The 461,373-nt window shown below is 52.6% G+C and carries 429 protein-coding genes, 6 tRNA genes and 1 other RNA gene (2 of these 436 running past the window's edge); 254 read left to right on the plus strand and 182 right to left on the minus strand.

The genetic code is table 11. The features are described 5' to 3' along the window. On the plus strand, nucleotides 1–3,570 hold the 3' portion of the coding sequence (gene hrpA / locus EL386_RS06050; protein ID WP_126454417.1) for an ATP-dependent RNA helicase HrpA. The gene continues 387 nt to the left of window position 1, outside the view; 3,570 of the gene's 3,957 nt are visible here — the last part of the coding sequence; its start codon lies beyond the left edge, outside the window; it ends in the stop codon at nucleotides 3,568–3,570. Between the two features lie 116 nt (nucleotides 3,571–3,686). Here hrpA and EL386_RS06055 read toward each other — a convergent pair whose 3' ends face one another. Then, complete coding sequence (locus tag EL386_RS06055) at nucleotides 3,687–3,983, minus strand: DUF1540 domain-containing protein (RefSeq protein WP_126454419.1); 297 nt, start codon at nucleotides 3,981–3,983, stop codon at nucleotides 3,687–3,689. Between the two features lie 802 nt (nucleotides 3,984–4,785). Here EL386_RS06055 and EL386_RS06060 point away from each other — a divergent pair. Both EL386_RS06060 and EL386_RS06065 read left to right on the plus strand, forming a co-directional pair. Further along, nucleotides 4,786–6,237 (plus strand): GGDEF domain-containing protein, encoded by a 1,452-nt coding sequence (locus EL386_RS06060; RefSeq protein WP_126454421.1) that lies wholly within the window; start codon nucleotides 4,786–4,788, stop codon nucleotides 6,235–6,237. Nucleotides 6,238–6,364: 127 nt separating this feature from the next. Further along, the gene (locus EL386_RS06065; RefSeq protein WP_172597637.1) at nucleotides 6,365–7,576 is read left to right on the plus strand and encodes a cation:proton antiporter; all 1,212 of its coding nucleotides are present in this window, start codon (nucleotides 6,365–6,367) and stop codon (nucleotides 7,574–7,576) included. Nucleotides 7,577–7,587: 11 nt separating this feature from the next. Here the strand turns inward: EL386_RS06065 and ppnN are convergent, their stop codons facing one another. Continuing rightward, complete coding sequence (ppnN, locus tag EL386_RS06070; protein WP_126454425.1) at nucleotides 7,588–8,958, minus strand: nucleotide 5'-monophosphate nucleosidase PpnN; 1,371 nt, start codon at nucleotides 8,956–8,958, stop codon at nucleotides 7,588–7,590. 155 nt (nucleotides 8,959–9,113) lie between these two features. Then, nucleotides 9,114–9,866, minus strand: a complete 753-nt coding sequence (locus EL386_RS06075) for an MBL fold metallo-hydrolase (protein WP_126454427.1) — start codon at nucleotides 9,864–9,866, stop codon at nucleotides 9,114–9,116. A gap of 326 nt (nucleotides 9,867–10,192) precedes the next feature. Between EL386_RS06075 and EL386_RS06080 the strand changes: the two genes are divergently transcribed. From EL386_RS06080 to EL386_RS06100, 5 genes are all read left to right on the plus strand, one after another. Further along, the gene (locus tag EL386_RS06080) at nucleotides 10,193–10,846 is read left to right on the plus strand and encodes an MlaC/ttg2D family ABC transporter substrate-binding protein (RefSeq protein ID WP_126454429.1); all 654 of its coding nucleotides are present in this window, start codon (nucleotides 10,193–10,195) and stop codon (nucleotides 10,844–10,846) included. Nucleotides 10,847–11,045: 199 nt separating this feature from the next. Beyond that, nucleotides 11,046–11,822, plus strand: a complete 777-nt coding sequence (locus EL386_RS06085; RefSeq protein ID WP_126454431.1) for a hypothetical protein — start codon at nucleotides 11,046–11,048, stop codon at nucleotides 11,820–11,822. 201 nt (nucleotides 11,823–12,023) lie between these two features. Beyond that, the gene (locus EL386_RS06090) at nucleotides 12,024–13,397 is read left to right on the plus strand and encodes an MFS transporter (RefSeq protein WP_126454433.1); all 1,374 of its coding nucleotides are present in this window, start codon (nucleotides 12,024–12,026) and stop codon (nucleotides 13,395–13,397) included. Between the two features lie 69 nt (nucleotides 13,398–13,466). Next, a complete protein-coding gene (locus EL386_RS06095; protein WP_126454435.1) occupies nucleotides 13,467–13,988 on the plus strand; it encodes a TrmH family RNA methyltransferase in 522 nt (173 codons plus the stop codon). Nucleotides 13,989–14,021: 33 nt separating this feature from the next. After that, complete coding sequence (locus EL386_RS06100; RefSeq protein WP_126454437.1) at nucleotides 14,022–14,903, plus strand: 3'-5' exonuclease; 882 nt, start codon at nucleotides 14,022–14,024, stop codon at nucleotides 14,901–14,903. A gap of 37 nt (nucleotides 14,904–14,940) precedes the next feature. Here the strand turns inward: EL386_RS06100 and EL386_RS06105 are convergent, their stop codons facing one another. Beyond that, nucleotides 14,941–15,768: a formylglycine-generating enzyme family protein gene (locus tag EL386_RS06105; RefSeq protein WP_126454439.1), complete on the minus strand. Its 828-nt coding sequence runs from the start codon at nucleotides 15,766–15,768 to the stop codon at nucleotides 14,941–14,943. A gap of 355 nt (nucleotides 15,769–16,123) precedes the next feature. Further along, nucleotides 16,124–16,306 (minus strand): hypothetical protein, encoded by a 183-nt coding sequence (locus EL386_RS06110; protein ID WP_126454441.1) that lies wholly within the window; start codon nucleotides 16,304–16,306, stop codon nucleotides 16,124–16,126. Between the two features lie 396 nt (nucleotides 16,307–16,702). Between EL386_RS06110 and gpmI the strand changes: the two genes are divergently transcribed. Then, nucleotides 16,703–18,289, plus strand: a complete 1,587-nt coding sequence (gpmI, locus tag EL386_RS06115; RefSeq protein WP_126454443.1) for a 2,3-bisphosphoglycerate-independent phosphoglycerate mutase — start codon at nucleotides 16,703–16,705, stop codon at nucleotides 18,287–18,289. Nucleotides 18,290–18,379: 90 nt separating this feature from the next. Beyond that, on the plus strand, nucleotides 18,380–18,616 hold the full coding sequence (locus EL386_RS06120; RefSeq protein ID WP_126454445.1) for a ChaB family protein: 237 nt from the start codon (nucleotides 18,380–18,382) through the stop codon (nucleotides 18,614–18,616). 51 nt (nucleotides 18,617–18,667) lie between these two features. On the opposite strand, the gene EL386_RS06125 is transcribed toward EL386_RS06120, so the two are convergent. Further along, nucleotides 18,668–19,501 carry a ComEC/Rec2 family competence protein gene (locus EL386_RS06125; protein ID WP_126454447.1) on the minus strand — a complete coding sequence of 278 codons (834 nt, stop codon included), beginning with the start codon at nucleotides 19,499–19,501 and terminating at the stop codon, nucleotides 18,668–18,670. Next, entirely contained in the window at nucleotides 19,498–20,094 is a 597-nt protein-coding gene (locus tag EL386_RS06130; RefSeq protein WP_126454449.1) for a hypothetical protein, read from the minus strand. The genes EL386_RS06125 and EL386_RS06130 overlap by 4 nt, the downstream gene beginning before the upstream one ends. Before the next feature lie 250 nt (nucleotides 20,095–20,344). On the opposite strand from EL386_RS06130, the gene EL386_RS06135 reads away from it, so the two are divergent. Continuing rightward, a complete protein-coding gene (locus tag EL386_RS06135) occupies nucleotides 20,345–21,421 on the plus strand; it encodes a metallophosphoesterase (protein WP_172597639.1) in 1,077 nt (358 codons plus the stop codon). A gap of 59 nt (nucleotides 21,422–21,480) precedes the next feature. Here EL386_RS06135 and EL386_RS06140 read toward each other — a convergent pair whose 3' ends face one another. Next, on the minus strand, nucleotides 21,481–22,440 hold the full coding sequence (locus tag EL386_RS06140; protein WP_126454453.1) for an alpha/beta fold hydrolase: 960 nt from the start codon (nucleotides 22,438–22,440) through the stop codon (nucleotides 21,481–21,483). A 164-nt stretch (nucleotides 22,441–22,604) separates the two neighbouring features. On the opposite strand from EL386_RS06140, the gene EL386_RS15695 reads away from it, so the two are divergent. From EL386_RS15695 to EL386_RS06160, 4 genes are all read left to right on the plus strand, one after another. After that, nucleotides 22,605–23,192, plus strand: a complete 588-nt coding sequence (locus EL386_RS15695) for a CGNR zinc finger domain-containing protein (RefSeq protein WP_126454455.1) — start codon at nucleotides 22,605–22,607, stop codon at nucleotides 23,190–23,192. A 251-nt stretch (nucleotides 23,193–23,443) separates the two neighbouring features. Continuing rightward, on the plus strand, nucleotides 23,444–25,150 hold the full coding sequence (locus tag EL386_RS06150; protein WP_126454457.1) for an alpha-amylase family glycosyl hydrolase: 1,707 nt from the start codon (nucleotides 23,444–23,446) through the stop codon (nucleotides 25,148–25,150). Nucleotides 25,151–25,235: 85 nt separating this feature from the next. Continuing rightward, entirely contained in the window at nucleotides 25,236–26,426 is a 1,191-nt protein-coding gene (locus EL386_RS06155) for a retropepsin-like aspartic protease (RefSeq protein WP_126454459.1), read from the plus strand. Between the two features lie 158 nt (nucleotides 26,427–26,584). Continuing rightward, a complete protein-coding gene (locus tag EL386_RS06160; RefSeq protein ID WP_197722207.1) occupies nucleotides 26,585–27,556 on the plus strand; it encodes an MBL fold metallo-hydrolase in 972 nt (323 codons plus the stop codon). 18 nt (nucleotides 27,557–27,574) lie between these two features. Here EL386_RS06160 and EL386_RS06165 read toward each other — a convergent pair whose 3' ends face one another. Together EL386_RS06165 and EL386_RS06170 are read right to left on the minus strand one after the other, a co-directional pair. Then, nucleotides 27,575–28,309: a TVP38/TMEM64 family protein gene (locus EL386_RS06165; protein WP_197722161.1), complete on the minus strand. Its 735-nt coding sequence runs from the start codon at nucleotides 28,307–28,309 to the stop codon at nucleotides 27,575–27,577. 17 nt (nucleotides 28,310–28,326) lie between these two features. After that, nucleotides 28,327–28,779, minus strand: coding sequence for a dirigent protein (locus EL386_RS06170; RefSeq protein WP_126454461.1), 453 nt, complete (start codon nucleotides 28,777–28,779; stop codon nucleotides 28,327–28,329). A gap of 366 nt (nucleotides 28,780–29,145) precedes the next feature. Here EL386_RS06170 and EL386_RS06175 point away from each other — a divergent pair, with 366 nt between their 5' ends. Continuing rightward, nucleotides 29,146–29,478, plus strand: a complete 333-nt coding sequence (locus tag EL386_RS06175) for a helix-turn-helix domain-containing protein (RefSeq protein WP_126454463.1) — start codon at nucleotides 29,146–29,148, stop codon at nucleotides 29,476–29,478. Then, the gene (locus tag EL386_RS06180; protein ID WP_126454465.1) at nucleotides 29,472–30,782 is read left to right on the plus strand and encodes a type II toxin-antitoxin system HipA family toxin; all 1,311 of its coding nucleotides are present in this window, start codon (nucleotides 29,472–29,474) and stop codon (nucleotides 30,780–30,782) included. The genes EL386_RS06175 and EL386_RS06180 overlap by 7 nt, the downstream gene beginning before the upstream one ends. A gap of 102 nt (nucleotides 30,783–30,884) precedes the next feature. Here EL386_RS06180 and EL386_RS06185 read toward each other — a convergent pair whose 3' ends face one another. From EL386_RS06185 to EL386_RS06195, 3 genes are all read right to left on the minus strand, one after another. Then, nucleotides 30,885–31,130 carry a hypothetical protein gene (locus tag EL386_RS06185; protein WP_126454467.1) on the minus strand — a complete coding sequence of 82 codons (246 nt, stop codon included), beginning with the start codon at nucleotides 31,128–31,130 and terminating at the stop codon, nucleotides 30,885–30,887. A gap of 3 nt (nucleotides 31,131–31,133) precedes the next feature. After that, nucleotides 31,134–32,438, minus strand: coding sequence for a DEAD/DEAH box helicase (locus tag EL386_RS06190; RefSeq protein WP_126454469.1), 1,305 nt, complete (start codon nucleotides 32,436–32,438; stop codon nucleotides 31,134–31,136). A 218-nt stretch (nucleotides 32,439–32,656) separates the two neighbouring features. Continuing rightward, nucleotides 32,657–33,316, minus strand: coding sequence for a site-2 protease family protein (locus EL386_RS06195; protein WP_126454471.1), 660 nt, complete (start codon nucleotides 33,314–33,316; stop codon nucleotides 32,657–32,659). Between the two features lie 210 nt (nucleotides 33,317–33,526). On the opposite strand from EL386_RS06195, the gene EL386_RS06200 reads away from it, so the two are divergent. Continuing rightward, the gene (locus tag EL386_RS06200) at nucleotides 33,527–35,161 is read left to right on the plus strand and encodes an NAD(P)/FAD-dependent oxidoreductase (protein ID WP_126454472.1); all 1,635 of its coding nucleotides are present in this window, start codon (nucleotides 33,527–33,529) and stop codon (nucleotides 35,159–35,161) included. Between the two features lie 42 nt (nucleotides 35,162–35,203). Next, entirely contained in the window at nucleotides 35,204–35,464 is a 261-nt protein-coding gene (locus EL386_RS06205) for a DUF5062 family protein (RefSeq protein ID WP_126454474.1), read from the plus strand. Between the two features lie 53 nt (nucleotides 35,465–35,517). Here EL386_RS06205 and EL386_RS06210 read toward each other — a convergent pair whose 3' ends face one another. After that, on the minus strand, nucleotides 35,518–36,054 hold the full coding sequence (locus tag EL386_RS06210) for an MOSC domain-containing protein (RefSeq protein WP_172597640.1): 537 nt from the start codon (nucleotides 36,052–36,054) through the stop codon (nucleotides 35,518–35,520). Nucleotides 36,055–36,288: 234 nt separating this feature from the next. On the opposite strand from EL386_RS06210, the gene EL386_RS06215 reads away from it, so the two are divergent. The 9 genes from EL386_RS06215 (at nucleotide 36,289) to EL386_RS06255 (ending at nucleotide 43,307) form a co-directional block, all read left to right on the plus strand. Next, complete coding sequence (locus EL386_RS06215) at nucleotides 36,289–37,398, plus strand: S-(hydroxymethyl)glutathione dehydrogenase/class III alcohol dehydrogenase (RefSeq protein ID WP_126454479.1); 1,110 nt, start codon at nucleotides 36,289–36,291, stop codon at nucleotides 37,396–37,398. Between the two features lie 19 nt (nucleotides 37,399–37,417). Then, nucleotides 37,418–38,272 (plus strand): S-formylglutathione hydrolase, encoded by an 855-nt coding sequence (gene fghA / locus EL386_RS06220; RefSeq protein WP_126457247.1) that lies wholly within the window; start codon nucleotides 37,418–37,420, stop codon nucleotides 38,270–38,272. Next, nucleotides 38,269–38,637, plus strand: coding sequence for a YajD family HNH nuclease (locus tag EL386_RS06225; protein ID WP_126454481.1), 369 nt, complete (start codon nucleotides 38,269–38,271; stop codon nucleotides 38,635–38,637). Before fghA ends, EL386_RS06225 begins: the two co-directional genes overlap by 4 nt. 22 nt (nucleotides 38,638–38,659) lie before the next feature. Continuing rightward, entirely contained in the window at nucleotides 38,660–38,887 is a 228-nt protein-coding gene (locus tag EL386_RS06230; protein WP_126454483.1) for a VF530 family protein, read from the plus strand. A gap of 7 nt (nucleotides 38,888–38,894) precedes the next feature. Continuing rightward, entirely contained in the window at nucleotides 38,895–39,572 is a 678-nt protein-coding gene (locus EL386_RS06235; RefSeq protein WP_126454485.1) for a spermidine synthase, read from the plus strand. A 16-nt stretch (nucleotides 39,573–39,588) separates the two neighbouring features. Further along, nucleotides 39,589–40,530, plus strand: a complete 942-nt coding sequence (locus tag EL386_RS06240) for a D-hexose-6-phosphate mutarotase (RefSeq protein ID WP_197722162.1) — start codon at nucleotides 39,589–39,591, stop codon at nucleotides 40,528–40,530. A 39-nt stretch (nucleotides 40,531–40,569) separates the two neighbouring features. Further along, nucleotides 40,570–41,619, plus strand: coding sequence for an MBL fold metallo-hydrolase (locus EL386_RS06245; RefSeq protein ID WP_126454487.1), 1,050 nt, complete (start codon nucleotides 40,570–40,572; stop codon nucleotides 41,617–41,619). Nucleotides 41,620–42,004: 385 nt separating this feature from the next. Beyond that, a complete protein-coding gene (locus EL386_RS06250; protein WP_126454489.1) occupies nucleotides 42,005–42,856 on the plus strand; it encodes an alpha/beta fold hydrolase in 852 nt (283 codons plus the stop codon). A 121-nt stretch (nucleotides 42,857–42,977) separates the two neighbouring features. Beyond that, nucleotides 42,978–43,307 (plus strand): hypothetical protein, encoded by a 330-nt coding sequence (locus tag EL386_RS06255; protein ID WP_126454491.1) that lies wholly within the window; start codon nucleotides 42,978–42,980, stop codon nucleotides 43,305–43,307. A 43-nt stretch (nucleotides 43,308–43,350) separates the two neighbouring features. On the opposite strand, the gene EL386_RS06260 is transcribed toward EL386_RS06255, so the two are convergent. Then, nucleotides 43,351–44,091 (minus strand): hypothetical protein, encoded by a 741-nt coding sequence (locus EL386_RS06260; RefSeq protein WP_126454493.1) that lies wholly within the window; start codon nucleotides 44,089–44,091, stop codon nucleotides 43,351–43,353. A 228-nt stretch (nucleotides 44,092–44,319) separates the two neighbouring features. Between EL386_RS06260 and EL386_RS06265 the strand changes: the two genes are divergently transcribed. Further along, entirely contained in the window at nucleotides 44,320–45,231 is a 912-nt protein-coding gene (locus EL386_RS06265; protein ID WP_126454495.1) for an MBL fold metallo-hydrolase, read from the plus strand. A gap of 50 nt (nucleotides 45,232–45,281) precedes the next feature. Here the strand turns inward: EL386_RS06265 and EL386_RS06270 are convergent, their stop codons facing one another. The 4 genes from EL386_RS06270 to EL386_RS06285 all read right to left on the minus strand — a co-directional run bounded on the left by EL386_RS06270 (nucleotide 45,282) and on the right by EL386_RS06285 (nucleotide 48,950). Continuing rightward, nucleotides 45,282–46,187 (minus strand): cation diffusion facilitator family transporter, encoded by a 906-nt coding sequence (locus tag EL386_RS06270; RefSeq protein ID WP_126454497.1) that lies wholly within the window; start codon nucleotides 46,185–46,187, stop codon nucleotides 45,282–45,284. A gap of 166 nt (nucleotides 46,188–46,353) precedes the next feature. Next, on the minus strand, nucleotides 46,354–46,758 hold the full coding sequence (locus EL386_RS06275) for a hypothetical protein (protein ID WP_197722164.1): 405 nt from the start codon (nucleotides 46,756–46,758) through the stop codon (nucleotides 46,354–46,356). A gap of 20 nt (nucleotides 46,759–46,778) precedes the next feature. Further along, nucleotides 46,779–47,834: a metallophosphoesterase family protein gene (locus EL386_RS06280; protein ID WP_126454499.1), complete on the minus strand. Its 1,056-nt coding sequence runs from the start codon at nucleotides 47,832–47,834 to the stop codon at nucleotides 46,779–46,781. 15 nt (nucleotides 47,835–47,849) lie between these two features. Next, the gene (locus EL386_RS06285; RefSeq protein ID WP_126454501.1) at nucleotides 47,850–48,950 is read right to left on the minus strand and encodes a cytochrome-c peroxidase; all 1,101 of its coding nucleotides are present in this window, start codon (nucleotides 48,948–48,950) and stop codon (nucleotides 47,850–47,852) included. 351 nt (nucleotides 48,951–49,301) lie between these two features. On the opposite strand from EL386_RS06285, the gene EL386_RS06290 reads away from it, so the two are divergent. After that, nucleotides 49,302–51,386: a thioredoxin domain-containing protein gene (locus tag EL386_RS06290; protein WP_126454503.1), complete on the plus strand. Its 2,085-nt coding sequence runs from the start codon at nucleotides 49,302–49,304 to the stop codon at nucleotides 51,384–51,386. 144 nt (nucleotides 51,387–51,530) lie between these two features. Then, nucleotides 51,531–52,004, plus strand: a complete 474-nt coding sequence (locus EL386_RS06295) for a DsrE family protein (RefSeq protein ID WP_172597641.1) — start codon at nucleotides 51,531–51,533, stop codon at nucleotides 52,002–52,004. Nucleotides 52,005–52,062: 58 nt separating this feature from the next. Here EL386_RS06295 and EL386_RS06300 read toward each other — a convergent pair whose 3' ends face one another. Both EL386_RS06300 and EL386_RS06305 read right to left on the minus strand, forming a co-directional pair. Beyond that, complete coding sequence (locus EL386_RS06300) at nucleotides 52,063–52,770, minus strand: DUF3581 domain-containing protein (protein ID WP_126454505.1); 708 nt, start codon at nucleotides 52,768–52,770, stop codon at nucleotides 52,063–52,065. 98 nt (nucleotides 52,771–52,868) lie between these two features. Beyond that, nucleotides 52,869–53,525, minus strand: a complete 657-nt coding sequence (locus EL386_RS06305; RefSeq protein WP_126454507.1) for a TVP38/TMEM64 family protein — start codon at nucleotides 53,523–53,525, stop codon at nucleotides 52,869–52,871. 207 nt (nucleotides 53,526–53,732) lie between these two features. On the opposite strand from EL386_RS06305, the gene EL386_RS06310 reads away from it, so the two are divergent. From EL386_RS06310 to EL386_RS06340, 7 genes are all read left to right on the plus strand, one after another. Further along, nucleotides 53,733–54,275 carry an RNA polymerase sigma factor gene (locus tag EL386_RS06310; RefSeq protein WP_172597642.1) on the plus strand — a complete coding sequence of 181 codons (543 nt, stop codon included), beginning with the start codon at nucleotides 53,733–53,735 and terminating at the stop codon, nucleotides 54,273–54,275. Next, nucleotides 54,272–55,018 (plus strand): hypothetical protein, encoded by a 747-nt coding sequence (locus EL386_RS06315; RefSeq protein ID WP_126454511.1) that lies wholly within the window; start codon nucleotides 54,272–54,274, stop codon nucleotides 55,016–55,018. The genes EL386_RS06310 and EL386_RS06315 overlap by 4 nt, the downstream gene beginning before the upstream one ends. Before the next feature lie 114 nt (nucleotides 55,019–55,132). Continuing rightward, nucleotides 55,133–56,290: a hypothetical protein gene (locus EL386_RS06320; protein WP_126454513.1), complete on the plus strand. Its 1,158-nt coding sequence runs from the start codon at nucleotides 55,133–55,135 to the stop codon at nucleotides 56,288–56,290. 319 nt (nucleotides 56,291–56,609) lie between these two features. After that, the gene (gene gnd / locus EL386_RS06325; protein WP_126454515.1) at nucleotides 56,610–57,524 is read left to right on the plus strand and encodes a phosphogluconate dehydrogenase (NAD(+)-dependent, decarboxylating); all 915 of its coding nucleotides are present in this window, start codon (nucleotides 56,610–56,612) and stop codon (nucleotides 57,522–57,524) included. 16 nt (nucleotides 57,525–57,540) lie between these two features. After that, entirely contained in the window at nucleotides 57,541–59,040 is a 1,500-nt protein-coding gene (gene zwf, locus EL386_RS06330; RefSeq protein WP_126454517.1) for a glucose-6-phosphate dehydrogenase, read from the plus strand. A 1-nt stretch (nucleotide 59,041) separates the two neighbouring features. Beyond that, a complete protein-coding gene (pgl, locus tag EL386_RS06335) occupies nucleotides 59,042–59,728 on the plus strand; it encodes a 6-phosphogluconolactonase (protein WP_126454519.1) in 687 nt (228 codons plus the stop codon). A gap of 171 nt (nucleotides 59,729–59,899) precedes the next feature. Next, nucleotides 59,900–60,106, plus strand: a complete 207-nt coding sequence (locus EL386_RS06340) for an SAP domain-containing protein (RefSeq protein ID WP_197722165.1) — start codon at nucleotides 59,900–59,902, stop codon at nucleotides 60,104–60,106. On the opposite strand, the gene glgA is transcribed toward EL386_RS06340, so the two are convergent. Both glgA and glgB read right to left on the minus strand, forming a co-directional pair. Next, complete coding sequence (gene glgA, locus EL386_RS06345) at nucleotides 60,103–61,566, minus strand: glycogen synthase GlgA (RefSeq protein ID WP_126454521.1); 1,464 nt, start codon at nucleotides 61,564–61,566, stop codon at nucleotides 60,103–60,105. The genes EL386_RS06340 and glgA overlap by 4 nt on opposite strands. Then, nucleotides 61,563–63,770 (minus strand): 1,4-alpha-glucan branching protein GlgB, encoded by a 2,208-nt coding sequence (glgB, locus tag EL386_RS06350; RefSeq protein WP_126454523.1) that lies wholly within the window; start codon nucleotides 63,768–63,770, stop codon nucleotides 61,563–61,565. Before glgB ends, glgA begins: the two co-directional genes overlap by 4 nt. 403 nt (nucleotides 63,771–64,173) lie before the next feature. Here glgB and glgC point away from each other — a divergent pair, with 403 nt between their 5' ends. From glgC to EL386_RS06370, 4 genes are read left to right on the plus strand one after another with little or no spacing between them, the layout of a single operon-like run. Further along, entirely contained in the window at nucleotides 64,174–65,442 is a 1,269-nt protein-coding gene (glgC, locus tag EL386_RS06355) for a glucose-1-phosphate adenylyltransferase (protein WP_126454525.1), read from the plus strand. Next, nucleotides 65,432–67,141 carry a glycoside hydrolase family 57 protein gene (locus EL386_RS06360; RefSeq protein WP_197722166.1) on the plus strand — a complete coding sequence of 570 codons (1,710 nt, stop codon included), beginning with the start codon at nucleotides 65,432–65,434 and terminating at the stop codon, nucleotides 67,139–67,141. The genes glgC and EL386_RS06360 overlap by 11 nt, the downstream gene beginning before the upstream one ends. Before the next feature lie 2 nt (nucleotides 67,142–67,143). Further along, nucleotides 67,144–68,637, plus strand: coding sequence for a 4-alpha-glucanotransferase (gene malQ, locus EL386_RS06365; RefSeq protein WP_126454526.1), 1,494 nt, complete (start codon nucleotides 67,144–67,146; stop codon nucleotides 68,635–68,637). Nucleotides 68,638–68,641: 4 nt separating this feature from the next. Further along, nucleotides 68,642–71,119, plus strand: coding sequence for a glycogen/starch/alpha-glucan phosphorylase (locus EL386_RS06370; protein ID WP_126454528.1), 2,478 nt, complete (start codon nucleotides 68,642–68,644; stop codon nucleotides 71,117–71,119). Nucleotides 71,120–71,135: 16 nt separating this feature from the next. On the opposite strand, the gene EL386_RS06375 is transcribed toward EL386_RS06370, so the two are convergent. After that, nucleotides 71,136–72,773, minus strand: coding sequence for an alpha-D-glucose phosphate-specific phosphoglucomutase (locus EL386_RS06375; RefSeq protein ID WP_126454530.1), 1,638 nt, complete (start codon nucleotides 72,771–72,773; stop codon nucleotides 71,136–71,138). Nucleotides 72,774–73,092: 319 nt separating this feature from the next. On the opposite strand from EL386_RS06375, the gene pgi reads away from it, so the two are divergent. The 12 genes from pgi (at nucleotide 73,093) to EL386_RS06435 (ending at nucleotide 85,464) form a co-directional block, all read left to right on the plus strand. Further along, nucleotides 73,093–74,748, plus strand: a complete 1,656-nt coding sequence (gene pgi, locus EL386_RS06380) for a glucose-6-phosphate isomerase (protein ID WP_126454532.1) — start codon at nucleotides 73,093–73,095, stop codon at nucleotides 74,746–74,748. A gap of 2 nt (nucleotides 74,749–74,750) precedes the next feature. Beyond that, nucleotides 74,751–75,752 (plus strand): glucokinase, encoded by a 1,002-nt coding sequence (gene glk / locus EL386_RS06385; RefSeq protein WP_172597643.1) that lies wholly within the window; start codon nucleotides 74,751–74,753, stop codon nucleotides 75,750–75,752. A gap of 147 nt (nucleotides 75,753–75,899) precedes the next feature. After that, a complete protein-coding gene (locus tag EL386_RS06390; protein WP_126454536.1) occupies nucleotides 75,900–77,966 on the plus strand; it encodes a TonB-dependent receptor in 2,067 nt (688 codons plus the stop codon). Nucleotides 77,967–77,976: 10 nt separating this feature from the next. After that, nucleotides 77,977–79,443 (plus strand): PepSY domain-containing protein, encoded by a 1,467-nt coding sequence (locus tag EL386_RS06395; RefSeq protein ID WP_126454538.1) that lies wholly within the window; start codon nucleotides 77,977–77,979, stop codon nucleotides 79,441–79,443. Nucleotides 79,444–79,464: 21 nt separating this feature from the next. Continuing rightward, on the plus strand, nucleotides 79,465–79,899 hold the full coding sequence (gene exbB, locus EL386_RS06400) for a TonB-system energizer ExbB (protein WP_126454540.1): 435 nt from the start codon (nucleotides 79,465–79,467) through the stop codon (nucleotides 79,897–79,899). Further along, the gene (locus EL386_RS06405) at nucleotides 79,886–80,263 is read left to right on the plus strand and encodes a biopolymer transporter ExbD (protein WP_126454542.1); all 378 of its coding nucleotides are present in this window, start codon (nucleotides 79,886–79,888) and stop codon (nucleotides 80,261–80,263) included. Before exbB ends, EL386_RS06405 begins: the two co-directional genes overlap by 14 nt. After that, nucleotides 80,260–80,943 (plus strand): energy transducer TonB, encoded by a 684-nt coding sequence (locus EL386_RS06410; protein WP_126454544.1) that lies wholly within the window; start codon nucleotides 80,260–80,262, stop codon nucleotides 80,941–80,943. Before EL386_RS06405 ends, EL386_RS06410 begins: the two co-directional genes overlap by 4 nt. Before the next feature lie 223 nt (nucleotides 80,944–81,166). Beyond that, entirely contained in the window at nucleotides 81,167–81,937 is a 771-nt protein-coding gene (locus tag EL386_RS06415) for a tetratricopeptide repeat protein (protein ID WP_126454546.1), read from the plus strand. A 47-nt stretch (nucleotides 81,938–81,984) separates the two neighbouring features. Then, nucleotides 81,985–82,353 carry a hypothetical protein gene (locus EL386_RS06420; protein ID WP_126454548.1) on the plus strand — a complete coding sequence of 123 codons (369 nt, stop codon included), beginning with the start codon at nucleotides 81,985–81,987 and terminating at the stop codon, nucleotides 82,351–82,353. A 92-nt stretch (nucleotides 82,354–82,445) separates the two neighbouring features. After that, nucleotides 82,446–83,768 carry a multicopper oxidase family protein gene (locus tag EL386_RS06425; protein ID WP_126454550.1) on the plus strand — a complete coding sequence of 441 codons (1,323 nt, stop codon included), beginning with the start codon at nucleotides 82,446–82,448 and terminating at the stop codon, nucleotides 83,766–83,768. 18 nt (nucleotides 83,769–83,786) lie between these two features. After that, nucleotides 83,787–84,989 carry a hypothetical protein gene (locus tag EL386_RS06430; protein WP_126454552.1) on the plus strand — a complete coding sequence of 401 codons (1,203 nt, stop codon included), beginning with the start codon at nucleotides 83,787–83,789 and terminating at the stop codon, nucleotides 84,987–84,989. A gap of 13 nt (nucleotides 84,990–85,002) precedes the next feature. Then, the gene (locus EL386_RS06435; protein WP_126454554.1) at nucleotides 85,003–85,464 is read left to right on the plus strand and encodes a hypothetical protein; all 462 of its coding nucleotides are present in this window, start codon (nucleotides 85,003–85,005) and stop codon (nucleotides 85,462–85,464) included. Between the two features lie 248 nt (nucleotides 85,465–85,712). Here EL386_RS06435 and EL386_RS06440 read toward each other — a convergent pair whose 3' ends face one another. From EL386_RS06440 to smpB, 3 genes are all read right to left on the minus strand, one after another. After that, nucleotides 85,713–86,510 carry an RMD1 family protein gene (locus EL386_RS06440; RefSeq protein ID WP_126454556.1) on the minus strand — a complete coding sequence of 266 codons (798 nt, stop codon included), beginning with the start codon at nucleotides 86,508–86,510 and terminating at the stop codon, nucleotides 85,713–85,715. A 1,009-nt stretch (nucleotides 86,511–87,519) separates the two neighbouring features. Then, nucleotides 87,520–87,882: a transfer-messenger RNA gene (gene ssrA / locus EL386_RS06445) on the minus strand. Between the two features lie 79 nt (nucleotides 87,883–87,961). Then, nucleotides 87,962–88,435 (minus strand): SsrA-binding protein SmpB, encoded by a 474-nt coding sequence (gene smpB / locus EL386_RS06450; RefSeq protein ID WP_126454558.1) that lies wholly within the window; start codon nucleotides 88,433–88,435, stop codon nucleotides 87,962–87,964. Nucleotides 88,436–88,522: 87 nt separating this feature from the next. Between smpB and EL386_RS06455 the strand changes: the two genes are divergently transcribed. From EL386_RS06455 to EL386_RS06465, 3 genes are read left to right on the plus strand one after another with little or no spacing between them, the layout of a single operon-like run. Continuing rightward, entirely contained in the window at nucleotides 88,523–89,911 is a 1,389-nt protein-coding gene (locus EL386_RS06455) for a sodium-dependent transporter (RefSeq protein ID WP_126454560.1), read from the plus strand. A gap of 6 nt (nucleotides 89,912–89,917) precedes the next feature. After that, nucleotides 89,918–90,355, plus strand: a complete 438-nt coding sequence (locus EL386_RS06460; protein ID WP_126454562.1) for a type II toxin-antitoxin system RatA family toxin — start codon at nucleotides 89,918–89,920, stop codon at nucleotides 90,353–90,355. Continuing rightward, nucleotides 90,342–90,686, plus strand: a complete 345-nt coding sequence (locus EL386_RS06465) for an RnfH family protein (protein ID WP_126454564.1) — start codon at nucleotides 90,342–90,344, stop codon at nucleotides 90,684–90,686. The genes EL386_RS06460 and EL386_RS06465 overlap by 14 nt, the downstream gene beginning before the upstream one ends. A 13-nt stretch (nucleotides 90,687–90,699) precedes the next feature. Here the strand turns inward: EL386_RS06465 and EL386_RS06470 are convergent, their stop codons facing one another. Continuing rightward, entirely contained in the window at nucleotides 90,700–91,182 is a 483-nt protein-coding gene (locus EL386_RS06470) for an outer membrane protein assembly factor BamE (protein ID WP_126454566.1), read from the minus strand. An 85-nt stretch (nucleotides 91,183–91,267) separates the two neighbouring features. Here EL386_RS06470 and fur point away from each other — a divergent pair, with 85 nt between their 5' ends. Next, a complete protein-coding gene (gene fur / locus EL386_RS06475) occupies nucleotides 91,268–91,675 on the plus strand; it encodes a ferric iron uptake transcriptional regulator (protein WP_197722167.1) in 408 nt (135 codons plus the stop codon). Between the two features lie 116 nt (nucleotides 91,676–91,791). Here the strand turns inward: fur and recN are convergent, their stop codons facing one another. Together recN and EL386_RS06485 are read right to left on the minus strand one after the other, a co-directional pair. Further along, nucleotides 91,792–93,465, minus strand: coding sequence for a DNA repair protein RecN (gene recN / locus EL386_RS06480; protein ID WP_126454570.1), 1,674 nt, complete (start codon nucleotides 93,463–93,465; stop codon nucleotides 91,792–91,794). 15 nt (nucleotides 93,466–93,480) lie between these two features. Continuing rightward, nucleotides 93,481–94,365 (minus strand): NAD(+) kinase, encoded by an 885-nt coding sequence (locus tag EL386_RS06485; RefSeq protein WP_232020252.1) that lies wholly within the window; start codon nucleotides 94,363–94,365, stop codon nucleotides 93,481–93,483. Between the two features lie 185 nt (nucleotides 94,366–94,550). On the opposite strand from EL386_RS06485, the gene hrcA reads away from it, so the two are divergent. The 10 genes from hrcA (at nucleotide 94,551) to EL386_RS06535 (ending at nucleotide 107,311) form a co-directional block, all read left to right on the plus strand. Beyond that, nucleotides 94,551–95,594, plus strand: coding sequence for a heat-inducible transcriptional repressor HrcA (gene hrcA, locus EL386_RS06490; RefSeq protein WP_126454574.1), 1,044 nt, complete (start codon nucleotides 94,551–94,553; stop codon nucleotides 95,592–95,594). Nucleotides 95,595–95,689: 95 nt separating this feature from the next. Further along, nucleotides 95,690–96,262, plus strand: coding sequence for a nucleotide exchange factor GrpE (gene grpE / locus EL386_RS06495; protein ID WP_126454575.1), 573 nt, complete (start codon nucleotides 95,690–95,692; stop codon nucleotides 96,260–96,262). A gap of 140 nt (nucleotides 96,263–96,402) precedes the next feature. Then, nucleotides 96,403–98,331 carry a molecular chaperone DnaK gene (gene dnaK, locus EL386_RS06500; protein ID WP_126454577.1) on the plus strand — a complete coding sequence of 643 codons (1,929 nt, stop codon included), beginning with the start codon at nucleotides 96,403–96,405 and terminating at the stop codon, nucleotides 98,329–98,331. A gap of 115 nt (nucleotides 98,332–98,446) precedes the next feature. Beyond that, complete coding sequence (gene dnaJ / locus EL386_RS06505) at nucleotides 98,447–99,580, plus strand: molecular chaperone DnaJ (protein WP_126454579.1); 1,134 nt, start codon at nucleotides 98,447–98,449, stop codon at nucleotides 99,578–99,580. 332 nt (nucleotides 99,581–99,912) lie between these two features. Next, nucleotides 99,913–100,716, plus strand: a complete 804-nt coding sequence (gene dapB, locus EL386_RS06510; protein WP_126454581.1) for a 4-hydroxy-tetrahydrodipicolinate reductase — start codon at nucleotides 99,913–99,915, stop codon at nucleotides 100,714–100,716. Nucleotides 100,717–100,871: 155 nt separating this feature from the next. After that, nucleotides 100,872–102,002, plus strand: coding sequence for a glutamine-hydrolyzing carbamoyl-phosphate synthase small subunit (gene carA / locus EL386_RS06515; protein WP_126454583.1), 1,131 nt, complete (start codon nucleotides 100,872–100,874; stop codon nucleotides 102,000–102,002). 16 nt (nucleotides 102,003–102,018) lie between these two features. Then, entirely contained in the window at nucleotides 102,019–105,252 is a 3,234-nt protein-coding gene (gene carB / locus EL386_RS06520; protein WP_126454585.1) for a carbamoyl-phosphate synthase large subunit, read from the plus strand. Continuing rightward, nucleotides 105,249–105,728 carry a transcription elongation factor GreA gene (gene greA / locus EL386_RS06525; protein ID WP_126454587.1) on the plus strand — a complete coding sequence of 160 codons (480 nt, stop codon included), beginning with the start codon at nucleotides 105,249–105,251 and terminating at the stop codon, nucleotides 105,726–105,728. Before carB ends, greA begins: the two co-directional genes overlap by 4 nt. Before the next feature lie 302 nt (nucleotides 105,729–106,030). Beyond that, nucleotides 106,031–106,465, plus strand: coding sequence for a DUF4149 domain-containing protein (locus tag EL386_RS06530; protein WP_126454589.1), 435 nt, complete (start codon nucleotides 106,031–106,033; stop codon nucleotides 106,463–106,465). Between the two features lie 393 nt (nucleotides 106,466–106,858). Continuing rightward, a complete protein-coding gene (locus EL386_RS06535; RefSeq protein ID WP_126454591.1) occupies nucleotides 106,859–107,311 on the plus strand; it encodes a DUF3574 domain-containing protein in 453 nt (150 codons plus the stop codon). Between the two features lie 52 nt (nucleotides 107,312–107,363). On the opposite strand, the gene EL386_RS06540 is transcribed toward EL386_RS06535, so the two are convergent. The 4 genes from EL386_RS06540 to yhbY form a co-directional block, all read right to left on the minus strand. Further along, on the minus strand, nucleotides 107,364–107,672 hold the full coding sequence (locus tag EL386_RS06540; RefSeq protein WP_126454593.1) for a hypothetical protein: 309 nt from the start codon (nucleotides 107,670–107,672) through the stop codon (nucleotides 107,364–107,366). Between the two features lie 64 nt (nucleotides 107,673–107,736). Further along, entirely contained in the window at nucleotides 107,737–108,732 is a 996-nt protein-coding gene (locus tag EL386_RS06545) for a dihydroorotate dehydrogenase-like protein (protein ID WP_126454594.1), read from the minus strand. Then, entirely contained in the window at nucleotides 108,729–112,388 is a 3,660-nt protein-coding gene (nifJ, locus tag EL386_RS06550; protein ID WP_126454596.1) for a pyruvate:ferredoxin (flavodoxin) oxidoreductase, read from the minus strand. The genes EL386_RS06545 and nifJ overlap by 4 nt, the downstream gene beginning before the upstream one ends. Nucleotides 112,389–112,592: 204 nt before the next feature. Then, entirely contained in the window at nucleotides 112,593–112,892 is a 300-nt protein-coding gene (yhbY, locus tag EL386_RS06555) for a ribosome assembly RNA-binding protein YhbY (protein WP_126454598.1), read from the minus strand. A gap of 66 nt (nucleotides 112,893–112,958) precedes the next feature. Between yhbY and rlmE the strand changes: the two genes are divergently transcribed. The 34 genes from rlmE (at nucleotide 112,959) to pnp (ending at nucleotide 148,499) form a co-directional block, all read left to right on the plus strand. After that, the gene (gene rlmE / locus EL386_RS06560) at nucleotides 112,959–113,585 is read left to right on the plus strand and encodes a 23S rRNA (uridine(2552)-2'-O)-methyltransferase RlmE (protein ID WP_126454600.1); all 627 of its coding nucleotides are present in this window, start codon (nucleotides 112,959–112,961) and stop codon (nucleotides 113,583–113,585) included. A 101-nt stretch (nucleotides 113,586–113,686) separates the two neighbouring features. After that, nucleotides 113,687–115,606 carry an ATP-dependent zinc metalloprotease FtsH gene (ftsH, locus tag EL386_RS06565; RefSeq protein ID WP_172597644.1) on the plus strand — a complete coding sequence of 640 codons (1,920 nt, stop codon included), beginning with the start codon at nucleotides 113,687–113,689 and terminating at the stop codon, nucleotides 115,604–115,606. Between the two features lie 84 nt (nucleotides 115,607–115,690). Then, nucleotides 115,691–116,527 carry a dihydropteroate synthase gene (folP, locus tag EL386_RS06570; RefSeq protein WP_232020253.1) on the plus strand — a complete coding sequence of 279 codons (837 nt, stop codon included), beginning with the start codon at nucleotides 115,691–115,693 and terminating at the stop codon, nucleotides 116,525–116,527. 79 nt (nucleotides 116,528–116,606) lie between these two features. Next, nucleotides 116,607–117,971: a phosphoglucosamine mutase gene (gene glmM, locus EL386_RS06575; protein ID WP_126454604.1), complete on the plus strand. Its 1,365-nt coding sequence runs from the start codon at nucleotides 116,607–116,609 to the stop codon at nucleotides 117,969–117,971. Nucleotides 117,972–118,085: 114 nt separating this feature from the next. Continuing rightward, complete coding sequence (gene tpiA, locus EL386_RS06580; RefSeq protein ID WP_126454606.1) at nucleotides 118,086–118,841, plus strand: triose-phosphate isomerase; 756 nt, start codon at nucleotides 118,086–118,088, stop codon at nucleotides 118,839–118,841. 13 nt (nucleotides 118,842–118,854) lie between these two features. Next, on the plus strand, nucleotides 118,855–119,259 hold the full coding sequence (secG, locus tag EL386_RS06585) for a preprotein translocase subunit SecG (protein WP_126454608.1): 405 nt from the start codon (nucleotides 118,855–118,857) through the stop codon (nucleotides 119,257–119,259). 60 nt (nucleotides 119,260–119,319) lie between these two features. Beyond that, nucleotides 119,320–119,404: transfer RNA gene (locus EL386_RS06590), tRNA-Leu, on the plus strand. Between the two features lie 215 nt (nucleotides 119,405–119,619). After that, the gene (locus EL386_RS06595; protein ID WP_126454610.1) at nucleotides 119,620–119,976 is read left to right on the plus strand and encodes an NADH-quinone oxidoreductase subunit A; all 357 of its coding nucleotides are present in this window, start codon (nucleotides 119,620–119,622) and stop codon (nucleotides 119,974–119,976) included. Beyond that, nucleotides 119,967–120,446 carry a NuoB/complex I 20 kDa subunit family protein gene (locus tag EL386_RS06600; protein ID WP_126454612.1) on the plus strand — a complete coding sequence of 160 codons (480 nt, stop codon included), beginning with the start codon at nucleotides 119,967–119,969 and terminating at the stop codon, nucleotides 120,444–120,446. The genes EL386_RS06595 and EL386_RS06600 overlap by 10 nt, the downstream gene beginning before the upstream one ends. Before the next feature lie 20 nt (nucleotides 120,447–120,466). After that, nucleotides 120,467–121,210, plus strand: a complete 744-nt coding sequence (locus tag EL386_RS06605; protein WP_126454614.1) for an NADH-quinone oxidoreductase subunit C — start codon at nucleotides 120,467–120,469, stop codon at nucleotides 121,208–121,210. 2 nt (nucleotides 121,211–121,212) lie between these two features. Then, nucleotides 121,213–122,466 (plus strand): NADH-quinone oxidoreductase subunit D, encoded by a 1,254-nt coding sequence (locus EL386_RS06610; RefSeq protein ID WP_126454616.1) that lies wholly within the window; start codon nucleotides 121,213–121,215, stop codon nucleotides 122,464–122,466. Then, on the plus strand, nucleotides 122,466–122,972 hold the full coding sequence (gene nuoE / locus EL386_RS06615; protein WP_126454618.1) for an NADH-quinone oxidoreductase subunit NuoE: 507 nt from the start codon (nucleotides 122,466–122,468) through the stop codon (nucleotides 122,970–122,972). Before EL386_RS06610 ends, nuoE begins: the two co-directional genes overlap by 1 nt. 48 nt (nucleotides 122,973–123,020) lie before the next feature. After that, nucleotides 123,021–124,316, plus strand: coding sequence for an NADH-quinone oxidoreductase subunit NuoF (gene nuoF / locus EL386_RS06620; RefSeq protein WP_126454620.1), 1,296 nt, complete (start codon nucleotides 123,021–123,023; stop codon nucleotides 124,314–124,316). Further along, entirely contained in the window at nucleotides 124,313–126,694 is a 2,382-nt protein-coding gene (gene nuoG / locus EL386_RS06625; protein ID WP_232020254.1) for an NADH-quinone oxidoreductase subunit NuoG, read from the plus strand. The genes nuoF and nuoG overlap by 4 nt, the downstream gene beginning before the upstream one ends. 11 nt (nucleotides 126,695–126,705) lie before the next feature. After that, nucleotides 126,706–127,788, plus strand: a complete 1,083-nt coding sequence (gene nuoH, locus EL386_RS06630; protein WP_126454622.1) for an NADH-quinone oxidoreductase subunit NuoH — start codon at nucleotides 126,706–126,708, stop codon at nucleotides 127,786–127,788. Nucleotides 127,789–127,812: 24 nt separating this feature from the next. After that, nucleotides 127,813–128,292 carry an NADH-quinone oxidoreductase subunit NuoI gene (nuoI, locus tag EL386_RS06635; RefSeq protein ID WP_420856724.1) on the plus strand — a complete coding sequence of 160 codons (480 nt, stop codon included), beginning with the start codon at nucleotides 127,813–127,815 and terminating at the stop codon, nucleotides 128,290–128,292. A 12-nt stretch (nucleotides 128,293–128,304) separates the two neighbouring features. Then, a complete protein-coding gene (locus EL386_RS06640) occupies nucleotides 128,305–128,913 on the plus strand; it encodes an NADH-quinone oxidoreductase subunit J (RefSeq protein ID WP_172597645.1) in 609 nt (202 codons plus the stop codon). Between the two features lie 3 nt (nucleotides 128,914–128,916). After that, complete coding sequence (nuoK, locus tag EL386_RS06645; RefSeq protein WP_126454626.1) at nucleotides 128,917–129,222, plus strand: NADH-quinone oxidoreductase subunit NuoK; 306 nt, start codon at nucleotides 128,917–128,919, stop codon at nucleotides 129,220–129,222. Nucleotide 129,223: 1 nt separating this feature from the next. Continuing rightward, entirely contained in the window at nucleotides 129,224–131,185 is a 1,962-nt protein-coding gene (gene nuoL / locus EL386_RS06650) for an NADH-quinone oxidoreductase subunit L (RefSeq protein WP_126454628.1), read from the plus strand. A gap of 3 nt (nucleotides 131,186–131,188) precedes the next feature. Then, the gene (locus EL386_RS06655) at nucleotides 131,189–132,703 is read left to right on the plus strand and encodes an NADH-quinone oxidoreductase subunit M (protein WP_126454630.1); all 1,515 of its coding nucleotides are present in this window, start codon (nucleotides 131,189–131,191) and stop codon (nucleotides 132,701–132,703) included. Nucleotides 132,704–132,719: 16 nt separating this feature from the next. After that, nucleotides 132,720–134,165, plus strand: coding sequence for an NADH-quinone oxidoreductase subunit NuoN (nuoN, locus tag EL386_RS06660; RefSeq protein WP_126454632.1), 1,446 nt, complete (start codon nucleotides 132,720–132,722; stop codon nucleotides 134,163–134,165). Nucleotides 134,166–134,183: 18 nt separating this feature from the next. Beyond that, nucleotides 134,184–134,495 carry a DUF2818 family protein gene (locus EL386_RS06665; RefSeq protein WP_126454634.1) on the plus strand — a complete coding sequence of 104 codons (312 nt, stop codon included), beginning with the start codon at nucleotides 134,184–134,186 and terminating at the stop codon, nucleotides 134,493–134,495. Between the two features lie 77 nt (nucleotides 134,496–134,572). Beyond that, nucleotides 134,573–135,376 carry a DUF1223 domain-containing protein gene (locus EL386_RS06670; protein ID WP_126454636.1) on the plus strand — a complete coding sequence of 268 codons (804 nt, stop codon included), beginning with the start codon at nucleotides 134,573–134,575 and terminating at the stop codon, nucleotides 135,374–135,376. A gap of 135 nt (nucleotides 135,377–135,511) precedes the next feature. Next, a complete protein-coding gene (locus tag EL386_RS06675) occupies nucleotides 135,512–137,482 on the plus strand; it encodes a sensor histidine kinase (RefSeq protein ID WP_126454638.1) in 1,971 nt (656 codons plus the stop codon). Then, on the plus strand, nucleotides 137,469–138,836 hold the full coding sequence (locus EL386_RS06680; protein WP_232020256.1) for a sigma-54-dependent transcriptional regulator: 1,368 nt from the start codon (nucleotides 137,469–137,471) through the stop codon (nucleotides 138,834–138,836). The genes EL386_RS06675 and EL386_RS06680 overlap by 14 nt, the downstream gene beginning before the upstream one ends. Before the next feature lie 249 nt (nucleotides 138,837–139,085). After that, on the plus strand, nucleotides 139,086–139,550 hold the full coding sequence (locus EL386_RS06685) for a DsrE family protein (RefSeq protein WP_126454640.1): 465 nt from the start codon (nucleotides 139,086–139,088) through the stop codon (nucleotides 139,548–139,550). 97 nt (nucleotides 139,551–139,647) lie between these two features. After that, nucleotides 139,648–139,724: transfer RNA gene (locus EL386_RS06690), tRNA-Met, on the plus strand. A gap of 379 nt (nucleotides 139,725–140,103) precedes the next feature. After that, nucleotides 140,104–140,562, plus strand: coding sequence for a ribosome maturation factor RimP (gene rimP / locus EL386_RS06695; RefSeq protein ID WP_126454642.1), 459 nt, complete (start codon nucleotides 140,104–140,106; stop codon nucleotides 140,560–140,562). 30 nt (nucleotides 140,563–140,592) lie between these two features. Then, nucleotides 140,593–142,092: a transcription termination factor NusA gene (nusA, locus tag EL386_RS06700; protein WP_126454644.1), complete on the plus strand. Its 1,500-nt coding sequence runs from the start codon at nucleotides 140,593–140,595 to the stop codon at nucleotides 142,090–142,092. A gap of 43 nt (nucleotides 142,093–142,135) precedes the next feature. Continuing rightward, nucleotides 142,136–144,664, plus strand: coding sequence for a translation initiation factor IF-2 (gene infB / locus EL386_RS06705; RefSeq protein ID WP_126454646.1), 2,529 nt, complete (start codon nucleotides 142,136–142,138; stop codon nucleotides 144,662–144,664). A 51-nt stretch (nucleotides 144,665–144,715) separates the two neighbouring features. Further along, nucleotides 144,716–145,078, plus strand: coding sequence for a 30S ribosome-binding factor RbfA (rbfA, locus tag EL386_RS06710; RefSeq protein ID WP_126454648.1), 363 nt, complete (start codon nucleotides 144,716–144,718; stop codon nucleotides 145,076–145,078). 6 nt (nucleotides 145,079–145,084) lie between these two features. Next, the gene (gene truB, locus EL386_RS06715) at nucleotides 145,085–146,002 is read left to right on the plus strand and encodes a tRNA pseudouridine(55) synthase TruB (protein ID WP_126454650.1); all 918 of its coding nucleotides are present in this window, start codon (nucleotides 145,085–145,087) and stop codon (nucleotides 146,000–146,002) included. 95 nt (nucleotides 146,003–146,097) lie between these two features. Next, entirely contained in the window at nucleotides 146,098–146,367 is a 270-nt protein-coding gene (rpsO, locus tag EL386_RS06720) for a 30S ribosomal protein S15 (RefSeq protein WP_126454652.1), read from the plus strand. 47 nt (nucleotides 146,368–146,414) lie between these two features. Beyond that, nucleotides 146,415–148,499 (plus strand): polyribonucleotide nucleotidyltransferase, encoded by a 2,085-nt coding sequence (gene pnp, locus EL386_RS06725; protein WP_126454654.1) that lies wholly within the window; start codon nucleotides 146,415–146,417, stop codon nucleotides 148,497–148,499. A gap of 79 nt (nucleotides 148,500–148,578) precedes the next feature. Here pnp and EL386_RS06730 read toward each other — a convergent pair whose 3' ends face one another. Beyond that, on the minus strand, nucleotides 148,579–149,904 hold the full coding sequence (locus tag EL386_RS06730) for an SPOR domain-containing protein (protein WP_126454656.1): 1,326 nt from the start codon (nucleotides 149,902–149,904) through the stop codon (nucleotides 148,579–148,581). Between EL386_RS06730 and EL386_RS06735 the strand changes: the two genes are divergently transcribed. Further along, nucleotides 149,903–150,508 carry a tetratricopeptide repeat protein gene (locus EL386_RS06735; RefSeq protein WP_126454658.1) on the plus strand — a complete coding sequence of 202 codons (606 nt, stop codon included), beginning with the start codon at nucleotides 149,903–149,905 and terminating at the stop codon, nucleotides 150,506–150,508. The two genes, EL386_RS06730 and EL386_RS06735, sit on opposite strands and share 2 nt — an antisense overlap. A gap of 42 nt (nucleotides 150,509–150,550) precedes the next feature. Next, nucleotides 150,551–152,515: a bifunctional tRNA (5-methylaminomethyl-2-thiouridine)(34)-methyltransferase MnmC2/FAD-dependent 5-carboxymethylaminomethyl-2-thiouridine(34) oxidoreductase MnmC1 gene (gene mnmC, locus EL386_RS06740; RefSeq protein ID WP_126454660.1), complete on the plus strand. Its 1,965-nt coding sequence runs from the start codon at nucleotides 150,551–150,553 to the stop codon at nucleotides 152,513–152,515. Between the two features lie 22 nt (nucleotides 152,516–152,537). Here mnmC and EL386_RS06745 read toward each other — a convergent pair whose 3' ends face one another. The 4 genes from EL386_RS06745 to dksA all read right to left on the minus strand — a co-directional run bounded on the left by EL386_RS06745 (nucleotide 152,538) and on the right by dksA (nucleotide 156,223). Continuing rightward, on the minus strand, nucleotides 152,538–154,073 hold the full coding sequence (locus EL386_RS06745; protein WP_126454662.1) for a sensor histidine kinase: 1,536 nt from the start codon (nucleotides 154,071–154,073) through the stop codon (nucleotides 152,538–152,540). Nucleotides 154,074–154,309: 236 nt separating this feature from the next. After that, the gene (locus EL386_RS06750) at nucleotides 154,310–154,741 is read right to left on the minus strand and encodes a hypothetical protein (RefSeq protein WP_232020257.1); all 432 of its coding nucleotides are present in this window, start codon (nucleotides 154,739–154,741) and stop codon (nucleotides 154,310–154,312) included. A gap of 12 nt (nucleotides 154,742–154,753) precedes the next feature. Beyond that, nucleotides 154,754–155,698: a tRNA glutamyl-Q(34) synthetase GluQRS gene (gene gluQRS, locus EL386_RS06755; protein WP_126454664.1), complete on the minus strand. Its 945-nt coding sequence runs from the start codon at nucleotides 155,696–155,698 to the stop codon at nucleotides 154,754–154,756. A gap of 72 nt (nucleotides 155,699–155,770) precedes the next feature. After that, complete coding sequence (dksA, locus tag EL386_RS06760; RefSeq protein ID WP_420856732.1) at nucleotides 155,771–156,223, minus strand: RNA polymerase-binding protein DksA; 453 nt, start codon at nucleotides 156,221–156,223, stop codon at nucleotides 155,771–155,773. A gap of 341 nt (nucleotides 156,224–156,564) precedes the next feature. Between dksA and EL386_RS06765 the strand changes: the two genes are divergently transcribed. Both EL386_RS06765 and EL386_RS06770 read left to right on the plus strand, forming a co-directional pair. After that, the gene (locus EL386_RS06765; protein ID WP_126454666.1) at nucleotides 156,565–157,326 is read left to right on the plus strand and encodes an HAD family hydrolase; all 762 of its coding nucleotides are present in this window, start codon (nucleotides 156,565–156,567) and stop codon (nucleotides 157,324–157,326) included. Between the two features lie 10 nt (nucleotides 157,327–157,336). Then, nucleotides 157,337–158,509 (plus strand): pyridoxal phosphate-dependent aminotransferase, encoded by a 1,173-nt coding sequence (locus tag EL386_RS06770; protein WP_126454668.1) that lies wholly within the window; start codon nucleotides 157,337–157,339, stop codon nucleotides 158,507–158,509. 262 nt (nucleotides 158,510–158,771) lie between these two features. On the opposite strand, the gene cysZ is transcribed toward EL386_RS06770, so the two are convergent. From cysZ to queF, 3 genes are all read right to left on the minus strand, one after another. Then, a complete protein-coding gene (gene cysZ, locus EL386_RS06775; protein ID WP_126454670.1) occupies nucleotides 158,772–159,506 on the minus strand; it encodes a sulfate transporter CysZ in 735 nt (244 codons plus the stop codon). 59 nt (nucleotides 159,507–159,565) lie between these two features. Then, nucleotides 159,566–160,864 carry an FGGY-family carbohydrate kinase gene (locus tag EL386_RS06780; RefSeq protein WP_232020258.1) on the minus strand — a complete coding sequence of 433 codons (1,299 nt, stop codon included), beginning with the start codon at nucleotides 160,862–160,864 and terminating at the stop codon, nucleotides 159,566–159,568. An 85-nt stretch (nucleotides 160,865–160,949) separates the two neighbouring features. Then, on the minus strand, nucleotides 160,950–161,339 hold the full coding sequence (queF, locus tag EL386_RS06785; RefSeq protein WP_126454672.1) for a preQ(1) synthase: 390 nt from the start codon (nucleotides 161,337–161,339) through the stop codon (nucleotides 160,950–160,952). A gap of 99 nt (nucleotides 161,340–161,438) precedes the next feature. Here queF and smc point away from each other — a divergent pair, with 99 nt between their 5' ends. Together smc and zipA are read left to right on the plus strand one after the other, a co-directional pair. Further along, nucleotides 161,439–164,948 carry a chromosome segregation protein SMC gene (gene smc / locus EL386_RS06790; protein ID WP_126454674.1) on the plus strand — a complete coding sequence of 1,170 codons (3,510 nt, stop codon included), beginning with the start codon at nucleotides 161,439–161,441 and terminating at the stop codon, nucleotides 164,946–164,948. A 32-nt stretch (nucleotides 164,949–164,980) separates the two neighbouring features. Beyond that, nucleotides 164,981–165,856, plus strand: coding sequence for a cell division protein ZipA (gene zipA, locus EL386_RS06795; protein ID WP_126454676.1), 876 nt, complete (start codon nucleotides 164,981–164,983; stop codon nucleotides 165,854–165,856). A 5-nt stretch (nucleotides 165,857–165,861) separates the two neighbouring features. Here the strand turns inward: zipA and EL386_RS06800 are convergent, their stop codons facing one another. The 5 genes from EL386_RS06800 to EL386_RS06820 all read right to left on the minus strand — a co-directional run bounded on the left by EL386_RS06800 (nucleotide 165,862) and on the right by EL386_RS06820 (nucleotide 173,536). Beyond that, nucleotides 165,862–167,010 (minus strand): phospholipase effector Tle1 domain-containing protein, encoded by a 1,149-nt coding sequence (locus EL386_RS06800; protein WP_126454678.1) that lies wholly within the window; start codon nucleotides 167,008–167,010, stop codon nucleotides 165,862–165,864. A gap of 36 nt (nucleotides 167,011–167,046) precedes the next feature. Continuing rightward, nucleotides 167,047–167,952 (minus strand): cation diffusion facilitator family transporter, encoded by a 906-nt coding sequence (locus tag EL386_RS06805; protein WP_126454680.1) that lies wholly within the window; start codon nucleotides 167,950–167,952, stop codon nucleotides 167,047–167,049. Between the two features lie 138 nt (nucleotides 167,953–168,090). Then, nucleotides 168,091–169,482 carry a sodium:proton antiporter NhaD gene (gene nhaD, locus EL386_RS06810; RefSeq protein WP_232020259.1) on the minus strand — a complete coding sequence of 464 codons (1,392 nt, stop codon included), beginning with the start codon at nucleotides 169,480–169,482 and terminating at the stop codon, nucleotides 168,091–168,093. A 61-nt stretch (nucleotides 169,483–169,543) separates the two neighbouring features. Next, complete coding sequence (locus EL386_RS06815) at nucleotides 169,544–171,532, minus strand: SLC13 family permease (protein ID WP_126454682.1); 1,989 nt, start codon at nucleotides 171,530–171,532, stop codon at nucleotides 169,544–169,546. Nucleotides 171,533–171,826: 294 nt separating this feature from the next. Next, nucleotides 171,827–173,536, minus strand: coding sequence for a SulP family inorganic anion transporter (locus EL386_RS06820; RefSeq protein WP_126454684.1), 1,710 nt, complete (start codon nucleotides 173,534–173,536; stop codon nucleotides 171,827–171,829). A 178-nt stretch (nucleotides 173,537–173,714) separates the two neighbouring features. Here EL386_RS06820 and ligA point away from each other — a divergent pair, with 178 nt between their 5' ends. The 7 genes from ligA to EL386_RS15605 all read left to right on the plus strand — a co-directional run bounded on the left by ligA (nucleotide 173,715) and on the right by EL386_RS15605 (nucleotide 181,044). Continuing rightward, complete coding sequence (gene ligA / locus EL386_RS06825) at nucleotides 173,715–175,760, plus strand: NAD-dependent DNA ligase LigA (RefSeq protein ID WP_126457260.1); 2,046 nt, start codon at nucleotides 173,715–173,717, stop codon at nucleotides 175,758–175,760. 277 nt (nucleotides 175,761–176,037) lie between these two features. Next, nucleotides 176,038–176,607: an HPF/RaiA family ribosome-associated protein gene (locus EL386_RS06830; RefSeq protein WP_126454686.1), complete on the plus strand. Its 570-nt coding sequence runs from the start codon at nucleotides 176,038–176,040 to the stop codon at nucleotides 176,605–176,607. 77 nt (nucleotides 176,608–176,684) lie between these two features. Then, entirely contained in the window at nucleotides 176,685–177,938 is a 1,254-nt protein-coding gene (gene ahcY / locus EL386_RS06835; RefSeq protein WP_126454688.1) for an adenosylhomocysteinase, read from the plus strand. Nucleotide 177,939: 1 nt separating this feature from the next. Next, the gene (locus tag EL386_RS06840) at nucleotides 177,940–178,650 is read left to right on the plus strand and encodes a protein-L-isoaspartate(D-aspartate) O-methyltransferase (protein WP_197722168.1); all 711 of its coding nucleotides are present in this window, start codon (nucleotides 177,940–177,942) and stop codon (nucleotides 178,648–178,650) included. A 58-nt stretch (nucleotides 178,651–178,708) separates the two neighbouring features. Further along, nucleotides 178,709–180,112 (plus strand): NfeD family protein, encoded by a 1,404-nt coding sequence (locus EL386_RS06845; protein ID WP_126454690.1) that lies wholly within the window; start codon nucleotides 178,709–178,711, stop codon nucleotides 180,110–180,112. Then, entirely contained in the window at nucleotides 180,112–180,861 is a 750-nt protein-coding gene (locus tag EL386_RS06850; RefSeq protein ID WP_126454692.1) for a slipin family protein, read from the plus strand. Before EL386_RS06845 ends, EL386_RS06850 begins: the two co-directional genes overlap by 1 nt. 42 nt (nucleotides 180,862–180,903) lie before the next feature. Then, nucleotides 180,904–181,044: a hypothetical protein gene (locus EL386_RS15605; RefSeq protein ID WP_172597646.1), complete on the plus strand. Its 141-nt coding sequence runs from the start codon at nucleotides 180,904–180,906 to the stop codon at nucleotides 181,042–181,044. A gap of 12 nt (nucleotides 181,045–181,056) precedes the next feature. On the opposite strand, the gene EL386_RS15935 is transcribed toward EL386_RS15605, so the two are convergent. The 5 genes from EL386_RS15935 to EL386_RS06875 all read right to left on the minus strand — a co-directional run bounded on the left by EL386_RS15935 (nucleotide 181,057) and on the right by EL386_RS06875 (nucleotide 187,915). Then, nucleotides 181,057–181,362 (minus strand): transposase, encoded by a 306-nt coding sequence (locus EL386_RS15935; RefSeq protein WP_420856725.1) that lies wholly within the window; start codon nucleotides 181,360–181,362, stop codon nucleotides 181,057–181,059. A 101-nt stretch (nucleotides 181,363–181,463) separates the two neighbouring features. Next, complete coding sequence (locus tag EL386_RS06860; protein ID WP_126454694.1) at nucleotides 181,464–181,793, minus strand: hypothetical protein; 330 nt, start codon at nucleotides 181,791–181,793, stop codon at nucleotides 181,464–181,466. Nucleotides 181,794–181,930: 137 nt separating this feature from the next. After that, nucleotides 181,931–182,305: a hypothetical protein gene (locus EL386_RS06865; protein ID WP_126454696.1), complete on the minus strand. Its 375-nt coding sequence runs from the start codon at nucleotides 182,303–182,305 to the stop codon at nucleotides 181,931–181,933. 40 nt (nucleotides 182,306–182,345) lie between these two features. Beyond that, on the minus strand, nucleotides 182,346–185,621 hold the full coding sequence (locus tag EL386_RS06870) for a FecR domain-containing protein (protein WP_126454698.1): 3,276 nt from the start codon (nucleotides 185,619–185,621) through the stop codon (nucleotides 182,346–182,348). Nucleotides 185,622–185,695: 74 nt separating this feature from the next. Next, nucleotides 185,696–187,915, minus strand: a complete 2,220-nt coding sequence (locus tag EL386_RS06875) for a CHASE2 domain-containing protein (RefSeq protein WP_126454700.1) — start codon at nucleotides 187,913–187,915, stop codon at nucleotides 185,696–185,698. A 478-nt stretch (nucleotides 187,916–188,393) separates the two neighbouring features. Between EL386_RS06875 and EL386_RS06880 the strand changes: the two genes are divergently transcribed. Both EL386_RS06880 and EL386_RS06885 read left to right on the plus strand, forming a co-directional pair. Further along, nucleotides 188,394–189,974: a bifunctional aminoglycoside phosphotransferase/ATP-binding protein gene (locus tag EL386_RS06880; RefSeq protein WP_126454702.1), complete on the plus strand. Its 1,581-nt coding sequence runs from the start codon at nucleotides 188,394–188,396 to the stop codon at nucleotides 189,972–189,974. 286 nt (nucleotides 189,975–190,260) lie between these two features. Then, a complete protein-coding gene (locus EL386_RS06885) occupies nucleotides 190,261–191,547 on the plus strand; it encodes an HD-GYP domain-containing protein (RefSeq protein WP_126454704.1) in 1,287 nt (428 codons plus the stop codon). 62 nt (nucleotides 191,548–191,609) lie between these two features. Here the strand turns inward: EL386_RS06885 and EL386_RS06890 are convergent, their stop codons facing one another. From EL386_RS06890 to EL386_RS06905, 4 genes are read right to left on the minus strand one after another with little or no spacing between them, the layout of a single operon-like run. Then, the gene (locus tag EL386_RS06890; RefSeq protein ID WP_172597648.1) at nucleotides 191,610–192,536 is read right to left on the minus strand and encodes a peptidylprolyl isomerase; all 927 of its coding nucleotides are present in this window, start codon (nucleotides 192,534–192,536) and stop codon (nucleotides 191,610–191,612) included. 29 nt (nucleotides 192,537–192,565) lie between these two features. Beyond that, nucleotides 192,566–192,841 carry a BolA family protein gene (locus tag EL386_RS06895; RefSeq protein WP_126454708.1) on the minus strand — a complete coding sequence of 92 codons (276 nt, stop codon included), beginning with the start codon at nucleotides 192,839–192,841 and terminating at the stop codon, nucleotides 192,566–192,568. Continuing rightward, nucleotides 192,841–193,140 carry a YciI family protein gene (locus tag EL386_RS06900; RefSeq protein ID WP_126454710.1) on the minus strand — a complete coding sequence of 100 codons (300 nt, stop codon included), beginning with the start codon at nucleotides 193,138–193,140 and terminating at the stop codon, nucleotides 192,841–192,843. Before EL386_RS06900 ends, EL386_RS06895 begins: the two co-directional genes overlap by 1 nt. Next, nucleotides 193,121–193,738, minus strand: coding sequence for a septation protein A (locus tag EL386_RS06905; RefSeq protein ID WP_126454712.1), 618 nt, complete (start codon nucleotides 193,736–193,738; stop codon nucleotides 193,121–193,123). The genes EL386_RS06900 and EL386_RS06905 overlap by 20 nt, the downstream gene beginning before the upstream one ends. A gap of 147 nt (nucleotides 193,739–193,885) precedes the next feature. On the opposite strand from EL386_RS06905, the gene EL386_RS06910 reads away from it, so the two are divergent. From EL386_RS06910 to EL386_RS06940, 7 genes are all read left to right on the plus strand, one after another. Next, nucleotides 193,886–194,743, plus strand: coding sequence for a PHP domain-containing protein (locus tag EL386_RS06910; RefSeq protein WP_126454714.1), 858 nt, complete (start codon nucleotides 193,886–193,888; stop codon nucleotides 194,741–194,743). After that, on the plus strand, nucleotides 194,740–195,360 hold the full coding sequence (locus EL386_RS06915) for an L-threonylcarbamoyladenylate synthase (protein WP_126454716.1): 621 nt from the start codon (nucleotides 194,740–194,742) through the stop codon (nucleotides 195,358–195,360). The genes EL386_RS06910 and EL386_RS06915 overlap by 4 nt, the downstream gene beginning before the upstream one ends. Before the next feature lie 183 nt (nucleotides 195,361–195,543). Further along, nucleotides 195,544–196,761 (plus strand): tryptophan--tRNA ligase, encoded by a 1,218-nt coding sequence (locus tag EL386_RS06920; RefSeq protein WP_172597649.1) that lies wholly within the window; start codon nucleotides 195,544–195,546, stop codon nucleotides 196,759–196,761. Nucleotides 196,762–196,892: 131 nt separating this feature from the next. After that, nucleotides 196,893–197,702: a segregation and condensation protein A gene (locus tag EL386_RS06925; protein WP_197722210.1), complete on the plus strand. Its 810-nt coding sequence runs from the start codon at nucleotides 196,893–196,895 to the stop codon at nucleotides 197,700–197,702. Nucleotide 197,703: 1 nt separating this feature from the next. Continuing rightward, nucleotides 197,704–198,462 (plus strand): SMC-Scp complex subunit ScpB, encoded by a 759-nt coding sequence (gene scpB, locus EL386_RS06930; RefSeq protein WP_126454720.1) that lies wholly within the window; start codon nucleotides 197,704–197,706, stop codon nucleotides 198,460–198,462. Between the two features lie 37 nt (nucleotides 198,463–198,499). Next, nucleotides 198,500–199,309, plus strand: a complete 810-nt coding sequence (gene rluB / locus EL386_RS06935; protein ID WP_126454722.1) for a 23S rRNA pseudouridine(2605) synthase RluB — start codon at nucleotides 198,500–198,502, stop codon at nucleotides 199,307–199,309. A gap of 8 nt (nucleotides 199,310–199,317) precedes the next feature. Beyond that, complete coding sequence (locus EL386_RS06940; RefSeq protein ID WP_126454724.1) at nucleotides 199,318–199,965, plus strand: endonuclease III domain-containing protein; 648 nt, start codon at nucleotides 199,318–199,320, stop codon at nucleotides 199,963–199,965. Here EL386_RS06940 and EL386_RS06945 read toward each other — a convergent pair. The 6 genes from EL386_RS06945 to hpnC form a co-directional block, all read right to left on the minus strand. Then, nucleotides 199,962–200,423: a hypothetical protein gene (locus EL386_RS06945; protein ID WP_126454726.1), complete on the minus strand. Its 462-nt coding sequence runs from the start codon at nucleotides 200,421–200,423 to the stop codon at nucleotides 199,962–199,964. The genes EL386_RS06940 and EL386_RS06945 overlap by 4 nt on opposite strands. A gap of 121 nt (nucleotides 200,424–200,544) precedes the next feature. Further along, nucleotides 200,545–201,459: a GGDEF domain-containing protein gene (locus tag EL386_RS06950; RefSeq protein WP_126454727.1), complete on the minus strand. Its 915-nt coding sequence runs from the start codon at nucleotides 201,457–201,459 to the stop codon at nucleotides 200,545–200,547. 197 nt (nucleotides 201,460–201,656) lie between these two features. Beyond that, nucleotides 201,657–202,427, minus strand: a complete 771-nt coding sequence (locus EL386_RS06955; RefSeq protein WP_126454729.1) for a YciK family oxidoreductase — start codon at nucleotides 202,425–202,427, stop codon at nucleotides 201,657–201,659. Further along, the gene (hpnE, locus tag EL386_RS06960; protein ID WP_126454731.1) at nucleotides 202,424–203,758 is read right to left on the minus strand and encodes a hydroxysqualene dehydroxylase HpnE; all 1,335 of its coding nucleotides are present in this window, start codon (nucleotides 203,756–203,758) and stop codon (nucleotides 202,424–202,426) included. The genes EL386_RS06955 and hpnE overlap by 4 nt, the downstream gene beginning before the upstream one ends. An 8-nt stretch (nucleotides 203,759–203,766) precedes the next feature. Then, nucleotides 203,767–204,633: a presqualene diphosphate synthase HpnD gene (hpnD, locus tag EL386_RS06965; protein WP_126457264.1), complete on the minus strand. Its 867-nt coding sequence runs from the start codon at nucleotides 204,631–204,633 to the stop codon at nucleotides 203,767–203,769. A gap of 26 nt (nucleotides 204,634–204,659) precedes the next feature. After that, nucleotides 204,660–205,553, minus strand: coding sequence for a squalene synthase HpnC (hpnC, locus tag EL386_RS06970; RefSeq protein ID WP_126454733.1), 894 nt, complete (start codon nucleotides 205,551–205,553; stop codon nucleotides 204,660–204,662). A 21-nt stretch (nucleotides 205,554–205,574) separates the two neighbouring features. Here hpnC and EL386_RS06975 point away from each other — a divergent pair, with 21 nt between their 5' ends. Continuing rightward, complete coding sequence (locus EL386_RS06975; protein WP_126454735.1) at nucleotides 205,575–205,775, plus strand: hypothetical protein; 201 nt, start codon at nucleotides 205,575–205,577, stop codon at nucleotides 205,773–205,775. Here EL386_RS06975 and EL386_RS06980 read toward each other — a convergent pair whose 3' ends face one another. The 5 genes from EL386_RS06980 to EL386_RS07000 all read right to left on the minus strand — a co-directional run bounded on the left by EL386_RS06980 (nucleotide 205,776) and on the right by EL386_RS07000 (nucleotide 210,722). Next, complete coding sequence (locus tag EL386_RS06980) at nucleotides 205,776–207,041, minus strand: DNA recombination protein RmuC (protein WP_232020261.1); 1,266 nt, start codon at nucleotides 207,039–207,041, stop codon at nucleotides 205,776–205,778. A 16-nt stretch (nucleotides 207,042–207,057) separates the two neighbouring features. Then, nucleotides 207,058–208,977, minus strand: coding sequence for a sensor histidine kinase (locus EL386_RS06985; RefSeq protein ID WP_126454737.1), 1,920 nt, complete (start codon nucleotides 208,975–208,977; stop codon nucleotides 207,058–207,060). A gap of 83 nt (nucleotides 208,978–209,060) precedes the next feature. Continuing rightward, nucleotides 209,061–209,723, minus strand: a complete 663-nt coding sequence (gph, locus tag EL386_RS06990) for a phosphoglycolate phosphatase (RefSeq protein ID WP_126454739.1) — start codon at nucleotides 209,721–209,723, stop codon at nucleotides 209,061–209,063. An 11-nt stretch (nucleotides 209,724–209,734) separates the two neighbouring features. Continuing rightward, complete coding sequence (gene ubiG, locus EL386_RS06995) at nucleotides 209,735–210,439, minus strand: bifunctional 2-polyprenyl-6-hydroxyphenol methylase/3-demethylubiquinol 3-O-methyltransferase UbiG (RefSeq protein WP_126454741.1); 705 nt, start codon at nucleotides 210,437–210,439, stop codon at nucleotides 209,735–209,737. A 4-nt stretch (nucleotides 210,440–210,443) separates the two neighbouring features. Beyond that, nucleotides 210,444–210,722 (minus strand): cupin domain-containing protein, encoded by a 279-nt coding sequence (locus EL386_RS07000; protein WP_338057554.1) that lies wholly within the window; start codon nucleotides 210,720–210,722, stop codon nucleotides 210,444–210,446. A 134-nt stretch (nucleotides 210,723–210,856) separates the two neighbouring features. Here EL386_RS07000 and EL386_RS07005 point away from each other — a divergent pair, with 134 nt between their 5' ends. The 11 genes from EL386_RS07005 to EL386_RS07055 all read left to right on the plus strand — a co-directional run bounded on the left by EL386_RS07005 (nucleotide 210,857) and on the right by EL386_RS07055 (nucleotide 216,726). Further along, a complete protein-coding gene (locus tag EL386_RS07005) occupies nucleotides 210,857–211,378 on the plus strand; it encodes a DsrE family protein (RefSeq protein WP_126454743.1) in 522 nt (173 codons plus the stop codon). A gap of 85 nt (nucleotides 211,379–211,463) precedes the next feature. Then, nucleotides 211,464–211,655 (plus strand): hypothetical protein, encoded by a 192-nt coding sequence (locus EL386_RS07010; RefSeq protein WP_126454745.1) that lies wholly within the window; start codon nucleotides 211,464–211,466, stop codon nucleotides 211,653–211,655. A gap of 218 nt (nucleotides 211,656–211,873) precedes the next feature. Next, complete coding sequence (locus EL386_RS07015; protein ID WP_126454747.1) at nucleotides 211,874–212,494, plus strand: LysE family translocator; 621 nt, start codon at nucleotides 211,874–211,876, stop codon at nucleotides 212,492–212,494. Between the two features lie 37 nt (nucleotides 212,495–212,531). Then, a complete protein-coding gene (locus tag EL386_RS07020; RefSeq protein WP_126454749.1) occupies nucleotides 212,532–212,900 on the plus strand; it encodes a VOC family protein in 369 nt (122 codons plus the stop codon). Between the two features lie 102 nt (nucleotides 212,901–213,002). Next, nucleotides 213,003–213,368, plus strand: coding sequence for a cupin domain-containing protein (locus tag EL386_RS07025; protein WP_126454751.1), 366 nt, complete (start codon nucleotides 213,003–213,005; stop codon nucleotides 213,366–213,368). A gap of 167 nt (nucleotides 213,369–213,535) precedes the next feature. After that, complete coding sequence (locus tag EL386_RS07030) at nucleotides 213,536–214,045, plus strand: hydrolase (RefSeq protein ID WP_126454753.1); 510 nt, start codon at nucleotides 213,536–213,538, stop codon at nucleotides 214,043–214,045. A 68-nt stretch (nucleotides 214,046–214,113) separates the two neighbouring features. After that, a complete protein-coding gene (locus EL386_RS07035) occupies nucleotides 214,114–214,323 on the plus strand; it encodes a hypothetical protein (protein ID WP_126454755.1) in 210 nt (69 codons plus the stop codon). 28 nt (nucleotides 214,324–214,351) lie between these two features. After that, nucleotides 214,352–215,482, plus strand: coding sequence for a DNA alkylation repair protein (locus EL386_RS07040; RefSeq protein WP_126454756.1), 1,131 nt, complete (start codon nucleotides 214,352–214,354; stop codon nucleotides 215,480–215,482). A gap of 84 nt (nucleotides 215,483–215,566) precedes the next feature. Further along, on the plus strand, nucleotides 215,567–215,797 hold the full coding sequence (locus tag EL386_RS07045; RefSeq protein WP_126454758.1) for a DUF2789 domain-containing protein: 231 nt from the start codon (nucleotides 215,567–215,569) through the stop codon (nucleotides 215,795–215,797). A gap of 117 nt (nucleotides 215,798–215,914) precedes the next feature. Next, nucleotides 215,915–216,397, plus strand: coding sequence for a GreA/GreB family elongation factor (locus EL386_RS07050; protein ID WP_126454760.1), 483 nt, complete (start codon nucleotides 215,915–215,917; stop codon nucleotides 216,395–216,397). A gap of 32 nt (nucleotides 216,398–216,429) precedes the next feature. Continuing rightward, nucleotides 216,430–216,726, plus strand: a complete 297-nt coding sequence (locus EL386_RS07055) for a YkgJ family cysteine cluster protein (RefSeq protein WP_126454762.1) — start codon at nucleotides 216,430–216,432, stop codon at nucleotides 216,724–216,726. A gap of 44 nt (nucleotides 216,727–216,770) precedes the next feature. Here EL386_RS07055 and EL386_RS07060 read toward each other — a convergent pair whose 3' ends face one another. Further along, nucleotides 216,771–218,090, minus strand: coding sequence for a TRZ/ATZ family hydrolase (locus tag EL386_RS07060; protein ID WP_126454764.1), 1,320 nt, complete (start codon nucleotides 218,088–218,090; stop codon nucleotides 216,771–216,773). A gap of 177 nt (nucleotides 218,091–218,267) precedes the next feature. Between EL386_RS07060 and EL386_RS07065 the strand changes: the two genes are divergently transcribed. The 18 genes from EL386_RS07065 to EL386_RS07150 all read left to right on the plus strand — a co-directional run bounded on the left by EL386_RS07065 (nucleotide 218,268) and on the right by EL386_RS07150 (nucleotide 233,010). After that, nucleotides 218,268–218,735: a CYTH domain-containing protein gene (locus EL386_RS07065; RefSeq protein WP_126454766.1), complete on the plus strand. Its 468-nt coding sequence runs from the start codon at nucleotides 218,268–218,270 to the stop codon at nucleotides 218,733–218,735. Then, entirely contained in the window at nucleotides 218,725–220,209 is a 1,485-nt protein-coding gene (locus EL386_RS07070) for an ABC transporter substrate-binding protein (RefSeq protein WP_197722169.1), read from the plus strand. Before EL386_RS07065 ends, EL386_RS07070 begins: the two co-directional genes overlap by 11 nt. A gap of 5 nt (nucleotides 220,210–220,214) precedes the next feature. Next, nucleotides 220,215–220,712, plus strand: a complete 498-nt coding sequence (locus tag EL386_RS07075; protein WP_126454768.1) for a L,D-transpeptidase — start codon at nucleotides 220,215–220,217, stop codon at nucleotides 220,710–220,712. After that, nucleotides 220,712–221,635 carry a nickel ABC transporter permease gene (nikB, locus tag EL386_RS07080; protein WP_126454770.1) on the plus strand — a complete coding sequence of 308 codons (924 nt, stop codon included), beginning with the start codon at nucleotides 220,712–220,714 and terminating at the stop codon, nucleotides 221,633–221,635. The genes EL386_RS07075 and nikB overlap by 1 nt, the downstream gene beginning before the upstream one ends. Beyond that, complete coding sequence (locus EL386_RS07085; protein WP_126454772.1) at nucleotides 221,632–222,432, plus strand: ABC transporter permease; 801 nt, start codon at nucleotides 221,632–221,634, stop codon at nucleotides 222,430–222,432. Before nikB ends, EL386_RS07085 begins: the two co-directional genes overlap by 4 nt. Nucleotides 222,433–222,552: 120 nt before the next feature. Then, nucleotides 222,553–223,200 (plus strand): cytochrome c biogenesis heme-transporting ATPase CcmA, encoded by a 648-nt coding sequence (ccmA, locus tag EL386_RS07090; RefSeq protein WP_126454774.1) that lies wholly within the window; start codon nucleotides 222,553–222,555, stop codon nucleotides 223,198–223,200. Further along, nucleotides 223,197–223,880, plus strand: coding sequence for a heme exporter protein CcmB (ccmB, locus tag EL386_RS07095; protein ID WP_126454776.1), 684 nt, complete (start codon nucleotides 223,197–223,199; stop codon nucleotides 223,878–223,880). Before ccmA ends, ccmB begins: the two co-directional genes overlap by 4 nt. A 3-nt stretch (nucleotides 223,881–223,883) precedes the next feature. Further along, nucleotides 223,884–224,621 (plus strand): heme ABC transporter permease, encoded by a 738-nt coding sequence (locus tag EL386_RS07100; protein WP_148103030.1) that lies wholly within the window; start codon nucleotides 223,884–223,886, stop codon nucleotides 224,619–224,621. Continuing rightward, a complete protein-coding gene (gene ccmD, locus EL386_RS07105) occupies nucleotides 224,618–224,788 on the plus strand; it encodes a heme exporter protein CcmD (protein WP_126454778.1) in 171 nt (56 codons plus the stop codon). The genes EL386_RS07100 and ccmD overlap by 4 nt, the downstream gene beginning before the upstream one ends. After that, nucleotides 224,785–225,231: a cytochrome c maturation protein CcmE gene (gene ccmE, locus EL386_RS07110; RefSeq protein WP_126454780.1), complete on the plus strand. Its 447-nt coding sequence runs from the start codon at nucleotides 224,785–224,787 to the stop codon at nucleotides 225,229–225,231. Before ccmD ends, ccmE begins: the two co-directional genes overlap by 4 nt. Further along, nucleotides 225,228–227,222 carry a heme lyase CcmF/NrfE family subunit gene (locus EL386_RS07115; protein WP_126454782.1) on the plus strand — a complete coding sequence of 665 codons (1,995 nt, stop codon included), beginning with the start codon at nucleotides 225,228–225,230 and terminating at the stop codon, nucleotides 227,220–227,222. Before ccmE ends, EL386_RS07115 begins: the two co-directional genes overlap by 4 nt. Then, on the plus strand, nucleotides 227,219–227,752 hold the full coding sequence (locus tag EL386_RS07120; RefSeq protein ID WP_126454784.1) for a DsbE family thiol:disulfide interchange protein: 534 nt from the start codon (nucleotides 227,219–227,221) through the stop codon (nucleotides 227,750–227,752). Before EL386_RS07115 ends, EL386_RS07120 begins: the two co-directional genes overlap by 4 nt. After that, on the plus strand, nucleotides 227,749–228,210 hold the full coding sequence (locus EL386_RS07125) for a cytochrome c-type biogenesis protein (protein ID WP_126454786.1): 462 nt from the start codon (nucleotides 227,749–227,751) through the stop codon (nucleotides 228,208–228,210). The genes EL386_RS07120 and EL386_RS07125 overlap by 4 nt, the downstream gene beginning before the upstream one ends. Further along, nucleotides 228,207–229,454 (plus strand): c-type cytochrome biogenesis protein CcmI, encoded by a 1,248-nt coding sequence (gene ccmI, locus EL386_RS07130; RefSeq protein WP_126454788.1) that lies wholly within the window; start codon nucleotides 228,207–228,209, stop codon nucleotides 229,452–229,454. Before EL386_RS07125 ends, ccmI begins: the two co-directional genes overlap by 4 nt. Nucleotides 229,455–229,579: 125 nt before the next feature. Next, a complete protein-coding gene (locus EL386_RS07135) occupies nucleotides 229,580–230,020 on the plus strand; it encodes an ATP-dependent zinc protease family protein (RefSeq protein WP_126454790.1) in 441 nt (146 codons plus the stop codon). An 81-nt stretch (nucleotides 230,021–230,101) separates the two neighbouring features. Next, entirely contained in the window at nucleotides 230,102–231,007 is a 906-nt protein-coding gene (rimK, locus tag EL386_RS07140) for a 30S ribosomal protein S6--L-glutamate ligase (RefSeq protein WP_126454792.1), read from the plus strand. Beyond that, entirely contained in the window at nucleotides 231,008–232,057 is a 1,050-nt protein-coding gene (locus EL386_RS07145) for a succinylglutamate desuccinylase/aspartoacylase family protein (protein ID WP_126454794.1), read from the plus strand. 92 nt (nucleotides 232,058–232,149) lie between these two features. After that, nucleotides 232,150–233,010, plus strand: a complete 861-nt coding sequence (locus EL386_RS07150; protein WP_172597650.1) for a LysR family transcriptional regulator — start codon at nucleotides 232,150–232,152, stop codon at nucleotides 233,008–233,010. Here the strand turns inward: EL386_RS07150 and EL386_RS15615 are convergent. Beyond that, nucleotides 233,005–233,175 carry a PA3496 family putative envelope integrity protein gene (locus tag EL386_RS15615; protein WP_172597651.1) on the minus strand — a complete coding sequence of 57 codons (171 nt, stop codon included), beginning with the start codon at nucleotides 233,173–233,175 and terminating at the stop codon, nucleotides 233,005–233,007. The two genes, EL386_RS07150 and EL386_RS15615, sit on opposite strands and share 6 nt — an antisense overlap. Nucleotides 233,176–233,436: 261 nt before the next feature. Between EL386_RS15615 and EL386_RS07155 the strand changes: the two genes are divergently transcribed. The 6 genes from EL386_RS07155 (at nucleotide 233,437) to EL386_RS07180 (ending at nucleotide 237,579) form a co-directional block, all read left to right on the plus strand. Continuing rightward, entirely contained in the window at nucleotides 233,437–233,640 is a 204-nt protein-coding gene (locus EL386_RS07155; RefSeq protein WP_126454798.1) for a PsiF family protein, read from the plus strand. 121 nt (nucleotides 233,641–233,761) lie between these two features. Further along, entirely contained in the window at nucleotides 233,762–234,808 is a 1,047-nt protein-coding gene (gene nagZ, locus EL386_RS07160; RefSeq protein ID WP_126454800.1) for a beta-N-acetylhexosaminidase, read from the plus strand. A gap of 53 nt (nucleotides 234,809–234,861) precedes the next feature. After that, entirely contained in the window at nucleotides 234,862–235,962 is a 1,101-nt protein-coding gene (locus EL386_RS07165; RefSeq protein WP_126454802.1) for a mechanosensitive ion channel family protein, read from the plus strand. A gap of 36 nt (nucleotides 235,963–235,998) precedes the next feature. Further along, nucleotides 235,999–236,268, plus strand: coding sequence for a segregation and condensation protein A (locus tag EL386_RS07170; RefSeq protein WP_126454804.1), 270 nt, complete (start codon nucleotides 235,999–236,001; stop codon nucleotides 236,266–236,268). 10 nt (nucleotides 236,269–236,278) lie between these two features. Further along, nucleotides 236,279–236,833 carry a hypoxanthine-guanine phosphoribosyltransferase gene (locus tag EL386_RS07175; RefSeq protein WP_126454806.1) on the plus strand — a complete coding sequence of 185 codons (555 nt, stop codon included), beginning with the start codon at nucleotides 236,279–236,281 and terminating at the stop codon, nucleotides 236,831–236,833. Between the two features lie 5 nt (nucleotides 236,834–236,838). After that, on the plus strand, nucleotides 236,839–237,579 hold the full coding sequence (locus tag EL386_RS07180) for an S-methyl-5'-thioinosine phosphorylase (protein ID WP_126454808.1): 741 nt from the start codon (nucleotides 236,839–236,841) through the stop codon (nucleotides 237,577–237,579). 207 nt (nucleotides 237,580–237,786) lie between these two features. Here the strand turns inward: EL386_RS07180 and EL386_RS07185 are convergent, their stop codons facing one another. The 12 genes from EL386_RS07185 to mfd form a co-directional block, all read right to left on the minus strand. After that, nucleotides 237,787–238,008, minus strand: a complete 222-nt coding sequence (locus EL386_RS07185) for a hypothetical protein (RefSeq protein WP_126454810.1) — start codon at nucleotides 238,006–238,008, stop codon at nucleotides 237,787–237,789. 259 nt (nucleotides 238,009–238,267) lie between these two features. Next, nucleotides 238,268–239,173 carry a DUF5677 domain-containing protein gene (locus tag EL386_RS07190; protein WP_126454812.1) on the minus strand — a complete coding sequence of 302 codons (906 nt, stop codon included), beginning with the start codon at nucleotides 239,171–239,173 and terminating at the stop codon, nucleotides 238,268–238,270. A gap of 98 nt (nucleotides 239,174–239,271) precedes the next feature. Further along, nucleotides 239,272–240,153: a hypothetical protein gene (locus EL386_RS07195; protein ID WP_126454814.1), complete on the minus strand. Its 882-nt coding sequence runs from the start codon at nucleotides 240,151–240,153 to the stop codon at nucleotides 239,272–239,274. Nucleotides 240,154–240,434: 281 nt separating this feature from the next. Continuing rightward, nucleotides 240,435–241,118, minus strand: a complete 684-nt coding sequence (locus EL386_RS07200) for a hypothetical protein (protein ID WP_126454816.1) — start codon at nucleotides 241,116–241,118, stop codon at nucleotides 240,435–240,437. A gap of 125 nt (nucleotides 241,119–241,243) precedes the next feature. Next, nucleotides 241,244–241,699, minus strand: coding sequence for a hypothetical protein (locus tag EL386_RS07205; RefSeq protein WP_126454818.1), 456 nt, complete (start codon nucleotides 241,697–241,699; stop codon nucleotides 241,244–241,246). A gap of 426 nt (nucleotides 241,700–242,125) precedes the next feature. Beyond that, the gene (locus tag EL386_RS07210) at nucleotides 242,126–242,737 is read right to left on the minus strand and encodes a hypothetical protein (protein ID WP_126454820.1); all 612 of its coding nucleotides are present in this window, start codon (nucleotides 242,735–242,737) and stop codon (nucleotides 242,126–242,128) included. A 436-nt stretch (nucleotides 242,738–243,173) separates the two neighbouring features. Then, nucleotides 243,174–244,028, minus strand: coding sequence for a hypothetical protein (locus EL386_RS07215; RefSeq protein ID WP_126454822.1), 855 nt, complete (start codon nucleotides 244,026–244,028; stop codon nucleotides 243,174–243,176). A gap of 128 nt (nucleotides 244,029–244,156) precedes the next feature. Continuing rightward, a complete protein-coding gene (locus EL386_RS07220; protein WP_126454824.1) occupies nucleotides 244,157–244,609 on the minus strand; it encodes a hypothetical protein in 453 nt (150 codons plus the stop codon). A 182-nt stretch (nucleotides 244,610–244,791) separates the two neighbouring features. Continuing rightward, complete coding sequence (locus EL386_RS07225; RefSeq protein ID WP_126454826.1) at nucleotides 244,792–245,088, minus strand: hypothetical protein; 297 nt, start codon at nucleotides 245,086–245,088, stop codon at nucleotides 244,792–244,794. Between the two features lie 130 nt (nucleotides 245,089–245,218). Then, the gene (locus tag EL386_RS07230; RefSeq protein ID WP_126454828.1) at nucleotides 245,219–245,866 is read right to left on the minus strand and encodes a hypothetical protein; all 648 of its coding nucleotides are present in this window, start codon (nucleotides 245,864–245,866) and stop codon (nucleotides 245,219–245,221) included. Between the two features lie 102 nt (nucleotides 245,867–245,968). Continuing rightward, nucleotides 245,969–246,724 carry a CsiV family protein gene (locus tag EL386_RS07235; protein WP_172597652.1) on the minus strand — a complete coding sequence of 252 codons (756 nt, stop codon included), beginning with the start codon at nucleotides 246,722–246,724 and terminating at the stop codon, nucleotides 245,969–245,971. A 7-nt stretch (nucleotides 246,725–246,731) separates the two neighbouring features. Further along, a complete protein-coding gene (gene mfd / locus EL386_RS07240) occupies nucleotides 246,732–250,205 on the minus strand; it encodes a transcription-repair coupling factor (RefSeq protein ID WP_126454831.1) in 3,474 nt (1,157 codons plus the stop codon). A gap of 97 nt (nucleotides 250,206–250,302) precedes the next feature. Here mfd and EL386_RS07245 point away from each other — a divergent pair, with 97 nt between their 5' ends. The 4 genes from EL386_RS07245 to EL386_RS07260 are packed head-to-tail and all read left to right on the plus strand — an operon-like array spanning nucleotide 250,303 to nucleotide 255,227. Next, the gene (locus EL386_RS07245) at nucleotides 250,303–250,908 is read left to right on the plus strand and encodes a TetR/AcrR family transcriptional regulator (protein ID WP_126454833.1); all 606 of its coding nucleotides are present in this window, start codon (nucleotides 250,303–250,305) and stop codon (nucleotides 250,906–250,908) included. Nucleotides 250,909–250,944: 36 nt separating this feature from the next. Further along, complete coding sequence (locus EL386_RS07250) at nucleotides 250,945–253,269, plus strand: efflux RND transporter permease subunit (protein ID WP_126457269.1); 2,325 nt, start codon at nucleotides 250,945–250,947, stop codon at nucleotides 253,267–253,269. Then, complete coding sequence (locus EL386_RS07255; protein ID WP_126454835.1) at nucleotides 253,226–254,005, plus strand: outer membrane lipoprotein-sorting protein; 780 nt, start codon at nucleotides 253,226–253,228, stop codon at nucleotides 254,003–254,005. Before EL386_RS07250 ends, EL386_RS07255 begins: the two co-directional genes overlap by 44 nt. 34 nt (nucleotides 254,006–254,039) lie before the next feature. After that, nucleotides 254,040–255,227, plus strand: a complete 1,188-nt coding sequence (locus EL386_RS07260) for a hypothetical protein (RefSeq protein ID WP_197722171.1) — start codon at nucleotides 254,040–254,042, stop codon at nucleotides 255,225–255,227. 37 nt (nucleotides 255,228–255,264) lie between these two features. Here the strand turns inward: EL386_RS07260 and EL386_RS07265 are convergent, their stop codons facing one another. After that, a complete protein-coding gene (locus tag EL386_RS07265; RefSeq protein ID WP_126454838.1) occupies nucleotides 255,265–256,374 on the minus strand; it encodes a 3-deoxy-7-phosphoheptulonate synthase in 1,110 nt (369 codons plus the stop codon). Between the two features lie 12 nt (nucleotides 256,375–256,386). After that, entirely contained in the window at nucleotides 256,387–256,692 is a 306-nt protein-coding gene (locus EL386_RS07270) for a hypothetical protein (protein ID WP_126454840.1), read from the minus strand. 214 nt (nucleotides 256,693–256,906) lie between these two features. Here EL386_RS07270 and EL386_RS07275 point away from each other — a divergent pair, with 214 nt between their 5' ends. Together EL386_RS07275 and lolD are read left to right on the plus strand one after the other, a co-directional pair. Next, nucleotides 256,907–258,157 carry a lipoprotein-releasing ABC transporter permease subunit gene (locus tag EL386_RS07275; protein WP_126454842.1) on the plus strand — a complete coding sequence of 417 codons (1,251 nt, stop codon included), beginning with the start codon at nucleotides 256,907–256,909 and terminating at the stop codon, nucleotides 258,155–258,157. Next, nucleotides 258,150–258,827 carry a lipoprotein-releasing ABC transporter ATP-binding protein LolD gene (gene lolD / locus EL386_RS07280; RefSeq protein ID WP_126454844.1) on the plus strand — a complete coding sequence of 226 codons (678 nt, stop codon included), beginning with the start codon at nucleotides 258,150–258,152 and terminating at the stop codon, nucleotides 258,825–258,827. Before EL386_RS07275 ends, lolD begins: the two co-directional genes overlap by 8 nt. Before the next feature lies 1 nt (nucleotide 258,828). Here lolD and EL386_RS07285 read toward each other — a convergent pair whose 3' ends face one another. Next, the gene (locus EL386_RS07285) at nucleotides 258,829–259,359 is read right to left on the minus strand and encodes a DUF2062 domain-containing protein (protein ID WP_126454846.1); all 531 of its coding nucleotides are present in this window, start codon (nucleotides 259,357–259,359) and stop codon (nucleotides 258,829–258,831) included. A gap of 74 nt (nucleotides 259,360–259,433) precedes the next feature. On the opposite strand from EL386_RS07285, the gene EL386_RS07290 reads away from it, so the two are divergent. The 8 genes from EL386_RS07290 (at nucleotide 259,434) to EL386_RS07325 (ending at nucleotide 267,220) form a co-directional block, all read left to right on the plus strand. After that, nucleotides 259,434–261,710: a DNA internalization-related competence protein ComEC/Rec2 gene (locus EL386_RS07290; protein WP_126454848.1), complete on the plus strand. Its 2,277-nt coding sequence runs from the start codon at nucleotides 259,434–259,436 to the stop codon at nucleotides 261,708–261,710. Nucleotides 261,711–261,819: 109 nt separating this feature from the next. Next, entirely contained in the window at nucleotides 261,820–262,464 is a 645-nt protein-coding gene (locus EL386_RS07295; RefSeq protein WP_126454850.1) for a MotA/TolQ/ExbB proton channel family protein, read from the plus strand. Further along, nucleotides 262,461–262,883 (plus strand): ExbD/TolR family protein, encoded by a 423-nt coding sequence (locus tag EL386_RS07300; RefSeq protein WP_126454852.1) that lies wholly within the window; start codon nucleotides 262,461–262,463, stop codon nucleotides 262,881–262,883. Before EL386_RS07295 ends, EL386_RS07300 begins: the two co-directional genes overlap by 4 nt. Before the next feature lie 3 nt (nucleotides 262,884–262,886). Further along, nucleotides 262,887–264,641: a lipid A export permease/ATP-binding protein MsbA gene (msbA, locus tag EL386_RS07305; RefSeq protein WP_126454854.1), complete on the plus strand. Its 1,755-nt coding sequence runs from the start codon at nucleotides 262,887–262,889 to the stop codon at nucleotides 264,639–264,641. Nucleotides 264,642–264,643: 2 nt separating this feature from the next. Further along, entirely contained in the window at nucleotides 264,644–265,690 is a 1,047-nt protein-coding gene (gene lpxK, locus EL386_RS07310) for a tetraacyldisaccharide 4'-kinase (protein WP_126454856.1), read from the plus strand. 12 nt (nucleotides 265,691–265,702) lie between these two features. Beyond that, a complete protein-coding gene (locus EL386_RS07315; protein ID WP_126454858.1) occupies nucleotides 265,703–265,882 on the plus strand; it encodes a Trm112 family protein in 180 nt (59 codons plus the stop codon). Further along, nucleotides 265,883–266,656: a 3-deoxy-manno-octulosonate cytidylyltransferase gene (gene kdsB, locus EL386_RS07320; protein WP_126454860.1), complete on the plus strand. Its 774-nt coding sequence runs from the start codon at nucleotides 265,883–265,885 to the stop codon at nucleotides 266,654–266,656. Nucleotides 266,657–266,683: 27 nt separating this feature from the next. Continuing rightward, complete coding sequence (locus EL386_RS07325; RefSeq protein ID WP_126454862.1) at nucleotides 266,684–267,220, plus strand: type III secretion system chaperone; 537 nt, start codon at nucleotides 266,684–266,686, stop codon at nucleotides 267,218–267,220. Nucleotides 267,221–267,259: 39 nt separating this feature from the next. On the opposite strand, the gene EL386_RS07330 is transcribed toward EL386_RS07325, so the two are convergent. Beyond that, nucleotides 267,260–267,529, minus strand: a complete 270-nt coding sequence (locus tag EL386_RS07330) for a hypothetical protein (RefSeq protein WP_126454864.1) — start codon at nucleotides 267,527–267,529, stop codon at nucleotides 267,260–267,262. Between the two features lie 81 nt (nucleotides 267,530–267,610). On the opposite strand from EL386_RS07330, the gene EL386_RS07335 reads away from it, so the two are divergent. Further along, nucleotides 267,611–268,084: a low molecular weight protein-tyrosine-phosphatase gene (locus EL386_RS07335; protein WP_126454866.1), complete on the plus strand. Its 474-nt coding sequence runs from the start codon at nucleotides 267,611–267,613 to the stop codon at nucleotides 268,082–268,084. Nucleotides 268,085–268,172: 88 nt separating this feature from the next. On the opposite strand, the gene rne is transcribed toward EL386_RS07335, so the two are convergent. Next, a complete protein-coding gene (rne, locus tag EL386_RS07340) occupies nucleotides 268,173–271,103 on the minus strand; it encodes a ribonuclease E (protein ID WP_126454868.1) in 2,931 nt (976 codons plus the stop codon). Nucleotides 271,104–271,583: 480 nt separating this feature from the next. Between rne and rluC the strand changes: the two genes are divergently transcribed. The 14 genes from rluC (at nucleotide 271,584) to EL386_RS07405 (ending at nucleotide 286,989) form a co-directional block, all read left to right on the plus strand. Beyond that, nucleotides 271,584–272,561, plus strand: coding sequence for a 23S rRNA pseudouridine(955/2504/2580) synthase RluC (gene rluC, locus EL386_RS07345; protein ID WP_126454870.1), 978 nt, complete (start codon nucleotides 271,584–271,586; stop codon nucleotides 272,559–272,561). A 10-nt stretch (nucleotides 272,562–272,571) separates the two neighbouring features. Then, nucleotides 272,572–273,234: an HAD family hydrolase gene (locus EL386_RS07350; RefSeq protein WP_126454872.1), complete on the plus strand. Its 663-nt coding sequence runs from the start codon at nucleotides 272,572–272,574 to the stop codon at nucleotides 273,232–273,234. Between the two features lie 64 nt (nucleotides 273,235–273,298). Beyond that, on the plus strand, nucleotides 273,299–274,249 hold the full coding sequence (gene sppA / locus EL386_RS07355) for a signal peptide peptidase SppA (RefSeq protein WP_126454874.1): 951 nt from the start codon (nucleotides 273,299–273,301) through the stop codon (nucleotides 274,247–274,249). A 261-nt stretch (nucleotides 274,250–274,510) separates the two neighbouring features. Continuing rightward, nucleotides 274,511–274,861, plus strand: coding sequence for a hypothetical protein (locus EL386_RS07360; RefSeq protein WP_126454876.1), 351 nt, complete (start codon nucleotides 274,511–274,513; stop codon nucleotides 274,859–274,861). A gap of 1,525 nt (nucleotides 274,862–276,386) precedes the next feature. Further along, nucleotides 276,387–276,800 carry a hypothetical protein gene (locus tag EL386_RS07365; RefSeq protein ID WP_126454878.1) on the plus strand — a complete coding sequence of 138 codons (414 nt, stop codon included), beginning with the start codon at nucleotides 276,387–276,389 and terminating at the stop codon, nucleotides 276,798–276,800. 17 nt (nucleotides 276,801–276,817) lie between these two features. After that, nucleotides 276,818–276,967, plus strand: a complete 150-nt coding sequence (locus EL386_RS15620; protein ID WP_172597653.1) for a hypothetical protein — start codon at nucleotides 276,818–276,820, stop codon at nucleotides 276,965–276,967. A 122-nt stretch (nucleotides 276,968–277,089) separates the two neighbouring features. After that, nucleotides 277,090–277,443, plus strand: a complete 354-nt coding sequence (locus EL386_RS07370; protein WP_126454880.1) for a glycine-rich domain-containing protein — start codon at nucleotides 277,090–277,092, stop codon at nucleotides 277,441–277,443. A 105-nt stretch (nucleotides 277,444–277,548) separates the two neighbouring features. Beyond that, entirely contained in the window at nucleotides 277,549–278,637 is a 1,089-nt protein-coding gene (locus EL386_RS07375) for a pyridoxal phosphate-dependent aminotransferase (RefSeq protein ID WP_126454882.1), read from the plus strand. Between the two features lie 553 nt (nucleotides 278,638–279,190). Further along, entirely contained in the window at nucleotides 279,191–281,338 is a 2,148-nt protein-coding gene (gene nosR / locus EL386_RS07380) for a transcriptional regulator NosR (protein ID WP_126454884.1), read from the plus strand. 90 nt (nucleotides 281,339–281,428) lie between these two features. Next, complete coding sequence (gene nosZ, locus EL386_RS07385; RefSeq protein WP_126454886.1) at nucleotides 281,429–283,297, plus strand: TAT-dependent nitrous-oxide reductase; 1,869 nt, start codon at nucleotides 281,429–281,431, stop codon at nucleotides 283,295–283,297. Nucleotides 283,298–283,356: 59 nt separating this feature from the next. After that, nucleotides 283,357–284,667 (plus strand): nitrous oxide reductase family maturation protein NosD, encoded by a 1,311-nt coding sequence (locus EL386_RS07390; RefSeq protein ID WP_126454888.1) that lies wholly within the window; start codon nucleotides 283,357–283,359, stop codon nucleotides 284,665–284,667. Next, nucleotides 284,664–285,590, plus strand: a complete 927-nt coding sequence (locus tag EL386_RS07395) for an ABC transporter ATP-binding protein (RefSeq protein WP_126454890.1) — start codon at nucleotides 284,664–284,666, stop codon at nucleotides 285,588–285,590. The genes EL386_RS07390 and EL386_RS07395 overlap by 4 nt, the downstream gene beginning before the upstream one ends. Then, nucleotides 285,587–286,420 carry an ABC transporter permease gene (locus EL386_RS07400; protein WP_126454892.1) on the plus strand — a complete coding sequence of 278 codons (834 nt, stop codon included), beginning with the start codon at nucleotides 285,587–285,589 and terminating at the stop codon, nucleotides 286,418–286,420. The genes EL386_RS07395 and EL386_RS07400 overlap by 4 nt, the downstream gene beginning before the upstream one ends. A gap of 17 nt (nucleotides 286,421–286,437) precedes the next feature. Continuing rightward, complete coding sequence (locus EL386_RS07405) at nucleotides 286,438–286,989, plus strand: nitrous oxide reductase accessory protein NosL (RefSeq protein ID WP_126454894.1); 552 nt, start codon at nucleotides 286,438–286,440, stop codon at nucleotides 286,987–286,989. A gap of 94 nt (nucleotides 286,990–287,083) precedes the next feature. Here the strand turns inward: EL386_RS07405 and EL386_RS07410 are convergent, their stop codons facing one another. From EL386_RS07410 to EL386_RS07420, 3 genes are read right to left on the minus strand one after another with little or no spacing between them, the layout of a single operon-like run. After that, nucleotides 287,084–287,680: a Maf family protein gene (locus EL386_RS07410; RefSeq protein WP_126454896.1), complete on the minus strand. Its 597-nt coding sequence runs from the start codon at nucleotides 287,678–287,680 to the stop codon at nucleotides 287,084–287,086. A 49-nt stretch (nucleotides 287,681–287,729) separates the two neighbouring features. Then, entirely contained in the window at nucleotides 287,730–289,553 is a 1,824-nt protein-coding gene (gene oadA / locus EL386_RS07415) for a sodium-extruding oxaloacetate decarboxylase subunit alpha (RefSeq protein ID WP_126454898.1), read from the minus strand. A 16-nt stretch (nucleotides 289,554–289,569) separates the two neighbouring features. Beyond that, entirely contained in the window at nucleotides 289,570–290,991 is a 1,422-nt protein-coding gene (locus EL386_RS07420; RefSeq protein ID WP_126454900.1) for an acetyl-CoA carboxylase biotin carboxylase subunit, read from the minus strand. Between the two features lie 191 nt (nucleotides 290,992–291,182). On the opposite strand from EL386_RS07420, the gene EL386_RS07425 reads away from it, so the two are divergent. The 15 genes from EL386_RS07425 (at nucleotide 291,183) to EL386_RS07495 (ending at nucleotide 303,687) form a co-directional block, all read left to right on the plus strand. Further along, nucleotides 291,183–291,749, plus strand: a complete 567-nt coding sequence (locus tag EL386_RS07425) for a YceD family protein (protein WP_172597654.1) — start codon at nucleotides 291,183–291,185, stop codon at nucleotides 291,747–291,749. Nucleotides 291,750–291,784: 35 nt separating this feature from the next. Then, the gene (rpmF, locus tag EL386_RS07430) at nucleotides 291,785–291,964 is read left to right on the plus strand and encodes a 50S ribosomal protein L32 (RefSeq protein ID WP_126454904.1); all 180 of its coding nucleotides are present in this window, start codon (nucleotides 291,785–291,787) and stop codon (nucleotides 291,962–291,964) included. A 111-nt stretch (nucleotides 291,965–292,075) separates the two neighbouring features. Next, on the plus strand, nucleotides 292,076–293,107 hold the full coding sequence (plsX, locus tag EL386_RS07435) for a phosphate acyltransferase PlsX (RefSeq protein ID WP_197722172.1): 1,032 nt from the start codon (nucleotides 292,076–292,078) through the stop codon (nucleotides 293,105–293,107). After that, complete coding sequence (locus EL386_RS07440; RefSeq protein WP_126454906.1) at nucleotides 293,104–294,072, plus strand: beta-ketoacyl-ACP synthase III; 969 nt, start codon at nucleotides 293,104–293,106, stop codon at nucleotides 294,070–294,072. The genes plsX and EL386_RS07440 overlap by 4 nt, the downstream gene beginning before the upstream one ends. 21 nt (nucleotides 294,073–294,093) lie before the next feature. Then, a complete protein-coding gene (gene fabD, locus EL386_RS07445) occupies nucleotides 294,094–295,026 on the plus strand; it encodes an ACP S-malonyltransferase (RefSeq protein WP_126454908.1) in 933 nt (310 codons plus the stop codon). 18 nt (nucleotides 295,027–295,044) lie between these two features. Continuing rightward, entirely contained in the window at nucleotides 295,045–295,788 is a 744-nt protein-coding gene (gene fabG, locus EL386_RS07450; protein ID WP_172597656.1) for a 3-oxoacyl-ACP reductase FabG, read from the plus strand. 125 nt (nucleotides 295,789–295,913) lie between these two features. Beyond that, on the plus strand, nucleotides 295,914–296,150 hold the full coding sequence (gene acpP / locus EL386_RS07455; protein ID WP_126454912.1) for an acyl carrier protein: 237 nt from the start codon (nucleotides 295,914–295,916) through the stop codon (nucleotides 296,148–296,150). Between the two features lie 97 nt (nucleotides 296,151–296,247). Next, complete coding sequence (gene fabF / locus EL386_RS07460; protein ID WP_232020262.1) at nucleotides 296,248–297,486, plus strand: beta-ketoacyl-ACP synthase II; 1,239 nt, start codon at nucleotides 296,248–296,250, stop codon at nucleotides 297,484–297,486. A 40-nt stretch (nucleotides 297,487–297,526) separates the two neighbouring features. Then, a complete protein-coding gene (locus EL386_RS07465; protein WP_126457271.1) occupies nucleotides 297,527–298,921 on the plus strand; it encodes an aminodeoxychorismate synthase component I in 1,395 nt (464 codons plus the stop codon). Nucleotide 298,922: 1 nt separating this feature from the next. After that, nucleotides 298,923–299,747, plus strand: coding sequence for an aminodeoxychorismate lyase (gene pabC, locus EL386_RS07470; RefSeq protein WP_172597657.1), 825 nt, complete (start codon nucleotides 298,923–298,925; stop codon nucleotides 299,745–299,747). An 11-nt stretch (nucleotides 299,748–299,758) separates the two neighbouring features. Then, complete coding sequence (gene mltG, locus EL386_RS07475; protein WP_232020263.1) at nucleotides 299,759–300,820, plus strand: endolytic transglycosylase MltG; 1,062 nt, start codon at nucleotides 299,759–299,761, stop codon at nucleotides 300,818–300,820. Further along, nucleotides 300,817–301,434, plus strand: a complete 618-nt coding sequence (tmk, locus tag EL386_RS07480) for a dTMP kinase (protein ID WP_126454918.1) — start codon at nucleotides 300,817–300,819, stop codon at nucleotides 301,432–301,434. The genes mltG and tmk overlap by 4 nt, the downstream gene beginning before the upstream one ends. An 8-nt stretch (nucleotides 301,435–301,442) precedes the next feature. Beyond that, on the plus strand, nucleotides 301,443–302,429 hold the full coding sequence (locus tag EL386_RS07485) for a DNA polymerase III subunit delta' (RefSeq protein ID WP_126454920.1): 987 nt from the start codon (nucleotides 301,443–301,445) through the stop codon (nucleotides 302,427–302,429). 27 nt (nucleotides 302,430–302,456) lie between these two features. Beyond that, nucleotides 302,457–302,813, plus strand: coding sequence for a PilZ domain-containing protein (locus EL386_RS07490; RefSeq protein ID WP_126454922.1), 357 nt, complete (start codon nucleotides 302,457–302,459; stop codon nucleotides 302,811–302,813). Nucleotides 302,814–302,892: 79 nt separating this feature from the next. Then, a complete protein-coding gene (locus tag EL386_RS07495) occupies nucleotides 302,893–303,687 on the plus strand; it encodes a TatD family hydrolase (RefSeq protein WP_126454924.1) in 795 nt (264 codons plus the stop codon). Here EL386_RS07495 and EL386_RS07500 read toward each other — a convergent pair. The 8 genes from EL386_RS07500 to EL386_RS07535 form a co-directional block, all read right to left on the minus strand. Further along, entirely contained in the window at nucleotides 303,684–303,962 is a 279-nt protein-coding gene (locus EL386_RS07500) for a late competence development ComFB family protein (protein ID WP_126454926.1), read from the minus strand. The two genes, EL386_RS07495 and EL386_RS07500, sit on opposite strands and share 4 nt — an antisense overlap. A 72-nt stretch (nucleotides 303,963–304,034) precedes the next feature. After that, nucleotides 304,035–305,855, minus strand: coding sequence for an AMP-dependent synthetase/ligase (locus tag EL386_RS07505; RefSeq protein ID WP_126454928.1), 1,821 nt, complete (start codon nucleotides 305,853–305,855; stop codon nucleotides 304,035–304,037). After that, entirely contained in the window at nucleotides 305,852–307,891 is a 2,040-nt protein-coding gene (locus EL386_RS07510; RefSeq protein WP_126454930.1) for a 3-hydroxyacyl-CoA dehydrogenase NAD-binding domain-containing protein, read from the minus strand. Before EL386_RS07510 ends, EL386_RS07505 begins: the two co-directional genes overlap by 4 nt. Next, on the minus strand, nucleotides 307,888–309,201 hold the full coding sequence (locus EL386_RS07515; RefSeq protein ID WP_126454932.1) for an acetyl-CoA C-acetyltransferase: 1,314 nt from the start codon (nucleotides 309,199–309,201) through the stop codon (nucleotides 307,888–307,890). Before EL386_RS07515 ends, EL386_RS07510 begins: the two co-directional genes overlap by 4 nt. Further along, nucleotides 309,158–311,626 (minus strand): acyl-CoA dehydrogenase, encoded by a 2,469-nt coding sequence (locus EL386_RS07520; protein WP_126454934.1) that lies wholly within the window; start codon nucleotides 311,624–311,626, stop codon nucleotides 309,158–309,160. The genes EL386_RS07515 and EL386_RS07520 overlap by 44 nt, the downstream gene beginning before the upstream one ends. Then, entirely contained in the window at nucleotides 311,623–312,579 is a 957-nt protein-coding gene (locus tag EL386_RS07525; RefSeq protein WP_126454935.1) for a YiiX/YebB-like N1pC/P60 family cysteine hydrolase, read from the minus strand. Before EL386_RS07525 ends, EL386_RS07520 begins: the two co-directional genes overlap by 4 nt. Before the next feature lie 205 nt (nucleotides 312,580–312,784). Next, nucleotides 312,785–313,912, minus strand: a complete 1,128-nt coding sequence (locus tag EL386_RS07530; RefSeq protein ID WP_126454937.1) for an aminotransferase class V-fold PLP-dependent enzyme — start codon at nucleotides 313,910–313,912, stop codon at nucleotides 312,785–312,787. Nucleotides 313,913–313,919: 7 nt separating this feature from the next. Continuing rightward, the gene (locus tag EL386_RS07535) at nucleotides 313,920–314,402 is read right to left on the minus strand and encodes an acyltransferase (RefSeq protein ID WP_126454939.1); all 483 of its coding nucleotides are present in this window, start codon (nucleotides 314,400–314,402) and stop codon (nucleotides 313,920–313,922) included. A gap of 108 nt (nucleotides 314,403–314,510) precedes the next feature. Between EL386_RS07535 and EL386_RS07540 the strand changes: the two genes are divergently transcribed. Then, entirely contained in the window at nucleotides 314,511–314,756 is a 246-nt protein-coding gene (locus EL386_RS07540) for a hypothetical protein (RefSeq protein WP_232020264.1), read from the plus strand. A gap of 53 nt (nucleotides 314,757–314,809) precedes the next feature. On the opposite strand, the gene EL386_RS07545 is transcribed toward EL386_RS07540, so the two are convergent. Continuing rightward, nucleotides 314,810–315,709 carry a LysR family transcriptional regulator gene (locus tag EL386_RS07545; protein ID WP_126454941.1) on the minus strand — a complete coding sequence of 300 codons (900 nt, stop codon included), beginning with the start codon at nucleotides 315,707–315,709 and terminating at the stop codon, nucleotides 314,810–314,812. A gap of 122 nt (nucleotides 315,710–315,831) precedes the next feature. Here EL386_RS07545 and EL386_RS07550 point away from each other — a divergent pair, with 122 nt between their 5' ends. The 3 genes from EL386_RS07550 to EL386_RS07560 all read left to right on the plus strand — a co-directional run bounded on the left by EL386_RS07550 (nucleotide 315,832) and on the right by EL386_RS07560 (nucleotide 318,547). Then, nucleotides 315,832–316,377: a carboxymuconolactone decarboxylase family protein gene (locus EL386_RS07550; protein ID WP_126454943.1), complete on the plus strand. Its 546-nt coding sequence runs from the start codon at nucleotides 315,832–315,834 to the stop codon at nucleotides 316,375–316,377. A gap of 80 nt (nucleotides 316,378–316,457) precedes the next feature. Continuing rightward, entirely contained in the window at nucleotides 316,458–318,002 is a 1,545-nt protein-coding gene (locus tag EL386_RS07555) for a 2Fe-2S iron-sulfur cluster-binding protein (RefSeq protein WP_126454945.1), read from the plus strand. Nucleotides 318,003–318,046: 44 nt separating this feature from the next. Beyond that, nucleotides 318,047–318,547 carry an HPP family protein gene (locus tag EL386_RS07560; protein ID WP_126454947.1) on the plus strand — a complete coding sequence of 167 codons (501 nt, stop codon included), beginning with the start codon at nucleotides 318,047–318,049 and terminating at the stop codon, nucleotides 318,545–318,547. Between the two features lie 189 nt (nucleotides 318,548–318,736). Here EL386_RS07560 and EL386_RS07565 read toward each other — a convergent pair whose 3' ends face one another. From EL386_RS07565 to EL386_RS07595, 7 genes are all read right to left on the minus strand, one after another. Beyond that, nucleotides 318,737–320,356, minus strand: a complete 1,620-nt coding sequence (locus EL386_RS07565) for a sensor histidine kinase (protein WP_172597658.1) — start codon at nucleotides 320,354–320,356, stop codon at nucleotides 318,737–318,739. Between the two features lie 75 nt (nucleotides 320,357–320,431). Further along, nucleotides 320,432–321,370, minus strand: coding sequence for a type 1 periplasmic-binding domain-containing protein (locus EL386_RS07570; protein WP_126454951.1), 939 nt, complete (start codon nucleotides 321,368–321,370; stop codon nucleotides 320,432–320,434). A gap of 18 nt (nucleotides 321,371–321,388) precedes the next feature. Next, nucleotides 321,389–323,446, minus strand: a complete 2,058-nt coding sequence (locus tag EL386_RS07575) for a TonB-dependent receptor plug domain-containing protein (RefSeq protein ID WP_126454953.1) — start codon at nucleotides 323,444–323,446, stop codon at nucleotides 321,389–321,391. A gap of 83 nt (nucleotides 323,447–323,529) precedes the next feature. Then, nucleotides 323,530–324,327 carry a class I SAM-dependent methyltransferase gene (locus EL386_RS07580; RefSeq protein WP_126454955.1) on the minus strand — a complete coding sequence of 266 codons (798 nt, stop codon included), beginning with the start codon at nucleotides 324,325–324,327 and terminating at the stop codon, nucleotides 323,530–323,532. Then, nucleotides 324,324–326,318, minus strand: coding sequence for a thiamine pyrophosphate-binding protein (locus EL386_RS07585; RefSeq protein WP_232020265.1), 1,995 nt, complete (start codon nucleotides 326,316–326,318; stop codon nucleotides 324,324–324,326). Before EL386_RS07585 ends, EL386_RS07580 begins: the two co-directional genes overlap by 4 nt. Nucleotides 326,319–326,841: 523 nt before the next feature. Beyond that, nucleotides 326,842–327,267 carry a CHAP domain-containing protein gene (locus EL386_RS07590; protein WP_126454959.1) on the minus strand — a complete coding sequence of 142 codons (426 nt, stop codon included), beginning with the start codon at nucleotides 327,265–327,267 and terminating at the stop codon, nucleotides 326,842–326,844. Between the two features lie 39 nt (nucleotides 327,268–327,306). After that, complete coding sequence (locus EL386_RS07595; protein ID WP_126454961.1) at nucleotides 327,307–327,705, minus strand: MAPEG family protein; 399 nt, start codon at nucleotides 327,703–327,705, stop codon at nucleotides 327,307–327,309. A gap of 156 nt (nucleotides 327,706–327,861) precedes the next feature. On the opposite strand from EL386_RS07595, the gene EL386_RS07600 reads away from it, so the two are divergent. Then, nucleotides 327,862–328,752, plus strand: coding sequence for a LysR family transcriptional regulator (locus tag EL386_RS07600; protein ID WP_126454963.1), 891 nt, complete (start codon nucleotides 327,862–327,864; stop codon nucleotides 328,750–328,752). 6 nt (nucleotides 328,753–328,758) lie between these two features. Here EL386_RS07600 and EL386_RS07605 read toward each other — a convergent pair whose 3' ends face one another. Next, nucleotides 328,759–329,460, minus strand: a complete 702-nt coding sequence (locus EL386_RS07605) for a peroxiredoxin-like family protein (protein WP_126454965.1) — start codon at nucleotides 329,458–329,460, stop codon at nucleotides 328,759–328,761. A gap of 344 nt (nucleotides 329,461–329,804) precedes the next feature. Between EL386_RS07605 and EL386_RS07610 the strand changes: the two genes are divergently transcribed. Both EL386_RS07610 and EL386_RS07615 read left to right on the plus strand, forming a co-directional pair. After that, nucleotides 329,805–330,674 (plus strand): phosphate/phosphite/phosphonate ABC transporter substrate-binding protein, encoded by an 870-nt coding sequence (locus EL386_RS07610; protein ID WP_172597659.1) that lies wholly within the window; start codon nucleotides 329,805–329,807, stop codon nucleotides 330,672–330,674. Between the two features lie 64 nt (nucleotides 330,675–330,738). After that, nucleotides 330,739–332,406 carry a methyl-accepting chemotaxis protein gene (locus tag EL386_RS07615; protein ID WP_172597660.1) on the plus strand — a complete coding sequence of 556 codons (1,668 nt, stop codon included), beginning with the start codon at nucleotides 330,739–330,741 and terminating at the stop codon, nucleotides 332,404–332,406. A 377-nt stretch (nucleotides 332,407–332,783) separates the two neighbouring features. Here the strand turns inward: EL386_RS07615 and EL386_RS07620 are convergent, their stop codons facing one another. The 4 genes from EL386_RS07620 to EL386_RS07635 form a co-directional block, all read right to left on the minus strand. Next, the gene (locus tag EL386_RS07620; RefSeq protein WP_197722173.1) at nucleotides 332,784–333,077 is read right to left on the minus strand and encodes a DUF6316 family protein; all 294 of its coding nucleotides are present in this window, start codon (nucleotides 333,075–333,077) and stop codon (nucleotides 332,784–332,786) included. Nucleotides 333,078–333,081: 4 nt separating this feature from the next. Beyond that, nucleotides 333,082–333,351: a hypothetical protein gene (locus EL386_RS07625; protein WP_126454971.1), complete on the minus strand. Its 270-nt coding sequence runs from the start codon at nucleotides 333,349–333,351 to the stop codon at nucleotides 333,082–333,084. 591 nt (nucleotides 333,352–333,942) lie between these two features. Further along, nucleotides 333,943–334,206 (minus strand): hypothetical protein, encoded by a 264-nt coding sequence (locus EL386_RS07630; protein ID WP_126454973.1) that lies wholly within the window; start codon nucleotides 334,204–334,206, stop codon nucleotides 333,943–333,945. A gap of 172 nt (nucleotides 334,207–334,378) precedes the next feature. Beyond that, a complete protein-coding gene (locus EL386_RS07635; protein ID WP_126454975.1) occupies nucleotides 334,379–334,648 on the minus strand; it encodes a hypothetical protein in 270 nt (89 codons plus the stop codon). A 326-nt stretch (nucleotides 334,649–334,974) separates the two neighbouring features. Between EL386_RS07635 and EL386_RS07640 the strand changes: the two genes are divergently transcribed. Continuing rightward, nucleotides 334,975–335,685, plus strand: a complete 711-nt coding sequence (locus EL386_RS07640) for a Crp/Fnr family transcriptional regulator (protein ID WP_126454977.1) — start codon at nucleotides 334,975–334,977, stop codon at nucleotides 335,683–335,685. A 96-nt stretch (nucleotides 335,686–335,781) separates the two neighbouring features. Here the strand turns inward: EL386_RS07640 and EL386_RS07645 are convergent, their stop codons facing one another. Next, nucleotides 335,782–337,128, minus strand: a complete 1,347-nt coding sequence (locus EL386_RS07645; RefSeq protein WP_126454979.1) for a sensor histidine kinase — start codon at nucleotides 337,126–337,128, stop codon at nucleotides 335,782–335,784. A 626-nt stretch (nucleotides 337,129–337,754) separates the two neighbouring features. Here EL386_RS07645 and EL386_RS07650 point away from each other — a divergent pair. Beyond that, complete coding sequence (locus tag EL386_RS07650; protein ID WP_126454981.1) at nucleotides 337,755–341,834, plus strand: hypothetical protein; 4,080 nt, start codon at nucleotides 337,755–337,757, stop codon at nucleotides 341,832–341,834. Nucleotides 341,835–341,874: 40 nt separating this feature from the next. Here the strand turns inward: EL386_RS07650 and EL386_RS07655 are convergent, their stop codons facing one another. Beyond that, nucleotides 341,875–342,762, minus strand: coding sequence for a LysR family transcriptional regulator (locus EL386_RS07655; protein WP_126454983.1), 888 nt, complete (start codon nucleotides 342,760–342,762; stop codon nucleotides 341,875–341,877). 122 nt (nucleotides 342,763–342,884) lie between these two features. On the opposite strand from EL386_RS07655, the gene EL386_RS07660 reads away from it, so the two are divergent. The 3 genes from EL386_RS07660 to EL386_RS07670 all read left to right on the plus strand — a co-directional run bounded on the left by EL386_RS07660 (nucleotide 342,885) and on the right by EL386_RS07670 (nucleotide 345,077). Next, a complete protein-coding gene (locus EL386_RS07660; protein WP_126454985.1) occupies nucleotides 342,885–343,277 on the plus strand; it encodes a DoxX family protein in 393 nt (130 codons plus the stop codon). A 70-nt stretch (nucleotides 343,278–343,347) separates the two neighbouring features. After that, nucleotides 343,348–344,331 (plus strand): glutathione S-transferase family protein, encoded by a 984-nt coding sequence (locus tag EL386_RS07665; RefSeq protein ID WP_126454987.1) that lies wholly within the window; start codon nucleotides 343,348–343,350, stop codon nucleotides 344,329–344,331. An 11-nt stretch (nucleotides 344,332–344,342) separates the two neighbouring features. Continuing rightward, nucleotides 344,343–345,077: a pirin family protein gene (locus EL386_RS07670; protein ID WP_172597661.1), complete on the plus strand. Its 735-nt coding sequence runs from the start codon at nucleotides 344,343–344,345 to the stop codon at nucleotides 345,075–345,077. Between the two features lie 29 nt (nucleotides 345,078–345,106). On the opposite strand, the gene lexA is transcribed toward EL386_RS07670, so the two are convergent. Beyond that, nucleotides 345,107–345,574, minus strand: a complete 468-nt coding sequence (gene lexA / locus EL386_RS07675) for a transcriptional repressor LexA (RefSeq protein ID WP_126454989.1) — start codon at nucleotides 345,572–345,574, stop codon at nucleotides 345,107–345,109. Between the two features lie 86 nt (nucleotides 345,575–345,660). Between lexA and EL386_RS15940 the strand changes: the two genes are divergently transcribed. Continuing rightward, nucleotides 345,661–345,933 (plus strand): DUF6629 family protein, encoded by a 273-nt coding sequence (locus tag EL386_RS15940; RefSeq protein WP_420856726.1) that lies wholly within the window; start codon nucleotides 345,661–345,663, stop codon nucleotides 345,931–345,933. On the opposite strand, the gene EL386_RS07680 is transcribed toward EL386_RS15940, so the two are convergent. Genes EL386_RS07680 through EL386_RS07695 form a run of 5 tightly spaced genes read right to left on the minus strand, consistent with a single transcriptional unit; the run spans nucleotide 345,850 to nucleotide 348,447 of the window. Next, nucleotides 345,850–346,437 carry a pseudouridine synthase gene (locus tag EL386_RS07680; RefSeq protein ID WP_232020266.1) on the minus strand — a complete coding sequence of 196 codons (588 nt, stop codon included), beginning with the start codon at nucleotides 346,435–346,437 and terminating at the stop codon, nucleotides 345,850–345,852. The two genes, EL386_RS15940 and EL386_RS07680, sit on opposite strands and share 84 nt — an antisense overlap. After that, nucleotides 346,430–346,579 (minus strand): hypothetical protein, encoded by a 150-nt coding sequence (locus EL386_RS15790; RefSeq protein ID WP_232020267.1) that lies wholly within the window; start codon nucleotides 346,577–346,579, stop codon nucleotides 346,430–346,432. The genes EL386_RS07680 and EL386_RS15790 overlap by 8 nt, the downstream gene beginning before the upstream one ends. A 28-nt stretch (nucleotides 346,580–346,607) precedes the next feature. Next, nucleotides 346,608–347,093, minus strand: a complete 486-nt coding sequence (locus EL386_RS07685; protein WP_126454993.1) for a thioredoxin family protein — start codon at nucleotides 347,091–347,093, stop codon at nucleotides 346,608–346,610. Between the two features lie 41 nt (nucleotides 347,094–347,134). Next, the gene (locus EL386_RS07690) at nucleotides 347,135–347,668 is read right to left on the minus strand and encodes a GlcG/HbpS family heme-binding protein (RefSeq protein WP_197722174.1); all 534 of its coding nucleotides are present in this window, start codon (nucleotides 347,666–347,668) and stop codon (nucleotides 347,135–347,137) included. 14 nt (nucleotides 347,669–347,682) lie between these two features. Beyond that, complete coding sequence (locus EL386_RS07695; RefSeq protein WP_197722175.1) at nucleotides 347,683–348,447, minus strand: DUF3530 family protein; 765 nt, start codon at nucleotides 348,445–348,447, stop codon at nucleotides 347,683–347,685. 192 nt (nucleotides 348,448–348,639) lie between these two features. Between EL386_RS07695 and EL386_RS07700 the strand changes: the two genes are divergently transcribed. Beyond that, nucleotides 348,640–350,022 (plus strand): sensor histidine kinase, encoded by a 1,383-nt coding sequence (locus EL386_RS07700; protein ID WP_126454996.1) that lies wholly within the window; start codon nucleotides 348,640–348,642, stop codon nucleotides 350,020–350,022. Between the two features lie 15 nt (nucleotides 350,023–350,037). Continuing rightward, on the plus strand, nucleotides 350,038–350,763 hold the full coding sequence (locus tag EL386_RS07705; protein WP_197722176.1) for a response regulator transcription factor: 726 nt from the start codon (nucleotides 350,038–350,040) through the stop codon (nucleotides 350,761–350,763). 56 nt (nucleotides 350,764–350,819) lie between these two features. Here EL386_RS07705 and EL386_RS07710 read toward each other — a convergent pair whose 3' ends face one another. The 6 genes from EL386_RS07710 to EL386_RS07735 form a co-directional block, all read right to left on the minus strand. Next, entirely contained in the window at nucleotides 350,820–353,183 is a 2,364-nt protein-coding gene (locus EL386_RS07710; RefSeq protein WP_126455000.1) for a glycoside hydrolase family 15 protein, read from the minus strand. A 73-nt stretch (nucleotides 353,184–353,256) separates the two neighbouring features. Further along, nucleotides 353,257–354,375, minus strand: a complete 1,119-nt coding sequence (gene tal / locus EL386_RS07715) for a transaldolase (RefSeq protein WP_126455002.1) — start codon at nucleotides 354,373–354,375, stop codon at nucleotides 353,257–353,259. Between the two features lie 74 nt (nucleotides 354,376–354,449). Then, nucleotides 354,450–355,649 carry a patatin-like phospholipase family protein gene (locus tag EL386_RS07720; protein ID WP_126455004.1) on the minus strand — a complete coding sequence of 400 codons (1,200 nt, stop codon included), beginning with the start codon at nucleotides 355,647–355,649 and terminating at the stop codon, nucleotides 354,450–354,452. 124 nt (nucleotides 355,650–355,773) lie between these two features. Then, on the minus strand, nucleotides 355,774–356,583 hold the full coding sequence (locus EL386_RS07725) for a mechanosensitive ion channel family protein (protein WP_126455006.1): 810 nt from the start codon (nucleotides 356,581–356,583) through the stop codon (nucleotides 355,774–355,776). A gap of 9 nt (nucleotides 356,584–356,592) precedes the next feature. Next, nucleotides 356,593–357,771: an ATP-binding protein gene (locus EL386_RS07730; protein WP_126455008.1), complete on the minus strand. Its 1,179-nt coding sequence runs from the start codon at nucleotides 357,769–357,771 to the stop codon at nucleotides 356,593–356,595. 208 nt (nucleotides 357,772–357,979) lie between these two features. After that, nucleotides 357,980–359,023, minus strand: coding sequence for a DUF21 domain-containing protein (locus tag EL386_RS07735; protein ID WP_197722177.1), 1,044 nt, complete (start codon nucleotides 359,021–359,023; stop codon nucleotides 357,980–357,982). A gap of 83 nt (nucleotides 359,024–359,106) precedes the next feature. Between EL386_RS07735 and EL386_RS07740 the strand changes: the two genes are divergently transcribed. Further along, nucleotides 359,107–359,742, plus strand: coding sequence for a MarC family protein (locus EL386_RS07740; RefSeq protein ID WP_126455010.1), 636 nt, complete (start codon nucleotides 359,107–359,109; stop codon nucleotides 359,740–359,742). A 58-nt stretch (nucleotides 359,743–359,800) separates the two neighbouring features. Here the strand turns inward: EL386_RS07740 and EL386_RS07745 are convergent, their stop codons facing one another. The 5 genes from EL386_RS07745 to EL386_RS07765 form a co-directional block, all read right to left on the minus strand. Next, entirely contained in the window at nucleotides 359,801–360,658 is an 858-nt protein-coding gene (locus EL386_RS07745) for a GGDEF domain-containing protein (protein WP_126455012.1), read from the minus strand. 87 nt (nucleotides 360,659–360,745) lie between these two features. Further along, nucleotides 360,746–362,416 (minus strand): Na/Pi cotransporter family protein, encoded by a 1,671-nt coding sequence (locus tag EL386_RS07750; RefSeq protein ID WP_126455014.1) that lies wholly within the window; start codon nucleotides 362,414–362,416, stop codon nucleotides 360,746–360,748. 4 nt (nucleotides 362,417–362,420) lie between these two features. Further along, nucleotides 362,421–363,728, minus strand: a complete 1,308-nt coding sequence (gene mgtE / locus EL386_RS07755) for a magnesium transporter (RefSeq protein ID WP_126455016.1) — start codon at nucleotides 363,726–363,728, stop codon at nucleotides 362,421–362,423. Further along, the gene (locus EL386_RS07760) at nucleotides 363,725–364,525 is read right to left on the minus strand and encodes a magnesium transporter MgtE N-terminal domain-containing protein (RefSeq protein WP_172597662.1); all 801 of its coding nucleotides are present in this window, start codon (nucleotides 364,523–364,525) and stop codon (nucleotides 363,725–363,727) included. The genes mgtE and EL386_RS07760 overlap by 4 nt, the downstream gene beginning before the upstream one ends. A 37-nt stretch (nucleotides 364,526–364,562) precedes the next feature. Next, nucleotides 364,563–365,393: a mechanosensitive ion channel family protein gene (locus tag EL386_RS07765; RefSeq protein WP_126455020.1), complete on the minus strand. Its 831-nt coding sequence runs from the start codon at nucleotides 365,391–365,393 to the stop codon at nucleotides 364,563–364,565. A gap of 342 nt (nucleotides 365,394–365,735) precedes the next feature. Here EL386_RS07765 and EL386_RS07770 point away from each other — a divergent pair, with 342 nt between their 5' ends. The 5 genes from EL386_RS07770 to EL386_RS07790 all read left to right on the plus strand — a co-directional run bounded on the left by EL386_RS07770 (nucleotide 365,736) and on the right by EL386_RS07790 (nucleotide 373,116). Continuing rightward, nucleotides 365,736–367,097 (plus strand): dicarboxylate/amino acid:cation symporter, encoded by a 1,362-nt coding sequence (locus EL386_RS07770; RefSeq protein WP_126455022.1) that lies wholly within the window; start codon nucleotides 365,736–365,738, stop codon nucleotides 367,095–367,097. A 106-nt stretch (nucleotides 367,098–367,203) separates the two neighbouring features. Then, a complete protein-coding gene (locus EL386_RS07775; RefSeq protein ID WP_126455024.1) occupies nucleotides 367,204–368,559 on the plus strand; it encodes a hemolysin family protein in 1,356 nt (451 codons plus the stop codon). 83 nt (nucleotides 368,560–368,642) lie between these two features. Next, nucleotides 368,643–369,125: a phosphate-starvation-inducible PsiE family protein gene (locus EL386_RS07780; protein WP_126455026.1), complete on the plus strand. Its 483-nt coding sequence runs from the start codon at nucleotides 368,643–368,645 to the stop codon at nucleotides 369,123–369,125. A 37-nt stretch (nucleotides 369,126–369,162) separates the two neighbouring features. Beyond that, entirely contained in the window at nucleotides 369,163–371,868 is a 2,706-nt protein-coding gene (locus tag EL386_RS07785; RefSeq protein WP_126455029.1) for a cation-transporting P-type ATPase, read from the plus strand. A gap of 18 nt (nucleotides 371,869–371,886) precedes the next feature. Next, nucleotides 371,887–373,116 carry an acetate/propionate family kinase gene (locus EL386_RS07790; RefSeq protein ID WP_126455031.1) on the plus strand — a complete coding sequence of 410 codons (1,230 nt, stop codon included), beginning with the start codon at nucleotides 371,887–371,889 and terminating at the stop codon, nucleotides 373,114–373,116. A gap of 157 nt (nucleotides 373,117–373,273) precedes the next feature. Here the strand turns inward: EL386_RS07790 and EL386_RS07795 are convergent, their stop codons facing one another. Continuing rightward, entirely contained in the window at nucleotides 373,274–374,539 is a 1,266-nt protein-coding gene (locus EL386_RS07795; RefSeq protein WP_126455033.1) for a hemolysin family protein, read from the minus strand. Nucleotides 374,540–374,556: 17 nt separating this feature from the next. Continuing rightward, nucleotides 374,557–375,915, minus strand: a complete 1,359-nt coding sequence (locus tag EL386_RS07800; RefSeq protein WP_172597663.1) for a hemolysin family protein — start codon at nucleotides 375,913–375,915, stop codon at nucleotides 374,557–374,559. A 392-nt stretch (nucleotides 375,916–376,307) separates the two neighbouring features. Here EL386_RS07800 and EL386_RS07805 point away from each other — a divergent pair, with 392 nt between their 5' ends. Next, nucleotides 376,308–378,692 carry a phosphoketolase family protein gene (locus EL386_RS07805; RefSeq protein WP_126455037.1) on the plus strand — a complete coding sequence of 795 codons (2,385 nt, stop codon included), beginning with the start codon at nucleotides 376,308–376,310 and terminating at the stop codon, nucleotides 378,690–378,692. 132 nt (nucleotides 378,693–378,824) lie between these two features. Here EL386_RS07805 and EL386_RS07810 read toward each other — a convergent pair whose 3' ends face one another. The 4 genes from EL386_RS07810 to EL386_RS07825 all read right to left on the minus strand — a co-directional run bounded on the left by EL386_RS07810 (nucleotide 378,825) and on the right by EL386_RS07825 (nucleotide 385,565). Continuing rightward, nucleotides 378,825–379,742, minus strand: a complete 918-nt coding sequence (locus tag EL386_RS07810) for a universal stress protein (RefSeq protein WP_126455039.1) — start codon at nucleotides 379,740–379,742, stop codon at nucleotides 378,825–378,827. Nucleotides 379,743–379,848: 106 nt separating this feature from the next. Beyond that, nucleotides 379,849–381,702 carry an AMP-dependent synthetase/ligase gene (locus EL386_RS07815; RefSeq protein WP_338057539.1) on the minus strand — a complete coding sequence of 618 codons (1,854 nt, stop codon included), beginning with the start codon at nucleotides 381,700–381,702 and terminating at the stop codon, nucleotides 379,849–379,851. 54 nt (nucleotides 381,703–381,756) lie between these two features. Next, entirely contained in the window at nucleotides 381,757–384,597 is a 2,841-nt protein-coding gene (locus tag EL386_RS07820) for an AMP-binding protein (protein ID WP_197722036.1), read from the minus strand. Between the two features lie 2 nt (nucleotides 384,598–384,599). Further along, nucleotides 384,600–385,565, minus strand: a complete 966-nt coding sequence (locus EL386_RS07825) for an amidohydrolase family protein (protein WP_126455042.1) — start codon at nucleotides 385,563–385,565, stop codon at nucleotides 384,600–384,602. Between the two features lie 222 nt (nucleotides 385,566–385,787). Between EL386_RS07825 and glgP the strand changes: the two genes are divergently transcribed. After that, nucleotides 385,788–387,488 carry an alpha-glucan family phosphorylase gene (gene glgP, locus EL386_RS07830; protein WP_197722037.1) on the plus strand — a complete coding sequence of 567 codons (1,701 nt, stop codon included), beginning with the start codon at nucleotides 385,788–385,790 and terminating at the stop codon, nucleotides 387,486–387,488. Between the two features lie 60 nt (nucleotides 387,489–387,548). Here glgP and EL386_RS07835 read toward each other — a convergent pair whose 3' ends face one another. The 9 genes from EL386_RS07835 to EL386_RS07875 all read right to left on the minus strand — a co-directional run bounded on the left by EL386_RS07835 (nucleotide 387,549) and on the right by EL386_RS07875 (nucleotide 402,269). After that, nucleotides 387,549–389,507: an amylosucrase gene (locus EL386_RS07835; RefSeq protein WP_126455044.1), complete on the minus strand. Its 1,959-nt coding sequence runs from the start codon at nucleotides 389,505–389,507 to the stop codon at nucleotides 387,549–387,551. A gap of 77 nt (nucleotides 389,508–389,584) precedes the next feature. Next, nucleotides 389,585–390,400: a UTP--glucose-1-phosphate uridylyltransferase GalU gene (gene galU / locus EL386_RS07840; RefSeq protein ID WP_126455046.1), complete on the minus strand. Its 816-nt coding sequence runs from the start codon at nucleotides 390,398–390,400 to the stop codon at nucleotides 389,585–389,587. Nucleotides 390,401–390,445: 45 nt separating this feature from the next. Then, on the minus strand, nucleotides 390,446–391,324 hold the full coding sequence (locus EL386_RS07845) for a carbohydrate kinase family protein (protein WP_126455048.1): 879 nt from the start codon (nucleotides 391,322–391,324) through the stop codon (nucleotides 390,446–390,448). Further along, a complete protein-coding gene (locus EL386_RS07850) occupies nucleotides 391,314–392,180 on the minus strand; it encodes an HAD-IIB family hydrolase (protein WP_126455050.1) in 867 nt (288 codons plus the stop codon). Before EL386_RS07850 ends, EL386_RS07845 begins: the two co-directional genes overlap by 11 nt. Beyond that, nucleotides 392,173–394,341: an HAD-IIB family hydrolase gene (locus tag EL386_RS07855; protein ID WP_126455052.1), complete on the minus strand. Its 2,169-nt coding sequence runs from the start codon at nucleotides 394,339–394,341 to the stop codon at nucleotides 392,173–392,175. The genes EL386_RS07850 and EL386_RS07855 overlap by 8 nt, the downstream gene beginning before the upstream one ends. A 225-nt stretch (nucleotides 394,342–394,566) precedes the next feature. Continuing rightward, nucleotides 394,567–398,022 (minus strand): translocation/assembly module TamB domain-containing protein, encoded by a 3,456-nt coding sequence (locus EL386_RS07860; RefSeq protein ID WP_126455054.1) that lies wholly within the window; start codon nucleotides 398,020–398,022, stop codon nucleotides 394,567–394,569. A 2-nt stretch (nucleotides 398,023–398,024) separates the two neighbouring features. Beyond that, nucleotides 398,025–399,800, minus strand: a complete 1,776-nt coding sequence (locus EL386_RS07865) for an autotransporter assembly complex protein TamA (RefSeq protein ID WP_172597664.1) — start codon at nucleotides 399,798–399,800, stop codon at nucleotides 398,025–398,027. 136 nt (nucleotides 399,801–399,936) lie between these two features. After that, a complete protein-coding gene (locus tag EL386_RS07870; protein WP_126455059.1) occupies nucleotides 399,937–400,836 on the minus strand; it encodes an LOG family protein in 900 nt (299 codons plus the stop codon). Between the two features lie 32 nt (nucleotides 400,837–400,868). Next, the gene (locus EL386_RS07875; RefSeq protein ID WP_126455061.1) at nucleotides 400,869–402,269 is read right to left on the minus strand and encodes an MBL fold metallo-hydrolase RNA specificity domain-containing protein; all 1,401 of its coding nucleotides are present in this window, start codon (nucleotides 402,267–402,269) and stop codon (nucleotides 400,869–400,871) included. A 157-nt stretch (nucleotides 402,270–402,426) separates the two neighbouring features. On the opposite strand from EL386_RS07875, the gene EL386_RS07880 reads away from it, so the two are divergent. Genes EL386_RS07880 through zntB form a run of 3 tightly spaced genes read left to right on the plus strand, consistent with a single transcriptional unit; the run spans nucleotide 402,427 to nucleotide 404,737 of the window. After that, on the plus strand, nucleotides 402,427–402,627 hold the full coding sequence (locus EL386_RS07880; RefSeq protein WP_126455063.1) for a LapA family protein: 201 nt from the start codon (nucleotides 402,427–402,429) through the stop codon (nucleotides 402,625–402,627). Nucleotides 402,628–402,647: 20 nt separating this feature from the next. Then, on the plus strand, nucleotides 402,648–403,724 hold the full coding sequence (corA, locus tag EL386_RS07885; protein ID WP_126455065.1) for a magnesium/cobalt transporter CorA: 1,077 nt from the start codon (nucleotides 402,648–402,650) through the stop codon (nucleotides 403,722–403,724). A 32-nt stretch (nucleotides 403,725–403,756) separates the two neighbouring features. Then, on the plus strand, nucleotides 403,757–404,737 hold the full coding sequence (gene zntB / locus EL386_RS07890) for a zinc transporter ZntB (RefSeq protein ID WP_126455067.1): 981 nt from the start codon (nucleotides 403,757–403,759) through the stop codon (nucleotides 404,735–404,737). Between the two features lie 39 nt (nucleotides 404,738–404,776). On the opposite strand, the gene EL386_RS07895 is transcribed toward zntB, so the two are convergent. Further along, nucleotides 404,777–405,280 carry an ATP-dependent zinc protease family protein gene (locus EL386_RS07895; protein ID WP_126455069.1) on the minus strand — a complete coding sequence of 168 codons (504 nt, stop codon included), beginning with the start codon at nucleotides 405,278–405,280 and terminating at the stop codon, nucleotides 404,777–404,779. Nucleotides 405,281–405,470: 190 nt separating this feature from the next. Here EL386_RS07895 and EL386_RS07900 point away from each other — a divergent pair, with 190 nt between their 5' ends. Continuing rightward, nucleotides 405,471–407,096 (plus strand): 7TM domain-containing protein, encoded by a 1,626-nt coding sequence (locus EL386_RS07900; protein WP_126455071.1) that lies wholly within the window; start codon nucleotides 405,471–405,473, stop codon nucleotides 407,094–407,096. 114 nt (nucleotides 407,097–407,210) lie between these two features. Here EL386_RS07900 and EL386_RS07905 read toward each other — a convergent pair whose 3' ends face one another. The 5 genes from EL386_RS07905 to EL386_RS07925 all read right to left on the minus strand — a co-directional run bounded on the left by EL386_RS07905 (nucleotide 407,211) and on the right by EL386_RS07925 (nucleotide 413,626). Continuing rightward, nucleotides 407,211–409,835 (minus strand): cation-translocating P-type ATPase, encoded by a 2,625-nt coding sequence (locus tag EL386_RS07905; protein WP_126455072.1) that lies wholly within the window; start codon nucleotides 409,833–409,835, stop codon nucleotides 407,211–407,213. 1 nt (nucleotide 409,836) lies between these two features. Continuing rightward, the gene (locus EL386_RS07910; protein WP_126455074.1) at nucleotides 409,837–410,421 is read right to left on the minus strand and encodes a VIT1/CCC1 transporter family protein; all 585 of its coding nucleotides are present in this window, start codon (nucleotides 410,419–410,421) and stop codon (nucleotides 409,837–409,839) included. Between the two features lie 6 nt (nucleotides 410,422–410,427). Further along, nucleotides 410,428–410,691 (minus strand): DUF211 domain-containing protein, encoded by a 264-nt coding sequence (locus tag EL386_RS07915; RefSeq protein ID WP_126457281.1) that lies wholly within the window; start codon nucleotides 410,689–410,691, stop codon nucleotides 410,428–410,430. A 350-nt stretch (nucleotides 410,692–411,041) separates the two neighbouring features. Next, on the minus strand, nucleotides 411,042–412,514 hold the full coding sequence (locus EL386_RS07920) for a RimK family protein (protein ID WP_126455076.1): 1,473 nt from the start codon (nucleotides 412,512–412,514) through the stop codon (nucleotides 411,042–411,044). Next, entirely contained in the window at nucleotides 412,511–413,626 is a 1,116-nt protein-coding gene (locus EL386_RS07925) for a GNAT family N-acetyltransferase/peptidase C39 family protein (protein WP_126457282.1), read from the minus strand. The genes EL386_RS07920 and EL386_RS07925 overlap by 4 nt, the downstream gene beginning before the upstream one ends. Nucleotides 413,627–413,788: 162 nt before the next feature. On the opposite strand from EL386_RS07925, the gene argE reads away from it, so the two are divergent. The 3 genes from argE (at nucleotide 413,789) to EL386_RS07940 (ending at nucleotide 417,470) form a co-directional block, all read left to right on the plus strand. Then, on the plus strand, nucleotides 413,789–414,952 hold the full coding sequence (argE, locus tag EL386_RS07930; RefSeq protein WP_126455078.1) for an acetylornithine deacetylase: 1,164 nt from the start codon (nucleotides 413,789–413,791) through the stop codon (nucleotides 414,950–414,952). Between the two features lie 86 nt (nucleotides 414,953–415,038). Beyond that, nucleotides 415,039–416,472: an ATP-dependent RNA helicase DbpA gene (dbpA, locus tag EL386_RS07935; RefSeq protein ID WP_232020173.1), complete on the plus strand. Its 1,434-nt coding sequence runs from the start codon at nucleotides 415,039–415,041 to the stop codon at nucleotides 416,470–416,472. Nucleotides 416,473–416,699: 227 nt separating this feature from the next. After that, nucleotides 416,700–417,470: a haloacid dehalogenase type II gene (locus EL386_RS07940; protein WP_126455080.1), complete on the plus strand. Its 771-nt coding sequence runs from the start codon at nucleotides 416,700–416,702 to the stop codon at nucleotides 417,468–417,470. Nucleotides 417,471–417,559: 89 nt separating this feature from the next. Here EL386_RS07940 and EL386_RS07945 read toward each other — a convergent pair whose 3' ends face one another. The 7 genes from EL386_RS07945 to EL386_RS07975 all read right to left on the minus strand — a co-directional run bounded on the left by EL386_RS07945 (nucleotide 417,560) and on the right by EL386_RS07975 (nucleotide 426,829). Then, the gene (locus tag EL386_RS07945; RefSeq protein WP_126455082.1) at nucleotides 417,560–418,660 is read right to left on the minus strand and encodes a hypothetical protein; all 1,101 of its coding nucleotides are present in this window, start codon (nucleotides 418,658–418,660) and stop codon (nucleotides 417,560–417,562) included. Nucleotides 418,661–418,781: 121 nt separating this feature from the next. Continuing rightward, nucleotides 418,782–420,662, minus strand: coding sequence for an FAD/NAD(P)-binding protein (locus EL386_RS07950; protein WP_126455084.1), 1,881 nt, complete (start codon nucleotides 420,660–420,662; stop codon nucleotides 418,782–418,784). A 68-nt stretch (nucleotides 420,663–420,730) separates the two neighbouring features. Next, nucleotides 420,731–421,477, minus strand: coding sequence for a sulfite exporter TauE/SafE family protein (locus EL386_RS07955; protein ID WP_126455086.1), 747 nt, complete (start codon nucleotides 421,475–421,477; stop codon nucleotides 420,731–420,733). Between the two features lie 30 nt (nucleotides 421,478–421,507). Then, nucleotides 421,508–423,412: an NAD(P)/FAD-dependent oxidoreductase gene (locus EL386_RS07960; RefSeq protein WP_172597665.1), complete on the minus strand. Its 1,905-nt coding sequence runs from the start codon at nucleotides 423,410–423,412 to the stop codon at nucleotides 421,508–421,510. Between the two features lie 126 nt (nucleotides 423,413–423,538). Beyond that, nucleotides 423,539–424,906, minus strand: coding sequence for a cytochrome-c peroxidase (locus tag EL386_RS07965; protein ID WP_197722038.1), 1,368 nt, complete (start codon nucleotides 424,904–424,906; stop codon nucleotides 423,539–423,541). 602 nt (nucleotides 424,907–425,508) lie between these two features. Next, on the minus strand, nucleotides 425,509–425,853 hold the full coding sequence (locus EL386_RS07970) for a TusE/DsrC/DsvC family sulfur relay protein (RefSeq protein ID WP_126455090.1): 345 nt from the start codon (nucleotides 425,851–425,853) through the stop codon (nucleotides 425,509–425,511). Nucleotides 425,854–426,184: 331 nt separating this feature from the next. Continuing rightward, nucleotides 426,185–426,829: a hypothetical protein gene (locus tag EL386_RS07975; protein ID WP_126455092.1), complete on the minus strand. Its 645-nt coding sequence runs from the start codon at nucleotides 426,827–426,829 to the stop codon at nucleotides 426,185–426,187. 277 nt (nucleotides 426,830–427,106) lie between these two features. Between EL386_RS07975 and EL386_RS07980 the strand changes: the two genes are divergently transcribed. The 6 genes from EL386_RS07980 to hypE are packed head-to-tail and all read left to right on the plus strand — an operon-like array spanning nucleotide 427,107 to nucleotide 432,996. Continuing rightward, a complete protein-coding gene (locus EL386_RS07980; RefSeq protein WP_126455094.1) occupies nucleotides 427,107–427,349 on the plus strand; it encodes a HypC/HybG/HupF family hydrogenase formation chaperone in 243 nt (80 codons plus the stop codon). Further along, nucleotides 427,342–427,686 (plus strand): hydrogenase maturation nickel metallochaperone HypA, encoded by a 345-nt coding sequence (gene hypA / locus EL386_RS07985; RefSeq protein ID WP_126455096.1) that lies wholly within the window; start codon nucleotides 427,342–427,344, stop codon nucleotides 427,684–427,686. The genes EL386_RS07980 and hypA overlap by 8 nt, the downstream gene beginning before the upstream one ends. A 15-nt stretch (nucleotides 427,687–427,701) precedes the next feature. Beyond that, entirely contained in the window at nucleotides 427,702–428,562 is an 861-nt protein-coding gene (gene hypB / locus EL386_RS07990) for a hydrogenase nickel incorporation protein HypB (protein ID WP_126455098.1), read from the plus strand. Nucleotides 428,563–428,596: 34 nt separating this feature from the next. Further along, the gene (gene hypD / locus EL386_RS07995) at nucleotides 428,597–429,721 is read left to right on the plus strand and encodes a hydrogenase formation protein HypD (protein ID WP_126455100.1); all 1,125 of its coding nucleotides are present in this window, start codon (nucleotides 428,597–428,599) and stop codon (nucleotides 429,719–429,721) included. Continuing rightward, nucleotides 429,721–431,985: a carbamoyltransferase HypF gene (gene hypF, locus EL386_RS08000; protein ID WP_126455102.1), complete on the plus strand. Its 2,265-nt coding sequence runs from the start codon at nucleotides 429,721–429,723 to the stop codon at nucleotides 431,983–431,985. Before hypD ends, hypF begins: the two co-directional genes overlap by 1 nt. Nucleotides 431,986–431,997: 12 nt before the next feature. Beyond that, entirely contained in the window at nucleotides 431,998–432,996 is a 999-nt protein-coding gene (hypE, locus tag EL386_RS08005; RefSeq protein WP_126455104.1) for a hydrogenase expression/formation protein HypE, read from the plus strand. 261 nt (nucleotides 432,997–433,257) lie between these two features. On the opposite strand, the gene EL386_RS08010 is transcribed toward hypE, so the two are convergent. The 10 genes from EL386_RS08010 to EL386_RS08055 all read right to left on the minus strand — a co-directional run bounded on the left by EL386_RS08010 (nucleotide 433,258) and on the right by EL386_RS08055 (nucleotide 440,199). Further along, nucleotides 433,258–433,344, minus strand: a tRNA-Leu gene (locus EL386_RS08010). Nucleotides 433,345–433,404: 60 nt separating this feature from the next. Beyond that, nucleotides 433,405–433,478: transfer RNA gene (locus EL386_RS08015), tRNA-Cys, on the minus strand. A gap of 75 nt (nucleotides 433,479–433,553) precedes the next feature. Then, nucleotides 433,554–433,629: transfer RNA gene (locus EL386_RS08020), tRNA-Gly, on the minus strand. A 57-nt stretch (nucleotides 433,630–433,686) separates the two neighbouring features. Next, complete coding sequence (gene pgsA / locus EL386_RS08025; RefSeq protein WP_126455106.1) at nucleotides 433,687–434,265, minus strand: CDP-diacylglycerol--glycerol-3-phosphate 3-phosphatidyltransferase; 579 nt, start codon at nucleotides 434,263–434,265, stop codon at nucleotides 433,687–433,689. Continuing rightward, nucleotides 434,266–436,116, minus strand: a complete 1,851-nt coding sequence (uvrC, locus tag EL386_RS08030) for an excinuclease ABC subunit UvrC (RefSeq protein ID WP_126455108.1) — start codon at nucleotides 436,114–436,116, stop codon at nucleotides 434,266–434,268. A gap of 15 nt (nucleotides 436,117–436,131) precedes the next feature. Then, on the minus strand, nucleotides 436,132–436,776 hold the full coding sequence (locus EL386_RS08035) for a uracil-DNA glycosylase (RefSeq protein WP_126455110.1): 645 nt from the start codon (nucleotides 436,774–436,776) through the stop codon (nucleotides 436,132–436,134). Between the two features lie 9 nt (nucleotides 436,777–436,785). Further along, on the minus strand, nucleotides 436,786–438,246 hold the full coding sequence (locus EL386_RS08040; protein WP_126455112.1) for a thioredoxin-like domain-containing protein: 1,461 nt from the start codon (nucleotides 438,244–438,246) through the stop codon (nucleotides 436,786–436,788). 130 nt (nucleotides 438,247–438,376) lie between these two features. Next, nucleotides 438,377–439,036 carry a UvrY/SirA/GacA family response regulator transcription factor gene (gene uvrY / locus EL386_RS08045; RefSeq protein ID WP_476756002.1) on the minus strand — a complete coding sequence of 220 codons (660 nt, stop codon included), beginning with the start codon at nucleotides 439,034–439,036 and terminating at the stop codon, nucleotides 438,377–438,379. 167 nt (nucleotides 439,037–439,203) lie between these two features. Next, nucleotides 439,204–439,494, minus strand: coding sequence for an SET domain-containing protein (locus tag EL386_RS08050; RefSeq protein WP_232020176.1), 291 nt, complete (start codon nucleotides 439,492–439,494; stop codon nucleotides 439,204–439,206). 615 nt (nucleotides 439,495–440,109) lie between these two features. Continuing rightward, nucleotides 440,110–440,199: transfer RNA gene (locus EL386_RS08055), tRNA-Ser, on the minus strand. Between the two features lie 174 nt (nucleotides 440,200–440,373). Here EL386_RS08055 and EL386_RS08060 point away from each other — a divergent pair. Next, the gene (locus tag EL386_RS08060; RefSeq protein WP_172597666.1) at nucleotides 440,374–441,045 is read left to right on the plus strand and encodes a Bax inhibitor-1/YccA family protein; all 672 of its coding nucleotides are present in this window, start codon (nucleotides 440,374–440,376) and stop codon (nucleotides 441,043–441,045) included. 240 nt (nucleotides 441,046–441,285) lie between these two features. Here the strand turns inward: EL386_RS08060 and EL386_RS08065 are convergent, their stop codons facing one another. After that, a complete protein-coding gene (locus tag EL386_RS08065) occupies nucleotides 441,286–441,903 on the minus strand; it encodes a hypothetical protein (protein WP_126455118.1) in 618 nt (205 codons plus the stop codon). A 160-nt stretch (nucleotides 441,904–442,063) separates the two neighbouring features. Here EL386_RS08065 and EL386_RS08070 point away from each other — a divergent pair, with 160 nt between their 5' ends. Then, a complete protein-coding gene (locus EL386_RS08070; RefSeq protein ID WP_126455120.1) occupies nucleotides 442,064–443,146 on the plus strand; it encodes an Sfum_1244 family protein in 1,083 nt (360 codons plus the stop codon). Nucleotides 443,147–443,174: 28 nt separating this feature from the next. Here the strand turns inward: EL386_RS08070 and EL386_RS08075 are convergent, their stop codons facing one another. Next, a complete protein-coding gene (locus EL386_RS08075; protein WP_126455122.1) occupies nucleotides 443,175–443,738 on the minus strand; it encodes a hypothetical protein in 564 nt (187 codons plus the stop codon). A gap of 170 nt (nucleotides 443,739–443,908) precedes the next feature. Here EL386_RS08075 and EL386_RS08080 point away from each other — a divergent pair, with 170 nt between their 5' ends. Continuing rightward, a complete protein-coding gene (locus EL386_RS08080; RefSeq protein ID WP_126455124.1) occupies nucleotides 443,909–444,346 on the plus strand; it encodes a tetratricopeptide repeat protein in 438 nt (145 codons plus the stop codon). Nucleotides 444,347–444,374: 28 nt separating this feature from the next. Here the strand turns inward: EL386_RS08080 and EL386_RS08085 are convergent, their stop codons facing one another. Then, nucleotides 444,375–444,641 carry a hypothetical protein gene (locus tag EL386_RS08085; protein WP_126455126.1) on the minus strand — a complete coding sequence of 89 codons (267 nt, stop codon included), beginning with the start codon at nucleotides 444,639–444,641 and terminating at the stop codon, nucleotides 444,375–444,377. A 572-nt stretch (nucleotides 444,642–445,213) separates the two neighbouring features. On the opposite strand from EL386_RS08085, the gene EL386_RS08090 reads away from it, so the two are divergent. The 6 genes from EL386_RS08090 to EL386_RS08115 are packed head-to-tail and all read left to right on the plus strand — an operon-like array spanning nucleotide 445,214 to nucleotide 449,100. Next, nucleotides 445,214–445,783: a cytochrome b/b6 domain-containing protein gene (locus EL386_RS08090; RefSeq protein WP_126455128.1), complete on the plus strand. Its 570-nt coding sequence runs from the start codon at nucleotides 445,214–445,216 to the stop codon at nucleotides 445,781–445,783. Between the two features lie 45 nt (nucleotides 445,784–445,828). Further along, on the plus strand, nucleotides 445,829–446,215 hold the full coding sequence (locus tag EL386_RS15905) for a DUF1924 domain-containing protein (RefSeq protein WP_126457286.1): 387 nt from the start codon (nucleotides 445,829–445,831) through the stop codon (nucleotides 446,213–446,215). A gap of 11 nt (nucleotides 446,216–446,226) precedes the next feature. Next, nucleotides 446,227–446,799 (plus strand): diheme cytochrome c, encoded by a 573-nt coding sequence (locus tag EL386_RS08100; protein WP_172597667.1) that lies wholly within the window; start codon nucleotides 446,227–446,229, stop codon nucleotides 446,797–446,799. An 11-nt stretch (nucleotides 446,800–446,810) separates the two neighbouring features. Beyond that, nucleotides 446,811–447,113: a PepSY domain-containing protein gene (locus tag EL386_RS08105; protein ID WP_126455132.1), complete on the plus strand. Its 303-nt coding sequence runs from the start codon at nucleotides 446,811–446,813 to the stop codon at nucleotides 447,111–447,113. Further along, nucleotides 447,113–447,781, plus strand: coding sequence for a response regulator transcription factor (locus tag EL386_RS08110; RefSeq protein WP_126455134.1), 669 nt, complete (start codon nucleotides 447,113–447,115; stop codon nucleotides 447,779–447,781). Before EL386_RS08105 ends, EL386_RS08110 begins: the two co-directional genes overlap by 1 nt. After that, a complete protein-coding gene (locus EL386_RS08115; RefSeq protein WP_126455136.1) occupies nucleotides 447,778–449,100 on the plus strand; it encodes a sensor histidine kinase in 1,323 nt (440 codons plus the stop codon). Before EL386_RS08110 ends, EL386_RS08115 begins: the two co-directional genes overlap by 4 nt. 127 nt (nucleotides 449,101–449,227) lie before the next feature. On the opposite strand, the gene EL386_RS08120 is transcribed toward EL386_RS08115, so the two are convergent. From EL386_RS08120 to EL386_RS08175, 12 genes are all read right to left on the minus strand, one after another. Next, on the minus strand, nucleotides 449,228–449,746 hold the full coding sequence (locus EL386_RS08120; protein WP_126455138.1) for an ATP-dependent zinc protease family protein: 519 nt from the start codon (nucleotides 449,744–449,746) through the stop codon (nucleotides 449,228–449,230). Nucleotides 449,747–449,960: 214 nt separating this feature from the next. Then, nucleotides 449,961–450,734 (minus strand): ZIP family metal transporter, encoded by a 774-nt coding sequence (locus EL386_RS08125; protein ID WP_126455140.1) that lies wholly within the window; start codon nucleotides 450,732–450,734, stop codon nucleotides 449,961–449,963. 38 nt (nucleotides 450,735–450,772) lie between these two features. Continuing rightward, nucleotides 450,773–451,444 (minus strand): Fe2+-dependent dioxygenase, encoded by a 672-nt coding sequence (locus tag EL386_RS08130; RefSeq protein WP_126455142.1) that lies wholly within the window; start codon nucleotides 451,442–451,444, stop codon nucleotides 450,773–450,775. 39 nt (nucleotides 451,445–451,483) lie between these two features. Further along, entirely contained in the window at nucleotides 451,484–452,614 is a 1,131-nt protein-coding gene (locus tag EL386_RS08135) for an anthranilate phosphoribosyltransferase (RefSeq protein WP_126455144.1), read from the minus strand. Nucleotides 452,615–452,664: 50 nt separating this feature from the next. Beyond that, nucleotides 452,665–452,976 carry a Rieske (2Fe-2S) protein gene (locus EL386_RS08140; RefSeq protein ID WP_126455146.1) on the minus strand — a complete coding sequence of 104 codons (312 nt, stop codon included), beginning with the start codon at nucleotides 452,974–452,976 and terminating at the stop codon, nucleotides 452,665–452,667. Nucleotides 452,977–453,019: 43 nt separating this feature from the next. After that, nucleotides 453,020–453,748: a sulfite exporter TauE/SafE family protein gene (locus EL386_RS08145; RefSeq protein ID WP_126455148.1), complete on the minus strand. Its 729-nt coding sequence runs from the start codon at nucleotides 453,746–453,748 to the stop codon at nucleotides 453,020–453,022. Nucleotides 453,749–453,772: 24 nt separating this feature from the next. Beyond that, complete coding sequence (locus EL386_RS08150) at nucleotides 453,773–454,366, minus strand: 2OG-Fe(II) oxygenase family protein (RefSeq protein ID WP_232020177.1); 594 nt, start codon at nucleotides 454,364–454,366, stop codon at nucleotides 453,773–453,775. Nucleotides 454,367–454,465: 99 nt separating this feature from the next. Next, nucleotides 454,466–454,804 carry a TusE/DsrC/DsvC family sulfur relay protein gene (locus tag EL386_RS08155; RefSeq protein ID WP_126455152.1) on the minus strand — a complete coding sequence of 113 codons (339 nt, stop codon included), beginning with the start codon at nucleotides 454,802–454,804 and terminating at the stop codon, nucleotides 454,466–454,468. Nucleotides 454,805–454,928: 124 nt separating this feature from the next. Continuing rightward, the gene (cas6, locus tag EL386_RS08160) at nucleotides 454,929–455,612 is read right to left on the minus strand and encodes a type I-MYXAN CRISPR-associated protein Cas6/Cmx6 (RefSeq protein WP_126455154.1); all 684 of its coding nucleotides are present in this window, start codon (nucleotides 455,610–455,612) and stop codon (nucleotides 454,929–454,931) included. 1 nt (nucleotide 455,613) lies between these two features. Then, complete coding sequence (locus tag EL386_RS08165; RefSeq protein WP_126455156.1) at nucleotides 455,614–456,321, minus strand: hypothetical protein; 708 nt, start codon at nucleotides 456,319–456,321, stop codon at nucleotides 455,614–455,616. A 33-nt stretch (nucleotides 456,322–456,354) separates the two neighbouring features. After that, complete coding sequence (locus EL386_RS08170) at nucleotides 456,355–456,561, minus strand: sulfur relay protein DsrC (RefSeq protein ID WP_420856715.1); 207 nt, start codon at nucleotides 456,559–456,561, stop codon at nucleotides 456,355–456,357. A gap of 16 nt (nucleotides 456,562–456,577) precedes the next feature. Continuing rightward, nucleotides 456,578–457,474 carry a TauD/TfdA family dioxygenase gene (locus tag EL386_RS08175; protein WP_126455158.1) on the minus strand — a complete coding sequence of 299 codons (897 nt, stop codon included), beginning with the start codon at nucleotides 457,472–457,474 and terminating at the stop codon, nucleotides 456,578–456,580. Nucleotides 457,475–458,019: 545 nt separating this feature from the next. Here EL386_RS08175 and dsrA point away from each other — a divergent pair. The 5 genes from dsrA to tusB all read left to right on the plus strand — a co-directional run. Next, nucleotides 458,020–459,330, plus strand: a complete 1,311-nt coding sequence (gene dsrA, locus EL386_RS08180) for a dissimilatory-type sulfite reductase subunit alpha (RefSeq protein ID WP_126455161.1) — start codon at nucleotides 458,020–458,022, stop codon at nucleotides 459,328–459,330. A gap of 100 nt (nucleotides 459,331–459,430) precedes the next feature. After that, nucleotides 459,431–460,504 (plus strand): dissimilatory-type sulfite reductase subunit beta, encoded by a 1,074-nt coding sequence (gene dsrB / locus EL386_RS08185; protein ID WP_126455162.1) that lies wholly within the window; start codon nucleotides 459,431–459,433, stop codon nucleotides 460,502–460,504. A gap of 11 nt (nucleotides 460,505–460,515) precedes the next feature. Then, on the plus strand, nucleotides 460,516–460,908 hold the full coding sequence (tusD, locus tag EL386_RS08190; protein ID WP_126455164.1) for a sulfurtransferase complex subunit TusD: 393 nt from the start codon (nucleotides 460,516–460,518) through the stop codon (nucleotides 460,906–460,908). A gap of 19 nt (nucleotides 460,909–460,927) precedes the next feature. Further along, complete coding sequence (gene tusC / locus EL386_RS08195) at nucleotides 460,928–461,344, plus strand: sulfurtransferase complex subunit TusC (protein ID WP_126455166.1); 417 nt, start codon at nucleotides 460,928–460,930, stop codon at nucleotides 461,342–461,344. A gap of 13 nt (nucleotides 461,345–461,357) precedes the next feature. After that, nucleotides 461,358–461,373, plus strand: partial view of a sulfurtransferase complex subunit TusB gene (gene tusB / locus EL386_RS08200; RefSeq protein ID WP_172597668.1) — the start only. The gene runs 290 nt beyond the window's last position; the window shows 16 of its 306 coding nt (coding positions 1–16); it begins with the start codon at nucleotides 461,358–461,360; its stop codon lies beyond the right edge, outside the window.

Raw genomic sequence — 461,373 nt, forward strand, 5'->3', positions numbered from 1 at the left:
CGGAGTATTGCCAACCGGGTGGCGGAAGAGCTGCAGACCGAAGTCGGTGCCACGGTGGGGTATAAGGTCCGTTTTAAGGACAAGGTGGGCCCAAAATCTTATTTAAAGCTGATGACGGACGGGATCTTGCTGGCCGAGATACAGGGCGACCGGTATCTGAATGATTATGACACCCTGATTATTGATGAGGCCCACGAGCGCAGCCTGAATATTGATTTTCTGCTGGGGTATTTAAAACAGCTATTACCGAAGCGGCCGGACCTGAAGCTGATCATCACCTCGGCGACGATTGATACGGAGCGCTTTTCCCGCCACTTTGATAAGGCCCCGGTGATCGAGGTCACCGGCCGGACCTATCCCGTTGAGGTGCGTTATCGACCCTTACTGGAGGATAACAAGGCCGAGGATGACAAGGACGCGCAGCCGAGAGATGCCCAACAGGCCATTCTTGATGCGGTGGACGAGCTCTCGGCAATTGACCGTGCACAGGGCAAGAGCCCGGGGCATATCCTGATATTTTTTAGTGGTGAACGCGAGATCCGTGAGGCGGCCGAGTCATTGCGTAAACACCATCCGCCCCAGACCGAGATCCTGCCGCTATACGCGCGCCTGAGTGCGAAAGAACAAAACCGTGTGTTTAGCCCGGCCCGGCATCGGCGCATTATCCTCGCCACCAATGTCGCCGAGACCTCGTTGACGGTGCCCGGCATTCATTATGTGATCGATACGGGCATGGTCCGGATCAGCCGTTACAGTTACCGCAGCAAGATCCAGCGCCTGCCCATTGAGCCTATTTCCCGCTCCAGCGCCAACCAGCGTAAGGGGCGTTGTGGCCGCATCAGTGAGGGCGTGTGTATTCGCCTGTATTCGGAGCAGGATTTTAACAATCGCCCCGAGTTTACCGATCCGGAGATCAAGCGCACCAACCTGGCCTCCGTTATCTTGCAGATGGAGTCTCTACGCCTCGGGCATATTGAAGACTTTCCCTTTATCGAGCCGCCGGATTCACGTTATATCACCGATGGTTACAAGTTATTGCATGAACTGCGCGCGGTCGATGAGCACAATACTGTCACGGCGTTGGGCAAGGAGATCGCCCGTTTGCCGGTTGACCCGAAGATTGGCCGTATGTTGCTGGCTGCAAAGCAGTTTACTTGCCTGCAGGAGTTGTTGATCATCGGCAGTGCCCTGAGTGTGCAGGACCCGCGTGAACGCCCGGTAGATAAACAACAAAAGGCCGATGAGCGTCACCGGCTCATTAATGCCGGGCTGGTGGATGGAGATGCCGGAGACACTAATAATAAGGAGAACAAGGATAAGCCAAAGTCTGACTTCCTGTTTTACCTCAAGCTGTGGCAGCTGTATGAAGACAAGCGTAAGCATTTGACGCAAAACAAGCTGCGCACGTTCTGTAAACAGAACTTTCTTTCCTATAACCGCATGCAGGAATGGCGGGATATTTACCAGCAGATATTTACGCTGTTCAAAGAGCAGGGCGTCAGGCTCAACACCAGTGAGGCGGGTTACGAGGCCATTCATCAGGCGCTGTTATCGGGCCTGTTGGGCAATATCGGCAACAAGTCGATAGAGGGTAACGAGTTCCTGGGGCCGCGCAATATCCGCTTTTATATTCACCCCGGCTCCTGGCAGGCCAGGAAGCCACCCAAGTGGGTCATGTGTGCCGAGCTGGTCGAAACCACGCGCCTCTATGGGCGCATGGTGGCGCAGATCACCCCGGAGTGGATTGAGGCCCTCGCCGGGCATTTGATCAAACGCAGTTATTCGGAGCCGCATTGGCAAAAGGGCCCGGCACAGGTCTCGGCCTATGAGCGCACGACGCTTTATGGGATTACTTTATGCCCGAAACGGCGTATTAACTATGGCCCCATCGACCCAGTGTTGTCGCGTGAGCTGTTTATTCGCGAGGCACTGGTGCAGGGTGACTTTCAAACCCGGGCCACCTTCTTTAAATATAACCAGTCGGTGATTGCAGAGATAGAGGCCCTGGAGGCCAAGGGCAGGCGCCGGGATATCCTCGTCGATGAACAGGCGCTTTATCAATTCTACGATGAGCGTATTCCCGCCGATATTTATAACGGCAAGGCCTTTGAAAAATGGCTCAAGTCCATACAGCAAAGCCAGCCCGAACTTCTCTATTTGCAGAAAGAAGAGTTAATGCGCCACGAGGCTGAGCACATCAGCGAGGGGCAGTTTCCCGGCACCATGGAGCTCAACGGCGTCACCCTGAAACTGGATTACCATTTCGAACCCGGCCATGCCGAAGATGGGGTGACCGTTATCGTGCCGCTGGCGATATTGGCGCAGTTACATGAAGCATCCTTTGATTACCTGGTGCCCGGGCTGTTGCGTGACAAGATCATTGCCCTGATCAAGTGTTTGCCGAAGGCACTGCGCAAGTTGTTTGTGCCGGTGCCTAATTATGCCGATGCCTTTCTTCAGGCAGGCGACAGGTCCTTACCGTTAATTGAAAGCCTGGCCGCGTATATGCAGAAGGTCAGTCGCACGCCTATCCCCAGTGATGCCTGGCAGCTGGAGAACCTGCCGGCGTTCTATCACATGAACTTCCGCGTGGTGGATCAGGATAACAAGGTGCTGGGTGTGGGCAGAGACCTGCCGGCCTTACAACAGGAACTGTCAGGCATGAGTGACAAGCTGTTATCGGCATTGCCGACCTCGGATATTGAGAAAGAAGAGGTCACTGAATGGAACTTCGGTGACCTGCCCGAGGTTGTGGAGCTGGAACAACACGGCCTAAACATCCGCACCTATCCTGCGATCGTGGATGATTATGAAGAGGGTGAGTGTGTCTCTATACAGTTATTCAATGACAGGGAACAGGCCAGGGCCGAGATGCGCCCCGGGCTGCGCCGCCTGTTCAGGCTGACGGCGCGGCAGGAAATGAAGTACCTGCGCAAGCACCTGCGCCATTTTGACAAGATCCAGTTGTTCTATACCTCCATTGGCAGTAAGCAACACCTGCTGCAAGACCTGGAAGACGCCATTATCGATTACGCGCTGTTCGCCGAGGTTGACGAGATTCGTATAGAAGAAGACTTTACCAGACTTAGCAGTGAGGCGGGCAAGAAGCTGATGCAGGTGTCTGATGAAACCTGTGACATGATTCATGACATCCTCGCGCAATACCATAAACTCGCCAAGCGCCTGCAGGGGAATATTCCTCTGACCTGGTTTGATGCCGTGAAAGACATTAAGCAACAACTGGGGTGTTTGGTTTATGCCGGGTTTATTAGCGCCACGCCGCGCCAGTGGTTAAAACACCTGCCACGTTATATAGAGGCCATTAACCTGCGCCTGGATAAACTGGAGCGCTCACTGGATGCCGACAAGAAGCGACAGGCAGAGGGCCAGAAGCACTGGAACAGGATCTATAACCAGATCAGTGATGATCCGCAACAACGGCTCAGTCCGGAGTGGGAACTTTATCGCTGGATGATGGAAGAAATGCGGGTGTCCCTGTTCGCGCAGGAGTTAAAGACCTCAATGCCGGTATCAATCAAGAAACTCGATGCGCAGAGCGAACTACTTTAGAACGATGGTGCTCTGAACCTCCTTTAGTTTAACAGGCATTCCAAATAGAAGGCTGGTAATAAAAGGGCTCGGTGGCAAATGCGTATCGTTATCATTTGTCACCGGCCCGCTTAACTCTAAAGTGCCTGGTACGTCATGCACTGGATGCTGTCATTCTGCATGCTGACAGAGATACTGTCAGCGCTACATTCCAGATCATTATTGAATGTGCAACTGGTTACCTTACAAGCACCGACGCCGGCCAGACCGTTTGCATGGGTGTGGGATGGGGCACCGAGAAACGAGGTGTCGCAGCCAGGATGGGTGCCATCACCGATGGTGATAGCACGGGCATGGCATTTGTCATCCTTGTTATAAGCACATTCGCTGATCGTACAGGTTTCCACGAAGGGCATATCGATGGTCATTTTCATGATGACCTCCTTTGCGCTGTTCGCAAATGGGTTTGCATTAATATTCAGAACCGGATAAATCTAACAGATAAACCGATTTCCAGCGAAGAGATATTATTTATGACAGGGGGGGGGTAAGGCCGAAAAATTTGAGTCAAAACGCTTATATTACTAATATAAGCAGTGATGAATATATAAAAAAATTATAAGGAGTCGGTGTCAAATGCTACTCATTACCCAATGAGAACAATAAGGGGAAGCTCAGAACATTATAAGGAGGTCGAATGAAGAACTTAATTTTGTGGGCAGCCATAAGCGTATTTGTCATTACTGCATCTGCGGGTTCTGAATCCCCTTCATAGGAGAAGAGAAGCGCGGAATTAAGGCATTATCTCAATAAGAAGTTACTGATTATCTGAATGGCAAAGGCTTGGGCTACGTCAGGTTAGTAACAACGATGCTCCGACACCACGTATCTTTAAAGTATTTTCAGAACGTGCCCCATACGTTCTGGCCGACTTTTTTTGATATATAAATTCTAAAATATTAGAGATTATGCCCCGCCGAGCCGATTTTCCCCCTCATAGGTAGTATTCCCTATGCGGCGTGAACGACAGGTTTGGTGCTATGTGCGGTAATAAATAAACCAGTTTTCAATACCCTGCTATGACAAGTTAGAAGCCACATGCTTATGTACATAATCTGATAATAATAAAACTGATAAAACGTTTGCACTACGTTCCGATTTTTCCTTAAACTGATTTTGAATCTCCATGAGATCGCCCATGAAAGTAGAATAATTTACCCCGGGGGAGTTGGTGCAGTGGCAGGACTCGCTGACAGTGATGAGTGGCTGGACAATCTGAAGGCTTTGGCTGAAGAGCTGAATACCATCCCTTCAGGGTCTGTTCTTCACTATAACTTGGTCCAGATACTGGAAGACTGGCAGTTCAGCCGCGCTGAAGTCGACAATACTTATACCAATCTGCTGTCGTTTTTCCTGGGCTCGCTCCAGGAAAAAGGCATTAGTACAGATGTTGCCCAGCTTACTAGTCAGGTGATGCAGGCACGGGCGCCTACCCTCAGATTTACCCATCCCGTCGGCAGTAGTGAGCCCCAGGGCGCGAACAGTACTGCGGCAGAAAGGGGGCTGCTGGGCGACATTATCCAGTCATTGCGCCATAGCAGTATCGCCAGTCCTTCAACCCATTCCGCTGAAGACAGCCCCGAGGCTATTCCAGACATGCCGCCTGAAAGGCCCACTTCGCCCCCGCCTGAAATGGCCTCTTCCTCTGAGGGGGGCAGAAATGGCCCCTCTGCCTACGAGGCACCTGCGGCATCCCGGCCTGCGGAGAGGGTTGAGGAGGAAGCATTACAAGATACATTCCCTGAGCTGGAAATGTTGACGCAACCCGAGGCAGAGGAGAGGGTCAATTCAGCCTACCGTATGCATCTTGACCGTAAGCATGGCGAGATTGAAAAATTACAAAATACATTGTCACAAAAGGCCATGGAGGCAATCACCCAGAATAAGGAGTTCGGTGACTTGCTGGAAATCGAACGCTCAGCATTGCAGCAGGCCAGTAGCATAACCGAAATTGGCTTACTGAAAGAAATCCTGATCGGTGGCACGGATGAATTGATCGATGGGCAACGTGAACTGGCCGATAAGCTTGAGAGCTCTTTCCAATATCTGCAATTGGTCAAATCAGACAGTGAGCGACTGCATGAGGAGTTGCATAAGGTAAGATTGTTAAGCCTGACGGACGAGTTTACTGGTCTGCCCAATCGCCGCGCCTTCATGCGGCGATTGGAAGATGAGATCGGTCGAGTCGAACGTTACGATATACCGCTTACCATGGCGCTGATCGATCTGGATCACTTCAAGGAAATTAACGATGAGTACGGCCACCCGGCGGGTGACGAAGTGCTTAGCTGGTATGCCAGAAATGCACTATCGACGTTTCGTCATTGCGATATGGTCGCACGTTATGGTGGAGAGGAATTTGCTGTATTGTTTCCGAATACAACTTGCGTCGGCGCACTCAAGGCCCTTAATAAGATGCGTCGACGTATTGAATTTGCGAAGTGTAAATCGTATGGTTTCACCATTAAGGTGCCGTCGTTCTCCGCCGGACTGACGGTTTATCAAGATAGTGATACACAGGAATCACTCATCAAACGGACCGATGATGCGCTATATATAGCAAAGAGGCAGGGACGGAACCGTATTGAGATAATAGCCCCGGAGTGTTCCAGCAACGAAAACAAATAAAATCGCAATAAACCGTTTCGGTGACAACGGGTAATCATTGCGAACTGAGAGCAATACAACAAAAAACCGGATCAGAGTAGACCTCCCTGTTTCATCCATGGAGGGCCATTCTTCGAAGGAGAGCTTGATGGCTATTCCGTTGATTATGCAGTATATCCTCATCGTCAGTTTTATCGCATTTGTGGGCTTGTTGTTTAGGCGGTTGTTCAGGCTGGAGCTCACGCTGAGCAGTCTGCTGGCGGGTATATTGGGGGCGGTGCTTATTGGTTATTTACATCTGGATACGGGTATCCGAGCGACAAATGTAAAAGACCTGATCTTCTTCGTGGTGTTGCCGTTACTGATTTTTGTGGCCTCCTGGCATATTAAAATTGAACAGTTTCGCTCCTGGTTCTGGGTGTGTTGCCTACTGGCGACGGTAGGTTTGTTGATATCCGCCGGGCTGACGGCGGCCGGGGTGTATTTCGCCATTGATCATCCGACGGGCTTCCCCTGGTTGGCGGCACTGCTGGTAGGGGTGATGTTGGCAGCGACTGATCCGGTATCAGTTTCGGAGCAGTTAAAGCAGGAGCATGCGCCAGAGGGTTTACAGACGCTGTTTGAAGGTGAAAGTCTGTTAAACGATGCCACGGCGATTGTGATATTTTCTTTGGTGCTGACCTACGCCTTAAACCAGCAACCTGAGACACATGCGGCCATCGAGTTTTCACTGGTATTTTCCGGGGGGCTGCTTGTCGGTATCTTGTTGGGAGCGGTGGCGGCAGGCCTTGTGCGACTACTCCGTGACCGTTCTGCCTCGGTTGTTATCTTGATTATTACGGCCTTCGCCAGCTTTTATATTGCCGAACATCTTCTGCATGTATCCGGTATTTTGGCGGTGATGATGGCGGCGATGAGTTCGCGTTTTTTATTAAAGGATGCTGAAGCAGCGTTACTCTCATCAGTAGTGCCGACATGGGAATGGATTGGTCTTTTTTTAAACGCCGTTATTTTCAGCCTGATGGGCCTGCTGATTACCTGGGATATGTTTACCGATCAGTGGCTGGCGATTGTCATTGCTATCGTTGTCTCACTCTTTGCCAGAATTCTTGCCGTATATAGCATCACCTTGTTGACGCTAAAAACTCGACGGCGTATTCCATGGTCATGGGCAAATTTATTGGCCTGGGGTGGTCTTAAAGGTGCCATCGCCATTGTGCTGGTATTATCACTACCGCTGGAGTTGGAATATTGGTGGACGATTCAGTCGATAGTCTTTGGTGTGGTGCTGTTTTCTCTGCTGGTGCAAAGTACAAGCTTCCCCGCCTTATTGAGGCGATTGCCTAAAAACCTTATTTAGTCTTTATATATTCACTTCACGATCTTGTAGCAAGGTTTGTATTTTTTCCCATCCAGCTTCATTCTGTTCTGTTCTACAAACGATGTCAGCAGGGAATCCATGTGCGCCATAATTTTTGCATCGCCCTGTATTTCAAAATGACCATATTTTTCTATGGCGCGCATACCTTCATCCTTTACATTGCCTGCAACCACCCCGGAAAATACTCGCCTGAGATTGGCGGCCAGTAAGTGCTTGTCCTGATCAGCATGCAATACCAGATTACGCATATTTTCATGTGTGGGGTTAAAGGGGCGCTGAAATTCATCATCAATTTTAAGCAACCAGTTAAAATAGTAGGCGTCTTTATGCTGCTTACGAAACTCGCGTACCTGCGTGATGCCCCGTGCTATTTCTTTGGCGACCCTCTGCGGGTCCTCAATTATAATGGTATAACGCTTTTTCGCCTGTTCACCCAGCGTAGCCAGGATGAAGCGGTCTATTTCTTCAAAGTACTCTTTGGCGCTTTTTGGGCCCGTGAAAATCAACGGGAAAGGGATATGTTTATTCTCGGGGTGTAACAACACGCCGAGTATATAGAGGATTTCCTCCGCCGTGCCCACTCCACCCGGGAAAACGATAATGCCATGACCAATACGTATAAAGGCTTCCAGGCGTTTTTCGATATCGGGCATGATAACCAGATCGTTGACAATGGGATTGGGTGATTCGGCAGCGATAATGCCCGGCTCGGTAACACCCAGGTACTGACCGTTATTGATGCGTTGTTTGGCATGGCCGATCGTTGCACCCTTCATCGGCCCTTTCATGGCGCCTGGACCGCAGCCGGTGCAAATATCGAGACCACGTAACCCAACCTGGTAACCGACTTCCTTGGAATAATCATATTCCCTGCGTTTGATTGCGTGACCACCCCAACACACCACGAGTTTTGGGTCGCCTTTTGGCTGCATGATATTGGCATTCCTGAGAATATGGAAAATCGCATTGGTAATGCCGTCTGATATTTCCAGGTCAAAGATCGGGTTGGCAATAATTTCATCAGAGACAAAAATCACATCTCGCAATACTGCGAAAAGATGCTCATTAATACCTTTGATCATCTTACCATCAACAAATGCATGTGCTGGTGCATTCAGTACTTCAAGCTTGATGCCTCTTTCCTGTTGTATGACACGAATCTCGAAGGATTGATAACGCTCCAGCAGCTCTTTACCATCATCCAGCGTGCTGCCACTATTCAGGGCAGCCAGGGAGCAGTTACGTAAGAGGCGATACAAGCCCCCTTTGCTGGTATCCAGTAATTTAGCGACTTCCGATTTGGAAAGGAGCGCCAATCGTCCTACCGGAGAAATCCTTGCATCGATGACATCATATTTCATTTGTTACCTGCGCTTTCTGGTCTGAAAAACAATAATAGGGGTTGCTGATGATAAAAGGGGTAGTATGTTTCAATCCGCTTGATTTCTGGATGTTGTAAACACGGGGCACTGCCTGCGTTCTGCCCTCGGCGCATTAAGGGATTCCTGCACAGTGTTTACCCCTGGTCGTGACGGGCACACGGTCCGCGAAATTCAGAAGGGACATTGTCTGGGCACTGCCCGCATTGCTCGTTACCGGGTACGGCGAAATCAATTTTACGTGGATAGGGCAGGTCGAGGTTAGCCATGATGGTCTTGAATTCCTCGAGGCTCTTGGCGCCGCCGATGTGGGCATTGCGGGCCTTTTCCTGGGCAATGCTCGAGACACGCCGCTGGTTGTAGTCATGGCAGGGATAGACCAGGGTATCGTCGGGTAGGCTGAAGTATTTCTGCTGAATGCTGTTATACAGCGCCTCGCTATCCCCCGACTGAAAGTCGGTACGGCCGACACCATCGATTAACAAGGCATCACCACTGAAGAGCATGCTCTGCACCGGGGTATGGATCAGGTAGCCATGGTGGTGGTCTGTATGGCCGGGGGTAAACAAGGGGTGGATGTCAATATTGCCTACCTTGAAGGGCTTACCTTCCTGCAGGCCGATATCGGCACAGGCCAGTTCATCTACCGCCGGGTAGCAGATGCTTGAGCCGGCCAGGGCCTTCAGCCGTCGCGCCCCACTGAGGTGGTCGGCATGGATGTGGGTATCGATGGTATAGGTGAGTTTCAGCCCCAGTGACTGCAAGACGCTCATATCCCGTTCGGCGGTATCCAGCACCGGATCGATAATCACGGTTTCGCCGCTCTCAGGGCATGACAGCAGGTAGCTGTAGGTTGATGAGTCAGGTTCATATAGCTGTCGGAATAGCATAAAAACTCCTTTCTAAAACGTGTAACGCTTTTCGGCATGGCTGACGAGATTATAACGCTATGTGGGATCAGGAAATAAGAAAAAACCGTGTCAGAGGGCAATATTCTCTGGTACTAAGAATAATCTCTCTCTGAAGGCATTACAAATCCGCAATGCTCCAGGCGGCAGGTGCCGATTTCCTGATGACTACCGGTGTTATAAAATACCTCCGTCTGGCTTCACTTAGGCTTAAATCTTGGACTTTAGGGGAAAGGTCTTTTATTCTTCCCATACGCTAACCGTCTGCTGAGAGACAAGACTGTTTAACGAATTAAAGGAGAATCAGAATGCATCTGCATCGCATCCTTACTGGCTTGACATTATGTTTGATTTTTTTACCTGCTTATGCGAATCCTTTTCAACATTACCCGGTTTCACCACCACCGATGCAGCAGTCACCCGCTGGAGTGCTCAAGCAGGGCATAGAACAGCTCACGACATATCTTGCCGCCAGAGGGGGACAGGACTCGCCGCCTCTTGAAGTCTTTGTGGAAAAAACAATTTCCCCACTTTTTGATTTTGCCTATATGACCAAGTGGGCGGCAGGCCCTCAATATAATTATATGAACCCGCAGCAAGGTGCGGCCATGGAGCAGAAGCTGCGAGGGCACTTTCTTACTACAATGGTTGATACGCTGGCAGAATACCGCCACGGACGAGTAAAGTATTTACGCCCCATAGGCAACCCTCAAACGGGTGAAATAACACTACGCCTGATGGCCTATCAACAAGGAGACCCTTATCCGAAGCGCTTGAGCTTCCGGATGTACAGGAGTAATCATGGCTGGAAGGTATTTGATGTATCTTCTAATGGACAAAGTGCCCTGGCCTTTTACCGGACACAATTTGCGCTGCAGGCCAGGCCGCAACCAAGCCCCTATTATAGGGCTTACTCAGGTACCGACTATCCTGGACGACAATTTCTCCCTCCAAGGTATTAAAACAGGCAGCACCCAATTAGCAATACGATGAAAACATCAAAGGTCAGTATTGGCTTAATTAATCCGAAAAGTCCGGATAATGTCGGCTCAGTCATGCGTGTAACCGGCCACTTTCACGTCGACAGGGTTTATAGATGTGCTTTCACCCTGGCCACTATTATTTTTATTTAATCCTAAAACTACAATAAGGAGAAATGCAGTGAAGAGAATGATAGCAATAGGTTTAATTGGGCTAGGTATTGGGGGCTGTGCCGTTGATCCCATAAGTGACTATCTCCGCAATCATAACTATAAAGCCATTACACCCGTATCAGATGGTCACTATGTGGGGGGGATATATCCAAAGAACGACTTATCTGGTGCGCCTTTAATTTTGCTTACAGATGTGCTCGATAAAAATAAGGCCATTGAGTACATGAATACGGTAAAAGGAAATTCAAGCCTAAGTACTGAAGCCGTAAATAAAACTTATGACATTGGTGCCGACGTGGAAATTATTGGCTATTTGGGCGCAACATTAAAGACGAATGGAATTAAGAAATTCAGTGTCAGGGCGTCAGGGGCTAAAGAGTATGTTTTATCTCAGGCTAAATTTAAGCAATTATTGGACGATAAATATAAAAAACTTCTCGAAGGAAGTTCAGTAAATGGAAAATACTATGTTTACAGTTTGCTAAAGGTTGATTCACTCGAATATGAGTTTTTCAATGAAAATGACACAAAAATAGCGGTTGAGACATTGGAGAATTTAGAAGGTAAAATAAAAGCGAAAATTGGGCCTGAATGGAAAGTAACAAAAAATGCCAGCCTTATGTTTGATGAGCCACGATTTATTGGTTTCAGGGCTAAGAAAATACATACTGACGCATCGGGAAACGTTGTGCTTAAACGCGCACCTATTAATGACGACGGTCCTGGCGGTGAAGAACCACGGCCACACCCTGAAGGGCCAAATTGTTATAGAGACTGCCCTTGATTTTTCTTAATAATTAATTAAATCGGTCAGAGTGAACTATATTCATTCACTCTGACCTCTTTAAGAAGAATTGTGAAGTAAAATACAGAATATTATTGCGTAATGATAGCCTTCATTCTCCAGTACATACGCCAGCGACGTACACAAAAATACAGATTGATCAGTAAATTCTATAAACGCATCTTTATTTAGGCTCTCTTTTTGAAAAAATATGACTCGCATGATCAAGTCATTAACCGATCATTAAAACACTCGGTTCGTGATGGTGCCGCCTATGCGGTGATGTCCGGCAGTGCGGAAACGTATTTTTCGGCATTTGCGGTGTTCCTCAAGGCCTCCACTGCCCAGATTGGTTTTCTCGCGTCTGTACCCGCCTTGCTAGCCTCGTTTGCGCAGTTAGTCTCGGCCTGGCTGGGTCATGTCTTTGGCAAAAGAAAAGCCATTATTTTGATCGGCGCAAGCCTGCAGGCACTAATGTGGGTTCCAATGGCGATATTACTATGGTTGCCTGCGGATTATCAGGTAGAGGTCTTCATTACCTGCGTGATTCTGTATCACGCCTTTGGTAACCTGGCGGCACCGCAATGGTCGAGTTTAATGGGGGAATTGATTACTGAAAACAAACGAGGGCGTTTCTTCGCACGTCGTACACGCATCTCGAGTATGACCTCATTTCTGGCCTTAATCGCGGCCGGGACATTGCTCCATTATTTTGATAGCAATATGGCGACAAAAACAGGTTACTTGATCCTGTTCAGTGTGGCTTTTGTTGCCCGGCTGGTGTCTGTGTATCATTTGGCACAGATGTATGATCCCCCGGGGCATGTTGCGGCCATTGAGGTTCCCGTTGAAAAACTTACCTGGCGACAATTAAAAGAGTCTCGCTTTGCCGGTTTTTCCGTGTTTTTTTCAATTATGCAATTCAGCGTCGCCATAGGCTCACCGTTCTTCTCAATTTATCTGTTACGCGATCTTGGTTACAGTTATGTCGAGTTTATGACACTTGCCGCGGCGACGGTATTCATGCAGTTTCTGACGCTGAATCGCTGGGGGCGCATCTCTGATATTTTTGGTAACCGGGTTATTCTTAGCCTCTGTGGTAGCCTGATACCCTTTGTGCCTTTTTTATGGCTATTCTCGCATAATTTTTATTATCTGCTTATCGTACAGGCCTTTGGTGGTGTGATATGGGCCGGCTTTACGCTAAGTGCCAGCAATTTTCTCTATGACCTGATCCCACAGAATAAACGTGCCACATACATGGCCGCACATAACGTGCTCGCCAGTATCGGAGTGTTTGCGGGTGCCCTGTTAGGGGGTATGATAGGCACGGTCTTACCCGCGACCTACATCGTGTTTGGTTATGAGCTCAATCTCGTCAGCCAGCTTTATAATGTGTTTATACTGTCTTTTGTATGCAGGTTGTTGACTTCCATAGGGCTTATTCCACGTTTAAAGGAAATTCGCCGTGTTAAACCCGTATCGGTCAGGCGTTTGATTTTCAGGGTTGTGCGTTTCAATCCATTGACGGGGCTGAATTTTGAGGTGATCAGCAGTCGCAGAAAATCATCTTGAGCATTCAGGAAAACATCAGTATCTTTATTTAGATGCACGAATAACGGGAAGAACTCACTTATCCATCATATGAAACAGTCTACCGTCAGTATTGGCTTAATTAATCCGAAAAGTCCGGATAATGTCAGCTCGGTCATGCGTGCGGCGGGTAACTTTCGCATCGATAGTGTTTTTTATACCGGCAAGCGTTATCCACGGGCCTTGATGCGGAATCCGGATATCCCGGATATGCGTCGTAAGGTCGGCCAGGCTATTCCCCTGGAGGAAGTTACCTGTCTGATGGATGTTGCGTCAGCGAAGATGAAACTGGTCTGTGTTGAATTTGCTGAGAATGCCATCGCCTTGCCGGAGTATGAGCACCCGGAAAATGCCCTTTATATCTTCGGCCCCGAAGATGGCACGATTAGCCAGACAGTCATAGATAGCGCGGATGCAGTAGTTTATGTGCCGACAATAGGTTGCATGAATCTGGCCGCTACGGTGAATGTGACGCTTTATGATCGATTCGCGAAATCTTTTCAAGGCTTTGAAGACAATGTGCTTATTCGCCAAAGTCGGGATGTGAATAATAGATTAAAGGTTAGAGATTAATTTAGCCTGGTTTGCAGGTTCAATAGGCCAAGTATGATGGATGAATGTATTAAACGACTCGAAGCTAGCGGTGATTACCGCATTATTAAGCGTTTCACGCCCGTTGCCGCTTACTGTGAGGCCAATGAGGCCCCAAAGCGGATCGGTATCTTTCTCGATACCGAGACCACCGGCCTCGATGTTGATACGGACAAGGTCATCGAGCTGGCCATGGTGCCGTTCGAGTTTGATGCGGCGGGGCACATCTATCGGTTATTACCTGAGTACAATGGGCTTAACGATCCGGGTATGCCTATCCCCGAGATTGCCCGGCAGATCACCGGCATTACCGATGAGATGGTAAAGGGTCAGTCGATTGACGTTGAGGCGGTAAAAAAGCTCTTGTCTGAAGCGGCGATTGTGATCGCCCACAATGCACGTTTTGACCGGCCGTTTTGTGAAGCCTTATTAGAGGAGTTTAAAGACATCTCATGGGCGTGCTCGATTGCCGATGTTAACTGGCAGGAAGAGGGCATAGAAGGGGTAAAGCTGGAGTTCCTAGCCTACAAGTACGGTTTTTTCTTTGAAGGTCATCGTGCCACGATTGATTGTCAGGCCGGTATCGAAATCCTTTCGCGGCCCTTACCGATCTCGGGTGAGCGGGTGTTAAAACGCCTGCTGGAACATGCGCGGCGCACGGATGTGCGTTTATGGGCGGAAGGCGCACCCTTCGAAAAGAAAGATGACCTCAGAAAGCGTGGTTATCGCTGGAGTGCCGGCGAGAACGGCAAGCGCAAGGCCTGGTACAAGGATTTGCAGGAAGAGCAGCTCGAGGAAGAAATGCGCTATCTGAATGAATTTATCTATCCCCGTGAAGTGGCTGAACTACCCATGGACCGGTTTACGGCGATGCTGCGGTATTCCAGTCGGGTTTAAATAAGCTGTTAATGGGGTTGGTGGAAAATACTCAACGTTATCGTTTTGTATTCACACACCGAATACCGTTCGACCCATACAGACTCGGATGTCCGGTAGGCGGCTTGGCCCAGCGACTTGAACTGGTGAGTGCCTCGCTTTGTTCATCCCATGCGCCACCACGAATCACTTTTCGCACACCGGTTTTTGGTGCCGAGATATCTTGCGGGTAGATGTCACTATGAGAAGTTGGCTCGTACCAGTTATTCACCCACTCGGCGACGCCGCCGTGCATATCGTATAAACCATAGGCATTGGCCGGTCTGCTGCCCCTTGACCAGGTTTGGTCATTGCCGCAGCCATCATATTCATCATTAATGAGGCCTTTGGTTTTTTGATCATCCATAATGGCGTGTTTGCAGGTCGCATCGTGATTGCCCCAGGGATAGCGGCTATTGGTGCCGGCACGTGCGGCCTTTTCCCATTCAGCCTCATAAGCGAGTCGGCCCCCACGCCATTGGCAGTAGCTATTCGCCTGTTGCCAGTCAACACAATTGAGTGGGTGGTTGTCTCGACCAGGGGCATCATAGTTACAGTAATGGTTGCGGTTGAAATCCTTCGGGTGGCTACACGCACCCGCTGTAACGCAGCGTCGATAATCCGCCACTGATGCCTCGTGGCGATCAATGCTGAATGTATCAACAAAAATCTCGACACCCCCGCGTGGGCCTTCGTCTTTCTGACAATGATTATCTGCGGATGCGCAGCCCATATGAAAGCTTCCGGCAGGTATGCTGACCTGTTCAACAGCAGCGCTAGACTGACTATATAATGAGAGCAGTAGAATCAGTTTGAGTAAAATGAACGGGAGTCTTGCTACACTCATTGGCAATTTTCCTTGCCTATTTTATTTCCCAGACGGGTGGCTAATTCAAGACCGCCGGCGCCGCCGACGACAATATGGTGTGGGGCCTTATCTGGCATAGCCAAATGCATCCTTTTATGAAGTTGGCATCAATTATAGTACATAAGGTTCGAGGACAGGACAGCTGAAATCATCAAAAACCGGGAATTAAACGGGCAAGGTGATTGACTTAAAAGGACGTTGGCTTATTTCACGCAGTGAAATTAGCAGATGCGTTATTCGAATGAATTTATGGCAGGCGAACAAATAAAACAAGGGTTAATTGAGGTATTCCCCAATTAACCCTCTGGCTTCCCCCCTGTAAAAATCAACGCGATTATTCACCGCACCATTGGTTCATGGAGCTTTCGTAAAGTGTTGCCTGCGATGGCTGGATCTCAGTATGCCTTAACGAGAGGCCCGGTGTGTCCGGGTGTGCTGAAAGGCCATAAGGCTCATAGTCATCATCGCTTGAGGTCAGAAGGTCGATGAAACTGCTGTAGTTGATTGAATTGTTCATATCGCATTTCTCCTCTTCCGTGCTGGTTGACTAGACATTACGCGTGCTCGTTTACTTTGTTTCAAGTTTTGTGCCAGGTTTTAACAATTTTTTACTGTTGTAGGAAAACATTGCTAACCAATGGCTTAAAGGATTACACACTGCGCATGTGTGGTGATTTATGCGGTTAAGCTGCACCAGCCTGGCGCGGCGAGAACCAAGTTAGCGCACCGAGCCGCGTTTGCCGCAACGGTGGTGATGGATTACAAGGACGATCGCATTCAAAAACAATCACATGTGGTTGCTACGCCTGTTGTGGCACTTGGCATGCAACTTGAATGTATTCGGCTATGAATACGTGCGCGCCTGTAATAGTACCACCTTCGTTGTACGCTGACAGGCCGGCAGGAGGCTAGTATGGCAACAATTTCTGGTGTACCGCGACGTCCGGTGGTCCTGATCATCCTTGATGGCTACGGTATAAACCCGAGCAAACTGAACAATGCGGTGTACGAGGCACCGACACCACGCCTGGATGATTATTTTTCCCATTATCCGCATACCTTGCTGAGTGCGTCGGGTCACGCGGTAGGCCTGCCTGACGGGCAGATGGGCAATTCTGAAGTCGGTCATTTGACACTCGGTGCCGGGGAGATTATTCGCCAGGATATGGTGCGCATTAATGATGCCATTGTCTCCGGTGAGTTCTTTCACAACCCGACCCTGTTATATACGATCAATAAGGCGAAACAGGCCAACCGCCCGATTCACCTGTTTGGCCTGGTCTCCGATGGCGGGGTACACAGCCATATTGATCATGTGTATGCCTTGATCGAGTCATGTCGTCGTCACGGCGTCAAAATTCTGTTGCACATGATCACCGACGGTCGTGATACGCCGCCACAGTCGGCCCTGGTAGGGCTTGCCGCGCTGGAATCGCGACTGAACGCATCGGGGGGCGCGATTGCCAGTATCATGGGTCGCTATTACGCCATGGATCGTGATAATCGCTGGGACAGGACCGAGCTGGCCTGGCGCGCCATGGTCCTGGGCAAGGGCCAGGCGGCGGTCTCTGCCGAGACGGCCATCCGCGCCGCCTATGCGGCGGGCGATACCGATGAATTTATCCGGCCGATTTTGTTGCCGCCTTTCCAGCCGATCGAGCCAGGCGAGCAGGTCATTAGTTTCAATTTTCGCAAAGATCGTCCGCGGCAGATCGTGGCGGCATTGGGCAAGCGGGATTTCAGCGGCTTTGACCGTGGCAATGCGCCATTGGCCGAGGTCACCTGCATGGTGCCATACAGTAAGCAGGATAATCTGCCTTACCTGTTTGAATCCGAACACCCCGCGGCAACCCTGGGACAGGTGATCAGCACCCTGGGCCTGGCGCAGTTTCATTGTGCGGAAACGGAAAAATATCCACACGTCACGTACTTCCTCAATGGTGGTCGTGCGGAACCGTATTCGGGCGAGACCCAGTTACTCATCCCCTCACCGAATGTCTCGACCTATGACCTGAAGCCGCAAATGAGTGCTGCGGAAGTGGCCGATGGTGTGATCCAGGCAATTAGTAGCGGACGTTATGGTTTTATTGTGGTGAATTTTGCCAATGGCGATATGGTTGGCCACACGGCGAAACGGCATGCCATTTTGACGGCCATTAAAACCCTGGACAGAGAAGTGGGGCGTGTCCTGGATGCCGCGGTGGCCACAGGTTACTCGGTCGTGCTGACGGCGGATCATGGCAACTGTGAGGAAATGGTCGATCCTCTCACCGGCGCACCGCATACACAACATACAACCTATCCGGTACCGTGCCTGATTATGGATGAGGTCAACTGGAAACTGTCTTGTGAATCCGGGTTATCCAGTATCGCGCCGACAGTGCTGGAGTTGATGGGTATTCAGCCGCCTGCGAGCATGACCTCGCCTTCACTGTTACTGCAATCCTTCAAGCGTGAGGCGTGGAAGCAGGCGCCCGAAAACTTACAGGGCGTGGCCTGATCAGCCAGAGGACCAGTTTCTAATAGGGGTATATTTTAGAATAAAAGGGGCGTCTAATACGAATTAAAGTAAAAGCCGTAGGTTGAGACCATGCCCTATAAGAATCTTATGGCACTCCCCGAGGGTGTCAGGAAGAATCTCCCCAAACACGCCCAGGAGATTTACCTGGCAGCCTTCAATCATGCCTGGGAAGAATATCGTGACCCCGAAGACAGACGTGGCAAGGCCTCTCGAGAAGAGGTGGCGCACAAGGTCGCCTGGGCTGCTGTCAAGCAGCAATACGAAAAGCAAGATGATACATGGCACCGCAAGAAGAAAGAGGATTAAAAAGGCTTACAGGAAGTCCAAATTAATCATTGCCCTTGAATCACGACTTGCTCAAATATGGCTATATTTGATGCTATGCTGGGTGCCGTCTGTTTCAAAAATAATGTGGTAGTGCTCGTCGGTACGCAGATAGGTACGCGGTTGCTGCTCCAGGTCGTCTATGACGCTCTGGTGCGGATGACGGAAAGGGCGGATATGGCTGCTGATGCCGAGTACCGCCTGATTATCCAGTTGTCCGATCCAGGGGCAGCTGCCATGGGAGAAATAGCCATTTTCCGAACCATGGTGGGGCACCTTGAAGAAACGCGTATTCGCGGGAATGTCTGCGGCGATGCTGTCCCAGACTTCTGCCTCTGCATCACCGGTCAAGACGACCGCGTCGTTACCCAGGTATAAGGCGAGCACGACGGAGTTGTTGTTTTCATTCTCCGGCAGCAGGTTTTCCTCAGGCCATAACACCTCCACGTGTACATCGCCGAGTGCCGGCAGTGTTTGCAGCTGGTCGACATGCTGGTAGCGCATGCCTTTATTCGGCCCGTAGCGCTTGGCGTAGCGCAGCAGGTCGGAGAAAAACAAGGCCGTGTTCTGGGACTTGGGGTAGCAGAACCAGTCAGTACCGAAATCTTGCAGGACCTTCTTCAATCCCTGCCCGTGGTCGGCATGCACATGGGATAATAACACCCAGTCAAACAGGTTCTCATCAACCGGGAAACGGACGTCACGGCGCTCGAAAAAGCGTTTCAGGAAGATGTAAGAGGATCGGTAGTTGGCGGTGTCATTGGAGTCTATGAGGGCAAAGTGTGCCTCGCCGCTGTCTGTATAGGACTCGATGAGGATCGAGTCACCCCAGCCGACGTCAATGAGGTTAATCCGTAACAGGCTCATAAGGCTGGCCCCTCGTCTGGCGATGGTTTGCGTTGCAGCATCAGGCCCTTGGCCTCATTGTCATGGTAGAAACTGCGTGCGGCATCGACCTGTTGCCAATGCCAGGCGCGGAAGGCCTCTGACTCTGAAGGGGAGGGTAGCGCCTGTGAGAGGTATTCTTTGCTGACGTCGAGGTAGGTATCCTGCTCCAGTAGCCCTTCGCGGTAGCGGAATGCCGCACTGAACAGCGCCTCGCCGATCCGAAATACATCGCCGAGCTTAAACTCCGCCGCGGCATGGCGTAGCACAAATTCAGGTATCCACAGGTCGTCTACATCAATGAACAGTTCGGCGCGTTCCTCGAAGCGTTCCAGGGTGGTCTCGATGGTGTCGGGTGAATCGAAATGACCACCGCCAAACGGCTGGTGAATGATGCCAACCAGGCCGAGCATGATAAATGAGGAGGCCTCCCCGCCGAGGCTGAGTTGCCAGCCGGGACTCGGCGCGTCGCACTGTACGGTCAGGTAGTTACAGCGCACCATCTGGAAATCATCGCGGCGTTTAATCGAATCAACGACGACGGGTACGCTGCTCGGCATAATCTCGTTTTCCATGGCGACATCTCCCTATTGTGCCTGGGGTGACTATATACCAACCCGGCCGGAAATAGGAGACGGGGCGGGTAAATATCCGGCGATGGGGCTGTGGCCTAAAACTAATCCCCATGCGCGGGTTTTTACATTTTTGCGTTTTATCAATACTCCCAACATCATAATGTTATAGAAAGATAACGGTCACCAAGACTATACTGACGGCATGCAATTTTTAATATTCTCCTCAATTTTTCTGCTGGCAATGGCATTGATGAATATCTATATCTGGCGGCGGTTCCTGCGCCTGATCTCGCATGCCAAGGTGCATTACCTCATCATTATCCCCATCCTGCTGATGGCGGGGGATGGGTTTTTTATCCTCGATATTGCCACGGGGGTGATCCCTGATTCCCCTGCCTTGTATTTTATCAGTAGTAGTTTTGTCGGTGTCACCTTTATGCTGTTTGTGGTCGCCATCGTGTATGACCTGTCGATTACCGTCTCAAAACGTGTGCCGGTTGATCAGTCCCGCCGCCGGACGCTTAAACTGATTTTTGATGTGACCATGCTGGTGGCGGCAATTGCCTACCTGTTAAGGGGCTTTAGCCAGGGGGTGAAGTTCCCCGGGCTGAACCGGGTCCAGGTCAGGCTCAAGGACTTTCCGCTGGAGCGCTTTAACCTCGTGCAGCTCACCGATGTTCATGTTGGCCGAACCATTAAACGGGACTTTATTGAAAGGCTGGTGGCAGAGACCAACCAGCTAAACCCCGACATGGTGGTGATCACCGGTGACCTGGTGGATTTGCCGGTGAGTCGCATTGAGTATGACCTTTTCCCTTTAAAAGACTTGAAGGCGCCGACCTACTTCATACTCGGCAACCATGAATATTTTCATGGTGTTGGTGAGGCCGTGGCGTATATCAGGGAGTTGGGGATCATACCGTTATTGAATGAGCATGTGGTGATCGGTGAGGGCGAGCAGCAGTTCAACCTGGTCGGCCTTAACGATATCACCGGCATACGAACGGGCTTTTATCCACCGGACAAGGACAAGGCGTTTGCCGGTGCCGACCAGGACAAGTGCTGTATTGTGCTGGCACACCAGCCAAGGATGATCACGGAAATGGACGGTTGCCGCTGTGACCTGATGCTAAGTGGACATACTCATGGCGGGCAGATCTTTCCCTTTGGCCTGCTGGTGATGGCTGCGCAGCCCTATCTGGCGGGACTACATAGCCACACCCCGGAACAACAGATCTTTGTCAGCCGCGGTACCGGCTATTGGGGTCCACCGTTACGGTTCCTGGCGCCGAGTGAAATCAGCCAGCTCATTATCCAACCCACGTGATGCAATAGGAGTTGTTACTGCTCACACCTACGCAAAGCGCGTAAATGTGAGCAATATCCCTAGTTTATATTTCGACTTCTGAGGAAATTCCGCATTTTACTAATAATGAATTCATGCTCCTCTTCCAGCGCAAAATGGCCGGTATCGAGAATATTGTAATCAATATCTTTAACATCGCGCTTATATCCTTCTGCCCCCGGTACAGGAAAGAATGCGTCATTCTTGCCCCATACCACTAATACCGGTGGTTGATTATCACGTAGATACTGCTGCCATTGTGGGTACAGCTTCAGGTTGTTTTGGTAATCATAGAACAAGTTTAATTGCACACGGTGTTGGCCTTCACGCGATATTTTTGCGTAATCCAGATTCCAGTTGTCCGGTGATATTAATTCGGGTTGGCGGGTACCATGCGTGTATTGCCATTTCATCCCCTCGTAAGAAAAGACATTCTCAATAATCGTTTTTTCAAGGGCGGGGGTTTTCGTTTTCCAGTACTCAAGCACCGGGCCCCATCCGGCGGGACTTATGCCTTCTTTATAGGCATTACCATTTTGGGTAATGATGGATTGCACCCGTTCCGGGTGGGCCGTAGCGATGCGAAAGCCAATTGGGGCTCCATAGTCTTGAATCATCAAGGAGTATTGTTTTAATCCGCGCTGTGTGATGAATTTATCCATCACCTTGGCCAGGTTATCAAAGCTATAGGTGAAAATATCCGGCGATGGATAACTGCTGTTTCCAAAGCCGGGGTAATCGGGGGCGATAAGATAATAATGATCGGCAAGTCCCCGCAACACCTCACGGTACATGTGTGAAGATGAGGGGAAACCATGCAGCAACACAATCGCCGGGTTCGAGGGGTTACCGGCTTCGCGGAAGAAAATATCCAGCCCGTCGACTTTTTCAACCCCCTGACGCACCGAACTGAGGGTATTGGCGGCGGATGACATGCTGCTGTTCGTCGTGAGTAGGGTTGCCATCAATAGAAGAAGGGAATGCCTTGTCAAAGGTTTCATGTTATCTGCTCCAGTAATTAAGGATTAGCCCCAAACGCCTAAGGCGCAGGAGGTCGAAAGTACCGGCTATAGGGCGATATTGCACTAACCAGTAAAAAGCTTTTTAACAGGTTAGTATGGTAGGGCGTCTGTACTAACCTGTCAAGCGCTGATATAGTGGTTATATGAATATGCAAGATAGGCCGTTTGTGTTTATTGGTAACAATGTGGCGGTTGATTTTATTAACACCGAGATCGTCAGCCATGGGGATTTAATCGACCTGTTGCGGGATGGTGCCGACCTTGTACGCTGGGCGCAGGGCGCAAGTTTGTCGATTCAAAGCCCGTTGCGTCCCACCGATTTTAAAAAAGCACTTGGGCTACGCGCCGTATTAAAAACGCTCTACGCCGCAATGATTGATAAGCTGCCCGCCCCGCCTGAGGCGTTGACAGCACTCAACCAGCATTTGTCGAGACATTGCAGCCGGGAGGTGTTGCGATTCAACAAACGGGAAAGTGGCTATACGCTCGAACCGACTCAAGGCCCCTTGAGCATGCCAGTACTATTGGCGCATTTAGCCTATGAAGGGGCGAAATTACTCGCCTCGCCGCAAGCCACGCGGCTCAAACATTGCGGTAATCCTGACTGTGTGTTGATATTTTTGGATACGTCACGCAGCCAGAAACGGCGCTGGTGCAGTATGGAAACATGCGGCAATAGAGCCAAGGTGGCGACGCATTATCGAAATAGTTTGTCTCAGGGGAAGGGATGAACCAGGGAGGTTTGTGCTTGATCTCATTGAGTGGAATCGGTATTTAGACCATTCTTTTGATAAGGGTTATGTTTCTACTTTGGAAATATGGATGTCGGTATCGGCGTATTTTGGAGTAGGGTGACAGTTTTTTATACCGAGTAATGGCCATTAGGGGAATTGGCCCATAAGCCTGTACTTCTGCCGACAGTGCGTTATGCTTTAGTCTTCTTGAATGTCTTTCTGGCATTTATGACCCAAGGAGGGCCGTCATGACGACTACACTGCACTCTGTCTCCGATCTTGAGTTTACCCCGGCGCATTCCCTGCATCCGTCGCCGGCGGACTGGCGTGATCAGTTTATCTATTTCCTGCTCGTCGATCGCTTCGATAACAATGCCGCAGGTACCCCCGCCTACGCAGCCGGCGCGGCCAGTGCAGCACCTGGGGCCGGCCACCATTTCCAGGGTGGTAACTTGAAGGGGATCACGCGCCGCCTCGATTACCTGCAAGGGCTGGGCTGTACGGCGATCTGGTTAAGCCCGATCCTGAAAAACCGTCAGGACCTGAGTGATTCCTATCATGGATACGGTATCCAGGATTTCCTTGGTGTTGACCCGCGTTTCGGCACGCTCGCCGATCTGCAAAACCTGACTGCGGCGGCGCATGCACGTGGCATGTATGTCATCCTCGACGTGGTGCTCAATCACACCGGCGATGTCTGGAGCTATCAGGGCGATCAGCCGTATTACTTTTACCAGGATCAGGCCTTTCCCTTTGGCGAGTGGCGTGAGGCCGATCCGGCTGCGGGCCTGCAGGATAACGATGCGGTCTGGCCACTGGAGTTACAGAGCCCGGATGCCTTTAAGCGTCGCGGCCAGATCCGTAACTGGTATAACCCCACCGAGGCACGCGACGGTGATTTTCTGAGCCTGAAGGAGCTCGACCTGCCACAGTCGGACGTGCTGGATACCCTGATCAAGGTCTATAAGTACTGGATCAGCCAGGCCGATCTGGATGGTTTTCGTATCGATACCGTCAAGCACATGGAGCACAGTGCCACGGCGATCTTCTGTAACGCCATGCGCGAGTACGCACAGCGTATCGGCAAACATAACTTTTTTCTGTTTGGCGAAGTGGTGGATGACGACCATACTATCCAGAAATACATCGGCCGCAATAGCCGCATGGAGCATAGTAATGAGCGTTTTCCGGCCCTTGATGCGGCCCTCGACTTTCCCCTGTATTTTATCCTCGAGGATGTGATCAAGGGGTTTGCCAGTCCCGCCTTTTTACGCCAGCGTTATGATGCGTTTCGTGACCTGTATGCCGATCATGGTGAGGCCGGGCGTTATTTTGTGACCTTTGTCGACAATCATGACCAGATGTCCCGGCCTTATCGACGCTTCATGCATAACAACCCCTATCCCCAGCAGGCCGTGCTGGCCATCGGCTATCTGTTAACCAGCCAGGGCGTGCCGTGTATTTATTACGGCACTGAACAAGGCTTTGATGGTGGTGGGCCCGATGACAGCTATGTTAGAGAGTGCATGTTTGGCGGCAACTGGGGTGCATTTGCAAGCCGTGACCGTCATTTTTTCAATCCGCAGCATGCGATCTACGCGGGGATCGCGGCGATTAGCGCCGTGCGGCAGCGGCAGCCAGTATTGCGATATGGGCGGCAATATTTCCGTGAGACATCTGTCAATGGCCATGATTTTTCGCATCCTCTGGATGGACACTGTACGCTGGCCTATTCGCGCATCCTCGATACGGAAGAGGTGCTTGTGGTCATGAACCTGGACGACAAACCGCGTCATGACTATGTGACGGTCGACTACAAGCTTAGCTCGCCTGGTCAGATCATGACGGATTTACTGGCCCCGGCAAACCGCTACCGGGTACAGGATCGCAATGGGCGCGCCTGTGTGCAGGTCGTGCTGCCACCCCATGGCATGGCATTGTTAAAGTGTGACTAGCCGGCTTATGGCTGTATGATTGTTATAAACGTACGAATGATGAAATAATACTGATACCAACAGGGGTAGGCTTAGTAGAAATTCAATGTATAAATTTACAGGCGGTTTGCTGATTTTCTTCTCAGGCTTGGGACTAGGCTGGTTTATGCATAATCATTGGGGCAATGAGCCGATGCAGACTGCACAGCCGGTCATGTTTACGCCATTGAGAACCGTCAACCCTGAATCACCTGCCTCCGCATTGTCCCCGACGCTACCGATACAGGTCGACAGCCTGGCATCCCTGCTGGGGCGTAATGCGTTTGAAGCAGTGTTGGCACGTTATGAAACACTACAGCTTCAGGCCAGTGAAACCGTGGTGGCAGATGCCAGGGCCGAGATCCTGGCTTACGCCCGCCTACTCATTGCCGATCGTCATTTCAGTTTGGCAAAGCAGCTGTTAGAAAAGTTCCTGGTTGCTGCATTCCGTGATGTGGAGGCGCGCAGCCTGTTGGCTGCAGCGCTTCATGGCCAGGGGGACTTTCGTGCAGCCATTGATCATCTGTATGTGGCCCGGGGCTATGCCTTTCGTCCGGCCATGTTGAAAGAAATAACCGGACATATTCGAGCCATTGTTGCTGAACGGAGTCAGTCACTACGCAATGATAATGATCACCATGCCTTGCTCGCAATGTACCAGCAACTCACCCAGCTGGAACCCGACCATGCCGCGTATTTTATGGGCCTTGCTGCCACGCAGCTGGCAATGGATGACAAAGAGGCTGCCCGTCGTTCATTATTGTTAGTATCACATGACCCTGATGTCGGTGCACAGGCACAGGCGATGCTCTCAGAACTGCGTATTGCCCTGAACGAGGTGCAAGACACACAGCCACCGGTTTCTGTGACGGAGGTCGTCGGCATACCGTTAGAACGCAGTGGCAATCATTTTATTGTTGAGGCAAAACCGTCGCAGCGTCAGCGTATACGCTTGCTAATCGACACGGGCGCATCCCTGACGATCTTTATCCCCGAGGTGCTTGAGCAACAGGGCATCCGCTATAAAGCCACGGGCAGGAGCGGTGTCTTCAATACTGCAAATGGTCCGGTGCAGGCGCCTATTTATATATTTGATGCGCTGTCAGTGGGTGACTGGCAGGTTAATCAACTCGAGGTTGGTATACTCGACCTGGGTAGCGGTTCAGGTATTGATGGGCTGTTGGGGATGAATTTTCTCAGCCATTTCCAATTTTTCATTGACCAGAACGAAGCCCAGCTTCGGCTTTCTGTCAATTAGAAAACTAAAGGGTTGGAGTATTTATCATTTAATGACGCTGTTTAATGAATTATTTTTATAATTAATACTACACTTGGGTTCTATCCGCATACCCAAACAGGAAGGGGATTATGTTTACACACGTCAAGACTCGAATGATGTTGTTGCTGGTTACATTGATGCTGCAAGCGACAGTGCTCACTGCCAATGAGGTAGAGACGCCTTATTCCGCTGTCAGTCTTCCTTTTAGCCTGCATAAGATCCCGGGCGCACCGGTTTATTATGTGATTGGTCTCTCGGGTGTCCCCGATTCGGTAAACGAGGGACATACGTCAAATGCCGGTTTTGTGGTGACGAATGACGGTGTTGTGGTATTCGATGCGCTGGGTACGCCGGCACTGGGTTACAGGCTGTTGCAACGCATCCGGGAAGTCACCGACAAACCGGTGGAGCGTATTGTTATCAGTCATTATCACGCCGACCATATCTATGGCCTGCAGGCATTCAAGGAACATGCGGGCGCGCCACCGGTGTGGGCGCAACAACGGGCGCTTGATTACCTCGGTGGCAGCACGGCCAGTCAGGGCGAAGATGCCGCGCGGCGTCTTGCGCAGCGTCGCGAGGCACTGTTTCCCTGGGTGTCCAAAAGTACCTATGTGGTAGCACCGACTCACACCTTCGATGACAAGATGACATTTACTGTCGGCGGCATTGATTTTGAACTGAAGCATCTGGGTCCGGCACATGCGCCTGGCGACATTATCATGCTGGTGAAGAATTATGGTGTCCTGTTCAGCGGTGATGTGATCTATAAGGGTCGTGTACCTTTCCTTGATAGTCCGGAAACTGATACAAGCCACTGGCTTGAAGGCCTCGAGTCACTGGCAAAACTGCAGCCCCAGCCACGTTATATTATCCCCGGTCATGGGGATATTTCCAATGATACCAAGAAGGCCATCAAGGTGACGCAGGACTATATCGGCTATGTGCGGCGTGAGATGCAAAAGGCGGTTGAGGATCTTATTCCGTTCGACGAGGCCTATGATGCAGTAGACTGGTCTCAATATAAGAATATGCCCGCATTTAACGCCAGCAACCGCGGTAATGCCTACCGTATTTATCTTGAGATGGAAGCGAATAATCTTAAATAACGGGAGCAGGTGCTTGTTCTACTGAGCCGAAAATCGCCTAATCACAAAAAGGATAACGGATATAACGCTGAGTAATAATATCGTTAAGCCTATTCTATAGCTCTCGGCAGATGCAAGCTCGCTGCCAAAGTGGGCCAGTAAAAAACTGGCAGGTATAATACCGGCAATCGTGGCAATGGCGAAACGCCAAAAGCTTAGTGAGGTAACTCCCGCTGCATAGCTGATCATATCGAAAGATATAAAGGGTAATAAGCGCGAGATAAATATTATAGCCATAAGCATATTCTGAGAGCCGATCAAACCCTTGCCATATCGATCACCCAACCACCTACGTGTTATATCAATGCCTGCAATGCGGGCAATAAAAAATGCAGTCGTAGCGCCAAGTACTGAGCCGATGACGATATAAATGGTCCCTGTGGTGTGTCCGTAAATGGCGCCGGCAGCCAGTGCTATTGGGGCGCTGGGTATAGGACTCATGATGATAGCTACCATCATTAAACCGATAATGAGTAGAGGCCCGATGGGGCCTTGTCTTTCTATCCAGGATTTCAGGTTGGTACTATCTTCTAAAAAGTTCAGCGTACCTGTTTGTTTGAGTGCCAGATAAAAAGCGATGAACACGACGATTAATATGCCAATATAAATAAGGCGTTTGAGAGAATAATGCGTGTGTTCTGAAGGCATCGTTATTTTAAGAGGGGGCTTGTGATTAAGGCCTAGAGAGAAATATTTCTTATGCAGTAAATGCATACGTACTCGACCGATAACTATCTGATCCAGTAGTGTAAGGTTTGTGTAAAGGTACCATCGTCATTATTGGTGGACTCCATTTGCCCGGTGATGCCCGCATAGATACCTGTGCCACCAACAATAGCGATCTTCGAAGTGGTTTTGTCGAACTCACGTCCGGCGACCTGGATGCTGCCATTTTCCATGACCAGTGTCCATTGACACTGAGAGCTGTGAGCTACGCGTGTCCGTATGCAAGTGCCGCTGTTGTTACCGATATTTTTACCCTGTTCATTTAATAGTGGCTGGTCGAAAACGACTATGTCGCCTACCGAGTCAGCCGCTTCACCCAGGTCGATTATTTTAGCAGCATTCGTTCTGGCATCGGCAATGGTAATGAGTTTATGCACTTCAGCCTGTGAGCAGGATGTCATGCCCAGGATGCCTGCAATGAGAATAAGGATCTTTGTGGAAGCAGAAGGTTTGTTCATGATGAATTTCAATCAGCATTATTGGGTTCGTCTGACTATATCAATTAAAGGCGGTGGAGTGGGGGCCTTAGTCTGCCCCTTTTACTTTACTAAGAGAGGTTCGCTGCTTTCAGACAGGCCCGGGGTGGCTATGACTCGGCTTTGTTTTCTCATTCAATATAATCAATAGGTTATGGTTAGCAGAGGTGTCGAGTCGTGTTTATAATAGCCCAAAAAACGGCTAATAAGTATACTATATGCCAACAATAGCCTAGAATAAGGATGTTAAAGAGTGGCTCTTGATTTTGTGAAATATAATAATATAATAGTCATATATTAGGCTGTTATATATAAAAATAAACACTTATAGACTGTATTGAGGCTACTATGGACTTTTATTCTCTGTCGGATAAGGCCATAGGGGAAGAGCTGGGTAAACGGATCAAGGCGCTTCGTCTACGGAAGAATATCACCCAAACAGAACTGGCGGCGGCAACGACCTTGTCTGTCAACGCCATTAAATCGCTTGAGTCTGGTCGCGGCAAGCTTTCGACACTGACGGCGGTGTTGAGAGAGTTGGGCGCGCTGGATGACCTGAATAGCTTTATACCCGAAACGTCGATAAGTCCGATTCAGCTGGCCAAAATGCAGGGCAAGGTACGCGAGCGGGCCTCGGGTGGGCGACTCAAGAATAAACCGCAGGACGGGACTGAATGGTGAGGAAGGTTGACACTGCTTTAGTGAAACTATGGGGTGATACCGTTGGCGCAGTATCCTGGCTGGATGATCGTGCCTACGGTATTTTTGAATACGATCGGGACTTTCTGAAGAAAGGCCTTGATGTTTCACCCATTCACATGGGCCTGGACGATGCCCGTAACACGAATGGCACGTTCTCATTCCCCTCCCTGAATAAAGATACCTTTCTGGGCTTGCCCGGGATGCTGGCAGATGCACTGCCAGATAAATTTGGCAACAGCATTATTGATGCCTGGTTGGCACGTAATGGTCGCGATGCTTCTGATTTTAGTCCGGTAGAACGGCTTTGTTATACCGGCAAGCGAGGTATGGGCGCCCTGGAATTTTCACCCGCAATGATGGAAGAGTACGACGCCTCAGTACCCGTTGAAATATCTTCGCTGGTTGAGCTTGCGCAGAATATTATGCATGAGCGTAAGACGCTTGACACCAGACTGGGCGAATCTGAGAAAGATAACGCCGATGCAATTTTGGATATATTGAGAGTCGGTACCTCAGCAGGTGGAGCGAGAGCCAAGGCCGTTATTGCCATGGACGACAAAGGCAACGTGATATCGGGTCAGACAGAAGTCCCTGCTGGCTACGATTATTGGATATTGAAGTTCGATGGGGTTACCGATCTGGAGTTGGGTGAATCCAGGGGCCATGGCCGTATTGAGTACGCCTACCACCTGATGGCGAAAGCTGCCGGGATTAACATGACAGAATGTCGACTATTGGAAGAGAATGGTCGGGCGCATTTTGTCACAAAACGTTTTGATCGCGTTAATGGTAAAAAGCTGCATATGCAAACATTATGTGGTCTTGCACACTATGATTTTAACATGGCCGGTGTTTACAGCTATGAGCAGGTTTTTACAGTGATGCGAAAATTACGCATGAGTAAGGCGGAAGCGGCTGAGCAATATAGACGCATGTTGTTCAATATTATTGCACGTGATCTGGATGACCATACAAAGAATATTGCTTTCCTGATGGGCCCCGACGGCAAGTGGAGATTATCACCGGCCTATGATGTTATTTATTCACACAATCCTGCCGGCAAATGGACCCATCAACACCAAATGACGGTAAACGGAAAACGTGACCATTTCAGCAGACAAGACCTGGTGGCGGTTGGGGAGTCTATTAGCTTAGCCAGACCAGAAGTCATTATTAATGACGTCATCAGCGCCGTTGAAAAATGGCCGGAATATGCAGACAAAGCCGGTGTTAACAAAAAAATTGTCTCGGATATCAGCAAACATCAACGTATTAAGCTATGACTGTGAGTCATAGGGTTTTAGCTACGAGTTTGCGGGCATAAAAAACAGGGCCAGGATATGAAGTCTGGCCCTGTTTTTTAGGTGCAATCTAAATGAAAAGGCTTAGGCCTTCTTGCGCGGGGCGTAGGTCGAGCCACCCTTGCCGGTGCGTGAATTAAGGTCTTCGGCAAAGGCCTCGGCATGTGCAGTAACCGTCTTCATGGTGCCAGGTTTTTTACCCTCAATTCTTGCAGTGCCTTGTCCCACCACGTAGAGATGCCAGTTATCACCGGTCATGCCCTCCGGGGCCGTGGTCTTCTCAACCGAGATCACGCGGTACTTCAGTCTGTTTATTGCATGTTCCGCCATAATTTAACGTCCTCTTTGTTGGCTTTGTCCTGCATTACCTTTTGAACGGTTGTTTTGGGCAGCACGCGCTGACGGTTGTCCGCCCCGGCGTTGCGATGATGCCGGCTTGCGCGGGCTTCGCTTTGTATTGCCGCCACGCCCATTGTTAATCGGTTCGGCCTTGATGGAAGGATCGGGCTCATAACCTTCAAATGTTACACTGGGAATGTCGCGTTTAATAAGGCGTTCGATGTCCTTCAGCAATTTCAGTTCATCGACACACACCAATGACATGGCCTCACCTTCGTTGCCGGCACGTCCGGTACGGCCAATGCGGTGCACATAATCTTCGGCAACGTTTGGTAACTCGTAGTTCACGACATGTGGTAGCTGGTCAATGTCGATGCCACGCGCGGCGATATCGGTTGCCACCAGTACACGGACCTTGCTGGCCTTAAAATCGGCCAGTGCCCGGGTGCGCGCACCCTGGCTCTTGTTGCCATGGATTGCGGCTGCGGTAATGCCGTCGGTAATCAGCTGTTCAGCTAAACGGTTCGCGGCATGCTTGGTGCGAGTGAAGACCAGTACCTGTTTCCAGTCGTTGCCACCAATCAGGGCGGAGAGCAGTTCGCGTTTACGTTTTTTGTCTACCGGATGCACAACCTGCGTGACGCTTTCTGCCGTGGTGTTTTCTCGTGCAACTTCAACCAGTGCCGGTGACTTTAACAAGTCATTGGCCAGTGCCTTGATCTCATTCGAGAAGGTGGCCGAGAATAATAATGTCTGACGATTTTTGGGTATCAGTGCGAGGACCTTGCGGATGTCGCGAATAAAGCCCATGTCGAGCATACGGTCGGCTTCGTCCAGGACCAGAATATCGATCTGTGAGAGATCGACCGAGCGCTGACCAACGTGGTCGAGCAATCTGCCTGGGGTAGCGACAAGAATGTCGACGCCTTTAATGAGTTTCTGTTTTTGCGGGTTGATACTGACACCGCCAAAAACTACGGTGGATTTCAACGGCAGGTGTTTGCCATAAGTCTGCACACTTTCGTGAACCTGTGCGGCCAGTTCACGGGTTGGGGTCAGCACCAGGGCGCGGATCGGGCGACGGCCTTTTTCCGGTTTGGCAGATTCCATCAATCTTTGTAACAGCGGCAGGGTGAAACCGGCGGTTTTACCGGTGCCTGTTTGTGCGGCGCCCATAATGTCCCGGCCTTCGAGGACGAGAGGGATTGCCTGCAACTGGATGGGTGAGGGAGCGCTATAACCTTTATCGGATACAGCACGGAGTAATTCGGCCATGAGGCCGAGGGATTCAAATGACATGCTAGGATGTTCTCCAGGGATCGGCCTACCCAATACAAATGGTCTGGGACGGTCTAGGCGGAAACTTACTTGTGTGTTTCGGGGCGAATCGGGAAGGATTGCCGCTTTGAAATGAGGTGCAGACCGAAGTGCACCTGAGCAAGAGGGTGCATTATAGCAGAAATTTTACTAAAAAAGCATATTAATCACAGCGGCCAATTGAAGCGGTTCACGTGTAACTAGCGAAGGCCGGTTAGGCCCTGAATAAGAACCATAATGCTGTCTATGACAGGGCCGATGGCCTGCCAGAGAATGCCGCTCACCAGTAACGCCAGCAGGATAAACATGCCGTAGGGCTCCACCCGGCTGAGGGCACTGGCCATGCGCGGCGGCAGCAGGCTGGTGGCGACCCGGCCGCCGTCGGTGGGCGGGATCGGCACGAGGTTGAAGACCATGAGCACGGTATTGATGAGGATGCCGAACAGGCCCATATAGATGAATGGCTGACTGATGAAGCCGAGGTCGGTCGGTAGCAGGCTGGCGATCTTCGCCACCAGTCCCCAGCCGATGGCCATAAGCAAATTGGCGCCGGGCCCGGCGGCCGCCACCAGGGCGATGTCGCGCTTCGGGTGGCGCAGGTTGCGCCAGTTAATCGGCACGGGCTTGGCCCAGCCAAAGGCAAAGCCAACGGTAAAGATCAGCAGCGCCGGCACGAGAATGGTACCGATGGGGTCGATATGTTTGAGTGGGTTGAGGGTCAGGCGGCCCACCATGTAGGCGGTGCTGTCGCCGAGGCGGTAGGCCACCCAGCCATGTGCGACTTCATGCACGACGATGGCAAACAGGGTCGGCAGAATGGCGATGGCGAGTAACTGGTAGGTAGTGAGTTCGGTAAACATAATGGGCCAAGTATACCAGCCTGGCGGGTGATTGAGGTATTTCAGCCCGTCATAGAAAAACGCCGCTGCTAGGGGCGATTTAGCCCTCTCTATATAATAGAGACTCAGCATTCACTCGGCACCTTGCCGGGCGGCGCCCAGCGATAACAGGCCAGTCATGCTAAAATATTATCTTTGAGAACTAACCATTCTCCAACCAAGCTATTTGACATGTTACGACTCACTGACATTAAATTACCCTTGCGGCACAGCGATGCGGACCTGTCGACGGCCATTGTTAACAAGCTGGCGATTCAGGCGGGGGACTTACTCGGCTTTACGGTCTTTAAACGCAGTTATGATGCCCGCAAAAAATCCAATATCCTGCTGGTTTATCAGCTGGACGTGGTGCTGACTGATACCGCCGAAAAAGATGTTTTGGAAAGATTTTCCCTGCAAGCCTTTGTTAAGCCTAGTCCCGATACCTCTTATCACTTTGTTGCCAGGGCATCGGCCGATTTCCCAACAGGTGATCAGCAGCGGCCCATCATCATAGGTTTTGGCCCGGCTGGCATATTGGCGGCACTAGTGCTGGCACAGATGGGCCTGATGCCGATTGTGCTGGAACGCGGGAAAGACGTCAGACAACGCACTAAAGATACCTGGGGTCTTTGGCGAGAGGGAAAATTGAACACCGAGTCGAACGTACAGTTTGGTGAAGGTGGTGCCGGTACCTTCTCAGATGGCAAGTTGTATAGTCAGGTGAAGGACAAACGTCATCTGGGCCGTAAGGTGTTAACCGAGTTTGTGAAGGCCGGTGCACCGGAAGAGATATTAACAGTCAGCAAACCGCACATCGGCACGTTTAAACTGGTGAAGATGGTAGAGAACATGCGCGCCGAGATCATCCGTCTGGGCGGAGAGATCCGTTTTGCGCACAAGGTTGAAAGCATTCAGCGTGAAGAGACGGGTGATGGCCAGGGGCAAATCACCGGCCTGACCTTGAGTACGGGCGAAAGCCTGCCTTGTCGTCATATAATCCTGGCTATCGGTCACAGCGCCCGCGATACCTTTCAGATGTTGCTCGATCAAGGTGTTTATATTGAGGCCAAGCCATTTTCGATTGGTTTTCGCATAGAACACCCGCAATCAGTGATCGACCAGGCTCGTTTTGGTGAGCAGGCCGGAAACCCGATTTTAGGTGCGGCGGATTATAAACTGGTGCATCACTGTGCCAATGGCCGTAGTGTTTATAGTTTTTGTATGTGCCCGGGTGGCACCGTCGTCGCCGCGACCTCGGAAACGGGGCGTGTGGTTACCAATGGTATGTCGCAATATTCGCGTCATGAACGCAATGCCAACGCGGCGATTGTGGTTGGCATTGAACCGCAGAAGGACTACCCTGGACATGTGTTCGCCGGTATTGATCTGCAACGTAAACTGGAGACATTGGCCTATGAATTAGGCGGCAGCAATTACAAGGCCCCGGCGCAGTTGGTGGGGGATTTCTTGCAGGGTAAACCTTCCACAAAATTGGCCAGTGTGATCCCTTCATATCAGCCAGGGGTTACCTTGGGGGATTTATCCAAAGCATTACCGCCGTTTGCCGTTGCCGCGATCCGCGAGGCCATCCCCGCCTTTGATAAAAAAATAAAGGGCTTTGCGATGGCGGATGCGATTTTGACCGGGGTTGAGACCCGGACATCGTCACCCATTTGCCTTAAACGCGGCAAAGATTTCCAAAGCATCAACACCCGTGGTTTATACCCAGCCGGTGAGGGTGCCGGTTATGCGGGTGGCATCTTGTCGGCGGCTATTGATGGTATTAAGGTCGCCGAGGCCCTGGCCGTGGATATTTTAAACTAAGCAATCTCAATAGTAAGTTCGATACAAGGAAATTTTTCACTGATGAAAAAACTCAAGCACGAAGCTGAACTGGTGAAGGAGGCGATTCGCGCCGGAGTAAAGTACGGTGAGGGGCGCGGGGTAGTGGAGTTCGAGCCGACAGACTCGGCGACGGTCAAGATCGAATATATTTACCGCTTGCTGGTCCATGACAAACTGATCCAGCCCCTGCCGCAGGATCAGGTTTCGCAGCAATCTATGCGTCATCGCCTGGCGATCTGGGCGTCGAAGCAATTGCCGAAGGGCCACCCCTTGTTAAAGTAGGGCGGGATGAAGGCAATGCTGCCCGATATAAAAAAACGTAAGGGGGACAAATATCAGCTGCCAGGAGACTCTATTTTATCGTCAGTGTTGAGTATTTCTATCGCATCACCAAGCGTCAATGTGCCGCTGCTTACGACGCGAATACATACGCCGCTATTTCTGGCCAGGGCTCGGCACAGGCCTTTGCCTTCGACTTTTTCTATATAGCCACAGGGTGGGCGGGGCTTATGGTAACTGAATATGGCCGTGCCGATACGGAAGGTCTTGCCCTGCAGTTGTTTGGTTTTAATCCCGTCAATGACCAGGTTGCGACGATGACCGCCGTTGTCCAGCTTGGCCTGTAAGCTGGCCTGTTGGCCTTTTTTGGCTTTGTTTATATCGGATTCTGTGATCAGGCTAACCTGACAGGCATCGATGGATTTCCAGAACCCCCTTGCTTCACAGTAGCGATCACCTTGCAGCCCGGTGTCGCGTATAGCCTGTATGGTCTTGACGGCTTGCATGGGCTTGCCGGCCGATGCGGTGATAAAGATCGCTTTCAGACGGAGCGGTTCACGACGGCGTAGTGCTAAAAATGGCCATTTAAACATTATATTGGTGTGTTCGTCATATGAGGGCTGTTTTGTACTGTGCTTATTCTGGCTGTTTCCCGTGCAGCGAATACAGTATAGGAAAAACATGCAGGTGGCGTATAGTATTCATTTTAAATACAATCCTGATGTAATGAACGACGTTAATTATTGCTCAAAGGTTGAGCCGGAGTGGTAATTAAGGACGAATCTATGCATTACTGATTCGGCTATAAATACCAAGAGAGAAATGATATGAAAGCAAGAGCCGCTGTTGCCTGGGCGTCTAAAAAGCCCCTTGAAATTGAAGAAGTTGACGTCATGGGCCCAAAACGAGGTGAGGTCTTATTGAAAGTTGTCGCCTCAGGTGTTTGTCACACCGATGCTTTTACGCTTTCTGGTAATGACCCGGAAGGCGTTTTTCCCTCTATCCTCGGTCATGAAGGTGGCTGTAAAGTTGTCGAGCTTGGTGCTGGTGTCAAGGACCTGAAGGTAGGCGATCATGTCATTCCCTTATATATTCCTGAATGTGGCGAATGCGAATACTGTAAATCGACTAAAACCAACCTGTGTCAATCAATCGCCTCGACTGTCTGGACGGGTTATATGCCAGATGGCACCAGACGTTTTTCTAAAAATGGTAAAGATATTTTCCATTATATGGGCTGCTCGACTTTTTCTGAATATACTGTTGTTCCGGAAATTGCCCTGGCAAAAATCAATAAAGCGGCACCTCTCGACAAAGTCTGCCTACTAGGCTGCGGGGTCACTACAGGTATTGGTGCGGTACTTAATACAGCTAAGGTCGAGCCGGGCTCAAGCATTGCGGTATTTGGCCTCGGTGGTATCGGCTTGTCCTGTGTTCAGGGTGCCGTCATGGCGGGTGCTGAGCGTATTATTGGGATTGATATTAACCCTGATAAGTTCGAGTTTGCCCGGCAATTGGGTGCAACGGATTTTGTTAATCCAAATGATATTGAGGGTTCATTTGTTGAATACATGCAAGACACCTACAACGGGGGGCCGGATTATTCATTTGAGTGTATTGGCAACACACATGTTATGCGTGATGCCCTGGAATGCACGCACATGGGCTGGGGTGTTTCTACTGTAATTGGCGTGGCGGGCGCAGGTCAAACCATTGAAACCCGGCCGTTTAACCTGGTAGTTGGTCGTACCTGGAAAGGCACTGCTTTTGGTGGAGTCAAGGGCAGAACCGAGTTGCCGGGTTATGTTGATCGCTATATGGCTGGAGAAATTGAAATCGACAGTCTGGTTACACACACTATGCCTCTCGAAGATATCAACAGGGCCTTTGACCTGATGCATAGCGGCGAGAGCATACGCTCCGTCATTATGTTTTAAGGGTGAGATGTCGATGACAATGCAGCGCATTGAAAGTGTCAAGGAGTTTGGTGGTTACCTGAACCGATATATACACGAGTCTGAGGTATGCCATTGTGAAATGACTTTTTCGGTATATTTACCGCCGCAGGCAGAAACTGACAATGTACCTGCCTTATACTGGCTATCAGGCCTGACCTGTACCGATGAGAATGCGCGTATCAAGGCGGGTGCTCAACGCTATGCTGCTGAACAGGGTATCGCTTTGATTTTCCCTGATACCAGTCCACGGGGTGACGAGGTTGCCGATGATGAACAGCGTTATGATCTCGGTAAAGGTGCAGGCTTCTATGTGAATGCTACGCAGGCCCCATGGGCAAGGCATTACCACATGTACGATTATGTAACAAAAGAGTTGCCTGCTTTGCTGGAGCTGAATTTGCCGCTCATCCCTAATGTTAAATCGATCTCCGGTCACTCTATGGGAGGGCATGGGGCATTGATCTGTGCACTTAAAAATCCGGCAAGCTATAAATCTGTTTCAGCCTTCTCACCAATTTGTAATCCTGTTAACGGTGCTTGGGGAAAGGGTTGCTTTACTGCATATTTAGGTGATGATACAAATACCTGGAAGGCCTATGATGCTACTGTTTTGGTGGAAATGGGTGCGCGGGTTTCGGATATCCTGATTGATCAGGGTACGGCCGATGAGTTTTATCATGAAAAGCAACTGCTTCCGGAAAACTTTCAAGCAGTATGTGAAAAGGCAGGGCAGGCGGTAACAATACGTATGCAGGATGGTTATGATCATAGTTACCATTTTATTGCTACCTTTATTGGTGAGCATATTGCTTATCATGCAAAGGCATTGGCAGTGTGGAGGTTAGTAGGGTGAAACCGGATAACGACAGGTTGAATCAGGTAGTGGCTGATGCACGCCGTGCCCGCGAACTGCGTGAACAAGATTACCGTGGGCAGGCGTTGAAGATGTATCCGCATATTTGTGGTCGCTGTGCCCGCGAGTTTAATCGCCAGAATCTACATGAGTTGACCGTGCATCACCGTGATCATAATCACGACAATAATCCGGCCGATGGCAGTAACTGGGAATTGCTGTGTATGTATTGCCATGACAACGAACACCAACGGCAACTGGAGGCGCAACAGGGTAATACCTCTACAGGTGGCGCTAAGGCTACTACTGCCACGCATAACCCGTTTGCCGATCTCAAGTCGATGCTGGAAGACAAAGATAAATGAATTTTACATGCCAGGTATCAATATGAGCGGCTCCCAAACTAATAATCCGTTACATGGCGTGACCCTGGAGACGGTCCTTACGCAGCTGGTGGAACGCTATGGTTGGGAGGATCTGGGGCGGACCATTAGCATTAAATGTTTTACGCATGAGCCGAGCATCAAATCCAGCCTGAAGTTCCTGCGCAAGACCCCCTGGGCCAGGGAGAAGGTGGAGGCCTTGTATTTACAAAGCCTGGCATCATCAGAGTGAAGCGTTTATGACCCCCTGGGTTTTGCTCGATAGTGCACAAGTGCCCGGCAACGGTGGGGAGTTGCGTCTCTATCAGCGGGGCTATGAGTTTTCGATCAAGATCGTCGGCCGTGGCGAACTCATGAATAGTCGCATGCACGGTTCCGAAGATGCGTTGGCTGAACAAACCTGTGCCAGGTTAAAGTGTGGCTTAAAGCCGCGATTGCTCATCGGCGGCCTGGGTATGGGCTTTACCCTGGCGGCGGCGCTTCGACACCTTGGTGACCAGGCACAGGTAGAGGTGGCTGAATTGGTGCCGGCCGTGGTGGAATGGAACAAGGGCCCGCTGGGTGAGTGCGCCGGTCAGCCGCTTCAGGACCCCCGGGTGAGCGTGCACGAGGGGGATGTCGCCCGTATTCTGGATAACGAGCAGGATACTTACGATGCTATATTGCTGGACGTGGACAACGGTCCGGAAGGACTCACACGCAAGGGTAACGATTGGCTCTATAGCATGAACGGTTTGAACGCGGCTTACACGGCGCTGCGTCCCCAGGGTGTGTTGGCGGTGTGGTCGGCCGGACCGGCTGAGGATTTCATACAACGCCTGCGGAAGGTGGGTTTTGAGGTGGATGAGGTGCGTGTCCGTGCACACGGAGAGAAGGGGGCGCGGCACGTCATCTGGTTTGCCAGGCGTGGGCGCTAGTTAGTTTTTTAATTCAATGTCATCAACAACAATTATGTATACACCCAGCGTAGAGCAGTTAAACCAGACTTTTGCATTCCAAAATGGGAGTAACAGCCTTTGTTTCAAAACCGGCAAAGGTGATATCCCGGTTATTGAGATTCAAAATGAACTGGCGAGTGCCACCATCAGCCTGCAAGGCGCGCATCTGCTTAGCTGGGTGCCTGCCGGTGAAGAGGAGGTGATCTGGCTATCAGACGATGCCACCTTTGCAGCGGCGAAGTCAGTACGTGGCGGGGTCCCCATTTGCTGGCCCTGGTTCGGCGCACATAAAAATAACGCAGCCTATCCTGCACATGGTTTTGCCCGGACCGTGTTGTGGCAAGTCACTGATGCGCAGCCATTATCAACAGGTGGAACACAGATCACATTCAAACTCGACACCAATCAGCTTAATGAAGATATTAAATGTATGTGGCCACAGCCAACCGTTGCCGAATACACCTTGACGGTTGCTAAAACCTTAAGCCTGCAACTCACAACCTTCAACCATAGCGATCAATCGATTACTATCGGACAGGCACTGCATACCTACTTTAATATTGGTGACATTACCAGGACCACACTATATGGCCTGGAGGGCAGGGAGTATCTGGATAAAACAGAGGCTTTTAAACGTAAAACACAAGTCGACCCGGTTAGCATTAATACAGAAATAGACCGTATATATCTGCAAACAGCGGATGACGTCATCATTGATAACACTAAAAGAAAAATAATCATCAAAAAACAAGGGAGCCAGTCTACGGTTGTCTGGAACCCCTGGAAAGACGCTGCAGAAAAAATGGGCGATTTGGGCAAATCTGGATATCTCAACATGCTCTGTGTTGAGTCGGCAAATGCCGCTGAAGATACAGTCACCATCAGGGCGGGTGAACGTCATACATTACTCGTGACTTATGCGGTTGAAGGTATTTGATCTTTAATGAAAAGGAAACCACACCAGGGAGATGTCTACATGAAAAAATTACTAAATGGTCTGTTAATCTTATTACCACTTGGCGTGTTGTTGGCCTGCGAACCGGCGGCCGTGCCCGAGGTTAATACGGCTGAGAATTCTACCGCGCCCTCGCAGGCATCGCAGCAGGACCAGGCGACACCGGCTTTGAGCAGTGAAAGCTTATATGACGACGACAAGGCGCCAGGCTCGATGCTCTATGATTTACCCCGACAGGTAATTGATGGTGTCTGGTCGGCGATTGGTGCCGTCGCACCAACTACCTACGCTAATTCCGGACATAATAATAACCTGTCATTTGTAGTGACTGCCGAGGGTGTGCTCGTCGTCAATGCAGGCTCAAGCTATTTGCTGGCCAAGGCTATGCATGACGAGATCAAAAAGCGCACGGATCAGCCGGTGAGATATGTGGTGCTGGAAAATGGCCAGGCCCATGCGATGCTGGGGACAAGCTACTGGCAGGAACAGGGCGCTATCGTAATTGCACATGAAGACGCCGCGCATGAGATTCAGGAAAATGCCTTTTCCATTCTTGATCGGGTAAAACGGAGTATTAAGGACAAGGCCGAAGGCACCGTAGTGAGCATGCCCGACGAGACCTTCAAGGATGAGAAGTTGATCGAAATGGGCGGCGTACGTTTTGAGTTGCGGCGCCTCGGACCGGCCCATAGCCCCGGAGATATCCTTGTCTGGCTACCGGACAAGCAGCTCGTGATCTCTGGTGATATGGCCTTTCACCAGCGCATGCTGCCACTATTCGAACACACGGATACGGCCGGCTGGCTGGGGAGCTGGGAAAAATTCGCCGCCCTGGAGGCAAAATATGTCATCCCGGGGCATGGTGAGCCGACCAATATGACGGAGGTTACCCGCTACACCAAAGATTACCTCGTTCACCTGCGTAGCAAAGTGGCTGAACTGATCGAAAACGGCGGCACCTTGCAGGATGCCTATAAAATTGATCAGTCCGCCTATATGCATTTACCTACTGCCGAACTCCTGGCCCAGCGTAATGCCGCGCAGGTATTCCGGGCGATGGAGTTTGAATAAATAAAATAACAAAAGAGCCGGGACAGGATACTTACACTCAATCGCTGTGAGAATATTCATATTATTGAGAGAGGCTTGACAAGTATCTGAAGCGGAGTAAACTTCGGGCCATGTTTACTTATACCTGCAAGCGCGTACCTGCCGTCATTCTGCGTCGAGCCATTTGGCTCATGCAGTCAGACCTGTGCGCCGAGGGAATGTAAACCTAGTTTATTTACAGTTAATCGATACCTCAAAGGCCACAGGACATAATACGTCCTGTGGCCTTTGTCGTTATGGGGGAAGTCAATTTTGCGGCCTGTTTGACATAGGCAGCAGATCGGGACCGCCTCGGCGGTTAAAGTGGAAGCCCGGCCTGGCCGGCAGAAGAAAAAAGGGAAAAATCATGAATATGCGGAAATGCCTGACACATTTTGTACCCATTATCTTTGCACTGGGTTTACTCGCAAGCTGTGAGCCTATAATGGAAAAACTGGCTACTGTCAGCTCGGCTGATGGTACGCCGATTCACTATGAAGTTGCCGGGAGTGGCAATACGACTATTGTCTTTGTGCATTGCTGGACCTGTAATCGTAGTTTCTGGGATGAACAGTTCGACCATTTTGCAAAGCACTATCAGGTGGTGAGACTGGATCTTGCCGGCCATGGTGATTCCGGCAAGGGGCGCAAGGACTACAATATGGCGAGCTTTGCAGATGACGTGGTAGCCGTTGCCAACGACCTGAAATTACAGCGTATCGTCCTGGTTGGCCATTCGATGGGGGGTCCGGTCATTGTCGAGGCGGCGAAACAGCTTGGCGACCGTGTCATGGGTGTCGTCGGTGTTGATACCTTCTATACCCCGTTTCCGTACCCGAAGGACGAGGCCGCTATCAACGCCTTTGTAAAGCCTTATGAAGAGGACTTCGTTAATGCGAGTGGTGGGCTGGTGCAGAGTATGTTCCCGCCGGGCACTGAACCGGCACTTGTCGAACGCGTGGTTAATATCATCAGTCGTGCCGACAAGGGTATGGCGGTACAGGCCATGCGTGATATCTTTATCTGGAACGCCCGTGAGCGTCCTGCAGTGCTTGATGCCCTTGGACCGAAACTGCGCAACATCAATGCCGCAGGTGACGGTACCCGTCTGCATGACAGTGTGGTACTGATACCGGGTGTGGGTCACTTCGTTCACATGGAAAACCCTCAGGCCTTCAATATGGCATTGCAGGCGATTTTGATAGAATTCGGGGCCTGATGGTAACGTACTGATGCACGTATACAGGCAGGCCCGCCATGCGGACCTGCCTGTAGCTGCTTGTGAAAAACCAGGCCAGCGAGCAGGGCTTTTGGAAAAGGTCTTAACGGGAGCTGTTTTTATGAAGGTGTTAAAAACGAGTATGATGACGGTTATGCTGTTGTTGTCGGCCTGTGATGGCCCGCAAACTACGGTTGCCCGTATAGAACCTGAGCAAAAACCAGCACTAACGGCCCCCGCATTTATTGCCTGCGAAGAACCGCGCCCTGAGATCTGTACGCAGGAGTATGCGCCGGTATGTGCGAGCCGTGATACGGGCATACGTTGTGTAAAGGCGCCATGCCCCGCCAGCGAATGGAAAACCTCCAGCAGTGCCTGTACCGCATGCAGCGATCCGAAGGTGCATGGTTATTATCCGGGAAGTTGCATGGAACAGTCACCACAAAAATAGTTTGTTGCTGTCTTAAAGACAAGGGGGCAGTGCCCCCTTTTTTCTAGCGTACACGGTATGGACGTCGTTCAGGTTTTTCATGCTTGTGTTTGCTGCGGGCACGCTCTTCTTTTTCAGCATGGGCCGACTGACTGCTGTAGGTCGGTCGGCGTGGCCGTTGTTTATCCTGGCCACGCCTATTATCGACACGTTCATGACGGCGTGATTCACCAGCCTCGTTACGGCTGTAGTGTCTTTTTCCCTGACGATTCGGCTGGTTTTTATCGCGGTATCCATGATGTGGTTGTTGGTAACGACCCTGGCTTGCCTCATTTCGCGATTCATGACGGGGATAAGATTTTTCCCGTTGCGAACTGTTTCGAGTATGTGGCTCTTGATGACGATTATTGTCACGACGTCTTTCATTATTCTTGCGATTATATTCGTTACCCTGATGACTGTAGTGACGTTTGTTTGTATGGCCTTCCTTCCATGGGCGATTGTGCCGGGATGACAGGTTATGGCGCCGATGCGGGTTCAGGTGAATATATGCGGGGAGTGTCTTAACCGCCAGCCAACCATGACGCTGGTGGTGATAGTGATATATGTGGCGATGCCTGTCGTAATAAACATGCTGCTCAGGGTAATAATAATACTCAAACGCTACGCTTACACTGGGCTCGTAGTGCCTTTGACCGGCATGTGCCGAGCAACCGCTTAAAACGATAAAACTCAGGCTAAGCGCGGCCGCTAGCAGCAAACCACGTAGACCTCCGGTTTCATATTGGGCAGTTTTGGTGTTCATTGTCAGACCCCTTGTTTATGCTGTGAGGCTCATTTGAACCCGGTATCGCTGAACGGGGACTGAACCAGGCTGGTTATGCCGAAAAATTCCTAAGAAACTGATAAAGCGGTGAATATCACCGCATAAAACCGCCCCGGTAGGCTACGAGGTCAGCTATTATCAGAAGAAATTCCCATCTGACCGCTATTTTTTATATGATGGATCCTGTCTCCATCCAAGAGTCTATCAATGCTAAGTAAATATTTATTCATAGCCTTTCTCATGCTGCTCTGCAGCGCGCCCCTGCAGGCTAAAACCGCTTGTGGCGAAGCGGGTGTGTGGCTGCAGGTACTGGGATCGGGAGGGCCTGAGCTGGATGACGGACGTGCTTCCAGTGGCTATGTGGTCTGGCACAATGGCAAGACACGACTCCTTATAGATATGGGGGCAGGCAGTTTGTTTCGCTTTGAGCAAAGCGGGGCGTCACTGAATGACCTGGATGTGATCCTGCTCAGTCATATGCATGTGGATCACAGTAATGACTTGCCGGCGCTGATCAAGGCCTCATATTTTACAGACCGCAACCGTGACCTGCCGGTGTATGGTCCCACCGGTAATCGCCTGATGCCATCGGTAACGACCTTTGTGCAGGATTTATTCGGGGCCAAGGGGGCCTTTCGGTATTTGAGTGATTATCTCGACGGCAGGGAGAGTTATCGCCTGTTGCCGCACGATATCGAGGCGTCTGGTAAGGCCGAACAAGTAGTGATGCGGGATGCATCTTATCGTCTCACCGCGGTGCCGGTACACCATGGGCCGATACCGGCACTGGCCTGGCGGGTGGAGATCGGTGGGCACAGCCTGGTATTCAGTGGCGATATGAGTAACCAGAATAAGGTGCTGGCGGGCCTGGCGAAACAGGCTGACTTATTAGTTGCCCATCATGCGATCCCCGAGCGGGCCGGTGGCATTGCGCGTAGCTTGCATATGCCGCCATCGGTGATAGGCCAGATTGCCGCCGAGGCCGGGGTTAAACAACTGGTGTTATCACATCGCATGAATCGTACCCTTGGCCAGGAACAGGCCTCGGCGGCACAGATCCGTCATGCCTATACGGGGCCACTGCAGTTTGCGAATGACTTGCAGTGTTTCAGGCCTTAAATAAAGAGGGTATGGATATCGCCTGCTGACGGAGGCAGTGAACATCATTGCTATCTAATAGGTCTCACCTGACAATTATGCTGCTCACAATGCGCCTCTTCAAACTCGAGTGTTGAGTGGTCAATAGAAAATCGCTGTAATAACTCGTCTTTTATAGTGCTCTTTATGGTTGTTATCTGGCTAAAATCATCGATGACAACATGTGCCTCGAGGGCATTGGTATGCTCATCCAGCTGCCAGATATGCACATGGTGTACATTGGATACGCCGCTGGTATTTTCCATAACATTGATAACCTCCTCGATGGCGATGTCTTGCGGTGTGCCTTGCATCAGGATATGGACAGTTTCCGGAAACAATATTGCGGCCTGATAGAGTACGTAGCCGGCGATGAGCAGGGTCAGTAGCGTATCACTCCAATACCATTCATAAAGCAGGATCAGACTTCCGGCAATAATGACACCGACCGAGGCCAGGGCATCTGAGACGTTATGCAAAAAGGCCGCACGGATATTCATGCTGTGTTTCGACATACTATAGGTCAACACTGCTGTGGCAACGTCAACCAGCAGGGCAATTGCGGCAATGATAATTACGGTCCAGCCCTCGATAATTTGCGGTTCATAGAGTCGCCATAGCGCCTCAAAGATCAGATATAGACCTATTAGTATCAGCGTGACCAGATTGATCAATGTGGCGATCACTTCGGCGCGTTTGTAACCAAAGGTTCTGAAGTGATCGGCAGGTTGCCTGCCAATCTTCCGCGCCACCCAGGCAATCAGCAGCGAGACAGCATCACTGAAGTTATGCAGGGCATCGGCGATCAAGGACAGGCTGCCGGAGACAAGTCCGCCGACCACCTGTGCCAGTGTCAGTAGCATATTTGCGGCAATGGCCAGGCCTAGCCGCCTGTCACCGACAGAATCGTCTATGCCGTGATGGTGAGTAGAGCTCATTTATGATCCTTCGTGTGAGAACCGGCTGCGTCTAGTAGCATTTCATAAGATGTCGGCGTAATAATAGCATCTTCAGCTGGCATGCATGTGTACGGGTTCCCCAAAATGTGGGCAATAAAAAACCGGGTACCCATCACGGTACCCGGTTTATTCTCGTCATTAAACCTTAATGTTTTCCTGGTGCCAGCTTGACATTGCGTCGTTCGAAGGTGATATAGGCCTGCAGCGCGATCATATCAGGGGAATCGGGCGACAGGTCCTTGCCTTCCAACGGGTTACGTATGCACCAGTTGACCATTTCCCACATTACGGCGACCCGGCCCAGTTGCTTCTGTAGCTTGGGATAGGTCTCCGGGTGGGTATTGGCGCCATTGGGATGGCACTGCGCACAAACTACGCCGTTACTACCGAGGTTGGGGTCGGTAAATAACTTACGGCCCTGTATTACTGCAGTTTGAAAATCCTGTTCCCAGTTTTTCAGGTCCTGATCAGTAAATTCATCGGCAAACGCTGATGTTGCATATACAAGAAACATAGTAGCCGCGATGGCAACATGATGTATTGATTTCATTCGTTTATCCTCCCTGATCATTAATAGTGCTTCTGCGGTGGAATGCGATCGGACTGATACTTGGTGTCCTCGGGTTGTTTATGCTTTTTGTTGTATGCCACGGTGCGGGGGCTATTTTCCGGCAACTGGAAATGCATGCTGGTATTGCCGCTCCAGACATCGATAAATTGCCAGCCGGTGGCATCCCGCTCGAAGAAGGGGTCGGCGCGGTTCATCTCCACTGTTAGTTTTGGCAACTGACTGGGTGCCTGACTGTAAGTAGAGGGGTACGGCCAGGGCCAGGCCGTAGCCATCACCGAATGGAAGCTGATGTTACCGATCTGGTTGTACTGGATCTGGTGCACGTGACCGTAGAACACATTCACCTTCTTGAAAGGCTTCAGAATGGCCTGGATCTGCTCGGCATCATCGGTCCAGAAGTTCCAGCCCTTGTAGATCTTTTGCAAGGGTGAATGCGAGAGTACCACCAGGGGGGTATCCTTACTGACCTTGGCGAGATCATTTTTAAGCCAGGCACGTTGTGCAGCACCGACCATGAAGGGTGAACCAAGAGGATTGTCGAGTCCGGCCATCACACCCATGCGTTCCTCGCCACTCGACCACTTGTTGGTCCATTTTTCATCGACGATGATGCTGTTTAGTACTACGAAGTGCACGCCCTTGTGGTCAAAGCTGTACCACTGCGGCCCGAGTTGTGATTCCCAATACTGACCCAGGTCCAGGTAGTAATCATGTTCACCCATAACGTAGTGGACTTTGTGTTTGCAGGCCGACATGATCTCCAGCCCATGGTCGATTTCCGGCTTGCTGCCAAGCTGTGCCAGGTCACCCCCATAGATCACAAAGTCAGGTTTTGGGTCCATCAGGTTGCACTCGGCCACGGCACGGACCAGGCCACGGTCAAAATTGCGGACAAATTTGTTACCCTTGATTTGCTGGATATGGGAATCAGAGATATAGGCAAAAGTGAAATTTTCGTGTTTGCTTTTACCAAAGGCGACTTCCACCAGACTAATGGGAAGTACACTACCTGCCAGGAGTGCACCGGCACTTTTTAGAAAATTACGACGTTCCATAATGTGTACCTCCGTTTACTTGTATTCAGGACTGGTGAGCGCTTCCATGAAGGCAACCAGATCGTCCATTTGCTCATCACTCAGGTCCAGAGGACGGATCCCGCCACTCTGGAAATCAAAGGTGGGATCACTTTCCTTTACACGCCCGCCATTGTTATAGAACTTGACTACGTCAAGCAGTGATTCAAGACTGCCGTCATGCATATAGGGAGCGGTTTTGGCCACATTACGCAGGGTTGGTGTCTTGAAACTTCCTACGTCGCGTGATTGTATCGAGACAGCATAACGTCCCAGCTCAGAGGTGTTTTTGTTGGTTAGCACGGCCACATCGACCTCGGCGGCATTCCTTTTCGCCTTGGCAAAGGCGCTGGTCAGTTCGCCTACATCCTTGTTTATGCGCTCAAAGCCAACGCCAAGATTATGGAAACGGCTGTCGGTAAAGAGGGCATAGGATTGTGAAACGGTATGACAGGAGATGCAGCGGCCTTGCTCCCGGAAGACCTTAAAGCCACGTACTGCGGCCTCGTCCATGGCGTGTTTGTCGCCGCCATATTGATACTGGTCAAAGGGCGAATTACCGGAGATGATAGTGCGCTCAAAGCTGGCAATGGCTTGTTGCACATGTTGCATCTTGATTTGCTTGCCGTGCTTGTTAAATGCCTGTTTGAAGAGTTTTGTGTATTCTGCATCACTGCGGACGATCTTTAAAATGGGTTCATGGTTGGGCAGCCCCATTTCAACCGGGTTGATAAACGGACCCGCCGACTGGCCCTCCAGGTCAGGCTCGCGCCCATCCCAGAACATGGAGTGCATATAGGCCGCATTGACTACGGTCGGGGCATTACGCGTGCCCATCAGTTTATTAATCCCCTCCGATACCTTTAATGGGCTATCGGTAAAGGTTTTTTTCTTGTCGTGACAGGTGGCACAGCTCACTTCGCCTGTGGCGCTGAAACGCGTGTCGTGAAATAACTTGTCGCCGAGTTGGATTTTTTCAGGGGTCAGGGGGTTATTTGCCGGCACGGGTACCTCGGGGAGTCCAAGTGGTGCGGCAACAGGGGCCAGGGTCGTAGTCGTTAGCAATACTCCGCCAAGGGCAGAAACGAAAGTTTTCATATTCACCTCCAGTTGTGGAAAGCAAATGACGGGAATCTTTCCCGTCTTCTGGTCACGGTGGATTGACCAGTCCAGACTGATTAACTGAGCATTAGAATCAGTCTAAGCGAAAAATAGTGTCAGGGCGTAACAAAGTCAATAGAAATATATCCGTATTTTTTAAGTTATTATTTGCCGCAGCACTACTTAAGGCAGGTGTGCAGGGGTACGTGATGGCAAACAGAGACGAGGCTTTATGGCAGGTGATAAATAAATTTTATTAATAACGTCTGCATCAATATAGACAGCAGGCTGAGATATGCGTCAGCAGGCTCCTGTATACTTGATGAAAACCATCAAGTACCAGGCCCTATGAAACCGCAGACACCATCAGCACCGAACGCACTCTGTCACGAAACCAGCCCCTACTTGCTCCAGCACGCCGATAACCCGGTGCACTGGTATCCCTGGGGTGAAGAGGCGATCGGACTCGCCCGCGCCGAGAACAAACCCATCCTGCTGTCGATCGGTTATTCGGCCTGTCACTGGTGCCATGTCATGGCCCACGAATCCTTTGAAGACCCGGCTACGGCCAAGGTCATGAATGAGCTGTTTATTAATATTAAAGTGGATCGTGAGGAGCGGCCTGATCTCGACAAGATCTATCAGACTGCCCACTACTTGCTCACACGGCGTAATGGCGGCTGGCCGTTAACACTGGTGTTAAACCCGCAGGATCACACCCCGTTTTTTGCCGGTACCTATTTCCCCCGCGAACCGCGGCATGGCCTGCCAGCCTTTACTTCGCTACTGCGTCAGGTAGAGGGGTTTTATCGTCAGCGCGGCGATGAATTAAAAAAACAGGATGATTCGCTGCGGGAGGTATTGGCACGTATGCACATCGCGCCAAGTGCCGAGTGCCCGGATGCCAGGCCGCTGGCGGATGCCCGGCAACAATTAGAAAAGGCCTTTGACCGGCGTTATGCCGGTTTTGGCCAGGCACCGAAATTTCCGCATCCAACCAATCTTGACCGTCTGTTGCGGCACTGGGCCGCCACCTCAGACGACGAGGAAGCGGATACGAACGCACTGGAGATGGTGCGCCTGACCTTGCACGCCATGGGATCCGGTGGCATGTTTGACCAACTTGGTGGAGGGTTTTGTCGTTATTCGGTGGATGACCAGTGGATGATCCCGCATTTTGAAAAAATGCTTTACGACAATGGTCCCCTGTTGACACTGTATGCCGAGGCCTATGCGGCCACGGGCGAAGCCGCGTTTGCAGATATTGCCACGGATACTGCTGACTGGGTCATGCGCGAGATGCAGTCGCCGAATGGTGGCTATTATTCGACCCTTGATGCCGACAGCGAAGGCGAGGAGGGCAAGTTTTATGTCTGGACGCCCACAGAGGTGAAGTCGCATCTCGATACAGAGGCCTATGCAGTGTTCAGTCGTCACTTTGGGCTGGATCGCAAACCCAACTTTGAAGGTGCATGGCATCTACACGTCTTCCGTGGCCTGCCAGAGATCGCAGAGGAACTCGGCATCACCGTGGATACCGCCGAGGCATGCATCAGTCGGGCGCGCGAAAGCCTGTTTGCGGTGCGTGAGCAACGTATCCACCCGGGTCGTGATGAGAAGATCCTCACCAGCTGGAATGGTCTCATGATTAAGGGTATGGCCACGGCCGGTCGCCTGCTTGATCGTCAAGACTGGATCGCGTCGGCACAGCGTGCCCTGGATTTTATCCGCGCACAGTTATGGCAAGATGGGCGCCTGCTGGCCACGCACAAAGACGGTAAATCACACCTGATGGCTTATCTCGATGATTATGTCTTCCTCATCGATGGCATTCTTGCCTTATTGCAGGCTCGCTGGCGTGACGGCGATCTGGCATTTGCCATTACCCTGGCCGAGACAACCCTGGCACACTTTGAAGATAAACGGGATGGTGGTTTTTACTTTACCGCCGATGATCACGAACAGTTACTGCAGCGGCCAAAGTCTTTTACGGATGAGGCCATCCCCTCCGGTAACGGTATTGCCGCACAGGTACTGAACCGGCTCGGCCACCTTCTCGGTGAGCCGCGTTACCTTGATGCCGTCGAGCGCACCCTGCAAGCCGCCTGGACGGGCATGACTGAAATGCCGCGTGCACACACGGCCCTGCTGACGGCCCTTGAGGAATGGCTGCAACCGCCACAAACCATTGTCTTGCGTGGTAGTGAGGCGAGCCTGCAGACATGGCTGACCCGTTGCCATGCCGGTTATGCCCCACACCGAGTGTGTCTGCCGATCCCGGCACAGGCAGACACATTGCCCGGCCTGCTGGCGCAACGTGTGTCGCAGGGTGACTGTGTTGCCTGGGTGTGCAGCAGACATACTTGCCAGCCACCTATTACCGATATCGAGGCCTTTCAGAACGTGCTCGATGAGACCACGGCAAGCCGATAACCCTAAGGCGGACCATTATCGTTCAGGGTTGGGAGTGAACCATTGGCAACTTTCATGTTGTCGATAGGACCATAAGGGATTCATACACAGTCCCTGTTTTTGATGCTATTCTACTTGTCAATCATGAACATGGAAGGAGTTATTATGCGTTGGATATTTAGTATCGTTTTGTCTGTCTTTGCCTGTGTACCCGCCTATGCTGCGGACAACGCCCCCTGGGGCAGTGGCAATGTCAATAACATTCAATATAAGCCGCAACGCGTGGTCTACGATGTGGCGGCGGGTAGTCTCGCACAATTTAGAAATGTGCTGGATCGCGTCAGTTACCTGAGCAAGGTATACAATGCAGACCCCTTTGCCGCCTCTATTGTTATAGTCCTGCATGGTGACGAAATTCCGTTTTTTGCCACAAAAAATTATCAAAAATATAAAGACCTCATGCAGCGTGCACAAAGCCTGAGTTTTGATGAAGTCATAAAATTTCGCATGTGTCGCATCGCCGCACAGGGACACGGTTATGAGCCAAAGGATATTCATGGTTTCGTCGAAATGGTGCCCATGGCCGATGCGGAAATCGTTCGCTTACAACAGGAAGAAGGCCACGTTTATATGCGTTAACGGCTGTTGCGCATTCTACTGCGATGAGGTGTCTTTCAGAACGCGGCAGTAGGCGCTGTCAGCACACATAGGCCTGTTTGCGCGCAGCGTAATCGTTTTCCAATTGCTCAATGGTTTGCTGTTCGAATTCGCGCAGGCCACTGAGAACCATATTCTTTTTCCCCTTACCGACCACCTGTCCTGCTGACTTGATACAGAACTCCAGGCACACACTGCCACGCTTGCCTTCAACATTAAGTGTCGACTGGCTCAGCTCCAGTTGCGGGTCGCTGATATCCAGGCGCTCCATGTCGATGGCCATGCTTTCATAGATCACCAGGGGGCGATCCGGGTTGATCATGACCTTGTGTTTGGCCATTAGTGGTACGAGTATGTGCGGGAAAGTCTGGCCGGAAAACTCGACATAGCGCTGGATCAGGTTCTGGACAAGCCCTGGGTCCTTCGAGGTCAGACCTTCATGTTCGATACGCAGGTAGTCCTTACCGTTGTTATCAGTGATTATGATTGGTTCGACGTCGGCTGCAGGAAAATGCAATTTTACCCCATCACCGACCATGCCCGAGAAGACAAAGCGCATATGTTGACTAAGGCCGTATTTATTCAGTACCAGGGCAAACAGCAGGTCGCCGGGCACGCAAAAACGCTTGGCGTCCTCGTCGTGAATGGGGTTAAAGTCACCGGCCACCCTTTTGGCAAAGTCGCTGGCCTGTTGACGAGAGATGCAGAGACTGCCCTGGTTCTCATCATAATAGTCGTCTAATAACATCGTTTATGCTCATGAGTTTTTAATAAGACAAATAGCTGCGGTATTTTAAACCATGACGGCTACAAATGCTGGAAAAATAGACGTGGAGACTGAATTGTTTATGTGCGATTTTTGTCCAGTCGGTATTTTATTATTAGGCCGGTAATGATGAATGCCGAGATCAGCAATGGTGGGCCGTAGGTTGAGAACTTTAGCAATTCAGTCAATGCATCGGCACTGGTAGCATTGTAGATCACCTTGGCATAGACATAGGACTTGGCGCCGATGCCGATGATGGTCGCAGGGATAAAATAGTGCCATTTTATACGCAGTATTCCCGAGCTGTAGTTGATCAGGGAATGTGGAAAGGCCGGCATAATACGCATGGCCAGCAGGGTGAAAAATTGATCCTGTTTTTCGAGCAGCCGATAGACACGTGAGCCCTGTACCCTGGCGGACCAATCCTCGGTGAGTTTGGCGGAAAACAGGTAAGCGGATAGTCCACCGAGTGTGGCACCGGCAGCGAGGATAAAGGTGGCCGTGAGTGGGGGATAGAGTGTGGCCGCGACCCAGAGGAACTGCGAGCCGGCCAGGGCAAAGGTAAACAGCAACACCTGCAGCAGGATGATGACTGCGATCAGCCACCATTGATCGGCGTAGTCGCGGCCGATACTGATAAGTTCCTGCGGGTTGAACAGGTCAAAGACCTGCAGGGTAATGCCGGCGGCGATGAGTACTATGAGTACAACTAATTTATTCCGGTGTTTGCGCAACATAGTATTAAGTGTAATGGATAAGGCGGGTTCTGGCACGAAAAACAGGTGTTTTTTCCGCGAGATTGCCGCGCTTTGTTCTCAATCCTGGTTAATGGCGTTGGGATGGGGCCATATTTCTTTCTGTGGGAGGGAATAAAAGCCGACTTTCTGCATCTAACTTATTCACGCCAGCGACAGGAACAATAAGTCACTGTGAAAACAGGGGGTTTGAGCAGAAAGGAGACGGAGGCGCGCGTTAGTGCGGTGATCCCGCGCCTGTACGTCATTTGTCGGGCCTGGGGCTGTGCGCCGGATGTTTGTGATGAGGTCGTGCAGGAGGCGGTCATTGCTGCGCTCGACAAGTACCAGCAATTGCGCGATCCGGATCTACTCGAAACCTGGCTGATCAGTATCCTCAACAACTGCCACCGTATGTACCTGCGCAAATATCGTCGCGAAACCTGTTATGAGGAGGATTCGCTGATCGATGAGCGGACACCGGATGCGAGCCTCGAACAGGAACGTATCGTCATCCAGGTGCGTATTGCCATGAGTCACCTCTCAGATGAACACCGTAAGGTCCTGACCCTCGTTGATATGGAAGGCTTGAGTTACCGTGATGTCGCCGATGCCCTGGGTATTCGTATCGGTACGGTCATGAGCCGCGTCAGTCGCGCACGTGAAAGTTTACGGCGCCAACTCAAACAGCTATTGAATCAGCAGGAACAGCCAAGCGGGCAGTCGGCGCCTACGTTGCGGAGTCTTAAATGAAACAGCCTTTATCGATATCCAAAGAATTATTAAATGCCTTTGTCGATGATGAACTTGATACCGAGGAGCGTCAGACTGTGCTCAATGCGCAGCTCAAGGACCCGCATCTCGTCGAGATGATTGCTGAGCTCAGGATGCTCAAGGATATGGTTAAGGCCGCACGTCCACAGAGTGAAATACTGGATATGCCGGTTAGGTTGCCGAAGAAACGTCGTCTCTTCAGCCGCTGGTTTGCTGCCGCATCGGTGTTAATGATGTTGTTTTCGTTAACAGCCAGCACGGCCTGGTATATGCGTGGTGAGGCGGTCATTGCCAGGGATGTATCACAACCTTATACCAATGTCACTTCATTACTGCAGACACAAGCAGCCGGAGAAGAGCTGAAGCTGGTGCTGCATATTACCCATGCCGGGCATGATGCCGCCTTGCTTATGTTTGCGGAACTGGAGGAACTTTTGGCGCACGCGCAGGCAGGTGAGAATCGTTTGCGTGTGCAGGTCGTTGCCAGCGGACAAGGCATTCGTTTATTGCAAGAGGGTGTGTCGCCGTACTCTGACAGGATTCATTTTATCAGCACACACTATGACACGGTTGAGTTTGTGGCCTGTCAGCGTTCGATGTTACGCCAGGCCAGGGTAGAAAACACAGAGATCAGTATTTTGCCGGAGGCGTTGATTACGCATTCGGGCCCGGAGTTGATCAAACGTCGGCAAAGACAGGGCTGGGCAACGATCGCGATTTAATTAACCTGGGACTATATATAAAAAGTTTGTCAGCGAGGGGTCGTGGTGTTCTCAAGGCAATAAACAGGTATCACTGATAACGATACCATTTAACCAAAGCAAGGAGGAGATACTATGCATAAGATAATTCAACAAAGTGGATGGTTGCTGGGGGCGTTGTTATTGGGGGTAACGGTGGTTTGCCCGGCCGATGATAAGCCCGACAATATTCTTGTCGATATTATTAACGCCCCGGTGGTGTCTAACGGTCTGGTGGCCGATGCGCCCACCGAGTTCAATGCGATACTGAATGCGAAGGGTGCGGATGACCCGGCCTTTGCCCTCGACCCGGCTCGTTTTGGCCACCAGATCCCAGCGGGGGGCCGTATGGAGATCCAGTTGACCGGGGCCTTTATTATCAACCCTGTCCTGGAGGTGGACCCATCCGGGTTTTTGACCAATGGCCACGTGATCCTGACCACCGGTCCGCAAAACCCGATTCATGGTAATGCCGGTGACAGTGTGCAACTGGGCAACTGGACGGCGACCCTGTCACCAAACGTGTCGTCAGGTGGCCATATCATAACGATTACCCCCGATGGTGGTAATGGAAAAAATGGCCTGGAAGGTGAGCGGGCGAAAAAGATCGGGGTGAAAATAGCCCATGTGCGGCCACGCGCCGGTATCGCGCCGTTCAGCAACGGCCCAGCCGGTAGTGTCGGCACGGTTGCTGTTCGTATCTATGATGCCGATGGCACATTGCGCGAAGCGGGCGTAGCGGATGTGATGTTCCGCAGCAAGGCAGATGTCGGCCCGCAAGTGGCGATCACCAATATTGGTGTGTCTACCGGAGGGGCGGGTGCGCCGCAGCCGACCATGGAGGTTAATGAAAATACCAATTTCCAGCGCGTTGCCCCGAATAGCGTGTTGCAGAATACCGCACGCCTGCCAGGAACCACTACCTTCTCGGAAAGTGCCCCGTATGCCCCGCGTTTTATCTTGTTTCAGGCCGCTGCGGCCGGTGAGCCCAACAATGTCCGTATTGTCGCCAATTATAGCGTCGACCCGGCACGGCCTTACCTGGCCACCCTGTCAGACGGGAGTGCTCAGATAGGCACCGTGAGCATCAATGGCCCGAGCGAGGCCAGTCGTGGTAGCCTGCTGGCCGACCCGGCTACAGGCAGTAATATTCTCAGTGTGCCGGTGCAGGTGGGTGCGGAGAAGGGTGTGTATCGCGTCACGGTCAGGTTGCTCGGCGGTAACGAGTCGGTGAATACGATAATAGTGAAATAATGAAAGTGAATAATTAAAGGCTAAATTGTCAGGTTTTGAATAGGTAATAAAAAACCCCGGCCAGCGTAGCCGGGGTTTTTTTATTGTGTAGCGCGCCGCGTCATGCCGTGCACAACAGGCTGGCATATCGGTTCAGAATGGTGCATCGTTAGGTGTAAGGCCTTTTCTGGCAGGTATCACTGCTTACTCGTTTTCATTGTCATACCTGTTAATGTCTAGGCCGCAGGGTGATGGTGGCCGCCGGTCGTGCTGGTATAAACCTTGCAGCGGTTATTTCATAGTGGCAAACCATGCCTGAATGGTGACGGGAGAGTGAGTAATGAAACTAGCGATGGTCGGTTTGGGCAAGATGGGTGCAAATATGGTGCGGCGACTTGTTCGCGATGGGCACGAGGTTATTGCCTATAACAAATCACCCGATACGGCGATAGAACTCGAAAATGAGTTGGAAAATGTGACGGCGGTAAGCAGCCTTGAGGAATTGATTAAAACGCTTACGCCTCCTCGAGTGATCTGGTTAATGATACCTCACCAGTTTGTCGACGACAGCATCGAGGCCTTGCTGGCGGCAGGGCTGGAGAAGGGTGACCTGCTCGTCGATGGAGGCAATTCCAATTTTAATCTGAGTAAACAGCGCGCCGAACGGCTGGCTATGTCAGGCATACACTTTGTCGATTCAGGCACGTCCGGCGGTGTCTGGGGGCTCGAAAACGGCTACAGCATCATGGTCGGGGGTACGGATGCAGCTATCGCCATGATCCGCCCGGCACTCGAGTCCCTGGCCCCGGCAAAAGACAAGGGCTGGGGCCATGTCGGGCCGAGTGGTGCCGGCCATTACGTGAAGATGGTCCATAACGGTATCGAGTACGGCATGATGCAGGCCTTTGCCGAGGGTTTTGAGCTTCTCGAGGCGAAAGAGGAGATGGGTCTGGACCTGCACCAGGTCTCGGAGATCTGGCAACACGGCAGTGTGGTGCGTTCATGGTTGCTTGACCTGATGGCGGATGCCTTCGCCTCTGATAGGGCACTGTCTTCGCTGAGCGACTACGTTGACGATTCCGGTGAGGGCCGCTGGACGGTACAGGACTCGATCGAACTCGGTGTCCCGACACCGGTCCTGACCCTGGCGCTGCAAATGCGTTTTCGCAGTCGCCAGTCGCCATCGTTTGCCGGCAAGGTGTTGAATGCAATGCGCGCCGGATTTGGCGGGCATGCAATCAAGCCGGCCGAGTAGGCCAAAGGGACGAAGCATGACAGGGGATATCTACAAACAGTGCATAGGCGAGCCGACCGAGCCGAGTAATATTGTCATCTTCGGTGCCGGCGGGGATCTGACCAAACGAAAACTGGTACCAGCACTGGTAAAGATGCTGCGTTGCGGCCTGTTACATAAAAAGAGCCGTATCATTGGTGTCCTCAAGGGACGCACGCAGGCGGATTGGCTGGATTCACTTTACCACGGTATGCACGAGTATGCGCCTGACATCGACATTGATGCACAACAATGGCAGACATTCAGTGCCCTGTGCAAGATGGTGCCTGGCGACCTGCAGGACGAGAGCACTTATGCCGAGCTGGCGACGGCACTGGAAACCATCGATGGTTGTACGCATGCGATGTTTTACTGTGCGGTGCCGCCGGAGTGGTACACGACGATCGCCATCGGCCTGAACAAGGTGGGACTTGGTGAAGAAAAAGACGGCTTTCGCCGCATGGTGATCGAAAAACCCTTTGGCATGGACCTGGAGAGTGCGAAAAAGCTTAACCGCGAATTGCAGGCCGTGCTGGATGAGTCACAGATCTATCGCATTGATCACTATCTGGGCAAGGAGAGTGTGCAAAACCTGCTGGTGTACCGCTTTGCCAACAGCATTCTCGAACCGTTGTGGAACCGTAACTTTATCGACCATATTCAAATCTCGGCGGCCGAGTCGATCGGCATTGAATACCGTGCCAATTACTACGAGAAGTCCGGCGCCTTGCGCGACATGATCCAAAGTCACCTGATGCAGGTGATGACACTGGTGGCCATGGAACCGCCTGTAGAATTTACTGCCGATGCCGTACGTGATGAAAAGATAAAAGTGTTGCGTGCGGTACGGGCCATCGAACCTGAAAATATTAAAAAGCAGACTGTCGCGGCGCAATACAGTAGCGGTACTATAGATGATGAACCCGTAGGCTCTTACGTGTCCGAAGAGGGGGTGTCGCCAGAGTCGGCCACCGAGACCTTTGCGGCGGTACGCTTTTATATTGATAACTGGCGCTGGCAGGGCGTGCCATTCGTGCTCTGGACCGGTAAGCGTCTGCCACGAAGGGTCTCGGAGATCGTGATCCGTTTCCGCAAGCCACCGTTCAACCTGTTTGATGCACAGGCCAGTTCGCCACTGGCCAATGCGCTGGTGTTTCGCCTCCACCCTGACGAGGGGATCGCCCTGCGCATGAATGCAAAACTGCCGGGACTGACCACGGAGATGCGGCGTAGCGTGATGCGCGCCCCCTATTCCGAAGAGGGTGGGGATGTCGCGGATGCCTACGAAGTCTTGTTGCACGATGTGCTTATCGGCGACGCGACACTGTTCTCACGCGCTGACGAGGTCGAGGAATCATGGTCGATTATCCAACCGATTCTTGAGGCCTGGAAAGACCGACTTGCGATCAACCGTTATCATGCCGGGACCTGGGAGGTAGAAGGTATGGAAGAATTGTTATCCGACTGCGTGCTCGGCTGGCATAAGCCGCCTTACTGAGATGCATCACTGGGCGACTTATCCCTCACTCGACGCGGCGGCCGTGGCCGCGGCTGATTATATCGCGGAGGCTATCGTCGCAAGTATTGGCGCGCGTGGCGCCTGTCATGTGATCGTCCCGGGTGGCACGACACCGGCCGGCTGTTTTACGCGGCTGGCAGAAAAGGACCTGCCATGGGATAACATCCACTGGTATCCCGGCGATGAACGCTGCTACCCGACAGGTCACCCGGAACGCAATGACGTAATGATCGCCGAACACCTGTTGTCACGTCTCGCAACCGTACACTTTCATCCCATGCCGGCAGAACTTGGGCCGGAGCAGGCCGCGGTGGCCTACCGCGAAATGATTAAGGGTATTGATGCCTTTGATATCGCCTTTCTCGGCATGGGTGAGGACGGCCACACGGCGAGTCTGTTTCCCGGCAATGCCGCCCTGCAGGAAACGACATCATCGGTAGTTGCCGTGCATGATGCACCGAAGCCGCCCACCGATCGAGTGAGCATGGGCCTTGCGACTTTGCGCCAGGCACGCCTGCGCGTGGTACTCGCCGCCGGCCCGGCGAAGGCGGCGATTATTCAGCGCATCCGCGAGGCTGAGGTGCTGCCCGTGAACCAGGTGGGCGATATACACTGGTTTGTTGATACGGCATGCCTGGAACATGCTACGCAGGCGGGCAGGGGATAATGTATGCACGCACGCGTGCAGGCTAGTGAGTTGTTACGGTGCATGGTATACACTTTTCCTGCCGTACCCGGGTTTACATGCGGGTAAAAAGGGGGAGAGGGTATTGGTGCAGTTTTTGCTGTGTTTTTAATGGTGATAGATAATTTTTTATTGCTACTGAAAGGAGGATACATGATGAATATGCAGGAAATACGTAGTGTGGCCAAGGACTTCGGGATCAAGACCGGGCGTATGAGCAAGGTACAGCTGATTCAGACCATTCAGTTAAACGAGGGCAATTTTAATTGTTTTGCCTCGGCCGTTGACGGCGAGTGTGATCAATCACAATGCAAGTGGCGCGAAGACTGTTTCGCCGCCGCGAAAAAACTGCACAGTTAAACCATCGCCTTGTCGCGGTCGGCCAGTGCCTGCTGGTAGAGGTCGATATAGTGACCGGCACTGGCCTGCCATGAAAAGTCACCGTTCATAGCGGTAAGTTGTAACTGACGCCAGCTATCATTCTGTGCGTACAGCTTCACTGCGCGTTTCAGCGTGGCGAGGAGTGACGCCGGGCTTTGTTTTGCCACAACAAAACCATTGGCCAAGGCCTTGTTGATATTTTTCTTATTCGCATCGACCACGGTATCGGCCAGTCCCCCCACATTTCTGACGATCGGCAGTGTGCCATAACGCAGGCTATATAACTGGTTCAGGCCACAGGGTTCAAAGGCCGAGGGCATCAGGAACAGGTCACTGCCGGCCTCGATCTGGTGTGAAAGCGGCTCGTTATAACCAATAATGACCTTGAGTCGTTCGGGGTGCCTGCGGGCCCACTCGGCGAGTTTCATCTCATAGCGAATCTCCCCGGTGCCGAGGATGACCAGTTGTACGGGCAGGGCAAGGATCCGGGGCATTGCCTGCAGGATGATGTCGAGCCCCTTTTGTTCGACCATGCGGCTGATCATACCGATGAGGGGGGGCGTGGCATCGACGGGCAGGTCGAGTTGCTTTTGCAGGGCGGCTTTGTTCAGCAGCTTACTATCGAGATGGTCCTGGTCATAACGGGCCTTGAGGTGCGGGTCAGTTGCCGGGTTCCAGATAGTGTCATCAATACCGTTGAGGATGCCGGTGAGACGTTCTTGCCGGTGTTGCAATAACCCATCCAGTCCATAGCCGTATTCGGCCTGAAGGATCTCTTGGGCATAGGTCGGACTGACGGTATTAATGCGGTCGGCAAACACCAGTCCACCCTTGATAAAGGACATCTGGCCATGAAACTCCAGCCCATCCAGCTGCCAGAGTCCGGCCGGTAGCTCAAGGTCGAGAAAGGTCTGATAATCGAACAACCCCTGGTAAGCCAGGTTATGCACGGTGAATACGGTTGCCGGTCGTTGCTTGTGCGAATGCAGTAATGCCGGTACCAGCCCGGATTGCCAGTCGTTGCCGTGCATGATGTCGGGTTGCCAGTCCAGGTTCAGCCGGTTGAGGGCAATATCGACCGCCACTTTACAAAATATGGCAAAGCGCAGGGCATTATCATGCCAGGGCTGACCATTGCTATCCATGTATGGCCCACCGGGCCGGTCAAAGGCCGCAGGGCATTGCACCAGCCACGTCGTGACCTCGCTGCCCGGCATCTGCGCCTCGAGGAGGGTGACGTCGAGATTATAATACGTGCCGCTGGCCAGTGGTCTGGCCTTTTTGACCTGCTGCATGACCTCCGGGTAGGCGGGCAGGAGGATGCGGACATCCTCTTCCAGGCCCTTCAGTGCGGTTGGCAGGCTGCCGGCGACATCGGCGAGGCCACCGGTTTTAATCAGCGGGAAGGCCTCGCTGCTGACGTACAGGACCTTGCTCATATCCTGACAAGGACCAGTCCGGCCAGTGGTGGCAGGTCGAGGCTCAGTGAGGCAGGCCGTTCCATCCAGGTACTGTTGTCGGCGACGATGAGATCATCACTGCCCGCGTTGCTGCCGGCATAATAGCCTGAGTCGGAGTTAAAAATGACCTTGTATTCCCCTGCCATGGGTACACCAATCCGGTAAGCATGTCGGATCACCGGCGTAAAATTCAGGACTACGATGATCGTTTCGCCATTGGCCTTTCTCATGTAAGAGAGCACGGACTGGTCCGTGTCGTGGCAGCTGATCCATTCAAAGCCATCGTGATCAAAGTCATAGTGATGCAGTGCGGTCTGTTGTGTGTAAAGTCGGTTCAGGTCCGTGACCAGTTGTTTGATGCCGGCGTGAAGCGGATATTGCAGGACATACCAGTCGAGAACGCTGTCATGGTCCCATTCATCACCCTGGCCGAATTCACAGCCCATAAACAGCAGTTTTTTGCCGGGGTAGGTGAACATGTAGGTATAGAGCAGGCGCAGATTGGCAAAACGCTGCCATTCGTCGCCGGGCATCTTATACAGCATCGAACTTTTGCCATGCACGACCTCGTCGTGTGAGAACGGCAGGATAAAATTTTCACTGAACAGATACAGCAGGCCAAAGGTAAGCTGGTCATGGTGATAGTGACGATGAACCGGGTCCAGGCTCATATAGTTGAGTGTGTCGTGCATCCAGCCCATGTTCCACTTCATGCTGAAACCCAGGCCACCGAGATTGACCGGGCGTGTTACCTGCGGCCAGGCCGTCGACTCCTCCGCCATCATGATACTGCCGGGATGGCGGGCATGTGTGACCGTATTCAGTTCACGCAGGAAGGCAATGGCCTCGAGGTTTTCATTGCCGCCATGTTGATTGGGCAGCCAGTCCCCATGCTCGCGTGAGTAATCAAGATAGAGCATGGAGGCGACGGCGTCGACGCGCAGGCCGTCTATGTGAAACTCTTCAAGCCAGAACAAGGCGCTGGCGAGGAGAAAGTTTTTGACCTCGTTACGACCGTAGTTATAAATAAGTGTGCCCCAGTCACGGTGTTCGCCGCGACGCGGGTCTTCGTGCTCATAGAGGGCGCTGCCATCAAAGCGGGCAAGACCGTGTTCGTCCTTGGGGAAGTGTGCCGGCACCCAGTCAAGTAACACGCCAATACCCTGCATGTGGCAGTAATTGACAAAATAACGAAAATCGTCGGCCGAACCAAAACGTCTGGTCGGGGCGAAGTAGCCAGTGGTCTGGTAACCCCACGAGGCATCCAGCGGGTGCTCGGTGATGGGCATAAGCTCAATATGGGTGAAGCCCATCTCTTGCACATAGGCGACCAGGCGGTGGGCGATTTCACGGTAATTGAGAAACTGGTTGTTTTCGTCGCGCTGCCATGAGCCGAGGTGACATTCATAAATCGACAGTGGGCTATGCAGCCAGTCCTGCTCCTGGCGACTGGCCAGCCAGGTAGTGTCCTGCCAGGCAAACTCCGGCGGCTCGTTAATCACCGAGGCCGTACGCGGGCGCAGCTCCATTTGTTGCGCATAAGGGTCGGTCTTGCTGAGCACCTCGCCGCTATGGCGGTTGCGGACCTCATACTTATAAAGGGCACCGTCTTCCAGGTCCGGGATGAACAACTCCCAGACGCCATTACCGCCGCGAGACGTCATGGGGTGACGCCGGCCATCCCAGTCATTGAAATCACCGATGACACTGACGCGCTCGGCATTCGGCGCCCAGGTGGCAAAGAGCACCCCATTGATGCCGTCGATGCACTTTTTGTGTGCCCCCAGGAGGTTATAGATATGAAAATGACGTCCCTCGGCAAACAGGTGCAGGTCGTAATCACTCAGCTGGGGGGAAAAACTGTAAGGGTCATGGTAGTCATGCCTGTCCTGGTGGGCATCGACCCGGCTTAGCCGGTAGTGTTCGGGGAGGGCCGCCAAATCACCGCGATAGATAAAAAAGTCTGTGCCGGGCACAGGCTGCGTCGCGACATCGAGGTCAGTTAGACTCAGTTCCAGGGTATCGGGCGAATAGAAGAGGATAAACGGCCGTGTAGAGCCGGCCTGTCTGCCAAGGATACAGGCCGGGTCATGATGCGCCGCACGGGCGATCTTGTCCATATCCGCCCGCAGCCCTTCAGGGAGGGTCGACGGCGTCTGCTTATTAGAAGATTTTACTCGCATCTGCGGGTATTTTCCTTGTTATGAGGTTAAGCATACACCGATTAGCCCTTATAAAACGTAGCGATGCATGTTCTAGGTATGTCGATGCAATTTTTGTGCAAAGAATTGTTGTATGCAAGAATTAGGTGATAAGTTGTATTTATTGACACTATAACTAATAACTCTTGGTAATCAAGCGCTATGCTGCATACATTGGTCATGCACCCTCATGACGCGGGTGCTTCACCCTCAACCAGTTTATGCACCTTAAAAATGCATTTTATGGGCGAGCACAGCAGTATTAACAGTTAAATCACAGTATTTCTGAGTGGCTCAATTTTTGCAAAAACATTAGTACGTTCAGCATCACGGATAGGTTCATGCTGAACGCAGCCATTTGGATAAAGGCACGGGTAGGGAAAGAATGAAGTCACACAAGTCACCACGTTTTGTTAGTAACCTGACCAGGAATACCCTGGCCCTGATCATGGCCGGTGGCCGTGGTGCACGCCTGAAACACCTGACGACCTGGCGCGCCAAACCGGCTGTCCCCTTTGGTGGCAAGTTTCGCATTATCGATTTCCCCTTGTCGAATTGCATCAATTCCGGCATTCGTCGCATTGGCGTGCTGACCCAGTACAAGGCGCACTCACTGATTTTGCACATCCAACGGGGTTGGGGGCATTTACGTGGTGACTTTGGTGAATTCGTGGAACTACTGCCTGCACAACAGCGGATTGAATCGTCCTGGTATTCGGGTACGGCGGATTCCATTTATCAAAACCTCGATATTATTCGCGCCCATTCACCAGACTATGTATTGATACTCGCCGGTGATCACGTTTACAAAATGGATTATGGCGCCATGCTTGCTAAACACGTGGAAAACCAGGCCGACCTGACCGTGGGTTGTATTGAGGTGACCCTGGACAACGCATCGGCCTTCGGCGTCATGGGTGTCGAGGAAGACATGCGCATCCGCAGTTTTGTTGAAAAACCGGATAGGCCAACCCCCATGCCGGGGCATGATGATCACGCACTCTGCTCGATGGGAATTTATATCTTTAATACTGAGTTTCTGTTTGAACAATTGATCCGTGATGCCGATACCCCAACCTCATCACATGATTTTGGTAATGATATCATCCCTGAGTCGATCAAGAATTACCGCGTTTATGCCTACCCATTCACGAATTCGGCCACGGGGATCCAGTCTTACTGGCGTGATGTCGGCACGGTCGATGCCTTTTGGGAGGCAAACCTTGAATTAATCGGCATTACACCGGAACTGAACCTGTATGATGATCAATGGCCTATCTGGACCAGCCAGGAACAACTGCCGCCGGCAAAATTCATTTTCGATGACGACGACCGGCGTGGTATGGCCGTGGATTCGATGGTTTCAGGCGGCTGTATTATTTCCGGGGCGCTGGTGCGTCACTCGTTGTTATTTTCCAATGTCAGTGTCGATGATTATTCCCGTATTGAATCATCCGTGATCTTGCCAGATGTAGAGATTGGCAGACATTGCCGGATATCCCATGCCGTGATCGACAAGGGCTGTGAAATCCCTGATGGTACTGTTATCGGTGAAAACGAGGTGGAGGACAGGAAGAAATACTATGTTTCACCAAAAGGTGTGGTGCTGGTAACGCCAGACATGTTAGGCCAGGAATTACATCATGCCCGCTAGTCTAAAGCCAAAGCGACCTTTGAATGTGGTGCTTTACTGGCATATGCACCAGCCGGACTACCGTGACCTGCGTAATGGTGAATACCATTTGCCGTGGACCTACCTGCATACGATTAAAGACTATGTCGATATGGTCGCACACCTGGAGAATAACGAGCAGGCGAGGGCAGTGGTCAACTTTGCACCGATCCTGCTCGAACAGATCGCCGATTACGCCCAACAGCTTGAGGATTACCTGCACCATGGCAAGGCCCTGCGCGACCCGTTGTTAGCGGCGCTGGCTGACCCGGTCCTGTATCTTGACCCTGACGCGCGTCTAAGGCTTATCAAGAATTGCCTGCGTGCCAACCGAGAACGGCTGATAGCACGTTTCGAGGTCTTCGATACCCTCGCGGAGATGGCGGAGACGGCGATAAAGGAACCGGCAAAACTCGCCTATTATTCGGAGCAGTACTTTATTGATATCCTGGTCTGGTATCACCTCGCCTGGATGGCCGAGACCGTGCGCCTGACCGACTCGCGTATCCAGACCCTGATGAAACAGGCCACGCACTTTAGCATTCACGACCGGCGCAGCCTGATCGAGGTGATCCATGAACTCATCGCCGGGGTCATCGGTCGCTATAAGTCCCTGGCCGAGGCAGGCAGGATAGAGTTGTCGATGACACCCTATGCCCATCCGATCCTGCCGCTGTTGATTGACCTGCAGAGTGCGCAACAGGCCATGCCGGAGATGGAACTGCCCCTGTCACCGGCCTACCCGGACGGGCTGGCAAGGAGTCGCTGGCATATCGATAAGGGTCTGACCGTGTTCAAAGATACCTTTGGTTTTATGCCGAGTGGTTGTTGGCCGTCCGAGGGTAGCATTAGTGCAGAAACCATCGAACTCATTGGTGAGATGGGCCTGAAGTGGCTGGCCAGTGGCGAGACCGTGTTGCGCAAATCCCTGAAAAAATCGGCGGCCAGTGTTGACGAATGTATTCACGAGGTTTGCCAATACCGGGACACTGAAGTGGCCTGTTTCTTTCGCGATGATGGCCTGTCGGACATGATTGGCTTCAAGTATTCAGACTGGCATGCCGACGATGCTGTGGCGAATCTCGTTCATCACCTGGAAAACATTGCCAAGAGTTGTGTTGCCAAGCCCGATGCCCTGGTCTCCATTATCCTCGATGGTGAGAATGCCTGGGAGTACTACCCGGAGAACGGTTACCACTTCCTCTCGGCCTTGTATGAGAAACTGGCACAACATGAAGGTATTCATCTGACCACCTATTCTGACTATCTGTCCACGCATACACAGCGCGTACGCCTCCCGGAAGTGGTCGCCGGCAGTTGGGTCTATGGTACCTTCTCCACCTGGATTGGCGAGGCGGACAAGAACCGGGCTTGGGATATGCTGGTGGAAGCAAAGAAGGTTTATGACAGGGTCGCCAAGGAGGGCCAGTTAGATGAGCAACAATTACATAGTGCAACGATGCAACTGGCAACCTGTGAAAGTTCTGACTGGTTCTGGTGGCTGGGGGAATACAACTCGGCTGAGTCGGTGGCGGCATTCGATGAGCAATTCCGCATGCACTTGAGTAACCTCTATCAGATACTCGATGTCAGCCCGCCGGACTACCTGGCCAGGGCATTTTCATTCGGTTGTGGTGCGCCGGCAATGGGTGGTGCAATGTTACCCGGCAAGCAACAATAGGTATGGCCGCCGCGCGCAACGCCGCCAGTATCTTCGCCGAGCGCAGTGCCGGGATATTGCTGCACCCGACCTCGTTGCCAGGACCACTGGCCAATGGTGATATAGGCCACGATGCCTATCGCTTTATTGAGTTATTACATCAATGCGGAGTCAAGGTATGGCAAATGTTGCCGCTGGGGGCCACGCATGAAGACAAGTCACCTTACCAGTGCCTGTCGGCGCATGCCGGTAACCCGGCACTGATCAGCCTCGACTGGCTGGTTGACCGCGGCTGGCTGGATCGTAAACGGATAAAGGTGGCAGAAACGGATGATAATTATCGTTCGCAATGCCTGTTGCAGGCTGAGTCTCAGTTTTATACACATGCAGGTGAGGAGTGGGCATCGCGGCTGGCTGCCTTCAGGGAGGAACACGTCGCCTGGCTGGAAGACTATGCCTTGTTCATGGTCCTGAAGCAGAAATACCAGTGGCAGCCCTGGTTCACCTGGCCGGCGGTGGTTCGTCACCGTGATGTCGAGGCCATGCGGGAAGTCAGCCTGGAACTGGCCGACGAAATGGCCCAGGTGATTTTTGAACAGTTCGTGTTCTTTACCCAGTGGCACGAGGTGCGCGCCTACGCGGCGCGTCACAATGTGAAACTGTTTGGCGATATGCCAATCTTTGTTGCCCTTGACAGTGCCGATGTCTGGGCGAAGCGCAGCAACTTCCTCATGGACGATGACGGCGAGATGAGCTATGTCTCCGGGGTGCCGCCGGACGCCTTCTCCGACACGGGCCAGCGCTGGGGCAACCCGCTGTATGACTGGGCATTCATGCAGGCGAATGACTTTGACTGGTGGAAGAGTCGCTTTGCTACCCAGGTAGAATTATTCGACCTGGTGCGCATCGACCATTTCCGTGGCCTTGATGCCTGCTGGATGATCCCGGCCAGGGAGGAAACGGCAATTCATGGTCACTGGGAAGATGTACCGGGTGAGGCCCTGTTATCCGCCTTGTTTGCGCACTTCCCGAATTTGCCACTGGTGGCCGAAGACCTGGGGGTGATCACCGATAAGGTCATTGCGCTGAAAGAGGCCTTTGGTCTGCCGGGGATGAAGGTGCTGCAGTTTGCCTTTGACGGCAATAATAAGAACCCCCACCTGCCACACCGGCATCGCCGTGAAGACCTGGTTTATACCGGCACACACGATAATGATACGACCCTGGGCTGGGCGAAAGATAAGAATAGCTATAACCAGAAGTTTTTTAAAGACTACTCGGGTTGCGAGAGTGACCTGGCTGAGGACAAGTTGCTGGCCATGCTGCGCATGGCCATGAGTTCCGTCTCCTTCCTGTGCGTGTTGCCTATGCAGGATATGCTGATGCTGGGTTCAGAGGCGAGAATGAATGTGCCCGGCACGGTGGGGGGCAACTGGCAATGGCGATTTGACTGGCAACAGCTCAAACCGGCGATGATTGAAAGAATGAAGGGCTTGATCAGCCTGTACCAGAGGTAAGTGTATGTCGACCAAAAAACCAGCATGTGATATCAAAATTCCGCCAATGGAAAAACTGCCCACCGATAGTGCAGCACTGGCCAGTGACTTTCAGCGTTACCTGACCCGTTATCTCGGTCGTTACCTCGGTTGTGTGCCCTTTTACCTCTATGAGGCCATGTCGTATACGATTCGCGACAGGGTGATGGCCGACTGGCGTAGCACCTGGCGGCGTTATGAAAATAAAGGTGTCAGGAAGGCCTATTACATGTCACTCGAATTCCTCATTGGCCGCTCGCTCGGTAATCATATTCTCAACCTCGGGCTGGATAGCGAATCCGAGATGGCCATGAATACCTTTGCCCTGGACCTGGAAGAGGTCACCAGCGCGGAACACGATGCCGGGCTCGGTAATGGTGGCCTGGGACGACTGGCGGCCTGTTTTATGGATAGCTGTGCGAGCCTGAAGCTGCCGGTGATCGGTTATGGCATTCGCTATGAATACGGCATGTTCAGGCAGGAGTTCGACAATGGTTACCAGATAGAAGAACCCGACCACTGGTTGCGTGACGGTAACCCCTGGGAGCTGGAGCGACCGGAATATACGCAAGTTATCAAGTTTGGCGGTCGGTTGGAGTACATCTCCGACATCAATGGAGGATCTCGCCACCTGTGGCTGGACACGGACGATGTGCTGGCGATCCCCTATGATGTGCCGATCTCTGGTTACAAGAATAACACGGTGAATACGCTACGGCTGTGGTCGGCCAGTGCCACCAATATCTTCAGCCTGGAAGACTTTAATGCCGGCAGTTATCCCGAGGCCGTAGAGGCGAAGAATGACGCCGAACACATCACTATGGTCTTGTACCCGAATGATGCCAGTGAGAACGGCAAGGAACTGCGCCTGAAACAGCAATACTTTCTTGCCTCGGCGAGTTTGCAGGATGTGATCCGCATGTGGGAGATCAATGAAGGCAATGACTATAGTCGGTTTGCCGATGAGAACGTCTTCCAGATGAACGATACCCACCCGACCATTGCCGTGGCCGAGTTGATGCGCCTGCTCATGGATGAAAAGGGCCTGTCATGGGATGAGGCCTGGGCCATTACCAGCAAGACCATGGCCTATACCAATCATACCCTGTTGCCTGAGGCACTGGAAAAGTGGCCCGTGTTCCTGTTTGAGCGCTTGTTGCCACGCCCCTTGCAGATTATTTATGAAATCAATGCGCGCTTTCTCAAGCAGGTTGCACGGCAGTGGCCGGGGGACACGCAGCGCCAGATGCGGATGTCGATCATCGAGGAGGGTGAGGTCAGGCAGGTGCGCATGGCCTATCTGGCGATTGTCGCCAGCTTCTCGGTCAATGGTGTCGCGGCCCTGCATTCAGATTTGTTGACCAAGGGCCTGTTCAGGGATTTTTATGAACTCTGGCCGGAGCGGTTTAACAACAAGACCAATGGTGTCACCCCCAGGCGCTGGGTGGCACATGCCAATCCAGACCTGAGTTCACTGATCACGGCGCAAATCGGCAATGACTGGGTGCATGATTTTTCGCGCGTGGCTAAACTCAAGGCGCATGTTGGCGACAAGGACTTTGCCGAACGCTGGCATACGGTGAAAACGGCCAACAAGAAACGTCTCGCCGCATTGGTGAAAAAACACTGCGATGTCGACTTTGATACCGACTCGATGTTTGATGTGCAGGTAAAACGTATCCATGAGTACAAACGCCAGTTATTGAATATCCTCCATGTAATCCATCTCTATGATCGGATTAAACGTGGTGATACCAAAAACTGGACCAATCGATGCGTATTGATCGGTGGCAAGGCGGCGCCGGGTTATCATATCGCCAAGATGATTATTAAGCTGGTCAATAATGTGGCCGATGTGATCAATAATGACCCGCAGGTTGGCAACCGCCTGAAACTGGCCTTTATCCCGAATTACGGGGTTTCCAAAATGGAGATCGTCTGCCCTGGCACGGATCTGTCTGAGCAGATATCCACGGCGGGTAAAGAGGCCTCAGGGACCGGCAATATGAAGTTTATGATGAATGGTGCCGTCACCATTGGCACTTACGACGGGGCGAATATCGAAATACTCGATGCCGTCGGTGAGGAAAACTTCTTCCTCTTTGGTCTCAAGGCCGAAGAGGTCGAAGCGCGTCGCCAGCATTATCATCCTCAGTCACTGGTCGATGAGGACGATGACCTTGAACGCGTCATGCACCTGCTACAGTGCGGACACTTCAACTCCCTGGAGTCAAAGATCTTTGATGAGATAATCGACTCGCTGTTAAACCCCCATGACCCCTGGCTAACCCTGGCGGATTTTAGAAGTTATGTTGATGCACAAACACGTGTTGCGGCGACGTATCGTGACAAGTCGGCCTGGTTGGCAATGAGTATCAACAACACCGCCAGCAGTGGTCACTTCTCCGCAGACAGGACCATAGGTGAATATAACGAGGATATCTGGAAGTTGACGAGTATATAGGCTACGTTAAGTGTGCTCAGGTAACGATGTCCGGTTGCTCGCGGCCACAGCGTGTTTGCAGTTCGGCCAGTTCGCGGGCAATGTTAATCATGTCGGCGAGCGCGACCTGGGTCTCAATGTTATGCAGGGCAGGGTCATTCTCATAGCGCTCCAGGTATACCCGCAGGGTTGCGCCCTCGGTACCGGTACCTGATAAGCGGAAGACGATACGTGATTCATCTTCAAAGAGGATACGGATACCCTGGTGTTCTGTGATGCTGTGATCGACCGGGTCGGTATAGCTGAAGTCATCACAGTCAGTAATGACATGCCCGGCATACTCCTGCCCCTTTAACGTCTCGGTCCGTGCACGTAAATTTTCCATGAGTTGTTCTGCCAGATCGCTATCCAGGCCTTCGTAGTCATGCCGTGAATAATAGTGACGGCCGAAACGTGCCCAGTGGGCGCGGGTGATCTCTTCGACGGACTGACGTTTGATGGCAACGAGGTTAAGCCAGAACAGCACCGCCCAGATGCCATCTTTTTCCCGGATATGATCTGAGCCCGTACCAAAACTCTCCTCACCGCAGAGGGTAATACGTCGGTCATCAAGCAAGTTACCGAAATATTTCCAGCCGGTGGGGGTCTCATAACAGTCGATGCCGAGCGTCTCCGCGACCTTGTCAACGGCACGACTGGTGGGCAGGGAACGCGCCACCCCGTTGAGGCCCTGTTTATAGCCGGATAGCAGGTGGGCATTGGCGGTCATGACCGCCAGGCAATCGCTTGGGTTAACAAAGAAGTTCCGGCCGAGCAGCATGTAACGGTCGCCGTCGCCATCCGAGGCGGCACCAAGATTAGGTGCCTTGCTGCTGCCGTTGAGGTGTGCCACCAATTCCTTCGCATAAATGAGATTTGGATCAGGGTGGCCACCGGCAAAATCCTCCTGGGGCAGGGCATTGATGACCGAACCGGTACTCGCACCAAGGCGCCGCTGAAAGATCTCCGTAGCATAGGGGCCGGTTACCGCGTGCATGGCATCAAAGCAGAGGGTGAACAGGCCGGAGCTGAACAGGGCCTTTATTTTTTTGAAATCGAAGATATGTTCCATCAGCTCGGCGTAATCGCTGACCGGGTCGATGACCTCAATCAGGGTCTCTCCATACTGAAAATGCGCCGGGGCCTCCAGGGGCACATCCTCCATTTCGGCGAGCCGGTATGCCGCGATGCGCAGGCTTTCGGCATAGACCTGGTCGGTAAATTGCGTATCGGCGGGGCCACCGTTGGCGGTATTGAACTTGATGCCAAAGTCACCCTCCGGTCCCCCGGGGTTATGACTGGCCGAGAGTATCAGCCCACCCGCCGCCCGATATTTGCGTATCAGGTGCGAGACAGCCGGGGTCGAGAACAGGCCCGCTTGCCCAAGTTTGATATGCCTGACACCATTGGCAACGGCCATCTTGATGATGGTCTGGATTGCCTGTACGTTATAGTAACGTCCGTCACCACCCAGGATCAGCATGCCGCCATTGAGGTCGGTGGCAACATTGAAAATGGCCTGTACATAGTTTTCCAGATAGTGGCTGGTCTGGAATACGCGGACCTTTTTGCGCAGCCCCGAGGTGCCGGGTTTCTGGTCCGTAAACGGTGATGTGGCGGTATGTAGGATATTCATTTTATTAATGGGTTCTATGATGAATGACTTGTTTCTTATTATGCACAACCTGGGCCGGATTCACATTTTGCTTTTCACGGTGTAAATAAGGACTTAGCGGCTGGTCAGGGCAGCGCATGCCCGACAATGGTGCAAAAAAGCGCATTAAGTCGACAATTGCACATAAACTGTTCTCATTACAGCGTTGTATTATGTTAAGAATCCAGCGCCTGAGGATAGATAATAATAGATAAATGTGGTTTTGCCGAGTCGGTAATCATGGAATGCTTATTGCTAAACAGGATGTATCACCTAATTAAAGACAAAGGATAGCGCGAAGATGTCTCGATTACAGCAGACCAGGGCGTGGTTGGCACTGCAGCAGCATTACAATGAAATGCATACTCTTCATATGCGTGAGCTGTTTGAGGCGGATCCGTCCCGGTTTGAACACTTTTCACTGCAGCTGAATGACATCCTCTACGATTATTCGAAAAATCGTTTCACGCAACAGACCCTCAGCCTGTTGCTGGAGCTGGCCAGGGAGCGTGGTCTGCCGGGCTGGATAGAGCGCTTATTCAGCGGTGACAAGATCAACCATACTGAGTCACGTGCGGTATTGCATACGGCCTTGCGGGAGCGGGCTGATCACGCCGTCATGCTGGACGGGGTGGATATCATGCCCGAGATCAGGGCAGAACGTGAGCGGGTCAAGACACTGGCAGAAAATATCCGTTCCAGAAAATGGCGGGGCGTAGGTAACCAGCCGATAACGGATGTAGTCAATATCGGTATCGGTGGTTCACACCTGGGGCCGCAAATGGTCACCGAGGCCTTGCGACCTTATGCCCTGCATGATTTGAAAGTTCACTTTCTGTCAAATATCGATGAGAACCATATTAATGACACGCTTGAATTCCTGAACCCGAAAACTACGTTTTTTATTATCGCCTCGAAGACTTTTACGACTCAGGATACGATGGTCAACGCGGAGACCGCCAGGCAGTGGTTTGTTAATGCCGTTGGTAATGATGAATACATTCATCGTCATTTTTCGGCAGTGACCTCGAATGTGCAGCTGGCCAGGGCGTTTGGTATTGCCGATGAAAACATCTTCCAGATATGGGACTGGGTCGGTGGGCGTTACTCGCTATGGTCGGCTATTGGCCTGTCTATCGCCATTGCTATTGGCCCCGAACACTTTGAAGAACTTCTTGAAGGCGCCCGTGATGTGGATGTGCACTTCAGGCAAACACCACTGGAGAAAAATATCCCGGTCATTATGGCCATGCTGGGTATCTGGTATAACAATTTTTTCAATGCCCAGTCATCAACGGTATTGCCCTATGATCAACACCTGCACCGTTTCCCGTCTTATCTGCAGCAGGCCGATATGGAGAGTAATGGAAAATTCGTCGACAGGGGTGGGCAGGACGTGGGTTACAGCACGGGGCCGGTGATCTTTGGTGATGTGGGAATATCCAGCCAGCATGCCTTTTTTCAGTTGTTGCACCAGGGTACCAAGTTGGTGCCTGCGGATATCCTCGCGCCGATTTACGACTATGATTGTATTGTCAAACATCATCGTGCACTGATGTCGAATGTATTTGCCCAGACCGAGGCGCTCATGAAGGGCAAGACCCGCGAGGAGGCCTATGACGAGTTAAAGACGACGGGTCTGAGTGAAGAAGAGATACAAGCACTTCTGCCATACAAGGTATTCCCCGGCAACCGACCCACCAGCACCTTGTTGTTCGAGACCCTTAACCCCAAGACCCTGGGCTCCCTGATTGCCCTGTATGAACACAAGATTTTCGTACAGGGCGTGATCTGGGATATTAATTCTTTTGACCAGTGGGGGGTGGAACTGGGCAAGCAACTGGCGAGTAACATCCTGCATGAACTGGATAGTAATGAAGACGTGTCAACACATGACAGTTCGACAAACGGCCTGATCAATTATTATAAAAAATGTCGGCCGGGCAGTGGCCATTAGTCATGCGGATACTGGCAGGGGATATAGGCGGAACCCATACACGGCTTGTTTATGTACAGGATGACACTGTCCCTTGCATCAGGCATGCAAAGACCTATCCCAGTGGTGAATATCCCGATCTCATAGATGTTATCGAAGACTTTCTGTCAGAGCATGCGATTCAAAAACCGTTTGATGCGGCCTGTTTTGCTATTGCCGGACCGATACAGGATGACGGTGTGGCGGTAACAAACCTGCCCTGGTTTATCCGTACCACCGACCTGCAGCTCGCCTTGCAAACAACACAAGTGACGCTGATAAATGATTTTCTTGCCATTGCCTATGCCATTCCCGCCCTGACAGAAAAAAACCTCGTCAGTCTGCAGGAGGGGGAACCCGCGCGGGCGGGAGACAGGCTGAACGCGGCCGTGCTGGGTGCCGGCACCGGGCTAGGTGCCGCGCACCTCGTCTGGCAGCGTGATCACTATCAGGCCTTTAGCAGTGAGGCCGGGCATGCCGGTTTTGCCCCGGAGACAGCCATTCAGGAGCAATTACTTACCTGGCTGCACCAACAGCACGCGCACGTCAGTGTGGAGATGCTCCTCTCCGGCCGTGGTATAGACAGACTTTATGCATTCTTCAGGGACGTACTCGGACTGCCTGAATCCGACACGGTCAGGGACGCCCTGCATAGGACAGACCCGGCACAGGTGATCAGTGAACATGCCCTGGCCGGTGATGATGTCCTATGCAGGCGTACACTGGCCTGCTTTGTTGAAATTTACGGTGCCGTGGCCGGTGATATCGCCCTGCATTATTACCCGGTAAATGCCGTCTACCTGGCTGGTGGTATCGCACCGAAGATAAAGGGCCTGCTGGCATCGAAGGCCTTTACCGAGGCCTTCAGTAATAAAGGCCCAATGCGAGACAACTTGCAGAAACTCCCGGTCAAACTGGTCTTGAGCGACACGCCCGGCCTCGATGGTGCCATCTCCTATGCACGACAGCATTACCTGCCAACCTAGTTGCCCGCCGCAGTCCAGTAAAAGACCAACTGTCTAAGTTGGCTTTTTAATCGAAGACTAACATGCTGCGACAATATGTCGCATGGTGCTCGCTAATTGGGGTCTGTAACATTTCAAACCATTAGAAAATAACAATATGGTTTGTTTATGAACAAGAAATTTACCCGTGTGTTTGGGTTTCTGCTCAGTGGTGTCTTGGTAAGTAATATCAGTTTAGTTGTGGCAGAGGAGAAGCGAACCTCCCTTGACGAGATTACGGTAACCGGTACACGTGAAGCAACGGCCAAGTCTGAGTCATCTGCATCGACAGTGCTTGTGCAGGAAGAAGAAATTCACCGCCTGCGTCCAAGCCATCCCGCTGAGGTCATTAATCGTGTGCCGGGGGTACATGTTAATGTACTGACCGGTGAAGGGCATATGACGGCGATACGCCAACCTATTACAACCTCGCCCGTTTACCTTTTTCTCGAAGATGGCATCCCGACACGTTCAACAGGGTTTTTTAACCATAATGCACTCTATGAAGTGAACGTGCCTCAGGCGGCTGCCATTGAAGTACTCAAAGGACCGGGTACAGCTTTGTATGGCAGCGATGCCATTGGCGGAATTATTAATGTGATGACCCGACCAGCCCCCGCCGAGGCCGAGTTTGAGGCCAATCTGGAATTAGGCGGTCATGGCTGGGAACGTACCTTGCTGACAGGTGGTAACAGCTGGGGCGATGACGGTTTTCGTGCCGACCTGAATATTAGCCACAGCGATGGCTGGCGAGATGACACAGAATATGACCGACAAAGCACCACTCTGCGTTGGGATCGCTTCCTTGATAGTGGTGCATCATTAAAAACGGTATTGGCGGCCTCCTTTATTGATCAGGCGCAAACGGGGGCAGTTTCACGCCCCGACTTCGAAGATCACCCGACTATTAACTACACGCCTATTGGTTTTCGCGAGGTAGAGGCGATTCGCCTGTCATCGGCCTATGAACATGAGACGACCGATTCCCTCACCAGTATCACTCCGTATTATCGCCACAATGTCCTTGACCTTATGCCGACTTGGGCGCTGACATACGATCCGACCCTATTCACCACGCAAAACGATTCGTTCGGCCTGACCTTGAAACATCGCCGTGATTATGCACCGATGCGCACCCGTGTGATCGTCGGTGCGGATATTGATTACAGCCCGGGTAGCCGGGATGAGCAGAGTATTATCCCTGTGAGAGTGGGAAATATTTATAACACTTACACCATTAATCAAACGGTGTACGACTATGATGTCACGTTCAAGGGATTCTCGCCGTACGTGCACGTCGAGACTTCACCCAGTGAGCGCCTGCGTCTGCATGCAGGTCTGCGTTACGATGTGCTTTCCTACGACTACGATAACAAGCTGAGTGTAGTAACCACAGGTTTGCATCGCCGGCCGGATGATACAACAGTGGACTTTAACCATCTAAGCCCGAAGTTGGGCGCAACCTATGCCTGGACTGATGATATAAATGGTTTTATCTCTTATAAGCATGCCTTCCGTGCGCCATCAGAGGGCCAGCTTTTTCGCCAGGGTCGCGCACTGAATACCGTCGATCTGAAACCGGTCAAGGCTGATAGTTTCGAAGTCGGGCTTCGTGGGAAGGTCGGTACGGAGTTTAGTTATGAGCTATCTGTTTACCACATGACTAAGCGTGACGATATTATCAGTTTCCAAAACACAATAGATGGCACACGTGAGACGCTTAATGCGGGCAAGACCCTGCACCGAGGTATTGAGGTTGGGCTTGGCGCAACTATTATGCCACGACTTCGGGTCAATGCCAGTCTCTCCTATGCCAAGCATACCTATGAGGACTGGAGTCCAAAATCAGGCATAGATTATAACGGCAATGAGATTAAGCAGGCGCCAAGATTCTTCGCTAACCTGAGTATCCGTTACAGGCCCATAGTGCTTGATGGTGGCAGTGTTGAACTGAACTGGGAAAGTCTGGGCTCATACTGGGAAGACGATGAGAACAGCAATAAGTATGAAGGCCACGACCTGCTTAACCTGCTGGTTAACTATCCGGTCAGTCGGAGCCTCGAATTCTACGGCAGACTGAATAATATCACCGATGAACGATATGCGACGGGCGCCTCGTTTACCCAGTTCCGCGGTGAAGAATTAACGCCGGGGTTGCCACGGACCTTGTATGCCGGTTTGAATTACAAGTTCTGAGCGGGTCATAATGATATATAAAAGCCTGTATAAATGGCATAAGTGGATTGGCCTGGTTATCTGTGTGCCGGTCATACTGTGGGCCTTGAGTGGTTTGTTGCATCCTACGCTGCGCCTGACCAAGCCCGTGTTGGCAACGCACAAGTTGATTCAGCAACCGTTCGCAGTTGAGGCTATTGTGTCTGAGCCTGCTGCCATCATGGCGAGATATGGCATAAAGCAGGTGAGTAATGCCAGGGTCATCACGATGCATGGCAAGCACTATTATCGCGTAAGCCTGGCTGATGGCAATATATCATACTTTGATATGCAATCGGGCAGCAGGCTTATTGATGGTGAACTACGCTATGCCGAGTACCTGGCGCGTTACTATCTGGGCGATCAGCATACAGCCATCTCCAGTATTGTTGCGGTTAAGCAGTTTAGTGAAGAGTACGCACCGATTAATCGCTTTCTGCCAGTATGGCAGGTCTCTTTCCAGCGTGATGATGAACTCCGCCTGTATATCGATACAGAGAGTTCCCGCCTGGCCGCGGCTGTAGATAACCTGCGCGCCGAGTTGTTGTGGTGGTTCGGGACACTACATAATTGGAGTTTTCTCGATAAGGGTAGTTTGACCCGAATTAGTCTGTTCATGGTCGCGATGCTGGCAATGTTCATCATTGGCCTAACGGGTCTGCTGCTCTACGGCCTGCGTTATCAATGCATGAAAAAGATATCCAGTGAGCAAACATCTACCGGGGTGGCGTACTTCCATCGCACAGTAGGCCTGCTTATCTCGCTTTCGACCCTCATGTTTTCCTTTAGTGGTGGCATGCACGTCTGGCACAAGCTGAGCCCTGATGAGCGCCATACACACTATATTGAAGACAGCTTTGCAGTAGGAGACCTGGTCATTGGTCTGAAGCAGGCGCTGTTCGCATCAAGTCAGCATGGCCCGGTAAAGGCAGTTTCCATGGTGAGAATCAGCAATGAACCCTACTATCGGCTCGTACATGCGACAGCTCAGCGCGACGGCGTCAGGCATGCAGGCCGGGGATCGGCTGTTAGCTATGTACATGGCCAGAGCGGCGCACTATTAGCAGACGCGGACAGCCTTTATGCACAGCAACTGGCCAGCCGGATTTCCGGGCGTCATAGCCATCAGATCAGTTCAGTACAAGCGGTCACACGATTTAACGCCGAATACGGGTTTATCGACCGACGTTTGCCTGTGGTAGAGGTTCAATTCAAGGCAGGAGACAAGCCAAGTTACTATGTCGATCTCGCAACGGGCAGGTTGGCTGCTATGGTTGATGACAGTCGTCGTTTTGAACAATTTACTTTTCGTATGTTCCACAAGTGGCGCTTTGCAGATGGTCTGGGTAAGAACGGCCGTGATGCAATTATTGCACTATTCACAATGCTAAACGTTATCGTGATCATCCTCGGGGTAGTGCTGTTTATTTCAAGGCGTCGTCGAAATACTTCTCGGTAATGGCTTATTCAGGACGGACCAATGGATTTTTTAAAGAATAATCTGGATATGTTGATATTTGGCATTCTCGGCCTGATGAGCTTTCTCATGCTGTGGGTGACGATTGAGCGCTGGTTATATTTCCGCCGTGTAGATTTGAAAAAATTCAGTCACCCGGATGAACTCAATATAGGCCTTACGCATAACCTGACACTTCTTTATTCAGTCGGTGCCAACGCACCCTATATCGGTCTGTTAGGCACGGTACTGGGGATCCTCATTACCTTTCATGATCTGGGTCAGGGGGGCACGGCCGATGTAAATACCATTATGCTTGGTCTGGCACTGGCACTGAAGGCAACCGCTACAGGGCTGTTCGTCGCTATCCCGGCGATACTTTTTTATAATGGCTTGTTGCGTAAAGCGGATGTTTTGACGGCCATATGGCGTAAGGAACATGGCCATGAAGCGCTTTGATTCGATTAATGTTATCCCCTTCATCGACATCATGCTCGTACTGCTGGCTATTGTCCTGACCACGGCCAGTTTTATTGCTCAAGGCCAGATAGCCATTGAACTGCCGGTAGCCAAGGCTGCGGCAGTAAAATCTGATACAAGTGCCATAGAGATTGGGATCGACCGGCTGCAAATAATATATTTTAACCAGGCATCGATCGACCTGGATGGTCTACAGCAACGCCTGGCCGTTACAAGAAAAGATAAGCCTATTATATTGCGTGTGGACGCGAGTGTACCATTCGAAACCTTTGTCGCCGTCGTCGACATACTCAAGGCAGAAAATCTGCAACAACTGACCATCCAGACCCGTCGGACACCATGAGCCCGCAAAGAATCGGTCTACTGGTCTCGAGCATTGTTCATCTTGGGCTGTTGTTAGCCATTTTTTTTACTGTAACGTTTAATGTACCGGAGCAAAGCAGTGACGAGGTGCTGTCCGTATCACTGGCTATGTTTGCCTCTGAAGCCGGACCAGAGCCCATACCTGAAGTCGTGACGCAGGATACAGCTGCCGCAGTGGTCCCCGAAATAACAGAGATTATTCCGGGGCGACAAGACAGCATGGCAGAAAAATTCGTGGAGAAAACAGAATCACTGTCTGCACCGGTCGCGAAAGCCCGGCCCGCAGCGAGGCAAAATCAAGCCACACAGCCAAATGAGGCAGCAGAGATACTGATAGCCTCTACTGACGCGGACATAACCTATATTCGTATGCTGGAACAGCAATATACCGATGCACTCAAACAGGCCATCGAGGCGCGTAAATATTACCCCTCACGCGCTCGGCGCCGGGCGCATGAAGGTGTCGCCGTGGTTGCTTTCAGGGTCGGCCGCGAGGGTGATATTAAACATATCCATGTTGTGCGCAGTTCATCTGTCCGTATTCTTGATAAAGCCGCGGTGAACGCCGTACACAGCGTCGGTAAATTCAAGCCGATCCCAGCGGATATCCGGCGTGAATGGTGGGAATTCGAAGTCTCGCTGACATACAATCTATTGTGAAGGGCACCATGAACCTGTCCCAGCCCTACCTGGGGGTACAATATTTTCCTTGGTTAGCCCGGATGGCACTCTTGGCCTCGTTGAACAATTATTCTGACTAATGAGATGACCTGCGATCAGGACGAAATAGGGTATTTATGCGATAGAGTTAAAGCGGTAAGCTGCAGTACTTATGTCTGTGTTCAGGTCTCAGACCAGGTAGGATTTATACTGGGAGTTTACATTGAAGGACCTCACTAAAGGATTGCTATTCATAGGCATGCTCATGGCAATGCTATTCAGCAGTGCCTGTGCGGTCATCGATGATCGGGCGGCCCGGGCAGTTTCTGACGTGCCCTTGTACCTGGAGGTGGGTGAACTTAATCAGCTACGGATCAGCGAGCTCGAACGTTTCGTGCTGGCAGAGTATTACGGTGCGGAAACCGCGGAACAGGCACTCGAGACGATACCACGCATTGTCCAGGTGCAATTACCCTTTAAGCCATCCCTGCACGGCCTGCATATCGCCTATGGTTATTTACTGGATCACCTGATGATTCGGCAGCCGGACCATCCTGCACTGTCACAAAGTATCGAATTTTATTCCGAATTAGTCAGGCAGCACCCGAATAATGATGTGGTGTTGTACTGGGCGGCGCGCGCCTATGACCGGCGAGGATTGGCCAGCGATGGCTTGGCAGCACGCTACTATGAGCGTGCCATTAAAATCAATAACAATAATCGTTGGTACTTGCGCGACTATATACGCGGGCCAAATCCGCCGCCGTCATCCGCGCCACAGCCCTTTTTTCGTGCCGAGTCGGGCAAGTATCGGCACCTATATCCCATGTATGTACGCCTGGTAGTGTTGGCGGCGACTGACAAGGAGGCAAAACGCTGGAAAGAGGAGTTTCGCCTGCTGAAGGCATGCGAAGGACGTATTTGCGACTTTGGGACCCTTGCTGAGCAGGGAACCTCTGGAGAATCATCAGGTCAAAAGTCGCAGAGTCGCTGAGTATTTACTTGACTAGGTGGTAAAGCGGATTATTATTAAAAACTCATATGAAACGCACTTTATCTAAATTTGTGCACTATTTCTTGTTGCTCGCCCTGGCGGTAGCGCCTCTGTATGGTGTGAGCATGTCGGCCATGGCGCAATCACACAATGCGCATGATTCACAACCGCAAACAACAGATAGTCAGCACCTGGGGATGAGTTGTTGTGACGCACATGGCGGAAAAGGCAATTGTCACGGCTCCACGCCATGTCAGTCGGCCTGTGGTACCTGCATGCATTACAGCATCGGCGCCCTGAGTCAGAGTTTTTATTCCACCACCTATTATTCCTATATCAACGTGCCGATGCCGATGAATGCCTATTACGGTATTGTTCCGCCCGTTGAAATTCGACCGCCCCGCATCCAAGCCTGAATTCTCATCACCCTAGCGTGATGATGTGTTGCCGGACAGTATTTGTTTGGCACGGTGTGCAATGTATAAGCATTCAATCAGGATGACAGCAAATGAATGATATTGATAAAAAAGTCCCCGTTATGGGGAAATCCTCCAGCCCCGAGGTGAGTGCGGACAAACCGGCCGAAAACTCTCGGCGCAGTTTCCTGCGTTCGGCCGCGGCGGTAACCGGTGGTGCCCTAGCCACGGCCACAGGCGCAACAGTCGCGGCCGCAGAGGGCAGTATGGCCGGTATGGACCATAGCAGTATGGGACATGATATGGGGGGCAATGGATACGGTTCCATGATGTTCCTGGAAGGGCATTCCATGCAGCCGGGTCTGATCATTGAGCCGCCAGGCTCACCCGCTGACCATGAAGTGAACTACAAGGAATTCGACATGGATATCCGTCTCGTCGAGCACGAGATCCTGCCGGGTATCAAGACACATTTCTTCGCCTTTAATGGCCAGGTGCCAGGACCGGAGTTTCATGTCATGGAGGGCGACTGGGTCAAGGTCAACTTCACCAACCATACCGAAGAGATGCATACGATTCACTGGCACGGCATTGTCCTGCCTTACACAATGGATGGTGTGCCGATGATCACTCAGGACCCGGTGCACCCGGGACAGACCTTTGTCTATCGTTTTCAGGCGAAGCCGGCCGGCACGCGCTGGTATCACTGCCACTGGGGTACCCCCCTGCATGCCACGCATGCCATGCACGGTGCCTTTATCGTGCATCGTAAGGACGAGCCACTGCATAAGCGTTTTCCGTATACCCGTGACTATACCCTCATGCTCGAGGCCTGGGATATCGATTATTCCCGGGAAGAGATCAATGAGCTGCTGAGAGGCATGAAAGAGGTCAATACCCTGATGGCACAGGGTAAGCTGGATTACCAGACGCATGGTTTCTTCCGCGACTACACCGAGTTCAAGGGTGCGGTTGAGAGTGGTGAATACAAGGCACCGTTCCTGCCCAGCCGTTCGAATGGTCTGCATATTAAACATAACTTCTTTGGTATCAATGGTAAGTCTTATCCGGCAACCAAACGTGTTGGCATCAAACAGGGTGAGTGGATCCGGGTGCGTATGATTAATGCCAGCGGTCTGACCCACCATATGCACCTGCATGGCCATGATTTCTGGTGGGTGGCACAGGATGGCAACGATCTTGAACACCCACGTCATCTGAATACGATCCATGTTGAACCGGGAGGTACCTATGACATCATGATTTATGGTGATAACCCGGGTTACTGGACCTTCCACGATCACAAGACCACACATACCACTAATAACGGGATTTACCCGGGCGGTATGCTGACGGTACTTGAGTATGAGGGCTTTGAGCCATCATACATTCCATCAACGTCTGTGGATCAGTAAGTGAAGAGGGATATGACAATGAATATGAAACTTAAAACACTCTCTATGGCACTTTTGGCTATGTTGGGTATTCAGTCAGTCGCAGCATTGGAAGTCGATCGTGAGGTTATGCCGCGTGTAACCGTTGGCGGTCGCCTTATCGCCACCCCTTCAGCCGGTAAGAGCGAAGGCTTTGCCGCCACTGACGATGAGGAACACAGTGCGGTCGATATTTCTGACTCAAGCCTGTTACTGCGCTTCGACAAACGTCTCTATGATGGTGGTGTGGCTGGAGCCTTTGTTGGCTTTACCAAGCCGGATGCTGATAGTGACCTGGATGATGATATCTATTTTCACCAGTTAAATGCCTTCTTCTGGAATAAGGACTTTGAGGCTGTGCTTGGACGTACACGCCTGCCCAACACCCTGATTGAATTCCCGACCCTGCGTGATGATGATCTGCTGAGTTATACACATGTTCAGAACCTGACCTCATTTGCCGAGAACGATCAATATCAGATATATGGTGATGTGGTCTCGCTGGGCTGGCATATCAATCCTACGTTGACCCTGTCGGGCTGGGTGGGCACGCGTACGGAAACCGATGCAACGGGTGACAAACTGGGAGAGTTCAATGTCAATTCCGCCGGTTTCGGACTGGTTTATGCGCAGCCGGAGGAACTGGCCTACCTGAAGCGACTACGGCGTGCCGGTATTCTTATCGATTACCAGGATGTGGATGACGTCACAGGTGATGACAGTAGCTATTCGGCGATCGCCGGTGCCGAGTGGAACCTGAACAATGACCCGACTCGTAACTGGTCAACGGCAGTGCAGGCCATCTACAACGATGGCCTGGATGGGGCGACACTGGCCGGTCCGAATGGCCTGCGCCGTACGGAATCCTGGTCAGCGGCCGGTTCGGTACGCCTGACCAACAGACCGAAGTTGCTAACCCGCTGGCAGGCGGGGGTGACCGCAGCCTACAAGGATTATGATGAGGCAAATGCGAGCCAGTTCAGTATCATACCGAGCTTCGTTTATCGTCTGGGCTCCGGTGTCGATCTGGTAAGTCAGGTGGCTTACACGAACCTGGATGATGGCCTTGCCGCAGTCACCGGTTATGACCGTGATTACAGTATTATGGCCGGCCTGTCATTCAGTTTCGACATGAAATTCAACGATACGATTGGTGAACGGACGTCGATCCTCGATACCGAACACAGTTACATCCGACGCTAAACGGAGACAGAAAATGATAAATCGTAAACTGGTTATTGTAATGATAGCGGCGCTGACTACCCTGAGTGGCGGCACTTTACGCGCTGCCGAGGTGGATCATAGTGCACATGCCGGGCATGACAAGAAGACTCAACAAGCTTCGCATGACGGCCCGTACTTCGGTGTGAGTAAGTCAGGTAGTTATGATGCCAAGCTGCAAAAACTCGACAAGGTCCCGCCGAGCGGGCGTGCGCGTGAGGCGACTTCGGATGATCGTTATATCATGGAGTCGACATCGGCATTGAACGATACAGCCACACAGTGTGCGCACGGCAGTCGTGGCCTGGTCATGGTGGATAATGCCACCTGGGAAAAGTGTGGTGGTAAGCCACAAGGTGCCGCTAAGGGCGCGGGTTATTATCCGGCCATGCCACCGTGGAACAAGGAGGGCACTGGCGAGGTCCATAAAATGGACCATTCCAAGCATAATATGTAGTCTTCAAAATCAAATGCCCCGGACTGAGCCGGGGCATTTTTTCTTGAGCAGTTTGTATGTGGTTTCGTCGCGCTCATACTTTACACGTGTAACAAAATAGATTGACACCTGCCTTTGTTAGCCTACCCGGAAAGAGTGCAACGCTGGATTGCAACATGGAGACGCTATGGCGTCTGCCATTGAGCGCTGTATCTGGACGGGGCAGGTGACCCGTCATGCTCTTTGCTGAGTGTTTTATTAATGCAGATCTACTGTATCAGGGTCTGAATCTCCTTGGCACCGAATATAATAATCTCAATAGCAATCAGGATAATGATAATCCATTCCAGAAAGGATGAATGCTGATGTTTCTGTTCATCTGCGAGCATCTCGAACAGTTCATGGATAGTTTCCAGCTTTTTAGACAATAACTCCACTCGTTGATGAATCTGCATATAGCGTGCCGCTATATTATAGGTCGATTCAAACTCCGGGTACTCCCAGAAAAAATCCGGCGTATCGAGCAATCCATAATGGAGAATAATGTCACTTTTTGTGCTGAATAGCCGACCGCGAATTTTGGCTATTTCACTGCGACTCAGGGCAATTTTTCCTGTAGTGGCCAATGCTTCTGGAAGATTCGAGTGGTTTTGTATGGTGCCTTGCGCCTGCAACTCGTATTCAGTCAGTTTTAATGACTGCGCGAGGGCATGACTGATAGCAAGCCGTGTCAGCGGGTTATCATCTGTGAGGGTGATGGTATCTTGATGGATACGTACCTCTTGGCCTGATGTTGTGAATCGAAAATGTTCCTGACGAGCACCTTCGATGATAGCATTGTCAAGCTGAAGACTATTTAAGAAAGCCTGGCGTTCATCCTCATCAACTGCCCAGAATACAACCACGCCGTAGTCAAATACCCATGCCTCACCGCCAGGCAAACTAACCAGCACAGCGTCGCGGTAACGTGCCCCACGTATATTATTTAACAGGTCCTGTTCACCCGGTAATGCTAATAACACATCACCAAGATTGAACGCCGATAAACGGTCATTACTAAATACCATGGTTACCTAATCCTATGCATGCCAAGCAGTTAAGTTTGTTATTCTGGCGTGACGCCCGTGTTCGAGGCAAGCCTGAAATTATCGTCAATATACTTGTCCACAATGCCACTGTCGATACTTGACCGTTAAAAATGCCGCATAGGATAAATCTCAAATATTGGCATTGTAGCGAAGATATTATCCGTAGTTTTATCGTCTCCCGCCCCATGTTCCTATCCTCACTGGCCTCCAAAACAAAACGGGTGGCACCCAGAGAGTGTGCCCCGTTCTGTTTGATTGGTGGAGGTGGAGGAGCGACGCGTAGGTTGCACTGACCCGGTACGGGTAGTGTGCTCATGATGAATCCTGCAAGCGTTCTTTGAGACAGCCTAATTACCAGAGATTGCATAGCTGGATCAGGGTATCCCTAATGATGCCCGAAGGGCTTCTAGGGAGAAACTCCGAGGGAGGTTCTAGGTGCATGGCGGGCGCCGCTTAGCGGCATTAGCACTTCCAGTGCGTCATCTGCCCATAGAATCCCTTCGGGGTTCATTATGGATGCCCTACACCTTCGGTGTCAGAGCAACCCGCTGCGCGGTTTCATGTCTCTGTCACCCATCCAAATAAAAAAGACACCCACAAGGGGTGCCTTTTCTATTTGGTGGAGGTGCTGGAGCGTAGCGTAGGTACACCTAATGAAACTCCGAGGGAGGTTCTAGGTGCATGGCGGGCGCCGCTTAGCGGCATTAGCACTTCCAGTGCGTCATCTGCCCATAGAACCCCTTCGGGTTACACCATAGAACCCTATGGGTTCATTATGGATACCCTAACCACTTACAGTGGTTCAGGGCAATCATGGGTACCTCAACCATCTCCTGATGGGTCAGGGCGCGCAAAGAATCCCTTCGGGCTTCATTATGCATACCCTACCCATCTCCCGATGGGTCAGGGCAACCCGGAACGCGGGTCCTCATCCATACCGTCGCCAGAAACAAAAAAGGGCCACCTATTCAGGTGACCCTTTGTTGTTTGGTGGAGGCGGCGGGAATCGAACCCGCGTCCGTCAATCCTCTGCCTTCGGCTCTACATGCTTATCCGCATCTATTAAATTTAACTGTCAGCAACCCGATGGGCAGGGTGCACTGATAGCGATTCCGTTAGGTTTTAACGCATCCACTCCGGACAGGTTTCAGCGCGATCTTATGTGAGTCGACCCCGGTTAACTGAGCGCATAAGCACGCATCAGGCCGAGGGCTTTACGCTGGTGTTTAAGCAGCTAAAGCGTAGTTGTCGTCGTTGGCAACTATATGGTTTGCAGCTGGATTTACGAGGTGATCTGCGCCTCGGCATGCACCTTGGGTTTTGCAATCGGCGTCGAAGCCAGGTCGCCCCCTAAGTGTTACTTACTATATGGGGGATTATAGGCGGCTTTCAAGGGTGAGGCGAGGGAATTTTCGATGCTCGGCGGGTGCTCAGTGCTTCAGTATGCGTGATTTTTCACGCTCCCAGTCCCGGCCTTTCTCGGCGGCACGCTTATCGTGCAGTTGTTTACCCTTGGCGAGGGCGATTTCAAGCTTGGCGCGGCCGCGCACCCAGTACATGGCCGTTGGCACAATGGAGTAGCCCTTGCGGTCTACGGCGCTGATCAGCTTGTCCAGTTCATTATGGTGCAGGAGTAGCTTGCGCAGCCGGGTCGCGTCTGGGCTGATGTGTGTCGAGGCCGTCTGCAGCGGTGAGATGTGGCAGCCGATCAGGTAGGCCTCACCGTTCTGGATGATGATATAGCTGTCTTTGAGCTGCACGTGGCCGGCGCGCAGAGACTTGACCTCCCAGCCCTCGAGCACCAGTCCTGCCTCAAAACGGTCCTCCAGGCTGTAATCGTGGCGGGATTTCTTGTTCAGCGCGATGGTATTGCTGACGACTTTTTTCTTTTTTGGCTTGGCCATGGAGGCATTATATCAGGCTGGCTTGAGCCGGCGAGGAAATTCGCACACAATGTGCCTCATATATATAAGAATAAGCCTGGAGGCTCCATGACATCACCACGTACCTCTATCCACGGCGAATGGTCTTCACGTATGGCCTTTGTGCTGGCTGCTACGGGTTCTGCGGTCGGGCTTGGCAATATCTGGCGTTTCCCTTATATAACGGGCGATAACGGCGGCGGTGCATTTGTCATCGTCTATCTGATCTGCATACTCGCGATTGGCCTGCCAATCATGACTGCGGAGATCCTGCTTGGGCGTCGTGGCAGACAAAGCCCAATCAACTCCATGCGTAGCCTGGCAAAGGAAGAAGGATGTCACAAGGCCTGGCAGGGTCTTGGTTGGATGGGGGTTGTCGGGGGTTTCATGATCCTGTCGTTTTACAGTGTTGTCGCAGGCTGGACGCTGGCCTACGTATTTCGTACAGGCAGTGGAACCTTTGTGAATGCAACGGCTGATGGTGTGAGTTATATCTTTGACCAATTCGTCTCCGACCCGGAACGTTTGCTTGCCTGGCACACGATATTCATGGCCATGAGTATCGTCGTCGTCTCGCGTGGTGTCAGCCATGGGTTGGAAAAGGCAGTGCGTTACCTGATGCCGACATTGTTTGTGTTGCTCATCGGTATGGTATTTTACGCCATGAGCACGAGCGGGTTCAGTCTGGCACTTGATTACTTGTTCACACCCGATTTCAGTAAGTTGACGACGTCCTCGATCCTGACCGCGATGGGACAGGCCTTCTTCAGCCTGAGCCTTGGTATGGGTGCGATTATGATCTACGGCTCGTACCTGCCACGTGATGTCTCGATACCCAGAACTGCCGTGATTGTCGCGGGCATGGACACGCTGGTGGCACTTCTAGCCGGCCTCGCCATCTTCCCAATCGTGTTTGCCTATAACCTGGAACCGGCACAGAGTGCCGGTCTTGTATTCAAGGTATTACCGATCGCATTTGGTGAAATGCCGGGCGGTACATTGTTTGGCACGACGTTCTTTTTGTTGCTCGTATTTGCAGCATGGACCTCGGCAATCTCCCTGCTTGAACCCGTAGTGGCGTGGTTGGTGGAAAACCACGGCATGACCCGTGTGATGGCCTCGGCCTGGTCTGGCCTTACAGCCTGGCTTCTTGGTGTGGCCTCGTTATTATCACTGAATATCTGGTCGGCTTATACCTTGTTTGGTCGGAATATCTTCGGCTTGCTTGAGGATTTGACCACGAATATTATGTTGCCACTTGGCGGGGTGCTGATCGCGGTGTTTGTTGGCTGGAAGATGCGGAGGAAATCTTCGAAGCACGAGATGGACATTGAGGGCGATCACATTGTCTATAACCTGTGGATTTTTCTTATACGCTATGTTTCACCGCTTGCGGTGGCGATCGTACTGTTGAAGGTAAGCGGCTTGCTTGACTGGATCACGCAATTATTGAAATAGAATATTATGCCTGTAATTAGTAAAAGTGCCTTGGTGCCATACTCAGCGGCGGAGATGTATGCCCTGGTGAATGATATTCCGGCCTATCCGGATTTTCTGCCCTGGTGCGGTGCCAGCTCAGTACTGGACAGTAACGAGGATGAAATCCGTGCCCGTGTCGAGTTGGTACGTAGCGGGATAAAAAAGTCGTTTACCACCCTGAATCGCCTGCAAAAAGACAAGATGATCGAGATGCGCCTCGTCGAAGGGCCGTTTCAGCACCTCGAGGGTTTCTGGCGTTTTGAAAGCCTGAACGAGACGGCCTGCAAGGTCATGTTCGATATCGAATTTGAGTTCTCCAGCAAGATCCTGGCGATGACGGTGGGGCCGGTATTTAGTCAGATCACCAGCACCATTGTCGATGCCTTTAGCAAACGCGCGGTAGAGGTTTATGGAAAACGCTGATACACCATCCCGGATCAACATTGAAGTGGCCTATGCCTTGCCCGATAAGCAGCAGCTCATCGCCTTGCAGGTGGAGGCAGGCACCACGATTGAACAGGCCATTCAACAGTCAGGCATCCTTGAACAATTCCCGCAGATCGACCTGGCGAACAGTAAGGTGGGGATCTTTGGAAAGCTGAAAAAGGCCGATGTGCCCGTGCGCGAGGGGGAACGGGTCGAAATCTACCGCCCCTTGATCGCCGACCCGAAGGTGGTGCGCAAACAGCGTGCTGCGGAAGGCAAGCGTATGCGTAAGGGCGGCGGGGATGCTAAAGGGGTGTCAACTCCCTGAGAGGGCGAGTGGCTTACTCTTCCTTCTTTTTCAGGCGTAACACGCCGAGGGTCTTGTCAAAGATGCCTTCGCTACGATCCTGAACCGGCACTTCCACAACCTGGGTCTTTTTCGCCTCGGCACCTGCCTCAACCGGTAGTGGACGAATATCACCCTCAATACCCACCAGTTGCTCCTTATCAAAGTGCAGGGAGACGCGCTTGGTTTCAGTGGGGGCATGACCGCTCTTGTGGAAACGGTACAGGTAGTCCCAGCGTGAAGCGTGGAAGGTGTCACTGATCATAGGTGAACCCATGATGAAGTGTACCTGGCGCTTGCTCATACCGGGCTCGAGCTTGTTGATCATGTCCTGGTTGACGATATTGCCCTGCTGAATGTCAATCTTGTGCACGAGGTCCGGTACCGAATCCGGCATGGAAAATTCGGGCATGGACAGGTTTGAACAGCCCCCGAGCAGGGCAGAGCTGGCAATAATCGAAATGAGAAGCTTTTGCATTTGAGTCTGAATTACACTATCGTCTGAATTCAACAGATTCTACCCCAAATCCTGCGGTGACGCAGTACTCAAACGGATACTAATTGTGGAAAGCGAAGACATTAAAAAGGCCGGGCTAAAGGTCACCTTACCACGGGTCAAGATCCTGGAGATCCTGGAAAACAGCGAATTGCGACACCTCAGTGCCGAGGACGTCTACAAGCAATTGCTTGAGGGCGGAGAGGAAGTCGGCTTGGCCACGGTCTACCGTGTGCTGACCCAGTTCGAGGGTGCTGGCCTGGTCACGCGTCACCACTTCGAGGGCGGGCACTCTGTTTTTGAGCTGGAGGAGGGCAAGCACCACGACCATATCGTCTGCGTCAAATGCGGCAAGATCGAGGAGTTTGTCGACGAGACCATCGAACAACGTCAGCGCGACATCGCCAAAAAGGCCGGTTTCGAGATCACCGACCACTGCCTGTATATCTACGGGATCTGTAAAGACTGCAAGTGAATAAATTCTGGTTTTATAAAAGCTATAAATAGACAGGATTAACAGGATTTACTGGATAAAAATCTCTGAATCAGTTGGCCCTTTGAAATCATGTTAATCCTGTCCAATTATTTTTTCTAACTGGCCGCCTTGCTGAGCATTTCTTTCGCATGGGCGAGGGTCTGTTCGGTAATCTCCACACCACCGAGCATGCGCGCAATTTCCTGGCCACGTGCCGTTTCTTCCAAATGCTGAATCGAGGTGCCAGTGTGACCCTTACCGAGGGTCTTGCTGACGTGCAGGTGATGATGCGCCTGGGCCGCGACCTGCGGCAGGTGGGTCACACACAGTACCTGACGGTTATCAGCGAGGCTGCGCAGACGGTTACCGACGATCTCGGCGACACCCCCACCGATACCGACATCGACTTCGTCAAAGATAAGGGTCGGGATACGTACGTTGTTCGCCAGCACCACCTGAATCGCCAGGCTGATACGTGACAGCTCACCACCGGAGGCGACCTTGCTCAGTGCCTTCAGACCTTGCCCCGGGTTGGCGCTGACCACGAATTCGATTTTTTCCATGCCCACGGCAGAGGGCGTGGCCTGGTCGCGGGCATGCAGGACGATATCAAACTGGCCACCGGGCATGCCGAGTTCCTGCATGTGCGCGCTGACCTGTTTGGCGAGTGCGCGTGCCTGCTTGCGACGACTCTTGCTGAGTGTGTCGGCCAGTGCCTGGTAGTGGGCAAGGTGTGTGGCGATTTCTTCCTGCAAACCCTCGAGACGTGTCTCGGCATGTAACAGCGCATCGAGTTCATGGCGCAGCGTCTCGAATTGTTGTATCAGCTCAGCAGGTTTTACGTGGTGTTTGCGCGCCAGGTCAATAAACAAACCGAGGCGTGCCTCAACCTCATTCTGCCGCGCAGGGTCGGCATCAAGGCTGTCGAGGTAATGACGCAGTTCCTTGCTGGCATCTTCAACACTGGCCAGGGCACCATTCAGGTTGTCAGCAATCTCGCCAAGTCGGCTGTCGACCTCGCGCAGGCCATTGAGCGCGTTCACTGCGCGTGCGAGCAGGTGGGTAACAGAAGACTGTTCGTTTTCGTCCAGCGCCTCGACCTGCTGGTGGGCAGTGTCTTGCAGTCGCCCAACATTGGCCAGGCGGGCGTGTTCCTGTTCCAGTTCGAGGTATTCGTCTTGCGCGGGGGCCAGTGTCTCGAGTTCCTGTACCTGATAACGCAAAAAATCCAGGCGGGTATCGCGATCACTGGCGGCCTGTCGCAGGCGCTCATATTCCTCGTTGGCATCGCGCCAGGTCTGGCAGGCTACGGCCAGTTGCTCGAGCAGTTTGCCGTGCCCGGCATAATCATCGACCAGTTCGCGCTGTGCATTCGCACGCATGAGGGACTGGTGTTCGTGCTGGCCATGGATGTCGACGAGAAAGTCGCCGAGGGCACGCAGTGACTGGATCGGCACGGGGCTACCATTAATAAAGCCCTTGGAGCGGCCTTCGGCGGCAATGGTGCGACGGATCAGGCACTGGCCATCATCATCAAGTTCGTTTTCTTCCAGCCATGCCTGCGCCTCGGGCAAGTCAGCCAGTTCGAAGTTGGCGGTGATCTCGGCGCGTTTACTGCCGGCGCGTACCACGTCGGAATCGGCCCGGTTGCCAAGCGCCAGCCCGAGTGCATCAATCAGGATTGATTTGCCGGCACCGGTTTCCCCGGTGAGCACACTCATACCCTGGTGCAGGTCGAGGTCCAGTTTATCAATGATGGCGAAATCACGAATATGTATATGATTGAGCATGCGCGAATAAGCCGTTTACAGGCGATGACCCCAGTGCAGCTTGGCACGCAGGATTTCGTAGTAGTTATAGTCAGCCGGGTGAATCAGGTGTACCGGGATTTGTTTTTTTGTGATGCGCACACTGTCACCGATACTCAAGTTGACATTCAGCTGCCCATCGCAGGTAACCAGTGCATCTCCGTGATTGTTATCACTGATACGGATCTCGATATCGCTATCGCCATCGATGACGATGGGGCGCTGGCTCATGGTGTGCGGGCAAATCGGTACCAGCACCAGGGCGTCGAGTTCCGGGTGCAGGATCGGCCCACCACCGGACAGGGCATAGGCGGTTGAGCCGGTCGGGGTCGAAACGATCAGGCCATCGGCGCGCTGAGTGTTTACATACTGGCCATTAATATACAGGTCGAGCTCGATCATACGGGCGACGTGGCCCTTGTGAACGACGATATCGTTAAAGGCATCACTGGAGGTGATCTCGCCATCACCGGCATCGTATTCAAAACGCCCATGCAGCAGGAAGCGTTTCTCATCGATGTATTCACCGTCGAGGATGGCACCGAGGCGGCCACGGATCTTCTTTGAGTGAATATCGGTCAAAAAACCGAGTCGGCCGAGGTTAATGCCAAGCAGGGGCACACGATAGTCATTGAGGGTGCGTGCGGCATTCAAAAAGGTGCCATCGCCGCCCACCACGATGACGAGATCCGAATTTTCGCCCAGTTCGTCACGGTCACCGACAGGGATATCCAGCCCCGGCAGCACCATGGCGCTGACCTCGTCAAGCAAGACCTCGCAGCCACGTTCAATGAGAAAGTCATAGAGGGTCTGGATGGTGTCGCCAACACCGTCATCGCGGAACTTGCCAATAATGCCGATTTTCTTGAATTTGCCCGACACGCGGGGCTCCTTATGCCTATAGCTACGTAAATTGTTCTTATTATATAGAGAACATGCCTCGAACATTAACCGAAATTCCCGTCCCGGGCCATAGCCAGCCTTTTCAAGCGCCTGGCTCGTGTTTGATTTGCCCCTGGCACTCTCCTATTATGAGTGCCAAGGGTCCTTGAGGTATAGCAGCAATTATGGCGAAAACCGAGCCATTGAACGAACGCGCACAACACCTGCTACGGGTGTTGATTGGCCGTTATATTGAAGACGGTAAGCCGGTGGGCTCGCGGACCCTGTCACGGGAGGCGCGCCTCGACCTGAGCCCGGCCACCATTCGCAATGTTATGGCGGACCTGGAAGACCTCGGTCTGGTCATCTCCCCGCACACCTCGGCCGGGCGTGTACCTACGGTCAAGGGCTACCGCTTTTTTGTCGATACCTTGCTCTCCCTCAAACCCCTCGGCGGCAATGAGGTGAATATCCTTCAGCAACGCCTGAGCGTGGGGAACACAGAACAGGGGTTGATCACCTCGGTCTCCGATATGCTTTCCGGTATTACCCGCCTGGCGGGCGTGGTCACCACCCCCCGGCGTGAGGTGACGGCCTGGCAGCATGTTGAGTTCCTGCCGTTGTCCGATCAGCGCGTATTGACGGTGCTCGTGCTCAACGACCAGCAAGTACAGAACAAGGTTTTCACTACCGACAAGGCCTATAGTGCCGCCGAGTTGCAGCAGGCCGCCAACTACCTGAACCAGACCTTCAGCGGCAAGAGCTTCCAACAAGTACGCGAGCAATTGCTCAGGGAAATGCATGATGCCAAGACCCGCATGGACCAGATGATGCTGGCGGCGATGGAAATGGCCGGCAAGGTCTGTGATGAAGACAAGCCGGGTGAGGACTATGTGCTGGCCGGGCAGAGCAACCTCATCGGCAATGCCGGGCTCTCGGATATGGACAAGCTGCGCGAGCTGTTCGAGGCCTTTAATGCCAAGCGCGATATCCTGCATATCCTCGACCTGAGTCACCGGGCCGAGGGCGTGCAGATCTTTATCGGCGAGGAATCCGGTTACCGGCCACTGGATGAATGCAGCGTGGTTACCTCACCCTATCAGGTCGATGGCCAGGTCGCCGGTGTACTCGGCGTCATCGGCCCGACCCGCATGGCCTATGAGCGTGTGATCCCGATTGTCGATATCACGGCAAAATTACTCGGCGCAGCCTTGAATCCCCGCAACTAAGCCCCATATCCCGTGCAATAGCCCATTTTCAGCGGTGAAAATTGCCCGCTGAGAGCCATTTTTGACGAATTTTGCAGTTTTGGAGCGAAAAACGAATGAGCGATAACGAAAACGCCGCCAACCCAATCGAACAGGAAGAAAATACCACCGCTGCCGAGTCTGCCGAAACCGGAAATACCACCGGGCAGGGTGAACAGGACCACCTCATGTTACTCGAAGATGCCCGCGCCAAGGCCGATGAGCACTGGAATCTCTATCTGCGTACCCAGGCCGAGCTGGAAAATCTGCGTCGCCGCGCCGAGCGCGATGTGCAAAACGCACATAAATTTGGCCTGGAAAAATTCGTTAACGAACTGCTGCCGGTCATGGACAGCATGGAACTGGGTATGGACGCCGCCAATGCCGAGGACGAGGCCGTGGCGCCACTGCTCGAGGGCATGGGGCTGACCCTGAAGATGTTCCAGTCGGTACTGGAAAAGATGGGTGTCACCGCCGTCAACCCGCAGAACGAGGCCTTTAACCCGGAATTCCATCAGGCCATGAGCATGCAGGAAACCGCCGATGCCGAGCCGAATACCGTACTGGCAGTGATGCAAAAGGGCTATGTCCTCAACGAGCGTCTGGTGCGCCCGGCCATGGTCGTGGTTTCCAAGGCCCCCGTGGCATAACCCTTCGGTATAAACATGGAGCGGGTAAAGAATTTTACGGGGAATACTTGAACTTATCTGCACTACCCCCATATCCATAAGCAGATACTGATTTATTCAAACTTTTACAGTTTTACAGAACATTTACGGAGATACTCAACATGGGCAAGATTATCGGAATCGACCTCGGCACCACCAACTCCTGCGTGGCAGTGATGGATGGTAAAGAAACACGCGTGATTGAAAATGCCGAAGGTGATCGCACCACCCCCTCTATTGTTGCCTTTACCGAAGACAATGAAGTCCTGGTGGGCCAGTCCGCCAAACGCCAGGCCGTGACCAATCCGGCAAACACCCTGTTCGCCGTCAAGCGCCTTATTGGTCGTAAGTTTGAAGACGCCGAGGTACAGAAAGATATCTCCATGGTGCCTTACAAGATCATCAAGGCCGACAACGGTGATGCCTGGGTCGAGGCGCATGGCAACAAGATGGCGCCGCCTGAAGTCTCAGCCCGCGTGCTCATGAAAATGAAAAAGACCGCCGAAGATTTCCTCGGCGAGCCAGTCACCGAGGCGGTGATCACGGTGCCGGCCTACTTCAACGACTCACAGCGTCAGGCCACCAAGGACGCCGGCAAGATCGCCGGTCTGGATGTGAAGCGCATTATCAACGAACCTACCGCGGCCGCACTGGCCTATGGCATGGACAAGAAGCGTGGCGATGCCAAGGTTGCCGTCTATGACCTCGGTGGTGGTACCTTCGATGTCTCGATTATCGAACTGGCCGACATCGACGGTGAGCAGCAGATCGAAGTGCTGTCTACCAACGGTGACACCTTCCTCGGTGGTGAAGACTTTGACATGCGCCTGATCGATTACCTCTCTGACGAGTTCAAGAAAGACAGTGGTATCGACCTGCACAATGACCCGTTGGCCCTGCAGCGTCTGAAGGAAGCCGCTGAGAAGGCCAAGATCGAACTGTCTTCAGCCAGCCAGACCGACGTCAACCTGCCATACGTTACCGCAGATGCGAGTGGTCCGAAGCACCTGAACATCAAGATCACCCGTGCCAAGCTGGAGTCACTGGTCGATGAACTGATTCAACGTACTATCGCACCCTGCAAGCAGGCCCTGAAGGATGCCGGCCTGTCAGCCTCAGAAGTGGATGATGTCATCCTCGTCGGTGGCCAGACCCGTATGCCGAAGGTCCAGGAAGCCGTGCAGGCCTTCTTTGGTAAGGAACCCCGTCATGACGTGAATCCGGATGAGGCTGTGGCCATGGGTGCCGCGATTCAGGGCGGTGTGCTCGGTGGTAGTGTGACCGACGTGCTGTTGCTGGATGTCACACCGCTGTCACTCGGTATCGAAACCATGGGTGGCGTGATGACCAAGCTCATCGAGAAGAACACCACCATCCCGACCAAGGCTGGTCAGACCTTCTCGACGGCCGACGACAACCAGACCGCGGTGACCGTACACGTGTTGCAGGGTGAACGTGAACAGGCCGCGGCGAACAAGTCACTGGGTCGCTTCGACCTGGCCGACATTCCACCGGCCCCGCGCGGTACCCCGCAGATTGAAGTGAACTTCGACATCGATGCCAACGGTATCCTTAACGTCTCGGCAAAAGATAAGGCCACCGGTAAGGAACAGTCGATTGTCATCAAGGCCTCGAGTGGTTTGTCTGAGGAAGAGATCGAACGTATGGTCACGGATGCTGAGGCACACGCCGACGAAGACAAGAAATTCCATGAACTGGTGACTGTGCGTAACACGGCCGACCAGATGATTCACGCGGTCAAGAAGTCGATGGCCGACCTGGGTGACGATAAACTTGAAGACGGCGAGAAGGAAACCATCGAAGCCGCCATCAAGGACCTTGAAGAAGCCATGAAGGGTGACGACAAGGATGCGATTGAGGCCAAGACCGCGGCCCTGACCGAGGTCTCGGGAAAGATGGCTGAACGCCTGTATGCCGAACAAGGTGGTACTGACGCCGAAGGCAAAGCCGATACCGGTGCCCAGGCCAGTGGTGATGATGATGTGGTCGACGCCGAGTTCGAAGAAGTCGACGACGACAAGAAAAAATAAGACCCCTGCAGGTACGGGTGTCGTGAAAAGCTCCAGGGGCCGGTTATTTAATGATGACCTGGTCTCTGGGGCTTTCGCATGTATATTGAAAACCTAATCTTTACGGCTGATTTATATGGCAAAGCGTGATTTTTACGAAGTTCTTGGTGTGGCAAAGAATGTCAGTGAGGCGGAGCTGAAGAAGGCTTACCGTCGTCTGGCCATGAAGCATCACCCGGATCGCAACCCGGATAACAAGGAATCAGAGGAAAAGTTCAAAGAGGCCAAAGAGGCCTTCGAAACCCTCAACGACCCGCAAAAGCGTGCCGCCTATGACCAGTTTGGTCATGCCGGGGTCGATCCGTCCATGGGTGGCGGGGGGGGCGGCTACGGTGGTGGGGCCAGCTTCAGCGACATCTTCAGCGACATCTTCGGTGGGGGTTTTGGCGGTGGAGGCGGTGGCAGTGGCCCGCAGACTTACCGCGGTGCCGACCTGCGTTACAACCTGACCTTAAGCCTGGAAGATGCCGTAAAGGGCACGACGGTAAAGATCCGTGTGCCAACCCTGGTCAAGTGTGAGCCATGTGGTGGCAGCGGCGCCAAACCGGGCACGAGCCCGGAAACCTGTAGCACCTGTGCCGGGCATGGCCAGGTACGCATGCAGCAGGGCTTTTTCTCCGTGCAACAGACCTGCCCGGACTGTCGCGGTAGCGGCCAGCAGATCAAGCACCCGTGCTCAAGCTGCCATGGCCAGGGCCGGGTGCAGGAAAACAAGACCCTGTCGGTGAAGGTGCCGGCCGGTGTGGATAACGGTGATCGTATTCGTCTCTCAGGCGAAGGTGAGGCCGGCGAGAACGGTGGCCCACCGGGTGACCTGTATGTGCAGATGGTGGTTAAGCCACACGATATCTTTGAGCGCCATGACAATAACCTGCTCTGTGAGGTGCCGATCGATATGGTCACCGCCACCCTCGGCGGTGAGCTCGATGTGCCGACCTTGAGCGGTCGTGTAAAATTAAAGATCCCGCCCGGTTCACAGAGTGGCAAGGTATTCCGTCTGAAGGGCAAGGGCGTGAAGCCGGTACGCGGTGGTGCCGTGGGTGACTTGCTCTGTGCTATTGCCGTGGAAATTCCCGTGAAGCTGAATGGCAAGCAGGAAGAACTGTTGCGTGAGTTCGGCGATAGCCTGAAGGGTAACGGCAAGCACAGCCCAAAGACCGCCTCCTGGCTCGGCGGTGTGAAGAAATTTTTTGATGACATGAAATTTTGATGTTGCACTGATTCGTATCGAGTAAGAAACGCAAAGGGTCGCTCTCGTGCGTCCTTGCACTTTGCGACACTTGTTCATCCTGAACATCGCGCAGAGACGCAGAGAACGCAAAGGAAATGAAAATATAACCCCGCTAAATTGGGTTATAGATAGGTGCTCCAGGTTGTTGGTTTATTTAATGACTTCTCCGAAGTATTTTATTTAATATTTTCTCTGCGTACTTTGCGTCTCTGCGACCTCTGCGTTCCCTTCCAGAGAATCAGGTACTGGCTGATTGACCTGTAGCCTGATAGTATTCTGAGAAAATTCAACTAGCTGTGGGTTTTCATATCATGACAAGAATCGCAATCACCGGTGCTGCCGGTCGCATGGGCCGTGCCCTGATTGAGGCCGGGCACACTGCCGAGGGCGTCGAGCTGGCCACCGCCATCGAGCGCAGCGGTAGCTCGGTGATCGGTGCCGATGCCGGTGAGCTGGCGGGTATCGGTACCCTGGGGGTCCGCGTCGGCGACGACCTCGCGGCTGCCATCGGCGATTTCGATGTCTTTATCGATTTTACCCGCCCCGAGGTGACCCTCGAAAATATCAAGGTCTGCCGCGCTGCAGGCAAGCGCATGGTGATCGGTACCACCGGTTTTGATGCGGCCGGTAAAGCCGCGATTCGTGATGCTGCCGAGGATATCGCTATCGTCTTTGCGCCAAATATGAGCGTCGGCGTCAACCTGTGTTTTAAATTACTTGACCTGGCCGCACGGGTAATGGGCGACGAGGTCGATATCGAGGTCATCGAGGCCCATCACCGCCACAAGATCGATGCCCCGTCCGGGACCGCGTTGCGCATGGGCGAGGTGGTCGCCGAGGCACTGGGCCGCGACCTGAAAACATGTGCCGTCTACGGCCGTGAGGGCCAGACCGGTGAGCGTGAGCGCAAGACCATCGGTTTTGAGACCATCCGCGCCGGCGATATCGTCGGCGATCATACGGTCTTGTTCGCCGATATCGGCGAGCGTGTCGAGATCACGCACAAGGCCTCCAGCCGCATGACCTTTGCCAATGGCGCCGTGCGTGCGGCGAAATGGCTCATGGACAAGGACAGCGGTCTGTTTGATATGCAGGATGTGCTCGGTTTGCGGTGAAAAAATGCCCCCTGCGTCTTTCGTCAAAGCGGCGTTTGCGCTAGAATACGAACCCGGTCGGACAGTCTGTTTGACCACGTTTGACCAGTCATTTTTTCAGGCGGGAGGCTTCTCACAGAGTCCTCCCGCTTCGTATATCTGAGGACGGAGGTTCTGTGCGCCAGCCCGCTTTATTGGCACTTGAAGACGGCAGCCTGTTTTATGGCGAGTCGATTGGTATAGATGGGCAGACCACGGGCGAGGTGGTATTTAACACCTCGATGACGGGCTACCAGGAAATCCTCACCGACCCGTCTTATGCCCGTCAGATCGTCACCCTGACAGCTTCCCACGTCGGTAACACCGGCACCAATAACGAAGACATTGAATCCGCCACCGTGCATGCCGCCGGCCTGGTGATCCGCGACCTGCCGTTGCTGCACAGCAGCTGGCGCGCCGAGCAATCCCTGCAAGACTACCTCGTTGCGAATAAGGTCGTGGCGATTGCGGGTATCGACACACGCCGCCTGACCCGCATCCTGCGCGAGAAGGGTGCGCAGGGCGGTTGCATTGTCGCCGGTAACCCCTCTGACGAACAGGCCGCCATCGCCGCCGCCAAGGGCTTCCCCGGTTTGAAGGGCATGGACCTGGCCAAAGAGGTCACCACCGACAAGGCCTACAGCTGGCAGCAAAATGTCTGGGCACTCGAAAACGGTTACAGCGATGTCGATCCCGGGTCACAGGCCTTCCACGTCGTCGCCTTCGACTTTGGCGTCAAGTACAACATCCTGCGCATGTTGGTCGAGCGCGGCTGCCGCCTGACGGTGGTGCCGGCACAGACCCCGGCCGCCGAGGTCCTGGCCCTGAAGCCGGATGGCATTTTCCTTTCCAACGGCCCGGGTGACCCCGAGCCGTGTGATTACGCGATTACGGCTATCAGTGAGCTGCTCGAGACCGACATCCCCGTGTTTGGTATTTGCCTTGGCCACCAGTTACTGGCGCTGGCCTCCGGTGCCCGCAGCATGAAGATGAAGTTCGGTCATCACGGCGCCAACCACCCGGTGCAGGATGTCGACACCGGTGTGGTCATGATCACGAGCCAGAACCACGGCTTCGCCGTCGACGAAGACTCGCTGCCGGCTAACCTGCGCACCACGCACCGTTCCCTGTTTGACGGTTCGTTGCAGGGCATTCATCGTACCGACAAGCCGGCCTTCAGCTTCCAGGGCCACCCCGAGGCGAGCCCGGGTCCGCGCGATGTGGCGCCATTGTTTGATCACTTTATTGACTTGATAAAAGCCAGATAAATTTTTAAGAGTAGTTATGCCAAAGCGTACAGACATAAAAAGCGTTCTCATCATCGGTGCCGGGCCGATCGTTATCGGTCAGGCCTGTGAGTTTGATTATTCCGGTGCCCAGGCCTGTAAGGCGCTGCGCGAGGAAGGCTATCGCGTCATCCTGGTGAACTCGAACCCGGCGACCATCATGACCGACCCGGAAACCGCCGATGCGATTTATATCGAACCGATCCTCTGGCAGACGGTTGAACGCATTATTGAAAAAGAAAAACCCGATGTCCTGCTGCCGACCATGGGCGGCCAGACCGCATTGAACTGTGCGCTGGACCTGGTGCGCGAAGGCGTGCTGGAAAAACACGGCGTGGAAATGGTCGGCGCCTCGCGCGAGGCCATCGACAAGGCCGAAGACCGTGACAAGTTTCGTATCGCGATGCGCAAGATCGGCCTCGACATGCCGAACTCGGCCATCGCCCACAGCATGGAAGAGGCCCTGCAGGTACAGGTGCAGATAGGCTTCCCGACCATTATTCGTCCGTCCTTTACCATGGGTGGCAGTGGCGGGGGTATCGCCTATAACAAGGAAGAGTTTGTCGAGATCTGTGAACGTGGTCTGGACCTCTCACCAACCAACGAACTGTTGATCGAAGAATCCATTCTCGGCTGGAAAGAATACGAGATGGAAGTGGTGCGTGACCACAAGGACAACTGCATCATCATCTGTTCGATTGAAAACCTCGACCCGATGGGCGTGCACACCGGTGACTCGATCACGGTTGCCCCGGCACTGACCCTGACCGACAAGGAATACCAGATCATGCGCGACGCCTCGCTGGCCGTACTGCGCGAGATCGGCGTCGATACCGGTGGCTCGAACGTCCAGTTTGCGATCAATCCGGAAAATGGTCGCATGATCATTATCGAGATGAACCCGCGTGTATCGCGTTCCTCGGCACTGGCCTCAAAGGCCACTGGCTTCCCGATCGCCAAGGTCGCCGCCAAGCTGGCCATCGGTTACACACTCGATGAGTTGCAGAACGAGATCACCGGTGGTGCCACCCCGGCCTCGTTCGAGCCGAGTATTGATTATGTTGTCACCAAGATCCCCAGATTTACCTTTGAAAAATTCCCGAAGGCCGATGACCGCCTGACCACACAGATGAAATCGGTGGGTGAGGTCATGGCCATTGGCCGGACCTTCCAGGAATCGCTGCAGAAGGCCCTGCGCGGTCTCGAGATCGGCACCGATGGTCTGAACGAAATGGTCGACCTCGATGGTGATGACGATGATGGTCGTATCATCAAGCGCATCGAGGCGGAGATGGCGACACCACGCGCCGATCGTCTCTGGTATGTCGGTGATGCCTTCCGTGCCGGTATGACCAGGGAAGAAATTTTTGATATCTGCAAGATCGACCCGTGGTTCCTTGCCCAGATCGAAGACCTCATCAAAACCGAACAGTCACTCAAGGGTGTTGATCATAAATCACTCGATCAACGCGCCATGCAGGCACTCAAGCGCAAGGGCTTTGCCGACAGCCGCTTGGCCAGTCTGATGGCCACCACGGAAAACGAACTGCGTGCGCATCGTCACAGCCTGAATGTGCGCCCGGTCTATAAGCGTGTCGATACCTGTGCCGCCGAGTTTGCGACCAGCACCGCCTACCTGTATTCCACTTATGAAGAAGAGTGCGAAGCGGAACCGAGCGGCAATGACAAGATCATGGTACTCGGTGGCGGTCCGAACCGTATCGGCCAGGGTATCGAGTTTGACTACTGTTGTGTGCATGCCGCCTTCGCCATGCGCGATGCCGGTTATGAAACCATCATGGTTAACTGTAACCCGGAAACCGTCTCCACCGATTATGACACCTCGGACCGCCTGTATTTTGAACCGCTGACACTCGAAGACGTGCTCGAGGTCATCCACAAGGAAAACCCGAAGGGTGTCATCGTCCAGTACGGTGGCCAGACCCCCCTGAAACTCGCCCGTCCACTCGAGGCCGCCGGTGCACCGATCGTCGGTACCAGCCCGGATGCCATCGACTGCGCCGAAGACCGCGAGCGTTTCCAGCAGATGATCGACAAGCTCGGCCTGCGCCAGCCACCCAACCGTACCGCGCGTGAGCCGGAACAGGCCGTAAAACTGGCTGAAGAGATCGGTTACCCTTTGGTGGTGCGTCCCTCCTACGTGCTCGGTGGGCGGGCGATGGAGATCGTCTATAACGAAGACGAACTGCGCCGTTACATGAAAGAGGCCGTGCAGGTCTCGAACGAGTCGCCGGTACTGCTGGACCGTTTCCTCGACGACGCCGTCGAGCTGGATGTCGATGCCATCTGTGACGGCAAGGACGTCGTCATTGGCGGCATCATGCAGCACATTGAACAAGCCGGTGTGCACTCGGGTGACTCGGCCTGTTCGCTGCCACCATACAACCTCTCGGAAGTCATCACTGAACAGGTGCGCAAGCAGATCAAGGACATGGCGCTGGAACTCGGCGTGGTCGGCCTGATGAACACCCAGTTTGCCATCCAGGGTGATGATGTCTACATCCTCGAGGTGAACCCGCGCGCCTCACGTACCGTGCCGTTTGTCTCCAAGGCCACCGGCCGTTCCCTGGCCAAGATCGCCGCCCGTTGCATGGTTGGTGAGAGTCTGGCGGAGCAGGGCGTGGTCGGCGAAATCATACCGCCGTATTATTCGGTAAAAGAGGCCGTGTTCCCGTTTGTGAAATTCCCGGGGGTCGACCCTATCCTCGGCCCGGAGATGAAATCCACCGGTGAGGTCATGGGCGTTGGCCGCAGCTTTGGTGAGGCCTTTGCCAAGGCCTCCCTCGGTGCCGGTGTGACCCTGCCGCGCAAGGGCATGGCCTTTATCAGTGTCCGTGATGCCGACAAACAGGCCGTGGTCGCGGTTGCCAGGGAACTGGCCGATCTCGGCTTTACATTGAGCGGGACAGGTCGTACCGTTGAAGTCATTAAGGCCGCCGGCCTGGAATGTAAACGTGTTAACAAGGTCAGCCAGGGGCGCCCGCATATCGTTGATATGATCAAAAATGATCAAATCGCGATCATTGTGAACACCACCGAAGGCCGTCAGGCGATTGCTGATTCCTCTACGATTCGTCGTGAGGCGCTGATGCACAAGGTCACGTATTCCACCACGATTGCCGGTGCCGATGCGCTCTGCCAGGCAATGAAGTACGAATGCGAAGGTGAAGTAAACCGTCTGCAGACATTACATGAGGAGCTGAAGGCATGAGTAACAAGGTTCCGTTAACCATTGTCGGTGCAAAGAAACTGCAAGATGAATTACACCAACTGAAAACCGTTGAGCGCCCGCGCATTATCCAGGCGATCGCCACAGCCCGTGAGCATGGCGACCTGAAAGAAAATGCCGAGTACCATGCCGCGCGCGAGCAACAGAGTTTTGCCGAAGGCCGCATTGCTGATATCGAAGGCAAGCTCTCCAATGCCGAGATCATTGATGTCACCAAGCTCAACCCCGGTGGCAAGATCATCTTCGGCACCACCGTCGTACTGAGCAATGTCGAAACCGGTGATGAAGTCACCTACCGCATCGTCGGTGAAGACGAGGCCGACATCAAGCAAGGCCTGATCTCGGTTGGCTCTCCGATTGCACGCGCCCTGATTGGCAAAGAAGTCGACGATGTCGCCATCGTGCAAACCCCGGGTGGCGTGGTCGAATACGAAATCCTCGAAGTAAAATACATCTAACTTCTAAATTCCCCCTCCCCTGGAGGGATAACCAGCGCCTTGGCTGTCGTTGTTTGACAGCTTAGGCGAATGGTTAATTGTTCCATCAGGGGGCGAGGGGGAGGGGGATCTATTTCTGGGTAAAGCCTGATCCCCTACCCTGATCCTCCCCCTGGAAGGGGAGGGCATAACTAGCTAAGAGCGTTATCAGTAAAGTTATTCCAGCACAGGCCCGGAACCCATGTACTTAGCCCCTGTTTCGATATATAAATAAGAATAACGTTTAATCAAGTGAATCCAGTTAATCCTGTCTAAAATTAAGTATGAAATTTTTCCCCTACAGTGAACGCGCCCTTTTAACCCTCTGGGTCGGTGGCATGTGGGCCATCGGCTACATCGTCGCCCCAATCCTCTTCAACGTCCTCGACGACCGCCAACTGGCCGGTATGCTCGCCGGTCACACCTTCACCGCCATAAGTTACATCGGCCTCGCCTGTGGTGGCCTGTTATTGATCGGCGGTGCCTACAGCCACGGCTGGAAACACTGGCGTCACGCGGTGTTGCTACTCATGCTCATCATCGTCTGTGTCGGCCAGTTTGTCCTGCAACCGATGATGGCAGAACTAAAAGCCACAGGGATCGCAGAGGGCAGTGTCGCCGTGGCCACGTTTGGCAAACTGCACGGTGTCGCATCGATCCTATTTTTAGTTAACAGCCTTGCCGGGCTGGTCTTGATTGTTTCATCCGCTAAGGAATAGCCTACAGATTTTTCCGTTCTGTAATAATAAGGATACTTTGTTGATCGAGAACTTTAATCGAGTCTGATCAGATAGGTCTAGACTCAATTTACTGCTGCTATAGGTTTTCTCCACAAATTTTTATTATAAATTGCTTAGGAGTCTGTTGCCTGGTTTATCTTTCAAACAATTAATTTTCCAGAGCCGCTTCCTTGTAATGCTCGTGATGCTAGCGCGCTGGAACCAGACACCGACCTCTTTTACCCGGTATCCCATTTACTTAACTTACTCCACAGGTGCTCTATGTGAACTTTTGGACGTATGTTTTGCAGTTCATCAGCGGTTTATTCACAGTCGTCCCTACATAGCCGTCTTACATGATGACGACCTTTTATCTAAGATGGAGAAATACTCATGAACAGGGACCATTATAGACGCTTGTTAGCTATCATACCGGCTTTGTGCCTCTTCTATTCCGTTTTGGCACATTCAGATGCAGAAGCAATATACGATGTTCGACTATTTTTCGGTAGGGATATTGCTCTCGATAAAAAATGTGGTGCGCTTTATGTTACAGACACCCTGTGGTCCAACTTTGTTGCGCAGCAAGTGTCGACGAAATTTGATGGGTTCACGGTCTTAGATTCCATCGGCTATTGGAAAGGGGCAAAAGAAGACACTAAAATAATTATTTTTACTTTTAAGTCTGGCGATGACGCGAATGATAATTTGACTAAAACCACCACAATAGCGGGATCCTACGCGAAAACATTCTGTCAAGATGCAGTCATGCAGGTATATGAAAAAAATGACGGCAAGCCATATCGCGATTTCATTCCCCCTACCCCTGACATCGTGGACGATTAGTGGCTTTTGAAAAAACCCAAGGCAGAGAGCAATATCTCTGACTGGAGTTTTGTTATTTGAGATTTCTCAGGCGTCTGTTGCCCGGCTTGTCTGCCCGGTGTTCAAACAACCAGTTCTCCAGCGCCACGGCCTTTTCCTGCTCGTGTTGTTGGCGTGCCGAGGCCTGTGTTTCTGCACACAGCCCCAGGCTGATAGCCCTGGCACGTGATTCGGCCTCGGCCGAGCCGGCAATCAGCCCCTCGCTGGATAGTCTGGCGACCATATTCTCCGCCAGTTCTTCACAACGCAGGTCGATCGCTTGCGCATGGCCTGGCAGGCCGAGCATGAGGGGAAACAGGCAAATAACGGTTCTGGCTAGCATAAATTATCCAAGGTCAAAGATTATAGGGATAGACTCGATTGATCGAAACATTCACTAATCGTTTTTATTTTTTATAACTCTTAATCACATCAAAATAATTACTGTGTTCAAAGGCCGCCGGGTCGATGGCGCAGGCCTGGCTGACGCTGCCTTGCATCTGCGTGACGGATTCGTATTCACGTTCCTCCAGCCATAGTCGAAGTTGCTGCAATAGCTCGGCATAATAGGCCGGGCCTTTTTCCAGCAAGACACTGCACAGGTATACCACGTCGGCACCGGCCAGCAGGGCCTTGAGGATCGCATCAATATCATGGAAGCCACCGGTTGCGGCCAGTGACAGGTCAACACGGCCGCGAAGCAGGGCGATCCAGCGAATGCGCAGCAATGACTCCATCGGGTTGGATAGGCTTATACGTGGTTTTATGGTTAGGGTATCCAGGTCAATATCCGGCTGATAGAAACGGTTGAACAAGACTACGCCGGCCGCACCGGTCTGTTGCAGTTTGCTCACTATGTTGGCCACGGAGGAAAACTGCGAGGACAGCTTCATGGTCACCGGGATACTGACCTGTCCGCGCAAATCAGTCAGCAGCTGCAGGTATCTGTTTTCTACCTCTTCGCCGCTTTGGTGCGGGTCGGCGGCCACATAATAGACATTCAGTTCCAACGCATCGGCGCCGGCCTGTTGCATGTCCTTGCCGAAATCAATCCAGCCGCTGGTGGAGATGCCGTTCAGGCTCGCGATTACCGGTATGTCCAGGGTGGTTTTTAGCCTCTGGATATGTTCCAGGTAGTTCTCCAGGTCGCCGGCATACTCGTCCGGCACCGGCCGGTAGGAATCCGCCTCGTAATGGCCCAGGGCCTGTGAGTAGACATACTGTTCAAGTTGCTTTTGCTGATGGTGGACCACCTCTTCAAACAGGGAGGGCAGTACCAGGGCGCTGGCACCGGCGTCTTGCAGTCGCCGGGCATCATCAAAGTTGCCGGTCAGCGGCGAGGAGGCGGGCACCAGTGGGTTATCCAGCTTGAGCCCCAGATAGTCTGTCGTTAAATCGATCATGCTGACGGCTCCTCATTTTTTGCATCCGCCTGGGCCTTTACTACCGCCGCCAGTTTACGGTGAGGGGGTTGAACCGGTTCGCCATCATCCCAGGGCAGGCCGGCCAGTTGTTCGTAAAAGTGATAGCGATGCAGGACATCCTGTTGTGATTGCTCAAGCAGCCTTTCGGCCACCTCGGGATGGGTGCGCCAGAGCATATTAAAACGCACCTCGGATTCGACAAAGTCCCGGTAGGGGATAGAGGGGGCCTTACTATCCAGGTGCAGGGGGTTTTTGCCCTGCTGGGCCTGCAGCGGGTTGTAGCGAAATAATGGCCAGTGACCACTGTCGACGGCCAGTTGTTGCTGCATATGATTATTTTTTAAATCGATGCCGTGTGCAATACAGGGTGAATAGGCGATGATCAGCGACGGCCCGGGATAGGCCTCGGCTTCATTAAAGGCATGAATCGTTTGTATGTCCTTGGCGCCATAGGCGACATGCGCGACATAAACATTTTCATAATCCATCGCCAGCAGGGCCAGGTCTTTTTTCGGTGTGGGTTTACCCCCGGCAGAGAACTTTGCCACCGCGCCACGCGGGGTCGCCTTGGAGGTTTGCCCGCCGGTATTCGAATACACCTCGGTATCCAGTACCAGGATGTTCACATCACGACCGGATGCCATCACATGGTCGAGTCCACCATAGCCAATATCATAGGCCCAGCCATCACCGCCGATGATCCAGACACTCTTGCGGCACAGGTTTTCGGCAACACTCTCCAGTTCCCGTGCCAGGGGGTTGTCAATGGTCTTTAATTGTTCACGCAGTTTCTCAATGCGATCACGCTGTTGCTGTATGCCTGCTTCATTCGATTCATCGGCGTTTAATATTTCTGTTACGCGTTCAGGACTAACCTCCCCACTTAGTCGTTCTAATAATTCCCGTGCATAACGTTGCTGTCTGTCGACGGCCAGGCGCATGCCGAGACCAAACTCGGCATTGTCTTCAAACAGGGAGTTCGACCACGCCGGTCCTCGGCCCTGTGCATTTTTTGCCCAGGGTGTTGTCGGGAGGTTACCGCCATAGATAGAGGAACAGCCGGTGGCATTGGCCACCAGCATGCGGTCGCCAAACAACTGGCTGGCCAGTTTGATGTAGGGGGTTTCGCCACAGCCCTCGCAGGCACCGGAAAATTCAAACAAGGGCTGGAGCAGCATGGCACCCTTGATGGTGCCGGTTTTGACGACGGCACGATCATACTCAGGCAGGGAGAGGAAAAATTCCCAGTTATGCCTCTCCTGCTCGCGCAAGGTCTTTGTATAAGGCACCATATTCAAGGCCTTGTGACTGACGTTGCTCTTGTCATGGATGGGGCAAATGTCGGCACATAGCCCACAGCCCGTGCAATCCTCGGGTGCCACCTGATAAATCATGTGCAGGTTTTGTGGATAGTCCTTGCCCTTGATGGGCATGGACTTAAAACTTTCCGGTGCCGTTGAGACCAATGCCTCATCAAAGACCTTGCTGCGGATGACGCCGTGCGGGCAGACCAGCGGGCATTTGCCGCACTGGGTACAGAGTGCCGGATCGAGTTCCGGGATCTCCAGTGCCAGGTTGCGTTTTTCATAGGCGGCGGTACCGGTTGGGTAACTGCCGTCGGCCGGGAACAGGCTCACTGGGATCTGATCGCCGCGACCGGCGATAATCTCGCCCGTGACCTGTCGGACAAATGCCGGTGCGGCCTCAGGGATAGTATCGATAATTTCCCGTTCACTATCCGCTGCGTCGGGAATGGTGACTTCGTGCAGATTCTTGAGTGTTTCATCAATGGCGCGGAAGTTAAAATCGACCAGCCGTTTGCCCTTTTTGCCATAGGTCTTTTCAACGGCCTGCTTGATCGACTGGATGGCCTCGTCTTTGGGCAGTATCCCGGAGATGGAGAAGAAGCAGGTTTGCATAATCGTATTGATACGTTTGTCCATCCCCGTGAGGTCGGCCACCTTGTAGGCGTCTATACAATATAGGCGGATATGTTTATCGATAATCTGCTGCTGCATACCCTTAGGCAGGGTCTGCCAGACGGCCTCTGAGGGTGCCGGGGTATTCAGCAAAAATATCGCCTTGTCGGCGGCCTTATCCAGCATTGGATAACGCTCAAGAAATACCGGCTGATGACAGGCAACAAAATTGGCATCACCATCGTCTATTAAATAACTTGAGTGGATGGGGACATCACCAAAGCGTAAATGTGAAACGGTGACCGCGCCCGATTTTTTGGAGTCATAGACAAAATAGCCCTGCACATATTTATCGGTACTCTCGCCGATGATCTTGATACTGTTCTTGTTCGCACTCACCGTGCCATCGCTACCCAGGCCATAGAACATGGCCTGATAGGTGTTCTTGTGCGCGTCAGTGCGAAAGTCTGCTTGCCAGTCCAGGCTGCTGTGCGTGACATCGTCATGGATACCGATGGTGAAAAGGTTTTTGGGTTTTTCCTGGGCCAGTTCATCGAAGATGGCCTTGACCATCGCCGGGGTAAATTCCTTGGAGGACAGGCCATAACGCCCGCCGACGACCTGCGGCATGCTCTTGAATGGACTCTCACCGCTACCGTGAGATTGTGCCAGCGCGACCAGCACATCTTTATAGAGGGGCTCGCCATCGGCGCCGGGTTCTTTGGTGCGATCCAGCACGGCGATCTTTTTCACACTCGCCGGCAACGCAGAGATGAGTGCGTCGGCATCGAAGGGCCTGAACAGGCGTACCTTGACCAGGCCAAGCTTTTCACCCTGCGTGCATAAATAGTCTACGGTCTCTTGCACGGTCTCTGCGCCAGAGCCCATGATGATCAGCACCCGCTCTGCATCCTCTGCACCGAAATAATCAAACAGCCTGTAGTGCCGACCGGTTAATTGTGCAAACTGATCCATGACCTGCTGGACTTTAGCGGGCATCTCCTGATAGTAAGGATTGACGGATTCGCGCGCCTGGAAAAAGACATCGGGGTTCTGTGAACTGCCCCGTAGCACAGGATGCTCGGGCGACAGGGCACGTCTGCGATGTTCAACAATGTGCTCATGACCAAGCAGTTGTCTGACAACCTCCGTATCAATGGATTCGATTTTTGCGACCTCGTGCGAGGTCCTGAAGCCATCAAAGAAATGCACAATGGGGATACGCGACGCCAGTGTAGAGGCCTGCGCAATCAGGGCGAAGTCCATGACCTCTTGCGGTGAATTGGCGGCGAGAAAGGCAAAGCCGGTTGTGCGTGCGGCCATGACGTCACTATGGTCGCCAAAGATCGATAAGGCCTGTGCGGCGACGGAACGTGCCGCGACATGGAAAACGGTGGGGGTGAGTTCACCCGCGATCTTGAACATGTTCGGGATCATCAACAGCAATCCCTGTGAGGCCGTAAAGGTGGTTGTCAGTGCGCCCGCCTGCAGGGCGCCGTGGATGGCACCGGCTGCCCCGGCCTCACTCTGCATCTCAATAATATCCGGGACTGTGCCCCATAAATTGGGCTGTTGACGCGATGACCACTCATCGGCCCACTCACCCATGGGTGAGGCCGGGGTGATCGGGTAGATGGCAATGACTTCATTGGTGAGATGCGCAATGCTGGCCGCGGCCTGATTGCCATCAATTGTCACGAATTGAGATTTCGACATAACCACCTTCGTTCTGATACGTGATGGATGAAACCTGTATTTGAATGATCACATTAATTCATCACAACACGATTAACAACACGTAATTATATAGAGAATGTTACAGCGGCTTGCCGGGGGAATGAAGTGCGGCGGGGTGTTCGAAAAGAGTGTTACCTGACTGAGCGAATTGGGCATTCATCATTCATCAATCATCAATCTTTATTATCTCTTCCCCACATCGACCTTTGGCCTTTCCGGGTTCTGGCGGAACAGGGTAGCAACATGACCAACGCGCTGAACCAGCGTAGCCTCGGTGCGTTGAATGATTTCCTCGATTATCTCATCACGCACCTCACGGTCACCGACATTGACGCGAACCTTCAGCAACTCATGGCGTGACAGGGCATGGTCGATCTCCTCGACGACACTATCGGTCAGGCCCTTGGTACCGAGGCTAACGATCACCTTCAGGGAGTGGGCGAGGCCACGCAGGTGGCGTATCTGTTGGCTGGAAAGTGACATACAATAAGCATCCGAGTGAGCGAAAAAACAGGGCGCAGAGTATAGCGCCTTAAACAGGACAGAGATATGGCGCGCAGTAAAAGCAGCAGCCGCTGGTTAAAAGAACATTTCGATGATGAATACGTGAAAATGGCCCAGAAGGAGGGCTACCGCTCGCGTGCCATCTACAAGCTATTGGAAATTCAGGAAAAAGACCATGTTATCAAGCAGGGTATGAGCATTGTCGACCTCGGCGCGGCCCCCGGTGGCTGGTCACAGCTGGCGGCCAACCTGGTCGGCAAAAAAGGGCGGGTGATTGCGCTGGATATCCTGCCGATGTCCTCGCTCAGCGGGGTGGAGATCATCGAAGGCGATTTTCGTGACGACGAGGTCATGGCGCGGCTGATGGATACCCTCAATAACGATAAGGTAGACCTTGTAATGTCGGATATGGCCCCCAATATGAGTGGTATGTCCGGCGTCGATCAGCCGCGTGCCATGTATTTGGCAGAATTAACCCTGGATTTGGCGAGTAAAGTTCTCCGCGAGGGGGGCGATATACTGGTCAAGGTGTTTCAGGGCGAAGGTTTTGATGACTATTTACGTAGCCTGCGCGCGGTTTTTACCAAGGTACAGTCTCGTAAACCGAAGGCCTCACGGCCCCGGTCACGCGAAGTCTACCTGCTGGGGCGCGGATTCAAGGGCGCGGCTTGATTTGACTTGCGTCAGTCTGCTGGGCAGGTAAACTGTTTTATATATGTTCGATACTGGGTTCATTACCGAACCGACACAATAGGTACAAGACATTGGGTGATATGGGTAAAACGCTCATTCTGTGGGTAGTCATCGGCACGATTCTCGTCGCCGTCTTCAGTAATTTCAAAGCGCCAAGCACGATCTCGAAAGAGGTCAGCTATTCGCAGTTCTATGCCGATGTGAAGGGCCAGCGTATACAGAGCGTGATCATGCAGGGCCGCAATATCCGTGGTGCTTACCAGGATGGCCGTGAGTTCACGACCTATAACCCGGAAACGGATAATCAGGTGCTGATTGGCGACCTGATGAAAAATGGTGTGATCGTCAATGGCAAAGAGATTGAGCGTCCCGGTTTCCTTACCGAGTTGTTCTTCAGCCTGTTGCCAATCCTGTTGTTGATTGGTGTCTGGATCTTCTTTATGCGTCAGATGCAGGGCGGCGGCGGCGGCCGTGGTGCCATGTCGTTTGGCAAGAGCAAGGCACGTATGCTCGGCGAAGATCAGATCAAGATAACCTTTAATGATGTCGCCGGTGTGGAAGAGGCCAAGGAAGAAGTTGCCGAACTGGTTGAATTCCTGCGTGACCCGTCCAAGTTCCAGAAACTGGGCGGCAAGATCCCGAGTGGCGTACTCATGGTCGGTAGCCCGGGTACGGGTAAGACACTGCTGGCCAAGGCCATTGCCGGTGAGGCCAAGGTGCCGTTCTTTACTATCTCCGGTTCCGACTTTGTTGAAATGTTTGTCGGTGTCGGTGCCTCGCGTGTGCGCGATATGTTCGAGCAGGCCAAGAAGCATGCCCCGTGCATTATCTTCATTGATGAAATCGATGCCGTCGGTCGTCACCGTGGTGCCGGTCTCGGTGGAGGTCATGATGAGCGCGAACAGACCCTGAATCAGTTGCTGGTTGAGATGGATGGCTTTGAAGGCAACGAGGGCGTGATCGTCATCGCCGCGACCAACCGTCCCGACGTACTTGACCCTGCATTATTACGTCCAGGTCGTTTCGACCGCCAGGTCGTCGTGCCACTGCCGGATGTACGTGGTCGTGACCAGATCCTCAAGGTGCACATGCGCAAGGTGCCCATGTCGGATGATGTCGATTCCCGCATTATCGCCCGTGGTACACCGGGTTTCTCCGGCGCCGATCTGGCCAATCTGGTGAATGAGGCCGCCCTGTTTGCCGCCCGCGCCAACAAACGCGTTGTCGATATGGACGACTTTGAGCGCGCCAAGGACAAGATCATGATGGGCGCCGAGCGTCGTTCCATGGTCATGAGCGATGACGAGAAAAAACTCACTGCCTACCATGAGGCCGGGCATGCCATTGTCGGTCGTCTGGTGCCGGAACATGACCCGGTACACAAGGTCACGATCATCCCGCGTGGCCGGGCACTGGGTGTCACCCTGTTCCTGCCGGAGGGTGATCGTTACAGTTACAGCAAGACACGTCTGGAAAGCCAGATCTCGACCTTGTTTGGTGGTCGTATCGCCGAAGAACTCATCTTTGGTCACGATGCCGTGACTACCGGTGCCTCTAACGATATTCAGCGTGCCACGGAAATTGCCCGTAACATGGTTACCAAGTGGGGCCTCTCAGAAAAGCTCGGGCCTTTGACCTACAGTGAAGAAGAGGGTGAGGTGTTCCTCGGCCATTCTGTTGCCAAGCATAAAGAAGTGTCAGACGAGACCTCGCACGCGATCGATGAAGAAATTCGCCAGTTCATTGATCGTAACTATGGGCGTGCAGAGACCCTGCTCAAGGATAATATAGAAAAGCTGCATCGCATGGCCGAAGCCTTGATTAAATATGAAACGATCGATATACACCAGATCGATGACATCATGGCGGGCAAGGTGCCGCAGCCACCGGAAGACTGGACCGATAAGGGTGATCGTGCATCGGGCAGTTCCTCTGGTGACAAGGGTGCGGAGAGCAAGTCAGGTGATGCGCCTATCGGTGGCCCTGCCGGCGAGCACTAATTCGCTGCTAAGGTGTAATAAAAAAACGCCCCGCAACTGCGGGGCGTTTTGTATCCGCAACATAAAAATGTATAAAATCATCTCATGATTAAACAACTTGATTGCAATGGTCGCATATTGAATCTGCGAACACCGCAGGTGATGGGGATCCTTAACGTTACGCCGGATTCTTTTTCCGATGGCGGCCAATACCATTTTCTCGATGCGGCGATCAGACATGCCTTGCAGATGCAGACAGAGGGAGCAGCGATCATTGATATCGGCGGTGAATCAACGCGCCCTGGTGCAGTGCCAGTTTCCCTTAATGAAGAGTTAGACCGCGTCATCCCCGTGATTGAAAAACTCAAACAGGCGGTGCATGTGCCGTTGTCGATAGACACGATCAAGCCGGAGGTTATGCGCGAGGCGGTTGCCGCCGGTGCCGGGTTGATCAATGACGTTAATGCCCTGCAGGCAGAAGGTGCACTGGTAACGGCGGCCAGCCTCGGTGTGCCGGTGTGCCTGATGCATAGACAGGGTACAGCACAGACGATGCAAACAGAGCCTGTGTATGAAGACGTCACCGAGGATGTCCTCGGTTTTTTGCGCGGGCGCGTGGCAGCCTGCGAACACGCCGGTATTGCACGCGAACAAGTCATCCTCGACCCGGGGTTTGGTTTTGGCAAGACCCTGGCGCACAATATGCAGCTCATGCGCGAGCTGTCGGCCTTTTTGGATGAAGACCTGCCGGTACTGGTGGGGGTGTCACGCAAATCCATGCTCGGCGCCATCCTTGATGCCGAACCGGGGCAACGGCTGGCAGGCACGATCACCCTGCAGGCCCTGGCCCTCATGCAAGGGGCGCATATCCTGCGTAGCCACGATGTGAAGGCCGCAGTGGACTGTGTGAAAACCGTCATGGCCGTGAAGACGGGTATGTGACGGATTCGGCAGAGTATTTCTCATGTTTTTGGCTAGAATTGCCGCTATACTATTAAGATAACTAATCAGGATATATAGAGTGCAGCGACGTTATTTCGGTACAGACGGTATACGTGGGCGGGTCGGGATGGAACCGATAACCCCGGCCTTTGTCATGCGCCTCGGCTGGGCCGCCGGTCGTGTCCTCGGTAACGGCGGTAATGGCACCGTCCTCATTGGTAAGGATACGCGTATCTCCGGTTACATGTTCGAGTCGGCACTCGAGGCGGGTCTGTCGGCTGCCGGCATCAATATCCGCTTGCTCGGGCCGATGCCGACGCCGGCCATTGCCTACCTGACGCGCACCTTCCACGCCAATGCCGGTATTGTCATCAGTGCCTCGCACAATCCCTTCTATGATAATGGCATCAAGTTTTTTTCAGCCGATGGAACCAAGCTTCCCGATGAAGTTGAGTTGGCTATCGAAGCCGAGCTGGATAAACCGATGACTACGGTGGACTCGGCAAAATTAGGCAAGGCCTCGCGTGTGGCGGATGCGGCGGGGCGTTATATCGAATTTTGTAAAAGCACCATCCCAATGAATATGAACTTCAAAGGCATGCGTCTGGTGGTCGACTGTGCACATGGTGCAACCTACCATGTGGCACCGCGTGTCTTCGAAGAGCTGGGGGCTGAGGTGATCACCCTCGGTGCTGAACCGGATGGCCTCAACATTAACGCCGGCGTGGGTTCAACCCAGCCACAGGCCCTGCAGGCCAGCGTACTGGAAAACAAGGCGGACCTGGGTATTGCCCTGGATGGTGATGGTGATCGCTTGATTATGGTTGATGCAAACGGTGAACTGGTTGATGGTGATCAGATCCTTTACATCATCGCGATCTCAAGGCTGCATGATGAGACCCTGAACACTACCGTGGTCGGTACCGTAATGAGCAACCTCGGTCTTGAACATGCCCTGAATGAGAGGGGCATTGAATTCAAACGTGCCGCAGTCGGTGACCGCTATGTCATGGACATGCTGCGAGAGGGTGGCTGGACCATCGGCGGTGAAGGTTCCGGTCATATCATTTGCCTGGATCGAACCACCACCGGTGACGGCACCGTTGCCGCCTTGCAGGTGCTTGCCGCGATGCAAAAGTCTGGCAAGACACTTGAGCAACTGGTCGGCAGTATGTACAAATACCCGCAGGTATTGCTGAACATCCCCGTTAATTCGGACTTTAACCTCGGTAAGGCCAGTAATGTAAAGGCCGCCATGCTGGCAGCCGAGGCCGAACTGGCCGACCGCGGCCGGATCTTGCTGCGCGCCTCCGGTACCGAACCGCTGTTGCGGGTCATGGTTGAGGGCCAGGATGCCGGACTGGTGCAGCGCATCGCCGACGAGCTGGCCACTGTCGTACGTGAGGCAGCCACTGAATCGGCTCGCCTTACCTCGAACGCCTAGGCTATATCCTTCATTTCCCGTAAATTTTTTGCCTCCAGCGGCTGCACCGATTGATTTTCAGGGGCTGCACCGGTATCCTTGCCGCGCTTTCGAATAAACCCTGAGGAAAAAGGCATGGCAAGACAGATTCTGGTAGCCGGAAACTGGAAAATGAACGGTTCCCGAGACAGTGTTAAGGCATTGGTAGAAGGTATCAAGGCCGGTCTCGGCAAGGTCTCCAAGTCTGCCGTCACGATTTGTCCGTCCTATGTCTTTCTCGCCGATGTGCAGCCGATGATTGCGGGCACGGCGATTGGCCTGGGTGCCCAGAACCTTTCCACCGAGGCCGCAGGTGCCTTCACCGGTGAAATCTCCTCTGCCATGCTCAAGGACTTTGCCTGCCAGTCGGTCATTGTCGGTCACTCCGAGCGCCGCAGCCTGTACGGCGAAGACGATGCGCTGGTCGCCAAAAAGTATGCCGTGGCCCGTGCCGCCGGTCTGACCCCGATTTTGTGTGTCGGTGAGACCCTGGAAGAACGCGAAAAGGGCATTACCGAAGAAGTCGTCGCCCGCCAGCTGGATGCCGTGATTGCACTGGAGGGTGTCGCAGCCCTGGCCGAGGGCGTGATCGCCTATGAGCCGGTCTGGGCGATTGGCACCGGTATGACCGCCAGCCCGGAACAGGCCCAGGACGTGCATGCCTTTATACGTGGTCGCATCGCCGAACGGGACGCCGGCATTGCCGACAAGGTACAGATCCTCTATGGCGGTAGCGTCAAGGGCTCGAATGCTGCAGAATTATTCTCCAAGCCCGACATTGATGGTGGGCTGATTGGTGGTGCATCGCTGGATGCTGAGGATTTCCTCAAGATCTGCTGTGCTGCGTCCTAAAGGCTGAGGGATTATGTTCACAGTTATACTTGTAATTCATGTGTTTATCGCCATCGGCCTGGTTGGCCTGGTATTGATCCAGCACGGCAAGGGTGCCGATGCCGGTGCCGCCTTTGGCAGCGGCTCGTCGGCCACGGTCTTTGGTAGCCAGGGTTCGGCGTCGTTTTTGACCCGCCTGACGGCGGTCCTGGCCACAGGTTTTTTCATTTCCAGCATGAGTCTGGCCTATTTCACCCGCGAGGCCGTCAGGGAAGGGCAGGAAGCGAATATCAGTATTCCGGCAGAAAAAACCGCCGCACCGGTTGTGCCAGATATTACCGAGATTCCGGCGATACCGCTGGATACGGATATCCCTGCTGTACCGGGGGCCAAGCTTGATAAGGCCGGCAGCCCGGACCCAACCCAAATCCCGGAGTAAAAACATTTCATTTCAGGTCCGCTATGTTCTGCAACATGGCGTACAATAGACCGCCTTTTTGCCGATGTGGTGGAATTGGTAGACACGCCATCTTGAGGGGGTGGTGGGGAGACCCGTGCCGGTTCGAGTCCGGCCATCGGCACCATTCATAAGCGGTATCACTTTTAGTGATACCGTTTTTTTATGACCATAAAAAAATGCGTCAAGCATCTGAAAATAAATAGAAAAACAGTTTCTGGCAAACTTGACACAAATTTCCGTGCTCGCCATACTGCCAATCGTTTTATAGTTAGACATAAGAACAATAAATGATGCGCTGTATGGGTTTTCGTCCGAATCTGTTGAAGGGGTCAAGGTTCCATGCTTGAGAACTATCTGCCCGTTTTGATTTTTATTATCATCGGTGGCGCCGTTGGTGTCGTCATGCTCGCCCTGGGGTGGGTCATGGGGCCGAATCGTCCCGATGATGAAAAGCTTTCCGCCTACGAGTGTGGTTTCGAGGCCTTTGAAGACTCGCGCATGAAGTTTGACGTGCGCTACTATCTCGTTGCCATCCTGTTTATTATTTTCGATCTCGAGATTGCATTCCTGTTCCCCTGGGCGGTTGTGCTGGATCAACTCGGTTGGTTTGGTTTCAGTGCCATGGTCGTGTTTCTCGGTATTCTTGTCATTGGCTTTATCTATGAATGGAAGAAGGGGGCCCTCGAATGGGAATAGACGGCGTATTTGAAAAGGGCTTTGCCACCACCTCGGCGGACAAACTAATTAATTGGGCACGCACCGGTTCCTTGTGGCCGATGACCTTTGGTCTGGCCTGTTGTGCAGTGGAAATGATGCATGCCGCGGCCGCACGTTATGACCTGGACCGCTTCGGTATTATCTTTCGCCCGAGCCCACGTCAGTCAGACGTGATGATCGTTGCCGGTACGCTGGTCAACAAGATGGCCCCAGCACTGCGTAAGGTCTACGACCAGATGGCCGAGCCTCGCTGGGTGATCTCGATGGGCTCCTGCGCCAATGGCGGGGGTTATTACCATTATTCCTATTCGGTGGTACGTGGCTGTGACCGTGTGGTGCCGGTTGATATTTATGTGCCGGGTTGCCCGCCGACTGCAGAGGCGCTTATTTACGGCATTATGCAGTTACAAAACAAGATCAAGCGCACTAACACGATTGCGCGCACTTAATATTATAAAGAGTCTATTTCATGAGTGAAGACACGACTGAAATTGAAACGGCAGCTGAAGATGTCGTGGCGCCGTCTGCGCTACAGGTATTCGCCGACAGTCTGCTGGAACGTTTTGCCGAAGAGTCCGTAAAGGTGACGCTGGCATTGCGTGAAGTGACACTCGAAGTGCCGCGTCAGCACCTGTTAAGTGTCTGCACGGCGCTGCGTGATGAGCCTGATTTTGCCTTTGCCCAGTTGATCGATGTCTGTGGTGTTGATTACAGCGATTATGGACAGGTCGAGTGGGAAACCAATTACGCCACCGGCAGTGGTTTCAGTCGTGGTGTCGTGACAGACGAGCCCCGCGAGGCCCGGTGGCAGGGTGAACGTTTCGCCGCTGTTTATCACCTGATTTCCTACAAGCATAATCGCCGCCTGCGTATACGTTGCTTCGTCGACGATGACCTGCCGGTTGTCGATTCGGTGGTACCAATCTGGAACGGTGCCAACTGGTTTGAACGTGAGGCCTTTGACCTGTTTGGCATCATGTTTGAAGGGCATCCGGACCTGCGTCGCATCCTTACTGACTATGGCTTTGTCGGCCATCCGTTCCGCAAGGATTTCCCACTGATTGGTGAAGTGGAAATGTGTTATGACCCAGACAAAAAACGTGTTGTTTACCAGCCGGTAAGCATCGAACCACGCGTGCTCGTTCCGCGTGTTATTCGCAGTGAACACCTGCATGGCGTCGATGATGCCGGCAATGATGTAGCGGAAGGCTGAACATGCCAGAAATTCGTAACTACACACTGAACTTTGGTCCGCAGCATCCGGCGGCACACGGCGTATTGCGTCTGGTGCTGGAACTGGATGGTGAGGTGGTGCAGCGTGCCGACCCGCATGTGGGCCTGTTGCATCGTGGTACCGAGAAACTCGCCGAGAGCAAGCCTTTTAACCAGAGCATTGGTTACATGGACCGTCTCGACTACGTATCCATGATGTGTAACGAGCATGGCTATGTCCTGGCGATTGAAAAACTGCTTGGCATTCAGGCCCCGGAACGTGCGCAATATATCCGCGTTATGTTCGACGAGATCACCCGCATTCTGAATCATCTGATGTGGCTGGGTACACATGCTCTCGATATCGGTGCGATGACCCTGTTCCTGTATTGTTTTCGTGAGCGTGAAGACCTGATGGATTGCTACGAGGCCGTTTCCGGTGCGCGTATGCATGCGACCTACTATCGCCCGGGCGGTGTTTACCGTGACCTGCCTGATGTGATGCCGAAGTACCGCGAATCCAAGTGGCACAATGAATCTGATGTGTCTCGCATGAACGAGGCACGTAGTGGTGGTCTGATCGACTTTATTGAAGACTTCACTGATCGCTTTCCCGGTCTGGTGGATGAATACGAAACTCTGTTGACCGATAACCGTATCTGGAAACAGCGTACCGTCGGTATTGCCGAGGTCTCTGCTGAGCGCGCACTGCAACTGGGCTTTACCGGGCCGATGCTGCGCGGCTCGGGTATTGAGTGGGACCTGCGCAAGAAACAACCTTACGAAGTTTACGACAGGATGCATTTTGATATTCCAGTGGGTCGCAACGGTGACTGTTATGACCGTTACCTGGTACGCGTTGAGGAGATGCGTCAGTCCAACCGTATTATCAAACAGTGTATTGACTGGCTGCGCATGAACCCCGGTCCAGTCATGATCGACGATCACAAATACACTACGCCGCCACGTGCCGATATGAAGGGTGATATGGAATCCCTGATTCATCACTTCAAACTTTCTACTGAGGGTTACTGTGTGCCTGCCGGTGAGGCCTATGCCGCCATCGAGCATCCGAAGGGTGAATTTGGTTGCTATATCGTTTCTGATGGTGCCAACAAGCCATACCGCCTCAAGGTACGCGCACCGGGCTTTGCGCACCTCTCGGCCATGGATGAGATGGTTAAGGGGCATATGATTGCAGACGTGGTGTCTGTTATCGGTACCATGGATATTGTATTCGGAGAGATTGACCGCTAATGGCCGGAATGAACATACAAGCGAGCGCGCGCCTGTCTGCGGAAGTGCGCCGGGAAATCGATCATTGGTTAAGCAAGTACCCCGCGGAGCATCGCCAGTCTGCCGTGATCCCGGCCTTGACCGCCGCACAGGAACATAACAAGGGTTACCTGAGTAATGAGCTCATGGATGCAGTGGCCGATTACCTGGGTATCTCCCGTGTGACCACCTATGAAGTGGCGACGTTTTACTCGATGTATAACCGTGAACCGGTGGGCAAATACGTGATCAATATTTGCACAAATATTTCCTGCATGTTGATGGGTTCTGACACGGTCGTTGGCCACCTGGAAAATAAGCTGGGTATAAAGCTGGGCGAAACGACGGCAGACGGCAGGTTCACACTGAAAATAGAAGAAGAATGCCTGGCGGCCTGTGCCGGCGGCCCGATGATGGCGATTAACGGCCATTATTATGAAAAATTATCACCGGCCCGGCTGGATGAGATTCTGGACGGCCTGGAATAAAACGGAAATGGTCGCGATGTTGACGATAACTGTTGGAGAGATAAGCTGATGGCAAACCAGGTTTGCTTCACGACAATGCAATTCGACAAACCCTGGACACTTGAGAACTATATCAAGACCGGTGGTTACCAGGCATTGAAAAAAGTCCTCGTCGACAAGATGAGCCAGGAAGACGTGATCGAAACGGTCAAGGCCTCGGCGCTGCGCGGTCGTGGTGGTGCGGGTTTCTCTACCGGCCTGAAGTGGAGTTTCATGCCGCGCACGGCACCGGTCGACAAGTATATCGTTTGTAACTCGGATGAAAGTGAGCCGGGTACCTGTAAGGACCGTGACATCCTGCGTTATAACCCGCATGCCGTGATCGAGGGCATGATCATCGGCGCCTATGCCATTGGTGCGAAGGCCGGTTATAACTATCTGCGTGGTGAGTTCCATCACGAACCCTTTGAGCGCTTCGAAGAAGCGCTCAAAGAAGCCTATGAGGCCGGTTACTTGGGTAAGGATATCCTCGGTTCGGGTTTTGATTTTGACCTGTATGCCCACCTCGGTGCCGGCGCCTATATCTGTGGTGAAGAGACCGCCTTGCTCGAGTCACTCGAAGGCAAGAAGGGCCAGCCACGCTTCAAGCCGCCGTTCCCGGCCAACTTTGGCCTGTATGGCAAACCGACCACGATCAACAACACCGAGACCCTGGCCTCGATACCGGTGATTATCCGTAACGGTGCCGAGTGGTTTCTGAACCTGGGTAAACCCAATAATGGCGGCGAAAAGCTGTTCAGCATATCCGGTCACGTCAACAAGCCGGGCAACTTCGAGATCCCACTGGGTACCCCCTTTAGTGAGCTGCTGGAAATGGCCGGTGGAGTGCGCAACGGTCACCAGATCAAGGCCGTGATCCCGGGCGGCTCATCCATGCCGGTACTGCCGGGCGATGTCATGATGGGTCTGGATATGGATTATGACTCTATCCAGAAGGCCGGTTCCTATCTGGGCTCCGGTGCCGTGATCGTCATGGATGAAACCACCTGCATGGTCAAGGCACTGTTACGGCTGTCGCGTTTCTATTATATGGAGTCATGTGGCCAGTGTACGCCGTGCCGTGAGGGTACCGGCTGGATGTACCGCGTGCTGGAAAGAATCGAAAATGGGCAGGGCCGCCCCGAGGACCTGGAATTGCTCGAGTCTGCCGCCGGTCAGATCGCCGGCCATACGATTTGCGCCTTCGGTGAAGCTGCCGCCTGGCCGGTGCAGAGTTTCCTCAAACACTTCCGTGAAGAATTTGAATACCATATCACGCACAAGCGTTGCATGGTCGATGCCATGGGTAGAGGGGCTGCGGCATGAGTGCAAAACCTGAAATCAGCGCGGAAGACATGGTTACCATCGAGATTGATGGCGTCAGCATGCAGGCGCGCAAGGGCGCGATGATCATTCACGCCGCTGACGATTCGAATATTTATATCCCGCGTTTCTGTTACCACAAGAAACTGCCTATCGCGGCCAATTGCCGTATGTGTCTGGTCGAGGTCGCAAATGTGCCTAAGCCCTTGCCGGCCTGTGCGACACCGGTTGCCGAAGGCATGAAGGTCTTTACCCGTTCTGCGTTTGCGAAGAAGGCACAGAAGGCCGTGATGGAGTTTCTGCTCATCAATCACCCGCTGGATTGCCCGATTTGTGATCAGGGTGGTGAGTGCGAGCTGCAGGATATCGCCATGGGTTATGGTGGCAGTTCTTCGCGTTTTACTGAAGGTAAGCGCGTGGTACAGGACAAAAACATCGGCCCGTTAATTGCGACCGAAATGACGCGCTGCATCCATTGCACCCGTTGTATCCGCACGCTCGAGCTGGTCAACGGTGAAAGTGAACTGGGTGCCATGAACCGTGGTAACCGCACCACGATTGGCACCTACATCGAGCGCAGTGTGAATTCGGAAATGTCTGGCAACGTCATTGATGTTTGCCCGGTCGGTGCGCTGACGGCGAAGCCTTCGCGCTTCGCGGCACGTGCCTGGGAAATGCGCGCGCATAACAGTATCGCCGCCCATGACTGTGTCGGCTCCAACATCAGTGTGCATACCTATAATAATAAGGCAGTGCGTACTGTCCCGGATGAAAACGAGGCCGTTAATGAGGTCTGGTTGTCTGACCGTGACCGTTATGCCTATGCAGGCCTGAATAGCACTACACGCCTGACCACACCGATGATTAAGGTCGGTGCTGAATGGCAGGAGATTGATTGGAATACCGCCCTCGATGAGGTTGTCACCGGCCTGCGTGATCAGAGTGAGGCTATCGGTTGCCTGGTTTCGCCCAATGCCACGACTGAAGAGGCCTTCCTTGCACAACGTCTGCTGCGTGGCCTGGGTAGTCAGAATATTGATCATCGTCTTGGTCAGCAGGACTTTAGTGACGATGGCAGGTTGCCACTGGTACAAAGCCTGGGCTGTGGGGTCGATGCCCTCGAATCCGTTAATGCCGCGCTGCTGATCGGTTCGAATATTCGTCATGACCAACCGATTGCCTCGCACCGGCTGCGCAAGGCCGTTGCCAAGGGTGGGCAATTGATGTTGTTGAATCATGTTGATTACGACATGAACTATCCGCTTGCAGAAAAGATCATTACCAGTCCTTCAACCATGACGACCGAGTTGGCCGCTATCGTCAAGGCCATGCTGGAGACCACGCAGGAGTCTGCGCCGCCGGGACTGGCCGCACTGATTGATTCGGTGAGCGTTACCGATACCCATCGCGCCATCGCCGATCATCTGAAGACGGCGGAAAACGCCAGTGTCATTATTGGTATGCAGGCAATGGCCATGCCAAACCTTTCAACGCTGCGTGCACTGGCTGCCTTGCTGGCACGCCTGGCCGATGCCAGCTTCGGTTACCTGCCGCGCGGCGCCAATAGTAGCGGTGCCAGCCTGGCCGGGGCCTTGCCCTACACCGATGCCGGTGGTCAGGGTCAATACAGTGGCCTTAATGCCGTAGAGATGATGAAGGCAAAACTGTCTGCCTATGTGTTGCTGAATGTTGAGCCAGAGTTAGATTGTATTGACCCGGCACAGGCACGCCGCGCACTGGCAAATGCCAACTTTGTGGTCTGCATGACACCTTTTGTTAGTGATGCGATGCGGGAGTATGCAAATGTCCTGCTACCGACAGCACCATCAACAGAAACCTCCGGTACCTTTGTTAATGCCAGTGGTCGCTGGCAACGTTTTGCTGCGGCTTGTGCACCTCGTGGCGAGACGCGCCCGGCATGGAAGGTACTGCGTGTGCTCGGCAATCTGTGTGAGCTGAGTGGTTTTGAATACCTGTCTTCAGAAGAGGTGCGTGCCGAGGTTGAACGTGAGACCAATGCGGTGACCCTGGATAACCAAATAGAATGGCGGTGCCCGGCAGGACTCGCCAGTGCTGATGAGTTGGTGCGTATTGGTGATATGCCGATCTATGGCATCGACAATGTTGTGCGCCGTGCGGCGGCACTGCAAAACACCATTCATGCCGCCAGCGAATCGGCTGCCATGAATGCGGCCACCGCCAAACAGCTGGGTGTAGGCGACGCGTCACGCATTGTCCTGACTCAGGGTGATGATGAAGTCTCAGTCGAGTTAATGGTCGACGAGTGTGTTCCGAATAACTGTGTCATGTTGGCAGCGTCGAGTGCTGCGAGCAGTCAGCTTGGTGCGCCATACCAGGCTGTGACAATAACAAAAGATTAACGGGCGAGACGATGCTTGAATTCCTGAATACAAGTTGGCAGTGGGTGGTTTCAATCTGGAATATTTTGCCGCTGGCGGTCCAGATCGTGATTGAGATCGTGGCCCTGATGGTGCCACTGATGCTCAGTGTTGCTTACCTGACCCTGGCCGAGCGCAAGATTATTGGTTATATGCAGGTGCGTGTCGGTCCGCACAAGGTTGGCCCGCACTGGCTGCAACCGATTGCCGATGCCTGTAAGTTGATCTTCAAGGAGATCATCATCCCGGCCAGGGCCAATAAATTCCTGTTCCTGTTTGCACCGATTATCTCCCTGGCCACGGCGCTGGCGGCCTGGGCGGTGATCCCCTTGAGTACCACACTGGGTATTGCCGATAACGTTAATGCCGGTCTGTTGTATGTGTTGGCCATCACCTCACTGGGTGTCTATGGCGTCATTATCGCCGGTTGGTCATCGAATTCGAAGTACGCCTTTCTCGGTGCGATGCGTTCATCAGCGCAGATCGTCTCCTATGAAATTGCCATGGGTTTTGCCCTGGTCGGTGTGCTCATGGCGGCGGGTAGCCTGAACCTGCGTGAAATCGTTGAGGCGCAGCAGGGCAATATATTTACCTGGTTCTGGGTACCTTTGTTCCCGTTGTTCATTGTGTATTTTATTTCCGGTGTCGCCGAGACCAACCGTGCGCCGTTTGATGTCGCCGAAGGCGAGTCAGAGATCGTTGCCGGATTCCACGTTGAGTATTCGGGCATGGCCTTTGCCGTGTTCTTCCTCGCTGAATACGCCAACATGATCCTGATCGGCGCCCTGACTACGATTATGTTTGCTGGCGGCTGGTACTCGCCATTCAGTGGACTGGATTGGCTTTCAAACATTCCTTATTTAGGTGCCTTTCTCACCTATGATGGTATTCACTGGTTTATCCTGAAGACCGCCTTCTTCATGATCTTCTTCTTATGGTTCCGTGCCACCTTCCCGCGTTATCGCTATGACCAGATCATGCGCCTCGGCTGGAAGGTGTTTATTCCTATTACTATTGTCTGGCTACTGGTCGTGGGTGTTCTCATCCTCGGCCAGGTCGGGCCATGGTTTGATTAAGAGGGTATGCCGATGATCAATTCCATGAAAAAAGTCTTCAAGAGCCTGTTTCTTACCGAACTGCTGAAGGGTATGGGTTTGACCGGGCGTTATTACTTCCGCAAGAAGTTTACACTTTATTATCCGGAAGAAAAAACCCCACAGTCGGCCCGTTTCCGTGGCCTGCATGCTCAGCGTCGTTATGAGAACGGTGAAGAGCGTTGCATCGCCTGCAAACTGTGCGAAGCCGTTTGTCCGGCAGTGGCCATTACCATCGAATCAGCCGAACGTGATGACGGCTCGCGCCGCACCACGCGTTATGACATCGACCTGTTCAAATGCATCTATTGCGGTTTTTGTGAAGAGGCCTGCCCGGTGGATGCGATTGTCGAGACCCGTCACCTTGAATACCACTTCGAGAACCGTGGCGAGAACATCATGACCAAGGAAAAATTGCTGCGTAATGGCGATATGTACGAATCTGAAATCGCCGCCGACCGCGCCCAAGACGCGGCATACCGTTGAGGTTGATAAAGAATGTCAATTGAGCAACTAACATTTTATGTCTTCGCCACCATCCTGGTGTTTGCGGCGATTATGGTGATCACGGTGCGTAACCCGGTGCATGCCTCGTTGTTTCTAGTGGTGGCGTTCTTTAACAGCGCAGTGTTGTGGTTGTTACTGGAAGCAGAGTTCCTTGCCATTACCCTGGTGCTGGTCTACGTCGGCGCGGTCATGGTCCTGTTCTTGTTCGTGATCATGATGCTGGATATTAACATCGCCCGCCTGCGTGAAGGGTTTGCCAAATACCTGCCGGTTGCCGCGGTGGTAGCGGTGATCATGGCCGTTGAAATGGTCTTTGTTGTCGGCCCGGGGAATTTCGGTCTCGAACAGTTTGCCGAGCCGGCCCGGCATGCGGCAGATTACAGCAATACCAAGCAACTGGGCAGTGTGCTCTACACGGTTTACCTGTATCCGTTTGAGATCGCCGCTGCCATCCTGCTGGTGGCGATTGTTGCCGCGATTGCGCTGACCCTGCGTCGCCGTCCGGGTACACGCCATCAGCAAATTGATAAACAAGTAGCCGTTCGTGCTGCCGATCGTCTTCGCATTGTGAAGATGGATACCGAGAAGCCGGTGGAGTAGGGCATGATACCTCTTTCAAATTATTTAATTGTTGGTGCGATCCTGTTCTGCCTGTCGGTGGCGGGTATTTTCATTAATCGCAAGAACATCATCATTCTACTCATGGCCATCGAACTGATGTTGCTCGCCGTGAATATGAACTTTATTGCCTTCTCGCATTATCTTGGTGATATCGCCGGGCAGGTATTTGTGTTCTTTATCCTGACGGTGGCGGCCGCCGAGGCTGCGATTGGCCTGGCTATCCTGGTGGTGCTGTTCCGTAATCGACGCACGATTAACGTCGATGACGTAAGTGAAATGAAGGGCTGATATGGAAAATATCTATCTGACAATCGTCCTTGCGCCGCTGGTCGGTTCTGTCCTCGCTGGATTGTTCGGTAAGCAGATTGGTCGCACGGCCTCACACTGGGTGACTATTCTGGGTGTTGCGATTTCCTGCCTGTTGTCACTCTATGTCATGAAGGCCTTCCTCATGGATGGCATGCCGACCTATAACGAGAGTGTCTATACCTGGCTGGTGAGTGACGGTATTCGTTTTGAGATCGGTTTCCTCGTCGATCGCCTGACCGCTATCATGCTCGTCGTGGTGACCTTCGTCTCACTCATGGTGCATATCTACACCATCGGTTACATGCACGAAGACCCGGGTTACCAGCGCTTCTTCAGTTACATCGCGCTGTTTACCTTCTCCATGCTGATGCTGGTGATGGCCAACAACTTCCTGCAACTGTTCTTCGGCTGGGAGGCCGTGGGCCTGGTCTCCTACCTGTTGATCGGTTTCTGGTATACCCGCGATACGGCGATCTTCGCCAACATGAAGGCCTTCCTCGTTAATCGTGTTGGTGATTTTGGCTTTCTGCTCGGTATCGCTGCCGTACTCATGTACACGGGCTCACTGGATTACAACACGGTGTTTGCCAAGGCCCCCGAGCTGGTCGGCCAGACCATGAGCATTATCCCGGGGTATGAGTGGTCGGTAATGACCGTGATTTGCATCCTCTTGTTCATTGGTGCCATGGGCAAGTCGGCGCAAGTGCCGCTGCATGTCTGGCTGCCGGACTCGATGGAAGGCCCGACCCCGATCTCGGCCCTGATCCATGCCGCGACCATGGTCACCGCCGGTATCTTCATGGTCTCGCGTATGTCGCCATTGTTCGAGCTTTCCACCACGGCGCTGAGTTTTATCCTGGTGATCGGTGCCATCACGGCCTTGTTCATGGGTTTCCTTGGCCTGGTTCAGCACGACATCAAGCGCGTCGTTGCCTACTCAACACTGTCCCAGCTTGGTTACATGACCGTTGCCCTCGGTGCCTCGGCCTACTCGGCGGCGATCTTCCACCTGATGACACATGCCTTCTTCAAGGCCTTGCTGTTCCTCGCCGCCGGTTCGGTGATTATCGCCATGCACCACGAGCAGGATATGCGCAAGATGGGTGGTCTGAAGAAATACATGCCGATCACCTACTGGACCTCCTTGGTCGGTTCGCTGGCCCTGATTGGTTTCCCGGGCTTCGCCGGTTTCTTCTCCAAGGATACGATTATCGAGGCCGTACATGCCTCGACGATCCCTGGCAGTGATTTTGCTTTCTTCGCCGTATTGACCGGTGTCTTTATTACTGCCTTGTACAGCTTCCGCATGTTCTTCCTCGTCTTCCATGGTAAAGAACGCATGGATGAACATACCCGCGAGCACCTGCATGAAACCCCGGCCGTGGTCACCGTGCCGTTGATCCTGCTGGCGATCCCTTCAGTGATTGCCGGTTATGTGATCGGTGACGTGGTCTTCGGTGATTACTTCGGCAAGGCCATCTATGTCGCGGCCGAGCACGATGTCTTGGCCAGGCTCGGTGACGACTATCACGGCGTCTGGGGTTTTGTCTGGCATGGTATGCAGGGCCCGGCGTTCTTATTAGCGATGGCGGGGCTATTCAGTGCCTGGTTCATCTATATGAAGCGCCCGCAGATTGCCGATATGGCGGAGCAGAAGTTGTCGCTCCTGCACAAGCTGCTTGAGCGCAAGTACTTCATGGACGACCTGTATATCAACATCTTTGCCGCGGGTGGTCGTTCTACCGGCAAGGCCTTCTGGAAGTTTGGTGATGTGAAGATCATCGATGGCCTGCTGGTTAACGGCAGTGCCGCCGCCATCGGCTGGTTTGCCTCCGTGGCCCGTCGTGTCCAGACCGGTTATCTGTATCACTATGCCTTTGCCATGATTGTGGGCCTGCTGCTGCTCATCAGCTGGGTATTGATAGGGGCCTTAGGAAAATAACGCATGTTTACTGATTTACCATTACTCAGCCTGGTTATCTGGGTGCCGATTCTCGGTGGCCTGTTTGTTCTGGCCGTCGGCGACAAAGACCCATGGGGGGCACGTCCGGTCGCCTTGATCGTGTCGTTGCTGACCTTCCTGCTCAGTATCCCGCTTTACACGGGTTTTGATACCACCACCGCCTCGATGCAGTTTGTCGAGCAGGCACCGTGGATTGAGACCTTTGGTATTCAGTACTACCTCGGTGTCGATGGCATCTCCATGCCGTTGATCCTGTTGACCACCTTCATCATGATCCTGGTCGTGCTGGCCGGCTGGCAGGTGATCCAGAAACGTGTGGCACAGTACATGGCCGCCTTCCTGATCATGGAAGGTCTAATGAACGGTGTGTTTGCCGCGCTCGACGCCATTCTCTTCTATGTATTCTGGGAAGGTATGCTTATACCGATGTTCCTGATCATCGGGATCTGGGGTGGGGCACGGCGTGTTTATGCAACCATCAAGTTCTTCCTCTATACCTTCCTTGGTTCGGTGTTGATGCTGGTCGCACTCATTTATATGTATTACCAGACCAACAGCTTCGATATCCTTGCCTTCCACGACCTGAAGCTGGGTATGCCGGAACAGGTGCTGATCTTTCTCGCCTTCCTCACCGCCTTCGCGGTGAAGGTGCCGATGTGGCCGGTGCACACCTGGTTGCCGGACGCGCATGTTGAGGCACCTACGGGCGGTTCGGTGGTGCTGGCGGCGATCATGCTCAAGGTCGGTGGTTACGGTTTCCTGCGTTTTAGTCTGCCGATCGCCCCGGATGCCAGCCATAGCCTGGACTGGTTGATCATCGGCATGTCGCTGATTGCCGTGGTCTACATTGGCTTTGTGGCCCTGGTGCAGCGTGACATGAAAAAGCTCATTGCCTACTCCTCAATTGCCCACATGGGCTTTGTGACGCTCGGCTTATTCCTGTCCTTCAGCATCTTCGAGGCCACCGGTAGTTACAGTGGGGCCGCGCTGGGTATGGAAGGCGCCATGATCCAGATGATCTCGCACGGCTTCATCTCCGGCGCGATGTTCCTCTGTGTTGGTGTCATGTACGACCGCATGCACAGCCGCGAGATCGCCGATTACGGCGGTGTCATCAACACCATGCCAAAGTTCGGTGCCTTCATGGTGCTGTTCGCGATGGCCAATGCCGGTTTGCCGGGGACCTCGGGTTTTGTCGGTGAGTTCATGGTCATCCTCGCCAGCTTCAAGGCCAGCTTCTGGATTGCCTTCCTCGCGGGCACCACCCTGATTCTTGGCGCGGCCTATACCTTGTGGATGGTCAAGCGCGTCATCTTTGGCAAGGTCGCCAATGATAAGGTCGCCGCCTTAACGGATATCAATAACCGTGAATTCCTGATCCTGGGCGTACTGGCAATTGCCGTACTGTTGTTCGGCGTCTGGCCCAATCCGCTGGTTGAGGTAATGCACGTAACTATAGACAACCTGCTGCAGCATATTGCGCAGTCCAAGCTGTGACAGGAGTAGGGCGAAGATGACGACAACATTCACCATGCCGGATTTTGCACTGGCCGCACCAGAGATATACATGCTCAGCATGGCCTGCGTGGTTCTTGTCGCTGACCTGTTTATCAGCGACAAGAATCGTGTAGTGACTTACATGCTGACCCAGCTGACCCTGCTCGGGGCCGTGTTGCTTACCATTATGGGTGCACCGGCCGAGACCCGCTTCACCTTTGGCGGCATGTATGTCAGTGATGACCTGTCTACAGTATTGAAGACGGTTATCTATATCGTTACGGGTTTTGTCTTCCTTTACTCACGTGATTACCTGCGCGACCGCGATATATTCAAGGGCGAGTACTACGTGCTTGGCCTGTTCGGCGTGTTGGGCATGATGGTGATGGTCTCGGCACACAGCTTCCTGACGGTATACCTTGGCCTGGAGTTACTCTCCCTGTCGTTGTATGCCATGGTCGCCTTCCGTCGTGATTCCTTGAGCGCTTCTGAGGCGGCGATGAAATATTTCATCCTTGGTGCCCTGGCCTCGGGTATGTTGCTCTATGGTATCTCGATGATATATGGCGCGACCGGTACACTGGATATTTCCAAGCTGAGTGCCGGGATAGCGGCGCGCGGCACTGACGACATCGTGCTGATCTTTGGCCTGGTCTTTATTGTCGTTGGCCTGGCCTTCAAACTCGGCGCGGTGCCGTTCCATATGTGGATCCCGGATGTTTACCAGGGCGCGCCGACCTCGGTGACGATGTATATCGGCAGTGCGCCGAAGATCGCCGGTTTCGCCCTGGTCATGCGTGTGCTGGCCGAAGGCCTGGGTGATCTGCATGGTGGCTGGCAGGACATGCTCGTCATCCTCGCCGTGCTGTCACTCGCGGTGGGTAATATTATTGCCCTGGCGCAGACCAATTTGAAGCGTATGCTGGCCTACTCGACCATTTCGCATGTCGGCTTCCTGTTGCTCGGTATCCTCTCGGGCACCAAGGCCGGTTATTCCGCCTCGCTGTTCTACATCATCACCTACGCGGCGACCGCAGCCGGTGGCTTTGCCATGGTGATCCTGCTCAGTCGTCGTGGTTTCGAGGCCGAGAACCTGGATGACCTGAAGGGCCTGAATGAACGCAGTCCCTGGCTGGCCCTGATGATGTTGTTGCTGATGTTCTCCATGGCCGGGGTACCGCCTACTGTCGGTTTTTATGCGAAGCTGATCGTGCTGAAGTCGGTGATCGATATCCAGATGGCCTGGCTGGCGATCGTGGCCGTGCTGTTCTCGGTAATAGGCGCCTTTTACTATCTGCGCGTGGTCAAACTCATGTACTTTGATGCCCCGGCAGAGAATGCCGAGGTTATCCACATGCGTGCCGACACAAATATCGCCTTCAGTGTCAATGCATTAGCCGTGCTCTATTTAGGCATACTCCCGGGTGGCCTGCTGGCACTTTGTACTGCAACCTTGTCCTGATCAGGTATAATCCATGCTATGTGGATAATTATACTTATTGTTATGGCTATTCTCGCGGCCAACCTGCCGTGGCTTAGCGAACGTCTGTTCCTGGTCAGGGACCCCGGTGAAGAAGGCAAGCGTCCCTGGATGCGTTTCCTGGAGTGGTTCATCCTCTACCTGATCATGGGGGGTATTGCGATTGCCCTGGAAATTCGTGCCACGGGTGGTACACACGCACAAGACTGGGAGTTTTATGCGGTGACTATTTGCCTGTTCCTGATCTTTGCCTTGCCCGGTTTTATCTACCGTCATGACTTGAAGCACTTGCTTGATCGTGCGCGCCGCTAGCGGTTGCAAATAAAGGAACCTCTGCGCTGATCCGGAGTCGTATAAAAGGATTAAACCGACGACTGAGGGAGAGCGCTATGCATGGACGTCAGATTACCCGCCTGTTTTCAAGCCTGTTATTATTCCCGGCCCTGATGGCCAGTGCAGAAACCCGTCCCTGTGAGGCCGAGAGTGGCCCCAATCGTGTGGCCTTGCTGGAACTCTATACCTCGGAAGGTTGTAGCAGCTGCCCACCAGCGGATGCCTGGCTGAGCCGCCTGGAGGGGCAGGGCATTACTATGGATAAACTCGTCCCCCTGTCGCTGCATGTCGACTACTGGAACTATATCGGCTGGCGCGACCCTTATTCCTCCGCGCAATATACCGCCCGTCAACGTGAGGTGGGTCAACGCAATCGGCTGCGCAGTATCTACACCCCGCAAATGGTCCTTAATGGCCGTGATTACCGGGGCTGGAGGGGGGGAGATATCCACCGCCAGGTGACCGCGGTCAACAATCAGCCTGCCGCGGCCACTATCCAGCTAAAGTGGTCCGAGTCTGGGGAGGGCGCACAATCTTCATTGTCTATCAAACTGCGGGCAGAACTTAATGCTGAACAGGCGATTGCCCAACCGGTGGTGCATATCGCCTTATTTGAAAATCACCTGGTCAGCCACGTCGATGCCGGTGAGAACGATGGTCGCAGCCTTAAACACGATTACGTCGTTCGTCGCCTGTTCAATTACCCCTTTGCCGACGGTCGACGTGTGTTTTCCCGGCAGTTCAGTCTGCCCATGAATAAGGATTGGGATCGTGACGCACTGGGCCTGGCCGTGTTTGTGCAGGATAGCCGGCGGGGTGAGGTCCTCCAGGCCATGGCACAGGCTATTGATTGTAAATAGCATTCTCCCTTTTACTCACGAATATCTATAGATACTAATATACGCTAGTTACATGTTTTTAAATAAAAAAACCTGTGACAGCAAGAGAGAGTGTGCTAGGATTCTGCAAACTGCAACGTTTTCAGGAAGAGAGACATGCCGCTACGCCAAAAACTATTTCTCATCCTTGGCGTGATGACCCTGGTGCCATTACTCATCCTGCAATTCGGTGTCGTCGAACAAATCGAAGTCGATCTGGAACGACGTATTGCCGCAGAATTGCAGGGGAAATTGAGCAAGATGGGGGTCGAACTCGATACCCTGATTGAGAACCAGATGGCGCTTGCCGCCGGGCTTGCCGAAGCACCGGTTCTGCAGGATTTCAGCCATATATCCGTGGACGGTGATGATAGTCACTACGATGACATGGCCCTCGCCGTTCAGGATTTTTTCTATAACTACCAGCAACGGGTCAGGAATATTCAGGCCTTACGTTTCATGGACAGCAAGGGTAAGACCCTGGTCAAGGTCAAGGAAGGCCATCCTGTTATACCGCAACTGTATGACGATGAACGTGAGCGTTACTTTGTGGCTGACCAGTCAAACCGTCCATTTTACAAAGCGGCAGTAAAAGACTCCGGCCGGGTATACGTATCTGACTTTGAACTTGGGCAGGTACAAAAAGATGCTGACTTCTGTCCGTCAATGATGCGTTACTCTGTACCTATACGTAATGGCCTGAATGAAGTTGAAGGCATGGTGATCCTTAATATGTGGGGCACCCGTATCGATGAGGCTGTCAAGGCTGCGATCAGCGGTTATACCGGTAAGGCCTATATCGTTGAAGTAAATGATAAACCGCATCGCGATGGTATTTACCTGTTCCATGAAGATAATAAACAACGCTTCGCCAATCAATTGGGAACGAATTACCGTTTCTCTACTGACCTGGGTGAGAAACCCTGGCAGCGGATCAGGAATGCATTGGCGCCGGGTTATATGCTCATGGATGATGGGCGTATGTTCTTCTATCAGCACTATTCTCCTTACCAGGACAAACGATCTTCATGGGTACTGATAATTGAAACCTCTTACGACGAGGTGTTTGCACCCATTAAAAAAATTCGTTCAACGATCTGGTTATTAGTGGCGGTATTGTTGTTGCTTAGCCTGATGATGGCGCGCTGGGTCGCCTCGCGGATGGCAAGGCCGGTGCAGGACCTGGCGCAGACGATAACCCGTTATGCCGATGGCGAAAGTAGTGCGCGCTATCGGGATAAGGAGCGCATTGACGAGATTGGTATTGTTGGCAAGGCCTTTAATTATCTGTGTAGTACGCTTGAACGCACGCGCGATGAGCGTGATAAGGCAGTTCAGTCAGTTTGCCAGTCGGAAAGGCTGGCCGCCGTCGGGCAGATGGCTGCTGGCATCGGGCATGAGATCAATAACCCCTTAATGAATATTATGTCATTGGCAAAGTTGATTGAGGAAGCTGTTGCGGAATACGATGACGCGGAAATCAAGGCTGATTTGAAAACCTTGCAGGAAGAAGGTGGGCGTTGCGCAAGGATTGTTCAGGGGATTCTGAAATTTGCCCGTGCCAGCGAACCCAGTTACGAAAGTTTCCAGCTTGGTGTCTTAATGCATGACACGATCAGGTTGCTACGTCACCGTGCCGATGCGGCCTCACTGAAGATTGAGACTGATATCGAAGAGGGTATTGACATGCAGGGCGACCCCAATCAGCTGCAACAAGTGTTTGTAAACGTCATCCTTAATGCGATTCATGCCTCTTATACGGGAGGCATGATCAAGGTTATGGTTTGCCGTAAAGGTGAGAAAGCCCGTGTCGAAATTTCTGATCAGGGTAAAGGTATCCCGGAACAGGAGATGCCCCGGGTATTCAATCCATTTTATTCCACTAAGCCGGAAGGCCAGGGCACCGGGCTGGGGTTGGCAGTGAGTTACGGCATTATTAATAAGCACGGCGGCCATATTAGTATCGAAAGCGAGATAGAAGAAGGTACCTGTGTACGCATTGACTTACCCCTGGTAGGTATGCCAGCCGAGAGTATTGAAAAAGACGAATTAAAAACAATGAGGGAGTTAAAACGTGCAGGCGGATAGTATAAAAATTTTATTTGTCGATGATGATCCGGTTACCTGCAAGGTTATGCAACGCCAGTGTGGCAAGGTCGGTTATGATTGCCGTGTTTTCCAGTCGCCACTTGAGTGTCTGGACAAATTCGCCAGTTCGGGTGCCGATATTGTTGTAACCGATTTGCGCATGCCTGAAATGAATGGTTTTGACCTGCTTACCGAGTTGCGAAATATTGATCCAGAGATACCGGTAATGGTCATGACCGGGCATTCCTCGGTTGAAAATGCCGTCGAGGCCATGAAGCGCGGTGCGGCCGACTTTATTAAAAAGCCTTTTGATTTTGACGAGTTCAAGTTAACCCTTGAACGTACCATTGAGGCACAGCGACTAAAGAAGGAAAATAAATTACTCAAGAAACGCCTGCGTCGTTCGGGTAACCGCTTTGGTATGATTGGTGACAGTCCGATAATGCGTTCACTCTTTACCAAGATCGAGAAAGTCGCCGAGGTAAGTTGTAACGTTATCATTACGGGTGAATCCGGTACGGGTAAGGAACTGGTTGCCCATGCCTTGCACGAGTATAGCCCACGTAAAGATTGCCCACTGGTGGTGATTGATTGCGGGGCGTTGACCGAGACGCTGCTTGAATCTGAACTATTTGGCCATGAAAAGGGGGCCTTTACCGGGGCCAACCAGCGTAAACAGGGCCTCATGGAGCAAGCCAGTGGCGGGACCTTGTTCTTTGACGAGGTGTGTAACATCTCTGACACCATGCAGATGAAACTCATGCGAGCGATCGAAGATCAACGTGTCACCCGTGTTGGTGGCACCAAGTCGACAGCAATCGACCTGCGCATTGTCGCGGCGACCAACCGCAACCTGGAGTCTCTGGTCGAAGATGGTAGTTTTCGCCATGATTTCTACCATCGCCTCAACGTCGTCAACATACGTGTACCGTCACTGGACGAACGGCGCGAGGATATCCCGTCACTGGTCGAGTATTTCGTTGAGGATTTTGTCACCAAGTACAACCGTAATGTTAGTGGTTTCGACAGCCTCTCCATGAAACGTCTTTGTGATGCACCCTGGCCGGGCAATATACGTGAGCTACGCAATACCATTGAGCGTTGCGTGATCCTCTCTGATGGGCCTGTACTGACCTGGGCAGAGGACATGGCCGAGGTAGAAGACACGGCCGTCTTTAGTGAAGGTTTCTTCGATGGTTCGAGTTTTGTGACCCTCGACGAGTTGGAAGAGGCCTATATCAGCCACGTCTTAAGCCATGCCAAGGGTAAAAAGACCTATGCTGCACAAATCCTTGGCATTGACAAAACTACCCTGTGGCGAAAACTGAAAAAGGCGAACGGGGCCCCTCACTGAGGGGTGTATTTTACAACTATTAGTGGCTGAAACATTGCAAAATGCACCAAAATTATTTCTGTTGTGAATAAACTTATAATCACAAAACTATTATAACAACTTGAAATAAAAGGAATAATAAGCCCTTGCGCTGGGGGCGAACTCATGGAATAGTATTTGCACCGTTATCGGTGCTACGTTATCGGAGCTATAAAATGATTACAAGACAACAATATTGTTGATTTGGGAAACGAGAGAGGAGAAGTAATAATGATTACAATTAAAAAGACCCTGACACTTGCTGCCGCCGGTGTTGTTGCTGTCGCCCTGACCGGTTGTGCCGGTACTGCAGAGCGCGGTGCCGCGAAGAACGGTTATCAAAAGCAGAAAGTGGTTTACCACATGAATGACCTTCAGAAGGGCTATGCGGGTCTGCGTAACATGAAGAACCATCTGAATGCTCTTGGTGACGAGAACCTGGAGGCCATTATGGTCTTCCATAGCTCCGGTGGTTTTGTCCTGGTTGATGGCAAGAAAGACAAGAAGGGTCACACCTTTGGTGATGAGATCCAGGCACTGGCCAACCGTGGCGTGAAGTTTGCCCTGTGTGCCAACACGGTTCGCGGTAAGAAGATTCCGAAAGACAAGATCAACCTGAATGCAGAAATTGTCCCTTCAGGCGTTGCCGAAGTGGCCGAACTGCAGTACAAGGGCTACGTATACATCAAGCCTTAAGTCGTCTTATACGGCTGAAAACCGGGCCTTATGGCCCGGTTTTTTTATGCCTGCCCTTGCGTAGCGCGGTGCAAGCCAGTAGTATACGCGCCACTGATGCGGGGTGGAGCAGTCTGGCAGCTCGTCGGGCTCATAACCCGAAGGTCGTAGGTTCGAATCCTGCCCCCGCTACCAATTATTACATTGCCACTAAAGCGCATGAGCTGCCACGCAATTTTACAGTGGGTCAATGGTGCTTGTTTGGACAAAAAAAAGCCTCTCTTAGAGGCTTTTTTTTGTCCCTATAGCCCGGCCATAAATGTGTAACTTGCTGAATATTATATAAATATAATGACAGGTCTGGCTCGGTACAGGCATAACACGGGCGTGCCCGGCTAAATGTGATGAAATCTACGCCGCTCGCGGCTAAACCCGTGATGGTACTAGCGTTTTACAGGCCACGAGGCTATAATCTAGCCCGCTTCTGAGAGGCCTGCGCGGTCTCCTGAAGGCGATGTATATATAAGAGTGGGCCTAGCGCCCACTTTTTGTTTCCGGAAGGAAGGCAGAGAGTATGAGCCAGCAAGCAACACGCGTGGCGGAGTTAATCGAGCCGTCACTGATGGCACTGGGCTACGAGTTGGTTGGGGTGGAATACCTGCCACAGGGCAAGCACTCGATATTAAGGGTGTATATCGACCATGAAGACGGTATTTGTGTCGAGGACTGTGAGCAGGCGAGTCGGCAGATCAGCGGTGTGCTGGATGTCGAGGACCCTATCGCCGGGCAGTTTGTGCTTGAGGTCTCGTCACCGGGAATGGACAGGCCTTTGTTCAAGGCTGAACACTATGCACGTTTTAGTGGTGAACTGGCAGAGATAAGATTGCGTACACCACGTCAGGGCCAGCGTAAATTTACCGGGCGGCTGGCGGGTGTAGAGAACGACTGTGTGTTGCTGGAGTTGGAAAATGGCGAGCAGGTGGACCTGCCCATTAACGATATCGAGCGCGCGCGTTTAAAGCCGGCGTGGTAGGCCGGGTATATTGAGTTAGAGGCAGAGGATATGTCGAAAGAAATTTTATTGGTCGTTGATGCCGTTTCAAATGAAAAGGGCGTTGAGAAGGATGTTATTTTCCAGGCGATCGAAGCTGCATTGGCAACAGCCACCAAGAAGCGCCATGAAGGCGATATCGATGTGCGCGTGGATATTGACCGTGAGACAGGTGAGTATGAAACCTTTCGTCGTTGGACGGTGATAGCCGACGAAGACTTCGATGTTGAAATTGCCAACCAGATCCTGACTGTCGATGAGGCTAAGGAATATAAGCCGGATGCTGTAGTCGGTGACATCATCGAAGAGCAATTGGAAAACGTAGAGTTTGGTCGTATCGCTGCACAAACTGCCAAGCAGGTTATTATGCAGAAGGTGCGCGAGGCCGAGCGTGCCCAGGTTGTTGATGCGTATAAAAATCGTGTTGGCGAACTGGTTAACGGTATCGTCAAACGTGTTGAGCGCGGCAATGTGATTCTTGACCTGGGTAATAATGCCGAGGCACTGATCGCACGCGAAGAAATGATTCCGCGTGAGCCGGTACGCAGTGGTGACCGTTTGCGTGGTTATCTTTATGAGGTACGTTCAGAGCCGCGTGGTCCACAGTTGTTTATTTCACGCGTGTGCCCTGAGTTCCTTATCGAATTATTCAAGCTGGAAGTGCCGGAAGTCGGTGACCAGTTGATCGATATCATTTCTGCCGCCCGTGACCCCGGTCTGCGCGCCAAGATTGCGGTTCGCAGTAATGACCAGCGTATTGACCCGGTGGGTGCCTGTGTAGGAATGCGTGGTTCACGCGTGCAGGCCGTGTCGGGTGAGATTGCCGGTGAGCGTGTAGATATCATCCTTTGGGATGACAACGCAGCACAGTATGTGATTAACGCGATGTCTCCGGCAGAAGTGCAGTCGATCGTGATCGATGAAGATTCACACAGTATGGATGTTGCCGTTGATGAAGATCAGCTCTCCCAGGCCATTGGTCGTGGTGGTCAAAACGTGCGTCTCGCCAGTGAGTTAACTGGCTGGGAACTGAATGTAATGACCGAGGCACAGGCTGAAGAAAAGAACGAAGCCGAAGCAGGCAAGGTACAGGCATCGTTTGCCGAACAACTTGATGTTGATGAAGAAGTGGCTGCCATCCTGGTGCAGGAAGGTTTCACTACCATTGAAGAAGTTGCCTATGTGCCCATGGAAGAAATGCTCGAAATCGAAGAGTTCGATGAAGAGATAGTTCAGGAGCTGCGTAACCGTGCCAAGGATGTCATGCTGACACGTGCCATTGCCTCAGAGGAATTACTGGGTGATGCAAAACCGGCAGATGACCTGTTGAACATGGAAGGAATGGATGAAGGCCTGGCTTACACCCTGGCAAGCAAGAAGATAATTACCATGGAAGACCTCGCCGAACAGTCGATTGATGAATTAATGGAAATCGAAGGTATGGACGAGGAACGTGCGGGTGCCTTGATCATGAAGGCACGCGAACCATGGTTTGCCGAAGCAGAAGAGTAATTAAAGAATTAAGCTGAGTATTCACAGCAGAGAGTGACAATTAATGTCAGATGTTACAGTTAAACAGTTAGCCGAAGTAATTGGTATTACCGTGGATCGCCTGATTTCCCAATTGGAAGAAGCGGGTTTACCCATGAAAGGCATCGATGACACGATAAGTGATGATGAGAAAGTAAAGCTACTGAGTCATTTGCGTCGCGCGCATGGTAAGGCCGAAGATGCCGGCGATACGGATATTGCCGAACCGAAGAAGATTACCCTGAAACGACGCACGGTTAGCGAACTGCGCCAGAAGAGCAGTGGTCCGGGCAAATCGTCAAAAACGGTTAACGTCGAAGTGCGTAAAAAGCGTACCTATGTGAAACGCAGCGTGGTTCAGGCGGAAGAACAGGCCAAACTCGATGAGCAGGCCAAGGCCGAAGAGGAAGCACTTCGCCTGGAACAAGAGGCCCGTCAGGCAGCGGAAGACGCGGTCGCACGCGAGGAGTCGGAACGCAAAAAGGCCGAAGATGAGGCCGCCGCCGTATTAAAGGCTGAAGAGGATGTTCGCGTCCAGGCTGAACAGGAAGAAGGCGCGCGCCTTGAGGCGGAAAGAAAGGCGACAGCCGAGGCCTCTGCAGATGAAACGCGCAAGCAGGCCGCCAAGGGACGTGCGGATAAGGAAAAAGAGTCTTCTGCCAAGACCAAGTACGGCCGCAAAGAATTACATGTCGCGGGTGACAAGTCCGGGCGCCGCAAGAAGAAGTCCAGAGGCCGTTCACGTGTGACCTCGGCAGGTGGTGAACACGCCTTTGAAAGACCAACCGAACAGGTTGTCCATGAAGTTTCTATCCCTGAAACCATTTCAGTGGGTGATCTTGCCCAACGCATGAAGGTCAAGGCCGGTGAAGTCATCAAGGTCATGATGAAGATGGGTAGTATGGTTACCATCAACCAGGTGCTCGATCGCGATACCGCGACTATCGTTGTAGAAGAGATGGGTCATATTCCGAAGATGTTTAGTGAGAACGCCATCGAGGAAGAGATGATTGCGACTGTCACTGGCCAGGTTGAGGGTGAGAAGATCTCACGCGCGCCGGTAGTGACGATCATGGGTCACGTTGACCATGGTAAAACCTCCTTGCTTGATTACATTCGCCGCACCAAGGTGGCCTCTGGTGAGGCCGGTGGCATTACCCAGCATATTGGTGCCTATCACGTCGAAACCGACAAGGGCATGATCACCTTCCTTGATACCCCAGGCCATGCCGCCTTTACCGCCATGCGTGCGCGTGGTGCCAAGGTTACCGATATTGTCGTGGTTGTCGTCGCCGCCGATGATGGTGTGATGCCACAGACCCGGGAAGCCATTCAGCATGCCCGCGCCTCTGGCGTGAGCATGATTATTGCCATCAATAAAATGGACAAGGAAGGCGCGGATCCAAAACGTGTTTCTCAGGAGCTGGTCGCTGAAGAAGTTGTGCCTGAGGCCTGGGGTGGCGACGTCATGTTTGTTGAGGTCTCTGCGCAGACGGGTCTGGGTATTGATGCATTGCTGGATGCGATTTTATTGCAGGCCGAAGTGCTTGAACTGTCTGCCGTCAAAGATTGCCCGGCTACAGGCGTGGTTGTGGAATCACGCCTGGATAAGGGGCGCGGTACGGTTGCGACCATCCTGGTGCAGAACGGTACCCTTAAGAAAGGTGATTTCCTGCTTACCGGTAGTGAATATGGCCGCGTTCGCGCCATGCTCGATGAGAACGGCCAGTCGATTGACGAGGCCGGGCCATCTATCCCGGTCGAGATCCTGGGTCTTTCCGGTACACCGAATGCCGGTGACGATGTACTCGTGGTTGAAAACGAGCGTAAGGCGCGTGAAGTGGCTGCATTCCGCCATGGCAAGGTACGTGACACCAAGCTGGCGCGCCAGCAGGCGGCCAAACTTGAAAATATGTTCACACACATGGAAGGTGGTGAGGTTACCGATCTCAATATCGTCCTTAAGGCCGATGTGCGTGGTTCTGTTGAAGCACTGTGTGACGCACTGACTGATCTGTCCAACGAAGAAGTCAGGGTCAAGATCGTTTCCAGCGGTGTCGGTGGCATTAACGAATCCGATGCGCAGTTGGCACTGGCCTCCGGTGCCATCATGATCGGCTTCAATGTACGTGCTGATGGCACGGCAAAGAGACTGATCGCCGATGAGGATATTGATCTGCATTACTATAGCGTTATTTATGACGCTATTGATGAGATCAAGGCTGCCATCCTCGGTATGCTCAAGCCCATATATAAAGATGAGATCATCGGCCTGGCCGAGGTGCGTGATGTATTCCGCTCCAGCAAACTCGGTGCCATTGCCGGTTGTATGGTGACGGAGGGTACCATCAAGCGTAGCAGCCCGATCCGCGTATTGCGTGATGAGGTAGTGGTTTACGAAGGCGAACTGGAGTCTTTACGTCGTCATAAGGATGATGTCAATGAAGTGAAGTCTGGTACCGAGTGTGGTATCGGCGTGAAGAACTACAATGACGTCAAGCCGGGTGATCAGATCGAAGTCTTTGAACGGATACTGGTACAGCGCGAACTTTAATCGTGCTGTTTCTTTCAGATAACCGTAATAACGTATTGCGAGTCATTCTCCATGCCTAGAGAATATGCGCGTAGCCAAAGGGTTGCCGATCAGATTCAACGCGAACTTGCCCAAATTGTGCAACGTGAGTTGAATGACCCACGCCTGGGCCTGATTAGCATCTCTGCGGTCAAACTCAGTCGCGATCTCGCCTATGCGCAAGTCTATGTCAGCAGTTTTTCAGATAAGGATCATGCTGAAATCATCAAGGCCCTGAGTAAGGCGGGCGGTTTCCTGCGCCACCAACTCGGCAAGGCCATGCGTCTGCGCGTGGTGCCGGAGCTCAAATTCATTTATGACGACACCGTAGAGAAGGGTGTCAGCATGTCCCAACTGATCGACGACGCGATCTCGCAAGAGCGCGACGAGGAATAATCATTCATGCGTAGGAAGAATCGTGGCCGCAATATCAGCGGCATCGTTCTGCTCGACAAGCCGCTTGGCCTGAGCTCCAACAAGGCCTTGCAGGAAGTCAAAAACCTGTTTTTTGCCCGTAAGGCCGGCCACACCGGCAGCCTCGACCCGCTGGCCAGTGGCCTGCTGGCGCTCTGCTTCGGTGAGGCGACCAAGATCTCGAATTTCCTGTTTGATGCCAATAAACACTACCGCGCCACCGGCAAACTTGGCGAAATCACCACCACCGGCGATGCCGAGGGTGAGGTAATCGAGAGCCGGCCGGTGCCGGAGCTGGATGTGGCCAGGCTCGAGGCCGTGCTGGAGCAGTTCAAGGGTGAAATCAGCCAGGTGCCGCCGATGTACTCGGCCCTCAAACACAAGGGTGAGCCACTGTATAAGCTGGCCCGCCAGGGTATCGAGATCGAGCGTGAGCCCCGCCAGGTGACGATTTATTCCCTGTCACTGATTGAGCTGACCGCGGATAGCTTCACCATCGACATCGAGTGCTCGCGTGGCACGTATATCCGCACACTGGTTGAAGATATTGGCAAGGCGCTGGGTTGTGGGGCCTACGTCACCGCCTTGCGTCGCACCGGGCTGGGACCGTTTGATGAGGCCGATATGGTGACCCTCGATACCCTGAAGGCCGTCTATGAGCAGGACAAGACCCAACTCAAGCAGTTTCTGAGGCCCACCAGCAGTGCCCTGGAGGACTGGCCGGAGGTCAATCTGACCGAGGATATGGCCTTTTACATGCGCCAGGGCCAGCCAGTCATCGTCCCACATGCCCCCACCGAGGGCTGGGTACGGCTGAATGTGGGGGGTGAGCGCTTCCTCGGCATGGGGCAAATCCTCGATGATGGGCGTGTTGCACCCAAACGCCTGCTGGGTGAGGGTGCCTAAGTGGTAAAAGTCGAATTTTTCCTTGTTATATAAAGGCCTGCGGTTTAAAATACGCGCCTTTGAAATACAGTTTTGACCCGGGTCAGGAGTAATAAATGAGCATCAGCACTGAACAGAAAGGACAGATTGTCCAGGATTACAAGCGTGACGAAACCGACACAGGTTCGCCTGAAGTACAGATAGCCATTCTGTCTGCACGCATTAACGATTTGTCAGGCCACTTTAAAGAACACATCCACGATCACCATTCCCGTCAGGGTCTGCTGAAAATGGTTAACAAACGTCGTAAGTTGCTGGACTACATCAAGCGCAAGGACGTCAACCGTTACCGTGAACTCATTTCAAGCCTTGGCTTGAGAAAATAAGCTTAACTTCACGTCAGATAACAAGAATCCAAGCGTAAGGAATCCCAGTGACTTCTATCAAGAAATCCTTTCAGTATGGCGAACATACTGTCACCATCGAAACCGGTGAAATCGCACGACAGGCAAGTGGCGCCGTTATGGTTAGCATGGGCGACACCGTCGTGCTGGTTACCGCCGTGGCAAGAAAAGAGGCCGACGCAGGACGTGACTTCTTCCCGCTCACCGTTAACTATCAGGAACGTACCTATGCCGCCGGTGTTATTCCAGGTGGCTTCTTCCGTCGCGAAGGTCGTCCGAGTGAAAAGGAAACATTGACCAGTCGCCTGATCGACCGTCCGATTCGTCCGCTGTTCCCGAAGGGTTTCTATAACGAAGTTCAGGTGATCCCAACCGTTGTCTCGATCGACCCGGATATTGACCCGGATATTCCGGCTATGATCGGTACCTCCGCAGCGCTGGCGCTTTCTGGTGCGCCATTTAACGGCCCGATTGGTGCCGCGCGCGTGGGTTACAAAGACGGTGAATACCTGCTGAATCCTGGCTACGCAGCACTTGAAGAATCTGATCTTAATCTGGTCGTTGCCGGTACCAAGGGTGCCGTGCTGATGGTGGAATCAGAAGCCAACGGCCTGTCTGAAGACGTGATGCTGGGTGCCGTGATGTTCGGTCACGAACAGCTGCAGATCGTTATCGATACCATTGTGGAATTCGCCAGGGAAGCCGGTAAAGCGGCCTGGGAATGGACGGCCCCGGAGAAAGACACGGCCCTGCATGACAAGGTCGCTGAAGTGGCTACCGCCGGTCTGACCGAGGCTTACCAGATCGCAGAAAAGCTGGCGCGTTACAACAAGGTTGATGAGGCGCGTAGTGCCGCCATTGCCGCGGTTGCCAGTGATGATGGCTGGAGTGCCGATGACGTGCGCGGTGCCTTCTCATCACTTGAGAAGAAGATCGTTCGTAGCCGTATCCTTGATGGTTACCCACGTATCGATGGTCGTGATACCCGCACGGTGCGCCCGATTACTGTTCGTGTTGGTGTGCTGCCGCGTACGCATGGTTCCGCCCTGTTTACACGTGGTGAAACCCAGGCGCTGGTCGTGACCACCTTGGGTACGCAACGTGATGCGCAGATCATTGATGCCCTGGAAGGTACGCGTAAAGAACCTTTCATGCTGCACTATAACTTCCCTCCATACAGTGTTAACGAAACCGGCCGTGTCGGTAGCCCGGGTCGTCGCGAAATCGGCCACGGTCGTCTCGCCAAACGTGGTGTGCTGGGTGTGATGCCGAACATGGAGGAGTATCCTTACTCTGTCCGTGTGGTGTCGGAAATTACTGAATCAAACGGTTCAAGCTCAATGGCCTCTGTATGTGGGTCGAGTCTGGCCATGATGGACGCGGGTGTACCACTGAAGGCACCGGTTGCCGGTATCGCCATGGGTCTTATCCTTGAAGGCGACAAGTTTGCCGTACTGACCGATATCCTCGGTGATGAAGATCACCTTGGTGATATGGACTTCAAGGTTGCCGGTTCGAAAGACGGTATTACCGCACTGCAGATGGATATCAAGATCGAGGGTATCAACCGCGATATCATGCATGCGGCCCTTGAGCAGGCACTCGAAGCGCGTCTGCATATCCTCGATGAAATGAACAAGGTGCTCGATGCGCCACGTCAGGAGCTGTCTGACTATGCACCGCGCATCATGACCTTCAAGATCAACCCGGACAAGATCCGCGATGTAATCGGCAAGGGTGGCGCAACCATTCGTGCCATTACTGAAGAAACCGGTACCAGCATCGATCTTACTGACGATGGTGTCGTCAAGGTCTCTTCAACGGATAACGCCGCCGCACAGGAAGCCCGTCGCCGCATTGAGCAGCTGACAGCCGATGTTGAGGTGGGCACGATCTACGAAGGCAAGGTCGCCAAGATCATGGACTTCGGTGCCTTTGTTACCATCCTGCCGGGTAAAGACGGCCTGGTGCACATTTCGCAGATATCTGATGAGCGTGTTGAGAACGTTGGCGACAAGCTCAGCGAGGGTGACATCATCAAGGTCAAGGTGCTTGAGGTCGACAGACAGGGCCGTATCCGCCTGAGCATGAAGGCCGTTACTGAAGAAGCCTAAGGCTCATTCAGTAATACTAAAAAAGGAGCCAGCAGGCTCCTTTTTTATTGGGATGGATGATCGGTTTTACATTCACCCATCATTTCCTCTCCTCAAACTGCTTGATCGAGGCAAAGGATCGAATCCACGGTTGCCACGAGCGTAAGACCTCCGGCAATGCGTCTAATGCGCGTTTGGCATCATTGAAGCTGGCAAAACTACCATAGACAATGGCGTACCATATCTGGCCGTTATGCCTGGAGGTAATTTTCGCCAGTTTGTCCGTTAACTGGATATCTTGCATGCGAGCATCAACCAGGCGTTTCTCGATACTGGCGGCAAGCTGAATCGTATAGTAGTTAGCCGGTTGTCCTTGCAGCCAATCCGGAGAACTTCCTGTTTCCTCTATGGTATCGATATCCGGCGGGCCAAGTAATTCATCAGCTTTTGTTTCTATGTCTGGCACAGGGGCAGGGGCTGGTGGTTGTGCTTGCTCGACACCGGCAGTGGGGGGCGCCTGGCCGGCGAGCAGCGTATCGAACCTTATAGTAATAGACGGTGGGTTAGCTAACGCATCGTCCTCGGTTTCTAGGTCTGATACAGAGACAGGTCTTGGTTTTTGCTCGACCACCACACTGGCGAACAGAGTGTCGAGCGTTATAGTAATAGGCGGTGGGTTAGTTAACGCATCGTCCTCTGTTTCTACGTCTGGCACCGGGGCAGGCGCTGGTGGTTGTTCCACCACCGTAGCGGGTGCCAGGCTGGCGGACTGAGTATTGAGCGTTATAGTAGTAGCCGATGGCTTAGCTAACGCATCGTCCTCTGTTTCAATGTCTGACACCGGGGCAGGCGTTGGTGGTTGTTCCACCACCGTAGCGGGTGCCAGGTTGGCGGACTGAGTATTGAGCGTTACAGTAGTAGCCGATGGCTTAGCTAACGCATCGTTTTCTGTTTCAATGTCTGGCACCGAGGCAGGCGTTGGTGGTTGTTCCACAACCGTAGCGGGCGCCAGGCCGGCGGACAGGGTATCGAGTCGCTTGCGTGCTTCTTCACGCCCCTGTTTCGCGGCGGCCAGCAGCCAGCGACGTGCCTCATCGAGGTCTTTTTCGACGCCGAAGCCCTGTTCATACATGATGCCGAGGTTATACTGCGCCTGGGCCGAGCCGAGCATGGCTGCGCGTGTGAACCACTTCACAGCCTGCACATCGTCCCGTTGGTTACCCTCTCCGTAGGCATACATGGCGCCTACCAGGGTCTGGGCGAGGGGGTTATCCTGCTCGGCCAGCGGCAGCCAGAGTGCCAGGGCACGGGAGAAATCCTTTTTATTATAGGCGGTTACGCCATCACGGAAATCGTCGGCAAGCAGGTGCAGGGGGACAAGGCAGGTGCAGAGACTGAGCAAAAGTCCGGTAAATATCGAACGCATGGGCTGTAAAATCCTGGGGCATGGCCGTTATAGAGTTTACACGGTAACGGATTCTGCCAGTCAGGTGAAGATGACCCTATTCCTCACAATTTATTTCCTCGGCCACCGCGTGCCGACACTGTTGTTGATGCTCATGCTGTCAATGTTACTGTTTGGCGGCCAGGCCCGTGCCGAGAGCATCGATAATGCGGTGGCCGCACTCGATAGCGGTCAATATCTGGCGGCGCGGGAGGGTTTGGAGGCACTGGCCAAACGCGGCAATAGCGATGCCCAGACCCTGCTCGGTATCATGTACAGCGAGGGCAGGGGCATTACACGCGATATTCACCAGGCCCGTCAGTGGCTGTCGCGTGCCGCCCACCAGGGCAGCGACGACGCCCAGTTCCTGCTCGGCCTGAGTTACCTTGGTGGTTATGGCCAGGCCCGGGGTAAAAGCGGGCAAAACGACCCCACCAAGGCGCGTATCTGGTTACGTCGTTCCGCGCATAACGGTAATGCCCTGGCGCAAGGCTTCCTTGTCAGCGCCTATAAAAATGGCTGGTTTGGTTCAAAGGATCAGCAACGCGCCAGTTACTGGCAGGGGCGTCTGCGCGACGTTAATTAATCTCTAGACCCGCCAAGGGCGACATGCGGTATATTGTCACGCATGAAGCACGCCGATATCCAATGGCAGCAAGGCCAGCCCGTTAGTACCGATTTTGATGACATCTACTTCTCGCGCGAAGGGGGGCTGGAAGAAACAGAGTATGTCTTCATGCGACAAAATGGCCTGCCTGAACGCTGGCAGGGTGTTGAGGACTTTGTGATCGCCGAGACCGGTTTTGGCACCGGCCTGAATTTCCTCACCACCGTACAGCACTGGTTGGCAAAGGCAGATGTCAGCTCACCCACAGGTGCCTGCCTGCACTATCTCTCCATCGAGAAGTTCCCCCTAAGCAAGCCGGACCTTGAGCAGGCATTGGCTTGCTGGCCGGCACTTGACGCTGTCTCGGCGCAACTAATTGAAAACTACCCGCCAGCCGTTAAAGGCTTTCACCATATTCCCTTATTCGGGCAGCGAGTGGTGCTAAGCCTGATATTCGGTGACGCGCAGGAACAACTGCCCAACCTTCACGCCGCTGTCGATGCATGGTACCTGGATGGTTTTGCACCGGACAAGAACCCGGACATGTGGACGACGGCAGTCTTCAGACAGATTGCACGGCTCAGCAAGCCAGGCACAAGCTTTAGTACCTTCACGGCGGCGGGTGTTGTACGCCGGGGTTTACAGGCGGCCGGTTTCGAGGTCGAGAAGGTGAAAGGCTTCGGTAAGAAACGCGAAATGCTGCGTGGTGTAGTAACTGAACAGCATGAAGCCAAAGATTCAGCACCCTGGTTCGCCTTGCCGCGGCTGGGCCGGAAGGCTGAAGGCAATAAACACGCCGTGGTCATTGGTGCCGGTATCGCCGGTGTCCGCACGGCCTGGTCGCTGGCCAAACGTGGCTGGCGGGTGGACATCATCGAACGCCAGGCTGCGATGGCGCAGGGGGGTTCCGGAAATCCCCAGGGTATCGTCATGCCGCGCATCAGTCTTGGTGATAGTGCCGAGAGTGAATTTTATGACACGGCCTTTTTCAAGGCCGTGCGTGAACTTAACCGGCTAAAACAGCAATACCCTGAACTGCGCTGGCAACAGGGTGGTGTATTGCAGTTAGCCAGTTCACAGCGGGTCAGACAGCAAATCGAAAGGCTGGATTGTGCGCCGGAACTGGCGCAGGCGATCAGTGCTGAGCAGGCCAGCGAGATCGCCGGCGTCGAGGTGACCATGCCGGCCCTGTATTTTCCGCAGGCCGGCTGGCTCGACCCGGTGCAGTCTTGTCAGCTGTTGTTGTGCGATGCCGGGGATAATGTTCGCCTGCATACCCATAGCGATGTTACCTCGATGCAGTATGTTGACGGTGCATGGCAGTTGCTGGATGCCGAGCAGTCCCTCATCCTAAACGCGGAGACGGTGATCCTGGCCAATGCCAGTGCCGTCAGCCAATTTTCGCAGACAGCCTTTTTGCCAATAGGGCATGCCCGTGGGCAGATCAGTGTTATCCCGGCAAGCATGCACAGCAAAGCATTACGCTGTGCCATCTGTCATGAAGGTTATATCCTGCCGGCGACCCGTGGTGAGCATGTTATCGGTGCCAGTTTTCTTGCCGGCGATGACAGTGTTGCGCCCCGGCACGAAGAAGATGAGGAAAATATCCGCCAGTTACAGCAATCCCTGCCAGGCCTGTTTGCGAAACAAATACCTATTGCCGATCATCGTGCGGCACTGCGGGCCACCACGACAGACAGGTTGCCACTGCTCGGCCCGGTGGCGGATGAAGGCTTCTTTGCCGAGCACTACCATGACCTGCACAAGGGCAAAGCGGCCGCGCAATACCCGGCGGCTAAATACCTTGATGGTCTGTATGTCAATGCCGGACACGGTGCACGCGGCCTGACCTCGGCCTTCCTTGCGGCGGAGGTGATTGCCAGCCAGGTAAATCATGAGCCATTGGCGGTGTCAGAATCAATCTGGCAGGTGTTGAGTCCGTCACGCTTGCAAATTAGGGGGTTCAGAAAAGGACCTGGCAGCTGATAGTGATTACAGGCATCTCAATCTAGTCAATCACCGCTAATTCGAAATAAAAACATGTACCATTGTCTAGCGATTCGAAATCAAGTGTACCGTGGTGTTCCTCAATGATGTGCTTGGCGATATTCAGGCCGAGTCCGGTACCTGCTATTTTTCGACTGGAGCTGTTATCTGCCTGGGTGAAACTGTCAAAGATACGTTCTTTCAGGTTGCCCGGGATGCCATCACCATGATCCGTAATACTCACCCGAACATGATTAGCCCGGCGAGTTATCTGTATTTCCACAGTATCCTCATCGGCGCCGTACTTGGCAGCGTTGGATAGCAGGTTTGTCAGCACCTGGATGAGGCGATTTTCATCGGCGTGGATTAAGGCCCCAGGGGCCTGATTGTGGATCTCGAATACCGTGCCCAGCTGGTTTCCATAATCACGGTTACATGCAACGGCGCGTTCCACCAGAGCATCCAGTTCAGTATTTATCATTTGATACTGTAGTTTCCCGGCCTCGATTTTTTGCAAATCCAGGATATCGTTAACGAGTGTCGACAGGCGCTCACAGTTCTGCATAGCGATGCCGGCTATCTCTCGCGTCTTGTCCGATATGTCGCCGGTTACGCCGCCCAGAATTAACCCGAGTGAACCGCGAATCGAAGTCAGTGGGGTACGCAATTCATGACTGACCACGGACAGAAATTCATCTTTATGGCCTTCGGCAATAGCGCGACGTCGTTCCTCGCGGCGCAGATAGATCAGCATGATGCTGCAGATAATGGCAAACATCAGGTAAATCAATAAGGATTGCTTAACGAGGTTTCTCTGGTTATTGATAAACAGGTTTTCGATAGAAACATCCATTGCCTGCCAACTGGTTCCGGCCACATCTTCCGTGGACAGGATGCGTCGTTTTTCATCTTCGTTAAGGCGATAGTCCAGGCGATCCAGGTTTATCCGTGGCCCACTGGCTGTGACTTCGATAAGGTTATCTCCTTCGGGGTACACAAGCATTAACTGGTGGCCGGGAACCTGTGCGTTGGCAATCATACTGGTCAGCATATTGGCATCAAAGCTGATAAATAGAATGGCTTGTTTCAGATGTGCCATAACATCGAAGTGATATACCTCAGAATGAGGATGAATACGGGGTTGGTAGTTATGTTGACTGGAGAAATACTGTATGTCCTGTTCACACAATTCACCAACCAGACCATCAAAATCTTCGAACGCAGGTCTGCCATTTTCATCGGTCACAGTGAAGGCAAAGTGCTGCGGGAAGTAGCGACTTATTTCTTTTTGCAGTTTATCGATAAGTGCGTCTTTCTCCTCTGTTGTTGCCTGCAGGATCTTTCTGATGGTTTCGGCGTTGTCTTCGGAAAACACTCTCACCAGGCGGTTACGCTCTTTGACGAATCTTGACACCTGGTGAGACAGGCCCGTTACGGCATCATCAGCTATCGTCTGATGGTAGTGCACAAAGTCCTGATGACGCGTATAACCTAGCCACACAATGACCAGGCCAGCCAGTGTTAATACTATCAGGACGAACGTCGAGTATTTTTTCATTGTTATGCTAGTTGGTATCTGCAAACGGCGACGTTATTTCGCGTAGTATAGCGCAGATCAATGATCACGCGAATTCAACCATTTGGTTAAAGTGGATAAATCGCTATAGTTATGATGGTTTTCCGCGTTGCGGAAACTACGAGAAAAGCATAGGGGGAGGCTGCATACAGACATCCTCTCCGATAAATAATTCAGAATTGCTGGGAATATTCTTAATCTATGAGACTTCGGCAATACTAGCAAAAACGGTGCAGGAGTTTCTTCCAGCGACTCGGTGGCGTGGTTGCCGCCTCGAGGTCGATAGGTTTTAGCTGCGAGAGCACCCATTTGGGTAACGGCGGGTTGTCGCTGAAACCACAGACGCCGCCGAGGTTGTTGGGGTCGTAGATCTTGACGAACGCAGGCGCATCCGGGTTATCAACATAGACAATGCCGCAATAGTCTTCCTCGTGGTTATCGCGCAGTTGCTTGTCGGCGTGTTGCATAAATTGTTCAAGTTCAATGGCGGGCAGGGGGCTTGCCGGTGGGTGTTCATCGGTCGTGTAGACATACCACTGGCCCTGGTTGTGTCGGCGCAGGGTATCCCAGAATTGTGTCAGGTCATCCCAGCCCTTGATGCCGCGAAAGTAGCCCCTGAAGGACTGCATGTAGTCGGGTGAGTCACTCATAAGCGTGCCTGCCTAGTTATTAATGGGGGGTAGTATAGAGGAGTCCTGCTCATCTGCCGCAGGTATTTGTCGTGTCGCCGGCAGCTTGGCCAGTGACCAGTGCTGGATGGCCCATTGCCAGAGGTCATCCAGCGTGCTGTCAGCGGCGTCCCCGGGGACCTGTTGACCAAGAAAGTTCAGTGCCTTGATGAGTTGCGGGCGTGGCTCCTGGTCATCAATGGCCGTGGCAAAGGTTTGTTTACTGAGCTTTTCCCCCGCGGCATTAACGGCAATGGGTAGGTGCAGGTACGTTGGGGTGTGATAGCCGAGTTTTTGTTGCAGCCAGATTTGGCGCGGCGTCGACTCGAGCAGATCGCTGCCACGCACGACCTCGGTAATGCCTTGTTCGGCATCATCGACAACCACGGCAAGTTGGTAGGCAAACAGGCTATCGGCACGCCTGATGACAAAGTCACCCAGGTCACGGAACAGGTATTGTGTGATCTCACCCTGCAACAGATCATGAAAGCTGATAACGGCATCATCGAGGCGGGTGCGGATGGCGTTTACTTTTTTGCCTTCAGCGAGACCCTTGCGGCAGGTCCCGGGATAAATTGGTCCTTCACTGCCCGGCCTTGCTATGGCGGCGATCTCGCTACGGCTACAGGCGCAGGGATAACAGGCGTTCATGGCCTCAAGCTGTTCGAGGGCTATGTTGTATGCCGTGTCACGTTGGCTCTGGTACATGACCTCGCCATCCCAAACCATGCCATAACGCTCAAGTGTTTTGAGTATCTGGCTATCGGCACCTTTAACACAGCGTGGCCGATCCAGGTCTTCCATGCGTACCAGCCATTGACCTTGTTGATGACGGGCCTGCAGGTAACTGCCGACGGCGGCGACCAGTGAACCGAAGTGCAGGGGGCCGGTGGGCGAGGGGGCGAAGCGGCCACGGTAGTCTCTAGGATATTGGCTCATACAGGTGTCCCACATAAACAAAAATGGCGAGAAATCCTCTCGCCATTTTTTATGTTACGGCTGCCGTCGGAACTAACCCATTTGCTTTTCGCGAATTTCATCCAGGGTCTTACAGTCGATGCAAAGGTTGGCCGTCGGACGGGCCTCGAGGCGACGTACCCCTATTTCGACACCGCAAATCTCGCAGTAACCGTATTCATCATTGCTGAGCATGTCGATCGACTCATCGATCTTTTTGATCAGCTTGCGTTCACGGTCACGGGCACGCAGCTCAAGGGCGAATTCAGTTTCCTGCGAGGCGCGGTCGTTCGGGTCGGGGAAGTTGGCGGCCTCATCCTGCATATGGTGGACGGTACGATCGACTTCCTGCATCAGGTCATCCTTCCACATATTGAGGATATTGCGGAAGTGCGCAACCTGATTCGGGTTCATGTACTCTTCACCCTTTTTCAGCTTGTAGGCATCGCCATAGAGCGGCTGTACACCGCCGGAAGCCTGGGCCTTTTTGGCCGGGGCCTTTTTCACGACCGCTTTCTTGCTAGCGGCCTTTTTCGTCGCAGTTTTCTTCGCGACGGCCTTTTTTGCAGGTGTTTTCTTGGTGACAGCCTTCTTGCTGGCTGCCTTCTTTGCCGTTTTCTTCTTTGTGGGCATGTACTTACATCCTGTGGTGCTGCTTGGGTTTGAAAAATCAAGCCGGAATATATACCAAAATCCGGCGCTTGGGGCAAACTATCTTCGCCTTGTCGGGATTCAGCATTATTGACCCGGTCCGGGCGGGACGCCGCCAGGCCCCTGTAGGGCCTGAAATTCCCGGGTAGGATGGTATGATAGGCGCCGTTTTTTCGCCTGAGAAGTGAGGATAAATTGTGGCAAAACTGGAAGCCCTGATTTTCGATGTGGACGGCACCCTCGCCGACACTGAACGAGACGGCCACCGCGTGGCCTTTAACCTGGCCTTCGCCGAGGCCGGCCTCGACTGGCACTGGTCGGTCGAGCTGTATGAAAAGTTATTGAGCGTCACCGGTGGTAAGGAGCGTATCCGCTACTACCTGGAGAATTTCAATACCGATTTCACGCTGCCGGAAAATGATGTCGAGTTCATTGCCGGCCTGCACCAGTCCAAGACCGCACACTACACGGCAATGCTGGAGGCGGGGGCCATTCCGCTGCGTTCAGGTGTGAAGCGCTTATTAGACGAGGCGCGTGCGACCGGCCTGCGCCTGGCGATTGCGACCACGACCACGCCGATCAACGTCCAGGCCCTGCTTGAACACACACTCGGCAAGGAGTCACTGGACTGGTTCGAGGTGATCGCCGCCGGTGATATCGTGCCGGCGAAAAAGCCGGCCCCGGATATCTATGATTATGCACTGCAGAAGATGGGCCTGGATGCGAATGTCTGCATGGCCTTCGAGGACTCAGAAAACGGCATTAAATCCTCAATGGGGGCAAAGCTGCGCACGATTGTTGCGATCAATGACTATACCCGCGATCATGACTTCAACGGCGCGCTACTGGTACTCGACCAGCTCGGTGAACCGGAACAGCCATTTCAGGTGCTCGCCGGTGATGCCTATGGGGCAAAGTACGTCGATGTGGCACTGATACGTAAACTGATGCAGGACTAAAGTCATCGGCATGAGTAAAAAATTACACATCGCGGCACGCATGCATGACATCCAGCCGTTTCACGTCATGGCCCTGCTGGGGCGGGCACGTGAACTGGAGGCGCAGGGTCGCGATATCGTGCACATGGAGATCGGCGAGCCGGACTTTATCACCGCACAACCGATCATCGATGCCGGGGTCAAGGCCTTGCAGGCCGGGCAGACACATTACACACCATCGCTGGGTTTGCCCGCCTTGCGTGAGGCGATCAGCGCATTTTACAAACAGCGTTATAACCAGGATGTGCCGGCACGTCGAATTGTCATTACCCCCGGTGCCTCGGGTGCCCTGCAATTGATCTTCAGTGCCCTGATTAATCCGGGTGACAGTGTTGTCATGGCCGACCCGGGTTATCCCTGTAATCGTCATTTCGTACGTTTGAATGAAGGTGAGACGATTGGTGTGCCGGTCAATGCCGATAGTGACTATCAGCTCACGGCTGACTTACTGAAACAATACTGGGCGACAAATACCGTCGCCGCGATGCTGGCCTCGCCCTCAAACCCGACCGGTACGATTGTTAATGAAGCCTCCTTGCAGGCCATGCATGCAGTTAGCCAGGCGCGTGGTGGAAATTTGATTGTTGATGAGATCTATCACGGCCTCGTCTACGACCAGGACATAAGTACGGCACTAAAGATTTCCGCCGATGATGTCTTCGTGATTAACAGCTTTTCTAAATATTTTGGCATGACCGGCTGGCGTGTCGGCTGGCTGGTCGCGCCGGAGGGTTATATCGATGCCATCGATCGCCTGGCACAGAACGTCTTCCTGGCGGCCTCGACCCCGGCACAATATGCGGCACTGGCGGCCTTTCAGCCGGAAACCATGGAGATACTTGAGCAACGTCGGGCAGCCTTTGCCGAACGGCGAGATTATCTCCTGCCTGCTTTGCGCGAACTGGGTTTTGATATTCCGGTGACCCCGCAGGGGGCCTTTTACCTGTATGCCAATTGCAGCCGCTTCACGGATGACAGTTACAGGTTTGCCGGTCGGTTGCTGGAAGAGGCCGGCGTCGCCATCACACCGGGGATCGATTTCGGTTCACACCGGCCCGAACAGCATGTGCGCTTTGCCTACACGACCTCGCTGGAATATCTGCAAAAGGGCGTCGAGCGGATTAAGAGATTTTTGGGCGAATGAATGTGCAAGTAGTGGGATCGAGTATTTAACGCAAAGGTCGCAGAGACGCAGAGTACGCGGAGAAATTCAAAAACGAAATATAAATTGTGCAGATCAGGCTAATAATAACAAAGGGGGTAATTTAACTTATCCGTGTGTTATTTTATCTCGTTTTACACCAAGCTAGAATTGTCGAAAGTTATATTTTGCAAGTTTTTACTTTGCGACCTCTGCGTCTCTGCGACCTTTGCGTTAAATTAACTGAATAACAACTTCTCAAAAATCATTCAACCTTAAGTTTCTCAACCGCCATGGCCGTCGCGCCGGCGACGGCCGTCGGCATGACAAAGAAATTCAATACCGGTATCGACATGGCCAACATGACACTGCCGCCAAAACCAAAACTCATAAATCGTCGTTGCCGGAGGCGGCGGCGTAATTCGGCAAAAGAGATGTTGCGGTTGCTCATCGGATAATCGGTATATTCCACTGCCATCACCCAGGCGATCATGAGCATCCATAAAAACGGCGCGATGAAATTCACCACCGGGATAATAAACAGGATCAAAAACGGGATCGTGATGAGAATATAGTAGGCCATCTTTTTTAATTCGGCGAGCAGGATGGGGATAACATTTTTTAAGACGGCCTTCCAGTTACTATTGCTCTCGGGCAGTTCACCCGTCAGATGTTTTTCTACCGCCGCGGCCAGTAGACTATTAAACGGCGCGCCTATCAGGTTGGCGACCAGAGTAAAGGTAAAGAAGACGATGATCAGGCTGGTGATAAAAAATATTGGGATCAATATCCAGCGCAACCAACTGAGCCAGCCGTTTTCTGCCGGTGCGAGGTAGTTGACGAGGTCCATGAACTCGCCATAACCAAATAAGATCAGGCTGGCAAACAAGAGAATATTAATTGTTAAGGGAATGAGAACATACAGGCGGATGCCGGGTTTGCCGATCAGACCGAGGCCGCGAATAAAATAACCGATGCCCTGTGCTGCATTTGTGATCATGTTGATACCTTGTCTGTCTTTATCGTAAAACGATTATCTGGAATAGTTATTTCAATAGTCTATCGAATTTTATCGAGTCCTGCCCGCGCCAGTCGCGCCGCACCACAGGCCGCCTCTTCAAAGTCGGCATCGAGCATGGGTACGGTCAGGTGGCGTGCGCGGATGGCCTGCCAGACCGAATTTTTTGCGCCGCCACCAACACTGCGCAGAGAGACTGGCCAGGGTGCCCCCAGTTCATGCAGGCGGTGATAGCCACGCGCCTCGATCGCCGCTATGCCGTCTAACAGACCGTGCAGGAATGCGACATCATCATCAGGACGGGGCTCGAGACAGCCCTGCATGTCCGGGTCGTTGATGGGAAAGCGTTCGCCCCTCGCGGGTAGCGGATAGTAGTCGAGCGGGCAGTCCGCCTGTGGGTCGATGTCCCGGCTGAGTTCGACCAGCTCCGCGTCACTGAAAAATTGCCGTAGCACGCTGCCGCCGCTGTTCGAGGCCCCGCCGACCAGCCACTGCTCGCCGATACGATGGCTGTAAATCCCATATTGCGGGGCAAACACGGGCCGGTCGCTGAGTACCTTCAGGACCAGGGTCGAGCCCAGCGTGGTGACCGCCTCGCCGACCTCGTGCGCCCCAGAGGCCAGGAAGGAGGCGGTACTGTCTGTGGTACCGGCGATGACCTGGCAGTCGGCTGGCAGGCCGAATGCCGCGGCGATCGGCGGACTGACGGTAGCAACCGGGCTGCCGACGGGCATCACCTCGGGGAGGCAGTCCCCAAGGGAGTCGAGTTGAGGCAGCTCCAGGGCCATCAGCCAGTCGGGCCACTGACGGTTTATCGGGTCATAGCCGAGTTTGAGGGCATTGTTTTCATCACTGAAGCCATAACGGCCACAGAAGTGACCCAGCAGCCAGTCGGCCTGGTGCAGGGCGATAAACGGGTCCTCGGGGGGTTCATTGGCCAGTAACCAGAGCAGCTTGGCAAGGCTGCTGGAGGGGCTGTGCACGGCGGCCCCTTGTGGGGCGATAGTGGCGAGATAAGCCGCCTCTTCGCGGGCCCGGCTGTCGTGATACATGAGCGCCGGGCAAAGGGGTTGGCCCTGGGGGCTGCTGAGTAACAGGGTCGAGGACGTGCCATCAATGGCCAGGGCGGCGACCTCGCCGGCTGGGGCCTGTGTAAAGAGTTCTCGCAAGGCTTTTTCACAGGCCTGCCACCATAGCTGTGGGTTCTGTTCGAAGCCGAGGGCAGTGCTCAGGGGCGCAGGCAGGGCGGCGCACGCCATGGCCTGGCATTGGCCTTGTTCGTCGAGCACGGCGGCCCGACAGGCCGTGGTGCCGAGATCAATGCCGAGCGTGAGGGACAAAACGAAAAGGGCTGATTTTGCCTGAGAAGTTAATTAATTCCATTAATAAAACTCCTCAAGCAATTGATTATTAAGAAGACAGGTATTAGGGGAGCTGTACCAGCTCCGGTGCCTGCCAGTTATCGGCCCGGTGTTCGGCAACGACCGTGGTGTAGATCCCGCCGCGGACATTGAATTCCGCCGTCAGGCGCATGAAGCGCGGTGCACAGGCCCTGACCAGGTCATCGAGGATGCGATTGGTCACGGCCTCGTGAAAGGCGCCTTCTTCACGAAAGCTCCAGGTGTAGAGTTTCAATGATTTCAATTCGATACAGTGATCTTGTGGGATGTACTCGATAGTCAGGGTGGCAAAATCCGGCTGCCCGGTCTTCGGACACAGGCAAGTGAATTCGGGCACATCGATGCGGATGGTGTAGTCCCGGCCGACCTGCGGATTATCGAAAGTTTCAAGTTCTTTAGTAGGTTGTGTGTTCATGGTGCGAAAGATACCGGAAGCAGGATGCGGCTGACAAGTGATGTGTTATGATGCGGTCAATTTTGTAGTTCTAACCTCAAGATATAAGAATACGATTGCATGCGCCTCGACAAGATTAAACTGGCCGGTTTCAAGTCCTTCGTGGACCCGACCACCGTCTCTTTTTCCAGTAATTTGACCGGTATTGTGGGCCCGAACGGCTGCGGTAAGTCGAATGTCATCGACGCCGTGCGCTGGGTGATGGGTGAGTCCTCCGCCAAACACCTGCGTGGCGAGTCCATGGCCGACGTGATTTTCAACGGCTCCTCGACCCGCAAACCGATTGGCCAGGCCAATATCGAGCTGATTTTTGATAACAGCGATGGTAGCTGCCCCGGTCAGTACGCCAATTACAACGAGATATCTGTGAAGCGCTCGGTGAGCCGTGATGGCACCTCGAGTTATTTCCTTAACGGTACACGTTGCCGTCGCCGCGACATTATGGACCTGTTCCTCGGTACCGGCATGGGGCCACGCAGCTACTCGATCATCGAGCAGGGTATGATCTCGCGTTTCATCGAGGCCAAGCCGGATGACATGCGCGTTTTCATCGAAGAGGCTGCGGGGATCTCCAAGTACAAAGAGCGCCGTCGCGAGACCGAGAACCGTATCAAGCACACCCGCGAGAACCTCGAGCGCATTAACGACCTGCGCGAAGAACTCGATAAACAGTTAAGCCACTTACAGCGCCAGGCGAATACCGCCGAGAAGTACAAGCTGCTGAAAGAGGAAGAACGAGTTACCCGGGCACAGTTGCTGGCGTTACGTCGTCGCGGCATTGACGACCAGGCCGAGAAGCAAAAGCGTGCCATCGCCGAAAAGGAAACCGCTTACGAAGCGGCGGTGGCCGAACTGCGTGGTGTGGAAAGCAAGCTTGAGCACCTGCGCGAACAACATACCGAGGCACATGACAACTTCAACCATGTGCAGGGCCATTACTACAAACTCGGTGCCGATGTCGCACGTATCGAGCAGGCCATTCAGCACACCAAGGAAAAACGTCAACAGTTGCAGCAAGACAGTAGCGAAGTGGAGAATGCGCTGAACCAGGCGCGCACTACGCTGGAAACCGATAATCGCAAGATCAGTGAGCTCGATACTGCCTATGCGGAGATTGAACCGGCGATGCAGGCAGCCCAAGAGGCCGAACAGACGTCCCGTGAGGCCCTGTCTCGTGCCGAAGAGGCCATGCATGACTGGCAACTGGACTGGGAAGAATTTAATAACAATGCCGCCGAGCCGGGTAAGACCGTGCGCGTGGAGCAGACCCGTATCCATCACCTTGAGGCGCAACAGCAACAACTCAACGACCGCGTTAGCCGTTACCAGCAGGAACTGCAGGGCATGGGCACGCAGGGACTGGAAGAAGAAATCGATGCTATTCGCAGCCAGTTGCGTGATGTGGATGCTGAGGTCAACGGCCTGGGTCAGCAGTTGCAAAGTACACAGCAACAGATCAGTCAGAGTCGTGAGCATAATGAAAGCCTTGTTAAGACACTGAACGCTTCACGTAGTGATCTGCAGAGCCAGCAGGGTAGGCTGTCATCACTCGAGGCCTTACAGGAAGACGCACTCGGTAAGGGCGAGAGTGTGGTTTCCGACTGGCTGGACAGGAATGGCTTGAAAGACGCACAGCGTCTTGCTGAAACACTCGAAGTTGAAAGGCGCTGGCAGACAGCAGTGGAAACCGTGCTCGGCTTCCACCTGCAGGCCGTCAGCGTGAATGAGGCCGGTAACCTCGGTCAGGCCCTGGCCGGCCTGGATAAGGGTGCGATCGGCATAATTGAACGCGGTGCGGTGAATAACGCCACGGTGCGTGATTTTGCGACACCTTTGTCACAATACGTACGTTCCGAATGGTCACTGGATGCGTTGCTAGCCGGTATCTATACCGCCGACTCGATAGAACAGGCGCTGTCACTGCGCGGCCAGTTACAGGCACATGAATCCATCGTTACCGCGGAAGGGGTCTGGCTAGGACCCAACTGGATGCGCATGACGCGCAACACCGATGAACAGGCCGGTGTGCTGCAACGTGAGGCCGAGATCCGTGACACCGAAAGGCGTATTGGTGAACTGACGGCAGGCGTTGACGACCTGCAACAGCAGCTTGATACAGGTCGTGATGCCCTGCATGCACATGAAAGAGCACGCGATGAAACCCAGCAATCACTGGATGCCGCCAATCGCCTACATGCTGAATACAAGTCGACGCTGGGTAGCCGTGAAACGGCGCTGGAACAGATGCGTTCACGCAGCCGGCAGATCGAAACCCAGCTCAGTGAACTACGTGGTCAGATCGAACAGGATAGTAGTGCAGTAGAAGAGGCCCGGGCACGTTTGCAAGAGGCCGAGGCCGCTGCTGCCAAGCTTGATGCCGAGCGTGCCCAGTTACAGCAACGCCGTGACAATTTACGCGAAACACTTGACCAGGTCCGCGAGCAGGCACGCGCCGATCACGATGCTGCGCATCAGCATGCCTTGCGTGCGGAATCTATTCGCACCGAGTTGAGTTCCACCCGACAGGCCATGCAGCGCATCGAAAGCCAGATCAACACATTGGAACAACGCCAGGCAGAACTGCAGCAGTTGATTACCGATAGTGAGGCACCGCTGAGAAGTATGGAAGAGGAGCTGGGTCTGGCATTACGCGGTCGTCAGGAAGTGGAAGAAAAGCTCAACAACGCACGCAAGCAGGTTCAGGATATTGAACATGCCATGCGCGAGGCCGGCGATGATAACGGTAAGGCCGATCAGCTTGTTCAGGAAGTACGTGGCCAGTTGGAACAGCTGCGTATGGATTTTCAGGGTATTAGTGTTCGTCTGCAAACCCTGCAGGAGCAGATCGATGAAACCGGCTTTGGACTGGATGCCTTATATGCCGCCCTGCCTGAAGATGCGACCGAGCAGCAATGGCAGGAAGATGTTACCAAGCTGGAAAGTCGTATTCAGCGTCTTGGCGCCATCAACCTTGCCGCGATTGATGAGTTCAAGGAACGCTCCGAGCGCAAGGAATACCTCGACAAGCAGATGACGGACCTTGAAGATGCACTGAATACACTGGAAAGTGCGATCGGCAAGATCGACCGCGAGACCCGCACCCGCTTCAAGGAAACTTTTGATATCGTCAATAACGGCTTCAAGGCGATGTTCCCGAGGCTGTTTGGCGGTGGTCACGCCTATATGGAGCTGACCGGTGATGACCTGCTGAGTACCGGCATTACCGTGATGGCGCGTCCGCCGGGCAAGCGCAATGGGACGATTCACCTGCTCTCCGGTGGTGAGAAGGCCCTGACTGCAGTGGCATTGGTGTTCGCCATCTTTGAACTGAATCCGGCACCATTCTGTATGCTCGATGAGGTTGATGCGCCACTCGATGACGCCAACGTCAGTCGCTTCTGTGAACTGGTCAAGGCCATGTCAGACCGTATCCAGTTTATCTTTATTACCCATAATAAGGTCACAATGGAGCTGGCGGGTCAATTGATGGGTGTAACGATGAGTGAACCGGGTGTATCACGACTCGTTGCTGTGGATGTTGATGAGGCAGCCTCGATGGCTGCCATGTAAGGCTGTTAACACAAGGCTCTAACGGAGCGCTCATGGACTCGTTGCGCATTTCACTCATACTGCTTGGCGCGGTGCTGATACTGGCCTTTTATTTCTGGGAGCGCCACAAGCGCCGCCGTCAGGATGATCGTTACCAGCGTTGGGGTGGTGTCAGGGAAGAGGGTACTGAAACCCATGTTGTTTCACGGCAACATAAAAATGACCTGCATGATGATATCGGCGATATCGAATCAATCTCTGCGCATGACGACACATCGGAATCGCTGCCAGCTGAGGAGATGTATTCCATACAGGAACCGGACCTCGAGACTGACCCGGAACAGCACAATGACCCCATCCCGGATATCCGCAGTGAGCTCGAGGCGCTCGAAGAAATCATCACTGCCGAAGATTCAGACCTTGATCAAATAGAGATGGGTGATCTCGATGTGCGTACAGGCCTGCGCCAGGAACAAAAAGACATACCTGTAGACAAAGTCACTGAGCCTGAGCGGATTATTGCCTTGCATGTCATGTCGCAGGAAGGCAAACGTTTTAATGGTCCTGATTTGTTGCATGCCTTTATGCAGGCAGGCCTGCAATACGGTGACATGAATATCTTCCATCGTATGCAAGTCGGCAATGATACGCCGATGTTCAGTCTTGCCAATGCCGTTGAACCTGGCAGCTTTGACTTATCCGCCATGGAAGAAACGTCTACCCCCGCGCTGATCATCATCATGACCCTGCCGCACCGAATGGATGCGCTGCAGGTATTTGATGACATGCTCGATACGGCACGTAAACTTACCCATGAGTTGAATGGCCGGCTTTGCGATGACCATCGCAGTGTCCTTACACGTCAGGCGATTGATGACCTGCGTGCCGACCTGAATGCCTATACGCTGAATAAGTCCCTTTCCAGCTAAACGGCCTAATCGATTATTTCATAGCCGTTTTTCAGGGTCTTGATGTTTGCCGGTTGGTACTGAATGCGGACACGGTGTTTGGTATCCGCTTTGAACCAGTTCTTGTTTTCAATCAGGCTGTAACTCTTTCTGCTGTCCTGAATACGTAACACGCTTTCATGAATCTTTGGTCGTAAAGCCTCGGCCGGTTGATCATCGACCTGCACAAAGACCGTGCGCAGACTCTTTTTGTAGCCTAAGCCATGAAAATGAAATACATAATCGTCGTCCGGCAGGTTACCGATGTATTCATTGAGTTGTGCAGGATTGAAATTGATATGAATGGGGTTGGCATCGGCGCTGAGAGACTTTAACTGGTTAACCATATAGTCGAGCGTTATCGAGGCAAGACGATCCTCACTATAGCTGCCACCCACATCGGAATGTACGCCGGGGAACCATACCTCATGTATCCCCTCACGCTGGTTCATGAGTGTAGGGGTATAGGGGTCGCGGGTCTCATCGAGGGCAACAAGGTGGACGGCCTTTTGCACATTTGGTGAAACATGCATGTCCTTGAACAGGTTCACCTTGTGAAAAGGGATGCCTAACAGTTTCACCGGCACGCCGAAGGCCCCGACCGTATCCCAGACACCCAGAAAATCAACACTCACCGGCCGGATGCCACCACTACTCTTATATTTTACAAAGCGTTGTTCGATATTTCTGGTGGAACGGTTTGAATAGGATTCAGTGGTGATTGTTATTTTTTCAGGGATACCTTCCTTGTGGAGTTGTGAGGCCAGCATACGTGCACAGGCGGCACCACGGCTGAATCCAAAAATCAGGATCCGGTCACCGGGTTGCCACTCCTTTACGAGGGTGGCATAAGCATGACAGCGAATACGTTTTTCGCCACCACCAATCGCACCGCCCGAGGCGCGCTCGAGAGCGGTACAGTCATCATCATTACCCACGCCGCGGAAGTAGCGGGCGATTTGTGTCGGTGAATCCTCGCCAAGGGATTTGAACAGGCGCACGATGTTGGTGATAAGGCCGCTACCCTGATGGCCATTTTCATCATTCCAGGTGCCGTCCATGAGGATGATAAGGTTTCTCTGCAACGGGGTTTGATTAAAGTCTTTGCTGTATTCACGAACTATCTTTTCACTCATTTCATGCCTCCTTGCCTACATTGATGGTGATGACGATCAGTTTTTATTTTCGGCCTCGATAAAGACGCGTTTTACCCGTGGCCAGTCTTGCTTGATCTGACTGGTTATTGTTTTAATTAATGCCTCGAGCTGACCCATCTTGATAGCATTATTAAAATCAACGCTAAGTGTCACCAGGATATATTCCGGCCCCATGTGCAGGGTCAGGACCTCGTTGATATGTTCAATTTCCTCATGTTGGCTAAGCAACTGGCGAATACCTTTAATCACCTCGGGTTTGGCACTTTCACCAATCAACAGGCTTTTTGTTTCATAAGCCAGCCAGATGGCGGTGCCACCAAGGATAAGGCCGATGATGACCGAGGCCAGCCCGTCCAGCCAGGGCAGGCCAGTCACCTGGCTGAGCATAATACCCAGCAGGGCGACGATGAGGCCGAGGATGGCGGCTGAGTCTTCGAACAAAATGACGAACAGGGTCGGATCCTTACTGTCCCTGACTGCATCCAGTGTACTGCGCTGGCCGCGGCTTTGGTTAAAGGCACGCATGGCGATAAACCAGGCGACACCCTCAAAGAGAATAGCCAGGCCGAGCACAGCGTAGTTAATCCAGACCTGTTCCATCTGGGCAGGGTGAAGTATATGCAGGATGCCCTCATAGATAGAGATACCGGCACCGACGGCAAAGATGAGGATCGCAACAATAAAGCTCCAAAAGTAGACTTCCTTGCCATGCCCAAACGGGTAGTGTTTGTCTGCGGGCAGGCGGGCGCGTTTCAGGCCATAGAGCATGAGCATCTGATTACCGGAATCCACGGTCGAGTGGATGCCCTCCGAGAGCATGGCCGAGCTACCGGTGAAGGCCGCTGCAATGAACTTGGTTATGGCAATGAGCAGATTGCCGATCAGCGCAGCGAATATGACGCGTTTGTTGGAGTGGCTCATGTCGTCCTGATCGTTGTTATTTTATTCTGTTACTTATATTACAGGAGACGACGTGGCTTAACATAGTATTTGTGGCTGATGTGAGGTAATAAAAAACGGGGCCACTGGCCCCGTTTTTTATTAATACTAATTCCTCGTCTATGTAAACATATGTGCATTAATCCAGAAATGCGTGGCAATACTGGCGGCATAGCCGAGTGCAATGACCGGGGTCCATTTCAAGTGGCCGAAGAAGGTGTACTTGCCGCGCGCCTGACCCATGAGGGCAACACCGGCGGCCGAGCCGATAGATAACAGCGAGCCACCGACACCGGCGGTCATGGTGACCAGCAACCACTGACCGGTGTCCATGGCCGGGCTCATGGTCAATACAGCAAACATGACCGGGATGTTATCGACGATGGCAGAGAGGACGCCGACGGCGATATTCGCATTGGTGGCACCCCACTGGTTGTACATGATATCTGAGGCCAGCCCCAGATAGCCGAGGAACCCAAGCCCCCCGACACAGGCAACCACGCCGTAGAAGAACAGCAGGGTGTCCCACTCGGCACGGGCAACCGGTTCAAAGACATCAAAGGCGACAGGGTTACCGATCTGCTCGTCACTTTCTGCCTCAACTCTTAGCATGGCTTCCTTATGAGTGGTTTTCTTCAGGAAGAAACCAAACAACTGCAGGTAACCCAGCCCCGTCAGCATTCCGATGACGGGTGGCAGATGCAGGAAGTTGTGGAAGGAGACTGCGGTAATAATCGTGGCAAGGAACAAGACGATAATACGCTTTGCGCCACGATGCATAGCCACCTTTTCATCGGCTACCGAGGGGCGCTCATTGGGAATGGCGAAGTGCATGATCGCTGCCGGTATGACAAAGTTCACCACGGACGGAATAAACAGCGCGAAGAAACCCCAGAACTCGATAATGCCCTTTTGCCAAACCATCAGCGTGGTGATATCACCGAAGGGTGAGAAGGCACCACCGGCATTGGCGGCGACGACGATATTGATGCAGGCGAGGGTAATAAACTTTGCATTATCTCCACCGACGGCGAGCACGACGGCGCACATGAGCAGCGCGGTGGTCAGGTTATCGGCAACGGGTGAGATAAAGAATGCCAGGATACCGGTGATCCAGAAGAGGGCGCGGAAGCCAAAACCTGAACTGATCAGCCAGGCACGCAGGGCATCAAAGACCCGGCGTTCTTCCATGGTGTTGATATAGGTCATCGCCACCAGCAGGAACAACATGAGTTCGGCGTATTCGAGCAGGTTGTGGCGAATGGCGCCTTCCGGCAGGCCTGGCGGCAGTCCCTGGCTCTGGTAGGTCCAGGCAATGGCGGCCCAGATGATACCGGCGGCAAGGATAACCGGCTTGGACTTGCGCATGTGTGTAAATTCTTCGGCCATGACCAGCAGGTAGGCAAGAACAAAAACACCAATGGCAAATAACCCGACGCCGCTGCTGGTCAGGTCTATGGGTGTGTTCACACCAACCGCTGCCGCCGTTGATGCAAGGGTCAGAGCGGGCATGAATGCCAGGAGAACACCCCAAAGCATAGTTATTATGGTTAACCGTTGCATAGAGCTTTCCTTAGAAGACGACATTCATCATGGTCAGCATGACCACCAGGAATAAGACGGTCATGATCCCACCCGCGCGCAGGAAGTCGGGCACACGGTAACCGGCCGGTCCCATGATCAGCGCATTGACCTGGTGGGTCGGGATCAGGAACGAGTTAGAGGTTGCCAGCGCCACGGTCAGGGCAAATACGGCCGGGCTGGCACCCACCCCGAGGGCAATGTTAACAGCCAGTGGCACCAGCAATACGGTGGCGCCGACATTCGACATGACCAGGGTAAAGAAGGTAGCAAGGACCGCGACGGCGGCCTGGATCACCCAAATTGGCGCATCACCTACCACGTAGAGCACCTGTTCGGCGATCCACTTTGCGGTGCCGGTGGTTTCCACGGCGAGTCCCAGCGGGATAAGGGAGGCAAGCAGGAACACGGTCTTCCAGCTCACGGCCTGGTAGGCCTCTTCGATGGTCAGCACACGTGAGATGACCATCCCCATGGCGCCGGTTAGCAGCGCAACGGACAGGCGTAGGTCGGTAAACAGGACCATGATCAGGGCGATGGCGAAGAAAACGATGGCCCAGCTGAGTTTGTTCGGGCGCAGTTGTTCTTCACGCGGGTATTCGGTGGTGACAACAATAAAGTTGCGATCTTTGGAAATACGCTCGAGTGCCGGCCAGGGCGTATGTACCACCAGGGTGTCACCGGCCTGGAACGGGATGTTACGGATGTCATCGCCTTCACGCATGGTTTTGCCGTTGCGGTGCAGGCCGATCATGGCTATGCCATAGGTCTTGCGCATCCATATGTCGCAGGCACTCTTGCCTATCAGGTCAGAGCCCGGCGGGATAACCACTTCGGCAATACCGGCCTTGGCGGCAGCCAGTGACTCGGCAAAGGTGCGTAGCTTGTCGCGTTTCTTCAGGCCATATTTTTCGACAAAGGCTTCGAGTGCGTCGGGTTCGGCGACCACACCCAGCACCATGCCAGCGGCAATTTCAGTATCCCGTGCGAGGGTACCCGGACCCATACGGCTTTCTTCACCGGCACGTTTACTGGCGATGATACGAACGCGGTTTGATGTTTCAATTTCATCGAGGCGTTTGCCGATAATACCGCTGTCTTCCTGTACCACAAGCTCTGACATAGAATAGTCAACATGGTAAACGTCACGGAAGTACTGCATCGGGTCAGTGCCGACGGTGCTGCTTTCGCTCTTCGTCGCAGGCAGAACAAAACGACCGGCGATCACGAAATAGAGAATACCGGTGACGACCAGGACCAGGCCGATCGGTGTTACTGAGAACAGTCCCCAGGTCGCCATCTGCTGGTCGGCAGGCAGGGCCTGATTCGAGGTCAGGATCAAATCATTCAACAGGATCAGCGGGCTGGAACCGACCATGGTAATGGTACCGCCGAGAATCGCACAAAAACCCATCGGCATGAGCAGGCGTGACATGGGCAGACCGGAACGGGCGGAGATACGTGATACCACCGGCAGGAACAGGGCCGCGGCGCCGACGTTTTGCATGAATGAAGAAATGATACCCACGGTTGAAGAAATGATCGGGATGATACGGCCTTCGGTGGTACCTCCGACCTTCAGGATGAACCCCGCGACCTTGGTCATAATGCCGGTCTTATCAAGACCAACACCGATGATCATCACCGCGATAATCGACATAACGGCATTCGAGCCAAAGCCGTCGAACAGGTGGTTGGTATCGACCAGGCCCTGTTGCAAACCCATTATCGGCGCGAACAGGCTGGTGAGCCCGAGGAGCACCATGATCGAGGCGGCGGCGACATCGACAGGCACGACTTCAAACACAAACAAGTAAATAGTCAGGATCAGGATCGCGCTAACCCAGGCGATCTCGATCGTCGGCACAACCATGGCCACGTAGATCGCAAGCAGGGTAAAGAGCCCGGCGCCAATGATTTGTTTTAGAGAGGGTCGACCGGTCTGGCGGGTAGTCTGTTCTTCGTCAGCGAGCGCGTTCATTCTTAAAACCTCATTAATTTCAATAAGTTAACCACGAAAAAAACCGTCCTGAGTCGCTGATAACGTTATCAGCGAGCAAAAGAGATAGCCTGGTTTAATATTCCGGTCTGGAAATTTGCTTTAGGCGGGCCGCTTGGGTCAAATTCGCACAATTACGGCCAAAATACTCATAAGGCGGAAGATACTACGCCTCAGCTAATTAGTATTCAAATGAATATATAACTTCTAATATTCCTGGTGGGAATATTTATGACCTGGAATAACGAGGCGGCATCGTCACCGGGTTAAGGGTGTTTATGTCGATTGACGTGCCTGGATATGCGCGAGGGCGGTCTTCAATATATCCAGTCGACTCATGTTAAGTTCATCCTCGCTGAATCTTGCTGTGATGCCTTGTTTTTTCAGCATGTTAGCGACTTGTGGGCGGCAGCCAACAATAAAGGCCTCGCGGCCACTGTCCCAGGCACTATGCAGCATGTCGTCCACGGCCCGGCTGGAGGTGTAGTCGATTTGCGGAACCTCGCTCAGGTCGATAATCAAGTCATCGTAGGCATCAAATCGGGCCAGGCGACGGGCCGTGCCCTTGGCGGCCCCGAAACTCATCGGCCCGGAAACCTGGAATAACAGGATACGCCCACCGGCCTCAGCCAGAATGGCGGACTCCTGCTCGGAGAGGTTGCTGCCCTCCTGCGGGCCGGTGAGGGTGTTGATCGAGTTGATTTGTAAGTCGACCATACGCTGCATAAACAGGAACGAGGCCATGATCATGCCAATGGCCACGGCAGTGACCAGATCGACAAACACCGTCATGATCAGGACCACAAACATGATCGCGACGCCCCCCTTGGGGGCATGTTTGAGGCGCTTCAGATAGTCCCAGTCAATAATGTCGGTACCGACCTTGACCAGGATCCCGGCCAGCAGTGCATGCGGGATATAGCTGGCGACGACGCCGGCGCCGAGCACAATGGCCAGCAGGACGAGGGCATGCAAGGCACCGGAAATCGGCGTCAGGCCACCGGCGCGCACATTGACCACGGTGCGCATGGTCGCCCCGGCACCGGGCAGGCCGCCAAACAGGCCGGCGAGGGTGTTGCCGATGCCCTGGCCGATGAGTTCGCGATTGGATTCGTGGTAACTGTGTGTGACGTTATCGGCCACCAGAGAGGTGAGCAGGGAATCGATACTGCCGAGGGCGGCGAGGATCAGGGCGGATTTGAGCATCTCAACCAGCAAATCCAGCTCAAGGACAGGCCACATGGGTGAAGGGATACCGGTCGGGATGTCACCGAGTACGGAGACATCGCCCATCATAAACCGGGTAGAGCCATCGACAACGACGCGGGAGATCTCGCCACCTTGCCAGAAGAACAACACCAGGGTGCCGACAATCAGGGCCATCAAGGGCGAGGGCACAATACGGTTAATCTTCTGCGGTAACAAATACACAATCAACAGCGCCAGCCCGCCCATCATGAGTGCGGCGCCGACCGGGGCGGCCAAAATCCCGGGCAGGGCATTCAGCGAGGCCATAGGCCCGGGTTGCGTGGCATGGCCAAACAGCGGCCCCAGTTGCAGGAGGATAATAATGACGCCGATGCCGCTCATAAAGCCGGAAACCACCGGGTGCGGGATCAGGTTGATAAAACGCCCAAGCTTGAGAACACCGAAGACAATCTGCAACAGGCCGCCCATGATCACCACGGTAAAGGCCAGCGTCGCACCGTATTCGGGCCTATCCGGGAACATCGCGGTGTACTGGGTGAAGATGGCCGCCATGACAACGGTCATCGGTCCGGTTGGGCCAGAAACCTGTGCAGGGGTGCCGCCAAACAGGGCCGCAAACAGGCCGACGAAAATGGCGCCGTAGATTCCGGCAATCGGGCCGGCACCGGAGGAGACACCCATGGCCAGGGCGAGGGGCAGGGCGACCACGGCCGCGGTCAAACCACCATAGATATCACCGCGAAGATTATTAAAATGAAGGCCGTGTACGAGTTGCATTCCCTTCACACTCCATTGCTATAACGTATTATTTTTAGTAAAAAAATCATTATACACAAGCTGGCCCGGCCGATAAATTGCCTTTTGACAGAGATATAAACTTGCCCGGGCTTATAGTATGGTTAGCGCTGGATGTGTCAGCGTAATAAGAAACCCCATAGCAGTGAAAAAGCCATCAATGAGCACCTCGAACAAAACCCTTCCCGCCAAGGATAAGCAACGCGCCGCCGAACTTCGCGAGCAGCTGAATTATCATAACTACCGCTATTACGTACTGGATGATCCGGAGATACCGGATGCCGAGTACGACCGCATGCTGCGCGAATTACAGGGGCTGGAAGAACATTACCCCGAACTACGCAGTGCCGATTCGCCAACACAGCGGGTGGGAGGCGAGGCCCTGTCGGCCTTTGCCGAGGTACAGCATGAGGTGCCGATGCTGTCACTCGGCAACGTATTTTCCGAAGAGGAACTGGTTGATTTTGACCGCCGTTGCCGCGAGGGCCTGGACGTCGATGAGATTGAATACCTGGCCGAACCCAAACTCGACGGCCTGGCGATCAGTCTCTTATATGAAGACGGTGTGCTCGTGCGGGGTGCTACGCGCGGTGACGGCGCAACGGGTGAGGATGTTACGCACAACGTAAAAACCATCGGCGCGATCCCGCTGCGCCTGACCGGTAAGGGTATTCCCAAACGGCTGGAGGTGCGTGGCGAGATCTACATGCCGAAAAAAGGCTTCGAGGAGCTGAACCAGCGTCAGCGCGACAACCATGCCAAGGTCTTTGCCAACCCGCGTAATGCCGCCGCCGGTTCCTTGCGCCAGCTCGATTCAAGCATCACGGCAACACGGCCGCTGAGCATGTATTGTTATGGCGTCGGTGTCGTCGAAGGTGCCCGTCTGGCGAAAACTCATCAGGCAACGCTCGAACAGTTACGCAGTTGGGGTTTGCGTGTCTCGAATGAGCCGGCCGTGGTAAAGGGCGTAAAGGCCTGTGAGGCCTATTATGAACAATTGCTGGCGCGTCGCGATGCGCTGGATTACGAGATAGACGGCATTGTTTACAAGGTAAACCGTCACGATCAGCAACAGGCCCTCGGGTTTGTCTCGCGCGCACCACGCTGGGCGATTGCGCGCAAGTTCCCGGCGCAGGAAGAAATGACCCGTGTGCTCGCCATTGATATTCAGGTGGGGCGAACCGGTGCATTAACGCCGGTGGCACGGCTTGAGCCGGTGGCAGTCGGCGGCGTCATCGTCACCAATGCGACCCTGCATAACGAAGACGAGATCCGCCGCAAGGATGTGCGTGTCGGGGATACGGTTATCGTCCGCCGCGCCGGTGATGTGATCCCGGAAGTGGTTAGCAGTATTAAAAGTAAACGCAAGAAGGGCGCACGCCAGTTTAAAGTGCCGACGAAATGCCCGGAGTGTGGCTCCGAGGTCGTGCGTGTGGAAGGCGAGGCCGTGGCACGCTGTAGTGGTGGCCTGTTTTGCCCGGCGCAGCGCAAGGAGAGCATCAAACACTTTGCCTCGCGTCGTGCCATGGATATCGATGGCCTGGGCGATAAGCTGGTCGAACAACTCGTCGATGCCGGCATGATCCATGACGTTGCTGATCTGTACAGCCTGCGTGTTGAGCAACTGGCCGCTATGGAACGCATGGGCGAAAAGTCGGCCACCAATCTGGTTGCCGCCCTCGAGAAGAGTAAGTCTACGACCCTGCCGAGGTTTATCTTTGCCCTGGGTATCCGCGAGGTCGGTGAGGCCACGGCGCTGAATCTCGCCACACACTTTGGTAGTCTGGAGAAAATCATCAAGGCCACTGAAGCACAACTGGAAGAGGTTACGGATGTCGGGCCGGTGGTGGCAAAAAATATCGTTGCCTTCGACCATCAGGCACATAACCGTGAGGTCATTGATAAGTTAATCCGGGCCGGTGTGCATTGGGCGGATATTAAAACCCGACTGCTGGGTGAACAACCGCTGGCGGGCAAGAGCATTGTCCTTACCGGTTCGCTCACAGAACCGCGCAATGCGATCAAAGACAAACTGCAGGCGCTGGGGGCCAAGGTGAGTAGCAGCGTCTCAAAGAAAACGGCCTGTGTGATCGCCGGTGCCGATGCCGGTTCGAAGCTGGCCAGGGCGCAAGACCTGGGCATTCCGGTGCTCGACGAGGCGGCCCTGAAGAAGCTGCTCGCCGGGGATATATCCTTACTTGGCTAGAGGCCCAGGCGTCGCCCGGCAAGCCTGTCTATCCGTAAAACTACCTACCACCCTGCATCCCGGGTTTGAAAGCTATCGCCTTTTCACACCGGGATAAGGCTTATTCAGCCACGTTCAGCATACCTCGAGGATATTTAAGGGAAAATTGCCTCGCACCCACGCGGGTAAAAGCCCGGTTTGATGCGCTTTATTTGATATAGGTCATGGACGATCAGCCTTGCCAGGTAGCAGACTGTTTATGATAATGATTACCTGGCTGTAACAAATGGAGGTTGGCATGAAGATCCCTTTACAGATCACCTTTCGAAATATGGAACCCTCTGATGCCGTTGAGGCAAAAATCAGGGAAAAGGCCGCGGGCCTGGAACAGTACGCCAAGGATATAATGAGTTGTCGTGTCATTGTCGAGGCCCCGCACAAACACCACCATAAAGGCAATATCTACGCCGTTATCATCGATGTCACCCTGCCGGGTAATGAAGTTGTCGTCGATCGAAACCCCGGTCAGGATCATGCCCATGAAGACGTTTATGTGGCCATCAGGGATGCCTTTAATGCGGTGCGCCGCCAGCTTGAAGATTATCTCCGGCTGCGCCGGAACAAGGTAAAGACCCATGAAACCCTGCCACATGGGGCTATCAAGGAACTCTTCCCGGAACAGGATTATGGCGTTATCGATACGCAGGATAGCCGGGATATATATTTTCATCGCAACAGCGTGATCAATGCGGATTTCGACAAGTTAAAAGTTGGCGATAGCGTACATTTTAGCGAAGAGATGGGCGAGGAGGGGCCGCAGGCCAGCACGGTCCACGTGGAAGGCAAACATCACGCCGCTATAAAGTAACAAAAACAACTTAGCGAATAGTGGCGGGTGGGTAATCGACGGCTTCGCCGTACTTCTTTCTGAGCAAGAGGCTATGTATGTCGGATATCAAAGACCCGTCACTGGCAACTACGGGGGCGTCACGGATCGAATGGGCGCTCAGGGAGATGCCCGTTATTCATGGCCTGATGCAGAGTCTTGCTGACGAACGCCCACTGGAAGGTATACGCATCAGTGGCTGTCTGCATATCACAACCGAAACCGCGAACCTGGCGCGCACCCTGAAGGCGGCCGGTGCAGAGGTCGTCTTGTGTGCGAGCAACCCGCTTAGCACCCAGGACGATGTGGCTGCGGCACTCGTATCCAAATACGAGATCCCTGTCTATGCCGTTCGCGGTGAGAGTACCGATGTCTATTACCAGCATATCCAGGCGGCATTGGATCACCGGCCGCAGCTGACCATGGACGATGGCGCCGACCTCGTCAGTGAACTACACAAGACTCGCACGGATTTACTCGACGGGATGATTGGCGGCACCGAGGAGACCACCACGGGTGTCATTCGCCTGCGCGCCATGGCGCGTGACAAGGCGCTCAGGTTCCCGGTCATCGCCGTCAACGACGCCATGACCAAACATTTATTTGATAACCGTTATGGCACGGGGCAGAGTGCACTCGACGGTATCATCCGCGCCACCAACATCCTCCTGGCCGGCAAGACCTTTACGGTAGTGGGCTATGGCTGGTGTGGTCGCGGCGTGGCCATGCGCGCTGCGGGTCTGGGTGCCAACGTCATTGTCACCGAGGTGGATGCCCTGCGTGCACTCGAGGCGAGTATGGATGGCTACCGTGTCATGCCGCTTATCGATGCGGCCATTCAATCCGACTTTATTCTCACGGTTACCGGTAACAAACATGTTATCGATGAAACACATATGCGTGTGATGAAGGACGGTTGCGTACTGGCCAACGCCGGACACTTTAATGTCGAGATCAATATCCCGGTGCTTGAAGGGCTGAGTGTCAGCAAGTCACGGCCACGACCGATGGTGGATGAATACCGGCTGGCGGATGGTCGACACCTGTGCCTGCTCGCCGAGGGCCGTCTGGTTAACCTGGCGGCGGCAGAGGGGCACCCCTCTGCCGTGATGGACATGAGTTTCGCCAACCAGGTGTTGTGCGCCATCTACATGTTTCATAACCGTGACACGCTGCAAGCTGCCGTGCACGCCGTCCCGCTCGAAATCGATGAGGAAATTGCACGACTGAAACTCACTGCCATGGGCAGACGTATCGATCAACTCACGGCAAATCAGCGCCACTACCTGTCTTCGTGGCAAGAGGGAACGTGACATGGGTGTCATTGATACGGTCAGGGATGAGCGACTCAAGCGTATGTTGCAGCAGATCGATACCGAGGCAGGTTATACCGCCTCGTATACGGGCAGGCAAAAATTCGATGAGAGGGTAATGGCCGCAATGGCCGCAGTGCCCAGGGAAAAATTTGTTCCTGATGACCTGAAGCCGTTTGCCTATAACAATGAGCCACTGCCGATAGGTTATGGGCAGACCATCTCGCAGCCCTATATCGTCGCGCTGATGACCGATATGCTGGACCTGACGCCGGAGAAAAGTGTGCTCGAGATCGGCACCGGTTCCGGCTACCAGGCGGCCGTGCTGTCGTTGCTGGCAAAAAAGGTATACAGCATCGAGAAAATTCCTGAGCTAGCCGAGTCGGCCAGCAAGAGGCTGCAGCAACTGGCCTATGACAATATCGAAACCCGTTGTTGCAATGGTTACCGGGGCTGGCAGGAAAAGGCCCCCTTTGACGCGATTATCGTCACTGCCGCGGCCACCCATATCCCCAGTGTGCTCGTCGAACAACTCAAGCCCGCGGGTCGTATGTTAATCCCCGTGGGCCTGCCGTATATGCCACAGGAACTCATGTTGGTGACAAAGGACGAGCAGGGCGCGAGCCAGAGCCGGTCGATTCTTGATGTCGCCTTTGTGCCGCTCGTTGTCGAGGAGGGAGAGAATGAAGGTGCGTCGCAGGAACAGGACTGAAAGGAATGTTAACCCGCATCGGTTGTGCTGAAAAAAGTTTTACCAGGGATGTATATTTATGTTCAAGATGATCAGGATATATGTGCTTATACCGCTGTTGTTGTCGGCAGGCCTGTTGCTGAATATGGTGTCTGCCGGCAACGGCACTGGCGAGGTTGTCGAGTTAAACATTGAGGGGGTTATTGGCCCGGCAACCGATGATTATATTGAACGCGCCCTGCAAACGGCGGCAGAGTCACGTGCCGAACTGGTAGTGATTAAAATGGATACGCCGGGTGGCCTGGACACGGCGATGCGCGGCATTGTCAAAAATATCTCAAATTCGGCCGTGCCGGTTGCAAGCTTTGTTACCCCGACCGGGGCGCGCGCCGCCAGTGCCGGCACCTATATTCTCTATGCCAGTCACATTGCCGCCATGGCCCCGGGTACGAACCTGGGGGCGGCCACACCCGTGCAGATAGGCGGGGGCGCGGCGCCCGCTAAAACAGACAAGGCGCAGGATAAAAACAAGGCCAATGACGCCGATAAGTCAGACAAACAACCCATCGCTGCAGCCGATGATGCCATGAAGCGCAAGCTGGTCAATGATGCCGTGGCCTACATCCGCGGACTGGCACAGCTGCATGGTCGTAACGAGGCGTGGGCGGAAAAGGCCGTGCGCGAAGGGGCCAGTTTGCCTGCAGGGGATGCCTTGAAAATGAAGGTCATCGATATTATCGCTACCGGCATGGGCGACTTGTTGAAGCAGATTGATGGTCGTGAGGTCAGCGTGCAAGGCCAGAAACGCATTCTGCATACCGACGGGCTCACTATCAGACTGCTGGAACCAGACTGGCGTAGTCGTTTCCTCAGCGTGATCACCAACCCGACGATCGCCTACATCCTGATGTTAATCGGCATCTATGGATTGATACTGGAATTCTCTAATCCCGGCGCCATTGTGCCGGGTACCGTCGGCGCAATTTCTATCCTGATTGCACTCTATGCCTTCCAGTTGTTGCCGGTTAATTATGCCGGGATGGGGCTCATCCTGTTAGGGGTGGCGTTAATGGTCGGTGAGGCCTTTGAGCCGAGTTTCGGGATACTGGGGATCGGCGGGGTTATTGCCTTCGTTATCGGTTCAGTAATCTTGATAGACACAGATGTGCCCGGCTTTGATATAGATATTTCGGTTATCATCATCTTCACCGTGATCAGTGCACTGATTTTTATTCTTGTTATTGGTATGGCGATAAGGGCGCGCAGGCGACCTGTAGTCAGTGGCCTTGAAGAAATGATCGGTGGCGAGGCTGTTGTAAAAGATGATTTCGATCGCAAGGGTATGGTCAGTATACATAGTGAATTATGGCAGGCTGTTAGTGACAGGCCTTTGCATAAAGGTCAATCAGTAAAGGTTACCGGCATCAGTGGTCTGACACTGGAAGTTGAGCCACATAATACATCAATAGAGGAGAAAGAATAATGACCGCATATACACTTTATATAGTGCTGGCACTTGTAGTCATGTTTCTGTTCAGCGCGATCAAGATCCTGCGCGAATACGAACGTGGCGTAGTGTTTCTGTTGGGGCGCTTCTGGAAGGTCAAGGGCCCGGGATTTATCATTATTATCCCGCTCATCCAGCAGATGGTCAGGGTTGATCTGCGCACGGTTGTCATGGACGTGCCCAGTCAGGACGTTATATCGCGAGACAATGTCTCTGTGCATGTCAATGCTGTGGTCTATTTTCGTGTTATCGATCCGGAAAAGGCGATTATCCAGGTGGAAAACTTTTATGTCGCCACCAGTCAGCTGGCACAAACGACCTTGCGTTCCGTGTTAGGTAAACACGAACTTGACGAAATGCTGGCTGAGCGCGAGCGCCTGAACGTCGATATTCAGAGTAGCCTGGATCAGCAAACCGATGCCTGGGGTATCAAGGTAAGCAATGTGGAAATCAAACACGTTGACCTGGACGAAAGTATGATACGGGCGATCGCCAAGCAGGCCGAGGCCGAACGTGTCCGTCGGGCAAAAATTATTCATGCCGAAGGTGAAATGCAGGCCTCGGAAAAACTATTGGAGGCAGCGCAGACGCTTTCGCAAAAATCCGAGGCCATGCAGTTGCGTTACCTGCAAACCCTGACCGAGATCGCAGGCGAGCGCTCCAATACGATTGTTTTTCCGCTGCCCATGGAACTGCTTGAAAAATTGACGACGACAGGCAAGTAAACCCGGTTACAGCATAATGGCCACTGGTTTTGAGTGAAGTCAGTGAATAACAGCAATGAAAAGGACGAAGAGATGGATGAAGAAACCAAAGCCTTGCTACGCAGTATTGCCCATCACCTGAAGTGGGTGATCGTCCTGCTGGTGGCCATCGTGGCCTTGTTGATTACTTATAGCACGGAATAAATTTTCAAGGGGTCAGAACACTTGAAATCGCAGCATCTTTGATACGCTCTGCTCTGACGATGGCGTTACAAGCAAGTGAATGTGATGGGTCATGAGCACATAGGCATGAATCGCGCAGCCGTTTTCCTCGGCGGCATGGGCAAGCGCATCAAGATATTGCTGATAATCGTCTGCGCAATAAAAGACGGCTTGTCGATTATTGCCACGTTGAATGACGACCAAGGATGGGCTAATACCGCGGGTGCATGGACGGACAGGAGCGGTGAACGTGTAAGGCTTGTCCAGGCACCACGATTCCGGGTAGTCGAGGTATCTCACCCTCCCTGGTAAGATTGATATGGCTTGTTACTCGATTAAATCAAAGTCTCAGGGCAAATCAAGTGTTCTGACTCCTTGATTTTGCCTTGATTTGGATCGTTTTACCAGCAAAGCTGTTGGGCAGTACCATTAATGTCATACGTTGTCCAGCAAGTAAGCGTATCCTCTACCCCCTGCTTCGCCTTCTTCTGAGTAGTTCTTGTACCCTCTTTTAGTGTCACAACAGTTGTTGGATTGGTGATACCACAATCACCCGTGCAGGGTGTGCCAGGGTTTCCATTCTTATCTTTAAGTTCATAGGTACCGTCCTCATAGAGAGTGATCTTGCCAGCCTTTTTCTTGGTGGCTTCGCTGCCGTCACCACTGCAACCGGTGAGTAGGGTCAGCAGGGCAAAGGCGAGTATAGATAAGGATAGGGTGTTTTTCTTCATTTCATGCTCCCGTGTATTTAGTCATTATCATGGTTAGGGTGTTAATCAAACGTTAACGCCATCCTTAGCTAAATTGTAGGTTGCCAGTAAAGCTTCAAGGAGCTAGACACGTTCAAGTGTTATGATCCTTTTATTTTTTACCAGCAGAGTTGTTGAGCTGTTCCATTAATGTCATACGTTGTCCAGCAAGTAGAACCCTTGGTTCTCAGCAATGGGATCGTGACGATTTGTTCAATACCAACATCATTGGGCTTCTTATTACCCTGGAAGCCTTTACATTTTCCACTTGAGCCTGGCTTAATGTTGCAGCTTGGGGCGGCAACTCCTTCAGTATTGGCCAATTCATAGGTGCCGTCTGCATAGACGAGTATCTTTGCAACGACAGGGTTCGATGGAGGGGTGCTACTACCGTCACCACCAGCGTTGGCCTGCTTAATGAGCCCGCTGCAACCCGTGAGCAGGGTCATCACGGCAAAGACGAATATGGATAAGGATAGAGTGTTATTTTTCATTAGGTACTCCCATTTTTTAGTCATCATCGTGTCTATGGTGTTAATCAAACGTTAACGCCATCCTTAGCCAAATACTCCGATCGTGGTAAATCGTCGGCGGCTGGGCCAGCCCAGTGCGGAAGTTCGCATCGCGGTAATTAAAGTCCTCTTCGAACAGGTTGCGGATCTCGAGATTGATCAACCCCTGGCGTTTCGGCAACCGGTAACCGAGGCGTGCATCAAAGATCCAGAAGTCATCTTCATCACGTCGTGAGGTGGTTGGCGAGAGCGGTTGGATGAGCTCCTGGTCATAGTAGGTCGCGGTCAGGCCGCCGGACCAGCCGTTCGGGTAATGCAGGTTCACACTCATGGGCAGCCGGTGCGTGGTCAACTCGCGTGGTTCACCTATATCCGATGCCACGGTAATTTCTCGCTCGAAGTCCTCGAACTCATACTCGGCGGCGAGAGATACAAACTTATGCGGCGTCCAGTACAGGTAGGCGCGGTGCGCGTATTCAGTCTGGTCCTCATCTCGAACATTACTGCCGGTAGTTAATGGAACATCTAGGTCTCGCTTGGTTAGTTCCAATCCGGTATAAACTTGTTTATTAAAGCGATGTTCCAAAGCAATGCCGTAGTTTTTTGCATCCGTTGTATTGGGGTCATCGAAGAACTGGTTAAAACCCGCGACCTGGGTCGGTTCAAGTGTTTGGTTACCAGTCAGTGGCCGTTTCAGGGTGCGAAAGCCAGCGGCACGTAGACGGGTCTTTGGTGATACTTCCCATTGCAAGCCGAGTTTAGGGTTCGTTTGCTGAGTAGCAAGAACTGGGTCATCAAGGTCATCATGACTCAGGCCGAGAGTCAGATTCACATTATTAAAGGCGCGCCACTGCGAATAGGCATAGGCATTGTCCGTCTTTATGTCGAACTTGTTATCAGATGGCCCGCCTGCGAGCACGATGCCGCCCGAAGTTACTTGAAAAATATTCTCATTATCGAGCGCAGCGCGGTAATTTCCAGCGCCGATGATGAGTTCATACGTATCCTGTTTGCGAATATATTGCAGCTCGGCGGTACGTGCATTCGAGTCCTCTGTGCGTACATCCTCACCAATAACCGGCCCAAATGGACCAAATGGTGAAAGCTGGACATTCTCCTCCCGCGTAAACAGCGTATCACGGTAGATAAACGAACCGAGCAGGTGCGAGTTCGGGCTCAGCTGGTTGTGGTAACCAAGGCGGAAGGTGGTCTCGTCACGCGTTTCGCGCCTTACCTCCGAGAAGTTCTCAGGGTCGAAGCGCAGGCGCAGGTCACCATTTTCTCGTTCACTGGCTTTGAGTTCAAACTGCAGGCTCTGCTGCGGGGTGATGGCGGTCTGGATGAAGAAGTTGACGATGTCATGCTGGAAGTCGTTATTATCGCGGAAGCCGTCGGTCTGGAAGTGGTACTGGCCGACACTGATCGAGGTGTTATCGTAGAGTTCCGAGTAAACAACTTCATCACCGGCCGTGTTGTTGTTGCCGAGCAGGGCCGAGACCTGCCAGCGCGACTGGTTGCGCGCAAACAGCGGGTCGTATTCATTAAAACTGGCGCCACCCGGGCCGGCATTCGGCTGGATACCGAGTTCACTCTCGGACAGGTGCGGCGCGACCGGGTTGATGTTGAGCGGGGCGAGCAGTTGCGATTGCAGCAACTCACTAACGCGACCGATCTCATGCCGTGGCCGGTTGGCATACGACTCGGCGAGGAAGCGGTGTGCGGAGTGGTTGGCGAAATCCTCGTTGATCGAGCCGAAGGCCTCTTGTTGGGCGAGCTGGTCAAAGCCGAGGTCTTGATAGATGCGGGCCTGGCTGGCGCTGCGCGCGGCCTGGTCCTCATCGAGTAACAGTTTGGAGCGATACACGGCGCGGTTGTCGTTCAAGGCTTCGGATTTTTGCAGATCCTCAAGGGCCTCGACCGGGCGATTTACGCTTTGTTTCTGGATGGCGCTGTAGAACCAGGCCGTCGGGTCGTTCGGGTCCAGCGCTTTGGCCATGTCGAACTGACTCGTGGCGACCGTATCACGTTTTTCTTCGTAATAGGCCTTGCCGAGGTAACTGCGGATTAAGGCATTGTTCGGATCCAGGCTGGCGGCATATTCGATCTCGCGGCGGCCATCTTCCAATTCGCCGCGGCGGATCTTCGCCAGGCCGAGGCCAAGGCGAGCCAGCGGCTCGGCCTGATCGCGTTCAATGGCCTGGTTAAACGAGGCGATGGCCGGCTCTATCTTTAATTGGGTCAGGTTGGCAAAGCCGAGCACGCTGTGGGATTTGGCGACAGCCGGATTGAGGGCGACGGCTGTTTCGGCAGCGGCCTGCGCCTGCTTGAGATCGCCCACCATTAAATACAGTTCGGCGAGGCGTGCCTGGGCGAGTGCGTTGTTGGCATCGAGGCCGGCGGCGGCCTGCATGGTCTCGAGTGCCCCGGGTACATCAAAATTGGCCTGCTGCGCATAGGACAGGGCCAGCCGGGCGACGGCACTTTGCGGATTACTGGCCACGGCCTGTTGCGCCCGTTGCAGGGCCATGGCCTTGTCATTATTGACCACGGCAATGATTGCCTGCAGCGCCAGTGCCTCGGTGTGTTGCGGTTGTTTGTCCAGCAGCGTGCTGAGGCCTTGTTGGGCCTCGCTAACACGGCCCGTGGCGAGTTGCTGTGCGGCCTGATTGATGGCCGCCTGCGGCTGCCCGGCATCAACGATGGCCGGGTAGTAGAGGGCCCACTGCACGGCATCGCGTGGTCGCACATGCAGTTTCAACACGGGTGCGGTGCCTTTTAGCGCCAGCGCGGTCTGGCCGGGGTTGAGCACGAGTTCGCCCTGGTCATTCGTGGCCCTGACCACGCCCTCGAAGACGGTGACCTCTGCTTGCCCGGCCTGTACGGCGACGACAAACTCGGTGCCCTCAATTGAGGCGTTGACGAACGGCGTGACGATCTTGAAGGCCTGTTTGACGCGGCTGATAAAGTGGGCGATGCCTGCCTTCAGGTCGAGGCTCGAGGGCTGCTCCAGTGACAGGTTGGTAAAGGTGATGGTGCTGTGCTGGTCGAGGCGCAGGATGGTGTCGTTGTTCAGCACCAGGGCGGCGCGGCTGTTGCTGCCGACGCGGACGACATCGTTTTGACAGAAGCTGTCACCGAGGTTAACGGCCTGCCAGGTTGCCCCCGTTGCTGCGGCGACGCGCAATTCGACCGTACCCTGCACGGAGACGGCCTTGGCCACCCCTTGCTGACAGCTCTCGGCATGTGCCAGTGTTGGCCATAACAGCCAGATTGAAACTACAATTCCCCAGTACCGCATAGAGCCCCCATAGCTATGACCCTGGTCGTGTAGTCTCCACGTCCATCCCTGTCAGTCGGTTTACCTTGCTTGTTCTATTTCTTATCTAGTGTGATAACGCCGTCCCATTCAGCGGGGGGCGGGTTATGTTTATATTTCTTACAGTATTGTAAATAAAACTGGGCGGCCTTGTCAGTAGTTATTTGTCGACTCATGTCGCCAAACAGCTCCATGGCCTCGTCCCACTGGCGATTTTTCCAGGCCAGCAGGGCCTGGGCAAAGCGATCACAGTGCTGTTTGCTCGCGGCATCGAGGTCCTCTTCACGACACAATAACTCAAACAGGTGGATGGCACGGGTCTTGCCGGCAAGCCGGAAATGCCCGAGTTCACGCATGGCAATGCCTTTTACCCCTTGAATTACCGGTGCGGAGGCGATCAGGTAGGTGCCGAGCCTTTTATTCAGGTGCTCGATGCGGTTCGAGGTGTTGACGATATCGCCAACCGCACGGTACTCGAAATGGTCCATGGCGCCGACATTGCCGAGCATGATCTCACCGGCATGCAGGCCGATGCGCGTCGGCAGGACATGTGCAGGTCGGTCAGCCGTGACGGGGCCATTCATGAGACTGACGATCTCGAGTGCGGCGGCGCAGGCCTCGCTGCGCAGGACGACATCAGACTGCGGTGCCGACCAGATCGCCAACATCTCGTCACCGACGACGTCGGAGATAATGCCGTTATGGCGGCGTACCGGTTCGAATAACAGCTTGTAGTAGTTATTGATCAGCACGCTGAGTTGCTCGGGGGGGATCTGCTCGGCCATCCGCGTGTACTGTTCTGCATCGCTTGTCAGGCAGATGCCATACATTTGTTGTTGCTTCGCCTCGATATGGCCGGCATTCCTGGCGATCTTGTTGACCACGCTCTTGGGCAGGTAAAAACCAAAGGCCTCACGAATTTGCTCGCGTTCACGTCGCGTTTCCAGGTATTGCCAGAGGATGGCGACAAACAGTGCAAACGGAGTCTGTATGAGCAGCGGCACCACCCACGGCAGCCACAGGTAGTGATCGCGAAACACAACATAGCAAATGGCGGCATACGCGCCGGCCATGGCGAGGGCACTGACAACGGCCGGCACGGTGGGTAGGGCACGGCTCAGGCTTGCGATAACAAAGCCATAAAGGAGGATAAGGGCGATAAAGTTCAGCGGGGTCAGTGGCCGGATACCCTGGTGGTGCAACAGATTGCTGAAGGCGGTTGCGGCGATCTCGACACCACTCAGGTCGAGGCCGTTAGACTGCGAAAAGACCGTATAGAAGTTATCTTTCTGTTCCGGTTGCAGGAACTCCGAGAAGCCAACGAAGACGACCTTGTTCGTGAGGTCGGGTACCCCGGCCGAGTCGGGGTCGATGAACTTATAATAAGGAATAGTCGTGACTGTGCGCGGCGGGCCATAAAAATTCAGATAGTGCTGGTTTGGCCCGCTATACATGTTCAACAGTGCCTGCAGGCCGCTGTCTGATGGGCTGATCAATGCTGGGCCCAGTTCGGGCCGGGTATTGAACAGGTAGCGCAAGGCACTGACGACACGGCGCAGCTCGCCGTCTGCGAGCAAGTCCTCGGGCGTGGCGGGCAGTGCCTGTGCCGATTCCGGCAGGCGTTCGGCGATGGCCTGCCGTAAGGCCGGGTAATCCTGCAGCGTATACAACTGCAGGGCGAGCGCAGGCAGGTTGGGCACCTCGCCCGCCGGGACACGAAAGGTCCAGAACTTTGTGACCTTGTGCGGGTATTTCAACAGGGCAAACGGTGCCAGTGCCAGGGGCGCCTCGGCGATCACGCGGGTGGGCGGCACAAGCCGTTCGATATTGATGGTCTGGCTCATGTCCTCATGACTGGGCAGTGTGCCTTGTTCGGAAAGGATATCGCGCTGCAGGTGGGCAAACAGAATCACGTTACCGGCACGGCGGATGGCGGCGGCCAGTGCCCGATCCTGTTCGGCCCCGCGATCCTCTTTGAAGAAGATGTCTATGACAATGGCCTTTGCACCGCCTGCACGCAGTTTGTCAATAAGCTGTGCATGCAACTGGCGCGGCCACTTTGCCGGGTGGTTCGGCAGGCCGAAATGATCAGAGGAGACCTTGTCTATGGCGACAATGACACTCTCCGCCGGGGCGACGATCTTGCCGCGTAGCCCGAACAGTACATCCAGACCGAGGTTTTCCTCGAGCTCAAAGCCTGCAAACAGGAAATACATCATGGTACCTAACAGGGCGGTGACGCTGCCGAGGCTGATGGCTTTGAGCGCTCGATGCATAAAGACTGACCTTGGACCTTATCATTATTGTAGGGAACAGGCGGATGCCGTGCCTGTTTCCAGTCGTTGAGGAGAGTTTACGAGAATATGACGCCGATGTGCAGTCTTGCCGAGATTACCGCCGGGCCGGATAACGACAGCCTCTCTGGAAGGGCATTATCCCTGGCCTCCTGGCTGAGTCGATGTGGGGTGGTAAGCCCACGTCAGCACAAGTAATATCGAGTCACTGCCTCAGGTAAACATGAGCGTGCGGGGGCTTTGACACAGGTCATGGAAGCATCGGCCTGTACGTAGCAGACTAACCTTTAAGTGGCTATGAATATTCCTTTACGGGTTACTTTCAGTGACTAAAGTCTAAGCGGGGTGAATGGATGGATGAAGAAACCAAAGTATTGCTGCGTAGTATCGCCCATCACCTGAAGTGGGTGATTGTCCTGTTGGTGGCCATCGTGGCCTTGTTGGTCACTTATACCACGCAATGAATACTATCCAAGCACAGCAGCCTGCGCTTATTCGTTCAATGATGCAGCCTGCGCTTTACGGGGCCCCCGTAGAGAAGTGTCAGTTGATCGAAACCCATATCTCCTGGGTCATCCTGACCGGGCCTTATGCCTACAAGATTAAAAAGCCGGTTAACCTGGGTTTTCTGGATTTCTCAACGTTAGAAAAACGCCATCTCTATTGCGATGAGGAAGTGCGCCTCAATCGCCGTTTGGCAGCGGATATCTATCTGGAGGTGGTGCCGATCACCGGTTCGGCAGAGCAGCCGTGTCTGGCGGGCAAGGGCGAGGTAATTGAATACGCCGTGAAGATGCTGGAGTTTCCACAGCAGATACAACTGGATCGACTGCTCGACGCAGGTGGGTTACAGGGCAGGCATATCGATGCGATTGCGACCATGATCGCCGATTTCCACAACAATATAGCCGTGGCCGATAAGAGTATGGTTTACGGCTCACCGGAGCGGATTCTCAAGCCGGTTGTTGAGAACTTCACCCATATTCGTGAGCAACTCGGTCAGCAGCTGGAAACGTACGCATGCTCACCGATACTGGATGCCCTGCAGCAATGGAGTGAAAAAAGTTTTCGTGATCTACGGCCGTTGTTCGCCGCACGCAAAGACGGCGGTTATATACGCGAATGCCATGGTGACCTGCATTTGCGCAACCTCGCCTGGATTGCTGATGCCCCGCTGGCCTTTGATTGCATCGAGTTTAATCCTGATCTGCGCTGGATTGATGTCATCAGCGAAGTCGCCTTCCTGACCATGGACCTGCAGGCCCGGCAACAACCCGGGCTGGCGCAGCGATTTCTGAATGCCTATCTTGAAAAGACGGGTGACTATGCGGGGGTGCGTGTCCTGCCGTTTTACCTGCTTTACCGCGCCATGGTACGGGCCAAGGTGGATGCCATACGTGCCTGCCAGGCCGGTATTACAGATGAGGAAAAGGCCGAAGCCGAGGAGGGGCTGGCGGATTATTTACGACTCGGGCAATCGTCTATACAACCGCGCAGTCCAAGGTTGATGATAACCCGCGGCATGTCCGCCTCGGGTAAAACCTCATTGACACAGCCCCTGCTGGAGGCCCTGGCGGCGTTGCGGATACGTTCCGATGTGGAAAGAAAACGCCTGTTTGGTATTGAGGCAGAGCAGGCCGCTCATGCCGAGACCGGAGCAGGGATCTATACGGCTGAAGCGACGCAGCGTACCTATAATAAGTTAGCGGAACTCGCCGGCGACGTCATTGATGCCGGCTATCCGGTAATTATTGACGCGACCTTTCAGAAGTATGAACAACGCGAACGCTTCAGGCAGCTGGCAGAGGCAAAAAAGGTGCCCTACGTGATTCTTGAATTTACCGCCTCGGCCGAAACCCTGCGGCAACGTATTGTTAGCCGGGAGAAGGGCGCCTCGGATGCGGACCTTGCCGTGCTTGAACAGCAGATGAAACATTGGCAACCACTCAGAGACGATGAGCATGTTCATGCCCTGAAGATTGATACCGAAACGGCGCCCAATATGTCCTTACTTGCTGAACAGGTCGCACGTATGGCGTGATAAATCACGCTATAGTGAATGCCTCTATGTCGATCGATTATTTACCCGGAGCCCCCAGCATATAAATCCTAAACCACAATAAAATTATTGATATAGGTAGCTTGCAGAGGAGAGGATGTCCAAACTGCGGCCCTGCATGAAACGGCACATGAATTATCAAGATCCTGGCATGGTGACCGATATAAGAATCTGTATGAGTCCCAATACGGGCGATGGGTGACGTTCATAGACAAACTTCTCCTGACGGCTGTTCACGACCATATCGGCAAAAACCCGGGATCAAGAAATGGATAAGGAATATCATAATAATTATCTTCGCCATGTAACCGCACTGGGAGACAGCCATGATGTGCTGACCCATGAAGATATTTATGCACAGAACGGCATAAAGCTGGTGAATAAGAATGCCAGAATTAATCGTCACCTATATGAAAACCTGATACATCACAAACTGCTCAAACCCATCGATTTTTCATTGACGATTAATAATGCGGTGAGCGCCAACAGCCTATTCAAGGAAGCGAAACGGCTGATTGAAACAGAACCTTGCTTGAAGAAGGCTGTCGATGCCCTGAACGATCAAGAATTACCATTAAGGATAATGAGTGCGATAAATCTGCCCTCACCGCTGGCTTTTAAACTAACCGTTTTGCGCGAACGCAGCCTGAAGACATTTCAGCACAGTATAAGGGTTGCCCTGGTCAGTATTTTTCTTGGCGATAAAGCGGGATTTGATAGAGACACCCTGAATTGTCTGGCGACCGCAGGCATGTTTCATGATGTTGGCATTCTACATCTCAATGAGGAGCTACTTGATTCTTCGCGAAAGTTCACAGATCAGGACCGGCATAACCTATATGCACATCCGCTGCTCGGCTCCATGATCCTGGAGCAATTCCCTGAATATCATCCATCGATCAGTCAGGCCGTATTGGATCACCATGAGCGGTTGGATGGCAGTGGCTATCCGCGAGGTCTGACTCACGAAGATATTAGTGAACTCGGCAAGGTGCTGGCTATAGTTGAGCTCGCCACCGGATTTTTAGAAAAGTATACAGGGAACGACGCTGCGGCAAAGCTGCAGGTTATTTTAAAATTTAATTCTACCAAGTATTCGGCCGATTTAACCCGGCATCTACTCAGTCTGTATAAGGCCGCCGAAATGGATACTGCGGAACGTCAAATCACGATGGAATCGTTAGCTACAGATATGAAGAGTGTTTCAAGTATTTTACAACATTGGAAACAATTTAATAACAACGATAAGGCTGATGGCCAGAATATCAATGATAAAGAAGTTCAGGAACTAATTGATGACCGCATTCAGGAACTTGAGCACAACTTAATGCATGTTGGTATGCGACTGGAAGATTTTCCTGGCATCATTAGCCAGATTCAGAATGATCCACAAAGCCTTAATGAGGTCTCCCTACTCAAGAATGAAATGGTTTACCAGGTCAAGTCATTACTTGAAGAGGTCGAAAGACACCTTGAAAAGCACACGGAGAACTATAGAGAGCGGGATTGTGTGCTCACAAAGTGGCTGGAAAAGTCCAAGACCCTCTTGTTCTGATCTTTGCGGCTGTCATGATGCAAATAATCATTAAACCTGTGAGATAGTTCTCATCTATTGTATTAATAATTTTTCATCATAATACCCGGCTTGTCATTCGCCTGAGGTGAGCTGGTGGACTGCTTGGGCGCGACCTCGGCGGGTTTGGTGATATCGATCTTGGCGGTGGCGCGCAGGCCGGCGATGTAATCTTCAATCTGGCGGCGTTGTAAGATATCGCGTACCCGGTCTTTGACTTCTTCAAACGCCGGCGGCGGGGTGTCGCGCCGGTCTTCCAGGTAAACCACGTGCCAGCCAAAGCGGGTCTTTATAATTTCTTTGACATGTTCACCCTTCTTCAGGGGCTTCACCTTGTCACGGATTGTTGATGGTATATCGGGCTCGGATTGCCAGCCAAGGTCACCGCCATTGGCAGCGGAAGGGTCAGAGGAATATTTTTTTGCCAGTTTAATGATATCGCCACCCTTATTGAGTTCGGCCAGTGCCTTATTGGCAGTGGCCTCATCCTCAGTGAGGATGTGTCGAAGCCTGTATTCGACCAGGGTCAGGTCTGCCATACGTGCCTCGTAGTCTTGACGCATTTGCTCGTCACTGAGAGGGTTTTTATCCACGTATTCACGGAAGGCGGCGTTGGCGAGGATGTTGCGACGTTGCAAGGCCAGTTCTGCGGCGGTGTCAGCTTGTTTGTCCAAGTCCTTGCTCAGGGCATCCTGAATGACCAGCTCAAAACTAATGAGTTCATCAAGGATATTCTGTCGGCTCGAGCCGGCAGGCAGGCTGGGTCCGCGTTGTTTGGCGTAGGCATTGAACTGTTCTTCCGATATGGCCTTGCCATTGACCACGGCGACGCTGTTGCTGTCCATGCCAGTCTGCGCAACAGTCGTGTCATTGCTTGTTTGTGCCTTATCACTGCGATCAGTCTTGCCGTTATCACTGCAGGCCGTAAGTGTGAGCAACACAAGGCTGACTGTAATCAATTTTCCGTTCATAAGTATCCCTGTTGTCATCTGCGGAGTTTTTATAATTCGTTCGTTGTATAGGCCTTGATACTCAGGGCATGAATATCGGTTTGCATCATATCGCCGAGCGCGGCATAGATCTGACGATGTCGCTCGATGAGTGATTTTCCGGTAAAGGCATCGGCAATAATGGTGACATTGAAATGTCCCATGCCGGTTTTCGCACCGGCATGTCCGGCGTGCATGTGACTTTCATCTATAACATCAACACTCTCGGCATCAAGCCCTTCAATAAGACGCTGCTTGATCTGTTTTATACGCTGATTGTTATCCATTAGGGCATGACCTTCTTGAAGGGTTTTACTACTACTTGCGCATAAACACCGGCCTCTACATAGGGGTCGGCATCTGCCCAGGACTGGGCCTCGTCGAGCGAGGCAAACTCGGCAATGACAAGGCTGCCGCTAAAGCCGGCCGGCCCCGGGTCTTCACTGTCAATGGCCGGGTGTGGCCCGGCGATCAGCAGGCGCGCTTCATCACGTAATTGCTGAAGACGTGCGAGGTGTGCAGGGCGTGCGCCGAGGCGTTTCTCGAGGCTGTTTTCGATATCTTCGCTAATTATCGCGTAGTACATCTTTTTCGGCCTTTTCGTTGTTCTCAGTTTCAGAATCCTTGTTGCTGTCTTCTGCTTCAGCATTATCGGTGTTGATATAACGCGATAACACGGCCCCCTGGGCGATGATAAAGACAAAGGTTAGCCCAAGCATGCCAAAGGTCTTGAAGTTAACCCATGCCTCCTGGCTGAAATTATAAATGACATACAGGTTAACGAAACCCATCAGGGCAAAGAAGCCGACCCAGGCAAAATTGAGTTTGGCCCAGACGCCATCCGGTGCGGTCATGGCCTTGCCCATCATGCGTTTGACGAAGTTGTCTTTGCCAATGTAGTGGCTGCCGAGAAATGCCAGGGCAAAGACCCACTCGAGGATGGTGGTCTTCCATTGTATATAGAGTGGGTTATCCAGATAGATGGTGATGCCACCGAAGACGCTGATCAGGACGAGTGTGATCAGATGCATCTTTTCAAAGCGCCGGTGCCGCAGCCAGTGAATGGCGACCTGCAGGAAGGTCGCAGCGATACCGACCTCGGTGGCAATAATTATGTCATTGCCGGAAAGCTTGAAGGCGGCAAAGAATAAAATAATCGGAAAAAAGTCGAACAACATTTTCATAATGAAATACAAATCAACCGCAAGGCGGTGCTCCTGATGGTTTTGCCCGGTTATTATGCCGAGTCTTGCGCGGCTTGTCTGCCGTATTGGGTATATCGCGTATTTAAGGGGTGTGTTTTGCGCTAATCCCTATACAATATCGGCGCTATGTTATTTGACCTACATTCCCACAGTACCGCCTCGGATGGCACTCTCAGCCCGACCGCACTGGTCAAACGTGCGTCTGAACAGGGCGTGCAGGTGCTTGCCCTGACCGATCACGACACCACGGCCGGGCTGGCCGAGGCGCGACAGGCGGCGGGCACAGACCTGAACCTTATCAATGGAATCGAGGTCTCGGTGAGCTGGAACGGCCAGGCCATCCACATCGTCGGGCTGGGGCTGGACCCCGATAATGCCGCCTTGCAGACGGGACTGGTCAGGCTGGGTGAGTTTCGTCAGTGGCGCGCCGAGGAAATTGCGCGTCGCCTGGAGAAGAAACGTATTCCGGGTGCCTTTGAAGGGGCCATGGCCTATGCCAAGGGCGAGCTGCTGAGCCGCACGCACTTTGCCCGTTTTCTGGTGGAAAAGGGTTATGCCGACTCGGTGGGCAAGGTCTTCAAGCACTACCTGGTGCAGGGTAAGCCCGGTTATGTACCCGGCAAGTGGGCCGGGCTCGAAGAGGCCGTGGGTTGGATCAAAGACGCAGGCGGTCTGGCCGTGGTGGCGCACCCGGCGCGTTATAGAATTTCGGCCACCCGCCTGCGAGCCCTGTTAGGGGAGTTCCGCGAGTGTGGCGGCCTGGCCATGGAAGTGGTCTCCGGGAGTCACAGTAAGGACGATTGCCTGAGCATGGCCGCCCATGCCAAGCGCCAGCAACTGCTGGCCTCACAGGGCAGCGACTACCATGGCCCGGAAAATCCGTGGATAGAACTGGGCCGCCTGCGTGACATGCCCGAGGGCTGCCTGCCGATCTGGGAAAGTGAACATTGGCCGGCTGCCGGGGGCGGAGACCTCCGGCCATGAGCCAGTTTTTCGAGATCCACCCGGATAATCCGCAGGGGCGGTTGATCCACCAGGCCGTTGCGATCATCCGCGAGGGCGGGGTGATCGTCTATCCGACAGACTCCAGTTATGCACTGGGCTGCCATATCGATGACAAGGCCGCCATGGAGCGGATTGCACGTATCCGCCAGATGTCAAAGCGTCACAATTTTACCCTGATATGTCGCGATCTGGCGGAAATTTCCACCTATGCCAAGGTCGATAATCAGGCCTACCGACTCATGAAATCGCTGACCCCGGGGCCCTATACCTTCATTTTCAAGGCCACTCGTGAGGTGCCCAAACGGCTGTGGAACCCGAAGCGTAAGAGTATCGGCATCCGCGTGCCGGATAACCCTATCGTCCAGGCCCTGCTGGCGGAGCTGGGTGAGCCCATGATGAGTTCGACCCTGATCCTGCCCGATAATGACCGGCCGCTGAACGATGCCGAGGATATCCGCGAGGTCCTGGAGCACCATGTCGACCTGATTATCGATGGCGGCCACTGTCACCTGGAACCGACCACGGTGCTGGATTTATCCGAGGGTGAGCTGCAGGTCCTCCGACAGGGACTGGGGCCGATTGAAGGTATTATTTAACATTAAAAATACATTATAACTAATTGAAATATAGTTATTAATATATCAGGTTTTTCTTTTGAGAATTCCCCGCCCACGGACTGATCATGGGCGGTAAACAAGGTATAATCATGCCGTCCGCGCGTGGCGGTCAGAACAAGAATCAAGTGTGGCCTGCCTCGCGGGCGCAATTGGGAGGTTTAGTTGAGTTCTATCCCCGGTCAAAATGGCCGCGTGCTGTCTGGCATGCGACCCACAGGTCAACTCCATCTCGGTCATTACCACGGCGTACTCAAGAACTGGATCAGGCTGCAGCACGAATATGAGTGCTACTTTTTTGTTGCCGACTGGCACGCCCTGACCACGCACTACGAAGACCCGAGTATTATCGCCGCGAGTGTCTGGGAGATGGTCATCGACTGGCTGGCCTGCGGTATTAACCCGAGTAACGCCACCCTGTTTATCCAGTCGCGTGTGCCCGAGCATGCCGAACTGCACTTGCTGTTATCGATGATGACCCCGCTCGGTTGGCTGGAACGTGTGCCGAGCTACAAGGACCAGCAGGACAAGCTCAAGGAAAAAGACCTCGCCACTTACGGCTTTCTCGGTTACCCGCTGCTACAGAGTGCCGACATCCTCATGTACAAGGCCAGTCAGGTGCCGGTCGGTGAAGACCAGGTCGCGCATGTCGAGCTGACCCGCGAGGTGGCGCGGCGCTTTAACCACCTCTATGGCCGTGAACCGGGTTTTGAGGAAAAGGCCGAGGCGGCGGCGAAAAAGATGGGCAAGAAGAACGCCAAGCTGTATCGCGAGCTACGTCGCCGTTACCAGGAGCAGGGCGATCACGAGGCCATCGAAACCGCGCGTGCACTCCTCGAGGAACAACAGAATATTACCCTTATCGACCGTGAACGCCTGTTCGGCTATCTCGAGGGGGGCGGCAAGATCATCCTGCCGGAACCGCATGCCCTGTTAACACCGACCTCGAAGATGCCGGGACTGGACGGGCAGAAGATGTCCAAGTCCTATAACAACACCATTTCCCTGCGCGAGCCACCCGAGGCGGTCGAGCAGAAGCTGCGGACCATGCCGACGGACCCGGCCCGCGTCCGCCGCAATGACCCGGGTGACCCGGCAAAGTGTCCGGTCTGGCAGTTGCATGAGGTCTACAGTGACGAGTCGGTGCGTGAAGGGGTGCAGCAAGGTTGCCGTTCAGCCGCCATTGGTTGTCTGGATTGCAAGAAGCACATCATCGACGCCATTCTCGAAGAGCAGGCACCGATACACGAACGTGCACAGGAATACATGAACAACCCTGATATAGTGCGTAACATCATTAACGAAGGGTCTGAAAAGGCGCGTGATGTTGCCAAACAGACCATTGATGAAGTACGACAGGCGATGGGCCTGGCCTACCGTTAAACGGATAAACCATGACTGAACCCGAAGTACAGGTCGCCGAAGAAGCACAGCTTGAAGAGGCAGCCGTGCCCGATGAGCAGCGGGCTGAGCAAAAAGCGCAAGAATCGGCTAAACATCCTCAACAGGGGGAGATGCCTTTTGCGATGGTGCATGGTGAAAGGCTTACCCAGTTACCGCAGGACCTGTATATCCCGCCCGATGCCCTGGAGGTCTTTCTTGATGCCTTCGAAGGGCCGCTGGACCTGCTGTTATACCTGATTCGTCGTCAGAACCTCGATGTGCTGGATGTGCCGATCGCCGAGATCACACGCCAATATATGGAATATGTCGAGGTGATGAAGGAAATGCATCTCGAACTCGCCGCTGAATATCTGGTGATGGCGGCGATGCTGGCCGAGATCAAGTCGCGTATGTTATTGCCGCGTCGTGAGAATGAAGAGGGTGAGGAAGAAGACCCGCGTGCCGAACTGGTGCGCCGTTTGCAGGAATATGAACGTTACAAGCAGGCCGCCGAGAACCTTGATGGCTTGCCGCGCATGAATCGTGAACTCTATAGTGTTGAGATACCGACACCGGAAGTCAGCACGACCAAACATCCGCCGGAAGTTGATTTGAAGGATGTCTTGTTTGCCTTCCAGAAGGTTCTTAAACGTGCCGAGATGTATTCGCACCATCACATTCAGATGGAACCGCTTTCCGTACGTGAGCGTATGTCGAATGTCTTGAGTGGAATTTCAACAGACAAGTTTACAGATTTTGCTGCATTGTTTACCCCGGAAGAGGGGCGCTCGGGAGTGGTGGTTACGCTGCTGGCAATCCTTGAACTACTCAAGGCACACATGATCGAAATGGTACAGAACGAACCCTTTGGACCTATCTATGTTAAAGCGGCCTCATCCGATAAGGTAGAGTTGCCCGATGATATGACGGATTTGGATTGATATGAACCCTGATATTATAAAAAAAGTAGTCGAGGCCGCCTTGCTGGCATCCGGTCAGGCCCTGAACATTGATCGCATTATGAGCCTTTTTGCTGAAGGTGATTTTCAGCCAGAGAAGAAAGACATTCGTGCAGCACTTGATGCCATTGCAGAAGATTGCAAAGACCGCGGCATCGAACTGCGTGAAGTCGCGAGTGGTTTTCGCCTGCAGGTCAGGGAGGACATGGCGCCGTGGATTTCACGCCTGTGGGAAGAAAAACCACAACGTTATACCCGCGCCTTGCTCGAGACACTGGCCCTGATCGCCTATCGCCAACCGGTTACCCGTGGCGAGATTGAGAACGTACGCGGTGTCGCCGTCAGCAGTAACATTATAAAGTCCCTGACCGAACGTGAATGGATCAAGGTCGTGGGTCACCGTGATGTGCCGGGCAAGCCTGCCATGTATGGTACAACCCGGGAGTTTCTGGATTACTTCAACCTGAAATCTCTTGATGAACTGCCCACCCTGGCCGAACTGCGTGATTTTGAAAGCATCAATGCCGAGCTCGACCTGCAGTTACCCGGTATGGAGATGCCGGGTGAGCCGGATGCACCGCATGCACAGGCCGTCGATGCCGGGGCCGAGGTGGGCGCTGATAAGGTTGAGAGTGAAACGGTTGCTGATGTCGCAGCGGATGAAATCGTTGCTGCAGAGCAGGACAATACAGAAACTGAATATGCGTCCGAAGAGGATGAAATAAACTCTACGGCGCAGTAAATGGCGCGGTAGACCTTTCCCCAAGCAGGCCGGAACGATGAGTGAAAAACTTCACAAGATGCTGGCCAATGCCGGTTATGGCTCGCGCCGCGAGATGGAACGCTGGATCGAGGCAGGGCGTCTGATGATCAATGGCAAACTCGCCATTACTGCCGATCGCGTATCTGAAGATGACAAGATTAAACTTGATGGTCGTTACATTGATCTCAAGTTTACTTCTAATAAGCCCCGGGTATTGATGTACCACAAGCCAGAGGGCGAGATATGCACACGTCATGACCCGGAAGGCCGTGCCAACGTTTTTGAAAATCTTCCGAAATTGAAAACGGCACGCTGGATTGCAGTCGGGCGACTGGATATCAATACCAGCGGCTTGCTGTTATTCACTACGGATGGTGAACTGGCCAATAAGCTCATGCACCCCTCTGCCGAGATTGAACGCGAGTATGCGGTGCGCGTACTGGGTGAGGTCACCGATGACATGCTCAAGGTCATGAAATCAGGTGTTGAGCTGGAAGACGGCATGGCGCATTTCGACAATATCACCGATGCCGGTGGCACCGGAGCCAATCACTGGTATCACGTTGTTTTGCGCGAGGGTCGCAAGCGCGAGGTCAGACGACTCTGGGAATCTCAGGGTCTGCGGGTAAGCCGTTTACAACGTATTCGTTTCGGTGAACTGAGCCTGTCACGCAGCCTGCGCGTGGGTAAATGGCGTGACCTTGAGGGTGATGAATTAAGCCAGCTTTATGCAAGCGCAGGACTCAGTCTGTCGGTTGAAGAAAAGCCGGCTAACACCCGCCGTCCACACCACGGTCGTCCCTATCGCAGGCCTAAACGCAAATAGGTGAGTGGATGCGGATTCGATCCGTTTACCAGCGATTATACAAAACCTATGGTCCGCAACAGTGGTGGCCGGCCGATTCCCGTTTCGAGATCATGGTCGGTGCCGTGCTTACCCAAAACACCGCCTGGGTGAATGTGGAACGGGCCATTGCCAATCTCAAACAGGCCTCTGCCTTATCGACAGAGGCCATTCTTGACAGCTCACACGAACAACTCGCTGAGTGGATAAGGCCCTCAGGGTATTTCAATATCAAGGCAAGTCGCCTGCGAAACTTTTGTCAGTGGTATCAACAGCAGGGGCAATACGACAGACTGAAACGATTAAAGACTGCGCTATTGCGGCAGCGGTTGTTGATGGTCAATGGGGTTGGCCCGGAGACGGCCGACGACATTATTCTCTATGCCTTTGCACGCAAGGTCTTTGTTATTGATGCCTATACCAAACGCATCTTTTCGCGACTGGGCCTGAGCGATCCATCCGCTGGTTATGAAAGTCTGCGCGCACAGTTTGAAAAGGCGCTGAGCAAGGAATCGGTAAAGACCTTTAATGAGTATCACGCCTTGATCGTGGTACACGGTAAGGATGTCTGTAAGGTCAAACCCAGGTGTGAGCAGTGTTGCCTGGCGCGCGTCTGTCAGAGAGTGGGGCTGGATTAGCTCGCCTTGCGTGAACTGTCTGTCTGGCTGCTATGCAGGGTGTGGCGGATATGTGCTACAGAGGGCCGCAGGTCCGCCGGGATATCCATTTGATTACCGAGCAGGATGATCATCTTCGGATTGCTGTTGTAACCGGCAATGATCTTCTTCAGCATGTCGACGTTATGCTGTTCCTTCAAGGCCTCGTCAAACTGACTGAGGAGGTAGACACCAAAATGCGGGGTACCATGAATCAGTTCAAGCAGGTGACGCGGGGTCTGGCTGCGGGGGATCATAATGTGACTCGCATCCATACGGTATAGACCGTTATCGGGGGTCCAGTGATAGATGGCCTTGCTCGAGGCCAGAGACAGACTTTTGAACAGGTCTGTTATATGCGCGCTACGCACGCTCTCGAAATAAACGAGGGAATAGGCCTTTTCGGTCAGTTTATCGATGCGTTCTAATGCCGGGTCCATAGTGCTTTTCCTTGGCGGAAAATAACTTTCCATATTTTAAATATAGTAGACCCTGGCAGGAAAAAGTGCGACTCCCATCATAGAACAGATAAAAAGTCCTGGAATGATGCGGCTTTCAGGCTTATTTGGCGAGTAATACCTGGTTACGACCGGTGCGCTTGGCCTCATAAAGGGCCTTGTCGGCACGCTCAAACAGCTCGCTTCCAGACTCGGCGGTAACGAGTGTCGAGACGCCGATACTGACGGTAATACGTATGCTCGCATCATCATTAATATAAAGCATTTCTTCAATGGCCTCGCGGATACGTTCAGCCAGTAACAGTGCTCCATCGGTGCCGGTATTGCTGAGGATAATGGTGAATTCCTCACCGCCGTAGCGGAACATGATGTCGGAGCTACGGATCTTTTCATTGACGCGGTCGACCATGGCACGCAGGGCATTGTCACCCATGGCATGACCAAAGCTATCGTTGATGTTCTTGAAGTGATCGATGTCGAGTACCAGTAGTGACAGCGGGTTATTGTGTCGTTCGGCGATCTCGATTTCCTTGGCGAGCATCGTATCAAAGGCCGCGCGATTAAGGGTGCCGGTGAGGGTATCGCGCATCGCCTGCTGTAAAGCAGCCTTATACATCAAGGCATTACGCAGGGGATAGACCAGCAGGCAGAGCAGTTCCTCGACACGCTGCAGGTCCTGTTCACTGAAACGACGTGAACGGGTGAACCGCAGGCGGCCGAGGGATTCATTGGCCAGTTTTAACTGGTAATTGCAGGTATGGCGTTTGGCCTTGCCCTGGCTGAGTTCAAGTCCTGATTCCGGGCAATCGTAACTGAAATGTGTGCAGGCCAGCTCAGTGTGCACGGCCTCGAAGAAGAAATTGAGGATTTGGTTGATATCCAGTGATGTCTGTAACTTGCGATTCAGTTCCCACTCTATGCCCGTGCCGGGCGCCGGGCGCTGCAGGCCATGAGAATCCTGACTGGAGTCATTCTGGGCGTCTCGCAAGGTAGGTTCGCTGTGTAAAAGTATAGCCATATCGTTATACCATCATAAATCTCGTCTGATAGGGATAATGCGAATATCATGCCAATATCACAAATATGTGAAAGGTATGAATAACAATGAGTTATGAGTCAACTAAATGATCGTGCGGGGAATCGACAGGAATTTGACGCGGCAATTTGCCGTCAGTCGGCTGGTTTTTGCCACAATACCCTGGTGCCTGAGCGGTATTAGCCGCTTTTCTGGGCATCCAACAGCTGGCCACGAATGCCCGTACTGTCAGCACCCATTAGATAGAGGTAGGCGGGTAAAATCTGGCTGACTTCGGGCAGGGTGTTCGGGTTCTCACCCGGGTAGGCCTTGCTGCGCAGGTGGGTGCGTAATGGGCCGGGGTTAATGGCATTGACCCGGATGGCCGAGTTGTTTTCCAGTTCATCGGCGAGGATAAACATAAAGGCGTCCAGTCCCTGTTTGGATACGCCGTAGGCACCCCAGTAGGCGGCGGTCTTTTCATGCCTGTCGGTACTGCTAAAGAGAATGGCGGCGTCCGGTGCCTGGCGCAGCAAGGGCAGGCAGGCCTGGGTCAGCATAAAGGGGGCGGTCAGGTTGACCATGAGTGTGCGTTGCCACAGCTCCAGGCTGTAATGATCGATAGGCGTCAGGCTGCCGAGCTCAGCGGCATTGTGCAGCACCCCGTCGAGGCGGCCAAACTCCGTGGCAATACCACCGATCAGCCCGGCATATTCCGCCTCACCGGCCTTGTGCAATTCGAGGGGGAAAATCGCCGGTTGGGGATGTCCGGCGGCGAGGATCTCGTCATACACGGCCTCAAGCTTATGCGTGGTCCGGCCAAGCAGGATCACCGTCGCACCGTGTGCGGCATAGGCCCGGGCGACGCCGCGACCGATCCCGTCACCGGCACCGGTCACCAGAATCACCCGATCCTTGAGCAGTTCAGGACTGGCTGTGTAGTCGCTTGGGATCTGTGCTGTTGGGCTCATGCTGGGTTCCGCTTGTTGAGTTGAAGAATGGACGCGGCACATTGTACCCCACTGCGCACGGCCGCTTCGAGTGTTGATGGATAAGGACTACGTGTGTAGTCGCCGGCCAGCCAGAGATTTTGTACCGGTGTCGCATTTTCCGGGCGCAAGTTGTCGATATCGACACAGGCACTAAAGGTCGCGCGTTTTTCCCTTACCACCAGGTGTTGCAAGGGTGCGGGCCAGTCAAAGGCGCTGCAGAGTTCTTCACTGACCTGTTGTGCGAGAGTGGCATTGTCTTGTTGCATGTGTGGGCCCTCGGCACTGATCACCACGGCCATCAGACCAGGTTGATCGGCAAAGCGGCGATCAAACAGCCATTGCCCGGTCATGCTCTGCAGGCCGGTCATGGCCTGCGGCAGTGAAACACTCTCCGGGTATTGCAGGTAAAGGGTACAGATGGGTTGGTATTCCAGTTGTCCGAGCCGGTCATGGATGTCAGCGAGTGCATCCTGTTTGGCCAACAGGTCCTGACAATGTCGGGGCGAGCCGGCGATGATGACCTGCGCAGCGGGAAAATATTCCTGATCGACATAGACGCCGTGACAGGCCCCATCGTGGATATCCAGCCGGCTAACACGTTGCGCGAGGGTGGCCTGACTACCCTGTGATTCAATATAGGCGATCGCCGGCTGGACAAAAAGCTGACCAAGGTCGGTACGTGTATACATGGCGTCGGCATCGGCGGCATGTCGGGTAAAACTGTCACGGATAACATGGAGAAAAATACGCGCAGAGGCCTTTTTGATCGGGGTGTTCAGGGCCGCCAGGCAGATGGGCTCCCAGAGACTATCAATGACCTTTTTCGGTTGTCCCACCAGCAGGGCCATAACGCTGATGTCATCCGGCAAGGTATAGTCGCGCCGTTGCAGGGTATACATAAAACGCAGGGTCTTGAAACGTTCAGCCAGGGAATAGCCGTGTGCGCTGAGAATGGCAGTGAGAAAATTGAACGGTGCAGGCAGCCTGCCGACCCGCAGGCGTATCGCCTGGCCCTTTTTGTCTTGCATCTGCCAGGTCAGTCGCTCTCGCAGAAGGACCTTGTCGATATCAGTCTGGCAGGTCTGCATGATCTTCAGGGTCTCGGTATAGGCACCCAGTAACAAGTGTTGACCGTTATCAACCCGCAGACCATCAAAGGCTATGCAACGGGCGCGGCCACCGAATTGTTTTGCCGATTCCAGTAACCTGACGCTTTGTCCCTTACTGGCCAGGGCGACGGCGGCCGACAGGCCCGCCCAGCCACCGCCAACAATGACTACCGGTAAATCCTGTGAACGGTTTTCATTCATGGTAATGATCAGGCGTGGCGCGCAGATTGTCGTTGGCGGCGGTTTTCACCGCGATGGGTACTCCAGGCGATCCAGAGTTTTCGTAACGGGCTGAGCGATGCACGTTGACGGAAGACCATCAATGGCTGTTTGCTTATCTGTTTGAGCAGGCGCTGATAGATAGCGGCCATGATAATACCACTGCGTTGGCTGTGGCGGTCGGCTTCCGGCAGCGCAGCAAAGGCCAGCCGGTAAAAATCCTGTGCGCGTTGAATTTGATACGTCAGCATCTGCTGCATGGCATCGGATACACGCGCATCGATGATATCCTGATCGTTGAGACCAAATCGCTGCAGGTCTTCCTGAGGCAGGTAGATGCGATCCCGCCGGGCATCTTCATGGACATCACGGATGATATTGGTCAATTGAAAGGCCGTGCCCAGGTGTTTGGCGTAGTCAAGGGTGTGCGGGTCCTGGTAGCCGAAGATCTCTGCCGCCAGCAAACCGACCACGCCGGCGACACGGTAACAATACAATGACAGCTCATCAAAGCTGGCATAACGATGTTGCGTGGTGTCCATAAGCATGCCATCGATAATGGCATGGAAGTGGGCCTCATCGAGGGCAAAATGTCCGAGGCTGTCTGCCAGTGCAGTACCCACCGGGTGTTGTGGTTTGCCATGAAACACACGTTCAACCTCGGTGCGCCACCAGTCCAGCTTCTGCCTGGCGAGTGCCGGGTCAGAGCACTCATCGACACAGTCATCGACTTCACGGCAGAAGGCATACAGGGCGGTAATGGCCTGTCGTTTTTCAGGCGGCAGAAACAGGAAACTGTAGTAAAAACTTGAGCCGCTGTTGGCGGCTCTTTCCTGGCAATAGTCATCGGGCTTCATGTGGGCAAACTTTAGCGGATTGATCATCAGGCATCAACAAGCGGCTGATGTTTGAAGAGGCCCTGCAGGCCGATCATCAGCCAGTCGAGTTTTCCCAGGCGGGGGCGGCTATAGATGTCCCTTTGTTGCATGAGCTTTCTCGCCACCCGGTGGGCGCCAAGTAGCGTTATGCGTAACTCCAGGCCGAGGCGTCCGCCGAGGATGTCGATCAGCGGGTAACCGGAGAGCAGCATCCTGTCGGCACGCAGATACTGTTGCTGCATAAAGGCATGCAGCGCCGGGTTGATGTCACGCCTGTGTAAATCTTGTTCAGTGATTCCGGCAGCCTGCATCTCATCCCCGGCCAGGTAGATGCGATCATTCTCAAGCAGGTCCTGCTCGAGGTCTTGTTGAAAGTTGATTAACTGCAAGGCCGTGCAGATAGCATCACTGTATTGACGGTTTATCGTATTGTCCTTGCCGGCAAGCTGGATGAGCAGGCGGCCCACCGGATTGGCCGAATAACGGCAATAATGCAGCAGGGCATCGAAGTTGGCATAACGTCGGGTGTTGATGTCCATGCTGAATGCTGTCAGCAGGTCGTGAAAAAGTTGCGCGTCGAGGCGATGGCGGTGGATGGTATCGGCCGCCGCGATAAACAGCGACTCCATGTCGGTTTCACCGGCCAGGGCGCGCTCCAGTTTCTGGCCATGCTGGTGTAAGGCGGCAAGCCGTTGCGCGGGGCTGGCATCGCCCTCGTCGGCGATATCGTCGGCGGTGCGGGCAAAGGCATAAATGGCACTGACAGGTTTGCGCAGTTCCGGCGGCAACAGCCGCGAGGCGACTGGGAAGTTCTCATAGTGGCTGGCGGCCAGTGCCAGGCAATCGGCATAGGCACCGTCACTTGACGTAGCGGCAGGACTTGGTATCTTGGGCGACATTATTCGCAAAGGGCCTGAACGATGAAAACATTTAACGGTATTATCATGGGCTTGCTGATCGGTATGGGGCTGGGTTTATGGTTTGGTGTTAATATTGGCAGGGAAGTGGATATCTTCAGTAATCCCTTTGTCGAACCGGACCTGGGTGACCGCATCAGTAACAAGGCCTCGGAACTTTACGAGGAAGGCCGTAAGACGATTGACAAAGAGCTGAATCAATAACTATTCATCCTGCTCCGAAATCTGTCGGGTAACCTTGTCGATCTGTTTGGTGTCTTTGATCACCTTTTTATCATTAATGCCCATTTCCTTGAAACGTCGGGCACTCGGCAGGATGCGACTGTCAAAAGACCCCACGGCCTTGTTAAAGTTTTCAACACTGCTGCCGAGGGAGTTGCCGAGTTTGTTCAGGTGCGTACTGAATCCGGCAAGCCGCTCATAAAGTGTCTCACCGAGTTCGCGGATGCGGTCGGCGTTCTCGGCCAGCGCCTCCTGACGCCAGCCAAAGGCAACGGCGCGGAGCAGGGCGACAAAACTACTCGGTGTGGCGAGGATGATCTGCTTACTCATGGCATCCTCAAGAATGTTCGGGTCGCGTTCCAGCGCCGCACTGAGGAATTGATCACCGGGGATAAACAGCACCACAAAGTCCGGTGCATCCTTAAACTGGTTCCAGTAGGCCTTGGCAGAGAGTTCACGGATGCGGTCGCGAACCTTGCGGGTATGCTGTTTAAGATGCTCTTCACGCACCGCATCATCATTCGCCTCAATGGCATTCAGGTAGGAATCGAGCGGGGTTTTCACATCGACGACGATCTCGCGGCGGTCGGGCAGGCGAATGATCATATCGGGCCGCATACGGCCTTCATCGGTGTCGACATGTTGTTGTTCATAAAAATCACAATGCTCAACCATGCCGGATAACTCAGCAAGGCGTTTCAGGGTCATCTCACCCCATTGCCCGCGGACCTCGGGTCGTCGCAGGGCCGTGACCAGGTTACGTGTTTCCAGTTGTAGCTGGCTTTGCGTGTGCGACATGCTTTCAAGGTGTTGCTTGAGTGAACCATAGGCCTGCTTGCGTTCCTGTTCCATATCGCGGATCTGCTTCTCGGTCTTGTTAAGGGCATCACGTATGGGCGCGACCAGGTCAGAAATGGATTTTTCCTTTTTCTCCAGTTCATTATGTGCGTTGGCCTGATATTGTTTCAGATTTTCCTGTGCCAGCTTGAGAAATTCATTGCTGTTATGAGACAGGGCCTTGCTCGCCAGTGAGGCAAAGGACTCTCCCAGTTGTTCACGTGCCTCGGCGATGTGCTTGATCTTTTCTGCATGGGTAGAACGCTCCATATCGAGCGTGGTTCTCAGCTCCGTATTACGTTCACGAAGTTCGGTGATCTGTTTATGCGCGCGTACATAGCCGAGCAGGAACCCGGCAAAGGCGGTAATGATGCCAATGGTCGTGGCGATAAAAATCAGGTTGGAGTCCATGATGTTAATACACGCTTTATGCGTTTGATTCGGCTATGGGTCTGGCGAGTTGCAGCCAGAATGTAGAACCCCCTTCGGGGTTATTATAGGCACCTATGCGGCCATGCATTTGTTTCACCAGTTGTTGGCATATTGCCAGCCCCAGGCCATTACCCTCGACCTTGGTTTTTTCGGCCCCCAGGCGGTTAAATGGGATGAACAGTTCATCGAGGCGATCTTCGGGAATGCCCATGCCGCTATCACGGATGTTGATCTTGATGTCTTTATCGGTCTCGGTTTCCAATGCAATAACTATACGTCCATGGTCTTGGTTATATTTTACCGCGTTGGAGAGAATATTGACAAATATCTGACGAAGACGCATGGCATCGACAACCACCTCGGTATCTTCTTGCGGCAGACTATTCTCGATAGTGATATTACGGCTGCTTGCCGGTTGCTCAGTTAGCGAAATGGCCTCCTGCATGACGGACTGTATACTGGTCACTTCGGGTTTGAGTGGTACCTTGCCGGCCTCGATCTTGGACAGGTCCAGAATCTCGTTAATCAGTCCCAGCAGGTGCCAGCCGGCCTTGAGGATAATGGCGATATTGTTTTTTTGCAGCTCGGTCAGGTTTTCATCAACATTCATTTCCAGTAGTTGTGAAAAACCCAGAATGGAATTGAGTGGCGTACGCAGTTCATGACTCATGTTGGCGATAAAGTCCGACTTGGCCTGGTTGGCGAGTTCGGCCTCACGTTTGGCATCCGAGAGGGCCTGCATGGAATGCTGCAGGTCATTACGCGCTTCATTGAGTGTGCGGGCGCGCTTAATGCGGGCGCTTACTGCCTGGGTGAGGAATGACCTTTCAACGGGTTTGACAATAAAATCATCGCCGCCAAGGTTCATGGCACTGAGTTGCTTGTCCATGCGTTGCTCGCCGGACAGGAATACAATCGGTATGGTGTCAAAGTCACTCATCTGGCGTAACACCATGGCAACCTCAAGGCCACTGCATTGGGGCATGTAGATATCCATGAGTACCAGTTCAGGATGAAACTCACGAACGATATCAACTGTCTTCAGGGGCTCATTCAGGGTCCTGACTTTCATCCCTGCTGTGCGTAACATCTCCGCATGCAGTTCAGCCAGGGCTTCTTCGTCATCGACAATCAATACCCGGTAGGGTGACGAATCGTCCTTACTGATGATCTGCCTTACACAGGCTAACAGCAGGTTGAGATTGATCGGTTTTGTCAGGTAATAACGTGCCCCGGTGCGCAGGGCGCTGAGGCGCGATTCCATATCATCACGGACCGACAGATAAATGACCGAGGTAATATCCTTGTTTTGTCGCAGCGTCTCAATGGCGCGGGCACCCTCGAGGTCACCTTCCGGGAAGGTCATGTCCATGATAATCAGCCCCGGTCTGAATGTTTCGACGACCTCGGCCAGCCGTCCTGTATCGTTCAGTACCTGCAGATCGTAGTCGTGACCTTCAAGCGTGGTCGAAAGATACTCGGTAAACGTGTGGTCATCGTCGACGATCAGGATGCGGTTATTGTTTTCCTGCGTGCGGCGGCGCGTAGGCGTTCCCGTGGCAGTAGACGCATTGCCCTGAATGGCATCGAGATGGGTAAGCACGGTATTGAGGAGCTCGGAAATCTTCGCTAGGGTGTCGTCATCGGCCTCGCTTTTATCCACCAGCAGTTCACCGAGCAGGCGATCCAGTTCGCTTGATGCGGTGGAGAGCTCATAGAGGCCGAAAGTGCCGGCCGTCCCGGCCATGCTATGGATGATAATGCGCAGGCCATTGGCGAGTTCTTCTTGCCAGCCACTTTCGGTCAGCGCCTGCCAGTGCTTGCGCAGGCTTTCAGCCTTGTCGGGCAACTGGCCGACATAGGCATCTCTGATGGCGGCGATGCGGGTTTCGATGCTGTCCGTTTTATTGTTCATATTTGACGATATCGTTCCCTGATGGCAATGATGCTGGCATAGTGCCGGGACGCTGGCAACATATCCTTGTAAAATATATGATTTTAGCCAGGATGGCGAGCATCCAGCCAGTCGAGCAGGTCATGCGGCTGCTCGAGCATGCCGTCGGCCTGCCAGTCCTGGGGCCGGTCCTCGTCACCCAGATAGCCAAACAGGGCCACCAGGTTTGGCATGCGGGCATTTCTGGCCGCCTCGATATCACGCTGGGCGTCGCCGATATACAGGCAGTCCTCGATCCGGCTGCCCGTCAGGATGCAGGCATGCAGTAGCGGCGCCGGGTGGGGTTTGCGTTCCGTGAGGGTATCACCACTGACGATACAGGCACAGCGGGTGTGCAGGTCGAGCTGTTCGAGCAGCGGCTCGGTGAGCCAGCCGGGTTTATTCGTCACCACGCCCCATTTGAGTTGCCGGGCCTCGAGCTCATCGAGCACCGGCCCCATGCCCGGGAACAGGCGGGTCTGGTTGGCGATATTGGCGCGGTAGACCTCCAGTAGACGCTGGCGGAGGGGCTCAAAGGCAGGGTCTTGCATCTCGATCTGGAAACCGCGACTGATCAGGGCCTGGCCACCGTGGGAGACCCACGGGCGAATGGTCTCAAACGGCAGGGCCTCGCGGCGGTTTTCGACCAGCACCTGATTCAGCGCCGCGGCCAGGTCGGGGGCGGTATCCAGCAGAGTGCCATCAAGGTCAAACAATATGGTCTGCATGGGCTGCCGGTTCAGGCCAGGGTGCAGTGCATCAGGTAATTCACACTGATGTCCTTGCCCAGGCTGTATTGTTGGTTAAAGGGGTTGTAGCCCATGCCCGTGAGGTCCTGCAGTTGCAGCTCGGCGGCACGCGCCCAGGCCTCCAGTTCAGAGGGGCGAATGAACTTGGCATAATCGTGGGTGCCCTTGGGCAGCATTTGCAGCAGGTACTCGGCACCGACAATGGCAAACAGATAGGCCTTCATGTTGCGGTTAATGGTTGAGAAAAACACCTGGCCGCCGGGTTTGACGAGGGTCGCGCAGGCCTTTATCACTGAGGCCGGGTAGGGCACGTGTTCAAGCATTTCCATGCAGGTGACCACGTCGAAACGGCCGGGTTGCTCGGCGGCCATGGCCTCGGCTGTGACCTGGCGGTAATCGACCTGGGCGCCGGATTCGAGGCAGTGCAGCCGGGCCACCGAGAGCGGCGCCTCACCCATATCAATACCGGTAACCGTGGCCCCGCGCAGGGCCATGCTTTCCGAGAGGATGCCGCCGCCGCAGCCGACATCGAGCACGGCCTTGCCGGCCAGCCCGCCGCAATGGCCATCGATGTAGTCGAGGCGCAGCGGGTTGATCTCGTGCAGGGGTTTGAATTCACTGTTCGGGTCCCACCAGCGGTGGGCGAGTTCCTCGAACTTGGCGACCTCGGCCGCATCGACATTGGTATGATTCATGGGCTTAGCCGAAATCGTAGTGTTTTTCGACGTCTTCGCGGATTTCCCAGGTACAGGACAGCCCGGCCGGGAAGGTCACGAAGTCGCCTTCCTGGATATGCACAGGTTCACCGCCATCCGGGGTGACAATGACATCGCCGGCCAGCAGGTAGCATTTTTCCTGTTTGTCATAGCTCCAGGGAAAGGTCGAGACTTCCTTGCTCCAGATGGGCCAGTCGTAGACGCCGATGACATCAAGCTTGGCCGGGGAGGGATTGCGTTCAATGGTGATCGCTGCGGTCACAGTAGTACTCCGTATTGCAATGTTTAGATAATATATCGCTCGGACTCATATTCAGTACATTCTATTATATACGAACTCGCAGGGCCGGTGGCGGCGGCTTGTCATCCCGGCAAACATCATGGATAGTGCGGATTATGCGAAGAGGCATCTACCTGTTGTTGTTATTGGCCGTGGCCGGCTGGCTGGGCCGTGACAGCCTGTGGTCGGGGTACATGGCACTCAGTGGCCAGGGGCTGGCCGAGGCAAGCCTGACAACACCGCAAGCCCCCGCCCAGCCGCCCGTCCAGCTCGATGACGGCAAACACTATGCCTACGACATTGTCCTGCACACGCCCGAGCAAATCCGCGAGGTCTTGCAGCACGCCGAAAAAATCTCCCAGTCGCCGCGCCCGGCGAATGAAAAGCCCAGTATCGCCATGGTCCTGCACGGCCCCGAGATCGACTTCTTTTCCATTGAAAATTACCCAAAGTATCGCGACATTGTCGACCTCGCGGCAAAGCTCGATGCCTACAACGTCATCGAGGTAAAGATGTGCCAGACCATGATGCGCAAACGCGGCCTGAAGAATAATAACGTCCCGGGCTTTATCGAACTTGTGCCGTACGGCCCAGGCGAGGTGGAGAAGCTGCGCCAGAACGGCTATGTGGTGTTGTGAGGTTCTTGGTGTGGCAGAACAATCTGTCGCTTAACTCAATCCAAATATAGAAGCAAAAAAATACGAAAAGAATCCGGAGGTAAGCATGAGTATTTTACTTAAAGTGAACCTGGCTATTTTGGTTTTTTTAGCCGCTTCATCAGGGGTGACAAAAATTATGCTCATGCCACAAGACGTAGAATTCTTTGGCAATTATGGATTCACTAACCCCATTCTCATGTTATTTACAGTATGGCTTAGCTGGGTAAACATTAATCATGGTCTGAGGTTCCCCTAATTAAGAGTAAAGTCTAATAATGGTATATGTACTTGATAATAACAACAATATCCAAAAAAAGGCAAAAAGGCCATATATCACAGCTAATGTAATACGGAGAAGTGGTGAATAAGGACATGATTTTAAATGAATCAGGTTATATATTTTCAGGAATTAACCAAAAATGTGGCGTGCTATATGGCAGTTATGCCTCATATATATAGTTAGGCTAATGAAGAATGAGCATTATTGAGACAATTTCACTATTCGGAATCATGGTTGCACTCGCGGCAATGCCAAGCGCAAGTGTTGCTTTAGTTATTACTCGCTCAGTTACCCTAGGTGTAGCCAATGGTATCGCTGTCTCAGTTGGAATTGTTTTGGGCGACTTGGTTTTTATCCTGCTAGCCATATTAGGCCTATCAGTTGTAGCAGAAACTATGGGCAGTCTCTTTATGGTTATTAAGTATCTGGGTGCTACATATCTACTTTGGCTGGGTTATACGCTATTAACATCAAAAAGCAATACCACAATTACACTAAATAAAACAATCGAAAAACGCAATCTCGCTGCTAGCTTCTTTGCGGGCTTTATTCTGACCTTGGGCGATATTAAAGCAATTGTTTTCTACGTAAGCTTATTCCCAGTATTTATCGATCTAACCGCGCTCAATGTGGCAGATATTCTGATTATTATATCTGTAATGGTAGTCTGTGTTGGCAGTGTAAAAATTCTATATGCATTTTCAGCAACAAAGATCGCTTCTTTGGCAAGAAGTCACAAGCTGGATAATGCAGCCAGAAAAACAGCGGGCTGCTTTATGGTTGGAGCTGGCAGTTATTTAATTGTAAAAGCCTAACAATCGCATGCACACGGACAACAAAAAGGAACGAACAATGTCACGTGTAATTCATTTTGATTTAAGCGCAGACAACCCTGAACGTGCTGCAGAATTCTACCGTGATGTATTTAATTGGAAAATCAATAAATGGGATGGCCCAGAGGATTACTGGTTAATTCAAACAGGCACTGAAGAAGAACCTGGAGTGACAGGTGGCGTTGCTGGAAGAATTAAACCAGAAGATACCACGGCAGTAGTGTTTGATGTTGAATCTGTAGATGAAGTATCTAAAAAGGTAATTGATGCCGGTGGAGCTATAAGAGAAGAGAAAAAGGCTATACCGGGTGTTGGCTATTTAATTATGTGCAGAGACACAGAAGGCAATACATTCGGCATCATGCAAATAGACGAGTCAGTTAAATAAATTCGCGCCTAACAATGCGCTCGTTCGGACGCTCCTTACGTCGCGCCGCTTATTAAAGCGTTATGTGGCAAAACAGTTAATTATCAAGTGAGATCGCATTTAATGGCTAAAAGTACAATTACATATTGGAATGCATTAGATAAAGCCAATGATAATAAGTGGGAAGTCATTGAAGGAACCGATGGCCTTTTAGAGGAATTAACATTAGCCATTGATGAAAAGACAGGCGATTATACTCGTTTAACCCGCTTTAAACCGGGAGCAGATACTAAGTCATTTGGTGCAAAAAGCCATGACTATCCTGAAGAAATATTTATCATAAAGGGTAGGCTTTATGATGAGGCATTTGATAAATGGATAGAGGCAGGGAATTATGCAAGTCGTCCACCTGGAGAACTCCATGGACCTTTCAAAACTGATGTAGAGTGTGTTGTGCTAGAAATGTCTTATCCAAGCCAGTCAAATTAGTCAAATTAAAGGGGTCGGTAACAAATCGAAATACTAATGATTCTCATTTGTCACCGCCCCCTTTATTGTTTATTTTTTCATTTGGACTTTGAGGCACTCGTCAAGAAGATCGAATACTAGACAACCCAGGGCTCAGGGTATTTGATTAGACAGCAAGGAGAGTAATAATGGAAATTAATGCTTTACCTAAATACGACATGAGTGACAATCCCACAAACTGCTGCCCCAGGTTCAATTCAGAAGGATGGGATGAACAAGAGCTTCACTTTAAAAACAAATTATTTCTCAAGGCAAAAACCAGAAGCATATTTCATATCCCTATTAATATGAGCTCTGTCTTTCCGGCAATGCTTGACGCTATTGATAAGGCCAAGGCAAAGGCTGAAGACGAGTTTATTGTTTTATCTTATGACCCTTCCGCATGGACTGGAGAGCATTATTTCTCAGTGACTAAAGATATTCCTGGGCAGACCATGACGCATATGACCGGAGATTATTTGACCAAGGTTTTCGAGGGGCCGTATAAGAATGTCTATAAGTGGGAGAAAGAGATGGAAACATTTGTTAAAAGCAAAGGAAAGCATGTTAAGAGAACCTATTTTTTCTACACGACATGCCCAAAGTGCGCGAAATTTTATGGCAAAAACTATGTAGTTGCTGTATCCGAGATTCAATGACGTGCAAAATATTATGTATTTAGAAGCATATGGGCAATAGGAGGGTTTTGTGTCGAGGGGACGATACAATGAATAAAGCAAGCTACATACTAATAATGTCGTCAATTGTTTTTATGCAGGCGTGTAGTTCCAGGCAGGTGTATGAATCGATACAGCTTAATCAAAAGCTGGAATGTCAAAAATTACCGCATTCTGAATATGCGGAGTGCATGGAGCGTGCCGGCGAGAACTATGAAAAATACACACAGGAACGTGAAGAGGTCATTAAGGGAAAATGACGTATATAAATAACATATAAGGCATTTTATGGCAGAGCCATTCAAAAATTTACTTAATAAAAAAGTTATTGAGGGCATGGCAGGGCATTTCCAAAGTCAGTGGCCTGAGTTTGATGCCAGGGGGTTTGTGGCGGCTGCCACTAAAAACCTGGAAAAACTTGAGTTAAAGGCGCGTACTGAGCGTATTACCGATACGATGATTGAGTTTTTTCCTGCTGACTTTGAAAAATCCGGAAAAATCCTGCTCGCAAGTCTGGGTCCTCCATTGGGTGATGATATTTCCGCCGGGGCTGTCGATGCCAGAGGTATAGCCGGCTGGGCCATCACGCCCCTGACGCATTATGTGGGACTGCGCGGCCATGATCACTTTGAGTTATCGATGAGGTTGTTTAAGGAAATGACCAAGCGTGCATCCGCTGAATTCGGCATACGTTTTTTTCTGTTGAGATCACCAATAAAAACCTTATCGACACTGAAAAACTGGGCAGCTGACGATAATCAACATGTACGGCGCCTGGTTTCAGAAGGCAGCCGGCCTCGGCTGCCCTGGGCGATGAGGTTATCCGCATTTATTGAAGACCCCGCGCCCGTGATTGAACTACTGGAACGGCTTAAAGACGATGATAAAGAGTATGTGCGACGTTCAGTCGCAAACAGCCTCAATGATATTTCCAAAGATCACCCTGAACTCGTGGCAAAAATTGCCGAACAGTGGATGAAGGGTGCAAGTCAGGAGCGAATAAAATTAATTCGTCATGCTTGCAGGACATTGCTCAAAAACGGGAATAAAAAAGCATTGAAGGTGCATGGTTTTAAACCACCAAAAATCCAACAAACGAGTATCGACATAGCGACGCCGAAAGTGGTATTTGGTGATGCCTTGCAGTTTTCGCTGTCAATCCGCCCGGATTCCAAGCAGGATCAATCCTTGATGATTGATTATATCATTCATCATCAGAAGGCCAATGGCAAGACGTCGCCGAAAGTATTCAAGTGGCGAACGGCAACGTTATCAGCAAACAATACGCTGACACTAACCAAAAAACATGCCATCAAAAAAATCACAACCCGCGTGTATTATCCGGGGTTGCACACGGTGGAAGTTATGGTAAATGGTGTTTCAGCGGGAAGAGCTGATTTTCAGTTGCTGATGCCTTAATGGCATAAATAATAAACGTGTTACTTTATTAAACATGCATACAATGCATATCCCATGAAAATGTAATGTTGACAAGGAAGCATCATGGAAAAACCGACTCATTCTTTTACAACGTTATTTGATCAACTGGGCCTCGACAGCACGGACCAGGAAATTGAGGACTTTATCAACAGACACAAGCCCCTGCCGGGCCATGTCGAGCTGAGCGAGGCGGAATTTTGGAACGCCTCACAGGCATCGTTTTTAAAGCAGGCAAAGAACGATGATGCCGACTGGGCTGAAATCGTCGACCAATTTGATTCAATGCTGCGTTGACCATAGGTATACCAACAACGGTTATTGTAGCCGCTGACAGGTGTTTGGTTTCAGGTCCTTTTGGGGCGACAAGCGCTAACACTGGCGTCAGCCTACAGGCCTTAGGCCGCGGAAGCTATGACTAAAGTATTACTCCTCAAACAAATACTGAAAGCGCTTGAGGCGGTTCATCAGGGCGCTGTTGCTGCTGCTTTGCAGGCCAGCGATACCGCCACCCATGAGGAGAACGTTGCTGAAAATAAATATGATACCCTGGGGCTGGAGGCGGCTTATCTTGCCCAGGGTCAGGCTAAACGTGTTGCCGAGTGTGAAGAGGATGTGGCCGCGTTCAAACGGCTTGTGGCCACCGATTTCACCGAGACAACACCGATTGCTGTGGGTGCCGTGGTCACCCTTGAGGATGACCACGGCAGCGAACAAAGGCTTTTTTTAGGGCCCGCCGCCGGTGGGCTAAAAGTGCGCTTTAATGATAAAGATATCATCGTTATTACCCGCTCGGCACCACTGGGAGTGGCCTTGTTTGGGCGTTTTGAGGGTGACGAGGTCGACATTGACACTGGCGGTGAAAAGAAACGCTATGCGATCATCTCTGTTGATTAGGGACAGTGGCAAATGAGAAGGGTACATGATGCATGACTATTGATGTTAGCAACCCGCCTGAGAGCGAGGTGGCCTGTAGCAACTGCGAGGCCAGCTGCTGCCGCCTGCAGGTTATGCTCATTACCGATACGGGCGTACCTGATCATTTTATCGAGACCGATAAATGGGGTGGGCGAAGCATGATACGTCTGGAAGACGGCTGGTGTTCAGCCCTGGATCGAAATACCATGCTTTGTACGATTTACGCGATGCGACCACTGATTTGTCGTGAGTTTGAGATGGGTTCATACGAATGTATTGCCGAGCGAGCCGCCTCTATTAACAGCTGACTAAACCGGCCGCGACCGCAGATGAAAGGCGGTATCATCCCGCATCAACCCTCCCTGATCCGCTTACCCCATTTTTTCGCCGTTTCCATGAGTGTTACTTCATCCATGCCGGTGAGTTTGCCCTCGTGCAGCAATTGCTTGCCGGCCACCCAGACATCGGTGACATGGTGCCGGCCGCTGGCATGAACGATTTGCGATAAGGGCTCGAACATCGGTTGGGTTTCGATGCGTTCCATGTCGAGGGCGATCACGTCGGCGGCCTTGCCGACTTCGAGCGAGCCGGTGACTTTGTCAAGGCCGAGTGCGGCGGCAGCATTAATGGTGGCCATGCGTAGTGCGGTGGTGACATCAACACTGCGGGGGTCACCGGATACCCCCTTGGCCAGCAGGGTGGCGGTGCGCAGTTCACCAAACATGTCGAGGTCGTTATTACTCGCGACGCTATCCGTGCCCAGACAGACATTGACCCCGGCATCGAGGAGCTTCTGCACCGGACAAAAGCCGCTGGCCAGTTTCAGGTTGGACTCGGGGCAATGCAGTACATGCGTGCCGGTGCTAACGAGTTTTTTTATGTCCTCGTCATTGAGCTGGGTCATGTGCACGGCAAGCAGGCGGGGTGAGAGCAGGCCGAGTTCGTGCAGGCGGTCAAGCGGGCGTTGACCGCTGGCCTCCATGCCCATGTTGACCTCGTGGGCGGTCTCATGCACGTGCATGTGAATCGGGATATCCAGTTGCTCGGCGAGCTGGCTGATTTTTTTCAGTGGTTTATCGGAAACCGAGTAGGGGGCGTGCGGGGCGAAGGCCGTGGTGATCAAGTCACTCTCTGCGCATGCCTGGTCATGGACCTTGAGGCCCTTGCGGATGTATTCATCGGCATCCTGGGCCCATACTGTCGGGAAGTCGATGACGATCAGGCCGATGCTGGCACGTATACCAATCTCGCTGGCCACGCGGGCGACCTGGTCCGGGTAAAAATACATATCATTGAAGCAGGTGGTGCCACCGCGGATCATCTCGGCAATCGCCAGGCGGGTGCCATCGCGGACAAAATCACTATTGACCCATTTTGCCTCGATCGGCCAGATGTGGTGCTCCAGCCATTCCATCAGAGGCACGTCATCGGCAATGCCGCGCATCAGGTTCATGGCCGCATGGGTGTGGGTGTTTACCAGCCCAGGCATCAACACATGTTTGTCAAAGTGCTGTGTCTGTTTTGCCTGGTAACGCGGGGCGGCCTCAGCACTGGGGAGGATAGCGACGATCTGCCCGGCATCAATGGCCAGGCAATGGTCTTCGAGTACCCGGTTGTCGGTGTCTACGGTGACAATCGAGCGGGCATGGAGTAAGAGGTCAATCTGGGACATGTGCATCATCGTTATCTGTTATACCGTGGCGCAGTATAACGGCTTTGCCGAGCAGAGATACAACCGGTGAAGCCGTCGATATGGATGCCCCGCATTGAAAAGCAGACCGATAATAAATATCCTGCCAGAGGTTGGTGTGTTAATACGCCGCGTGGCGGCAGACAAGGGAACCCGTTTATGGGTATTGAGATCGAACGCAAATTTTTACTCCGTAATGATGACTGGCGGGCCGCGGCCGATGCTGGCACGCGTATGCGCCAGGGGTATTTTGCCGGGCCGCAGCGGGCCTCGATCCGCGTACGCATTGAGGGTGAATCGGCCAACCTGAATATCAAGAGTGCCGAGTTGGGCATCCGTCGGCTGGAATTTGAATACCCCGTGCCGCTGGTCGAGGCCGAACAAATGCTCGACGGCCTCTGTGAGGGGCCGCTGGTTGAGAAGACCCGTTACCGGCTTGTGTACGCGGGCTTTACCTGGGAGGTTGATGTCTTTGCCGGTGACAATGCCGGGCTGGTGGTGGCCGAGATCGAATTGCCGACGGAAGACAGTGCCTTTGAAAAACCCGACTGGCTGGGCGAGGAGGTCTCTGCCGACCCGCGTTATTACAATGTCAGCCTCGTGACACACCCGTATTGTGACTGGTAAGGGCCTGCGCGGCTGGCTGCTGGTTTGTTGCCTGGCGCTGTCCGCCTGTGAGCGGCCGGACTTGTCCGAGGCAGAACAACAGGCCATACGTTTTGCCGTGGCCAGTGCGCCCCTGAGTCTGGACCCGCGCCTGGCCACCGATGCCACGGCCGAGCGCATTAATCAGCTTTTATATCGGGGTCTGGTGACGTTTGATGCCGCGGCCAGACCGGTGCCGGACCTGGCCAGCTGGCAGGCGCTGTCGGCACGGCATTACCGTTTTCTGCTGGGTGACGACGGGCGGCAGCTCGGTGATGGCAGTCGCCTGCTGGCCGCGCAGGTCAAGGCCTTTTACGATTTTGTGCTGGCGCCAGACAAGGCCTCGCCGCATCGCGGCAATCTCGCACATATCCGGCGCATCGTCGTGCTTGATGATGACCGGCTGGATTTTTTCCTCAGCCGTGACGACGTGCTGTTTCCGTCTCGCCTGGCATTGGGGATCGCGGTGCCGGATCAACACGGCCGCCTGCAGGGCAGTGGGGATTTCATACGCTACCGCGACAAGGCCTTGCATGATATATGGCTGCGGCGACTGCGCGACGGGCAATTGTTTCGTTTCCTGCATGTGGCTGACCCGACGGTGCGGGTTTTGAAACTGTTGCGCGGTGAGGTCGATATGTTACAAAACGACCTGCCACCGGAGATGATCCACTACCTCGAGGCGCAACCGGGGATCCGTATGCAGACACGCCCCGGTAGCAGCTTTACCTATCTGGGTTTTAATCTCGAGGATGCCCTGACCGGTCAGCACAAATTGCGTCAGGCGATCGCCATGGCCATAGATCGCCGGGCCATTATTCAACACCTGTTTGCCGGGCGTGCCCGTGCGGCGGCCTCGGTGTTACCGCCCGAACACTGGGCGGGCATAAAGGGAGAGGAGGGCATAGCCTACGCACCGCACAAGGCCCGGCAATTGCTCGCCGAACTGGGGTACTCCGCAGGGCGACGCCTGACGATTAGCTACAAGACCTCGACAGACCCGGTGCGTCTGCGTATCGCCACGGTGATACGGCAACAACTGGCCGAGGTGGGGATTGATGTCGAGATTAAGAGTTATGACTGGGGGACATTTTTTGCCGACATCAAGGCCGGTAACTTCCAGATGTACAGCCTCAGCTGGGTTGGGGTGCGTTCACCGGATATCTTTCAGTACCTCTTTCACAGCCAGTCACAGCCCCCGGTCGGGGCCAATCGCGGGCGGTATCGCAGTGCACACGCCGATGCCCTGATTGACAGTGCACTGGCAGAGGCCGATGAGGCCTTGATGCTTGACGGCTGGCAGAGATTACAGGCACAGCTACTTGCTGACCTGCCCTATGTGCCGTTATGGTATGAACATCAGGTGTTTGCCACGACCAGGGGTCTCGATGGCTATCACCTGCAGGCCGATGGCAGTTATGTCGGCCTTGGAACAGTGGAACACACACCACCATGAGCCACATGAGTCAGCAGACAGCCGCCATGATTAAAGTCAGTATTGCCAAGCAGACCCTGCAGCTCTGGCAGGGTGACGCCTGTGTGTTTGAGGCGCGGGTCGCAACGGCGAAGAACGGCCCCGGCGAACAGTTCGGCAGTGAGTGCACCCCGCGCGGGGCCCACATCATTCGTGCCAGGATCGGTGCAGGCTGTGCCGCCAACACGGTGTTTGTCGGCCGTCGGCCCACCGGTGAACGTTATTCTCCTGCCTTGCGGGCTGAAAGCCCTGAACGCGACTGGATATTGACGCGCATCCTCTGGTTGAGTGGCACCGAGCCGGGCCGCAATCGCCTCGGTCAGGTCGATACCATGCGTCGCTACATATATATCCACGGTTGCCCGGAGGAAGACCCGATGGGCATCCCGAGTTCACACGGCTGTATCAAGATGCGCAATGCGGATGTGATCGCCTTGTTTGATCGTGTTGCCGTGGGCACGCCAGTTATCATTTCTGAACAATAATGTTGAGTAGCATCATTAGCCGCCTGCTGGGAACCTTGTTTGTCCTGTTTGGCGTTAGTCTGATGGTGTTCCTGCTCATTCACCTTGTGCCCGGTGACCCGGTTGAGGTCATTCTCGGTGAACAGGCACAGGCCGCAGATCGGGAAAGCCTGCGTCAGGCCCTTGGTCTGGACAAGCCGCTTGCCACGCAATGGTGGGATTATATGCGGGGCCTGTTACATGCCGATCTGGGTCATTCCTTATATATACATCGTCCGGTTAGTGCGCTGATCCTCGAGCGTCTGCCTGCCAGCATTGAGCTGGCGCTGTTATCACTCCTGCTGGCCATGCTGCTGGCCCTGCCGCTGGGGCTGTTCGCGGCCACGCAGCGCGGCAGCGTTTGGGATTGGGCAACCAGTGGTTTTTCCCTGCTCGGTATCGCCATTCCCAACTTTGTTTTCGGGCCACTGCTTATACTGGTGTTCTCGATTTGGCTGGGCTGGTTCCCGGTCAGTGGCCGAGAGCAGGGGTTGTCGATTGTGCTGCCGGCCCTGACGCTGGCGACGGCGATGGCGGCGATCCTGTCACGCATGTTACGCAGCACGCTACTTGAGGTTCTGAGTGAAGAGTATATCCGTTGTGCCCGTGCCCGCGGCCTGAGCCCACTACGGATATTGTTTCGTCATGCCCTGAGCAATGCCATGCTGCCATTGATCACGTTGTTAGGCCTGCAACTCGGCGGCCTGTTGGCCGGGGCGGTGATAACGGAAACCGTGTTTGACTGGCCCGGGATAGGGCGCCTGACCGTCGAGGCCATTCAACGGCGTGATTACCCCTTGTTACAGGGCTGCGTATTATTCATCAGCGTGGTTTACGTCATGATTAACCTGCTCACGGACATGATGTATCGTTTCATCGACCCGCGTATCAGGGTGCAGGCATGAGAAGGGTTTTTGCCTACCTGCCTGCCGCCCTGTTACTCATTTGGGGCATTCTGGCGACAGCGGCATTCTGGTTGCCACTGACCCCGAACCATATTGCCCTCGATGTCATCCTACAGTCACCGGCGGTGAGTAATGGCCTTGGTTATGATGACCTCGGTCGTCCGGTACTGGATCGCCTGCTGGTCGGTGCGGGCACATCCTTGTTGGTGGCCTTTACGGTGATGTTGATCAGCCTGGTCATCGGTAGCACCGTGGGCGTGCTCAGTGCCTGGTGGGGCGGGCGTGCCGATCAGGTACTGATGCGCATTACCGATATCTTTCTCGCCTTCCCCGGTATCTTACTGGCTATTGCCCTGGCAGGACTGCTGGGTCCGGGCATCGGCAATCTCATGATCGCATTGAGCATCGTCGGCTGGGTGGGCTTTGCCAGACTGTCACGCGCGCAGGTGCTGGTGTTGCGCGAACGCGAACATGTCCAGGCGGCACAGGCACTCGGTACCGCCAGCTGGCGGATCCTGTTGTGGCATCTGTTGCCACTGATTGCCGCACCGCTGATCGTTGAGGCGACCTTTGCCGTGGCCGGGCTCATTATCGCGGAGGCAGGCCTGTCGTTTCTCGGTCTTGGTGTGCAACCGCCTGCCCCCTCATGGGGGAGCATGATCCGTGACGGCGCGCGCTATCTGTTGGTCGCCCCGCACCTGGTGGTGGTGCCAGGTGTCGCCTTAATGAGTATCGTACTGGCCATTAACCTGCTCGGCGATCAATTACGAGACCGTTTGGATGTCAAAACCGGGTAGTGCCGTAATAATCAAAGACCGGGTGATGGCTCGCCGCCTGGTTGCGTAAGCCTGGCAAATTCGCTAGCCTGACTTGAGTTGAAAAATACTATTCATTACTGGCCACTTACCTGAGCATCCATGCAAGCCATTACCGCTGATGAAAGCCAGGATATCTGCCTGCAGGCACAAGGTTTGTGCTGTGTGCGCGATGACCGTGAGCTGTTCAATGATCTGGGTTTTTCCTTGCGACCACAGCAGGCATTACTGGTAGAGGGCCGTAACGGCAGCGGCAAGTCCACATTATTGCGTATCCTCTGCGGTATTCGTCGACAGGACAGTGGTGAAGTGAACTGGTGTGGAGAGGCCATCGACAGGCTCGGCACCGACTATCATGCGCAGCTTGCCTATGTCGGACACACAGACGGCAACAAACTGGATCTGACCGCAGAGGAAAACCTGTGTATCGCGCAGGCCCTGGGTAAGCCGGCCGGCATGAGCGTGGAGGATGCACTGGAGCGGGTAGACTTGTATGGCTATGAAGATGTTTTGGCGCGTAGCCTGTCTGCCGGTCAGCGTCGCCGTCTTGCCCTGGCGCGGCTGCTGGTGACCGATTGTCGCTTGTGGATACTCGATGAACCGTTTACGGCGATGGACAGACAAAGTCGGGGAGTGTTTTGTGAACTTCTGGAAAGTCACACCGCCCAGGGGGGGATGCTGGTACTGACCGCGCATCACGACATCGCACTCGGCAACATTGATCTTATGCATCTTAATCTATCCGCATGAGCCGTTCTTCACTCTCCCGGGCATTCTTTTTTCTCTTGCAACGCGATCTGCTGCTGGCCTTCCGTCGCCGTGCCGAGGTGGTGAACCCGCTGCTGTTCTTTGTACTGGTGATCAGCCTGTTTCCCCTCGGTGTCGGTAACAAGCCGCAATTGTTGCAGGACATGGCACCGGGAGTTATCTGGGTGGCGGCATTGCTGGCAGCGATGTTGTCGTTAGAGAGTATTTTTCGATCGGATTTCGAAGACGGTTCACTGGAACAGCTGTTGCTGAGTGCCCAGCCAGCGCCATTGCTGGTGTTGGCGAAGGTGACCGCGCACTGGTTAGTGACCGGTGTGCCACTGATTATCACGGCGCCATTACTCGGCATGCTGTTAGGGTTGCCCGGGCAGTCTATCGGCGTACTCATGCTTACCTTGTTGTTGGGGACACCCGTATTGAGTCTGATTGGCGCCATCGGCGTGGCGCTGACGGTGGGGCTGCGACGGGGCGGTATTATTCTGTCATTGTTGGTACTGCCGCTATATGTGCCGGTGTTGATCTTCGCCAGCAATGCGGTAGAGATGGCCATGGCCGGACTGCCTATCGTGGCGCAGTTGAATATACTCGCGGCGCTATTGTTTCTGGCCCTGGCCTTGACGCCGCTGGCGACGACGGCCGCATTACGCATTAGTGTGAGTTGAACGATGATGAAATTTCTACACAAGCTGACATCACCGCCATACTTCTACCACTTCAGCGGGCGGCTGCTACCGTGGCTGTCCGGCTTATGCCTGTTGCTGCTGCTCGCCGGCCTGTACGGTGGGCTGGTACTGGCACCGGCCGATTATCAGCAGGGTGACAGTTTCCGCATCATCTACGTGCATGTGCCCAGTGCGTGGATGTCACTCTTTATATATATCGTGATGGCGGTTGCCGGCGGTGTTGCCCTGGTGTGGCGCATAAAGCTGGCCGAGGTGATTGCCGTGAGCAGTGCGCCGGTGGGCGCGAGTTTTACCTTCCTCGCCCTGATAACCGGTTCGCTGTGGGGCAAGCCGATGTGGGGTGCCTGGTGGGTGTGGGATGCGCGCCTGACATCCGAATTGCTGTTGCTGTTCCTGTATCTCGGCGTCATTGCGTTATACAGTGCCATCGAGGATAAACGCGCAGCGGCCAGGGCAGTAGGCATCCTGGCGCTGGTGGGTGTGGTCAATATTCCGATTATTCATTATTCGGTGGAGTGGTGGAATACTTTGCACCAGGGCCCGACGCTGACCAAGTTTGATGCACCGTCTATCCATACGTCCATGCTGATCCCACTGTTGCTAATGGCGGTGGCGTTCAAATTGTATTACGGCATTGCCGTATTGTTGCGTGCACGCAATGAGCTGTTGCAGCGCGAGCCTAACAGTGGCTGGGTCGCGGAACTCCCGGAGGTAAAATGAACCTGGCAGAATTTTTCGATATGGGCGGCTATGCCTTTTATGTGTGGATGTCCTATGGCATCGCATTGCTGGTATTAGCGGTCAATCTTGTTTTGCCGATGCGACAGCACAAGGACCTGTTGCGCAGGATTGCCCGGCGAACAAGGCGGCAGGCAAAACAAGCATGACACCGGCACGCAGGAAACGCCTGGTGCTCATCGGGCTGATGGTTCTCGGTATTGTTATTGCGACCGCGTTTGCCTTGAAGGCCTTTAACGAGAACCTGATGTTCTTCTTCTCGACCAGTGAGGTGGTTGCGGGCAAGGCACCGCAGAATGCCACGTTTCGTCTCGGTGGCATGGTGGTGAAGGGCAGCGTGCAACGCCCCGGCGATGGCCTGACCGTGTGGTTTGACCTCACCGACAATGCCAGGGTGGTGCACGTGCAGTACACCGGCATCTTGCCGGACCTGTTCCGGGAAGGACAGGGCATCGTCGCCAACGGTCGACTGCGGGAGGATAAGCTGTTCGTCGCCGAGGAAGTACTGGCCAAACACGATGAAAACTATATGCCGCCGGAGGTCGCCGACAGCATGAAGCCGCGACAACAAGGCCTGGGTGCCGCGCAATGATCCCGGAACTCGGTCACTTCGCCTTGATCCTGGCGTTGTCGATGGCACTGGTGCAGGCGGTCGTTCCCCTCGTTGGTGCCGCCCGCGGGTTATCGGGCTGGATTGCCGTGGCCCGACCCGCGGCCCGCGCCCAGTTGCTGTGCCTGGTCATCGCCTTTGCCTGCCTCACCTCTGCCTTCATTGGCAATGATTTTTCCGTGTTGTATGTGACGCGCAATTCTAATACCGACCTGCCGTTGCTGTACCGCATCGCCGCCGTTTGGGGTGCCCATGAAGGTTCGTTGTTATTGTGGGCCCTGGTGCTGGCGATGTGGAGCGGCGCGGTGACGGTGTTCAGCCGTAGTGTGCCGGAGACCATGGTGGCACGGGTCCTCGGTGTGATGGGGCTGGTCAGCGTGGGTTTCCTGTTGTTCATGTTGTTCACCTCGAATCCTTTTGAGCGCCAGTTCCCGATACCGCTGCAAGGTCGTGACCTGAATCCGTTGTTGCAGGACTTCGGCCTGGCGATCCATCCGCCCATGCTGTACATGGGTTATGTCGGTTTCTCGGTAGCGTTTGCATTTGCCATTGCGGCCCTGCTCGGTGGCCACCTGGATGCGGCCTGGGCGCGCTGGTCACGGCCGTGGACGAGTATCGCCTGGGTGTTTCTCACCGGCGGTATCGCCCTGGGCAGCTGGTGGGCCTATTACGAACTGGGTTGGGGTGGCTGGTGGTTCTGGGACCCGGTAGAAAATGCCTCCTTTATGCCGTGGCTGGTGGGAACAGCGTTGATGCATTCCCTGGCGGCGACTGAAAAACGCGGCACCTTCAAGGCGTGGACCGTGTTGCTGGCTATTTTCGCCTTTTCACTAAGCCTGCTGGGGACCTTCCTGGTGCGTTCCGGTGTGCTCACCTCGGTGCATGCCTTTGCCACTGATCCGAAACGCGGCGTCTTCATCCTGCTGTTCCTCGGCGTGGTGGTGGGTGGGTCACTGGCCTTGTATGCCTGGCGCGCGCCGCAGATACGCAGTACTGCGCACTTCGAACTCGTCTCACGCGAGACCGGTCTGCTACTCAACAACGTCCTGTTGGTGGTCGTGGCCGCGAGTATTTTGTTGGGCACGCTCTATCCGCTGGTCATCGATGCCCTGGGGATCGGCAAGATCTCGGTGGGACCACCGTACTTCAACAGTGTGTTCGTGCCGCTGACCATCCCGCTGGCACTGCTGGTGGGTGTCGGTGCGCTGGCGCGCTGGAAACAGGACAGTCTCAAGAGCCTGTTGTGGCGACTGCGTTACGTCTTCGGTGCCAGCCTGATCATCGGTGTGCTGTTTCCGCTGTTGTTCATGTCCCATGTGCTCTGGCAGGCGATGCTGGGCATGGTGCTGGCAGCGTGGGTGAGCCTGTCCACACTATATGGTCTGGTGGATCGGGTAGCCAATAAGCCGCATCCGTGGCGGGCGTTGCGGTCGGTGCCGCGGGGATTTTATGGCATGAGCCTGGCGCACCTTGGCATTGCCGTGTTCACTGTCGGCGTGACCCTCACCAGTCTCTATAGCGATGAACAGGATGTGCGCCTGGCGCCGGGTGAGGGGTATGAACTCGGCGGCTATCGTTTCCAGTTCGATGGCGTGAAACGTGTCAATGGCCCCAACTACCTTGCCAACGAAGGCCAGCTGAGCGTGACCCGCAATGGTGAGCAGGTGGCTGTCTTGACGCCACAGAAACGTTTTTATGGCACCTCAACCAACCCCATGACCGAGGCGGCCATTGATGCCGGTCTTACCCGCGACCTGTTTGTTGCGCTGGGCGAACCGCTCGGCAAGGAGGGCGCCTGGAGTGTGCGTCTATATCACAAGCCTTACATCCGCTGGATTTGGCTTGGTGCCGTATTCATGTCACTGGGTGGGCTGCTGGCGGCCACCGATAGACGTTACCGGTTGGCGGCGCGGCGCAGCCGCGACGACGCCCGCGTGACAGGTAGTGGCGCTGGCCTGGGGGCAACGTCATGACACGTTATCTTCTGCCACTGGGTATTTTTATTGGCCTGGTTGTGTTGCTGGCGGCGGGACTGACCCTTAACCCGCGATATGTGCCATCACCACTTATCGATAAACCCGCGCCGGTCTTCAGTTTGCCGCAGTTGCACAGGCCGGACCAGAGCATTAGTCCGGCGGATATGTTGGGCAAGGTATGGTTGCTGAATGTGTGGGCCTCTTGGTGTGTGGCCTGTCGCGCCGAGCATCCACTGATGAATGAACTGGCGCGCAGCGGTGAGGTGGCGATCATCGGCCTGAATTATAAAGACCGCCCGGAGGCCGCATTGCAATGGCTCAGGCAGTTGGACAATCCCTATCGCATCAGCGCAGTGGACGAGGCGGGTCGAGCCGGTATCGATTGGGGTGTGTACGGCGTGCCGGAAACCTTCGTCGTCGATAAACAGGGCATTATTCGTTACAAGCATGTTGGCCCAGTGGAGAAAAAAGACTTAGAAGAGACGATCCTGCCACTGGTGCGGCAACTGGTGCAGAAACCCGCATGAGACGGATACTGACAACTGCGTTGTTGTTTGTGAGCCTGCTGCTGCAGGCCGGCGTTGAGGTGCAGCACTTCGATACCCCGGAACAGGAAGCGCGCTACAAGACCCTGATCAACGAACTGCGTTGCCTGGTCTGCCAAAACCAGAACCTGGCGGACTCCAATGCCGAACTGGCACAAGACCTGCGCCGGCAAACCTACGAGATGATCATCAAGGGTGACGCGGACGAGGAGATTGTCGGTTACATGGTGGCCCGCTATGGTGATTTTGTATTATACCGACCACCGTTTAAACGCAGCACCGCGTTGTTGTGGGCTGGGCCATTCATTCTTCTCTTCATTGGTCTGACAATCGTGTTCTTGTTTATCCGCCGTCGTAATCGGGAAGATGTGCCGCCGCTGAGTGAAGCGCAACGGCAACGGACTCGGCGCTTGCTTGAGGCGGGGGATAAAGACCAATGATCAGCTTCTGGATGATTGCCATTACGCTAATGGTCGTGGTGTTGGCATGGCTGGCGCCTGCCCTGTTGGGGCGTCGCCATGCGCCGGAAGGGGATCGTAATGAACAAAATGTGCGCATCGCCCGCGAACGCCTGCGCGAACTGGAAGCGGATCTGCACAGTGGTGCGATCACCGCGGTGCAGTTTGATCAATCCCGCAACGAACTTGAGTTGGCGCTACTGACGGATGTCTCCGTGGATAGCGCGCAGGTTGTAAACAAGCAGACTGGCAGTGAGCCCTGGGCCATTGCCCTGTTGATATTGATAGTGCCGATACTCTCCGCGTCCCTGTATCTGTACCTGGGCCACCCTGCCGCATTGCGTGGCGACAGCGCTTCAGACAAGGCGCAGCTGCCTGCAGATCATGTGGCGGCCGTGGGGACTGACGAACTGCCTAGCATGCAGGATATGCTGGCAAGACTGCAGACCCGGCTGGAACAACAGCCGGACGATGCCGAGGGCTGGTTTACCCTCGGTCGCACCTATATGACCATGGGGCGTTACCCCGAGGCCGCCGAGGCGCTGGAGACAGTGCATCGACTGGTGGGCGACCATCCTTCGGTGCTGTTGTCCTATGCCAATGCCCTGGTTATGAGCAATGGCGGGCGTCTCACCGGCAAAGCGTTTGCACTCATCCAGAAGGTTTTGCAGGCGACACCTGATGACCCTACCGCGCTATGGCTGGCGGGCATCGGTTACGAAGAGCAGGGCGATTATGCCGCCGCAGTGCATCACTGGAAGCGCCTGCAAGCCTTGCTGGTGGATGAGGATGTCGAATCGCAGACGGAGGTTCGGCAACGTATCGCCGGCGCCGAAGAAAAACGGGACCGTAAGTTGAACGTTGGGGGGGCGGCGCCTGCCGCAAGGCTGACGGTGAGGGTGTCACTGGACCCGGCACTACAGGACAGGGTCCGGCCCACGGATACACTGTTTGTGTTTGCCCGCGCCATGCAGGGGTCACCCATGCCACTGGCGGTGGTGCGTAAACAGGTACGCGATTTGCCCCTCGAGGTGACGCTGGATGATGCCATGGCCATGATGCCGAGCATGAGGCTGTCGAGATTCTCCGAGGTGCTGGTGGGGGCACGTATTTCCAAAAGTGGTAACGCCATGGTGCAAAGCGGTGACTTGAGTGGTGAGATCGGTGCTGTTTCCATTACCCGCACGTCACCGGTACTGGTCGTCATCAATGCAGAGCAACCCTGATGCGGGTCGTTGGGGGAGCTGTACTACTATCCGGGGGATCAAATACGTGACTGACCGGGCCTAAGGACCTAGAATCCGCTACAGGGATATAATAACCGTTCCGACTTTGACGGGGTAATAAGGCTATGCACAGAGAAAAAAAAATGCTCGGTTGGCGCGAGTGGGTATCATTACCTGAGCTGGGGGTCCCGGCGATCAAGGCCAAGGTCGATACCGGGGCAAGAAGTTCGGCCCTGCATGCCTATTTTGTGGAACCCTACCATGAAGATGGTGTGTTAATGGTGAAGTTTGGCCTGCACCCTGAACAGGACAGCACGGATACTGAAATACTATGCACGGCAAGGGTAAAAGATGAACGCATGGTCACCGATTCAGGTGGGCGTAGTGAGCATCGTTATGTCATCGAAACCATGATAAGTCTCGGTGATGAGAGCTGGCAGGCTGAGATGACCCTGACCAATCGTGATACAATGGGCTTCAGGATGTTACTAGGACGTACGGCGATGGCGAAACGTTATATTGTCGATCCCCATGCCTCTTATCTTGAAGGTAAAAAAATAAAATAACCTAGTACCCCGTTTGTTCTTTGTTAAACTGTTCGTTAAAACTAATAACGTATCCGGAAAATAACTGGCCAGGTATTAATTATGAAAATCGCAATCTTATCCAGAAATAAAAAACTCTATTCCACCCGTCGCCTCATCGAAGCAGCAGAGGCACTGGGCCACGAGGTCATGGTCGCCGATACCCTGCATTGTTATATGGATATTACCTCGAACAAACCTACGGTTCAGTACAAGGGGGAGGAACTGAATGATTACGATGCAGTGATCCCGCGGATCGGTGCATCGATTACCTTCTATGGTACGGCGGTACTGCGCCAGTTTGAGATGATGGGGGTCTACCCCTTAAACGAATCCGTGGCGATCTCGCGCTCACGTGACAAGTTGCGCTCCCTGCAACTGCTGTCGCGCAAGGGTATCGGCCTGCCGGTAACGGGGTTTTGCCACGCACCCGATAATATCCAGGACCTGATCAAACTGGTTGGCGGTGCACCGTTGGTGATTAAATTGCTCGAAGGTACACAGGGTATTGGTGTGGTACTGGCGGAGACCCACAAGGCAGCGGAGAGTGTCATCGAGGCCTTTATGGGACTGAAGGCCAATATCATGGTGCAGGAATATATCAAGGAGGCCGGTGGTGCCGATATCCGTTGTCTGGTTATCGGTGACAAGGTCGTCGCGGCCATGAAGCGCCAGGCCCAGGAAGGGGAATTTCGTTCCAACCTGCATCGTGGTGGTTCGGCCGAGGTGATCAAGTTGACCCCGGAAGAACGATCCACTGCAGTTCGTTCAGCCAGGATCATGGGTTTGAATGTCGCCGGTGTAGATATCCTGCGTTCCAACCACGGGCCGGTCGTGATGGAGGTAAATTCCTCACCGGGCCTGCGCGGCATCGAGGAGGCCACCGGTAAGGATGTGGCAGGTATGATCATCAAGTTTATCGAAAAGCAGGCCAAGCCCTATAAGACCCAGACACGCGGTAAGGGATAAATGAGCGATAATCGTATTACCATCAATGGCATCACAGTGCTGCCCGGGCAGCATAAGACTATCGACTTGCCATTGGGTACCTTGTATACGCATAGTCCATTGACGATGCCGGTGCGCGTGGTTTGTGGCAAAAAGCCCGGGCCGAAGCTTTTTGTCAGCGCCGCCATTCATGGCGACGAGTTGAACGGCGTTGAGATCATTCGTCGTCTGTTAAAATCTTCTTCCCTGAAACGTCTGCGGGGGGTATTGATTGCCATCCCTGTGGTCAATGTGCATGGCTTGTTACATCATTCTCGCTACCTGCCTGACCGGCGTGATCTGAATCGCAGTTTTCCGGGCAGTAACAGCGGTTCACTGGCTGCACGTATGGCACATATTTTCATGCAACAGATCGTAAACCAGTGTGATTACGGTATTGACCTGCATACCGGCGCCATTCATCGCAGCAACCTGCCGCAAATCCGGGCCAACCTTGATGATGAGGAAACGGCGCGCCTGGCCAAGACCTTTGGCGTGCCGGTACTCCTGAATTCCGACCTGCGTGACGGCTCTTTGCGTGAAGTGAGTGCGGCAGGTGGTACGCCGATCCTGTTATACGAAGGTGGTGAAGCCTTGCGTTTTGACGAGGTTTCGATCCGGGCAGGAGAAAAGGGTATCAGGAATGTTATGCGCGAGTTATCCATGCTGCCGCCGAGCAAATCCAAGAAAAAACCTCTCAAGTCAGTCGTGGCGCGTTCCAGTAGCTGGGCACGGGCCCAGATCAGTGGTGTGTTTCGTGCCGTGGTACCACTGGGGGCGCACATTACCGAGGAAACCGTGCTGGGTGTGATCGCGGACCCCTTTGGTGATAACGAATGGGAAGTGCGTGCCAATTATGAAGGCATTGTGATCGGCAGGAATAACCTGCCTCTGGTATACGATGGCGATGCCCTGTTCCATATAGCGCGTTTCAAGGAGGCTGGTTCGGTAGCCGAGAAAATCGACAATTTCCATGTAGACTTTCAAGCTGAAATCTTTGATAGCCCGGACATGGAATCTCCGATCATCTAAGCCCCTTAGCAGTGGGTGATTTTTGCTTGCCAGCCATGGCGGATTGGAGTAAATAGTCAGCCCTAGTGTGCAGACATGAAGAGTAGGTGGCCTTGAGCGTTGACATTGATTTATTAAAGACCTTTCTGGAAGTCAACCGGACTCGTCATTTCGGTAGGGCTTCAGAAAACCTGTTTGTCACCCAGTCGACGGTCAGTTCCCGTATCAAGCTTCTTGAAGAGGCCGTTGGCACCGCACTGTTTACGCGTACCCGCAATGACATTCAACTGACGGCGGCAGGCCAACGCCTGATCAGGCATGCAGAAAGTATGATCACGATCTGGAACCAGGCGCGACAGCAAATAGCCGTTGATGACGAAGACAAGATCCCCCTTACTATCGCCGGTATGCCCAGTCTCTGGGATATTGCCTTACAGGGCTGGTTGCACAAGTTATATGCCGAATATCGGCAGCTTGCACTGAGCGCGGAGGCGATCAGTAATGAGATGGTTAATCGTCGTCTCATGGAAGGTACTCTGGATATTGCCTTTACCTTTGATCCGGTAGTCTTAACGGGCATACAGAGTGTCGAGATCATGCACATCCCGCTGGTGATGGTCTCAACCAGGCCCGATCTGGATCTGCAGGCAGCTGTCAGGCGTGACTATGTACTCGTCGATTGGGGCACAACCTTTGCCGGCATTCATGCCCGTAACTTTAGCGACATGTCGACCCCATCATTGCGCACGGGTCTCGGGCGGCTGGCGCTGGACTTTATCCTTGAGTGTGGAGGGACGGCCTATCTGGCGGAGCCGATGGTCGATGTGCATATTCGGCAAGGTCATTTACACAAGGTGGTGGATGCCCCGGTGATTGAAAGGCCAGCCTATGCCTGTTTCCCTGAGGCTTCAGAAAAACAGGCATTGGTCATGAAGCTATTGGCGGATTTTACAGCCAGCCACTCGCCCTCATAAAAAGTCATCGAGTGCCAGGCGCAGGCGTTTCGCCTCGAGCAGGTCCTCTATCTTCCGGCGTATTTCCAGGCTACTGTGACTGGAGTGGTCTTTCTCATCGATATCCGTATTTATCTCGGTGTCGGTTACCGAATCATCCTCATCAAAATCATTGAGCTTGGCCATAGGACTTTTACCTCGCTATCTCTCAGTTAAGGGTTTACGTGCATGGCATTGTCGTTAATCTGGACCGGATAACAAATTAAGTTATCGATGTTCACAATCGAAATTTTCAATTAATTCCAGTCGGTAAGAGAATTTGCTTTTTCAATCGTACGGCGCAGATTTTTTTGTTATACAAGGACACCTCTATATCCTAAGTTCCTTGTGGCGGTATTTGGCCGCCATACTTTACCCAGCCGCGGGCGGGATATAGAGGAGAAGGAAATGAAATTACAGGTGGCATTATTGACAGCGGCATTGGTCTTATCCGGGCCGTTAGCCGCAGAAGAACAGGCAGAGGGCAGTAATGCCGAACAATTGGCGGCATGCACCCAGCTGGCAGAAGAAAATGGCTTGCAGGGCGAAGACCTGCAAAGCTTTATGTCTGAATGTGTTACCGCAGACAGCCGCAAGGAAAGCGACGCCTGATAGCACGCCGGTACCGCCGTAGCGTCCTGCTACGGCGGTCCCACCACCCCTCAACAGGTATAGAACTTGTTAAAAACCTACATTCTATGTTTTCATGCACACAATGCATGGAGACGTATAGATGTCGCTTGGCCCCCTGATGATAGATATTGCCGGTCTGGAGCTCGATACCCAGGACCGTAATCTATTAAAACACCCACTGGTTGGTGGTGTGATCCTGTTTGCACGCAATTTTGCGTCGACTGAACAGGTCAGTGAACTCGTCCGTAGCATCCATGCACTGCGCGAGACCCCCTTGCTGGTTGCCGTGGATCAGGAGGGCGGTCGTGTACAGCGTTTCCGTGAAGGTTTTACCCGCCTGCCACCGGTTGCCGACCTGGGAGAGTGTTATGACAAGGATGCCCGGCATGCCCGGGAGCTGGCGAAATATACGGGCTGGCTGAATGCCGCCGAGTTGCGCAGTGTCGGCATCGACCTGTCTTTTGCCCCGGTGCTCGACCTCAACTATGGCGTCAGTGGCGTCATCGGCGATCGTGCCTTTCACCGTGACCCGCAAATTGTCGCCGAACTGGCGCGCGCCTACATGCAGGGCATGGACGAGGCGGGTATGGCCGCCGTCGGTAAACATTTTCCGGGGCATGGCGCGATTGAGGCCGATTCGCACGAGGTGATCAGTATTGATAAACGTCGTTATGCGGATATCCGCGTCGACGACATGCTGCCGTTTGAGCGCATGATCCATTATGGCCTGCCGGCGGTCATGGTCGCCCATATTGTTTACCCGGCCTGTGATGATCAGGCCGCGGGGTTTTCGCGTTTCTGGTTACAGGATGTCCTGCGCGGTGAGCTGGAATTCAAGGGGGCGATCTTCAGTGACGACCTGTCCATGAAGGGGGCGGCCGTGGTTGGCAACGTGGTGGACCGGGCGCGTGCCGCGCTGGGTGCCGGCTGCGATATGGTCCTGGTCTGCAATGACCGCCCGGCGGCGATGCAGGCGCTTGATGAGCTGAATATGCAGGTAAAACCGGCCTCAAACGCGCGGCTACTGGCCCTACAGGGAAGACCGGGTTTTCCGCCTGAGACCTTGCGCAGCCAGGCCAAATGGCATAATGCGGCACGTGCCGTAGAAAGTTATAGCCTGAAAGAGACCCTTGACCTCGATATGTAGTGCTTGTGGTACAATTTTGCCCTGATAAATTTTATAGGTTGTGAGTTTAGGGCATGGAATTAGAAAGTCTGTTACAACTCGTCCCTCGCTTTGGTGGTGATAATGCCTGGATCTACCAGGTATTTATCGTCGTCTTCACGGTATTACTGCTCAATTTTATTACCATGCGCGTATTACTGCGCATCGAGAAGCGCCTGGAGCGCACCAAAAGCCCGTGGGACGATGCCCTCATCTGTGCGCTGCGCCGCCCACTGAAGCTGTTGATCTGGGTACTCGGCCTGTGGCTGGCCGGGCGGATCACGAAGGGCGTCACGGATGCCGAGATATTCGGATTACTTGACCCCTTACGCGATGTCGGCATCATTGTCGCCATTACCTGGTTTTTTAATCGATTCATCTCCGGGGCGGAAAAAAACATCCTCGCCCAGAGCGAGGCGGCCGGGCGGGCCATCGACGTAACAACGGCGCATGCAATTAGCCGCCTGTTGCGTATCTCGGTCTATATCACGGCGTCACTGGTGGCCCTGCAAACACTGGGTTTCAGTATCTCCGGGGTGCTGGCCTTCGGCGGTATCGGTGGTATCGCAGTGGGTTTTGCCGCCAAGGACCTGCTCGCCAACTTCTTTGGTGGGCTGATGATCTTCCTCGACCGGCCGTTTTCGGTCGGTGACTGGGTTCGTTCCCCGGACAAGCAGATCGAGGGCACGGTGGAGAAAATCGGCTGGCGCCTCACCTGTATCCGCACCTTTGATAAACGGCCCCTGTATGTGCCCAACTCGGTGTTTATGACGATCGCGCTGGAAAACCCCTCACGCATGTCACACCGTCGTATCTACGAGACGTTTAGTATTCGTTATGCCGATATTGGCAAGATGGACGAGATCACCACCGCAGTAAAAGACATGTTGGTACAGCACCCGGATATCGATTCATCACAAACCCTGATGGTGAACTTCAACGCCTGTGCAGCCTCATCGATCGATTTTTTTGTGTATACCTTTACCCATACGACGGTGTGGACGGAGTTTCACGAGATCAAACACGATGTGTTATTAAAGATTAATGACATTGTGGTCAGTCACGGTGCAGAAATGGCCTTCCCGACGTCCACCCTGCATATCCCTGAGCCGGTGACTGTGCAGTCATCCGCTTGAAGCACCCGCCGGACCCATTTTCAGATCGGAGAGACTATGAGTGACGAAGAAGAAAGCATTGAACTGCGTGTCATGCGCGCCATGAAGACCACCCTGATGGGTGTCATCAAGGACACCACCTCGCAGCCGGGACAAAAGCACCCCTTGTCGGATGCTACCATCGAAGATATTCGCCAGTGCCTGGGGCTTATTGCGGCAAGGGAACAGACTTTGACCGGTGACCCGGGCAATCACCGCCCCAAGTATGTCGATGAGCCCGATGACAAGGTCGTGGTTTCCCTGAAAACGCCTAAAAAGAAAGACTGAGGTAAAGGTAATGTCGCCCGTAACGACTGCTGAGGTTGAGGCCGTGCTTGAGCAGGCTGATGTCCTGCATAGCGAGGCCGAGGTAGAGGCGGCGCTTGACCGTATGGCGGCAGAGATCACCGCCAGCCTGGCCGGCAAGAACCCCTTGTTACTTTGTACCATGATTGGCGGCATCGTCACGGCCGGCAAACTGTTAACACGCCTGCATTTCCCGCTGGGCATCGACTACATCCATGCCAGTCGCTATCGAGGTGAGACGCGGGGCGCCGAGCTGCACTGGATTGCACGTCCAAGCGAGTCCGTCGCCGGGCGTGAGGTGCTGATCATTGATGACATCTTTGATGAAGGCTTGACGTTGAAGGCCTTGATTGAAGATTGCCGGCAGGCAGGTGCCACGGCGGTGCATACCGCCGTACTGGTGGAAAAACAATGCGACAAACGCTGCCCGCTTGAGGTGGATTTTCTTGGTCTGCACGTCGAAGACCGCTACGTGTTCGGTTATGGCATGGACTACAAGGGATACCTGCGCAATGCCAATGGCATCTATGCCGTTAAAGAGGGTTAGGGTTTATGTCTGAGATTGCAATCATTGGTGGCACGGGGCTGACCACGCTGGACAGCCTGGAGATCATCCGTCGTGAAATGATCCAGACCCCGTACGGTGAACCCTCCGGCCCTGTCACCCATGGGGTCTTGTCTGGTCGTGAAGTCGTGTTCCTGGCCCGGCATGGTTACGGCCATACCATCGCCCCGCACCAGGTCAATTACCGCGCCAACCTCTGGGCACTGAAGGACATCGGTGTGGAAAAGGTGATCGCGATTGCCGCCGTCGGCGGTATCCGTGCGGACCTGGTGCCAGGGCGACTGGCCTTTCCGGATCAGATTATCGATTACACCTGGTCACGGGATAATACCTTTTTTGAAGATGGTGGTAACGGGGTGACACATATCGACTTTACCTGGCCGTATTGTGAAGAGCTGCGCCAGCAACTGATCCAGGCGGCGGCCAGTGCAGGCATCGATGCCTCGGATAAGGCCACCTATGCGGCCACACAGGGACCGCGCCTGGAGACGGCGGCAGAGGTTGACCGTCTTCAGAGAGATGGTTGTGACATCGTCGGTATGACAGGGATGCCGGAGGCGGCCCTGGCCCGCGAACTTGAGCTTTGTTATGCGACCTGTGCGGTGGTCGCCAACGCGGCCGCCGGGCGGGGTGAGGGCGAGATCTCGCTGCAAGAGATTGAGCACAATCTGGTCAGTGGCATGAGCCAGGTCGGGCGAATACTCGAAGCCGTCATGCCGTTAATCTAGCGGAAGTTACTGACTGCTCTATAGTCGTATCTCGTCCATGAGCGGTCATTCATTGTGAATTCAAGTGTACTGACCCCTTGATTGGGTATCTCGGCTAATAGCGGATGTTCATGTTTTTACTCTGACCCCAAATATCGACTCCAGCCGCTCATAGCATTCTAGCCGATTCTAACCTAGTTATGTCGCCTGTCGGCCATTAGCGGTCATTTATATTCGTTCATCTAAAGGGTTAGATATTTCCCACTTGTTACAAATATCTGCTATTTGCTTGATGGTTTCATCGCTGACAGGTTCTCTTAATTGCAAATGAAGGTTTATGCCTTTCCCTGTTACTTTTTCATAATCAGGCAATGAATACAGACAATTAAAGAAAACTTCTTCACCTTCTTTATCGCAAAAGCTCGGTCCTTCGATAACAACTTCCATCATTATTTTTATACCTCATGTCTGAATTCGGCCAGAAGCGGTCGGTCAACAAGCTTTCATAAGACAGATGTATTCCATAAGTAGCGGACATTCAATCTATATCCATCAATCATGGTTATTCGTGGTCTGTCCCCTATTGTCCTCCACCACTTAACCTAAATTCTCATGTGTCCACTTAAGGCTAATTATTGAGAGTACCAGTTGTCAGATTGTGTTGAAACCTATTAGTCATTTTGTCGAATTAAGTTTAAGCTAATACAACTTATCTGGCCTCAAAGTATTCTTTGTCGGATGGATGTTCTTTTCCATATAAAGCCAAATATGGGCGTAGGCGCTTTTGGGTGTTCTCACGGAGTTCTTTAATAATACAACCTGTGGAATCATCACCTACTCTAGAGTTTAAAGAAATAGCAAAATAGTACATCATATCGTAACACCAGCTAAGTATATGCATGCTTTCAGTTAAGCTTCTTTCTTTCAAGTTAGGCTGATTAGATTGAAACCCTGGCGAAAAGGCTATTCTACTGAGGTCACCATGTTGCCAACTAGAATAACTTCTATATCTCACATCGTAGAAATATGCCCAAATATCCCCAGCTTCTTGTGCCCGTTTTAATAAGGTAGGCCACTTAGGCATGGCTGCGATATCGACACCAAGCCACTCAGAGATATTGGCTTTTTGAATATCTATTGGATCAATAACTGCATTATATTCTGCCTCTGCTGCACTTGCTATATTTTCATTGCTATGGGACATCCATTTGATTCTTTCGTCATTTAACTTTATTTCTTCTTTGAAGCTTCTAATCCAAAAAGATGCTAAACGTAAGTCGCTTTTGTCATCAATTATATAAAGACAATTTACTATGGTTTCATATATCCCTCGACAGATAGCAGCTAAATCTGCATGAGATGCGTGAGTATACTTTCTGTGTAAAAAAACAACATGGGCCGAGCTAATTAAAGAACGTTCAACTAAATAAGAAACGGCCATTCTAAGATTCTGGCTTCTACCGTATGCGGCATTTTCATTAAGTTTCACTATTTGGTTTTGTAGTTGAGATTGCCCATTTCCTAACAAACTATTTATTGATTGGACAATCCTAGGTGTTGAAGGAATTTTCCTCCCACGCTTATTTCTTGTTCGTTTTCTTTGATTTCTTGTCATCTCTGATATTAATGGTGTGCCTAATGATTTAAATAAGGAAATTTCACGAAGTGGCCACCCAAGCCTCATCAGTCCAAGTGCAGTGATTTGTTAGGAGTTTATACTACTTCAAATGCTTTTTTCAATTTATGAAAAAGATGCCACCGTCTTTGCCCTTCATGTGCGTAAATTGAATGGATCGAAGAAAATCGAGTCGATGGTTCATTTTCTTCTAAGTGTGCAGTTGGAACTATTGCCTGTATCCACACTGAAATCAGTTTTTTGTCTTTTGCGAAAATTTCCGATGTATCGTGTTCTCTGTCAAATTGCACTAGTTGGGCTCTAATGCCATCTCTTGCAACAAGGGTATTAACTCCTGTCGCTATTCCTTGCTCAGGGTGAATGACTCTGCTTACATCCAAGACAACCAACCCATAAGCAGGTCTTTTAGAAACTTTGTATCTGGCTTTGAGTTGACTTGCTGCCTCCTTTGCTCTCTTGGTTACTTGCTTAGGTGAATTGAGACGCTTGCATTCAACAAATACAGGATGTCCCGCCACATCTACTACCAAATCGGACAAGCCAGCAAAATTAATATCGAAACCCGACTGCAAAAAATAAGAACCTATTCTTAATTCTAACTGAATATTTCTTGCTCGAGTATTGGCGGATTCATTTTTAGAAAATGTTGGCCCTCCAAGTGCTTCTTTTAATAATTCAAGAAATCCTTCTGGCTCTTTCACTTTTAACCCTCTATAGATCCAGCTCCATTCGTCCATTTCCCTCATTATCAAAAGTAAATTATCTTGGACCTCCTTTTTAGTGCATTTGTCAGCTAAAAATTTTTCATAAAATTTTACATATTCACCGAGCCGTGTTTGAGCTGCTTTAAAGCCTTTTGACTCAAGGTATTCTATCAACTGATTTGCATTTTTCAGTTTATCAGAAAACGGCTCGGTAGTTTTTCCTCCAGGGGATTCACCATAAGGAATACGTTTCATCTATGCCCCCCATTAAATTAATATTAATCAAAAGTTTATGGGTGAATTACATGAATAGCAAATCGGGACCCAGTAATGCAGAATGCAAAGAAATTTAGGGTAATGAATGGCCGCTATGGGTCGGCTCCAGCCAGTCAATCCATTCTAACCGATTCTTGCCTGGTTATGTCGCCGATCGGCCATAAGCAGACATTCAATTTATTTGTTCTTGTTGATTATTTTATGTGTATTGACCCCTCTGTTCATTTAATTCTAACTCCCTCATTAGTCTATATATCTTATTATTCTTTTTCATCTCTTTTTCTTATCTCTCGTATATATGCACCAACACCTCGTGCATCAAAAATTTCCATTCTATGAATTTCATCCTCATTAAAATCATCAACGTTCTTTAGGTAATTTTCTCTATCTTCATTCCACTTCATAAATCTATATATCACTGCAATAGAGGACTCATGTATAGGTGCTCTACTACTATCACTCCAATGATATAATGCGCCTTTCTCGTAAAAATATTCTTTATTACTTGCAGGTCTATCATTACTATCAAAACTTAAAAGATCAGAAAATTGCACTCTCCAATACTCAATATATTCATCAATACTTATTTTATGACTTTCCTCTGTAATCTTTTTACTCATTGCTTCTGCTGCTAGAAGTCGTCTAGCAGACGTAAGCCATACACGACGATTATTTACAGGGTAATTAGTGCTTTCATCAATTATCAGCGCATTATAGGCAAGTTGATATAACTCTTTGGCTTGTTCAAGATAAACTTCTGATTTTCTCCATTCGAATTCAGCCTTAAACTTCTTAATTGCAACGCCCAAGCCAATCACTATCGCAAATAAGGTACATAAACCAATCCAATCGATATTGCTATTATTTAACAATGTTACTTGATCTGTTATTTTTGCTAATAATAATTCGATAGATTCAAGAATACTTGTTTGTTTATTTTCCATGATACTCAACTTTTTCCATTGTTTTGAGTTCAGTACTCTATGTCCGGTTTGGGTCGTCTCCAGCCGCTTATTTCATTCTAGCCGATTATTCCTGGATATGTCGCCGATCGGCCAATAGCGGACGTTCACTTGCTTGACTTAAACAATTTAACCATGGCCTTAAATTCTGAATAAGTGATTTCTTTATTATTTTTGTATTCCTCGCGTTCTTCATCTGTAAGTTCTTCGTCATAAGCTAACAATCCTTCAGCAGTTGATACCCAATATTCGTAAGCCTTATTTTTGCCGACATCTGTGGCTAGAAAGTAAATTAAGATAATCGCTATCCCTGTGATTATTGGATTCCATTCACTTATTATGGCGGCCGCAATAAATATAAAAAAACCGATCCATCGTACCATCGAATATAACAGTGGCCCATTTTTTAACCAGAAAGGAGGTAACGCAGATAACTGATGGATAAGTTCTAATAACTTTCTTTGTGTATAGAAGGCTTGTAATTTCCAAGGTATGACTGCAAGCAAAATAGTAACTACATCGTTAATTCCAATGTTACTTACTATGGTGTCGACAAGTGACATTTTTTATCCTTATCTTTGGATATTTTATAGCGTTACTATTAAAGATTAATATTAATTATAGTGCCAAAAATTACTAGTTACGAATATCCGTTTTTGGTCGGCTCCAGCCGTTCATTTCATTCTAGCCGATTCTTGCTTGGTTATGTCACCGATCGGCCAGTAGCGGTCGTCCAGAAAAGGGTACTGACCCCTTATTTCTCTGACCACTTTTTTCTGTTGATACTTTGAGGATGATATCCTGGTCTCACACGAGGGGCTTGACTCTCGTTTCATCAAGTGAGTGCTTCCGTCTTCTTCGATCAGTTGTTTCATGCCTACAAGCAGCAACGGCAGTTGGAACTATTGTGGTAGTCGTTATTCGTCCGGTGCGTTCTGCACCGGACATTCCTCCTATACTGAATGATGGTTAAACAAATAGTTTTGTTTTTAAGCATCCTTGCCTTGACAAGACCCTTTTGGAAGATTTCCCCAACTACCTCCACCAGTTTTACCGTTCATCGATATTGTTCCCGCCGTGTTTGACGGGTCATTTTTATCGAAATCGTGACCTCGACAACTAATAGTTGGATATTGTGATGGATTGGAAGTACAGCCAGCATCTGGGGTTACATACCAATACATGCCATTGTCTCCTGAATGAGGTATATCTACACGCCATTTTACTGTACACGATCCTTTATTGGTTACAAGCTTCCAATTGCAGGTGAAATCTAAACCAGTACTAGTACCTGATGTACCTGTACCTGACATAGTAAGATATGAATCTTCTCCTGATTTTCCTGATGTATAGTTACAGGAGCATTTCTGATTATCTGCACCACATCCTGAGTTAACTTGCTGAAGATGTGCTTTAGTAGAAGAATCAATACCCATAGCATTGAGCACTGTTATTTTACTAGAAAACTTAAAGTCGTCGTCACTGTAAACAAAGTTTGAAACTAAAAGTAACATGGAAAAAAAACTTATAACAATCCGTTTCATTTTAAATTGCTCCTTTTTGACAGTATTAAAGGCGCGCATTTGAAAAAAATTCTTCACAATATGTTTGCCTCAGAACGTATATTATTTACATGAGGCAGTGTTACATAGATGTGACTTTTCCCACATCTGAGCTGAAATGAATAAATGGGTTCAGAGCACAGATATTGCTAATAATTGGAGAGTAATGTGTTTATGACCCAAATAATTCTTTGATGGGCTGCTGGCTGAGAAATTCACGCTCGCGCACCAGGTGGGGGCGAAAAGAATAGGGCAAACTGCGCAGAGCTTATTATCCGCTCGTTTTAGCGATAGTGTTTACATTCAATACCTATTCTATATTGGCATCTCCAAAGAATAAAGAGGTCAGTACCCTTTTTTCAATGACTGCTTCGGGTCGTTTCCCGCCAGAAATTCCATTCTAGCCGATTCTTGCCCGGTTTTGTCGCTGATCGGCCAGTCAAAAAAGGGTACTGACCCCTTTTATTATTTATTCCTATTTGAGTCTAAGAAGACTTACTATAGCTGAAAAGTTCATTCCAGTTATTGGGGCTATTAAACGACCTCTTAAGCCACCAGTAGTGCTGTTCATTATTCCGTAATTGTTTTTGTATGCTTCAATATATTGATTTAGTTTTTCTTCATCTATTTGTTGAATGAAAATTTCTTGTTTATTTTCAGTGGTAACGTTTATAAGTGGCGCAGGAAACCACATGGTAGCTGCAATATTATTGAATGCTTCCGTCGCTTTTTCTAGTTGTTCTAATGCGCCCCAAGTTGAAGCCAAGATTATGCTATAGCGACCTATAAAACGGTGAACTTCAATAGATTTTGCTCTTAATATCTCTCTTTTTTGCAGAAACTTGTTAGTTTCACCAAGTATATTGTACATATGAAAGTCAATTGAGTTTTGATCTGTGTTCTCATTAATCTCCGATGATACTTTGAGGCAATACTTAGCATAAATTTCTATATCAGTAGTTACTCTCGAAACCTCATTGAAGAATGCTTCTATATCAGACGCAACCTCTATTTTCATTTGAGATATAAATTGTTTTCTTTGTTGAGCAGAGCCAATACTAAAAGCAATTAGAAACCCAACTATGGTTAATAATGAACTGGATACAGTTGTTTTATAATTTTCAGGTAGTTCATTTAGCCAAATTAATAGTTCATGAGCTGTATATGGCTGCCCAAGACCGATTGAAGGAGCTGAAAAATAAAGTATAAGTGATAAAACTAAAATACCATATAATTTGCTTACAAGTGAATAAAGTAAATAACCTAAGACTACGAATAACTTAACGGCTTTTATTTTGATCTTGCTTGCTGTTTCTGGTTTTAGTATCAATGTAAATCTCTTGTTATTGAATATCATTTTAATTGACTAACGATTAAGTTGCGGGGCGCAAGCGCGAAAGCGCGCAGCGTCCAACACGAACGCCGTATTATGCCACCTATTCCAGAGGTGTGACATAGTTAGGAACCACTCTCATCGGGCCTTTCTTCTTTCGGGAGATAGATATTCAGATTGATGCATATCTGCTGGTAACGGTTGAAATTATCAGTGCCTCGATCGAATTTAGATGCACGCAAACTATTGGAAAGACCTATCAGCAATCCTACAGCTTTTACAATATTGTCCCTGTGAGGGAGGCCGAACAGATGACGTACCAAATCATACTTAGGGATTAAATATGTTGCTGCGTTGAGGTCCGAAGATAGAGTCCTGAGTTTTTGTTTTGTTTCGGTTTCCCGATCTTCCCCCGTTACACCAGGATTAGAATAGATATCAGCGTAATAAACTAAAGCGTAGGAAATATCTGAAATTGTAGACCTAAAGCGATGCACCGGTTCGATAACCAATTTTAAAAATACCTGTCCAATCACAAATATCGCGACGCCAGAAAGGATTGTTAAAAAAATTTCCATTGTATATGTAACGCCTATAATTTAGAGAGTCTATAACATCCTTTTTTAAATAGTCTTTTTCCCAGATGTCCGCTTCGGGTCGCCTCCAGCCGTTTGTTCTATTCTAGCTGATTTCTGCTTGGTTACTTCGCTGATCGGCCAAAAGCGGACATTCCTAGGAGTAAATCACGAGCCGGAAATGATTACTGGAGAGATCGAGTTTTGCTGATTCGGTCTATATCCAACTCTTGCGAGTTCTTCTGACCATTTGGCTGAGTGACGATGACACGGATGGTCTTGAGACCACGTCCACTCGCGGCAGCTACGAGCGCTGAAATTTTCTCCTGCATGTCGGACTCCTGCTTGTCGGTCCAAGGTTTTTCGTATTGGCTGGCAAGCTTCTTCGCGAGAGTGCTTGTCAGGACTTCAGTGAATGCCGGACCCAGATCAGCCGGGTCAACTTCCATCGAGTCTTCGGGGTTCTGAAATAAATCTTCCATCGATAAGTACCTCTTCGGGTCGTTTTCTGTCACTCATTTCATTGTAGTCGATTCTAACTTAGCTATGTCACTTGTCGGCCAGAAGCAGACGTTTCAATCGAGTCTGGCCTCCATTGATTCTTGCGGAGCTTTATTCAAGATCATGTTCAAGGTAGCTGTAAAATTGATATAACTTATCGTTTATTAATTCATTCTTATTTAATACTCGCGTTAATTTGTTAAATTCACTTTTATAAAATCTTGGGAATGGTGATTTTTCTTTGAGTTCTTCCGTTAAGGTTTCGTATCTTTCTATATAAATCTGTAATTGTTCTAATTCTTTTATGATTGAATTAATTGTCAGGTTCGCATCATGCCCTAGTCGTTTGTGATATGAAAAATATGTTGCTAGCATTTCGTTCTGGAGTACATCTTCTCCGCCTGAAATTGCTTTATCAAGGCTCACGGTCATATCGTCACTTAAAACTATTTGTTTTTCAATGGATGTTTTTATTCTTCTATGGAGTGATTCTATAATTTTATTTAAATCAGCTTTTTTAGATTCATTTTCAAAGTGTGTTATTGTCTTTTTAAGCTCTATTTTTTGAATTTTTATGGTGTGCAAAAGAGCTATTAATGCAAGAAATGCAATAAATGGATTTAATACTCCGCCTATATAATCCCCGAACTGCCCCCATTTTTCTTGATTAGCAGCAATGGGGCCGGCAAAAATACTTAAATATGCAATTACAACAATTGAAGTCATAATAATTGCTGCGACTATTAAGACTTTACTCATCTTCATATTATTTCTTCTCTCATAACATAAAGTTCTTTCATCGTCATTGTGAACCCTGGCTATGACCGCTATGGGTCGGGAGCGGACGAAATATTTTTTCCATTACTGCCCTTCATGTTCAAAAGGCGTGATCAGGGCAATGATGCCGAAGTAGGGGTGGTCGATATAGTGGATTTCGGTGCTGCGCATGCGGCGTGATTCCTGCAGTCTGAAGTATTCGATAGTGGGGGCATCGATATTCTGCTGGGCAATCTGTTCAGCGAGATACACGTCCGGATTGTAATAAGTGATATCTGCCTCGAGGTGCAGGTAGCGCGAGAGGCTTAGGGTGATAGTGCCATCAAAGCGCCTTTTTGTCCCCGCACTATCGGCCTGTTCGAGGGGGTCGGGGAGGGTGTTTAACACCTGAGTCGGCCTGCTTGCCTGTACCTGTGTGATGTCCTGCATCAGGCCAGCATGCACATGCACGGCGCGTGACTCGGCCCGCTCTACGGTGGGTTGCCGCCAGGCAATATGCCCGAGGACACGGTACTGCCTGCTGTTTAGCAGTTTCTCGTCGAGATCGGTCATGGCAAACTCGGCCGGGTTGAGCAACTGAAAGGCACGCGGGTTGCCCTGGCGAACGACAGGCTGCAACGGCGGCGCCAGCTCTATGACCTCGGCGCCTGTCTGTTCGTCGGGCTTCAGCACGGGCCAGACCTCGCCGGTTGCTACAGGCTGGATGGGCTCGAAGACAATCAGTTCCACCTGGAACCAGCGTGGCGCATCCTTGGCCTGGGGGGCCGCATGCACGAGACTGACGGCAATGATGCCCAGCAGGCCGGTAAACAGGGTGTATGTCAGGGTTTTGATAGCCATGCGCTTATTATGCCGCATCCTTGTCGACGAGGGTATCCAAAAGCGCTTCGAGCATATCGGCACGTTCCTCGTCTTCACTATCCTGGTTGATACGCAGGGTCTGCTTGCCATCAAATCGGTAGCGTTGGCTCTGTGTCTGGATCAGGGTAATGATTTTCATCGGGTCAATATTTGGTTCAGCCTCGAAGATCACACGTGCGCCATTCGGGCCGGCATCGATTTTTTTAATGCCCAGGGGTGTGGCCAGCAGCTTTAACTCGGTGACACGGAACAGGTTTTTCACCGGGGGCGGCAACAGGCCAAAACGATCGATCATTTCCACCTGCAGTTCGCGCAGGTCATCCTTGTCGCCGGCATTGGCGATACGCTTGTACATAATCAGGCGCAGGTGCACATCGGGCAGGTATTCATCCGGGATCAGCGCGGGCAGGCGCAGGCTGATCTCGGTACCGGCATGCAGGGGTTTGTCGAGTTCCGGTTGTTTGCCCGAGCGCAAGGCGGCAACCGCACGTTCCAGTAGTTCCGTGTACATGGAGAAACCGATCTCGTGGATCTGGCCACTTTGTTCATCGCCGAGCAATTCACCGGCACCACGGATCTCGAGGTCATGCGTGGCGAGCATAAAGCCGGTGCCGAGGTCTTCCATCGACTCGAGTGCCTCGAGGCGTTTCATCGCATCGGCTGTCATGGCACGACGCTCGGGGCGGATTAAATAGGCATAGGCACGGTGATGCGAACGGCCGACACGACCACGTAACTGATAAAGCTGGGCGAGTCCGAACTTGTCGGCACGGTTCATGATGATGGTGTTGGCACTCGGGATATCGATGCCGGTTTCAATAATCGTCGTACACAGCAGCACGTTAAAGCGCTGGTGATAGAAGTCGAGCATGACCTGTTCCAGTTCACGTTCACGCATCTGGCCGTGGGCGATACGGATACTGGCCTCGGGCACGAGTTCGGCGAGTTGTTTCTGGATCTTCTCGATGCTCTTGACCTCATTATGCAGGAAGTAGATCTGTCCACCGCGTTTGATCTCGCGCAGACAGGCCTCGCGTAACAGACCATCATCCCATTCGCGAACAAAGGTCTTGATCGACAGGCGGTTGGTCGGTGGTGTGGCGATCACGGAGAGGTCACGGATCTGTGACAGGGCCATATTCAGTGTGCGTGGTATCGGTGTGGCGGTCAGGGTCAGGACATCGACCTCGGCACGCAGGGCCTTGAACGTGTCTTTCTGGCGGACACCAAAGCGATGTTCCTCATCAATGATGACAAGGCCGAGGTTCTTGAACTTGATGTCACGCTGTAACAGCTTGTGTGTGCCGATAACGATATCGAGATGACCGCTGGCCAGCGAGGTGATGGAGTCGTTCAATTGCTTGCCGGAACGGAAACGTGACAGCACCTCGATCTGCACCGGCCAGTCGGCAAAGCGGTCACGGAAGTTTTCGTAGTGTTGCTGTGCCAGCAAGGTAGTGGGCACCAGTACGGCCACCTGTTTGCCACCCTGGGTGGCGAGAAAGGCGGCGCGCATGGCGACCTCGGTCTTGCCGAAGCCGACATCACCACAGATCAACCTGTCCATGGGTTGTTCCCGCGTCATGTCATGAATGACATCATGGATCGCATTTTCCTGGTCAATGGTTTCCTCGAAGGGGAAACTGGCGGAAAAGGCCGTGTATTGCTCATCGGGCGCAGGGTAGGCGTGGCCCTTGCGTGCGGCACGGCGTGCATAGATATCCAGCAGTTCGGCGGCAACGTCACGGGCGCGTTCACTGGCCCTGCGCTTGGCCTTTGACCAGGTCTCGGTACCAAGTTTATGCAGGGGCGCCTGTTCCGGGGCGCTACCCATATAACGACTGATTAGCTGCAGTGAGGATACCGGCACATAGAGTTTGTCATGGCCCGCATATTCGAGTGTCAGGAATTCCTGTTCGATACCGCCCATGTCAAGCGTTTGCAGGCCAAGGTAACGCCCCACACCATGTTCTTCATGCACGACCGGGGACCCCTCATTGAGTTCGGTGAGGTTCCTGATAATTGCATCACTGTCTTGCCTGGCCTTGCGACGTCGGCGTGTCTGGCGAACCTGTTCACCGAACAACTGTGATTCACAAATCACCGCAATCGCGGGCGACTCCAGCATCAGTCCCTGTTCCAGCGGCGCGATGGTGATCGCCAGTGGGCTATCGCTGTCGAGGAAGCCTTGCCAGCCCGTGACCTGGCTGGGCCGTATGTTGTAGTGACCGAGGGTTTCCAGGATCAACTCCCGTCGCCCGGCAGATTCGGCCGCAAACAGGATACGGCCATCAAACTTGTCGATAAATCCACGCAGGGTGGCGGCCGGATCACTGGCGCGCGCATTCAGACTGAGTGAAACACTGGCGCTGGTGGCAAAGTTGGTGTGTGTCTCTGCCGTTTCGATCTCCACGTGATGCAGGTTTGCCGAGGGGAAACGATTAATGTCTGCGAGCAAGCTGTCTGCAGAGAGGAATAATTGTTCCGGTTCAAGGATGGGGCGTTCCAGATCGTAACGTGCCGACTCGTAGCGGGCCTCTGCCTCTTCGTGGAATTGCTCGGCCGCAGTGGCAATATCATCGACACAACAAAGCAAGCTGTTGTCGGGCAGGTAGTCGAACAGGCTGGCCATCTCGTCGAAAAACATCGGCAGGTAATACTCGATGCCTGCTGAGGCAATGCCCTGGCTGACATCTCGATACAGGGGGACAGTGTTCGGGTTGATATCGAAGCGCTGGCGAAAACCCTGGCGGAAGCGTGTGATGCCGTCTTCATCCAGCGGGTATTCGCGCGCGGGTAATAAATGAATCGCCTCGACCTGGTCGAGAGAACGCTGTGTCTCGGGGTCGAAGTGGCGGATGGATTCGATTTCGTCATCGAACAGGTCGATACGGTAGGGTGCCTTGCTGCCCATCGGGAACAGGTCAATAAGGCTGCCGCGTACGGCAAAATCCCCGTGGTCGAGAACCTGCGGCACGCACAGGTAGCCGGATTGCTCGAGGCGGCCACGCAGGGCAGCGAGGTCAACCTTGTCACCGACATCAAACATGAGGCTGTGCTGTCCGACGTAACCGGGGGGCGTCAGGTGGTGCATGAGGGTCGCGACCGGCAGGATGACGATGCCGTGTTCAAGTGTCGGCAGGCGGTTCAGGGTCTCCAGGCGTTGCGAGATGATGTCCTGATGGGGGGAGAACACATCATAGGGCAGGGTCTCCCAGTCCGGGAAATGCATGACCGGGGTATCTTTTGCCTTGCTGAGAAAGACCTTTACGGCCTGTTCCAGCCGGCTGGCGGCCGGGGTGTCGGTGGTAATGGCGATCACCGGGCCATCATGGCGTTGCGCGGCCAGGGCCAGGGCCAGACCGGTGCTGCTGCCGTAGAGCCTGCCCCATTGTTGCCTTTCGCCGGCTGAACGGGGTGGGCGTATGTCAAGCAAACTGCGGTATTCGAAAGTATCCATGCTTATAATGATTCTAGAAAAACGCTATAACTAACTGTAATAAAAGTAATATATCTAATCTTGACAAGGGGCAGTTATTACAAACATACTGGTCGGTATGTTAAAACCACGCCAGGCAGACCTGACCCGTCACCAGCTCCTGCAGTCGGCCATGCACGAGATCCACCAGCATGGCTTTCAGGGTGCCAGCCTGTCTCGCATCCTCGACAACACGGGCCTGACAAAGGGCGCATTGTACCATCACTTTCCCAACAAACTGGCACTCGGCTACGCCGTGGTGGACGAGTTGTTGGCCATGTACATGCAATCTGTATGGCTGGAGCCGCTGGCAAGCGGCGATGACCCGCTGCACGCCATCGAACAGGCCATAACCACGACCTGGACGGAGCACGGCCGGGAATTACTCCGCTTGGGTTGCCCGATAAACAACCTCTCGCAGGAGATGTCACCGCTGGACGAGGGCTTTCGTATTCGTATTGATAGCCTGTACGCGGCCTGGCAGCAGGCCCTGGAGCAGGGCTTACGGCGGGGACGGCAGGCCGGGCACCTGCGCAGTAATCTCGATATCCCGCAAACCGCGATATTTATCATGGCGGCCATCGAGGGCTGTTTCGGTCTGGCCAAGAACCGGCAGAGTGAGTCGGCCATGCAGGTCTGCTCGGCCGGTCTGTATGCTTACCTGCAAAGCCTGCGCGCAGAATAAAAATAATGCACGATAACAAGAGGGAGTAAAGAGGTGATGAAGGAACGTTATAGCCAGTGGATATTGCAACACCGATTCGTTGTCATCGTCCTGGCCCTGCTCGCCGTAGCGGTGATGGCGAGCGGGGTACGCAACCTCTACTTTACAACCGACTATCGCGTTTTTTTCAGTAAGGAAAATCCGCAACTGAAGGCCTTTGAGGCCCTGCAGGATACCTATAGCAAGAATGACAATATTCTCTTTGTTATCGCACCGAAGGATAAACAGGTCTTTGGTCGTGAAACACTGGCGGTGCTTGAAGAACTGACCGCAGCGGCCTGGCAGATCCCATACTCCAACCGCGTCGACTCGATCACAAATTTTCAGCATACCCGTGCCGAGGGCGACGACCTGGTCGTTGAAGACCTGGTTATGGATGCCAGCCGACTCTCTGACGAGCAATTGCATTCGATTAAACGCATTGCACTGAATGAACCCTTGTTACTGGACCGCCTGATTTCACCAAGCGCCGAGGTCACCGGGGTGAACGTGATCCTGCAATTGCCAGGCAAGGCCCAGCACCTCGAGGTACCCGAGGCCTCGCAGTTTGCCGCAGAGATCGCCGAGCGTTTGCGCAAGCAACATCCGGATATAGATATTTATATGACCGGCATGGTGACCATGAACAATGCCTTTTCGCAGGCCAGCCAGAAAGACATCAAGACCCTGATACCCTTTATGTTCCTTGCGGTGATCGTGATATTGACGATCCTGCTGCGAAGTTTCTCGGCAATCTTTGTCACCGTCGTGGTGATTTTGCTTTCGATTATTTCGGCCATGGGGCTCACCGGCTGGATCGGCATTGGCCTGTCACCGCCGACGACCTCGGCACCAACCATCATTCTGACCATCGCCGTGGCAAATTGTGTGCATATCCTCATGACCTTCCTACAGGTATTGCGGGGCTCGCATGACAAACGCCAGTCCATGCATGAAAGTTTGCGGGTCAACTTTCAACCGGTATTTCTGACCAGCCTGACCACGACAATGGGCTTTATGTCGATGAACTTCAGTGATGCGCCACCGTTTCGCGACCTGGGTAATATCGTCGCGATGGGTGTGGTCGTGTCTTTTTTCCTCTCGGTGACCCTGTTACCCGCCTGCATGACCTTGTTGCCGGTGAGGCCCAGCAGACAGTCTGACCCGGGTCGGTGGATGAAAAACTTTGCCGAGTTTGTCATCGTGCAACGCAATCGCCTGGTAATTTTTATGCTGGCGCTGATTGTATTGCTGGTGGCCTTTATTCCGCGCAATGAACTTAATGATGAGTATGTAAAATATTTCGACACCTCGATCGATTTTCGCCGTGACACCGACTTTGCCACGCAAAACCTCACCGGTATTTACATTATCGAATACTCTCTTTCGGCCGGTGAAAGCGGGGCGATTGCTGAACCGGAATACCTGCGCCGACTCGAGGCCTTTGCCAACTGGTACCGTCAGCAGGATGAGGTCCTGCATGTGAATGTGCTGACCGATACCATGAAGCGGCTGAACAAGAACATGCATGCTGATGCAGAGGAATGGTATCGTCTGCCGGATGAAAGAACGTTGGCAGCACAATATCTGCTGCTGTATGAATTGTCATTGCCATACGGGCTGGACCTGAACAACCAGATCAATGTCGACAAGTCAGCCACGCGTATGGTGGTGAGTTTGAAAAGCCTGTCAACGAACGAATTACTTGCCATCGAGAAACGCGCGCAGGACTGGATGACGGCCAACCTGCCAGCGGACATGCGTAGTGAGGGCGCCAGTTCCTCTATCATGTTTGCCTATATCGGTGAGCGGAATATCCGCAGCATGTTACTGGGCACGACCGTAGCCCTGATCCTTATTTCGTTGGTACTCGTTATCGCCCTGAAATCGATCAAGATCGGCCTTATTAGTATGATCCCCAATCTGGTGCCGGCGGCCATGGCCTTCGGCCTGTGGGGGATACTGGTCGGCGAGGTTGGTCTGGCCCTGTCGGTGGTAACCGGTATGACGCTGGGCATTGTGGTTGATGATACCGTACACTTTTTAAGCAAGTACCTGCGCGCACGTCGCGAGAATAATATGTCGCCAGAGGATGCCGTACGTTTTGCCTTTGCCAATGTCGGCATGGCCCTGTGGGCGACCTCGGTGGCCCTGGTGGCGGGATTCCTGGTCCTGTCCTTATCGGCCTTCAAGCTGAATTCCGGTATGGGCCTGTTAACCGCGATCACCATCAGCTTTGCTTTAATGGCAGATTTTTTGTTCCTGCCCCCCTTACTCATGAAACTCGAAGGAAAATCCCATGCACAGGATATTCGTACTGCTGCTAAGCCTGGTTCTGTCTGAACTGGTTCTGGCTCAAACACCAGAGCAACAAGGACTTGAGATTGCGCAAGAGGGTGACCGGCGTGACAGCGGCTTTGTTGACTCAAGGGCGGATCTGACCATGTTGTTAAAAAACCGGCATGGTGACGAAAGTCTGCGACATATTCGTATCCGCACCCTGGAGGTGGAAGGCGATGGCGACAAGAGCATGTCGATCTTTGACAAACCCTTTGACGTCAAGGGGACGGCCTTTCTGTCTTATTCGCATAAGACAGGTTCAGACGATCAGTGGTTATATCTTCCTGCCCTGAAGCGTGTCAAACGTATAGCCTCGCGCAACAAGTCAGGTTCATTTATGGGTAGCGAGTTTGCCTATGAAGACATTTCTTCGCAGGAAGTGGAAAAATACACCTACAAATACCTGCGTGACGAGGCCTGTGGCGAGCGTGAATGTTTTGTTATTGAACGTTACCCGGTAGATGAATACTCGGGCTATACGCGACAAGTGGCCTGGATCGACAAGCAGGAATATCGTCCGGCCAAGATCATCTTCTATGACAGGAAGAATGCGCTCCTCAAGACCCTGGTCTATAACAATTATAACCAGTACCTTGGGCGTTACTGGCGTGCAGAAAAAATGTTCATGGAAAATCATCAAACCGGCAAAAGCACCTTGCTGACCTGGACGAATTATAAATTCGCCAATGCCTTTACGGATAGGGACTTTGATCGTAACAGCCTCAAGCGCGCACGCTAGTCTAACCCGGATGATTTCAAAAACATTTTCTTACTTGAGGTCGCTTGTACTGCTGGCCGTCTTTATTATGCCGGTCATGTCCCTGGCGAGCGAAGGGACATGGTCGGGAAATGTCGCGCTTGAGTGGCGTGATTTTCTGCAGTCTCCACTTGCGGGTGAACAGCAGGGCGACAGCATGTCGCTGTCTTTTCAGCCTGAGTATTATCGTCAGTGGAATAATGGTCAGCAGGCCTTTCGCTTTACACCGTTTGTACGTATTGACGGCAAGGACCAGGAACGTTCACACCTTGATTTAAGAGAGTTGAGCTGGACCTATGTGAGCGAGGAATGGGAACTGCTTGCCGGTGTCAGCAAGGTTTACTGGGGGGTGGCGGAATCCCTGCACCTGGTCGACATTATCAACCAGACCGATCTGGTCGAGAATCCGGATGGTGAGGAAAAGCTTGGCCAGCCTATGATCAAGCTGACCCTGGTACGTGACTGGGGTGACCTCGATCTGTTTATCCTGCCCGGTTTCCGTGAGCGGACCTTCCCGGGCCGACGCGGTCGTCTGCGCACGCAAGTGCCTGCCTCAAACGGCGACGCTGACTATGCCTCGTCAGCTGGGCGGGAACACATCGATGTCGCTGCCCGGTGGCGAAAGACTCTCGGTGACTGGGACATCGGTCTGTCGCATTTTTCGGGCACTGCCCGGCAACCACTGTTTCGTGAGGGTACTAACAGTGCTGGGCGTAGCGTGCTGATCCCGGTTTACGACACCATCGATCAAACCGGTCTCGATGTGCAGGCCACCAAGGGCGACTGGTTGTGGAAGTTAGAGGCGATCTCACGTAGCGGCCAGGGTGAGCGCTTTAGTGCCGCTGTTGGCGGCTTTGAATATACCTTGTACGGCATCTTCGACAGTGGTGCCGACCTGGGGCTGTTGACCGAATATCTCTATGACGAACGCGGCAACGCCGCAACCACACCATTTGAAGATGATGTGTTTATCGGCGCCAGGCTGGCCATGAATGATGTTGCCAGTAGTGAACTGCTGGCAGGGGTGATCACGGACCTGAGTAATGGTTCGCAGGCTTATAACCTTGAGGCGAGTCGGCGTTTTGGCCAGCACTGGAAATTGAATCTGGAGGCGCGGCTGTTCTCAAATATTAATGCAAAAGATTTACTCGCTGCACAACGTAATGACGATTATGTACAACTGGAGCTGGCGTATTACTTTTAAAAAATAAAAAATATAGACAAGGTTCAGGGTTCGTTATTTACCCTTCCCGCGCCCGTGCGCAACGTTTCAGATAGGCCTCGCGGGCAATCGCTATATCATCAAGGAACGGCTTCAGTTCACTCAGCAGCAGTGCCTGCGGACCATCGACGAGGGCCTTTTCCGGGGCCGGGTGGAAGTCGGCGAGGACCATGTTGGCACCGGCGATCACACCCTGTGCGGTGACATGCATGACATCAAGCAGGCCATCCGGTGCGCGATCCCGTGAACCAACGGAGTGTGAGGGGTCTATACACACGGGCATACGGGTCAGACGTTTCACCACCGGTACATGGGCAAAGTCGATAAAGTTACGGTGTGGGTCACCCATATTGGTCTTCATGCCGCGCAGGCCAAAGATCACCTTATGATTACCCTCGCTGGCGAGATATTCAGCAGCGTTGAGGGATTCTTCGAGGGTAATGCCAAAGCCGCGCTTCAATAATACGGGGTGCACCTTTTGCCGGCCAACGCTTTTTAATAATTCAAAGTTTTGTGTATTGCGGGTGCCGATTTGCAACAGCACGCCGGTTGGCCGGCCGGTCTTTTCCAGGGCATTGTTGATCTCGTCGACATGGCTTTCATGTGTGATCTCCATGGCAATCACACGAATGCCATATTGACCGGCGAGTTCAAATACCCACGGCAGACAGTCTTTGCCATGACCCTGGAAGGAATAAGGATTGGTGCGGGGTTTATAGGCACCCATACGCGTACACACCTGACCGTTTTCCTGCAAGGCGCGCATCATCTGTTCAACGTGTTCGGGGGTATCTACCGCACAAAGCCCGGCAAAAACGTTGAGGGTATCCTGGCCGAATTTCACGCCGTTGTATTCAAATGCGCTCGGGCGCTGTTCATCGGCATGTCGGCCGAGGATACGGTACTCCTCCGAGATGCGTACTACACGCTCGACGCAGGGCAGGCTGCTCATGTCATCTTCAGACAGGGCGAGGGTATTGCCGACGAGGTAGAGTTCGGTCAGGGTCTGCTCGGTGCCGTGCTCGTCGTGGACACGCACCTGGATATCGGGCAAGGCCTCGAGGTGTTGCAAGAGCAGGCGATAACTGTCGCTTTTTTTGTCGACGTTGGGGTGCAGGATCAGGATCATGGTTTTTTTGTGTTATGGCTTTTGCATTTGATGGTGGACGGCCGAGTGTATAACACGGTCATGCTCGAAGTGCACGGTATACTGCTCATAGACCCAGCGGGTAATAGGGGGCTCGCCAACCGGGGCCATTTTCTGCCGTGGACTGCCAAACGCAGCTTCAACCTGTTGCATGGTCATGCCACGCCCGGGACGGGGGATGCCCGTAGTACTGTTGGCGGGCGCATCGATAATACTCAGGGTCTCGGCAGCAGCGAATGTCGGCAGGCCGCAGAGGACAGACAACAGCACTGGCAGGATAAAGGCCTTGTAGGTAGACATATCTTTCTCCTTGTCTCTGTAGACTAAGTGACGCTGACTGATGTGCTTGCGGTCACTATAACATTGCCCCTGTGCCGGTAAAAGCCGGCGATGGGGCTCGTTATTGGATCAAAGCGCTCCTGCGGCCGTATGTCTGCGACCTGCGCCACATTATGCTGAAACACTATCGTAAACGTGAGGACAGGCTCAACGGCTTGTGGTTTAATATCGAGCTATGTTCAGACCACTAGAAGCCTGCATTGGCCTGCGATATACCCGCGCACGCCGACGTAATCACTTTATCTCCTTTATTGCCCTGTTTTCGATCCTGGGTATCGCCCTGGGCGTGCTGGTTATGATCACGGTGTTATCGGTCATGAACGGTTTCCAGACCGAGGTACGCGAGCGTATCCTCGGTGCGGCCTCGCATATCACGATCAATGCTATTGATGGCACCGGTCTGGACGACTGGCAGGCGGTCGTGGCGGCCTCGGCCAAACACCCTCGCGTGATTGGCACAGCACCCTTTGTGCGTACCGAGGGCATGCTCACGCATGGCCAGTATGTCAGTGCGGCCTTTGTCCGCGGTATCGACCCGGCACTCGAGCCACAGGTCTCTGAATTACATAACAGCCTGTTGGTGGGGGATTTTACCGAACTGACCCCGGGCGCCTTTAATATATATCTGGGCAAGTACCTGGCGCGCACGCTCGGTGTCTTCGTCGGTGACAAGGTGACCCTGGTCACACCACAGGCGGCCATCACCCCGGCGGGGATCCTGCCGCGCCTGAAACGTTTTACCGTTGTCGGAATCTTCGAGACCGGCCATAACCAGTATGACAATGGTCTGGCGGTGGTGCATATCAGTGATGCCGCGCGGCTGATGCGGCTCGGTGATAACGTCACCGGCGTGCGTATCAAGCTCGATGATATCTTCGCCGCACCGTTTGTCGGCGAGGAACTGGTGGCAAGCCTGCCCGGTGCCTACCGGGTCAGTGACTGGAGCAAGGTGCACGCCAACTTCTTCCGTGCGGTACAGATCGAAAAGCGCATGATGTCGATTATCCTCACCTGCATCCTGCTCATCGCTGCCTTTAATATTGTTTCCATGATGGTGATGACGGTCACTGAAAAGCAAAGTGATATCGCCATCCTGCGCACGCTGGGGGCCTCACCGGCGAGGATTATGCGTATCTTTATCATTCAGGGCACGATCATCGGTATGTTCGGCGCCTTACTGGGTATTGCAGGGGGCGTTGGTGTTGCCCTGAACATCGATGTTATCGTGCCGGCCATTGAATCCATGCTCGGTACCAAGTTCCTGTCGCCGGATGTCTACCTGATTAGTGAACTGCCCTCTGAGCTTCAGTGGAATGATGTGGGGATTATCTCTGCCACCGCCTTTGTCATCACCTTACTGGCCACGCTGTACCCGGCCTGGCGTGCCGCCCGTGTCCAGCCTGCAGAGGCGCTGCGTTATGAGTGATTACATCATCGAGTGCCAGGGTCTGGTAAAGAGTTTTAGTGAGGGCAGATTGCACGTTGATGTATTACGTGATGCCAGTCTGCATATCGGACGCGGTGAACGCGTCGCCATTATTGGCCGCTCCGGTGCCGGCAAGAGTACTCTGTTGCACCTGCTGGGAGGCCTGGATATCCCGAGTGCCGGGCAAGTGCTTATCAATGGCAAGGATATGGCAAAGCTGAATGCCGCGCAGCGTGGCCAGTTGCGCAACCAGTACCTCGGCTTTGTTTACCAGTTTCATCACCTGTTGCCCGAGTTTACGGCAGTAGAAAATGTCGGCATGCCGCTGATGATCCGTGGTGATGACCCGGATAAGGCGATGCAGCAGGCTGCAGCGATGTTGCAACGCGTGGGTCTGGAACATCGCCTGCACCATAAGCCGGGTGAAATGTCTGGTGGTGAACGTCAGCGTGCCGCCGTGGCACGTGCCCTGGTGACACGGCCGGCGTGTGTGCTCGCCGATGAACCAACGGGTAACCTCGATACGCGCAATGCCGAGCAGGTGCATGAATTGATGCTGGAACTGAATAAGGAGATCCGTACCAGCTTCGTGGTCGTCACGCATGACGAGACACTGGCGGCAAGAATGGATCGTGTACTGACCCTGGACGACGGTCAGTTACGAGAGTAGATCATATTTGCGGGGGCTTGTAGCGCCGCAGGTTTTTCTTTTTCAGTCGGTTGACGATGCTGAGTCGCCAGAGCAGGCGGATGCTCACATACCCCAGAAAAGAACTCACTACGCCCATGACAAAGCAGCCGAGCAGGAAGGGCTGCCAGATTATGTGCAGGCCGCTGCCGAGCCATTCAAAACTCAGTTCAAAATGAAACTTCGTCTCGGGGATGCCGAGTATCCAGGTACCGAGCAGGTAGGCGAAGTAAAACAGTGGCGGCATGGTCAGGGGATTGGACACCCAGACCAGGGCAACCGAGACCGGCAGATTGACACGCAGGAAGATGGCCAGGGCCGCGGCGAAGACCATCTGGAAGGGCACCGGCACCCAGGCAAAAAACAGGCCCACGGCAAAGGCACCGGCCACGGAGCGGCGATTCAGATGAAACAGGTTGGGGTCATGTAACAGGTTGCCGAATATCTGCAAATTTTTGTGTTTGCGGATCGCCTGGTGGTCGGGTATATAGCGCTGGATGAACTTCTTTAGCATTGCCGTAGTGGGTGTTAAGCTGATTCGAGTAGGGATATATAGAAACATTCTGCCCCCGCTGGCGAAGGAGTGCAATGCGTTTAGGGACAATCGCATTTTTGCTCGGCATTCTTGCTGCGCAACAGTTAACGGACTTGCCTGACGGCAACAGTTGGTTTTTCGCCGGCTTTGCCCTCATCCTGCTGTGGTTCCTGCCATGGCCCTGGCGTCTGCCGCTGTTGACACTGGCCGGTTTTCTCTGGGCGCTGTTCTTCGCCGGCGTGCTCATCGATGCGAGATTGCCTGCCGCCCTGGAAGGTGAGGTTATCCTTATCGAGGCCAGGGTCGTCAGCCTGCCGAAACCGACCCGGCATGGTACCCGCTTTGATGTCGATACGCAGATCCTCGGTCGTCCTTACCGTTTGCGTTTGAATGATTATCAATCCCGCCAACACCCGCCGCATGCCGGTGAACGCTGGCGCCTGCTGGTCAAGTTAAAACAGCCACACGGGCTTATGAATCCCGGCGGCTTCGATTACGAGCGTTACCTGTTTCGCCACGGTATTGCCGCCACCGGTTATGTCCGCCAGGCAGAGGTCAATGAATACCTTTCAGCCCCCGGTTATGGCGATGCTATCCTCGTGGCCAGGGCCGGTCTATCGACGACGATCGAGCAGGCCCTGAGTGGCCAGGCCCACCAGGGTCTGGTGCGTGCCCTGGCCGTTGGCGACCGGCGAGGGATCGACGCGGCGCATTGGCAGGTGTTGCGGCGTACCGGCACCAGCCACCTCATGGCCATTTCCGGTCTGCACATCGGCCTGGTGGCCGGAATGGTGTTCCTGTTCATCCGCGCAGTCTGCAGCCGGAGCACCTGGCTGTTGCTGCGCATACCAGCGGTGATACCGGCCGCCGTCGCGGCGATGCTGGCGGCTATTGTCTATGCCATGCTCGCCGGTTTCTCGGTACCAACCCAGCGGGCCCTGATCATGGTCTGTGTAATGATGCTGGCCATCATCTCTCGCCGCCAACTGGCGCCGTCCTCGGTGCTGGCCGTCGCCCTGTTGCTGGTGCTGCTCTTCGACCCGCTGGCGGTCCTCGATGCCGGTTTCTGGTTATCGTTCTCAGCCGTCGCCATCATTATGTATGTGATCTCGGCCCGCCTTGGCAGTGTATCGAAGTGGCTACAGTGGGGACGTATACAATGGCTGATCGCCGTGGGCATGTTGCCGTTAATGTTGATCCTGTTTCAGCAATTAAGCCTGGTTGCCCCGATTGCCAACTTGTTGGCCGTGCCCTGGGTGAGTTTTGTCACCGTCCCGGCGACCTTGCTCGGCAGTCTCAGCCTGTCATGGTGGCCTGACGCGGGTAACAGCCTGTTAGGGCTCGCCACCTGGAGCCTTGATGAACTCTGGCCGATACTCGAGGCCCTCGCCAGACAGCCACTGGCCAGTTGGGCCTCGCATCGTCCACAGGACTGGACCATCCTGCCTGCCGCGCTCGGTATGCTCTGGTTGTTGCTGCCGCGTGGCTGGCCGGCGCGGTGGCTGGGGGGCGTGTGCCTGTTACCCATGTTGTTATTGCCGAGGACCGGGCCTGCCGAGGGGGAGTTAGCGTTGAGTCTGCTCGATGTCGGGCAGGGGCTGTCGGTGGTGTTGAGGACCGCCGGGCATGTGCTGGTTTACGACACCGGTGCACGTTTCTCCGATAACTTTGATGCCGGCCAGGCCATTATTGTGCCGTTTTTACGATCAGAGGGCGTGACGCACATCGATACGCTACTGGTCAGTCACGGTGACAATGATCACCGCGGCGGGGCCGATAGCCTTTTACAGGCCTACCCGGTACGACGTATCCTCAGCGGCGCGCAGTCGTCCCGCTGGGGACATGCGCAGGCCGAGGCCTGCCGAGCCGGGCAGCACTGGCAATGGGATGGTGTGGACTTTGATATCCTGCATCCTGCGGCTGAGCTGCCCGGCAAGGCAAACAACCGTTCCTGCGTGCTGCGTGTCAGTGTCGGCGATTATCATGTGTTATTACCCGGTGATATCGAAACCCTGGTAGAGACTCATCTGCAACAAGGTGGCCAGGACCTGCGTGCGCAAATACTGGTGGCCCCGCATCACGGTAGCAAGACCTCCTCGAGCCTGTCTTTCTTAAGGGCGGTTAAACCCGAGTGGGTATTGTTTGCCACCGGTTATCGCAATCGCTACGGTTTTCCCCACCCAGGCATCGTGCAGCGTTATCGTGCCGCCGGGACGCAGATGGGGGATACGGCCAAAAGCGGGGCGATCCAGCTGCAAATTGCCGCAGGCAGGCTGAAAAGCCAGCGCGGCTGGCGTCAACAGGCACGCCGATACTGGCACGCACAGTGATGGTATTGTCGTGGGCATGTTGTACAATCGTCTCCTACTGTACGGCGGCGATTGGCCGTGAACGACTAAATTGATAGACTTATCAAAAACATAAAAAGGCTAAAAGACTGTGTTTGAACTCGTCAAGGCAGGCGGCTGGCTCATGCTGCCCATCATCTTATGTTCGGCCATTGCGTTAGCGATCATCGCCGAACGCTTCTGGAGCCTGCAACGTAAACGCATTACCCCGAAACATCTCGTGGCCCAGATCTGGCACTGGGCACGTAACAAACAACTCGATGAGGCCAAGATCCTGCAGCTGAGGAAGGGCTCACAACTGGGTCGTATCATCGCCGCCGGCCTGGTCAACCGCCACCACCCGCGTGAGATCATGAAAGAGAGCATTGAGGATGCCGGACGTCACATCGTGCCGGAGCTTGAGCGATTCCTGAATACGCTGGGTACAATTGCCTCGATCACACCACTACTTGGTCTGCTCGGCACGGTGGTCGGTATGATCGATGTCTTTACTGCCATTATCGAGCACGGTGTCGGCAATCCGGCGGAACTGGCTGACGGCATCTCCAAGGCCCTGATCACTACGGCAGCGGGTTTGTCCGTGGCTATTCCTGCGCTGATGTTTTATCGCTACTTCCGTGGCCGCGTCAATGAACTCGTCCTGACCATGGAGCAGGAGGCCCTGAAGTTGATTGAGGTCCTGCACGGTGAGCGTGAGGATGCGGACCTGGAAGAAGAGGAGAACGAACTGCAATGAGACTGCGCCAGCAGGTCAGTGAAGACCCGGATGTCAATCTGACACCGCTGATCGATGTTGTCTTCCTGTTGTTGATCTTCTTTATGGTTTCGACGACCTTCAATAAGGAATCAGAGCTGAGTATCGACTTGCCCACCGCGACCGGCGAAGTAGCGAAGGAACGCTCAGTGCAGATTGAAATATCCATCGATGCTGAAGGTCACTATGCGGTCAATAATGAGCAGCTGGTGAATGAACAACTGGCGACCCTGAAAAATGCGATTATCAAGGTTGCCGGCGATGACCGTGAGCAACCACTGGTGATTAGTGCTGATGGCCGTGCCTCACATCAGTCTGTGGTTACTGCAATGAATGCGGCACGCCAGCTCGGCTTTTCTCACCTGACCTTTGCTACCAAGATTGCCCCGGAAGAAAATTAAACGATGTCCAATGATGTAAAGAAGATAGGTGGCAAAGAGGCCTATCTGCGCCTGCTTAGTTTTGTATTGCCGCACTGGAAGATGTTTGTGATTTCTATCATCGGTATGGCCGCCTATGCCGCTACCGATGCTGCCGTTGCCTGGTTGATGAAACCGCTCCTGGATGAAGGTTTTATCGCCAACGACGTCAGTGTTATTCGTCTGATGGCACTGGGGCTGGTAGGGATCTTCCTGCTGAGAATATTCGTTGGTATTGTCTCGACGTATTGCATGAGTTGGGTAAGCAGGCGGGTGATAAAAGATCTGCGTTTAAAAATGTTTGAGCACATCCTGCACCTTCCTACTGCGTATTATGATCAGTCTTCTACCGGCAATATACTCTCGAAACTGATCTTTGATGTCGAACAGGTATCACGCGCCTCAACCAATGTCGTAACCGTCTTGTTCCGAGAAGGATTGACTGCTATCGGCCTGCTGGCGCTGATGTTCTACCGTAGTTGGCAATTGACCCTGATCTTCCTGCTGGTCTCACCGCTGGTGGCCTGGTTGATCTCATTTGTGAGCAAAAAATTTCGCAAGACAAGTCAGCGTATCCAGCAGAGTGTTGGTGGCATCACGCATGTTTCCGAAGAGGTGATTGAAGGCCATCGTGTGGTCAAGACCTTTGGTGGGCAAACGGTCGAAGCCGCTTCATTTGAAAAGGAAAACGAGTACAACAGCAAGCAAAAACTTAAACTCGATGTTACCCGGGAACTGAGTGTCGGTGTTATCCAGTTCCTCGTTGCAATTGGTATCGCCGGGGTGATCCTGTTCACCACCTCAGAAGCCATGCGCGGCCAGGTCACCCCCGGTGATTTTGTGTCGATGTTGTTTGCACTGGTTATGCTGCAGCGTCCTATCAAGCGCCTGACCACAGTGAATTCCTACCTGCAAACCGGAATCGCCGCTGCACAGAGCGTCTTCAGTTTTCTTGATATCGACAAGGAAAAAGATAACGGTACGAAGTTGCTGCAAAAGGTGCAGGGCCGGGTCGAATATACAAATGTCGGTTTCTCCTACGAGACCAGTGCCGGCAAGGTACTGGATAAGATCAACTTCGTCGCCGAGCCGGGTAAGACCATTGCCTTTGTCGGTCGTTCGGGGAGTGGCAAGTCTACCCTGGTGAACCTGCTGCCGCGTTTCTATGATGCCCTTGAAGGCAGTATTCGTATTGATGGCCAGGACATTAACGACATCCGACTCGATGACCTGCGTCGTCACATCGCGCTGGTCAGCCAGCACGTGACCCTGTTCAATGATACGGTGGCGAAGAATATCGCCTATGGCAGTCTTAGTGATGCCAGTGAGGAAGAGATTATGCGCGCGGCCGAAATGGCACATGCCCGGGAATTTATCGAAAAACTGCCGGATGGCCTGAATACCATGGTTGGTGAAAATGGGGTGTTATTGTCCGGTGGCCAGCGTCAACGCCTGGCGATCGCACGTGCCCTGTTGAAGAATGCGCCGATCCTGATCCTCGACGAGGCCACCTCGGCGCTGGATACCGAGTCTGAACGCTATATCCAGGCGGGTCTCGAGGAACTGGTGAAAAATCGTACCACACTGGTGATCGCCCACCGGTTGTCGACCATCGAAAATGCCGACAGTATCATTGTCCTGCATGATGGTCAGATAATCGAACAGGGCACGCATAATGAACTACTGGCACAAGGTGGTCAGTATGCGGCCCTGCACAAGATGCAGTTCAGGGATGTCTAGCCATGTTGCGCAGTCTCCTCAACAGGCTCTTTAACCGTATCTGGTATAAGCAGAGCTGGCCGCGTTATGCCTTGATGCCCTTGACCTGGTTTTACCAGGCCATGATCCGCCTGCGCCGCCATGCCTACGAACGTGGCTGGAAGCCGAGCAACAGATACCCGCTGCCGGTGATCGTGGTCGGTAACATTACGGTTGGTGGCAGTGGCAAGACCCCACTGGTGATCTGGCTGGTTGATTTTCTGCGCAAGGCGGGTTTCAAACCGGCCATCATCAGTCGTGGCTATCGTGGCAAGGCCAGCCAGTGGCCGCAACAGGTACGGGCCGACAGTGACCCGGTGGTGGTGGGTGATGAAGCCGTGTTACTGGCCCGACGTTGTCACTGCCCAATCGCTGTCGGACCGAATCGTAGTGCCTCGGTTGAGGCATTATTGCAACACACGGATTGTAATATCATCATTTCCGATGATGGTTTGCAGCATTATGCCCTGGAACGTGATATCGAGATCGCCGTGGTGGATAGCCTGCGTCGCTATGGCAATGGTTGCCTGTTACCCGCAGGGCCGTTGCGTGAGCCAATAGAACGTCTTAAAGACGTGGATTTTATCGTTAGCAACGGCATCGCTGAACGCGGTGAATATGCCATGAGTCTGCGCATGCATACGGCCTGTAACCTGGAAACCGGCGAAGTCCGCGAGTTGAAGACCTTTACGAATGGCACCGTGCATGCCATGGCAGGTATTGGCAACCCAAAACGTTTTTTCAGTGCTTTGCATCAGCAGGGGCTGAAACTCTATGAACATGCCTTTGCCGATCACCATGATTTCAAGGCTAAGGACCTGGCCTTCAACAACACCGCACCGGTACTCATGACCGAGAAAGATGCGGTAAAGTGTCAACGCTTCGCACACAGTCATTACTGGTATGTGCCGGTCGAGGCAGAATTAAACAAGCATTTTGGGCCACGCCTGTTGGCAGCGCTCGAAAGCAAGGCAGTCAAGTCTGCGGTAACCCCATCAGCCACGCATAGCAACACGGCTGGACAAGCATAAGCGAGAGTGATTATGGACAAAAAATTGTTAGCGATACTGGTCTGTCCGGTCTGCAAGGGACCGCTGGTGTATGACAAGCCCAAGGCTGAGTTGATCTGCAAAGTGGATCGCCTGGCCTATCCAATCCGCGATGACATACCTGTGATGCTCGAGGAAGAAGCACGTCGACTGCCTGCCGACGAGGAAGTATAAGTGGATTTTCGAGTTATCATCCCGGCGCGTTATGCATCCCGGCGCCTGCCGGGAAAACCCCTGCTTGATATCGCCGGCAAGCCGATGCTACAGCATGTACACGAACGTGCCATGGAAAGCGGTGCCAGCCATGTTGTTATTGCCACTGATGATGAACGCATTAGTGATGCAGCAAAGGGTTTCGGTGCCGAGGTCGTCATGACCTCAAGCGAACACCACTCCGGCACCGACCGCCTGGCCGAGGCCGTGAGCTTGCTGGGTTGCAAGGCCGACGAGATCATCGTCAACCTGCAGGGCGATGAACCACTGATGCCGCCAGCCATTATCACCCAGGTTGCCAGGGACCTGCATGAACATGCCGATGCCAGTGTTGCGACACTCTGTACCTCAATCCATACTGCCGAAGATGTCAGTAACCCTAATGTCGTCAAGGTCGTGTTCAGCAAAAAGGGCTACGCGCTGTATTTCAGCCGCGCACCGATCGCCTGGGAACGTGAGCACTTCCGGCTGTCCAGTTTCCGGCCCTCCGGGCACCATATACACTACCGCCACATCGGCCTGTATGCCTACCGTGCCAACTTTCTCGGGCGTTACGTAACATGGCCGGTCTGTGATATTGAGGAAATGGAAGTGCTGGAACAACTACGCGTGTTGTGGAATGATGAAAAAATCCACGTCAGTGAGGCCGCGGCGATTCCGCCACCGGGTGTGGATACCGAGGAGGAGAGGGTGCGCGTCGAACGCCTGATTAAGGAATTTCGGCACCCGTCATAAGCTCACGAACAACAAGGAACGAGTGCCATGCATCGATTAATAAGGATGTTTCTCACCAGTCTGTTTCTTTGCCTCAGCCTGGCCATACAGGCCGAGGAGGCCACGCAATCGGGCATGGACAATCAGCGCCTTGATGAGCTCATTCATCGAATAGATAAATCGGCGCAGGGCAAACCCGGTTACTGGGTGTTCGTGGTCGAGGGCCGCGAGGTCAGTGTCATTACCGATGCGCGTGCCGATCGCATGCGCATCATCATCCCGATCACGCCAACCAAGGACATTGACCGGGATCTGCTCTATCGCCTCATGCAGGCCAACTTTGATTCCGCGTTGGATGCGCGCTACTCCATCGCCAATGATATCCTCTGGGCGGCCTTCATCCATCCTTTGTCTGCCCTCGGTGACAAGGAGTTTTTATCAGGCCTAGGCCAAACTGTGAACCTGGCCCTGAGTTATGGTGATAGCTACAGTTCCGGCGCGCTGGTCTTTGGCGGCGGCGACAGTCAGGCGCTGCGCAGGCGGGAACTGATTGATAAGTTGCTGCGTGATGGTCTGACGATTTAATACGTCATTTTTTGAAACGTGATCTTCCAGTGTGCATGCTTAATCTTCGACTAATTCCAGGCACAAAAACTGCGGGTCAAATTCATCGCGGTTGCTATTTAATACCGCGATGATCGTGGTTTGTGGCACACGCCGGTTGGCATGGCCGTGTTGATCGGACTGAATCGCCGGGTCGCGGTATTCGTGTTCGAGCACGATCGACAGGCTCTCCTCAATGACCTCGATAACACGGCAGACCTCTTCCTGGTGGATCACCTGCAGGCCAATCAGTCCGCGTAATTGTTCGATACTGATGTTTATTTTCGACATAGTATTTTGCTATCCGGCTTGCGCGACCCTTATAATGTTCGTATTGGCCGGCTTCGGCAAGTACATTTCAGGGGCAATGACATGGTTAAGGTTCTATTTGTCTGCATGGGCAATATTTGCCGCTCACCGACGGCACACGGCGTGTTTGAACACATGCTCAGGGAGCAGGGCCTGGTGGCGGCAATCGAGGTGGATTCCTGTGGCACGCATGCCTATCACATCGGCGAACCCCCGGATCGTCGCTCCCAGGAGGTCGCAGCGCTGCGCGGTATTGGTCTCGACCACCTACGGGCGCGGCGTGTGGAGATGAGCGACTTCGAGTATTTCGATTATATTCTTGCTATGGACAGGGATAATCTTTCCATACTTGCGTCCATGTGCCCCTCGCAGCATGCCGATAAACTCAGTCTGTTTCTCGATTTTGCGCCCTCGCGCAGCGAGAGTGAGGTGCCCGATCCGTATTACGGTGGCCCAAAGGGCTTTGACATTGTGCTGGACATGATTGAGGTGGCCAGTCAGGGCCTGCTGGATGATATACGCCAGCGGCATTTGTAAGTATATTAATTACTGATTGGGAACCAAATGGCCTACGCGACATAAGTACATCCATGTACAAAAAAGCCCCGCACTGCGGGGCTTTTTTTTAGTTATCCCCCGACGATTCGTCAGCGGGTGGTGATGGTGGTCGCGTCTGCACCTGTTGTAGTACCGGTGCCGGTTTGTCTTCCACCGGCTTCGATGCAGCCGGCTTGGCTGCCGGTGCCGGCGGTGTTTGCGGCTTAGTCTTCACCGGTTGCGGACTCGGTGCGGCAGGTACGGTTGCTTGTGGACGGGTCTGGACCTGTTGCAGCGCGGCCGGTTTATTTTCTACCGGCTTCGGTGCCACGGGTGCAGGGGCCGGCCTGTTCTCTACGGGCTTCGGCGTAGCAGGTACCGGTGCAGTCGGCTTGCTCTCAACGGGTCTCGGTGCGGCAGATACCGGTGCAGTTGGTTTGTTCTCTACGGGCTTCGGCGTAGCAGGTACCGGTGCAGTCGGTTTGCTCTCAACGGGTCTCGGTGCGGCCGGTTTGCTTTCTACAGGTTTCGCCGCAGCAGGTACCGGTGCAGTCGGTTTGCTTTCTACAGGTTTCGCCGCAGCAGGTACTGGTGCAGTCGGTTCGCTTTCTGCAGGTTTCGGCGCGGCAGGTACCGGTGCAGTCGGTTTGCTTTCTGCAGGTTTCGCCGCAGCAGGTACTGGTGCAGTCGGTTTGCTTTCTGCGGGCTTCGGCGCAGCAGGTACCGGTGCAGCCGGTTTGCTTTCTATGGGCTTCGGCGCAGCAGGTTTGTTTTCTGCGGGCGTGGGGCCTGACTTGGACTCAGTGACCGGTTTGGCTTCTACGGATTTTGATTCGGGCTTGTCTGTTGCCGCGGGGGCGGCTGTAGACTTACCTTCAGAGCCGGTGGACGGGCTGGCATCACCGTCAGCCTGGGCCTTATTGTCGCGCTGGTTACGACGACGACCGCCACGACGGCCTCGACGTGAGCGGCCACGACCACTGCGTTCACCGCCTGGCTGTTGTTCACCGCCAGTTTCGGCCGTTTGCTGCATGGTGTCATCACTGGCCTGGAGGGTTGTCTCATCGCTCGGTTTGTTCTGACGCTGACGAGTTTGTGGCGATTTCTTGCCGCGTTCCTGCTGAGGTGCGGCTGTTTTTTCGTCATCCTGTTTTTGCGGCGGGCGTTTGCGACGGGCCTGTTGAGCACCACGGCCAGTACGACGCGGTTCACTGCGGCCATTGCGACTGCCTCGGCGCGCTTCACCGCGAGCACCGCGATTGTCTGGTTGTTTCTTTTCTTCCTGAGCCGCCTCGGCCTCTGTGCCGCCACCGCCATTAAACATGCTACCGAACAGGCGCTTGATAAAGCCGCCCTCGGCCTTTGCCTTCGTTGGTGTCTCTGCTGCTTTGTCGGGGGCCGCCGGTGGTGGCGCATTGGGGACAATGGCCTTAACGGCTGCCTCTTCAACGATGCGTGGCTTGGTGTCAGAGACGATCACATCGGCCTGTCTGGTCTCGGCCGTGGCCAGGTCATAACTGGACTTTTTGAATTCCTCATTATCGACATCCGTGTCACGCAGGCGCTGGATCTCAAAGCGCGGGGTTTCCATATTGGCATTCGGCACGATGGTAACGTTGATGCCGTGACGGTTTTCGATGGTGTGAATAATGGAGCGCTTTTCATTCAGCAGGAAGCTGCCGACATCAACCGGCACCTGGCAGATAATGCGTGAGCTCTTGTCCTTCATGGCCTCTTCTTCAATGATACGCAAGATCGACAGTGCCAGTGATTCCACACCACGGATGGTGCCCTGGCCACTACAACGTGGGCAGGTGATTTGACTCGACTCACCAAGCGAGGGGCGCAGACGCTGGCGCGACATCTCCAGTAGACCAAAGCGCGAGATACGGCCAACCTGGATACGGGCACGGTCCTGCTTGAGCGCCTCCTTCATACGGTTCTCGACTTCACGCTGGTTACGCGACTGCATCATGTCGATGAAGTCGATCACAACCAGGCCACCGAGGTCACGCAGGCGTAACTGGCGGGCGATTTCATCGGCCGCCTCGAGGTTGGTGTTCAATGCGGTGTCTTCGATGTTGCTGCCCTTGGTGGCGCGCGCCGAGTTGATGTCGATAGAGACAAGGGCCTCGGTGTGGTCGATGACGATCGAGCCACCGGAGGGCAGACTGACGTCACGCTGAAAGGCGGACTCGATCTGGGTCTCGATCTGGTAGCGACTGAACAGCGGGATGCTGTCATCGTAAAACTTGACCTTATTTATGTTATTCGGCATCACCAGCGAGATGAAGTCACGGGCCTTTTTGTAGACCTCCTCGTTGTCGATAAGGATCTCGGCGATGTCTTTGCGCAGGTAGTCGCGGATGGCGCGGATAATGACATTGCTTTCCTGGTAAACGAGGAAGGGCGCAGAGCGCTGGTTGGAGGCCTCTTCGATGGCGGTCCACAGCTGCAGCAGGTAATCGAGGTCCCACTGCAATTCTTCGTGGCTCTTGCCAACACCGGCGGTACGCACAATCAGGCCCATACCCTCCGGAATGTCCAGGCCGGCCATGGCATCGCGGATCTCGCTGCGGTCTTCACCCTCAATGCGGCGAGAGACACCACCGGCACGAGGGTTATTTGGCATGAGTACCAGATACCGCCCGGCGAGGCTGATGAAGGTGGTCAGTGCGGCGCCCTTGTTGCCACGCTCCTCCTTGTCGACCTGGACGACGATCTCCTGGCCTTCCTTGATGAGCTCAGAGATATTGGCGCGTTTGCCTGACTCAGGCTGGCCCTTGAAATAGGCGCGGGAGATCTCCTTCAGGGGCAAAAAGCCATGGCGGTCTGCACCATAATTGACAAAGGCGGCCTCGAGGCTGGGCTCAACGCGGGTGATCTTGCCTTTGTAAATATTGGACTTTTTTTGTTCCTTGGCGGGGGTTTCAATGTCCAGGTCGTAAAGCGACTGGCCATCGACGAGTGCAACACGCAACTCCTCTTGCTGAGTCGCGTTGATAAGCATTCTCTTCATTGTGTTGGTAATCCTGTTGTCATGCACAAGCAAGGCAGCGATGTCACTGCACAGGATGATCAGGAGGAAAGCCGACTAGGTATATTTACTTAGACGGACTTTTGGTGCGAACACAACATCATCGGTTTTCAGGCCGGTGGTATCTGGCGGGGCGGTGTCACTCGCTCTCCGCTGTAATGGTTTTTCCTGACCACTCCTTTGTTGCTTGAGCGGTTGATTAGATCGGGCCGTGTCGTTTTAGCGAGCCGGCTTTGTTAATCACGATACCGTCCCTACAGGGTCCGGTATCATTTACGTCGCCTGATCGCACCACGCCAGGCCACGCGCTAATTGTCTGTTGCAGTGGGCATCGGCGCGTCTCGCGCTGCCGGACCCATCGGCTTCAGTTATACCACCGACATTACGCCAGGTGGACACCTTTAATATAACAGTGATACCCGACGGCATCAATCAATGACTTAAGCTGGTATCATCCCGCCCATGAGCACAAACACCCCTGATACCTCCCCCGAGCAGCGTCCTGCCGTGCGTTTGGTCGATATTGAGCCCGAGCAGGCCGGGCAGCGCATTGATAACTTCCTGATTACCAAGCTAAAAGGGGTGCCAAAGAGCCGCATCTACCGCATCCTGCGCAAGGGTGAGGTGCGCGTCAACAAGGGCCGCATCAAACCGGAATATCGCCTCAAGGCCGGTGACCAGGTACGCATTCCCCCGATCCGAATGGAGGAAAAGCCCGCCGTACCGACCCCGCCACAGGCCCAGATCGAGCGGCTCGAGGCGGCTATCCTCTTCGAGGACAAGGGCCTGATTATTATCAACAAGCCCAGCGGCCTGGCCGTGCACGGCGGCAGTGGTCTGAGTTTTGGCCTCATCGAGGTGCTGCGGGCCTCGCGACCCACGGCCCCGTATCTCGAACTGGTGCACCGCCTTGACCGTGACACCTCCGGTCTGCTGCTGGTGGCGAAAAAGCGCAGCTACCTACGGTCCCTGCACGAACAACTGCGCGGTGACGGCGTGCGCAAACATTACCGCGCCCTGTTATGCGGGCATTGGGACCGGGGCAAACACCACGAGAATGCCCCCCTGTATAAAAATACCCTGAGCTCGGGTGAGCGTATTGTGCGCGTTGATGAACGGGGCAAGACCGCGCATACCCTGTTCAAACCCATTAGTTGTTTCAAGGCCGCCAGCTACATGGAGGTTGAACTCTTCACCGGGCGGACCCATCAAATACGCGTGCACGCCGCGCACGCCGGCCACCCGGTGGCCGGTGATGAAAAGTACGGCAATCAGGACTGTAATCGTGATTTGAAACGATACGGCCTGAAACGATTATTTTTGCATGCCTACCGACTCGAGTTTACCCACCCGGGAAGCGAGCAACCGATGGACGTGATTGCACCGCTCGACAACGCGTTGGGGGCGGTGCTGGATGCCCTCGAAGCAGGGCAGAGATGAGAGCTTTATTATGAAACCCGCATTTGAATTACTCGTGTTTGACTGGGATGGGACCTTGATGGACTCGGTGGAGCATATCGCCACTTCGCTGGCCGCGGCCGCCATCGATACCGGTATGGAAGACCTGGGCCAGCAGCGTTACCGCGACATTATCGGCCTGGGCCTGAAAGAGGCCATGCAGGCACTCTACCCCGAGGCCGGCGAGGCAGAGACCCAGGCCCTCTGCGAGCGTTACCGTTATCACTATGTCGAGGTCAACCAGGTCAGGTCAGAGCTGTTTCACGGCGCCCTCGACATGCTGCATATTATGCGCGGCAAGGGCCTGAAACTCGCCGTCGCCACCGGCAAGGCCCGTGTCGGTCTGGAGCGGGTGTTTGCCGATACCGGTTACGGTGAACTGTTTCACGCCAGCCGTTGCTCGGACGAGTCAGGTTCAAAACCGCAGCCGCACATGCTGCATGAACTCATGCAGGAGCTCAACGTCGAACCCGACAAGACCTTGATGATCGGCGATACCGAATACGATATGGCCATGGCACGCAATGCGGGCACGCATGGCCTGGCCGTCAGTTATGGTGTGCACGATTGCCAGCGCCTGCAACAACACGACCCGCTGGCCTGCCTGTCGAGCATGGAGGAACTGAGCGGCTGGTTGCATGCGCACACGGCCTGATTCCTGCTATGATTAAACAAAACAAAATGTATCAGCACAGAAAAAACAACACGGAAGCACGACTATGACTGAGCCAAAAGACAACGAAAACTGGGAACGCGAGACCATCAACAAACTTGCCTTCGCCGCGATCACCGAGCAACGCCGCGCACGCCGCTGGACCCTGGTCTTCCGGGGCCTGGTGCTGGTGTGGCTGTTCAGTTTTCTTGCCCTGGCCATCATAGGTGAGCAGGAAGCCAATCTTGAACTTGGCGCGCACACCGCACTTATCGAAATAAAGGGCGTCATTTCTGATGATGCCGAGGCCAGTGCCGACAATGTCGTCACCGCGCTGCGCAAGGCCTTCAAGAATAAACATGCCGCCGCGGTGATCCTGCGCATCAACAGCCCGGGTGGCAGCCCGGTGCAGTCCGGTTATATCAATGACGAGATCATTCGCCTTCGTAACAAATACCCGGACAAACCCCTTTACGCCGTGATCACGGATATCTGTGCCTCGGGGGGGTATTACATTGCCGCCGCCGCCGATCAGATCTATGCCGACAAGGCCAGCCTGGTCGGTTCCATCGGTGTCATCATGAACGGCTTTGGTTTCACCGGCACCATGGACAAGCTCGGGGTGGAACGACGTCTGCTGACGGCCGGTGAACACAAGGGTTTCCTTGACCCGTTCTCTCCGCTGAAGAAAGAGGAAGTCACGCATATCAAACAACAACTCGACAACCTGCACAGCCAGTTTATTGATGTGGTCAAGAATGGTCGTGGTGACCGCCTCGCCGATGACGAGAAACTCTTCAGCGGTTATATCTGGTCGGGTGAAAAGAGTGTCGAGCTCGGCCTGGTCGATGCCCTCGGCAGCAGCAGTTACGTCGCCCGCGAGATCGTCGGTGAAGAGAAGCTTGTCGATTACACCGTACGTCCAAGCTTTGTCGACCGCTTTGCCGAGCGCATTGGTGCCTCGATGGGAAAAAGCATCAGCGCCACAGTGGGGCTTGAGTCGTTGCAGCTGAAATAAGTTGTAATCGTCCGGGCTTGATCTGACGGGGGAGTATGAATTGTAGGTCTGCTTTCGACCCAAAGCAGCCGGTCACCACATTTCCGCAGTCGGCTGGTTGATGCCGGAAACGGCCATTTATGAGATAGTGATTTTCTTGCAATTCACCGACATTATAGAGAGTATTATTAAAACATTTGGCGGTATAACACATTATTTGTGCCCTCCGCATAACACTATAAACGTGCCAACCTCATAATAAACTGTTAGTAGGTAATAGTAATGCTCTACTTTGTAACATCAACGATCGTCGGAATAGCTCTGGCATTTGTGATCTTTGCAATGGCTTTTAATGGGAATACTAACTTTGCGGTTCCTTTGCTAGCCGAGGGAATATTGATTAGCGCCATAACAGCACTAAGTGGTGATCGTAATAAACACTCTACATTGACAATATGTACTCCTGCGATATTGATGTGTTTACTTTTTGGCGGCCTCCTATCAATAGGTGGCAGCAATCCCTTAAATCGGGAATGGCTGTGGCTAGCTGCCGCTATTTTCATGGTGTGGCTAATTGCAAGTTTCATCGGTAGTAGAGTAAGAAATGTTTTAACTATATTGTTAGCCAAATAGTTTATTTGAATATCTACCTAACAATGCACTCGTTCTGACGTTCACTGCGCCATGCCGCACAGCGTGTTCGTTTCTGAGTGACCGCTTCTGGCCGATCGGCGACATAACTAGGCAAGAATCGGCTAGAATGAAATGAATAATTGGGGTCAGAGCACAGTTTTCTCTAATATAAGCAACAACTGTGCTCTGACCCCATTTATTGATTAACGGACCTAAAAGGCCTAAAGCAAATGGTCGTTTTAAGCCCTCTAATTATAGTTAGGCGTAAAAAATAAATGGCCCACAAAAAATTAATAATAAAGTATATATCCTGTATTTATTTGGTTCTTCTTTCTATGTGGCAGGGGTTCTTAGCTTGGGGCACGAACCAATTTCTTATAATGTTTGAATCATTCGGTAAAGAAAACCTTACTACAGAAATACTATCATACTCCCAACCTCTAATTTGGGGGTTCATGCTCTCAACATTATTTCTCTGTTATGACATTTACAAAAGAAAAAATGTACTCGTACTAAATACAGTAGTAATAGTTTTCACCATTACTATTGCAACAATTTTAATTCAATTCCATGTCTTTGTTGGTTCCTACATGACAACCTTTGAAATAGGTGAAGTAAAATGAAAATTTCGCCTAACAACGAAATTAACATGGACAAAATACAGTACTGCTTGTTCCTCGCAAAACTGTATTTTTCCAGTTATTAAAAACGTTATGCATAAAATTATTTTATTCTCCGCCCTTATAACATCTATATCCGCACTTGGCTGGGGACAAGAATTCTCCGATGATTTTAATAATCTACAAACTGACGCATCCAGAGACAAATCAGCCCTCTACAATAAATGTAAGGCTGAAATAAATCGAAAGCATTTTAGAGTGGAATTTGATAAGTGCATTAATAAGTGGGAATCAAATAATAAGCTTCACACAAATAAAAGAGCCTTGGCTGAAAAACATAGAGAGGAACTTCTAAACCAGGTCACTATCTGTAAACATCGAGCTATAAAAGCGGTCGAACAATCCAGGGAGGGTAAAAATACATACTTGCATTGCGAGATATATAAATGACTAACAAAAAACTATTAATAATAAAATATATCGCCTGTTTGAATAAGTGGGGTCAGAGCACAGTTTTCTCTAATATAAGCAACAACTGTGCTCTGACCCCATTTATTCAGTCATTAACGTAGAAAACCGGGTCAGAGAGCAATTGTTTCTAATATAAGTGAGCTTGAATATTAGCGTTAATTCCTCTCTGACCCCATTTAATTTTATGGCGCGGTTCGCCTCTTTGTGTGAAATCACACATCATTTTCTGCGATCGTGAAGTAGTCTGACTGTTGAGAAGGGGAAGGGTAAAGGCGACGTGGGCTACAGCATATAAAATAATCCCTCCATCCCCCCTTTATTTAAAGACTTGAGTTTTCAATAGGATAAGTTTCTTTGTGGTGTAAGAGTTTTTTGTTATGCTAATCAGCCTAACCAGAAGAACCTTTGACTGTAAATGAGAGGAATTTAGGACAATGAAAAAGCACATCATACCAACCATCGCTTTTGCTCTCTTCACAACATCAGCATATGGTCAATCAATGCAAGTTGGCTTCAGCAATGTGACTACCGTTGTTCCTGGTGGCGATATCAAAATCTGCAAGGCCCGTTATGGAACCGGCTATGTCACCAGCCCGCATAAAAACGGTGCCAAGATACATAAATCAAGTGACAAAGGCCATTTCATCCACATTACCAAGTCCAACGTTACCTTGCACCACGATGTCTATGTCATGGCGAACGAGTACAACATGAGCTACCCGGGTGATAAAGGGGAGATAACCGCTAAGGCATATGTCTATGCGACTGCCCTGGATAGGAAGAGTGGCTTTTCTGGCGTGTTTTCGGACGGGCAGTGTAAGGGCCAGCTCACCATCAGTGCCAAATAATCTAGGAGGACAGCACCATGGATAAAATACTTGATAAGTACTATGCGTTCCATCGCTATCAAATGGCAGAAAATCTAGCAAAGACTAATGTTAGAGTCTGCTATGTTCCAGCTCCAGAAAAAAATACTCGGCAAGGACTGCGAGCTTTAACACCATCAAAAGACTAATTTACTTTTCAGATGCAATCCCGTTGCGTCGGGGTGGCTTAGTACAAATAAGACTTATAAGTGCCTTCTCGGTAGCTATCGAGAAGGCACATCGCTGAAAGTGTCATTTTGGGGTGGTTGCATTGAAAACTGCGCAGGAACATATTGATAGTCTTGACTTGAGCGTAATAAAAGAAAAACTGACCATGCCCAACATAGCGGGTGGCTACGAATGGTCGGAACAGGAGGTAGAGCAAGCCATATCCGCCTATCGACAATTTCTCAAAGAGGTCCTGAATTATAGAATGCAAGACCAGAATGCTCCTTCTGATATCGGTCCTGACCCGGATCCTGTGGTTGATATTGTGTGGCACACGCATATCTTGTTCACCCAGAAATATCATGAGGACTGTGCGAACATTTTTGGCGAATACATACACCATATGCCCAGGGTGGATCCCATCCCGTCCGGGCAGCATAACCCGATTGAGTCTTAAACAGGCTTAAAAGGTTGTGAAGACAAGTAAGCCCTGGATCTAATATATATTGATGTCTAGCGAGTGTGCTAACAGAAGAGATACGTTAAGGAAACCAAACGGAAGATGGCCTTCGACCTTGATCACTTTTTAGCGCATCATCGCCATGTGTTGCCTGGTGAGGATATTAACAAGCTATTTGCAACTCCCGAGCGTAACCGAACACTCATGGAGATGCCGGACAATCTACCGGATAACCTGCTCGAAATAATCCAGAACACTCTGGCAGAAGTTGAATTTAACCGATACCCCAGAGCTGACGACATTGACCTGGAGAGCCAGATCGCGAACTGGTTAGAACTGCCAGTAGATTCTGCTGTGTTACTCGGCAATGGTGGGTTCCCACTTATCGAACAGGTGATGCAGTGCTACGGGGCTAATCGGCGGGTATTACTTCTCGATCCCGACTTCTTCATGTACCGGGTAGCCGCGAGTAAATATGAGGCGGTCGTGGAAAGCCATCGTCTGGAAAATGATTTTTCTATTGGACTGGAAAGGTTATTGGACAAGATCGATAAGTTGCAGCCGGAGCTGATCGTTCTCAGTAACCCACACAATCCCACTTCCAGGCTTTTTGATGTCAACACGATTAAGGCCATCCTGACGCATGCGCCTGGTCTTGTATTAATAGACGAAGTCTATAGCGCATTCGCAGATGTGCCGAACGCCTTGCTTCCATTGCTTGTGACACATCCAAACCTGTTGCTATTGCGTAGTTTCTCAAAGATTGGTGCTGCCGCAATACGGCTCGGGTTTCTGCTCGCCAACCAGGAAGTGATAGATATCTTGCGACACTGGCAAGTGCCGTTCCCGGTCAATACGCTGTCGATGATGATCGGTAGTCTAATCATCGAACACTACAATGAAATCAAGTCGAGTATCGAGCAGGTCGTTGACCAAAGGCGCTGGATGACGGAGCAGTTACGTCGCCACTCCGCCTTGACGGTGTATGATAGCAGCACAAATTTTGTTGTATCACGACTGAATGAGCAGGATTCCAGGGGAGTTGTGGAGAAGCTGACACAACAAGGCGTACCTGCAATTAGATATCAGGGAAACCCCCTACTTGAAAATTGTGTGCGGTTCATCATAGCAGATGCGAAAAATAACCAACTCACAACCAGCTGCGTGGCAAGTATTTGTTTGCAGGATTAATGAATATAGAATAAATGCAAAAAATCAAGGGTCAGAACACTTGAAATCACGATTTGTCTCCGCTCCCCCTTTTTTACCATTGCTAATAATTGAATTGACGGCAACCAGTAAACCAATAGGGTCAGACTCGATTGAACGTCCGGTTGTGGCCGATCGGCGACATAACCAGGCAGGAATCGGCTAGAATGGAATGAGCGGCTGGAGCCGACCCAAAGCGGCCTGTATATTGTAGAAAAAATGCGTTTTATGGCGCCTTCGCTGTCCTCCAGGTTCTTCTGATTTGATGTAGATCAATGTAATTAATCCTTCATTAAGCTTATATTAATGACGTAAATCTATTTATAAATCTCAAGTGGGTTATAGATAGATTTATGTTCATGATTCTGTTGTACTTGGCAGAGATTGTATAAGTTGCTCATTTTGAAGATGAATAAGAGAAAGGTCCCCAGAAAGTACCGCAGTTAGAATATTCAGGGTTGTTTAATATTCCAGGTAATAAATATTTACAATTATAGAAAAACACATAATTAATCTTGGTATATGAAGGCTCAAGATGACAAACTTTTTTTATAAGCCTCTACGGCGTATGTTATCAGCTCCGGCGATTTTACCCTGCCTGTGTTTTATCATTTATCTGCTTTTTGTTCCCTTATCACTTAATGCTGCTCAAGCGTTACCGTGGAAAGTTATTTTTCCTGATGCAACCCATATAGGCAAATTTGAAGGAACTCCACCGGCTGCAACAGTCTTTCATGGCGATAAGCCAGTGGGTTATCTCTTTCGTACAAAACAAATTGCACCGATCCCGGCCTATTCAGGTAAGCCGATGGATATGTTGGTGGGTATTGATCCGGAAGGTCGTATTATAGGTATTAGAGTCCTTGAGCATCATGAACCCATACTACTGGTCGGTATTCCTGAATCAACACTGAATGAATTTGTCATGCAATATGTTGGCAAGCGGGTTGATGACCGAATAAAAGTGGGTGCAGGTAAGCGCTCGGGGTATGTCAATGTGGATGCGATTACCGGTGCGACAGTTACTGTAATTGTCATGAATGAAGCTATTCTCAGGTCGGCCCGTGAAGTAGCGATCAGTAAAGGTATTATTGCCGATACGCGTGCACTCGATCGTCCTGCTGCCAGAGTTCGTACAGAGTTGTTTGAAAGTACAAACTGGAAAGAGTTGACGGGTAATGGCGCAATTCGTCGTATGTTGTTAGTTCGTGAAGAAGTTGACGCGGCATTTAAAGGTACCGCTGCGGAGGATATTGACCTGGCTACCGCGGATGAAGCAAAAGAACCATTTATTGATCTGTTTTATGCCTATCTGAATGCGCCTACTATTGGCCGTAATCTGCTTGGTGAAAGTCAGTACAACTGGTTAATGGCGGAACTCAAAACGGGTGAGCATGCGATTGCTTTACTGGCAAACGGCATCTATTCCTTTAAGGGATCAGGTTATGTTCGCGGCGGTATTTTTGATCGCATTCTACTGCGACAGAATGAACGTGATATATCATTTCGTGATATCGACTATCACCGCTTGAGTGATGTTTATGCTGAGGGTATGCCTGAGTTTTCGGAGATGGCGATTTTTATTGTGCGCGAGCCTTACCAGTTTGATCCGGGGCGTGGTTGGGAACTTGATTTGCTGGTGAAAAAACAGACGGGGCCGCTGGATAGTGTGTTTTCAAGCTTTACTACTACTTATGAAATTCCGGAAGCCTATGTAGAGTTAGCCGAAGTCGATGCTGAATTAATAGCAGCCGAGCTCCCTATCTGGCGGCAAGTATGGCAGGAAAAAACGTTTGAAATTGCTTTTCTGGTTCTGGGACTGGCGGCGCTGACAATCATTATGACATTACAGGACTGGCTGGCTCATTTCCCGCGGTTGCTGAATAATTTACGCACCGGGTTTTTGGTGTACACACTGTTATATGTCGGCTGGTACTTGCTTGGTCAGTTATCGATAGTGAACGTGTTTACTTTTTCCAGCTCGCTAACGAGCAAATTCAGATGGGATACTTTTTTAATTGATCCGACCATGTTTATTCTTTGGGTTTTTGTGGCGGCATCACTTTTATTGTGGGGGCGTGGTGTATATTGCGGTTGGCTTTGTCCTTTTGGTGCCTTGCAAAAACTAGTGAATCAGATAGCACGGTATTTTAATGTGGTGCAATTGCAGTTACCGCAGATCATACATGACCGCTTATGGGGAATTAAATACCTGATATTAATGGTGCTGTTTGCGATCTCTCTGGAATCGCTGGCAACAGCAGAGCGCTATGCGGAAATTGAACCATTTAAAACTTCAATTACCTTGCGTTTTAATCGTGAATTACCTTTTGTTTTATATGCACTGGGGCTGGTTGTTGTCTCGGCCTTCAATTGTAAGTTTTATTGTAAATATATATGTCCGCTGGGCGCGGCGCTGGCGGTACCAGCAAAACTCAGTCTGGTTAACTGGTTAAGACGGCGTAAGGAATGCGGCTCTCCTTGCCAGACCTGTGCTGTCGAATGTGAGATTCAGGCGATCAATGATCGAGGAGAAATACAAATTAATGAATGTCACTATTGTATGGATTGTCAGGTAACTTATTGGAATGAATATAAATGCCCGCCCTTGGTTGTACGCCGTAAAAAACATGAGAGGACCGGGCAGATAAAACAGGAACTGGGTGCCGAATCAATTGACTAGACAGTTATGAGTGGCTGAGATTGTCTATCATATGATGTAACAGTTATTCGATTTTATAAGGTGTGACTAATATCAAACAGGAGGTTTATTATGAGTAAAGAATCAGAAAAACAAGGTCTGACACGCCGTGAGTTTTTGAACGCTACGGCAATGGCAGGGGTTGCGGGCGTGAGTTTAGGTGGCGGTCTTATGGGAATGTCCCCTGCATTTGCGGCTAAATCAGCATCAGGAAATGCTACCGTCGGTCTGGGTGAGCTAGACGAATACTATGGCTTTTGGAGTGGTGGTCAGTCGGGGGAAGTTCGAATACTTGGATTGCCATCGATGCGTGAATTAATGCGTATTCCAGTATTCAATATGGACAGTGCAACGGGCTGGGGTATGAGCAACGAAAGTAAAGATGTCTTGGCAGGTGGTGGCGGACCATATTTTAATGGTGATGCACATCACCCACATATGAGCATGACAGATGGCCGTTATGACGGTAAATATGTGTTCATTAATGACAAGGCAAACACGCGTGTTGCGCGTATTCGTTGCGACATTATGAAAACGGATAAGATAACCAGTATTCCCAATGTTTCGGCGATTCATGGCTTGCGTGTTCAGAAAGCACCGTATACCAAGTATGTTTTCTGTAACGCCGAATTTCGTATACCGCATCCCAATGATGGTCGCGACCTGACGGACCCTTCAAAATACCGAACGATGTTTAGCGCTGTTAATGCCGAAACCATGGAAGTGGACTGGCAGGTCATCGTTGATGGCAACCTGGATAACACCGATGCAGATTACACAGGTAAATATGCCTGCTCAACCTGCTATAACTCGGAAGGTGGCGTCACTTTAGCGGAGTCTATCGCTAATGAGCGTGACTGGGCGGTGGTATTCAACATCCCGAGGATTGAAAAGGCTATTGAAAAAGGAATGTTTACCACCTTGGGGGACTCCAAGGTGCCGGTAGTGGATGGCACTCACGGTTCAAAATATACCCTGTATATTCCAGTTCCAAAAAGCCCTCATGGTTTGAACACCTCGCCAGATGGTAAATATTTTGTGGCTAATGGTAAATTGTCGCCAACAGTGAGCATAATTTCGATCAGTAAAATTGACGACTGGTTCGCAGGCAAACTTAAAGAACCACGAGATACAATAGTGGCAGAACCAGAGCTTGGTCTTGGGCCTCTGCATACGGCATTTGATGGTCGCGGCAATGCGTACACGACACTATTTATTGATAGTCAGATTGCCAAGTGGAATGTGGATGATGCCATTAAAGCCTATCAGGGTAAAAAGGTGAGCTACATTAAGCAAAAGCTGGACGTGCACTACCAGCCTGGCCACAATCACACCTCCATGGGCGAAACACGTGATGCAGATGGTAAGTGGCTTGTTGCCTTATGCAAGTTTTCAAAAGACAGGTTCTTGCCGGTTGGCCCATTACATCCTGAGAATGATCAGTTGATTGATATTTCCGGTGACGAGATGAAGCTGGTGCATGATGGTCCAACATTTGCTGAGCCACATGATTGTATGATTGTACATCGCAGTAAAATGAAACCGTTAAAAATATGGAAGCGGGATGACCCGTTCTTTGCCAACACTACCGCTATGGCTAAACGAGATGGTATTAATCTGACAACAGACAATAAGATTATTCGTAATGGTAAAAAAGTGCGTGTGTATATGACGTCAATTGCCCCGAGCTTTGGCATCACAGACTTTAAAGTGAAAAAAGGTGATGAGGTAACGGTAGTCATTACTAACCTGGACATGATCGAGGATGTGACACACGGTTTCTGTGTGGTGAATCACGGTGTCAGTATTGAAATTGGCCCACAGCAAACGGCATCGGTAACTTTTGTTGCAAATCGACCGGGTGTTCATTGGTATTACTGTAACTGGTTCTGCCATGCGCTGCACATGGAAATGCGTGGTCGTATGCTGGTGGAAGCGTAACAGGTAACGGAAAAATATAAGGGGAGGGATTGCCTCCCCTTTATTTAAAAATAATGACAATGCATTATCTAAACCAACCATTTTGGCTGCTTCTTTGTTGGTTGTTGACACATGCTTTTGGTGTGCAGGCTGCTGAATATCGTATATACGGTTCCACAAATAATATTCAGGCTCTCATCAACAACGCTGAAGCTGGAGATCGGCTTGTTTTTTCTGCGGGCCGATATCACGTTAATCTGACAGTTAACAAATCATTGATCCTGACAGGTGATCCGGATGCCATACTGGATGGAGATAATACTGGTGATGTCATCCGCGTCCGCGCACCTAATGTCACTATTCAGGGGCTACGCATTGAAAATTCCGGCCATGATTTGACGGAAATGAATGCCGGTATTTTTGTTGAGTCTGTAGCAGAGAACATTACGATTGAGAATAACAAATTTGATGGCAATGGTTTTGGCATATGGCTAAGGGGATGCAAATCACCAAAAGTGCTAAACAACCATGTTCATGGCGTACCTGAAGTTCGATCACAAGACCGTGGTAATGGTATTCATCTATCTTCTGTGTCTCAGGGGATTGTGAAAGGTAATGAGATTTGGGAAACGCGTGATGGTATCTATATTGAAAGTAGCAATAACAATACACTCGAAGCCAATGTATTGCATGACCTTCGGTATGGTATTCATTATATGTATTCACACTCTAATCGGGTGATTGGCAACCATAGCCGTAATACACGAACCGGCTTTGCGCTGATGCAGTCTAATCATTTGACCGTTCTTAATAATACCTCTGAACAAGATCGTAACTACGGAATTTTGTTAAATTTCATAACCTACAGCAAGATAGCGAACAATCGTATCATTGGAGTACAGGGTGGGGGCGGATATGCTACCGGTGGCGCCAGCATCCTGGGTGCGGAAGGCAAGGCAATATTTATTTATAACTCGCAGTTTAATGTTATTCATAACAACCTTTTTTCTTCCGGTGATATTGGCATTCATCTGACCGCAGGATCAGAAGATAATAAAATCTACGGCAACTCATTTAATGGTAATCGGGTACAGGTGAAATATGTAGCTAACAGGTCCCAGGACTGGGTGCATGAAGGCCGTGGTAATTACTGGAGCGATTATTTGGGATGGGATTTAAATGCGGATGGTATCGGCGACAAACAATACGAACCCAATGATGCTGTTGATAAGCTGCTATGGAAATATCCGATGGCACGTGTACTTATGAACAGCCCGGCGGTGGAAACATTACGCTGGGTGCATGAAAAATTCCCGGTACTTAAATCACAGGGGGTTTACGATAGCGCACCACTAATGCTTTCACCTCATAAAGAAGGGCTCAGTTTATGAGTGCAGTAGTCATGCTTGATCACGTTCGAAAATCTTTTGGTCAGTTTAATGCGCTGGATGATGTAAGTTTGAGTCTGCAGCAAGGGGAAATTCTTGGTTTACTTGGTCATAATGGGGCCGGAAAAACCACAACCATGAAACTTATTCTTGGGGTGCTTGGTGTTAGTAGTGGAACAGTCAGTTTATTCGGTGAATCACCTGTCGGAGCACAAGCCGATATACTGCGCAGGAGCATCGGTTATTTGCCAGAAAATGTCAGTTTTTATAGTCAGTTAACCGGTAAAGAGGTGCTGGAATATTTCGCAAAGCTTAAAGGTGTAACAGCTGGCGCAGCTATGGAGTTACTGGAACGTGTCGGTTTGAGTCATTCGGCACACCGACGTGTTAAAACTTATTCAAAAGGCATGCGGCAACGTCTCGGTCTGGCACAGGCATTACTCGGAAAGCCTAAGTTATTACTGTTTGATGAGCCAACAGCCGGGCTGGATCCGGCTGCCACATTTGATTTTTATGAATCAATGGATGAATTACGCAAACAGGGAACTACCATATTATTATCATCACATGTTCTACCGGGCATAGAAAAATACATCGATCGCGCAGTAATTTTGGGTGATGGTAAATTACTGGCATCAGGTTCGCTGGCTGAGTTAAGTCACCGGGCACAATTACCAGTCACTGTACGCGCGAATGGGGATTGGCCTAATATTAATTGGCAACAGCAATTTCTTGACCATGAAGTGAGATTTAGTCACTTAAATGGTAAAAGCCTGCAATTAACCGCTCCACTTCATAGCAAAATGAAAGTCATGCGTATTTTATTGGCAGAACCCGCCGTGAAAGATATTGAGGTCGTTATGCCTACGCTGGAAAATCTGTATTACTATTACTGTAAGCAGGTTGCACCGGAGAAGCAATTATGAATGCTATCTTAATTGTCGCCAACAAAGAATTTCGAGATGGCTTGCGTAACCGCTGGGTATTGTCCATTACACTGGTGTTTGCATTTCTCGCGATCGGCCTTGCCTATTTTGGTGCTTCTGCATCAGGGACAGTGGGGTTTACATCCCTGGCAACGACTATCATCAGCTTGTCCAGCCTGGCCATTTTTTTAATACCACTGATCGCTCTATTGCTGGCTTACGATTCGATAATTGGTGAAGATGAACAAGGTACGTTATTGTTGTTGCTGACATACCCGATGCGACGAAGCCAGTTACTGCTTGGTAAATTTATGGGGCACGCGGGTATTATGGGTGCATCGACTGTGCTGGGTTTTGGTGTTTCGGCAGTTTTAATAGGTATCCTGACGGACGAAATATTTTATTTGGAATTATGGCAGGCTTTTGGGGTGTTTATCCTGACGACAACTTTACTGGGTTGGGTATTTATTGCCATGGCTTATGTAATCAGCTCCCTTGCTTCTGAAAAATCGCGTGCAGCGGGTATTTCTTTAATACTCTGGTTCTGGTTTGTGTTGATATTCGACTTGATACTGCTGGGTCAGCTGGTTTTAACCAAAGGTGCTAGTGGAAATGACTGGCTAGCATATTTATTATTACTGAATCCGACGGATGTTTTTCGATTAGCTAACCTGGCGAGTTTTGAAGCTGCTCGTAATTATACTGGCCTGGCGCATATGACAGCATCGGGCTCGTCTTTTGATTCCCTAATGTTGACGGGTGTACTTGTTGCCTGGGTTATTGTGCCATTATTACTGGCACTGTGGCTGTTCAACCGTCGCCGTATTTAGAACAAGAGCTTGCTGACTTGAAATACTTTACAACAAGCATTGGGGTTGTCGCTGCTTTATTGGTAACAAGCATGATAGTGAGTGGTTGTGATAAAGCAGATCAACCAGATTCTTCACAGGTATTAGAAAAAATTTCTGCGGGTGATGAATGTCATGTCTGCGGCATGGAAATAATAGGTTTTCCTGGGCCTAAGGCGCAAGCATTTGTGCGTCACCAAAATGCCCCATTAAAATTCTGCTCAACTATTGAATTGTTTGCATGGTTACTGCAGCCGGATACCAAGGCGATTCTACATTCAGCATATGTACATGATATGGGTGCTGCAGGCTCGTGGGATAAACCCAGTGATGAACACTACGTAAATGCGCATCAAGCCTGGTATGTTGTCGGTCATAGTCGGTTAGGTGCTATGGGACTAACCTTGGCCAGTTTTCAGAAAAAACAGGATGCGGAGAATTTTATAGAACAATATGGTGGTCGTTTGCTTGATTTTAATGCCATTGATCTAGAATTGCTAGCGGAACTAAGAATGCGGCACGCAGACGTAAATAATCAGAGGAAGCCTTAGTTATAAGTTCTGCCAGCATGATTAAAGTTGTTTTGCTTTGTAATGAATCGCTTCTTTTGGCCGTAACCAGACTTTGGGCTCTGGAAAGGTATTTTTATAAAACCCGCACACCTTCATTTTCCAGCATACGCACCAGTCGGATCAGCGGCAAACCGATCAGCGTGTTCGGGTCTTCACCTTCGAGTCGTTCAAACAGGGCGATACCGAGTGCCTCGGACTTGAAGCTGCCGGCACAGTTGTAGGGCTGTTCACGTTGCAGGTAGTTTTCGATCTGTTCCCCTGTCAGTTCACGGAACACGACATCAAACGGCACGACTTCAGACTGTGCCTTGTCGGTGGCGCTGTTATACAGGCACAGGCCGGTGAGAAAGCGCACCGTCTTGCCTGAGGCGTTTTGTAACTGTTCGATGGCGCGTGCATGGGTGTGCGGTTTGCCGAGTATTTCACCCGCATTCACCGCAACCTGGTCGGAGCCGATGATTAGCGCATGGGGGAATTGTTTGGCTACGGCGCGGGCCTTGGCTTCGGCGAGGCGGGCGACGAGTTGCTCGGGGGGTTCGTTTGCCCTGGCGGATTCATCTACATCCGGCGCGGCGGTTTCGAATGGCAGGCCGAGTTTTTGCAGGATCTCGCGCCGAAACGGCGAGGTGGAACCGAGTACGAGTCTCGGTGCGGTGTTAGTTGTATTCATACGGCGGTGTTATCTATTTCGTTGCTAAGTGAGTAAGTTCTTTGGCTGGTTATTCTATCTCGACCAGTGCCTCATCCGGGTTGACGCTGTCACCCTTGGCGACATGGACCGCGGCGATTGTACCCGATATCGGCGCCTGAATTTCGGTCTCCATCTTCATGGCCTCGGTGATGAGGATGGCATCACCGGCCTTGACCTCGCTGCCGACCTCAACCAGCACCTCAACAATCGTGCCCGGCATCGAGGTGGTGACATGCCCGGGGCTGGTCGCGCGGGGCCGTTTGCTGCCGCGTTGCGCGGTGGCGGGGACCTCGCTGCCGTTTTCCATGACCATCATCTCATCGAGTGTCTCAATGAGGATCTCTTCCTGCACGCCATCGACGGTGACATAGAAGGGCCGCTGGTTCTGGCCCTTGTGTCCGGCACCGGTGACCTTGATGTGATAACTCTCGCCATGCAGGGTGGCATTGAATTCAATCGGGGCGGCATGCGGGCCGTCATCCTTGCGGCGTGGTGGCTCGAGTGGTTCCGGGACCAGGGCATCATTGGCGCGTTGCTCCAGGAATTCACGACCGATCTCGGGGAACATGGCATAACTCAGCACATCTTCTTCGTTTTTGGCCAGTTCACCGATCTCATTGCGCAGGCTGTCCATTTCATCTTTGAGCAGGTCGGCGGGGCGGACATCAATGATCTCCTCACTGCCGATGGCCTGCAGGCGCACGGTTTGATTCAGCGTGCCGGGGGCCTTGCCGTAGCGCCCCTGCAGGTAGAGTTTGACCTCGTTGGTAATGGTCTTGTAACGCTCGCCGGTCATGACGTTCAGCACCGCCTGGGTGCCGACGATTTGTGAGGTGGGCGTGACCAGTGGCGGGTAGCCCAGGTCTTCACGCACACGTGGGATCTCGTTAAGGACATCATTCATGCGGTCCAGTGCACCTTGTTCACGCAGTTGCGATGAGAGGTTGGAGATCATGCCGCCGGGGACCTGGTTGACCTGCACGCGTGTGTCCAGGCCAGTCATTTCGGATTCGAACTGGTGATAGGTGCTGCGCACCTCCTTGAAGTAAAAACCAATCTCCTGCAGCAGCTCGAGGTCCATGCCGGTGTCGAACTCGGTGTCACGCAGGGCGGCGACCATGGTCTCGGTCGGGGCATGACTGGCGCCGCCCGAGAAGGTCGATATGGCCGTGTCGATATGTCGGCAGCCATGCACGATGGCGGCGAGGTGATTCATGCTCGACATGCCGGCGGTGTCGTGCGAGTGCAGGTGCATGGGGATGTCGAGTGCCTCGGTGAGTTTCTCGGTGAGTTCGGCGACGACCAGTGGTGTTAACAGGCCGGCCATGTCTTTTATCGCCACACTATCGCAGCCCATCGACTCGAGTTCCTTGGCCTGGCTGACAAACTGGTTGAGGCTATGTGCCGGGCTGATGGTGTAACAGATCGTCCCCTGGGCATGTTTGCCGGTCTTTTTAACCGCCTCGATGGAGGTGTGCAGGTTGCGCAGGTCATTCATGGCATCAAAGATACGGAATACATCAATGCCGTTTTCGGCACTGCGCTCGACAAAGGCACGCACCACGTCATCTGAGTAATGGCGATAGCCCAGCAGGTTTTGTCCGCGCAACAGCATTTGCAGACGTGTGTTGGGCAGCGCTTCGCGAAGTTTGCGTAAACGTTCCCACGGGTCTTCTTTTAGAAAACGCAGGCAGGCATCGTAGGTGGCACCACCCCAGACCTCCAGCGACCAGTAACCGGCGCGGTCAAGGCGTTCACAAATCGGCAGCATGTCTTCGGTGCGCATGCGTGTGGCGATAAGTGACTGGTGGGCGTCGCGTAAAATGGTGTCGGTAATATGGACTCTGCTCATGCTCTGACTCTTGTTGTTATACACCTAGGTGTGCCGCCACTGCCGCGGAAATGGCCACGGCCAGCTCGCGGGGTGGACGACGCACCGAGTAGTTAATCAGTTCCGGGTGTGACTCGACAAAACTCGTATCAAACTGGCCACTGCGGAAGTCCGGAGATTTGAGGATCTCCAGGTAATAGGGGATGGTGGTTTTCACCCCGTAGACGCCCATGTCGTTGAGGGCGCGGCTGCCGCGATCCAGGCAGTGTTCCCAGGTCAGTGCCCAGACAATGAGCTTGGCGCACATCGAATCGTAATAGGGTGGGATCTGGTAACCGGTGTAGATCGCCGCATCGGTACGCACGCCGGGACCCCCCGGGGCGAAATAACGGGTGATGCGACCGAAAGACGGCAGAAAATCATTTTGCGGGTCTTCGGCGTTAATACGCAACTGCATGGCAAAGCCGCGACGTTGTATGTCTTCCTGTTTGTATGCCAGGGCCTGGCCGTCGGCAATGCGGATCTGCTCACGGACGATATCGACCCCGGTGATCTGTTCGCTGATGGTGTGTTCGACCTGCAGACGGGTGTTCATCTCCATGAAATAACAGCTGTCATCCTTGGAGTCGATGAGAAACTCGACCGTGCCGGCATTCTCGTAACCGACCGATTTGGCGGCCTTCACGGCCAGGGTGCAAATGGTCTGCCGTTGTTCCTCGTTTAGCTGCGGGGAGGGGGCCAGTTCGATGAGTTTCTGGTGGCGGCGCTGAATCGAGCAGTCACGTTCAAACAGGTGGATGACATTGCCGTGGCTGTCGCCGAGGATTTGCACCTCGATATGGCGTGGATTAACCACACATTTCTCAATGAATACCTCGCCGGAGCCGAAGGCCTTGGTGACCTCGGAGATCACCCGGTCGTACTGTTTTGTCAGGTCGGCGGCGGACTCACAGCGGCGGATACCCCGGCCACCGCCGCCGGCACTGGCCTTGATCATAACCGGGTAGCCGATTTCAGAGGCGACCTGCAGGGCCTCGTCAAGGTCGGCGAGGCTGCCCTCACTGCCCGGGGTAACGGGTATGCCGGCCTCGATCATGAGCCGGCGGGCCTCGGTCTTGACCCCCATTTTGTGGATGACCTCGGAGGAGGGGCCAATAAATTTGACCCCGCGACGCGCACAAATCGCTGCAAGTTCCGGATTTTCCGAGAGAAAACCATAACCCGGGTGGAGGGCATCACAACCGGTGGCCACGGCCAGATTGACGATGCGGTGGGCGTTCAGATAGCCGGCAATGCTGTCCGGGCCGATATTGTAGGCCTCGTCGGCCTTTTTGACGTGCAGCCCATGGCGGTCGGGATCGGCGTAGATGGCCACGGATTTGATGCCCATCTCGGCGCAGGCGCGTACGATGCGGACGGCGATTTCACCCCGGTTGGCAATGAGTATTTTTCTTATCAAAAGCAAGGCCCCTGTGGCACGCCGGGATGCGTGACCGTTGCTGGCCCATCCCTGCTGCAATTTGTCCATTGAACGGGAATCCACCCCATAAAGTCAAGTTGGCCCAATACGGGCAGCCGACACGGAACAGACGGATTTTTGGGGATTTTTTCTTTGACAGGCGGGGTGTCGAGCTTTATTATGCGCGGCCTATGAAAGACCGGTTGCCGGAGCATATCGAACCGCTGCGGTTAGCCCGTAGCGGGCGCGTATTGCAGGGGGTTTTGCCCCTGTCACGTATGGCGCGACTCATGGACAGCATCGATGCCGACACGGGCGGTGATGTCGAGGTGGAATTGAGCTTCGCCATTAATGACCGTCACGTGCCTTGTGTGCGTGGTCATCTGCGTACCGCGGTGGGCCTGCAGTGTCAACGTTGCATGCAGGAGATGAGCTGGCCCGTCGACAACCAGTTTGAGTTGTTGATTGTCGAGTCGGAGGCCGAGGCCGAACAACTCGGTGAGGAGTGTGAGGTACTGTTGCTCGATGAACAGCTGATTTCACTCTCGGATCTGGTTGAAGACGAGATCCTGTTGAGTCTGCCGATTGTGCCGAAGCATCAGGCCGGTACTGCGTGTGCAGACAATGCCCGCAGTAGTGAGGCTGTTGAAGAGATTGCCGAACAGGCAGTGTCGCCGGCAGCAGGGACGGCAACAGAAAATCAGGCAAGGAAAAATCCTTTTGCCGTACTTGCGGAACTGAAGAACCGCAAGGATTAATTTTTTTACGAAGTAAGCGTACAGGAGCAAGAACCATGGCCGTACAAAAGAACAAGATGACACCGTCAAAGCGTGGCATGCGTCGTTCACACGATTCATTGACCGCAACAACGCTGTCTATTGAACCTACTACTGGTGAAACACACCGTCGTCATAATGTGAGTGCGGACGGTTATTACCGTGGCCGCAAGGTCGCACCTGGCAAGGACGACTAATCAATTGCCGACTCGTTCGGCAAATTGGCCTTATAATACGTAGCACGGCTCAATGGGCCGTGTTGCGTTTTCAGGCAACTAAGCCCGTCATTACCGGGGAACATAATAACAGTGGGCAATCCCGTTACAATCTCATTGGATGCTATGGGCGGCGATCACGGACCCTCCGTGGTTATTCCTGCCGCGCTTCAGGCGCTGGATGACAACCCCGACTTAAGTCTTATCCTCGTTGGTGATGAAGAAGTTCTTCATCAGCACCTGCAACAGTCCAAACGTGAACCTGGCGAACGTCTGCGTCTTCAACATGCCTCTCAGCAAGTGGATATGTGTGAATTGCCTTCACATGCCCTGCGTAACAAAAAAGACTCCTCCATGCGTGTGGCCATCAACCTGGTAAAAGAAGGCCAGGCGGATGCCTGTGTCAGTGCCGGTAATACCGGTGCGCTGATGGCGACGGCACGTTTTGTATTAAAGATGCTTTCTACGGTTGACCGTCCGGCGATTTGCGGCATTCTGCCGACGATAGGTGGGCATACACACATGCTGGACCTCGGCGCCAATGTCGATGCCACAGCCGATAACCTCTTTGAATTCGCGGTGATGGGTTCGGTACTCGCCAGCGCCGTAGACAATATTGAAAACCCAAGTGTTGGCCTGCTGAATATCGGTGAGGAAGAAATCAAGGGTAATGAACGCATCAAGGAGGCTTCACGTTTGTTGACGGCGAGCCAGCTAAACTACGTGGGTTATATTGAAGCGGATGGTATTTATTCAGACAAGGCCAATGTTGTGGTCTGCGATGGCTTTAATGGCAATATTGCCCTGAAGGCCAGTGAAGGCGTGGCGAAGATGATTTCGCACAAGATTCGTGAAGCGTTTAGCAAAAACATTCTCACCAAACTGGTAGCATTAGTCGCCATGCCGGTATTAAACAGCTTTCGCAAGACCATTGACCCACGCCGTTATAACGGCGCCAGCCTGCTTGGCTTGCAGGGTATCGTCATAAAGAGCCACGGTGGTGCCGATGTATTGGCGTTTAAAACGGCCATTAATACCGCCATTGTCGAGGTGCACAATCGTGTGCCGGAAAGGATCAGTGAACAACTAGAGACTCTGTTATCAGGGCAACGGAATAACGATTGATGTATTCGCGTATCAAGGGCACAGGCAGCTACTTACCGGAAAAAGTGCTGACCAATAAAGACCTGGAAAAAATGGTCGATACCACCGAGGCGTGGATCACTGAACGCACGGGTATCAAGGAACGTCATATCGCCGCCGATGGGCAGACCACCTGTGACCTTGCCGAGCAGGCCGCACATGCCGCCATGGATGCCGCCGGCGTGACGAAAGATGATATTGACCTGATTATTATTGCCACCACCACACCAGACCGCGTCTTCCCGAGTACCGCCTGCCTGCTGCAACAACGCCTTGATATTCACGGCTGTGCGGCCTTCGATATACAGGCGGTATGTACCGGCTTTGTTTATGCACTGGGTGTGGCCGACAAATTTATAAAGAGTGGCAGCAATAAATGTGCCCTGGTGATCGGTGCCGAGACCATGTCACGCATCACCGACTGGAGTGATCGGGGCACTTGCATCCTGTTTGGTGATGGTGCCGGTGCGGTAGTGCTGGAAGCCAGTGATGAACCGGGCGTGTTATCCACGCACCTGCATGCCGATGGCCAGTATGAAGACCTGCTGACGGTTGATGGTGGTGTGTCATCGGATTACAGCAAGATCGAAAACGGTACCGCCTTCATGCGCATGAAGGGTAACGAGGTCTTCAAGATGGCCGTGAATACACTCGGTCGTATTGTTGATGAAACCCTGGCGGCAAATAATCTTAAAAAGTCCGATATCGACTGGCTGGTGCCACACCAGGCCAATATCCGCATTATTAATGCGACAGCGAAAAAACTGGGCATGAACAACGGTCATGTGGTTATCACAGTGGATAAACATGGCAACACCTCGGCGGCCTCGGTACCACTGGCGCTGGATGTCGCCGTACGCGATGGTCGGATTAAACGTGGTGAAACGATTTTACTGGAAGCCTTCGGTGGTGGATTCACCTGGGGTTCGGCACTGATTAAGTATTAAAGATTCAGGAATTCCTTACACATGTCATTTGCATTTATTTTTCCAGGTCAGGGCTCACAGAGTATCGGTATGTTGGCCGAACTGGCGACAAGCTTCCCTGTTGTAGAAGAAACCTTTGCCGAGGCATCGAAAGCACTCGGTTATGATTTATGGAAGCTTGTTCAAGAAGGCCCGGAGGAAGAGTTGAACAGTACCGACCGTACCCAGCCCGCCATGTTGACCGCCGGTGTGGCCTGTTGGCGTGTATGGCAACAGCAGGGTGGAGCGATGCCTGCCATGTTGGCCGGCCACAGCCTGGGTGAATACACCGCGCTGGTCTGTGCCGGTGCCCTGTCGCTGGCCGATGCCGTTACCTTAGTTGCTGATCGTGGCCGCTTCATGCAGGCTGCGGTGCCGGAGGGTGAGGGTGCCATGGCCGCGATCCTCGGGCTTGCCGACGAAGACGTGATCGCCGTCTGTGAAGCCGCTGCACAAGGTGATGTGTTATCGGCCGTGAACTTTAATTCACCGGGTCAGGTGGTGATCGCCGGTAGTGCGGCGGCGGTAGAACGTGCTGCACCGCTGGCCAAGGAACGCGGTGCCAAACGTGCCGTGATCCTGCCTGTGAGCGTACCATCACATTGTGCGCTGATGGCGCCTGCGGCAGTGAAACTGGCCGAACGTTTACGTACTATCGACTTTACCAGCCCATCCATCCCGGTCATCAATAACGCCGATGTTGATGCCCCAAGCGCGACGGATGCGATTTGCGCCGCGCTGGTCAAACAACTGGATCACCCGGTGCGTTGGGTCGAAACGATTAACAAGATGTCAGCCGAGGGTATTGATACCGTGATCGAGTGTGGTCCGGGCAAAGTGCTTACCGGTTTGAATAAACGTATTAATAAAGCCATGCAGGCATTGCCCGTGTTTGATGCTGAGTCATTAAACGCGGCTATCGATGCCACTAAATAAACAATAAGGGAGCAGATTATGTCTCTACAAGGTGAAATTGCACTCGTCACCGGTGCCAGTCGGGGTATCGGCATGAGTATCGTCCGCGACCTCGGTGCGCAGGGGGCGACCGTGATCGGCACCGCCACCTCTGAAAAGGGTGCGCAAGCGATTTCTGATTACCTGGCCGAGGCCGGTATAGCCGGTTCGGGTATGGCGCTGAATGTGACCGATGCGGATTCGGTTGATGCTACCCTGAAGGCGATTACTGATCAGTATGGTGTTGTATCTATTCTTGTGAATAATGCCGGCATTACCCGTGACAACCTGCTCATGCGCATGAAAGACGATGAGTGGAATGACATTATCAACACCAACCTGACCTCGATTTACCGCCTCTCCAAGGCCGTACTGCGACCGATGATGAAGGCACGTAAGGGCCGCATTATCAGTATCGCCTCGGTGGTCGGGATCAGCGGTAATGCCGGGCAGACCAACTATGCGGCCGCCAAGGCCGGTGTGATCGGTTTTTCCAAGTCACTGGCCCGTGAGGTCGGTAGTCGTGGCATTACCGTTAACGTCGTTGCACCCGGTTTTATCGATACCGATATGACCCGCGAACTGCCGGACGAGGTTAAAAACAGCCTGTTGAAGTCGATTCCGCTCGAACGCCTCGGCCAGCCGGAGGAGATCGCCGCCGCGGTCGGCTTCCTCGCCTCACCCCTGGCCTCTTACATTACTGGTGAAACCATTAATGTAAATGGCGGCATGGTCATGGATTAAGCGATTTTAGGCCTAAAAACTGTATATTTATCATAAAACTAGCAATTCTGGAATCTGTGTCGGGTTTTCACTACAATACGCACGCGGCACAGCAAAGCCAGATAATTTTAGAGGATTAGAGACTCATGAGTACTATCGAAGAACGCGTAAAGAAGATTGTTGTAGAACAGCTTGGCGTTAAGGAAGAAGAAGTAACAAAAGAAGCATCGTTCGTTGATGATCTGGGCGCAGATTCACTCGATACCGTAGAGCTGGTTATGGCTCTCGAGGAAGAGTTCGAAACCGAAATTCCTGATGAAGATGCCGAAAAGATCACTACAGTCCAGCAGGCCGTCGACTACGTCAACGCCAACCAGGGCTGATCGAAGCACTCATTAAGGTGTTCATGGCCGCTTCCATGGTATGTGGAAGGCGGCCTTTCCTTTTTCTGCCCTCGCAGAAACTGACAGGAGCAAACGCGTGACTAGACGTGTTGTTGTGACTGGCCTCGGTATTGTTTCGCCAGTTGGACTAAATATTAAAAATTCATGGGATAACATTCTTGCCGGCAAGAGTGGTATCACCCCGATCACCCATTTTGATGCCTCGGCCTTTGCCACGCAGTTCAGTGGTTCGGTGAAAGAGTTTGATGTCACCGAATACATGTCGGCCAAGGAAGCCCGCAAGATGGATACCTTTATCCATTACGGTATTGCCGCCGGCACTCAGGCCCTGAAAGACTCCGGCCTCGAAGTCACTGAAGAGAACGCTCATCGTATCGGTGTTTCGATAGGCTCGGGTATCGGTGGTCTGGCGGGTATCGAAAAGGGCCATGACGCCTATCTGAAGGGTGGGCCTCGAAAGATTTCGCCTTTCTTTGTTCCCAGTAACATCATTAACATGATCTCGGGTAACTTCTCGATCATGCATGGTCTGAAGGGTCCGAACATCGCGATTGTTACCGCCTGCACCACGGGCACACACAGTGTTGGTGATGCCGGTCGTATGATCGCGCACGGTGATGCCGATGTTATGGTTGCCGGTGGTGCCGAAATGGCCACCTCGCCAATGGGGCTGGGCGGTTTTTGTTCCGCGCGCGCACTCTCATCACGCAATGACAGTCCAGAAACCGCCAGCCGTCCTTGGGACAAGGACCGTGACGGTTTTGTTCTCGGTGATGGTGCCGGTGTGCTGGTGTTGGAGGAATACGAACACGCCAGGGCACGTGGCGCGAAGATTTATGCCGAGTTAACCGGTTTTGGTATGAGTGGTGATGCCTATCACATGACCTCACCCTCCGAAGGTGGTGAAGGTGCCATGCGCTGTATGCAAAACGCCATGAATGATGCCGGTATCAATGCCGATGCAGTCGACTACATTAATGCTCACGGCACCTCGACACCGGCCGGTGATGTCGCCGAGACCATGGCGATGAAAGGGGCCTTCGGCGGGCACGCCAGTAAACTGGCGGTCAGTTCCACCAAGTCCATGACCGGCCATTTGCTCGGTGCCGCGGGGGGCATCGAGGCGGTCTTTACCTGTCTGGCCATTCGTGATCAGGTGGCACCACCGACCATAAACATCTTTAACCAGGACCCGGAGTGTGATCTTGACTATGTGCCGGACACGGCGCGTGAGATGAAGATTGATGTTGCCATGTCCAACTCGTTTGGTTTTGGCGGCACCAATGGCACGGTCATCTTCCGCAGGCTCGATTAAGACTGACATCGCTGGTTGCGCTCCGGCAGCGATGCAATCCATGAATACCCACAACCGGGAATCCTCTGCAAGCGTCACTTTTATTGAACCTGTGGAGGGTTTCCCGGACTTGCTGGCCCTGCACGAGGCCAATCCACAGCGTTATCCCTATCTGCTGGAAAGTGTCGCCCACGGTAACCCGCAGGCACGCTATGACATCCTGTTTGCCTTTCCCGGTGAGTCGCTGGTGCTGGATGCCGACATGCACCTGCATGCCGACACACGCCGGCCTGAGGGTAATGACTTTCTGTCTAATCTCGATGCCTGGTGGCGGGAGGAACAACAACCCTCAAGCCTTGACCAGGAACTGCCGTTTCGCGGCGGCTGGTTTATCTTTCTGGCCTATGAACTGGCAGGGCAGATTGAACCGGTACTGGATTTGCCGCGTGCTGAAAAACTTCTACCGACAGCCCTGGCAACACGTATTCCACTTGCCCTGGTTCGTGACCATGTCACGGAACGTTGCTGGCTGGTCGGCGAAAATGTCCAGCATGAAAAGGCTGCATTGGTGCATGCTGATCTTGATGGCCTGGTACCGCCGGCGACGAGTACAACGCCAGTAGAGTGCAGACTTGAGGAGGAAGCTGGCGATACCTATATCGAGGCTGTTGAAAAAATTCGCCGTTATATTGTTGATGGCGATGTCTTCCAGGTTAACCTGTCGAGAAAGTGGCAGGGTGAGATTGATGAAGGCTTCAGCGATGCCAACCTGTATCGCGCTCTTCGCAGAAATAACCCGGCACCGTTTGCCGGTCTGATGCATTTCAACGGCAGTAGTGTGATCAGCTCTTCGCCAGAGCGGCTGGTCCAGGTGCATCGTCGCCATGTCGAGACACGACCCATTGCCGGTACCCGGCCACGCGGTGAGGCCATGGCTACCGACCGCGCACTCTCTGAGGAGCTACTGGCCCATCCCAAGGAACGTGCCGAACATATTATGCTTATCGACCTGGAACGTAATGACCTTGGCCGGGTTTGTGAACCGGGTTCGGTTGAGGTGAATGAGCTCATGGTGCTGGAATCGTATGCCCATGTGCATCACATTGTCTCCAATGTACGGGGCGAACTGCGTGAAGCTGTGACGCCGGGCCAAGTCATCGCCGCCACCTTCCCGGGTGGCACTATCACCGGTTGCCCCAAGGTACGCTGCATGGCGATCATCGCCGAGCTCGAACACAGCCCGCGAGAGGCTTATACTGGTTCTATGGGTTATCTGAATCTCGATGGTGATATGGACCTGAATATCCTGATCCGCACGATGATACGCCGCGGTAAGCAGATCAGCCTGCGCGCCGGTGCGGGCATTGTCGCCGACTCTGTTCCACATGCCGAGTTGCAGGAAACCCGTGCCAAGGCGCGTGGCCTGTTACGGGCACTGGGTTTGGGGGAGTCCTGAGATGATGCTGATTAACGGTGTTGCCACCCATACGCTGCCGGCCACGGACCGGGCCGTGCAGTATGGTGACGGTGTGTTTGAAACCATCGCCGTCTTTCGTGGTGAGCCCCGTGCCTGGCATCGCCACATGCGGCGACTGTTTGTCGGTTGTGCCAAACTGGGTATTCCTCAGCCGGATACCGAGCAGCTCAGGGCCGAGGTCAGCCGGTTATATAAAGCCTCGGGCGAGGGTCAGGAACGTGGGGTCTTGAAGATCATCATCAGTCGGGGGAGTGATGGGCGTGGCTATCGACCACCGTCTAGCCCCTCACCGACACGCATCCTCGCGCTGTACCCGTGGCCGACGCATACCTCTGAGTGGTACAAGCTCGGCATCCGCCTGCATGTTTGTGAAACGCCGCTGTCCTGCAATCCTGCCCTGGCGGGGATTAAACATCTTAACCGTCTGGAAAATATCCTTGCCGCGAGTGAATGGCAGGAGCAGGGTATTGCCGAAGGCCTGATGTGTGATATGCAGGGCAAGGCTATTGAAGGTACCATGACGAATATCTTTGCCGTCTTTGATAACAGTCTGCATACCCCTGATCTGCGTCACTGTGGTGTTGCCGGTACGATGCGTGCCCGCGTTATCGAGGCGGCGGTTGAGCTGGGTGTTAAGGTCAGTGAGCGCAGCATCAACATGGAAGAACTGTTTACGGCCAATGAATTATTTGTGTGTAACAGTATTTTAAATATTGTCGGTGTCCGGCAGCTGGCGAATCACCCGTATGTGGCCCCTGGCGAGATGACACGCCGCCTGGCTGCGGTAACGCGAGACAGGGAATAAAGGACGGTTACGTGCAAGCACTGCTGCGAAAGGGTATTGGTCTATCGATTATTATTGTCAGTTTTTTACTGGGCTGGCAGTTATGGGAATACGACCTTTTTAAGAAGCGGCCACTCACGGTCCCGGAACAGGGGCAGCGTATCAACATTCGTCCCGGCACACCCTTCAAGCTCGTCACGCGTTCCCTGGCGGATAACGGCATCATTAAAAAACCATACCTGCTTGAGTGGAGCGCACGCCTTCAGGGTAAGGCAGCGAAGATCCAGGCCGGTGAATACCAGATTGCCCACGGCATGTTGCCCGGAGAGTTTCTCGACATGCTGGTGGCTGGCAAGGTGGTGCAATACAGCTTTACCCTGGTTGAGGGCTGGAATGTTCGCCAGCTGCTGGCGGCGCTAAAGCAGAACCCGGATATCAGTCAGACCCTGATGAGCCCGGATGCCGGACAACTCATGCACGAGCTCGGGCTGGACAAGGCGCATGCCGAAGGCTGGTTTTTCCCTGACACCTATCACTTCGTGCGTGACACGACTGACAAGGCCCTGTTACAACGTGCCTATGCCACCATGCAAAAGCAGCTCGATGAGCAGTGGCAACAACGTGCACCCGGTTTGCCGTATAGCAGTCCTTATGAGGCACTGATCATGGCCTCGATTATCGAGAAGGAAACCGGTGTTGTTGAAGAACGACAACAGATCGCGGGGGTGTTCGTGCGGCGGTTGCAAAAGGGTATGCGCCTGCAGACCGACCCGACGGTGATTTATGGTATCGGCGAGACGTATGATGGCAATATCCGTCGTAAGGACCTGACTACCGACACGCCCTATAACACCTATACCCGTGGCGGGCTGCCTCCCACACCGATTGCGATGCCGGGCCTGGCGGCTATCCATGCCGCCCTGCACCCGGCACAAGGCGATAGTTTATATTTTGTTGCCAGTGGCGGCGGGGCACATGTGTTTTCTGCTACGCTGGAGCAGCACAACGAGGCCGTTATCAAATACCAGTTAAAGGGTAAACGACGTGCATTCTCATCCCATCCTGAGGGCAAGAACAACAAGGGCAAGCCATGAAGGGGCGTTTCATTACGATCGAAGGCACTGAGGGTGTTGGCAAGACGACCAATATCGAGTTTATTCATTCCCTTCTCAAGGAGGCCGGCCGCGAGGTCGTGCTGACGCGCGAGCCGGGGGGCACGCCCATCGGTGAAGAGGTGCGTGAATTATTACTCGGTCACAAGCACGATGGCATGAGTGATGATACCGAGCTGCTGCTCATGTTTGCGGCCCGTGCCGAACACCTCGACAAGGTCATACGCCCGGCACTGGAAGCGGGCAAGGATGTGCTCTGTGATCGTTTTACCGATGCCACCTATGCCTATCAGGGTGGGGGGCGCGGGATTGCGCTGGAACACATCGCCGTACTGGAAAACTGGGTGCAGGGTGAACTGCGTCCGGACCTGACCTTGTTACTGGATGTGCCGGTGGCCATCGGCCTGCAACGTGCCGGCCAGCGCAGTGCGCCTGACCGCTTTGAGAAAGAAAAACATGAATTCTTCGAGCGGGTGCGCCAGATGTATCTGCAACGCGCGAGGGCCGAGTCACAACGTTACCGTATTATTGATGCCAGCCAGCCATTGGACGCGGTGCAGGCACAAATCCACGCTGCCCTGCAGGGCGGTGTATAATTACGGTTATGGAATATTTACCCTGGCAAACAGACCCCTGGCAATCGCTGCAACAACGTCGCCGCGCCGGTCGCATGCCGCATGCCCTGCTGCTTAGCGGGCCTGCCGGGATCGGTAAGTACGCATTTGCGCAGGCGCTCGCCAGGAGCCTGTTATGCCAGTCACCGACGGAGGCGGGCAGTGCCTGTGGCCACTGCAAGGCCTGTGAGCTACTGGCGGCCGGCAGTCATCCGGACTGGATGAGTATCGTGCCGGAGGAAGAGGGTAAGGCCATCAAGGTCGATCAGGTTCGCAGCCTGGCAGAATTTACCGCACTGCATGCCCATTATAGCGGTTACAAGGTCATTATCCTGCAGCCAGCCGAGCACATGAACCACGCCGCCGCCAATAGCCTGCTCAAGACCCTCGAGGAACCAAGTGCCGATACCCTGTTATTGCTTGTCAGCGCCCAGCCTCAGCGACTGTTGGCAACGATTCGCAGCCGTTGCCAACAACTGCATTTTACTGCCCCGGCAAAGGGCGAGGCCCTGACCTGGCTGCGGTCGCAAATCGCCAATGCGGATGTCGAGCACCTGCTGGAGATGGCCTCCGGGGCCCCACTGACGGCACTGAAAATGGCCGATAGCGGCCTGGACAAGGTCTTTGACGATAGCCTCAAGAGTATCGAGTCCCTGTCAAGCCGCCAGGGCGACCCGCTGCGGGTCGCCAGTGACTGGCAAAAGCAGGACGGAATGCAAACCCTGCACTGGTTTAGTGGCTGGGTCACCGATATGATACGACTGGCCAGTAGCCCGAATCCGCCGCACCTGGACTACGGTGCCCTGAGGCAACGTTTGCAAGCACTGGCAAAACGACTAGAATTAAATGCATTACACCGGTTTCTTGAACAGTTGAATGAAGCCAGAAGGCTGCTGGCGACCAGCCAGGTCAACCCGCAGCTGCTTTTCGAAGAATTACTGGTACGCTGGTCGGCCTTGCCGAGGCGCCAGGCGTAAAAGACAATAACAAACAGGTAGAAATTCATGGCAGCACCTAAAATGCCCGGCCGACAGGGTATCCTCTCCCTGACGATCAAGGACAAGAGCGCGCTGTATGCCGCCTATATGCCTTTTATCAAGAATGGTGGTTTATTTATCCCAACCAATAAAAGTTACGCGCTGGGGGACGAAGTCTTTATGCTCCTGACCCTGATGGAAGAGACCGAGAAGATACCGGTGGCCGGCAAGATCGTCTGGATCACCCCAAAGGGCGCGCAGGGTGCGCGCGCCGCCGGCGTCGGCGTACAGTTCAGTGACCTGGATAACGGCGCGGCACGCAACAAGATTGAGACCTACCTTGCCGGCGCCTTGCAATCGGACAGGACTACGCACACGATGTAGTCCTGACGTCACAGCGAATAGACAAGGCGTGCCCGGCGAATAGCCGTACACGCCTTTTTCTTGAACGACAGGAACAACCATGACTGCTTTACTTGTTGATTCACATTGCCACATCGACCTCATGGATTATGAGAAGCTCGGTGGCGACCCGGCCCAGGCCGTGGCTGCCGCGGAGGAAAACGGCGTCGGCCACATGCTCTGTGTCGCGGTGAACCTGGAGCAGTATCCATCGATGCGTGAAACCGTTAAGGATATGCCGAACGTGTATGTCTCTGTCGGCGTGCACCCGAATGAGTCAGAGGGTAAAGACCCGAGTATCGAAGAACTGGTTGCGCTGGCCGCCGATGACAAGGTCGTGGCGATTGGAGAAACCGGGCTGGATTATTTTCGCAGTGAAGGCGACCTTGAATGGCAGCGACAGCGTTTTCGCAGGCATATTGCAGCGGCCAAACAGACCGGTAAACCATTGATCATCCATAGCCGTGAGGCACGTGAGGACACCATTAAGGTGTTGCGTGAAGAACATGCTGAGGAAATCGGTGGTGTGATGCATTGTTTTGCCGAAGACTGGGACATGGCACAGCAGGCGATGGCGTTGGGATTTTATATTTCCTTTTCGGGGATTGTGACCTTCAAGAGTGCCACGACCCTGCAGGATGTGGCGAGACGTGTGCCACTGGACCGCATGCTGGTGGAAACCGATTCACCCTGGCTGGCACCGGTGCCCTATCGTGGCAAGACCAACCAGCCGGCCTATGTTAAACATGTCGCCGAATTTATCGCCGAACTGCGCGGCGACAGTTACCAGACGATCGCGGCGGCCAGTACAGAAAATTTCTTCCGCCTGTTTAACAGCGCACACGCCGTCACTTAGTCGGCATTTTCCTTATGGCGGTGGTCACGGACAAACTCGATGGCATCCTCAACGGCTTTTGTAATATCTTTAGCCATGTTTTCACGTTCCTCTGAAGACATGTAAAAGGCCATATCGACCTGGTGACGAATGTAGCGGGCCGGCAGGTTATTCAGGGCCACGCAGGCCACATCGGCGAGGTAATCCAGGTCATCGCCATGGATTGGCCCCAATGTAGCCAGGATCCGGTCGTAGACGGGCTTTTCGTAATAATTGCTGATGGCTTCAAATGTCATATAGGCTCCTTATCTGATACAGGTATCGGACAGTGGAGGAAAATATTGAGTCCGGCTGCCTGATTATTTCCTTTAATGACCTTCATAGAGCTGTTCAATATCGGCGGCATGGTACTCAAGGATCCGGTTACGGCGTAATTTGAGTGTGGGTGTCATCATGCCATTGTCTATATTCCAGTCCTGCAGGGACAGGAGCACACGCCGAATCTGGGCATAACCCGGAAACTCATGCAGGTCTTTGCCAATACGCTCGAGTAACAGCTGCTGTAAACGCTCGTCATGCAATGACTCGTCACTCTCGGTATTCGTGACCAGGCGCGAGGCAAAGCGTCGCCACTGGTCTTTATTCAACACGAGTAGTGCAACCAGATAGGGCCGCCCTTCACCAACGACCACTGCCTGGTCGATTAAATTATCATCGACGAGTGCCGCCTCCATATCCACGGGGGGGACCTTCTCGCCATTGGCGAGTACCAGGATCTCTTTAAGTCGGCCGGTAATATAGAGGTGGCCATTGTGTAACTCGACCTTGTCACCGGAGTGCAGCCAGCCCTTGTCATCGATGATTTCGAGTGTTGCCTCGGGGTTGTTCCAGTAACCGAGCATGATGCCGGGGCTACGGACCAGTAATTCATGGTTCTCCGCCAGTTTCAGTTCGACGTCGACCAGCGGGGTGCCAACACTGCCCGGGTCATTGTCATCCAGTTTATTGACACTGAGTACGGGGCTGGTTTCAGTGAGACCATAACCCTGTTCGATTTGCACCCCCAGGCCGATAAAAATACGAGCGATCTTCTCGGGCAGTGGCGCACCACCACAGATTGCAAAGCGCAGGCGGCCACCGAGTTTGTTGGTCACCTTGCTGGCCACCAGTTGATTCAGTAGCGGCCATGCAAGCAGGGCAGGGTGCCAGTTGGCACGGTGTTGTTTAAACTGGAAACGTTGCCAGCCAATATCAACGGTCAGTTCGAAGAGTTTTTTTGCCAGTGCCGGTTTCTCATCCAGCTGAGTGTTGAGTTTTGCGTAGATACGTTCAAAGATACGTGGCACCGAGATCAGAATTGTCGGGCGTATGGATATAAGGTCCTCGGCCAGTTCCGAGATGGAACGTGCATAGGCGACGGTTGTTCCTGCCATCATGGGAATATAATAGCCGACCGTGCGTTCAAAGGTATGTGACAGCGGTAAAAAGGACAGAAACAGGTCCTCGGTGTAGACGCTGATATGCTGCATACCCGCCCAGGCGTTCCAGAGAATATTATGATGGCTGAGCATGACCCCCTTGGGGTGGCCTGTGGTGCCCGAGGTATAAACGATGGTGGCGAGGTCATCGGCGGCGTTATCATGTTTATAGTGCATGACGCTGTCCGGCAACCAGCTGCTGGCCTCGATAAGACCTTGTTTATCATTCGGTGCTGGTGGCTCTGGCATGGGCTCGAGCATGACAACACGGAGCAGGCTTTCACAGCCGGCGAGTGCCGCATTAAGCACTGTCCATTGTTCGCGGGTCTCGATGAGTAAGAGTTTTACCGCGGCATCATTAATAATAAAGGCCGCATTGTCTGCCCGGTCGTTAGGGTAAAGGGGCACAACAACCAGACCGAGAGACAGGGCAGCCTGCTCAAACATAACCCATTCACAGCAGTTACGCATCATGATGGCGACCCTGTCACCGGGGTTGAGTGATTCAGCGGCCAGTGCAGCGCGCCAATGGAGTATGTGTTCCTCCATGCTCGCCCAACTCATATCGCGCCAGGATTCTGTGGTTGGGTCGTAATAACGGTAAGCGCACTTCTCCGGGCTGCGACGTACACGTTCACGAAACAGGCCATCCAGTGTCCGGGCCGTATCAACAGCAATGACATCATGGCTTTGTTTATATGAGCGGTTCATGCCGGTGTCAGCCATTGCGCCCAGTCGTCATCAATATGGAAACGTTCACCATGTCGTTCCTCCAGTTTACGCCATGTCTCGAGCAGGACCTGTTCATGCATGGATGCCATGTAATGCGTGGGGCCACCACGGTGTGGGGCAAAACCGGTGCCGAAGACCACGCCGGCATCGAGCAGTTCGGCATCGGTGACGATACCGTCCCGCAGGCAGTGCACGGCCTCATTGAGCAGGCTGCACATGAGGCGATCCGTCAGGTCGTCGGGGCGGGGAGAGTCCTTCGTCACGGGTTCATGGATGGCCTGGCCCTTGTGATAGCGATAAAACCCCTGACCCGACTTTTTACCGTGATGGCCACGCTCAACCTCGCTCTGTAATAGTGCAGGCACGGCAAAGCCGAGTTCTCTGGATAACTCCCCGGCTACCGACAGGCAGATATCAAGCCCGACCTGATCGGCCAGCTGAATGGGACCAACGGGCATACCAAAGTCGGTCGCGGCACGATCGATCACGCTGGCGGCAACACCTTCGTCGAGCAAGGTTACGGCCTCGAGTAAGTAGGGCATGAGGATGCGGTTGACAAGAAAGCCCGGTGCACTCTTCACAGGCAGGGGAAGTTTGTCGAGTAATACGGCAAAACGGCAGGCCCTGTCGACGACCTCGCTGTCCGTATCCGCTGCATGCACAATCTCTATGAGTGGCATCTGCGCCACCGGATTAAAAAAGTGCAGGCCGACGAGACGCTCCGGTTGGGCCAATACCTGGCTAATGTCTTCGAGGGGAAGACTCGAGGTATTCGTTGCCAGCAGACAGTCTTGACTGGCATGTTCTTCAAGTTGCTTGAACAAGGTCTGTTTGGCCTGGAGGTCCTCGATGATTGCCTCGATAATGATGTCGGCATGGGCGATACCGGCACCACTGACATCGGGGATCAGTCTGTCCATGGCCGCACGGATGTCACGGGGTTGTTTGAGTTTTTTCCTGAACAGGCTATGCGCACGTCCTACTGCCGAGGCAAGTGCCTGCGTACGTGTATCCTGCAGACTGACCCGCATCCCACGAAGGGCACACCAGGCCGCAATATCTCCACCCATGACCCCGGCACCGACGATGTGAATGTGTCGCGTGACCCTGTCATCGGCTTTGCTCCGGGCGAATTTTTTTAATCGTTCCCGTAACAGGAACAGGCGCACGAGGTTTTGTGCGGTATCGCCGATGACCAGTTCGGCATCTGAACGTGCCTCGGCCTGGAGCATGGACTTTTCGTTATTGCCATGGCGTCGCCACAGGTCAACCAGGGCATAGGGGGCCGGGTAATGTTCGCGTCTGACCTTTTTGGCCAGTGCATGATCAAAATACCGGCTGAGGGCATAACGACAGGGCGTCGGCCTGAGCAAGGCATCCCACCATGGTGGGTGATGATGTGGGGGACGTGTGCGCAGATAACGTCGTGCCGCCGTGTGCAGGTGTCGTTCGGCAACCCGTTCATCGGCGATACCCATCTTTACGGCCGTATAGGCGGAGACCAACCGTCCGCTCAGCATCAGCGGCATGGCGGCAAGCACTCCGATGCGTTTAATCAGGCGTACCGTGCCGCCAAAGCCGGGGTGTATCCCCAGTTTTACCTCCGGCAGACCCAGGCGGGTGGCAGGCTGGTCGGATACAAGGCGGTAGTCACAGGCGAGAGCGAGTTCCAGACCACCACCCAGGCAGTGACCGTGGATAAGGGCAAGGGTTGGGCAACGGAGTTTTTCCAATTTGGCAAATAACTTGTGTGTGCGTTGAATGAAGTGCCTTGCCTTCTCTTGATCCCGCAGACCTGAAAAATATTTCACGTCTGCCCCGGCGATAAATCCCGCGGCCTTGCCCGAAGTGATGATCAGGCCCGTGGGTTTGTCTTTAGCGATTGTGTCGAGACACTTGTCCAGTTCGTTGAAGGAATCCTCGTTGAGGACATTGACTGAAGCGCCTGTCGTATCGGCATGTAGCCAGCTAATACCCTCGTCGTCAGTTGTCAGGTGCCAGTGATGGTTTTTCATGCGGCCTCCCCTGGAACGCGTTCGATCAGCATGGCACCGCCTTGTCCACCACCAATACACAGGCTGGCCATGCCACGCTGCGCACCGGTACGTTTAAGGGTCTTGGCCAGGTGCAGGACGATGCGTGCGCCGCTCGCACCAACCGGATGGCCGAGACTGATACCACCGCCATCGATGTTAAGTTTTTGCGTATCGATTTCACCCATGGCCGTGCGCGAGTGCAGGTGCTCACGGCAATACTTTGCATCACGCCAGGCCGCGAGACAGGCCAGCACCTGGGCGGCAAAGGCCTCGTTGATCTCCCAGTAATCGATCTCGTCCAGACTTAACTTGTGGCGTTTCAGCAGCGGGGTCATGGCATGTACCGGCCCCAGTCCCATTTGTGCCGGGTCCAGTCCCGCCCACTCGCTATCGATAATGCGTGCCAGCACGGGTAAGGCATGTTTCTCAATGGCCTTTTCCGAGGCCAGTAGCAGCATGGCGGCTCCATCGGTGATCTGTGCGCTATTGCCTGGGGTCACCTTGCCATCGAGCCGATCAAAGGCGGGCCTGAGCCGGGCCAGTTGCGACATATCGCCCTCCCTGCGCAGGCCCTCATCCGTCTCGAACAGACGACCGTCATCGGCAAACAACGAGACGATCTCATCCAGGTATTGTTCATCCTCGGCGTGCGCCAGGCGTTCATGACTACGCAGTGCATAGGCATCCATTTCCTCGCGGCTGATGGCAAAACGATGCGCGAGGACCTCGGCGGTTTGCCCCATTGATAATCCAACCACGGGGTCGGTCAGGCCACGCAACAGGCCAATAATCGGACTGAACATCGCCGGCCGCAATCGGCCTACGGCCTGCAGTCGGGCACCGACCGACCTGGCACGCAGCCACATCGACAGCCACTCGACCATCCTGTGGTTAAACAGGACCGGCGCATGACTCATGGCCTCGGTACCCCCGACCAGCACCAGCTCGGCACGGCCCGAGGCGATATCGTGGGCTGCACTGTCTATGGCCTGCAGGCCGGAGGCGCAGTTACGCTGCACCGTCCAGGCCGGCGTTTGCTCACCGAGACCACAGCGCAGGGCGACGACACGGGCGATATTGGCCTCGTCGGCACCGGGCATGACACAGCCGAGGATGACTTCATCAATGAGGCCGTCATTTGCTAACTGCCTTAATAACAGCGGACGTGCCGCCGCCACGGCCAGGTCCGAGGCGCTGAAGGGCCCGGGTTTACCCTGTGCCTTCAGAAAGGGGCTGCGACTGCCGTCAACGAGGTAGACCGGTCTTGCGAAGCTTGTGCGTTTTTTCATTATTATTTCTCCTTGCCAGCACATCATTATCAAAGTCATCAACGGCGATCACCCGCAGGCGGGCCTCTTCTGCCTCATCTAAAATCTGTCGTTCCGTATCCGAGAGCAGGCCGCGGTGACTGGCCTCGGTGATCAGCACTGCCATGGCCGATGCCGGCAGGAGGCCTTTTTTCACGTGATCGCGAAGTCCTTGTTCGATTTTTTCGGCATTAACCATCTTTTGTAATGCATCCTCGACCGCACCGAGGGTCTCATCAATGCGGGTCGGTATGTATATACCAGCCGTCAACTGGTCGCGGGACGCACCGGGTTCGAAGATGAGGTTCGAGACGACACCTGTATCATGATCATTCGGCAGACCTTGACGCGCACCGAAGGGAAAACACAGGCGGCGCACGATACTGGAGAGCAACCTGTTGGGAAGATTATTCAGCACGGCCAGAAGGGACTGCTCACAGGTATATAACTGTTCATCAAGCAGCCAGTCGACAAGTGGTCGCTGATGTGGCGGGTGACCATCATCATGAAACTGTTTCAGGGTTGCCGACACCAGGTAAAGACTGCCAAGCGCATCGGCAAGGCGGCCGCTCATGGCCTCCTTACGCTTGAGGGCGGGGCCGAGTGACAACACGGCAAGGTCAGACACGAGTGCGAAGGCCGCACTCATGCGGTCGACACGGTGCAGATAAGCCTGTAATGGCTTTGGCCGCGTTGAGGGCAGGGCATGGGCAAGACCGAACGCCAGTAAAGGGGCGCGGACAAGTTTACTTAAGGTATGGCCAATAACGGCAAACAGTGCCTGATCGAATTGCGCCAGTTTGGCCGTGGTGGCCGCGCTGATAAGTCGGTACAACCACGGGTGACAACGCAGGGCACCCTGTCCGTATATGATCAAGGAACGGGTCAGGATGTTTGCACCCTCAACCGTAATGCTAATGGGTATGGCCTGATAAGCACGGCCAAGCAGGTTGTGTGGGCCGAGACAGATACCATTGCCACCATGGATATCCATTGCATCATTAATAATACGACGCATGTATTCTGTATGCTGGTACTTGACGATGGCAGAGATCACGGAGGGTTGTTCGCCAAGGTCAACCGCCGTGGCAGTCAGCCGCCTTGCGGCATCGAGCATATAGGTGTGGGCGGCAATCCGCGCCAGTGGTGCCTGGATGCCTTCAAAACGACCAATAGGCACCTTGAACTGCCGACGTATATGGCTATAGGCTCCGCTCAGACGCGAGGCGAGCTTTGCCGCCCCGGTAGCGAGTGCCGGCAAAGAGATTGAACGACCGGCGGCCAGGCAATCCATGAGCATATGCCAGCCCTGGCCGACATAGTCACGTTCGCCGATGACCTGCTCGAGCGGGATAAAGACATCCTGCCCACGGTTCGGTCCGTTCTGGAAGGCGATGTCGAGTGGCCAATGCCGTTGACCGATCTCCACACCCGCTGTATCGGTGTTAATCAGTGCCAGGGTAATGCCCAGGTCCTCTTCTTCGCCGAGCAGATGCTCCGGGTCATAAAGGCGAAAGGCCAGGCCGAGCAGGGTGGCAACAGGCCCCAGGGTGATATAACGTTTTTCCCAGTTGAGGCGGATGCCAAGCACATCCTTGCCATGCTGTTTGCCATAACAGACTTCGCCACTGGAGGTCAGGCTGGCGGCATCACTGCCTGCCGTCGGCTCAGTGAGGGCAAAGCACGGGATCTCCTTGCCGCCAGCGAGGCGGGGCAGGTAATGTTGACGTTGTCTCTCCGTGCCGTAGCGCAACAGCAATTCTGCCGGGCCAAGTGAGTTGGGTACCATGACGGTTACCGCAGCGGTGACACTACGGCTGGCGATCTTCATGACGATGTTGGAATGGGCCAGGGCTGAAAATTCCTTGCCACCGTAGAGTTTTGGAATAATGAGTCCAAAGAAGCCCTCGTCTCGGATATAGCGCCACACCTCCGGCGGCAAGTCGCCATCTTCGTGGGTAATAGTCCAGTCATCGAGCATCTCGCAGAGTGTTTCAACCGGGCCATTGATAAAGGCCTGTTCTTCCTCGCTCAGAGAGGTTATCGCTGTTTCCAGCAAGCTGTTCCAGTTGGGCATGCCATTAAACAACTCCGCATCCCACCAGACCGTACCCGCTTCCAGGGCGTCACGTTCTGTTTGTGAAATAGCCGGGGTGATCCTGGCCATGGCCGTCATGGCATAACGGCTAATGAGCTGTCGCCTTATTGGTGGGAAGAGGAGCACGGTAATGACGAGCAGACTGATGAACACCATAACGGCGGCGGGCGTAATACGCATATCGGTACTGTAAAAATAGATGCCCGCTACCAGCAAGACAGCCGCTATACCTAACCAGGATAATTGACGCCGGTACAGGCTTACCATGACAATGGCGGCAAGCACCAGCCAGTACAGCAGGGCACTCATGGCAGGCTCTCCCCAGTCTGCTGGCGAAGCGCCCTGATACGATGTTTCATCAGACGAAGAGAATGACGTGTCTTTGCCGCGATATCGGCTAAAGACGCCGGTGTATGTTGTTTGTTTATCTCTGCAGGTATATAGCCATTGGGTATAAAACAATCCCCGGGGGCATTACAGACAACACCGTCATCATGCCAGGGCAGTTGTTCATAGATAGTGCCACTTTCCAGATTGATGTACGGGTATTTGATAATGTCAAAATACGGCGAGTAATCAAAATCGCGCGGGGTGAAGCGTCTTGGATTACGCTGATAAATTTTTGTTTTGCCCCCTTCCTCGTGGGCAATAACCGGCAAGATGGGAAAATACACCGACATAAAGGCCTGCGCCAACATCGTCGAGCAGACGGTATGCGTGGGCATACCGGCATTGTGGTCAAACAATGACGAACGCCAGCGACGCGGCAAGATGCCATAAGGGAACAGAAAACGGGCCAGGTCGAGTAACTGCCGCACATCATAGCCTGCGCCGAGACTATCAATGGCATAGTTACTGACTTGCTGTGCGTGCTTGGGGGTGAGCCCGCGGGGCCGGCAGATACGCGCATGGTCTTCACGATATTGCCGCAAGGTACTGACAATCGTGCCCTTGCCCAGTATCGCTTCAATGATAAGTTGTTCATCAGGGCGGGCATCACAATGCTGGAGGATGGCCTCGCGCCGTGCCGGGTCCGCGATGTTATGCAGACGGCCGACATACAGGGCAGCGTGTGACCAGGGGCTTTGCGTAATGATCTTGATGACCTCGCTGACGCGACTGCGGCCTTCAATCAGGATGACATCGCCGGGTCGAATTTCGTAACTGAGGCGATCAAAATCACACAGCGGACTGCCGCTGGCAGGGGAGTCTTGAACCAGCCAGTCAGATATCTGTTTGCCCATCCAGCTTCGCAGACCCATTGCAGGCCTCCTTGTATCCCAAATCAATCCATGCCGGCCGGAACCGTATTATGGCTGATGCGCGGGGACTACAGCGGTGGTTTCAGGGTGTCCGCTCCGTGCGTGTCAGTCTGGTAACAGCCTGCTCCTATAATCTTTAGCGTCCATTGCTGCAAAGATTTAAATACCTGTATAGAAGTATAGACACTATGTGCCCGAGTGTGTTTCATCCCATACAAGTCTTAAGTGTTTGCAGGGCGCGGTCGAGTTGTTGTGTCTGGGTGTAGAAATGTGGCGAAAAACGTATCCCGCCACCTCGCAGGGCACAAATCACACCGCTTTCCATTAATTGGCCATGCAGGGCGCTGATATCGGTTACTGGCGGGCAAAAGGTAACAATGCCGGCATGTTGCCCGGGGGCCTCCGGGGTGATGATCTGCATACCCGGGATCTGCTGCAGTTGCCTGAGCAGATAATCCGTATTGGCAAGGATACGCGCCGACACGTCTTCCATACCGGTTTCAAGCAGCAGCGATAAACTAGCGTGCAGGGCGTGGATACCGAGCATATTCGGGCTACCACATTCAAAACGGCGGGCAGACCTGGCCTCTTTCCAGTCCGGGTTATCAAAGGCAAACATCTCCTCGACCATATGCCAGCCAAATTCATGGTTCTTCAGTACGTTACGCGCAGTTTCTCGACTATAAAACACCGCCAGACCCTCGGGGGCCAGTAACCATTTGTGGCCATCGGCCATGACAAAATCGGCGTGGATCGCCTCAACATCCATGGCCAGGGCACCAAGGCTCTGGATGGCATCAACACAAAACAAGGTATGTGGCCGCGCCCGGCAGGCCCTGCCCAGGCGTTCCAGATCCATACGCAGACCGGTTGCGTATTGCACAGAACTTGTCGCCAACAGCCGTGTATTGTCATCCATGGCCTCAATAAGGGCCTCTTCCGGTGTGCTCGCACGGCGAATGTCTATCTTTCTGATTTCAACGCCGTAACGCGCCAGGGACTCCCAGACGATGCGATTCGAAGGGAATTCAATATCCGGAAACACCACATTGTCACCGGGTTGCCAGTCCAGACCGTGGGCGACCATCGACAGTGCCTCGGAGGTATTTTTGACCAGGGCAATGTCATCGACGGATGCGGCATTCAGCAGGCTGACGAGCTGGCCGCGTAAGGCCAACTCAGTTTCCATCCAGCGTGGATAGTAGCGGGCACCATGGTGCAGATTTTCATCTGTGAACTGGTTGATGGCATCGGCGGTACGTTGAGGCCAGGGGGCCACTGCGGCATGGTTCAAATAGACAAGGTCATTATCGAGGGGGAATTCGTTTAGCATATTGTTATCACTTCTTATTAGGTCTTTCTTTTATAGGTTTGGCCGGGCTGCCTAGGCAAATCATGTTCTCCGGCATGTTACGGGTAACAACACTGCCGGCACCGATCACGGCACCGTCACCAATGGTCACACCTGGGAGAATGGTCACGTTAGCACCTAGCCAGCAATCCGAGCCGATTTTTACCGCTTTACGTTCAATCGTGTGCAGGGCTGCTGCACCACGCTCATTAAGGGCATGGTTAGCGGTAACAATCGTGCAATTAGCAGCAATCAGCGTATAAGGACCAATTTCAATGGGGGCCTGGGCCTGCATGACGCAATTTACGTGAATATTGACGTTATCACCGATTCTGATATTTGCCGGACGAGAGATACGCAGGCCGGGCTGGATAACGACACCTTCCCCAACCGATTCCATCTGTCCCAGGTAATAACGCACACGTTGACGTTCTAACCAGTTCAGTAGGCTATGGGCAATATTTGCTAACATAATGACTTTCTATTTGGGTTATTTATTACAAAGGCCTGTGATTATAGGTGATTTACAGCTGCACGGGAGGAAAAAGGTATTTGAGCATAGGTTACACTACTTCGCATAATGTATATTATGTTAAGTTATGCGGTTGCCAGCAACATGCATATCGGCTCCATGTGGGTAAAACAGGCGATCAAGGCGACACCTTCCTCGGCCTACTCGATGGCCAATGCCGGTCTGCATGCGCTAACGCAGCCTCACCTGCCGTGGTCACTCTCCATATACGAATCCTTCATTGAACCGGAACAGGTCGATGAGGTACTGGCAACATGGGATGTCGATGGCGGCGTCATTGCCGGTAGGAACTAAAAATCCCCCTTGATGCCAGGGATAGTCCCCTTCCATCGCCAGGAATGGCATTTTTAATTTAAAGCCTTGTCATTACGAAGACGATCTACCATGAGGTCAACAAATGCCCTGACCTTTGAAGAAGCCAGCCGGCCTTCACGATGAACAATATTAATTGGCAACGGTGCAGGTTCATATTCGGGCATGATGATTTGTAATTTTCTTTCAGCAAGCTGCGGTACTACTTGGTAAGACAACAAGCGACTAATACCAAAGCCTTCAACCGTTGCCTCGATTGCCGCATCGTTTGTTGTCACCGTAAGACGCGGATGAACTCGCAGTGGTCGCTCGCCTTTGTCAGTTTGAAAGCGCCAATGCAGAGCATCACTACTCGAACGTGAAGCAATCAATGAATGGGATAGCAGGTCATCCGGTGTGGCTGGTAAACAATTATCCTTTATATACTCTGGTGATGCGCACAGGATCAGCCTTACAAATCCCACATTGAGTGCCCGCATACTTGAATCAGGTAACTCACCGATACGGATACCGACATCAAGGCCTTCTTCCAGCAGGTTAACAACCCGATCAAGAAAAACTGCCGACACTTCTGTCCCTGGATATTGCTGCAGGTAATCAACAATGCCGGGCATAACAAACATGCGCCCAAACAAAACAGGGGCAGTAACCGCAAGATGGCCTCGTGGCTCAGCATTAATACCGGCGGCGGCTTCATCAGCTGCATCGACATCAGCAAGAATACGTCGTGCATCCTCAAGATAACGTTGACCTGCTTCAGTTACGCGAACATAGCGTGTTGTTCGGTTAAGCAGTTTTACACCGAGATGTTCTTCAAGTGTTGCCACCGCACGGGTCACCGCTGGGGGCGACATCTGCAGTCGTCTCGATGCAGCGGCAAAACCCTGCTCCTCAGCTACGGCAACATAGACAGTCATCAAATGAATGCGATTCATTATTATTCCATTAAGTGGAATATTAAATTATTGTTTATGGTTATTCTTTTTTCAAGTGGAATTTGCCAGACTTTCATCATCGCAACACACAGTGTGTTGCGAGCCATTGAAAGGAGAACATCATGAGCAGAATCAATGTGATACAGAACGACAGTGCCACCCCTGAGCAGAAAGAACTGCTGGATGCCATTAATGCACAACTTGGAATGGTACCCAACTTCCTCAAAGTCTTCGCCAATTCCCCTGCTGCATTGCGTGCATTCCTCGGCCTGTACGGTATTGCCGGTGAAGGTAGCCTGGATGCCCAGACGCGTGAGCGGATTGCCATCTCGGTCGCGCAACAGAATGCCTGCCAGTACTGCATTTCAGCGCACTCGGCCATTGGTAGCAAGGCTGGCCTGAACGGAGAAGAGATCGATGCTAACCGTGCCGGCAGTAGCCAGGATGCCCGGGCAGCCGTTGCTGTGAAGTTTGCCAACGCCCTATCAGAACACAAAGGCCAGGTGACAACGGCAGAAATCAATGAAGTGCGTGATGCCGGCTACAACGATGCCGAGATTGTTGAGATCATCACACACGTGGGTATGAACATCCTCACTAATATCCTTGGCAAGGCCAGCCAGGTTGAAATCGATTTCCCCGAAGTTGATCTCAAGTTAGCGTCCTGATTGAAAAACAGGTGCCACTACCGGCAGACGTATTCGCTGGTAGTGGCTAACAACCCACTCGACAGCCAAGCGGAACCATCATGGGACACAAGTTCGCAGAAATTGCTTTCACTCCTGCCGTTCGTGCTGTGCAACTTGCACAGGGCAGTCATGATGACTATGACGGTATGCTTGGCGGGGAAGACTTCAGTCATGTACTGGGCGACAGTGAAATGCAGTTTATCCAGCAGCGTGACAGTTTTTACATAGCCAGCATCAGTGAAAGCGGATGGCCATATATACAACACCGTGGCGGTAAATTTGGTTTTATAAAAGTTCTGGACGATAAAACCATAGGCTATGCCGACTTTCGAGGAAACCGCCAATATATCAGCACGGGTAATATACTCAATAACAACCGTGTTGCTCTGTTCCTCATGGATTACGAGAACCGTAGTCGCCTGAAAATCTTTGGCCACGCTCGGTTGGTTGATGCAAGAGAAACCGAAACCATGGAGATGTTAGAAGACCCTGACTATAGGGCACAGGTTGAACGTGGTGTGATTATAGATATTGAGGCATTTGATTGGAATTGCCCTCAACATATTACGCCTCGTTACACAGATAACTATATTAAACACCTTCTTGGGACATTCGATAATAAAAGTAAGCATACTTACTCATCAGAGCTTGGCAATGGTCCCTTGAAATTGGTTATAACCGGGGTTCGTCAACTCGCTTCAAATATACGTGCCTATGAATTACGTGACCCGGAGGGAAATGAATTACCAGAAGTCTCTGCGGGCACAAACATACGCATCCCCGTGAAGATAGATGATGGCCCAACCGTTTACCGGCACTATTCAATTTGCTCAAACCCAACTCGTACAGATATGTATGAAATTGCTGTACTTCAACAACAGGAGGGTCTCGGTGCATCAATTGCAGTTCACGCCAATTTTGATATTGGCCTGGTATTGAATTGCCAATACCCTAAAAACCACTTTGAATTACATAAGGATCATTGCCCGGCCATCTTGATCGCAGGTGGTGTTGGGATTACGGCTATCAAGCCGATGGCCCAACAATTGAAAGCGCGCGGCACAAACATACACCTTCACTACGCCGGAAAAAATCACAAAATGATGGCCTTTCGTGATCGCCTTGAGCGCGAATTTAATGACGCAATAACTATTTACAGCTCAGAAAACAACCAACATATGGATATAGAAAACATCATCGGAACTTCAGCTGAAGATGCAGTAATTTATGCCTGCGGTCCAACTCGTCTGCTTGATGATGTTATAGCAACTGCTGCAAAACTACACATTAATCCGCAACGTATACGTATTGAACGTTTTAAAAACTTACCCCGGGAAAATAGTAAACCCATTATTGTTAAGTTGCGCCGTTCTAACTTGGAGATTTATGTAAATAACACTGAAACCATACTGGATGCCATGCTCAAGGCCGGTGTTGATTCCCCCTATAACTGCCGAACAGGTGCCTGCAAATCGTGTGTAGTTCGAGTCATTGATGGAGAGCCGGAACACCATGACACGGTCTTAAGCAAAGAAGAACGAGAACAATTTATATGCCCCTGTGTGTCAAGGGCAAGAACTAACCATCTCGTACTTGATGTTTAACCGCCAAATTATCATGTGCACCTTAACCAACAGAGACTGATGCTATGAAAAAAAGTGGGCTTCTCAACATTCAAAAACTATTTAGTCGTGGCGAACCTGCAAAACCTGTTGCCGTCATTATTATGGCAGGGCTAGGTGGCATGCTGGCCATCGCAATTGTCAGTTGGCTTGGTAATGTATCAGCAAGGGCATTATTAATGGCACCCTTTGGAGCCACCTGTGTGTTACTGTTTTCGGTGCCTGATAGTCCATTGTCACAACCTGCCAACGTAATTGGTGGCCATCTTATTTCAACAACTATTGGCTTGCTGGCTTATAGCCTGTTGCCCGTCGAATGGTGGAGTCTTGGACTCGCTGTAGGTTTGGCGATTTCTGCCATGGCAGCATTGCGCATTACCCACCCACCAGCAGGTGCCGACCCGCTAGTGGTTATGCTGGTTGGGCAATCATGGGGTTACCTGTTATTCCCTGTCGCCATTGGTAGCACAATATTAGTCATCATTGCAATGTTATATCGTAAGCTCGCACATAGCGATAACAGTTGACAACACGATCCGCCACTTGTGCCAGGAATGGTCTCACTCCCTTCATTCGCCATGGATGGCGTTTTTTATACGAGACCGCGTTCCTTATACGTATGGGTTACAATAAACAGTTAAGAAATATATAAGGATGAGATCGTCTACTTGTTTGTCTCTCTGTAGCGCCCATTTCTCTAAATGCCATTTGATGTGTCATTGGCCACCCGGAGAGCGTGATTTGTCAACCTCGCCGCCGGGATGAGTTTTACGTTCACGCGGATCAGCCGGCAAACAAAATGTAAAGCATGCCCCACCCTGCACCCTGTTGGAGGCCTCTATACGCCCCCCGTGCCCACCTTCTATAATTTCCTTGCATATGGCCAGGCCTAACCCTGTTCCTCCGGCATTGGTCTCTGTCTTAGTGCTTTGAAGAAACGGATTGAATATCTTTTCCGTTTCTCCCTCAGGTATCCCGATCCCTTGGTCGCAGACACTGACTACTCCACCGCCAACATCCGATCCGGACACATTGATTTCGATTGTGCTGTTTGGCGGACTGTAGCGTATCGCATTACAAAGCACGTTTCTGGTAACTTGCATAAGCTTGCTCCCGTCCATAACAAGGCTAGTATTCCGCCCACCCTCTTCTACAACGATTGTAATGCCGCTTTCTTCCGCCAGCGCCTGATACTCACATACAACCTTACGCACCAACGGCAACAGTTCACCCTTTTCGTAATTATAGACCATGCGTCCAGCGCGCAATTTGGACAGGTCCAGCAAGTCCGTCACGAGCTTTAACAATTCACCCCCGCTATCATATATCTCGGTAAAGAACTCTTGCAGTTTGTCAGGATTTTCTGTGTGGCTTTTCTTCATGCCAAAGCGCGCAAAGCTCAAAATGCCGTGCAGCGGTGTTCTAAGCTCATGGGACATATTCGCCAAAAATCTTGACATGGCCCGCTCTGCCGCAAGCGCATTGTCCCTGGCGACAATCAGATCGCGTGTCTGCTCATCGACCAGCTCTTGCAGGTGATCTTTATATTGGACCAGCTCCCGCTGCACTTTCTCGCGCTCATCGATTTCTTGCTGCAACGTCTGCTTTTGCTGCAACAAACGCGTTGCGCGCTCTTCCAGGACTGACATCATTTTATTAAAAGCGCGGCCCATATTGATGGTCTCTCGCGGCCCACCGATCCCGGCCCTGACCCCTTCTTCGCCTTTTTCAGCGCGCCGCATAAGGTCTGACAGTGAGTTTAAGGGCTTTATCAGCCTGGATGTCACCAGCAAGAGCGCGCCAAGCATAAGCAGCGCGAACAGAAATGTGGTGACAACATTATTTATAAAAATATTATGACGCAGCGCATATATCCCCTCTTTTTTCATTTCGACATGGACATACCCTATATACTCAGACGCCTGATCGTCCGCTGGGTACATCTCATCGTCAGCCCGGTCGCCCTTTTCTATGAATACGGGCGCGATAAAATGCCAGGCGCCTTCTGTCTCATGAGACAGCCCCACAGCGTGGCCAGGACTTGCATGACTATAACGTGGGTGCCACTCCGGAGTGGCGCCTTGCTGAAGCAACGGCTGGTGATTTCTATCATATACAGCAACATGAGAGACCCACGGGATACCCACCGTTGCAATAGCCGCCTCTTTTGCGTTATCGCCAATGCCATACAATAAAGAAACAACGCTTTGCCTGGCAAAGCCTTTCGTGATGTGCTCACCTTGGCCTATAAACGTATCGATCGCGCTACGACTGGCCTGCCAACTGTTTGCGAGCGCAACCACAACGGCGAAAAACATAAATGCCAACGTAAACATAGCCGTGAGTCGCCGCCGGTATCCCCATTTTCTAGTATGCTTTATCATATGCACTCCACAGAGGGCCTGCCGACATCACGGGAACAGGAACTCAATTTCCTGCCGCAGTTGCGCGGGCAGATGCAAGCCGAGTCGTTTGACGGTGCGGCTGTTAACTAACGGGGTGCCACCTGTTTGTGGCGTTATTCGATTATTGGCATCGCCTTGTCGCAAGGCGGGTGGGCGTGATAAGAAGGGAACGGCCACCTCGGCGATACGGCGACCGATATCGACGGGCTTGGAGTAAACGGTTAATAACGCGCCTCGTTGTACGTCGGAGGCGCGGTTTGAGAGTACGACGCCACGGTTTCGCCATGCGTTTTCCAGGATGGAATGAAAAATCGGCTGTGCGGGGCGCTCCAGCAACCACAGCGCATGGTTCCTATGCTGGCTCGTTTCGAAGAAGCTACGGTAGAATAGCGCCGCGGCACGCGCGTCTTCGGCATGCACGGAGGTCAGTGTGAAGCCATGACGAGAGGCGGCGCGCTCGGCCAGGCGGATCAACCATTCGAGTTCGTCCGTCGTGTAGACGACCGAGACGTCGGTGATGTGTGGCGCCAACGCTCGGAGCCATGAGAAGAGAGACTCTGGCGAGGGATAGATACTGACACCCGCAACGTATCGTAACTCACCGGAAGGATGCGTAATGGCACCGATAATCAGTCGCTTTTGGTTGATATCGCGGGCGACCTGCGTGGCGCGCCGCCCCAAGGCAATAACCAGTGGCTCAGATTGTTCGGCCAACCATGACTGCAGCGCTATTGTGTCAACATTTTTTTCGAGTGGCCGGGCAACCACGGCGTCGCCGAGTCGCTCTTTTATGCCCTCGATGATTTGTACGAAGGTGGCTCGTTGTACATTCTCGGGGTAGAGCACAACTACTCGGGGCGCCTCAGCGTAGCCCAATGAGGCAACGCCAGCCAACAGCAGCAGCATCAGCAGCTGAGAAATGAACGTTCTAGAGAGGTTTGGCATCCTTTGCCTATCCCTCAGTTACCAGTGAACCTTTGCACCGAGGTAAAACCAACGGCCGGCAAGCGGTATATCTTTAGGGATCGCTGAAAAGGACGGTTCACGAACATCCGCATCAAACACGTTGCGTACTGACAGTGTCAAGTTCCAGGGGTCTGCGGAGCGGTGGATGGTAAAATCAACCGTCGCATAGTCGTCAATGTCCTGGCGCGGGTCATCCGCCCGGCGCGTGCGCCCACCCACCCAATTCGCTTGCGCATTGACATCCCAAAGATGGTTCGCCTTCCATTCAATACGGCCGTATGCCTGGTGGCGAGGGGCGTTACCAACTTCAGTTTCGACACCGACGGTGTCGGCACGCTGGTAGGCATAATTGCCGAGCAGACGCAGGCGCGGTGTCGGGCGCCACTCGATCTCGACCTCGCCCCCATGCCCATGCTGACTCCCTGCGTTGATGGCAGTAGTCGACGAATCCACGTTGGGCAAAAATCGAATAATATCGTCCATCTCGTAGTAGAAAAGATTCAGCCGGGTATTCAGGTCAAAGCGTGGTCGATAATCGACGGCAACCTCGATGGTATCGATGGTCTCCGGATCAAGATCGGGATTGCCCACAGAGATGGGGTTGTTGATATTGTACAGCTCTTGAAACGAGGGAGGCCGAAAGGCGCGACCGTACAGGAACTTGCTGGTGAGATTGTAGTTCATTTCCCAAATGAGTGCGAGGCGTGGATTGACCGTAGTGCCGAAATCCGAATACTCATCATAACGCAACCCCGCAGTCAGCGTCCAGTCGGTGGCGAATTGCCACTCATCCTGGAGAAAGGCGTAGCGAATCCAGCGATCCTGCGGGCGCATAAACACGAGCGCTTCATTATCGCTTACGTCGACGAGACTTCCCAATGGGGTGATGTTGTTATCTGTATTGATAAAGAAATTCTTCGTCTCCCCTATTTTGTAAAGGTCGCCATAGTGGAACCCAGTGCCGAGGCGCAGTTGATGTGAGCGAGCGCCCGTATACAAGGCAGTAAGTTCAGTGCGAGTATGGCGTTCGTATTGAGATGGGTTGCCAATGACCCCGTCGGCGAAGGCATTATTAAAGGCCCCCGGGGGAAACAGCATCAATTCAAATCGCGTTTCCAAGTCGTAGTAACTCAACTGACCGGTGAACAGCCAATCGCGCCCCACATCAAACTTATAGCTGATGTCTGCGTTGAAGCGACGACTCTCAATCCTCCCGCCGGGGTCCAGCGCCTGCGCGACACCAACACCGGTGCCGATACGTCGATACTGGTAGCCTGCACGCAGCGTCCAGGCATCACGCGACAACTCCAGCCGACTGTCCAGTCGGTCGGCCCAGTCATTAATGGACCCGGGCGCGAGTGATGCCGTGGTTCCAAGGGCGCTGTCGATTTCGGTCTGCAGATCGGCATCAACGGTCCTGGCCGCGCCATCAACACCCTCGACCTGCATCGAAAATCCGACATCCCAACCGCCCCACTGGCTACCATGCAATAACCATCCGGCGCGCGTGTTGAAGGAACCGCCGCGCACGCCAAACTCAGTCCCTTGTATCTCTTGTGCTGATTTCGTGATGATATTAATCACACCGGCAAATGCATCTGCACCATAAACCGCTGAGCCGGGTCCTCGGATAACCTCTACCCGTGATATAGCCTTGACAGGCATGCCACCCCAACCGAGGCCCAGGTTGCCCGTGTAAAAATTGGTTAGGGGGATGCCGTTGAGCAGCACTAATATTTGAGGTTGGAATTCCGAGTTGATGCCACGAATGGAATAGATAGGGTAGTAGCCCCCCCCTGCCGTCGATACATGAAGGCCAGGTACGGTCTCTAGCACCTCACCGAGGTCGGTTGCGCCAATGGCCTCAATGTCCTGCGCAGTGATGACAGTGGCCGCTGCGGGCGCGCGGTAGAGCGGTTGCGGCGTACCTGTGGCAATACTGACCCGAGGGTATTCTAATTCAAGGGCTTCCTCGTCGGTATACTCTGCACTCAGCGCGGGCATGTAAGATAATGTTAAAAACGGCAGAAGAAGAAAGGTTATTGCATATCGCATTCTGTATTCCCGCATTATTCCTACTGGAAGAAGATCTTCATGATCCCTCACTGTATCGGCATGCGGGTAGCGTTCTTGAATGCTTAGCGCAGCGGCTTCTGTCCCCACGCGCCAATGAAGGAAAAATCCATCAGCCAGTGATTAGGCGTCGCACGCGCGCGGAGGAACTCGTCAAGCTCCTCTTTAGACACCAAGCCAGTCGCGCACAAGGTATCGGTTAAGTGCGTCACGGTCATGGAATGCACGGTCGCCATGGGTGAATCCCCAGGCGTAATAGAGACGATACCCTCGGCCTGCACGTTTTCTAGCCCCAGTTTTTGGAAATGGCTCGGCAGTTCGCGTCCGATATAGGGGTGTCCGCCCGCAGCCGTGATCGCCGCACGCATCGCTGAGAACGTATTGTCAATGGCGGGCTCGGTGCGCTGCATCGAACCCGACGGCGTGAAATCAGGCTCCTCAAGGAGCAGCCATCCCCCGGGTTTAAGCGCATGCACCATATGCTGCAGTGCAGCGCGGTACTTGGGTACATGAAGTAACACAAAGCGTGCGTGCACCAGGTCAAATCGCTCGTGGCCAATCCCTTCCTCGGCAATATCCAATCGTTCAACTTTAACGTTATCCGCTCGCAGTGGCTCCAGAAAGCGCGTGTCCAGATCTACCGCAACGACGGTCCCGCCTAACCCCACTTGCTTGGCCATCCATCGCGTTATCGATCCTCCTCCGGCGCCCACCTCCAGGCATTGCCACCCGTGGGCGATGCCCACCCGCTTGAGACGCGCAATCGTGATCGGGTCGTATTCCGCTTCGAGACACTCTAGACGTTTGGACTCGTCGTGATCCTGGATGTCGGACAATAAGTAACGCTCGGCACATTCTGTCATTCTTCACCTCGTAAGACGTTTATTCTTGAGTTAATCGGAGGAACTTCGTCGGGATCGATACAAACATCCAGCAACGTCGGTCCGGCACGCTGAAAAATCGCGTCAAAATCGATAGCGTCCAAATCGTCATGCGTCACAATGCGATAAGCTTCAGCGCCCATCCCCTTCGCCACTGCGCAAAAGTCAACCGCCGGCAAATCAAAGGCGATCTGTTCGGCGCCTGCCAAACGCTGTCCATGCTTGACCATCCCAAGCGCTTGATCGTTAAGGACAACAAATATGACGGGAAGCGCTTCAGCCACCGCGACTGTCAATTCCTGTCCGTTCATCAATACACTTCCGTCTCCGGTGATACACACCACGTGGGCATGCCGATTACTCAGCGCAACCCCGATGGCATTACCGATTGCCCATCCCATAGACGCAAACCGTGTACTGGTTCTGTACCAGCCTGGCTCAGGCTTGCTTTTACCGGATTCGCTGCGTGGGTGCAGATAATGCACCGACCAGGCGATGCTATTGCCGACATCGGCCAGGTATCTGGTCCCGGGCGAGCAGCGGCTGGCAAGCGTCAGCATGAGACGACGGGCGCTTATCTTTGCTGTGTTAGCACCGACCACCTCGTCCCGGACGAAATCAGGCAGGACAGGTGATGCTAATTGAGGGCTCTCAAATTGGCTGTTGTCACGATGAGCGCCCTTAATGCCGTGTGTCTCAGTTTCGGCTCTCCTTATAAGATACTCGAACACCTTGCGTATATCACCGTGTACGTGCATATGCGCCATAGGTGAATTGGCGAGATGCTGACGCGAGCGATCGATATGAATGAGACGTTTATTTAGTAATGCTTCGCGATCCCAGCCTGCGGTGTCCCATTCTGAGAAGTCGGTGCCGGCTGCTAAAATAAATTCTGCGTCTGGATTACTTAATGCTTCCTGTGCGCTCTGATGTCCGGCAAACCCCGCGACACCTTTGTAGAGCGGGTGAAACGGATCGATAAGGCCCTTTCCGCCTGGTGTGGTCACCACTGGCGCCCCTACCAATTCGGCAAACTTCAATATGTTTGGCATGCAGTTGACGCATGCGTCACCGACCAATATCACATAATTGCGTGTGTGGCATACTGCGTTCCAGAGCTCTCTGACCACATCTGTATCGATAAGGGATGCCTGTTCGGTCAACTTATATAAATCACAGGAGAGTTTACGTATCGGCAGTTGGGTTCGCAATACATCTGGCGGGATGCTTATGTGTACGGGGCCCGGTGTCTCGCTGTACGCCGCCATTATTGCCGCCACCAGTTTATCCTCCAACTGCGTTATGTCTGTGACAACGGCGTTATATCGGGTGATATGAGAAAAGAGCCCCAGAGTATCAACGCCATTAGTCGAGGAATCCTGAAATGGGATGCGTCCACGAGAAACCATTGGAGTCTGTGCTGTGATTACAAGCATCGGAACCTCTTCCTGATAAGCGGATGCTACTCCCGTTAGAATGTTTGTAGCACCAGGGCCTGTCGTGGTGCAACACACGCCAAGTCTACCGGTGGCATCTGCATAGCCCTGCGCCATAAACGCAGCACCGGTTTCATGTCGCGACACCACAGGGCGAGGGCCGCCGCGGCGTGCGCTTCTTGATAACGCATTATAAAGCGGCTCAATTGCACCGCCAGGCACGCCGAAGACATACTCAACACCCATTTTCTCGAGGTAAAGACATAGCAGATCGCCAAGCTCATATGCTGCATCCTGTAATATCGGAACATGTTTTTCGAGTAAGTAGATGTTGTCTTCTGAAATTGGTGGTACTGTTGCCATTAGCATGCCCTGCCTGAATTTTTGTTCAAAATCATTGTGACTTTTACAATGCATCAATTCTGTGACGTAGTACACTGGAAAAAAACCATAATATAAAAGTGAAAATATATGGGGGTAAACAGCACTCTGTGCAGTTTCATTTGCCGTAAATATGCGTAGACGAATGATATGCAATCATTAATATGGACCGGGCATATTTGAGGCGTAAATCGCCAGTATTCCCTCCTTCCGTTAATCAATTCTTTAATGGAAGGACCTTAGCTTGCATCATCGAGTAATTCATTGCGCATGACTGTAACACTGGTCGGCGCGCCAAGCCTTTACTGTTAATGTTACGTATTTCCTTGTCAGTGCCCCTACATCTGGTCATCTAATTTAGGCATTTCTGTGAACATAAATATTATTTAGATAGATCTGAGTATTCCAGATATTATTTTAGTGATTTTTGTTGACTGCGCGGGCCTAACGTGATGGGTCGATGATTTGTTAATAAGGCCTATTCATTCAGAATAAACAGGGGCACTTGCCCTGCTAACGTTTGCCTTTGTTAATGTTGGTATGGCGTGTTTGTATTTATGAACATGGTGCACCCCTTAAGACCAGGTTGAATGCATACTTTGGGAGTTATATACACTCAAACGCCAGTTTATCCCAAGGGGTACATAATCATCGATAAGACCCTCTGTAAATAAGGATCTTATTTATATCTCTTTAAACCGATTAAATAATCATCTAACAACCAATAGCGTTTTTCAATTAACATAAGTGGAATTCGACGTTTGTGGCCCATGGGCTTAATGCCATTTATATAATTCTGTTCAGAGACAGTTACGGCATCACCATAGCTATTAATGTCAACAACGACGGCGACATGTCCCGTCCCCCGGTATTTCTCACTATAAATAACCAGGTCGCCAACCATCGGCGGGTGCGGCGAACCATTTAAGAGATTTTCAAGAGGGATCCTGGTGCTATCAGAAATTCGGCTGTAAAAATTAATCTTATCCCAAATATCTGCTGCAATATTGACATCCTCAAAGGTAAGCCCCCTTTTTCTACACAACCAGTCCCGGGCATGCCCAACACATTCAGTTTTTGCTCTGCGGTCATTGATGTCTTTCATGATTCTGCCGGGAGTGCCGTACTGAATCCCACAAATTGTTTATTTCAGGAGTTGATATGCAAGGGTCAATGTTGCCCCTAAGCCAACGAACCATACAAAAGTCCTTAAAACCGGTACCTTGAAATAATAAAGTGGCGCATAGAGGAGCCGCGCCCAGAAATAGGTGGCAGCGGCCAGGATTGTTACATCATTACTCATTCCCGTAATATGGACGGCTATGGCCATAGGTGCGAACAAGGCAATACCTTCAAATGCATTCATGTGTGCACGATAGGCCCTGTGTGCCCATTCATCATCAAATGGATTATCACCAGGTAGTGGCCGGAGAAACGCTTGCCACAGGCCGCCAAGCTTATTCACTCTGTAGACGGCATAAGGTATGACCATCGCCGCCGTCAAAACGACATTCCAGGTTAGCCAATAAATTTCGTCGGACATAAATAACTCCTAAATAAGTTTTATATATTTGCCTTTATACCTGCGTGGGCATGGATAGTGCGTATTACGACCCAGCCTTACCCTGGCCTGTAGAGGTAAACTAATATATGCAGATAAGCTTGCATATAGAATTAACTGCATACACACTATGCATATATGCATACCTTGGATTGGGACAATATTCGTTATTTTCTGGCAGTCGTTCATGCTGGCTCCGTCAGCCGTGCTTCTGAACAACTGGGTGTAAACCAGACAACGGTCTCTCGTCGCATCTCTGCGATGGAGTTACATTTAGGAAAAAAGCTTTTTGAACGATCCGGAAGTGGTTTTCTTATTACACCGGTTGCGGAACGACTTATTGCTTCAGCAGAAAGGATGGCAGAAGAAACCAGCACAATCGAACGTCACGTCATGGCAGATAGCCACGAACTCAGTGGCGAATTACGCATAACGGTCGCTGATACGTGCACGCAACATTTGGTTGTTCCGGCAATTCAGACGTTTACCCGGCAATATCCTGAAGTCGACCTCCAGGTTATCGCAACACGAGATATACTTGACCTTACCGCACGCGAGGCCGACATTGCACTACGCTCGACCGATGAGCCGCCTCCCAATATGGTAGGCAAGCGGGTTGCCCAATTAGCCTACGCGATATATGGCACAGAAGAGCTAATGGAGCGTGTACAGGCCAGTAGTAATATTGAGGATATCCCCTGTATCACCTGGCTAGGCGATGGGCATAGTCGTCCGGCCTGGATAGAAAAAAGCTTTGCAAAGACCCGGCGCATTTACCGAAGTACTGAATTGGGTCTTATGCATCAAATGGCGCGCCAGGGTATTGGTATGGCACAGATGCCATGCGCGCTTTGTGACCCGGACCCTCTCTTACATCGTATTCCATGTCGTTACGTCGAACCTGGTTGGGGGTTATGGGTACTGTCTCATGTAGACTTGCGAACAACCGCCCGTGTTCGAATATTCAGGGATTTCCTTGTTGAGGAACTTGAAAAGAAAAAAGACCTGATTGAAGGCAGGTCTGTTTAGGCCAGCTTAGAGATCCTTTAAGGCCTTTATAATCTCAGAGGTTGCCATGCGTTGTTTGTAATCGGTATCAGCGTGCATTGCACGTACAATGCCGCTTTTATCGATGACAAAACTACCTGGGACAGGCAATACCGTACGCCCGGGGCCATTATAGGCCGCGATGTCCAGGCCATGTTTCAGATAGACCTCGTTGAGTTCCGGGTCCAGCTCGTAATAAAGCCTGAAGGCTTTCATTACCTTGCTGTCGAGGTCACTTAATACCTCAAAAGAATAATCATCTTTCCTGATCTGTTGGGCTGAGCGATCGGGTTTTTGTGGTGTAATGGTAATCAACTGTGCCGCGTAGCGGACAAACTCGGGTTGTGCCTTTTTCAGCTCATGCAGGTGCAGGTTACAAAACGGGCACCAGGCACCGCGATAAAATACCAGCACTACCGGGCCTTTCTTGAGCTCCTTATATAAGGATACCGGCATACCAAAGGCATTCGGCAAGGTAAAGTCAGGGGCCTTCTCCCCTACCCTTAGACCCGGCGCCGGCATTTTTTCTGCCAGTGAGCTTGCAGAGCGTTGCATGATCGCCCTGTCTTCAGCTGAAAATTTTGAGCTGCCCTTTTTTGTCTGCGTGGCGCCCGCCGTCTCACCAGCCTGTATAAACCCGGCTATCAGGTATAAAAATAACAGCAAGGTCGTTTTGATAAAGCTATTCATTTGAGATTCCTCCCTGATTCGCTCGAAGTATATTATCCATACCAAGGCATAATGCCAATAATCATTAGTAAGTACTTATATACTCAGCATTAGCGTTTAATTATAGTTTTTATCGCATGAGAGCACGATAACTGGGGGTTAATATTTGCATTTTATTTCAGTACGTTACAGGAAATTCCTCCATTAACAACACAAAACAACAATATCGCTAAAGTTTCACCGATTCGAACCGAAATAGTTTATACAGCCACTCGGATATATCCGGGCAGACTGCTAAACAGGTTACCGGCTGCATGGTCAGCCGGGCTTTTAAATCCGGTATCAACGAGCAAGATAGGATGAGAATGATGAAAAAAATAATCACACTTATGATAACAGCGTTCTGTTTACATATCAGCCTGCCAGCATTTGCAGAAATAAAGGTCGGCGTAATGGCACCTCGTGGTGCATTAAAGACCATGAAGCAATGGGGTGAGCTTGGCACTTATCTGCAATCATCCGTTGGTAGCGAAGTAAAAATCGTACCCTTAAAGGCTAATGAAACCGTGGATGCCGTATTAAATGGTGCAGTTGACTATATGCTGACGAACCCGGTATTGACGGTCATCATGGAAAAGAAACAGGCTGGTACACCGATTGCGACGCTGAATCGTAAATCAGGCAGTCAATTTGCCGGTGTGATTATTGCAAAAAAAGGTAGTGGCATCACTAAAGGAACCGACCTCAAAGGCAAGAAGGTAATGGCTTTCAAATTCAGACGCTCGGCTGCCGCCTACGTATTTCAGGTTAAGCACCTGATTGATCAGGGTATTGACCCGCATAAAGACTTTGCATCCTTTAAAGAAGCCAAAAAACAGGACGACATAGTGCTTGCCGTGAAGGCCGGCCTGGTCGATGCCGGTTTTATTAAATCGGGTCTTCTTGAAACCATGGCAAAAGAAGGCAAAATCAATATGGATGATTTTGAGATTGTCGATAAGCAGACTGATAGCCTGAAACATGTACATAGCACCATTCTCTATCCGGAGTGGTACATGTCGGCCTCAGTTAAAGCAGATGCCGCCACAACTGCAAAACTGAAAGTCGCCCTGCTTAAATTAAATGCCGGCGACAAAGCCAGTCAATCTGCAGGCATCGTCGGCTTTGCTGATGCATTAAGCCTGAACAATCTCGATGCAACATTAAAATCCCTGAAACTGCCACCTTACGAATAACAGTGGCGGGTCTTATTTCAGGGTTTATTATTTGACTGCGAAATGAAAAATGGAGAGGTATGGCATGTCAGACACAACTACAACAACAAATGGGTTAAACCCGTTAAAGTGGCTTGCTCACCTGGATGTTACTAGCAAATTTATTGTTGCTATGCTGGTCGGGATGAGTTTGCTGGCGGTCCTGAGTGAGGTCATATTGGTTAAGCAACAAGAAAAGTCATTTAACCAATTATTAACCTCTTCAGATAATATCGTTGCAAAAATGTTTGAGGCCCAGAGTGAAAAATCAAAAGACGGGCTAAAAACAAAGGCTGAGAATCTTTCTGTGTTGCTCGCTGCGATAGCGCCAGCAGCTATCGCAGAGTTCGAACTCAGTGCACTATCTGACTATGCCAATGTGGTGCATAAGGATAAAGACATTTCATATGTCGCGATACTAGGCAATGACGGCTCCCCGTTGGCAACAACGGGCAGTAAAAGTGGATTAGGCAATAATCAATTTGTTAAATCCAAGGTAATGTCAGAAGACCTGGAACTCGGCAGCGTTGTTATTGGTTACAACTTCGACAAGTTAAATACCGATTTATCTGAGGTTAGACAAAAAAGCGAGAGTGATCGGGCCGCCATGCAGGCGGCAAAGGATGATTCTCTGAATACTGCAACTTTCATATTAATTATTGCACTTGGTGTAATGATTATCGCGACCATTGGTATGGTTATCATGCTATTCAAATGGATCGTTGCGCAGCGTTTGTGTCTGCTGGAGAAGAATCTTCGCGCCATCTCGGAAGGTGAAGGTGACTTAAGGCGTCGCCTTGAAGTGAAGGGAAATGACGGCATTGATCGTTTGGGTAAATACTTTAATCTTTTTGTTGAGAAGATTCATACAGCTATTACGCGCGTGAATGATGCATCGATTCAACTCTCGGCCGCATCTCAACAGATGGCCTCTATCACGGATGAGTCAGCGCGGGCGATTGCCGAACAGCAATCTGAAACAACTCAGGTTGCTACAGCAATTAATGAAATGGCAGTAACGGTTGTTGAGGTGGCAAAGAATGCCTCCGAAGCCGCTACCGCTGCTCATGCTGCTGATACAGAAGCCTCCAGTGGCAAAAACGTGGTTAACAGCTCTGTTGCATCAATTCAGCAACTGGCTGATGATATAGAAAATGTGGCCCAAGTCATTTTACAACTCAAAAATGATAGCATCAGCATCGGTTCTGTACTTGACGTCATTCAGGGCATTTCTGAACAAACAAATTTACTCGCGCTGAATGCGGCTATTGAGGCAGCTCGCGCCGGTGAACAGGGGCGCGGTTTTGCTGTGGTCTCGGATGAAGTCCGCACGCTGGCAAAGCGTACCCAGGAATCGACTGCCGAGATTCAGGCCATGATTGAACAGGTGCAGAATGGGGCTGAAAAGGCGGTAACGGCTATGGAGGCGAGTCGTCAACAGGCACAGGCCAGTGTTGAAAAGGCCATTGAGTCAGGTAATTCATTCGAGACGATTACGGCGGCGATTGCAACCATCAATGATATGAACTCCCATATTGCCAGTGCGGCGGAAGAACAAAGTGCAGTAGCGGAAGAAATTAACAAAAATATTAGCAAAATCAGTCAAATCGCTGAAAGTACAGCTGAAGGTGCCGGGAAAACAGATATTTCCAGTACTGAATTATCCAGCCTGTCTTCTGAACTTTCGACATTGATGACGCAGTTCAAAATATAGAAATTCGCGGATTCAATGTGCCGGCGCAAATCAATTTATAGTCCTGGCATATTGAATTCGCGTTATTTCATACACGGATTATCAACAGGTATTATGAAAGAAACTAAAGAACTTGACTTAATAATAACGTAACCGATACACCAATATTCAAGGCCCAGGAAGTTGCCAGGCAACCCACGAGAAAGGCGAACATTAATAGTGTAAGCACAAGAGCATCATAGGCATACATGAATTTTGACAGTCGTTTACCCGTCAGACCTTGCAATAACATCATTTCTACCCCCGATTTTTATTTGATAACACATATTTTTCTATACTTACTGCATACCTATAAGTAACAGCAATTGCAGTATTTTAGAACTTAAAAATAAATTTCCTCATGCTTCCTTCTTGAGGCGATCATATATGGCTGCAGTATGATGGATCGATTTTTTGTTAGTGGACTGCTGCTGTCGAATATAGGATTCGATGGCAAGTACAGCAACTGCCCTGCTTATGAAGGGGCCGTGATCAATCCCTTCACGCGTATTGAAGTACCAGCTGTTATTTATCGTGAATAAGCGCTGTGATCGAAATGCTGTTGTCTGTCTCTCACCATCGCGCAGTACTGTGTCCCATTTCATCGCAGTGTTCATATTCTTTCCCTCTTGGTTACGTTTTGTATAGCCCATATGCTTACACTCTCATCAATACCTGTGCTTGATCGTCTTTTGTCTTCGGCTCGGTTTTCTCCAGCAATCTCTCAAGACCCTTCTGATGACAATCCGGGCACACATTATGATCTTCATGGGTTACGACCCAACCAAGCTTGCTGGCTTCATGAATAGGCCCTTCATACCACGCGCGTCCGTCACTGATGCGGCGGCCAAAATGGTCGGCATTATGTATGCTGCGTATGGCCTGGGGGTTGCAGACATCACAGAAGATAAATGTACGAATACTCATGACATCACCCGCCTGTATGTAATTTATACTGGAACACTTCAATTTTGTGTTCGCCTCAAGTTGAATACAGTCTAGGCTCCGTTACAAAAATATGATGTGAGTTTTGCCACGTTGGCGGCCAATAATTGGCGCATGAAATCAGAACAGATAGTCTGCAGAGTGGTATCGCAGGGGTAAATACCAGAAACCCATTACAAGTTGTTGTTAGTATTATTGTTTTTTAGCACATTTGAGACACAGGTTACGCCCGTCGTCGGTACTGACCCAGCCCAGTTTTGCTGCCTGATGGGCATGTCCCTCAAACCAGGCCGGTTGTCTGGCGGTGTTTTGTTCGTCTGCCCTACGATGGGCCCGTGGATTACATTTACCGCAAAAAACGAATGTTCGGGTGGTCATAATGAAAATCTGCTTCTAGTGAACGTAAAGTAATAGACTTGTATAAGAACAAGATATCTCGCCGGCTATCAGCAATATGTGAGTTTTCTCACACGGGGGAGGAAATTGGCTAGCGTGAAGATTTCAGGGAGAAACCCGGAGGCTTTCTGAAGCCGGCTGTAAAGCGCCGGTTTTATTTATGAATAAGAGGAGATTTCACACATTCAGAACGACTTCTGTAGCCGCGGGTTCCACTTTTTTTTCGTCCAGTAACCTTTCCAGGCCCTTGGTATGACACCTTGGACACAGATTATGCCCCTCGCTGGTGCAGACCCAGCCGTTTTCGCTGGCCTCCTGTGGATCGCCCTCGAACCATGCGCGGCCATCTGCATAACGTCGCCCATACTGAGAACCGTTATCAATGGCACGGTTCCCCTGAGGGTTGCAGACATCACAGAAAATGAAAGTGCGTATGGCCATGTTCAATTCTATGCAACATGCACGCCATTTATTAGCATTTGCTTATATTTCTGATAAGTCTTTATTTATATTGTTTATTTATGGATACGGTACGATTAGCCGGGATGGTGATTGTCTCAGCATAGTGCATGGCTCTGGTGTCATGCACTATCCGAGGTATTGAGTGTAGACATCAGGCACACCTGAGTAGCGGTATCGCGTGGTGCGGGGTTTGAACATGTGTTTCAGCCAATATTTCCCCCAACCCCCTGGCATGGCACTTCGGACACAGGTGATGCCCTTCAGCGTTACTGACCCAGCCGCATTCACTTGCCTCACAGATATCGCCCTCGTACCAGGTACGACCATCATCGTTGCGGCGGCCATATTGGAAACCGTCGTTGATGGTACGGATCCCCTGGGGGTTACAGGCATCACAGAAAATAAAGCTACGTATGGCCATGGTCTCTCACCTCCCGTTTCTGAACGGATGTGTTGAATAAAAACGCATCAAATCTTCAAATATTGAGACCAGAGTAGCCTGATACAGCGCGGAATGATGTGAGAATTCGCACGACCAGAGTCATAGCAGGCGGATAGTTCTATCCTGAACGCATAGAAGGTTATGGCAGCGGCCAGCGGGTACGTATATTATGGAGTGGTCAGAGAAACACTGGCACAAATATAGAACATGGTCGATACGGATTATCCCTCTGAACCTGAACGGATGCCGACTGGATAAACAGTACTTATACTTATAGAAGATACTGCTTTGAGGATGACATCAAGATGACGGATATTGTAAAGGTATCTCCAGCCATGATCGGTACGATCGAGGTATTTCGGCAACTGTCGCAGCAACAACGCGAATCACTGAGTCCCCTCTTGAAAGCCCGAAAATATCTAGCCAATGAACACATTATTTCACGAGGCGATGACTCGAAAGATGTCTTTTTTATCGTCAGCGGTATGGTCAGAGTGACCAGCTATACGGCTGGAGGCAAAGAAGTGTCTTTCCGGGATATGTCAGCGGGCCAGATGTTTGGTGAACTTTCAGCCATTGACGGCCAATCACGGTCTGCGGATGTGCTGGCCCTGACAGAGTCCGTACTGGTAGTGACGCCACCTGATACTTTCATGAGAATTTTACGTGACTACCCTGATGTGACCGAATTAATACTGCGACAGTTAACCAGGCTGGTCCGCAGTTTGGGCGATCGTGTTATTGAATTCAGTGCCCTGTCTGTAAAGAGCAGAATCCATGCCGAAATATTAAGACTCGCAAAAAAGAATATTCTGGATGATAACAGCGCAGAAATAGTACCTGCCCCGACGCATCTCGATATTGCGAATCGTATCAGTACACATAGAGAGGCGGTATCAAGGGAGTTCAGCGAACTATCCAGGAGTGGAATTCTACAGCGCGCAGACGGAAAGTTAATCATCTATGATATGGCACGATTGGAAGGTCTTCTCGATGAAGTAAAAAGTGGGCCTTAAATGTCCGTGTTAACACAGGCAGAGCGATATCCAGAAAGGTAAAGGTGATTTAAGGTGTTATCTTGATTTTATAACACACAGATTATCAATAAATGTTCAGGGCTGGCTCGCAGGCAACTTCACCCAGAACAGGCTACCCTCCCCGTGCACGCTTTTAACACCTATTTCTCCGTTCATACGATGCAGGAGCTGCTGGCTAAGGCTCAGGCCAATACCGGTGCCATCAACATTATTTACGGTATCGAGCCGGTGAAATGGTTTGAACAATTCCTCAATGTCAGTGGCTTTTATGCCTATACCCGTGTCACGGACCTCAATACAGACATTGCTACCATCGACACTTGAGTCCAGCGTTACGCTGCCGTTAACTCGATTGAACTTGATTGCATTACCTAAAAGATTTATCAAGACCTCCTTTAAACGTAGCGGATCAGCGAACACATGGTGCGATGCTTTGATATTGTTAATGATGGTAATGCCCTTTTTCTGGGCCATTTTTTCGACAAACGACAGACTTTCTTTTGTGCACTCTAAGACACTGACATCTTCAAGCGTCACGGTAAATTCGCCTTGTTCCAGATAAGAAAGATCCAGGACTTTATTAATCAAACCTAGCAAATGATCGCCGGCAACCATGATTTCTTTTACATGTTTGTCCTGTTCCCTGCTTAATGGGTTTTTCGTATCTATTTGTAATATTTGTGAGAAACCCAAGATTGCATTCAGTGGCGTGCGCAATTCGTGACTCATGCTTGAAAGAAAACGTGATTTTGCCTCGTTAGCCCGTTCCGCCAATATCATGGCCTCACGAATGGCAATGGCATCATGATGACTCTTGTAACTCAACTCAATATTTTGGCGTGTGTTTCTGTACATCCTCAATGAGCTGGCCAAGATTGTCAGGTAAAATAAGATAGTCAATATAAATAACAGAAAGGCATACTGGTGTTGTTCAGAATAAAATTGTATGGCCACTGGTGCAAGTATAATACTGATATAGCCAATACCCGTTATGCGCAGATAAGAAAGGGTAGTGATACTTCCCGCAGCCATGCCGGCTGTAATAATTGCTAATAATGCCTGGCCGATAATATTGTTATGGGGAAACAGGTAGATCATCGCCCCGCCCCAGATACTCGCATTGATTAACGTGGTAACGACAAATGCCTGTAACCAGAATAATGCACCAGAGTTAGTACTTCGTGCATAAGCCATGGCAAAGCCAGAGCGCACGATGGCGATAACAATCATCATTGTCATCCAGACGATTACATGGCTGTGCTGGATAAATGGCCATTCGATATAAGAGAGTAAGCCAGCATTGAACAGGGTCATGACAACACTAAACGGTATCGCGGTATATAAAAGCCGAGTCTGTTCACGTTGAATAGACACGCGCATATCATCGTCATCGTTCTGTATTTTTGTGGTGGCAGTGTTCACAACAATTCTTACCAGTGTTATCCTGTAGAGCGTCGGTTTAATATAAGGCAGAGTCCCGTCCGCGCTTTATTGCTACAGTAAATGCACAGGTAGAAATGGCCTGGCCGTATACCGCTATCCGTCACCACAAGGCCTCCGCCTTGTTGTATAAGTATTGAATACTGCTCCAGACTACCGACAGGATGCGTTCAATAAATTGTCCTGTTGGGTGTTGAGAGTAAGTGGCATGTGCTTAACGACACTCCCACACTTTCTAATTCTCAATGATAAAACCGGGCAAGAATAGCGCAGAGTGCACATAATGGCTATTCAGTCCCCTTGTCAGGTCAATCCGCCATAATTTGAACCGCTTGCCGCTTGCCCGATCCGCCCTGAATTCTACCACGATAATAACATATTAAAAACAAGGGTATTTCACGACGCTGTGGTGGCCGGCCTGCCTCACCTCACAGCAGGTATCTAAGAAAGGCACTACAATCTTCTCATATCCACATATAATGTGAATCCCGGAAATGCCTGCTAGACGCTTTATAGATATACCCGATTGTAATTAAGATTTATGCCCTGGCCATATTTCGCAAGGCCGTATTGAGGCGGAAATTATAAAAATAAATGGGGAAGGTTCTATGCGTAATACCCGCTTCGTTGTGCTGTTTTTAGCTTGTTTGCTCCCGCTTACGGGTTTGTTTGCCAAGCCCATTTCTCAGCAGCAAATTCCAGATGAGCTGAAACCCTGGAAGGACTGGGTGCTGTATGGTGAAGAATCTCTGGCCTGCCCGTTTATTTATCATGATATCAGGCAAAGGCGTTGCGCCTGGCCGACAGGGCTAACGCTGGACCTGCGGCCTGCGGCGGGTACTTTTTCACAGCAATGGTATGCCTATACCGACAGCCTGCTGACACTACCTGGTGACAGCAAACACTGGCCACAAGAGGTCAAACTCAATGGTGAGGATGCGATTGTTGTCATGCAGGACGGGAGACCGTCGGTGTGGGTCGGCGCGGGGGCTCATCGCCTTTCGGGGCGTTTTCAATGGTCGCGGGTACCGGAGTCATTATTGATACCGGTCGATACGGGGCTCATCAACCTGACGGTGAATAACCGCAGCATCCCTGCAGCGGATGTCGATGCCACGGGCAAGCTATGGTTGCGCGAGCGCGATACCGGCAAGCAGGACAAGGACGGCGATCAGCTGGACATCCAGGTATTTCGTCGCGTCAACGACCTCATCCCCCAACAGGTTACGACACGCCTGCTTCTCAATGTTGCCGGGGCACAGCGCGAGGTCGTGGTCGGCAAGGCCTTGCTCGAGGGGTTTATTCCATTACAACTGATAAGCCGCCTCCCTGCCCGGCTGGAGCCGGACGGTCGACTGCGCCTGCAGGTGCGCCCGGGTAAATGGACTATTGACCTCGTCGCCAGGGCCACGGCAGCGATCACACAACTAAACCCCGACAAGAACCCTGCGCCGTGGCCGGATGAGGAAATATGGTCATTCGAGGCGCAAACCTCTCTGCGCCTGATTGAAATAGAGGGGGCGCCGACAGTCGACCCTCGACAGACCAACCTGCCCGCTGACTGGCGGAATTTTCCTGCCTATCGTTTGACCCCGACAACAACGATGGTCTTTAAGCAGATTCGTCGTGGTGACCCGGAGCCGGCACCGGATCAATTGTCCCTGAACCGGGAGTTATGGCTTGATCACGACGGCGCGGGTTACACGGTCAAAGACACGATACAGGGCAGCATGACACAAAAGTGGCGTCTCGAGGCGGGCCCCGGCCTGCAACTCGGCCGCGCGCTTGTCGACGGTCAACCACAATTTATTACCACCCTGCCGGGCAAGGCCTTGCGCGGTGTCGAGGTACGTCGAGGTGCCATCCAGCTGAATGCCGACAGTCGTATGCATGGCAACATTGACACCTTGCCGGCCGTTGGCTGGCAACATGATTTCCAGTCGGTCCGCGCCAACCTGCACTTGCCGCCGGGCTGGGATGTCCTGTCCGTGCGCGGCACGGACAATGTGCCGAATTCCTGGTTACAGCGCTGGACACTGCTGGACCTGTTCCTGGTGCTTATTATCGGACTGGCTGCCGCACGTATGTGGAACTGGGCATACGGTGGACTCGCGCTGGTTACGGTCACCCTGCTCTGGCATGAGCCACTGGCACCGACTTATATCTTTTTAAACCTGCTCGCCGCGATTGCCCTGTTGCGCGTTCTGCCCAAGGGGGTGTTTGCACGCATTATGCGCAGTTATCGTAGTATCAGTCTTATCGCACTGATCCTTATTGCCGTCCCCTTTATGGTGCATGAAATCCGAACGGGTATTTATCCGCAACTGGAGTTTCCCGGCAAGCTGCGGCAACCCTATTCGGCTACCGTCACGGCACCTGTGCCCGAGGAGGTGGCATCATCGCAGATTATGGAATTGTCGGAACCGCGAGGTCGCAAACAGGCCTTGTTCGATAGTTACAGTACCGTGCGTGAGGGTCTGCTATCCAGTAATATCCCGTTATCCAAAATAGACCCGCAGGCCAACATCCAGACCGGGCCGGGTCTGCCACAATGGCAATGGCGTTCCGTACCACTGAGCTGGAACGGGCCCGTTGCGCAACAGCAGCAAGTCGACGTGGTGTTTATTAACCCTGTTGCCAACCTTGTCCTGAGTTTCCTGCGTGTCATCCTGCTGGTGGTATTTTCCGCCTACCTGTTTGGAATCGATTTTCGCAAAGGCAGTGGTTTCAGTTTTAACACCCGCGCACTCATGCCCGTTATGTTGCTGGCGGTGTTACTACCCTTTTCAATCTCTGATGCACAGGCCGGGCTGCCTGATGAAAACATATTAAAGGAGCTCAAGACTCGACTGACTGCGCCACCAGACTGTCTGCCCGGCTGTGCGCAATCACCGGCCCTGTCATTGACGATAGCCGATAATCTGATGACACTGCAATTTGATATTCATGCGCAGGAAAATACGGCCGTGCCCTTACCTGCGCATGTTCAGCAGTGGTTGCCAAAAACCATAAGTCTTGATGGTAAATCGCCGCAAGGCCTGTATCGTAACCCTGCGGGTGAATTATGGGTCAATGTCGATAAGGGTCTGCACCGTATTGTATTAAGCGGTGACATGCCGCAACGTAACAGTTTTACCCTGCCGATGCCCCTGACACCACACCGTGTTGACGTCTCCGCACAGGGTTGGGTCGTGGATGGCGTGCACGAAGAGGGCGTGCCGGATCGACAGTTACAATTGACTCGACTGCAATCACAACAGACAGCGGTGCAAAAAGATAGCCTGGAAGCCAACGTCTTGCCGGCCTTTGCGATCATCTCCCGGACACTGCGACTGGGGCTGGACTGGCAAGTGGAAACCCTTGTGCAGCGCCTATCACCACTGGGCAATGCCATTGTTATGGAGTACCCATTGCTTAAAGGTGAATCTGTGATCAGCGAGGGCGTGCGGGTGGAAAACGGCCGTGTGCTGGTGAGTATGTCGCCAGGGCAGGCGCAGACCCACTGGCTATCCTCCCTCGAGAAGCGTGACCTGCTGAAACTCAATGCCATGCAAACGACGCAGTGGACCGAGATCTGGCGCGCTGACATCAGCCCGATCTGGCACGTCGAACTTTCCGGGATCCCTGTCGTGCATCACCAGGGACAGGGCGGGCAGTGGCTGCCGGAATGGCACCCCTACCCCGGTGAGACGGCCAGCCTGACGATCAGCCGCCCCCTGGGCGTTACAGGCCAGACCTTGACCATTGATGACAGCCAGTTGACCATCAAACCCGGTAAACGGGCAACGGCAAGCACCTTGGAACTAAATCTGCGCAGCAGTCAGGGCGGCCAGCACACGCTCACCTTGCCCGAGTCGGTGGCGTTACAGAGTGTCAGTATCAATGGTGTTTCACAACCGGTACGTCAGGAGGACCGAAAAGTTACCCTGCCGCTCGTGCCGGGCATGCAGCAGTTCAACCTGAAGTGGCGTGACGAGCGTCCTGTCTCCCTGCGTTATCGCAGTGCGGCGATCGATCTTGGCGCCGCCAGTGTCAATCACCGTATTAACCTGCAACTCGGGAATGATCGCTGGGTCTTATTGACCGGTGGGCCACGACTTGGCCCGGCCGTCCTCTACTGGGGAATATTGTTTGTCATCGTCCTGATTGCCATCATCCTCGGTCGCATCACGCTGACACCACTGAGAACCTGGCAATGGCTGTTGCTGGCCGTTGGCCTGAGCCAGGTGTCGGTGATTGTCGGCCTGATTGTCGTCGGCTGGTTACTGGCACTGGGTGCACGTTGCCGACTGCAAGACAATATCGCGCGTAGTCATTTCAATGCCATGCAGGTCCTGCTCGCTATCCTCTCAGTCATTGCCCTGAGCCTGTTGGTCGTCGCCGTTCAACAGGGTCTCCTCGGTTACCCTGACATGATGGTGGCCGGCAATGGTTCCTCGGCCTATAACCTGAACTGGTATCAGGATCGTGCCATGACGGTTCCGCAATCGGCCTGGGTGCTATCAGTGCCGATACTGGTCTATCGTTTATTGATGCTGGCCTGGGCCTTATGGCTTGCCTTTGCCCTGCTACGCTGGTTGAAATGGGGCTGGGCTTGTTATGCCACGAAGGGGCTATGGCGCAAGACACCGAAGATCATCAATAAGGAAAGCTCCGCAGTAAATAATGCGGCAACGGCAAACAAATGAAGGCTGAAAAAGGGCCGGCATTGTCCCGGCCCTTTTATTGTTATGCGACCATTGCCTCACGTAGCAATTCAGCCAGCAGGCGAGTTCCCGGTCCGGGTTCACCCGGTTGACCATACACAAGGTACAGCGTTGCCTTATAGCTGCCACCTTCGCGCAAGGGCAATGGTTTAAGCCGGCCCGCTTCAAGTTGCTGACAAATACTGTGTTCGGGCAGCCAGCAATAACCGAGGCCTTCAAGCACGGCTGTGCTTGCTGTTTCTATGCTGCTGACACTCCAGCGGTGTTCGGCACCGAGCCAACCGACATCACGCCGTTGTCGACCCCCAGAATCACGGATAACAATCTGTAGCTCCCGCTCCAGGTCAGAGGTCGTGATCAGCCTCCCGAGTTGTTGTAAGGGATGGTTAGTATGGGAAACAGCGATGAAATCGATATCGATCAAGGGTTCGCCGAGAAAACCGGGTGGTACATTGGCGCCAATAACGAGATCGGCACTGCCCTGTTCCAGCGCCTCTTCGGCACCGGACAACACGGCCTCATTGAGTTGCACACGGCTACCCTGACTGCGTGGAGCGAAACGGTTTAAGGCGCACATGAGTAACCGTGTGGGAAAGGCGGCATCGACGACGAGCCGTACCTCTGTCTCCCAGCCCTGCTCCAGGCTATCGGCGAATTGTTCCAGCTCGACGGCCTCTTGCACGAGCTGTCTGGCCCGGCGCAGCAGCACCTGACCCTCGTCGGTGAGGATCGCCTTGCGCCCCTCGATACGCAGCACCGCAATCCCCAGCTGTTCCTGTAACTTTGCCACGGTGTAACTGACGGACGACTGGCTGCGATGCAGGGCCTTGGCGGCCTGGGCAAAGCCGCCGTTATCAACCACCGCCTGTAGGGCGCGCCATTGCTCAAGGGATACGCGTGGAGGGTTCATATCGTTAATATATCTAAAAAGTAGATGAGTATGAGCTAAATTTTGCGCTTTTTAATTTAATTAAACAATATATATTTACATCCGTGAACACCACACACCCACACATAACAGAGGATAAGGCTATGCAAAAATTCAGTAATCTGGCAGGACGTATACTCATCGCGCAGATATTCCTTTTGGCCGGGATTAATAAGATCAGTGGCTATGCCGGTACACAGGGCTATATGGAGGCCATGGGGATACCGGGCGCCCTGCTGCCGCTGGTTATCGTGCTCGAGGTCGGTGGTGGCCTCGCCCTGATTGCCGGATGGCAGACACGCCTGGTTTCGCTGGCACTGGCTGGATTCAGTATTGTTTCGGCAATCATCTTCCATGCGGATTTTGCCGACCAGACCATGATGATCATGTTCATGAAGAACTTTGCCATTGCCGGTGGCCTGTTGGTGCTCGCTGCGCGTGACATGAAGGACACCATCAGCATCGACAATCGTCTGCTGACACGGGCAAATGGCTGACAGGAGATGAACCGGGCTGTGGCCATACGGTCACAGCCGTTTCATTCTATAAAATGTTAAGGAGACAATGATGAGCCTGTTAATAAAAGGTCGCTTACGTGAAGACTGGCTGGAATCAGAACAAGAGGACGGTGAATTCGTTCGTAAGGACTCACAGTTTCGCAACTGGGTGACCGTGGATGGTGAACCCGGGCCAAGCGGTGAAGGCGGCTTCAGGGCCGAGCCTGGTCGTTACCACCTGTATATTTCCCATGCCTGTCCGTGGGCGCATCGCACGCTTATTTTTCGTGCGCTAAAAAAACTCGAAGAGATTATTTCCATCTCCGTCGTGCATCCTTATATGGGCAAGCAAGGCTGGACGTTTGCAGAATACCCCGGGGCAACTGCCGATAGTGAGAATGGTTTTGATTACCTGCACGAGGTCTATGCCCTGGCCGAACCTGACTACTCAGGTATTGTCACCGTGCCGGTATTATGGGACAAACAACGCAAGACTATCGTCAATAATGAATCGTCCGAGATCATTCGCATGCTTAATAGTGCCTTTGACGAATGGGCGGATACGCGTGTTGATTTATACCCGGATGAATTACGCGACGATATCGATACTATAAATGCATTCATTTATGACAACATCAATAACGGTGTATACCGCACAGGTTTTTCCACCACACAGGACAGCTATGAAAAAAACCTTGAACGGCTTTTCAATGCGCTGGATAAAATCGAATATCATCTCAAGCATCAGCGTTACCTGGTTGGCGAGCATATAACCGAAGCCGACTGGCGATTATTTACAACGCTGCTACGTTTTGACCCGGTATATGTAGGTCACTTCAAATGCAATCTGCGCCGCATTATGGATTACCCTAACCTGTCAAACTACCTGCGTGATCTTTATCAGCACCCCGGTATCGCGAGCACTACTAATATGGAGCATATCAAGGTGCATTATTACACCAGTCATGATTCCATTAATCCGACCGGCATCGTGCCGAAAGGCCCGGTGCTTGACTATGCTGCGCCGCATGATCGTGATCGATTTGTCTCTTGAGTATATTCACAATGACCAATACATTTACAATTCGTCAGTCAATGGAAACCATGGAAGGTGATGGCGTTACCGTCAAGCGCCTCATGCCGATCCCGCAGTTTATGAACTTTGATCCCTTCGTACTCTGGGACCATTTCGAGCTAGGTGCAGGCGCGGGTTTTCCGGATCACCCGCACCGTGGTTTCGAAGCCATCACCTATATGTTTCACGGCAGTATGCAGCATGCCGATAATCTTGGTAATCATTCAACCGTTATGGCGGGTGGCGCGCAACGTTTTACTGCTGGCAGTGGTATTGTGCATTCTGAAATGCCGGCTGAGCACGGCAATAGCAGTGGTATACAATTGTGGATCAATCTGCCGAAGAGCCTGAAGGCAATTGAAGCTGGCTATCAACAGGTCGATGCGCAGGACATCCCTGAACGACAGATCGGCAAGGCCGTGGTGCGCAATATCGTCGGTGCGGATGCCCCTGTTCACCTGCATACGCAGGTGCGTTATGCCGAGGTACTCCTTGATGCCGGTGGGAATTACCGGGAGGACATTGCCGAAGGCTTAAGGGGTTTTGTTTACGTGGTGAGTGGTCGGCTTGCGATTAACGGCAAGGCCGTGGTTGCAGGCAGTGCCTGCTTTATGGAAAAAATCTCTGAACTGGATGTGTATGCAGAACAAACCAGCCGGTTTATGCTCTGTTTCGGCAGGCCGCATCATGAAGCCATTAAACAGTACGGACCGTTTGTTGACTAATTAAGGCCACGGATTTATCAGCTGTTGCCCTAAATGCCCACCTGTCGAATCACACCGGTGACAATGCCGAGGATCTGAACCTCTTCGTTGTGCAGCCAGATCGGCTCCATCTCGGGGTTGGCCGGCTGCAGGCGAATGCCCTCTTTTTCAACGTAAAACTTCTTCAGGGTCACCGTTTCACCGTTGATCATGGCCACCACGGATTCACCGTTGGCCGCGGTCTCCCGTTTTTCAATAACGATGACGTCACCGTCCTGAATATTGTCATCAATCATGGAATGGCCACGTACGCGCAGGGCATAGCTGTTTGTCCGCACCATGCTGGCGGGTACACTCAGGTGCTCATCATCCTCGCTGAGATCGACGGGCTGGCCCGCGGCGACCCAACCCAGAACCGGGATCTCCGTCATCGGCTCGGCATAGATATCCAAGGCCTCGAGGTCGGGTGTCCAGACCGGACGGTTATTCTTAGGAATCAAGTAGTTAACGTTTGACATTGACAGTTCCCCTGAGCTTTTAACCACAATAGCCTGTATCTATGATGAATGCAATCCTCCCAGGCCCTACCCCCTATTCTTGCGCTATGTGTTTTTCCGCTACCGCAAGTTTTACCGCGAGCGCCTTGCTACTGCCGGTCGGGGTCTATTGTCTACATGAGGCACGGCAGGCGAAAAAACCCTACTGGCTGCTGGCCGTCATGCCCCTGTTGTTTGCCATTCAGCAATTCCTCGAGGGTCAGCGCTGGCTTGCCGTCCAAGCCCATCAGCCTGCGTCAAAATGGCGGTGCCGATTCAATAAGTATACTTTCGCCGCTAATAGGGTGTGCGAACGACAGGCTTGTCGCATGCAGGAGTAAACGTTCTGCCCCGGCCATCGCCTCGGGGCTGGCATATAACCTGTCACCCAGTATGGCATGCCCTATTGACTGACAATGCAGGCGAAGTTGGTGGGTACGCCCCGTTACCGGTGTCAGCATAAGACGGGTTGTATTATGCTCCGGCATATATTCGATAGTTTCATAGTGGGTTTGTGCCGGTTTGCCCTTTTCAAAATCTATGATTTGCCTCGGCCTGTTTGGCCAGTCACAAATCATGGGCTTATCAATCAAGCCGACAGGATGTTCAAGTTTACCGGCCACGACTGCGGTGTAGTGTTTCAACACCTCACGTTGTGCAAAGAGATCACTCAGTAAGCGCTGTGTGTCTTTATCAAATGCCATGATGATTATCCCGGACGTCGACATATCAAGCCGGTGCACGATGAGTAGTTCTGGAAATTCAATCTGGGCACGTGAGATAAGGCAGTCCTGCTTGTCCTCACCACGACCGGGCACCGACAACAGACCGCTGGGTTTATCCAAAACCAGAAAATATTGATCTTGATAAAGGATATTCAGCCCATGATGGCGTGGTGGTTGATATGAACTCATAGCCGACGACAACAGAAATAATGAAACCTGCTGACATCATATCATTTTTTTCCATGGTGGTGGTGCCGGCCATGACGTGCTCAGATACGCTTTCAGACAGGTCAAGAGTCCTGCATAATAGCTAGCGAGTCATCAATCGCTGCGTCCAGATAACCCCCATATAAGTCAATTGTGCCCAGTCCCATGATGCGCTGACTGATTTCATGTCCCCGGGCATCGAGGAATACAATGGTTGGTGTGAGTTCAATGCCGTAACGGGTGGCAAAGGTGTCTGAATCGACCAGTCTTCCAGTGAAATCACGTACATTCTCGCCGTCGTCTATATCGACCACGCGAATAATGACCTTGTCGGTATAATCGCCACTAATCAGTATGGGATTGATAAACTCCTCTATGACGACCGTGCAGTAGTCGCAGTCGCTGGACGAAAACAACACCAGAATGGGCAGCTTCTTGTCCACGGCCTCATGGGAAAGCCTCTGGAAGTCGGCAGGTTGGGAAGGATTAATCTCATCGGCGCGGCCCGTGTTCAACGCCACTGCCAAAAAGCCACTGATGACGCATGTCAGTAATATACCTGTCTTCATCGCAAGATCCCTTTAGTTTCTGTTGCAGTGATGAGAATCGCTTACTCAGAAAAATCAACCTCTTCCTGGATGGCGTTTATCCCTACCTGGGCACAGGCCCCATCGATGCTGTTTTTCTCGGACTTTCCCGGTGGTGCACCCGAGACACCAATGCCGCCAATAATCGCCCCTTGGTGACGGAAGAGTAGTCCCCCGCCAACCAACAGGGCCCCCGGGTTATGCTGCACCTGGTTCGGGATAATTCCTCTTTTCAGGAAATCGGCCAGGTCTGCGGTTGATTGATGAAAGCTATTCGCCGTCCATGCCTTCCTGATAGCGGTCTCGGTGGTATGTGGCCCGGCAAACCTGTCACGCAGAAATGCCTGCAGGTTACCGCCCCTGTCGACCACGGCCACGGCAACCGAATAGCCCTTCTCCCGGCAGTTTTTCAGCGCCGCCCAGGCGGCCTTATCGGCCAGTTCGACAGACAGCGACTTGAATGAATATAAAACTGCTTCATCTTTGGCATATAGAACATTGCAAAAAACCAGCAAGCCTATCGTTAACAACATCTTATTAATTTTCTTTTTCCTCATAAACCCGCCGTAAATTATCGCTGTAATGAATTCAGGCTATCCAGGAACTTGACCACGGCCTTGACCATCTCCTCTTCTTTACCGGCGAAAAAATGATCCGTGGCGGGAATAAGCCTCTGCCTTGAGGCAGGGTTGCCCTTCAGAGAGTCTTTACGTTTTTTTACTGCGGATAAGACATGCGGCAGGTCGTTTTCACCATAGATATCCAGCACCGGCACCGTAACACCATCATAGGTATCACCCTGCGTCATGCTGATCGAGGCCCAGGCACTGACATCCGCAGGATTATTGGCCATATATACGCGACTCATGCGCGTGCCATTACTGTGTGAGGCAATAGCGATGCGTTTATAACCGCGTTGCCTCAGGTAAGCCACTGCGAGCTCCAGACGTTCAGCCGCTTCAGGAAATACTTGTGGGTATTCCTTATAACTTGCGTCTGCGGCGAGAACCGGCATCTGTATGGAGAGGGTCGTATAACCCTCGTCTGCCAGGCGTTCACGTAAGGTATTGATCATGCCCCAATCGGGATGTATGCCCATGCCATGCACAACGACCACACCTGCCTTTGCCTCGTCGGCCTCGGTCTGTATTGCGAGAAACTTGTGCTGGTTCTTCTGTGTCAGATAGACAACCTCACCGACGACAATAGCTGGGGTGATCTCATCCGCCCAACGTTTCTCGCGGGCATAATCTGCACCTGCCTGTGCCTGCAGGGCCGTCACGGACAAGCCGACTAGCACAGTGGTAAACATGAATAGTTTTCTGAATACAGTCATAACAACCTCTCCTTGCCTGGCTGGTGGGACAGGAATAACGTGAGGAATACTATCTAACGGCCTACAGATTGGTAGAAGGCCTGAAACCACACTCAAGACTGTTATCACAGTGTCCGCTGACTGTGCATATGCACAGTTTTCATACGCCGAAATACGCTAATATAGGGCAATCCGGATTAACCCGAGTCCTATATGAAATTGCCATTCAGATACCAATTTATTCTCGCGCCGTTCATTATCGTCGTATTACTGGCTTGTCTGGTCGCCTATACATTACTGGAACTGTCATATATCAATAAGGCCAACGAGATCACCCGGCAGTGGGCCATCATCTCCGACCGGGCCCAGACTGCGATTTCAAGCGCCAGACAACTCAACACGATTATCCGCGAACTATCGTCCGAGGATATTCAGCAAGATGAGCAATTTTTCAGTTATCTCGAACAGACAAGAATCCTCTCGGACAGTCTGCATATTCCATACCTGCTTGAGCAGGTATCTCCGGAACTCCGGCAGTTGATCACTGACAGCGGGCAGTTACTCCGTGAACCGGAGCATGTCAGGCCTGAGGCCATCAGTCTTTCACTTGAGCGCCTGCTGCCAGCACTTGAATACCAGGCAAAGATATTTACGGCACAAAGGCGCACGACATTTATCGACAACCATCACAAACTCGTCGCAATAAGTTCACGCCTGACAACCGTGCTGTTAACGGCATTGATCATCTGTATCTCGCTGGCGACAGGGCTGGCACTCTGGGGGCTGACCATTACCCGCCGACGGCTTAAACGACTCACCCAGCGGGCGCATGATGTGTGTACGGGTGACAGCGTGCCCTTGCCCGCCCCCGTCGACACCCGGGATGAGCTCGACGACCTTGAACTCTGCCTTGCCAACATGACGACACGTCTATTGCAGGTAGTCAGTGTCGAGAATGTTTTACTTGGTGTCGAGGGAGAACGCCGACGTATTGCCATGGATATGCACGATGGCGTGCTGGCAGACCTTACTGCCATCAACAGGCGGCTCGACAAGCTGAATACCAGCATCGCCAAACAGGGCGGGATCAAAAACGATGAAATCAACGCCATGCGTGCAGATGTTGATAATGTCATTGATAACCTACGTTGCACTATTGATGATCTCCATCCACAGGTCCTGGAAACACTGGGCCTGGAATCTGCACTGCATTCATATATTGAGCGTCACCGAGGCCGTGACGGCATGACGGCCTCCTTCCAAAATGTGCATTTCGAATTTGATCAGCGAATCGATTCCAGCTTGTCGACAAGAGACAAGATAAACTTGTTCAGGATAATTGCCGAGGCCATTAACAACGTCATCAAACATGCGCAGGGCGACCGGCTTGAGATAAGCCTGCGTATTGTTCAGGACAAGATCATTGCATGCATCGAGGATAATGGTATTGGTATGCCCAAAGAGATAAGGGGTGATGGCCATGGTTGTGCTAATATTTCCGAACGTGCCCGCCTGATTGGCGCAAAGATTCAATGGCGGACCTCGCGCTTTTCACAAGGTACATGTTTCGAGCTATCCCTGAGACTGAAACAATAATATGAAACTATCTCAATGACACAACTCATTATTACCGATGATAATCCGCGTGATCGCACATTTCTTGCTGAGGTATTAAGTCAGTACACGCCGGTGATGACCGCTAACGCCGATGAGGCCATCGCCGCCTGCAGTGGCTCTGACGAACCCTGGCTGGTAACAGACATTCAAATGCCAGGTGGTAATGGTATTGAACTGGCCCGACAAATATGGGCAAGCCATCGCACTGCGCGCATTCTATTCTGGTCACAGCACAGTGATGAAACCTATGTGCGGGCACTGGCCAAATTGATCCCGGCCGAGACCGTTTACGGTTATGTGCTGAAAAACAACCCGGCAGAGACGCTGCTAAATGCCGCGCGTACTGTTTTTGAGGATTGCCAGTGCTGGATCGACCCACACGTTCGTCGTATTCAGGCCCGCAGTCAACGAAGCAGCGATGCCTTATCTGATGCGGAGTATGAAGTCCTGGTCGACATCGCCCTTGGATTGACCGATAAGACTATTGCCGAACGGCGGTTTTTATCACGTCGTGGTGCCCAGAACCGCCTGCAGTCCCTTTATGCAAAACTTGGTGCCAACCTGGAGCACGCAGACAAAAGCAGTGACAGCGAATTATTGAACGTGCGTGCCCGTGCCGTCGCCCTGGCCCTGCAACGCGGGCTGATCAACGCCTTTGAATTAAAGGAAGAGGAACAGCATCTGGAACATTGGCTGGCATCAAGAAAAGAAAATTCATAACCTGTTATTGCCCTGCAGTAAGGTACGTTCTCTCCCCATGTTGTTAATGCTTTTTGTTAGCCGCGTGATATCCGCACATCATATTCCTTCCCGTCGTCCCATGACGTACCCGTGATCCGGAAACGTAAATAGTCAGCGTCTTCTGGCGGTACGGGCAGACGCGCCACATGCACGCCAAGTCCCAGGGCATAGGTGGCAATATCCTGGTATTCGGCCTCGTCTGTTCGCCACAGAATCGTCGCTGGCCGGGGCAGACAGAAGCCAAGCATCATTGCATCCGGTAAGGTACGGATCGGCGTTTGTGGCGACCAGTACCAGATGTGCACCTGCAATGGGAAGCCCCGATAACGTGCCCAGAGTGATTCCGGTCGATCGACCGGCCTGCCTTCGAGTATGGAACAGGCCAGCTTGATATATTCAGCATGCGACCAGGCCAGCGGCATTGCCGAACCAGTCGGCCTGCCTGGGTACAGATGGTGCGCGCTAATGGCCTCACTGTCCCATACCTGTTCGGGTAACATACCGGCCTGCCCTGCCATAGCGGCCATCGTCTGCAGATAGGGCAAGGCATCGGCGCCGCGCAGCAGTTCATAGTGGCCACGTTCACCTGTGAGCAGCGGCCATGGACGTCCACGGCCGGTACCGTCGTAGGCAGTGCCATCCTGGTGTTCTCCATAACCATCACCTGTATAGCGGTGCCAGCAAGGCCCCGTGGGCAGTTCCTTGCGTAACAGCGCATCGACCAGCTGCAGTGTATCGCGCACCAGGGGCGCATTCGCATCGCGCAGCCCGTAACGCACCAACTGCAAAAAATCCACGCCGATTTGCTCGGTGGCGTTCAGGCCGGGATCGTTTTGTCGATTCTTAACCGCCATAACACGTGACAAGGCCGTGTCATCGCTGAGGGCAGACGTCGGCATAATACGAAGATAATAGCCATTCACACCGTGATGCCGGGCCAGCTCGGTATCGTACACGGCCGTCCAGTCATCAAGCCGCGCATTCCAGTAATCGGCCAATTCCAGCGCGAACCCCTCGGCTGAGGTAGACAAAAACCCCGCACCGGATACCAGTGCTGCAATGCATACCGAGAGGGTGAAGGTATTTACGCCACTGTTCTCCTCCCACCGGTCCTGTGGACTGATCGGGCCGTGGCGGGCGATAAAACCCAGTGCCCGCTGCGCCATGTCTGCCACCTCAATGCCATCGAGTGCATCGCGATCAGCCAGTGTACCCGCCAGCAGCACGGGAAACGCCACCTGGTCGAGCTGAATACCGGTCCAGTAAGGTTTTCCGCCCAGCCATTGGTTTTGGTACCAGCTACCATCCTCGCGCTGTGTCGCGATCAGGTAACGTAGTATTTCTCGTGCCTCGATCTCGGCACCCAGCGCCAGCAATGCACCGGCGGACTCGACGAGGTCTCGTGGCCACACCAGGTGATAGCCAGGCCGTTCCTCGCCGCTCTGTCCCCAGGGCACACTGAGACTGGCTACCATGGCACCACGAAAGTTTTGATCCTGGTGGGTGCGCAATACCATGGCGCTGGCTTTCAGCTGCGCACATAAGGCCTCCGTTAATGCGCCGTGGTTGCTGGTTTTTTCATGCACACGACAGCTGCCGTGCCAATGCTGCCAATGTTCTATCTGTTGTGCCCAGATCAGCTCGAAGGGTTGCAAGAGTGATGAGACGGCAAGCGTTGCGGCCGCCTCATGGCTGGTGGCAAATCCCAGGCCCAGCACCGCGTGACGTGGTAAGGCCGCCGTTAAGGCCACGTTCCCCGGCCCGGCACGTTGAAAATGCCATTGCATCTCACCATGCTGATTGAAATCCTGCCAGCCATCGGAGTAACCGGAATAACCCGCACTGCAGGCAGCAAAGGCGTCTCGTTGATGCCTGTCTACAGCCGCCAGCGCCAGTCCAAATGGTCCCTGTTGTGCCCACAACATTCGCCGGCCGTGATGTGAGCCTATCTCTGCCATGTTGTTGTAGCCAGTTCCACCCAGGTGGGGGGCGAGTAAAACGTAGGGCTGAAGTTGTTCATCGCCATCGAGTATAAGTTCAAGCAGAAGCACATCACGATTCGGTTCGGGAACAATACGTTGGGTGAGGGTAAAGCGCGGATGTGTATGCACAATTGTTACGGCGGGAACACCCGGCGATATGTATTCAACCCGGCAATTCTCTATACCTTTGACCTCAACCCAGAAACCCTTACCATCGGCAACGATGAAGCCCATATCCCGTAGTTGTGGGATATCGACCCGTGGGTAATAGACTTCGTTGAGGATCCCCTGACCGATGGTAAACCAGGTACGTGATGATCCAAGGGTGGTGCCTACTGCCTGCTTGTCACCATTGCACCAATTCGGTGGTCTTCCCGGTGCACCGGGTGCATCATCTACGTCAGCGTTTTTGAACATTACAAATGTCAGGATTTATTATCAGAGCAGACATAGCTTGTAACGAGTTTTTCATTATTTTCTGTCTCCGACGCTACCCGCTCTTGCGCAAACTATCAAGCGTCGACAATACCGCTTGATACGGCCCGACGAATTTACGAATACCCTCTTCCTCCAGGGCTTGCATTAAGGCCGCTATATCGACACCCACACTGGCCAGTTGCGTCATGACCTCATCGGCATCCGCTATTGATTCCTCGATACACAGGCTTGGTTGACCCTGCTCACGATAAGCATTCAGTGTCTCCAGGGGCAAGGTATTAACAGTATCCACTGCCACCAGCGGCTCTATATACTTGATAGTGCTATAAGCAGGATCCTTGGTACCCGTACTGGCCCATAACAGGCGTTGCGCGTTGCCACCGGCCCTGGCCAAGACCTGCCAACGCGGAGTTTTTGTTACCGATTGAAAATGCCGGTAGGCGAGCGCGGCACTGGCGATGGCCGCGCGGCCCCGTAACACACGTGCTATTTTCGCCTCTGGCACATCGCCGACTATCTTGTCCAACAAAGCATCAATTTGAACGTCGATACGACTGAGAAAAAAACTCGCCACCGACGCAACATTACTCAACGGTAATCCTTGCGACAATCGCTCCTCAAGTGCCTGCAGATAAGTCTCCAGCACCCTGGCATAACGCTCCACAGAGAATAATAATGTGACGTTAACGTTAATACCTTCCGCCAACAGCGTACGTACTGCTGTCAGGCCCTCCTCTGTACCGGGTATTTTTATCATGATATTCGGTCGGTTTAAACGCCGCCATAACTCACGTGCCTCCTGAATGGAGGCCTCACTGTCACGGGCCAGAAGCGGTGAGACCTCGATACTGACGTAGCCATCACGGCCGGCTGTGCGCTCATAGACGGGGAAAAAATGATCCGCAGCACTGCCGATGTCCTCGAGAATCAAAGACACATAAAGCATCTCAGGCGTCACCCCGCTATGGTCGAACCGGGCAATATCGTCAGCGTAGGTCGTATCTCGTGAAATGGCTTTCTCGAAAATAGCAGGATTCGATGTCAATCCAGCGAGATCATCATTCTGGATCAGACGTTTCAAGGTGCCATCAGAAAGTATCGAACGGTTGATAAAGTCTAGCCAGATACTCTGGCCAAAGCCATTGACCTTGTTAAGAGGGTTGTCACTCATGTCTGAGTCCTCCGTCAGGTATTATCAACTGGCCTCCGAAATGCCATAGATGGCCTTCTATTTTATGTTCATCTTCAAGGTCGACTAAGCCCGGGTGGTACTCCATACCAGGCGTCTCCTTTCAAACCCATTTCATAACCTATTTCAAACAAGCCTTTCATCTTTTCTGTGTTGAACTTTTCGTTCGCCGCCAGTTCGTATTCTGCAGGTAAGGCAACCCAATTAAATTCCAGTCCCTGCTCTTTGGCAAGTTCATATACTCGATTCAGGTCATTCAATGCCTGAGTCTTTATCAACGAGGCCATCGCCCGCCCGGATATTTCAGAAAGATTTCTGGGGACTTGCTTCGGCTTGGAAATTATCAGACCATTTCGAATGACAAAAATTCTGCTTTTCCGATCAGCATTAATAAATACACCTGATTTTTTTCTGAATTCCGTCAGATTCAGTGTCGCTGCAAGGAGGAATAACTGTGCCTTTATGCCGCCATCGACATGCATTTCATCATAAGGGACACCGTCAATATCCACATCGATGAGAACGGGCGGGAAGACCCCCGGGATAGATGATGAGGCAAATATGATTTTACGAAAAAGCTCCAATGCCTTCGGGTCTCTGCTATTCGCGATGACGCCCATATTCCATACAACCAGTTGATCTGCGTCGAGATTGGTTGTGCCAATATAGAGCCTGCGACCCTGCCGGTGTGCCTGTGCTATTGCATGTAAAACATCTTTTGTAATGTAACGATTTATCAGCATCTCTAAAGGTGCAGAATCTGCAAAGGCATCATTCCACAGAAAACTAAACCAGCGTGGTGCATAAATGTCTTTGGCGCTAATCGTGGTATAGGCTTGCTTTAGTACGTTGTCATACCCCGGGCCAAGAAAGGCAAAAGGTGCGATAAGTGCGCCAGTGCTGACCCCGGTAACAAGTTTAAATTTAGGACGCAACCCTGATTGACTCCAGCCATACATGAAGCCTGCGCCGAATGCACCATAATCACTGCCACTCGAAAGCGATAAAATATCTGTAACAGGCACGGCTACAGATTCGCTTGCACTTGCATGCTTTAGTGCCTGTTGTACGGATAGCAGTAAATCTTTTTCGAACTGTTCACTAGCCGTACCTGACCAGGCACGAATACCTGTTAGTCCTGTGATTTCTGCACGTTGCATTTGATCGAGGGGTACTGGATTACGCGGAAGTGTTCCACAGCCGGAGATCAGGCCGAGGAAAATAAGCAGTGTGAGATAACGAGAGAGGTATTCCATTCACGACACTCCAGATTTTATTCCTTCAATATCCCGCTGGATAATTTCAACATTGCAGAGTAATTCACAATATTTCACTTTATTCCGGCTCATAAAAAAATTCCGGGCGGCTTGTTGTCTTAACTTATACAGAGGCAGAAGTCGCCACATCTCTATTCAGATCAAAGCGTTCATGAATAGCATCATAAAGTCGTTCTGTAATATCACTTGCCAATCGGCGTTCCAGGCGCACATCCAGTACATAGGCCTTGATGGTAAAACGCAACAGGCTGCGGTATTCGTAACGCGGTTCCACCAGCACGCTAACGGGTTTTTTCAAATAGGTGTAAGGTGAACACATCGCCACCTCCCTGGCGATTTTTTTTATCTCGTTGATGGCCACATCATCGGGGAAATCCACCTTCACCGTCACCATTTCCGCTAATTCGCCACTGTTGGAATTAACCACCGCCTGCTTCAGCAATTCGGCATTAGGCACCATGATGGTATTATCGTCGAAGCTGCGTAGCCAGGTTACGCTGAGGTCGATGCGCTCTACTTCACCATAATGGTCGCCCAGTTGCACCATGTCACCGACTCGAAATGGTGGGTTATAGATCATCATGAAGCCCGCCAACACATTACGAATGCCATCCTGGGCCGCCAGACCTACGGCTAAGCCGACTGCACCGAGGGCCGCGAACATAATCTCTGCCGGGGGCTTGATGATGCCGAACACGACATAGATCAGCACCATGCCCCAAACCACGATACGGGATACCGGGAAGGTCTGGCCAATCTGCAATCGGTAACGGGGAAAGTGTTCCGCCAGATGTTGCAGGCTGAAACGGATAGCCAGCAGCAGCAGCCAACCCACCAGAATTGCCAATGCAGCACTGAGGATACTCGACAGTGATAGCAGCTCAATAAGTTCCTTCAGGGTATTCACTTCCATAAGCGGCACCTAGTAGAGATAGTTGCTTTTATAGAGATGCTCATATAAATGAGCGGTTACCATGGGTAGGATCCGGTAATACACACTAGAGCCGGTAGTCGCATGGCCGCGTTCCGCCAGCCCCATGTTACAAAGCTGATTCAGCCGCAATTGACTGTCTTCCGGCGACAGGCGAAAAATATGCTGATGCTCGACGACAGTCAGACTGCCATGCACTGCCAATTCCGCCAGGGTAAACTTTTCCTCCATCTCCAATTGCTTGAACACCGAGGTATCCAGGGGACGCAGCGCAGCGGCATCCTGCAAGGCCCCGCTCAGCAGATAGAGTAATAACAGGTCGGGTTTTCCCAGGCTCAAGGACTGCAGGCGTTGTATTATAGCGGGGGCAAGCTCGGTTTGTTCATCCCCTGCTGCACCCGTACGCGCGGCAATAAAATTAGTCAGTTCCACAGCATTGAAGTAATTCAGTGTGATGGCATGGGAGAAAAATTGATCCGCATGGTGCGTATAACCCATACGTCGCCAGGCCTGCTGGCGACAACCCAACAGCCACAGGTGCCGGCCCTGGGTGGCCACCATAATGGCGCCCAGGCTACGCACGGCATCCCTCTCTCCATACAGCCGGGAGGCAAGATAATGGGCATCATCAATAAAGAGGATTCTTCCAGGGAGCTCATTCAGACGTTCGCTCAGCGTCGAAGCATCGTGCGGCGGGTCTTGCAGGTCGAAAAGTCGCGCCACCAGGGCGAAGACATCCTGCTCATTGCAGAAACGCTGGCGCAGACATTCCCGCTTCAGGGTCTCCTCCGGCCGAATATGCAGCTGTAACTGGTTCACCAGGCTGGTAATACCACTCCCCTGTGGGCCACTCACTACGGCCATGGTAGGACGCCCGCTACGCCAGCCCTCCAGTGCAGCAAGCAGGTCGGACAGTTCCTTTTCACGACCAATGAAACGTGGGTCACCGGCATCCAGGGGTAACAGGCTCAGGGCATCACTGCGCACCGAGGTGGTAACGGCCGCGGGGTTCTGTGCCAGGCGCATAATATCATTCAATGACCAGAGGCTGCTTTCCTCGCGGCTGGAAGCGGGTTCCTGCTTAGTGCCTGCCCAGCGGCGCAAATGCCCCTGAAACTGCCCCCAAAGGGTGCGAAGGTATTGCCAGACCTGGTTTAACAATGGTGTCATGGGCGATCAGTATACATAGATGTTGGCCTCGGGATCACTATCCTACACCAGCGATCCTGTATCGAGAAAGTATAAAAGCTCTTTCCTGTTGATGTGCATTTATTAATAGGGACTGGGAATTCACCTATCAGTTCCGTGAAATAATATAGATGATAGATAACTCCTGACAATGTAGTTATACGTGGTAACTACACTTGTATAGCAATAATCAGGCACGTGCCTGACTGATATCCCGCAAGGCAATGCCGTGTAACAGTCGGCCGAGGATATCCGCGCCGGTGATCACCCGCTTCTCACCGGACCAGATGAGAATCAGATCTTCATCGATAACATCATCCACAGCCGATTCAGGAGATACCTTCAGCTTGGAAATCACCTTGCCAAGCAGGATTTTCGGATCCGTAACGATGATGGGGCGATGACAATAAAGATAAGGGTTGATCGGCCCTTCGCCAAATAGCGCCTCCCGCAGGAAGGCATTGGCATTTAATACCATACAGGGTTCCTGCTGTTCATCGACAATAATGACCCACTTCTTGCCAGAATGGTTGACATCGAGCAAAAACGGATCGAGGGCGCGACGTTCAAACGCCGGAAATACCGGCCTGCCATCTTTTGTCGGCAGACTAATTATACTCCCTGGGTCCATAAGTTCGCCTTCCTGGCTAACGGCAATATCATCCAGCGCCAGGAAATTCATGGCACCTATCCCCTCCATGCGACTCACATCTGATTCATCCGCCTCGATATGCTTGCGGATCACCGTGTGCAGATCACTTTCCCTGAAATAACTGATCCCCTCTTCACCTAACCATCGGTCCAGGACCATGGCACTGGGTTTGGCGACCGGGTATAGAAGCCATTGATAAAAACGTAGTAATGGCGCCAGCATCGAGCCCATGCGCATGGCATGTCGGGAGAAATAGGCCTGGGGGGCGATTTCACCCGCAAAGGTAATAAGGACGGTTGAGAAAAAGAAGGCGGTCAGCCCGGTCATTACAGAATTTGACAACAGGGTTAATAAAACATTGATGCCCACATTGCCCCAGAGGATTGTGGTAAGCAGAAAATTAACATCCTTGCGCAGGGTCAGGATCTTTATTGCATCGGGATTGCCCGAGGTGGCCTCCACCTCCAAACGCAGGCGGCTGATACCCAACAGCGCCAGATTCAGGCCAGAGAACATGGCCGACTGGCTGATACAAAACAGGATACCGACCCAGACAAGGGTACTTACTGACAGTGCTTCCATTTAGTGAACCCCGATTAATCGTCTTGAATAGCGTATACTTTATCCTGAATTGAAGGCCATTGATATTATCGGAAACTTGCCTAATGGAACACTGGACTGAATACACACGGTTTTTTACCGCCCTATTCGTTATCCTTGACCCTTTTGCTGCAGTGCCAATATTCCTTGTGCTGACCAAAAACTATACCGCTGGTGAACGCGGACGGATTGCCAATATTGCCGCCATCACCGTGCTGCTGGTACTGGTCGTTGCTGCATTGACGGGAGAGGCCCTGCTAAATGGTATGGGCACCAGCCTCGCGTCGTTCCGGGTCGGCGGAGGTATCGTGTTGCTGCTCATGGCGTTGTCCATGTTGCAGGGGCAGACCGACGCGGTGAGGACCTCCCCCGCCGAGGAGGCCGAGGCAGAAGACCGACATTCCATTGCCGTTGTACCACTGGCCATCCCCTTGCTGGCCGGGCCGGGTTCCATCAGTAATGTCATTATCGAGATGCATCGATCGAGTTCAGAATATCATGGCCTGTTGGTCATTCTCAGTATTGCACTGGTTTGCCTGTTTCTGTGGATCGTGCTGCGCATGGCAACAACCCTTGGCAGGATGCTGGGGCAGATTGGACTGAATATCATCAACCGTCTGTTTGGCCTCATCCTGGCGGCCATTGCTGTGGAGATTATGGCCAACGGCCTTAAACAGCTATTCCCGGCACTCACCGGTTAATCGGTATAATAAACAGTGGGCCATAGCAAGCTTATCTATAAGTAATGAAGTAACTTTTTTAGTTTTGGTCAGGCCATGCAAGGTGACGAATAGCGTTCTTACCTGACCTTTTTACTTCATACATCAAGTCATCCACTTTTTTAATCATGTCACGACTTGAATCCATTGCCTCGGAGAAAGTCACCGCACCGATACTAAATGTGACCGGCCATTTTTTTCCCTGCATGATAGACAATAATTCAGTCGATAACTTTTCAAGTACAGGCAGTGCAGATTCTTTTTCCAACACCGGAAACAACACCGCAAATTCATCTCCCCCCAGGCGAGCGGCAAAATCCGATGCCCTGATACTTGTCGACAAGGTCTTTGCCACGACCTTCAACAACTCATCGCCAACGGCGTGCCCCATCGAATCGTTTACGTGTTTGAAGTTATCCAGGTCTAAATAGGCGATGGTGAATGGCTGGGGATAACGATGAATCCGGTTCGATTCGCGTTCGAGTTGCTCCTGAAAAAAACGGCGGTTGGCCAGGCCTGTCAAGGGGTCCGTATCAGCCAGGCTTTCTTCAAAGGCCAATTTGGCGCGCACAATCAACAATAACCACAGGATGATGAGAAAAAAGATCAACCTGGTCAGGGTATTCCATACAGGCACCAGCAAACCTGAATATTGGCTACCGAGGGCCAGCTCCACCAGTAACCATAATCCGACAGAAACAATGGCTACAGTAAGCCCCATCCCCCTGCCCCGGTACCATGCCGCCAACAGAAGCGGAAGTGTATAAAACACAGAAAACGAGAGTTCCGGACCACTAAGATAATCCAAAACAGCAATGAGTAAACTGGCGGCCAGAAAAGTAATCAGGAACCTGCGCGCACTCAAACCAGCAAAATAGTTATTGATATATGTCAGCACGCGTCCAGTCTTTTGTGGTTGGCTTTTCTATTTAACAGGGCTTGCCTCATGGCTGACATAAATAACAGGCCCCGTATACATTTGTCATTAAATCCTGTCTTCTCGCACTTCCACCTCAGCCACTTCCTTTGTCCGCATTTCAGCCACGGTATAGACCTCACTAAGATAATGCATTGCCTTGACCATCTGGCGTGCCATACGTCGAATCCGGCTGTTCTGATCGAGGATCTCGATCATCCCCGGAATAGGTATGCGTAACTCCGCGCCGGCAAAAAGTAACGCCGCTTTCACATCATCATAGGCAACCTGTACCTGCTGCAGTTGCATTTCACAGTCGGTAAAGGAAAACCCTTCTGCCTGAGGGTCGGCCAAATTCATCAGGCTGACCACTTCTGCACGGTAGCGGGTAATACCTTCCATTATTTTTGCATCATCGACAAATTCCAGCTTGGCCTGTTCCCTTGTAACCAATAGTGTCTGTTCCGCGCAGGCCAGCAGGTGTTGTTCGGCTCGCAATAACTTTGCCAACTGATCTGCAACTTCACTACTGAGTGAGGCCCGTCCCAGGCGGGTAATAAAATCGGCCACTGCTGTGGTTAATTTTTTTACCACCAGGTGATCACTTGTAATACGCCTTCCCGGGGCCGATTCGACGCTTAATGCCGCCAGGGACATGCGTCTTACTACAGCAGCGATGCGCGATAATTCCAGTACCAGGGCGTTCAGTGCCAGCATTGGTGATACGGCCACCGTCTTGTCGAGAAACCGGGGGCGGCCTTCAATCTCTTCCTGGGTGACAAAGCGCTTCTCCAGAAAACGGGTCAAGCGACCACTCACTGGCCACATTAAGAGCACACCAAGGATATTGAAGGTAGTGTGAAATAATGCCAGCGTCACCGCCGGGATATCCTGCAAGCCCAGGAGTTCCCCCGTGATTTTTACTATCCAGAATAGCAACGGTAGAATCAGTAGCGCCACAACCCCGGTGGCCAGATTGAAGATGATATGTGCGCCCGCTACCCGTTTGGCGTTTGGGGTGGCACCGATAACGGCGAGCGCCGCTGTCGAGGTCGTGCCCACATTAGCACCGATCACCATGGCCGCGGCGGCATGCAGCCCCAGCATGCCGCCCGTGGCTGCCGTCAGGGTAATGGCGATGGCGGCACTGGATGACTGGGTGAGCACCGTCATGAGAAAACCGATACCGACATACATAACTACGCCTGCAATGCCGTCAACAGTAAACTTCTGTAGTTCAATGGCGGCTGCCAAACCCTCAAAAGCATCCTTGAGCACATCGATACCGATAAAAAACAGACCAAATCCCGCCAGGGCCATGCCCAGCGGTACACGTCGACTATCATTGCCGGTAAGCCGCAATAGCATGCCGATGCCTATCATTGGCAGGGCAAAGATTTCCACCTTGATCTTGAAACCGACAATCGCCACCAGCCAGCCGGTCATGGTCGTGCCGATATTGGCGCCATAAACGACACCCAGCGCCTGATACATGGTGATCAGACCCGCATTGACAAAACCGATGGTGGCAACCGTAACGGCACTGGAAGACTGGACGATGGCGGTGATGGATAAGCCGCTGACAATGCCGCGGGCCGGCGTGCGGGTCCATTTACCCAGCATGTCACGCAAGGCATGGCCGGCGGCCAACCTGAGGCCATCGGTGATCATGTTCACCGCCAGCAGGAACAGTCCCAGTCCACCAGCCAGCATGCCTATAGTAATGAAACCCTGATTCATATCGCTACAGCATACTGGACAGCAACGTCGCTATGCCGAGAAAGGCAAAAAAGCCTACCACATCCGTCACGGTCGTCAGGATAATGGAGGATGACTGCGCCGGGTCCTGCCCCATCGCCGACAGTATTACCGGAATAATGGCACCTGAGAAGGCTGCGGCGACCATGGCAATGACCATGGATGAGCCGATCACCAGCGCCAGTCCTACGGACGCACTCCAGACCAACACCCCCAGTGAAGTGAGCAGGGCAATGGCAATGCCATTGATGAATGCCGCACCGACCTCCTTTCTGGCGACGCGCAGCCATTGGCTGGTACCAATTTCCCGCAGTGCCAGGCCGCGCATGGTAACCGCGAGGGCCTGGGCACCGGTGTTGCCGGACTGCCCGGCTACAACCGGCAGCAGTACTGCCAGCGCCGTAAATTGTGCAATAGTGCCCTCGAATAAACCCACTACCGAGGCCGCCAGGAATGCCGTCAGCAGATTGATAGACAACCAGGGCAGACGTTTGCTGACAACGAAACCGATATGTGACAGGGCGCGTTCATCCCGGCTCGCACCTACCATGGTAAGAATATCCACACTGCTTTCCTCACGCACCGCTTCCATCAGGGCATCATAATGAATAATGCCAATAAGGCGACCGGCAATATCCACTACCGGCAGGTCAGTGATGCGGTTTGTTTGCAACTGCTCCACCACCTCTTCCCGTGTTGCCGTTGCCGTCACCAAACCCGGGACAGGCCGCGCCAAGGTGTTCAACATATCCCCTGCTTCGGCAAGGGCCAGCCGGTTGATCTCGACCATGCCCTGCAGCCGCCCTTGACTATCTGTAATATACAGCTGTCGGGTAAACCGGGGTTTGAATTTACGGATACTGTGCAACACCTCTCTGACTGTGTGTGTCTCATCCAGGCTAAGAAAACGCGGATCCATCAGCGAACCGGCGCTGTCTTCAGGGTACTGCACCAGCGAATCCAGCTCACGCTGCCGAGTGCTGTCGACAAGCGTCATCATCTGCCGACGTTCCTCAGCAGTCAGTCTCACCAGCGCACGGGCCGTGCGCACCGGATCGCCACGCTGCAGGACCTGCCTGGCAGTTGCCTCGGGCAATCGTTGCAGTACCGCTGCGGCCCTATCCAGCATTAAACCGTCCCACAATGTGACCATATCGGCGGTAGGCTGCGTCTGCAGCAGTTCTACCAGGTCGTCCACAGACAATTGGTTGACAACCTGCTGTGCCGGTAACGGGTGGTGGTGTAGAAAGGCCTGGTTCAGGGCATGCACAGCATGCATGGCATCAGCGCTCATGGTCTCTCTCCTTTGTCAGGACGGGCAATACTTAATAGACTGTCCAGAAGTTGTGCCACACTGAGCCAGTAAAGGCTCGCCAGAGACAAAAGGTTTTCCAGTGGATCACGCGAACTGAAGCTTCCCGTTTCAAGCACTGAATCCTGCAAGTAGCTGTAGTGCAATACACCCACTAGTGTATTGTCCCGCTCCACTACGGGCAACCTGCGGTGTGTCGCCCAGCCCGGGTGCGAGAGCAGTGTTTCCGCAGAGGCGTGCGCAGATAACGGTTGTGTCTTGTGGCTCATGATATCTTTTAACTTGCTATGATGATCCGATATCAATAACTTGCCTAGATCGAGCATGCCTATCAGGTGATGCGCATCGTCGATGACATAGACCTCACAACTGGCGGCACGATCAAGACGTTCTATGCGCCGGATGGCCTCAGCCACGGTCACATTGCCTGGCAACATATCAATCCTGGGGTCCAGCAAGGCACCCGCCGACATCGGCGGATACCCCATGTGATGATGAACTCGACGCAGGGTCTTATCCGCTAAATGCACAGACACTGCATCCTGCGTTGCCGGTGCCAACAGACGATAAATGCGGGTTGCTGAAGAGACATGCAGTTCACTCACCAGTTTTGCTGCCGATGATGCCATCATGGTCTGCAGACAAGCCGCCGCCTTTTCAGGCAACATCGAGGCCATCACCGGTGCCCCTGTCTGCGTGGGCAGTTCGCTGAACAGCGCCGCCACATCTTCAACTGATACCTGCTCCAGAATCCGCGCCGCCTCAACAGGGTAGCGCATGAGAAATTCCCGCGACAGCGGATTATCCACTTTCACCTCAGGCACCCTTCTCGGTAATGTAGGTCACCTGTTCGTCAAATAACTTGGCCGGGATGTCGACAGTACCCGCCTCGGTTTCGATAATCACCCTTGACACCCTGATATCCGTTACCAACCCCTCGACATCACCAATACGCACTTTGTCACCGACCTGATAGATCTGTCGTAGCTGATTGGCGGCAATGATATTACTGACATGGGTACGTGCCCCCAGACCAAATGCCAGGGCAATGCCCCCAAGCATGCTGGCGAGGATAATCCCCAGGACCACAGACAAAAACATGATATCGATGCCGATTTGATCGATACCGAGGATAATGGCGGTAAACAGGATAATGACCTGGGCCGTACGCGCCAGCAGATCTCCCTGAGAAAGTTCTGCAGAGGCCGCCGCAGAGGCCACCAGGTCACGTACCAGGGAACTGACGACGAAACCGACCAGCACGATTAGCAGGCCGGCCGCCGCCAACGGTAGGTAAGTAATAATTTCTTTTAACCAGGTACCGAAGATGCTCAGCCCCAGGATCTCGGTTGCCAGGGTGACGAAAATAAGCATTAACAGCCAGAATACCAATTCCCCTACAATACGGGTTGGTGGATGACGTGGCTGTATGTGCCCCAGGCCCCGTTTCGAGATCAACCGCTGCCACAACTGGTCCAGGCTGCCAATAGCACGGACGACCAGCAGACGCAGCAAGCGGGCCAGCAACCAGCCGAGCACCAGTACCAGCACGGCGGCCGCAACCTTGGGCAGATAGGTCAGTACCTCGGCGACTATAGCCTGAAGTCCTGCGGTCAAGCCTTCAATAATAGAAGTCGACTCATTCATGATTTTTCTCCGCCATTTTGCAATCAACCGAGCTTGTATAGCAGTCCGGCCACCCACCACACCTTACTGAAACAGGCAACCTGACTGTAAGTAACTGTGGGCTGTTTTTCAATTAATATAATAATAGTACAATTTTAGGGTAAGCAATCGTTACACCAACCTGACTATTCGCCAGCATACTAACCGCATACAACCGGCTTCCCAGGCCCGACAGATGAATGTCTTTACGCTTCTTTTTTACGTAAATCATTTAAATTCCAAAGGATTCAATAGACATTGTTTTTTAAACCGTTTTAAATACCCCAAGCCTAAAATATAGGCAATGCTAATATAGGCAATGCTATGATTATAAAATACTTATCAGCCAATAATCCGTTCAACTATCTTAGCAGTCACCTGACCCGACTGGTAAAGGGGCGATTATGGTTAAAGGTCCTGATTGGTATGGTCCTGGGGATTGGCGTCGGCATGTTAATTGGTCCTACCACAGGTTGGCTCCCTGCTGACACCGCGACGACTGTAGGAAACTGGCTGGCCTTACCTGGTCAGCTGTTCCTGACCTTGATTCAAATGATTGTCATACCCTTAATCTTTGCCTCCGTGGTGCGTGGCTTAACAGCGAGTGGGAGCTTTGAGCAACTACGCAAGATGGGCGTTGGTGTCGTCGTTTATTTTGTTATTACCACGACCATTGCGATTATTATTGGTTTAGGTGTTGCACAGTTGATCAACCCCGGGAGTTTTGTTGAGGCCAACAGCCTGAAGGTTGTAGCGCAAACAGGTGCCATATCAGACGCTATCACACAAGCGGAGGTCCCCAGCATGTCTGACCTTCCGCAAAAACTGATGACTATATTACCCACCAACCCTCTAACCTCTATGGTTGAAGGGCAAATGTTACAGGTTGTAATCTTTGCGGTCATCATGGGCGCTGCGCTGGTTATAATGAATGCCGCGCAATCAAAACCGCTGCTTGACCTGATGGCCTCTCTTCAGGAAGTGTGTATGACCGTAGTGGGCTGGGCAATGCGACTCGCCCCACTTGCCGTGTTCGGGCTAATGGCCCAGTTAACAACCAAGATAGGGCTTAATGCAATTTTAGGCATGGGGGTATATGTAGGCACGGTATTACTGGGTCTGCTAATACTCATGTTGCTTTATTTGACGCTCATTTATTTTATCGCCAGGGAATCGCCCTTCAAGTTCATCCGCAGTATTCGGGATGTACTGTTATTAGCCTTTTCAACGTCCAGCTCGGCAGCCGTGATGCCACTGTCTATTAAGACAGCTGAGGAAAATCTCAAGATTCATTCTTCCGTGTCACAATTTGTGATCCCATTGGGTGCGACCATCAACATGAATGGCACGGCTTTATATCAGGGCGTCGCGACCCTGTTTTTAGCACAAGTCTTTGGTGTGGACCTGAGTATGGGGGCATTAATCCTGGTGATCGTTACTGCGGTAGGTGCATCGATAGGTTCCCCGGGAACACCGGGTGTTGGGATTATCATCCTTGCCATAGTGCTGGAAACGGCAGGCATACCCCCTGCAGGGATAGTTCTGATTATGGGTGTCGATCGTATCCTGGATATGAGCCGCACGGCCGTCAACGTCTGCGGTGATCTGGTTGCAGCCAAACTAATGAACCGGTGGATGATGAAGACTGAAATGCTGGATATGCCCGCGCCTGAAGCGGCAAGTTAATATTAATTTAGAATCATGCTGCATGAAAAAAGTCATCTATAACTTAATGCCAAACGGCATAGTCTTGTATGATATTGATCAGTGGCTAATTTAAACAGGAACAAGCATGGAAAATATTTCGCTGAGCCTGGTGGCAATTGTTGTATTACTTGCTGCCAACGGATTTTTTGTCGCCGCCGAGTTTGCCCTGGTCAAGGCGCGGGGATTTCGTATCGAAGCCATGGCCAGTGAGGGCCGTTCAGCTGCTAAACTCACCTTACGTATGCAGCACAATCTCGAGGCCTATCTGGCCGCCTGTCAGCTTGGCATTACCATGGCATCACTGGGACTGGGCTGGGTCGGTGAACCGGCGGTTGCTGCGCTGCTGGAACCACTGTTTCATGATCTGGGTGTGCCTGATGCGATACTGCACACATCGGCCTTCATTGTCGGCTTTTTGATTTTTTCTTCACTGCATATTGTGGTCGGTGAGCAGGTGCCAAAAACCCTGGCCATACGCAAGGCCGAGCCGGTTTCATTATGGGTGGCCTACCCGCTACACATGACCTACTTAGCGGTATTCCCCCTCAACTGGCTACTGAATGCCTCGACCAGCAGGATTCTGTCGCTGTTTAATGTCGCCGAGGCGACGCACGCCGACGTCTATAGTAATGACGAACTCAAGGGAATGGTTGCGACGTCCGAAGAGCATGGTGAGCTGGGGGCAGACAAGGCCGAAATGCTGCGAAACCTGTTCGAGTTTGATCAGCGTCATGTCGGTCGTGTCATGATCCCACGCACCGCCCTCAAATTACTCGATGTCAATGGTAATGCTGACGACAATCTCGCCATTATCCGCGATAGCGGTCATTCTCGCTTTCCTTTGATTGACAGCGAAAATAATGAAGAAATTGTCGGTATCGTATTGGCCAAGGACCTGTATGCAGCCATGCTCAATGATGACAAGGAGCCCTGGACCCATCTGCGCAGTTTTTGCCGTGAACCATTTATTGTTCCGGAGTCACAGAAGGTCTCCAGATTGTTCGATGCCATGCGTGCCAAACGCGCGCACCTCGCATTAGTTGCCGACGAATACGGTGATCTAGTTGGCATCATCACGCTCGAGGACCTGCTGGAGGAGATTGTCGGTGATATCGAGGATGAAACGGACACATTCACCACCTCCTACAGCATCATCCTCCTCGATGATGAACGCTGGGAAGCCGATGGTCTGGCATCACTGTCCGATGCCGAACGCAGCATCGGCCTAATCGTACCCGATGGACTGGATGCCAACACCCTCTCCGGCCTGTGTATGGCCGCCTTGGGGGAAATGCCTGAGGTGGGTGATGAAGTGCTTGAGTACGGTTATCGCTTTACGGTACAGAGCGTGGAAAATCATCGGGTGGGCAAACTGCTCATCGAAAAACTAAACAGCATAGATAAAGAAGGCCAGGATGCTAAAACACCTTCACATGAATGACGATACCCATCAGGGTTAAACAAAACGTATACTACTTTGACCGGCACTTAATGCCGCAATGGTTAATATAAGGTATCCAGAACATGGCAAAGTCAGATACATTGCTAACATCCACCAATATCAAAAATCTCTATACCAAGACCCTGAACCTGGTATTCGCTGTCATCCTGTTGTTCATCACCCTGACGATGATCATCGGCGTCGTGCGCCTGTTTTACCGGATCGGCGAACTGTTCCAGGAAGGCGGTATTACCGGCAATTACCTGTATATTTTTGCCGATGTACTCACCCTCTTCATCCTTATTGAGCTATCCCGCTCACTGTTCGAATATTTCACCTCACACCGGCTGCGCCTGACCCCCATCATCGATGCCGGCATTGTTTTTGTCCTCAGGCATATTATGATTGACCTGTTTAATCACAAACTGGAAACCGATAATATCTATGCCCTCAGTGTATTGCTGCTGGCCCTTGGCGCAATCCGCGTTAGCGCCTCCATCAACTTCCAACGTAATGAAAATGCATCACCTCACAGTGAGCTGGGGGAATCTGATACACACCGCTGATGTCTCAGGATGGCAGGCTATTACAGAGGAGTTTTAAATGCTTGACCCGCTAAATCTAGAAAATATGTCATGGCATACACAAGACAGTGCAGCGACATTCCTGAAAGTATCTTCGTCTGCGGATGGCCTTTCGCAACAGGATGCCCAACAGCGGCTTGAGAAATTTGGCCCCAATCGCCTGCGCCCGGCGAAGAAAAAAGGCCCACTGGCACGCTTACTCATGCAGTTCCATAACGTCCTCATCTATGTGTTGCTGGGGGCTGGCGTCGTCACCGCTCTTCTGGGTCACTGGGTAGATAGTGGTGTCATTTTTGGTGTGGTGGTCATCAATGCCATTATCGGTTTCATTCAGGAGGGCAAGGCGGAAAAGGCCCTGGATGCCATTCGTAATATGCTCTCCCAGCAGGCGATGGTTAAACGTAATGGCAAGTTTATTAACCTCCCGGCCGAACTACTGACCCCCGGCGATATTGTCTTTCTCCAGTCCGGTGACAAAGTCCCGGCAGACCTGCGCCTGTTCAAGACCCGCGAACTGCGCATCGAAGAGGCTATGCTCACTGGCGAATCGGTGCCAGTGGAAAAGGTGACCCAGCCGGTGGCAGAACAGGCGACCATTGGTGATCGGAAATGTATCGCCTACTCTGGCACCCTGGTCACCTACGGCCAGGGTCAGGGTGTCGTGGTAGCGACCGGCGACCACACCGAGATCGGCCGCATCAGCGGTCTGTTACGCGAGGTACAGACTCTCACCACGCCGTTACTACGGCAGATGGCCACCTTCGCCAAGTGGCTCACTATTGCCATTGGCATCATCGCCGCGGCAACCTTTACCTATGGCGTGCTGCTACAGGATTATTCAGCCGGTGACATGTTCCTCACCGCCGTGGGGCTGGCGGTGGCCGGTATTCCGGAGGGTCTGCCCGCCATCATGACCATAACCCTCGCTATCGGTGTGCAGCGTATGGCCAGGAAACACGCCATTATCCGCCGCCTGCCGGCAGTAGAAACCCTGGGGTCGGTTACTGTCATTTGCTCGGACAAGACCGGTACCCTCACACGCAATGAGATGACTGTCTTGACCGTGGCCACCGGTGCCGGCGTCTGCGAAGTCAGCGGCGCAGGCTATGACCCCCACGGCACTTTCAGCCTCAACGGCGAGGATGTCACCCCGGAAGCCTTTCCATTGCTGCGCGAAGTCGCACAGGCGGCATTGTTGTGCAACGATGCCTCGTTGTCAGAGGTGGGCGGCCAGTGGCTGATGCAGGGTGACCCGACCGAAGGTGCCCTAGTGACACTTGCACATAAGGCCGGCCTTGAGCATAACTACTGTCAGCACCAATTCCCACGCACCGATGCCATCCCCTTCGAATCGCAACACCGCTTCATGGCCACCCTGCATCACGACCATGCCGGGCATGGCTTTATCTACCTGAAGGGCGCGCCGGAACGGGTACTGGAAATGTGCCACCAGCAGCGCATGCGCGGTGAGGATGTCCCCATCGAGAAGGCCTACTGGGAGACCTGCATGCACACCATGGCCAGCCGCGGCCAGCGCTTGCTGGCCATCGCCTTCAAACCGGTCGCTGCCGGGCAGCAAAGCCTTAGCTTCAGTGATGTTGAAGTCGGGCTGACCCTGCTCGGTGTGGTAGGTATCATAGACCCACCACGTGAAGAGGCCATCCAGGCGGTGCGCGACTGCCAGTCGGCCGGCATCCGTGTAAAGATGATCACCGGTGACCATGCCATCACCGCCCGGGCTATCGGCACACAAATGGGCATCGGTGATGGGATCACGGTGGTTAACGGTACCGATCTGGAAACCTATAACGCCCAGCAGTTAGAGGATGCCGTACAGCGATCAGATATTTTTGCGCGGGTTTCCCCTGAACAGAAACTGCAACTGGTGACCGCACTCCAGGCCGCTGGAGAAGTCGTTTCCATGACCGGTGACGGCGTCAATGATGCACCGGCGCTAAAACGCGCCGACGTTGGGGTGGCCATGGGGCATAAAGGCACCGAGGTTGCCAAGGAGTCGGCGGAGATGGTGCTGACCGATGACAACTTTGCCTCCATCGCCCATGCCGTGGAGGAAGGCCGTACGGTCTACGACAACCTGAAGAAATCCATCCTCTTCATACTGCCGACCAATGGCGGTGAAGCGCTCATCATCATCGCGGCTATCGCCATGGGCCGCCTGTTGCCCATCACCGCGGCGCAGATCCTGTGGATCAACATGATCACGGCGGTGACCCTCGCCCTGACCCTGGCCTTCGAGCCCCCGGAACGTAACGTCATGCAACGCCCGCCGCGAAACCCCAAAGAGCCCATCCTCTCCGGCTTCCTCATCTGGCGCATTATCTTTGTCTCGCTGATCATCGTCACCGGTACCTTCGGGCTATTCCTCTGGGAACGGCAACAGGGTGCCCCCATCGAACTGGCGCGCACCGTCGCCGTCAACACCCTGGTCATGTTCGAAATATTCTACCTCTTCAGTGCCCGCTATCTGCTCGCACCATCATTGACGTTTGAGGGACTGTTCGGAAACCGTTATGTATTATATGCCATCGGCCTGCTGCTAGTGTTCCAGCTTGGCTTTACCTACCTTGGCCCTATGCAGACGCTGTTCGCCACGACGGCCATGAGTGCCGAGGCCTGGCTACGCGTTATCGTGGTAGCGTCATCGGTGCTGTTCCTGGTGGAGATAGAAAAGCTGCTGCTGCGAAAATATTCTAAAGCAGAATAAGGAACATTGATTAATTCAATGCGCGTACTCGTTATTAACTCAGGCAGTTCGTCCATAAAATTCCGTCTCTATGACATGGGGCAGGAAGTGTTATTGATGTCGGGCACCCTGGAACGCATCGGTGAAACCAGGGGTAAGAGTGTTTATCGTGAGTATGCTGGCCATGGCAAGGTAAAAGAATACAAACAGAATTCGTCTGTCATTGATCACGCGGCCGGCCTGAAACAAATCTTTGCCTTTCTGCAAAGCCACGGTGCTATAGATTCTATAAAGTCAGATTCAATAAAATCCTTGCACGCCATTGGCCATCGCGTTGTTCATGGTGGTGAGGCCTTCCAGGCTCCAATGCGCATCGATGCAGACGTTATTGACGGCATACGCAATATGATACCGCTTGCACCGTTACACAACCCGGCTAACCTGGCCGGCATTGAGGCCGCGCAGCGGCTGTGCCCTCAGGTACCACAGGTTGCCGTATTCGATACGGCCTTCTTTAGGGATCTGCCGCCACAGGCCTACCGTTATGCCCTGCCCGATAAACTATACCGACAGCATCATGTGCGTCGTTACGGGTTTCACGGTACCTCACACCAATATGTCGCCAGACAGGCGGCCGAGTATATGCAGCAGCCGCTGGAGTCATTGCGGCTCATCACGCTGCACCTCGGCAATGGTGCCAGTGCTGCGGCGATCCGCGATGGCATCTGCATCGACACCTCCATGGGCATGACGCCACTGGAGGGCCTCATTATGGGAACGCGGTGTGGGGATCTTGATCCATCTATACATTTTTACCTCACCAGGACACTGGGTATGGGTCTTGATGAAATCGAAACCCTGTTAAACCATGATAGCGGCATGCAGGGTCTATGCGGCGTCAGTGATATGCGAGAAGTACACCGCCTGGTGAATGAGGGTAATGAACAGGCACGACTTGCCATTGATATGTATTGTTACCGGATAAGCAAATATATCGGCGCCTACTCTGTTGCTCTTGGGGGATTGGATGCGCTGGTATTCACTGGCGGGGTCGGTGAAAACGATGGGGTTATTCGTCAGACTGTCTGCAATAGGCTGTCGCTATTCGGCATCTCACTCGATCACCAACAAAACCAAGCCGGGGCAAGAGGCATATTTGACATCAGTGGGGAAGACAGCAAGGTCAAGGTGCTGGTTGTCCACACCAATGAGGAACTCGAAATCGCCCGCCAGACGGTATCGTTCATCGACAAAAGCAACGTTCCCTGATGGCCGTGCGTTGGCTGTTTTTCAGGCAAAGCCTGGGAAAAACCGGCGGAAGTGTGGCTGCAAAATATATGTTGCTTATATATCCTCAACAACTATAAAAAGCGGAAAAGCGCCTTGATGATAAAACAGAACAGACGCTGTACAGGCAAACCAAACTCTAACCACTTTTTTCGACGCGGAGTTTCCCAATACCGCGCTCGGTCGTCTGCTCCACCGTAAAGCGGTAGCCGGACTGGAGCACGCACTCGCCTTCTGTCGGAATATGACGAAGATGTGAAATCACCATGCCGCCGATGGTGTGGGCTTCAAGCGATGGCAATACTACATCAAGCACGGCACTCGCTTCCGTAATGGGTACACGACCTTCCATCAAGTAAACATCTTCCTCCAGTTCCTCAATGCTGTATTTGTGTCGCGGCAGATGGCCTTCAAAAGTATAGCCGACGTTCATCACCTCGCCGACGATCTCCTCCAGGATGTCCTCCAGGGTGATCATGCCAATGGCAGAGCCGAACTCGTCAACCACCACCGCCATATGATCATGCCGCTGCTGCAATACCGGTAACAACTCATCCAGCAATTGATGTGCCGTCACATAGTATGCGGGCTTGATGAGTTCAGACAGTGGTTGTTCTATCAGTTTCGGATCCATCAGGTCCCATAGGGTAAAACCCACGACGCCGATGATTTGGTTATGCTCGCCTTCATAGACGGGCAGACGGAAGTGGGCCCGCTGTCGTGCCAGCCGAACGGCATCCCGGCTGGTCTTGTCGTTGCTGATCGTCGTCATCTCGGCAATGGGGATCATCGCCTGGCCTACAGTGGTAACCGCAAAACTTGTGACCCGCATGATACGGTCACGGTCAAATACGTCTATGTCTGCGCCCTGCTCCGCCATTTCAATCACAGTACGTATCTGCTCGCGATTGGTGAAAAGTTCCCGGTGGGCTATTTCAACGCCTGCCAGGTGTGCCACCCTGCGCGCTACCCATGAGAATACGAACACCAGCGGGTAAAACAACCATGAGAAAAATTGCAAGGGGTAGACGATGATAGGCGCCAGCAGATCGGCCTTTTGCTGGTACACACTCTTGGGTACCACTTCACCAAAGATAAGGAATAGCGGTGTATAAACCAGAAAGGCGTAAACATCGCCATATTCACCGAAGAACCTGATCATCAGTATCGTGCCTAACGTGGTAAGCACCACCAGCGAAATATTGGTTCCCACCAGGGTGGTCCCCAGTAGCACCTCGGGCTTGTAAAACAGCTTCAACACCAGGGCGGCACCCCGATGCCCCTGATTGGCAAGATGCTGCAACTTCAGGCGGTCGGCATGCACCAGTGCAATCTCCGAGCCGGAAAAAAATCCCTGCAGCAGGAGCAGCGCCAGCATGGCCAGAATAGTCAGTACTATATCCATTGATTGCTCACCGGTAATCAGTTGTTGTCTGTGTCTTCATTAATGGCCGCCTCCTGATACCCTGTTGTCTCCGCTGCCCCGTCACCCTTACTGGCGCGTAATCTTGCGATCCGATGCCCTTTCATTTCCAGTACCGACAACACCACACCCTCGACGGTAATTTCATCACCCTCCTGGGGCAGTCGGTCCAGCGCCCGCAGCATAATGCCGCCAATGGTGGTCATCCGTGGGTCGGTAATGCCGAAATTCGTCAGGTCCTCAAAGTCTGTCAGCTTCATATCCCCTGCCACCTCAAACACATTCTCCGCTAACTGGGCGTAGAGCAGGTGCGGTGCGGTCTCTGGTGTGACCTTGCCGAACACGAAGCTGAGCACACTCTTCAGTGTCACCAGACCGTCGACACCACCGAATTCGTTCAATATTGCCGCCGCCTGGACCTTGTGATCCCGGAAAAAATCAAACATCTCATCCACTTTCTTCGTGGGTGGCACAATGACAGGTGGATGCAGGATGTCCTCGATTTTCAGGGTGTTGAAATCGGTATCAACCAGCACCCGCTGCAGGATATCCTCGGCATGGATAAATCCCACCAGGTTGTCGCGACTGCCACGGAAAACCGGCAGACGGGTATAGCGCCGGGTTCTAACCTGTTCGACAATTTCCGCAACCGGTGTCTCTACATCAATAAATGCGGTTTGCGTGCGGGGGATCATTATTTCGATGACCTCGGTGGTACCCGCCTCAAGCAGATTGTAAATAAGGGAGCGCTCTCTTGCGCTGAGTTCACCCTCCTTGACCACCTCGTCCACCAGTGTGCGGAACTCATCCACCTGGAGGATATTTTCAGCCGCCGTCTCTTCCCCGACCAGCCAGGTGGTAAGCCGATCGGCAACCAGACGAATAACCCAGCGGAAAGGTGTTATGACTCTGACCCAGATGCTCAGCGGTAGCGCAATAATCCGGGTACTGATCTTCACCGGGTCGGAAACCGCAATGGTCTTCGGTGTGACTTCGCCGAACAGCAAAAGCAACGGTACCATCACCAGGATGCTCAGTACTCCACCCCGTTCCGCGCCATAGAGTGCCACCAGGATGCCAGTCATATTGGCCGTTGCCGCTATATTGATGATCTCGTTACCGCAGAGAATCGAGATGATCAACTGGCGCGGCCGTTCCAGTAGCGTCTGCAGGGTATCGAATCGCGGGTTACGCTCGCGCCGCAGCTGTTGCAGGTCGAGACGTGATAACGAAAACAGTGCGGTCTCCGAGCCGGAGAAAAATGCCGAGGCAGCCATCAGCAACATCTGCAAACCAATACGGAAGATCATATCCGCCTGCAGAAGCTGTTGCGGGTCAACAGCCAGTAAAGCGCTCAAATCTGCCCAAATCCCATCCATACCACACGTCAGCCATATTCACATAGTGTCAATGTAGCGCGTTCCCGTCTTGCTTGCCACTAACCACCCTTGGCGAACAGGATACATTGGTTTTCATTGCCGGTATGGGCGAAAATAATTCGTTTATTCGCCTGTCAGGCTGGCATAGACTGCCGGTAGGCGTCACAAGCGGGCACCTTTGACATCAGTTGGGAAAACAGTAAGGTAAAGATAGGATCGTCACTGCCAACGAGGAACTCGAGATAGCCCGCCAGACGGTATCGATCACCAACAGAAAGACAAGCACTTGATAGCCGTGCATTAAGGTTTTTTGGCAACACCAGGAAAGCTACGTATATAAGGAGTACTCTGATTCAGTGAGGAGAACCATCATGACAGAACCGGTGACAAGCACGAGCGATACCCTGGATGCGGAACAGTTACGCAAGATTGACGCCTATTGGCGCGCCGCCAACTACCTTTCCGTCGGCCAGATCTACCTGCTCGATAATCCTTTGTTACAGCAACCACTAAAAAAAGAACATGTGAAACCCCGGCTGCTGGGCCACTGGGGCACGACACCGGGCCTGAACTTCATCTATGCCCACTGTAACCGCATCATCAAAAGCCATGACCTGAACATGATCTATATCGCCGGCCCAGGGCATGGCGGTCCGGGTCTGGTGGCTAATACCTGGCTGGAGGGGAGCTATAGTGAGTTCTACTCCAACATTTCCACCGATGCCGAAGGTATGAAGAAACTGTTCAAGCAGTTTTCCTTTCCCGGTGGCATCGGCAGCCATGTTACCGCAGAAACCCCGGGCTCCATTCATGAAGGCGGTGAACTCGGCTATGCCCTGTCCCACGCCTACGGTGCGGCCTTCGACAACCCTGACCTGTTGGTCTGCTGTGTGGTCGGTGACGGTGAGGCGGAAACTGGACCCCTGGCGACGTCCTGGCATTCCAACAAATTCCTCAATCCGGCACAGGATGGCGCGGTACTGCCCATTCTGCATCTGAATGGCTACAAGATCGCCAACCCCGCCCTGCTGGCCCGCCTTGGACACGATGAGCTCGAGAAGCTGTTTATCGGCTATGGCTACAAGCCCTACTTTGTCGAGGGTTCGGACCCGCAGGCGATGCACCAGAAGATGGCCGCCACGCTCGATACAATCATCGGTGAGATCAAGGCCATCCAGCATGGGGCACGTGTCACCGGAAATCGGCAACGGCCACACTGGCCCATGATCATATTACGCAGCCCGAAGGGCTGGACAGGACCGAAGGAGGTGGACGGCAAGCAGACCGAGGGCTACTGGCGCTCCCATCAGGTGCCGTTTTCCGACATGGTCGACAATCCAAAACACCTGAAGCTGCTGGAGACCTGGTTAAAAAGTTACCGGGCCGAAGAACTGTTTGATGCCTCAGGCTATCTCATACAAGAGCTTCGAGAGCTCGTGCCCGAGGGGCAGCGGCGCATGGGCGCCAACCCCCACGCCAATGGCGGCCAGCTACTCCGGGACCTAAAGCTGCCTGACTTTCGTGACTACGCCGTAATGGTCAGTAGCCCTGGGCACAGCGTCGCCGAGTCGACACGGGTGATGGGGCAGTTTCTGCGTGACGTAATGAAGCGCAACCTGGACAGCCGCAATTTCCGTGTTATGGGTCCGGATGAAACTGCCTCCAACCGCCTGGGCGCACTGTTTGAAGTGACCGATCGTGCCTGGATGGCAGAGACCCTGCCGGAGGATGATCACCTGTCACCTGACGGACGTGTTATGGAGATCCTTTCCGAGCATACCTGCCAGGGCTGGCTGGAGGGCTACTTGTTGACGGGCAGGCATGGCCTGTTTTCATGTTACGAGGCCTTCATCCATATTGTCGATTCCATGTTCAATCAGCATGCAAAATGGACCAAGGTCAGCAAGGAGATCCCCTGGCGGCGCCCGATCGCCTCGTTGAACTATCTGTTGACCTCCCACGTATGGCGTCAGGACCATAACGGCTTTTCACATCAGGACCCCGGCTTCATTGATCTGGTCATTAACAAAAAAGCCGATATCATCAGAGTCTTTCTGGCACCGGATGCGAATACCCTGCTGTATATTACCAATGTGTGTCTGCGTAGCCGCGACTTCATCAACGTCATCATCGCCGGCAAACAGAACCAGCCGCAATGGCTGGATATGGATGCCGCCATCAAGCACTGCAGCGCCGGAATCGGTATCTGGGAATGGGCGAGTAACGATCAGGATGGCGAACCCGACGTGGTCATGGCCTGTGCCGGCGACGTGCCAACACTGGAAACCCTGGCCGCGGTCGACCTGCTACGCCAGCACGTACCGGAACTGAAGATACGTGTTATCAATATTGTCGATCTTATGACACTGCAACCCAGGGAAGAACATCCGCATGGGCTGTGCGATAAGGACTTCGACAGCCTGTTCACCACCGATAAACCGATCATCTTTGCCTTCCATGGTTACCCTTACCTTATTCACCGCCTCTGCTACCGTCGCACCAATCATAAAAATCTGCATGTACGCGGTTATAAAGAGGAAGGCACCACCACGACACCCTTTGATATGGCAGTACTCAATGACCTGGACAGGTTCCACCTGGTCGGTGATGTCATCGATCGAGTCCCCAAGCTGGGTTACAAGGCGGCCTACCTGAAACAGTTCGTGCGCGACAAGCTCATCGACCACAAACAATACATCGCCCGCCACGGACAGGACATGCCCGAGATCCGCGATTGGAAATGGCCATATGCATAATATTACGTAGCGGCTCAGTAAAGCATCTACACAATTGAATGCAGAAGAGATAGTGGGTCTTTAAGCAGTGGACCTTTAAGCGCTGACACACTGATGACGTACGAATCCAGTAGCGCGCTGGTGAGCTCTCGTTTAAGGCACCCCGAATTGCGCCCTGACAGGGCGCACCGCCAACACATCGCACTCCGCCTCTCGCAGCACATGCGCTGCCACACTACCTAACAACACATAAAGCAGACCAGAAAGACCATGGGTTCCGATCGCAATCAGATCCGCGCCGAGCCTGGTGGCCTCAGCGGCGATGGTCGGTCCGGGGTAACCCTGTTTAATGAGCAGTTTGACCTTGCTGCGGTCAATCTTGCAGCTGGCGAGGAATTTATTCAGCTCATCCAAGTGTTCTCGGGTTTCCTCACTATGCAGCTCGGCGATATCCTGTTCCGATATGCCCTGCGCACGCAACCGCTCTTCATACCACAGGTCATAGACATGCAGCACATGAAACTCCGCATCCGGTGCCAACCGCATCGCCCATTCCAAGGCATGCTGCCCATGGGTGGAGAAGTCCACTGCCACCAATACTCGGCGGTAAACACCCGTAGGCTTCTTTTTGACCACCAGCACCGGTCGGTCGCCCTTGCGTACCACCCTCTCCAAGGTGGTACCCAAAATCCAGTCACGTATATAGAACCGGCCATGTGCGCCGAGCACGATCAAGTCGTCACCCTTGTCACGCGCCCAGCGAATAATTTCAACAAAGTCCTTTCCGCGTTGAACGTGAACATCGATTTTAATGTCGTGTTGATCGACCAGCGCTGCTGCTTTCGCCTCCAGGGCTGCTTTCGCCTCCTCTAAGAGCACTCTCATAAACCCTTGTCGCGTTTTCTCCAAGCGGTCGATATGGCGCACCTTGAGCAGTTCGGCGTGATCCAACACGTACAACAATGAGAGACTCGCGCTATGTTGCCCTGCCAGTAACGCCGCGCGCTGTAGCGCCAGGTCCGCCCACTCTGACAAATCGCTGCCTGCCAGTATCTTCGTCAGCCTGCTCATATCGCCATACCCATTTACTTCTCTTATTTTACTGGCTTGTTAGCACTACCGTAACGTATTCTATAAATCGCTACAACGCCGCGGCGGCGTAATCAATAGATGCTATTTACATCGTCGTATGACCGGCATACATCTCCTGGATCTCATTGACGAACCTTTTCTCGATGTGCGCCCGTTTAAGCTTCATGGTCGGCGTGATCAGTCCGTTTTCGATCGTCCAGGATTCCTGTGTCAGACAGACTGCGTGCACCTGAGCATGATGAGGGAAACCGAGCAAGCAGCGCTCGGCAAGCCGGGCCAGTACGGCCTCATGCACTACACTGGCCTGGAGCGAGGCCGGATCCTCGGAACGCAGTCCACATTGCACCGCGAGCTGGCGCCAGGCATCCGGATTCAGCACCAGCAAGGCGCCCAGGTAAGGCCGACCCTCGCCCACTACCATCGCCTGTTCAAACAACGGATCGAGGGTAATGGCGAGCTCCAGGTCTGCCGGCGGTGTCTTCTCGCCGGTCGACATGACAATAATTTCCTTGAGGCGTCCCCGAATACAAATGTGACCGTCTACAAGCTCAGCGACATCTCCCGTATGCAGCCAGCCATCCTTATCAATGGTTGCCTGGGTCGCTTCCGATCGTTGCCAATAACCCAGCATCAGCCCCGGCGAGCGCAGCAAAAGTTCATTCTCGGCCCCCAGCATGATCTCCACACCCGGCAGGGGTGGGCCGACGCAGGACGGCATGTTGTCGTCCAGGCGATTGCCGCTTACCACCGGTGCCGCCTCCGTCAGGCCATAACCCTGTAGCAGTGGCAGGCCAAGACCGATAAAGAACCGGGCAATGGGCTCCGTCAACGGCGCACCACCGCTCACCGCGATCCGAATCCGGCCACCCAGGCGCGCCATGATTTTGTCTGCGACAAGATGACGCAGCAGTGGCCACAACAACCGCTGGATCAGCGTCGCTGTCGACCCGCGGCCTTGCGCGGCCTCAAAATGTCGCCAACCGAGCGTGATTGCCTGCCGAAACAGTGCCTGCGCAAAACGTCCCTTACCTGCCAGTTTCTCCTGGATCTTTGCATACACACGTTCGTAGATGCGCGGCACCGAGACCAGCACCGTGGGGCGGATCGTCACCAGGTCCTCGGCAAGTGCCTGCACCGAGCGGGCATAGGCCACACTACTACCTGCCATCATCGGCAAGTAGTAACCAACGGTGCGCTCGAAGGCATGCGAAAGGGGCAGAAACGACAGGAACACGTCATCTCGGTAAGCCGGCGTCGCCTCCAGCACGGCATGGGTGTTCCAGAGGATATTGCGATGGGACAACATCACCCCCTTCGGGCGCCCGGTGGTACCCGAGGTGTAGATGATCGTGGCCAATTCATCAGGGGCGGCAACATATCTGATCGTTTCCCCGGGAGACTTCTCCAGCAATGCAGGTACGTTACGCAGGATGGGATCGGACGCGTCACTACCCTCGGCAACACTCAGGCACAGGACGCGTCGCAACGCGGGTAAGGGGGTCCGGCTTGTCGCCAACGGCAGCCACTGCATCGGTGTAGCCAACAGCAGCAGGCGGGTTCCGGCATCCGCGAGAATGTAGGCGATATTATCAGGGGTATCGGTGGTATACAGAGGCACCACCACCAATCCCAAGGCAAGTGCAGCCTGGTCGAAACACACCCACTCCACACTGTTGGGGAGCAGGATCGCGACCCGGTCGCCAACAGCCAATTCCTCGTTGGCCAGTAGCTGTTGCCACTGCGCCACCAAGTCGGCCACCTGTTTCCAGGTATAGGCTTTCCACACCCCATCGTCCGCATCGTACTGACGGTAGGCGACGCTATCCGGAGTCCGTGCCACGCGCTGCTGGAACAGGCCGGGTAAAGTCCCCGCCTCATCCAAGCCAATGACGTCCAGCTGCAGGTCATGCGTATTATATTCTGGTATTTTGCCCATCATTTAGCCTCCGTCGTGCCGACGCATACCCCGCCATCCTGCTCCTCGTTACGCCCTTCATGTACCCGGTGTCTCTCGCGCCAGATCCGGTTCTCCCAAATCGGCCAACAACGCGGCACGGCTGGCGTCGCGTAGCCTCACTGCTGCATCCCAATCCGAACCGGCTGGCAGGATCGGCGTGCCAACCCTGACGCGCACCGCACCGCGGCGCGGAAACCGGGAGTCGTCACGCAACAGCGAGCGTGTGCCGCGAATTGTTATCGGTACCACCGGTACACCGGCCTCGGCGGCGGCGACAAAGGCACCCATGTAAAACGGCAACAGGCCGGGCATGCGTCTGAAGGTGCCCTCAGGGAAAAACATCAATGACCGACCGTGCTGAGCCGCCTGCACGGTATTTCGGGCATCGGCCAGCCCGCGCTGCTTGTCGAACCGCTCTACAAACACGGCACCGATGCGCCGCAAAAATCGGTGCGGAATAAACTTATGGCTCAATTCCACCTTAGCCACAAAGCTGAATTCGCTGGGCAGGCTTGCCACCAACACCACCCCATCCAGATAGCTGGCATGATTGGCGACAATCACACAGGCCTGATCTCGTGGCCACTGCTCCAGGCCTTCTATCCGTAAAGGCACCCCGGTCAGCCAAAACAACAGTCGCGCACTGCGGCGCATCACTGCCCAGCGCCAGCGGGCCCCCGGTAAGATAGCAACCAGCAACCATGTTGGGGGCGCCAGCAACCAGAAAATACTATGCGCATAAACGGCGTAACCCATATCGGCGGATCGCCGCCAGACACTGCGCAGGCGCGGCCGCACTGAGGCCAGAACAAGACGCACAAGCTGCCACCACACCGCACGTGGCCGCTGGCCGATTCGGCCCCTTTCATAGATCTCACGCACGGCGGCGCGACGGATCTTGCCGCTGGAGGTTTTCAACACTGTATGCGGCGGCGCCAATACTACTTCATCAGGCGACATACCTAACAGGTCGGTCGCGACCCGCTGAACCTGAGCCTGCAACGCCTCGAGTGCTGTGGCCTGTGTCTCACGGGTCTCAGCGACTACGATCACGCGCTCGGTACCTGATTCGGGTTCCGGGCTACCGAACACCGCCACACAACCTTTGCGGATGCCGGGGATATCCCCTACCGCCTCTTCCACCTCATAGGGATAAATGTTGCGCCCGGCGCGAATGATGACGTCCTTGACCCGGCTGGTCAGATAAATCTCACCCTCGGCGACATAGGCGAGATCACCAGAATCCAGCCACGCCCCATCGAACAGTTGCCGACTTGCCTCTATGTTACGAAAATAACCACTGGTGGTGGATGGCCCCATGAATTCCAGGCGTCCCTCCTGGCGTTCAGGTAGCTCACGCCCGGCGGCATCCACAATGCGGATCTGGTAACCGGGCAGCGGTTGGCCGCAGGCGACGAACTCCAGGGTGTGTGGCGTCGATGCCTTTGCCGGTAACGCCTTGCCCAGGGAGGTAAGCGGCTCGCGCTGGATGCAATCGATGTGCGCGCCTCGAGCGAGGGGCGGAAAGGCCAGGCCCACTGCAGCCTCGGCCAGACCATACACGGGTGCCATGGTCTGGGGCCGGAAACCATAGGAGGCGAAACGCGTAGTAAAGTGTCGCACCGTGTTAGGACTGACCGGCTCGGCGCCGTTGAAGGCCAGTCGCAGGCTGCTCAAATCGAGTCCTTCAAGGTCGCGCTCGTCCACTTTGTGCAGGCACAGCTCATAGGCAAAATTGGGCGCCGCCGTGAGGGTGCCACGATGTTTGTGGATCACCCACAGCCAATGCGACGGCCGGGTCAGAAACGCCAATGGCGACATCAGCACCAACGGCATACCGTAATACAGACTGCCTAACCAGGCGCCGATCAACCCCATGTCATGGTACAGGGGCAGCCAGCTGACGAAGACATCGCTGGAGTCGGCCTGCACTGCTTCACCCATGGCGCGGATATTGGCCAGCAGATTGGCATGCGTAAGGACCACACCCTTCGGCGCACCGGTGCTGCCCGAAGTGTATTGCAGGAAGGCAACATCCTCTGGCTCCAGCAATGGTTCACTGAATGTCTCGGGGGAGGATGTCAGCTCTTGCGGGGTAAGCACTGCGTGCAATGTGTCGACTTGCGCCTTGAGTAAACGTGCTACCCGTTGAGCCTCCACCACTGTGATCAGCAAGACCGCTTGGGCATTGACCAGAATGCCCGCATGCCGGCGCAGATGATCCTCGATCTGAGAGGGGCGTAGCGGTGGATAAATGGGAACAGGAATGCCACCGGCCAAGAGAATAGCAAAAAAACTGAACAGGTAGTCGCGACTGGTAGGCAACATGATGGCCACGGTCTGGCCGGGCAGCAGGCCTCGCGCCTGCAGGCCAGCGGCCAGCGCGCGCGCACCATCGGCCAGTGCCGCGTAGGTGATGACCTCCGGTTCTTCGCCATCACCATACAGATAGACATGCGGGCGTTGCGGATGACTGTGTACATGCCAGTCGAGCATCTCCGGCAAGGTCCCGGCCGCGTGCGGTACCCCCTCCACGTGCTCCAGCACCACCGCACGCATAGACTGGTCTGATGGTTCCCAGCGCCGCGTAGCACCGGCCGAAAGTAGCGCCTGCCACAGATCGCGCGGGCTCTCGGCGTTCGCCAGCAACTGTGCCGGCAGTCTGATCCCGAAGGCGCGTTCGAGACGCAGTAATAACTCCACCCGGGATAAGCTGTCAAAACCCAGGTCGTGGTCCAGCATGCTGTCCAGTGTCACGCGCAGGGAATGTGCGCGCTGTGGGTGCAGTTCCAGTGCCAGTTGGCGCACCTGTGCCAGCAGGGCTTCGGCACTCACCCCGTCAGTCCGATCCGTACGTTGTTCAGTCTCCCCCGCCACGCTCACTCCTCTGGCACTCGCCTTGATAATAACAGCGACTCAAACCCGTGTATCGGTGGATGAATACCCAACCCCTGCAGCAGCACCGCCATGCGATCGAAAGGATTCGTTTCACCACGTAGCCGTCGATAGTCCGCCGCTTCAAGCCAGGGTCGCCAGGCAGCAACGCTCACCGGCACGGGATAATCGCTGCCAAACAAGAGTTGGCCGACACTGTCGACATGCCTTTGCCACCATAACAAGACCCCCATGCGGTTGACCAGCCCCAGTGCCGCCGTATCGCCATACAGGTTCGGATAACTCGCCAGCAAGGCGGCGTAATGGCGCAGAGTATGCTGATTGTAGAACCAGCCGCTCGAGCCACCGTGAGCGGCGATCACCGTCACCCCCGCGTCCAGTGCCGGGCGCAGTCGCGCCAGATCACCCCAGGCCTGGCGCTGTGCTGGCAGCACAAACTCGGCGCCTGTATGACACAGCAACGGCAGGCCCAGTTCCGTGAGCTTGCGGAAATACGGCTGGTGGCGACAGTTCGCGAGATCGATACCCTGGCTGTTGGGGATCAGCTTGACTAGCACCGCCCCCTGCGCCGCGGCCCGCTCCAGGGCATCGAGCGCGTCCGCGCGGTGAGGGTGGACCGAGGCACCATACAGGAACAGCTCCGGGGCCTCCGCACACCAGGCGCGTACGTCAGCATTGGATACCGTGAAACCCTGCATAGAGTTGGTGGGGGTGCCGCGGACATCATGGGCGCTGTCCAGCGCCAGCAGCACCGCACGGCGCACATGGCTGGCGGTCCGCAGCCGCGCAGCCAGCCGCTCCATATACATACGGGCCGCTAGCGGGCCGCTGCCGTGTGTGGCCGCGCTGCGGGCAAGAACCGCTGCCAGCAGGCGCCGCCAGCCACGGAAGCTCACCGCGCCATCCCGTGGTACGCAATGCACATGTATGTCGGTGTAACCGTCGCACATTTTCCGGCCTCGCAGGGTCTTTCCGTTGGGGGCGTACCACTTGTTTGTGTGACATGAACCTGGCACAGATTCTTACAAGACAGTCTATCTGAAACAACTCATACGCGATAAACTCATTAAACATAAAAAACACATCACACGGGATGAATAAAATATGTCTAAGGTCCTCGAACTGAAAATGGCCAGGCGCATAATATTATTAGCTGTCGAGCATGAGTGACTATGAATAACGATATCTCAATTGCCTATTTTTCCATGGAAATTGCCCTTGAATCGGCCATCCCGACCTATTCAGGGGGGCTTGGTGTATTGGCGGGTGATACCCTGCGCTCCGCTGCAGATGCGGGCATCGCCATGGCGGGCATTACCCTGTTATCCCGAAAAGGCTATTTTCGGCAGCACTTAGATGAACAAGGCTGGCAATCCGAAGAAGCGGTACATTGGCCTGTCAGTGATTACCTTCTGCCCGTGAATGTGCAAGCCACAGTGGAACTTGAAGATCGGCAGGTCACCGTGCGTGTCTGGCGCTATGACGTCAGGGGAAGTAACGAACATGTCGTGCCGGTCTATCTTCTCGATACCGATGTGGAAGGCAATTCAGACTATGACCGTACCCTGACTGACCAGCTCTACGGTGGTGATGATTATTATCGACTTTGCCAGGAAGCCATACTTGGTATCGGTGGCATTCGGATATTGCGCGCCCTCGGCTGTACAAGTATAGAGCGTTATCATATGAATGAGGGGCACTCCAGTCTGCTGGTCTTTGAACTCATGGCGGAACTGACGCAACAACTCGGGGACAGCAAGGCAACGACTAAACATATTGAGAAGGTAAGGCGACAATGTGTTTTTACCACGCACACCCCGGTTGCCGCCGGGCATGATCGTTTTCCCGCATCGCTGGCCTATCGAGTCCTAAAACAATGCAACCCTTTCAAGGACTGTGCTGATGAGGTGTGCTGCGATAACGAACTTAATCTTACCTACCTGGCACTTTCTGCAAGTTATTATGTTAATGGTGTTGCCAAGAAACACCGCGAGACATCGAGAAAAATGTTTGGCAACACTCATATAGATTCCATCACTAATGGCGTGCATGCATACACCTGGGCCTCAGACGCCATGCGCGAGTTGTTTAGCAGAAAAATTCCGGATTGGCGAAACGATAACATGAGTCTTCGTTATGCCATGAGTATTGCCTATGAAGATATCTGGCAAGCACATCAACTGGCCAAGCGGCAGCTAGTCGAATATGTAAACAAGACCTGTAATGCCGGCATGGATCAAGGGATCATGACACTGGGATTTGCGCGACGTGCGACGCAGTACAAACGTACTACACTGCTTTTCACTGACACCGATCGCCTGAAGTTAATTGCCAGCCACTGCGGGCCATTACAGATCGTTTTTGCGGGCAAGGCGCACCCAAAAGACATACAAGGCAAGGAATTAATCCGTGAAATCTTCAGGATAAAGAATGTTCTGAATAATGATATCCATATTGCCTATCTGCCTGACTATGACATGGAAATTGGCAGGCTAATGACCTCTGGGGTGGATCTTTGGCTGAATACACCCTTGCCACCCATGGAGGCCTCCGGCACCAGTGGTATGAAAGCGGCAATCAATGGTGTGCCATCATTGAGCATCCTTGATGGCTGGTGGATAGAAGGCTGTATAGAAGGTGTAACAGGATGGGCGATAAGCAATTCAGAACAACAAGCAAAAACTTCTCCAGCAACAACAAACAGTGAGGCCGATATCCTTTACTCCAAGCTTGAAAACATCATCATCCCCATATACTACCATAACCGCGATGCCTATATAGCAATCATGAGAAATGCCATTGCCATTAATGGATCATTTTTCAATACCGAGCGCATGATTAATCAGTATGTCACCAAGGCCTATTTCAGGTAATATTTCAGACCACAAATAACAATGGTAAAATGGCACCCGCGAAGACAGGTTTCACCCGCATCAGCCTGTTTCACCTAACCAGTAAAAACCGAAGCCTGGCACAACCAGCGTACCCTTGAAAATATCGGGAGACTGCCCCGAGTACAGGTCGGTCATCTGGCCATACTGGCTACCTGCCCAATTGCCTACGTCACTTAGATTAAGGTTCTGAGGTCGACCATCAAAATTTCCCACCACCAGTACCTGCTCGGCTTGTTTATTAAGGTTGTAACGTCCGAAGACAAACAAATGCGGGTTCTCCACCTCGATGAGTTCGCGGTTGTTAAAATCGGCAAACACCTCGATCTCTTTGCGCACTGCAATCATTCTTTTTAGCGCACTAAAAATTTTATACTCTACGGTTCCAGGAATATTTCTGTTCTCAGCCTTTTCCCAATCAATAACGGGGCGGTGCACCCAGCGCGAATCGCCGGCCTTATGCGGATCATCAAGGTATGAGGTGTCATTTAATTTCCCCAGTTCATCGCCATAATACAGCAACGGCATACCACCAAATGACATAATCATGCTGTGTAACAATAAAATGGTTTCAATAGCCTCATCGGTCGCCCTCGGATCATTCTCTTCAAGTGCGTACTGCAGGCCTGCGAGGGAAGCCAATGACCCGGAGATTCTGGCATCGCCAGTCTTTTCGTTGTGACCGAAAACCAGACCCCGCGCATGGGAGCTGGTAAAACTTCCGGTATAATAATCGATGAGGAACTTACGATGGCTGTTAGATTCATAACCCGCCAATTGAATATCATTGTCATCAAAACCAAGGCCAATATCATCGTGACAACGCACATAATTGAGCCAGGTGGCGCGCTCGAGTTTAACCGGCAGGTTTTTTATTCCCTGGTTGAGAAGATTGGCATTTTTGGTGGCCACAGCATCCCATAAAAGCGCCATGAAAGTAGCGTTGTATGCCATTTCACACTCTTTGGCGATGACCGCATCCTCACCAAAATATTTAGTCACCTCGACCGGCGCGACAATCGCCTCGGCAATAAACAGCACACCCGGCGCCGTGACCTGACAACAGTCTTTCATCAGCTGCAGGATTAAATGTGCCTCGCGTTCATTCTGACAGGTACTACCAATCTTCTTCCATAAAAAGGCCACCGCATCCAGGCGCAGGATATCCGCCCCTTTGTTGGCCCAGTACAATATGATATCCAGCATCTCAATAAACACTGTCGGGTTGCTGTAGTTCAGATCCCACTGGTAGTTGTTAAACACCGTCATTACCCAGCGCCCCATCTCATCATCCCAGGTAAAGTTTCCGGGCGATGTTTCAGGGAATATCTCCGGCATGTTCTGCTCAAACATGTCAGGCACATTGCGGGTTTCAAACGTATAGTAGTAATCTTGGTAGACGGCTTCACCGGCACGGGCACGCTGCGCCCAGTCATGTTCATTTGAGGTATGGTTTACCACCACGTCCAACACCAGCAGGATTTCACGCGCCCGCATATCATTCGCCAACGCGGTCAGATCCTCCATGCTACCGACACGAGGGTCTATCTCCCTGAAATCGCTGACTGCGTAGCCACCATCGCTATGCCCTTCCGGACAACGCATGATCGGCATAATATGCGCAAGGTTAATACCTAACTCCTGAAAATAGCCTAAATGCTCTCGCACCCCTTTGAGGTTGCCAGCAAAGCCATTACTGTAGAGCGCCATGCCCACCCACTTCTGACTGAGAAACCAGTTGTGGTCCTTTTCGCGCTCTATATCCAGTTGCTGCAACTGATCGGGACGATTGATATACTGACGTGCCATGGTCTCGACAAGGCGCAAGGCCTGCGCTTCAAAATCATCTCTATGGCCATAGAGTCGATCAAAAAGCGAGTGAATGGCATAAAAATTAGAGCCCAGGCGTGTATAGAAATGACGCAGGTCCTGCTTGCTAATGTCTGTCCTTAAGTTATTAAGAATGTCATTGAGTAGTGAATGGGAAACCTGTTCGTACATAGCATACCTTTATAGTCCGAGATAAATATTCAACAGCAATACAGCCAGTCCTTGCGCGCTGATTAACCACCCGCCTGTTACATCTTATTATAGAAGTAATTGGTTGCTGCAACAAAACCATCGACATTGCCACAGTCGAAACGTTGACCGTTGAATTTACAGGCGATCACCTTGCCCTGCTTCGCTTGTTCCAACAATGCATCAGTAATCTGAACCTCGCCACCCTTGCCAGGGGCGGTATTACGAAGAATATCGAAGATATCCGGGGTTAAGACATAACGCCCGATAATGGCCAAATTGGTAGGCGCGTCTTTCTTATTCGGTTTTTCAACCATATTATTAACAAATATCAAACCGTCATCACCCACATCACCGGCAATAACGCCATAATTGTGCACTTCAGACATCGGCACTTCCTCAACCGCAACGACACTACAACGATATTTTTCATAAACATCAAGTAGCTGTGCCATTACACCTTTATCGTCACTTTCACATAAATCATCTGCGAGAATGACGCCAAAGGGTGAATCACCGATCAGGGTCTCACCCGTAAGGATGGCATCTCCGAGACCCTTCATGCTTACCTGGCGGGTATAGGAAAAAGTACATTGATCAATGAGTGCACGAATAGAGATGAGATAATCCTCCTTGGAGGTGCCGCTGATTTGATCTTCGAGTTCATAGGTAATATCAAAATGGTCTTCAATCGCACGCTTGTTCCTGCCAGTGACAAAGGCAATATTATTCATACCGGCACGTGCCGCCTCTTCAACGCCATATTGCACCAGCGGCTTATTGACGATAGGCATCATTTCTTTTGGCATGGCTTTTGTCGCGGGTAAAAATCGAGTTCCATAACCCGCAACAGGGAAAAGACATTTTTTAATCATGTATTACTCCGGCATATATTCTTAAATCTGGTTCAAAGACATCTGTTAGTGATTAAAGGCGTTTTTATATATGCCCGGGTCAGTAGATGTTGCACCACGCAAGCCTACTACAGCACTGGCAAAATTTTGGGCAGCAGTGAGTATATCGGTTAACGGCCATCCGCAAATCAATCCATGAAGAAAAACTGCCGTGAAGGCATCACCTGCACCGACGGTATCAACAAACTGCTGTGTCCCTGCTGGTCTCACGCTATGTAACACACCGTCGTGACTGCGAACCACTGCTCCTTCTGCGCCGAGGGTGACTATGAGTAACTCCAGGGCATATTTTTTCTGAAACCTGGCCATATCCAGTTGTATATCACCGCTTGCAGGACCCAGCTGATGTAACTCATCCTGGTTAAGTTTTACCCAGCGGGCCTGCTTGAGCCAGCCTGAAACCTCATCTTCCTGCCACCAGGGTGGGCGTAAATTCACATCTAAAAATATAGACAGCTGCGGATGACTTGCCAACGCCTCAAAGGCCTGACGGGCGACTCTATTCCGTAACCCCAAGGTACCATGATAGAGAATTCCCTCTGCTTCTGGATAACTAATATTCGTAATATCGATAAAATCATAAGCGCAATTCGGAGTGATCGAGTAGTGTGGCTCATCATTAATCAACGCCACATCGACGCGCCCGGTCTGGTGTTGGGGGTCGCGCTGCACAGCAGTGATGTCCATGCCCCATTCCTCCATGGCCTTAATAATCCTTTTGCCAAGTGCATCCTCACCTACCCTGGAAACAAGGCGAGGTTTGTCACCAAAAGCCTGCAGATTCCATGCAACATTAAACGGTGCACCACCCAGCACCTGCTCACCGTCTGGAAAGCAATCGAACAGCACCTCACCAAAAATAATTGGCTGGAGTTTATTGCTCATAACAAAAGCCTATCTGTTTTAGTTGTTGGCGAAAAGCGGGGATAAAATGGCACACCCCTTCGAGTACGCCCGCTGCATAGTTGCCATTCATATTGGTATTTTTACCCGTCGCAAGATAGAGAGCCTGGCCGTAGCCATTGTCCTCTGCCAACTGCGAGACGGCCTCTTTCACCTCTTTTGTGGCATTCGCCACCAGTACTGAAGGAATAGGACTCACTAGTACAGGCAAGTCATTACCACTATCGCCTGCAAAGACCACTTCATTGAGGGAATAATCCAATTGACGACGCAAAAAGTCGATGGCATGCAACTTGGTGGCATTACGTGGCAGCACGTCCAGCAGACCAATGTCCTTGGCTTCATCAATACTCCATACCAGGCTGGCATCCACCCCATAATCCTCCAGACGCTTAGCCATCTGCGATAACAAGCGCTCCTGATTTGTATCAACTGCGACGTAATAACTGAGTTTGTGGGTATTTTGTTTGCTGGGTTCCTGCAGTTGCAGACCAGGCAAGTCAATAAATAACGCCTTTAATTGTTCGTGGCCTTTACCCTGCCAGTCTTTATCAATCTCGTCCTCCCATTCTTGCGATACGTGCCATTGCTGTTCAGTAATACGATAGATTTTAGTGCCCACATCGGTAATAGCATAGTCTGGAACAGGCAGACAATACTGTTTTATCGCCTGCTTCGCCAATACCTGATCACGGCCGGTAACATAGACAAGCAGTACCTGCGACTGCTTACAAAACTCGGCGAATAGTTGCCGCACATGCTGGTGCTCTGTTTGCACGCCGTTAGGGATAACGGTTCTGTCCATATCAGTACACAACAACAGTCTTGACTCACTCATGAACGTGGTTTTTTTCTTTCGGGTCTTCGCAACGATTAAAAAAATCGTAGTACTCAAAGGCCTCGAGTATTCCCGCTGCAAAGGGGTGCTTGGCGAAATAGATTCGTCCCACGTCGACAAGCTGTGAAAGCTCTTCATGGTGACGGTTGGCGACCACTACCGCCAGGGTATTGCCACGCATCATATCTTCATCGGCACCCGAGCCACCGGCAACGATGATGCGCTTCAAAGGGATCTGCCAGCGCTCCGCGACATAGCGTAAGGCCAGGCCTTTTGAGGCCCTGATAGGCACCACATCAAGAAACTGACCAAAGGCCATATTCAAATGTACGGACTGCTCATCTTTATGCAAAAGACTGTTAATTGTCTCGATGTCAGGCGCAATCTCGGGATCGATGTAGTAACTTATCTTAAAGCGACTCTGCTCGGATTTAGGCTGGAGCTTTAGACCGGGCAATTCAGCCAGTATCGGTTTTACCTTATGCGGGGACCAATGATAATCAAGGTGTTTGCTCCAGGAAATATCTGTACTAAATTTCGGTGCATAATAAATTTCTGTACCGCTACTGGTGATCAGAATATCCGGCTCCGGGATATTGTATTTCCTCATTACCCTCAAGGCCGAATCAAAACGGCGACCGGTAGCGACAATAAATTTTGTGGTCTTGCGATGCTGGCGTAAAACTTCAACCAACTGCCGTAGAGATTTCTCATCACCTATCAGATTTTGATCCAGGTCACTGACGATTGCCCGATCACGATAAAGCCCCTGACGGCGCTGAATGGGTTTCCGCTCCAGGACCTCAGATCGTTCGATAATGGGGCGCACTAATGATAGATAACTCTCTGCATGGGACTCCCATGAATAATGCTCACGCACGCCTTTTAATCCCTGCTCGACGCACTGTTGCCATAGATTTCTGTCTTCCAACAACTTTAACAGCGCATCGCTAATGCTGCTTGTTTCCAGTGGGTCGATTAAGAAACCATTCTTACAGTTGCCAATAATATCCCGCGGCCCACCATCCTCCGTCGCCACAATCGGCAGACCCGATGCTGCAGCTTCGATCAAGGTAAGTCCAAACGGTTCGGTAAGCGCCGGGTTAACAAACACACCGCCTGATGCGGCGGCAATGCAATAAAACAGCGGGACTTGTTCGCGCCGATGACATTTCGGCATCGATACTTTGCTATAAACGTCATAGCGATCGATGGCTACCAGTAATTCATGAAATACCTCCTGGGCACCCTCTTCCAGATCATCGATATCATCACGATTGCCGGCGACAATGACGAGATTGGCAATCTCCTGCAATCGGGGCGACTGACCATAGGCCTCGACCAGGGCAACAATGTTTTTTCGTCTGTCCGGCCGTGATAGCGCCAAAATAATTGGCCGGGTGGGCTGCTTTAAATGCCGGCTAATATCAGCGAAGAGTGCTGTATTCAGTTCCTTACCTGTGGGTGGCATGAACTGTTTGAGATTCGTGCCCGGGGGCAGCACGCGCATTTGCTCTGGCTGATAATGGTCGTAAAGCTCGTATTGCTCTTTAATTTCCTGATGGGTGCTGGTGATCACGCGCTCTGCGCTAGCCAGTGTTGTTTCTTCAGCCTCAATACGACGCGCCATGTTATAGCGTTCTTCCACTTCTTGACTTGAAAGACCGCTGGCCAAAAGACGATGACGTTTTACCCGACCCAGGGAATGACCAGTATGAATTAAAGGTACCCCCAACTGATTGGTCAGACTCGCCCCGACATAACCCGCATCGGCATAGTGACTGTGAATGATATCCGGTAATACAGCATTATTTCTAAAATGGCAGAGAACATTATCGGCGAAAGCATCCAGGTGATCCCAGAGTTGCTCCTTGGGGATATATTCATCAGGTCCGGCGTTTACTCGTACAATCCGCAAATTATCCGTAAGCATTTCCAGCGGCTGGGCATAGTCTTCCGCAACAGCAGTATCCACCACACGACGAGTAATGAGATCCACCTGACCCACATCCGGATGTCGTGCCAGCGCTTGTGCCAACTCAAGCACATAAAGGATTTGACCACCGGTATCGGCATCACGCCCCAGTTCAAGGTTCTTGCCCCGGATCAAACCATGGATACTGAGCAAAACGATATACAGCTTCCCTGTTTGCCCATGCATAACCGAATATTCCCCCTTAGCCGCTAGATTTCCGCTTAAGTAAACAATAACATAATTTTCAGCAGGCTTCTTAGTCTGCCATTGCTAAGAATGCCGGGGATGCAAGTGATAAGAAAATACCCGTGCCGCATAAACTATAGCAATTGAATACATTATTTTGTTCTGTATCAGAGAATTAGATCCGGCCACCGAAGCAACTCGCCTATTGAATACGGCATGGAAGGATCACTCCTTCTCAATTTCATAAAGCAGGTCTATGGATTGTTGCGTACCTGCCCCGCCTTCCAGGCGCAGATGCTCATTCAACTTGTAGCGCAATTGTACCGTCGCTGCCCCTTCAAACAAACCATAGAGGTAACGCACATACAAGTCGGGACTGAGTTGTTTGCCAATGGCTATGGCGCTGCCTTCCAGCCCCTGCTTCCCCTGGGCAAGGCCCAATTCATCAAGACCGAGTGAGCCTGCCAGTTGTGCCGTGATGGGTGTGCTTTTATCCAGGCCAAGACTGACCGCCGCCTGGGTGAGCATCGCGGCATCGAGTTCCTTTCCCGCAGACAGCGGGCCGCCGGTCAACAGATAGGACAGGACTTCCGCCTCATCCATGGGGGGTTCCGAAAAGAGCTGCGTGGTCGGCGCGACCAGTGGCCCGGTCAGCAAGATACCCGCCCTGATACGCTCCAACTTGCGAATGGCACGCACATTGACGTCTGCAGAAGATAATGGACCGGCAAACAACAGGCGCCCCTGTTCTATGGTCAGGTCCTGACCATAGGCCTGGTAACGCCCCTCGCGCAGATGCAACTGGCCGACGGCCTCGGCCACGGCCGCCGGCGCCTGCTGTAACGCCAACTCGCCGGCAAGGCGGGTATCCAGTCCATAGGCCTTTAGACGGACATCGTCGCCGAGGATCAGCTGCAATTGTGCTCGGGTGAGCGGACCCTTGTGACGGCTTTGCGCATCAGACGTCTCTTGCTTGCCGAGAATGACCTCGTCAGATGATGCCCGCACCACGCCACGTGGCAGGTCGGCAATGACCATACGGGCGTAGGGTACCGTGAGCTGCCCAGCCAGACTGATCTCCTGCTGGCTCGCCACAATATCCAGACGCGGTGACACGGTAAGCTCCAAGTCAGAACGACGTGCCGCCTCAAAATTCTCACCGTCAATGTGAAGGCGTACTGGCCAACCGGCTGCGCGGTCGAGCTCGGCCTCACCCTGGAACTGTACCCGGCCCTTACCGGAGGCCGCCTGCCCCTGCAGATTCAGTCGATCACCGTTGCCCGTCACACCCAGCTGGATGGCGGATAAGGTGATGCCAAGATCGGCCACATGTACCTGGCCATCCCGCCAGCTACCGTCTAGTTGAACCGTTGGCCGCTGCAGGGTGCCGGCAAAGCGGCTACGTAGTTGCATCGCCCCGGACCAATCGCTGAATTGCGGTAGCAGCGCACCCAGTGGACCGGGGTCAGCCAGCGTGAGGTCCAGCTCAGCCTGCAAGGCTCTCGGTCCGGCGACCCCGGGACCAAGACTGCCCTTGCCCTGCAGGCGTCCCTCATCACCCAGCCCCAGGCCGAACTGGGCCTCGAGACTATCGTCGCGAAAGCGAAGTTTGACATGGCCATCGTGGTGTTCGGCGATGAGTTCCGGCCCGGTTACAGGTTTGTAATGCAGGTTTCCGGGTGTCACCTGCAGCATCGCCTCGGCCTGCACCTGCGAGGGCTTCCCCTCGGTCAGGAAGCTGCCACTCACGATGCCGTCTATCTCGGTATCCGCAGCCAACCAGGGCTTGAGCAGGTTCAGTGGCAGGCCGCTCAGTTCACCGGCACTATGCAACATGCCATCCCCCTGGCGCCAGCCACTGGCACAGAACCGTGCCTGACTCTGCGTTAGGCAGAAAGGCTCCATGCGGACTTCCATCCTGCCGGCCTGTAGCGCGACGGGGTTTTCCAGCTGCCAAGGCCCCAGTGGGCTATTAGCCAGGCTCAGGTCGGACAATTCTCCCTTCCATTGTTGCCCGGCATAACCACCGACAGCACGTATCGCTACTTCAATATCACTGCCATCGGCCATTGCGTGGATTTGGTGTTGACCGGCATTGCCCGTACCAGAGATAGAGAGGGTATCGAGGCGCAGCTCCTGATGTTCAAGCCCCCTGGACTGCAGGCTCCAGTGCGATCGTTGGGCATTGGCGGGGTCAATATCCACCGCCAGTGTCAGTTCGTCGGCAAGCAGTCCATCGAGATTCAAGCGACGACCGTGCAGATTCAGCTGTATGCCGGGGTCTTCCAGGTTCCCCCGCAAACTACCCTTGCCCTGCAAGCTACCTGCCAGTCCGGGAGCCAACTGCCGCAGGTCTTTGGCATCGAGATCAAAAGACGCCTCTAGCCTGGGGCGCAGGGCCCCATCCAATCGTGCCTGATTGTTGCCGCTGCGCAGCTTCAAGCCGCGGACTACTAATCTGTCGTCACGCAGTGACACTTGCCCATGTCCGTCTACCGGGTAGCCACGCAGCGTGCCGTGTAATTGCTGTACATCCATGTCGAGTTGTAATGCCTTGGCTGCGGTCAGGCTACCGAGGAGCGTGGCATCCAGTGTCAGTGCGCCGGGCCATTCCGGCCATCGCCTGCCGGGATCGATAGCCGAAGCCTGCAGGCTCAGTTTCCAGGAAAGCGTCGGGGTCCAACCGAGCCGACCGCTAAACAGACTCTCCCCATTCAGGGCCCGCAGTTCTCCCCGCTCTATAAGCAGCTGCTCCAGATTGCCGCGTCCGGTAATGAGCAGGTTAAAAGGATCGATGACGAGCGGGTGCTGTGCGCGCGTTGTCATTTCCAGGGTATAAGCATCTGGTTCACCTTTCAGGGCAAGCCGGCCTTGCCTGCTGTGCAGGATTTCTGTCCCAACCGGTATGGCCAGTTCCGCCCACTCACTTGTTAGTTCAAAACGGTGTCGCCCGGCCGTCAGGTCCGGCGTCAAGCTGCCCGTAATAACAACTTCATCGGGGAGGTGCAGTGTTTGCTCGATGTCGAGCCGCTCGATATCACCTGACACCTCCCCTTGACCGACTACATCGGGCAAGTCCGGCCAGCTGATCTGCCAGTCGCTATGCATGGAAAGGCGGTGGGGGTATTGCCCGGCGACCCGGCCACTGGCTGCCAACTGCACACCCTCACCTTCGAGTCGCAGTCCATCGAGTTGCAGGCCGTCCCGATCGAGACGAGCAGAGAATGCCAGTTGCTCAAGCTGCCATTGATCTTCCCCCTGCCTGACAATCAGCCCTGCCAGCGACAGGTCATCAAGCTGTAGCGCCAGTGGTGCCGCAATAATATGTTGTGGCAAACGAATGGGATACTGATCATCTGTCTGTGGCAGTTCTACCAGTAGTCCCTCGGCCTGTATGGCACGCAACTGCAGTTGGCCACGCAACAGCCCCGTCGGTAACCAGCGTATGTCCAGGGTGTCGAGATGTGCCTGCAGCCCCGCCTCGTCCTGATAACGGATGTCGCTGAACCGCATGCCGGTCAAGAGGGTACCCTGCACGCCGGTCACGGCAAGGCCCGGTAGCAGACGACTACCGACCTGCACGGTCCAGCGACTGCCTGACTCCGTGGCCGCAAAGGTCAGCAACAGCAATGGCGGCAATAACAGCAGCCCGAGGACGGTTCCAATCAGCATACGACGCATGACTACAGGTCCGGTCCCAGACTAAAATGAAGCCTGATTGTGCCCTGGTCTTCATCGAGGGGGTGTGCGAGGTCAAGGCGTATGGGCCCGACCGGGGAACGCCAGCGCACCCCCACGCCAATGGCGTGATGGAGCTGGATGCCCGTATTATCAAAGGCATCACCGGTATCGGCAAAAACCGCCAGACTCCATTTTTCTGCGATCGGCTGGTCGTATTCAATGCTCGCGGTCAGCAGGTGGCGGCCGCCCACCACGTTATCATTCGCATCACGCGGGGCAAGCTCACGATAGCCATAGCCGCGAACACTGTTATCCCCCCCGGCAAAGAAACGCTGAGAGGGAGGTAATTCATTGAAGTCATCGATTAGACTGTAACCCAGTTCACCACGGCCGATCAGGCGACCATCGAAGAAAGGGATAATGCGTTTCATGCGCAAATAACCACGCAGAAAGTCCACATCAGACAACAAGGCCTTGCTGCCACCCTTCACTTCCAGCCCCAGGCGCCAACCACGTTTTGGATAGATCAGGTCGTCGCCGCTGCTCCAGTCCCAGGAGACGCCGGGCATGAGCAGCGTACTATTACCCTTGTCATCGCCTGCCGTGAATCGTTCTTCGTTAATTTCCAGAAACACCGTCTGCACCAGGCCAGCTGAACGATGGCGGATATGACGCACACTGGCCTTATACAACTCGCTGTCAGTATCCTCGACGTGCTCTTCCTGATAACCCGCCTGCAGACTGAGGCGTTCGGTTTGCGGGTTACGCAAGGGAATATTGTAGGAAAAATCCAGATTGCTACGCACAGACGATGCACGCAGGGCCGCCTCACCGCTATGGCCACGCGAGTTGAATCGCCGGTTCTCATAACCCAGTCGTAATCTCGGTCCCTCGTCAGTGGTCAGGCCAATACCCGCCAGATAGGCGTGCCGTTTCCGGGGCACCAGGCGCACGTTCACGGGGACCTGTTTCTCTGGATTGGGGCCAAAATCCGGCTTGACGTCAACAGTGCTGAACAGGCCGCTATCCATCAAACTCCGTTGCAGGCGGCCGACGGCGGCGGCCTCATAGAATTCCCCGGAGAGGGACTGGCTGAAACGTTGTACGAACGCCGGGTCAAAGGCATCCTGATCAAAGTGGACCTCACCAAAGCGATAACGTGGTCCACTATCATAGTAGAGAATGGCTTCGGCTGTTTCCGCCTGCGGGTCGAGCCGCAACGCATGCGTGGTAAAGTGCCCGTCCCGATAACCACGCTTTGCCGCGACGAGCAGGATCTCGGCCTTGATGGCCTCGTAATCAGCGTGGTTGATCGGCTCACCAACCTTGGGTTGCAGCTCGCTTAACAGTTTTGTGAACACCAGGTCGCTGGCGGCCTCGCCATGTAGCTGGATATCAATACGGCTCCAGTGCAGGCGTGGGCCAGGATCGATGGTGAAATGGGCCGACCAGCAAGGCTCGCCTGCAGAAAACCCTTTGACCGCACGCGGGGCATAATAACCAAATGGCCACAGGGCCTCTTTTATATCGCCATCTGCGGCCTGAAATAAACGACGAAGCCGCCAACTGGGGGCATCACAAGGTTCGGCTGCCAGCCTGAGGATGGCGCGCACATTTTCGGCAGCTTTATCTTCCAGGCCGTCAATGACCACTTTTGGCACACCGCCCTGTGTAGCCTCCGCCGCGAGTAATGGCGCAATGCCGCCAAAGACTGCAAGCACGCCAGCGACCAGGAAGCCCTGCAAAAATCTGCTTGCGATGCCAGTAGGAGATGTCATAAAGGTGTGTTGCATAGTTCTGAACATGGCTGGGAAGGCTTGTGATGATCTTGCTAGATATACACAGCTTCGATATTCGCTATCTATGTGCATACACTAGCATATTTCCTGATAGTCTTAACCCAATCAGGTATGCCTAGGCTATTTCATTATGCAATTGAAACGCCTGGATAACATCCCAGGCTTCTTTTGCCGTCTCGACATACTGGAACAGATCCAGGTCGAGCTGATCGATCGTTCCCTCATCCACCAGTGCCTCGAAGTTAATAATGTGCTGCCAATACTCCCTGCCGAACAATAGTACCGGTACCGGTTTGACCTTTTTTGTCTGGATTAATGTCAGGGTTTCGAAGAGTTCATCAAGGGTACCAAAACCGCCGGGGAAGGCTACCAGCGCCCGGGCACGCATCAAAAAATGCATCTTGCGGATGGCAAAATAATGAAACTGGAAACTCAGTTCCGGGGTAATGTAGGGGTTGGGACATTGCTCCATGGGCAGGACGATATTCAGGCCGATGCTCTTGCCACCGGCGTCGTGGGCACCACGGTTGGCGGCTTCCATAATGCCGGGGCCACCACCGGTTATGACCACCAGTTCACACGCCCCACCACACTGCGAATCTTTTGTGATCATGTGTGCCAGTTCCTGCGCCTCATCATAATAGCGTGTCTTGGCGAGAATACGCTTGGCAATTTCCACCTTACGTGCCAAAACGGGATCCGCCGGACTGGCCATTGCCAGCGACTCGGCCTTCTGCAGACGTTCGGCAGCCGTCTCGGCATCGGGAATACGGGTGCTGCCAAAGATGACAATAGTGGAATGAATACCATTATCCTGCTGCAACAATTCCGGTTTCAGCAGTTCCAGCTGTAGCCGCACCGGACGCACTTCATCCCGGAGGAGAAAGTCCGTGTCAGCATAGGCCAGGCTATAGGAATGCGAACGCGTCTGCGGTGTGTCTGGCGCCAGCCTCGCGGCACCTTCATCCTCACCGGCCGTAGGAAAGACTTTTTTCGGGATGTCGGATCTTGCCATAAGATGTCAGCCTATTTTCCGGGGTGTAAGGTTCAAAATGTAATGCTCTCGCCAAGATGTGGAATGTCTGCAGACCAGCCCTCCTCAGAGAGGCGCCCACGTAAGGCATCCTTTGCTTCAGGTTCACCATGTATAAGGAATAATCTGGGGCGTGACTTGCTGAAGTTTTTCACCCAAGCGATAAGCTGTGACTGACTGGCATGGGCCGAGAATCCACCCAGGGTATGAATCGTCGCATTAACGGCAATTTCATCTCCAGCAATGCGGAAGGTCTTGGCACCATCAACCAGTGCGCGGCCAGGGGTACCCCTGGCCTGAAAGCCGACGATAATAACATGGGCATTGCGCCGCCACAGGTTATGCTTCAGGTGGTGGCGAATACGACCACCGGTGCACATGCCGCTGCCGGCGATAATGATGGCACCTTCGGCAATCATATTGAGGGCCATGGACTCCTCCGTGGAGCGTGAATAACGCAGCACCGGCAAGAAGGTATGCAGGCTGCTGGATTTCCCCTTATGTAATGCGGCGACGTCCTCGCTATTGAAAACATTCTGGTAACGGTGATAGACCTCAGTGGTGGCAATGGCCATCGGGCTGTCGAGGTAAACGACCTGATGCCTGAGTTTGCCTTGCTGGTACAACTGCCCAAGATGAAAGATGACCTCCTGGGTGCGCCCCACGGCAAACGACGGGATCAGAATATTACCGCCATTCTTCGAGGCCTCCGCGATAATGGCCTCGAATTCTTCCAAAGTCTCGTCCATGGGGCGATGGTCACGATCACCATAGGTTGACTCTAGCAGCAATACATCGGCCGTTTCCACGACTTCAGGGTCCCGCAACAACGCAGCGCAGCTATTGCCCAGGTCTCCGGAAAACACCAGTTTCTTCTCAGTGCCAGCCTCGGTAATAAATAATTCGACAATAGCGGAGCCCAGGATATGACCGGCATCGCGATAGCAGACTTCAATGCCCTCGGCCACCCGCTGACGACGGCCGTAGGCAAGCCCCTCACAGAGGGCCAGAGCAGCTTCGACGTCTTCAATGGTATACAACGGCTCAATTTCTTTTTTACCTGCCCGTCGCAGACGTTTATTCTCCCATTCCGCATCGCGTTGCAGCAGAAACGCGGCATCTTTATGCATGATCTCCAGCAACTCGCTGGTCGGATTGGTCATATAGACCGGGCCGTTGTAGCCTTCCGCTACCAGCTTGGGCAAGCGACCGGTATGATCCAGGTGGGCGTGCGACAACACCACCGCATCCAGCTTGCCGATATTGAAGGGAAAAGGTTCTTCATTTGCCTTAACCTCTTCGCGACTCCCCTGCAACAGACCACATTCGAGCAATATCGTTGCCTGGTTGGTTTCAAGAAGGTAAGCCGAGCCGGTTACACCCTCTGTTGCACCATAAAAAGTCAACTTTGCCATTACATACTCCAGAGATTCACGCTAATCCAAGTATAACAACACATCTATCATTAGTGCCCTATTATCCATTATCACAGTAAAACTACAAAGATGTACTTGCCAATAATTGTATTGGGTATACTATAAATAAATAATACTTCCTCATGGTGCGTAAATAATGAATATCAAGGCATACATCGGCTTGGTACTGCTGCTTCTGGTCGTGGTTTTTACCGTACAGAATGCCAGCGTGATAGATATCCAGTTACTCTTCTGGAAAATAAGTATGTCCAGATCGCTAATGATCTTTTTTGTACTGGCCATCGGCATCATCATCGGCTGGATCACTGCAGGGCATTTTCATAAAAAACGTAATTAGCTCAGAAAAAAGAGCATGCCATGACCTATTTTACAAAGTTATACCACCCCCCCGGCACCTCGCCGGGCACCCTGACTGAGAGAGTTTTGCCAACGACTGGTGAAGTCAGGATCAACCTGATTGATTACTCTGATAGCAACTTTATAGAAAAACAACTGGCCACTGCAGAGGATTGCCTGCCGTTCCTGAAACAGCCCACGATTAGCTGGATCCATATCCAGGGCCAAGCCACCCCAAAAACCCTGCAGGAATTTGCGGACATATTTTCACTCCACTCGCTGGCACTGGAGGATATTCTCAACACCGGTCAGCGGCCAAAAGTCGAAACCTATGATACTCAGATATTTGCCATAACCAGCCTGCCGGTTATGCTAGATGGCGTCACCATCAGCGAACAGGTCAGTATCTTTACCGGTAAAGATTACATAATCAGTTTCTACACGGGTACCAGCGACCCCTTTGAGCCTGTACGCAAACGACTGCGTAATCACAGCGGAAAGATCCGATCACGTAAGGCCGACTATCTGTTGTATTGTCTATTGGATATCATCATCGACGAAGGCTTTCCTGTACTGGAGAGTTTCGGTGAACAAGTCGAAGTCCTAGAGGAAGAATTGCTGGAGAAACCTGGCAGAAACACCCTGAGAAAGCTGCATGCAATCAAGCGCGAACTATTATTACTGCGCCGTATGTTGTGGCCCCAGCGCGAACTACTCAACAAACTCATCCGTGATGAAAATGAGCTTTTGCATGAAGACACCAAAGTCTATCTGCGTGATTGCTATGACCATACCGTGCAAATAATGGACCTGCTTGAGACTTACCGTGACATGACGGCAAGTATGCTGGATGTTTACCTTTCCAGCATTAGTTACCGATTGAACGATGTCATGCGTGTATTAACAATCATTGCCACTATTTTTATCCCACTGACCTTCATCGTCGGTGTCTACGGCATGAATTTTACTGTTAACACCAATAGTCCCTGGGCAATGCCGGAACTAAACTGGTATTACGGGTACCCGGCGCTATGGGGTCTGATGATCTGCATTGCAGCTGGCATGATTATTTATTTCAAACGCAAAGGCTGGTTTTAAGATTTTCAATTGGCCCTATACAGGTAATATCTATGAGCAATAATAATACTCAAGGGCTTATATCCTCCTATCTCCTCGACGGCAAAGGTGGAGGGAAATCATTAAGCTGGGATGATATTTATAAGGATACTTCAGCATCCGGGGTCACCTGGCTGCACCTCGACTACACTCACCCGAAATCACAGGATTGGCTTAAAAACAAAAGCGGCCTCGACCCCATAATCATTGAGGCACTGCAGGCCGAGGAAACCAGGCCCCGCGGGGTTTTGATGCAAGATGGTTTATTGGTCACTCTGCGTAGTGTCAACATGAATCCTGGCGCCGAACCTGAAGACATGGTGTCTATCAGAGTCTGGATTGATAAAAATCGCATTATCAGTACGCGACATCGCCGTCTGCTGTTTATGGACGACATTCGAGAAAGTATAGAACTTGGTCTGGGGCCAAAAATGCCTGGTGAATTTCTAGTGCATTTGGCTGACCGCCTGAGTGAACGCATGGCTTATGTCATCGATAATGTCGATGAAACAGTAGACAAACTGGAAGAAGAAGTATTAACGGCAGAGAGTTACCAGCTGCGCGCAAAGATTGCTAATGTCCGCCGCGAGACAATTGAGTTGCGGCGTTATCTAGCCCCTCAACGTGAAGCCATGTCACGGCTGTATAATGAACGCGTTGAGTGGCTGACAGATGTAGATCGTATGCACCTACGTGAGACTGCCGACAGGACCATGCGTTACATTGAGGACCTTGATTCCGCCCGTGACCGGGCCACGGTTACCCATGAGGAATTACTCAGTCGTTTGTCTGAACAGATGGATCGCAGAATGTATGTGCTTTCAATTGTTGCCGCAGTATTTTTACCGCTCGGATTTCTGACCGGACTGTTGGGTATCAATGTTGGCGGTATCCCTGGTGCCGAAGACAAAAATGCCTTCCTGGAATTTATTATTATACTTGGCGTGGTAGTGGTATTTCAGATAACACTATTCAAATGGAAAAAATGGATGTAGCCAGCCTGTCATATAGTGATTGCCTGCCGGGACCAAATGCTATTTTGCTAAGCCCGCCTCGCTGCACAGCGGTTTTTTTGTGAAGGTCTTTGCCGGGTCAATGATAAAGTGTTGCTCGAGGAAAGAACGACCAATTAAAAGCTGGTAATTCATGCCTTTACGATCGACAAGATTGACTTCAGTTTGCCGGTAAGTGCCAGACAGACATATCCCCAGTTTAATCACAGGCCTTTTCTGTGATTCGCCGAAATGGCGCTTAATCGTTCCCATGCGTTCGATTTTGCGCTCAAGCGTAAGGGCCGTGCCAATGCCATCTTTAATTGTAAAGCGGATCCATTTTTTTCCATTACGCTCTATAAAATTAAAGCATTCACAACCCAGCGAGGTCGTCTTGGCCCCCGTATCAAGCTTGGCCTTTAATTCAATACCGCCCGGATATATACGGGCATTCTCTACCCACCCCAGCACTTCCTTCGCCGCAATTGTCTGGTTGAGGCAAAGGAGTGTGATTAATGCCAAAAGAAAATAATAGATTTTACGCATACGCGTACACCTTGTGCTTAAGACTTACCCCGACCCGGATGCTTTCCGTTTGTTTTCGAGTTTCCCAGAGTAAAATAACTATACACCATGACACTAATAATTTATATTGGCCAGCATACTAAACCACCATTTTCCTTAATAAAAACAGTATACTGTAGGCCATAAGACAAACCCAAAAACAACGATAACCATGCGAAAATTGATTGCACAGAAAAAAGCAGCGGCTGGATATACCCTATGGGTCATTATTGTGCTTACTATCATTGGAATAGCAGCGATTTCGGCTCGTCTCATGCTATCCGAGCAATTCAAGGTTCCTGGTGGCGATACCATTTGGACGGTGAATATTGCTATCCAGATCCCGCCCGCATCCAGGAATGCGCGTATACAAATCTCTCCCCCCTGGGATACAAAACACAGTCGCGTCATTGCACAGAAGCTCAATCATCCTGGTCTGCGATTTGTACGCGGGCGATCGGATGACAAACAAAAAAGGGTTATTGATCTAAAGGTTATCTCAGAAGAAATCTCCTACCTGAACGCTGAATTTACTACGCATCTGAGCGTTATACCTTTATTAAGAGTGAAACAGCCATCGCTGCCTTTATCGCTCGAGAAACGAATGGAGTATCTTGGTTCAAGTGACGACATTCACGTAGAAAGTCCTGCTGTCATCAATACACTGAAAAAGATTAGCGTCAGCACCGAGGATAAAACAAAGTTAGCAGAGGATATATTTGAATATGTAAATTCCAGAATCATCAAGGATACCAGGCCTGGAAAGAATAACCTAGATAAAGCCCTGAAATCAGGACATGCCTCTACTTTGGTTCGTGCCAAAATAATGGTCGCATTAAGCCGTGCGGCTGGAATCCCCGCTCGTATCGTCAGCGGCTTCATCCTTGAAGAAACATTCGATGCCATGCTGTATTACTGGGTTGAACTGTATCAGGATGAGGGCTGGGTGGCCTATGATCCCGAGAAAGGATATAAAAACACGCTGCCAAATAACTTCTTACCTTTTAACAAAGGTAACGCTGCGATCGTTATTTCAGAAAAGCCTGTTTCAATTTCCTATGATATAGAACAGCGTTTTGACCCGGAGGGCTTTAATCTATCTACGGAAAAGAGGGTCCGGGATATATTTGATCTGGAGAGGTTTCAGATCAGCACCCGCAACACACTCGCTGTAATCCTTCTGCTTCCATTTGGTGCCTTGATTACCACATTGATAAGAACTTTTTTAGGCATCCGGAGCTATGGCACCTTCACCCCAACACTTATTGCCTTAGCAGCGGTCTATGCCGACTGGGTGATTGCAGTCGTATTGTTAACCATTGTAATTGCCTTGGGAATGACCGGCAGAACAATTATCCCCGGGAAATTATTGCGTGTACCGCGCCTATCCATAGTTTTTACGATTGTTGCCATGAGTATGGCTATGGGCGTGTCGCTCATGGATTATTTCGATTATAGTCAGGGGGCACATGTGGTCTTACTGCCGATCGTTATTTTAACGACATTGATTGACCGATTTTACAGTGCCGCAGATGAGGATGGTATAAAACTGGCCATCAGACGTCTTATCTGGACCATAATTATAGCCATGGCTTGTTATTCGGTATTAAGGCTTGATGACCTTGGACACTCACTTTTAGCGTTTCCGGAAATACACTTCTTTACCCTGGCGCTTGTCTTGCTGGTATCCCTATATAAAGGTAAAAAAGTCAGCGATGTCCCATACTTTTACTGGTTGGCTGAACCGAAAAAGAAGAAAAAGAAGGGCTCTGATGAGACAGTCGAGAATAATTTATGAACCATGATTGGTAGCATGAATTAGCCAGACTGACCCATGATGGCCACTTTACACTCGGGTAGCCTTTCCGCCCTGCCCCTGTAGCTTTTTTGCAAAGTAACGTTAATAATTATATTAGTTACTGTTGTAAAGAATACCACGACGCACCAGCCACTTTTCAATTTCCACCGCCAGTAAAACCAGTGAGGACAATGCCAGGCAAACGGCAAGGTCGAACATCGGCAGGGCCTGGGTATGAAATATGCTATTCAGCGCAGGCACATAAATCACCGCCATCTGTAACAGCAGTGTTAGCAATACTGCAGCCAGCATCGGCAGGTTACTGAGCAAGCCTATGCGAAACAGTGAGGCTCTTTCGCTACGTACAGCCAGTGAGTGAAACAGCTGCGACACGGTAAGTACCGTAAATACCACCGTCTGCCAGTACTCCACCTCACGGGAAATCGCCCAGGCCATGGCAGCAATGGAAATGCCACCAATAAACAGCCCCACCCAGACGATATGCTGCCACATGCCATGAGCAAAGATATTTTCCTCCGGCGGCCGCGGCCGGCGACGCATTATACCCGGCTCGGCAGGCTCGGCAGTCAAGGCCAACCCCGGCAGTCCGTCAGTAACCAGGTTGATCCAGAGGATATGAATGGGCAACAAGGGTATCGGCAAGCCGAGAAACGGTGCGAGGAACAATGCCCATATCTCGCCTGAATTGGAACTCATCGTATACTTGATAAACTTGCGAATGTTATCAAAGATCCGACGGCCGGCCCGCACCGCACGAACGATGGAGGCAAAGTCATCATCCAGCAACACCATATCCGATGCCTCACGCGCCACATCAGTGCCCTTCTGCCCCATCGCGATGCCGATACCTGCGCGTTTCAGGGCCGGTGCATCGTTCACACCATCACCGGTCATGGCAACAAATTCGCCGTTTATCTGTAAGGCCTTGACGATGCGGAGTTTCTGTTCGGGCGTAACGCGCGCATACACCCGGACTGATTCAACAACACGGGCAAATTTTTCATCCGTCAGTTTCGCCAGCTCGTCACCGGTGAGCATGGCCTGCTTATCATCCGTGATACCGAGGCGATGGGCGATGGCCATGGCGGTACCCGGATGGTCGCCGGTGATCATGACCGGGGTGATCCCCGCCGTCAGGCAATCCGCCACCGCCTGCGGTACTTCAGGCCGCGGTGGATCGATCAGGGCCACCAGGCCCAGAAACGTCAAATCCTGTTCGGTCGTCTCCGCGTCCAATGGCTGCGGCAGCGCAGTAAATTCACGCTTGGCGAATGCCAGTACCCGGTAACCCTCGTTGGCCAGTTGCTGTGCTTCGGCCAATACGGCAGCTGGCTCAAATACCGTAGGCCCATCTTTACCCACAGTCATGTTACATTGCGCCAGTAGCCGTTCCGGGGCACCTTTGATATAGGCGATCACACCATCAGGTGACTGATGCAGCGTGGTCATCTGCTTGCGTTTACTATCAAACGGGATGGCGGCCAGCCGCGGTCTCACCTGTTCCAGTGTAGCCTTGTCGAAACCGGCCTTACCTGCTGCCTCAAACAGAGCCAGTTCCGTCGGCTCACCGGCAGGTTTACCATCCCTCTCCGCCACATCATTGTTCATGGCCATGGCCTGTCCCAGCTCTGCCCAAGGGTCACTTGCCTGTGGGTCAGGCAATGACGTATGCCGCTCACCTGTGGCATAGAACAACTCAACGGTCATGTGGTTCTGTGTTAGCGTACCGGTCTTATCGGCACAGATATAGGTCACTGAGCCGAGCGTCTCCACCGCTGGCAGATTACGCACCAGGGCATTGTGCCGAATCAGCTTGTGCGCACCAAGGGCAAGCGAGATCGTCACCACGGCCGGCAGTGCCTCCGGTATCGCGGCAACGGCCAGACTCACGGCAGTCAAAAACATCAACAATACCGGCTGGCCTTGTAACAATCCGGCCGTAAACACTATCGCACAAATGGCCAGAACAGCCAGGGCAAGGTAACGACCGAAGCGGGTCAAACGTATTTGTAACGGTGTCTTTACACCGGCCTCTCCACGCAGTAGTTCGGCGATACGGCCAATCTCTGTGTCCAGACCGGTAGCAACCACAACACCCAGGCCACGTCCACGGGTGATCAGGCTACTCTTGAAGGCAAGATTCTGACGGTCGCCCAGTGGCAGGTCGGTTTCGCCTAATCGCTCATGCTGCTTTTCGGCGGGATGAGATTCTCCGGTCAGGGCTGATTCATCGGCCAGCATTTCTTCCACTTCCAGCAGACGCAAATCGGCAGGTACAATATTGCCCGCTTCCAGCAATACTATATCCCCTGGCACCAGTTCCAGCGCCGCCAGGGTAACCGTTTGACCATCGCGCAACACTCGTGCCTCTGGCGCAGCCATTTCCCGCAAGGCCGCTACGGCGCGCTCGGCCCTGAATTCCTGCACCGCACCGATTATGGCATTGAGCAACACGATCACCAGAATGGCAATCGTATCCTGGGGTTCACCGATAAAACCGGAAATCAATGCTGCCACCAACAACACGACGATCATGAAATCGGTAAACTGCCCAACAAGTATGCCCAACAAGGAACGACGTCGTTTTTCGGGAATGGAATTCAGACCGTGTTCAGCCAGACGTTTTTGAGCATCTTCTGTGCTCAGACCGGCTACAGAAGACGCCAGGTGCAGCAATGCTTCGTCAGCCTCAATACTGTACCACTTAATTGGTGACATCTTAATGCCCTGCAAACAGATAGATAAGTGCGGCAGTCATTACGGCAACCAACAAGGTCTGCAGACCGCTGCGTAGCCATGATATGTCTGCGATGCGGCCAAGAAAAACGCCAAGCAGAAAGATAAGCAGCAGCGCGATAATAATGGCGGCATAAAGCGGTGATAAAGGCAGGGGAATACCCGCGCTCGATAACCATAACGGTATCAGGATCAGAAGTGAAATAATGAGAGGCGCTGCACCGTTAACCAGGGCGATTAATAATGGTACCAGGCGCGCCGCCTCACCATGCGCACTTTCCTGAAGATCGGTGACCATCGCGCCTTCGAGCTTTCCCAGGGCACGTTTTCGTTCTGCCGCCTCACTAACATAGGCGCTACTCAATCCACTCATTCCCAGTGCAATCGCTGCACCCAGGCAGGCATTAATAATGACCGATAAATCAGCAGATGTACTCAGGAGAAACCCGATAATAAGACCCAGCATGGTGAGTGCGCCATCAAAGCCGTTGACCACAAAATAGCGCCGCACAATGTCGTGGGTACGGGTGATGCGCAACAGAAATCTTACCTGGTGTAACAGACTCACGACAGGTTAATCAGCTTCACTTTGTACCTCCACTTCGTCTATGCTGTGAAGCGACCCGCCGATACTGGTTATAGTAGACTCGATCATCTCAAAATCGATAGCACTTCCTTGCACCTCAACCTGAATCGTTTCAGTATCCTCATCCACCTCAAGAACGGTCAAACGTACCCGATAATCGACTCCTATCTCGGCAATGGCCCGGGAAAACTCCAGGGCATTCGGTTGATGCGGTTTAAGAATATCCAGAACGACCCTTCTGACGGAAACCATAGCGTTTCTCCTCGTCTGCTTTTCTTCATGCTGTCGCATGCTCTAAGTATCTCAATAAAGATACGATGCTGCTACAGCAAGCTGATTATATTTCCAATATTGACGCGACCTTTTCTGCTACTCAGACCGGGATAATTATTTGTATCCGGGCGGGTCCTGATCCGGGATTATGTGCAGAGTAAATTCAAAGTCACTGTCAAAATAGCAGATTATCCTCCAGCCTGATAGTAGCTGTATCACTATAGGAAATGGGAGGCCATGAAGACATCGCCCTATTCTTCAGTCAAAAAATGTCTAAAATAACCCTGAAAAACATGCGAACCTCTTAACATCGCAATCAGGCTGATGACTTATATCATCTTACGCTTATCCAAACGCCGTATGAATTCCTGCATGATACAGCGATACAACTCTTCCTTGAGGATCTTGTCCTCGACCCCGGCCTCGATACTGGGGTTATCGTTCACCTCGATGACATATACGCCATTGTCCGTCTGTTTAAGGTCGACACCGTAAAAACCATCGCCGATGAGATTAGCCGCCTTCAGGGCTGTAGCCATCACTTCCCCGGGGGCATCCGCCACCGCCCAGGTTTTCCAGCCACCGGTGCTCACCTCGCCGCCATCACCATAGCGTACGATCTGCCAGTGTTTTTTCGACATAAAATACTGTGATGCATAGATGGGCTCACAATTAAGTACACCAATGCGCCAGTCAAACTCGGTGTATAGATATTCCTGCGCCAGGATCAACTCCGAGGTTTTGAACAGGCGAGCGGTATATTCCTGTAACTGTTCCGGGGTCTCTGCCTTGTAGACGCCAAGGGAGAACGAGCCATCCGGCACCTTTAGCACCATCGGATAGCCAATAGCCACCTCTGCAGCATTGATATCGCCCTTGCCGACAATCACCGTTCGGGGGGTCGGTACACGATTGGCGCGCAGTAGTTCGGCAAGAAATACCTTATTTGTGCAACGCAATATCGATTGGGGGTCGTCAATCACCACCATGCCCTCGCTTTCTGCCTTCTTAGCGAAGCGGTAGGTATAATGGTTGATGCGCGTCGTATCACGTATAAACAGTGCATCATATTCCGCCAGGCGCGCATAATCGCTACGCTCGATCAGTTCCACATCGATACCCAGTGCGCGACCGGCCTTGATAAACTGGTTTAGTGCACGCGTGTCTGAGGGCGGCATGGGGTCATCGGGGTTATGCAGAACCGCCAGGTCGTAACGTGCCACACTGCGCGTTCGTGGTGATCGCCAGCGTCGTTGCAGGTAGCCAGCAAGTGCCCCGGCGAAGAACTCACGGTTATCGCTGTCAAGCTTGTCGACGCGAACAGGTTTGATAGCGACTAAATGCCATTCTTTATGTCGTCGGAAAGTGACCTGCAACAGGGGGTACGGAAACGTCTCAAATATCTGCCGCGCCAGTTCTGATAACTCAGGATAACGACATTGTCCGAAAAACACCTCCATCTCGAACAGCGATTCTATGCTGTCCTTACGGTGTCTGCGGAAACTCTTCTGAACGACCTCATCAAGGTTGACGGCCTCCAGGCTGTACATGGCCTTGCTGCTTAAGTCCATCATGGTTTTGACGGAAGGTATGATGCGATGCCGGCGTGCCTCGGCCAGCAACGAGGTGTAATAGCCAACACTCTGGTAACGACTACTACGGCACAGGTTGATGACCTGTGTACCCTTGAGGTTAAAGTATTCCTGGCCGGTAAGATAATCATCTACGTGTACCAGTGGGCAGCCTACCTCAAGAAAATCCAGGTCAGCGGTGTTTTCTACAACAATGAGTTGCTGGGTCATGCCTGTTTAGCCTTTTTGCCTTTGTGTTTACGAATAATCAGTGCCGCGCGTTGTCCCGTCTTGCCGTAGCGTGCCATGCGTTCGAAATCCTTTTGCAGGATAGGCATGTTCATACTGTCGATAACAGACTTACCCTTGTGTGTGTCGACATAGGGGTCATGCACATAAATGAAGCGGTCATCAAACCCCGTTACGACCACCCAGTGAGGAAATTTCTCTTTATAAATACGATAGGAGCTGATCAGCACGACTGGAACGGCACCACTGTCGAATTCAGCATGGATTTCCCCTACGCTCAGGGGCCGGTAATGTATAGGCAACGGCAAGCGTTTTATCTCCTCGACAAAATCCTCTTCCACCAGTCGAATCACTTCCTTCTTTACTTCGCTACGTACCGAGTCAATGAACATGGTGCCGTCTTCATTCACGTAGATTTCCACATCAAAGCCGCGGTGATAAGCGGCCAGGGCGAGACCGTAGACACCACAGCCGCCATGACCGGAGGTCATGAAAACCGTAGTGGATTCACGCCATATACGGATCTCATGGCGACGTTCCAGTTCCATGTCCCCATCCAGGGCCTTCATTGCCATCATCAGTGCCGCCGGACCACAGGTGAATTCCAGGCTCTGTTGGAAAAAGGGTACCGGCACCATGTCGGCGCGAAGATGCGGGGCAAGGCCCTTTTCGAAGCGCAGGGCATCCATGTGATCTTCGTAATAATCGGCAACGCTACCGAACTTCCGGTAGCCGAGTTCTTCATATAGACGGATGGTGGCAATATTATCCTGGCGTACTTCCAGTCGCATGGAGACACAATCCTGTGCCAGGGCGGCATTCTCAGCGGCCTTGACCAGCTGTTTGGCAATGCTTTGTCCACGGAACGGTGGAGCAACAGCAATGGAATACAGGCGTGCCAGCGATGTGCCGGCATGGAACAGCAGCATGATATAACCACGCAGCTGCCCGTTGTCCTCATCCACCAGTGTCAGGGCATGCCCCTTACTGAGCAGATGACGAAAACTACGTCGGGACAATCGATCCGTGTCGAAACACAGATCTTCCAATGCCACCAGTGCACTCACATCATTCAGGGTCGCGGTTCTAATCATCTCAACAGGCGTTACCTCACCAGGCCACTCAGAAGTCAGCGGTCTGTCCTTCCAGAACGCGGAATCTAGCATGCCATCAGGTTTTCCACTACACCCCAGCGGCCACAGACAGTAAATATTTTTCTCTTGTGTCATGCCACGACTGTGGCAGACAATCCCCCCATGACACAGCCTGCTCCAACACTCTTGCAAATGATGCGCCAGCTGATCGGCACAGCCTCGATCAGCAGTGTCAGCCCGGAATTTGACCAGAGCAACCGCGATGTTATCGACCTCATGGCCAACTGGCTAAATACTCTGGGTTTTACCGTTGAGGTCCTGCCACTGGCAAGCCAGCCGCACAAGGCCAATCTTATTGCCACACTGGGCAAGGGGCCGGGTGGTCTGGTGCTTTCCGGGCATACCGACACGGTGCCCTATGACGAGGGCCAATGGAATAACGACCCTTTCAAGCTGACCGAGGCCGACAACCGCCTGTACGGCCTTGGCACCTCCGATATGAAGGGCTTTTTTGCCCTTGCCATCGAAGCGGCACGCCATTATCAGGCGACCGACATGCGACAGCCATTGATCATTCTCGCTACTGCCGACGAGGAAAGCTCCATGGACGGGGCCAAGGAACTGGTACGCCTTGGCCGCCCCAAGGCACGTTATGCGGTCATCGGCGAGCCGACAGGGCTGCGCCCGATACATATGCACAAGGGCATTATAATGGAGGCCGTTCACGTACACGGTCACTCGGGGCATTCCAGTAACCCCGCGCTCGGTGCCAACGCACTCGAAGGGATGCACAAGGTGCTCGGCGATCTGCTTGCCTGGCGTGATGAATTACAGGCGCAGCATATTGACCACCGTTTTGCCGTGCCGGTGCCCACCCTCAATCTTGGTCACATCCACGGTGGTGACAACCCCAATCGTATCTGTGGGCACTGTGAACTGCACTTCGACCTGCGGCCACTGCCGGGTATGGACCTTGGTGACTTGCGCCATGACCTCGACAAACGCCTCACCGGACTGCTGGCGGGGAGTGCATTGCGGGCAGAACGCCAGTCCCTCATCGACGGTACGGACCCCATGCATACCCCCGTCGACTCGGCCATCGTGCAGGCAGCTGAACGCCTGACCGGACACCCTGCCGAGGCCGTCGCCTTCTGCACTGAAGGCCCTTACCTGAATGCCCTCGGTATGGACAGTATCATCCTTGGCCCCGGCGACATCGCCCAGGCCCATCAGCCGGATGAATACCTGGCCCTGGATCGTATCCAGCCGACCGTTGACCTGTTACAACAGCTAATCGAACGCTTCTGTATCCAACCACAACGGTAAAGAGAGAAATCCCCCTCACCACTCAGATATAGGGGTTTACGCCGTTGTAGAAGTGTTAAATAAGCCACTAGGCAGCCTATTCTGCTATGATGCGTCTGCTTTTCCCCTATCAGCCAACAAAGATTGATTTTCACGTGACTATAAACGCCTTCTCCTCACTGCCTTTAACGCCCGAGCTTTTAGCCAATATCGAGTCACTGGACTATCAGGTCATGACTCCGATCCAGGCACAAGGCCTGCCCGCCATTCTGAAAGGCAAAGATATACTGGCTCAGGCCAAGACCGGCAGTGGCAAAACGGCGGCTTTCGCCATCGGCCTGCTGCACAGCCTTGATGCACAAACCTACCAGACCCAGGCACTCGTGCTGTGTCCAACACGTGAACTGGCCGACCAGGTCAGTAATGAAATTCGTCGTCTGGCGCGGGCAATACCCAATACCAAGATCATTACCTTGTGTGGTGGCAAACCATTAGGCCCACAGCTGGCCTCACTGGAACATCAACCACATATCGTCGTCGGTACACCCGGCCGCGTATTAAAGCATTTACAAAAAGCCTCGTTAAAACTCGATGGATTAAAGACACTGGTACTCGACGAGGCCGACCGTATGCTGGACATGGGCTTTCATGAGGACATCATGCTCATCATTGATATGATGCCCAGGAAAAGACAAACCCTGTTGTTTTCGGCGACCTATCCGGATGAGATAAAAGATATCAGTGATGCTATTCAGAATGACCCTGTTGATATTCGCGTCGAGGCATCACATGAGAATAAAAAAATAAAACAAGTCTTCTATGAAGTACAAAAAGGCGAAAAAACCAAAACATTAATTTCTTTGTTACAACATTATCGCCCCGAGTCGACCGTGGTATTTTGCAATCGAAAGCAACAATGCCAGGAACTGGCTGACGAATTATGGGCACAGGGCTTTCATGCACTGGCCCTGCACGGCGATCTGGACCAGAAAGAACGTGACCGCGTGTTGGTACAGTTTTCAGGCAAAAGTAGTTCAATCCTGATCGCCACCGATGTCGCCGCGCGCGGTCTGGATATTAAAGACTTGCAGGCGGTGATAAACTACGATTTAACACCCGACCCGGAAATACACGTTCACCGCATCGGCCGCACCGGCCGTGCCGGCAAGGAGGGTCTCGCCCTGACCTTGTTTACGCCGAATGAACAATTCCGGCTTGAGGCCATAGAAAAATACCAAGATGCCCCGGTAAGGATTGATAAAGTCTCAACACTTAAGGCCCGCGAACATTTCAAACTGATCCCGCCGATGGTCAGCCTGTGCATCAGTGGTGGCCGCAAAGACAAGGTTCGTGCCGGCGATATCCTGGGCGCATTAACGGCAAATGGCACCAATGTGCAGGGCAAACAAATCGGCAAGATTAATATCGCTGACAATCTTGCCTATGTGGCCGTGGAGCGCCCTATTGCCAAACAAGCCCTGAAGATCCTGTCAGAAGGAAAAATCAAAGGCCGTATGTTCAAGGTTCGGAAACTGCGCTAATAGGACGAGAAGAACAGCTTATATCAAAATAACCGTATGTTATAAGTGAGTAATTTCTAAGCTGCTTGTTTGTTTTTCCAGAAACCTGCCAATTTGTTTAATCATTTACAACCACCTGCTTTATTCTGCTGACCATACACATGCCATATAAAAAAACTTCATAAATATTGGAATAAAGAGTTCTCATTCTCGTCTAATGTCTAGACCTTTATATAATGGAGATAAGTATGTCATACAGTCGTCGAGATTTTCTGGGATTATCAGCGAAGCTTATGTTAGCAAGTACCGCCTTTACACTGCCCCAGGTTTCTGCCCTAGACAATAAGAAAATTAAGGCCATAGCATTTGATGCATTTCCAATTTTCGATCCAAGACCAATCTTTGGCCTAGTAAAAAAACTCTACCCGGAAAAAGGACAGGAATTCAGCATAATATGGCGAACACGTATATTTGAGTACACCTGGTTGCTGACCTCCGCAGGTAAATATGAGGATTTCTGGACATGTATTGATAATGCGCTCGTTTATACAGCACGACATTTACACATCGACTTGACCCCTGCTAATCACCAGCTGTTAATGAATGCGTTTCTCTCAATCAAGGCATTCCCTGATGTAAAACCCGTATTATCTGAACTTAAGCAATCAGGCATTAAACTGGCATTCTTATCCAATATGACAGAAAAAATGCTTAACACGGGAATCAGTAATTCCGGCCTTGAAGGGTATTTTGACCATATTTTAAGCACAGATAGTGTTAAAACCTTCAAACCGGATCCAAAAGCATATCAACTGGCTGTCGACGCATTTGAATTGCAACGCGATGAGATTGCCTTTGCCGCCTTTGCCAGCTGGGATGCTGTGGGCGCAAAATGGTTTGGCTACCCGACATTCTGGGTGAACAGATTGAAATTCCCGGCTGAAAATATGGGCACTGATGCCGATGGCACAGGCACAACCCTGGCAGAACTTGCAATGTTTGTAAAACAACGAGGTTGAATGACCCTGGAGATGTGTTGAATTAAATAATGTCCAGTCAGCCAAGCAACTCATGTTTTAAAAGTAGCGCAAAGTACTCTCGGGGTAATTCAGGAAGCACCTTCCGGGCTGCCCTTGCCAAGGACGACATCAATAAATTTAATACCTGTCATTTTTGGAGACCAGCATCCCGCACCATTTATAAACAGGCTAGAAAGAATTCCATACACTATAACGTGACCTATAGGATTCTCTCCGGTTATGTGGGCTATAAAAAAGAAGGCGATAAACAAAATGACTGACAGTAATCGTGTCAGGGCACCAAGGATCAATAAGATGCCTGCCAGTGTTTCAACAAGAAACATGCAAAACGTAAAGGTTGCATGCTCTAAACCGAAAGTGAACACATTCTGGAGTTCAAGAAACGCCATAGATAAGTTTGGCTGAAAGAATTTATACTCAACACCCAAATATGCCAGGTTGATGCCTGTAAGTACTCGCGTTATAAACTGGGCCCGGCCTCGGGGTTGCCTCTCTAACCAACCCACAAGTATTTCAGCTTTCTTCGGTATCCAGGACCGGATATAAAACGTACCAGCGCCCTCCATAAACAGATAGACAGCCGAAGCCGCAACTATCCCTGCATAAGCCCACATTTGATAACCAAAAACAACGATGCCAACGATACTAACAAGTAATATAATTACTGCCGTTAGTCGAACATAGAGGCCTAATACTAATGTTACTGCAGCGAACGCCTGTATCCAACCCAACCAGAGCCAGTCTCCATCAAGCAGTCTGATTTCCAGATCGGGTGCAATGAGTGTTGGTGCCTCAAATATTGCAGTGCCATGGCGTGGATTCAGACCAAACGCCGCGATTATCAACATAAGAGCCAATGAACACCTGACAACCAACGAGGCATAGTCACCATATGATGCCAATCGCGCCTGAAGGCCAGGGTATAAAAGCCGATTTTCTTTTTGATCCCACCATAGCCAGACACCAAAAAAAAGTGTCGAGAATATGAGCAAAGATGTGTTTACAAAGGTGAATTTCGTAAAAATTTCAGGTCGCGGTTTCATATTCCACTCAAGCATTTGCTCAGGTGTCAACAACCACGACTCGTGCGCGAGTGTGCTACCGGAGGCCATCAATAAAAAAGTCACCAGTAACACAAATGCGCCATAACGCGCCCTTTCCATTTTCATCCTTGAAGACTCCATATTAAGCATGATTTATTCTGTAGCAAACATCTTGCCGTATTAGTATTTTATATATTCTTGTTATAACAGACACACCTGCCACTACTATAAACATCTTTAATGACAGTTAGGCAACCGCACTACTGCTGTATTTTTCGAATGCCTGAAGAACACATTTATCAGCATCACGGAACGCACGGAGACGGCTCGATGGTGAAGGAATATAATGGTTAAAATATTTCACACCTTCCGTCAATGGGCCAAGCATGTATATACTTTCTTCCCTTTCACTGCGGTCATTAATAGGATGGAGATCTTCATCTATGTCAGCACTCCCCAAGGAAGTTTCACCAATGCAAAAGTCTCGCAAACGTCCCTTTTTATACAGGTTTGCAATAAGTTCTGATGACGAATTATTTACGGTGGAGTGAGATATATAACCGTAGACGACCCTATCAAGTATCTCAGCATGGTTTTCTGTTAATAAAGACGATTCAATCTTTACTTTACCAGTTTTATCATCGTCCGAAATATGTGGTGAAGGGCCAAACGGCACCTTAACTATTCCGGCATCAATGAGCGCAAGCATTTCCTCTGATCTCTCTTTTGGCGGTCCCACTATTATGCGATTTATCATCGAGGCCGTGCGCACTTTAAACTGCACCAATGAGTCCGGGGATAAACCATCGAAATCAACTGCATAACGAATCGTTTCACGTAGAACCCTGAATAGCTCGAAGGCTGCCTTATAGGCGCTTTTCAACTCACCCTTATATGACTCGATCAAGTCGTCACGAATGAGTTTGCTAAACAGCCTTTGGTACTCATGGCTGTTCGATATATTTCTGGGTAACGGTTGTGTAAAATACTTTTCAGGGTCGAAATAACCATAGATTTCAGAGAGCTTTTCTATTTCATTATCAAATTCGCCCTTATCCCATGCATCCACAAGGCATGATGAAAGTCTATCCGCCGCACTGTCACCCTGTAGTATCTGTACACATGTTTCATAATAAACAAGCTTCATTTCGTCCCATAATAGCGGCATCAGATCAGTGACAAAATCCAACCCGGACCCTGCCTTTTTAGAGCGTAGGCTATCGATCATCTGGGTAGTGAAAAATCTCGCATTATAGCCAAAGCTCTCGACGCTTTTACTAATGGCAGGACGAGAACATGGTGGAATACCGGATCTGGAAAACATATATATATCTGGTTCATTGCCACTTGCGATATATCTTCTTTTGCCACCCGCGGTGTCACAGATATACTTTCCACCTCGGCCTATAGTCAGCTCTGTGAGCACATCAATGGCTGCAAGGCCGAAACCCGCAATGCCAATTTTCTCACCCTGCGCAATCCCGGCCAGGTGTCCTTTAAGCGGATAATCAATAGAAATATGTCTGTTCACCTTACCAGGTTCTAATAAAGCTTTCTTTCTGCGCACGTTTTTTGTATGACCAGTAGTCAGAAAAATAAAATCGGCACTTAAACGCTCACCGTTATCCAGAACAACAATTTCTTGACCATGTTGGTTTTTTTCCAGATCTACAGCCGTTCTCTCATGTATATTAAGACTGACATTATGTGGAATTCTCTTCAGAAGCTCACTGTAAAACCAGTTCAGGTATTCACCCAGTAAACGACGTGGCAGAAAATCATCCGGGCTTATTTCCCGACCACCCGTAGTTGTCAAGCCATAGCCATCATTTTCAAACCGGTATCCCTGCTCCTGTACCCACTCCAGAAGAGTAGGCCCGGAAATTGGATCCTTAATGTCCGAGAACTGGTTTTCTATGAACATAGATATGTGGCTACACTTGGTATTCAACAACATATAATCCGGTAACGTCCTGAAATGCACACCAACACCAGGGTCGCCGGGCTCAATAACATCTATGGCAATTTCCGTATGTTTATTATCACGACATGCCCTTGAAATAATTCTCTCCAGTGTTCCCAGACCCCACGGGCCAAGACCAATAATGCATATTCTTATATCTTCCATAGCACCACCCTAAATTATCCGTAATATCCTATACATCCCTGTAACAATAATAATCCAGGAATATTTTTCTAACTTAATAAGCCAACAATACTGGCCACGAACAAAAACACCAACGCCACAATCCTGTATAAAAACTCTCCGGATTTTTTAAACATGCAACTCCCTAACCACGCAGTAAACATGAAAGCTGGTACAAGAATCGCGGCATGAGCAATAGCAAATTTTGACACCAATCCCGACAAAGCCAGGAACATGATAAGCGCGGACAATGTGATAGCAAAGTAAGCAGTAATATTTGACCTGTTCGCAGCCGGGCTATCACTGCCTGTAAGCATATAGAGCATCACAACCGGATTTCCCAAACTTGTTGCCGCCATCATTGTTCCTGATATCGCACCGACACCGACTGTGACCCAGTTTCTTTTATTTCCAACATACCTCCACCCCGTCAACAACACGATCACGAAAAACATCACGATCACACCAATTGCTTTTGTAAGGATGATAGGATCCATAGAAACCAGCAACCATACCCCTACAGGCATAAAGGCAGCTGCTACAACCCCCATCAACCCTACGAAACGCCATTCGATGTGTTCTTTAGCAGCCGGCATAAGCTGTAATGTAACCGCCATTTCGAGAAGTATAATAGTCGCTACTGCCTCAACGGGACCGAAAAGAACAGCAAAAATAGGTGCCATCAACATCCCTGATCCAAAGCCTGCGAATCCACGCATAAGGCCAGCTGCACTCGCAACCATGGCCGCAATAAAGAATTGCGGCGTCAACATTTCCAATACAAATGAAGCGTCCATAGTCAAATATAGTCAGCAGCTACATCAGCATCAGAGTACGATTTCTTCAGCGTGCGCCGAAAACGATTCTGCCAAATGACCAGGTAATATCGTTCCTGTACTACTCGCCGGCACATCAAAGTCTGTAAAGAAACTTACACGTTTAGGGTGATAAGCCCTGTGCATGGCATGTTCTTGCCCTTCCAGAGCGGAGAGTACCGCCATGGCGACACTTGGAGATTGAGCAAAACCGCCAGTATTGTGGCCACCCGTTAAAATGAGTACCCCATTGTTTTTAGCCTTGACCATTTCAAATATTCCTAGTCCGGAAGGCGTCCAGGGTCTGACACAGTATTTCAGACTGCTTGCAATCAGGCCGCTTTTTTTTGCCTTGTTATAACAGTTAGGAAAATAGCGCTGAGCTGTTTCCTCAACTACACGGAACAAGTCTTCGATATATTGCGGATCAATATTATTTGGATTTTCACCCACATAGCCATGGCCCGAACTTACGTGAATAATATCCTCCCCGTTAGCGTCAGTACCGACGAGGATATTGGCACCCACGGCAGCACCATCAGATGCGAAGCCCCCACGTGAAATCTTAAGCGAAACATCCAGCTTCGGACCAAGATTTGGCAATCTCAGCCAAGCGCCTACAATTGATGAAATCTGGTTTTGCGAATGCAGACCATTAAGCAGGCCACCACCGTACGCGCCAGGTGAAATTACATAGTGGTCTGCACTGATAACCTCGTCCTTCGTGGCTATTCCTGTGACAATATTCTCAGCATTCCTTTCTATACGCTCGATCTTTTTGTTCCAGTGAAACACCACATTGTTTCTCTCCAGGTGATTCAATATTTTTGCCGAGAACTTATGGATATTAACTGTAAACCCAACTATCTCTAATGCACCCACAATAGCCCCAGTATCTACCGCTTCTCGCAATGCTGGAAATTCGATTTTTAGGGTTTGCGGGTCAATTACCCGTTTTGTCGAACCAATTCGGCCTTCAATCACAATTGCTGTGGCGAGTTGTTCATCCGTAGAGTACAGTCTAAGAACTTTTGGCACATAACCGACGTCCATAAACAACTCTGGTTCTTGTTCCTTAAGATTGTTCCAGAGGGGGTCACTTTCCTGATTAAAAGATATAATATCGTCGTCAAATATCTTTGGTAACCACGCTGGAACAGCCTCGAATTCCTCCAACCATTTATAATCATTTCCGTTGAGGGCCTTATGATCACAGGATAACCAGCCGCCTTTTGCCAATCTCCGTTGAAACGGATTGCTCATATTGTCGTGTATTAAATCCAGATGATTTTTCGACAGGTGATGCCGTGTTTCTGACAGGCTGAACATGCGCGCATCATCACCACCGTGTGTGCATCCCAGAAGCTCGCTATTTGAAGCTGTACGCGGATCTGGTCCTGCATCAAATACAGTTACCTTGTATCCGCTTTTATTAAGATAGTACGCAGTCAGCAAATTAACGGCACCAGCACCAATTATAATTATTTCCTTTTGCGCCCCCTGATTCGTTTTATTAATTGTTGAAAGTATAGGGTAATTGGTTTGATGGTTTAGATTATGGTTATTAATTTGTTCTGCCATAATAAATGCACGAAGTGCAGAGCTTGGATCTGTGCTTGACTTTGGATTTGTGGAAATATGGTGTACTGGTATTTCGCATATACTGTCATTAGATTTTTGATCATTGCCAATGTAAACGATAAATATGTTATTACCTGTTGATTCACGCTTCCACCTTGAGACCACATCATGGTTGGGTATTGTTCGTGTAATCAGCACATCAGGACAGGTCAGAAACAGGGCTCGCTCTAAATATTTAGAGCTTTTTATTTCTATATCTGGCCGGTAAATAACATTATCACTTATTAACTGTGGTTCGAGGCCTTTCTCAATTTGAAAATCAACAAAAATTCGCATAGCATCCTCCATGAATACTAATAATCATCTGTCCTGGATATGATTTCTGGCTAGTGCTGTTAAGATTCAGCCCTATCCGGCTAGGTATTTCTACCTAGCCGGCTTTACTATTGTCCTAAAGGCTACTTACTCTGCCAGGGGAAGACCGCTCGGCAAGTACTTTGGTACATCAGCACGTAAATCGAGGCTGTCCGTATCTGTCAATGCATGCAGGAAGTCAATCAGATTTCTTTTTTCTTCATCGTCAAGCTCTACTGGCGCTAATTCATTAGCACTCGCGATGGCTGCTACCCTGCTTGGGTCATCTTGCACTATGCAATCCAATGCATCCAGATCTGGCCTGGATGGCATAACTGGCTCGTTGCGACAGTCATAATTCTGGATTGAGGTAACCGGGTCCAAATGGTGGTTCACAATTCCCTCAATTGTGTTAAAGGCTCCTCCATGTCCCCATGGCCCAGTCAAGACAACATTTCGCAGGCTGGGTGTACGGAAACGATAGCGATCTTGAGGATCACCCGTTACCTTTTCCCGGCCAATGTCCTCATGGCCATCAAATCCATCACCTCGTCCAGGACCAATTTGTGGCATGGCAATCGCGTGATACTGATTATCGGTCTGGAACTTTCCGCTATGACAAGTGGCACAATTTGCCTTGCCATAGAACAAGCGCATACCCTTAATCGCATCACGGCTCATTGCCTTCTTGTTACCACGCAGGTACTTATCGAATGGACTGTTGTCAGCACGCCAGGCTACACCCTGGAAGGCCGCCATTGCATTTGATGCATGAACAAAGTTAATCTCATCTGCCTCTACACCAAAAGCCTCTTTAAACATTTCTACATATTCTGGAATATTACGCAGACGATCAGATAGCAACTCCCAAACCCCACCCGGCCCATTCAGGTTACGAACAAGTGCGGCATCAGCGACAGCGTTTTCGCCCGCATGTCCCGACATAGTGGTATTCACTGTCACTGGGAACATTGCCTGAACCGCCAGGACATTTTCCAGGTTAGGTGGTAAATCATCACCAACCTCAGTTCTAAAGCCACTTGCCTGACTAGGGTCCACCTCTACACGTCCTGCATGAAACATGGCCGTAAAGGACTTCGCCCCGAGATTAAAAATGGGTTGTGCATTACGTGGAATACGTCTGTCAGTGGCTTCTGCACCTGTTCCGGTGTCACGCGTAACACCCAGGCCACGCGCGCCTTCTCCCGTTCCTAATGACAGACCATCACCCGTAGCGGTTAAAGCATGATGGCAGGTTGCACAGGATATACTATTGTTACCACTAAGGATTTTGTCATAAAACAAAAACTTGCCTAGTTTTACTTTTGCCGCGCTGGGTTTACCATCTTCGTAATAATCACTGTCTACTACTGGTGATGGCAGATAAGACTTGTCGGCATAGGCTATTGTAGAAGTTAATATTAAAGCAATAGTAGATAGTGTCACTGGCCATGCATTCATTTTCTTGTTATTCATGGTACTCCTCCTAAGTATTTCACAGTAATTATTCCGTTAATCACAGATTCGATGTTGCTCCTTAAATATCTTCAATTAAGAAGTATAGAAACCCTTTTCCCTCAACTGCCGAGCACATAATTTTAATCGATGAGCAACTCCACCTCTTAGCAAGGTGCTATTGACGCAACGAAAGGCGTAAGCAATGGTAATAAGGTGGGTCTCTAACGAGACCTGCGTATAGCGGGGCTTTAGTATGGTTAACTCCTTTAACCGCTGGTTTAATTCCTTTTCAGGCTGCGATCTTGAACGTGATTGGAAAGCGTGTCAAGCCTATGGAGAGCATTCTAATAAATTTCTTTCTCTCGGATGTTGCTGAATTTGAACCAGTCGACATTATTAGCGCATTGCACACTTATAAAAATTAATTTTATCTATGAGAGGAATGCATTTTTCACCATTGACTGCATATTGCAACCGATTAAAAATTTATTACATATAAATGAAATGCCATAGCCTGCACATTAATTAATGCGGGTATAACCGTGAACTTGCTTGCCAGCACTATTAACAAGATAGGCATGCTTGAGTAGCTAAAAGGTACTGCCCTGGTAAATTTCCGGTCAAGTATCCGGGGGCGGCATCGGCAGGCCGGCTAACTTACAAAGTTCATGGATGGGGTCGGTGGGAAACAAGTCATAGATATGTTTCTCATAGGCCTTCTGATCATGAAAACGGCTTCCCTTCGATTTTCCCAGCGTGCGAACCATACTATGCATAGTCGGGTTCCTCTGGTTCTCATCATGATAATCTCTGAAGTACCCAATTAATTCCCAGTGATCGACAAACAGCTCGATACCATCACGCCGGGCGATCTCTTCGGCAAACTCTTTGCTCCAATCTGACATATTACACAGGAAGCCCTGTTCATCAGTATCTATCATCTTTTCGTCAACTTGAATTTTCATGCGCGATACCTCAGCGAGTAAATGAATAACTCATTCTGCACACATTGAGAACCAGTAGCGGAAAAAGATCAAGAGAACCTATCATTAGCGGGTTTTTCATCATCATTGTAAATAACAAAAAACATGCCATCTCAGAATATGGCGCGAGTTTAGTAAGTTCTTAATTCTTGCAGATATTCTAGGTTAGGTGATGTATAGAAAGCATCTGTGTGAATAGAGCTTGCTACCCAGACTCAGAAAGCCCCTGATGAAGCATGAGAGATATCAGGGAAAGTGCCAAAGCCAATTCCGAGGTAAGGCTCGAAGAGCTCTAAGTGACGTCCCCTTTTGTTCAGATAACTATGACCATATTCTTGGTTACCACCAATACGGTAAAGTTCACCAGTACATAAAGACTGGCTAATATAATCAACACGCCCAGTACTTTTGGATTACGCGTCAGCATAGAATCTGCTCCATTGTGTTCTATGTCCAGAAACTTATATACCTTGCGTGTCGATATCCAGCGATTGCATTGGGCTTCAAAGGATTTTAACAGGCCGGGGCGCAGCAGGATAATGATACCAATAGCCATCACAAACACATTCCCCAGCAACAGAAATAGGCTTATCGCCTCCAGCAACCAATCCGCGATATGTTTGTTAAAGTAGCGACTGAAGTCATGCACCAGCCTGGCCTGGTCATAATCAAACAGGAAGTAATACAGGCTATAACCGGCACCTGCCAGCAGTAGTATCCCCCATATTTTATGATGCCTATAAAACGCACGCTCCTGAAAGCGGGGAACCTCGAGCGGCTTCATCGAACGGCGTGGTGAATACCAGATGTTCATCGACTGAATAAAACGCAAGGCACTAGTCGGTTGCATTAGCAGCCATAGGCCAATAATGAAGGTAAACACGACACCAAAGGCAATGAACAGGGTCGCTGCCTCCAGAGAGATTTCCTTTAAAAAAGCAATTGAACTGGGGTCCATATCACTACTCCTGATCAGCAAGCCGAGTACAGAGAGAATAAATGCCCTTTTCCCCAAAGTCCATGCTTATCGAACAGGCCTGCGCCCTGCTTTTCGCTCAGCTAAATGGGGACGTTTGACAGGCTCGCTGGCACCTAAGATTGAGTGAAAATTCCCATAAATAACACGAAACCCCCACTGGGCTTGCAAACCAGTAGTATTGACCGTTTAATACGAGATAGTTTTCCCTTGGTGTACTTATTTATACGTGAACTATTTGAACAGGTGAGTGGCCAACATGTGCCTTGGAATACCGATGCAAATTGTTGAGATCGATGGCTTCACAGCACACTGTGAGGCCAAGGGTGTGGCGCGTGACGTCAATCTTTTTCTGCTCCAGGATACATCGCTGTCGGCGGGTGATTTTGTGATGGTGCACATTGGCTATGCCATCCAGAAAATCACTGTCGATCATGCCCGCTCAGCGTGGGAACTCTACGATGAGATGCTGGCTACGCTAACGGGGTCACCTCATGCATGAGCTTTCCGTCTGCCAGAGCCTGCTCGATCAGGTGAACACTATTGCCGCAGAGCATCATGCCACCTCGATCGAAAAGATCTTCCTACAAGTCGGACCATTATCCGGTGTTGAACCAGAACTGCTGCAATCGGCCTTCCCCATTGCACGTGCCGACAGCATTGCCGCCGGAGCAGAACTGGTCATACAGCAGATGCCGATACAGGTGCGCTGCAAAACCTGCCATGCGGAAACAGCTGCCAAAGCTAATCGTTTGCTGTGTGGTGAGTGCGGCGATTGGCAAACTGAATTGCTTAGCGGTGATGAACTGCTGCTCGAGCGCGTCGAAATGCTAACGTAGAAATAGGAGCTGGCTATGTGTGATACCTGTGGCTGTAACGTAACCCCTGGCAATAAACATCTGGTGGAGGCAAACGGCAAGCTGGCCTGGGTGGGTAAAGGCAAAACCGCCGTAGATGTCCTGCAAGGCCTGTTATCCGAAAACGATCATCAGGCCATGCATAATCGACAACACTTCGACAAACACCAGGTATTGGCTATTAATCTTATGTCATCCCCGGGAGCCGGCAAAACTGCCCTGTTAGAAGCGACCATCGAGGCACTACAAGACCGGTACAGGATTGCTGTCATAGAAGGTGACCTGGAAACAGAAAATGATGCCAAACGCATTCGTGCCAAAGGTGTCACTGCGATCCAGATTACCACCGGCACTGCCTGTCATCTCGATGCCCACATGGTACATGATGCCCTGCACAACCTTGATCTATCCAAACTGGATATCGTCTTCATTGAAAATGTCGGTAATCTGGTATGCCCCGCCAGTTTCGATCTGGGACACCACCGTAATGTGACCCTGCTGTCGGTGCCGGAGGGTGATGACAAGCCCGCCAAATACCCGGTCATGTTTCGCGCCGCAGACCTCATGTTGCTAACCAAGACCGACCTGTTAGCAGTCCTGGACGATTTCAAACCCGAAAAGGCCGAACAGTACCTGCGCAACCTTGCCAGTGAGGCACCTGTCATGCAGGTATCATCCAGGAGCGGTGAAGGCATGCAGGACTGGCTTGACTGGCTGGACCAGGAACTGGCGACACACCGGGCACGGATTCAGAACGGTGAGATTGTCCGTCCGGCCATACAGTCTGACGGAATACGTTTGCATGCCACAGCAAACTCACCGACTCAGCATCACGGCCCTACTCACCGCCATGAGTGACATATCTGCGTATAGGCATTCCCGATAAATTAATATGTCACTGACGGCTCAACAATGGCTGCAACAAATCCACACCCTGGACCTGCCTGAGCGGGTACGCATCATGAACGTCTGCGGTGGGCATGAGCGCTCGATTACCATGGCCGGACTGCGCACGGCATTACCCAGCAACATCGAACTTATTCCCGGCCCCGGCTGCCCGGTTTGTGTCTGCCCGGAAGAAGATGTCTATGACGCCATTCAGCTGGCACTCAACGAAAACATCATCCTGGTCGCGTTTGGTGACATGTTGCGAGTACCGGTAAATGCACCCAAGGGAGATATTCGCTCCCTGGAACAAGCCAGGGCCGCCGGCGCAGATATCCGCCCCATTGCATCGCCCGTGGAGGCGGTTAAGATCGCCACAGAACATACGGAGCGCACGGTCGTATTCTTTGCCGCGGGTTTTGAAACCACCACGGCACCGGTCGCCGGCATGCTCGCCGCAGGGGTACCTGACAATATGCAGCTGTTGCTGTCTGCCCGGCTGACCTGGCCGGCGGTGGCCATGCTACTGGATTCTGAGCAGGCCGGTTTTGATGCGCTGGTTGCACCGGGCCATGTCGCCACCATCATGGGTCCCGAAGAATGGCAGTTTGTGGTCGACAAACACAAGCTCCCCACCGCCGTGGCCGGCTTTAGCCCGGAAAGCCTGCTGGCGGCAATCTATTCCACCCTGCGCCAGCACATTGAAGGACGACCGTTCCTCGACAACTGTTATCCTGAGGTGGTAAAGCCGGGCGGTAACACCTCAGCCAGAAAAATTCTCGATGAGGTCATGGAAGTGACCGATGCAAACTGGCGCGGCGTCGGTGTGATCCCCGATTCCGGTTTTCAGTTGAAGGGTGAGTACGCCGCATTCGATGCACGCAGGCATTTCATGCTGTGCCAGGATGCCCATCGTAAACGCGCCGGTGAGATGCCGCCCGGCTGTGAGTGTGCACGTGTGGTGCTGGGCAAGATCTATCCCAATGCGTGCCGTTTGTATGGCAGTGCCTGTACACCGCGCAACCCCATCGGCCCCTGCATGGTCTCTGACGAAGGGGCCTGCCGTATCTGGTGGAGTGGCGGCCTGCGCGAGCCTGCCGGGCATGAATCGGTAAACAAGGTGCATAGTTAATGCTAATGGAAGGGACGTCGCTACCTTCTCAGACAATCCAGGCCCGTCATTTCACCCTCACCGGCCACGTACAAGGGGTAGGTTTCCGCCCGTTTGTATATCGACTGGCACACGAACATAACATCAATGGCTGGGTCGAAAACCAATTGGGCCAGGTGGTCATTCATGCCGAAGGCAGAATAGAAAACCTGCAGGCCTTCAAACGGGGCTTAATCGAGCAGGCCCCGCTTCATGCCAGCCCGCTGTTTTCGGAAACACGGGATACCGAATGCAAACATTACGATACCTTTAGCATCCGCCGCAGCAATACCAACGCAGCGCCGAAGATTCGCATCGTTGCTGATCTGCCCACCTGTGATAGCTGTCTGCAAGAACTGGCCGACGCAGGAAACCGTCGTTTCCACTACCCGTTTATTAACTGCACTGGCTGCGGCCCGCGCTATACGCTGATTCGCCACCTCCCCTATGACCGCGCCAATACCACGATGGCAGAGTTTGCACTCTGCCCGAATTGCCGGCGTGAATATGAAAATCCGCTGGATCGCCGCTTTCATGCCGAGCCCATCGCCTGCCCTACATGTGGGCCGCAACTCAGCTACAAGGATGAACACGCTGCGATCAATGACACCGGGCAGGCACTGGCAGCATGCGTTCGGGCCCTGCGTTTCGGCAACATCGTTGCGGTCAAAGGCATTGGTGGTTATCACCTCATGTGTGATGCGCGCAGCGATGAGGCACTACAGAATTTGCGGCGGCGTAAATCGCGGCCGGACAAGCCGCTTGCGGTAATGATGCTCGATACACAACTAGATGAGCACGTCGAGGTACCGGCAATACACCGGCAACTCCTGTTCGGTGCTGTGCATCCGATCACCCTGTTAACCAAAAAGCCATCCAGCACCTTGTCGCAATTCATCGCCCCCGGCCTGCATGAAATCGGCATCATGCTTCCCTATAGCCCGCTGCACCACCTGCTGGTACAGATGTTCGGTGGCCCTCTGGTCGCCACCTCGGCCAACATCAGTGGCGAACCGGTGCTGACAATCAATGAGGAAGTAGATCGACGACTCAAACATGTGACCGATGCCTGCCTGCACCATAACCGGGCCATCCAGCGCCCGGCGGACGATCCTGTCTACCGCGTGGTCCAGAACAAACCCCGCCCTCTGCGTCTCGGTCGGGGTAACGCGCCACTGGAACTGACATTGCCATTTCAGCTCGAGTCGCCACTGCTTGCCGTCGGCGGGCATATGAAAAATACGGTTGCCCTGGCCTGGGATGATCGAATCGTCATCTCGCCGCACATCGGCGACCTGGATTCACTGCGTAGTCAGCAGGTATTCGCACAGGCGATTGATGACCTTCAGGAACTTTATCGGGTGAAGGCACAACATCTCATCTGTGATGCTCACCCCGGTTACAGCAGCAGTCGTTGGGCACAAAACAGTGGCCGACCGGTACACACCGTTTACCATCACCATGCTCACGCCGCCTGCCTGGCCGGTGAATTCCCTGACGAAGATCACTGGCTGGTATTCACCTGGGATGGTGTGGGCCTGGGCGCCGATCGAAGCCTGTGGGGCGGCGAGGCCCTGCTCGGCAAGCCTGGCCACTGGCAACACGTCGCCAGCATGCGGCCCTTCTATCTGCCCGGTGGCGAACGCGCCAGCCGCGAACCGTGGCGCAGTGCCGCCGCCCTGTGCTGGGAATCGTCATTTGACTGGCAAACGCCGGTACCGGAGACAGAACTTATCTACCAGGCATGGCAAAGCAAGTTGAACTGTCCACAGACGTCCTCGGTGGGTCGATTGTTCGACGCCGCTGCCGCCCTCAGCGGCTTAGCCTGTCACGCAAGTTTTGAAGGCCAGGGCCCCATGCTTCTCGAAGCTGCGGCAACACAAGGACAGCCCAGCGCAATCGATCTGCCCCTGCAACAGGATACTAGGGGCATCTGGCGCACAGACTGGTCTCCGCTGCTGCCTCTGCTTGCGGATAGCGAACTGAGCATCGCCGATCGCGCCCGCTGTTTTCATGAATCCCTGGCCAATGCCCTGCTGCAACAGGCCATGCAGTTGCGCAAGACATCAGGTAAATTTGCTGTCGGTTTAAGTGGCGGGGTATTCCAGAACCGTCTGTTGACGGAACGCGTCATCAGCCTGCTCGAGACCAATAATTTTCGTTGTTATCTGCCGGAACAGCTGCCCGTCAATGATGCCGGGCTGTGCTATGGTCAGGTCATGGAATATCACTCAACAACAGAATAACTCTTCAAGCTTATGTCTCATATCACTCTCGCGCACGGTAACGGCGGACATTTTATGCGCCAGCTCATTGAAGAGGTATTTGCCGCACAACTCAGCAACCCGGTGCTGGACGCCAATGCCGATGCCGCTACCTTGCCGGCCATGACAGGTGAGTTGATGATGAGTGTCGACGGTTTTACCGTAAAGCCGCTCGAATTCCCCGGTGGCAATATCGGTTCGCTTGCCATTCACGGCACGGTTAATGATCTCGCCGTCAGTGGTGCGATACCTCGCTACCTGAGCCTGTCGGCCATTATAGAGGAAGGCCTGGAACTGGCCACCCTGGAACGCATCATCCACGCCATGGCCGAGGCTGCGCGCGCGGCCGGTGTACAGATCGCCTGTGGTGACACCAAGGTCGTACCGCGTGGAGAAGGCAGTGGTGTGTTCCTCACTACTACAGGTGTCGGTGTGCGCGACAAGAATTTGCAGCTCGGACTGAACAATATCAAAAACACTGACCGAATCCTGGTCAGTGGCCCCGTCGGTGATCACGGTACGGCCATCATGCTGGCCCGCGAACAATTCGGTCTGAGTGGCGATGTACACTCCGATGCCGATAGCGTCCTGCCCTTGTGTCAGGCACTGCATAACCTGACCGGTCTGCGTTTCATGCGCGACCCGACCCGCGGCGGCCTGGCCACTGTCCTGCATGAGATCCATGACGTCACCGGCCTCGGCATCCGGGTACGACAGACACACATCCCGATACAGGACCCGGTCAACGCTGTTTGCGAGATATTGGGATATGACCCCTTATACCTGGCCTGTGAAGGCCGGGTCGTGGCCGTTGTCGCCGAGGAACAGGCAGAGGAGGCCCTGTCCCGCTGGCATGCACTCGAAACTGGCCGGCAAGCACACATCATCGGACACATGACAGCAGATCTATCCCGCGTGGTATTGGAAACAGAACTGGGGGGTGAACGTATCCTTGAAGAACTGGAAGACGACCCCCTGCCGCGTATTTGCTGAATAAATCATAAATCAGGTATTAAGCATAAGCGGTCAATGAACTAAGCTATAAGCCATCCTCCGTGCCTGCACACCTAACAAAGGACAGCATTCTTTCCCGGCTCAATGCTCGTCTAAGCTTCCCTAAAAATACTACCCTTATAATATGATGTACCGGAGTGGCCTCCTTTCACATCGCCCACCGTTGGAAAGCGCATTGTTAGTTGAGTCGTCATGATTTCGCGGCGGCACAAAGTTATGCTGTTGCCGAAAGAAGAGTGTTGGTGCCCGGGGCCGGAATCGAACCGGCACGGTGTTGCCACCGAGGGATTTTAAGTCCCTTGCGTCTACCAATTTCGCCACCCGGGCAGAGACAGCGCGCATTGTAACGCGTCTGGGACAATTGCTGTAGATCTATGAAGTGAAAATTGGAGGCGGAACCCGGAGTCGAACCGAGATACACGGATTTGCAATCCGCTGCATAGCCATTCTGCCATTCCGCCGCATGGGATACGTTATTGCATATTCTATTACAAAAACGGGGAAGTGATACTGGACCACTTCCCCGATCTGTAATTTGGAGCGGGAAACGAGATTCGAACTCGCGACCCCGACCTTGGCAAGGTCGTGCTCTACCAGCTGAGCTATTCCCGCTTTGAGAGGACCCGTATTGTAAAGATGGTGGGCTAGGAGTCAAGCACCCAGAGGCGATTATTCGTTATTTTCTTTGGTGTTATCACCATTGAGTAGCGGCCAGGCGGCACGCAAATAGATAATCATCGACCACAGCGTCAGTGCGGCGGCTACATACAAGAGTACCAGCCCCACCTCGTATACCGGCAGTTCACTCAGGGGCTCTCTGTATAACAGTAAAAACAGGGCCAGCATCTGCGCCGTGGTCTTGATTTTGCCGATATAGCTGACCGCGACCTGGGCACGTTCGCCGATTTGGGCCATCCATTCGCGCAGGGCCGAGATGGCGATCTCACGGCCAATGATAATTGCCGCCGGGATCGCCAGCCAGGGCCCCGGATCGGCGGCGACGAGCAGGATCAGGGCCACAGCGACCATGAGCTTGTCAGCGACCGGGTCAAGGAAGGCCCCGAAACGGGAGGTCTGGTTGAGTTTTCGGGCCAGATAACCATCCAGCCAGTCGGTAAAGCCGGCGAAGGCAAAAATGGCGGCCGTGGCCATATTCGCCCAGGAAAATGGCAGGTAAAAGACCAGCACAAAGACCGGGATCGCCGCGATGCGGGTCAGGGTCAGGATATTCGGTATATTCAGGTTCATTTAATGACTATCGCCGTGTAATACATCGTAAATACGTTCCGCCAGGGCCAGACTGATACCCTCAACACGTGCCAGGTCTTCCTTGCCGGCCCGATTCACGCCCTGCAGGCCGCCAAATTGCTTTAACAGACGCTGACGCCGTTTGGGCCCCAGTCCCTTAATATCCTCAAGCACGGAACGCTGCCGTGCCTTGGCGCGGCGCTGGCGATGACCGGTGATGGCAAAACGGTGTGCCTCGTCGCGGATCTGCTGGATCAGGTGCAAGGCCTTGGAATCTGCGGGCAGTATAAAGGGCGTCTTATGTCCTAACAAGAACAGGTCTTCCTCCCCCGGTTTGCGCTCCGGCCCCTTGGCGATGCCCACCACCGTGATCCCGCCTATTTGCAGTTCCTGCAACACCTCTCCGGCCTGTCTGAGCTGGCCCTTGCCACCATCAATAAAGAGGACGTCGGGCATGGCCCCCTCGCCCTCCTTGACCTTGCTATATCGGCGCAGCAGTGCCTGGCGCATGGCGGCATAGTCATCCCCGGGGGTGATACCCTCGATGTTATAACGACGGTAATTCGACTTGTTAGGCCCCTCACTGTCAAAGACGACACAGGAGGCCACGGTAGCCTCGCCCATGGTGTGGCTGATATCAAAACACTCCATACGCTGCGGCACGGCCTCCAGGCCCAGGGCATCCTGCAAGGCCTCAAAACGCGCCGTGAGACTGCTTTTCGAACTCAACTGCTGTTGCAGGGCATGGTGAGCATTGTCAGTCGCCATTTCCAGCCAGCGTGCACGTTCACCACGCACCCGGGCGTGGATGCTGACCTTATGACCGGCCTGTTCCGTCAGTACCCCCTGCAGCCAGTCACTGTCATCAATGGCATGGTTGACAAGGATCTGACTCGGGATCGGGCGACGTGCCCCGCCCCCCTGTCCCTCGCCGAGGTAATACTGGGTAATAAAGGCCGCCAGGATCTCGGCATCTTCACTACCGGCGATGTGTTTCGGGAAATAGGCCCGATTACCCAGGTGATGCCCGCCGCGCACGGTAAAGACCTGCACACAACTGCTGCCACTGGCGCTGCTGCAGGCGATGATATCCAGGTCGCCCCCCTCACTGCTGACATACTGTTTTTCCGACAAGCTGCGCAGGCGCGCAATCTGATCACGATAGGTGGCCGCGCGCTCATAGTCGAGATGGCCGGCCGCGGTCTCCATACGCTGGACCAGGCTGTCTATGACCGCATCATCACGCCCCTCGAGGAAGAGGATGGTGTTGCGCACGTCTTCGGCATAATCGGCCTTGTCGATAAAACCTACGCAGGGCGCCGAACAGCGCTTGATCTGGTATTGCAGACAAGGACGCGAACGGTTGCGGTAAAAACTGTCTTCGCACTGACGAATCGGAAACAGCTTTTGTAACAGACTCAGGGTTTCGCGCACGGCCCCCGCGCTCGGGTAAGGACCAAAATATCTCCCCTTGCCTCGCCGACCACCGCGGTGAAACCCCAGTCGCGGAAAATCCTGCTCCGTGGACAAGCAGATGTAGGGATAACTTTTATCATCGCGCAAGAGGATGTTGTAGCGTGGGCGGAATTCCTTGATCAGGTTGTTTTCCAGGATCAGGGCCTCACTCTCGGTATGTGTAACGGTCACCGTGATAGTCCGCATCTGCTGCATCAGCGCCTGGGTCTTTGGCGCCAAACCACTGTTACGGAAATAACTACTGACACGTTTTTTCAGATTACGCGCCTTGCCGACATACAAAATTGTATCGTCCTCGGCGTGCATGCGATACACACCCGGCCGCTCGGTCAGGCTGGCAAGGAAGCTCTTTTTGTCAAAGGGCTGCTCGGTCACGGTAAGCCGTTAGCATCAGGCATCGATATGTTTACGCGCCTTTTTAAACACCTCATGAAACATTTTCTCTGTGAGACGTTTGGTCGAGGTGTTGTACTTGCTGCAATGATAGGAACTGAGCAGCCAGCGGCCGTCAGGTAGTTGCGCACAGGCATTGTGTGCAAAGGGATAGTCCTTGATCTTTACACCACTGGCACGCAACACTGCCTTGTGCGCAATCAGGCCCAGCACGAGGATGACCCGGGTCTTTGGTAAAGCGTCGAGTTCTTCCTTTAACAAGTCATTGCAGGTATTGATCTCGTCGGTAGTCGGCTTGTTTTGTGGGGGCAGGCACTTTACGGCGTTAGTGATGCGACAATTTTTCAGCTTCAACCCATCATCACGGGATATCGATTCAGGCTTATTGCTAAAACCAAACTTGTAGAGTGTTGCATAGAGCAGGATACCGGCAAAGTCACCGGTAAACGGACGGCCACTGGCATTCGCACCATGCATACCCGGTGCCAGACCAACAATCAGCAGGGCTGGCTTTTTAATACCGAAGGGCTCAACGGGGCGGGCATGGTAGTCAGGGTATTCCTTTCTGACATCGGCAAGAAAATTGCTGAGGCGTGGGCAACGGGCACAATTCAGGTCAAAAGCATTATTCGAGGATTTCATGCCGCCATTTTAATCGTTTTCGACGGAAAAAATCTCAACTTGTTGCATATCACCGCTATTGATATCGATTTTCACGATATTGTGCGCATTGGTATTGGCAATCCAGAGCGTATCACCGTGCAGACTCAGGCCGCCAGGTTCCGCCAGCGGGTGCGCGAGCTTCAGGCTTGAGACCGTATTGTTACTGACCTTGATATGACGAATGTGGTGATTAAAGCTGTCGGCCACCCACAGGGCCTTACGCTTCGGGTCAAATGCCACCCCCATCGGGTGTTGCATGAGGGCCTCGCTGCCCTTGCCGTCCTTTTCGCCAAAATCAAACAGCCCCTTGCCGACCACGGTGTTCACGTAGTTATCACGCAGACGGATTGTGCGGATCGCCGAAGACTCCGCATCGGCAATAAACAACATGCTTTCCAGGTCTTCGCCAATCGCCAATCCCGACGGCTGGGCAAAGGTGGCCGTCTCGACATTGCCATTCTCGATACTTTCCGCACCGCTACCGGCATACAGCTGGAGGGTGCTTTTGGCCAGGTCAAGTAACCAGATCTGATGTGCACCGGCCATGGCAATATACAGGGCACCATTGTGATACGTGAGATCCCAGGGACTATTCAGGGGCACCTTGAGTGGGTCAACAAACACCTCAAAGCTCTTGACTCGGCCTATCTTTCCCGAACCGGCAATGGTAGTGACCTCGTGGGTAACCAGATCGATTTTGCGAATCAGGTGATTGCCGGTATCGGCGATGTACAAATTATTATTAATGCAGGCCAGGCCTTGTGGATTATCAAAGGCCGCATCGACTTCCATGCCATCGAGTTGACCCGGCGCACCGGAGCCGTAAATACGCACAATGCGGCCGTTGGGCATGCACTCGAGCACACGGTTGTGCCCACTGTCGCTAATGAACAGACGTTCACTGGTGGCCAGCACCTTGCCGGGAAATTTCAGTTCCAGTTGTGGCTCTGGCCAGAGTTTAACGTCGGTTGCTGAACGGCGCAGTGTGCCCTTCTCTTCAGCCTCCTTGATACTCTTGGCGATCATCTGATCGAGTTGCTTGCGACGCCCCTCACCGCGCAGCGCACCAACAATATAACCTTCAGGGTCAATATAGATAACCGTAGGCCAGGCCTTGATGCCGTATTGTTGCCAGACGGAAAAACTCGCATCATGCGCCACCGGGTGGCGAATATAATGGCGGTTCACGGCCTTTTGCACGTTCTCGCCGATACGTTCATTGGGAAACTTCGGGGTATGCACACCAATGACGGTCAGGGTATCCGGGTAACGGCGCTCCAACCAGGCCAGGTCAGGGAGGATGTGCATGCAATTCACGCAGCAGTACGTCCAGAAGTCGAGCAACACGACCTTGCCGCGTAAATCGGCGAGTTTGATCGGTTGACCGTCGGTATTAAACCACTGTAGCGTATCCGGCAACTCCGGTGCGCGAACCCTTGGTGCATTCATGCGTTTGAACGGGCGCCGCCGTTAGTCTGGCGCCCCACTCCCTGTGTTGTTTCCTTGCAGTATCCTACACCCCCACGCGGCAGGAGTCGAAATGGGTGCCTGGAAGAAAGCCTGTAAGCGCTGACCTTAATCAGGCATCCACGGCGGCGCTACTGTCATCAATCATGCCATGCCGCATGGCCAGGTGTGTCAGTTCAACATCGCTTTTCACGCCGAGCTTATCGAATAAACGATAACGATAAGTACTGACCGTCTTTGGACTCAGGCACAGCTTTTCGGCGATCTCCTGGATCTTTTGTCCCTGTGTCACCATCAACATGACCTGCAGTTCACGCTGCGACAAGCTCTCAAAGGGAGATTTATCATTACCGGGCAACATGCTCATGGCCAGTTGCTGGGCCACATCCGAACCAATAAAACGTTTACCCTTGTGAACGGTCCTGATGGCCTCGACAATCTCATCGACCGCACAGCCCTTGGTTAAATAACCTGCGGCACCGGCTTTAAGCAAGCGTGTGGGAAAGGGCTCATCGACGTGAATGGTGACGACAATAATCTTCATATCGTCATGAATTTGCAGCAACTTGCGAGTGGCCTCGAGGCCACCGATCCCCGGCATATTCACATCCATGAGGATCACATCAGGCTTTTGCTGGCGAACCAGTCCAATGGCCTGCTCACCGTTTTCTGCCTCAGCGATAATGCTGATATCTTCGAAGTCTTCCAGTAAGCGCCGAATCCCGGTCCGGACGAGCTCATGGTCATCCACCAATAACACCTTGATTATCACGCCTCATTCTCCCTATGTGACCTTTGTGGCCATCCTTATTTTCGACAAAGGATATATGATGTTGGCGTAAAAATGTAGGGAAAAGTACGATTATTCGTACAACAAATAGGGCTATAAAACTACAGCCAGGGCTAGCCGTAATAGACCAGGGGTTAGAACGGTACGAATCAGCCCCAATCGTCTCCATAGTCGTGCACGATCTCCTCATCCGGCGCGATGTCACGGAGGGCGACGACGGTGAGGTCGTCATAATAAATCGCATTAGGGGCCTTACTGTGATTAATGTAACGGAGTTCGCAGCTGACCTCAAAGCCTCGCCGTGCTGATATCCAGAGGACATGCGGGCCATCCACCGTGGTCGGCCGCCCTTCCAGGGTTCCGAGAATCTCCCCTTCTTTAATGGCTCTGGCGGCAAACAAGCCATGGCCATGAACAGGACTTTCTGCGACGTAGTACATCAATACTCCCTCTGGGTACATAGTTTCCGGGTTACTAAATAAATAATGCCCCCTTGGGAGCCGTTTTTAGGTCTATTGAGTTGTGCTTAATGGGTGCTGGCGGGAAGCTTTCTGGCGATACGCGGAGCGTATTTCTCATCACCCTCTCGAATCCAGCCTGCCCACCGGGTGGATCACAGGCAATATGACCGAAATTCCGTGCCACTGTTATAAATATGGCGGAGAGGGGTGAGACCAGCGTTTGCAAAGCATCGCTTTGCGTGCCGCCGAACGCCTGTTGAGCTATGCTCAATGGGCTGGCGGGAAGCCTTTTAGCCTACGCGAGGCGTAGTCCCTAACCACCCTCTCGAATTCAGCCTGCCCACCGGATGGATCACAGGCAAAATGACCGAAATTCCGTGCCACTGTATAAATATGGCGGAGAGGGGTGAGGCCAGCGTTTGCAAAGCATCGCTTTGCGCGCCGCCGAACGCCTGTTGAGCTGTGCTCAAACGGGCTGGCGGGAAGCCTTTTAGCCTACGCGAAGCGTAGTCTCTAACCACCCTCTCGAATTCAGCCTGCCTACCGGGTGGATCACAGGCAAAATGACCGAAATTCCGTGCCACTGTATAAATATGGCGGAGAGGGTGGGATTCGAACCCACGGTACCGGTAAAGGTACGCTGGTTTTCAAGACCAGAGCTTTCGACCACTCAGCCACCTCTCCAGCGGGCCATATTCTACACTACTCGGGTGCGTTGAATCACCCTTGAAAGGCAGTTTTTTACACCCCATTTAACTTAACAGTGGCTTGTAATTTCTGCCCTTGCCGGTATGCTGGGGATAATTTCCCGACCATTGTGGTCGAAATTTATACACAATAAGCAATTGAGGAAACATCATGCACATGAATGAACGTACTTTGACTCGCTCACCAGAGGCCATTCTGGCAACGAACAAGGTCATTCGTAACACCTACACCCTGCTTTCCATGACCTTGCTGTTCAGCGCACTCATGGCCGGTGTGGCCATGCAGTTCAACCTGCCGCACCCGGGCATGCTGATTACCCTCGTTGGCTACTTCGGCCTGCTGTTTCTGACCAACTACACGCGCAACAGCGCCTGGGGCCTCGTCTCGGTATTCGCCCTGACCGGCTTCATGGGCCTGACCCTGGGACCGATTATCAGCGCCTACCTGCATACCTTCTCCAATGGCAACCAGCTGGTGATGATGTCACTCGGTGGCACCGGCGCCATTTTCCTCGGCCTGTCCGGTTACGCCCTGACTACCCGTAAGGACTTCAGCTTCATCGGCGGCTTTTTGATGATCGGCGTGCTGGTGGCCTTCCTTGCCGGTATCGCCAGCGTGTTCCTCAACCTGCCCGGCCTGTCACTGGCTGTATCGGCCATGTTCATCCTGCTCATGGGCGGCATGATCCTGTACCAGACCAGCGAGCTCATTCATGGTGGCGAAACCAATTACATCATGGCAACCGTGACCTTGTATGTCAGCATCTACAACCTGTTCCTCAGTCTGTTACACCTGCTGAGTGCCTTTGCCGGCGAACGTTAATCGCCCGGCTACAAGTAACGTAAGCAAAAAAAGCCCCGCATTGCGGGGCTTTTTTTGTTTAGGATCCAATGACCGATTGTAAGTAATCAATCATCAAGCCGTTCCCGTCCTGTCTCATCGAACCCCTTCGGGTTTACACCATAGAACCCTTTTCAAGGATTCTTTATGGATACCCTACCTATCTTCAATAGGTCAGGTCACCATGGCCTTCACGGCATAAGTACATACCTGTACAAATCATCATTCCGCATCGGGCTGTTTTACCGTTCGCTTACGTAATCCCATCACGTCCGTGATCAGGCGCTGTAGTTTTTTCAGGGCATTCGGCACCTCGACATCCATGACGTGTTCCACCACCCAACGATTATCGGTGCCAGCCATGATGTCAGAGACATGCTTGCCGAGCAGACGACGGAAATCAAAACCCGGTTCATCATTCACGAATACGCACTCGGCATATTCACCAAAACGGCTATTCAGCGTATCGATAAAGGCCTGTCCGTACTCACCCTCACCGATCAGGTCATTCATATTGCTGTTGATCATGTCGGCCAGCTGCTTTGCCATCACGGTGATAAACTCGCGACGCTCTTCTTCACTGAGCTTGCCATACACCATGCGGTCAGCGACCTGGATCATAAAGGCAATGATCTCAGTGAGGATGTCGATCACCGCCTTGTCTGAACCGAGGAGGAACTCTTCCTTTTCCATGTTGGTGTAGATTTCCTTGGCCAGCTTCCAGATATTGAACGCAATCACACCGGCGAGATCAGTCATGGTCTTTTCGCGCTTCGAGCCCTCCATATTGCGCTGGCTGCGCTTGGAACGGTGCCACTTGGTTTTTAGACGTACGGCCACAAGCTTTTTCCTGTAAATCGGGCTCAGGGACGAAATACTACCGGGATCACGGCCATTCGGCAAAGCCTGCGGGGCTATTTCCACCTGAATTATAGGCCTAATTTTAAGGGTGAGCTCTCCCGCCTGGGCTGCTAGACTGTAGAGAGGAGGAATTCCAGCAATGTTCGATGTCGATACCCTGCGCCAGCGTATTCAGCACAATTGCCATATTTCCGATGCCCGCTATGCCGGCAATTATTCCATATGCACCTTCCTGCTGAAGATGCGTGAATACTACCGCTGGGAGCAGGCGATCCCGCTGTCCCAGCAGATCGCCAAGGATGAGGTGGGCCCGTGGCTCACCGCCCGGGAACGGGCATGGGACGATCTTGACGAACAGGAATACGCGGCCTTGCATTGCTGTGAACGGCAGGATATTGAGCCCTTTGATGAAAACACCCTCAACCAGGGCCTGCTTGAACAGGGCTACATCTATAGCAGTGGCCAGGGGCTGTTCGGTAAACCGCATTTCTTTCTCGGCAAACTGGCGGAGTATCGTCGTATCGATGATATTGATGTCTATATTGCCGCCAACGAGGTGGCACGTGACATGGTCGCGCCTCCCGCCATGTTGCGTGAACAGAAAATCTTTATTCGCCAGGAGTCACTAAGACGCTTTATCTGGGAAAAAATCGAGGAAAACCGTTGGCGCAAACTTGAGGCCTCACCCATTATCGCCTCGGCGCGTTGTTATGATGTCGACATTACCGAGCAGGCCATTCGCCCTGAACAGCTTGAGGCCTTGCTCGATGCCATGACCGCAAACGAAACTGAAGTAGTCTTGCAACATGAACTCGGTGAAGCGGCGGCGGAACGACTGCTCGGGCAGAAATGGAAGGACGGTCTGAATCGTATCGCTGGCGGCCGTGCCGAACACCTGTTGCGCGCGGTACGTGATCACCAGGCCGACAGCCTGACAACGCTGCCCTGGTTACTTGAGAATGAAAATACCCCTGGCCTGCATTTTTACTTCGGTAACTTCACTGGCCTGAGAAAGCTCTTATTTCCGGAATTACTGGCGGCCTACGAGCAGTGGCAGAAAACCGGGCAACTGGCCCCTCTGCAAACCATCACACAACAGGCCGCGGCACGCTGGCAAGATGAAACACAGGAATTATTAGGCTTGCTCGCTGCGAACGACGTACAACAAGCCGCACAACAGATAGTGGAACGCTACCGCGAACAACTCGGACCAGCGGCCTAGCGACAGTATCGACTATAAATCGCCTGACTTAATCGTCGAGAGATATCCGTCGGCCCATCAACTCACGCAGGCGTTTGTTCATCGCCTCGTCGTGTAATTGTGTTGCCTCTTCCTCGGTCTTTACCGCCGGCGCCTCTTCCCATGTGCCTGTAAACGGGTTGCGCACCGAGTAACGGTAGACACGCCCAACTTTATAAACATTGCTGATCTCACTCTCGGCCGTGCTACGTGCCTCGGCTTCGCTCATCAGTGGTTTTGCCTGGTGCTGAGCGGCCGGGACAAAGCTCGTTTCCAGCATGTCGCCCGTGGTGTCGATATAGACGGCGCCAATTCCCGGCATACGGTCGAGCAGATAAGCCCCGCACAACAGGGCCAGGGTACGGTTGCCTTCGCTCATGGCATCGAGAATCCGGTCGGCGACGATCTTGGCGCGCTCCACCCGTGTCGGGCTCTCGACGAACTCACGACTCATCTGCCAGCCCTGCTCCATATCCGCATCGAGCTTGCTGAAAAAACTCTCTCCCTCATCGAGCATATCCTGTGGCACATCGAGTTCATAGGCGATATCGTTAATATAGGCAGTGAGAATCATGAAGTACTCCGGTTAAAATGCCGCCGAATTATAACAAAGCCGCAGACGAATGCATGGACTGTAAAACACGCATAACTCGCAAGGAAATGACGAAAATCCGGCTAGCCGAGGCCACCCACCTCTGGCACAATAGCCGACCCTCTTACTATGAATTCTGCTTGGAGTAGCCGATGTCTGATACCAGCAATCTCGATATGGACCTGGCCAGTGGTATGGCGGCCTTTGAGGCCAAAGAGTTTACCCGTGCCAAACAGTTTCTCTATCGTTATGCAGAGGACGGCAACGTCGAGGCCCAACACCGTATGGCCATCATGTACCAGAATGGCCTCGGTCTGGTAAAAGACGACAAGCAAGCCCTGTTCTGGATGAAAAAAGCCGCTGACCAGGGCTATGCCATGGCCCAGCACGGTCTGGGCTTCATGTACATGCACGGCGAGTGCGTCGACAAGGACGAGGCCGAGGCCGTCAAGTGGTTCACCAAGGCTGCCGAGCAGGGCCTGGCCGGATCAGCCATGACGCTGGGTCTGATGTATGAACAGGGGCTTGGCGTCGAGAAAGACACCGGCAAGGCGCAGGAGTGGTATAAAAAGTCTGAGACAATGAGTTAAACCAGATTGATGATTGCGGATCGTTAAATCATCCCCCACTTTCTTGGCCCGCCACATCCCCTGCTATGGCTTTGTCACCTGAATTTTGTTCGCTGTCGGCCAAACCGGTCTTTATAGCGATGTCCATAAACTTACCGATACGCTCATTTGCCTGCCGGACATTTTCGTCATGGCTTTTTAGCAATTTTTTGAAATTATCTGTTTCCACATCGACAAAGATCATGCTGCGCTCAGCCACCAATGTCTGTAGTGCTTTCATTGCCATAACAATCAGCACAACCGCTAGAATCGCCATAGGCGATCATGATCTTGTAACGAAATGAAACGTTGTTAAGCATATTCATAAGTTTTTACCCCACACAAACCACAAGCGGTTGCCGACCCTCCTCATGGCAGGCTTACACCCTTACTGTTTTGCGCCTTGACTGCCGCAATTAATACCGGGTTATTGCCCCATCCCTGCAGTATGGCTACCAGGTCATGAACGGCCTTAGAGATATCTTCAGCAGCGCTTACAATGCCACTGAGAAACAACAGGGAACCTGTAAACAATAAGGTCAATACGGTTTTCTAACGAATTCCTGCCCACACACCTCGAACCATCAACACTTAATTACCAGCAAATTCAGCCAGATAATATGGTTTTGGACGGATATACACTGTCTTTTGATTTATTCCGTCGTGTTTAAAGTAAGCACTGAGGCAATCTGAGCGAGTAATTTACTGATTAATACAATCTTCAATGGGTCTTGTCGTCGATAATCCCACAAGAGCCCATAATATTGGGCTGCTGTCCCCACGTCCGAATTTTCAGCTTCATTTCAGTCTCGCCCCGTAAAGTGCACGCATAGACTACGGAGTACGGATATGAACAATTCGAATCAAATCAAGGTCTGGGACCTGCCGGTACGTCTCTTTCACTGGACACTGGCAAGTGCCTTCTTTATCGCCTACCTGACTGAGGATGAGTGGCTGGATATTCATACCTTCGCCGGCTATACGGTAGCGGCGCTGGTCGTCTTTCGCCTGTTGTGGGGGTTTATTGGCAGCCGCCATGCGCGTTTCAGCGATTTTGTGCGGCCACCACGTGAGACCTTTGCCTATTTAAAGGATGTCGTCAGCCTCCGGCCAAAGCGCTATATCGGCCATAACCCGGCCGGTGGCGCCATGGTCGTGGCGCTTTTGCTGAGTCTGCTACTGACGGTGATAACCGGTCTGTCGGTCTATGGCAGCGAAGAAATGGCCGGGCCACTGGCCGGACTCTTCACTAATACCCCAGAGTATGTTGCTGAAGCGTTTGAGGAGCTCCATGAGTTTTTCGCCAATGTCACCCTGCTGCTGGTCGTCCTGCATGTAGTAGGAGTCATTATTGCCGGCATACAGCATGGTGAAAACCTGATTCGCGCCATGTTCAGCGGCAAGAAGCAGGCTGTATAGACCTACATGAATTATGAAGGAGTTATGATGAAAGTAATTAGCACAATGGTTATCACCACAACCCTCCTGCTTGCACAGACGGCAAGTGCAGGCACTACCGTTGACACATTACTGGATACGTATCGTGCTGCCGGGGCCGGTCCCTTTCAGGCTGAGGCCGGCCAACGCATGTGGGGAGAGACATATCGTAGTAACAGCGCGCCGACAGAGAGGAGCTGCAAGACCTGCCACACCAACAATCTGACTGCTAGTGGACAACACAGTAAAACCTTGAAGCCTATCAAGCCACTCGCGCCTAGTGTCAACGCTGAACGCCTGACCAATAGCAAAAGGATTGAGAAGTGGTTTACGCGCAATTGTAAATGGACAATCGGCCGCGAATGCAGCCCCCAGGAGAAAGGAGACTTTCTCCTTTATATCCAAAACCAGTAACGGGAGTACAAATGATGAATATATACCGAAAACTTTTAGCCCTGGCTGTCGTTACCGCCGGCACCGGTCTACTGCTGTCAGTAACGGTTTATGGTGATAATGACCGCGAAGAGAAAGATACCTGGTTGAGCCAATCACGGCTGGATGTCGCCTCGGTAAAAAACTCAGCCTACCAGGCTGAGTGTGGCAGTTGCCACTTCGCCTATCAGCCGGGCTGGCTACCGGAGCGCTCCTGGCGCAAGCTCATGGGTGGACTGGAGAATCACTTCGGTGATAACGCCGAACTCACGGCTGAGGATCAAGGCAAAATCCTCGACTTTTTGGTTAGTAATGCCGCTGACAAAAGTGATTTTAAGCGCTCCAAACGTATCAGCGGCTCACTAAAACAAGAGGATGTACCGTTACGTATCACTGATACAGTATACTTCAAGCGAAAACATCACGAGATACCGGCGGGTTATATTCAGGGCAATAAGATGGTGGGCAGCCTCAGCAACTGTGCAGCCTGCCATACCCGCGCCGAAAGTGGCTCGTTTAACGAACATGAGGTCAAAATTCCCGGTGTGGGTCGCTGGGACGATTAGACACTAACGCCATGAAACGTCTACTGCAAACATGCTTGCTCCTTAGCCTCCTCATCGGCCTGAATGCCTGGGCCGATGAGGACCATGAACGTGCCCGTGAACTGGTTAAGAGCGGTGAGATCATCAGCCTGGAACTGCTGCTGCAACAGGTCCTCAGCAATGAACCGGGCAAGTTGCGTCTGTTGGAAGCCGAGTTGGAACACAAACGCGGGCGCCTGGTTTACGAATTGGAATTCGTCGATGAACGAGGCCTTGTGCGGAAACTCCTGTTCGATGCAAAAGATGGCCATCCTCTCGGCGAAGAGGCGGATTGATGCGTCTGCTGCTCGTCGAAGACGACCCGATCCTCGGCCCTCGCCTGCGACAGGATTTACGCCGTGCCGGTTTTGCTGTTGATCTTGTCGATAATGGTATCGATGGGCAGTTTCAGGGTGAAGAAGAGCCCTATGATGTGGCAATCCTTGATCTGGGTCTGCCGGGCCGACCCGGGCTGGAGGTATTGCAGAACTGGCGCAAGGCCGGCATGCAGCTGCCGGTGATCATACTCACCTCTCGTGATGCATGGCATGAGCGGGTCGATGGCCTCAAGGCAGGTGCCGATGACTATGTAGGCAAACCCTTCCATCGTGAGGAGTTACTGGCCCGCCTCGATGCCCTGCTACGCCGCTTGCAGGAACGTAATGGACCGCAACTTACTGTTGCCGGCTTGACCCTCGATGAGGAACATCAACGCGTAATCCTCGCCGATGGTGAAGCGGTCGAGCTAACCGGTACCGAGTTCCGCCTGCTGCGCTACATGATGATCAACCCAGGCAAACTTCTTGGCAAATCCCGACTGACTGAACATGTCTATGAAGGGGATGCCGACCGTGACAGCAATGTGATTGAGGCCTATATCAAGCGACTTCGGCAGAAGATCGGCAAATCGCTAATCGTAACCCGACGCGGCCAGGGTTATATTTTTGGTAGCAGTGCACAGTGAACTCACTGACACAACGACTCCATATCGGACTGGGCCTGAGCCTTGTGCTGTTAATGGGGTTAATTGGCGGGCTGATCTACGATCAGAGTCAACGCCTGGTGGATGAACTCATTGTCTCCCGTCTGGAACATGATGGTGAAGGGATACTGGCCAGTCTGCAGTTCGATGCAAAGGGTAAGGCCACCCTGACCGAGGGGCGGCTCTCGGCAATATACCGTCAACCCCTCTCCGGTCACTACTTCCTCATCCTTCTCGATGCGGGTGAGACCCTGCGTTCACGTTCACTCTGGGATGTTGAGCTAACCAGCGAAAGGCTCCGTCCGGGAGAACGTCGAGTGCGTCGCATCATCGGCCCTGCCGAACAACCGCTACTACTCTGGGCTGGTGGCTATCGTAAAGATAAACAAAGTATCACTATCATGGTAGCCGAGGATATCTCACGGCTTCAACAACGATTATTGCAAAATGCCCTGCTGCTGCTGGCACTCACCGTGATTTTTTTATTCCTGGTTTTATTTATCCAGCGTCGTATTGTGCGTCGCTCCTTCAGCCCTTTGCGGCAATTGGGCAAGGAGATCAAACAGCTGGAACGGGGTGAAATCGACAAACTGACTGAAGTGGTTCCCCAGGAGATAAAACCACTGGTGATCGAGGTCAACCGTCTGTTAATGGTAATGGGTCGTCGTCTTGACCGATCACGTAACTCCCTTGGCAATCTCGCCCACGCCCTCAAGGGGCCACTGAATCTGCTTAACCAACTGGCCGATGATAGTGATACGCCAGCCACATTGAAACAGGAACTGCATCAGCATACCGCAAGCCTGCAACATCTGATCGAGCATGAACTGGTACGGGCAAGGCTGGCCGGTTCAGGCAGTGCCGGCCAGCGCTTTAATCCAGCGGAAGAACTGCCGGCCCTGATTGCGGTTCTGCAACGTATTTATCACGACAAGACTATTGAGTTTGACTGCCATTACCCGCCAGAAAACCTCAACAATATTGACCGTCATGACCTGCTGGAATTGTTCGGCAACCTGCTCGATAACGCTGCCAAGTGGTCCAAGGGACGTGTGCGCTGCGCTATTGAGCAGACTCGTGAGATACATATTGTTGTCGAAGACGATGGCAGCGGTGTTTCCGATAAAGAATTGGCAACGCTTACCCAGCGAGGGCAACGTATTGATGAATCACTCCCCGGACACGGTCTGGGGCTAGCCATCGTCAAGGAGATCGTCGAACTCTACCACGGCACGCTGCAATTCGACCGTTCCCCCACACTGGGCGGGCTACGGGTTCAGCTTAGCCTGTTAGCCGATTAATAAAGATGCGGTATTGGCACCGGGTGATTAGACATAAACCACCCGCTCCCCTTACCCCGCCATTTTGCCGCACGTGAGGACACACGTCTGGAGATCGGCAAATGGCTACTACAGTGGGGTATATAACTTATGAAGGTTCACTTTGTGCAACCGTATCACCCCCACAGGCTGGCTCAGAGGAATACTGTTTATTGGAATTTACCAAAAAATGTTCCTTCAGGAAGGAGCGCCCAATCAGCATTCTATACTGGAAGTTTTCACGGTTAGCCAGGTTTACATGCGCTGTCTGTAGTGTATTGCCAATGCACAAGTCCATACTCACAACCGGGCGTTTTAATGGCTCAGCACCTTTACGTTTGATGTTCGCGATGCGTATGAGCGGCATATCAAAATCGGCGGTCTCGCCCTCTTTATTCTCAATGGAAAACCTCACCATCCTGGTGTTGTCTTTTTCATACATTGTAATGTTGGTAGCATGAAGAGAGGAATTGTCAGCACCTGTATCAATTTTGGCCTTCATCAGCATATTACTTGATTGCAGTCTGACGTGCTCTATCCAGCCAATCACCTTGACCGGCTCGGCAAATGACGCCGGCGTTATGCCAAGCCCAATAATTACCAATAAAAAACAATTAGATAGCTTCATGAGAACACCTATTTAAACCTCTAATCCTGCTAATAATTCGACAACTGTAGTCCGCTCTGGTTCACTGCACTAATGAATTTTTTCGATTGAAATCATCGACTTTACTTATTGACCAGGCAGTATATCAGCTGAGTCGATAGCGGTGTTTTTCACCCCTCCCTGTAAGACCACACCCAGGGACCGGCGGGAACCAGGCAGGTTTCTGTCCGTGCGGCTACACCCAGATCGCGATCAGGGCCATTAGGCCGAATCCACCCGTGATGAGAAGAGCCTTGACCCAACGGTCATCGGCTTTCTCGAAGACATCCTTGATGATGTCGACAACCGCGACATAAAGAAACGTGCCTGCGGCCAAACCATCAAAAACGGCCTCGAATGCGGCATTCGCATTGCTTGATAATGTTGTCGAGAACGCCGTGCCGATAACCACTCCCAGAGGCGTCATGGCTGCAAAGAAGCCAATGATGACAACATGTCGGAAGGTGGGAAAATCACTTTCTTTCAGACTGACGCCAAGCGCGAAGGCAGCTGCGCCCTTGTGTGCAATGATCGCAATGAATATGGCTATGGCTGACACCAGTGTGGCTTCCAGTCCCAGTGATGTTCCTGCGATGATTGAATGAATCGAAAGGATGAAACACAACAGAAAGGGATAAACCGGCCGCCCTTTGGACATTGTCCCCACATTCTCACCATCACCCAATGCCGCTTTCTCCAGCAACAGCACAAGGAGAAAGCCCACCCCACAAATCAGAGCGGGAAAGGGGAAATCGACGTCTCCGGCAAACGTTTTGAAGTTCCCCTCCGCATCCGGCAACATGTGCAGAAGACCCGCACCAAGGAAGATACCACCGGCAAAGGCATTGCCCCAGGTTAGCTGACGCACTCCTTGCCGGGAAGCACGCATTCGTGTGGGCGCTATGCCCGCAAATAGCCCGGCGGCAAAGATAATTAGTAGAAAAAGAAATTTAAACCAGAGTATTTCCATAATCTATGGCCTGACGATGTAAGGAGGGCCCGTCACCCTTATACATCACCCCACATACGAATAAGATTTACATAACTTCGATCCAAACGCTTGGTATTTTCATCATCTGGCGCATCCTTTAACAACTGCTCTTTGACGAGGTACATATCATAGAGCAGTTCACGCCGGGCCGGTTCACGCACCAGGCTTTGCAGCCAGGTAACAGCCACCAGACGTGTGCCGCTGGTGACTTCATTGACGTGGTGGACGCTGGATGAGGGATAAATGACGGCATCACCGGCTGCGAGTTTGACCTCGTGCGCACCGTACTGGGTATTGATAACGAGTTCACCACCTACGTAATCGGATTTGTCGTTTAAGAATACCGTGATGGAGATATCGGAACGGTATGGGGTGTCGGCCTGCATGATCGGGTCATCGACGTGATCCCCATAAGACATGCCCTTACCGTAACGGGCGTAGTACGGCGAAGCTACCTTCATCGGCAAGGCGGCGGCACGGTAGGTCGGGTGCTGCACGAGGCGGGTCATCACCAGGTTATTCAGTTGCTGAACGTCCTGGGCACGGACATCGACCTCTTCGTTGTGTTTAACGCGTTGTGCGGCCATACCGGCGGAGAGCTTGCCATCGATAAACGGCGCCTTCTCCAATGCACCTTTGACGGCGTCGAGTTCCCGGGTATTCAGGACCTTGGGTATTTCCAGCAACATAACGCATTCCCCTGCTTTGTATTTTGTTAACGATGTCCCTTATACCGAGGCATTAAAGCGTTTTAGGGCCTCACCGGAATCGAGTACGGCACGCACGGCATCGGCGCATTCGGCAAGTGTCTCGTAACGTTTCAGGTGCCAGAGTATGTTGGCACCACCATAAACGAGTGCATCATAGGTAATGCCCTTCTCGCCAGCCAATGCGGCAAGACCCGCCTCAACGGCGGCCTTGGCCACGGCCTCTGACAGGAATGGCGCCTCGACTTCATCGTTACTGCCTGGCTTGCGCGGCAGGTCAGCCGGGATCGGCACGGCGCGCAACTCCTGCTCAATGCCGAGATCCTTCGGTTCGACTTCAGCACTGCGTACCTCGGTTTCACCTTCATAACTGATGATCTTGCCGGTCTGGCGCAGCGATGGGATCACCCCGCCCTCAATACCGCGCACGAGTAGCGCGCTATCAAAGCCGGAGTGCGCGGCGAGCATGGCATACACGGGTGGGTAGGGTTTATGTACGTAACCGCAGACATGGTGGGTCTTGCCCCTGGCGCGGATCGGCATAGTCTCGGTTTCAACCGTGGTAATGGTCGGACGTTTAATCACGAGTGTGCGAAAGTCGGTCAGGGCATTCAGCTTCGGGCAGAACTGGCTTTGATCAACATAGGCCCAGCCGATGTCTTTATTGGCGATCTGCGTAGCAGCCTGTTGCGGACTCAAGGAATCGTCCTTGCCGGCGGCACGCATGACCTGGCGATGGGTGACACCAAATTTTGGGCTCACCGTTTCCATACCGTGCGAGACGGCCGGGATGCCACAAGCGGCCATGACGGCAGGCAGGAACGGTGAGGCCGGCAGCGTGCGGTTATAGCCGTCATAGGGGTCGCCGATATCGACGAGTTCATCCACCTCGGCGGTAACACGTTCGGTGCAGTCGATAATGCCATCGAGGACGCCGCGATTTTCATCCGGGGTTTCACGTTTCATGCGCAGACCGATCAGGAAGATCCCCGCCTGGACCGGGTCGATGTGGCCATCGAGGATGGCACGCATACCACCACGCGCCTCATCCTGTGAAATATCCTTACTCAACTCGGGGCCGGTGGCAACGCGCTGGATAATTGAATGCATCAGGGCCTTGTCTTGTGCGACCTGGGTGCTGTTATCGCTCATTATTTACTCCTGTTTCTTAAGGTTAGCGCTGGGCTGCTTGTTTAATTACGTTAACCGATCGCCACAAAAATGCTGTTGTCTTCGACCTTGACCGGGTACACAGCCAGGTCTTCTTCGGCAGGCTCATCAAGTGCCTTGCCGGTCTTTAAATCGAAACGACTGCCGTGTAATGAACATTTCAGACAATCGCCTTGCAATGCGCCCAGTGCCAATGAAAAGTCTTCATGCGTACACATTTCATCACAGGCATAAATCGTACCATTGGTGTTCGCCAACAAGATACGTCTACCATCAAGTTCGACGCGAAACATCTTGCCGGGGGCGACATCATCGAGTGTGGCTACTTGTATAAAGTCAGTCATGTTGTTTCCTGTTTTTACCATTATACGTAAAAAGTGTTCACACTTAGCGGCTGGCGGTGTAAAACATTGAAATACCACCAAGCAAAATCACCCATGCCACGACACGCTTGAAGACCGTGTCATTGACCTTGTGATGCAGGTGGTTGGCATACCACAGGCTCACAATGAGGAATGGCGCACTGATCAACATTACACGGCCTATTTCACCGGTGATGGTGCCATTACTGATATAGCCCACCGCGCGCACGAGGTTCATGGACAGAAAAAACGCCAATGCGTAATTACGGATTAAAATTTTTCTGTCAAACGTACCCATCAGCCGCGTCATTGCGATCGGCCCACTGATACCAAACAGGGCCATCGAGGTACCCGCCGCGGTATCGAGGACCCGGCCACTGATAGCACCTATCTTCAGCTTGCCCGGCGCCATCACAAGGTAAGTGCCCGATAAGGTAATCACCGTAGCGAGTAATACCTGAAACAACTCGCTGGAGATATTATAAAACACATAAAAGCCCGCTAATGAGCCGAGCGCCGCAAAACCTACCATGCCAGCGAGAAAACGCAGTTCCACCGTGCGTTCCGAACGGGTCAGGGCAATCGTGCCGACCAGTACCTGTGGCAGCAGCGAATAGATCACGAGAGTCTTGGCATCGATAAAAAAACTCATAATGGTGATCATCATGATCGTGCCCGCCAGGCCAAAGGTGATCTCAAAGGCATAAGTCAGCATGCAGACCACGGTCAGAACAGCGATTAAAGCCGCGCTCATAACATTATCACTGCCTTCGCGTGATTACGCGAAGCTCACCCAGGTAGTGGCGATATACTTCATACCCTTTTCCAGCGTCGCGTTGCGATGGATATGCGTCCAGAATGGCGGGAACAGCACCAGCTTGCCACGTTGTGGTTGCACGCTGACATCCTGCACGGCAAAGTCGGTAGTGCCGCCCGGACCCGCTACATCGTTCAAATACCAGATCGCGACGAGCTGGCGCTGGCTGAACTCACCCGGACCACCATCGATGTGCCAGTGGTAAAACTCACCTTCGTTAGTGCGCTGTAACTGGTAACCCATGTCACGCATGCGGTTCACGGCAAAGAAAGGATACTCGGCGGCCAATGCGCTAATGGCCTTGCCCAGCGACTGAAACAATGCCTGATCGACATCTTTCCAGTCATCACGACCACTGATGCGCAGGTCGGTGGAGCGTTTAATCGATTGCTCGAGGCCTTCACCCTGGCCGATACGACCATCGTGCTGCTGCTCGGGGTTGGCTTCAAAACGCGCCACCATCTCGTCGCACAGTGACGCGGGCAAAGCATTCTCTACCTCGTAGATAAAGCTATGCGGTTTTAGTTCGCGCAATGTGTAAGCTGTATCACTCATGGCCATACTGGGTTTATTTCCGTTAATACAGAAAAGGCTGTCATTAAGACAGCCTTTTCTTAAAACAACCCGATTACGTAACGTAACCTCTAGCGTTGTCTAGTAACCGCCCTTACGCGTACTCTTAGGCAGGCCGGCAAACTTACGACCCTGTTTGGAAGGCATACCAGGAAACATTTCATACATCGTTTTAGATGTAACCTTATCGCCCCATAGTTTACTCATAGCTTTAAGAATCGTACGTTCATTCGGCTCATTACCACCATTATTAACGTGCTCATCACGCAAGTATTTAACGACGTCCATATGTCGCTCCGTCATTTCAAGTCCATCGGCGTCAGCAATCACCTTGATCAGATCTTCAGTCCAATCGTTTGCATCTACCAGGTAACCGTCTGCATCGGTTTCAATGGTCTTACCACCAACTTCGTAGGCCATAGTACTAAGTCCTCTATTACAAGTTTACTTACGATGAAAAAATTTGCGTGAATTGTACCGGAAAATTCAGATTTCTCCACCCATAAGGGCAATTTATCCACGCGCTTTAAATTACTCCGGATTTCTACTCCAGAATCTCGTGTACCTCGGCAATACCCTTTTGCGGGATGAACAGGCCGCAACCCATGTGCTGGTGCTTGCCAATACCGTGATGCTGAATCTTCAGCGATTCTTCCGGTTTCAGCTCGGCGATCATCAAGCTTGAAGTGTTTAATTTGCCTTCGCCAGTACGCATACTGCGCCCCTTGCCCGGCAACATCTTTCGCGGTTTCACACCTATGGCGGACAGCTCCTCGGCCACACTGCGCATAAAGGCCTCTTCGTCCATGCCGTCCTCAATGACATTATAGAGCGAAAACAAGGTTTCCAGAGCATGCAAGGGACGTTGTTCCATGCTCAATACCTCCAGTTCATGACCGGACACCTGCAGGGTCTTGCCGGCCAAGCCGGCCGCAGACTCGACATGCCCCACCGGCGCACGCAGCATCAGCTTGGTACGCCGAGACAGATGCAGCAATTCATCCTCGCCCTCCGGGCGCATCCAGCCGTTACCGGTCTCGGGAATGTGGATGGGATGCATACCGGCACCCCTGGTGTCCTTCAACCAGGGCAAGTGCTCTAATAAGGCTACAGACAGGGCATGCGCATGATCAACCGGCAGACAACGACAACGGATCTTGTAAACCAGATCCACAACCGCGTCACCATTAGCGGTCTTGTTCGGTTCATTGTCTTCCTGCCAATACATATCAGTTTACCGGCAATTTGGCCCAGATCGCCTCACGATCCACCCACCAGTCGTCCTGGACAAGCACATCGATGACGTTACGCATGCGGCCGAGAAATTTTTCCGGTTCGCCCAGTTCCATGCGCTGGAACCACGCCGCAAACTGCTCCTGGCTCTCAACGTTGCTATGCCGACGTGCCACCGTGGCAAGTAGCGAGTTGGTGAAAAAAGTCAGGTCTTCGTGTTTTTTGCCCTTGGTACGGATATCGGCAATGTAGTGCGCCACCGCTGCGGCCAGGGCGGCCCCATCGGAATCAGCCGGGGTTTCATTGACCACGTGTTGCAATAAGGCCACGGTCAACTCCGGTTCAACATCCGGGAAGGTCACACCGAGCCAGATCCCCTGGCCGAGTGCCGGTAATGACATGGGCTGATCGGCCATGAACATGTTGTTACAGGCCTGAACGGCACCATCCCAGCTTTCGCGTTCCTTGAAGGTATCAAAGGCCTCACGCGCCAGGTCAAAACCCTCTTCGCCACGTTCGAGGTCGACCAGTACGGCCGAGGCCTGTAGCTGCAATTCGGCCTTTTCCAGGGGGTCGTAACCGGCAGGCAGCTCGATGATCTGATCCTGCAGCTCCTGCAAGCGGGCCTCTAAAAGCCCGGTTGGTTGTGCCGCATCATCGGCATCATCGGCATCTCTGATCTCTTCAGTCTTTATATATTTCATAATATTACAGGATATTCCTAATGTGAATACTTGTTAGCGAGTCACCGAGTAAATACCGGCAAAGGCCCCTTCGAGACGGTCTTCCCAATTTTCAGGGGTATCCGGGTAGGTCGGCTTTACATCCATATCAAAATGGATCTCGCCGCTGGTACGGGCCTTTTCCTCAATGACCTTAATCAGCTCTTCGAACCGCTGCAGGTCATGGTTCTGCATCAATACTTCACTCAGGTAGAGCATCATCAATGTCCTTTTTCAATCAATTAGTAGAAATCCGCGCGTAATAACGGGCCCGATACAATAGACGTTGTTCTGCCTCGGTCTCTCCCTGCCTGAAGGCAGTGCGGTTATGCAATACATTATTGCTCAACACACCCTCTCCGGCCCCGAGGCGGTAATGAAACACGTCTGGGTTCTCATCTGACAACAGTTTTTCCAATGCAGCCAGTGCCTTACGCGTCATCTCATCATCACGCCAGACAATACTGCGAGTCCGCGCCGTATAACGCATATGGAGGCGACCTGTCGCTGGATCAAGGGAGAAGACCGGCCCGGTTTGTGCAGGGCGGGTTTCCGCGCCGGATTCCGTGTTCGCCGGAATGGTCATGGCCTCGGGGTGCATGAGGGCCTTGATATAGTCCGGGTTCTCATCACGCAGACGTAAGTAAACCATTTCCGGGTCCAGTAAGGCATTTTCGCCGCCCTCCACGGCCGGTCTGACACAATGCAGGATAAAGGCACGGATCTGCTGTGCGGAGGCATTATAATAGCCGTCGGTGTGCCAGAGCAGGCGTTTATCGGAATACGGGATATAGCCCCTTTTATTTTTGCCCTCGACGACGGTCAGCGAGGTGATGCCATCATCATCGGCGAGCATGTTCGGATCCAGGCCTGCCAGGCCCAGTTGCTGGCCCAGCTTACGCGGGATATCCTTGTCTTCAAGGCAGCCTAGCTTGCTTTTATATATCAGCATGTTACAGATATTAAGTCGACTGCGTATTAAGGTTATCTCCGCCTCGCTAAGGGACCTGGGGTCATCGATCTCGAGCAGCAAGTCTTCAGCCGAACGTGGCCGGCTGGCAAGCTTTTGCGCGCGCCACTGTTGATAGCGGCTATCATTGCCCAGCTCAAAAGGATTGTCGGCAGTGCTTGTCATGACCTTCGAAATACCCTGTGCTGCCCACGTGATCCCATCTATGTCACCCATCTATATAGAGTAATGTTATTAGCCCCGCGATAACATCTGCCAAGACCAAGCAATTTCATCGACTTTTTGACAGAGGCTGCGCACTGTAGTAAAAAATGCGCTCGCAGGAAAGCCCCCGGAAGGGAGATACGCAGCATCGATGCTAAATAATGACCCTATTTACCTTATTTAATAGTGGTTGCGCTGGGGATTAAAGGATTTTATTTGCTGGGACGTGACCTTGCATATAAAATCTTGCGTCTTATCTATATCCCCTTTGGGAGGGGTATAAGAGAATTTATACACCCCCAAAGAAAGGTTTTGTTGTGGTGGGACATCGGTAGAATGTCGCAACATCAAACACAGGGGTGTTGATTTGTTCTGTGAAGTAATCCACATATTGATTACTCGTGACAGAACAGAGGCAGTCGGCATCTCAACTTGTAAGTTTTGTTTTGAAAATAAACTGTGGCTATACACCGCGAGGTGGAAGCTCTACAGGAGGAAATCCAAAAATGGCTGATACACCTAAGAATCCTGAACGTCATCATACGTTCCTGCCTAAGGACAAAAAGTCCAGCAAAGACTTCCACAGCACTCCTAACCTCGACGAACTCGAGAAAGGTCCGTGGCCAAGCTTTGTTACAGGTCTGAAGCGTCTTGCAATGGAAGAGAAGTTTGGCAACATGGTTGTCGATCTGCTTGGCCAGCTTGAGCATTCATACAACACTCGTCTGGGTTACTGGAAAGGCGGCACCGTTTCTGTATTCGGTTACGGCGGCGGCATCATTCCTCGCTTCACCGAGCTCATGGGGCCTGACCACAAGCCGCTGTTCCCGGAATGTAAAGAATTCCACACCATTCGTGTACAGCCACCGGCAGGTAACCACTACACCACAGGCATGCTGCGTCAGCTGTCTGAATCATGGAGCAAGTGGGGTTCAGGCCTGGTAGCCTTCCACGGTCAGACCGGTAACATCATGTTCATCGGTACCGACACTGAAAACACCCAGCACTTCTTTGATGACATTAATGCATACGGCTGGGACCTTGGTGGTGCCGGGCCTTGTGTACGTACAGGTATGTCATGTATTGGTGCGGCACGTTGCGAACAGTCTTGTGCAAACGAAATGAAGATTCACCGCCTGTTGGTGAACAACTTTATTGACGACATGCACCGCCCTGCCCTGCCTTACAAGTTCAAGTTCAAGGTTTCAGGTTGCCCGAATGACTGCATGAACTCCATTCAGCGTGCTGACATGGCCATTATCGGTACATGGCGCGATGACATGAAGGTCAACCAGGAAGAAGTGAAGAGCTTCGTTGCTGACAAGGGTCGCAAGTATGTTATCGACAACGTTATTACACGTTGCCCGACTAACGCCTTGTCGCTGGGTGACGACGACACCCTTAGTGTTGATAACCGCAACTGCGTACGCTGCATGCATTGTATCAACGTTATGACCAAGGCCCTGTCTGTCGGCGACGACAAGGGCGTCACTATCCTCATCGGTGGTAAACGCACACTGAAGATTGGTGACCTCATGGGTACCGTTCTTGTTCCATTCATGAAGCTGGAAACAGAAGAAGATTACGAAAAGCTCACCGAGCTGGCCGAAGAAATCATCGACTTCTGGGCTGAAAATGGTCTTGAACACGAACGTTGTGGTGAGATGATCGACCGTATCGGCCTGGTGAACTTCCTGGAAGGCATCGGCGTTGATGTCGATCCGAACATGATCGCCAGCGCACGTCAGTCATCCTATGTTCGTATGGACACATGGGAAGAAGAAGCTGATAAGTGGAACCAGCGTAAAGCCGGTTAACACATAGCATATTCAGTGACAGGGCCCGCTACTAATGCGGGCCCCATCATTAGATATTAACGAAATACTTAACTAATTTAGTAGGAATTTGGAGGCTTTTATGTCTGATACTCCACGTTTTCCAATTGAGAGCGGTTGTCCTGACGGGTTTCAATATCTGCACCCGTCAATGAAGAAAAACTTTGGTGCATGGGCTTACCACGAGCGTCCGCGCCCGGGTGTTCTGCGTCACGTTGCCAAGAGCGGTGACGAAATCTGGTCAGTACGTCTGGGTACCCAGCGTCAACTTGGCCCATACGAAATCAACCTGCTTTGCGATATCGCAGATAAGTTTGGTGACGGTTACATTCACTTCACCATTCGCTCAAACATGGAGATCTGCGTTTCTGATCCAGCCAAGGTTGAGCCACTGATTGCTGCTATCGAAGAAGCCGGTTACCCGGTTGGTGGTACCGGTCCTTCTGTGACCATGATCTCCCACACCCAGGGTTGGTTGCACTGTGATATTCCAGGCACCGACGCTTCTGGTGTTGTTAAGGCGCTGATGGACGAGCTCTATGAAGACTTCGTTACTGAAAAAATGCCTAACCGCGTTCACATCACCACTTCTTGCTGCCAGATTAACTGTGGTGGCCAGGGCGATATCGCGATTAACATTCAGCATACCAAGCCACCTAAGATTAACCACGATCTGGTTGCTAACGCCTGCGAACGCCCTTCCGTTGTGGCGCGTTGCCCGGTTGCTGCTATTCGTCCTGCCATGGTTAATGGCAAGCCTTCTCTCGAAGTTGATGAGAAAAAGTGCATTTGTTGTGGTGCTTGTTTCCCGCCATGTCCGCCAATGCAGATCAACGACTCCGAGTTCACCAAACTGGCTATCTGGGTGGGTGGTAAACACTCAAACGCACGTAGCAAGCCCATGTTCCACAAGCTGGTTGCTGCTGGCGTACCGAACAATCCACCGCGCTGGCCGGAAGCTGCTGCAATCGTTAAGACGATTCTGGAAGCCTACCGTAAGGATGCCCTGGATTGGGAACGTACCGGTGACTGGGTTGAGCGTATTGGCTGGCCACGTTTCTTCGAGCTGACTGAACTGCCGTTCACCAAGTTCCATGTCGATAACTGGAAAGGTGCGCGTCACAGTCTGAATGCTTCTGCGCATATCCGCTTCTAAGGTATTAATCTATGAAGTTTGCGATTCAGATCAACGAAGGCCCTTACACGCATCAGGCAACTGATTCCGCTTATCATTTTGTGAAAGCTGCAATTGATAACGGCCATGAAGTCATGCGCGTATTTTTCTACCACGATGGCGTTAACAATGGCACACGCCTGACGACTCCTCCCCAGGATGATCGTCACATTGTTAACCGCTGGGCAGAACTGGCTAAACAACATGACCTGGATCTCGTCCTCTGTGTTGCTGCGGCTCAACGCCGCGGCATCGCCGATGAGGGTGAGGCACAGCGTAATGGTAAGGACGCCAATAATATCCAGGAAGGATTCCGCATTTCAGGTCTTGGTCAGCTCATCGAAGCCGGCATTCAGGCGGACCGCCTGCTTGTGTTCGGCGACTGATTAATGAGGAATATGTGAAATGAGCGAAGAAGGTATAGTCAAACAATTCCTCTATGTAAATCGCAGAGCCCCTCACGGCACGGTTTACGCATTGGAATCATTAGAAGTTGTGCTTATCGGTGCAGCCTTTGAGCAAGACGTTAGAGTTGCGTTTATGGATGACGGTGTTTACCAGATCCTCAAGGGGCAAGACACATCTGGCATAGGCACAAAGAACTTTGCGCCAACCTACAAGGCCCTCGGTGACTACGACATCAACAAGATCTACGTTGAAAAAGAGTCTCTCGATGAACGTGGTCTGACATTAGAAGACCTGATGGATCTGACCTATGAAGATGAAGATGATGATTGGGCTGAAAAGCCATCAATCAACATTGTCAGCCGTGCTGAAATGGCCGACCTCATCGATAGTTCAGCTGTCATGTTTAATTTCTAAGGGGATACTGGTTATGGCAATTTTGCACA

The sequence above is a fragment of the Sulfuriflexus mobilis genome (genome assembly GCF_003967195.1).
GTDB classification, from domain to species: Bacteria; Pseudomonadota; Gammaproteobacteria; order AKS1; family AKS1; genus Sulfuriflexus; species Sulfuriflexus mobilis.

Bases quoted from the DNA above. Each gene is read 5' to 3' on its own strand.
- ccmI (WP_126454788.1), top strand. From the start codon at position 228,207: ATGATCAGCTTCTGGATGATTGCCATTACGCTAATGGTCGTGGTGTTG.
- EL386_RS07005 (WP_126454743.1), top strand. From the start codon at position 210,857: ATGCGAAGAGGCATCTACCTGTTGTTGTTATTGGCCGTGGCCGGCTGG.
- EL386_RS07550 (WP_126454943.1), top strand. From the start codon at position 315,832: ATGAGCAGAATCAATGTGATACAGAACGACAGTGCCACCCCTGAGCAG.
- EL386_RS07285 (WP_126454846.1), bottom strand. From the start codon at position 259,359: ATGCTAAAGAAGTTCATCCAGCGCTATATACCCGACCACCAGGCGATC.
- truB (WP_126454650.1), top strand. From the start codon at position 145,085: ATGCGTAGGAAGAATCGTGGCCGCAATATCAGCGGCATCGTTCTGCTC.
- ppnN (WP_126454425.1), bottom strand. From the start codon at position 8,958: ATGAAATATGATGTCATCGATGCAAGGATTTCTCCGGTAGGACGATTG.
- EL386_RS07360 (WP_126454876.1), top strand. From the start codon at position 274,511: ATGCTCTACTTTGTAACATCAACGATCGTCGGAATAGCTCTGGCATTT.
- hypB (WP_126455098.1), top strand. From the start codon at position 427,702: ATGTGTGATACCTGTGGCTGTAACGTAACCCCTGGCAATAAACATCTG.
- EL386_RS06360 (WP_197722166.1), top strand. From the start codon at position 65,432: ATGCCCGCTAGTCTAAAGCCAAAGCGACCTTTGAATGTGGTGCTTTAC.
- EL386_RS06245 (WP_126454487.1), top strand. From the start codon at position 40,570: ATGAAAAAATTACTAAATGGTCTGTTAATCTTATTACCACTTGGCGTG.
- EL386_RS06230 (WP_126454483.1), top strand. From the start codon at position 38,660: ATGAGCGGCTCCCAAACTAATAATCCGTTACATGGCGTGACCCTGGAG.
- EL386_RS08155 (WP_126455152.1), bottom strand. From the start codon at position 454,804: ATGGCCTACGAAGTTGGTGGTAAGACCATTGAAACCGATGCAGACGGT.
- EL386_RS06735 (WP_126454658.1), top strand. From the start codon at position 149,903: ATGGGCTGTAAAATCCTGGGGCATGGCCGTTATAGAGTTTACACGGTA.
- EL386_RS06925 (WP_197722210.1), top strand. From the start codon at position 196,893: ATGCCTTTTGCGATGGTGCATGGTGAAAGGCTTACCCAGTTACCGCAG.
- EL386_RS07850 (WP_126455050.1), bottom strand. From the start codon at position 392,180: ATGAGTGAGTCAAGACTGTTGTTGTGTACTGATATGGACAGAACCGTT.
- ccmB (WP_126454776.1), top strand. From the start codon at position 223,197: ATGAGCCGTTCTTCACTCTCCCGGGCATTCTTTTTTCTCTTGCAACGC.
- EL386_RS06395 (WP_126454538.1), top strand. From the start codon at position 77,977: ATGATATATAAAAGCCTGTATAAATGGCATAAGTGGATTGGCCTGGTT.
- EL386_RS06055 (WP_126454419.1), bottom strand. From the start codon at position 3,983: ATGAAAATGACCATCGATATGCCCTTCGTGGAAACCTGTACGATCAGC.
- EL386_RS08130 (WP_126455142.1), bottom strand. From the start codon at position 451,444: ATGTTGCTGGAAATACCCAAGGTCCTGAATACCCGGGAACTCGACGCC.
- EL386_RS06295 (WP_172597641.1), top strand. From the start codon at position 51,531: ATGCGTTGGATATTTAGTATCGTTTTGTCTGTCTTTGCCTGTGTACCC.
- EL386_RS07815 (WP_338057539.1), bottom strand. From the start codon at position 381,702: ATGATGGGCAAAATACCAGAATATAATACGCATGACCTGCAGCTGGAC.
- EL386_RS08145 (WP_126455148.1), bottom strand. From the start codon at position 453,748: ATGAGCGCGGCTTTAATCGCTGTTCTGACCGTGGTCTGCATGCTGACT.
- EL386_RS06315 (WP_126454511.1), top strand. From the start codon at position 54,272: ATGAAACAGCCTTTATCGATATCCAAAGAATTATTAAATGCCTTTGTC.
- EL386_RS06840 (WP_197722168.1), top strand. From the start codon at position 177,940: ATGGGTGTCATTGATACGGTCAGGGATGAGCGACTCAAGCGTATGTTG.
- EL386_RS07870 (WP_126455059.1), bottom strand. From the start codon at position 400,836: ATGGCAAGATCCGACATCCCGAAAAAAGTCTTTCCTACGGCCGGTGAG.
- rluC (WP_126454870.1), top strand. From the start codon at position 271,584: ATGAGCACAAACACCCCTGATACCTCCCCCGAGCAGCGTCCTGCCGTG.
- infB (WP_126454646.1), top strand. From the start codon at position 142,136: ATGTCAGATGTTACAGTTAAACAGTTAGCCGAAGTAATTGGTATTACC.
- EL386_RS08035 (WP_126455110.1), bottom strand. From the start codon at position 436,776: ATGAAATCCTCGAATAATGCTTTTGACCTGAATTGTGCCCGTTGCCCA.
- EL386_RS08150 (WP_232020177.1), bottom strand. From the start codon at position 454,366: ATGAGTGATACAGCTTACACATTGCGCGAACTAAAACCGCATAGCTTT.
- EL386_RS07555 (WP_126454945.1), top strand. From the start codon at position 316,458: ATGGGACACAAGTTCGCAGAAATTGCTTTCACTCCTGCCGTTCGTGCT.
- EL386_RS06235 (WP_126454485.1), top strand. From the start codon at position 38,895: ATGACCCCCTGGGTTTTGCTCGATAGTGCACAAGTGCCCGGCAACGGT.
- EL386_RS07695 (WP_197722175.1), bottom strand. From the start codon at position 348,447: ATGACTGTATTCAGAAAACTATTCATGTTTACCACTGTGCTAGTCGGC.
- EL386_RS07400 (WP_126454892.1), top strand. From the start codon at position 285,587: ATGAATGCTATCTTAATTGTCGCCAACAAAGAATTTCGAGATGGCTTG.
- EL386_RS06410 (WP_126454544.1), top strand. From the start codon at position 80,260: ATGAGCCCGCAAAGAATCGGTCTACTGGTCTCGAGCATTGTTCATCTT.
- EL386_RS07960 (WP_172597665.1), bottom strand. From the start codon at position 423,412: ATGCGAATTTTTGTTGATTTTCAAATTGAGAAAGGCCTCGAACCACAG.
- EL386_RS07045 (WP_126454758.1), top strand. From the start codon at position 215,567: ATGGAAAAACCGACTCATTCTTTTACAACGTTATTTGATCAACTGGGC.
- EL386_RS07485 (WP_126454920.1), top strand. From the start codon at position 301,443: ATGGAATATTTACCCTGGCAAACAGACCCCTGGCAATCGCTGCAACAA.
- EL386_RS07570 (WP_126454951.1), bottom strand. From the start codon at position 321,370: ATGCCAAACCTCTCTAGAACGTTCATTTCTCAGCTGCTGATGCTGCTG.
- EL386_RS07200 (WP_126454816.1), bottom strand. From the start codon at position 241,118: ATGGAAAATAAACAAACAAGTATTCTTGAATCTATCGAATTATTATTA.
- mgtE (WP_126455016.1), bottom strand. From the start codon at position 363,728: ATGAGCGCTGATGCCATGCATGCTGTGCATGCCCTGAACCAGGCCTTT.
- grpE (WP_126454575.1), top strand. From the start codon at position 95,690: ATGAGCGATAACGAAAACGCCGCCAACCCAATCGAACAGGAAGAAAAT.
- EL386_RS06895 (WP_126454708.1), bottom strand. From the start codon at position 192,841: ATGGATAACAATCAGCGTATAAAACAGATCAAGCAGCGTCTTATTGAA.
- EL386_RS08080 (WP_126455124.1), top strand. From the start codon at position 443,909: ATGTCTGATACCAGCAATCTCGATATGGACCTGGCCAGTGGTATGGCG.
- EL386_RS06675 (WP_126454638.1), top strand. From the start codon at position 135,512: ATGCCGCTACGCCAAAAACTATTTCTCATCCTTGGCGTGATGACCCTG.
- EL386_RS07205 (WP_126454818.1), bottom strand. From the start codon at position 241,699: ATGTCACTTGTCGACACCATAGTAAGTAACATTGGAATTAACGATGTA.
- EL386_RS07945 (WP_126455082.1), bottom strand. From the start codon at position 418,660: ATGAAAATGGAAAGGGCGCGTTATGGCGCATTTGTGTTACTGGTGACT.
- rpmF (WP_126454904.1), top strand. From the start codon at position 291,785: ATGGCCGTACAAAAGAACAAGATGACACCGTCAAAGCGTGGCATGCGT.
- glgC (WP_126454525.1), top strand. From the start codon at position 64,174: ATGAAGTCACACAAGTCACCACGTTTTGTTAGTAACCTGACCAGGAAT.
- EL386_RS06105 (WP_126454439.1), bottom strand. From the start codon at position 15,768: ATGAGTGTAGCAAGACTCCCGTTCATTTTACTCAAACTGATTCTACTG.
- EL386_RS06670 (WP_126454636.1), top strand. From the start codon at position 134,573: ATGCATGGACGTCAGATTACCCGCCTGTTTTCAAGCCTGTTATTATTC.
- EL386_RS06095 (WP_126454435.1), top strand. From the start codon at position 13,467: ATGAAACAGTCTACCGTCAGTATTGGCTTAATTAATCCGAAAAGTCCG.
- EL386_RS06540 (WP_126454593.1), bottom strand. From the start codon at position 107,672: ATGCTAGCCAGAACCGTTATTTGCCTGTTTCCCCTCATGCTCGGCCTG.
- rluB (WP_126454722.1), top strand. From the start codon at position 198,500: ATGAGTGAAAAACTTCACAAGATGCTGGCCAATGCCGGTTATGGCTCG.
- rbfA (WP_126454648.1), top strand. From the start codon at position 144,716: ATGCCTAGAGAATATGCGCGTAGCCAAAGGGTTGCCGATCAGATTCAA.
- EL386_RS06420 (WP_126454548.1), top strand. From the start codon at position 81,985: ATGAAACGCACTTTATCTAAATTTGTGCACTATTTCTTGTTGCTCGCC.
- EL386_RS06185 (WP_126454467.1), bottom strand. From the start codon at position 31,130: ATGGCGGAACATGCAATAAACAGACTGAAGTACCGCGTGATCTCGGTT.
- EL386_RS06530 (WP_126454589.1), top strand. From the start codon at position 106,031: ATGAAATTTTTCCCCTACAGTGAACGCGCCCTTTTAACCCTCTGGGTC.
- EL386_RS06260 (WP_126454493.1), bottom strand. From the start codon at position 44,091: ATGAACACCAAAACTGCCCAATATGAAACCGGAGGTCTACGTGGTTTG.
- EL386_RS07165 (WP_126454802.1), top strand. From the start codon at position 234,862: ATGGAATTAGAAAGTCTGTTACAACTCGTCCCTCGCTTTGGTGGTGAT.
- EL386_RS07595 (WP_126454961.1), bottom strand. From the start codon at position 327,705: ATGTCCGACGAAATTTATTGGCTAACCTGGAATGTCGTTTTGACGGCG.
- scpB (WP_126454720.1), top strand. From the start codon at position 197,704: ATGAACCCTGATATTATAAAAAAAGTAGTCGAGGCCGCCTTGCTGGCA.
- secG (WP_126454608.1), top strand. From the start codon at position 118,855: ATGTTCACAGTTATACTTGTAATTCATGTGTTTATCGCCATCGGCCTG.
- EL386_RS07120 (WP_126454784.1), top strand. From the start codon at position 227,219: ATGACACGTTATCTTCTGCCACTGGGTATTTTTATTGGCCTGGTTGTG.
- EL386_RS08120 (WP_126455138.1), bottom strand. From the start codon at position 449,746: ATGAAGCTATCTAATTGTTTTTTATTGGTAATTATTGGGCTTGGCATA.
- EL386_RS07515 (WP_126454932.1), bottom strand. From the start codon at position 309,201: ATGAAAAAACGCACAAGCTTCGCAAGACCGGTCTACCTCGTTGACGGC.
- EL386_RS06750 (WP_232020257.1), bottom strand. From the start codon at position 154,741: ATGAGTGACTCACCCGACTACATGCAGTCCTTCAGGGGCTACTTTCGC.
- EL386_RS06980 (WP_232020261.1), bottom strand. From the start codon at position 207,041: ATGGACTCCAACCTGATTTTTATCGCCACGACCATTGGCATCATTACC.
- EL386_RS07060 (WP_126454764.1), bottom strand. From the start codon at position 218,090: ATGTCCCAGATTGACCTCTTACTCCATGCCCGCTCGATTGTCACCGTA.
- EL386_RS06210 (WP_172597640.1), bottom strand. From the start codon at position 36,054: ATGTTTAAATGGCCATTTTTAGCACTACGCCGTCGTGAACCGCTCCGT.
- EL386_RS07035 (WP_126454755.1), top strand. From the start codon at position 214,114: ATGAATAAAGCAAGCTACATACTAATAATGTCGTCAATTGTTTTTATG.
- glk (WP_172597643.1), top strand. From the start codon at position 74,751: ATGCGGATACTGGCAGGGGATATAGGCGGAACCCATACACGGCTTGTT.
- EL386_RS07265 (WP_126454838.1), bottom strand. From the start codon at position 256,374: ATGATCCTGATCCTGCACCCCAACGTCGACAAAAAAAGCGACAGTTAT.
- fabG (WP_172597656.1), top strand. From the start codon at position 295,045: ATGTCTCTACAAGGTGAAATTGCACTCGTCACCGGTGCCAGTCGGGGT.
- nuoG (WP_232020254.1), top strand. From the start codon at position 124,313: ATGAGTGCAAAACCTGAAATCAGCGCGGAAGACATGGTTACCATCGAG.
- EL386_RS06535 (WP_126454591.1), top strand. From the start codon at position 106,859: ATGAACAGGGACCATTATAGACGCTTGTTAGCTATCATACCGGCTTTG.
- EL386_RS07330 (WP_126454864.1), bottom strand. From the start codon at position 267,529: ATGTCGAAAATAAACATCAGTATCGAACAATTACGCGGACTGATTGGC.
- EL386_RS15615 (WP_172597651.1), bottom strand. From the start codon at position 233,175: ATGGCCAAGCTCAATGATTTTGATGAGGATGATTCGGTAACCGACACC.
- ahcY (WP_126454688.1), top strand. From the start codon at position 176,685: ATGTCGGATATCAAAGACCCGTCACTGGCAACTACGGGGGCGTCACGG.
- EL386_RS06305 (WP_126454507.1), bottom strand. From the start codon at position 53,525: ATGTTGCGCAAACACCGGAATAAATTAGTTGTACTCATAGTACTCATC.
- EL386_RS06255 (WP_126454491.1), top strand. From the start codon at position 42,978: ATGAAGGTGTTAAAAACGAGTATGATGACGGTTATGCTGTTGTTGTCG.
- EL386_RS07740 (WP_126455010.1), top strand. From the start codon at position 359,107: ATGGAACACTGGACTGAATACACACGGTTTTTTACCGCCCTATTCGTT.
- EL386_RS08105 (WP_126455132.1), top strand. From the start codon at position 446,811: ATGAAACGTCTACTGCAAACATGCTTGCTCCTTAGCCTCCTCATCGGC.
- cysZ (WP_126454670.1), bottom strand. From the start codon at position 159,506: ATGATCACAAATGCAGCACAGGGCATCGGTTATTTTATTCGCGGCCTC.
- yhbY (WP_126454598.1), bottom strand. From the start codon at position 112,892: ATGTCACTTTCCAGCCAACAGATACGCCACCTGCGTGGCCTCGCCCAC.
- EL386_RS06545 (WP_126454594.1), bottom strand. From the start codon at position 108,732: ATGATCGATTTAACGACAGACTATCTGGGGCTCAAGCTGGATAACCCA.
- EL386_RS07775 (WP_126455024.1), top strand. From the start codon at position 367,204: ATGGAAAATATTTCGCTGAGCCTGGTGGCAATTGTTGTATTACTTGCT.
- EL386_RS07125 (WP_126454786.1), top strand. From the start codon at position 227,749: ATGAGACGGATACTGACAACTGCGTTGTTGTTTGTGAGCCTGCTGCTG.
- EL386_RS07010 (WP_126454745.1), top strand. From the start codon at position 211,464: ATGAGTATTTTACTTAAAGTGAACCTGGCTATTTTGGTTTTTTTAGCC.
- glgA (WP_126454521.1), bottom strand. From the start codon at position 61,566: ATGAGCAAGGTCCTGTACGTCAGCAGCGAGGCCTTCCCGCTGATTAAA.
- EL386_RS06730 (WP_126454656.1), bottom strand. From the start codon at position 149,904: ATGCGTTCGATATTTACCGGACTTTTGCTCAGTCTCTGCACCTGCCTT.
- EL386_RS07225 (WP_126454826.1), bottom strand. From the start codon at position 245,088: ATGGAAGATTTATTTCAGAACCCCGAAGACTCGATGGAAGTTGACCCG.
- EL386_RS07795 (WP_126455033.1), bottom strand. From the start codon at position 374,539: ATGGATATAGTACTGACTATTCTGGCCATGCTGGCGCTGCTCCTGCTG.
- EL386_RS06915 (WP_126454716.1), top strand. From the start codon at position 194,740: ATGAGCCAGTTTTTCGAGATCCACCCGGATAATCCGCAGGGGCGGTTG.
- EL386_RS06215 (WP_126454479.1), top strand. From the start codon at position 36,289: ATGAAAGCAAGAGCCGCTGTTGCCTGGGCGTCTAAAAAGCCCCTTGAA.
- EL386_RS06080 (WP_126454429.1), top strand. From the start codon at position 10,193: ATGCATCTGCATCGCATCCTTACTGGCTTGACATTATGTTTGATTTTT.
- EL386_RS08050 (WP_232020176.1), bottom strand. From the start codon at position 439,494: ATGTACTACGTCGCAGAAAGTCCTGTTCATGGCCATGGCTTGTTTGCC.
- EL386_RS06465 (WP_126454564.1), top strand. From the start codon at position 90,342: ATGGAAAACGCTGATACACCATCCCGGATCAACATTGAAGTGGCCTAT.
- EL386_RS07610 (WP_172597659.1), top strand. From the start codon at position 329,805: ATGATGAAAAAAATAATCACACTTATGATAACAGCGTTCTGTTTACAT.
- EL386_RS06900 (WP_126454710.1), bottom strand. From the start codon at position 193,140: ATGTACTACGCGATAATTAGCGAAGATATCGAAAACAGCCTCGAGAAA.
- EL386_RS07705 (WP_197722176.1), top strand. From the start codon at position 350,038: ATGACACAACTCATTATTACCGATGATAATCCGCGTGATCGCACATTT.
- EL386_RS06300 (WP_126454505.1), bottom strand. From the start codon at position 52,770: ATGTTATTAGACGACTATTATGATGAGAACCAGGGCAGTCTCTGCATC.
- EL386_RS07465 (WP_126457271.1), top strand. From the start codon at position 297,527: ATGAATACCCACAACCGGGAATCCTCTGCAAGCGTCACTTTTATTGAA.
- EL386_RS07955 (WP_126455086.1), bottom strand. From the start codon at position 421,477: ATGGACGCTTCATTTGTATTGGAAATGTTGACGCCGCAATTCTTTATT.
- EL386_RS07100 (WP_148103030.1), top strand. From the start codon at position 223,884: ATGATGAAATTTCTACACAAGCTGACATCACCGCCATACTTCTACCAC.
- EL386_RS06655 (WP_126454630.1), top strand. From the start codon at position 131,189: ATGTTTACTGATTTACCATTACTCAGCCTGGTTATCTGGGTGCCGATT.
- EL386_RS07275 (WP_126454842.1), top strand. From the start codon at position 256,907: ATGTTCAGACCACTAGAAGCCTGCATTGGCCTGCGATATACCCGCGCA.
- EL386_RS06985 (WP_126454737.1), bottom strand. From the start codon at position 208,977: ATGAACAATAAAACGGACAGCATCGAAACCCGCATCGCCGCCATCAGA.
- mfd (WP_126454831.1), bottom strand. From the start codon at position 250,205: ATGGATACTTTCGAATACCGCAGTTTGCTTGACATACGCCCACCCCGT.
- dnaK (WP_126454577.1), top strand. From the start codon at position 96,403: ATGGGCAAGATTATCGGAATCGACCTCGGCACCACCAACTCCTGCGTG.
- EL386_RS07600 (WP_126454963.1), top strand. From the start codon at position 327,862: ATGCATACCTTGGATTGGGACAATATTCGTTATTTTCTGGCAGTCGTT.
- EL386_RS07185 (WP_126454810.1), bottom strand. From the start codon at position 238,008: ATGATGGAAGTTGTTATCGAAGGACCGAGCTTTTGCGATAAAGAAGGT.
- EL386_RS07245 (WP_126454833.1), top strand. From the start codon at position 250,303: ATGTTAAAACCACGCCAGGCAGACCTGACCCGTCACCAGCTCCTGCAG.
- EL386_RS06745 (WP_126454662.1), bottom strand. From the start codon at position 154,073: ATGAAAAAATACTCGACGTTCGTCCTGATAGTATTAACACTGGCTGGC.
- EL386_RS15905 (WP_126457286.1), top strand. From the start codon at position 445,829: ATGGTTATCACCACAACCCTCCTGCTTGCACAGACGGCAAGTGCAGGC.
- lexA (WP_126454989.1), bottom strand. From the start codon at position 345,574: ATGTCAAACGTTAACTACTTGATTCCTAAGAATAACCGTCCGGTCTGG.
- EL386_RS06860 (WP_126454694.1), bottom strand. From the start codon at position 181,793: ATGAAGAAAAACACCCTATCCTTATCTATACTCGCCTTTGCCCTGCTG.
- EL386_RS06460 (WP_126454562.1), top strand. From the start codon at position 89,918: ATGCCTGTAATTAGTAAAAGTGCCTTGGTGCCATACTCAGCGGCGGAG.
- EL386_RS06910 (WP_126454714.1), top strand. From the start codon at position 193,886: ATGTTATTTGACCTACATTCCCACAGTACCGCCTCGGATGGCACTCTC.
- EL386_RS07925 (WP_126457282.1), bottom strand. From the start codon at position 413,626: ATGATTAGAACCGCGACCCTGAATGATGTGAGTGCACTGGTGGCATTG.
- EL386_RS07410 (WP_126454896.1), bottom strand. From the start codon at position 287,680: ATGAATACAACTAACACCGCACCGAGACTCGTACTCGGTTCCACCTCG.
- EL386_RS06940 (WP_126454724.1), top strand. From the start codon at position 199,318: ATGCGGATTCGATCCGTTTACCAGCGATTATACAAAACCTATGGTCCG.
- hypE (WP_126455104.1), top strand. From the start codon at position 431,998: ATGTCTCATATCACTCTCGCGCACGGTAACGGCGGACATTTTATGCGC.
- nuoN (WP_126454632.1), top strand. From the start codon at position 132,720: ATGACGACAACATTCACCATGCCGGATTTTGCACTGGCCGCACCAGAG.
- EL386_RS08060 (WP_172597666.1), top strand. From the start codon at position 440,374: ATGCACATGAATGAACGTACTTTGACTCGCTCACCAGAGGCCATTCTG.
- EL386_RS07195 (WP_126454814.1), bottom strand. From the start codon at position 240,153: ATGAAACGTATTCCTTATGGTGAATCCCCTGGAGGAAAAACTACCGAG.
- nosZ (WP_126454886.1), top strand. From the start codon at position 281,429: ATGAGTAAAGAATCAGAAAAACAAGGTCTGACACGCCGTGAGTTTTTG.
- galU (WP_126455046.1), bottom strand. From the start codon at position 390,400: ATGATTAAAAAATGTCTTTTCCCTGTTGCGGGTTATGGAACTCGATTT.
- EL386_RS07895 (WP_126455069.1), bottom strand. From the start codon at position 405,280: ATGCGTAAAATCTATTATTTTCTTTTGGCATTAATCACACTCCTTTGC.
- EL386_RS07620 (WP_197722173.1), bottom strand. From the start codon at position 333,077: ATGGGCTATACAAAACGTAACCAAGAGGGAAAGAATATGAACACTGCG.
- EL386_RS06595 (WP_126454610.1), top strand. From the start codon at position 119,620: ATGCTTGAGAACTATCTGCCCGTTTTGATTTTTATTATCATCGGTGGC.
- EL386_RS06120 (WP_126454445.1), top strand. From the start codon at position 18,380: ATGCCCTATAAGAATCTTATGGCACTCCCCGAGGGTGTCAGGAAGAAT.
- EL386_RS07575 (WP_126454953.1), bottom strand. From the start codon at position 323,446: ATGCGATATGCAATAACCTTTCTTCTTCTGCCGTTTTTAACATTATCT.
- EL386_RS07750 (WP_126455014.1), bottom strand. From the start codon at position 362,416: ATGAATCAGGGTTTCATTACTATAGGCATGCTGGCTGGTGGACTGGGA.
- EL386_RS06200 (WP_126454472.1), top strand. From the start codon at position 33,527: ATGTTACGACTCACTGACATTAAATTACCCTTGCGGCACAGCGATGCG.
- EL386_RS06100 (WP_126454437.1), top strand. From the start codon at position 14,022: ATGATGGATGAATGTATTAAACGACTCGAAGCTAGCGGTGATTACCGC.
- EL386_RS07900 (WP_126455071.1), top strand. From the start codon at position 405,471: ATGCGAAAATTGATTGCACAGAAAAAAGCAGCGGCTGGATATACCCTA.
- EL386_RS15940 (WP_420856726.1), top strand. From the start codon at position 345,661: ATGTGTTTTTCCGCTACCGCAAGTTTTACCGCGAGCGCCTTGCTACTG.
- EL386_RS08100 (WP_172597667.1), top strand. From the start codon at position 446,227: ATGATGAATATATACCGAAAACTTTTAGCCCTGGCTGTCGTTACCGCC.
- EL386_RS06170 (WP_126454461.1), bottom strand. From the start codon at position 28,779: ATGAACAAACCTTCTGCTTCCACAAAGATCCTTATTCTCATTGCAGGC.
- EL386_RS07325 (WP_126454862.1), top strand. From the start codon at position 266,684: ATGCATCGATTAATAAGGATGTTTCTCACCAGTCTGTTTCTTTGCCTC.
- EL386_RS06770 (WP_126454668.1), top strand. From the start codon at position 157,337: ATGAGTAAAAAATTACACATCGCGGCACGCATGCATGACATCCAGCCG.
- pabC (WP_172597657.1), top strand. From the start codon at position 298,923: ATGATGCTGATTAACGGTGTTGCCACCCATACGCTGCCGGCCACGGAC.
- queF (WP_126454672.1), bottom strand. From the start codon at position 161,339: ATGAACACACAACCTACTAAAGAACTTGAAACTTTCGATAATCCGCAG.
- EL386_RS07025 (WP_126454751.1), top strand. From the start codon at position 213,003: ATGGCTAAAAGTACAATTACATATTGGAATGCATTAGATAAAGCCAAT.
- EL386_RS06375 (WP_126454530.1), bottom strand. From the start codon at position 72,773: ATGAATATCCTACATACCGCCACATCACCGTTTACGGACCAGAAACCC.
- EL386_RS06805 (WP_126454680.1), bottom strand. From the start codon at position 167,952: ATGAGCCACTCCAACAAACGCGTCATATTCGCTGCGCTGATCGGCAAT.
- dapB (WP_126454581.1), top strand. From the start codon at position 99,913: ATGACAAGAATCGCAATCACCGGTGCTGCCGGTCGCATGGGCCGTGCC.
- glgB (WP_126454523.1), bottom strand. From the start codon at position 63,770: ATGCGAGTAAAATCTTCTAATAAGCAGACGCCGTCGACCCTCCCTGAA.
- lolD (WP_126454844.1), top strand. From the start codon at position 258,150: ATGAGTGATTACATCATCGAGTGCCAGGGTCTGGTAAAGAGTTTTAGT.
- EL386_RS07650 (WP_126454981.1), top strand. From the start codon at position 337,755: ATGCGTAATACCCGCTTCGTTGTGCTGTTTTTAGCTTGTTTGCTCCCG.
- EL386_RS07540 (WP_232020264.1), top strand. From the start codon at position 314,511: ATGTATATTATGTTAAGTTATGCGGTTGCCAGCAACATGCATATCGGC.
- EL386_RS06180 (WP_126454465.1), top strand. From the start codon at position 29,472: ATGGTGAGGAAGGTTGACACTGCTTTAGTGAAACTATGGGGTGATACC.
- EL386_RS07135 (WP_126454790.1), top strand. From the start codon at position 229,580: ATGCACAGAGAAAAAAAAATGCTCGGTTGGCGCGAGTGGGTATCATTA.
- ubiG (WP_126454741.1), bottom strand. From the start codon at position 210,439: ATGAATCATACCAATGTCGATGCGGCCGAGGTCGCCAAGTTCGAGGAA.
- EL386_RS06065 (WP_172597637.1), top strand. From the start codon at position 6,365: ATGGCTATTCCGTTGATTATGCAGTATATCCTCATCGTCAGTTTTATC.
- EL386_RS07170 (WP_126454804.1), top strand. From the start codon at position 235,999: ATGAGTGACGAAGAAGAAAGCATTGAACTGCGTGTCATGCGCGCCATG.
- EL386_RS06240 (WP_197722162.1), top strand. From the start codon at position 39,589: ATGTCATCAACAACAATTATGTATACACCCAGCGTAGAGCAGTTAAAC.
- nifJ (WP_126454596.1), bottom strand. From the start codon at position 112,388: ATGTCGAAATCTCAATTCGTGACAATTGATGGCAATCAGGCCGCGGCC.
- EL386_RS06160 (WP_197722207.1), top strand. From the start codon at position 26,585: ATGCTGCAAGCGACAGTGCTCACTGCCAATGAGGTAGAGACGCCTTAT.
- EL386_RS07425 (WP_172597654.1), top strand. From the start codon at position 291,183: ATGAAAGACCGGTTGCCGGAGCATATCGAACCGCTGCGGTTAGCCCGT.
- folP (WP_232020253.1), top strand. From the start codon at position 115,691: ATGATTAAACAACTTGATTGCAATGGTCGCATATTGAATCTGCGAACA.
- EL386_RS06135 (WP_172597639.1), top strand. From the start codon at position 20,345: ATGAATATCTATATCTGGCGGCGGTTCCTGCGCCTGATCTCGCATGCC.
- EL386_RS07630 (WP_126454973.1), bottom strand. From the start codon at position 334,206: ATGGCCATACGCACTTTCATTTTCTGTGATGTCTGCAACCCTCAGGGG.
- EL386_RS07805 (WP_126455037.1), top strand. From the start codon at position 376,308: ATGACAGAACCGGTGACAAGCACGAGCGATACCCTGGATGCGGAACAG.
- nikB (WP_126454770.1), top strand. From the start codon at position 220,712: ATGTTGAGTAGCATCATTAGCCGCCTGCTGGGAACCTTGTTTGTCCTG.
- EL386_RS07290 (WP_126454848.1), top strand. From the start codon at position 259,434: ATGCGTTTAGGGACAATCGCATTTTTGCTCGGCATTCTTGCTGCGCAA.
- EL386_RS06945 (WP_126454726.1), bottom strand. From the start codon at position 200,423: ATGGACCCGGCATTAGAACGCATCGATAAACTGACCGAAAAGGCCTAT.
- EL386_RS07500 (WP_126454926.1), bottom strand. From the start codon at position 303,962: ATGACATTTGAAGCCATCAGCAATTATTACGAAAAGCCCGTCTACGAC.
- dbpA (WP_232020173.1), top strand. From the start codon at position 415,039: ATGATGCGTCTGCTTTTCCCCTATCAGCCAACAAAGATTGATTTTCAC.
- nosR (WP_126454884.1), top strand. From the start codon at position 279,191: ATGACAAACTTTTTTTATAAGCCTCTACGGCGTATGTTATCAGCTCCG.
- EL386_RS08175 (WP_126455158.1), bottom strand. From the start codon at position 457,474: ATGACAAGCACTGCCGACAATCCTTTTGAGCTGGGCAATGATAGCCGC.
- EL386_RS06470 (WP_126454566.1), bottom strand. From the start codon at position 91,182: ATGCAAAAGCTTCTCATTTCGATTATTGCCAGCTCTGCCCTGCTCGGG.
- ftsH (WP_172597644.1), top strand. From the start codon at position 113,687: ATGGGTAAAACGCTCATTCTGTGGGTAGTCATCGGCACGATTCTCGTC.
- ligA (WP_126457260.1), top strand. From the start codon at position 173,715: ATGAGCACCTCGAACAAAACCCTTCCCGCCAAGGATAAGCAACGCGCC.
- EL386_RS07860 (WP_126455054.1), bottom strand. From the start codon at position 398,022: ATGCGTCGTATGCTGATTGGAACCGTCCTCGGGCTGCTGTTATTGCCG.
- EL386_RS06875 (WP_126454700.1), bottom strand. From the start codon at position 187,915: ATGCATCGAGCGCTCAAAGCCATCAGCCTCGGCAGCGTCACCGCCCTG.
- EL386_RS07375 (WP_126454882.1), top strand. From the start codon at position 277,549: ATGGCCTTCGACCTTGATCACTTTTTAGCGCATCATCGCCATGTGTTG.
- EL386_RS08090 (WP_126455128.1), top strand. From the start codon at position 445,214: ATGAACAATTCGAATCAAATCAAGGTCTGGGACCTGCCGGTACGTCTC.
- recN (WP_126454570.1), bottom strand. From the start codon at position 93,465: ATGCTCAATCATATACATATTCGTGATTTCGCCATCATTGATAAACTG.
- gpmI (WP_126454443.1), top strand. From the start codon at position 16,703: ATGGCAACAATTTCTGGTGTACCGCGACGTCCGGTGGTCCTGATCATC.
- hypF (WP_126455102.1), top strand. From the start codon at position 429,721: ATGCTAATGGAAGGGACGTCGCTACCTTCTCAGACAATCCAGGCCCGT.
- EL386_RS06640 (WP_172597645.1), top strand. From the start codon at position 128,305: ATGTCAATTGAGCAACTAACATTTTATGTCTTCGCCACCATCCTGGTG.
- EL386_RS07015 (WP_126454747.1), top strand. From the start codon at position 211,874: ATGAGCATTATTGAGACAATTTCACTATTCGGAATCATGGTTGCACTC.
- EL386_RS07790 (WP_126455031.1), top strand. From the start codon at position 371,887: ATGCGCGTACTCGTTATTAACTCAGGCAGTTCGTCCATAAAATTCCGT.
- EL386_RS07220 (WP_126454824.1), bottom strand. From the start codon at position 244,609: ATGGAAATTTTTTTAACAATCCTTTCTGGCGTCGCGATATTTGTGATT.
- EL386_RS07720 (WP_126455004.1), bottom strand. From the start codon at position 355,649: ATGGAATACCTCTCTCGTTATCTCACACTGCTTATTTTCCTCGGCCTG.
- EL386_RS06435 (WP_126454554.1), top strand. From the start codon at position 85,003: ATGATAAATCGTAAACTGGTTATTGTAATGATAGCGGCGCTGACTACC.
- EL386_RS07670 (WP_172597661.1), top strand. From the start codon at position 344,343: ATGACCAATACATTTACAATTCGTCAGTCAATGGAAACCATGGAAGGT.
- EL386_RS07770 (WP_126455022.1), top strand. From the start codon at position 365,736: ATGATTATAAAATACTTATCAGCCAATAATCCGTTCAACTATCTTAGC.
- EL386_RS08075 (WP_126455122.1), bottom strand. From the start codon at position 443,738: ATGATTCTCACTGCCTATATTAACGATATCGCCTATGAACTCGATGTG.
- EL386_RS06600 (WP_126454612.1), top strand. From the start codon at position 119,967: ATGGGAATAGACGGCGTATTTGAAAAGGGCTTTGCCACCACCTCGGCG.
- EL386_RS06955 (WP_126454729.1), bottom strand. From the start codon at position 202,427: ATGAGCCCAACAGCACAGATCCCAAGCGACTACACAGCCAGTCCTGAA.
- EL386_RS06880 (WP_126454702.1), top strand. From the start codon at position 188,394: ATGAATACTATCCAAGCACAGCAGCCTGCGCTTATTCGTTCAATGATG.
- nagZ (WP_126454800.1), top strand. From the start codon at position 233,762: ATGTCGCTTGGCCCCCTGATGATAGATATTGCCGGTCTGGAGCTCGAT.
- hrcA (WP_126454574.1), top strand. From the start codon at position 94,551: ATGGCGAAAACCGAGCCATTGAACGAACGCGCACAACACCTGCTACGG.
- sppA (WP_126454874.1), top strand. From the start codon at position 273,299: ATGACTGAGCCAAAAGACAACGAAAACTGGGAACGCGAGACCATCAAC.
- EL386_RS07335 (WP_126454866.1), top strand. From the start codon at position 267,611: ATGGTTAAGGTTCTATTTGTCTGCATGGGCAATATTTGCCGCTCACCG.
- EL386_RS06370 (WP_126454528.1), top strand. From the start codon at position 68,642: ATGTCGACCAAAAAACCAGCATGTGATATCAAAATTCCGCCAATGGAA.
- EL386_RS15695 (WP_126454455.1), top strand. From the start codon at position 22,605: ATGAATATGCAAGATAGGCCGTTTGTGTTTATTGGTAACAATGTGGCG.
- EL386_RS07940 (WP_126455080.1), top strand. From the start codon at position 416,700: ATGTCATACAGTCGTCGAGATTTTCTGGGATTATCAGCGAAGCTTATG.
- EL386_RS07915 (WP_126457281.1), bottom strand. From the start codon at position 410,691: ATGGTTTCCGTCAGAAGGGTCGTTCTGGATATTCTTAAACCGCATCAA.
- cas6 (WP_126455154.1), bottom strand. From the start codon at position 455,612: ATGTATTGGCAGGAAGACAATGAACCGAACAAGACCGCTAATGGTGAC.
- EL386_RS06605 (WP_126454614.1), top strand. From the start codon at position 120,467: ATGAGTGAAGACACGACTGAAATTGAAACGGCAGCTGAAGATGTCGTG.
- EL386_RS07920 (WP_126455076.1), bottom strand. From the start codon at position 412,514: ATGACCCAGCAACTCATTGTTGTAGAAAACACCGCTGACCTGGATTTT.
- EL386_RS06195 (WP_126454471.1), bottom strand. From the start codon at position 33,316: ATGTTTACCGAACTCACTACCTACCAGTTACTCGCCATCGCCATTCTG.
- zwf (WP_126454517.1), top strand. From the start codon at position 57,541: ATGACAGGGGATATCTACAAACAGTGCATAGGCGAGCCGACCGAGCCG.
- EL386_RS07525 (WP_126454935.1), bottom strand. From the start codon at position 312,579: ATGGGTCTGCGAAGCTGGATGGGCAAACAGATATCTGACTGGCTGGTT.
- nuoI (WP_420856724.1), top strand. From the start codon at position 127,813: ATGAAAAAAGTCTTCAAGAGCCTGTTTCTTACCGAACTGCTGAAGGGT.
- EL386_RS07905 (WP_126455072.1), bottom strand. From the start codon at position 409,835: ATGTCACCAATTAAGTGGTACAGTATTGAGGCTGACGAAGCATTGCTG.
- EL386_RS06800 (WP_126454678.1), bottom strand. From the start codon at position 167,010: ATGAGTGAAAAGATAGTTCGTGAATACAGCAAAGACTTTAATCAAACC.
- hpnC (WP_126454733.1), bottom strand. From the start codon at position 205,553: ATGTCGCCCAAGATACCAAGTCCTGCCGCTACGTCAAGTGACGGTGCC.
- carB (WP_126454585.1), top strand. From the start codon at position 102,019: ATGCCAAAGCGTACAGACATAAAAAGCGTTCTCATCATCGGTGCCGGG.
- EL386_RS07590 (WP_126454959.1), bottom strand. From the start codon at position 327,267: ATGAAAGACATCAATGACCGCAGAGCAAAAACTGAATGTGTTGGGCAT.
- EL386_RS07565 (WP_172597658.1), bottom strand. From the start codon at position 320,356: ATGTTTACGTTGGCATTTATGTTTTTCGCCGTTGTGGTTGCGCTCGCA.
- EL386_RS07845 (WP_126455048.1), bottom strand. From the start codon at position 391,324: ATGAGCAATAAACTCCAGCCAATTATTTTTGGTGAGGTGCTGTTCGAT.
- pgsA (WP_126455106.1), bottom strand. From the start codon at position 434,265: ATGAACCTGAATATACCGAATATCCTGACCCTGACCCGCATCGCGGCG.
- EL386_RS07975 (WP_126455092.1), bottom strand. From the start codon at position 426,829: ATGGACCCCAGTTCAATTGCTTTTTTAAAGGAAATCTCTCTGGAGGCA.
- EL386_RS08165 (WP_126455156.1), bottom strand. From the start codon at position 456,321: ATGAAATATATAAAGACTGAAGAGATCAGAGATGCCGATGATGCCGAT.
- EL386_RS07365 (WP_126454878.1), top strand. From the start codon at position 276,387: ATGAAAAAGCACATCATACCAACCATCGCTTTTGCTCTCTTCACAACA.
- EL386_RS07075 (WP_126454768.1), top strand. From the start codon at position 220,215: ATGAGTCAGCAGACAGCCGCCATGATTAAAGTCAGTATTGCCAAGCAG.
- tpiA (WP_126454606.1), top strand. From the start codon at position 118,086: ATGGCAAGACAGATTCTGGTAGCCGGAAACTGGAAAATGAACGGTTCC.
- EL386_RS06155 (WP_126454459.1), top strand. From the start codon at position 25,236: ATGTATAAATTTACAGGCGGTTTGCTGATTTTCTTCTCAGGCTTGGGA.
- EL386_RS07020 (WP_126454749.1), top strand. From the start codon at position 212,532: ATGTCACGTGTAATTCATTTTGATTTAAGCGCAGACAACCCTGAACGT.
- oadA (WP_126454898.1), bottom strand. From the start codon at position 289,553: ATGAGCAGAGTCCATATTACCGACACCATTTTACGCGACGCCCACCAG.
- EL386_RS08085 (WP_126455126.1), bottom strand. From the start codon at position 444,641: ATGGCGATTCTAGCGGTTGTGCTGATTGTTATGGCAATGAAAGCACTA.
- EL386_RS06140 (WP_126454453.1), bottom strand. From the start codon at position 22,440: ATGAAACCTTTGACAAGGCATTCCCTTCTTCTATTGATGGCAACCCTA.
- EL386_RS07880 (WP_126455063.1), top strand. From the start codon at position 402,427: ATGAATATCAAGGCATACATCGGCTTGGTACTGCTGCTTCTGGTCGTG.
- EL386_RS06275 (WP_197722164.1), bottom strand. From the start codon at position 46,758: ATGAAATCAATACATCATGTTGCCATCGCGGCTACTATGTTTCTTGTA.
- EL386_RS07835 (WP_126455044.1), bottom strand. From the start codon at position 389,507: ATGTACGAACAGGTTTCCCATTCACTACTCAATGACATTCTTAATAAC.
- ccmE (WP_126454780.1), top strand. From the start codon at position 224,785: ATGACACCGGCACGCAGGAAACGCCTGGTGCTCATCGGGCTGATGGTT.
- ccmD (WP_126454778.1), top strand. From the start codon at position 224,618: ATGAACCTGGCAGAATTTTTCGATATGGGCGGCTATGCCTTTTATGTG.
- EL386_RS07530 (WP_126454937.1), bottom strand. From the start codon at position 313,912: ATGCTAAACGAATTCCCCCTCGATAATGACCTTGTCTATTTGAACCAT.
- EL386_RS06830 (WP_126454686.1), top strand. From the start codon at position 176,038: ATGAAGATCCCTTTACAGATCACCTTTCGAAATATGGAACCCTCTGAT.
- EL386_RS08140 (WP_126455146.1), bottom strand. From the start codon at position 452,976: ATGACTGACTTTATACAAGTAGCCACACTCGATGATGTCGCCCCCGGC.
- rlmE (WP_126454600.1), top strand. From the start codon at position 112,959: ATGGCGCGCAGTAAAAGCAGCAGCCGCTGGTTAAAAGAACATTTCGAT.
- fghA (WP_126457247.1), top strand. From the start codon at position 37,418: ATGCAGCGCATTGAAAGTGTCAAGGAGTTTGGTGGTTACCTGAACCGA.
- EL386_RS06130 (WP_126454449.1), bottom strand. From the start codon at position 20,094: ATGGAAAACGAGATTATGCCGAGCAGCGTACCCGTCGTCGTTGATTCG.
- EL386_RS08135 (WP_126455144.1), bottom strand. From the start codon at position 452,614: ATGAGCGATAACAGCACCCAGGTCGCACAAGACAAGGCCCTGATGCAT.
- EL386_RS06685 (WP_126454640.1), top strand. From the start codon at position 139,086: ATGATTACAATTAAAAAGACCCTGACACTTGCTGCCGCCGGTGTTGTT.
- EL386_RS07780 (WP_126455026.1), top strand. From the start codon at position 368,643: ATGGCAAAGTCAGATACATTGCTAACATCCACCAATATCAAAAATCTC.
- EL386_RS07270 (WP_126454840.1), bottom strand. From the start codon at position 256,692: ATGTCTACCTACAAGGCCTTTATCCTGCCAGTGCTGTTGTCTGTCCTC.
- EL386_RS07155 (WP_126454798.1), top strand. From the start codon at position 233,437: ATGAAATTACAGGTGGCATTATTGACAGCGGCATTGGTCTTATCCGGG.
- EL386_RS06890 (WP_172597648.1), bottom strand. From the start codon at position 192,536: ATGAACGGAAAATTGATTACAGTCAGCCTTGTGTTGCTCACACTTACG.
- lpxK (WP_126454856.1), top strand. From the start codon at position 264,644: ATGTTGCGCAGTCTCCTCAACAGGCTCTTTAACCGTATCTGGTATAAG.
- EL386_RS07505 (WP_126454928.1), bottom strand. From the start codon at position 305,855: ATGAACCGCTCATATAAACAAAGCCATGATGTCATTGCTGTTGATACG.
- EL386_RS06110 (WP_126454441.1), bottom strand. From the start codon at position 16,306: ATGAACAATTCAATCAACTACAGCAGTTTCATCGACCTTCTGACCTCA.
- EL386_RS06665 (WP_126454634.1), top strand. From the start codon at position 134,184: ATGTGGATAATTATACTTATTGTTATGGCTATTCTCGCGGCCAACCTG.
- EL386_RS06430 (WP_126454552.1), top strand. From the start codon at position 83,787: ATGAATATGAAACTTAAAACACTCTCTATGGCACTTTTGGCTATGTTG.
- EL386_RS07965 (WP_197722038.1), bottom strand. From the start codon at position 424,906: ATGAATAACAAGAAAATGAATGCATGGCCAGTGACACTATCTACTATT.
- EL386_RS07825 (WP_126455042.1), bottom strand. From the start codon at position 385,565: ATGTGCGACGGTTACACCGACATACATGTGCATTGCGTACCACGGGAT.
- EL386_RS07725 (WP_126455006.1), bottom strand. From the start codon at position 356,583: ATGGAAGTGAATACCCTGAAGGAACTTATTGAGCTGCTATCACTGTCG.
- EL386_RS06285 (WP_126454501.1), bottom strand. From the start codon at position 48,950: ATGAAAACTTTCGTTTCTGCCCTTGGCGGAGTATTGCTAACGACTACG.
- EL386_RS07655 (WP_126454983.1), bottom strand. From the start codon at position 342,762: ATGAACCCTCCACGCGTATCCCTTGAGCAATGGCGCGCCCTACAGGCG.
- nuoF (WP_126454620.1), top strand. From the start codon at position 123,021: ATGGCAAACCAGGTTTGCTTCACGACAATGCAATTCGACAAACCCTGG.
- EL386_RS07030 (WP_126454753.1), top strand. From the start codon at position 213,536: ATGGAAATTAATGCTTTACCTAAATACGACATGAGTGACAATCCCACA.
- nuoK (WP_126454626.1), top strand. From the start codon at position 128,917: ATGATACCTCTTTCAAATTATTTAATTGTTGGTGCGATCCTGTTCTGC.
- exbB (WP_126454540.1), top strand. From the start codon at position 79,465: ATGGATTTTTTAAAGAATAATCTGGATATGTTGATATTTGGCATTCTC.
- EL386_RS07710 (WP_126455000.1), bottom strand. From the start codon at position 353,183: ATGTTCAAAAACGCTGACGTAGATGATGCACCCGGTGCACCGGGAAGA.
- EL386_RS06075 (WP_126454427.1), bottom strand. From the start codon at position 9,866: ATGCTATTCCGACAGCTATATGAACCTGACTCATCAACCTACAGCTAC.
- acpP (WP_126454912.1), top strand. From the start codon at position 295,914: ATGAGTACTATCGAAGAACGCGTAAAGAAGATTGTTGTAGAACAGCTT.
- msbA (WP_126454854.1), top strand. From the start codon at position 262,887: ATGTCCAATGATGTAAAGAAGATAGGTGGCAAAGAGGCCTATCTGCGC.
- pgi (WP_126454532.1), top strand. From the start codon at position 73,093: ATGTCTCGATTACAGCAGACCAGGGCGTGGTTGGCACTGCAGCAGCAT.
- EL386_RS07490 (WP_126454922.1), top strand. From the start codon at position 302,457: ATGGCAGCACCTAAAATGCCCGGCCGACAGGGTATCCTCTCCCTGACG.
- dsrA (WP_126455161.1), top strand. From the start codon at position 458,020: ATGGCTGATACACCTAAGAATCCTGAACGTCATCATACGTTCCTGCCT.
- EL386_RS07535 (WP_126454939.1), bottom strand. From the start codon at position 314,402: ATGTTAGCAAATATTGCCCATAGCCTACTGAACTGGTTAGAACGTCAA.
- EL386_RS15620 (WP_172597653.1), top strand. From the start codon at position 276,818: ATGGATAAAATACTTGATAAGTACTATGCGTTCCATCGCTATCAAATG.
- EL386_RS06610 (WP_126454616.1), top strand. From the start codon at position 121,213: ATGCCAGAAATTCGTAACTACACACTGAACTTTGGTCCGCAGCATCCG.
- EL386_RS07560 (WP_126454947.1), top strand. From the start codon at position 318,047: ATGAAAAAAAGTGGGCTTCTCAACATTCAAAAACTATTTAGTCGTGGC.
- EL386_RS07700 (WP_126454996.1), top strand. From the start codon at position 348,640: ATGAAATTGCCATTCAGATACCAATTTATTCTCGCGCCGTTCATTATC.
- EL386_RS06845 (WP_126454690.1), top strand. From the start codon at position 178,709: ATGTTCAAGATGATCAGGATATATGTGCTTATACCGCTGTTGTTGTCG.
- EL386_RS07495 (WP_126454924.1), top strand. From the start codon at position 302,893: ATGACTGCTTTACTTGTTGATTCACATTGCCACATCGACCTCATGGAT.
- EL386_RS06320 (WP_126454513.1), top strand. From the start codon at position 55,133: ATGCATAAGATAATTCAACAAAGTGGATGGTTGCTGGGGGCGTTGTTA.
- EL386_RS07730 (WP_126455008.1), bottom strand. From the start codon at position 357,771: ATGACACCATTGTTAAACCAGGTCTGGCAATACCTTCGCACCCTTTGG.
- EL386_RS06975 (WP_126454735.1), top strand. From the start codon at position 205,575: ATGAAAACATTTAACGGTATTATCATGGGCTTGCTGATCGGTATGGGG.
- EL386_RS08040 (WP_126455112.1), bottom strand. From the start codon at position 438,246: ATGAATGCACCAAGGGTTCGCGCACCGGAGTTGCCGGATACGCTACAG.
- EL386_RS07685 (WP_126454993.1), bottom strand. From the start codon at position 347,093: ATGAAGACAGGTATATTACTGACATGCGTCATCAGTGGCTTTTTGGCA.
- rimK (WP_126454792.1), top strand. From the start codon at position 230,102: ATGAAAATCGCAATCTTATCCAGAAATAAAAAACTCTATTCCACCCGT.
- corA (WP_126455065.1), top strand. From the start codon at position 402,648: ATGACCTATTTTACAAAGTTATACCACCCCCCCGGCACCTCGCCGGGC.
- EL386_RS07085 (WP_126454772.1), top strand. From the start codon at position 221,632: ATGAGAAGGGTTTTTGCCTACCTGCCTGCCGCCCTGTTACTCATTTGG.
- mnmC (WP_126454660.1), top strand. From the start codon at position 150,551: ATGAAGCACGCCGATATCCAATGGCAGCAAGGCCAGCCCGTTAGTACC.
- EL386_RS06425 (WP_126454550.1), top strand. From the start codon at position 82,446: ATGAATGATATTGATAAAAAAGTCCCCGTTATGGGGAAATCCTCCAGC.
- dsrB (WP_126455162.1), top strand. From the start codon at position 459,431: ATGTCTGATACTCCACGTTTTCCAATTGAGAGCGGTTGTCCTGACGGG.
- EL386_RS07040 (WP_126454756.1), top strand. From the start codon at position 214,352: ATGGCAGAGCCATTCAAAAATTTACTTAATAAAAAAGTTATTGAGGGC.
- EL386_RS07875 (WP_126455061.1), bottom strand. From the start codon at position 402,269: ATGGCAAAGTTGACTTTTTATGGTGCAACAGAGGGTGTAACCGGCTCG.
- EL386_RS07660 (WP_126454985.1), top strand. From the start codon at position 342,885: ATGCAAAAATTCAGTAATCTGGCAGGACGTATACTCATCGCGCAGATA.
- gluQRS (WP_126454664.1), bottom strand. From the start codon at position 155,698: ATGAGCCAATATCCTAGAGACTACCGTGGCCGCTTCGCCCCCTCGCCC.
- EL386_RS07250 (WP_126457269.1), top strand. From the start codon at position 250,945: ATGAAGGAACGTTATAGCCAGTGGATATTGCAACACCGATTCGTTGTC.
- rpsO (WP_126454652.1), top strand. From the start codon at position 146,098: ATGAGCATCAGCACTGAACAGAAAGGACAGATTGTCCAGGATTACAAG.
- EL386_RS07545 (WP_126454941.1), bottom strand. From the start codon at position 315,709: ATGAATCGCATTCATTTGATGACTGTCTATGTTGCCGTAGCTGAGGAG.
- tal (WP_126455002.1), bottom strand. From the start codon at position 354,375: ATGAGTGACAACCCTCTTAACAAGGTCAATGGCTTTGGCCAGAGTATC.
- tmk (WP_126454918.1), top strand. From the start codon at position 300,817: ATGAAGGGGCGTTTCATTACGATCGAAGGCACTGAGGGTGTTGGCAAG.
- EL386_RS06280 (WP_126454499.1), bottom strand. From the start codon at position 47,834: ATGGAACGTCGTAATTTTCTAAAAAGTGCCGGTGCACTCCTGGCAGGT.
- EL386_RS07640 (WP_126454977.1), top strand. From the start codon at position 334,975: ATGACGGATATTGTAAAGGTATCTCCAGCCATGATCGGTACGATCGAG.
- nuoH (WP_126454622.1), top strand. From the start codon at position 126,706: ATGCTTGAATTCCTGAATACAAGTTGGCAGTGGGTGGTTTCAATCTGG.
- zntB (WP_126455067.1), top strand. From the start codon at position 403,757: ATGAGCAATAATAATACTCAAGGGCTTATATCCTCCTATCTCCTCGAC.
- EL386_RS06815 (WP_126454682.1), bottom strand. From the start codon at position 171,532: ATGAACGCGCTCGCTGACGAAGAACAGACTACCCGCCAGACCGGTCGA.
- EL386_RS07520 (WP_126454934.1), bottom strand. From the start codon at position 311,626: ATGAGTGCCCTGCTGTACTGGCTGGTGCTTGCCGCCATTGTCATGGTA.
- EL386_RS07810 (WP_126455039.1), bottom strand. From the start codon at position 379,742: ATGAGCAGGCTGACGAAGATACTGGCAGGCAGCGATTTGTCAGAGTGG.
- EL386_RS07235 (WP_172597652.1), bottom strand. From the start codon at position 246,724: ATGGCTATCAAAACCCTGACATACACCCTGTTTACCGGCCTGCTGGGC.
- tusD (WP_126455164.1), top strand. From the start codon at position 460,516: ATGAAGTTTGCGATTCAGATCAACGAAGGCCCTTACACGCATCAGGCA.
- EL386_RS06250 (WP_126454489.1), top strand. From the start codon at position 42,005: ATGAATATGCGGAAATGCCTGACACATTTTGTACCCATTATCTTTGCA.
- zipA (WP_126454676.1), top strand. From the start codon at position 164,981: ATGGACTCGTTGCGCATTTCACTCATACTGCTTGGCGCGGTGCTGATA.
- smpB (WP_126454558.1), bottom strand. From the start codon at position 88,435: ATGGCCAAGCCAAAAAAGAAAAAAGTCGTCAGCAATACCATCGCGCTG.
- EL386_RS06455 (WP_126454560.1), top strand. From the start codon at position 88,523: ATGACATCACCACGTACCTCTATCCACGGCGAATGGTCTTCACGTATG.
- EL386_RS06190 (WP_126454469.1), bottom strand. From the start codon at position 32,438: ATGTCATTTGAATCCCTCGGCCTCATGGCCGAATTACTCCGTGCTGTA.
- EL386_RS06125 (WP_126454447.1), bottom strand. From the start codon at position 19,501: ATGAGCCTGTTACGGATTAACCTCATTGACGTCGGCTGGGGTGACTCG.
- EL386_RS07395 (WP_126454890.1), top strand. From the start codon at position 284,664: ATGAGTGCAGTAGTCATGCTTGATCACGTTCGAAAATCTTTTGGTCAG.
- EL386_RS07510 (WP_126454930.1), bottom strand. From the start codon at position 307,891: ATGAAAAACCATCACTGGCACCTGACAACTGACGACGAGGGTATTAGC.
- EL386_RS07065 (WP_126454766.1), top strand. From the start codon at position 218,268: ATGGGTATTGAGATCGAACGCAAATTTTTACTCCGTAATGATGACTGG.
- EL386_RS08110 (WP_126455134.1), top strand. From the start codon at position 447,113: ATGCGTCTGCTGCTCGTCGAAGACGACCCGATCCTCGGCCCTCGCCTG.
- EL386_RS06340 (WP_197722165.1), top strand. From the start codon at position 59,900: ATGATGAATATGCAGGAAATACGTAGTGTGGCCAAGGACTTCGGGATC.
- EL386_RS06290 (WP_126454503.1), top strand. From the start codon at position 49,302: ATGAAACCGCAGACACCATCAGCACCGAACGCACTCTGTCACGAAACC.
- EL386_RS07735 (WP_197722177.1), bottom strand. From the start codon at position 359,023: ATGGAAGCACTGTCAGTAAGTACCCTTGTCTGGGTCGGTATCCTGTTT.
- EL386_RS15790 (WP_232020267.1), bottom strand. From the start codon at position 346,579: ATGGCCGGCACCACCACCATGGAAAAAAATGATATGATGTCAGCAGGT.
- EL386_RS07855 (WP_126455052.1), bottom strand. From the start codon at position 394,341: ATGCATGGGCAAACAGGGAAGCTGTATATCGTTTTGCTCAGTATCCAT.
- EL386_RS07865 (WP_172597664.1), bottom strand. From the start codon at position 399,800: ATGACATCTCCTACTGGCATCGCAAGCAGATTTTTGCAGGGCTTCCTG.
- EL386_RS06270 (WP_126454497.1), bottom strand. From the start codon at position 46,187: ATGAGCTCTACTCACCATCACGGCATAGACGATTCTGTCGGTGACAGG.
- EL386_RS06440 (WP_126454556.1), bottom strand. From the start codon at position 86,510: ATGGTATTTAGTAATGACCGTTTATCGGCGTTCAATCTTGGTGATGTG.
- ccmA (WP_126454774.1), top strand. From the start codon at position 222,553: ATGCAAGCCATTACCGCTGATGAAAGCCAGGATATCTGCCTGCAGGCA.
- EL386_RS07390 (WP_126454888.1), top strand. From the start codon at position 283,357: ATGCATTATCTAAACCAACCATTTTGGCTGCTTCTTTGTTGGTTGTTG.
- EL386_RS07350 (WP_126454872.1), top strand. From the start codon at position 272,572: ATGAAACCCGCATTTGAATTACTCGTGTTTGACTGGGATGGGACCTTG.
- rimP (WP_126454642.1), top strand. From the start codon at position 140,104: ATGAGCCAGCAAGCAACACGCGTGGCGGAGTTAATCGAGCCGTCACTG.
- hpnE (WP_126454731.1), bottom strand. From the start codon at position 203,758: ATGAATGAAAACCGTTCACAGGATTTACCGGTAGTCATTGTTGGCGGT.
- EL386_RS07175 (WP_126454806.1), top strand. From the start codon at position 236,279: ATGTCGCCCGTAACGACTGCTGAGGTTGAGGCCGTGCTTGAGCAGGCT.
- EL386_RS08070 (WP_126455120.1), top strand. From the start codon at position 442,064: ATGTTCGATGTCGATACCCTGCGCCAGCGTATTCAGCACAATTGCCAT.
- EL386_RS06905 (WP_126454712.1), bottom strand. From the start codon at position 193,738: ATGAAAATGTTGTTCGACTTTTTTCCGATTATTTTATTCTTTGCCGCC.
- EL386_RS06865 (WP_126454696.1), bottom strand. From the start codon at position 182,305: ATGAAAAATAACACTCTATCCTTATCCATATTCGTCTTTGCCGTGATG.
- EL386_RS06175 (WP_126454463.1), top strand. From the start codon at position 29,146: ATGGACTTTTATTCTCTGTCGGATAAGGCCATAGGGGAAGAGCTGGGT.
- EL386_RS07315 (WP_126454858.1), top strand. From the start codon at position 265,703: ATGGACAAAAAATTGTTAGCGATACTGGTCTGTCCGGTCTGCAAGGGA.
- EL386_RS06850 (WP_126454692.1), top strand. From the start codon at position 180,112: ATGACCGCATATACACTTTATATAGTGCTGGCACTTGTAGTCATGTTT.
- hypD (WP_126455100.1), top strand. From the start codon at position 428,597: ATGTCACTGACGGCTCAACAATGGCTGCAACAAATCCACACCCTGGAC.
- EL386_RS07690 (WP_197722174.1), bottom strand. From the start codon at position 347,668: ATGAGGAAAAAGAAAATTAATAAGATGTTGTTAACGATAGGCTTGCTG.
- argE (WP_126455078.1), top strand. From the start codon at position 413,789: ATGACACAGCCTGCTCCAACACTCTTGCAAATGATGCGCCAGCTGATC.
- EL386_RS07615 (WP_172597660.1), top strand. From the start codon at position 330,739: ATGTCAGACACAACTACAACAACAAATGGGTTAAACCCGTTAAAGTGG.
- EL386_RS06885 (WP_126454704.1), top strand. From the start codon at position 190,261: ATGGATAAGGAATATCATAATAATTATCTTCGCCATGTAACCGCACTG.
- EL386_RS07665 (WP_126454987.1), top strand. From the start codon at position 343,348: ATGAGCCTGTTAATAAAAGGTCGCTTACGTGAAGACTGGCTGGAATCA.
- EL386_RS07190 (WP_126454812.1), bottom strand. From the start codon at position 239,173: ATGACAAGAAATCAAAGAAAACGAACAAGAAATAAGCGTGGGAGGAAA.
- greA (WP_126454587.1), top strand. From the start codon at position 105,249: ATGAGTAACAAGGTTCCGTTAACCATTGTCGGTGCAAAGAAACTGCAA.
- EL386_RS06265 (WP_126454495.1), top strand. From the start codon at position 44,320: ATGCTAAGTAAATATTTATTCATAGCCTTTCTCATGCTGCTCTGCAGC.
- EL386_RS06165 (WP_197722161.1), bottom strand. From the start codon at position 28,309: ATGCATTTACTGCATAAGAAATATTTCTCTCTAGGCCTTAATCACAAG.
- EL386_RS07605 (WP_126454965.1), bottom strand. From the start codon at position 329,460: ATGAATAGCTTTATCAAAACGACCTTGCTGTTATTTTTATACCTGATA.
- EL386_RS08125 (WP_126455140.1), bottom strand. From the start codon at position 450,734: ATGGAAATACTCTGGTTTAAATTTCTTTTTCTACTAATTATCTTTGCC.
- pgl (WP_126454519.1), top strand. From the start codon at position 59,042: ATGCATCACTGGGCGACTTATCCCTCACTCGACGCGGCGGCCGTGGCC.
- tusC (WP_126455166.1), top strand. From the start codon at position 460,928: ATGAGCGAAGAAGGTATAGTCAAACAATTCCTCTATGTAAATCGCAGA.
- dnaJ (WP_126454579.1), top strand. From the start codon at position 98,447: ATGGCAAAGCGTGATTTTTACGAAGTTCTTGGTGTGGCAAAGAATGTC.
- fabD (WP_126454908.1), top strand. From the start codon at position 294,094: ATGTCATTTGCATTTATTTTTCCAGGTCAGGGCTCACAGAGTATCGGT.
- EL386_RS08170 (WP_420856715.1), bottom strand. From the start codon at position 456,561: ATGATGCTCTACCTGAGTGAAGTATTGATGCAGAACCATGACCTGCAG.
- EL386_RS07115 (WP_126454782.1), top strand. From the start codon at position 225,228: ATGATCCCGGAACTCGGTCACTTCGCCTTGATCCTGGCGTTGTCGATG.
- glgP (WP_197722037.1), top strand. From the start codon at position 385,788: ATGAATAACGATATCTCAATTGCCTATTTTTCCATGGAAATTGCCCTT.
- EL386_RS06820 (WP_126454684.1), bottom strand. From the start codon at position 173,536: ATGCAACTCGTACACGGCCTTCATTTTAATAATCTTCGCGGTGATATC.
- smc (WP_126454674.1), top strand. From the start codon at position 161,439: ATGCGCCTCGACAAGATTAAACTGGCCGGTTTCAAGTCCTTCGTGGAC.
- EL386_RS07300 (WP_126454852.1), top strand. From the start codon at position 262,461: ATGAGACTGCGCCAGCAGGTCAGTGAAGACCCGGATGTCAATCTGACA.
- nuoE (WP_126454618.1), top strand. From the start codon at position 122,466: ATGGCCGGAATGAACATACAAGCGAGCGCGCGCCTGTCTGCGGAAGTG.
- EL386_RS07255 (WP_126454835.1), top strand. From the start codon at position 253,226: ATGCACAGGATATTCGTACTGCTGCTAAGCCTGGTTCTGTCTGAACTG.
- EL386_RS07950 (WP_126455084.1), bottom strand. From the start codon at position 420,662: ATGGAAGATATAAGAATATGCATTATTGGTCTTGGCCCGTGGGGTCTG.
- EL386_RS07980 (WP_126455094.1), top strand. From the start codon at position 427,107: ATGTGCCTTGGAATACCGATGCAAATTGTTGAGATCGATGGCTTCACA.
- EL386_RS07625 (WP_126454971.1), bottom strand. From the start codon at position 333,351: ATGAGTATTCGTACATTTATCTTCTGTGATGTCTGCAACCCCCAGGCC.
- EL386_RS06390 (WP_126454536.1), top strand. From the start codon at position 75,900: ATGAACAAGAAATTTACCCGTGTGTTTGGGTTTCTGCTCAGTGGTGTC.
- EL386_RS06150 (WP_126454457.1), top strand. From the start codon at position 23,444: ATGACGACTACACTGCACTCTGTCTCCGATCTTGAGTTTACCCCGGCG.
- EL386_RS07050 (WP_126454760.1), top strand. From the start codon at position 215,915: ATGACTAAAGTATTACTCCTCAAACAAATACTGAAAGCGCTTGAGGCG.
- gph (WP_126454739.1), bottom strand. From the start codon at position 209,723: ATGCAGACCATATTGTTTGACCTTGATGGCACTCTGCTGGATACCGCC.
- EL386_RS07635 (WP_126454975.1), bottom strand. From the start codon at position 334,648: ATGGCCATACGTAGCTTTATTTTCTGTGATGCCTGTAACCCCCAGGGG.
- gnd (WP_126454515.1), top strand. From the start codon at position 56,610: ATGAAACTAGCGATGGTCGGTTTGGGCAAGATGGGTGCAAATATGGTG.
- EL386_RS06870 (WP_126454698.1), bottom strand. From the start codon at position 185,621: ATGCGGTACTGGGGAATTGTAGTTTCAATCTGGCTGTTATGGCCAACA.
- EL386_RS07970 (WP_126455090.1), bottom strand. From the start codon at position 425,853: ATGAAAATTCAAGTTGACGAAAAGATGATAGATACTGATGAACAGGGC.
- hpnD (WP_126457264.1), bottom strand. From the start codon at position 204,633: ATGAAGCCCGATGACTATTGCCAGGAAAGAGCCGCCAACAGCGGCTCA.
- malQ (WP_126454526.1), top strand. From the start codon at position 67,144: ATGGCCGCCGCGCGCAACGCCGCCAGTATCTTCGCCGAGCGCAGTGCC.
- EL386_RS07785 (WP_126455029.1), top strand. From the start codon at position 369,163: ATGCTTGACCCGCTAAATCTAGAAAATATGTCATGGCATACACAAGAC.
- EL386_RS07580 (WP_126454955.1), bottom strand. From the start codon at position 324,327: ATGACAGAATGTGCCGAGCGTTACTTATTGTCCGACATCCAGGATCAC.
- hypA (WP_126455096.1), top strand. From the start codon at position 427,342: ATGCATGAGCTTTCCGTCTGCCAGAGCCTGCTCGATCAGGTGAACACT.
- nusA (WP_126454644.1), top strand. From the start codon at position 140,593: ATGTCGAAAGAAATTTTATTGGTCGTTGATGCCGTTTCAAATGAAAAG.
- EL386_RS06405 (WP_126454542.1), top strand. From the start codon at position 79,886: ATGAAGCGCTTTGATTCGATTAATGTTATCCCCTTCATCGACATCATG.
- EL386_RS07055 (WP_126454762.1), top strand. From the start codon at position 216,430: ATGACTATTGATGTTAGCAACCCGCCTGAGAGCGAGGTGGCCTGTAGC.
- EL386_RS07765 (WP_126455020.1), bottom strand. From the start codon at position 365,393: ATGAATGAGTCGACTTCTATTATTGAAGGCTTGACCGCAGGACTTCAG.
- EL386_RS06950 (WP_126454727.1), bottom strand. From the start codon at position 201,459: ATGGCTATACTTTTACACAGCGAACCTACCTTGCGAGACGCCCAGAAT.
- EL386_RS07145 (WP_126454794.1), top strand. From the start codon at position 231,008: ATGAGCGATAATCGTATTACCATCAATGGCATCACAGTGCTGCCCGGG.
- EL386_RS06205 (WP_126454474.1), top strand. From the start codon at position 35,204: ATGAAAAAACTCAAGCACGAAGCTGAACTGGTGAAGGAGGCGATTCGC.
- EL386_RS07230 (WP_126454828.1), bottom strand. From the start codon at position 245,866: ATGAGTAAAGTCTTAATAGTCGCAGCAATTATTATGACTTCAATTGTT.
- rne (WP_126454868.1), bottom strand. From the start codon at position 271,103: ATGAAGAGAATGCTTATCAACGCGACTCAGCAAGAGGAGTTGCGTGTT.
- EL386_RS07180 (WP_126454808.1), top strand. From the start codon at position 236,839: ATGTCTGAGATTGCAATCATTGGTGGCACGGGGCTGACCACGCTGGAC.
- EL386_RS07760 (WP_172597662.1), bottom strand. From the start codon at position 364,525: ATGCGCTACCCTGTTGAGGCGGCGCGGATTCTGGAGCAGGTATCAGTT.
- nhaD (WP_232020259.1), bottom strand. From the start codon at position 169,482: ATGCCCGCTCTGACCCTTGCATCAACGGCGGCAGCGGTTGGTGTGAAC.
- nuoL (WP_126454628.1), top strand. From the start codon at position 129,224: ATGGAAAATATCTATCTGACAATCGTCCTTGCGCCGCTGGTCGGTTCT.